This is a genomic window from Pseudomonas sp. B10 (assembly GCF_900156235.1).
Taxonomy (GTDB): domain Bacteria; phylum Pseudomonadota; class Gammaproteobacteria; order Pseudomonadales; family Pseudomonadaceae; genus Aquipseudomonas; species Aquipseudomonas siliginis.
The window spans coordinates 54,504-515,876 of sequence record NZ_LT707063.1 but is presented as its reverse complement, the minus strand read 5'-3'; the positions used below and the strand labels follow the sequence as shown (position 1 = coordinate 515,876).

Genomic DNA, 461,373 nt, shown 5'->3' with positions numbered 1-461,373 from the left:
CGATGGTCAATTGCGAGGCCTTGCTGCTGTCGCCGATCACCTTCACCGCAGCCTCCGAATGATTCTGCAAACGCTCGATCATCGACTGAATCTCCGCCGTCGATTTCTGCGTACGCTGGGCCAGCAAGCGCACCTCATCGGCGACTACGGCGAACCCGCGACCCTGTTCACCCGCACGCGCCGCTTCAATCGCCGCGTTCAAGGCCAGCAGATTGGTCTGCTCGGCAATCGAACGAATCACTTCCAGTACGCTGCCAATCTGCGTGCTCTCCGCTGCCAGGGTGCGGATCACTTCCACCGCCTGATCGATCGTGCCCGAGAGCTTGTCGATCTGTTGCAGGCTGCCGTCAATATTGATCTGCCCCTGTTGCGCCTGCGCTTCGGCATCGCGCATTTCTGCGGCGGCGTGTTCGGCGTTTTTCGCCACGTCCTGCACGCCGTAGGTGACTTCGTTGATCGCTGTGGCCACCAATTCCATCTGCTGCGACTGCTGCTGACTGCGCTGCTGCGCCTGCGAGGCATCGTTACCCAGCTCGCTGGAAGACAGGCCCAAAGCGCTGGCTGAGACCTGCAGATCACCAATCACTCGGCGCAGCTTGGCGGTGAAGGCATTGAAGTGATGGGCCAGTTCGGTGACTTCATCCTTGCCATGGGTATCGAGGCTGCGGGTCAGGTCGCTTTCGCCACTGGCGATGTTGGCCATCGCATTCACGGTTTCCTGCAACGGACGGACGATGCTGCGTGCGATCAGGATCACCAGCAGCGCCATGATCAGCGCAATCGCCAGGCCGATCGCCGACGCCTTGATCATTTGTTCCTGAAATTCCGCCTGAACATCGTCGACGTAAACACCGGAACCGATTACCCAGCCCCACGGCTCGAACAATTTCACGTACGAAGTCTTCGCAACGGGATCAGTCGCCCCCGGTTTCGGCCAGCGATAATTGACCATGCCCGCGCCTTTGGCCTTGGCGATGGCGACCATTTCGTTGAACACCGCAAAGCCGTCCGGGTCGCGGATCGCCGAAAGGTTCTGGCCTTCGAGTTTGGGGTTGGTCGGGTGCATGACCATCACGGGCGTGAGGTCGTTGATCCAGAAGTAGTCGCTCTGGTCGTAGCGCAGGCCACGGATCGCGGTCAGCGCCTGCTTTTGCGCGGCATCCCTGGTCAGGGTCCCAGCGGTTTCCAGCCCTTGGTAATAAGTCAGCAGGCCACTGGCGGTCTGCACCACGTGCTGGGTTTTCTGCGCCTTGGCGTGGTAGAGGTCGTCATGGATCTGCTTGAGCATCAGCACGCCCAAGGTCAGCAACATGACCACCGCCACGATCAAGATGAGCCACAAGCGTCGGCTGATCGACACACTGCGCAAGCTGTTCATAACGCTGTCACTCCGGATTCTTGTTCTTGTAATAAACGATCGCCAGCATCCAGCCACCGCTGTGGGCTCGCGATTGCGCGACTTGAGCCGCCTAACGCGGGGAGCGCTATTAAGGCTTGTCTGTTAGGATTTCGGCCCCGCGCGCGAAAACCTGAATCCGGTTTTGATATTTCACGGAATTTTTACCGTTTCGTGTGGATCCTGTGCGCGCGCAATCGCTACAGCTTTTACCGGCTACGCTGGACGCAGTGAACGAAAAAATACTATCGGGGCATGCCCGCGTGCATCGCTCTTTGGGGGATTGATGGATCTTTGGACCGCCTTGCAGGCACTGATTCTAGGAGTTGTAGAAGGGCTGACGGAGTTTTTGCCCATTTCGAGTACCGGACACCAGATCATCGTCGCCGACTTGCTGAACTTCGGCGGCGAGCGGGCCATGGCGTTCAACATCATCATTCAGCTCGGCGCGATCCTCGCGGTGGTCTGGGAGTTTCGCCGCAAGATCCTCGACGTGGTGATCGGCCTGCCGACCCAGCCGAGCGCCAGGCGTTTCACCGCCAACCTGCTGATCGCCTTCCTGCCGGCCGTAGTGCTCGGCGTAATTTTTGCCGATCTGATCCATGAATACCTGTTCAACCCGATCACCGTGGCGGCGGCGCTGGTCATCGGCGGAATCATCATGTTGTGGGCCGAACAGCGCCAGCATGAAGTGCATGCCGAAACCGTCGATGAAATCCGCTGGACCGACGCGCTGAAAATCGGCTTCGCGCAATGCCTGGCGATGATTCCCGGCACCTCGCGTTCCGGCTCGACGATCATTGGTGGCTTGCTGTTCGGCCTGTCGCGCAAGACGGCCACCGAGTTCTCGTTCTTCCTCGCCATGCCAACCATGGTCGGTGCGGCGGTGTATTCGGGCTACAAATACCGCGACCTGTTTGTGCCGGCGGATTTCCCGGTGTTCGCCATTGGTTTTGTCACGGCGTTCATCTTCGCCATGATCGCTGTACGCGGCCTGCTCAAGTTCATCGGCAGCCACAGTTATGCAGCGTTCGCCTGGTACCGGATTGCCTTCGGCCTGTTCATTCTGGCGACCTGGCAGTTCGGCTGGGTGGACTGGTCGGCGGCCAAGGCATGAACGATTCCCGCACGCGCCGCCCTGAGGGGCGACCTTCAGGCGGGCGCGTTCAGCATCTGAAATTGAAGCTTGTGGTGTTGCTGATCGTCTGCGCGCTGCCGCTGTTCGGCTCGCTGTCGATGTGGCTCAGCAACATCTCGCGGGTGCCGCTGGCGGCGTACGGGATTGTCAGTGTGCTGGCGTTCTTTCTGTACTGGGCCGACAAACGCAAAGCCCGCGCCGACGCCTGGCGCACGCCGGAAAACATCCTGCATGCGGTTGAACTGGCGGGTGGCTGGCCGGGTGCTTTGATCGCGCAGCAGGTATTCCGGCACAAAACGCGCAAGGTATCGTTTCAGATTCTGTTCTGGGCGATCGTGTTGCTGCATCAGGTGTTCTGGATTGACCAGATTTTCCTCGGTTCAAACCTGCTGTCGCTGATCTAACGTCCACCGAAAATCCCCTGTGGGAGCGAGCCTGCTCGCGAACGCAATCTCATCCTCGCTGATCAATCGCCTGACAAACCGCCTTCGCGAGCAGGCTCGCTCCAACAGGATTTGCGTGCTTACAAAAGCAGGCCGATTTGGGTTTTCTTAGGCAACTTGCTCACCACCAGTTGATGCGATCGCTGCAACAGTCCCTGCAACTCCTCGGCACCCAGTGGGTAGGGCGGGTGCATGATGATCCACTGCGCCCGCGCCAGATACGGCGCCGGATGAATCCCCGGGCGGTCGCAATGGCCGAGAAACAGATCCTTGTCGACCTTGAACGCCAGCGAATCCCCACGTAATCCCTGCAAGGCAAACATCTTGTTGCCGGCAATCGAGAACACCCGCACGCCGCCCCATTTGTAATCTTCCCGCGCGCCGGGCAGGGCCAGACAAAACTCGGCAACTTCGGCTTCGCTCATTCTTCCCTGTTTCATAGAAATCGATCCCCGCAGGCATTGAACGATTCGACCAGGTGATCGATCCATGCGCGCACCGCTGGCATTACCCCGCGCCTGTGCGGATAGACCGCTTGCAGCCAGCCGCCAGGCAATGACCATTGCGGCAGCACTTGCACCAGTGTGCCGTTACGCAATTCGGTTTCGCAGAACATCATCGGCAGCACGGTAAAGCCCTGACCGGCGAGCACGCAGGCCTTGCGCACCACGAAGTCATCAATGCCCAGCCGCGCTTCCATGCTCAGATCGACGCTCTTGCCTTGCTGATCGAGCAGACGCACATGAACCATGCGGTCGGCTTCCAGCGCGCCGAGTACCGGCAGGTTTTTCAGGTCCTGCGGATGAGTGATGGTCTTGCCTTGCATGAACGCCGGGCTGGCGATCACCACTGCTTGCGCCTGCCGCAAGCGCCGGGTGACCAGCAACGGGTCTTCATCGCCGTGATCGCGCACACGCAAGGCGACATCGATGCCTTCGGTGACCAGATCGACCCGGCGGTTGAGCAGGACGACCTCCAACTGCACCTGAGGAAACTTGCCGAGGAAATCGCTGATCACCGTCGGCAGCATTTCATGGGCAAGACCGGTCGGGCACGATACCCGCAAGCGCCCGCGAGGCTCGCTGGACATGCTCGCCACCGCCTCGTCAGCCATTTCCGCTTCCAGCAGCATCGCCTGACAGTGGCGCAAATAGCGTTCGCCCACGGCAGTGAGGCTCAGTTGCCGAGTGGTGCGTTGCAGCAGACGTGCACCGAGGCGCTCTTCCAACTCGGCAATTCTTCTTGAAAGCCGTGACTTGGGAATGCCGAGCAGGCGCCCGGCGGCGGCAAATCCGCCGGCTTCGACCACTTTGGCGAAATAGTAGAGATCGTTGAGGTCCTGCATGCGAGGTTCCAGTCGTTCTATCAATGGGACGAACTATCGCATTGTCGGCGACTAATCAGCTATTGGTTTGTTGCGTAGGATTGTCTTCATTCCGTCGCCGCCGGCGATTCTTTCAGGAGAACCCACATGAAACTGTTGCACATCGATTCGAGCATTCTCGGCGACAACTCGGCTTCCCGTCAGTTGAGCCGTCAAGTCGTCGACGCCTGGCAAGCCGCCGAGCTGAGCGCCGTGGTTACCTACCGCGACCTGGCCGCCGATGCGATCAGCCACTTCTCGTCGACCACGCTGGTTGCCGCTGGCACCACCGCCGAACTGCGCGACGCTGCGCAACAGCACGAAGCCGAGCTGAGCGCTTCGACCCTGGCTGAATTCATCGCTGCCGACGCCGTGGTGATTGCCGCGCCGATGTACAACTTCACCGTGCCAACCCAACTGAAAGCGTGGATCGACCGCGTCGCCGTCGCCGGCCAGACGTTCCGCTACACCGAAGCCGGCCCTGAAGGCCTGTGCGGCGGCAAGAAAGTGGTGATTGTGTCGACCTCTGGTGGCATCCATGCCGGTCAGGCCAGCGGCATCGCTCACGAAGAGTATCTGAAGCTGGTACTGGGCTTCCTCGGCATCACCGATATCGAAATCGTCCGCGCTGAAGGTCTGGCCTATGGCGAAGAAGTGCGCAACAACGCCATGAGCGCTGCGCAAGCGAAGATCAGCGAGCAACTGTTCGCCGCCGCGTAAGGCTTGCGTAAAGAACAGCGACTGTTCAGGCAATCCCCAAAAAACTCTGTATTCTGGTTCCGCAAGGGCTGAATACGGAGTTTTTTGTTTCTGGCTGTAACATTATCTGGCCCGGGTTATGCAGTTTCAGCACATCCGACGATGTGGTCCGACAGGGTGGGGCATTCATGAGGCATCTTTGTGCAATGTTGCTGATTTGCCTGCTGGGCAGCCTGAATTCAGTGCAGGCCGCACCGGGGCGCCACCCTGTCTGGAGCGTCGGTTATCACGAGATGACCTTTCTCGACCCGCTCGATCTGCAACCGATGCGCGCCATCGCTTTTTACCCCTCCAGTGACCGCGAGCACATGAGCTTGCTTGAGGGCTATTCGGTCGAGGCTGGAGAAGACACCAAAGTCGCCATCGGCCGCTTTCCCATGTTGATGCTCTCCCACGGCAATACCGGCACGCCGCTGGCCTTGCATGATCTGGCGACGTCGCTGGCGCGCAAGGGGTTTGTCGTGGTTGCGGTGATTCATCCCGGCGACAACTGGCGCGACCACAGCCGACTTGGCACGTTGAGCAATCTCTACGGCCGGCCAATCCAGATTTCCCAAGCGATCACCGCCACCCTCGGCGACAACATGCTGGCACCGTTCGTCAATGCTGATCAGGTTGGTGTGATCGGTTATTCGGCCGGTGGCGAGACCGCGCTGATTCTTTCCGGGGCGCAACCGGATCTGGATCGTCTGCGCCGCTATTGCCAGGAACGCCCGGACGATCACGACGCCTGCAACACCCAGGGCGAGCTGATTGTCGATCGCGATGACTTGCAGCCGGTGGCCGATCCACGGGTTCACGCCTTATTGCTCATGGCGCCGCTGAGCCTGAAGTTCGGCCGCCACACCCTCGCCGATGTGCACGTACCGGTGCTGCTGTACAGCGGCGACGGCGACAAACTGGTGGCCTTCGATAAAAATGCTGCGGCCCTGGCGCGTAAACTGCCCACCGCGCCGGACTTCAAATTGCTGGCCGGAGCAGGGCACTTCGTGTTCATGGCGCCGTGCACCGAAGAGCAGATCCGCGCCATGCCGGCGTTGTGCACCGATGCCGACGGGGTGGATCGCGAGGATATTCATCGCAACCTGATCTCCGAGGCCGGACGGTTTTTTGCCCATGCGCTGGGCAGATCGACACGGGCCGGGATGCAAACGGCGGATCAATAACTCAAACACCGCATTCCCCTGTGGAAGCGAGCCTGCTTGCGAAAGCGGTGAGTCAGCCAGCGCATCTTTCTCTGACACGACGCCTTCGCGAGCAGGCTCGCTCCCACGGAGATTGAATTGTCTGTTTTCAGGGAAGTGCACGACGCCTGAGCAACAAGGTCAGGCCCAAACCGGTCACCGACAACAACGCCGCGCTGAAGAAAATCCACGAATAGCCCAGATTCAACGCCACCGCGCCCATCAATGGCCCGGCAATCGCCAGCGCCAGATCGAAGAACACCGCATAAGCCCCCAACCCTGAACCACGGCTGGAACTCGGCACCTGTTTGATCGCTTCCACCCCCAGCGCCGGATACACCAGTGACAGCCCGAACCCGGCCAGCCCTGCGCCGATCAACGCATACGCAGTGGAGGGCGCGAGCCACAACATCACCAGCCCGACAGTTTCAACCGACATGCAAACGATGGCCGAGGCAAACCCGCCAAACCGGGCGATGGCCGAAATAAACAGCAATCGCGAGAGAATGAAACACACGCCAAACACGGTCAGGCAGTACGCCGCGCCGGTCCAGCCTCGGTTGAGGTAATAAAGAGTGATGAAGGTGGTCAGGGTGCCGTAGCCGATCGAGGCCAGCGTCAGGCTGGTGCCGTACGGCGCAATCTTGCCGAACACCGCCCAGAACGACAGGCGCTCACCACGAATCACCGGCACCGAAGGCTTGTTGCGGATCAACCACAGCGCACCTGCCGCCAACGCCGACAGCGCGAGGCCAAGGCTGACAAAGCCATATTCGGCAACCATCACCACGCCCAGAGGCGCACCAATTGCGATCGCGCCGTAAGAGGCGATGCCGTTCCAGCCGATGGATTTTGCCGTGTGCTCGACACCGACCTGGCCCATGCACCAACTGATGGTGCCGACACCGATCAGGCCTTGGGCAATGCCAAGCAGCAGGCGCCCGGCGATCAGGATCAACAGGCTGGTCAGCGGAAAACTTTGCAGCAAGGTCGACAGCAACGTCAGCGCGCCACTGAGAACAATCCCCCACAAGCCATAAATGATCGCCCGCTTGGTCCCGAGCGTGTCCGACATGCGCCCGGACATTGGCCGGCTGAGCAGGGTGGCGAGGTACTGCGAACCGATCACCAGGCCGGCAATGATCGCGCTGAAACCCAGTTGCTCATGGACGTAACCGGGCAATACCGCAATCGGCAAACCAATGCAGAGGAAGGCAATGAAGGTGTAGAAAACGATGGAGACGATCTGCAGGGTGATCGCCAGGGAGCTTTGCGGTGGCAGTGGCTGCGCAGACATGAGCACTCGTTCGCGGGCGGCGGTGGGAGAGTTGCCGACATCATGGCGCGGGGCCGGGATAAAAGAAAGCAGGCTAACTACTTCGCCTTAATGATCGTATTGATCGTTCCCACGCTCTGCGTGGTAACGCCGCCATGGACGCTCTGCGTCCGCTGTTGGGACGCGGAGCGTCCCGGGCTGCATTCCCACGCAGAGCGTGGGAACGATCAATTCCCCTGTGGGAGCGAGCCTGCTCGCGAATATCTGCGCACCCACAATTCCCAAACGCCGAATGCAAAAAGCCCCGTCACACGGACAGGGCTTTTAACTTGTCGCTTGAAACTAAAAGCTGCTCTTAGAAAACGACGCCCTGGCTACGCAGGTAGTCGTCATAAGTGCCGCTAAAGTCGGTCACGCCGTTCGGGCTCAGCTCGATGATGCGCGTGGCCAGGGACGATACGAACTCACGGTCGTGGCTGACGAAAATCAGCGTGCCCGGGTAGTTTTCCAGCGCCAGGTTCAGCGCCTCGATCGATTCCATGTCCAGGTGGTTGGTCGGTTCGTCCATGATCAGCACGTTCGGCTTTTGCAGGATCAGCTTGCCGAACAGCATGCGACCTTGCTCACCACCGGAGATGACCTTGACCGACTTGAGGATCTCGTCGTTGGAGAACAGCATCCGGCCCAAAGTACCGCGAATCATCTGCTCGCCCTGGGTCCACTGACCCATCCAGTCGAAAAGGGTGACGTCGTCTTCGAAGTCGTGAGCGTGGTCCTGAGCGTAGTAGCCCAGTTCGGCGGCGTCGGTCCATTTCACACTACCGGCATCCGGGGTCAGTTCGTTGACCAGGGTACGCAGCAGGGTGGTCTTGCCGATACCGTTCGGGCCGATGATCGCAACGCGCTCGCCGGCTTCAACCTGGAAGCTGAAGTCCTTGAACAGTGGCTTGCCATCGAAACCCTTGGCCATTTTCTCGACCATGACCGCCTGACGGTGCAGCTTCTTGTTCTGTTCGAATCGAATGAACGGGCTGACGCGGCTGGAAGGCTTGACCTCGGCCAGCTGGATCTTGTCGATCGCCTTGGCGCGGGAGGTGGCCTGCTTGGCTTTCGAGGCGTTGGCCGAGAAGCGGCTGACGAACGATTGCAGTTCGGAAATCTGCGCTTTCTTCTTGGCGTTGTCCGACAGCAGTTGCTCGCGGGACTGGGTCGCCACGGTCATGTACTCGTCGTAGTTGCCCGGGAACAGGCGCAGCTCGCCGTAATCCAGGTCAGCCATGTGCGTGCACACGCTGTTCAGGAAGTGACGGTCGTGGGAGATGATGATCATCAGGCTGTTACGCTGGGTCAGGATGTTTTCCAGCCAGCGAATGGTATTGATGTCCAGGTGGTTGGTCGGTTCGTCGAGCAACAGCACTTCCGGATCGGAGAACAGTGCCTGCGCCAGCAACACGCGCAGTTTCCAGCCTGGCGAGACTTCGCTCATCGGGCCGAAATGCTGTTCCAGCGGGATACCCAGACCCAGCAACAATTCGCCGGCGCGGGATTCGGCGGTGTAGCCGTCCATCTCGGCGAACTCGGTTTCCAGCTCGGCAACGGCCATGCCGTCTTCTTCGGACATTTCAGCCAGCGAGTAGATGCGATCGCGCTCGGCCTTGACCTTCCACAGCTCTTCGTGACCCATGATCACGGTGTCGATCACGGTGAATTCTTCGTAGGCGAACTGATCCTGGCGCAGCTTACCCAGACGCACGTTCGGCTCGAGCATGACCTGACCGCCGGACGGATCGAGATCGCCGCCGAGGATTTTCATGAAGGTCGACTTGCCGCAACCGTTGGCACCGATCAGGCCGTAGCGATTGCCTGCGCCGAATTTGACCGAAACGTTTTCGAACAGCGGCTTGGCGCCAAACTGCATCGTGATGTTAGCTGTGGAGATCAATTACCTTACCTATCAATGGGTTAGAGCTGGTCTGTGGTGCCTGGTACAAACTTGAGTACCAATCTGGAGCTTTTCCAGCTCCCCCCAGTCTGTGCTTGAGTTGAGCCAACGCGCATAAGCCGTCCGCAACTGGGGCCGTTGAAGGCAAGCTGCTGAGCGACGAGTACGGGGTTCTTGTTGGACATTGGCGCGCATTGTCGCATAACTCAGACGGCAGTTATATGGCAGGCAAACAGGCGTACGCATCGGCTCGTCCGAGAAGTCCCCGATATCCGCTGATCAAAATCTCGAAAACCCGAATGAACTCACTCGGCCATTTTCACTTCCGAAAGTGGAGCAGCAGCCATTTTCGTTCAATCGAGTGAGGACCAAGCCATGCGAGCAATGACCTATCACGGCGCCCATGACGTGCGCGTCGAAACCGTACCGGACCCGAAACTTGAAGCCGCCGACGACATCATCCTGCGCGTCACCGCCACCGCCATCTGCGGATCGGACCTGCACCTGTACCGCGGCAAAATACCCACCGTCGAGCACGGCGATATCTTTGGCCATGAGTTCATGGGCATCGTCGAAGAAACCGGCCCAGCCGTCACCGCCGTGCAGCGCGGCGACCGTGTGGTGATTCCGTTCGTGATCGCCTGTGGCGATTGCTTCTTCTGCCAGCAAGAGCTTTACGCCGCCTGCGAGACCACCAATGAAGGTCCCGGCGCGGCGCTGAACAAGAAAATGATTCCGCCGCCAGCAGCGCTGTTCGGCTACAGCCGTCTGTATGGCGGGATTCCCGGTGGCCAGGCGGAACTGGTGCGCGTGCCGAAAGCCAATACCGGCCCGTTCAAGGTGCCGGGCACGCTGTCGGACGAAAAAGTGCTGTTTCTCTCTGACATCCTGCCGACTGCCTGGCAAGCGGTGATCAACGCCGGGGTTAAACAGGGTTCGAGTCTGGCGATCTACGGCGCCGGACCGGTCGGTTTGCTCACCGCAGCCTGCGCCAGAATGCTCGGTGCCGAGCTGATCTTCATGGTCGATCACCACCAGTACCGCCTCGATTATGCCCAGCGCACCTACGGCGTGATTCCGATCAACTTCGATGAAGACGATGACCCGGCCGACACTATTACCAGCCAGACTCCCGGCCATCGCGGCGTCGATGCCGTGGTCGATGCCGTCGGCCTTGAAGCCAAGGGCAGCACCACCGAAACGGTCATGGCTACACTCAAGCTTGAAGGCAGCAGCGGCAAGGCTTTGCGCCAGTGCATCGCCGCCGTCCGGCGCGGTGGTGTGGTCAGCGTCCCGGGCGTATATGCCGGGTTCATCCACGGTTTTATGTTCGGCGATGCTTTTGACAAGGGCCTGACCTTCAAAATGGGCCAGACTCACGTACAGCGTTTTCTGCCGGAGCTGCTTGGCTACATCGAAACCGGCAAGTTGCAGCCCGATGCGATCATCACCCACAGGCTGTCGCTGGAGCAGGCGGCCGAGGGTTACAAGATCTTCAATAAGAAGCAGGAAGAATGCCGCAAGGTGATTCTGACCCCGGGTGGCAGCGATGTTCCGCTGGCGCAACTGGATGAAACCGCGCCGTTCGTACCGGCCACCTGAAACCGAGGAATTTTCATGGCGCTACCGTCATCTTCGTTCGCCGCCCCCGTGCGCGCATGGTTCGTCAGCCTGACGCGTACGGGCTGGGGAGGGCGGATTTTCTGGCTCACCCTGATCGTTGTAACCGTGTTGCTGTTGATCAGCGGCTACACCGGTTTGGTCAGTACCGGCCGCGACACGCTACGCCTAGCGACCCTTGGCGGGCTGTCGGGTTTTGCCGCCACGGCAGTCGGTGCGTTGCTGGCCCTGGCGTTGCGCGCGATTACTTCGCGAACCCAGGACACCATGCTCGGGTTTGCGGCAGGGATGATGCTGGCTGCCAGTTCCTTTTCACTGATCCTGCCGGGGATTGCGGCGGCGAAGGAAGCGGTGAGCAGTCCCATGCTCGCCGCTGCCGTCGTTGTGGCCGGCATGGCCTTGGGCGTGGCGTTGATGGTCGGCCTCGACCGCTTCGTTCCTCACGAACATGAAAAGAGCGGCCGGCGCGGCCCGGAAGCCAAGCGCTTCAATCGGGTCTGGCTGTTCGTGCTGGCGATCACCCTGCACAACCTGCCGGAAGGCATGGCGATCGGCGTCAGCTTCGCCACCGGCGACATGAAAATCGGCTTGCCGCTGACCACTGCGATCGCCATTCAGGACATTCCAGAAGGACTGGCTGTTGCGCTGGCGCTGCGGGTCACCGGCATTTCCGCAGTGCGTGCGGCGTTGATTGCCGCTGCGTCAGGATTGATGGAACCGTTGGGCGCGATTATCGGTTTGGGCATCACCAACAGCTTCGCCTTGGGCTTCCCGGTAGCGATGGGCCTGGCCGCTGGTGCAATGATTTTCGTGGTGTCCCACGAGGTCATTCCGGAAACTCACCGCAACGGCCACGAAACACCGGCCACGCTCGGGTTGATGCTTGGCTTCGGCGTGATGATGTTTCTCGACACGGCTTTGGGTTAGTCAACCATCCACACCACTGAGCGCATCGCCCCGCACAAAAAAGGAATTTTTTTCAGCGCCAATCACTCTTTCGTTTATAGGCAATGCCAATAACGCAGGGGAATGAGTCATGTCGCTGATCGAAATCCCGACCAGGAAGTCTTCGGGTAAAACATCCACGCTGGCGGATACCGAGCGCCGGCTCTATGACCGATTGCTGGCGGAAGACTCAACGGTTGATCGCGCGGCACTGGACTTCCTGCGCCGGCAACTGAGCAAGGCGGCTGCGCTGTCCGACGATTTGCCGGCCAGCGCCGAAGAGCTGCTGCAATGGTCGGAAACCCGCTGCGCCAGCGTCGCTGCCGAATACGCCGATTACCTCGAACAGCGTCAGCAGGGCGCGCCGCGCCGCTATTTCCGCAACAAATCCCACGCTTTGTATTTTATCTTGCACGTGGCACCGACCAAAGAGGTCGATGGCGCTTGGCTCGCCGGGCTGCTGCCGCAGTGGCAGGACCCGCGTTTCGACGATTTGCTCGATACCTATCTGGAAGAGCTGGGCGAGGGCGTGCCACGGCAGAATCATGTGGTGATCTATCGCAAGCTGCTCGCCGAGCATGACTGCTCCGATCTGAGCGGTCTTGCCGACGAGTATTTTCTGCAAGGCGCGGTGCAGTTGGCACTGGGACGTTTCGGCGGGCAGTTTTTGCCTGAAGTTATCGGTTTCAATCTCGGCTACGAACAACTACCTCTGCATCTGCTGATCAGTGCTTATGAATTGGCAGAGCTGGGCATCGATCCGCACTATTTCCGCCTGCATGTGACCATCGACAACGCCAGCACCGGGCACGCGCGCAAGGCTGTGCAATCAATGCTCGAACTTATGCCGTTGGGAGAAGAGCGCGATGAGTTCTATCGGCGCATGGCCGTCGGTTATCGCCTCAATGACATCGGCAAGGGCACAACCGCCGTGATTACAGAGTTCGATCTGGACCACGAAGTCATCGCCATGCTTGAGCGCAAGGCGGTGTTTGGCCGGCACATGCATTCCGACTACTGCCGCATCGAAAACCGCACCATCAATCAATGGCTGGCCACGCCGGGACAGATGGGCGAGTTTCTGTCGGCGCTGGAGCGCAAAAGCTGGATCAAGCGCGGCGAGGCGGTGGAAGAAAGTCGTTTCTGGCGTTTGATCGACGGCAGCGACGCGGCGATGTTCGGTGTGTTCAACGGCTATGAAAAACAGCTGCTGCGCGACTGGATCACTCAGGATTGCCCGGCCTCCCGGCCTCGGCCTTATGTGCGCCGCGAAGCTGCCGTCGAAGAAACCTTCGACGATGACGCCGATCTGCTCAACCTCGAAGCCGCACTGGCTGACAAACCTGCCGCCGAGCAGATGGCGTTGTTGATGCCGTGGCTGCAACCCCAGCGGCACTGGCGTCCGGCCGGACTTTTCGCGACGCGTCGCTTCATCCAACTGCGCGCCCGCTTGCGTTGAAACAAGGAGGCTTCATGTCGGCACAAGAAACATCGGACAGAGCGCTGTTCGAGCTGGGCAAGCGCCTGCTCGACAGCGGTTATCACTTCATTACTCCAACGCCATTGACCCATGAACGTTATCTCCAACGCTTTGCCACGCCGCTGGCCAAGGATCTGCGCGATGTGTTTGGTTGGTCGATGCCGTTTCCTTCAGAGCTATTTCGCGCAGAGGAACTGGCCACGCTGGAGCAGGCCGGCGTAGTCGAACGCGATGGCGCGGTGTGGCGCAGTCGTGTGCGCTGGTCGACGCTGAATAACCGGTTATTCGCCCACTCGGCGTTTCCGACCACCGCGAGCGATGCGGTGTTCTTTGGCCCGGACACTTATCGTTTTGCTCAGGCCATCGAAGCGCAATTGCAGCAGCGCTTTTCGCCGATCAGACGCGCAGTGGATATCGGCTGCGGCAGCGGAGCCGGGGCGGTGCTGATCGCCAAGGCGCGCCCGGATGCCGAGGTGCTGGCGGTGGACATCAATCCGCAGGCGTTGCGCATGAGTGCGGTCAACGCCGAGTTGGCCGGGGCCAACAACGTGTCGGTGTACCACAGCGATCTACTCGCCAGTGTCGAGGGTCAGTTCGACTTGATCATCGCCAATCCGCCGTACATGAACGACGAACAACAGCGCGCTTATCGCCACGGCGGCGGGGCGCTGGGTGAGGGTTTGTCGGTGCGGATCGTGCGTGAGGCGTTGCCGCGTCTGGAAGTCGGCGGCACGTTGCTGGTGTACACCGGCGTGGCGATCGTGGGCGGGCAGGATCCGTTCCGCGAAGCGGTGGCGCCATTGCTCAAGGGCGAGCGTTTCGGCTGGACTTATCGTGAGCTCGATCCGGATGTGTTCAGTGAGGAACTGCTCAAGCCTGAATACGAGCGCGCCGAGCGAATCGCCGTGGTCGCACTGACGGTAACCCGCGAGCAGTGACCGATAGTTGGGCCACTGCTTGCGCGGTGGCCGTCAGCGATTTCTGATGCGCGAGATCGTCAGCAGGCAAACTCCTACCAACATCGCGGCCCCGGCTACCAACAGCGGCGAAGGGCGAATCGGCTGCCGCGAGATACGCTCAATGCGCCCGGCGAGGGAAGCGCGTACAGGTGCGGCAGGTTCCGCCAGATAAGGCGCTTCTTCGATCTCCAGGCGTAAGCCGTCCGGCATTACCAACGTCAGCCCTTCGATCGTGCCGGCAATTCTGCCCGGATAAACCGGCTCACCGGTCGGGTCGAGCTGGTCGTAGAAAAACATTTGCCCTTCAAGCCAGCCGACGGCGGTCTGCAACTCAGGTCCCAGGAAATACTTTCCATCGAGAAAAAAGCCAGAGAATTGCGGCGCGCGCTCGACGCTCTCAATGCGATAGCGCTGACCTGGTTTCATACCGGTTTCTGGGGCGATCATGGGGGTTCCTCCGTTATTGGTAAGCGATAGAGGAGCGCGTGCCAAGCGTGGTTCCATCGAAATGAGCAACGGGCGTTTGTATGGATTCAAGTGGGCTAGAGCTTTACACGCAAACGCGCAAGACAGTTTTTCACAGTTGAGGGTTCACTATCGGTTACGAACTGTGGCTAAAATGCCACCCTTTCACCGAGCGCCCGGAAACGGCGCGGGCCATGGACGCGCCCTGTGCATCAAGACCGCTGCATAAGACGCTGGGCCTCAGGTCGCCACGCGCGCAGTTTGTTCACTTTTGACGTGTGACCCTTTTCCGTGAAACTCATCATTGCCGCTGTTTATGTCATCTCCATTGCTTACGTTCACTTGCGTGGACGCGTGCGCCACAAGCTGGGGCGGCAATTGAGTGACCACTCGACGTTCCTCGCGCCGATCAACTGCTTCCTCTATCTGTTTTCCAGGATGCCCAACAAACCGTATCTGAACCCGGCAGACTTTCCCGATCTGAGCCCGTTGCAGGCGCACTGGGAAGAGATTCGCGAGGAAGGCCAGAATCTGTTGCGTGCCGGCGAAATCAAGCGCTCGAATCAGTATGACGATGTCGGCTTCAACTCCTTCTTCAAGACCGGCTGGAAGCGCTTCTACCTCAAGTGGTACGGCGACAGTCACCCATCGGCGATGAAGCTGTGCCCACGCACCACCGAACTGGTGCAGAGCATCGGGTCGATCAAAGCGGCAATGTTTGCCGAGCTGCCACCGGGCTCCAAGCTGGTGCGCCATCGCGATCCTTACGCCGGTTCCTATCGCTATCACCTGGGTCTGGATACGCCGAACGATCCTGGCTGCTACATCAACGTCGACGGTGAGAACTATCACTGGCGCGATGGCGAAGCGGTGATGTTCGACGAGACGTTTATTCATTACGCCGAAAACACCACAGATCAGAATCGCATCATTCTGTTCTGCGATATCGAAAGGCCGTTGAAGTACCGCTGGGCAGCAGCGTTCAACCGCTGGTTCAGCCGCACGGTAATGTCAGCGGCAGGCGCGCCGAATGATGCGGGGGACAAGACTGGCGGCATCAACCGCTTGTTTACCAAAATCTACAAGATCCGTTTGCGCGGCAAAGAGCTGAAGAAGCGCAACCGTACGCGTTACTACTTGGAAAAATGGGCGATTTTTGCGGCGTTGTTGGCGATCTTTATTCTGATCTGAGACTTGCGGTGTCAGTAACGGCCTCGTCGCGAGCAAGCTCGCTCCCACATTTTGAAATGCGTTTCCCTGTGGGAGCGAGCCTGCTCGCGAAGGCGGCCTCACTTCAAACATACCTCTAGCAGGCCCAACGCTTACTCCCCGGACGCCTTCCGAGTCTTCTTCGCCGGCGCCGCCTTACTGGTTGATTTCGCCTTGGGCTTGGCCGGTGCCTTGCCACCGAGGCTGCGTTTGAGCAGCTCGGTCAAGTCGATAACATCGGCAGTCTTGCGTTCTTCCTCGCCAGTGGTGGTCTCGACGTCCTCGATCTTGCCTTCGTGGGCTTTTTTCTCGACCAGCGCCATGATCTTGTCTTCGAACTCGTCCTTGTAGTCCTCAGGCGACCACTCCGAGGTCATGTCTTCAACCAGACGTTTAGCCATGTCCAGCTCGCCCTTGGCCAGTTGCGGCTTGGTCACTTCGCTGCCCAGCGCCAGTTCATCAAGGCTGCGCACTTCCTGCGGCCAGCGCAGTTTCACCAGAACCAGCGCCGACTCCAGCGGCATCAACGCGGCTAGGTATTGACGGGTATGCAGGACAACGCGGGCGAGGGCGACCTTGTTGGTTTTGCTCAGGGTTTCGCGCAGCAATGCGTAGACCTTGCCGCCGCGCTTGTCAGGTGCCAGGTAGTAGGGCGTATCGATGTTCTGCAGCGGAATCTGTTCGGCGTCGACGAAAGAGAAAATATCGATGGTCTGCGTGGAAACCGGGTGCGCCGAGCGGATTTCTTCCTCGCTGAGCACCACGTAGCGGCCCTTTTCGTAGGCCACGCCTTTGACGATGTTTTCTTTGGTGACTTCCTTGCCGGTGACCTTGTTGATGCGTTTGTAGCCCACCGGGTCCATGCTGCGGCTGTCGAGCCAGTCGAAGTCCACGCCTTGGGACGACGTCGCTGAAACCAGCGCCACGGGGATGTGTACCAGTCCAAAACTGATTGCGCCTTTCCAGATTGCCCGAGCCATGACTTGTCCTCCGAGTGATGATCAGGTGACCCGTGGCGCGGTGAGAAAGTTTCCAGTGATTGCGCGGCTTCCAGCGGTACGGTCAAGCCGTGTTACATGTTGTTTAAAGCACGAGGGTTAACAAATCCGAACCCACGGCGTAGCGTGGGCTCCAAGGCTCTAGTCCACGCACATCGAGAGGTATTCCCATGAACCGGTTTCTGATTGGCATCGCCGTCCTCGCCCTAAGTGGTGTCCTGGTTCATGCCGATGTCGTGCTCGCACAAAGCCCCACCGGGAACAGCAACAATCCCTACAACAGCCCGATCCGCCGGGCCAATCCCAACAGCATGCAGGGCACCCAACCCAGCGTTCCGCCCCTTCGCGGGCCAAACACAGTTCCCGTGCCACGTCAGCCGACCGTTGAAAATCGCGGCATTGGCAATGGCCAGCCAATTCGCTCGGTGCCGAGCAATCCGCCAACCTTCATTCCCAACCCGCCCCCACGGGGCACCGGCAGCAACCGTTGAACGGCAGGACTGATGTTCTGTCAGCCTTTCACACGAAAAAAAGGAATCGTGCATGTTGCGTAAAACCCTACTAGCCACCTGCTGCGCCGCCGCGCTGATCAGTGCCCCGGCCTTCGCCGCTGCGCCCAAAGAGCTGAAAAGCGAGCAGGGCACTCTTGAAGTCACCACCATTGCCCAAGGCCTGGAACATCCTTGGGCGCTGGCGTTTCTGCCTGATCAGAAGGGCATGCTGGTTACCGAACGCCCGGGACATCTGCGCGTTGTGAGCAAGGACGGCAAACTGTCGGAGCCGATCAGTGGCGTGCCGCAAGTCTGGGCCAAAGGGCAGGGCGGTTTGCTTGATGTGGCGCTGTCGCCAGACTTCAAGCAGGACCGCATGGTCTATCTGTCGTATGCCGAAGGCGGCGGTGAGGGCGGCAAGGCTGGTACGGCGGTAGGGCGCGGACGGCTTTCCGATGACCTGAAGACGTTGAAGGACTTCAACGTGATCTTCCGTCAGGAACCGAAACTCTCAGTGAGCAACCACTTCGGTTCGCGGCTGGTGTTCGATCGCGACGGGTATCTGTTCATCACCCTCGGTGAAAACAACGATCGGCCGACTGCGCAGGATCTCGACAAGTTGCAAGGCAAAGTCGTACGCATCTTCCCGGATGGCAAGGTGCCGGACGATAACCCTTTCGTCGGCCAATCCGGTGTCCGGCCTGAAATCTGGTCCTATGGCCTGCGCAACCCGCAGGGCGCGGCGCTCAATCCATGGACCGGCACGCTGTGGGAGAACGAGCACGGGCCACGTGGCGGCGACGAAGTGAACATCATCGAACGTGGCAAGAACTACGGCTGGCCGTTGGCGACCCATGGCATCAATTACTCGATGCAGCCGATTCCTGAGGCCAAGGGCAAAACCGCTGAAGGCACCGTGGCGCCGCATCATGTCTGGGAAAAATCCCCCGGGGTTACCGGCATGGCCTTCTATGACGCGGATCGCTTCACGCCGTGGCAGCACAACGCGTTTATCGGCGCACTGGTGACCCAGGAGCTGATTCGCCTGCAGTTCGATGGCGACAAGGTGGTCCATGAGGAGCGTTTGCTGGGTGAGTTGAATCAGCGTATCCGTGACGTGCGCCAAGGACCGGATGGCTATCTGTATGTGCTGACAGATGAAGAGAATGGCTCGCTTTACAGGCTGGGGCTGAAATAACTGCGTGCGGTGAATGATCCGACGCCTTCGCGAGCAGGCTCGCTCCCACATTGAAATGCAGTCTCCCTGTCGGAGCGAGCCTGCTCGCGAAGAGGCCCGCGCATCTTGCGCAGACTTCGGGCAGTCCCGCATTTGGCCGAACCGCCGCCCCGTTGCCTTGTTATAGTTCATGGCTTATTTCCCAGCCCGGTAAAGGATCACTGCCATGACTCAATACTCCGCCTTCAGCGTCGAACTGGCCGACAACATCGCCCATGTGCAGATCAATCGCCCGGAAAAGATCAACGCAATGAACGCGGCGTTCTGGAGCGAGATTGTCGAAATCTTCCAGTGGATCGACGATACCGACGAAGTCCGCGTGGTGGTCCTTAGTGGAAACGGCAAGCATTTTTCATCGGGCATCGACCTGATGATGCTCGCCGGCGTCGCCAATGAACTGGGCAAGGACGTGGGCCGCAACGCGCGCCTGCTGCGGCGCAAGATCCTCAATCTGCAAGCCTCGTTCAACGCCGTCGACAACTGCCGCAAACCGGTGCTTGCTGCGATTCAGGGCTATTGCCTGGGCGGGGCGATCGATCTGATCTCGGCTTGTGACATGCGTTATGCCGCCGAGGACGCGCAATTTTCCATCAAGGAAATTGACATCGGCATGGCCGCTGACGTCGGTACGCTGCAACGGTTGCCGCGAATCATCGGAGACGGCATGCTGCGTGAGCTGGCTTACACCGGTCGCACCTTTGGCGCCGAGGAAGCGCGCAGCATGGGCCTGGTCAATCGCGTCTACAGCGACAAAGACACACTGCTCGAAGGCGTGTTCGACATTGCCCGCGACATCGCGGCGAAGTCGCCGATTGCCGTGACCGGCACCAAGGAAATGATCAGCTACATGCGCGACCACCGAATCGACGATGGTCTCGAATACGTTGCCACCTGGAACGCCGCCATGCTGCAATCCACCGATCTGCGCGTGGCCATGGCCGCCCACATGAGCAAACAGAAACCCGAATTTCTGGATTGAGTTAACCATGATCTCTCGCTGGACCACAGCAGTACTCGACACCGATCAACCCGGCGGCTGGGCCGTAGCGCGCAGCCCGGAAGGCTTTCTGTTCGATGACAACGGCGCACTGTTCCCGCGCGAGTGGCTCAAGCGCCAGGACCTTCCAGTCCTCGCCGAGCATGGGATTGGTCATTTGGATGGCGAACCGGTCTATCTGCTTGAGTTGCGCAGTGTCAGCGAAGTGCCCGGATGCGGCTGGAAAGGCCTGCGAGCGTTCATGCTCGAAGGCGATCACACGCTGTACAAAGTGCTCGGTTATGCCGCACAGATCGGCACTTGGGCTCGCGAACACCGCTTCTGCGGCAACTGCGGGCAGCCGATGACGCAAGTGCCGCGTGAACGAGCGATGTATTGCCAGCCGTGCGATCTGCGCAGTTATCCGCGCATTTCACCAAGCATGATCGTGCTGATCACCCGTGGCGACGAAATCCTTCTGGCGCGCTCGCCGCGTTTCGTCACCGGGGTTTACAGCACGCTGGCCGGTTTCGCCGAGCCGGGGGAATCGGCCGAGGATTGCCTGATTCGCGAAGTGCGTGAAGAAGTGCAGATCGAAGTAAAGAACATCCAGTACATCGGCAGCCAGTGCTGGCCGTTCCCGCATTCGATGATGCTCGGCTTCCATGCCGAATATGCCGGTGGCGAGATTGTCTGTCAGGAAGACGAGATCGAGGACGCTCAGTGGTTCAACGTGCATGACTTGCCGCCGTTGCCGGCGTCGCGTTCGATTGCCCGTTACCTGATCGACGTCTACGTCGCGCGGCACTTAGGCCACGCTGAACCAGTGCTGCCAGGCTAGGCGCACAGTCAGGCCAAGCACTACGGTGATGAACACTGGACGAATGAATTTGGCGCCGCCGCTGATCGCGGTGCGCGCGCCAAAGAACGCTCCGACCATCACCGACAGGCCCATGCACAAGCCAATGATCCAGTCGACTTGTCCGGAGAAGATGAACACCGACAGCGCCGCGATGTTGCTGACAAAGTTCATGCTCCGCGCCACGCCGCTGGCCTTGACCAGGTCGATCGGGTACAGCAGCAGACTGCTCACGGTCCAGAATGCGCCCGTGCCGGGGCCGGCCACGCCATCGTAGAAGCCGAGGCTGAAGCCCTGGGTCGATTGCCACTTTTTTTTGATCGGCGCGTCGCTGTCCAGCGGCGCTTTCGGCGTGCCGCCAAACAGCAAATACAGGCCACAGGCGAAAACGATCACCGGCAGCATCTTGTTCAGCCACTCGGCCGGCAGGTAATGCGCAACCACCGCGCCAGTGAGCGCACCGATCAGTGTGCCGACAATGGCGTGGGTCCACTGGCGTGGATGAAACAGTTTGCGTTTGTAGAAGGTGAAGCTGGCGGTCGCCGAACCGAAGGTCGAGCTCAGCTTGTTGGTGCCCAGAACCAGATGCGGCGGCAGGCCCGCCGTCAGCAGCGCCGGCGTGGTCAACAGACCGCCACCGCCCGCAATGGCATCGATGAAACCGGCAAGGAAAGCAACAGCAGCCAGAATGGCCAGGGTGGTGAGGTCAACGCTGAGTTCGAAAGGCATGGAGTCGGCTTATTCGGCAAGGCGCAGAACGTGGGCTGCGGGGAGGGCGGTTATGTTACCTGTATCCAACTGTTGCGGCGAGCCGTAGGGCTTCTTCGCGAGCAGGCTCGCTCCCACACATGCGGTGCCTTACGCAACATCAAGTTTCAGAACAAAACCATTGTAGGAGTGAGCCTGCTCGCGATGGCGGCTCGTCAGACGTGAAGATGTCACAGACACGCTATCGCGAGCAGGCTCACTCCTACATGGGACCATGTTCGGCTTAGAGACCGAGTTCACTCAGCCCCGGATGATCATCCGGCCGGCGGCCCAGCGGCCAGTGGAATTTGCGCTCGCTTTCCTTGATCGGCATGTCATTGATACAGGCATAGCGTTGGAACATCAGGCCGTTGTCGTCGAACTCCCAGTTCTCGTTACCGTACGAGCGGAACCAGTTGCCCGAATCGTCGTGCCATTCATAGGCATAACGCACCGCGATACGCGTATCGGAGTAGGCCCAGAGTTCTTTGATCAAGCGATAATCCAGTTCCTTCGCCCATTTGCGCGTCAGAAACGCCTTGGCCTCTTCGCGGTTGTTGGCGAACTCGGCGCGATTGCGCCACTTGGTATCGAGGGTGTAAGCGAGCGACACCTTTTCCGGATCGCGGCTGTTCCAGCCATCCTCGGCGAGGCGCACCTTCTCGATCGCTGACGCGTGGTTGAACGGCGGCAATGGCGGACGTACCTGGGCTGCAGTCGACATGTTCAATCTCCTGATTCATTTAATGTATGAACAACAAGTCCGGCTTATTGAGAGTTACAGGCCCAATAACTTTCGCGCCATGCATTGCGCATTATCGGCGGCACTGTGATCACCCATCACAAGCGCTACGGTAATGGCGCCTTCAATCAGGATCAGCAACTGTCTGGCCAGCAGTTGCGGATCCTCGGCGCCATATTCGGTACATAGCTCGCACACGTAGTCGAGCAGCTTCTGTTTGTGTTCTTTGGCCACCAGCCGCACTGGATCCTGTGGATCACCGGTTTCGCCGCTGGTGTTGATAAAGGCGCAGCCGCGAAAGCCTTCCGAGTCGAACCAGCCCTTGAGCACGGTAAACAGGTTGAGCAGGCGCTCGGCCGGGGTTTCGGCCTGGTCGACAGCACTTGTGAACCAGTGCATCCAGCGAACATCGCGTCGCTGAAGGGCCGCGACAACCAGTGCGTCCTTGTCGGCAAAGTAACGGTAGATGCTTTTTCTGGAGACGCCGGCGGTCTTCACCAGAAGATCCATGCTGGTGGCAGCGATGCCACTTTTGTAGATCAACTTTTCGGTGACATCCAGAATGATGTCGCGTGTGTCATTGCTGATTGATTCGTTCATGCGGCGAACAGTAGAACGAGTGTTCTCCTTGGTCAAGCGATTTTCTTCGGCGTGTGTGAAAACGCTTTCGCGAGCACGCTCGCTCCCACAGGGGAATGCATTTCAACGGTGGGAGCGAGCCTGCTCGCGAAGGGGCCGTTACTGACACTGACAAGACCCGGCGCAGACGATGGTGTAAGCTCTCAAACTCTTCGGAATCGAACCTTGCGAGCCTTATGCCGTTGCTTTTCAAACGTTCTCTGCTGCCTAAACTGCGCAGCTTCGCGCTGACCGCCGAGGCGGTGAGCATTCTGTCCAGTGCTGCCGAATTCCGACGCTGCCTGCTCGAGCAAATCGCCGCAGCGACCCAGCGGATCTACATCGTCGCGCTGTATTTGCAGCAGGACGAAGCCGGTCAGGAAATCCTCGATGCCCTGCACGCGGCCAAGCTCAAGCGTCCCGAGCTGGAAATCGCCGTGGTGGTCGACTGGTTGCGCGCCCAGCGCGGTTTGATTGGCGCCGGTAAGCAGCCGGGCAACGCCGCCTGGTATCAGGACATGACCCGCACGCACCAGAGCGAAGTGCCGATCTACGGCGTGCCGGTGCAGACCCGCGAGCTGTTCGGCGTGCTGCACCTCAAAGGCTTCGTGATTGACGACAAGGTGGTCTACAGCGGCGCCAGCCTCAACAACGTCTATCTGCACAAACTCGACAAGTACCGTTTCGACCGTTACCACGTGCTGCACAGTCGCCAGCTGGCGGATTCGATGCATCACCTGGTCAAGCATGGCCTGATCGAATCGAAAGCCGTGCATCGCCTTGACCTGCCGAACCTGCCGAGCACGCGCAGCCTGCGCAACGACATCGGCGACCTGCGCAGCCGTCTCAAGTACGCGACCTATGACACCGGCGCCGGCAGCACCAGCCGAGAAGGGTTGTCGGTCACGCCACTGCTCGGCGTCGGCAAGAACAACCCGCTGAACCGGGCGATTCTCGAGCTGATCGCCAGCGCGCAAAAGCAGCTGACCATCTGCACTCCGTACTTCAACCTGCCCCTGGGCGTGATCCGTGAGATCAATCGAGCGCTGGCCCGTGGCGTGAAGATCGATATCGTGGTCGGCGACAAGACCGCCAACGATTTCTACATTCCGCCGAGCGAGCCGTTCAAGGTGATCGCTGCGCTGCCGTATCTATACGAAATCAGCCTGCGCCGCTTCGCCAAACGCCATCAGCACAGTATCGACAGCGGCCAGTTGAACCTGCACTTGTGGCGTGACGGCGACAACACCTATCACCTCAAGGGCATGTGGATCGATCAGCGTTACACCTTGCTGACCGGCAACAACCTCAACCCGCGCGCATTTCGCCTCGACCTGGAAAACGCGCTGCTGATCGAAGACCCGAAAGGCGAGTGGCTGGAGCCACGGGCGAAAGAGCTGGAAAACATCTTCCGCCATACCACGCGGATCGATAACTTCCAGACGCTTGAAACGCTGCCGGATTACCCGGCAGGGGTGGCGAAGTTTCTCAAACGGGTGAGTCGGGTAAGGATTGAGCGGTTGCTGTACAGGATTCTCTAGCGCGTCCGGAATTGCTTTCGCGAGCAGGCTCGCTCCCACAGGGATTGCATTCCAACTGTGGGAGCGAGCCTGCTCGCGAAGGGGCCAGACCAGAGGCTAAAAAATCAGTTCAGACCCAACTTCCCGCGCATCATCGACAAATCCTCTGCCAGCGTATTCACCGGCCCGACCAGCGCTTTGCGGTCGTTGTCCTTCACTTTGTCGTAGGTCTCAAAGCCGCCATCTGCCGTTTTGTACTTGGCGAGGATCTTGTCGACCGTGGCGAAGTTCTTGTCGACCTTGGCAACAAACGCCTTGTCCTGCTGTTCGATCTGCGGGCGGAACAGGTCGACGATTTTCTTGGCGCCGTCGATATTGCCTTGGAAGTCGTACAGGTCGGTGTGGCTGTAGCGGTCCTCCTCGCCGGAAATCTTCGTCGCCGCGACTTCTTCCAACAGCGCAGCAGCGCCACCGACGACTTTCTCCGGCGGGAAGGTCAGACCGGCCACACGGGTTTGCAGGTCCTGCACGTCTTTGTTCAAACCGTCGGCCAATGCATCCAGACCCTTGGTGGTTTTTTCCGCGAACAACGAATATTCGATGCGATGGAAGCCGGTGAAGTCTTCAGCCTGTACGCCTTTTTCGTGGTCATCGACGCGCGAGTCGATGGACGCATCGAGATCGCTGAACAGCTCGGCGATCGGCTCGATCGACTCGTAATACACCCGCGTCGGCGCGTAGAGCTTCTGCGCGGTGGCGAGATCGCCTTTCTTCACCGCGTCGGTGAACTGCTGGGTGTGGCTGGCCAGTTCATCGAGCTTTTCGGTGACGTAAATCTTGTAGTCCGACACCGGCCCCACCAGATCCAGCGGCGCAGTCGCGGCGAACGCCGACAGCGGGGTGTTGAGCAAACCAAGGGTCAGCAATAACGCGAGTGGCGTCTTTTTCATGGGGCGGCTCCAGTGTCGGTTGGGTGTCATGCGGTTTTGTTTTGGGAGGTGGCAGCCAGTAACGAGCGACCGATGAAATCGTCATCGCCGGTAGCGCCGGGCAGGGTGAAGAAATAACCACCGCCGACCGGTTTGAGGTATTCCTCAAGCGGTTCGCCGTTGAGGCGGGTTTGCACGGTGATAAAGCCTTTTTCCAGATCGGCCTGATAGCAGATGAACAGCAGGCCCATGTCGAGCTGGCCGTTCTTGTTGACGCCGTTGGAGTAGTTGAACGGCCGGCGCAGGATCAGATTGGCCTGGGTCGCGGCGGTGCGCGGGTTGGCCAATCGGATGTGCGCGTCGAGTTTGGTCAGCTTGCCGGCCGGGTCTTTGCTGTAATCCGGCACTTCGCTTTCCTTGTGGCCGCCGATGGGCGCGCCGCTGCTCTTGACCCGGCCGAGAATGCTTTCCTGCTCCTGCAAGGGCGTGCGATCCCAGCGCTCGACGAAGTTGCGGATGATGCGCACCGCTTGATAACTGCCGTGGGCAGCCCAAGCCGGTTCGTCACTGTCCGGCTGTACCCAGACAATCCGCTCCATGGCCTTGGCGTCGTTGGAATCGGGGTTGGCCGAACCGTCGCGAAAACCGAGAAAGTTGCGCGCCGACTGCGCCGGCACACCGGGTTTGGCCGGTGCTTGCGGCGGGACGCTGCCTTCCTGTTTCCAGCGCACCAGCAACAGATCAGGCAGGTTTTTGACGATGTCGCGCAGGGCGTGAATGTTCGTGTCGGCGGTGTTGGCGCAGAACTGCAGGCTCAGGTCGCCATGGCAGCAATCGGCGTCCAAGGCATCGTTGGGGAAGCCAACCATGCGTTGCAGACGCTTGGGCTTTGCCGCCGCCAGACCGAAGCGCTCGTCGAACAGCGAATCGCCGACGGAAACGGTGATGGTCAGGTTGTCCGGGGTGACCACCGGGCCGAGGATGCCAGAGTCCAGCGGCGGCAGTTTCGGGTCGATCTGCGCGACCGGGCCGCCCTTCATCAAAAACGCGATGCGTTCGTTGAGGGTGCGGAACAGCCGCTCAAGGTCTTCGCGATCGCTGGCCAGCACATCGAACGCCACCAGCATCCCGGAGGCCGGGCGCGGGGTGACGATGCCGGTCTGGTGCAGACCGTGGAAATCGTGGCGGTCTTCGGTCTTGTCGCTGCTCGGCGCTTCGGTAACTTGCGCAGGCAGCGCGGCCATGGCCGGGCAACTCAGCGCCGATCCGGCAAGGGCGACGCCGGCGGCGCCCATGCCCATCAGCACGCGGCGCCGTTGCAGGTTGAGAGGTTCTGAATCGTTCATCTGTCGTGGTCTTCTGCTTACAGGCCGGAAAGGCCGAGGGCGGGGTCGATGCCATCCATTGCCGTGGCCAGAGCCTTGGCTTTGGCGGCGATCTGCTGGCGTTGCGCGGCGGTCACGGCGTCGTAACTGACGTAGCCATCGGCGGATTTGAACGCGTTGAGCTGGTTGTCGAAGTCACTCATGGCCCGGTCGACATTCGCCAACACGTCAGCGGAGGATTTGCTCAGCATCGGGCGCAACAGGTCGACGACCTTGCGCGCGGTCTGCGCGTTGGCGGCGAAACCGTTGAGATCGCTGTGGCTGTAGCGTTCTTCCTCGCCGCTGCCGGCGCGCACCTCGGCGAGGCTGTTGAGGTTGCGCACGACGATGCCCACCAGTTGCTCCGGCGGCAGTGACTGCGCGAGCAACTGTTGCTTGAGGGTGGTGACATCTGCGAGCAAGCGCTGGGCAATCGGCGTGACATCGTCGAGATTGCGCTGCTGGAACAGCGCGTATTCGAGGCGATGGAAACCGACGAACGCCGGATCCTGCTCGCGCTTTTCGAAATAATCGGCGCGGGCATTGATCTGATTGTCCAGCTCGGCCAGGCGCTGCGCCGCCGGCGCCAGACGCTGATAGGCAGCACGCGCCGGCAGGTACAACGCTTGCGCCTGTGCCAGATCGCCACTGGCGATCGCCTGATTCAGCGCCGTCGCCGCTTTGATCAACGCGCTGCCCTGAACGGCCAGATACACGCGAAATTCCGACAGCGGCCCGACGAAAGCCACCATCGACGGCTTGGCCTTGGCGGCGGCATCGGAAGCGGCCGTCGGTGTGACGTGCAAAGTGCCGCGCGGGTTGCTGAGCAAGCCGCAAGTGATCGCATAGTCGCCCGGTTGCAGGTTGGCGTTGATCACCTGGCTCAGGCCCGGCGCGATGTTTTCCCGCTCTTCGACCACCAGCACGCCGTCGAGAATTTCCCACTCGACCGCACGCTCGGAGCGGTTGACGATGCGGAAACTGGCGCGGCCGGCCGGCACCGTCAGTGCGTTCGGCTCGCAACTGTGTGGATGGATGTTGACGACGATTTCGTCGTGGTTGTGCTGACGCTTGGCGGCGGCCATGTTCGAGGCGTACCAGAACAGCCCGCCGGCGGCGATCATCAGCAGCACCGAGCCGGCCAGCGCCCAACGCAGGGCCGGAGGGGTTTGGGTAGTAGACATGAAGGGCCTTATTGGCTGGAAACGGAAGTGGTTGGCGTCGCCTGGCGAGGCGCGGGCATGAAGAACATCACCAGTGCCAGCAGCAGATAAATCAGGTACGCGCCCAAGGTGCTGACGGTCGGCGCATCCTGATAACCGAACATGCCGGCCAGCACCGAGCCCAGCGGGCCGTCCATCGGCAGCGTCGCGCTGAAGTCGAAAAGCACCGTTTGCAGGTGATTCCACAGCCCGGCTTCATGCAGCGCCTGCACCGAGTTGGCGAGAATCCCGGCGGCGACCACGAGGATGAACAATCCGGTCCACTTGAAGAACGCCGAAAGATTGAGGCGCATGCTGCCGCTGTAGATCAGGAAACCGACGATCACCGCCAGGATCAGGCCGAGCAGGGCGCCAATCGGCGCGCCCGGGCCTTCGCTTTGCTGGAACACGGCGAGCAGGAAGAACACCGTTTCCAGGCCCTCGCGAGCGACGGCGAAGAAAACCATGGCGATCAAGGCAATCACCTGATGCCTGGATTGCGTCAGCGCTTGATCCAGCGAGGCTTGCAGCGAGTGCTTGATCGACCGCGCGACCTTGCGCATCCAGAACACCATCGAACTGAGAATGCCCACGGCGACCAGACCGACCACGCCTTCGAACAACTCCTGCTGCTTTTGCGGGAATTCAGCGCTCACCAACTCCAGGCCACCGCCGACCAGCAGGGCAAGGGCGGCGGCGAGGAAGACGCCGATCCATACGGCCGGCATCCATTGGCCACGGCCGGTCTGCTGCAAATAACTGGCAATGATGCCGACGATAAGCGCGGCCTCGATGCCTTCGCGCAACATGATCAAAAAGGGAACGAGCATTGGCGAGCCACAGCGATTTAGATAGGAGGCTAAGTTGTAACATAATGACACTCATTGCCAAATGGCATTCATTGACATTTAGCTGAACCTTAGCTGAACAACTGTGATTGCTGTGGGAGCGAGCCTGCTCGCGAATGAGGTATGCCTGTGACATTTCTTTATCTGACACACCGCGTTCGCGAGCAGGCTCGCTCCCACATTGGTCCTGCGGTGACTTCAGCAGCTGGGTTAAGATGCCCACCATCCAAAAAACAACAAGGTTCACCTCGCTCCATGGCGGAAAAAGACACCATTGCCATTCAACTGGTGCGCGAAGCGCTGCTGCAGAGTTGTGCCCCGGGCGCGGCGACGGATGAGGCGTTGACCAAGGTCGGCATCGATCCGGCTTTGTTAGCGGCCGATGAGGGCAGGGTGCCGGCCTCGCAATACGCCAAACTCTGGCGCCTGCTGGCACGACGCTGTGATGACGAGTTCTTCGGCATGGACCCGCGCCCGCTCAAGTCCGGCAGCCTGGCATTTTTGTGTCGCAGCGCCATGGCGCAACCGACGCTGGCGGCGGCGCTGGATACCGGTCTGACGTTCCTGTCGCTGATGCTGGAAAAACTGCCGGCGCAACTGGCGCATCAGCAGAGCCTTGCGGAAATCGTCCTGCTCGAAGACGACGCCGAACCGCGCCGCGCCTTCACGTATTTTACTTACTGGATGATCGTGCACGGCGTCGCGTGCTGGCTGGCCGGGCGGCGGATTCCGATTCTGGCGATTGAACTGCGCTGCGCCGAACCGGATTTCACTGACGACTATCGGGTGATGTTTTCGGAAAACCTGCGCTTCGAACGTCCGCGCACACGAATGATCTTTTCCGCTGATTGCCTCGATCTGCCGATCAAGCGCAGCGCCGAAGAGCTGAAACGCTTTCTGGCCCAGGCGCCGGCGAACATTCTGGTCAAATACCGCGACCCCGACAGCCTCGCCAGCCGGATCAAGCAGGATCTGCGGCAGCTCCCCGCCGAGCAATGGCCGGAAACCGAGGCGCTGGCTCAGCAACTGTGCATGTCCGCGTCGACATTACGCCGCCGTCTGGCCGAGGAAGGGCAGACCTATCAGGGCCTCAAGGACAGCGTGCGCAAGGAGCTGGCAATCACTTGGCTGGCAGAGCCTTCGATCAGTTTCGTCGAGATTGCTGCACGCCTGGGTTTTGCTGATGCCAGTTCGTTCTACAAGGCGTTTCGCAAGTGGTCCGGGTCGAACCCGGGGCATTACCGCACACTGATCCTCAATGAGGTGGTCTGACCCGACGCCTTCGCGAGCAGGTTCGCTCCCACCCAGGGCCGCGTGACGATTCCCCTTAAAAGGCTTGGCCAAACCAGTCAGCCACTTTGATAACTTTGACCATTGCCCCAAGCCCTGCGCGGCGCGACTATCCCTGTGTTGTTTACGGTTCCCAGCCTAATAAAAACACCGAGGGATTCTGGCAATGCGCGATTACTTGTCTGCCACCGAACAGTTCAACTATCAGCACACCGTCGATGCATCGCTCAGCGGCACGCTCGCTGCGCTCAACGCCTGCGTGGAATGTTGCGACCGCCATGCCTTGCCCGGGCGCATTGCGTTGTTCTGGGAAGGTCGCGACGGCTCAAGTGCGACTTACACCTTCACTGATCTGCAAGACAAAGCCGCGCGTTTCGCCAATTTCCTCCTCGCCCAGGGCGTGCAGAAGGGCGATAAAGTCGCCGGCCTGCTGCCGCGCAACGTCGAATTACTCATCACTGTGCTCGCCACCTGGCGCATCGGCGCGGTGTATCAGCCGCTATTCACCGCATTCGGGCCGAAAGCTCTTGAACATCGCCTGAACAGTTCCGGGGCGAAAGTCGTGGTGACCGATGCGGTCAATCGCCCCAAGCTCAGTGAAGTCAGCGCATGCCCGACCATCGTCACCGTGTGCGGTGCCAAAGGGCAGGGCATCGTTCGCGGTGATTTCAGTTTCTGGGCTGAGCTGGCCAACTATTCCAATGTTTGCGAACCGGTGTTACTGACCGGCGAAGACCCGTTTCTGCTGATGTTCACCTCGGGCACCACGGGCCCTGCGAAAGCGCTGTCAGTGCCGCTCAAAGCCATCGTCGCCTTCCAGAGCTACACCCGTGATGCGGTGGACCTGCGCCCTGAAGACGCGTTCTGGAATGTCGCCGATCCGGGCTGGGCCTACGGCATTTATTTCGGCGTCACCGGGCCGTTGGCGCTGGGCCACCCGATTACCTTCTACGATGGCCCGTTCACCCTCGAAAGCACCTGTCGGGTGATCAACAAATACGGCATTACCAATCTCACCGGCTCGCCCACTGCCTATCGTTTGCTGATTGCCGGTGGCGAGGAGTTTGCCAGATCGATCAAGGGCAAACTGCGCATCGTCAGCAGCGCCGGTGAACCGCTGAACCCGGAAGTGATCCGCTGGTTCGCCGACAACCTCGACGTGGTCATCCACGACCATTACGGCCAGACCGAACTGGGCATGGTGCTGTGCAACCACCACGGCCTTGAGCACCCCGTGCATATCGGCGCCGCTGGTTTTGCTTCGCCGGGCCATCGCATCGTCGTGCTCGATGAGCAGTACAACGAACTCGGCGTCGGTCAACCCGGCATTCTCGCCATCGACCGCCCGCAGTCGCCGATGTGCTGGTTCGGTGGCTACGAAGGCGCGCCGACCAAGGCCTTCGTCGGCAACTACTATCTAAGCGGCGACACCGTGGAGTGGAACCCGGACGGCAGCATCAGCTTCGTCGGCCGCAGTGATGATGTGATCACTACTTCGGGCTACCGCGTCGGCCCGTTCGACGTGGAAAGTGCCCTGATCGAACACCCGGCCGTGATCGAAGCGGCGGTCGTCGGCAAGCCCGACCCCGAGCGCACCGAACTGGTCAAAGCCTTTGTCGTGCTGAGCGCGCAGTACCGCGCCGCGCCGGAGCTGGCCGAAGAACTGCGCCAACACGTACGCAAGCGTCTGGCCGCGCATTCGTACCCGCGTGAAATCGAATTTGTCAGCGAATTGCCCAAAACCCCGAGTGGCAAATTGCAGCGCTTTATCTTGCGCAACCAGGAAATCGCCAAGGCTCAAGAGGCCGCGGCGCACAACGTTTCAGCTTGAATCCAAGGAAACACCGTCATGCAGATCGAGAACAAGGTTTTTATCGTCACCGGCGGCGCGTCAGGCCTCGGTGCCGCCAGCGCTGAATTGCTGGTCAGTGCGGGCGCCAAAGTCATGCTGGTCGACATGAACGCCGAAGCCGTCGCCGCTCAGGCTCAGCGCCTGGGTGCGCAAAGTGTAGTTGCCGACATCAGCAATGAAGCCGCCGCCGAAGCCGCTGTGCAGGCGACCGTTGCCGCGTTTGGCAGCGTCAATGGCCTGGTCAATTGCGCCGGCATCGTCCGTGGCGAAAAAATCCTCGGCAAGAACGGCCCGCACGCCCTGAGCAGTTTCGCGCAAGTGATCAACGTCAACCTGATCGGCAGTTTCAACATGCTGCGCCTGGCCGCTGCGGCGATCGCCGAGAGCGAAGCCAATGCTGACGGCGAGCGTGGCGTGATCATCAACACCGCCTCGGTAGCAGCGTTTGATGGTCAGATTGGCCAGGCCGCGTACTCGGCTTCGAAAGGCGCAATCGCCAGCCTGACCCTGCCGGCCGCCCGCGAACTGGCGCGCTTCGGCATCCGCGTGATGACCATCGCACCGGGCATTTTCGAAACGCCGATGATGGCCGGCATGACCCCGGAAGTGCGCGATTCGCTGGCCTCGGGTGTGCCATTCCCGCCGCGTCTGGGCAAGCCTGCCGAATATGCCGCGCTGGTGCGCCACATCATCGAAAACAGCATGCTCAATGGCGAGGTGATCCGTCTCGACGGCGCCTTGCGCATGGCCGCCAAGTAAGGAGGATTAGTCATGACTATGTCCAACGATCCGATTGTTATCGTCAGCGCTGTCCGCACACCGATGGGCGGTTTTCAGGGCGAGTTGAAAAGCCTTACCGCACCGCAACTCGGCGCGGCGGCAATCCAGGCTGCGGTCGAACGCGCCGGTGTCGCCAGTGATGCGGTTGATGAAGTGCTGTTTGGTTGCGTACTGCCCGCCGGCCTCGGCCAGGCGCCGGCACGTCAGGCTGCGCTGGGTGCCGGGCTGGATAAATCGACGCGCTGCACCACGGTCAACAAGATGTGCGGCTCGGGCATGCAGACCACCATCATGGCCCACGACATGCTGCTTGCCGGCAGTGCCGACGTGGTGATCGCTGGCGGCATGGAAAGCATGTCCAACTCGCCGTACCTGCTCGACCGCGCCCGCGCCGGCTATCGCATGGGCCATGGCCGCGTGCTCGATTCGATGTTCCTCGACGGCCTCGAAGACGCCTATGACAAGGGCCGCCTGATGGGCACCTTCGCTGAGGATTGCGCCGAGACCAACGGCTTCAGCCGCGAGGCGCAGGACGCTTTCGCCATTACCTCGACCACCCGCGCGCAACAGGCGATCAAGGACGGCAGCTTCAAGGACGAAATCGTCCCGCTGACGGTGACCGTCGGCAAAGAGCAGGTAGTGATCAGCAACGATGAGCAGCCGCCAAAAGCCAAACTCGACAAGGTTGCCTCGCTGAAACCGGCGTTCCGCGACGGTGGCACGGTCACCGCGGCCAACTCCAGCTCGATTTCCGACGGCGCGGCGGCGTTGGTGCTGATGCGCCAGTCCCACGCGCAGCAACTGGGCCTCAAGCCACTGGCGGTGATTCATGGCCACGCTGCGTTCGCTGATACCCCTGGCCTGTTTCCCACCGCACCGATTGGAGCGATAAAGAAACTGGTGAAGAAGACCGGTTGGACGCTGGATCAGGTGGATCTGTTTGAAGTGAACGAAGCGTTCGCCGTGGTCGGCATGGCGGCGATGACGCACCTGGAGATTCCCCACGACAAGCTCAACGTGCACGGCGGCGCCTGCGCGCTGGGCCATCCGATCGGCGCATCGGGGGCGCGGATCCTGGTGACGTTGCTCGCGGCGCTGCGGCAGAAACAGCTCAAGCGCGGCATTGCAGCGATCTGCATTGGCGGCGGCGAAGCTACGGCCATGGCTGTGGAATGCGTCTATTGAGGTTGACAGTTGACCTTGTGGGAGCGGGCTTGCCCGCGATGGCAATGGATCAGTCACCATCAATGTTGGATGTGACGGCCTCATCGCTGGCAAGCCAGCTCCCACAGGTTATGTGGTTGTTTGGAAGAATTAAGGAATCACCATGATCCCCAACGAAGACCAGACCCAGATCCGCGACATGGCCCGGCAGTTTGCCGAGGAACGGCTCAAGCCGTTCGCCGCTGAGTGGGATCGCGAACACCGTTTCCCCAAGGAAGCCATCGCCGAGATGGCCGAGCTGGGCTTTTTCGGCATGCTCGTGCCGGAGCAGTGGGGCGGCTGTGAAACTGGCTACCTGGCCTACGCCATGGCCCTGGAAGAAATCGCCGCCGGCGACGGTGCGTGCTCGACGATCATGAGCGTGCACAACTCGGTCGGCTGCGTGCCGATTCTCAAGTTCGGCAATGACGACCAGCGCGAGCGCTTCCTCAAACCATTGGCCAGCGGCGCCATGCTCGGCGCCTTCGCGCTGACCGAACCGCAGGCCGGTTCCGATGCCAGCAGCCTGAAAACCCGCGCGCGGCTGGACGGCGATCACTACGTGCTCAACGGCTGCAAACAGTTCATCACCTCCGGGCAGAACGCCGGCATCGTGATCGTGTTCGCCGTGACCGACCCGAGCGCCGGCAAACGCGGGATCAGCGCGTTTATCGTGCCGACCGACTCCCCAGGCTACAAAGTCGCGCGGGTCGAAGACAAACTCGGCCAGCACGCGTCCGACACCTGCCAGATTCTTTTTGAAGATGTGAAAGTGCCGGTCGCCAACCGCCTTGGCGAGGAGGGCGAAGGCTACAAGATCGCCTTGGCCAACCTCGAAGGCGGCCGCGTCGGTATCGCCTCGCAAGCTGTCGGCATGGCCCGCGCTGCGTTCGAAGCTGCCCGCGACTATGCCCGTGAGCGTGACACCTTCGGCAAGCCGATCATCGAGCATCAGGCCGTGGCGTTCCGCCTGGCGGACATGGCCACGCAAATTGCCGTTGCCCGGCAAATGGTGCATTACGCCGCAGCCTTGCGCGACAGCGGCCAACCGGCGCTGGTTGAGGCGTCGATGGCCAAGCTGTTCGCTTCGGAAATGGCCGAGAAGGTCTGTTCCATGGCCTTGCAAACCCTCGGCGGTTACGGTTACCTCAACGACTTCACGCTGGAACGCATCTACCGCGACGTGCGCGTCTGCCAGATCTACGAAGGCACCAGCGACATTCAGCGCATGGTCATTTCGCGCAATCTCTGACAAGGAATTTTATTCATGACTTACGAAACGATTCTGCTGGAAACCCGCGACCGCGTCGGCCTGATCACCCTCAATCGGCCGCAGGCACTGAACGCGTTGAACGCGCAACTGGTCAGCGAAGTGAACCACGCGCTCGATACGCTGGAAGCCGATGCGCACATTGGCTGCATCGTCCTCACCGGTTCGAAAAAAGCTTTCGCCGCTGGCGCCGACATCAAGGAAATGGCTGAGCTGACCTATCCGCAGATCTACATGGACGATCTGTTCAGCGACAGCGATCGCGTGGCCAACCGGCGCAAGCCGATCATCGCCGCGGTCAATGGTTTTGCCCTCGGCGGCGGCTGTGAACTGGCGCTGATGTGCGACTTCATTCTGGCTGGCGACAACGCCAGATTCGGCCAGCCGGAAATCAACCTCGGCGTGCTGCCGGGCATGGGCGGCACCCAGCGCCTGACCCGCGCCGTGGGCAAAGCCAAAGCCATGGAAATGTGCCTGAGCGGACGCATGATCGACGCGGTAGAAGCCGAGCGCTGCGGCATCGTCGCCCGAATCGTGCCGAGCGATGAGCTGCTTGATGAGGCGCTGAAAGTCGCAGCGGTGATCGCCGGCAAGTCACTGCCGATTGCGATGATGATCAAGGAGAGCGTCAACCGCGCGTTCGAGGTCAACCTGACCGAGGGTGTGCGTTTCGAGCGGCGGGTGTTCCATGCCGCGTTTGCGACGCAGGATCAGAAGGAAGGGATGGCGGCGTTTATTGCCAAGCGTGAGGCTGCATTCCAAGGCAAATAGATGCGGTGCCTAAGCTGACGCTTTCGCGAGCAGGCTCGCTCCCACTAGGGATGTCCACCGTCCCATGTGGGAGCGAGCCTGCTCGCGAAGCTTTTACAACTGATAGTTCTTCAAATCCCGCGCAATCACCATCCGCTGTATCTCGCTCGACCCTTCATAGATCTGGGTAATCCGCGCGTCGCGGTAGTACTTCTCGACCGGGTAATCTTCCAGATAGCCATAGCCGCCATGAATCTGGATCGCCGACGAACAGACCTTCTCGGCCATTTCCGAAGCGAACAGCTTGGCCTGCGAAGCCTCGGACAAGCATGGTTTGCCCGCCGTTCTCAACCGTGCTGCATGGAGGATCAGCAACCGCGCGGCGTTGATTTGCATGTGCATGTCAGCCAGCAGATTGGCAATGCTCTGGTGCTCGATGATCGGCTTGTCGAATTGCACCCGGTCTTTCGAGTAGGCCAGCGCCGCTTCAAACGCTGCCCGGGCGATGCCCAACGCTTGCGCCGCGATACCAATGCGTCCGCCTTCAAGGTTGGACAGGGCAATCGCCAGGCCTTTGCCACGCTCGCCGAGCAGGTTGGCCTCGGGGATGCTGCAGTTGTTCAATGTCACCGCGCAGGTATCGGAGGCGCGGATGCCCATTTTGTGTTCGGTGCGATCGACGAGGAAACCCGGCGTGTCGGTCGGCACCAGAAACGCCGACAGGCCTTTCTTGCCCAGCTCCGGGTCGGTCACGGCGAAGACGATCGCCAGTTTCGCCCGTTTGCCATTGCTGACGAATTGCTTGGCACCGTTGATCACCCATTGGCCGTCGCGCAGTTCGGCGCGGGTGCGCAGGTTGTGCGCTTCGGAACCGGCCTGGGGCTCGGTCAGGCAGAAGCAACCGATGGTCTGCCCACTGGCCAGATCGGCCAGCCAGGTTTGTTTCTGTTCGTCGCTGCCGTAGTTGAGCACCGGGCCGCAGCCGACCGAGTTGTGGATGCTCATGAACGCGCCGGTCGCGCCGTCACCGGCAGAGATTTCCTCGACGGCCAGCGCGTAGGCGACGTAATCGACGTAGGTGCCACCCCATTCCTCAGGCACGACCATGCCGAGCAAGCCCAACTCGCCCATCTTCGCCACCAAGGCGTCGTCGATCCAGCCGGCCTTTTCCCAAGCCTGGGCGTGGGGCGCGATTTCGCCACGGGCAAAATCCCGGGCCATGTCGCGGATCATCACTTGTTCTTCAGTCAGTTCGAGATCGTGCATGACTCAGCTCCCGCTCTCATCAAAACCATGGAAGAAACTCGCCACCTGCGCAGCGTCCAGCTCGGCAACGGTAGGCGGGTTCCAGCGCGGTGACTTGTCCTTGTCGATCAACAGGGCGCGCACGCCTTCGATCAGGTCGCCACGGGCAAACCACTGGCGGTCCAGATGCAGCTCCAGAGCAAAGCAGTTCTCCAGACTCAAATGTCTGCCGCGACGGAGCATTTCCAGGGTCACGGCCATGGCCAGCGGCGAGCGGGTTTCCAGCAGATCCGCCGTGCTGACTGCCCATTCGTGGCTGTCGGCGACAGTGACGGCGCGCAATTGCTCGATCATGCTTGGCACGTCAGGCAGGGCGAAAAAGTGGTCGATGGCCGGGCGCAGCGCCTCGAGTGGTGCGTCCGGCAGAGTTTGCACGGCGTGCTTGGCCAGCAGGTTCTGCAGCGACTTCAGCGGCGTGTCCTGCCACTCCATCTGATCGAGTTTTTCGTCGAGCAGGGCCTGTTTGCTGCTGTCCAGATACCAGTCGGCGAGGCCGCAGTACAGCGCATCGGCGGCGCGAATCTGCACGCCGCTGACGCCCAGATAAATCCCCAGTTCACCGGGAATGCGTGGCAGGAAATAACTGCCGCCGACGTCGGGGAAATAACCGATGGCCACTTCCGGCATCGCCAGACGGCTCTTTTCGGTGACCACACGCAGATCGGCGCCTTGCACCAGGCCCATGCCGCCGCCAAGAACGAATCCGTCCATCAGGGCCAGCACCGGTTTGCGGTAGTGATGAATCGTCAGGTCGAGGGCGTATTCCTCGACGAAGAAATCTTCGTGCAGCGTGTCGCCGCTCTTGTAGCTGTCGTACAGCGAACGAATATCGCCGCCGGCGCAGAAAGCCTTTTCGCCGGCACCGCGCAATACCACGGCGTGCACATCGGCGTCAGACGCCCAGGCATCAAGCTGCTGTTGCAGCAGACGCACCATGTCGAGGGTGATTGCATTGAGGCCCGCAGGGCGGTTGAGGGTCAGGTGGCCGATATGGTTGCGCACCTCGGCCAGCACGTCGTTTTGCATGGCATCCATGGACGGGGTCCGCCGGGATGAAGCCTGAGCTGTCATCTGTAACTCCCTGCTTTTTATTGTCTTTATTCGAAAAGCCCGCGCGCGGGCGTTAGCGGATCGTAACAGTGCAAATTTGTCGTGTACAACGGGGATATGTGCAGGGGGAATCTGCGTTTTTACATGCCTCGAAATTGCGTGGCTATCGAAAGGTTTCGCTGATGCTGCGGCGCTTGGCGTGCAATTCGCTGGCGTGGATCAGACGTTCGAGGTCTTCGGGGGTGACGTCGATGAAGGCTTCCATGTCGGCCAGCGCCAGTTTCAGGTCTTCGGCGGTAATAGCCTGGCGGTCGACCGGGACCACTGGCGGTGCCGGGTCGGCAGCGCGTTTCGGATAGCGGATGCGGGTCAGGTTGTTATAGGCCAGCGCACTAATGAGCATGCACAGCGCGCCGAGCATGACCGGCTCCATGGCTTTCCAGTCCATGGCGATGGTTGCCGGGTCGGCCAGCACCAGCGTCAACGCCAAGGCGCCGGCCGGTGGGTGCAGGCAACGCAGCCAGCACATGAGAATCACCGCCATGCCGGCAGCAAGACAGGCGCTGCCCAGCGTACGGCCAAGCACATGGGCGACCAGCAAGGCGACCACGCCAGCACACAGGTAGCCGCCAAGAATCGACCAAGGCTGGGCGAGGGCGCCCGAGGACACGGCGAACAGCAGCACCGCCGAAGCGCCGAGCGGGCCGACCAGGTGAAAGGCAACGTCATGGCCGAACACCTGCGCACACAGCCACACACTGAACAGCGTGCCCAGGGCCATGCCGATCGCGGCACGGCTCCATTCAGTAGGGCGGGTGTTGATGGCAGCGGGCAACCAGCGAGCAAGCATGTAGAACTGATCCTTTACAAAATCCGGGGCAAAAAAAAGGACTTGTCCGGCATATCCGGAAAGCCCTAGAAGCGTTCCAACATTGGGGGAGGAACGCGCGTAGTTTGCCGCTCAAAGTCGATGCTGACAAATTCATATAAATGCAGTTTTAGTGCACTATTTTTGCATTGAAGCGGTGCGCCAGGCGCTGACGAAGCACAGATAACCGCCCAGCGCCGCCAAACCGCTGAGGGCGTAGAACATGCTCGGCGCCGGCGTGTGCATCAATAGAAACCCGCACATTACCGGGCTGGCTGCGCCGCCAAGCGCTGACAGGTTCTGCGCGCCGTAGTAACTGCCGCGCAATGTCTCCGGGGCGAGAGTGTCGACGAAGAGGAAGTCGGCGGGGTAGATGATCATCTCGCCCAGGGTGAAGATGAACATCGCCAAGCACCAGCCGAGCAGGCTGTCCGCCACACTGAAGCCAATCAACCCGACGATGAACAGCGCAGTGCCGCCGGCGATCCAGTGACGCAGGTGTTCGCGACTGAGCCAGCGACCAACCTGATACTGCAGCAGGATCACCGTGATTGCGTTGCAGGCGAGCAGGGCGGCCATGGTGTCGAGCGTCTGTTGCTGGGTGTGGGTGACCAGCAGGTATTGCGACAGGTACAGCGTAAAGCGCCCGTGCACCAATGTGCTGAGCAGGCAACCGAGGGTGAACAGCACCATGGTGCGGTCGTTTTTCAGGATCATCAGCGTGTTGAGGAAACTTTGCGGCGCACTGCCGGAAGTTATCGGACTGGCATCCCTGGCCGCGCCGAGCAGCAGGAAAATACTGCCAATGGCGATCGCACCGGCAACGATGAACGGCGCGGACGGCTGCACCCCGGCAATCACCACGCCAATCATCGGGCCGACGGCGTAGCCGATATTGGTCAGCGTGTAATTGAGGGAAAACGCCTTGACCCGCTGGCCCACCGGCAGGTTTTCACTGAGGATCGCCTTGGAGCCGATGAGAAACAGCGCCGACGCGGTTTCGCTGATGATCAGCACCAGGGTGACCAGATACAGGTTCTGCGCGAAGGTCAGCAGGATCAGGCCGATACCGCTGGAGAGCATGGCCACAATCAGCAACTGGCGCTTGTCCAACTTGTCGATGATGTAGCCACCGTACAGCGACAGCAATGTAGCGCTGAATACGGCGATGCCGAGCAGCAAGCCGACATCCTGTGGATCGAGGCCAAGCTTGTTGCTGAGGAACAGCGTCAGCAACGGACTGACCAGGGCGCGGCTGATGACCACGGTCAGCGAGCTGATCATCAACCGGCGAATGAACGGCGAATACATGGTCACGGAAGGGGAATGTCCTTATTCGGGAAGCCTGGGCGAACGCCATCCTCTCTGGGCTGCCGCCACCGGTCAAGCTCCATCGCCCCATGCACATTGTCCCTGTGGGAGCTGGCTTGCCAGCGATTGCGGTGTGTCAGGCAACATTTGAATCGGCTGGTATTCCGTCATCGCTGGCAAGCCAGCTCCCACACGGTCTGTGTGCAGTCCAGAGCCATCACTGGCCACCGGCGGGCCAGTTCAAGCCACATCCGAAGCCGCCGGCCACTGCCGCAAGGTGATCGGCAACTTGCACGATTCACCGCGCCCCATCGGGAAATACTGGAAACCATTACGCGCCAGACGCTCGGCGTCGTACAAGTTGCGGCCGTCAAAGATCACCGGGCTATTGAGGCGCTGTTTGATCAGCTCGAAATCCGGGGCCTTGAACTGTTGCCATTCGGTACAGATGATCAACGCATCGGCGCCGGCCAGTACCGATTCCGGCGTGCCCATCAGCATCAGTTTTGATTCGTTTGGATAAAGATTCTGGGTTTCCACCATGGCCTCCGGATCAAACGCACGAACATTGGCACCGGCAGCCCATAAGTCTTCGAGCAGAACCCGGCTCGGCGCGTCGCGTATGTCGTCGGTGTTGGGCTTGAACGCCAAGCCCCATAGGGCAAAGGTCCTGCCGCGCAAGTCACCACGGTAGAACGCGTTGATGCGTTCAAACAGCTTGTGCTTCTGGCGCTGGTTGATCGCCTCAACCGCTTGCAGCAGATCACTGGAGCAATGTGCCTGCTCGGCACTGTGAATCAAGGCGCGCATGTCTTTGGGAAAACACGAACCGCCGTAGCCGCAACCCGGATAGATGAAGTGATAGCCGATCCGCGTATCGGCACCGATGCCCTGGCGCACTGATTCGATATCTGCGCCGAGGTGCTCGGCGAGTTCGGCGATCTGGTTGATGAAGCTGATCTTGGTCGCGAGCATGCAGTTGGCGGCGTATTTGGTCAGCTCGGCGCTGCGCAGGTCCATGAACAGGATGCGGTCATGGTTGCGGTTGAACGGCGCGTACAGATCGCGCATCACATCGCGCACTTCAGCGCCTTCGCAACCGATGACGATGCGATCCGGTCGCCGGCAATCAGCAACCGCTGAACCTTCCTTGAGAAATTCCGGGTTGGAGACAATATCGAACTGCAGCAGGCGGCCAATCTTGATCAGGGCCTTTTCGATGTGGCTGCGCAAAGCGTCGCCCGTGCCCACCGGCACCGTGGACTTTTCCACCACGATCAATGGCTGCTGGCGATGCCGGGCAATCGCGTCGCCGACCGACAACACGTAGCGCAGGTCCGCCGAGCCGTCCTCCCGTGACGGCGTGCCCACCGCAATGAACGCCACCCGCCCATGCAACACCGCAAGCCGCTCATCAGTGGTGAATTGCAGGCGCTGCGAGTCCAGGCCCTCGCGCACCAGGCTGGCCAGTCCCGGCTCGAAAATACTGACGTGACCCTGGCGTAACTGCTCGATCTTCTGCGCGTCGACATCCATGCACACAACGTCGTGACCGACCTCGGCCAGCACCGCCGCTTGCACCAGACCGACGTAACCACTGCCAAACACCGTGATCTTCATGCCGCACTCCTGTTCGCAGTCCCTGCATTGAACATAAGAGCGCGATGTTTCAGTTCGCCTACTGCGGTGATAAAGCAGCAAACAGACCGTTCGGGGAATGCCCGATTGACTTTTACCGCCTCGAACGGCAGGTTGTCGGCCTTTCGCGGCAACCCCTGTCATTGAGTCACGCCGTTTTTTTGCGTTTCATTTCATGCATTTATTGTTTTTGTTGAATCGTTTTTTATTTCAAGGCCGTTTCGTTTGAGTGATTTGTCGAGTACCCAACCTGCATCGTCCACCAGCAATCCGCTGGCCGTTTACCTGGCGCGACTGGCACCTTCCAGCCAGTTGACCATGCGCTATGTGCTGCAAGATGCCGCTGACCGCCTCGGTTTCGAGGACGTCGATATCGAAGAGATCCCCTGGCACGGCCTGCAACCGGAAGACGTGGTGGCGCTGGTCGCCGCTTTGCGTGCCGATGGTTATGCACCGAACACCTCGTCGCTGTACGTCAATGCCGTACGCGGGGTGATGAACGAAGCATGGCGCATGAGCCTGATCAGCCAGGATCACCTGTTGAAGATGCGTTCGGTCAAGGGCATAGCCGGCACGCGGCTGTCCCAGGGGCGCAACCTCAAGCGCACGCTGATTCATGAACTGATGGAAGTCTGCGCTGCCGACCCTCGCCCGCAGGGCTTGCGTGATGCGGCGGTGATAGCGCTGCTGTACGGCACCGGCATGCGCAAGTCGGAATCGGTGGATCTGGATCTGAGCCAGGTCGACTTTCACGAACGCAGCCTGACGGTGACCGGCAAGGGCAACAAACAGTTGATCAAGTACGCGCCGGCCTGGGCCTTTGCCAAGCTCGATGCCTGGCTGGAACTGCGGCGCTCACAGCTCAAGGAAGGCGAGAGCGACGATGCGTTTCTGTTCAACCGTATTCGCCGGGGCAGCCACATCACCCGCGAGCGCATCACCAAACACGCGATTTACTACATTGCCCGCCAGCGCGGTACGCAGGTCGGGGTGAAAATCATGCCCCATGACTTCCGTCGCTCATTCATCACCCGGGTGATCGAAGAGCACGACCTGTCGATCGCGCAGAAACTGGCGCATCACAGCAATATCCAGACGACCGCCAACTACGATGTGCGCGATGACAACGAGCGGCGGCGGGCGGTGGATCGCTTCGATTTGTAAACGGTGTCAGGTCTGCGGCGGGCAGCGCGAGCCGCTGGCACCCTGCGCGATGTGCGCAGCGAGGCGTTTGACGTTGTTCTGTTGCGCAGTCACCAGTTCGTCGATGCTCGGCCCTGAAGGTGTCTGCAAGACCGAGCGACAGCTCAGCAGCGCCGCGTCCGCCGCACCTGATGGGCGCACTCGCCATTTCACGTCGATCAAGGCGTACTGACCGGGAATCGAATCGAAGCGCTGCACGTCGATACGCACGGAGGCACGCTGCTGGCCGACGCCGCTGCTCAATTGATCGACCAGCGCGCCGCGCAACTCATCAGCAAGGGTGGCGCTCCACCAATCGGTTTCCAGAATCGCTACGCCGCTGTTGCCTTGGCGAATCACGATCTGCGCGCGATCGACCTGTGGCGGCACGCTGATGCTTTCGATGGCGATGTCGGCGCCGTTGCGGCTGGCACCCGGTTGCGCCGGAGTCAGTGTGTGAAAGCTGATCGGGTCGCTACGGCACGCAGTCAGCAGCACGAAGGCAGCGAGCACGGTGATCTTCAACGGTAAAGCCATGGATGCAGCTCCTGTGCTCAATTGCGTGGCGGTCCTTTGAGGTCCAGCGGCGCGGCGTTGTCGGGACGCCCGCGAATCAGCGACTCAGGGTGGCGACCGAGGTAATCCGACAGCTCTCGCAACGAGCGCGACATGCGCCCGAGCTCGTCGAGGGTCTCGGTGAGTTGCTCGCGTTGCGGTGAATCCTCGGCGAGGGTCGCATTGGCGGACTGCAACGTCTTGCTGACATCGGCGAGGGTGCTCTGTACACCCGGCAGAGTCCTGGCGTTGAACTGCTTCAGGCCTTTGCGCAGCTCGACCAGATTGCCGTCGAGGTTGCTGGCGATGCGCTCCACCGGCAGCGCGTTGATCTTGTTGACCATCGCCTCGAGTTTTTCCTGCAACTGTTCAAGGCTGCCGGGGACGGTCGGAATGGTGACCGGCCGTGCCTTGGGGTCGAACGCGACTTTCGGCGCTTTGGGGTAGAAATCCAGCGAAATATACAACTGACCGGTGAGCAGGTTGCCATTGCGGGCCTGGGCGCGCAGGCCATTTTCGATGAACGTGCCGATCAGGCGCGCGCCGGTGGCCTCGTCATTTTCGTCGCCATGGTAAGCCTTGAGCATCTTCGCGTGGGCGCGACCCAGACGCTGCGGATAGATGACGATGCCGACATTCACCGGGAAGGTGCGCTTGACCTCGTCGAAGTCGAGATTGACTGCCACCACCCGACCGATTTCAACCCCGAGGAACTCTACCGGCGCATCAACCTTGAGGCCGCGCAAGGCTTGATCGAAGCGCAGCGCCAGATATTGTGCCTTGCCGTTTGGCGGGGCGAGGGCGGTGGCCTGGTCGGCGAACAGTTCGAAACCCTTGTCTTCACTGGCTGGCGAATCGTTGGGACTGTAATCCGGAGCGCGGAAAGCGATGCCGCCGACCAGCAGGGTCGACAGCGATTCCGTTTTCACCGCAAAGCCGTTGGCACCGACATTGATGTCGATGCCGCTGGCGTTCCAGAAGCGGGTGTTTTCGGTGACGTAGGCATCGTTCGGCGAATGCACGAACACTTCGATGTTGACGCCTTTGCCGTCCTGGTCCAAGGCATAGGACACCACTTGGCCGACTGGGATCTTGCGGTAATAGACGGGGGAGCCGATGTCCAGCGAGCCGAGGTCGGCGGTGTGCAGGGTGAAGCGCTTGCCCGGTTCGCCGTAGGTGATCGGCGGCGGGTTTTCCAGACCCTTGAAGTTTTTTGTACGGGTATTGGCCTGGCCAATGTCGGCACCGATGTAGTCGCCCGACAGCAGTGTGTCGATGCCCGATACCCCGCCGGCGCCGATGCGCGGACGTACCACCCAGAATTGCGAGTCCTCGCGGGTGAAGGCTTCGGCTTGCTTGGCGAGTTTGATCGTGGCGTTGACGTGTTTATGGTCGTTGGCCAGTTCAACATCGGAGACATGGCCGATGACTACGTTGCGGTACCTGACTTCGGTCTTGTTGGCGGTCAGGCCGTCGCCGGTCTTGAAGGTGACGGTGATTGTCGGACCTTCCTGAAGGATGTTGTGAATCACCAGCGAAATGCCCACCAGCACCGCCACGATCGGCACGATCCATACCAGCGAGATACCGAATCGGCGGGTTTTGATCGGCGCCTGACCGGGTGCTCGCGGCTCGTCGCTGGCTGACGACTTCATCCATGTCCTCCTCAATTAATCGGGCACTGAGCGTCAGGAACGCAAAAGCACCTCATCAATATAGAAGTGCTTGGCGATAGAGCAAATGTGTATAGCTGGCGTTGGACGCGATTGCAGTCCAGGAGCTGCCGAAGGCTGCGATCTTTTGATCGAGTGTGGGACGCGGAGCGTCCGGCTGCATTCCCACGCAGAGCGTGGGAACGATCAGTGTAAGCGCCTGTTAACCGAGCATTTCGCGCAGGCGATACCAGAACATGCCCAGCGCCAACAACGGCGAACGCAACGCCGGGCCGCCGGGGAAGGTCATGTGCGGCACGCTGCTGAACACGTCCATGCCCTGGCTATGCCCGGCATGAATGGCTTCGCCCAGCAATTCCGCGCACCAGTGGGTGACGTTGAGGCCATGGCCGGAATAGCCCTGCGCGTAAAACACGTTCGGGTGCTGCTTGAGCCGGCCAACCTGGGGGAAACGATTGGCGGTAATACCGATCTTCCCGCCCCATTGGTAGTCGATGCGCACGTCGGCCAGTTGCGGGAACACCTTGAGCATTTTCGGTCGCATGTAGGCGGCGATATCCGCCGGATCGCGCCCGGAATAATGACAAGCACCGCCGAACAGCAGCCGTCGATCAGCCGAGAGTCGGTAATAGTCCAGTCCGACTTTTTGATCGCACAACGCCAGGTTCTGTGGAATCAACTGCGCGGCGCGGCTTTCGTCCAGCGGCTCGGTGGCAATGATGTAACTGCCAGCGGGCAGAACTTTGCCGCTGAGTTTCGGCTCGAGGTCATCCAGATGCGCGTTGCAGCCGAGCACCAGGCTGCCGGCGCGCACTGAACCCGTTGCGCAACGCACCTCGACGGTCGGGCCATGGAGGATTTCCAGCACCGGACTTTGCTCAAAGATACGCACGCCCAGCGATGCCGCGAGACGCGCCTCACCTTGCACAAGATCCAGCGGATGTAAATGGCCCGAACCCATGTCGATCAATCCGCCGGCGTACACACCAGCGTCGACCACTTGCTCACGGATCTGCTCCGGCCCGACCAGCCTCGTTGCGTGGGCATAGTCGAGTTCGGCGAGGCTGTCCTGTTCCTGCTTGAACGCGGCGAATTGCGCGGCGGTGTTGGCCAGTTCGCAAAAGCCCCAGCGCAGATCACAGTCGATGGCGTTGTCAGTGATGCGCTGGCGCACCAGCTCCACCGAATCGATGCCGGCGCGCTGCAGATAGCGCACGCCGTCCTGGCCAACGTAACGGGCGAAACCCTCGACTTCATGGCCGATGCCGCGAATCAGCTGCCCGCCATTGCGCCCGCTGGCGCCCCAGCCGATACGTCGCGCCTCGAGCAAAACCACTGACAGACCGCGCTGCGCCAGCTCAATCGCGGTATTGACGCCAGTGAAGCCGCCACCGATTACACAGACGTCGGCAAGCAAATCACCATCCAGCGCAGGGTAGGGCGTGCTCGCCCGCGCAGAAGCAGCGTAATAAGAGCCGGTGTGTTGTGCGCTGTGCTGATTCATTTGTTCGACTTCACTTTGCTCCACGACCGGGTCATCAGCCGCATGATCGCCTGGGGCGGGGTCGAGGAAATGTAGAGTTTGTCGAGCACCGACTGCGGCGGATAAACCTCAGGATTGTTGACCAGTTCCTGATCCATGAACGGTTTGGCCGCCGGATTCGGGTTGGCGTAGCCGACGGTGGCGCTGACTTTGGCGATCACTTGCGGATCTAGCAGGTAGTTGATGAAGGCGTGCGCCTCTTTGGCGTTGCTCGCGTCGGCTGGGATCGCCAGCAGATCGAACCACAGGTTGGCGCCTTCCTTGGGGATGGCGTAAGCGATATTCACACCGTTCTTGGCTTCCTTGGCGCGGTTGGCTGCCTGGAACACATCGCCGGAGTAACCGAACGCGACGCAGATGTCGCCATTGGCCAGGTCCGACACGTACTTGGAGGAATGGAAATAGGTGATGTACGGACGGATGCTCAGCAGCTTGGCTTCGGCCTTTTTGTAGTCTTCAGGGTTTTCACTGCGCGGGTCCATGCCCATGTAGTTGAGGATGGCCGGGAAGACTTCGTCGGCGGAATCTATCATCGACACACCGCACTGGCTGAGCTTCTTCAGATTTTCGGGTTCGAACAGCACGGCCCAGGAATCGATGTGGTCGATGCCGAGCACTTGCTTGACCTTATCGACGTTGTAACCGATGCCGTTGGTACCCCACAGATAGGGCACCGAGTGCTCATTGCCAGGATCATTTTTCTCAAGCAATTCAAGCAGTTTCGGGTCAAGGTTCTTCCAGTTTGGCAACTGTGAACGATCGAGCTTCATGAACGCGCCGGCCTTTACCTGGCGGGCGAGGAAATGGTTGGACGGGACTACCACGTCGTATCCGGTGCGACCGGCGAGGAGTTTGCCTTCAAGGGTTTCGTTGGAGTCGAAGACGTCGTAGATCACCTTGATCCCGGTCTTGCTCCGGAAGTCGGCGAGGGTGGTTTCGCCGATGTAGTCGGTCCAGTTGTAGACGCTGACTTGGGGCTCGGCGTGGGCTACGGCACTGAACAGCACGCTCAGCGCGACCGGGAGTACGGATTTCAATAGACGCATATCGACACCTCTTCTTGTAATGAACGTTCCCACGCTCTGCGTGGGAATGCCGCAACGGACGCTCCGCGTTCGGCTTTGGATGGGACGCAGAGCGTCCCGGGATGCATTCCCACGCGGGAGCGTGGGAACGATCAACTGTGCGGCCGTCTTCGCGAGCAGGCTCGCTCCCACAGGGACGGGCGCGCCGTCAGACGCTGAGCAGTAGAAATTCACGCTCCCACGAGCTGATCACGCGCTTGAAGTTTTCATGCTCGGCGCGTTTGACCGCGACGTAGCCGCGGACGAATTTGCTGCCCAGGTACTCGGCGACCTTCGGGCACTCTTCCATCTGCGTCAGGGCTTCTTCGATGGTGATGGGCAGGCGCAGATTGCGGCGCTCGTAGGCCCGGCCTTCGACCGCCGCGCTCGGCTCGATCTTCTCGACCATGCCGATGTAGCCGCACAGCAGACTCGCGGCAATCGCCAGATACGGGTTGGCGTCGGCGCCGGGCAAGCGGTTCTCCACGCGCATCGATTCCGGCCCCGAAGTCGGCACACGCAGGCCAACCGTGCGGTTCTCTTCACCCCATTCGACGTTGACCGGTGCCGAGGTGTCCGGCAGGAAGCGGCGGAACGAATTGACGTTCGGCGCGAACATCGGCAGCACTTTCGGGATGTACTTCTGCAGGCCACCGATGTGATGACGGAACAGCTCGCTCATGTTGCCCTCGGCATCGGCGAAGATCGGCTGGCCCGTCGCGATCTCGACCACGCTCTGGTGCAGGTGCATGGCGCTGCCAGGCTCGTCGCCGATCGGCTTGGCCATGAACGTCGCGGTGACGTTGTGCTTGAGCGCCGCCTCGCGCAGGGTGCGCTTGAACACGGTGATCTGGTCCGCCAGATCCAATGCATCGCCATGGCGGAAGTTGATTTCCATCTGCGCCGGGCCGTCTTCGTGGATCAACGTGTCGAGATCCAGGCCTTGCAGTTCGCACCAGTCGTAGACGTCTTCGAACAGCGGATCGAATTCGTTGGCGGCATCGATCGAGAATGACTGGCGCCCGCTTTCCGCACGGCCCGAACGGCCAAGCGGTGCCTTGAGCGGCAGGTCCGGATCTTCACAGCGCTGGGTCAGGTAGAACTCCATTTCCGGCGCGACAATCGGCTTCCAGCCCTTGTCGGTATAAAGCTGCAGGACTTTCTTCAGCACGTTGCGCGGCGACAGTTCGATCGGATTGCCAAACTTGTCGAAGGTGTCGTGGATGACGATGGCAGTCGGCTCGATTGCCCACGGAATGACGTACACGGCGTCGGAAACCGGTTTGCAGACCATGTCGATGTCAGCCGGGTCGAGCAGGTCGTAGTAGATGTCGTCGTCGACAAAATCCCCGGTTACCGTTTGCAGCAGCACGCTTTCCGGCAGGCGCATGCCGCGCTCATGCAGGAACTTGTTGGTCGGTGCAATCTTGCCGCGGGCGATGCCGGTCAGGTCGCTGACCACGCATTCGACTTCGGTAATCTTGTGATCTTTCAGCCAGGTGAACAGCTGATCGAAAGGGGCGTTCATAAAGACCTCGTTATTGGTTTTGTAGACGCCGGGGAGGGCGGGTTTCATCTTCCGCCCCTTCCCCTGTGGCGCGTTGGCGACTATCTTGGGCGCGGCTTGCGATTCCATCTATCCACTTTCAGCAGCACCAAAGCGCACCAAAAGAGTGCGCAAGGTCCCCTCATGACAACGTGCAATCCGCTTCAGGTACAAGCGTTCAATACCGCCGACGTGGCCGAGCAAATCCGCGCCACACCGGGCTGGGTCCAGCATTACCAGCAGATGTCACCGGGACATTTCGCCGGGCAGATTCGTTATCTCGATCTGCAGGGCGTCGAGGTTTACGAAGAACAGATGAACACCCGGGTCGAGCAGAATTTCAGTGCGCCATCCGGGGCTCTGGCGTTCTGTTTTGATCGCAGTGACAACGCGCTGTATCTGCTCAACGAAGAGAGCCGCAACATCTGGATCACCCCGGAGAACTACCGGGAAATCGCTGTGGTATTCGGTCCGGATTTCGTCCGCGAGCACGGTTTGCAAGTGGCAAAGCTCGAAGGTTTGTTCATGGCGCCGCTTAACTGCGGACAGAACGCTTTGTTCAGCGGCTGGTTAAGCTCGATTCTCACGAAGTTATCGCAAGCTGCTGATCCACTTGATAAAGATCGCCTGACTCGGCAACTGCTCGAGGACTGCCTGTTCATCCTCGACAACGCTCAAACCCGTCTTGATCGCGGAGGATTGCAGCAGCGCAACAACGAACGCCAAATCATGAAGCGAGTAGGGGAGTGGGCGGCTGATTCGCCGGAAGACACGGTCAATCTGCTCGAACTTTCTCACGTTGCCGGCGTACCCCTGCGCCAGTTGCAACAGGCTTTCAAGGCCTACACCGGGATGACCCCGAGCCACTGGTTGCGCCTGAGGCGGCTAAACAGTGCGCACCGTGAATTGCTCAAGCGCCGACCTTGCGAAACCACCGTTGCCGAAGTGGCGATGCGCTGGTCGTTCTGGCATCTGGGGCGGTTTTCCAGCAGTTACCGCGCGCTTTTCAAGGAGCTGCCGAGCGAAACGCTCAAGCGCTGAGCAGAAAAAGGCTTTGTGTCCTCGCAGAAGTTAAATAGAATCAGTCTCATTTGAATCTACCTTCGCGCAGGGTCTCTTGAGATGATTGAAGCCACGTCACCGTCGGAGCAAAGCCTGCAGCAGTTGTACCGCGAGCATCGCGGCTGGCTGGAAACCTGGCTGCGCCGGCGCATGGGCAATGCGTGGGATGCGGCGGACCTCAGTCAAGACACCTTTGTCCGCGTCCTGTGCCACGCGCCGCCACTGGCTGAATTGCGCGAGCCGCGCGCGTATCTGCTCACCGTCGGCAAACGGCTACTGAGCAATTTCTACACGCGGCGCCATCTGGAAAAAGCCTACCTCGATGCCTTGGCGCAATTGCCGGAAGCGTGCGCACCGTCGCCGGAGCAGCGCTGGTTGCTGCTGGAAACCTTGCAGGCGCTGGATGAATTGCTCGATGGCTTGCCACGTGCGGTGCGTCGGGCATTTCTTTGGAGCCAGCTCGAAGGCCTCGGCTACCGCGAGATTGCCGAGCGCTTGCAGATTTCCGAGCGCACGGTGAAACGTTACATGGCCCAGGCGTACGAGCATTGCTTGCTGGTGGATCTCTGATGCGCGTTGCACCCAATGATGAAATGCGGGAAGTGGCGCGGGCAGCGGCGCACTGGCTGGCACTGCTCGAGTCCGGTGGTGCCAGTGATGAAGATCGCGCACGGTTGCAGCATTGGCGCGCCAGTGACAGTCGCCACGAGAACGCTTGGCAGAAAATCCAGCAGCTTCGCCAGCGTTTCGCAGGTTTACCGCCGACACTGGCCATGGCCACGCTGGATCGGCCTGATCCGGCGCGGCGCGCTGCTCTCAAGCGTGCCTTGGGCGTGGCGGCGCTGGTGCCGGCGGTGTGGTTGATCGGACGCGAGCTGCCGCTGGAGGTCTGGCGCGCCGACCTGCACACCAACACCGGCGAGCGGCGCAAAGTGCAGTTGGTCCAGGATTCTTCATTGCAACTCAACACCGACAGCGCGGTGAATGTCGATCTGCCTGCACGTCAGCTGACACTGATTCGTGGCGAGATGGCGCTCAACGTGGCGGGCGATTCAGCCTTTATCGTCAACGCGCCTTATGGGCGGATGATCGTCAATCACAGCGACATCTCGGTGCGCCTCAATGCACGCGATTGCCAGGTCTGCGTGCTGCGCGGTTCGGTGCAATTGCAGCCACTGCACGGCCCGGCGCTGGTACTGCAGCAGGGCCAGCAAGTCAGCCTGCAAGCTTCGGGCGCGGGGGCGGTGACGGCATTCGATGCGTTGATGCCCGGTTGGCGCGATGGCGTGCTGATGGCGCAGAACCAGCCGCTGGGTAATTTCCTTCGCGAGCTGAGTCGCTACCGCTCGGGCGTGCTGCGTTGGGATCCGGCGCTGGAATCGCTGCGCATCACCGGCAGTTTCCGCCTCGACGACACCGATCAAGTGCTGGCACTGCTGGCAGCCAGTTTGCCTGTCGAAGTGCATACGCGAACGCGATTTTGGGTGTCACTGGTACCGCGTGCAGAAAAAACTGGCTGAAGTCTGTCCCTTTTTTTCGCCTCGCTGGTCATTCCAGGCAAGTGAACAAAATCGAGAGCTTCTTCCAATGCCCGCAGTATTCCCAGGTCGTTTGCGTCCGTTGTTGCAGTCGAGCCTTTTGCTGAGCCTGAGTGCCAGCCCCATAATGATCCAATCGAGCTGGGCCGACGATGGCAGCCGCCGCAGTTATCAGGTGCCGGCCGGTAGTCTGAGTACAGCGCTGACGCGCTTCGCCGGTCTGGCCGGAGTCAATCTTTCGGTGGATCCGGCGCTGGTCAGCGGCCGCAGCAGCAATGGATTGTCCGGCGAGTTTGGTGTGGAGGAGGGGTTCAGCCGGTTGTTGCTGGGTTCGGGTTTGCAGCTGCAACCGGTCGGCGATCAGGCTTATACGCTGGTGCCCGCAGCGCAAGGCAGCACCTTGCAACTGGCACCGACATCCATTCTTGGTGCGAGCGATTCAGCCGATGCCGACGTCTTCGCCGGTGGCCAGGTTGCACGGCGTGGCTCGCAAGGGCTGTTGGGGTCCAGGGATTTCATGGAAACCCCGTTCAGCATGACCACCTACACCAGCGAAACGGTGAAAAACCAACAGGCGCGCACGCTCGGCGACCTGATCGGCAGCGACCCTTCGGTACGCGCAACCAACCCGGCCGGTGGCCGCTACGAGCAATTCACCATCCGTGGTTTCAGCCTGTTCAACAGTGATGTTGCCTACAACGGCCTCTACGGAATCTTGCCGACTTACACCATTGATATGGAAATGGCAGATCGCGTCGACATTCTCAAAGGCCCGAGCCAATTGATCAACGGGATTTCGCCACGGGGCAGTGTAGGAGGGGGGATCAACGTCGTGCCGAAGCGGGCGACCGACAAGCCGATCACTTCGCTGACGGCTAACTACGCCTCGAACAATCAAGTCGGCGGCGCGGTCGATGTCGGACGGCGTTTTGGCGAAGACAATCAGTTCGGCCTTCGCTTCAACGGGGTTAAACAGTCCGGTGATACCGAATGGGATCATCAGAGTGTCGATCGCGACATGGCAGTACTCGGTCTGGATTTCCGTGGTGAACGCTTGCGACTTTCCACCGATATCGGCCACACCGAGCGCGACACCGACGCACCGCAGGAACGCGTGCAGGTCGCGGCCGGTGCCAAGGTGCCGAACGCTAATGATGTGCGCGATAACTACGCGCAACCCTGGAGCCGGGCGCGAACCAAAGACACTTTCGGCACGCTCAACGGCGAGTTCGATGTCAGCGATTCAGTCATGCTGTATGGCGGCGTCGGCGCACGTAAAAGCAATCACGACTTCTTGCGCCATGCGGTCTCGGTGACCAATGACGCCGGCGACTTCAGCGTCCAGCCGCGCGACTTCACTCGCGACGAAAACGTTCGCACGGCTACCGCTGGCGTTCGTAACTGGTTCCAGACCGGACCGGTCAGCCATGAAGTGAACCTGGCGGCCAACTACTTTTATATGGACTTCGAAAACGGCGGCGCCCGTTACGCGGCCGGGCGCAGCAATCTCTACGACCCGGTGGAAATAGCCAGACCCGGCACGCCGACCCGCAATGACGCCAAGGTCTACACCGAAAATCGCTTCAGCGGCGTGGCCTTGTCCGACACGCTCGGTTTCTTCGATGATCGACTGCTGCTGACTCTGGGGGCGCGCTGGCAGCGGGTCAAAGTCGATGACTGGAGCGACGGCATCAAGGGCGACACGGCTTACGATGAGGAAAAAGTCTCGCCGTCGGGCGGCATTCTGTTCAGGGCGACGGACAAACTTTCGCTGTACGCCAACTACATGGAAGGCCTCAGCCAAGGCAAAATCGCGCCATCGACATCTATCAACGAAGACGAAATCTTCCCGCCATTCATCAGTCGCCAGGTTGAAGTCGGCGCAAAGTACGACGCGGGCTCATACGCGCTGACAGCAGCGGTGTTTCGCATCAAACAACCTGCCTACGAAACCAATGCGACCACAAGAGTCTTCGGCCCGAACGGCAAGCGTGAGAACAACGGCGTAGAACTGAGCGTGTTCGGCGAACCGCTCAAAGGCTTCCGGTTGCTCGGCGGGGTAATGTACATCGACAGCGAACTGACCCACACCACCAACGGCACATTCGACGGCAACCGTGCGCCTGCGACACCGAAATACAACGTCAACCTTGGTGCAGAGTGGGACGTACCGACTGTGCAGGGTTTGACACTGACCAGTCGTGGAATCTATTCGAGTTCGCAGTATCTGGATCAGGCGAATGATAAGGAAATCGACTCCTGGGAGCGGTTCGATGTAGGCACACGCTATGCTTTCAAGCTGGACGAGAAGACGATTACCTTGCGCGCCAATGTCGAAAACGTGCTGGATAAACGCTATTGGAGCTCGGCAGGCGCCTCGGATGACAGCGAACCGGGATTGACGCTTTCGACACCGCGAACGTATCTGCTGTCGGCGACGGTAGACTTCTAATGGAGCAGGCTACGTGCGTCGATCGTCGTCGAAAATACGTTAACTACACTAAATGACCGTTTAGTTGAGCTAACAAAAATTATTACCGATAACGGAGAAGACCATGATTCAGCGCAAGCCGAACGCAATTGATGTGATTGCTGCGCTGAATCTACAGCCTCATGTCGAGGGCGGTTATTACCGCAGAACCTATCAAGCCGATCACCGTGACTACCTTGAAACGCAGCGAGGCCCGCGATATCTGCTGACCTCGATCTACTATCTGCTTACTGAGCAATCGCCAGTGGGCCAGTTTCATTTCAACCAGTCCGACATCCTGCATTATTTCCAGTTGGGCGACGCCATCGAATACAACCTGATCCACGCCGACGGCTCATTGCAAACGCTGGCTATGGGCAGCGATGTTTTGGCTGGTCAGCAACTGCAGTTGCACGTACCGGGTGGAATTTGGAAAGCCTCTCGATTACTGGAAGGCTCAAATGGCTTTGGCTTGATCAGCGAAGCGGTTTCGCCTGGGTTTGATTTCGCAGACATGGAAATCGGTAATCGCGCAAAACTCACGGCACAGTTTCCACAGCATGGAGCGCTGATTGAAAAGCTGACGCGTGATGATGGATGAGGGCTGTAGATTGGGAAGAATGCAGTTTGTAGGGAAAGCTGGTCTTGAAGCGGCCAACGCAGATTCAAATCTCCTGGGCGACCACGCTAACCTTGTAATACTTTGTTACGTGTAATGTATATTATGTTAAATCACGTACGTGAGTGGCTTTGGCTCTTAGCCAACTGCAGCACCTCTTGAAGTCATCGCCTAACCGATGCCGTTCGCTCGCAGCTTCAACAACCAATGTTGCTCGGTGGTCCATCCGAGGAAAACCCGAGCCCCTTCACTTCCTTGGCGAGCCTCCGTCAAAGGAGCTCCAGAAGCTGCAATTCGCAGTCCCGTAATCGCCGGCAGAAACCTTTCACGAAACGCACTAGGCTGTTTCGCGAAATGAGCTTCGATACTCGCGACTGCGCATTGCCTTTCTTCTTCACCGAGCATCGCTAAATAAAACACCATCTGCCGCCAAGCATAAGCCGTATTTTTAATCATCACCAAGCTGCTGTGATAAAGGCGCAATTTCATCTGTTGGCGTACGCATATCCATTTGAAGCATTCCTCAGCCATTGAAGCCAAGCAATCTTGCAACAGCGCCTTCAACCCAAGCTCACCAAACAACAGCGAAAGGTTTTGCGTCGTCAGGATCTGTTGTTGCTCGATGATTTTCCCGTTAGTCGCCGGCCGCCATGTACCCAGACCCTCATCAGCCCGCTGGGAGCACAATCTGGCCAATGCGTCCTTGGAACTAGCGTCAGGCCTGAAGAACCTCTTGCGCCTGGATTTCGGCTGATCAGGAAGCATCGCCAATTGGCTTGCATCAATGTCGTAGTAATTGGCGTATAGCGTGCCACCTGTCAAAGATGCCGCCTGCCTTGCAGCTCTTATGTACTTGTTGGAGAAAGCGCCCATGAAAATGTCCGAAGCGACCTCTTCAACAAAAGGCAGATCCAGTTTGGCCATCGCAGCAAGCGCAGCAAATTCCTGAATGAGTTTGTTGGGCAGGATCGCATGAGGAAAAGCGCATAGAGTCATTGCTGCGGATTGGATCAGGAGCTTTTTCGCTGCCTCAGCGACCACCGCGTCCGTTTCTCGCTGGTCTTCAACAGCCGCCACCCACGGCAATTCCTTCATTTTGACCTGGGCTTGCAGATCCAACAGCAATAATGATCGGCGTTGTCGAAAGGCGCGATAGGTTGCGACAGACAGCATCCGCAGCGACGTATCGCGAAATCCTGCGCTGCAGATCTCAGCCGTTATCGCTGGCAGCAGACGCGCTACGGTATCGCCAGATGTAATCAATCCCTTCTCGATCAACTCAGCAATTGTTCCCTTTCGACACCGCTCGACGCGTCGACGAATATCAGGAGGAATGCCGATACCTGTTAACAGCGAATATGCGGTCGCTTCTTCGCAGGTAACGGGTTGCAGCAGAGATGAAAAGTCGGAAACTCCGTCCGAACCGGGATACCTGCTCAGACGTGCGGCAACCGCTTTAGCAAATAGATGGTGCCCAGGTGCAGACACGTGAGTGCGCTGAGTTTCTCTGCTCTTCAGGTGAGATTCAGATTCGGGATGACCATGCTTGCGTACGAAATCCTCGACGATCCTGCGAATTCGTCCGACTTGTCGTCCGGTAAGCGAAGCCGCATCGCTAGCGCAACTCCCCAGCAGTGCAAACAACTCCCCTACCCGATCCCTCGAGCTTTCAGCTTGACTTGGAGCGCTGGGGCAAGAAGCATTGAACTGCCGCTTCAGAGTATCCGCCTGCTCAAACCAGTCATCGGGGTATCGGCGACAAGGCCAATCATCCTGATACGTTAGAAGGAAGAGCGACACCGCCGAATCATAAAGCGGCAAGCGAGTCTCAACGACATGTTTCTGCACTGCCACGCGCGCCTGTGCCGGGCGATTTGAAAGCACGGCTCTGACATCACCGACAGTAAAAACCTGCACTTGCCCTGCTGAAAGCGGCGAACAGTCAGACGCCATCGGAAAGAATCGCAGCTGTTCAAAGAAAGGCGCTATCGCTTCAACCAGGTCCCATGCGTTCTCTGTACGTTGCTGCCCCAGCAACCAGGCCACCGTCAGCAGTGCAGCTTCTTCGGGCACCTCGATTCGATAATCCCCGCTCGCCAGCTTCGCTTGCAGTACCTCGATCCCCTCCTCCGTAAGGTGCCAAGTGTTGAGATCGAGTCGCTCGGAGCCAGGACGGATACCTGGAATCGAAGCAGCCAGCTGTCGCTCGTACTCGGTCAGTGCACCGCCGGCCATGAACTGCCCAGTGGCGAAACCTCCCGTGACGACTTCCAGCGTGATCCACTCAGGCACATCCGCGAATGGAGTTCGTGAGCCATACGACGCGGATCCCTGCAATATGTGCTCGATTACATTGCGCCAGCGCTCGATGCGCTTGCTCGTCTGTCCGTTATCGTCGAGGCCCGACGCAGCGAGTGCCCGAGACAGTTGAAAGGCTGCATAGCCGGCACCTATGCCGGCATTTGCATTCGATTTCCTATCGTTCTTGGGCATGAGTCCGTCCGTGCCTGCGATGTTGTGGGTCCGGGGGCTGGATTCGAACCAGCGCCCACCCGGTTAAGAGCCGAGTGTTCTACCGCTGAACTACCCCGGAACAGAGCGCGGATTGTCCACCAGCGCTGAACGATTGTGAAGGTTGAAAACATTGCCGGTTGTGAACCTGGATGTATCCCTTGAACTTATATGCTCAGTCGGCGATGACCCATAGGGTTCACTCAAGTCCGCTCCTCCCAGCATCACAGACGGATACTTAGGACATGGAGGCGTCTAATCACCCGATTAATCTCCCCTACCACCCGCCCCGTCGCTTCCTCGATCGTTCCCTCATTCCGACACAAAAACCAACCCTGATCGGCAGCGGCCACCTCAAATGCCTCAGTACAAGCGACATGCTCCTCCAGACCGCGAAGCACCGTGCTGCTCAAGCCGCGCCGTCGTGCCCCTGCCCTCGCCCACGAAATCTCCGCCGTCGTCACCACCCCGACATGCAGGTCTGGCACCTGTACGTTGCGGTCAATGTTCAACTGCAAGATTTCAGCGAAAGGCACTATCCGGCGAAACGCGGCATCGGACGGGTACCAGCGATCGATCAGGATGATGCTGTCGGCGGGTTGTTTGGTCAGCACGTTTCGGGAAATCCAACTGCGGCTATCAGCCAGGCGTTGGCAAACTTCCAGCTCCAGATTCCGGTCGGGATGTCGGACGAGTCGATTCACCAGATGCATTGTCTCGCCCCTGAACGGGTCGCTTTTTTTCTCGCACAGTCGGATGACTTTCTGGTTGTCTGCCCTCAGGACTTCAGTGATGGCCTCCAACAGCGAGGTTTTGCCGACGCCTTTGGGGCCATCCAGAGCGACAAACAGCGGACGAGTCATTTTTCTCACAGGCTTTAACGGGGAGTAGCGCGCACTCTAACGGATTTTCCGGTTGAACCTCTGTTGCTCAGACGGACTCCCAAACTCAAATCCAGGAGAAACCTATGACCCAGACAGCTCTAGTCGTGGGCGCCAGCGGCATTGTCGGCAGCGCCATCACCCAGTTACTCATCGACAACCAGTGGCAGGTTGCCGCGCTGTCGAGGCATCCATCACCAGCGCAAGGCGTGATCCCTGTCGCGGCGGACCTTCAGGATCCTGCTTCTCTGGAACAGGCGCTGAAAGATTTGAAACCCACGCATGTGTTCATTACCACATGGTCGCGGCAAGCCACGGAGGCCGAGAACATTCGCGTCAATGCCGCCATGGTGCGCAACGTCCTCGCCGCCATTCGCCCAACCAAAAGCGTCAAACACGTAGCACTGGTTACCGGCCTGAAACACTACCTCGGCCCGTTCGAAGCCTATGGTAAGGGCAGCCTGCCACAGACGCCGTTTCGCGAAGAGCAGGGTCGCCTCGATGTCGAGAATTTCTATTACGCTCAGGAAGACGAACTCTTCGCCGCTGCGGAAAAGGACGGTTTCACTTGGAGCGTGCATCGCCCGCATACCGTTACTGGGGTGGCCGTGGGCAATGCGATGAACATGGCAACCACCCTCGCCGTCTATGCCTCGATTTGCAAACACACCAATCGCCCATTTGTGTTTCCCGGATCCAGGGTGCAGTGGGACAGCCTCACCGACATGACCGATGCGCGGCAATTGGCGAAACAGCAACTGTGGGCGGCCACCACGCCGGCTGCGGCAAATCAGGCATTCAATATCACCAATGGTGATGTATTCCGGTGGAAATGGATGTGGGGCCGCATTGCCGAGTACTTCGACCTGCCTGCTGCTGACTATCCTGCGTCACCTTCGCCTCTAGAGAAGCAGATGGCGGACGATCAAGCCGTATGGACGCAAATAGTCGCCGAGCACGGTTTGAAAGAGTCCGACATTGGACGCCTGATTTCCCCATGGCATACCGATGCCGACCTTGGTCGCCCCATCGAAGTGGTCACGGATATGTCGAAAAGCCGCCTGATGGGCTTCACTGCCTACCAGGCGAGCGATCAGGCATTTTTCGACGTGTTCGACAAACTGCGGGAGATGCGCTTGATCCCCTAGGCGGTTCCAGACAGATAAGGTGGGCACCTGGCGTGCCCCCTCATTCAACAGTCATTTCCACGCCCTCGCCCCCCACATCTGCGACTTTCATTCGCCCTGTGAAATCCTCCTGCCAGTCACCGGCAGAACGCAGCCGATCGTATATCCCAACTCCAAAATAGCGCCTTCCACAGGTATCGCTCTGTATCCAAGTGTGTACGGACGCAAACACGTTACACAACATTGATCTTCCCGCCCCCTCAGACACAAGCGAGATACACCAGCACGATGAACTGCGCCCACGGCCAGCGCAGTGCTCCTGTGCCTGACACCTGTCATTGGGAGCACCTGAAGGGCTTCCACTTTCTTGACGACAAGTCGGAGGATTAAACCAATGCATACAAACGCGTCATCGGTCTTGAATCGCCTGCACCTTAATCTTGATCGCGCTGGAGACTGGATCGCCCCTTTGAGCCTGCGCGTGTTTCTGGCTTGGGAGTTTTTTGAAGCGGGATGGGAAAAGTGGAACGGTGAAAACTGGTTCCCGAGCATTCAAGGGGCCTTTCCTTTTCCCTTCAATCAGCTGCCGGCTACGTTCAATTGGCAGTTATCCATGTGGGCAGAGCTGCTCTGTTCCATTGCTTTGCTTGTAGGCCTGGGAACACGTCTTTCGGCACTGATCCTCATAGTGGTCACCGTCGTGGCAACTGCCGCAGTTCACTGGCCAGCAGAGTGGTCGACGTTGAGCGAACTGGCTATGGGGTACTCCATCAGCAACAAAGGCTACGGCAATTTCAAGCTGCCGTTGATCTATCTCGTCGCACTTCTGCCACTGGTATTCACAGGCGCCGGCAAGCTGAGCCTGGATGCATTCATCGATCGGTATCTCAAGCGTTTGAATGCACGCTGAGTGTTATCGCGTCACCAAGGTTATCGCTCTCAACCCCCGCTAGTTAATCAGGAGTTTCACCATGACCCATATTGATAAAGTGCTGTACACCGGCAAAGTCCATACCTCCTCGGGTGGTCGCAATGGCACCGCCGTCAGCGACGACGGCCGACTGGATATAAAGCTGTCGTCGCCTGGCACTTCTGGCGCCGGTACCAACCCAGAGCAGTTGTTCGCCGCAGGTTGGTCGGCTTGTTTTATCGGTGCAATGGGACTAGCGGCGAGCAAGCTGAAAGTCACCCTCCCGATTGACCTTGCGGTCGACGCCGAAGTGGATCTAGGCACAACCGATGGTGCGTATTTCCTCCAGGCTCGCCTCAACGTCTCCCTTCCCGGGCTGGATCGCAACGTCGCTCAAGAGCTGATCGACACCGCACACCAGACATGCCCGTACTCCAAAGCGACGCGGAACAACATCAACGTGGTGATCAACCTCGTTTGAGCAGAACCGTGGAGGGTTTCAAATCCCCGATTCACACCCGCGGCTGCCAGCGGTAACCGTGGAGGTGCTGTGGATCGGGGGTTCCAGACGTCGAATCGGAGTATTGAGCTCATGCAAACGAACACTTCATCACCAACCCATTTAGATCCACAGCTCCCCCTTGAGGCGACCGTCGGGCTCGGGTTGCGCCGTGCGCTGCTCAACACGCTTCGTGACGCTCCAGTCGGTGATTTCGATTTTCTAGAGGTTGCTCCAGAGAACTGGATCGGCATCGGCGGCGCTCATGGTGAGGCCTTGCAGTTGCTGGCTGAACGCTACCCGCTGTCATGCCATGGTCTGTCACTGTCGCTGGGTGGCAGTGCGCCGCTGGACGAATCTTTTCTTGAGCAAATCCGCGGGTTTCTTGATCGCTTCAACGTGCCGTTTTATAGCGAACACCTGAGTTACTGCAGTGACGATGGCCATTTATATGACCTGCTACCGTTGCCATTCACTGAGGAGGCCGTTCATCACGTTGCTGCGCGCATCCGCCGAGCGCAGGACATTCTCGGTCGTCGTCTTGCTGTAGAAAACGTCTCTTACTACGCCGCTGCTCATCAGGACATGGACGAACTTGCTTTTACCAATGCAGTGCTCCGCGAGGCCGATTGCGACCTGTTGCTCGACGTTAACAATGTGTACGTCAACTCAGTGAACCACCGCTTCGATCCAGCGGTTTTCCTCGCAGGCCTGGAACCCGAACGCGTAGTCGCCATGCATGTGGCTGGGCATTACGACGAAGCCGAGGACCTGATCATCGACACCCATGGTGCGTCGGTCAAACCGGTAGTCTGGTCATTGCTGGGACAGGCTTATGACCTTTTCGGCGTAAAGCCAACCCTGCTGGAGCGCGATTTCAACTTTCCGTCCTACGACGAACTGGTGGCTGAGCTGAACACCATCAGGCGCTTGCAACGCGACGCGGGTGCTTTGGCGCGGGTGACTGTCGATGGCTGACTCCCCTTCAAGTTTGCACAGTCAGCAGCTCGCGCTGACCCGGTACCTGCGTGACCCGGACAATTATGCGCCGCCTGCGCAGATGAATCCCGCAAGAGCGCAGGTCTATCTCAACCTGGTGTTGAACAATCTGTTGGGGTTGCTGGGTGGGACGTTTCCGGTGCTGGTTGCCGTGCTGGGTGATGCCGGTTGGCGTGCGCTGGTACGACGTTTTTTGCGTGACTACCGCGCGCAAACGCCACGCTTCGGAGAAATTGCTCGTGAGTTTGTAGACTTCGTAGCGAGCCTGGAGGACTCGCCCGGTTTTGAGCATCCCTGGTACCCGTTCTTGCCTGAATTGGCTCATTACGAGTGGGTGGAAATGGCGCTGCAACAGTTGGACGCTGCGCCGTTAAAAGCCAGTGATGCGGCGCATTTACTCGATCGTCCCCTCAGGCTTTCCCCGCTCGTCTGGCCGCTGGCTTACACCTGGGTCGTACATCGTCTTGGGCCAAGCTACCTGCCTTCTGAACCGCCAGAACAACCGACGTTGCTGCTGATCAGCCGTGTGCCGAGTGGCCAGGTGCAATTTTCCCAGGTCAGCCCTCTCGCGTTCCGTTTGTTGCAGCGGATCGAGCAGTTCCCTGCCATGGATGGTCGAGCGCAGTTGCACGCTTTGGCTGCGGAAGCTGGTGCTTCAGACGTGATCGGCTTCGTTGCTGACGCACTGGTGCTGCTGCGCCAGCTGCATGCGCAAGCTGCCGTCGGCGTAGCCGCGACACCCGCTTTAAAGCTGTTGTCCTGACTGACGCGCAAAGGCTGAGGTCAGTTTTTGTATCTCTATGTACCCAAACGCTAAGTCTTGGGATTGGCTTACAAATGCTCCGTTCGCCGATACATCGCCGATACATGACTCCCGCTAAATAGGCCTACCCGAACAAGGACGCTGTATCGAAGTGGAAGACGCTTGCGCCTTTCGCCTCGAACTTCCTTGAGGGTCTATCCGCCCTGTGGCAAGAACCGCGGCCTCGCCGCGCAAAGTATCTGGAGAAGCACTATGTACCGTAAACCAATGTCGAACAAAACCAGTCTTGGCCTGGCCGCAATTGCTTTAGCCGGTGGCATGAGCCTGGCATCGTCTGCGGCTTTTGCTGTTGAGCCATTGCCCCAAGGCTACCAACTGGCATCGGCAGATAAAACCGGCGAAGGCAAGTGTGGCGAAGGCAAATGCGGGGCCAGCGAAGCCAGCGACAAGTCCGCTACTGCCGAAGGCAAGTGCGGTGAAGGCAAATGTGGCGACGACTCTTTCGCTCGCACAGACACCGACCATGATGGCCTCGTCTCTCTTAAAGAACTGCTGGCTGTAGCACCTCAGGGCGGTGAAGAATTCAAAGCGATGGACACCAACCACGATGGTTTTCTTTCGGAAGGTGAGGTCTACAAGTTCAGAACCAACCAGTACATTTCCAACGGCAAGAAAGTACCCACCGAGCTATTTACCCGCATGAGCAAAGCGCAGAACTGATTCCTCCCGCCGTAGCACTCGCCCTCCCCGCGCCTGCAGCCAGGGAGGGCGATTTACCTTCTGCAAAGCCCTCAGTTGTATTGATTACATCGCGTTATAAGTGATGTTCTCCGCCCCTGATTTATCCCCTGAACGCAACACTCTAAAGTCCATCCCACTGCTCCCCTCATCATGTCGATGGGGCGCCTACTGGAGACTTATCCCATGCCTTTCATCAGCGTTCGTATTACTCGCGACGGCGTCACCAAAGAACAGAAATCTCAAGTCATCGCCGAGATCACCAAAACCATGCAAACCGTCCTCAACAAGGACCCGCACCTCACCCATATCGTTATTGAAGAGGTCGATACCGACAACTGGGGCTATGCCGGAATTACCACCACCGAGTACCGCCAACAACTGACGGAGTCGAAGAAATGACTGTCCCCGTCAGTATCGACTTTGTGTCGGATGTGGTGTGCCCCTGGTGCGCACTCGGCGCCACAGCGCTGGAACAAGCCATCGCCAATGTTGCCGGCGAGGTTGCCGTGGAACTGACCTTCAAGCCCTTCGAACTGAACCCGGACATGCCGGCCGAGGGCGAGCACGCCATCAAGCACATGATGCGCAAATACGGGCGCAGCGCCGAAGAAGTCGCCTCGCGCAATGAAATGATCGTCGCGCGCGGCAAAGCCATCGGTTTTCAGTTCGACCTGGACAAGCGCAGCCATTTCTACAACACCTTCGATGCCCATCGCCTTCTGCTCTGGGCCGTGCAGAAAGGCCGCCAGGTCGCGCTGAAGAAAATCCTGATCGAGGCTTATTTCACCAATGGCGAGAACCCCAGCGACCACGAAACACTGGTGCGCCTGGCCGGTGAAGCGGGACTTTCAACCTCCCGCGCCCGAGAGATTTTGACTAGCGAGGCGTTCGCTCTCGAGGTCCGTGAACTTGAGAGTTTTTACCTTGAGCGCGGGATCAACTCGGTCCCGGCCATGGTGCTGAATGGTCGTCAATTGGTGTCCGGATCGCTATCCGTCAAGGAATACGAGCAAATCCTCAGGCAAGTGGCACGAGAGTCCGCCCCGGCCTGACAAAGCGACTTAACTGCAATACCAGTTATTAACCATTTGGCCGGGGCCTTAGTGCAGTGACCACCCCACTTCCTTTCATCAACGTCAAGTGAACCGTAATGCCTCACGACTTGAATCAACTGGAAACTGCGCTAGCTGCTTACCCCCGAGTGGCGCTGCTGGAAGGCCCGACACCGATTCAGAAGCTGTCCCGCCTGAGCCGGGCCGCCGAACTGCATGGCTGCAATCTGTACGTCAAACGCGATGACCTGATGGGCCTCGGCGGCGGTGGTAACAAACTGCGCAAACTTGAATTCCTGCTTGGCGAAGCGTTGGCCGAAGGCGCGGACACACTGGTTACCTGGGGTGGTTTTCAATCCAATCACGCCCGGTTGACCGCCGCCGTCGCGGCCCGCCACGGCTTGGCCTGCGAGCTAATCCTGACCCCGTCTGCGGTGCGCAGCGATGATGATTTTTGTCATAACGGCAACGTATTGCTCGATGGCCTGTTTGGCGCAAAGGTTCATCGACTGCCGCGGGGTCTGACGCCGGACAGCTACGCTGGCGAATTGCTCAGCGCGCTCAGAAGCCAAGGCAAAAAACCCTTCCTCATACCATTGGGCGGCTCCAGCCCCAGGGGCAGTCTGGGCTACGCCGCTTGTGCGGGAGAGATTCTCCGCCAGGCGGACGCGCTCGGCGTTCACTTCGAGCGGATCATCATCCCCAACGGCAGCGCCGGAACCCATGCAGGACTGCAAGCGGGTCTGGCACTCGCTCGATCATCAACCGAAGTTATCGGCTATTCGGTATTGGCAACTGAGGAGCAGGCCACGGCGGCGACCCTGAGCAAAACTCGGGAAACCTTGCAGCTCCTGGACCCGTCCGCATCCCTTGTGGAAAGCGCAATCACTGTGGATGGCAGTCAACGTGGCGACGCCTATGGCGCCCCCACCGAATCGATGTTGGAAGCGGTTCGGCTGCTGGCCTCCGTTGAGGGCTTGCTGACGGATCCGGTCTACGGTGGCAAGGCCTTCGCCGGGTTGCTCGCTGCCGTGCGCCAAGGCGACTACCCGGCAGGAAGCAATCTGCTGTTTGTGATGACCGGCGGCTTGCCTGGCCTCTTTGCCTACCGCAGCGCCTTCAACTGACTTGAGCTTTTTCGTCGTCATAAAAAACTGATGCCCGGGCGAGCCCACGGCATCGGTCACTCAACTTGCGTGGAGTACAGCGTCATGTCGAACGCCCCTTATCCGCTGAACCGCACCGCTTACCTGCTGGTCGATCCGTACAACGATTTTCTCTCGGAAAACGGCAAGGTCTTCCCCTTGATCAAGCCGATTGCCGAACAGGTCGGGCTGCTCGACAACCTGCGAGCCCTCGATGGCGCCGTACGAGCGCAGAACATTCCGGTGGTCATCGTGCCGCACCACCGCTGGGAACATGGCGACTATGAAGGCTGGGACCATCCAACACCGACCCAGTGCAAAATCATGCACATGCACCACTTCGCACGCGGTGAATGGGGCGGCGAATGGCATCCCGATTTCGCACCGAAGGACGGCGACATTGTCGTGCAGGAACATTGGGGCTCCAGCGGCTTTGCCAATACCGACCTTGATTTTCGTTTGAAGCAGAAAGGCATCACCCACGTCATCATCGTCGGCCTGCTCGCCAACACCTGCATCGAAGCGACCGCCCGCTACGCCTCGGAATTGGGCTACCACGTCACGCTGGTGCGCGATGCGACCGCCGCTTTCCGTGCGGAAATGATGCACGCCGCCCACGAGTTGAACGGGCCGACTTTCGCTCATTCAATCGTGACTACCCAAGAACTGATTGAGGCGCTGGCAGCGCAGGAGTAGCGGCAGATGGACCTCACCGATTTCGCCAGTTTGCCGAGGTGGTGCGTCAAGGCCGCTTTCTGCAATGGGCGATCGGCCCCCGTCAAAAATGCACCTTGAGCAAGAGACTCAACGCGTTCTGGTCGGTAGGAAATCCGCTCGTGTCTTCAATCCCGTATTTATTCGACCAGTAATCCCACTCAAGTCCCGCATAAAAACGTTTTTGCTGTTGCCCCAGCGCCTTGCCCACGTCGTATTTGACTTGTGGGTTGAAGTGAAAGCTCCTGGCCACATAGTTGGAGGTGCCTTTGTTGCCGACGTCGTTGACGTACCACTCCAGATAGCCGTCGAAAAGAATGTCGGAGCGACCCACCGGGAGGGTCATGGACCAGGTCGGGTTGATCTGCCATTGACCTGACGCCTTACCGGTGATGCCGTCGGGTTTGCGGTAGTAGGTATTCAGGGAAAAGCGATCGAAGCCTGGAAGCACGAGGTCGACAGCGGGACCCAGCAGGTATTTGCGATTGCGGTTTTCACCGCGCTCGTAGGTGGCAGCGATGAGGACGTCCTTGACGATGCCATAGCTCAGGGAGCGGTCAGTGATTTTGCCCAGCGACAGCCGTGGGGAGAATTCACCGTAGTAGGAATGGCCGTCGGCACCCGAGAGTCCGCTGGACCATTTGTTGTCGACGAACATGAAGATGTCGCCCCACGTCCAACCGCTGGCGTGCTCGAAGCTCAGCGTTTGCTGAGTATCGTCGCCAGTGCCGTCGACTTTGAAATGCTCGCCGTAGAGGTAGCTCAAGCTGTTGTCGTTCCACAACAGAGGGCCAGCTTCGGCGCCGGCGCTGACCAGAGCTAACAGCGGCGCCAGGCTGCGACGCAGCTGTGAAGGTGCAAGTAATGGAATACGCGATGCTTTCATGGGCTGCCCTTGTCAGGTGATTAGCGGATATCACCGGCAAGGCATGCCCGAGCTGCGATCAGACAACTGCTCTGGCCCTCAAATTAACGAGGGGCGACCCTTGCCGGGTGCGCGGCGTAATGCCGCCAGAGCAATGCCCTGCACCTCGGGTTCTGTTGAGAGCCCTCTGTGCTGACCGCTTCTACTCGATTCCGGACTAAGCAGGGGTTGTGCCAACTGAGCGAATACAATCTTCAACCCTCATTCAGCACAATCGATGCGTAAAACTGAATACTTTGCAGCCATCGGTTGCGCACCAGATTGAGGCGCGCCCACTTGAATTCGCACCGTTGCGAATCGCCTGCCCACCTCCTGCTGATTGCCTCGCCCGCCGGATCCCGTGAGGGCGGGCCTGCGACGGCTTGGCACACTTTTGGCTATTACTACCTTCGAGTAGAAGCGGTCAGTGCCAGCAATGGCACCGGGCATTGCTCTTGCGCCCTCCCATGTGGGCGTACGTCCGATTGGATGCTTGAACGCGGCGCCAGCGCCCCGGGCAAGAGAGAGGTGTCAGCCGTGTAACTACGCATATACGCCCTCTCTCCTCCCCTTGTTCTCTCCAATCGGTCCCTCGCTGGCGTGCCGATTGGTGCGCGGCGGTTTTCGAATCGTTGTGGAGAACACATCATGAAAATTCGCTTTGTCTTGGGTCAACCGCTTCGCTCGCTACTGGCCATGGCGCTTGTGCCCGCCGCCCTGATCGCGTCTCCACTGGCTTTGGCCAATGACAAGGTGGTGCTGCTTACTTCCTGGTATGCCCAAGCTGAACAGGGTGGTTTCTACCAGGCCCTGGCGGATGGACTGTATGAAAAAGAAGGCCTGGACGTGACCATCCGCATGGGTGGGCCGCAGGTCAATGGCATGCAGCTGCTGCTCAACAAGCAGGCCGATTTCATCGTCAACTACGACTTGCAGATTCTCAAAAGTGTGGAGCAAGGCCTGCCGGTGGTGGCCGTGGCCGCACCCTTTCAAGGTGATCCTCAGGGTCTGCTGACCCATGCCGATGTGAGCGGCCTGGATGCTTTGCAGAACAAACAGGTGCTGGTGTCCACCTCAGGCCAGCAAACGTGGTGGCCGTGGCTTAAGGAAAAATACCAGCTCAAGGACAGCCAGGCCCGCCCCTACACCTTCAACCTGCAACCCTTCCTCGCGAACGCCAACACCACGCAGCAGGCCTATGCCAGCTCCGAGTTGTTCCAGGCGTTGAAGGCCGGGGAGAAAGCCAACTTCTTCCTGTTTGCCGACGCCGGTTACCCGCCCTACGGTTCGACCCTGGCCACTCGCCAGGACGTGATCGATCAGCATCCTGAGCGAGTCCAGCGCTTTGTTCGCGCCTCGATGGAGGGCTGGAAGCGCTACCTCGACAACCCGAGCGCCAACCACCTGATCAAGGCCGACAACCCGAACATGAGCGATGAATTGCTCGCCTGGGGCTTGTCGACGCTCAAGCAATATCGCCTGGTCACCGGCGGTGATGCCGCCACCCAAGGCATCGGCGTGATGAGCGATGCGCGCTGGCAGGCCACGCGCAATTTCATGGTCGAAGCCGGCCTGCTCGGTGCCGATGCGCCTTGGCAGAAGGCCTACACCACGCGCTTCGTCGAGGATTTGAAGGTACTGCCTGGCGCCGAACAGTCCGCCAGCCGCTGAGCCTGATTGCAAGACTGCTGAACCCAGAGCCCGAGCCCAAGAGCCGGCTGAACGAATACCGTGAGGACACTTGTTATGTTGGTCACCAAACAACCTGTATTGCGCCGTTTCTGGTACGCCCTGCTGCCCATGACCTCGCTGGATGCCGGCCCGCAGCCCTTCACTTTACTCGGTGAGGCGCTGGTGCTGTGGAAGCGCCCCGACGGCACCCCGGTGGCCATGCGCGACCGTTGCTGCCACCGCACCGCCAGGCTCTCGAAAGGTTTTGTCAGCGAGGACGGGAACATCGCCTGCGGCTATCACGGCTGGGAATACGACTGCACCGGCACCTGCGTGAAGATCCCGCAAAACCCCGCTGGCATGATTCCGCCGGGCGCCTCGGTCCAGGCCTTTCACTGCCAGGAAAAATACGGCTACGCCTGGGTTGCCCTCGACGATCCTCTGCAACCAATCCCTGAGTTTCCCGAGGATGGCGCCCCGGGCTACCGGCGCATCTTCCAGTTTTATGAAGAGTGGAAAACCAGCCCGCTGCGGGTCATGGAAAACTCCTTTGACAACTCGCATTTTTCCTTCGTCCACAAAGCCAATTTCGGCCTTTTCGACCAGCCCGCGCCGGCCGGCTACGAGTTTCGCGAAACCGACTACGGCTTCGAGGCGGAGACCCGGGTGCCGATCCGCAATCCTGAGGAAAGCTATCGCATCACCGGCACTCGCGAGCCGATCACCCAGCGCCACCTGATCAACCGCTACTACCTGCCCTTCTCCCGGCGCTTTGGCTGCATGTACCCGGACAGCGGCATCCACCACATCATCTACAACTGCGCGACGCCCATGGAAGACGGGCGCCTGATGCTGGTCCAGTGGTTGTATCGCAATGACAGCGAAGAGCAATGCTCGACCCAGGAACTGATCGACTGGGACGCAGCGATCACCGCCGAAGACCGCGACATCCTCGAAGCCACCGATTACGACGCCTGTGTCGATACTCGCCGGCGAGTGGAACTGCACATGCCGTCGGACAAGCCTGGCCTGGTGATTCGCCGGCAACTGCTGGGCCTGCTCGAAGCCCACGGTGAAAGTGAAGTGTTCCTCAGCCATTGAAGTCAGCGCCCCGGTGTGCCGGGGCTTTACCGGACGCTCATGACCCAAGGGGAGAGCGCTATGTTGATGCAAACCATAACTGGGGCCAACGCCCTGCCACAGGCGTTGCCACGGGGCGACAGCGTCGGCGTGCAAACACCGCTGTTCGCCAATCAGGTGGAAAAAACCTACAGCAACGGTACGCAGGCCTTGAGCCGGGTGAAGCTGGCCATTCAGCGCGGCGAGTTCGTTTCATTGCTCGGCCCTTCGGGCTGCGGCAAGAGCACCCTGCTGAAAATGTTCGCCGGCCTCGAAAAGCCCTCCGCCGGCCACGTGCGCTGGTGGGGCAAAGACAGCCCGGCCAGCCCGACCCAAGGGCAAAGCCTGGCGATGGTGTTCCAGGAGGCGACCCTGATGCCTTGGGCGAAGGTCAGCGACAACGTGCGCCTGCCGCTGGACCTGGCCAATGTGCCCAAAGCCCAGAGCCAACCAAAGGTCGACGCCGCCCTTGCACTTGTCGGCTTGGACCGCTTCAGCCAGGTGTACCCGCGGGAACTGTCCGGCGGCATGCAAATGCGCGCGTCCATCGCCCGGGCCTTGGCCACCGAGCCTAATCTGCTGCTGATGGACGAGCCCTTCGGCGCCCTGGATGAGTTCACCCGCAACAAGCTCGACAGCGACCTGCGTCAGCTGTGGGCTAGCCGCGACCTGACCGTGGTGTTCGTCACCCACAGCATTTTCGAGGCCGTCTACCTGTCATCGCGGGTGGTGGTGATGGGTGCGCGCCCGGGCCGAGTAATCGCCGACATCGAAATCGACGGCCCGTTGGAACGAGACGAGGCCTACCGCACCTCCCCGGCCTTTATCGCGCAGTGCGCACGCCTGTCCCGGCTGCTGGCCGAGGCGAATGGCGATTCTTGCTGACTTTATTGAGAGCCCGCTCATGAACCCGTCCTTTACTCCCTGGTTACGTCACCCCACGGTGTTGCGCATCGTCTCGCCGCTGCTGCTCGGCACGGTATTGCTGGGTCTGTGGCAACTGGCATGTGTGGCCTGGAAGGTGCCGGTGTATCTGGTGCCCTCCCCGGTCGATATCGGCCGTACGCTGATCAGCGATGGCCCGATGCTGTTCGGTGCATTGTGGATGACCTTGAAGATCACCTTTTTCTCGTTTGCCCTGGCGGTGCTTATCGGCACCCTGGCGGCCTTTGTGTTTGTGCAGAGCCGCGTGCTGGAAGCCAGCCTGTTTCCCTACGCCATCCTGTTGCAGGTGACGCCGGTGGTGGCCGTGGCACCGCTGATCATCATCTGGTGCAGCAACACCACGCTGGCGTTGATTATTTGCGCGACCCTGGTGGCGATTTTCCCGATCATCGCCAACACCGTACTCGGCTTGCGCAGCGTCAACCCCGGCCTGCTCAATCTGTTCCGCCTGAACCGCGCCAGCCGCTGGCAGGTGCTGTTGCGCCTGCGCATTCCCAGCGCCCTGCCGTGTTTTTTTGCCGGGCTGCGCATTGCCAGCGGGCTGGCGTTGATCGGCGCGGTGGTGGCGGAGTTCGTTGCCGGCACCGGGGGCACCGGTGCAGGGCTGGCGTATCAGATCCTCCAGGCCGGCTTTCAACTGAATATTCCAAGGCTGTTCGCTGCCCTGCTGCTGATCGCCTTGACCGGTGTCGCGTTATTCAGCCTGATGGCCGTGCTGGCCCGGTTGAGCCTGCGCAACTGGCACGAAAGCGAACTCGGCTGAACCTTTGAATCCGCCGCAGGCGCGGCGTATGGAGCCTCACATGAAGATTCAAAATAGCTGGCTGGTACGTAACGCCAGCGCCATCCTCACCGGCTTGTCCGGTGCAGCGGCGCGCCACGCCGGGCCTGATATCCGTATCGTCGACGGCCGCATCAGCGCCATCGGCGCCCTGCAACCCCAGCCCGGCGAGCGAGTGCTGGATGCCACCGATTGCGTGGTCTACCCGGCGTGGGTCAATACCCACCATCACCTGTTTCAGTCGCTGCTCAAAGGCATTCCCGCAGGTATCGACCAGAGTCTGGGAGCCTGGCTGGGTGCCGTGCCCTATCGCTATCGCGGCGCGTTTGACGAGCAAAGCTTTCGCCTCGCCGCGCGCATTGGCCTGGTCGAATTGGCACGATCCGGCTGCGCCACCGTCGCAGACCATCATTACCTGTACTTGCCGGGCATGGACTTTGACAGTGCCGAAGTGCTGTTCGAGGAAGCCGAACGGCTGGGGCTGCGGTTTGTCCTCTGCCGTGGCGGCGCCACGCAAGCACGGCAAGCCGAAGGCAAGTCCGTGGCTGGGCCAGAGACCCTGGAGCAATATCTGGACGACGTCGAGCGTCTGGTGCGGCGCTACCACGACCCGGCCGCCGATGCCTGGCGGCAGGTGGTGATGGCGCCCACCAGCCCGCCCTACTCCATGCCTGCCGAACACCTGCGCGAAACCGCCCGGGTCGCACGGCGACTGGGCATTCGCCTGCACAGCCATCTGAGCGAAACCGTCGAATATCAAAATGAGGTGCAGCAACGCCACGGCATGTCGCCAGTGGCGTTCTGTGCCGAGCACGAGTGGCTCGGCCCGGACGTGTGGTTCGCGCATTTGGTGAAACTCGACGCCGAGGAAATCCGCATGCTCGGGGCCAGCGGTACGGGCATTGCCCATTGCCCGCAAAGCAATGGCCGCCTGGGCAGTGGCATTGCCGATGTGGTGGCCGTGGAGGCTGCGGGAATGCCGGTGTCGATTGGCGTGGATGGCGCCGCCTCCAACGAGGCCTGCGACATGATCAGCGAAACCCACGCCGCCTGGCTGATGCAACGGGCCAGACTTGGCGAACGGGCCCGCCCGCGTTATGCCGGCGGTGACGAGGAAGGCGGTGCCAGCGCGGCCACCGTGGAAGACGTGGTGCGCTGGGGTACGTCTGGCGGGGCTCGGGTGCTGGGGCTGGACGCCGTGGGCAGCGTGCAAGTGGGCATGGCGGCCGACCTGGCGATCTACCGCCTGGACCAGCCGCGATACTTCGGCCTGCATGACCCGGCGATCGGGCCGGTGGTGGGCGGAGGACGCCCGACCTTGCGCGCCTTGCTGGTCGGTGGCCGGTTGACCGTACACGACGACCAGTTGCCTGACTTCGACCTGGCCGAACTCGGCGCCCAGGCCCGAGACGCGGTGCGGCGGTTGCAGCAGGCCGCAGGCGTACGCTCATGAGCTGATCTCCGCGGCACGTGCTGCCGTGCCAATACTCGGCCGCATCAAATGTCTGGTAGATGGAAAAATACGCCAGTAATCGACTTGGGACTGTCATCAGACAGTTTCAGGGTCCCGGAGAAGAAAGCAGCGGACGGCGTATCACAAGGCGCTGCTACAACAATTGCTCGCGTAGAAAATCGACGAACGCCATCGTCCGCGCTGAACGTCGTCGCTCGCGGCTGAGTACGGCGCTGACAGGCAGCGCGCTGGTCTGATAGTTGTCGAGTACGGTACTCACCCTGCCCTGCTCGACGTCAGCTGTGAACAGCCATTGCGGTGAGAGAGAAATACCCAGGCCGGAGAGCACCATTTCGCGGATGGCCTCGCTGCTGTTGCTGGTGACGTTGCCCTGGATACCTACATCGAACGCTTGGCCGAGGTGCGTAAAGTGCCAACGGTCGTAATGCTCCAGCAACGTGAAGCCGATGCAGTTGTGTCCTGACAGTTCGCTGGGCTCACGTGGCACGCCGTGTAGATCCAGATAACCGGGCGCCGCATAGACACGCCGTGGGCTATTGCCCAGTGGCAGTGCCACCAATCCCTCGCTCTTCACTACGCCAATGCGGATCGCCAGATCGATGTTTTCCTTGAGCAGGTCTTCATTGTGGTCACTCAGCCGCAGGTCAATCCGCACATCAGGATGGCGTTGCAGGAAAATCCCTATGAGCGGTGCGATGCATAACCTTCCATAACTGACCGGGGCGGCGACTCGTAAAGGGCCGGCAATCTGCTCCTGGCCACTGGTGAAGCTTCGCGTGGCAGTTTCGACGTGGCCAAGAATTTCCTGGCAGTGGTCGTAGAAGCGTTGACCTTGGTCGGTCAGGGCCAAATGCCGAGTGCTGCGTGCGAACAATGGGCCACCCAGATACTGCTCCAGCGCGCGCACTTGTTTACTTACCGCCGGCTGCCCAATGTTCAGTTCACGGGCGACCGCCGAGAAAGACCCGCGCTCCACGACGCGGACAAAGACATGCATGCTGTCGAACAGATCCATCGACGATTGGTTCTCTTTGGGGAATAAGTCATATGCAAATTGGGTTTCTTATCGGAATGATTAAAGCGCGGCAATCTGTAAGCGTCCATCCCAACACAGGTTCCCGTCATGAAACATTCCATGCTTGCCGCCATCGCCGAGTCCGCTCAATCCCCGCTGGCCATCCGTCACATCGACCGCCCTGTTCCCGGTAAGGGGCAAGTACTGGTCAAGGTTCACGCCGCAGGGGTCAATCCGCTCGATACCAAAATTGCCGCCGGCGCAGGGGCTCACGCCCGCCAAACGCTGCCGGCCGTGCTCGGCCTTGATCTTGCCGGTACGGTGGTCGAAGTGGGCGAAGCGGTCGAGGGGTTCACCCCGGGCCAGGAAGTCTTCGGCATGCCCGGCGGGATCGGCGGTGCCCAAGGCACCATGGCCGAGTACATTGCCGTGGATGCCCGCCTGATCGCGGTCAAGCCACACACCCTCAGCATGCGTGAGGCGGCTGCATTGCCTTTGGTATTCATCACCGCGTGGGAAGGTCTGGTCGATCACGCCAATGTCCGCTCTGGTCAGCGTGTCCTGATTCATGGGGGCGCGGGTGGGGTCGGCCAAGTGGCTGTGCAACTGGCCAAGGCACGCGGTGCCGATGTCTACACCACCGGCTCGGCGGGCAGTCTCGACTTCATACGCTCGCTGGGGGCTACAGCGATCGACTATCAGGCACAGAGCGTTGTGGATTATGTCGAGCACTACACCGCCGGCGAAGGGTTCGACATTGTCTACGACACCGTCGGCGGCAGCACGCTGGATGCATCATTCCAAGCCGTGAAAGCCTATACCGGGCACGTGCTGAGCTGCCTGGGTTGGGGCCAGCACAGCCTGGCACCGTTATCTTTCAAAAGTGCCACCTACTCGGGCGTCTTCACCCTGGCGCCACTGCTCACCGGCAAAGGACGCGACCATCACGGCGCTATCCTGCGCGAGGCCGCTGCGCTGGCCAATGCGGGTCAACTGACGATCCGCGTGGATCAACAGCACTTTGCACTGCAAGAGGTCAACGAGGCATTTCGCCAACTCGCCGAAGGCCGCGGCAAGGGCAAGACGGTGATCGAGTTTGTGAGTGCATAGCCTCTTGTAATCCTTTCAGAACGCAAACGGCCAAAGGCGTCTGCCTTTGGCCGTTAGTTGCCACACAGCAATAACCGCTTTCGGCCAAGAGCTGCCGCCCCGATGGTCTTTTCCCGCCCAAAACGCTGTCGCCAGTTGCTGCCGAACGTATGGCACACCTACTGGCATGGGCCGCACACCATATGGATGGCAACCCGATCCCTGTAGGCGGCTCTTTCTATGAGAGCTGGCCTCTCACCCATTTGTAATTACCTGGCCTGAACAAACCGCTGCTCAAGGTTTTCTTTTGCATTGCTCTTCGCGCGCACCATATCCCCAAGTGATAATGGCTTCGGCCTTATGTTCCCAAAGCGATTCATTACGCCCGACGTACTTGATGCCCATGCCACTGAGTTGCTGGTACATCAGCGATACGCTGTCGCCACGCTCGGCTATTAATGTCGGCGGATCAGTTTCGAAGAACCTGACAGTTACCTCGTTTGCAGGGTTGCCGTCGCATTCGTAAAAGACAGGTCCAGTGCCAGAGATCAGTCGGTACCGCGCTTGCAACTCAGCGATGCGGTTATGGTATTCCATGCGCAGGCATGCAACGACGTCATCACTCTTCCAGCAATCGTCCCGCCCCTTGATCCACCCCCGCTGCTCTGCTTTGAGCATTGGAGGATGCTCGTTGCCGGCCTTGATACTCGCACTGGCATACACTGCCGAGAGTTTGCGATCGAGGGCAGATAATTCCTTGTCTTCACATATCAATGCTTCGACACCGCCAGGCTCCGCCTTTGAGCAATCGTAAGATGGACCAGGTGACGAACTGATAGCCGACGATGTTCCCGTGCGCGCCCCGGTCGACTGTATCGCACTGATTTGCTGATCAATGTAATTGCACCACTGTTCGGAGCTTCGCTCAGGGACATCTGACCCATCTTGAACCCCCAACTTTATCTCGATCACTGACTTCCATTCGTCAGAACCTAAATCCGGTCCGTGCCCTTGCATATCAGCCGTATGCAGAACCCTATCAACCGATTGATACCACGTGTTTGAGCATTGAGATTGCGCCTTGGCAATGCCTGTGAGGCCAATCAGTAGCAAAACCAAATATTTGCGCATGTGCGGTTTCCCTGGATTTACGCAGTCGCCAACCACCCATCTTAGCCGGTCTCATCCGCTAGCGATCGGTGAGTCAATAGTGATTGCAGCACCTGATGAGCCACATCAATCGGCCATAAGTAGATGGAAGGAGATTGATTGCCTCAAGGCTCAGATATCCCTGACTTGAAGCGGAGCTTTCTGGCCAACGAGCTTCCCCTTATTCCATGGCTGATGTCGATATTTAGCGATTGTGTACATGGTGGTGCCCTCCACGTGGGTGAAGGACCGGGGTGGATCAGTCGCGCGGCACCGTCGTCGGATTCGGCCAGAAGCAGACACTTGAAAAGCTCAACGATCAGGTTCTCATGTCATGAAATCATCCGGCTGCCGTACCATCGGCACATCGACAAAACGGAGGTTGATATGGGAAATGGTCAGGGCAAAAGGGTCGTTGTCGTTGGTGCAGGCATCGTTGGCGCGTCATTGGCGTATCACTTGGCAGGTAAAGGCGCGAATGTCACTTTGGTAGAAGCTGAAGATATAGCTTCGGGAGTGACTGGCAGCTCATTCGCCTGGCTCAATGCCTCACACCCCGAACCAGACCCAATCGCGCAACTGCGCGGTTCTGCCATCAAGGAGTACCGCCGACTCCAAACGCAGCTGCCAGGTCTGGAGATAAGATGGACAGGCGCCTTGTCTTACAGTGCGATGGCGATTGAGGCGCTGCCAGTCTCAGGTCACCAGGCTTCGGCAAATCTGGTGTCTGGATCGCAGATTCTCGACTTGGAACCAAATCTCAAGAACCCTCCCCAGTCTGCTCTGTATGCGGCTGAAGAAGGAGCGCTGGACGCAGTGGCAGCTACGCATGCGTTGATCGCAGGTGCGCAGGCATATGGGGCGAAGATTCTCACTCGGACGCGAGTGCTCGGTTTTGTAACCCAGAGTGCAACGGTGACTGGAGTCGAAACAACGATAGGCAGCCTCGATGCCGATATTGTCGTACTGGCAGCCGGGACAGGCATCACGAAACTGACAGACATGCTTGGAGTGTCCCTGCCAATAGAGGCCTCGCCTGCCATTTTCATCCGTTACAAGTCACAACCCAACCTCGTACACACCCTCATATCCAGCCCTGAAATGGAAGTGCGGCAAAGTTCGGATGGTGCGTTGCTCGCGGCGGAAGATTATCTGAACGATGCCGTGGAAAATCAGCCGGCAGCGATAGCGCTTCGCACGGCCAAGACAATCCAGAACGAACTCCATGGTGTCGTTTCCATAGAACCGGAACGGGCTTGTGTCGGCCTCAGGCCCATGCCTGCCGATGGCATCCCCATCATCGGTTATCTCCCCAAAGGAGGTGGCGTCTACGTTTGTGCAATGCACCCTGGAATTACTTTGGCGGCGATAGTGGGACGTCTGGCCAGCGAGGAGATCATCGATGACAAGGTATCCAGTGCCCTTTGCCCATGCCGGCCTGATCGATTTTTGCAAGCGGAGGGAAGCCTCTTGTGAGGCAGAAATCGGCCAAGAGCAGACATTCGAACCTAAGGTAATGCGATGAAGAGAAAAACTAGTATGACAGCACCTCTGACCAGTAACGCAGCAACCCAGCCTCGGCCTATTACCGGGATCGGCGCGTCAGCCTGAACTGTGGCCAATTGTCCAAGAAACCCGGGGCGTCATTTCGCCCGAAACAGACACTACGCGCGACGTATTTGCCTGATGGCCCAACGCCTGAGTAGAATGCGATTCATTATCAATCATGTATGTCCCGGGATGCCGATGCGTAGCGACGAAACACTAGGTACTGCAGATCCAGGGCTGCTCTATCGCACCCACTTCTCGTGGTTACAGGGCTGGCTGATTCGGCGCATCGGCTGTCGCGACAACGCCGCAGATTTGGCGCAGGACACTTTCGTCCGTGTGCTCAAACACCGTCATCAGTCCGGCGCCCTGCGCGAACCACGTGCTTATTTGAGCAGCATTGCCCGAGGGTTGATGATTGATCAGTATCGTCGTCGCGAACTCGAACGCGCCTACCTGGAAAGCATCACGTTGCTGCCTCAACACGAGGTTCCCTCGGAAGAAAGCCGGTTGATGATTCTTGATGCGCTCGAGCGCATAGACCGTCTGCTCGACTCGCTTAAACCAAGAGTACGCCAGGCGTTTTTATTTGCCCGACTCGACGGTCTGACCTGCGCGCAAATCGCCGAAAAGCTCGGTGTTTCCCGCGCGACGGTGGAACGCGACCTGGCCACTGCCCTGCAACACTGCTATCGCTTGCGTTATGTCGAGGCCTGAGCCCGAGGCGCTGGATCCGGCCATTGTCGACCAGGCAATCCAATGGCTGGTGCGCCTTCGCTTCAATCAAGCCGATGAACAGACACAGCGCACGTTTGAGCACTGGCTGCAGCAGCGCCCGGAGCATGTGTTGGCGTGGCAGCGTGTGGAAACGCTGGGAGATGAATTCGAAGGCGTGCCAGCTCAGCTGGCTCGACAAACCCTTAAGGGCGCCCAACATGGAATGCGCCGGCGGGAAAGCCTGAAGCTACTGGGCGTATTGGCGACGGTCGGCACGGCAGCCTGGCTCGGCCGCGACTACACCCCCCTGCCCTCCATGCTTGCACAGCAGCGCAGCAGCACCGGCGAGCAACGACGTTTCGAACTCGATGATGGCAGCCTTATCCAGCTCAATAGCGATAGCGCCGTCGACAGCGATTTCGACGCCCAGCGGCGCCTGATCATCCTGCGCCGTGGTGAAATCATCGTGAATGTCGGTGCGGATCAACACTCACCGCAAGCGCGACCGTTGTGGGTGCAATCACGCGACGGGATCATGCGAGCCCACAGCTCGCGCTTTCTGGTCCGCGAGCGTGACGACGGCACTCTGGTCGCGGCCCAGGAAGGATCAGTCACGGTGTTCCCCGGCTCCAGTCAAACGCCTGCGAGCCGCAACGTCCTGGCAGGAAACCAACTGCTGTTCACCCCAAGCGGCACCCGAACGTTCAGGGACAACGGTCTTGATCCATGGGGTTGGGGTGACGGAGTGATCAGTGCGAACCATATGCGCCTTGATGACTTTATCGCGGAGTTGTCGCGTTATCGCCCAGGAGTCTTGCGCTGCGCCGAAGAGGTCGCTGATCGTCGCGTTTCCGGCACCTTCCAGCTCGCCGACAACGATCGGGTCCTGGCATTGATCGCGCAGTCACTGCGCCTTCACATTGATTACCGAACCCGCTATTGGGTCACCGTAACCCCTGCCACCTGACTCCACCCGAATATTTTTTCGCTACCTGAAAAATAATGAGGTGGTTTCTCATTCTCGTTCGACCTCTAAGGAAGGCCGGAATACAGGCCAGTCTGCCGATGTCCTTTCTTGGAGCGAGAAAATGAGTTCGTCCCCGGTTTCACAGCGCCATCCATTAAGTCGTGCCATGCACGGTGCGATCTTGGGTTTGATCGTGAGCAGCTACGCATTGCCATCGCTGGCGCAAACCTCGGGCGCTGATCACAGCAATCAAGTCAAACAGTGGAATATCGCCCCCGGGCCACTGGCGCCAGCGCTTGACCGTTTTGCGCGCGAAGCTGGCATCAGTCTTTCCTTCGACGCGTCGAGTGTGGCGAACCGCACCACGGCTGGCGTGAATGGCTCGCTCGAAACGTCGGCAGCGCTGTCATCCTTGCTGCAGGGCAGCGAATTGCAGGTCGAACAGCAAGGCCCGAATGCTTACCTGCTGACCCCTCAAGCAAAAACCGCCGGCCCGCTGGAACTCGACGCAACGGCCGTCGAGGACTACCGCCTCGCCCCGCTCATCATCAATGCCAAGGTTCGGATCAGTGCCGACGACGACGCCAACTCGGTGGTGGCCAAGGAGCTATGGGTGGGCGGCAAGGTCGCCACCAGCATTCTCAATACACCGGCATCGGTGTCGGTGGTGACCAACAAGGAAATGCAGCAACGCAGCGTCAGCACCACGGAAGAAGCGCTGCAATACACGCCGGGCGTTGTCAGTGACTTCTATGGTACGGATGATCGCAACGACTATTTCCAGATCCGCGGCTTCCAGGCCACCACCTACCGTGACGGCTTGACCCTCAGCTCAATGCGCGGCGTACGCGAAGACCCATTCGCCTATGAGCGCATCGAGATTCTGCGTGGCGCCAACTCCACCCTGTTTGGCCCTGCGGACCCGGGCGGTTCGGTAAATTTCGTGACCAAACAGCCGCGCTTCGAAAAGTTTGGCCAAGGCTATGTGACCTACGGTTCGTTTGACCATGTCGAGACCGGCATCGATGTCGGCGATGCGCTGAACGACGAAAAAACCCTGGCCGGCCGCTTTACTGCCAAAGGCCAGAACAGTGATCGCGAGTACGATCATTCGCAGGACGACAACCAGTTGTTTATGGGTGGCCTCACCTGGGCACCGACGGATTACACGTCGGCCACGATGATTCTGGACTACCTGAAAACCGAGAGTTCGCCCAACAGCGGCGGCTATCCACTGGATCGGGAATACGACCGCAGCAAGTTTTATGGCGAGCCCAGCTACAACTTCCACGATGTCGAGCGCACCAGCCTCAGCGGTAACGTCACCCATGATTTCGACAACGGTTTCGTGCTGCGCAGCAATCTGCGTTACAGCAAGTTGACCGATGATTTCGGCTACGTGTACCTCAGCGACAGCGCCGCACGTGTCGGTACCACCGTCGATCGATACCTGTTTGGCACCGACACCGAAGCTGACCAGTTCAACGGCAATCTGATGCTGCAATACGATGCCCGCTTCGAGAACATCGACAGCAGTAGCCTGGTGGGTGTGGAGTATCTCGATTCGACCACCAAGGAAAGCTCGGTCTACGCCCTGACGACACCAATCGATATTGCCAACCCTGTGTTTACTGGCGTTCCACGCTCAATCGCGCCGTATGCCGTCAACAAGCGAGACGCGACCACCAAGGCCGTCTTCCTTCAGCAGAACCTGTCGTTCTACGAGCGTTTCATCGTCACCGGAGGCGTGCGCAACGACTCGATGGACCTGACCAGCAAAGGCTTGCAATCCACTGAGAAAGACACCTTCTCCGAAACCTCCTACCGAGGTGCGTTGACCTATATCGTCAACGATGAGGTGTCCACCTACGTGAGCATGGTCGAATCCGTCTCCCCGCCGCAGGTTGGCGTAACACCGCAGACAGGCAGGCAGTACGAAGTGGGCGTGAAGTATGCGCCGATGGGAATGGATGCACTGTTCTCCGCCGCCGTGTATGACCTGACCCAGGAAAACGTCACCATCGCCGTGGTGCTGCCGAGCGGCATCATCGAGCAGCAGACAGTGGGCGAATCGCGGGCGCGTGGCCTCGACCTGGAGGCCAAGGCGCAGGTAACGCAGAACCTCAGCCTGATCGGTGGCTATTCCTATATGGAGTCCGAGGTACTGCGCGGTTCGTTGTATGACGGCAGTTCCCTGAAGGGCAACGAATTCGCCACGGCACCCAAGCACTCCGCTTCGCTGTGGAGTTACTACGACGTACCCGCCACCGATGTCAGCGTGGGCCTGGGTGCGCGCTACGTCGGCGCTTATTACTTCGATGCAGCCAACTCCGGCAAAAGCGATGGCACCACGCTGTTCGACGCCGCCTTCAACTACAAGATCGCCAAAGGCACCGACCTGGCGGTGAATGTCAGCAACCTGCTGGACGAGCAGCACGTGGTCGGCTCCGGCACCGCGAACTTCTACAACCCGGGCCGCGAGATTACCGCCAAGCTGAGCTACAACTGGTAAGCAGGCGGGTCAGCGTTTTCCCCACACAGAAAACGGTGCCCGCGTTACCGCGGGCACCTTCGACTTGGTTGTTAGCCGCCGACCTCACGCAAAATTCTCTCAAGCTCAGGACGGGTCCACCTCTCCCAAGGGAATACCTCCCGGTCATCGCCGCTGTGCCAATACTCGCCCGCATCAAATGCCTGATAGATCGAAAATGCCGGCTCGGGCATCTCTGCGTCCAAGGACAGATCGACGATATCGCTGATGACAATATTCATCACCTCATCACAGTAGTGAAAATCGCGGCCGCCGGTGATAAACAGTCTTGCCACTGAGATCGCCAACTGATTGAGAAGATCGCGGCTGTCGATCTGCAGGTGCTCACACATAACATTTAATTCGGTGTTAGGGGCTTTCTCAATCATCCCCAGTACGTAACCAAGCTCGGCATCACTAAGACCTGTGGCCATATGATCAAAGTACTCGTGAGTTCGGTTTTGCGATGGATTCAGGACAAGCCTGTTAGAAAGCATTTTGGCAGATTTGCTGTTTAGCGACAGCTATGGTTCGAAAGCAGCTTCTGATTGGGTGGTCCCGTTTTCCCCCGGGGCTTATTCGGCAGAGGTCGACTTGGACTGTCATCAGATAAAGGTGACAAAGCGGGTATCGAGACCCGCGCTCACTGGCGCTAGCGAATTGAGATAGTACACAAACACAAGGGTGGCCGCTTTTGGGTATTTGGCGATCCGTGACACGAAGATCGGTCAGAAGCGGCCAGCCAGTATCGATGAAATACGTTGGATGATTCCAGTTTCAAATGAGCAGCGGGCAATACCCAGGTTGATCTACGCTTGAATGAAATCACGCGGAGAACCCGATCATGTCCCTCGCACCCGGAAATCTATTGGCCCTGGCTTTGGGTGTCTGCTTTTGCACATCCGTGCTCGGACAAGGGGCAGCAGACAGCGATTCTCCACCGGCGATACTGCCATTGGCATCCGAGAGTGCGCCGAGACTCATTGCCTACCCGCCGCTTGCCGAGCCGCTCGCCCGTGGAGTGGTCATCATCCAGTTTCGAACAGAGCACGCCAGGATCATGCCGGTATTTGGCAAAGTGGCTGCTGAGGTATCACCACGCTTAGGTCACCTTCACGTGACCGTCGATGACTGGAAAGGTACGTGGGCGCACACCAGTGAAGACCCGATTATCCTGGTCGGGCTAACGCCCGGTGCTCACAAGGTTCTCTTGGAAGTGGCCGACCCGACGCACCAGATCATCACCAGTACGACAGTGAGTTTTACAGTACCGGAGAAGAAACCGATGGACGCTCCCCGTACTGACGATGACCACGCGGTAAAGCCATGACTGCCCTGCTATTCACCGAAACAGGCAACAATCGGCGTCTCTGCCAACGATTGCCTGGCTCAATATCTCCAGAAAACCGGGGTCACTAGCACCAACACCGTCAGGATTTCCAACCGGCCCAGAAGCATGCCGACAGTCAGTAGCCATTTGGCCGCATCCGGCAGTGACGAGAAATTACCTGCCGGCCCGATGATTGTGCCCAGGCCGGGGCCGACGTTACACACCGCCGTAGCGGCACCGCTCAGGGCGGTAATCCAATCAAGCCCGATCAGAGCCAGGCCCAAAGCGATGGCGGCAATCGTGATGGTGAAAAAAAACGAGAAGGTCAGCAGCGAGCGGACGATTTCCTCGTCGATAGGATGACCGTTGTACTTTTTCTGAATCACGGCTCGGGGATGGATCAACTGCTTCAAGCTGCTGACCAGAAGCGCGGCAGCCACCTGAAAACGGAAGATTTTCAGCCCGCCGGCCGTTGAGCCGGAACAGCCACCGACGAAGGTCAGATAGAAAAACAGCAAAACAGCAAAGCTGCCCCACAAGGTGTAGTCGCCAACCGCAATTCCAGTGGTCGTGACAACCGAGGTCACATTGACCGCCACGATACGAAACGCGTCCCACCATCCGTAGTCGCTGTGCAAATACAGCCAGGTACCTACAGCCAGTGACGTGACGAGCAAGAATCCAATAAACCCGCGTACCTGGTGATCCCTGATCAGCGCACGCCGATTGCCCCGACATGTCGCGACATACAAGGTAAATGGCAGGCTGCCCAAGATCATGATGACTACCGCCACCCAGTGAATTGCTGGCTGCTCCCAGTGCCCGAGGGAGGAGTCCGACGTCGAGAACCCGCCGGTAGAGATCAACGACATTGCGTGGTTGATCGCTTCGAATGGGGTCATTCCTGCGATCCAGAGCGCCAAAGTGCCGACACCCGTCAGGCCCAGATAGAGCAAAAGAATGTACTTGGCTGCGACATGGGAACGTGGTGTCACTTTCTCCGACCAGTCCGAGGACTCTGTCTGGAAAAGACGCATGCCGCCGACTCGCAAGAGCGGAAGAATCGCGACAGCCATGCCGATAAAACCGATGCCGCCTAGCCAGTGCAGCATGGAACGCCAGATCAACAAGCCGGGAGAGGCGCTATCCAGACCGGTGAGTACCGTCGAGCCAGTGGTTGTGATGCCCGACATCGTTTCAAAGAACGCATCGGTGTAGCTGATATCGCTGATGAAAACCATGGGTAACGCTGCGAAGGCGCACACAACAACCCAGCTCGCGGTAGTCAGCAGGTACATGTCCCTGGGCCGAAGATTGCCAGTCTCCGGACGCCCTCGCACGATCAACAGCAGACCACAGATGAAGGTAATCAGACTCGACCAGAGAAAGGCCGACAGATCGTCGCTGCGCTCATGGACCACCAGCGTGAACATGGGTATAGCCATGCTTACCGCCAGGGTGATCAGAAAAATACCCAAGATGAAGCCGATAAGCCGAATTGCTGCGAGGGACATCACGATAGCGTTCCAAATTAGCGCCGCGCAGTATCGGATGCCCGCAATAAAGACTGCGTAAATTCTCCGTAAAATTTTTACCTGCAATGAGTCAGACTGCGGGAGTCAAAGCGTGGCTATGAGTCAATTACAGGCCTTCGCAACAGGCCAGAATCGGCAGAAGCCGCCAGTGCCAGCCCTCTTCGCATCAAACGAGTCCCGGCCTGACGCTGCATGCTGCGCGTAAAATCTGGCTACAGCATGCAGCGCCGTGCAAACGGGTGTTGATCTGCGCTGATCGCTCATCAGGAGGAAACGAGTTTCTCGTAATCAGAGAAGGGCTTGAGCGCGCAGTACTGCACGTGCAGCAGATTCCCTTTGACGTAAGGCAGCGCCTCGATGTAATCACGCGCCTCTTCGAAGGTGGCGGATTCCAGTTCAAACGCGGCACCGGGACCATCGGCCAGCCCATGAACTGCGCGCACGATACCGCCAGCGAAGCCTTGCCAAACGTGCACTACCTCCGGTTTCGCCAGCCGCTTGAAGTCTTCTGCCGCTCCATCAGCACGGCGAGTCAGAACCACGAAGGTTTTCATGTCACCTCCTCCGTTTTCAGCTGCTTGCGCTGGATTGTTTCACCATAAGCGACGTGCGCCATTATGCCGCTCTGGCCCACGGCTACATGCGGTTTAAGCTCATTGCGGGGAGTGTAGTCCCCACCGTTTTGGGGCCGGAAGGGTATTGGCGCATCTGTGAACAAATCCTCGAGTCGGGTGCGCCAAGCCTCTTTGGCTGCGACGGCATCTGCGGCGGTCAAGTTGCCAGTGCCGTATATGGCGAACGTCGGCAGCACATCGAACCCAGGAAAGTAGAGCGAGCCGTGCGTGATCGGAAACAGCAATTGCTCGAGTGGTCCGTTGATGCCGCGCGGCGAGTAGTCTTCTGCGGGGCCGCCGACAGCCACTGACAACATGGCCCGCTTGCCTTTGAAAGCGCCGTCACCATAGCGGTAGGCGTTGCCAGCGTCCTTGTAGCCGTGGGCGAGTCCGGCTGCCCAGACGCGATCTATCCATCCCTTCATGATGGCTGGCATGCCGTACCACCAAAGCGGAAACTGGAAGATGACAACGTCTGCTGCTAGAACCTTGTCTTGCTCCGCCGCCACGTCAGAGCTTTGGCTGCGATGACGATAGGCGTGGGCGGACTCTGCTCCGAATGACAGCCGCTGAGGGTTGGCACGCTGAGGAAAGTCGTGCTCGTCAAATATCGCTTTCCAGCCCATGGCGTATAGATCGGATTGCAGGACCTCGTGTCCTTGCGCAGTCAAGCATTCAACAGACACATCCACCAGTTGCCGCGTTAGCGACGAAGGCTCGGGATGGGCATAGATGATCAGTACTTTTTTCGACATGAAGGAGGGCTCCGCTGTGATGTCGAAGGAGTGTCGCGGGGCTCGGGCCATCTGTGAAATCGCAAAAGTTTGCTGCTAACATAAGATCGATGGATACCAGACGCCTTGATCTAAATCTGCTTGTGACGTTGGAGGCCCTTCTCATTGAGCAGAACGTGACCCGGGCTGCCGCCCGTCTGCATTTGAGCCAGCCAGCAGTCAGCGCTCAGTTGAGCCGTCTGCGCGACGTCTTCAACGACCCTCTTCTGATCCCCGCGCAGCGTGGAATGACGCCCACCGTCAAAGCCTTGGAGCTGCTCGTGCCGCTTCGCCAGGCACTTGACCAGGTAAGGGCGACCGTCACTACTCATCTGAATTTCGAGCCCGCGACGGCGAGCCTGACGGTATCAATCGCCTGCACGGATTACGTGCAGGCGGTTTTGATCAAACATCTCGTTGTCGCCATGCGACGCGAAGCGCCGGGTGTCCGCATCGCACTGCGCATCCTGGACGTACCACAGCTGGAGCTGCAGATGACCCGCGGCGAGGTGGATCTGGCCGTGATAAACATGAACGGGGTTCCGCCCGCACTGCACTCGCAACACCTCTATGATGAGAGTTACGTGCTGATCGGGCGTCGTGGGCATCCAAGCCTGCGCGCGGACCTGACCGTGGATGAGTTCGCGCAGCTGGAACATGTCGTGGTGTCACTGCGCGGCGGAGGCTTCTCTACCTCGGTGGATCACGCCTTGGTAGCGCGCGGGCTGCGGCGTAACGTCGTTCATTCAGCGTCGTCATTCCTTCCAGTACCGGAGTTGGTCGCGCAGTCGGATTGTGTGGCCCTGGTTCCAAGTCGTCTTGTAGAAGGTCGCAGCGACCAACTGCTGTGCGTAGCCCCTCCATTGCCGGTGGAAGGTTTTGCGATTGGCTTGTTCTGGCATGAGCGGTCGGATGGGCACGCCGGCTTCAAATGGGTACGTGAGTTCATCACTCGCGTGGCCGATTCTCGAGCCTCCGATTATGGCAACCCAAGAACTCTGACAACCTTAAAACCCGTCCAGACAAGCTAGCGTGTCGAGTACTCGATAGGTCAAAGGCTCGCTGGTTGGCTCGCTCTTGCAAGCTCGCTGAGGCAATAAATTTCCATCCATCTCCTTACGGTCGATTATGGGTTTTTATCGGCATACCTGAATGACTGCTTTTGGCCGTCAGCGGTCATTCGCCACCGGCAGCTATCAGCCGAGATGCCCGTACATCGGCCCCAAGCAAGCCACTCACTAAACCTGTCCCCACGTTTGTCCTGCCTGAACTCCCAAACCCGCACAAAAAAACCACCGATGCGTTGTCAGTTGATCCTTTTCAGCCTATCTTCAATAAAACCTATACAGCCAACATGTATGCGTACAACCTTTTCACCCGACTGTGTCCTTAACCCGCACCGCCACGAGTAATCCGAATGAGCCCACTACTAGCCAGCCATTACCGTGAAATCCTCGTTGGCGTCGGCGAAAACCCCGAGCGTGAGGGGCTTTTGGATACGCCCCAGCGCGCCGCCAAGGCGATGCAATACCTGTGCAACGGTTACGGGATGAGCCTGGAAGACGTCACCAACGGTGCGCTGTTCGAGTCGCAGAGCGATGAAATGGTGATCGTCAGCGATATCGAGCTTTATTCGCTGTGTGAGCATCACATGCTGCCGTTTATCGGCAAGGCGCATGTGGCGTATATCCCCACCGGCCGGGTGTTGGGGCTTTCGAAGGTGGCGCGGGTGGTCGACATGTTCGCGCGGCGCCTGCAGATCCAGGAAAACCTTACTCGGCAGATTGCTCAGGCGATCCAGCAGATCACCGATGCTGCCGGTGTCGCGGTGGTTATTGAAGCCAGGCACATGTGCATGATGATGCGCGGCGTCGAGAAGCAGAATTCGATCATGACCTCCTCGGTCATGCTCGGTGCCTTTCGCGACAGCTCGACGACGCGGCAGGAATTTCTCCAGCTCATCGGCCGGCGCTAGGCCTATACACAGCCTGTTAACTGTACAAGCACAAGGAGTAGGAAGATGACCCGATTTCTGCTGCTGTTAGGACTGGCGCTCAGCATTGCAAGCTGCGGCAGTGTCGATGTTGCTCGTTATGCGGATCAGCAACCGGCTTTGAATCTGGAGCAGTTTTTCAGCCAGCCCGTCAAAGCCTGGGGAATGTTCCAGAAGCGCAACGGCGAAGTGGTCAAGCGTTTCGAGGTCGATATCGCCAGCCGTCGTGAAGGTGAAAACCTGATCCTCGACGAGCGCTTCCGTTACAGCGACGGCACCCGTGAGCGTCGGGTCTGGACCCTCACTCCCGGGGGCAATGGTCAGTGGAGCGGTCGCGCGCACGATGTGGTCGGAGTTGCGCAGGGCCAGATCGCAGGCAACACCTTCCACTGGCGTTATCGCCTGAACCTGCCAGTTGATGATTCGACCTATGAGATGAGCATGGACGACTGGATGTACCTGGTCGACGAAGACACGTTGATCAACCGCACCCGTATGTCCAAGTGGGGTTTCGAAGTCGGTCAGGTGACGGTGTTCTTCCGGCGCCAGAACGCTGGAGCGAACCCATGAGCAGTGGGTTGACCCTGGCCTCGTTCGGCGACGGTTATCGCGCTCTGGTGATCGGCGCCAGTGGCGCCCTCGGCGCGGCGTTCTGCCAACATTTGAACCAGGATCCACGCTGCGCCAGCGTCCGTGCGCTGGGACGCAAAACTGTGCCGAAGCTCGACCTCGAGCAGCCCGAAACGATCGCCAGCGCCGCCGCCGAACTGGCAGGCGAAGCGCCCTTTCACCTGATCATCCACGCGGCCGGCCTGCTCCATCGCGACCAAATCAAGCCGGAAAAAAGCTACAGCGCAATCGAAGCCGAGTCGCTGCAGGCCGTGTTTCAAGTCAACACGCTGGGGCCGGCATTGCTGCTGCGCGACTTTCTGCCATTGCTTGCGCCTCAAGGCGCGATGGCGATGCTGTCGGCGAAAGTCGGCAGCATCGGCGACAACCGTCTGGGTGGCTGGTACGCCTATCGCGCCTCCAAGGCTGCGCTGAACATGTTGATCAAGACCGCCGCTATCGAACTCTCGCGCACGCGCCCACAGAGTCGCTTGCTCAGCCTGCACCCGGGCACGGTGGTCTCGCCGTTGTCGCAACCTTTTCGCGGAGCCTCGAGCGCCCGCCCGGCAGACATTGCCGCTGCGCAATTACTGAGTCTGATTGACACGCTGACGCCGGCCGATAGCGGCCATTTCTTCGCCTACGATGGAGAACGCCTGCCCTGGTAGGCAAGGAGTGAAGCATGAATCTGCAAACCCTCACCGAACGTGCGGCCAACAGTGAAGTTCGCGAACTGGAGCTGCTGTCACTCGAAGGTGGTTTTTATCTGGCGAGAATTCGCGTAGATCAGGGCCAATTCACCTTGCTCGATGACGCGGCCAAGCCAATGCACCTGCGTTCGATCACCCACCTGCGCGACTTGCTGCAGACCGTCCCGGCGTTTCCCTGCGTACTGGTGCAACAATGCGTGCACGACGAAATGTGCGGCCGGGATTCAGGGCCGGTCGAAGAGCTGCGCATTCCATTTTCGCTGACCACGCCGTTATGACGCCGAAGCGAGGCGAGCGCTGAATGGCAGGCTGATAAAGCGCGCGTCGCCCACCGGCGACGCATTTATCGAACCCCTGCCCCGTCCACGGGTCTGCTTCACATCGATTCCCTGGAAGTAAATCCCATGTCCACTCAACACACACTTGTCCTGCTTGCCCGAGGCGGATACGCCGCGCGCGGCGTTCTGTATCTGATCATCGGCATCTTCGCGCTGCTGGCGGCGCACGACTCCACCAAACCGAAAGACAGCCACAAGAGCCTTGAAGCATTGCTCAGCCAGCCCTTCGGCTACGTGCTGATCGGTGTTGTGGTCGCCGGCCTGCTGGCCTTCGCCGCGTGGCGTGCGCTGCAAGCGATCCGCGATGTCGACCACCACGGCAGCGAGTTCAAAGGCCTGGTCATTCGCGCAGGTCTGCTCGCCGGCGGTCTGGTCAATGCGGCGCTGGCCTTCTTTGCCTTGGGTCTGTTGGTGAGTGGTCTCAGGAGTTCGGGCGGCTCCGGCGATGGCAAGACCAAGGATCTGCTCGCGCAGCTGCTGTCGTTCGAGCATTCGAACCTGTTGATCTACCTGATCGCGCTGATCCCGCTGGGTGTCGGTATCGCCCACATCATCAAAGGCTGGAAGGCCACGTTCGAGAAATACTTCGAAGCGGATGACGAAGTGATGCGTTACGTGCGCCCGGTGTCGCGCTTTGGCCTGATCGCCCGAGGCGTAGTGTTTATCGAGATTGCAGTGTTGATGGCGGTCAGTGGCTCGGTTTACCAGGCAACCAATCCACCCGGCATGAAGGAAGCGCTGGATGCTTTGCAGAATCTTCCGGCAGGTGGGGTGCTGTTGATGCTGATGGCGTTGGGGCTGATCGCGTTTTCGGTGTACAGCTTTTCCGAAGCGGCCTGGCGCCGGATCGAAATGGATGTGCCGCTGTAAGCGGCAATTCGAGGGGGCGTGTGCCCCCTCGACTGCTTCCCATCAAGTAAACAGATCAACGCCCAACTGGAACGCTACCCATAGCGCCAGACCTGTAGCAAACATCAGCGCGATGTTTTCAAACAGGTTGTTGCGGTACTGCTTGTCCAGCAGCGATTTCTGGTTGGACATGATCAGCAAGCCCAGGGAAATCACCGGCAAACCAATGATGTTCAATGCGCTGACACCAATGGTCAGGGTGACGAAATCCGGCATGCCCGGCATCGACCAGATCAGCGGCGTGACCAGAATGAACAGCATGAACCACTTGTGCATCGGGTCGTGATGGAACTCTTTACCGTACTTCTCGCGACGCTCAGGACGAACATGCTGGAAGGCATCGGTGATCAGCATCGGAAACGCCGTGGTCTTGCCTGAAATACTGGCGAACAGGGTTGCGAACACGCCGATGAAGAACACGTACCAGCCGATCGGGCCGAAGAAGATTTCCAGCGCCTTGCCCAGATCGCCCAAGGTTTTCACCTCGATGCCGTTGGGCCGCAGGATTTCCGCACCGACGATCCAGATCGCCAGGTTGATGATGATCCCGACGAACACCGCAAACAGCAGATCGTTACGCTGAATGCGCTTGTGCTGCGGCCCGGTCCAGCCTTTCTGGCGCATGACATAGGGGTGCACGAAGTTGGCGATCGAGCCGGCAACCGCGCCGATCACTGAAACCGCCACCAGCAACGCGCCATGCACGCCTTCGTCCGGTGGAATGCTGAAGCCGATGGTGCCTTTGATGATGCCGCTGACATCCGGACCGGACATCACCGCCAAGGCGATGAACGCCAGGGTCATGATCGCCAGCAGCAGCTTCATCACGCCTTCGATCATCGTGTAGATGTTGCGCCCGACCAGCATCCAGACCGCCAGCACCACCGCCACCGAGCACAGCAATGGCTGATCGATCTTGAACAGCATCGCCAGCGACTCCCCTGCCCCCTTGATCATGTAGGCGTTCATCAAATGCCCCATCAACAGGGCATAAACCAGCATGAACCAGGCAAACACCGGGTTGAGCTGGGCGTAGCCCTGCAGGATGGTCATGCCTTGGTTATTACACAGCTGGAACCGGGCAATGATGTTGACGATCAGGTACCTGAGCAACAGCGAGACCGCCAGCACCCACATCATTGCGTAGCCGTAGTTCGCACCGGCCACTGAAGACGTGATGAGATCGCCCGCACCGAGCCACGACAGCACGGCAATAATGCCGGGGCCGAGCAGTTTCAGCGTACGCAGGAAAAGGTTTTGCGGTTTCGCAGCGGCCTGATGATCGAGTGGAGCCATGCTCGTCATAGGGGTATCTCCGTTATTGTTTTTGTGAGAGTTGTTGCACTGCGCACATTAGGTAGGATGTCGTACAACAACGCTAACGGGAGAGTATGTAGAAATGTGTCAAACCTCAATCACGACCACCCTCTCCGATCATTTCCGCTGATCAAAATCATCTAGAACAAGCATGTTAAATAAGCGTAGCGACGTTACAGGCCGACGAAATAGCCATTGATGCCCCAGCGAATCACTCATAGGATGACTGATCACAACAACAATAAGGCTGGGAATGATGAAAAGAAACTTCTTGATCGCTGCGCTCGCCTCCACGTTGAGCGTGACGGCTAACGCCGCTACTTACGCTTACATCTCAAGCCCCGGCGACGGTCTGATCTCGCAGTATCGCCTTGATCAAAGCAACGGCGCGCTTACCTTGGTCGAACAGATCCAGGCCGGTGATCAGGTCAATCCGATGGCGCTCACCCCGGACGGCAAAGTGCTGTTTGCAGCGTTGCGGGTCAAGCCTTTCCAGGTGCTGGGCTATCGGATCGACTCCAAAAGCGGGCACCTGACAAAGTTCACCCAAGCGCCTCTGGCAGAGAGCATGGCCTACCTGTCGACCGATCGACAAGGTCGCTACCTGCTCGCCGCGTCCTACGGCGCCGACACCCTTAGCGTTCAGAAGATCGGCAAGGATCAGCAACCTTCCGCCGATATCGTTCGCTACAAGACCGGCCTGCATGCCCATTCAATTCGCACCGAGCCGAGCAATCGCTTTGCCTATGCCGGCAACCTGGGCACCGACCAGGTGCTGCAATATCGACTGGACGCCAAGACTGGCGAACTCAGCCCGATCGGCAGCGGCTCGGTCAGTGTTCCGGAGAAAACCGGGCCTCGGCACCTGGCGTTCTCGCCCAACGGCAAATTCCTTTACGTCGTCGGTGAAATGAGCGGCACCGTGACGGCGTTTTCGATCGACGGGGCCAGCGGCGCGTTGACCCGAATCGCTGAAGCCAATGGCATTCCCGAGCGATTGAAGCTGGCCCACGGCGAAGTGCGTGATGCGCGCAACAACGATTTGAAAGACGATCCGACCCGACGCATCTGGGCCGCTGACCTGCGCATGTCGCCGGATGGAAAACTGCTGCTGATGAGTGAGCGCACCAGCAGCAGCGTTTCGGCATTTGCCGTGGATCCGGCATCAGGAGCACTCAAGTTCCTCGATAACTACCCGGTGCAAGAACAGCAACCGCGAAATATCGCCTTCTCCCCCGATGGCCGCTGGCTGCTGGTGACGGGTGAGAAAAGCGCCAAGGTCGGTACGTACGCGGTGAGCAAGGATGGCGCGCTGAAGCGTGTCGGTGAAGCGGCATCCGGCAAAGGCGCATTGTGGATCGAGATACTGCAAACGCCTGACGCTTGAATATCTGCGGAGCAGCAACTGCTCCGCCGTCCTGCAACTAATCCCCCGCCGCTTCGGTCATTAGGTTTGCCGAGGTTGATACATTTACGCAGACCTCACTTTCAAGAGACTGCCCTCGTGATCAGCCATCTCGATCGCCGCAACAACCGCTCGCTGGACAGTCTGAATTTCTTTCTCGCCGATGTCCGCGACGGCCTCGGGCCGTACCTCGCCATCTACTTGCTCGCCGTGCACCACTGGGACCCGGCCAGTATCGGCGTGGTCATGACCCTTGCCGGTATCGCCGCACTGATCACGCAGACGCCCGCTGGTGCGCTGGTTGACAGCAGCCGGGCGAAACGGGCGCTGGTCATCATCGCCGCGCTGTTGGTGACGGTGAGTTGTCTGCTGCTGCCGTTCATTTCGTCATTCAGTCTGGTGGCGTTGACTCAAGCCTTGAGCGCGGCGGCAGCATCTATTTTTGCCCCGGCCATTTCCGCGATCACCCTGGGCATCACCGGCCCGCGAGCATTCACCCGGCGCACCGGTCGCAACGAGACGTTCAACCACGCCGGCAACGCGTGCGCGGCGTTGTTGGCCGGTTTGTTTGCGTATCTGTTCGGTCCGGTGGCGGTGTTTTATCTGATGGCGGTCATGGCCCTGGCCAGCGTGATTGCCGTGCTGTTCGTCTCGGCCGAGGCGATTGATCATGACGTCGCACGCGGGTTGCAGCCTGGCGATCAAAGCCATCAGCCGTCCGGGTTCAAGATACTGCTGAGCAATCGCCCGTTGCTGATGTTTGCCCTGTGCTGCGCGCTGTTCCACTTGGCCAACGCGGCGATGCTGCCGCTGGTGAGCCAGAAACTCGCCCAAGCCAATTTGCACATGGCCACACCGCTGACGTCGGCGTGCATCGTCGCCGCGCAACTGGTGATGGTGCCAATGGCGCTGCTGGCCGGTGCGAAAGCCGATGTCTGGGGGCGCAAACCGTTATTGCTGGCGGGTTTTCTGATCCTGCCGCTGCGCGGGTTGCTCTACACCTTCTCGGATGATCCGTACTGGCTGGTCGCCGTGCAGTTGCTCGACGGCGTCGGCGCTGGGCTGTTCGGCGCGCTGTTCCCGGTGATGGTCAAGGATCTGACCCTCGGCTCCGGGCATTTCAATGTCAGCCTCGGCGCGCTGACTACAGCGTTTGGTCTGGGCGCGGCGCTGAGCAATGGGCTGGCCGGATTTGTCGTCGAGGCCGCCGGTTACAGCGCGGCATTCCTGACCCTTGCAGGAGTTGCAGCGGCTGCATTCCTGCTGCTGTTGATCGCTGTTCCGGAAACGCAGCAGCGGACTGAGCAATTCGAGTCCGCTGCAGCGTTGGGCCAAACCTGAGCTAATCACCACCGCAGCCATCGCCTAAAACGCTGTAAGTGGCGACATGCCGCTGACCCTGGCTGTCTTCATAGACGACCTCCACCGGAACAATTCCGCAGGCGGCGCTGGTGTCGGTGATGCTGATGGTTTTGGCGATGTCCAGTGGCACGCCGGTCTGCGCAGGTTCGGTGGCGGCGAACACGTTGCCGGCGAGGATGGCCAGGGTCAAAGCAATAAACGTTTTCATGCTGTGATCTCTCTATAAAGGAGGAGGAATTCAGGCCTGACGTTCAGTCAGCAATTGGCGCGCGGAATCGGCCATTACCGGCAGGGCTCCGGCGAGCATCAGAACGTCCTTGAGCACCAGGCGTCCGGCACCGGACAGATAGGGAAAGCCGTGCTGACCATCACCCAGCGCAGCGACCCATGCTTCCGGCGTGGTGATCAGAAAGCTCAGGGTCACCAGCGGCGTGGCGAACGCCAAGGCACCGCCGAGCAGGCCGGTACGGCGAGAAAGCGGATTGGACAGGACCAGCAGACCGATGAGAATTTCCACCACGCCAAGCCCGGTGGAAAAGCCATAGGTGTTGTTCGCGGTCTGCCAGGCGCGCTTGTCGGCGTTCAGCTCGCCCTCATGGGTCAGGTGCGCCTTGTATTCCTGCGGGTGCTCGTAGAAGAACGACATCACCGGGCTGTTGGCGACGAAGGGCGTGATGCTGTCGGCTTCGTACGGGACGAATTTCAGCGCGCCGATCCACAGGAAGACGATGGCGATGGCCACGCGCATCAGCGGGATACCGAGGCGATCGAGTTTGCCGAGCTGTTGTAGTCCGGCGTTGATTGAGGTGAACATGCGACGTCTCCAGATCAATGAAAGTGGAGTCAGTCTGCGGTGCTACCGAATCGCGCTTTTGTCGGTCATGCTCAACGTCTTGCTCAATCGTCTCAACTTTGCGGATTTCTTCGTGATGGGTGCCAATGAACTCGCTCGATAAACTCATCAGCCTGGCCAACGTGCGCGGCAGTCTTGATCTGCGCTGCCAGTTCCAAGGCGACTGGGCGCGCGATCATCAACAGGAAGCCTTGGGCAAGGCGCCCTATCACATCGTGCTCAAGGGTGAATGCCGGGTTGAGCTGGCCAGCGGACAACGTCTGGCGATGCGCGCCGGCGACATTCTTTTGTTGCCACGGGGCACGCCGCATATGCTGCACAGTGCCGGCAAGAACGTAGCGCCGATGTCGCCAACGCTGATTCCCGGCGGGGTGTTGCCGATCTATCGGCTGGGTGGCGCGAGCGCCGATCTGGACATGCTCTGCGGTGGCTTTCATTACAACCGCGCGTCGATGCTGTTCGCCGCCCTCCCCGATTACCTGTTGATTGCCAACGATGGCTTGCCGATTGATGCGCCACTGACCGCCCTGATTGCGCTGTTGCGCAGCGAAGCCGACAGCGAACAGCCGGGCGCGCGGTTCCTCCTCGATTCACTGTCCCAAGCCTTGTTCACCTTGATTCTGCGTGCGCACCTGGCCCGTGCGGAGCAGGACAAGAGCACCCTGGCGCTGCTCGGCGACCAGCGCCTCGGCCGCACCTGTCAGGCGATACTGGCCGACCCGGCGCACGAGTGGACCATCGAAGCCATGGCCGACACCGCGAACATGTCTCGTGCAACGTTCATGCGCACCTTCGCCCGGGTCGCTGGCGTGTCGCCGTGGGTGCTGCTGACCCAGCTGCGCATGGAGCTGGCGTTCAGCCTGCTCAGCCATTCGCATCTGGGCCTGAATGACATTGCCGTGCAGGTCGGCTACCAGTCGCAAGCTGCATTCAGCAAGAAATTCAAGGAAATCTACGGCGAGGCCCCGGGCAAGATCCGCCGCGCGATCTGAGCGGATGGGTCGCTTTGTATCAGCGTGTAGCATTTGCCGACACAGATACATACGCATGCGAAGTTCGGCCGTGCGCACACACAACTGACACATTTAGCGCGCTAAATACCACTGTCGCTTCAATTCCTACCTTAACCAATCGACAGGACATCACCATGAACAAAGTCTTCGCTACCCTCGCCCTTACCGCCGCCATGTTTGGCGCCACCGCAGCGTTCGCCGCACCGGTCAAACCTACCGTGGTGCTGGTACACGGCGCATTCGCCGATTCGAGCAGCTGGAACGGCGTGGTCAAGATTCTCGAGAAGGATGGCTATCCGGTGATCGCTGCGGCCAACCCGCTGCGCTCGGTCAAGAGTGATGCGCAATCGGTGGCGGATGTGCTGGCCAGCGTGAAAACTCCGGTGGTGCTGGTCGGCCACTCTTACGGTGGCCCGGTGATCAGCGAAGCCGCTTACGGCAATGCCAATGTCAAAGCGCTGGTGTACGTCGCCGCGTTCGCCCCGGAAAAGGGTGAAACCGCAGCCGAATTGTCCGGCCGCTTCCCTGGCAGCACCCTTGGCCCGACCCTGTCGGCCCCGGTTGAGCTGGCCGATGGTGGCAAGGATTTGTACATCCAGCAGGACAAATTCCATGAGCAGTTCGCAGCCGATGTTTCCCCGGCAGATGCGAAGTTGATGGCCGCGACTCAGCGCCCGGTGACCGTCGCCGCGCTCAACGAAGCCGCCACCGAGCCTGCATGGAAAACCGTGCCGTCGTACTTCGTCTACGGTGACCAGGACAAGAACATCCCGGCGCAAGCCCTGGCGTTCATGGCCGAGCGCGCGCACTCCAAGCAGACCGTCGTGGTCAAAGGCGCGTCGCACGTGGTGATGGTGTCCAACCCGAAAGCCGTTGCCAGCCTGATCGAAACCGCTGCGGCCGCGAAGTGATTCATCGCTGAATTGAAACTTGAAGCCTTAGCCGTGAACCCTGTTCACGGCTTTCAGCGCTGGATGATGTTGTAGACGTTCGCTGAGGAAATCGACAAACGTGCGCACCTTCGCCGGTACGCGCGGATGTTTCAGATAGACCAGTTGCACCGGTAACGCCGGCGGCTCAAAGGCCTGCAACACCAATTCCAGTTCACCGGCCGCAACCTGGCTGGCGACTTGATAAGACAGCACCCGGGTAATGCCCCAACCGGAACTGGCGATGTTGATTGCCGCCTGATTCGCGGTGACCACCAGGCGCGGCTCGAAGCGAAAGCTCAACGGCCCGTCGGCATGGGCGAATTGCCAATCGCTGAGCAAATGACTGGCGGACGACATGACGATATTGGCGCGGCTCAACTCGTTCGGATGTTGCGGTCGGCCATAGCGGGCGAAGTAATCGGGGGTGCCGCAAATCACCTGACGGACCTCGCCGACCTTGATTGCATGCTGATTGTTCTCGTGCAAATGGCCGATGCGCACGGCGACATCGATACCTTCTTCCGCCATGTTCACCACACGATCGACCAGCAAGGCCTTCAGATGCACTGAAGGAAACGCGTCGACGTATTGCGCCAGCAACGGCGCGATGAACAGCTCGCCAAACAACACCGACGCGGTCACGCTCAAATGCCCGCACGGCAGCCGATAACTGCCGGCAGCGGCCTCTTCGGCTTCGTCAACGTCGCACAGAATTCTTCGGCAATCGTCCAGATAACGATGCCCGGCTTCGGTCAGGTGCAGGCTGCGCGTGGTGCGCGACAACAGGCGCGTGCCGATGCGTTGCTCCAGCGCGGCAATGGCGCGGGTGACGCTGGGGGGCGAGGTGTTCAAACGCCGGGCGGCCGCCGCAAAGCCACCCTCCTCGGCCACGGCCAGGAACATGCGCATTTCCTGAAAACGATCCATAGACGGGAACCTGTAAAAAACTTCGAAAACACAGTGAAATCATGTGGGAGCGAGCCTGCTCGCGAAGGCATTCTGTCAGTCAACAACGATGCTGAATGACCCACCGCTATCGCGGGCAAGCCCGCTCCCACAAGGTTTTTTGGCGTGCGCTGATATCAAGCGCTTTGCAGGCCCACCGCTGTGCGCTGCATACCGACAAATTTCGGCAGCGCCTCGATCCGCCCGAGCCACGCCCGCACATTCGGGTAATCCTCAAGCGAGACATTGCCTTCCGGTGCGTGGGCGACGTAAGTGTAGGCGGCCACATCGGCAACGGTTGCCTTGTCGCCGGCAAGGAATGCGCTGTTGGCCAACTCGTCTTCCATCACTTGCAATAAAGCGTGGGAACGCTTGATTGCATCAGCCGCGTCGTAACCGGCACCGAACACCGTGATCAAGCGCGCCGTGGCCGGGCCGGAGCTGATCTGCCCGGCAGCCACCGATAACCAGCGTTGCACCTTGGCTTGCTCGACCGGATCGCTCGGCAGCCACTGGCCGTTTCCGTATTTGCTCGCCAGATAAACCAGAATGCCGTTGGAATCAGCGAGCACCGTACCGTTGTCATCAATCACCGGCACCTGGCCGAAACGGTTGAGAGCGAGAAATTCAGGGGTTTTGTGTGCGCCTTTCATCAGGTCGACGAACACCAGTTCGGTCGGCACATCCAGCAGGGACAACATCAACTCGACGCGGTGCGAGTGGCCGGACAACGGATGGCGGTACAGTTTGACGGCTGACTGAGACATGACGTGCTCCTGGATTATTTGAGGTCGACCCGCTGATCGTGTCGACGGGGCTCATCCTGCTCCCCTGCCGCAAATCGCGGAATCCTCAGCCAATACAATCGAGCATTTCAGCCAGTGAAATAATCACCCGCCTCCTTAGGCGCGCGCAGGGATCATTTCACCGAGTGAAACAGTGGATTGCAGTTTCTGGCCATTCCCTCGCAACCGGCCGAGGGCGAACATGAGCCCACTTGAGCTTCAGCCCCTGGCGGCTCACCGGCCCGTTTGCACCCGAGGAGAATCGAAATGGACACAGCGTCGAAACCGCAGCCCTCGCCCTGGCATGAAGGTGAGCTGACCCTGCAACGTGCCGTCGGCGCGGTGGAGATGATGGTCGGTGTCGGCCAGCGGCAATTGGCCCGCGACTGGATGCCGGATCAGCACCGCGAGTTCTACGCGCAACTGCCCTTCGTCGTGCTCGGCGCCGTCGATGGCCAGGGAGACCCGTGGGCAACGCTGCGCACCGGTCAACCGGGATTCATGGATTCGCCGTCGCCGCAGGTGTTGAAGATCAAACTCGACGCCCAGCCCAATGACCCGGCCAATCAAGGCCTGCAGCCCGGCGACGCGATCGGCATGCTCGGCATCGAGCTGCACACCCGTCGGCGCAATCGCATGAACGGCAATATCAGCCGCCGCGATGACAACATCCTTGAGATCGGCGTGACACAGGCTTACGGCAACTGCCCGCGCTACATCAACCTGCGCCATTACGCCTTCGTCGACGAAACCACCGATGCCGCGCTCGACTTGCCGGTCAGCGAACCCTTGGTGCGCGACATGATCACCGCCGCCGATTCGTTCTACGTGGCCACTTATGTGGTGCGCGACGGTGAGCGCCAGGTCGATGTGTCCCATCGCGGCGGCAAATCCGGCTTCGTGCACATGGACGAGGACGGCACCCTGACCATCCCGGATTTCTCCGGCAATCTGTTCTTCAACACCTTGGGCAACATCCTGCTCAACCCGCGCGCCGGGCTGACCTTTATCGATTTCGAAAGCGGCGATCTGTTGCAGATGACCGGCAGCGCAGAAGTGCTGCTCGACGATCCGCAAATCGCCGCGTTCCAGGGCGCCGAGCGCCTGTGGCGGTTCAAGCCGCAGCGCATCGTTTACCGTCAGGCCGCGCTGCCACTGCGCTGGGCCGAGCAGCCGGAAGGCGATTCGCCCAACTCGCAAATGACCGGCAGCTGGGAACAGACCCGCGAGCGTTTGCAGGCCGAGGCGCTGCGCAATCAATGGCGCGCGCTGCACGTCACGCGGGTGGTCGATGAGAGTCCGCAGATCCGCTCCTTTTACCTGCAAGCCAACGATGGCTTCGGCCTGCCGCGCTTCGAACCGGGCCAGCACTTGCCGATCAAGGTCTTGCTCGACGGCCAAGATGCCGCGTCGATCCGCACCTACAGCGTGTCCAGCGCGCCGTCGGACGAGTTCCTGCGCATCAGCGTCAAACGCGATGGCTCGGTGTCTTCGCATCTGCATGATCGGGTCCAGGCATTGGACTTGATCGAAGCCCGCGCCCCGCAAGGCGATTTCACCGTCGACGCCACCGAACGCCGGCCACTGGTGCTGTTGGCCGCCGGGGTTGGGGTGACGCCGTTGCTGTCGATGCTGCGCGAGGTGGTCTATCAGGGCAAACGCATCAGCCGCATGCGCCCGACCTGGGTGGTGCAAAGCAGTCGCACCGTCGAGGATCTGGCCTTTCGCGAAGAAATCGACGCCTTGGCTGCACGCGCGGGTGACAAGGTCAAGGTGCTGCGCGTGGTCAGCCAGCCGCCGCTGGAAGCAGCAGCGCAGGGCTACGATCACGCTGGGCGCATCGACATCGCCTTGCTGAAAAGCCTGCTGCCGCTGGATGACTACGATTTCTACCTGTGCGGCCCGGGCAGCTTCACTCAGGCGCTGTACGACGGCTTGCGCAAAATGCGCATTCCCGATGATCGCATCCACGCCGAAACCTTCGGCCCGTCGACGCTGATCCGCGATGTCGAAATCAGCACCCCGGCGCCGCCGCAAGTGCCGGTCGCGGAAGAGCCGGTCAAGGTGTTGTTCGCCACGTCCGGCAAGGAAGCACGCTGGGAACCGGGCAGCGGCACCTTGCTGGAACTGGCCGAGGCACGTGGCTTGAACCCGGAGTTCAGCTGTCGCGGCGGCTCGTGCGGCACCTGCAAAACCCGCCTTACCAGCGGCCAGGTGCATTACCTCACCCCGCCGGCCATGCGCCTGGCGGAAGACGAAGTGCTGATCTGCTGCGCCGCCCCGGCGCAGGGCAGCGAAACCCTGGTGCTGGATGTTTGAATTTTGAGGAGGTGTGCCATGAAGCCGTTTGCCGAAACCAGCGTCGTTTGGCCGCAAGAGAAAACCGGACTGTCCGCCAGCGAATGCGAACGCAGTTTTTTGCTGCCGCAACTGATGGGCTCGCTCGCCGGTGAAACCTGCGCGTTGACGGGCTCATTCAATCAACGTGAGCATCTGCCTTCGAGCCCGAACGGCTGGTTTTCCCTTGGGCTCAAGGCATTGTTTGCTTAGGCTTTGCTCACCGCAACCACTCTGCCCGCCGGCCCATGCTGGCGGCTGGTGATCAGGCCAATGAACGAGATCAGCAGCGCCAGGCCAATGGTCGAAGTCACTTCCAGGCGATGTTCAGGGGTGATCATCATCACTGCCAACGCCGCGCAGATAAAGGCGATGACCAGCCAGGTGAGCCAGGGAAACAGCCACATGCGCAGGGTCATTTCGACCTTTTCCCGTTCCAGTCGGCGGCGCATGCGCAACTGCGAAATGGCGATCACCAGATACACCAGCAAGGCGATTGCGCCGGAGCTGGCGAGCAGGAACTGGAACAGTCCGGCCGGCATGAAATAGCTGAGCAAGGTCACGCCTGCGCCAATCACCGTGCTGGCAATGACCGCCGCGCGTGGCACGCCGGCCGCCGAAGTCACCTTCAATGCCGGCGGCGCATCGCCGCGTCGGCCCAAGGAATAGAGCATGCGCGAGGAAATGTAGATCGACGAGTTCATGCAACTGGCCACCGCGATCAATACGACCACGTCGACGAGGAATTTGGCGTTGGGGATGTTCATCAGTTCCAGTGCGCGCTGGTAGGAACCGACCGAGGCGAGTTGCGGGTCGTTCCACGGCACCACGGAAATCACCACGAAGATCGACAGCAAATAGAAAATGCCGATACGCCAGATCACCGAGCGCGTGGCCTTGGCGATGTTCTGCGCCGGATTGTTCGATTCCGCAGCGGCGATGGTCACCGCTTCGGTGCCGATGAAACTGAACATGATGGTGATGAACGCGCCGACCACCGCCGACATGCCGTTCGGCGCAAAGCCGCCGTGCTCGGCCATCAGCGTGCTCAAGCCACTGGCTTCACGCTCGGGAATCCAGCCCATCAGCACCGCAAAACCCAGGCCGATGAAACCGATGATCGCGATGACCTTGGCCATGGCGAACCAGAATTCGAACTCTCCGTATTTCGACACGCTGAACAGGTTGGTAATCACCAGCAGCACGATCGACAGCAAGGCGAACAACCACGCATCGACCTGGGGAAACCACTGGTTGAGCACGTGCCCGGCGGCCAAGGCTTCGATGGGAATCACCAGCACCCAGAACCACCAGTAGAGCCAGCCGATGGTGAAGCCGGCCCAGCGGCCAATGGCTTGATCGGCGTAGGTGGAAAACGAGCCGGTGTCGGGATGCGCCACGGCCATTTCGCCGAGCATGCGCATAACCAGCACGACCAGCAGACCGGAGAACAGATAAGCGAGCAGCACCGCAGGTCCTGCGGCGGCGATGGCGTGGCCTGAGCCAACGAAAAGTCCTGCGCCGATGATGCCGGCAATGGAAAGCATGGTGACGTGACGCGGTTTGAAACCTTGCGCCAACTGACCGTTGGAGTCCTTGGGGTTCAGGCTAGTCATGGGTTCTTATTGTTCTCATGATCGACGTTTGGGCCACTGACTGTGCGTCAGGCGATCATCATTTCCTTGAGTCGACTCAGGCGAAAGCAGCGACGCAGACGCTTTGCCGACGAAATGATGCTTCACCTTACGTGGCCCGGCCGCCGCGCAACTAGCCTGAGTGCGGCATGCCGATGTCTGATTTCGACATGCCACTCTCAGGCCAGCATGGGTCGGCGGCAACCGCTGCGGCGATTTACAGCGTGTAGGAAATCCCCACCTGCACGGTTCGCGGCGCGCCCGGGTAGGCGTAAACGTTGCCGAAGGCGCCTTCTTCGTAGTCGCGATCGAAGATGTTTTTCACATCGAGATTGAGCCGCACCTTCTCGTTGACCTTGTAGAAGCTCAGCAGGTCGACCACGGTGTAGCTGCCCATGGAAAACGCGGTGTTGGACGTCTGCCCGGCGCGCTCGTCGACGTATTTCAGGCCAGTGCCAAGGCCAAGGCCTTTGAGCGTGCCGTCCTGGAATTCGTACATATTGAGCAGGCTGAAGCTGTTCTTCGGGATGTTCAGCAGGCGCGTGCCGGAGCGCAGCGTGTTGTCCTTGGTCACCTCGGCGTCGACGTAAGCGTAACCGCCGACCACTCGCCACTCCGGGGTGAGGTTGCCGGTGACGTTGACGTCGAAACCACGGCTGCGTACTTCACCAGCGGCGACGCTGAAGGTCGAATCCTCCGGGTCGGTGGTCAGCACGTTGCGTTTTTCGATCTGGTAGATCGCCGCGTCGACGCTCAACTGCTGATCCAGCGCTTCCCACTTCACGCCCATCTCGTAGGACTTACCCTTCTCCGGAGCGAAGCCGCCGCCTTCGCGACTGGCGCCGGTGTTGGGCTTGAATGAGCGCGAGGTGTTGGCGTAGATCGCCAGGGTATCGGTCAAATCGTAGGTGATGCCGATACGCGGGGTGAAGGCGTTGTCGCTGGCCTGCCAGCTCTTGCCGCCGGGCACGTAGGTTTCGTAATCGTGCTCGAAGCGCTCGAAACGTGCGCCGGCCAGCACTTTCAGCTTGTCGGTGAGGGCTACCTGATCCTGCACGAATGCCGCGTAGGTCTTGAGGTTCTCTTTGTCGTGGGTCGGCGTGCGGGTCAGGGCCGGGCGTGGCTGGCCGTAAACCGGATTGAAGATGTCGATCGGGTAGGCACTGACCGCGCCGCTGGAGCGCTGGATGATCGACTTGTAATCGTAATCTTCGTACTCGATGCCGGTGAGCAAGGTGTGCTGCAGACCGCCAGTATCAAAATGCCCGGTGAGGTTAAGCTGGGTGTCCTTGTCGGTCCATTCCAGCTTGCGGTAGTTGAAGTTGCGCCCCAGCGTGCGGCCGTCAGCGGCAATGCCGTTGGCCTCGATCGCGTTGCCCTTGAGCGAGCCGTCGAGCCACTGGAAACCACCGCCCAGGGTCCAGTCGTCATTGAGCATGTGCTCGAAACGCAGTTGCGCCATGTTGTTGTCGTTGTGCAGTTTGCCGACGTCTTTCTCGCCGAAGAAGGTATCGCGCGAGGCGGTGCCGATCTGCGCCGGGTAGCGCGTCACGCCACGATCGAGCGGCGCGTTGTTGCGCATGAAATCGCCTTCGAAAATCAGTTTGGTCGCATCGGTGGCCTGCCAGGTCAGCACCGGCGTGATGCCGTAGCGCTCGGTCTCGACATGATCGCGGAAGGTGTCGCCGCCCTCGCCCACCACATTCAAGCGATAGGCCAGACGCCCTTCTTCATCCAGCGGCCCGGAAGCGTCGAGGGTGCCGCGCTTCATGCCTTGGTCATTCAACTGGCTGCCCAAGGTGACGGTGCGCTCGGGCAACGGCTGTTTCGACACCACGTTGAAGGTACCGCCGGGATCGCCACGGCCATAGAGCATGGTCGCCGGGCCGCGCAGCACTTCCAGACGCTCGATGGTATTGGCGTCGGGCATGTTCGGGTAGCCACGGTTGATCGGGAAACCGTTGCGGTAGAACTCACCGGTGGTGAAGCCGCGCACGGTGAAGGTGGTCAGGCCCTGCCCGCCGAAATTGTTCGCGCGACCGACGCCGCCAGCGTAATCCAGCGCATCCTGCAAACGCGTGGCGCCGAGGTCTTCGACGGCATCCTTGGTGACCACACTGATCGACTGCGGGGTTTCATGAATCGAAGTGTCGGTGCGCGTGGCGCTGGCCGAACGCGTCGCGCGATAGCCTTGCACCGGGCCGTCTGCCCGTTCGTAATCCGCTGTGCCGACCACATCGGTGGCTTCCAGCTCAAGCGTTGAAGAAGTCGATTCGGCTGACTCAGCCCACGAGGAAGAAGACAACGCCTGCAGCACACAAATGGAAAGCAGAGTTCGACGCATGAGGTGAAAACCTTTACGAATAGGCCAGAACGAAGGGCAAAACCGCCAATGAAAACGCGGCGCATGGTATACGGTCGCATTAGTAATTGAAACGTATTCTTATTTGTCATGTTGATCAGGATTGGTGAGCGGGATTCATCACTCCATCCTGAAACCGCGCATTATCAGTGGCGCGTCAATGGCCTAGGCTCGTAGAGATCCGACGCCAACCGATGGCTGCGCCGCGCTACGTGGGCGCAGCCAGCCTGTCTGAAAGGAATTTGCAGATGAAGTTCGACACCCCGGCCGGCTCCAATCCGATCGACCAGCTGAACGTCATCGGCCAACCTGCCGACCGCATCGACGGCAAGCTGAAAACCACCGGCACCGCCCCCTACGCCTACGAGCAAAACGCAGCGGTGCCGGACGCCGCCTATGGCTATATCGTCGGCGCCGGGATCGGCAAGGGGCGTATTGCCTCGATCGATTCGACGCAAGCGCGGGAGGCGTCCGGGGTGATTGCCATCGTCACTTACGAAAACGCCGGGCCATTGGCCAAAGGCGAGTTTTACGTAGCCAGGGCCTTGGCCGGGCCGCAGGTCGATCACTATCACCAGGCCGTGGCGATTGTCGTCGCGGACACCTTCGAACAGGCGCGCGCGGCCGCCGGCTTGCTCGACATCCGCTACGTGGCCGAACCAGGTTCCTTCGATCTGGCGGCTGCGAAAGACTCCGCAACCCCACCGCCACCGGCCGGTTTCGGCCCGCCGCCGCAGACCAGCGTCGGTGACTTCGAAAGCGCCTTCAACGCTGCGCCCGTGCGAATCGATCAGCACTACAGCACGCCTGACCAGGCCCACGCGATGATGGAACCGCACGCAACCATTGCCCGCTGGAGCGGCACGCAGTTGACCTTGTGGACATCGATCCAACAGATCAACTGGGGCGTGCGCGATCTGGCGAAAACCCTCGGCATCGCCAAGGAAGATGTGCGCCTGATCTCGCCGTATATCGGCGGTGGTTTCGGCGGTAAGGGCACGATTCTTTGCGACGCAGTGTTGGCATCCCTGGCCGCTCGACATGCCGGGCGACCGGTGAAAGTCGCGCTGCCGCGGCCGCTGATGTTCAACAACCTGACCCATCGTCCGGCGACGCTTCAGCGCCTGCGCATCGGTGCCAACCGTGACGGCGTGATCACGGCGATCGGCCACGAGAGCTGGTCGGGCAATCTGCGCGGCGGACGCGCCGAAGCGGCTACCGCGTCAACCCGATTGCTTTACGCCGGGGCCAATCGCATGACCCGTTTGAATCTCGCCGTGCTCGATCTCGCCGAGGGTTCGGCGATGCGCGCGCCGGGCGAGGCACCGGGGATGATGGCGCTGGAAATCGCCATGGATGAACTGGCCGAAAAGCTGCAGATGGATCCGCTGCAGTTGCGCATCCTCAACGATTCGCAGGTCGATCCGGAGCAACCGTCGCGGCCGTTCTCCAAACGGCAGTTGGTGGAATGCCTGAACACTGGGGCCGAACGCTTCGGCTGGCGTCAGCGCAACCCTCAACCCGCTCAGCGCCGTGAGGGCGGTTGGCTGATCGGCATCGGGCTGGCCTCGGCGATTCGCGGCGCACCGACGACCGCTTCGGCGGCGCGGGTGCGTCTCGATCGTCAAGGCGTCATCACCGTGGAAACCGACATGACCGACATCGGCACCGGCAGTTACACCATCATCGCCCAGACCGCCGCCGAAATGATGGGCGTGCCGCTGGACCGTGTCGTGGTGCACTTGGGCGATTCGCGGTTTCCGGAATCGTCGGGCTCCGGCGGCCAGTGGGGCGCAGCCTCCTCCACTGCCGGCGCGTATGCCGCGTGCCTGAAATTGCGCGAGGCCGCCGCTCGCGCCGTCGGGATTGACCCGCAGCAAGCGGAGTTTGTCGACGGGCAAATTCGCGCAGGCTCGCAGCAGGCTGCCTTGGCTCAGGCCGCAGCCAATGGCGAGCTGACGGGCGAGGACCGCATGGAATACGGCGATCTGGCCGAGCGTTTTGCCCAGCAGACTTTCGGCGCGCATTTCGCTGAAGTCGCGGTCAATGCGGCGACCGGCGAAATTCGCCTGCGTCGGCAACTGGCCGTGTGCGCCGCCGGGCGCATCCTCAACCCGAAAACCGCGCGCAGCCAGATCATCGGCGGCATGACCATGGGCGCCGGCGCGGCATTGATGGAAGAGCTGGCGGTGGATCATCGAATCGGCTTTTTCGTCAATCACGATCTGGCCGGATACGAGGTGCCGGTGCACGCCGACATTCCCCATCAGGAAGTGATCTTTCTCGATGAAGTCGACCCGTATGCCACCCCGCTGAAGGCCAAAGGCGTTGGCGAGCTGGGTATCAGCGGCGCCGCGGCGGCCATTGCCAACGCGATCTATAACGCCTGTGGCGTACGGGTGCGCGATTATCCGATTACGCTGGATAAACTCATCGGCGAGTTGTCCTACCCGGTCTGAGACTGGATCACGCGGGATATCGCCCATGTACCCCACCACCCCCGATGGCCGCTATTTTGTGGTCAAGCAACAGCTATGGCGTTGCAGCAATCCAGCGCTGCCAGCCGCCGAGCGTGAGGCGTTTGTAGCCGAACTCATGTCAGCGCGGCGTGCGGTCAGAGAGGCGAAGCGTGGCGACGATGCACAGGCGTTGCAGTCAGCGAGAGCTCGCGTCAACGACGCCAAAGTCGCGCTGGGTGAACGCGGGCCGGTGTGGTGGGATGACGGCAGCCCGGATTACAACCGATTCAAGGTGAGCAATACGCCGTATGCGCAGTGGTTCGCCCAACTGCCTGAAGAGGAAAAATCCCCTGACTGAATGTTGAGTGGCCTGATCCGGTACTCCCTGGACATAACTGCGACAATCACCGCAAATCCCTGTGGGAGCTGGCTTGCCAGCGATGGCGGTATATCTGCTACATCAATGCTGGATGTGCTGACCTCATCGCTGGCAAGCCAGCTCCCACAGAGATTGGGGATTAAATGAAGATCGGTGGTTCACTCATACAGGGATCTGCGGCGAGGCTCAGACATGAAGCAAATGCCGGGTCATCGCCATTGAGGTTTCCAGCGACTGCCCGGTGCGCTGCAGTTTGTTCAGCAGACTTGCGCCGAGCCAGAGCTGATACAACGTCTCTGCCAACTTTCGCGCATCGCCCTCGGGCAAGCTTTTGTCATTTTGGCCTTGTTCGATGCATTCGGTGATCCGCGCGACGATGCGTTCGGCGCCGTCGCGCAGGGTCAGGCGCATTGATTCGGAGAGGTCGGCGACTTCGGCGCTGAGTTTCACCACCAGGCATTCATCGCCGTGGCCTTCGAGGGTGCAGCGGTTCTGCCAGCCCTGCCAGTAATCCATCAAACGTTCGAACGCAGTCAGCCCAGGCAATGTCAGGCGGCGCTCCATGTCGGCAAGGTAGTCGACAAAGTAATCCTCGAGCAGCGCCTGGCCGTACAACTCCTTGGATTTGAAGTAGTGATAGAACGAGCCCTTGGGCACGCCGGCGGTCTGCAGGATCTCGTTGAGGCCGACGCTGGTGAAGCCCTTCTCGGCCATCATCCGGTGGCCGGTGTCGAGCAAGTGTTGGCGGGTGTCGTCAAAGGTCGGCTTCATGGTGCGCAAAATTCCAGACAATAGACCAGTCGTATACTTTTCAGGACCGGGAGTTTGCCATAACCGACGGGCAAAAACATTTTCTGAAAAAATTACTAGACGACTGGTCTAATTGGAAACTATGCTGCGCCCCGACACACAAATTCATGCGGCACCGACAACAAGCGAATCCCTCGCCTTCTGCCGATGCCAGACCAACCCAAGGGTGCTCTATGAAAATCTTGATGGTTCTGACTTCCCACGATCAACTCGGCAACACCGGCAAGAAGACCGGCTTCTGGCTGGAAGAGTTCGCCGCGCCCTACTACGCCTTCAAGGACGCCGGCGCCGACGTCACCCTGGTATCGCCTGCCGGCGGCCAGCCGCCGCTCGATCCGAAAAGCGATGAGCCAAACGCGCAGACTGCCGAAACCGATCGCTTCCGCGCTGATCCGGCGGCGCAACAAGCGTTGGCCAGCACCGGTCGTCTGGCTGATGTGAAGGCCGAAGATTTCGACGCCGTGTTCTACCCAGGTGGCCACGGCCCGCTGTGGGATCTGGCCGAAGACAAGGCCTCGATCGCGCTGATCGAAGCCTTCGACCGCGCCAACAAACCTCACGGTTTTGTCTGCCACGCACCCGGCGTGTTGCGTCATGTGGTGCGCGCTGACGGCCAGCCGATCGTCAAGGGCCGTGACGTCACCGGTTTCACCAATGCCGAAGAAGCGGCGGTCGGCCTGACTGACGTGGTGCCGTTCCTCATCGAAGACGAGTTCCAGCGTCTGGGCGGGCGCTATTCGAAAGTTGCCGACTGGCAGGTGCATGTGGTCGCTGACGGGCAATTGGTCACCGGCCAGAACCCGGCCAGCTCTGCCGCCGTTGCCGAAAAGCTGTTGAAGATGCTCGGCTGAATCCATCGCTCCAATCCGATCAACGCCGTGTGCGTACCGCCCGGCGTTGTTTTTTTGCCCAGTCACTAGTCGACTGGTCTAATCAGATTCAAGGCTTACTCCATGAATAACGCTTTCTTCACGCCTGCCAAATTGGGCGCACACACCCTGAAAAACCGCATCGTCCTCCCGCCCCTCACCCGCCAGCGCAGCACGCAACCGGGCAATGTCGCCAACGAGTTGATGGCCGAGTATTACCAGCAGCGCGCCGGTGCCGGTTTGCTCGTCACCGAAGGCACGCAGATCGAACCGCGCGGCCAAGGTTATGCGTGGACGCCGGGCATTCACACTCCGGAACAGATCGCCGGTTGGCGCAAAGTCACCGAGGCGGTTCACGCCGTGGATGGGGTGATCTTCGCCCAACTCTGGCATGTCGGTCGGGTCTCGCACACGGCGTTGCAGCCCAACGGCGATGCGCCGGTGTCGGCCTCTGCGGTGGCGACGGACCGCGTCAGCGTGTTCATCGAAACCGCGCCCGGTGCCGGTGAACTGGTGCCGCCGTCCGCTCCGCGCGCGCTGAGCACCGATGAAGTTCAGGAACTGATTCAGTTGTACATTCAGGCCGCGCGCAACGCGATGGATGCGGGTTTCGACGGCATCGAACTGCACTGCGCCAACGGTTATCTGGTCAACCAGTTCATCTCCGCCCACAGTAACCTGCGCACCGACCAATACGGCGGCTCGCTGGACAATCGCTTGCGCTTCTTGCGCGAAGTGGTGGCCGGCGTCGCCGAATGCATCGGCAAGGACAAGGTCGGTGTGCGGTTCGCGCCGCTGTTCACTACCACCGATGAAGCGCGGACGTATCTGGGCCTGGTCGAGGAAGATCCGCACACAACTTACATTGCCGCGATCAAGATTCTTGAAGACGTCGGCATCGCCTACCTGTCGATCGCCGAAGCCGACTGGGACAACGCCCCAGCCATGCCGCAGACCTTTCGCCAAGCCGTGCGCGACACGTTCAGCGGCGCGATCATTTATGCCGGTCGCTACACCGCCAAAACCGGCGCGCAATTGCTTGAGTCGGGGCTGGCCGATCTCGTTGCGTTTGGCCGACCGTTCATGGCTAACCCGGACCTGCCGGCGCGGATTGCCAATGACTGGCCGTTGAACCAATTGAATCCGGCGACGGTGTATGGCGGCGGTGCCGAGGGTTATATCGACTATCCGACCTACCCCGCATAAGCACACAACACAAATCCCTGTGGGAGCTGGCTTGCCAGCGATGGCGTCAGATCAGTCGATGCATGTGTGCCTGACAAAACGCTATCGCTGGCAAGCCAGCTCCCACACGGGACACTGCGCGCACAATACCTATACATAACAAACAATCTGTATAACTATTGGAGTTCGAATCGTTCACCGGACTTCGCTCCATGCCCCCTGCCCACCGTTTGCTCCTGATCCTCGGCGACCAGCTGTCTTTCGACCTGGCCTCCCTGCAGCCACTCGATCCCCAGCACGACCTGCTGCTGATGGTCGAGGTCATGGAGGAAGCGACCCACGTCGCTCATCATCCGCAAAAGATCGCCCTGATCTTCAGCGCCATGCGCCACTTTGCCGAGGCGTTGCGCGATAAAGGCTACCGCGTCCAGTACGTCCGCCTCGACGACCCGGATAACAGCGGCTCAATTCCCGGCGAACTACAGCGCTGGCAAACCCTCACCGGCGCCGAACAGATTCATATCACCGAATGCGGCGACTGGCGCCTTGAGCAATCAATAAAAGATTCGGGCGTGCCCGTGCACTGGCATTCAGACAGCCGCTTCCTCTGTTCCCGCGAAGAGTTCTCCCATTGGGCCAGCGGCAAGAAACAGCTGCGCATGGAGTTCTTCTACCGCGAGATGCGGCGCAAGAGTCGGCTGCTGCTTAATGGTGACGGCACGCCGGTCGGCGGTGCGTGGAATTTCGATGCGGAGAATCGCAAGGCGCTGCCTAAACACGCCAAACCGCCCTACCCGGCACGTTTCGCCAATGATGCAATCACCCAAGAGGTGCTGGCGTTGGTCGGCGAGCGCTTCGCCAGCCATTACGGCACGCTGGACGACTTCAATTACCCGGTGACCCACGCCGACGCCCAAGCCTTGTGGCAGTACTTTCTCGACTATGCGCTGGCCGGTTTCGGTGATTACCAGGACGCCATGGCCAGTGATGAGCCGTTTCTGTTTCACGCGCGGATCAGCGCGGCGCTGAACATCGGCCTGCTCGATTTGCGTCAGCTGTGCAGCGATGTAGAGGCGGCTTACTGGTCAGGGAGCATCGGCCTCAACGCTGCCGAAGGCTTCATTCGGCAGCTGATCGGCTGGCGCGAATACGTGCGCGGTGTGTACTGGCTGAAGATGCCGGATTACGCCGAGGGCAACGTGTTTGCTAACACGCGTGCGCTGCCGGAGTTCTACTGGACCGGGCAGACACAGATGAACTGCATGCGCCAGGCCATCGGCCAAAGCCTGCAACATGCCTACGCCCACCACATCCAGCGGCTGATGGTCACCGGCAACTTTGCCTTGCTCGCCGGGATTGCGCCGAAAGAGATTTGCGAATGGTATCTGGCGATCTACATGGACGCCTTCGACTGGGTCGAACTACCCAACACCCTGGGCATGGTCATGCATGCCGACGGCGGTTATCTCGGCTCCAAGCCTTACTGCGCCAGCGGCCAGTACATCAATCGAATGTCGGATTACTGCGGCGATTGCGCCTACAAGGTCAAGGAAAGCAGCGCGGACGATGCCTGCCCGTTCAATGCGCTGTACTGGCATTTCCTCATGCGCCACGGCGATATTCTGCGTGGCAATCAGCGCATGGGCATGATGTACAAGAACCTCGACCGCATGCCGCTGGCCAAGCAGGATGCACTGTGGCAACGCGGACAAATGCTGTTGGCGAAACTGGATAGCGGCGAAGCTTTCTAGTGCGCCTCAGGCCTGCCTGGCCATCCCGTTGCGCCCCGCCGCTTTCGCGCGATAGAGCGCTTGGTCGGCGGCCTCGATCAGTTGCGGCAGCGAATCCAGCTGCGCGCCCGTCCCCACCGCCATGCCGATACTCACCGTGATCCGAGCAAACGGACTGCCCGGGTGGGCGATGTTCGCTTGCTGCAAACGCTCGAGCATCAGTTGCGCCACCACCGTCGCCCCCGCGCTGTCAGTGGCCGGCATGATCACCGCCATTTCCTCGCCACCGTAGCGCGCGACCAGATCCGAGGGGCGTCGCACGCAGCCTTCAAGAATCTTGCTGACCGCTTGCAGGCAGGCATCGCCGGCAACGTGGCCCAAGGCATCGTTGAACAATTTGAAGTGGTCGATATCGATCATCAGCAAGGCCAGCGAAGTCCCGTCACGCTGCGCGCGCCGCGCTTCCACCGTCAGCGTTTCATCGAAACAGCGGCGGTTGGCCAGGCCGGTCAGGGCATCCTTCAGCGCCAGCAATTCCAGTTGCCGATTGGACGCAAGCAGCTGCTGTTGGGCATCGCGCAACGCCTCTTCAGCCTCAGTGCGGCGGCGGATATCAAGAATCAGGAACCAACCGATAAGCCCGGTCAGCCCCAGCAGCCCGATCACTACCACCGCCGACAGCGCCGCTTCGATACGCCACGCTGCTAGCGCTTCATCCTTGCCCAGGGCCACGGTGGTGATCAGCGGCAGCGTTTCGCTTTTGCGGAACGCGTAGAGCCGCTCGACACCGTCGAGGCTGGAGGTGTAGGAGGCAGTGCCGACCGAGCGGTCGACGAGGTATTTGGCGTAGATCGGCGATTTGGAGAAGTTGCGGCCCATGTCCTGCTCGCGGAACGGGTAGCGCACCAGCAGCGTGCCATCGGTGTACGACAGACCGATCGCGCCGTCCTGGCCAACGTCGAGCTTGCCGAACACGCGCAAAAAGTTTTCCACCCCCAGCGTCACTGCTACAACGCCAGCGAACTGGCCACCGGCGTCATTGAAGCGCCGACTGATGGTCACCACCCATTCATGATTGGCACGGCTCTGGATCGGCGGGCCAATGAACGGCTCGCGGCTCCGGTTTTCACGGTGGTGAATGAAATAGGCGCGGTCGCTGCTGTTGGCGCCCTCCGGAATCGGCCGGTTGGAGGACATCAGCCAATGTCCGTTCCGGTCATAGATGATGATGCCGCTGAGCTGTGGCATCAGCGGCTGCTGGCGGTCGATCAGGCTCTGGATGCGCTGAATCTGCGCCGGGCCGTTGCCCTCGGTTTCCAGGCGCTCGACCAGCCCGAGCAAGAGCAGCGAGCTTTGCCGGACAATGCCTTCGGTGTAGGTGTTGAGCGCCTGGGTCAGGTTCAGGCCATGCACATCGACCTCGGCCAGCGCGCGCTCACGCGAAGACCAGACTTTCCAGATCGTCAGCGAAGTCAGGGAACAGCCGATCACCAGCAGCAGGAGCATTACAAGGCGAGTATCACGCTTCACGTCAGTACCTTAAGGAAGTCCGGTATCCATTCCAGCCATCATTCGAACGTCGGCACTCACGGCGGCCACGTGTTCCGGGGCGCAAGCATACAAGCAGTGTGCAGCGGCTGCAGCAACAGAGTGTGCAGTGCTAAGCAGCGGGTTTGAGGATTTCCACGAGAAAATCGATGAACACGTTGATCCGGCTCGAACCACGGTGGTTGGGCAGGTACAGCGCGTTGATGCAACTGCTGGCACTGCCGGGATTGACCTCGTAGTGCTCAAGCAAGCGCGTCAGGCGCCCGGCGGCGACGTCGTCGCGCACCAGCCAGTCGGCCAGCAGCGCCACCCCGCCACCACCGATCGCGGCTTCGCGAAGGATGTCGGCGTTGTTGCTTTGCAGGCGGCCCGCAACGTTGAGCTGAATCGGCTCTTCGTCGCCCTGAAAGGTCCAGTGGTGATGGCTGCCGCCGTAGTCGAAGCGCAGGCATTGGTGCTCTAGCAGATCCCGTGGATGTTCGAGCACGCCGCTGCGCGCGAGGTAATCCGGGCTGGCGACAATCCAACGCTGAAACTGCCCGACGCGTTTGCTGACGATGTCTTCACTGACCACCGTCGAGCCGAGCCGCACTGAAACGTCGATCTGCTCGCTGAGCAAATCGCTGACCTGATCGCTCAGCGACAGGCTGATCTCCAGCCCCGGATGGCGTTCGAGCAAGCGGCTCAGGTGCGGCGCGATCAGCCGGCGGCCAAACTCCACCGGCACGCTGATGCGCAAGCGGCCCTGGGCATCACTGCCACGATCGGCGACCACCGCATCGGCTTCGTCGATAGCATCGAGAATGGCCACGGCCTTCTCGAAATAGGTTTGACCGGCGACGGTCACGCTGGTGTTGCGCGTGGTGCGATTGAGCAGGCTGGCGCCCAACTCGTTTTCCAGCCCCGCCACTTGCCGTGTCACCGAAGACGTCGAAATCCCAAGCTTGCGCGCCGCCGAGGAATAGCCCCCGCAGCGCACGGTTTCAACAAACATCTTCAAGGCCAGCAACTTGTCCATAAGCGGGATCCGGTGGTGAGGGAACGCCGCTGATTGTGCATCAGTGCTCGCCACACGTCTTGTATCGTCGTGCTTGCCGGGCCTCATCGCGACCTCAGCCATCAGCCTTGCGGCTCAGGAACAACGCCAGCGCCAACGCCGGCAACACCGCTACGGCGACGGCCGAGAGGTTCCAGCCGAAGTGTTCGTACAGCGGGCTGGCGACCAGTGAACCAAGCGCGCCGCCGACGAAGATGCTGGTCATGTACACCGCATTCAGGCGGGCGCGGCTGTGCGGGTCGAGGGCGTAGACCTCGCGCTGGCCGAGGACCATGTTCAGCTGCACGGCAAAATCCAGCAGCACCGCACACACCACCAGCCACACGTAACCACTGCCCGGCAACGCGGCGATCAACAGTGACAGCGGCGCCAGCAGCAACGCCACCAAGGTACCGCGACGACCGTGCCCGGCATCGGCCAGACGCCCGGCAATCGGCGCAGCAATCGCACCCACCGCGCCGACCAGAGCGAAGATCGCCACCTGCGCCTGGCTGAAACCGTGGTGACGCATCAGCTCAATCGGCGCGAGAGTCCAGAACAGGCTGAAACTGGCGAACAGCAAACCCTGATACAGCGAACGCTGGCGCAACACAGGAAAGCGTCGGGCCAAGGCAAACACCGAACCGATCAACGCGACATAGGTGGCTTTGTGCGTCGGCACCCGTCGCGGCAGTGCCACAGCGGTAATCAGCGCGATTACCGCCATCAGTGCCGCCGCGCTGTAAAACACCCCGCGCCAGCCGAATACTTCAACCAACAGGCTCGACAGCGGCCGCGACAGCAGAATCCCCAGCAGCAAGCCGCTCATGATATTGCCGACCACGCGGCCCCGGCTGGCTTCCGGCGCCAGATGCGCCGCCAGCGGCACGAGGATCTGCACTGCCACCGAAGTCAGGCCGATCAGCAAAGAGAGCAGCAGAAACAGCGACGGCGAATGAGTCAGGCCAGCGCACAGCAGCGTTACGCTGGCAGCGAGAGTGAAGCCGACCACCAGACGGCGGTTTTCCATCAGGTCGGCCAACGGCACCAGCAGCAACAGGCCCAAGGCGTAACCGAATTGGGTCAGCGACACGATCAGGCTGGCATTGGCGCTGGAGAGGCCGATCTGCGGCGCGATCAGTTCGACGATGGGTTGTGCGTAATACAGGTTGGCGACGACCGCGCCGCAGCAAAATGCCAGAAACGCGACCATCAGGCCGGAGAGTGAAGCAGGCTGTTCGGCCGGGGCCGCAACGGCAGGGTTGCCCGTAAGCATGGTGACACCTCGTTGAGTTCGGGAAAGTTGTGCCAAGGCTACGGTGAGCCGGCGGGGGCGAGAATCCGTGCCACTGGCAACGCACTGATGCGCGGCGCGCAACGTTGCTTGTGGCGCAACGCGCTGTTGCGCGGGCCGGTGATTCTCCGCTGCAAGGGTCTTCTCTACGCTTTGGCCCTGGCGCTGACGTCCGCATCGGCGCCCTTCCCGGCTGCTACAAGGAGCGTTTCCATGACCCGCACTGCACTCGTCCTGCCACTGTCCGCCGCGTTTTTCTGCCGACCATGAACAGCCATTTGCTCAAATCCAGAACCCTGTGGATCAGCGTGGCCGTGCTCGCGGTGCTCGGCCTGATCGTCGCCGTCGCGCTGATGTGGCGCCCAGCGATCGCACCAATCAAACGCCCCACGTCATTCGATACTGCGCAGTTGCAACGCGGCGCACGGGTGGTCGAGGCCGGTGACTGCGCGGTCTGCCACACCCGCCCCGGCGGCGAATACCTGGCCGGCGGGCTGCCGCTGGTGACGCCGTTCGGAACGCTGTACAGCACCAACATCACTCCAGATGCGCAGACCGGCATCGGCGAGTGGTCATTGCCGGCCTTCGAGCGGGCGATGCGCGAAGGCATTGCCCGCGACGGCCACTTTCTCTACCCGGCCTTTCCTTACGTGCACTACCGGCGCATGAGCTCCGAAGACATCGCCGACGCCTATGCCTACTTGATGAGCGGCCCCGCCGTACACGCGCCCGCCATGCAGAATCAGATGAACTTCCCGATGAACATCCGCCCGCTGGTGTCGTTCTGGAACCTGCTGTTTCTGCACGGCGAGCCACTGACGCCGCTGGCCGAACACAGCGCGGCATGGAATCGCGGACGTTATCTGGCCGACGGCCCGGGCCACTGCGCCGGCTGCCATTCGCCGCTGAACCTGATCGGCGCGGAGAAATCCTCGGAGTATCTGCAGGGCGGCAGCGTTGATGGTTGGGAAGCGCCGGCACTGGTCGGCCTCGGCCAACGCGCCAATCCATGGAATCGCGAGCAATTGGTCGGCTACCTGCGCGCTGACGTGGTCGATGGTCACGGCACACCCGCCGGCCCGATGCGCCCGGTCAGCCTGAGTCTGGCGCGCTTGCCGGCCAGTGAGGCCGAGGCGATTGCCGACTACCTGCTGAGCCTGCAAAGCCCACACGCGGTGACCGAGATCACCCCGAAAAAGCAGCCGAGCAGTCCAGCGGATCACAGCACCGGCGCCCTGCTCTTCAGCAGCGCCTGCGCCGGATGTCACGCACCCGCCGCGCCGATGCGCGAAATCGACGGCCGCCCAGGCCTGCAAAGCACTTCGGCGCTGCAAGCGGCCAGCCCGCGCAACTTTCTCAAGACCGTGCTCGAAGGCGTGCCCGCCATTCCCGGCGCGCCCGGCCCGGTGATGCCGCCGTTCGCCGCCAGCCTCGATAACGCCCAGCTCGGCGCACTGGCGGCGTATTTGCGCGAGCAAGCCAGACCCGAGCAGCCATGGACCGACCTTTCTTCCACTATTGAAGCGTTACGTCAGGAGACGAAATGAGCCAGATCACTCTCACCGTCAATGGAGCCGCCCAAGCGCTGGAGCTGGAGCCGGACATGCCGCTGCTGTATGCGCTGCGCAATCACTTGAACCTCAACGGCGCCAAGTACGGCTGCGGCCTGGGCCAGTGCGGCGCGTGCACGGTGATCGTCGACGACCAGCCGGTGTTCGCCTGCCTGACACCGTGCGCGGGCCTTGAAGGGAAAAAGATCCGCACCGTGGAGAGCCTCGGCAGCGCAGAAAAACCCGGCCCGTTGCAAACGGCATTCATCGACAAGCAGGCGGCGCAATGCGGTTACTGCATTGCCGGCATGCTGATGCGCGCGCAGGCGTTGCTCGAACGTGATCCGCACCCGGACGAACAAACCATCCGCGAACACATGGCCGGCAATCTGTGCCGTTGCGGCACGCACTTGCGCATTATCGAGGCGATCAAACAGGTGGCCGGGCATAGCGGGAGCCTGACATGAGCGAAGCAAACGGCTTGAACCCCAGCCGCCGGGCCTTCCTGCGTGGCGGCGCACTGCTGATGGCCTTCACCCTGATGCCGGTAGCGCGGCGTGTCTTGGCCGACACCGAAGTCGACACCCTCGGCACCGTAGTGCTGGCCCCCGATCTGCCCGGCAGCCTGCGCACCAACCCTTACCTGGACGCGTGGATTCGCATCGGTGCCGACGGCATCACCGTGTACACCGGCAAAGTCGAACTGGGCACTGGAGTGAAAACCGCGTTACTGCAAATCGCCGCCGAGCGTTTGCAGGTGCCGGCCAGCGCAATCAACTTGCTCACCGCCGACACTGCGCTGACGCCCAACGAAGGCTACACCGCCGGCAGCCACAGCATTTTCGACAGCGGCACCGCGCTGTACAACGCCGCCGCGCAAGTGCGCGAAATGCTCGTCGATGCCGCTGCGCGCAGTTGGCAAGTCGATGCTGCGCAACTGAGCACTCGCGACGGAATCATCGAAGGGCCGACTGGTCAGCGCATTGCTTATGCCGACGCGGTCAAGCATGTCGATATGCACCAATACGCCAAGGCGCAATCACCGACGATGGCGGCGGCCGACTTCAAACTGATCGGGCACAACCTGCCGCGCCTGGACATTCCGGCCAAGGTCAGCGGCGGCGCGGCATTTGTGCAGGACATGCGCCTGCCGGGCATGCTGCACGCGCGTGTCATCCGCCCGCCGCGTCCCGGCTGCACGCTTCAGGCGTTCGATGCTGCGTCCATCGAGGCGTTGAACGGCGTGGTCAAAGTGATTCGCGACGGCAACTATCTGGCGGTGGTCGCCCGTGATGAGTGGCAAGCGATCAAGGCCATGCGCGCCGGCATGGAAAGTGCCAAGTGGAGCGGCGGCGAGGCGATTCCCGAAGCCGCCGGGATTCACGATTTGCTCAAGCAGCTGCCCTCCAAGCGCTATCCGATCAGCAATAACGGCAATCCCGGCGGCGTGACCGAAACGCGCTTCAAAGCGCGGGTCACCAAGCAGTATTTGATGCACGGCTCGATCGGCCCGTCCTGTGCGGTGGCCTGGTTTAACGATGGCGTGCTCACGGTGTGGACCCACACCCAGGGCGTCTATCCGCTGCGCGCCGGTATCGCCGAAATGCTGCGGCTGCCGCCGGACCGTGTGCGCTGCATTCATACCGAAGGCTCGGGTTGCTACGGCCACAACGGCGCCGATGATGCCGCCGCCGATGCTGCGCTGATCGCGATGCGCCTGCCGGGCACGCCGGTGCGCGTGCAATGGATGCGCGAGCAGGAAAATCTCTGGGAGCCGTACAGTTCGGCGATGGTCACCGAAGTCGATGCCGGCCTCAGTCAGGGCCGTTTGCAGAACTGGAACTACGAGCTGTGGACCACGCCGCACAACGAACGCATCGTCAATGCCGGTCGCCTGCTGCCGGCACGCCTGTTGGCGAAACCCTTCGCCTCGGCGCCGTCGGTGCCAATCGCTCAGCCCGAAGGTGACGGTGATCGCAACGCGGTGCCGCTGTATGAACTGGGCGCGACGCGGATCAACATGAATTTCGTCACCACCATGCCGTTCCGCACTTCGGCCATGCGCTCGCTCGGTGCGCACATCAACATCTTTGCGATCGAGGCAGGTATTGATGAGTTGGCGATCAAGGGAGGGCTCGATCCGGTAGCGTTGCGCCTGGCGCATCTGCGCGATCCGCGTGCCCGCGCCGTGATCGAGCGCGTGCGTGATGAAATCGGCTGGCCACACAAGAGCAACGAGCCCGGCGCGGGGATCGGTTTCGCCTTCGCCCGCTACAAAAACATCATGGGTTACTGCGCCCTCGCGGTGAAACTGCGGGTGCATCCGCAGACCGGCGAAATTCGCGTCGATCATGTGGTCACGGCGGTCGACGTCGGCCAGATCGTCAGCCCCGATGGCCTGCGCAATCAGGTCGAGGGCGGCATTGTCCAGTCGGCCAGCTGGACGCTCTACGAACAAGTCGCCTACGACGCGGGCGGCATTCGCAGCTACGACTGGAGCGGTTATCCGATTCTGCGTTTCACCCAATTGCCAAAAAAAGTCGACGTGCATTTGCTCGATCAACCGGGCGAACCCTTCCTCGGTGCTGCCGAAATCGTCCAAGGGCCGATGGCTGCTGCGCTCGGCAACGCGGTCAGCAATGCCACCGGTCGGCGCTGGCTGAACCTGCCGCTGACCCGCTCGACCCAACCCGCCTGAACCACGCCCGCGTTCATCACCGATGAGCGCGGGTGCCGTTGCGTTGCGCGCAAAACTGCGTAGCGCCGGCCACGGATTATCAGCCCCGCCACCCCCGGTTAAGTTAAGTGCACAGCGCGCGGCAGCTGGCTGCCGCGCTTGAACCCTACTCATCGAAATCCGGAGCTACCCATGACCCGTCGCCTGTTCCAACCGATCGCCCTTGGCCCTTACACCCTTGCCCACCGCGTAGCGATGGCGCCCCTGACGCGCTCGCGCGCTGGCCAGCCGGGCGACGTTCCGACCACGATGAACGCCGAGTACTACCGCCAACGCGCCAGTGCCGCGCTGATCATCACCGAGGCCACGCAGATTTCTCAGCAAGGCCAGGGCTATGCGTGGACGCCGGGGATCTACACCGATGCGCAAGTGCAGGCCTGGCGCGAAGTCAGCACGGCGGTGCACGAGGCCGACGGTCTGATCTTCATGCAGCTGTGGCACGTCGGCCGGGTTTCCCACCCGAGTTTCCAGCCTGACGCCGGTTTGCCGGTGGCGCCAAGTGCCCTGCCAGTGCCGGGCAAGACCTTTATCGTCGATGAACAAGGCAACGGCGTGTGGGGTGATGTGCCGGTACCGCGCGCCCTCGAAACTGCGGAAATCGCCGACATCGTCGAAGACTACCGCCGCGCTGCGCGTAACGCGTTGAACGCCGGCATGGACGGCGTGGAGATCCATGCCGGCAACGGTTATCTGCTCGACCAGTTCCTCAACAGCAACAGCAACCAGCGCGACGACGCCTACGGCGGTAGCGTGGAAAACCGTGCGCGGTTTCTGCTCGAAGTGGTCGCCGCCGTCGCTGATGAAGTCGGTGCCGAGCGCGTCGGCGTGCGTCTGACGCCAATGGGCCGCTTCATGGGCATGGGCGATGACACGCCCGAAGCGACCTTCGGTTATCTGGTCGAAGCGCTCAACCAGTGGAATCTGGCCTACCTGCACCTGGTCGAGCCGGCCATGGTCGGCACGGTCAAGGACGAAAACTTTGATCCGCGCTGGGACGCGATCATCGCCCAGTTGCGCCAGACCTGGAACGGCGTGCTGATCCTCGCTGGCGGTTACGACGCCGAGTCCGCTGAACAGGCGCTGAACACCGATCGCGCCGACATCATCGCCTTTGGCCGGCCATTCCTGGCCAACCCGGATCTGCCGCGTCGGCTGCACGATGGGCTTGAGCTGAACACACCGGATCCGAGCAGTTTTTTCGGCGGTGATCAGCGTGGTTACGTCGATTATCCGTTTCACGCTTGAGTTTCTGAGGCGAAGTGTTGGCGTTCGGCTTTGGTATCGCGCCGGATTCACCCCTCACCCCAGCCCTCTCCCCAGGGAGAGGGAGCTGATCTATGGAGCATTCAGAACCGGAGTTCGACCCGATATCAGCGTCTGGCGTAAATCGCCCAAACAACTCGGTCAGTCCCCTCTGGGAGAGGGTTAGGGTCAGGGCGCCTCGATGACTGGCAACGACGCCGTCATCGAAGCGTGACACACCGCCAGAATCTCATCGGCCAGCGCCGAGTCATCCGGACAGGCCCGCGACAGCATGATCGCCCCGACCGCGCGGGCCAGCAGGTCAATCATCCGTGTTCGGCCCTCACCTTGCGGTGCATCCGCTGCCGTCGGGTATTTCTCGCCGAGCGTCTGTAACGTGCGCTCGATGCCTTCAGCGAACGCCGCTTTGACATCCCCGGACTGCCGCGCCGCATCGCCGCACAACGCCGCCATGGTGCAACCGGTGGAGCGGCCATCGCGATGGTCGCGGGACACGTACACGTCGATGAAATCCTGCACGCTCATGCTTTCGGCGGCGGCCGTGGACTGCGCCAGGCTGTTGGCCGAGGCTTCGGCCATCAGGTCGGCCTTGGAGCCGAAGTGTTTGTAGAAACCGCCGTGAGTAAAACCAGCGGCCGCCATCAGGTCAGCTACGCCGACCCCGTCATAACCGCGTTCGCGGAACATCACTGATGCCGTTTCGACAATGTGCTCGCGATTGGCCTGAGCCTGGGCTTTGGATACGCGCATATTGAATACCTCCAGCGCTGAAAATTCATGGGGCGATGATACATAGATGTTGGCCATAATCAAAACCGTTGACAGTTTAGATTTGGATCATCATCCTAAAGACCCGCAATCAGTCTTCAACTGACAAAGAGCCCACACCATGACTACTCGCCCTTCTGTTCTGATCACTGGCGCCTCCACCGGCATCGGCGCGGTCTACGCCGCACGTTTCGCCCAGCGCGGGCACGATCTGCTGCTGGTCGCCCGTGACCAGTCTCGTCTGGACACCCTCGCCGCCGGTTTGCGCGCTGAACACAACGTCAATGTCGAAGTGCTACAGGCCGACCTGACGCAACTGAGCGACCTGCAAACCGTCGAGGCGCGTCTGCGTGACGACTCGCGCATCGGTATCCTCGTCAACAATGCCGGCGCCGCGCAGTCCGGTACCTTCATCGAGCAGAGCACCGACAGCGTGGCGCAACTGGTCGCGCTGAACACCACGGCGCTGGTGCGTTTGGCCAGTGCCATCGCCCCGCGCCTGGCCAAGGCCGGCGACGGCGCGATCATCAACATCGGCTCGGTGGTGGGCCTGGCGCCGGAGTTCGGCATGTCGGTGTATGGCGCGACCAAGGCGTTCGTACTGTTCCTCTCCCAGGGCCTGAGCCTGGAACTTTCGCCACAAGGCGTGTACGTGCAAGCCGTGCTGCCTGCCGCCACCCGCACGGAAATCTGGGACCGCGCCGGTATCGACATCAACACCCTCACCGACATCATGGAAGTCGGCGACATGGTCGACGCCGCGCTGGTCGGTTTCGACCGTCGCGAAGTCGTGACCATCCCGCCGCTGCACGAAGGCGAGCGTTGGGATGCCCTGCAAACCGCGCGGCAGGGCCTGTTGGGGCAGATCCGCCAGTCGGCGGTGGCGCAGCGTTATCTGACTCAGGCCTGACCTCATCCAGACCCGCCGCTATGCCGGCGGGTATCTACCGACAAGAGCATCCGCAATGAAGGCATTTTTCATCGAGCACTACGGCAAGCAGAGCGGCCGGATCGGCGACATCCCGGAGCCGCAGGTCGGCGCGCACGACGTGCTGATCGAAGTGCGCGCCAGCAGCGTCAACCCGCTGGATCTGAAGATTCGCAGCGGCGAATTCAAGATGATCCTGCCCTATCAAATGCCTTTGATATTGGGCAACGATGTCGCCGGTGTGGTGCTCAGCACCGGTGCGGCGGTCAAGCGTTTCAAGCCGGGCGATAAGGTTTATGCGCGTGCGCCTGAAAACAGGATTGGCACGTTTGCCGAACGCATCGCTGTCGACGAACAAGCGATCGCGTTGAAACCCGCCAATCTCGCCATGACCGAGGCGGCTTGCATGCCGCTGGTGGCGTTGACGGCGTGGCAGGCCCTGGTCGACGTCGCCAACGTGCAAAAAGGCCAGAAAGTGCTGATTCACGCCGGCTCCGGTGGCGTTGGCACGGTCGCCATTCAACTGGCCAAACACCTCGGTGCTTTTGTTGCGACTACGACCAGCACGGCGAATGTCGCGTGGGTCAAAGCGCTGGGCGCTGATGTGGTGATCGATTACAAGCAGCAGGATTTCGCCACTGAGCTGCGCGACTACGACGTGGTGCTCAACAGCCTCGGCGGCGATGTGCTGGAGAAATCGTTGCAGGTGCTGAAACCGGGCGGGCAACTGATTTCCCTGTCAGGGCCGCCGACTGCGCGGTTCGCTCGGGAGCAGGGTTTGTCGTGGCTGCTGGGGCTGGTCATGCGTCTGCTCAGCAGTGGTATTCGGCGCAAGGCGCGCAAGCGTGGGGTGGGTTATTCGTTTCTGTTCATGCGTGCCGATGGCGTTCAGTTGCAAAAAATCACTGCGTTGATTGAGGCAGGAGTGATCAAACCGGTGATCGATCGTACTTTTCCGTTCGATCAGATAGCTGACGCCTTGCACTACGTAGAAAAAGGTCGGGCCAAGGGCAAGGTTGCCATCACTGTTGATCAGGCTTCGCAATAAATGCCAGAGGACGATCAACAGTTGCCCCCGGAACCTGAATCCGATCCACCGCTTTTGGAAGAACCTCAGCCGCTGAAACCACCCCTGATCGAATGGCGACCGCTGCTGCTCGAACTTTGAGAAAGCCGTCTCGCCTTGCATTTTGCCCATCCTGCACCACGCTAGATTCACAGAAGTGCACGTTTTCATGGCAAAACTGCGGTTAACTGAATGGTTAGTTACCGCTATAATCCCGCGCTTCATTCAAACGGGACTTTCAATGTGAACCACAGTCAACGCGTCTCAGGCGTTTCAACGTTCATTCTGGTCGGCCTTGGCGTGATCATCGCCCTGCTCGGTCTGGCGCTCGCGGTCGGCGGTGTGAAGCTGGTCAGCCTGGGCGGTTCCTGGTACTTCCTGGTCGGCGGTCTGGCGATGACCGTTTCCGGCGTACTGATCGCACTGAAGAAAACTGCAGGGGCCTGGCTGTTCGCCGCATTTCTCGTGGCGACTGCGATCTGGGCCGTGGCTGACGCCGGGCTGGTGTTCTGGCCGGTGTTCTCGCGGCTGTTCATGTTCAGCGCCATCGGCATGGTCGTCGCGCTGGTTTACCCGCTGCTGGCGCGCGCCAATGGCCGCGCTGCCGGTCGTGGCGCGTATGCCGTGGCCGCTGTGCTCGCCGTGGGTGTAGCGGTTGCCGCCGGTAACATGTTCGTTGCCCACCCTACGGTTGCCGCCACTGGCACTGGCCCGGGCCTGACTCCGGTCGAGCCGGCCAAGGCGCAGAAAGACTGGGCGCACTACGGCAACACCGAAGGTGGCAGCCGCTTCGCCGCGCTTGATCAGATCAACCGCAACAACGTCGACAAATTGAAAGTTGCGTGGACCTATCACACCGGGGACGTCGCCGAGAGCGATGGCAACGGCGCCGAAGACCAGCTCACCCCGCTGCAGGTCGGCAACAAAGTATTCATCTGCACCCCACACAACAACCTGATCGCCCTCGATGCCGACACCGGCAAAGAGCTGTGGAAGAACGCGATCAACGCGCAATCGAAAGTCTGGCAGCGCTGCCGTGGCATGGCCTATTTCGACGCCACCGCCACCATCGCTCAGCCGAGCAACTCTTCGATCATCGAAGCCAAACCGGCGCCGGCTGCCAACTGCCAGCGTCGTCTGCTGACCAATACCATCGATGCCCGCCTGATCGCGGTCGATGCTGACACCGGCGAGTTCTGCCAGGGTTTCGGCAACAACGGCCAGGTCGATCTGAAGGCCGGTCTGGGTGATGTTCCGGACAGCTACTATCAGTTGTCGTCCGCGCCATTGATGGCTGGCACCACCGTAGTGGTTGGCGGTCGTGTTGCCGACAACGTGCAGAGCGACATGCCGGGCGGTGTGATTCGTGGTTTTGACGTGATCACCGGCGCCATGCGCTGGGCGTTCGACCCGGGCAACCCGGAGGATCGCAACGCGCCGGCCGACGGCAAAACCTACGTGCGCAGCACGCCGAACAGCTGGGCGCCGATGTCCTACGACGCCGCGACCAACACGGTGTTCCTGCCGATGGGCAGCTCGTCCACCGACATCTATGGTGTTGAGCGCAGCGAACTGGACCACAAGTACGGTGCCTCGATTCTCGCGCTGGACGCCAGCACCGGTGAAGAGCGCTGGGTGTTCCAGACCGTGCACAACGATCTGTGGGACTTCGACCTGCCGATGCAGCCGAGCCTGATCGACTTCGACAAGGACGGCCAAAGCGTTCCGGCGCTGGTCATCGGTACCAAGGCCGGGCAGATCTATGTGCTCGACCGCGCCACCGGCAAGCCGCTGACCGAAGTCAAGGAAGTACCGGTGAAAGCCGCGAACATCCCCAACGAGCCGTACTCGCCAACTCAGCCGAAATCCGTGGGCATGCCGCAGATCGGCGCGCAGCACCTGACCGAATCGGACATGTGGGGCGCCACGCCGTACGACCAGTTGCTCTGCCGCATCGACTTCAAGAGCATGCGCTACGACGGCCTGTACACAGCGCCGGGTACCGACAAATCGCTGAGCTTCCCGGGTTCGCTGGGTGGCATGAACTGGGGCAGCATCTCCACTGACCCGGTGCACGGTTTCATCTTCGTCAACGACATGCGCCTGGGTCTGTGGATCCAGATGATCCCGTCGCAGAACAAAGGCCAGGCCGCTGGCGGTGGCGAAGCGCTGAACACCGGCATGGGCGCTGTTCCGCTCAAAGGCACGCCGTACGCGGTGAACAAGAACCGCTTCCTGTCGGTGGCCGGCATTCCGTGCCAGGCGCCGCCGTTCGGCACCTTGACCGCGATCGACATGAAGACCCAGAAAGTCGCATGGCAGGTTCCGGTCGGCACCGTTGAAGACACCGGTCCCCTCGGCATTCGCATGCACCTGCCGATCAAGATCGGTCTGCCAACCCTCGGCGGCACCCTGTCGACCCAGGGCGGCCTGATCTTCATTGCCGGCACCCAGGACTTCTACCTGCGCGCCTTCAACAGCGGCAACGGCGAAGAAGTCTGGAAAGCCCGTCTGCCGGTCGGCAGCCAGGGCGGCCCGATGACCTACGTTTCGCCGAAGACCGGCAAGCAGTACATCGTTGTCACCGCTGGCGGCGCACGCCAGTCGACTGATCGTGGCGATTACGTGATGGCCTACGCCCTGCCGTAACTCGCTGCCGCACAACCAACCTCCCCCAAGCGCGCGGTGCCCCAAAGCACCGCGTCGCCGTTTTATTGCGTCAAAGATTTCAGCAGGAAGGATTCACATGTCATCGGCTGTTCGCTTTTCTCGTACCAAGCTTTCCACTGGCCTGCTGCTGGGCCTGAGCTGCACCACTGCCCTACCCGCGCTGGCCGCCAGCGACTCCGATCTGCTGACCCGCAGCACCCTCACCGGTGACTGGGGCGGCTTGCGTCACCAACTGGACGAAGACGGCGTCAAGTTCACTGCCGATTACAGCGGCGAAACCGCCTACAACGCCGACGGCGGCCTGCACCGCTCGGCGCGCTACTCGCAGAACATCAAGCTCGGCGTGCAGTTTGATCTGAGCAAACTCTACGGCGTCGACAACGCCGGCAAAGTGCAACTGACCATCAACGACCGGCGCGGCAACAGCGCGTCGGAAGATCTGGTCGGCAACCGGCTGCCGATTCAGGAAAACTACGGCGGCCTGTACACGCGCCTGACTGAACTGAGTTATGAGCGCAGCCTGTTCACCCCGGCGCTGAACGTGAAGCTCGGCTACATGGCCATGGGCAACGACCTCGGCGGCCTCGACAGCGGCATTCTGTGCAACTTCATGAACGCCGGTTTCTGCGGCCATCCGCTGAACATGTCCGGCGGCAGCGGCTGGACCAACTACCCCAACGCGCGTCTGGGCGTGCGGGTCAAATACGATTTGTCGCCGTCCTGGCAGCTGCGTGTGGCAGCGTTCAACGTCGATCCAGAAAGCAACGGCAATTCCAGTCGCGCCTGGCATCTGGGGCCGAAGCACACCACCGGCACCGTCGTGCCGATCGAGCTGGTGTACAAGCACGCCGGCGAGCTGCCGGGTGAGTACAAGCTCGGCTATTACTACGACAGCTCCGACGTCAAACGCATTGGCAGCGACGACGAGGTGTCCGGGCGTGGCGGGCATTATTTGCTGGTCGATCAGGCCGTATGGCGTTCGCCGACTTCCGAGGGCCGCAGCCTGCATGCTTTCGGTCAGTATTCGGCGGCCAGTGAAGCCGCCTCGCCGTTCAGCAAGTGGTACGGCACCGGCGTGGTTTTGTACAAACCGTTCGAAGGCCGCCCGCGTGACACCGTGGCGCTGGGCTATGGCCGCGCCGTGCCGAACCCGCGCAGCCGCGATGTGCAACAGGATGCCGCGCTGGCCAATGGTGCTGCGTTCCCTAACCTCGATAGCGCCGAGCAGTTGATCGAGTTGGGCTACGGCTACCAGGCCACCCCGTGGCTGACGCTGCGCCCGAACCTGCAATACATCATCGAACCGGGCGCGTTCTCCGGGCAGGACATCGATAATGCGCTGGTGGTGGGTTTGCAGGTGAAGGCTGCGCTTTAAGCCTTGTAATGGATGTTATGGCGTCATCGCTGGCAAGCCAGCTCCCACAGGGTTTGACGGCGGACACAAAATCCCGGCAACACCCAAAACCCTTGTGGGAGCTGGCTTGCCAGCGATAGCGGTGGGTCAGGCAATACAGCTCCAACAAGGCTCGGAGTTGCACCTCCCCCACCTGTCGAAATTAATTCCAGCCCATCGGTGAATTATTTCGTGTCCGCATGTATCTGAGCCAGAAGAGCCGGCGCCATCATGGAGATGGCATCGCAGCGGTAATCTGGATCAGCGAGCGGGAACAGCGCAATGAAATCACGCAAGAACACCGTCAAACCGATCGGTTTGAAAGACATCACCATTGTCGACGACGCCAAGATGCGCAAGGCGATTACCGCCGCCGCACTGGGCAACGCCATGGAATGGTTCGACTTTGGCGTCTACGGCTTTGTCGCCTATGTGCTCGGCAAGGTCTTCTTCCCCGGCGCCGATCCCGGCGTGCAAATGATCGCCGCGCTGGCGACCTTCTCCGTGCCTTTCCTGATTCGTCCACTGGGCGGTTTGTTCTTCGGTGCGCTCGGCGACAAATACGGACGACAGAAAGTCCTCGCCGCGACCATCGTTATCATGTCCCTGAGCACTTTTGCCATCGGCCTGATTCCGTCCTATGCCTCGATCGGCATCTGGGCGCCGATCCTGCTGTTGCTGGCGAAAATGGCCCAAGGCTTCTCGGTCGGTGGCGAATACACCGGCGCCTCGATCTTCGTCGCTGAATACGCGCCGGACCGCAAACGCGGCTTCCTCGGCAGCTGGCTGGATTTCGGCTCGATCGCCGGTTTCGTTTTCGGCGCCGGCGTGGTGGTGCTGATTTCGACCATCCTCGGTGAACAGCGCTTCGAAGAATGGGGCTGGCGGATTCCGTTTTTCCTTGCCCTGCCGCTGGGCATGATCGGCCTGTATCTGCGCCACGCCCTGGAAGAAACCCCGGCGTTCCAGCAACACGTGGAAAAACTCGAACAAGGCGACCGCGAAGGCCTCGCCGGCGGCCCGAAGGTGTCGTTCAAAGAAGTCGCAACCAAACACTGGCGCAGCCTGATGACCTGCATCGGCGTGGTAGCGGCGACCAACGTCACCTATTACATGCTGCTCACCTACATGCCGAGTTACCTGACGCACAACCTGCACTACAGCGAAAACCACGGTGTGCTGATCATCATCGCGATCATGGTCGGCATGCTCTTCGTGCAGCCGCTGATCGGTTTCATCAGCGACAAGATCGGCCGCAAGCCCTTCATCGTCGTCGGCAGCATTGGCCTGTTCATCTTCGCCATTCCGGCGTTCATGCTGATCAACAGCGGCAGCATCGCCCTGATCTTCTCCGGCCTGCTGATCCTTGCGGTGCTGCTCAATTTCTTTATCGGTGTGATGGCCTCGACCCTGCCGGCGATGTTCCCCACGCACATCCGCTACAGCGCGCTGGCCAGTGCCTTCAACGTTTCGGTGCTGATCGCCGGTCTGACCCCGACTGCCGTGGCCTGGCTGGTGGAAAGCACCAACGATCTGTACATGCCCGCCTATTACCTGATGGTCATCGCCGTGGTCGGTCTGGTCACTGGCGTGACCATGAAGGAAACCGCCAACAAGCCCCTGCGCGGCGCGGCCCCGGCGGCTTCCGACCTCGAAGAGGCCAAGGAGTTGTTGCAGGAACACCACGACAACATCGAGCAGAAAATCGAAGACATCGATGCCGAAATCGCCGAGTTGGAGGCCAAGCGCAAAGTGCTGGTCCAGCAGCATCCGCGCATCAATGAATGATCCGCTAGACGCAGAAAAAATCGGCGGGGCCATCACCCCGCCGATTACTCGAAGCGCGGCTTGGTGTTAAATAGGCGCCAGTCCCGACCTTGTCGCTTCAAGCCGTGCAACGAGAACCGCTATGAACACCTTTGCCCAGAACATCCACGCTCAGCAGGTGACCCGATGATCGAAGTCACCGAAGTCTCCATCGCCCAACTGCGCGCCGCCCTTGAGTCCGGCCAGACCACTGCCGTGGAACTGGTGCAAGCCTATCTGGCACGCATTGATGCCTACGATGGCGCCGACACCCCGACGGCACTCAACGCCGTCGTCGTGCGCAACCCCGAAGCACTGAACGAGGCCCGCGCCTCCGACGCCCGCCGCGCCAACGGTGAAACCCTCGGCCCGCTCGATGGCATCCCCTACACCGCCAAAGACAGTTATCTGGTCAAGGGCCTGACCGCCGCCTCCGGCAGTCCGGCATTTGCCGACCTGGTCGCCCATCGCGACGCCTTCACCATCGAACGCCTGCGCGCTGCCGGGGCGATCTGCCTGGGCAAGACCAACATGCCGCCGATGGCCAATGGCGGCATGCAACGAGGCGTCTATGGCCGCGCTGAAAGCCCGTACAACGCTGCTTACCTCACCGCCCCGTTCGCCTCCGGCTCGTCCAACGGTGCCGGCACTGCTACCGCTGCGAGTTTCGCTGCGTTCGGTCTGGCGGAGGAAACCTGGTCGAGCGGCCGTGGCCCTGCGTCGAACAACGGCCTGTGCGCCTACACCCCGTCGCGCGGGGTGATTTCGGTGCGCGGCAACTGGCCGTTGACCCCGACTATGGACGTCGTCGTGCCGTTCGCGCGAACCATGGCCGACCTGCTCGAAGTGCTCGACGTGGTCGTCGCCGAAGACCCGGACACCCGTGGCGACCTCTGGCGCTTGCAACCGTGGGTGCCGATCCCGCGCGTCAGCGAAGTGCGTCCGGCTACCTACAGTGAGCTGGCCGTCGATGCCAAAGCCCTGGCCGGCAAACGCTTCGCCATCCCGCGCATGTACATCAACGCCGACCCCGACGCCGGCACCAGCGAAGCCCCCGGCATAGGCGGCCCGACCGGCCAGCGCATCAACACCCGCGCGTCCGTGATCGACTTGTGGCAGCAGGCACGTCAGGCCCTTGAGGCCGCTGGCGCCGAAGTCATCGAAACCGACTTCCCGCTGGTCTCCAACTGCGAAGGCGACCGCCCTGGCGCGCCAACCGTGTTCACCCGTGGGCTGGTGTCGAAAGAATTCCTCCACCATGAACTGTGGGATCTGACTGCCTGGGCGTTCGACGACTTCCTGCAGGCCAACGGTGACCCGAAGCTTAATCGTCTGGTAGATGTCGACGGGCCGAAGATCTTCCCGCACGACCCGGGCACCCTGCCCAACCGCGAAGGCGATCTGGCCGCCGGCATGGACGAATACGTGCGCATGGCCGAACGCGGCATCACGCCGTGGAATGAAATCCCAACCGTGCCTGATGGCTTGCGTGGTCTGGAGCAGACCCGACGTATCGACCTTGAAGACTGGATGGACAGCCTCGGCCTCGACGCCGTGCTGTTCCCCACCGTCGCCGACGTCGGTCCGGCCGATGCGGATGTCAATCCTGCTTCGGCCGACATCGCCTGGAGCAACGGCGTCTGGGTGGCCAACGGCAACCTCGCGATCCGCCACCTCGGCGTCCCGACCGTCACCGTGCCCATGGGTGTGATGGCCGACATCGGCATGCCCGTCGGCCTGACCTTCGCCGGTCGCGCGTACGACGACTCGAACCTGCTGCGCTTCGCCGCCGCCTTCGAATCCACCGGCAGCAAACGCCAGATCCCACCGCGTACACCGCCGCTGGCTTAATGCACTGTGTCAGCTCCCACAAACCCTGTGGGAGCTGGCTTGCCAGCGATGGCGGCCTGACAGCCGCCACATTTCCACCTGACTGCCCCGCTCCCACAGGGTTTGGTGTGAGGGCTGCCAACTCAGCACACCGGCCCAATCCTTTCCAGGCCAATCCGCCGATCATCAGCGCCATCCTGATTACCACCGGCCCTGACCATGATCAACCGCGCGCCCTCCCGCCTCACCCTGCTTGCCATGCTCTGCGGCCTGACCGGCACCGTCCATGCCAGCGGCTTTTTCGACGACGCCAAAAGCGATGTCCTGCTGCGCAACTTCTACCTCAGCAACGACTACCGCTCGCCCACGCCCTCCGGAAAAAACTACAAACAGGAATGGGCACAGGGCTTTATCGGTAACTTCTCATCCGGTTTCACCAACGGCACGATCGGTTTCGGCATCGACGCCCACGCTTTCGCCGGCCTGAAACTCGACGGCGGCAAGGGCCATTCCGGCACCGGTCTGTTGCCGGTCGACAGCGATGGTCGCAGCGAAAACAACTATTCCAGCGCCGGCGGTGCGTTCAAGCTGAAGGTCTCGCGAACCACCGTCGCCTTCGGCGAAATGACCGTAGAAACCCCGGTCTTCGACACCTCCGACAAACGCCTGCAACCGGAATACGCCACAGGCTTTTTGCTCAACAGCGCCGAGTTCGACAACGTCAATCTGGTCGCCGGGCACTTCACCGCGTTCAAGAATCAGGATAGCTCTTCCGGCCAAGGCGACTTCTACGGTTACGGCGCCAACACCGAAGCAGGCGGCATCAGTTTCGTCGGCGCCGACCTGTTCGGCAGCAGCCCGGTCGGCGGCGCACTCTACGCCTCAGAACTGAGCGACACCTGGCATCAGTATTACGGCAACCTGCATTTTAAACAGTCCGGCGTGCTGCTCGACGCCAACCTCTACCACACCCGCGACACCGGCCGCGCAGTGGCCGGCGAGATCGATAACACCGCCCTCAGCCTCTCCGGCAAATACAGCTTCGGCGCGCACGCGGTGATGCTCGGCTGGCAGCGGATCAATGGCGACACGCCGTTCGATTTCGTCGGCGGCGATTCGATCTACCTCGCCAACTCGATCAAATACGCCGACTTCAACGGCGCCAACGAACGCTCCTGGCAAGCCCGCTACGACCTCGACCTCGGCGCCTTCGGCATCCCCGGCCTGAACTTCATGACCCGCTACGTCAGCGGCAGCCACATCGACGGCAGCCATGCGCCGAAGGGCGGCGCCTACAACCCGTTCGACGCCGACAGCGGCGAGTATCAACCGCAACAAGGCAGCGGCGGCAAGCACTGGGAACGCGATATCGATCTGAAATATGTCGTGCAGTCTGGCGCTGCGAAGGATCTGTCGGTGCAGCTGTCGCACGTCACCCACCGCGCCAACGAAGCACAGGCTGGGGATGACATTGACCGGATTTACGTGGTCGTTCAGTACCCGTTGGGTTTCTGAACGACCCACTCAGCTCTTGCTGAAAACATGATCCCAAGTGTGGGAGCGAGCCTGCTCGCGAAGAGGCCATCATGTGCGGCGCAATTCTGAGATTTAAACGACGCTGTTTAAAAGACACCTCCAGACACGGTCTCAAGGCTACAAATCCTTGCGCCGTTGCCTACAGCCAAGCCAGAATCCGCCGGCTTGTGCGCCTTGGGGGCGGGTTCTATTGTGGTGCGGTCGCTGACTGTTCAGTGATCGGGTTTAGCAGCCCGGCAAATTTTCAAGGCACGCTGGCTCCGCCTATCTTTTTATGGCGGCTTGCGTGGGGCACTTCGGTGCGCCGGGATCCTTGAGCCTGGTCTGCTAACCCGCGTAAAGCCGCCACCCTCTTCGTTTAGCAGCGAAGGCTGACGGCTCCATTTCTCAAGGAGCTTTACCATGATCAAACCAACACCCAACCCACCCGAATCCGACCCCACCTCCCCCTACGAATCCCTCGACTCAAAAAAACTCCACGAAGCCGCCGACCGCGCCCTCGACCACTACCTCTGCCCGCCCGGCTCGACCCCACCACCCTTCAGCCCCCGCGCGATGTATGCGGTCACCGCCGACACCAAAAACGAAGACTTGCTGGCCAACGCCTGCGAAACCCTCGCCTCGGCCAAAACCATCGCCCAGGAATTCGCCGGGCTGGTCAAGCCATCGCAACGCCGAACGTTGATGGGGATTGCGCAACTGATCATGCTCGGGGAACTGGCGGTGAATCGGGTGCTGGATAATCTGGAATTGCCGCAGTAGCGGGCCTCGCTGAAGGATGCTGAGTGAGGCGCCTTCGCGGGCAAGCCTACACAGGGATTTCTGTCGACCACAAGGCTTCGTTCACGCGCCAAACTTTGTGGGAGCGAGCCTGCTCGCGAAAGCGTTGGCTCAGTCAATGAACTGTCAACTGACGGATGCGTTCGCTTGCAGGCAACTACATAAGTTTTGCACCCATACCCTCTTACCGTCCGTCGCAAAACCTCTCATACCTGTCAGAGTTGACAGGTGACGGGGGTGGCCGATCTCGCATTAGATCCAGCGTGAGGAATCCTACATCATGCAAGGAGAATGCAATGAGCCGCGTCCGTAACTTTGTTGAACCGTTTGCGCTGTCTTTACCGTTTGTGCCCAAGATCGTCGAGTTGAATCCTGCAATGGCGGACGTTCACGGTGGTATCGCTATCGCTGACGCCAACGAGGCCGATGGTTTACTGGTTCTCATGTTGGCGTACCTGGGGCAATCCGAGAACGATGGGCTTACTCTGTATGTGAACGGCATCGAAGGGCCGCGCACCACCATTGCTGCCGGCAAGGAAAGTGACGATACGCCGGTGCGTCTGACTGCCGGCTTACTGCAAAAAGGCCTGAACCGCCTCAAGTTCACTATAAAACGCACTTCCGGGAACGAAGAATCCAGCGAAGAACTGGTGCTCTACCATCGGACTTCCCCACCCGGCGATACGCCCCCGGTGCTGGATCTCACGCCCAGCCACAAGGTCATCGGTGCGGGTGAAGCTGACAAGTTCAAGGTGACTGTCACCTACGATAACCTGCAGTGGTATGACCGGATTTTTGTGTTTTGCAATGGCGCGCATCACCAATACCAACTCACACCCGGCAGTGCGTCGCCCCTGCCTCCCGTGCCAAAAAGTGTCGTTATCGACATCCCGAAAGAAAAGCTGATCGAAGGTGGGAACGATAGAACTTTCGAAATCAAGTACCGCGTTGTCGACTACCTGACCAATCCTTCCGGCCCTCCAACCTGGTCCGATGCCGTGTTCGTGGAAGTGGATCTGGACAAGATCTCTCTCGTTCCACCAACACTTGTAAACGCCACCTCTCCCATCGACGTGCTGGCAAGTGATGGCGGAGTGAGGGTGCGAGCCGAGTTCAACGCCGCTTTGACAAACGACAAGGCGACTCTGAAAATTGTCGGTGGCGTACCGGGATCACCATTTCCGCAAGTGGTATTCAACTCCAACAAACGCGCCAATTTCACATTCAGTGTGGCATTCCTTCTCGCTCATCAAGGCAAAACGATCCAGGTGTTGTGGGTATTGATTCGTGATGGCTTGCCCAGCGGCGAATCCCCTCCTCTGGAGGTGGTCATCGAAAAAATCGCGTTGGATGACCCGCGGTTGCCGACACCGAATATTGCAGGGGAAACCGGACAGCAACTCCATGTTCCGGAACTACCGAGTGATGCTCGGGTGCTCTCGGAAATAATCCCACTGATGCAACAAACCCACCCGGTTTGGGTTGATTTTGAAGGCGTCGAGGCGGATGGAAGCCCGGTATTCAACGAAGTTTCGACCGGCGGGCCTAGTGAATTGGCCGACAGGATTTCGTTATTGGCGCAAGTCGAATGGTTGAAAAAACTGAAAAATGGAAGCACGTTGAGAGTGGTTTGTGCGGTCAATCTTGATGGTGTGAAGAACAAGATGAAAGCCGTACCGCTTCCAATGCGCAGTTATACGGTCTTCGTAACCCAGCCATTGGAGATGGATACCACGCCGATGGTGCTCGATGGTCCCCACTTCTTTCCTGCACCCGCGCCCTATGCACCTCCCTTCGATGCGACAGCCTATTTAGACGATAACGCGCATCGGACCCGAGAAGCTCGGGGCGGTGTTCCACCTTATCAATACAGCTCATCCGACACTGAAGTTGCTTCAGTTGATAAGGATACCGGACATGTAGTCTCCATTCGAAACGGCATCGCGCGTATCAATGTAAGTGATATGAACGGAGTTAATGCGAGTTACGAAGTCACATGCAAAAATGTTTATGAGCTAGTTTACTCTTCCCAGCCGCGTAACCACGCACAGGCCATTTCGTGGATGCCATCCATTGGCGCCCAGCTATTTCCAGAACAAATTTACAGTAATACAAGTGACCCTTTGGCTAGAGCCGCAATATTTGGCTTTCAAAAAATTAATGCATCTATAACAACGAATTACTGGTATACCTCCTACATTTACCATGGGAGCAGCATGAATCTCTCGGAAATACTGATGGCAACTGGACAACCGGCCCAATGGACCAGCTTGCCCTTTGTTTCAGGCCTCGTTAACAGAGGTTCGAATGAGGTAAGCCACACCCATGCGTTGATTGGCTACCGCCCTAGGAGCCAATAATCAATGCCAAAAAGTTCTTCTTCCAATAAAGAAATAGAATTAGGTTTTGATCGAATCTCAGTTCTTTAGATTTGCGCCAAAGATGGTGTGCGACAAGGCCAGCCTTAGCGGGAGCGGATGCCGTTCCCAACCTGTTTTGAAGCGAGGCCGCGCCACCGGGTACGATCGTCTTCCCGAACTCTTATAAAAAAGGGTCCCGATTTAGTTAACAAGTCCAAACCAAAGATAGCAGTGGCACGCGCGAGCCTGCTCGCGAAGGGGCTATCAGAACCAACGCAATTCGTAGACTTAAACAATGCTGTTTAAAAGACACCTGCTGACACGGTCTCAAGGCTACAAATCCTTGCGCCATTGCCTACAGCCAAGCCAGAATCCGCCGGCTTGTGCGCCTTGGGGGCGGGTTCTATTGTGGTGCGGTCGCTGACGAATCAGCGATCGGGTTTAGCGACCCGGATCTTGAATAGGTGCATCAGCGTTCCATGCTTTGTCGCGGGTTCAATGTCTGCGACTGCGCCATGGTGGCTGTATGTGGGAGACCTTCGGGTCTGCCGGGTGCCTATAACCGGTTCGCTAACCTGCGTACAGCCGCCACCTCACTGTTTAGCGACAGTGCCTGACGGCTCCACCTAATAGGAGCTTCACCATGATCAAACCAACACCCAACCCACCCGAATCCGATCCCACCTCCCCCTACGAATCCCTCGATTCGAAAAAACTTCACCAAGCCGCCGACCGCGCCCTCGACCATTACCTCTGCCCACCCGGCTCTACCCCGCCACCCTTCAGCCCCCGCGCCATGTATGCCGTCACCGCCGACACCAAAAACGAAGACTTGCTGGCCAACGCCTGCGAAACCCTCGCCTCCGCCAAAACCATCGCCCAGGAGTTCGCCGGACTGGTGAAACCGTCACAGCGCCGAACGCTGATGGGGATCGCGCAGCTGATCATGCTCGGAGAGTTGGCGGTGAATCGGGTGCTGGATAATCTGGAATTGCCGGGGTAATGCGGGCCGGCTGAGTTATGCGATGCCCGTGCCGGCCTCTTCGCGAGCAGGCTCGCTCCCACATTGATCCTGGTCGGACGCAAACTTTGCGACCACTGAAGGAACTTGGGGTAGCGAGCCTGCTCGCGATCACAAAGGGACGGATTATTTAACCCGATGGATGTGCTCGGGCAGCGGATTCGGTTGCGGGTCTGAAAATGCAGCCTGCGGCAGTTCGAGTGATATACGCATGAGCTGCCGAAGGCTGTGATTCGTTCTTGTAACGGCTAGGCTCATACTCGCTAGCGCACCATTAGTATGATAATTTGCGCAAAGCTCCCTACCCGCAAAAGGCCCGACCATGGCTACCGTACGAAAAACCATAACCGTGACTGCCCAGCAAGACCATTGGATCAAAGCTCAAATAGAAGCGGGACATTACACCAACGACAGCGAATATATCCGCGATTTGATCCGTCGAGAGCAAGAGCGAAACGCTGAACTGGAAACCGTCCGCGCAGCCCTTCGAGAAGGAGAATCCAGTGGTGCCCCCCGGCCATTCGATGCTGATGCTTTCAAAAAGAGAATGTTGAGGGCGCATGGCTGAATACCGACTTACCCCCGCCGCCGAAGCGGATCTTGAGGCTATCTGGACCTATACAGCTCAACAATGGGGTTTGGATCAGGCCAATCGCTACATCGACATCCTGACTGCGTCTTTCGAGCAGTTGGCTGATCGTCCCAAAACAGCACCCGCATGCGACGCGATCCGCCCCGGTTACCGACGCTGCAGCGTGGAGAGTCACGTGATTTATTTTCGAATCACCGCCTATGGGATCGCGATAATCAGAATTTTGCATGACCGGATGGAAGCGCAGCGTAATCTCTAACCTTCTCGTATCACCGAAAATCAAAAGATCGCAGCCTTCGGCAGCTCCTACAAATCGATGTAGGAGCTGCCGAAGGCTGCGATCTTTGCTTTTAGGAGACTGGCGGAAGACAGCCGGAGTCGAACCTGCCCGGGAACGGATGCCGTCCCCAACCGGGTTTGAAGCCCGGCCGCGCCACCGGGCGCGATTGTCTTCCTGAACTCAGGGTGCGCAGGCGTCAGCCAGCGCGTTGTCTGGGCGGATCTGGCGGGATTCGCCGAGGCGGCGGGTCAGGCCGAGTCGGTCGAAATACTCCAGATACTGAATACAGCGTTTGCGTCCCAAGCCTAGCGCATCACGGAAAGTTGTCACCTCAATCGCGGGATTTTCTTCGGCGAGTTTCAGCAGCAGCGCCGCCATTTGCCGCAGGACGATGTCGCTGATGAACAGGTCGCGCACCACCTGGTGCATCAGGCCCAGCCGTGCGAGTTTGCGCAGCAGCAGGCGGACACTGGCGTCGTCTTCGCCGAGTATTTTCGCGGCATCGCGCACCCACGGTGGGTCGAAACCGGCCTGTTCGAACAACGGCTGTAATTGCTGCCAGAGGATTTCGTCGTCGGCATTCAGGCGCACCTGATGATCGGGCAGGTGCAGCCAGGGGCCGCTGGCGAGGATGGAGCCGGCGTTGAGCAGTTCGTCGAGCAGGCTGATGAACGTCGAGCGTTCCAGCGCCAGAGCGCTGAAGCGGCGCAGGCGATCGCGGTCCGGCCCCATCTGGTCGGGTTCCTGTTCGTGGAATCGCGCCAGTTGTTCGAGCAAAGTGAATTTCAACTGGCCCCAGCGCTGGACGTTGAACAGCAGCGGGCCTTGGCGGGTGTCGATCAGGCGGATGTTTTCCGCCAGCGTCCACTGCGGGCGCGGGCGGTTGAACTGGCGTTCGAGGCGTTGCGGGTCCAGGCCGCCGGGGCTGTGGTTGAGCAGTGCCGGCAGGGCCTGTTCGAGGCTGACACTGAGAGCGAGGGTTTGCAGTTGCGCCAGACGTTCGGGGCTGCGGCGTTGGCGGGCCGGGGCGAACGGGTCGAGGACAACGCCGCCGCCAAGGGTGCGCTGGGCGCTGGCGTCGCGCAGGATCAATCGATCGCCTTTCACTGCGTGCACCGGCGCGTTGATCAGCAGTTGCGCGAACATGCGCTCGCCGGGGCTCAGGCGCGGGCCTTGCAGCAAGGCGACGCGGGCGATGACATCCTGGGTGCCAAGGTGCAGATGCACCGGGTGGAAGTGTTCGAAGGTGCGCTCACCGGGCAACAGCTGAAAGTCGATGTCGACGCGCTGGGTCGGGGCATGCAACCAGTCCGCCAGCAGCCATTGGCCACGGTGGATCTGCGCCAGTTCCAAACGTTCGCCGCTGAGGTTCAACGCCACGCGCTGGCCGGCGAAGGCTTGCTCGGCGACCTGGTTTTGCGCGTGCAAGCCCCGGATGCGTACCGATTTGCCGGCAGGCCCCAAGACCAGTTTTTCGCCGACCGCAACCGTGCCCGACAGCGCGGTGCCCGTAACCACGATCCCCGCACCCGCGACGCTGAACGCCCGATCAATCGCCAGACGAAAGCCGCCTTCGCAACTGCGCGCCTGCACCTCGTTTTGCGCCTGCAATAATGCCGCGCGCAACTCATCGACGCCCTGCCCGCTCACGCTCGACACGGTAAAAATCGGCGCATCCGCGAATGGCCCGGGCGCCAGCAAATCGAGCACTTGGCGCTGCACCTCTTCCACCCTGCCCGCTCCCGCCCGGTCGCATTTAGTGATCGCCACCAGCGCGCGGGGGATGCCGAGCAGTTCGACGATTGCCAGATGCTCGCGGGTCTGCGGCATCACGCCGTCGTCGGCCGCGACCACCAGCAACACCAGATCGATGCCCTGCGCACCAGCGAGCATGTTGTGGGTGAATTTTTCGTGGCCGGGCACGTCGATGAAGCCGGTCAGCCCGGCGCCCGCTTCTAGCTCGGCGTAGAGATAACCGAGGTCGATGGTCATGCCGCGTTCGCGCTCCTGCGGGCGGCGGTCGCCGGTTTGCCCGGTCAGCGCTTGCAACAGCGAAGTCTTGCCGTGGTCGATGTGCCCCGACGTGCCGACGATCACCGGTCGACCTGCAATTGCGGCAACTGCGCCAGCCACGCTGGCTCATCGTCGAGCTGGCGTAGATCGAGCCACAGCGCATCGTCGCCGATTCGCCCGAGCACCGGGATCGGCAAACCGCGCAACGCCGCTTCGAGATTGAGCAGATAACGCCCGCGCCAGCGCTTGGACACTTGCGGGCGACAACACAGCGCCGCACTCGGCAGACGCGCCACCGGTTGGCTGCCGCTGCCGATCATGCCCAACGCCTCGACTGCACTGACCTGCCAGACCTCGCCCAAGACATCGGCGAGCAACGGTTGCAAACGCAGAGCCTGCGCATGAATCTCGGCTTGCGGACGGGTCAGCAGACGCAGACTCGGCAGACGCTCGGCGAGGCGATCAGGGTCGCGGTACAGACCGAGCACCGCCTCCAGCGCGGCCAGGGTCAACTTGTCGACCCGCAGTGCGCGCTTCAGTGGATTCTTCTTGATCTTCGCGATCAGTTCTTTGCGCCCGACGATCAACCCGGCCTGCGGCCCGCCGAGCAATTTGTCGCCGCTGAAGGTGACGATGTCAGCGCCATCAAGCAATGCCTGACGCACCGTCGGCTCCGCCGGCAGCCCCCAGCGCGTCAGGTCAAGCAGACTGCCGCTGCCCAGGTCCTCCAGCAACGGCAAGCCATGAGCGTGTGCCAACTCGGCCAGTTCAGCAGTCGCCACTCGCGCGGTGAAGCCTTCGATGCTGTAGTTGCTGGCATGCACGCGCATGATCAACCCGCTGCGCGGGCCGATTGCCGCTTGGTAATCCTTGGCATGGGTGCGGTTGGTGGTGCCGACTTCGTGCAGGCGCACGCCGGCCCGGGCCATGATGTCGGGGATGCGGAAAGCGCCGCCGATTTCGATCAGCTCGCCACGGGAAATGATGCCTTCCTTGCGCGCGCCGAGGCTGTTGAGGGTCAGCAAAACGGCAGCGGCATTGTTGTTGACCACGGTGACGGCCTCGGCGCCGGTCAGTTCGCGGATCAGGCCTTCGATCAGGTCGTCACGATCACCACGCTTTCCGCTCGCCAGATCGAATTCGAGATTGAGCGGATAGCGTGCGGCCATTTGCACCGCTTCGATGGCTTCTTCGGGCAGCAAGGCGCGGCCGAGATTGGTGTGCAGCACCGTGCCGGTCAGGTTGAACACCCGACGCACCTGGCTGCGCTGCTGTTGCGCCAGGCGTTCGCCGACGCGGCCGGCGAGCACTTCGGGGCCGATCTCCACGGCCGCCAATTGCCCGCTCAATACGCCGGGCCGCAGCTCATCAAGCAACTGACGCAGGCCAGTCAGCAACGAATCCCGGCCGTAACGCTCGGCCAACGGCGCGCACGCCGGATGACGCAACAACCCATCAATGGACGGCAACCGCAGGGCAACGCTGGAAGACATCAGCCACTCCTGATTTCGCTGAAACAGTCCCTTTTGGGAGCGAGCTTGCTCCCAAAAGGGTTTCAGAAGTGTAGACGCACTGTGCGAGCGAGCCTGCTCGCGAATGCGGTGTGTCAGTCAGTGTGGATGTGGCTGACCTGACGCCTTCGCGAGCAGGCTCGCTCCCACAGGGAAACCGGGGGCTGACCGGGCTTTGTGATTCGGCACACAAATCTGTGGGAGCTGGCTTGCCAGCGATTGCGGTGGGTCAGTCAAAGAAGGCGGTGGATGTGCCGACCGAATCGCTGGCAAGCCAGCTCCCACAGGGATTCGGGGAGGAATGAACATTGTTGGTCACCACAAAAACCTGTGGGAGCGAGCCTGCTCGCGAATGCGGTGTGTCAGTCAATGTGGATGTGGCTGACCTGACGCCTTCGCGAGCAGGCTCGCTCCCACAGGGAAATCGGGGGCTGACCGGGCTTTGTGATTCGGCACATAGACTTGTGGGAGCTGGCTTGCCAGCGATTGCGGTGGGTCAGTCAAAGAAGGCGGTGGATGTGCCGACCAATCGCTGGCAAGCCAGCTCCCACAGGGATTCGGGGTGGAATGAACATTGTTGGTCACCACAAAAACCTGTGGGAGCACACCCTCTCCCACAGTTTTGCTCTCGTCAGTCGTCGCCCGGGGCCAGCAACAGATTGGGCGCCAGGCGCTGATAGCCGTCCTGGGCCAGCCGCATGTCCAGCAGTAAACTGCCGAGATCCGCCGACAACGCTTCGGCTTCGGCGTCGTTCTCCAGGTAGAGCAATTTCAGGTAGCTGTTGCAGCTCGGGCAGACTTCGGCGCGCAGCGGCGCCTGTTCGGCGCTGTGCCGGTCGTCTTCCTGGCTCAGATATTCAAGGCCCTTGCTCTGCTCGCAATACACACACTTGACCCGCACCACGTGCCATTCGCAGGCACACAGCGAACACACCAGATAGCGCAAACCGTTGTGCTTGCCGCGATGGCGAATCACCCCGGCCATGGCCGGCGAACCACAGGCCGGGCATTGGCTGAGGCTGTCGCCAGGCTTGAGTTGAAGATTTGGCACACTGAGCAGCCAGTGGCTCCATGCGGTTTGCAGCGCCGCGCCGAGAAACGGCACCAGCGCCGCCGGCACCAGCGAATACTGACCGCTGACCAGCGCCACCGCCCACGCGCGCAACTGGCCGGGGCTTGCGGCGCGCAGACTGTCCAGCGCGTCGATCACTGCAGGTTGACGCGCTGGCGCATAGTGCTGCAGCAAGGCGTCCAGCCACGGCTGCCAGGCATCTTCGCGCACCAGGGTATCTGCCGCGAATGGTGGCAGACCGTGTTGCTGACAGGCTTCGAATCGCTGCGCATCAAACGGCGCGGTGAGCGGCGGATCGTCGAAGACCTGCTGCTGCGCCCGGCACAATCCGGCCATCAGCCGCAGATAATCCGCCAACCCGTTGCCCTCGGCCAGACGCTCAAAGCGCTCAGCGCGCAGGGCAAACAGGTTACGTGGCGGCAGATGCAGAAACGGCGGCGAACTGGCCGCCGCCTCGATTTCCCCAGGTTCAAGAATGCTTGGCAAAAGTCAGCCCTTTTTCGTCAGCGGTCGCTCGGGCACGCCCCGAGGGTGTTCGTCGCGGGTCACCTCGCGGTACCAAAGTTCATGGTGTTTTCTCGCCCACGGCCGGCTGACCCAGCCATGCAACATGGCGTCGACCGAACCCTTGATCCACAAACCGGCGTAGATGTGCACGATGATGCTCAGCACCAGCACGAACCCGGCCAGTGCATGCAACAGCATGGCCCAGCGGATGGTGGTGATGCCGAAGTACGCGCTGAACCACGCGCGCCAGATCACCAGCCCGGTGAACAGCAACGCGAGCATGCACAGCAGTAAAGTCCAGAACAGCAACTTCTGCCCGGCGTTGTATTTGCCCACCGGCGGCACGCTTTCCTCGTCGTTGACCATCACCCGGTTGATCCGCCGCAGCCACTGGCGGTCATTGGCGATGAAGAAATTGGTGCGCCAGAAGCTGAACACTAGGCCGAGGAACAGCACGAACATGGCGATGCCCATGTACGGGTGCAGAATCCGCGTCCAGGTGCCGCCGCCGAACAGATTACTGAGCCAGAACAGCGACGGATGAAACAACGCCAGCCCGGACAACCCGGCCATGAAAAACAGGATCGCCACCAGCCAGTGATTGGTGCGCTGGTTGGCGCTGTAACGCAGGATCGTCTTGTTGCTCATGGCCGCTCCTCCCCGCGTGGATCGAAGGTGTGCACCGCCGGGTCGACCACGTGCACCGAGGTGTCGGGTGGCGTCGGATGTTCATCCTCCTCGACACGATTCGGGCCGATGCGCACGTAGTGGAAGAACCCGGCCAGCACCGCCGCGCCCATCGCCAGCAGCCCGAGGGGTTTGCTGATGCCTTTCCACAAGCCCACCAGCGGACTGATCGCCGGGTGATCCGGCAACCCGGCGTAGATTTTTGGCGTGTCAGCGTGGTGCAGCACGTACATCACGTGGGTGCCGCCGACGCCTGCCGGGTCGTACAAACCAGCGTTTTCAAAGCCACGGCTCTTCAGGTCGACGATGCGTTCAGCGGCGTGTTCTTTCATGTCCTCCTTGGTGCCGAAGACGATGGCGCCGGTCGGGCAGGTTTTCACGCAGGCCGGCTCCAGCCCCACCGCCACCCGGTCGGAACACAGTGTGCATTTGTAGGCCTTGTGATCCTTCTGCGAAATGCGCGGAATGTTGAACGGGCAACCGGTGATGCAATAGCCACAACCGATGCAGTGGTCCTGATCGAAATCGACGATGCCGTTGGCATGCTGAATGATCGCCCCGGGGCTCGGGCACGCGGCCAGACAACCGGGCTCGGCGCAGTGCATGCAGCCGTCCTTGCGGATCAGCCACTCGAGATTGCCAGCGTCGGTTTCGTGCTCGGTGAAGCGCATCAGCGTCCACGAATCCGCCGTCAAATCCTGCGGATTGTCGTAGGTGCCGTGGTTGTGGCCGACCTCATCGCGCAGCTCGTTCCATTCCGAGCAGGCGACCTGGCAGGCCTTGCAACCGATGCATTTGGTCGTGTCGATCAGCTTGGCGACGCCTTGCTGAGTCCTCACCGACGGCGGCACGGTGGTGGTGGCCGAGCGGGCAATGATGTCTTGGCTGGCCATTTACAGTTTCTCCACGTTGACCAGGAATGACTTGGATTCCGGGGTCTGAGTGTTGCCATCGCCGAGGAACGGCACGAGGGTGTTGGTCAGGTAACCGTGGCGCGTCAGGCCGGTGAACCCCCAGTGCAGCGGGATGCCGATCTGATGCACGACCTGGCCGTTGACCTGCAGCGGCCGGATCCTTTTCGTCACCACCGCCACCGCTTCGATAAACCCGCGCTTGCAGCTGACACGCACGCGATCACCGGCAGCGATGCCCTTCTCGTTCGCCAGCACTTCGCCGATTTCGACGAACTGCTCGGGCTGGGCAATCGCGTTCAACTTGCAGTGCTTGCTCCAGAAGTGGAAATGCTCGGTAAGCCGGTAACTGGTGCCGGCGTACGGGAAGTCCTTGGCTTCGCCGAGGGTTTCCCAGACCGAATCGAAGATCCGCGCCGCCGGGTTGCTGGTGGCCTTCTTGTTCTGCGGGTGCAGCGGGTTGATGCCGATCGGCGTTTCGAACGGCTCGTAGTGCTCAGGGAATGGGCCTTCGTTCATCTTGTCGACGGCGAAGAACCGCGCGACGCCCTCGGGGTTCATGATGAACGGATTCATCCCGGCTTCCGGCGGCACGTCGGCCTTGTAGTCAGGGACGTCGGTGCCGGTCCAGGCCTTGCCGTTCCACCACACCAGCCGCTTTTTCGGATCCCACGGTTTGCCCGCCGGGTCCGCCGAAGCGCGGTTGTAGAGAATCCGCCGATTGGCCGGCCACGCCCACGCCCAGCCCTGATGCTGGTGCATGCCAAATGGATCGGCGTTATCGCGCCGCGCCATCTGATTGCCGGCTTCGGTCCAGCTGCCGGCAAAAATCCAGCAGCCAGACGCGGTGCTGCCGTCATCCTTGAGCAAACCGAAGCCGGCCAGTTGCGTACCGGCCTTGACCGTGACGCCGCTGGCATCGGTGAAATCGCTGACGGCGGTGCCGTTGATCTCCCGCGCCAGTTCTTCCGGCGAAGGCTCGTCGGGGATCTTGTACGGCCACGACAGTTTCAGCAGCGGATCAGGAAACTTGCCGCCCTCGCTCTGATAACGCTGGCGCAGGCGCAGGAACAATTCGCTCATGATGCGAATGTCGGTCTGCGCTTCGCCGGGGCCGTCGGCGCCTTTCCAGTGCCATTGCAGCCAGCGGCTGCTGTTGACCAGCGAGCCGTCCTCTTCAGCGAAACAGGTGGTCGGCAGGCGAATGACTTCGGTCTGGATTTCGGCGGTTTTCACGTCGTTGTACGGCCCGACGTTCTGCCAGAACTCCGAGGTTTCCGTGGCCAGAGGGTCCATCACCACCAGCCACTTGAGCTTGGCCAATGCGCCCATCACGCGGTTCTTGTCCGGTAACGCAGCGATCGGATTGAAGCCTTGGCAGAAGTAGCCGTTGACCTTGCCCTGGCTCATCAGGTCGAACATTTTCAGCACGTCGTAATTGGGGATGTCGAGCTTCGGCAAATGGTCGAACAGCCAGTTGTTCTCGGCGGTGGCGTTGGCGCCGTACCAGGATTTCATCAGGCTGACGTGGAATTTGCTGTAGTTCTGCCAGTACGAAAGCTGCCCCGGTCTGAGCGGAACCTGCGTGCGTTTGAAGATGAACTGGCCATAGTCCTGCTCGCTGTCGCTGGGCAGCGTGAGGTAGCCGGGCAAGGCGTTGGACAGCAGGCCGAGGTCGGTCAGGCCCTGGATGTTCGAGTGTCCGCGCAGCGCATTGACGCCACCGCCGGGCATGCCAACGTTGCCCAACAGCAGTTGCACCATCGCCGCGCTGCGGATGATCTGCGCGCCGATCGAGTGCTGCGTCCAGCCGAGGGCGTAGAGAATCGTCATGGTCTTGCCCGGTGTCGAGCAGGTGGCAATTTCTTCCCAGATTTTCTGCATCGCGTCGACCGGCATGCCGCAGATCTGGCTGGCCAGGTCGATGTTGTAGCGGCTGTAATGCTGCTTCATCAGTTGATAAACGCAGCGCGGGTCTTGCAGGGTCGGGTCGACGCGGACGAAACCGTCCTCGGCGAATTCGTAACCCCAGCCGGACTTGTCGGTATAGCTGCGTTTTTCCGCGTCATAGCCGCTGAACAGGCCGTCTTCGAAGCCATAACCGGCTTTGACGATGAACGACACGTCGGTGTAATTGCGCACGTATTCGTGCTGGATCTTGTCTTCGGTCAGCAGGTAATTGATCAACCCGCCCATGAAGGCGATGTCGGTACCGGTGCGGATCGGCGCGTAATAGTCGGCCACCGAAGCGGTCCGGGTAAAACGCGGGTCGACCACGATCAGCCGCGCAGCGTTATGCGCCTTGGCCTCGGTCACCCATTTGAAGCCGCACGGATGCGCTTCTGCTGCGTTGCCACCCATCACCAGGATCAGATTCGCGTTGGCGATATCGGTCCAGGTGTTGGTCATGGCACCACGGCCGTACGTCGGGGCAAGACTTGCCACCGTCGGGCCGTGTCAGACACGCGCCTGGTTATCGAACCCCAGCAGACCGAGGCTGCGAATCACCTTCTGAGTGATGTAGCCGGCTTCGTTGGATGCCGCCGATGCCGCGAGAAAACCGGTGGTCAGCCAGCGATTCACCGTTTGCCCGTTGGCATTTTTCTCGATGAAGTTGGCGTCGCGGTCGGCCTTCATCAGGTCGGCGATGCGATCGAGGGCTTCGTCCCAGCCGATGCGCGTCCATTCATTGCTGCCAGGCTTGCGCACTTGCGGGTACTGCAAGCGGCCGGGGCTGTGAATGAAGTCGAGCAGGCCCGCGCCTTTCGGGCACAGCGTGCCGCGATTGACCGGGTGGTCGGCGTCGCCTTCGATGTGAATGATGTTTTGCGCCACGTTCTTGCCGGCATCGCCCTGGCTGTACATGATCAAACCGCAACCGACCGAGCAATACGGGCAGGTGTTGCGGGTTTCACGGGTGTGGGCGAGCTTGAAGTGACGCACCTGCTCGGCGAAGGCCGCCGTCGGGGCCATGCCCAACGCGCCCAGGCTTGAGCCTGCAAGGCCGATACCGGCGACCTTGAAGAACTGACGACGGCTGAGATCCATCGTGCACTCCTGATCAGGTGGAACCCGGTACTTGTGCCGGGCTTTATCTGGACAATCACGGTTGCGACGCCTTGGCGCCGACTTTTTCACTGTAGACAAAGACCTTGCCGATTGTGTGAAAACCGACCGTCGGGTGTCTGGGCGCAGAATTTGCTATGCACCCCAATCCCTGTGGGAGCTGGCTTGCCAGCGATTGCGGTGGGTCAGCAACACCTATGCCGACTGTGCCGGCGCCATCGCTGGCAAGCCAGCTCCCACAGGGTTATGAGGTTGCCGTCAGGATTTATGTGCCCCGCCCGGGCCACGAGTTATCATGGCGCCCACGAACCACCCGCCGCCCCGAGACCGCGCATGACTTTCGATTTTGATCAGCTGTTCGACCGCCACCACACTGGCAGCACCAAGTGGAGCCGTTACCCGGCGGATGTGTTGCCGATGTGGGTCGCTGATATGGATTTCGCCGCGCCGCCGGTCATCGTCGAAGCCTTGCAACAGCGCCTGCTGCACCCGCTGCTCGGTTACAGCGTGGCCCAGGACAACCTGCGTGAAGCCATCGTCGCCGACCTGTGGAACAAGTATTCATGGCAGGTCAAACCGCAGGAGCTGATTTTCCTGCCGGGCGTGGAATCGGGATTCAACATGGCCCTCAAGGCGTTGGTCCAGGCGCAGCAGAATGTCGTCGTGCAAGTGCCGAACTATCCGCCGCTGCGCCATGCGCCGGGCCACTGGGGCCTGAACAAGGTCGAGCTGCAATTCGAAGCCCAGGCCGATGGCACTTACGCCACGCCATTGGACGCACTGCGCGAGTCACTGAAAGGCGGCGGCGCCCTGCTGTTGAGCAACCCGCACAACCCGATCGGCAAGGTCTTCGCCCGCGAAGAATTGCAGGCAGTGGCGGATATCTGCGCAGCGCAGGACGCGTGGATCATCTCCGACGAGATTCACGCCGAACTGTGCTTCGACGGCCGCGTGCACATTCCCACCGCATCGCTGAGTCCGGAAATTTCCAAACGCACGATCACCCTGATGTCGGCGAGCAAGGCCTATAACATCGCCGGCCTCAAGACCTCGTTCATGATCATCCAGGACGCCGCCCTGCGCGAACGCGTCAACCACGCCCGCTGCGGTATGGTCGACAGCGTCAACCCGCTGGGCATGGAAGCCACCCGCGTCGCCTACAGCGAAGCCGGGCCTTGGCTCGCGGAATTGAAAATCTACCTGCAGGCCAACCGCGACTGGCTGGTTGACGCAGTGCGCACGCGCCTGCCGGGCGTGACCATCAATGTGCCGCAGGGCACGTATCTGGCGTGGCTCGATTGCACCGCGCTGGACCTGCCGGATCCGCAGCGGTTCTTCCTCGAACAGGGCAAGGTCGGGCTGAGTGCCGGGCTCGATTTTGGTGACCAGCATCAGCAGTTCGTGCGCTTGAACTTCGGTTGCCCGAGGGCGTTGCTCGAAGAAGGGATTGCGCGGATGGAGCGGGCGCTGGCCAGCCGCAACACCTGAGAACACCTTGCCCCTTGTGGGAGCTGGCTTGCCAGCGATGACGGCCTCACATGCAACATGGATGTTGTCTGTGGCACCGCAATCGCTGGCAAGCCAGCTCCCACAGTTGTTCGATTCAGTCTGTCCATCCAGCGCAAATCCGATCGAACTCAAGGCAAAGCCACCGGGTCAACCCGGAACACTGGCCTTGAAATCAGGAGACCCTGCGATGACTGACTATCCAAAACCACCCTTCCCGAAACAAGCCCAACCGGTGCCCGGCTCGCAACGCAAGATGGAACCGTATCCAGACTGCGGCGAGCAAAGTTACGTCGGTTCCGGCCGCCTCGCCGGCAAGATCGCGCTGATCACCGGCGCCGACAGCGGCATTGGTCGCGCGGTGGCGATTGCCTTCGCCCGTGAAGGTGCCGACGTCGCCGTGGCGTACTTGAATGAACACGAGGATGCCAAGGAAACCGCACGCTGGGTCGAGCAGGCCGGGCGTCAGTGCATCCTGCTGCCGGGCGATATCGCCGAGAAAGCACAGTGCCAAGCGCTGGTCGACAAAACTGTCGAGCGCTTTGGCCGCATCGACATATTGGTCAACAACGCCGCGTTCCAGATGACCCACGAAAACTTCGAGGAAATCCCCGATGACGAATGGGTGATGACCTTCGACGTCAACATCACCGCCATGTTCAGGATCTGCCAGGCGGCGATCAAGCACATGCGCCCCGGCTCGTCGATCATCAACACCAGCTCGGTCAACTCGGACATGCCCAAGCCGACTCTGCTGGCCTACGCCACCACCAAAGGCGCAATCGCCAACTTCACCGGTGGCCTGGCGCAGATGCTCGGGCCGAAGGAGATTCGCGTCAACAGCGTCGCCCCTGGCCCGATCTGGACACCGCTGATCGTCTCGACCATGCCCGACGAAGAAGTACAGAACTTCGGCGGCAGCACCCCGCTCGGCCGTCCCGGCCAACCGGTGGAAGTCGCACCGATTTATGTGCTGCTGGCCTCCGACGAAGCCAGCTACATCACCGGCCAGCGCTACGGCGTGACCGGCGGCAAACCGATGCTGTAACCGTGCAGCAGAAAAACTGAACCCGAGCGGCATGGCATCCCTCCATACCTGTAAGCGCCTACGGGCCAACAGGAACAGGAGGTTGTCATGTCCGCCCCCCTCGTCAGACTCTTCACCCAACCCAACTTCGCCTGGACCGATATCCGCCGCGAAGAAGAAACCCATCCCCGCCACTATCTCGCGCATCTGCTGCTGCTCGCGCTGATCCCGGCCGTGTGCCTGTTCATCGGCACCACTCAAGTCGGCTGGAGCCTCGCCGCGGGCGAGAACGTGCGCCTGAGCACGGCCAGCGCCCTGCAACTGAGCGTGCTGCTGTACGTGACGATTGTCGCCGGTGTGGCGCTTATCGGCGGATTCATTCGCTGGATGTCGCGATCATTCGATGCGCGGCCAACGCTCAATCAATGCATCGGTTTTGCCGCCTACACGGTGACGCCGTTTTTCCTCGCCGGCATCGCCGGGCTGTACCCGAGCCGCTGGCTGGCGATTCTGGTTCTCGGCGCCGCGTCGATCTATTCGACGTTTCTGCTGTTCGTCGGCCTGCCGACCTTCATGCATGAGCGTAAGGAGCAAGGCCTGCTGTATTCGGCGTGCGTGTGGGGCGTTGGCCTGCTGGTGCTGGTGACCATGCTGGTGTCGATGATTCTGCTGTGGTTCAACGTGCTCATCCCCGAATACCTGCGCACGACCGTGAGCTGACCCGGTGCGCCTGTCCTTGAGAATTCACCGAAGTGAGCGGTCATGAGTTTCGGCATATGGGTCGCGGTGCTCGGCGCCGTGCTGCTAACGCTGGCCCTGACATCGTCATGGTTGCGCTGGATGCCGGTCACCACTTCAGCGGTGTGCCTGCTGCTGGGCATCGCCATCGGCCCAAGCGGCCTCGACCTGCTGCAATTGCCGCTGGAGGAATCGTCGTTGTGGATGGAGCACCTGACGGAAGTCGCGGTGCTCTTTTCTTTGTTCGTCTGCGGTTTGAAGTTGCGTCTGCCGCTGGGCAACAAGACTTGGCGCATCGCTTTTGGTCTGGCCGGGCCGGTGATGATTCTGAGCATCATCGGCGTGTGTCTGCTGTTGCACTGGGGCCTGCAATTGCCGTGGGGGCCTTCGTTGCTGATCGGCGCGATTCTGGCCCCGACCGACCCGGTGCTCGCCGCACTGGTGCAGGTCAATGATGCGCAGGACGTCGACAGCGTGCGCTTCGGCCTCTCCGGTGAAGCCGGGCTCAATGATGGCGTGGCTTTCCCTTTCGTGATTTTCGGTCTGCTGTTGCTGCACGGTGACGGCAGCGCTGGCGAATGGCAGCACTGGGTGCTTCGCAGTCTGTTGTGGGCGGTGCCGGCGGGTTTGCTCACCGGTTACTGGATGGGGCGCGGCATTGGCCGCATCGCTCTGTTACTACGCATTCACAACGAGGACAGCACCCTCGGCCCCAACGATTACCTGACTCTCGCGCTGATCGCGTTGTCCTACGTGGTGGCCGACGCCATTGGCGGCTACGGCTTTCTCGCGGTTTTCGCTGCCGGCCTCGGCCTGCGTCAGGAGGAAGTCAAATCCACGGGCATCACCCAGGCACCTGCCGAGCATCTGGTGCAACCGGTGGTCGGTCATCAGAACGTCGAGCCACAGAACGCCGTGCATGGCGACACAGAGAAGCTGGAAGACAGCCAGGTCGCGGCCGGGATCATGATGGGTGACATGTTGGCGTTCGGCAGTCTGGTCGAGCGGGCGATGGAAGTGTTTCTGGTGACTCTGCTCGGTGTCGTGCTGATTGCGCATTGGGACTGGCGGGCGTTGTGGATCGGCGCCGTGCTGTTCTGTCTGATTCGTCCACTGAGCGTGGCGCTGATGCCGTGGGGCAATCTGCTCAGCGGACCGCAGCGTTTGTTGATCGGCTGGTTTGGCATTCGTGGCATCGGCAGCCTGTTCTATCTGTTCTTCGCCCTGAACCATGGCCTCGATTCCGACGTGGCCAAGGTCTGTACCGACATCACGTTGTCGGTGGTGGCCCTGAGTATCCTGCTGCATGGCATCAGCACACAGCCGATGTTGGCGCGCTATGAGAGTCTGAAGCAACGAAAAAGCTGATTCTTCAACCGCTGCGCTTGGCTGGAAATCATCGAAGATTTTTCTGCAAAAAAATGGATCGCCGGGCGCGACCCAAGGGTCACAACTTTAACCGCGCCAATCATCAGCGCGGCCCGGCAGGTTCGGTTCCCCTGCGGTGAACAGCCTATTAAACGGAACCCCGACACAAACAAGGTCACGGTCATGAACGAATGCTCGACTCCTGCGCAAATCAAGGCTTGCAGAGCACTGGCTCTGGAACGCAATCGTCAACTGTTCGAAGAAGCCCACGAACTGAATCGAGCGGCCAACGCGCTGCTGGAACAGACGCCGACCGACTTCGAACGCTTTGAGCAATACCGGGCACTGCGCAAGAAAGCCGATGCGAAGTTTGAAGATGCGATTGATCATCTGTGTGTGCTGAATGAGGATTTCCCGCCGATCCCGGCGGCGGTGCAGAATGCTGTTACGCCGCGGCGTGAGCTGGAAACCGCTTAATAAGTTACCAGCCCCCTCACTCCGGCCAGTGAGGGGGAAAACCGATCGAAGCTTAAGACCTCCCCCACCTGCCGACCAATCTGTTCACGGATTGGTCACCTGAATAAACACCGCATACACCCCCAACATCACCCAGAACGTCGCGAAAATCCAAGGCGTGCGCACTGAGAACAGCAGCGACTTGCGATAGCCCTTGTGGCTCGATTCCATCTCGCTGAACAGTGGTGACTCGTCATACGCCGCGCCCATTACCGGCTCGCTGTGCAGCAACTGGCTCTGCTTGAAGTGCCAGTGATCAATGATGTCGTAAGCCGCGCGAATCCCCGGCCAGGCGTTCAGTGAGCTGAGCACGCCAAGCAGGGCCAGAAACGGCGGCACGACAAGGGTGAACATCTTGCCCCACTCGGGATTTAGGTTGGCCATGCACGAGGCGAAAGCGATCACCAGAAACGACTGCGCCGCCAGGTAGGCGTCTGTGCGGTTGGCAAGGATGCTGGTTTCGTACTGGATTTCCCGGCGATAGAAATCCAGGCGCTCCTTGGGTGAGCCAAACATCTTGGCGTCGTGTTCGGCCAAGGCTTCTTCAACGGCGCTTGGCTGGGTCAATATGCGTGACAAGAGACGTGCCCTCCAAAAGTGAACAAGACTTTTGGAAAGGCACGCGTCAGCAGTAGTTCAGCCGGATCGACCAGCGCGCCACTTCATCGACTGGGCGATGATCTGTACCAGATTCAACTGGGTGAACGGTTTCGGCAGACGCGGCAGATCGGCGGCGAAGCCTTCCAAACGTTCGGCGTATCCAGTGGCGAGAATGATCGGCAGATCCGGCTTGAGCATGCGCAAGGCGTGAGCCAGTTGCGCGCCGCTCATTTTTGGCATGGCCATGTCGGTGATCACCAGATCGATCACTTCGCCCTGATCGAACAGCGCCAGCGCCTGGGCGCCGGAGGTCGCGCCGATGACGCGATGGCCGAGGTCTTCGAGCAGCAGACTGGTGCTGGTCAGCACCAGCGAATCGTCATCGACCACGAGCACACTGAGCCTCGGCACCGCAATGGGCGCGGCGTTGCTGTACGCCGGGCGACTGGCCGTACGCTCAAGCGCTACCGGAATCCACAGCTCGGCCGCCGTCCCCTGGCCCTTCTCGCTTTTCAGAATAAAGCGCCCGCCCAACTGCTCGATGAAGCCATGCACCATCGACAAGCCGAGCCCGGTGCCTTTGCCCAGTCCCTTGGTGGTGAAGAACGGGTCGCGGGCACAGGCCAGCGTGGCCTCGTCCATGCCTTCGCCGCTGTCGATCAGGCTCAGGCACACGTAGCGCCCCGCCGCCAGTGTCGAATGAGTTTGTTCCAGAACCACTTCGGCTTGTGCCTGAATGATCACCGTGCCGCCATCGGGCATGGCATCGCGGGCATTGGTCGCCAGATTGAGAATCGCCAGTTCCAGCTGATTGCTATCGGCCAGCACTGGCTGCAGGTCGTCGGGAAAGCGCGTTTCGATGCGAATCCCCGGCCCGAGCGAGCTGCGCAGCAGCCCGGTGATGCCTTGCACCAGTTGCGGGATATCCACCGATTCGGTCTTAAGTTCCTGACGCCGGGCGAAGGCCAGCATGCGCTGGGTCAGCGACACACCGCGCAAGGCACCTTGGGTGGCGTTTTCCAGCAGACGGGCGATTTTCGGCGCGTCGCCGATGCGTTTCTGCACGATCTCAAGGTTGCCGAGAATCACCGTCAACAGGTTGTTGAAGTCATGGGCGATACCGCCGCTGAGTTGGCCGATCGCCTGCATCTTCTGCGCCTGGAACAACGCCTCGCGGGTCTTTTCCAAGGCCTGCTGCGCCTCGTGCGCCTCGGTCACATCGCGGGTGATCTTGGCAAAGCCGAGCAGCGTGCCGGTGTCGCCGCGAATTGCATCGACGACCACGTGGGCAAGAAACCGCGTGCCGTCCTTGCGCATCCGCCAACTGCGGCTCTCGAACCGGCCTTCGCGGGTGGCAATCTCCAGCGAGCGCTGCGGCTCGCCGAGTTCGCGGTCTTCGGGGGTGTAGAAAATCGAAACATGCTGGCCGATGATTTCTTCCGGCAGGTAACCCTTGATGCGCTGCGCGCCCTGGTTCCAGTTGCTGACGCAGCCTTCGGGGCTGAGCATGTAGATCGCGTAATCGGTAACGCCCTGCACCAGCAGGCGGAACTGCTGTTCGCTTTGCTTGAGGGTTTCCTCGGCCATTTTGCGGTCGGTGAGGTCGCGAGTGATCTTGGCGAACCCGAGCAGCTTGCCGTTGGGGTCGATGATCGGGTCGATCACCACGTGCGACCAGAAGTGCGTGCCGTCCTTGCGCACGCGCCAGCCCTCGCCTTCGAAGCGACCTTCGCGAATCGCCGTGTCCAGCGCCCGTTGCGGCATGCCGTTGGCGCGGTCTTCCGGTGTATAGAAGCGCGAGAAGTGCTCGCCGATGATTTCGGCTTCTTCATAACCTTTGAAGCGTTTGGCGCCGGAGTTCCAACTGGTGATGGTACCGTCGGGGTCGATCATATAGATCGCATAGTCGACAACCGCGTCGATCAGCAGCCGGAAACGGCTGTCTTCGATCGCTGCGGTTCTGTTGTTTTCACTCATCACACTCACCAGCCACTGTCATGGGCTGAAGTATGCGTGAATCCACTGATTTGGAAAGTGCCGGCTCGCTTTTGATTGCCCACCACTGCGGCAGCATTTGCTGGATGCGGCTTTCGGCAAAGCGATCGTCGATGAGCATGACCGTGCCGCGATCCTCACGGGTGCGAATCACCCGCCCAGCGGCTTGTACGACTTTTTGCATGCCCGGGTACAGATAGGTGTAATCGTAGCCGGCGCCGAAAATGGCGGCCATGCGCCGCTTCATCTGCTCGTTGACCGGATTGAGCTGCGCCAGCCCCAGCGTGGCGATGAACGCGCCGATCAGCCGCGCGCCGGGCAAATCGATGCCCTCGCCAAACGCCCCGCCCAGCACCGCAAACCCCACACCCTGGCTGTCGGCGCTGAACTGGTCGAGAAACGCCTGCCGCGCGCCCTCGGCCATACCCCGCGATTGCAGCCACTGAGTGATGTGCGGATGGCGCTCGGCCAATAACGTCGCGACCTGATGCAGGTAATCGAAACTGCTGAAGAAAGCCAGATAGTTGCCCGGGCGCTCGCTGAACTGGCGCGCGATCAGTTCGACGATAGGCTCCAGCGAGGCCTGGCGATGGTTAAAACGGGTGGAGATCTGGCTGACGATGTGCACCTGCAACTGCTCGGCGCTGAACGGCGATTCGACGTCGATGCACACCGTGTCGGCGGGCGTGCCGAGCAGGTCGGCGTAGTAGTTGCGCGGGCTCAGCGTGGCCGAGAACAGCACGCTGCTGCGTGCCGCTGTCAGGCGCGGGCCGATGAACGCCGCCGGCACCACGTTGCGCAGGCACAGTTGCGACAACGGACGTTTGCGGTCGAGATCGCGTTTGCTGATGTCGAACAGGTAATGCTCGTCGTACAGCTCGGCGACCCGGGCAAATTGCAGCAGGTCGAAATAGAAATTCTGCAAGCCGCTTTCGAGTCCTTGTGGATGCTCGTTGAGGTAATCGCCAATGGCCGCGCAACACAGCGAGATGGCTTGCAGAAGTTTGTCCGGCGCCTTGTCGTACGCCTGATACGCCGCCAGTTGCGGCGCATGCAGCGCGTTCCATTCACGGTTGACCCGTTGCAGGGCATTCTTCAGCGCTGCGGGCGCAGTTTTGCGCACGCTGGCGAGGGTGAACTGGTCGAGGCTGGCGCTGTACATTTGCCGGCCGCGCTCGACCAGGTTGTGCGCCTCGTCGGCGAGCACCGCGACTTTCCACTGATTGAGCTGGGCCAGACCGAACAGCAGCGCGCTGAAGTCGAAGTAATAGTTGTAGTCGGCAACCACCACATCCGCCCAGCGGGCCATTTCCTGACTGAGGTAGTACGGGCAGACGCTGTGCTGCGCGGCGACTTCACGCATCGCCGCCTGATCGAGCAGGTTGATGCGGCTGGCAGATTCGCGGGCAGCCGGCAGGCGATCATAAAAACCCTGGGCCAGCGGACAGGATTCGCCATGGCAGGCCTTGTCCGGGTGTTCGCAGGCCTTGTCGCGAGCAACCATTTCCATCACCCGCAGCGGCAAGTCCGGCGCTTGCCTGAACAACACCTGACTGGCATCGAGCGCCAGTTTGCGTCCGGGAGTCTTGGCGGTGAGAAAGAACACCTTGTCCAGCTGCTGCGGCGCCAGGGCCTTGAGCATCGGGAACAGCGTGCCAAGGGTTTTGCCGATGCCGGTCGGTGCCTGGGCCATCAGACAGCGGCCGGTGCTGACGGCTTTGAACACTGATTCGGCCAGATGCCGTTGGCCGGGACGAAAATCCGCGTGCGGGAACGCCAGTTGCTGCGCGGCCAGATTGCGCGCTTCGCGATGGGTCATTTCCTGCTCGGCCCATTGCAGGAACAAGCCGCACTGCTGCGTGAAAAACGTCTGGAGTGACTCGGCGCTGTGGGATTCGACCAGGCAGGTTTCCTTTTCACTGACGACGTCGAAATACACCAGCGCCAGATTGATCTGCTGCAATTGCAGTTTCTGGCACATCAACCAGCCGTAGATTTTCGCCTGCGCCCAGTGCAACTGGCGGTGATTGGCCGGTTGCTTGCTCAGGTCGCCGCGATAGGTTTTGACTTCTTCCAGGCAGTTTTGCGCCGGATCGTAGCCATCCGCCCTGCCCTTGACCTTCAACTCGCCGAATTCGCCTTGCAGCGCCACTTCGCTCTGGTACTGCTCGCTGCGCCGCGAGGCTACGGTGCGATGGCCGACGATGCCTTCCAGCGCGGTCGGTGACGGGGTGAAGCGCAGGTCGAGGTCGCCGGTCTTGGCCGTGAACTCGCACAGTGCACGCACGGCAACGCTGTAACTCAAGCGCTCTGCTCCGCCCATTGCACGTAACACACCGCCACCGGCATCTGGTGCTCGTGGCAGAACTCCAGCCAGCGCAGTTGATTGTCCTGCAAGCGGTCGCCGGGGCCTTTGACCTCGATCATCCGGTAGGTCTTGTGCTGCGGCCAGAACTGGATCAGGTCCGGCATGCCGGCGCGGTTGGCCTTGATGTCGAGCAACAGGCGATTGAACCAGTGTTTCAAGTGTTCGGCGGGCAGACAGGCCAGCGCCTGTTCCAGCAAGTCTTCGTTGAGCGCGCCCCAGAACACGAACGGCGACTGGATACCCCACTTGTCGACGAAGCGCTGGCGGATGGTCTCGGCGTAGCGGCCGTCGTCGAGTTCGCCCAGGCAGGCCTGAAACAGCTCGGCACGGCGCTCGAGGAAATCTTCGCTGAGCAGATCCACCGGGCCGCGCTGGAACGGGTGGAAAAACGCACCCGGTAACGGCGCGAAGATCGCCGGCCAGCACAACAGGCCAAACAGCGAATTGATCAGGCTGTTCTCGACGTAATGCACCGGGCCGTCATCGGCGTGCAAGTGCGCTTGCACATGAAACTCCACCGACCGCGCCGGATCGATGCGCGGCAAGTGCAAGTCGAGGCGCTCGACCTCTCTCGCCTTGGCACGCTTGAGCGGCGGGCCACCGAGTTTGCGCCGCAGGCGCGGGACGATGCGCTGCAAGCCTTGCTGCTCGGCCGCGCTTTGCGGTGCCTGTTCGGCCAGCGTGCCGAGTTCCAGCGCCAATGCGTATTCGCCGCAGCGTTCGAGCACACGGATCATCCGCAGTCGTGCGCCCGGGTAGGCGCAGTCGCGGTAAACACTCAGGGCCAGGGCAAAGTCGCCGATGCGCTCGGCGTACTGGCCGATCTGGAACAACGCCTTGGCTTGCCGACGGCGTAGCCAGGGGTTGTCGAACTGCACGGCGTTGATCTGTTCGACGATTTCCGCCAGCGGTTCACCCGCCTCGAAACGCAGTTGGCATTGATGCAGGAACAGGCAGGCGTCGACGTCTTCACGACTGCGCAGGCCTCGGGAGTCGGCGCAGAACTCGACTTTCTCATAAGTGAAGATGCCCAGGTCGGCCAGCACGAACTCCGACCAGTCCTGATACAGATTGCCGAAGAACATCAGGCGCAGGCGATCGCACAAATCCATCAGGGTCAGGCTGAACAGCCGTTCAGCCAGTTGCGGCGCCCAGACGCGCAGGGTTTGCGCCTCGCTGAACTGTTCGGCCAGCACGGGCAGCCATTCGTCCTTGCGCCCTTTCGGCTGATCGATAAAGGTGCCGAACGCTTGCAAGAGCTCGGCCTTGAGCAAGACATCGAACAACTCTGCCAGCGTCAGCGCAGCGTGTTCGTCGAGCCAGCCGTGGTCGAGCAACGGCTGCGCCGCCTCAGCGATGTCGCCGATTTCCAGGTAATTGAGTTTGCTCGCGCGAAAGTGAATGCCCTTGCGCATGACCATGCGTACCAGCAATCCCTGCGAGGCTTGCGGCAGCGTATTGAAGTCGCGGATGAAGCCGTGCTCGCTCGCGCTCATCACATCGGCATAGCGAAGCCCAAGCCAATCAAGCACTTGCCGGAAGTTGTTGAGGTAATAGAACGGATCGTCGAGAGGGTTGGAGGTCACGGGAATTCAAAGCCACGGCAAGCGAACACTGGTTATGCGTACAGATAACAGCTCAGCCCTGCCCGGCGCAAACGGAAAAAGATCAATGGCATTTTTTCGTGCCGCCATCGAACTTTTCCGCCGATGCTGGCACCAACCGCGTTACAGGGCCGACAATGCCCGCAATCACATTCAAGCAAGGAGTCAGAGGTGGGTATGAAAATCAAGATGCTGGGCATTCCTGTAGCAGTCGCAGCCCTGTTGGCGCTGGGCGGCTGTTCGACCCAGACCGTGGTGACGCTGCAGAACGGCACCCAGTACCTGACTGAGGACATGCCGAAGACTGAGACCGAGGACGGTTTCTATGAGTTCGAGGATATTTCCGGCGCCAAGGTCAAGGTTCGCGCGGATGAAGTCGCGACCGTGCGCAAGGAAGACTGACTTTGCTTGAATGATCGTTTTTCGCGAGCAGGCTCGCTCCCACACTGGATCTACGTCGTTCACAAATCCCCTGTGGGAGCGAGCCTGCTCGCGAAGGGGCCGGCACAGGCCCCGCATCAACCTCAGGCGATAACCACCCCGTCGGCGCTCAAACTCCCCAGCGCCACCCCCACCAACGTCACCGAATCCCCGCCAAACGTCAGCACGGTGTCCTGCCCGACCGCCGAGGCATGGGCGCGCAAATCATCCCCCGGCAACACCCCCTGCACGCCAAGAAACACCAGTTTGTCATCGGCCGTATAGCCAACCACACGATCCTGGCCAAACGCGCCATTGAACAGAAACGTATCCGCCCCGCCGCCCGATTCCAGCAGGTCATTGCCAGCGCCGCCGACAAACACATCATTGCCCGCGCCGCCGAGCAAATGATCGTTGCCCTCAAGGCCAAACAGCCAATCGCCGCCGGCATGCGCCTTGAGCGTGTCATTGGCGGCCGTGCCTTTTACGCTCGATTCATAAGCGGTGAGGTTGCTGCCGACTTTCAGCCCCGTGGCCGTGACGCTGTGCAACACGTCGTCCTTGAACACGCCCCAGAGAAGCCCCGGCTCTTTGCTGACAATGCTGCCAATGTCGCGGGTGATGCTGATCCCGCCGTTGGCATCGCGGATGTACAGGTTGCCGGCACCGTCGTTGGCGAAATCAAAGTTCTTCACTGTTTGCTGCAAGTCGAGCGTGTTGTTGCCCTGCCCGCCCAGAATAACGTTGTAGCCGCCGTTGTCGCGGAAGCTGTCGTTGCCGGCGCGGCCTTCCAGATAGTCATTGCCGCTGCCGCCCTGGATCAGGTCATTGCCGTCACTGCCAATAATGAACGTGCTGCCTTTGTGGGTTTCGGCGTTACGGTTGAGGTCCTCTACCCAAGTGTTTGCCCGCGCTGGGTCGGAGAGGTTGGCGACGATGATCGTCGAGTCGCGGCTGGTCAGGTCGTAGAACTTCGATTCCAGCACGCGGGTCATGCCGTCGCCGTAGCCAGTGGGCAGGTGCGAAATCCACGTCGGGACATTCAGTATCGAATACGGCAGCACGTTCCAGGCGTTCGAGGCGTAGTGATCGTTGAAACTGACGATGTTGTCGGTGGTGGATGTGTGCGGCGCATCGTGCACACCCACCGAGGCACTGCTGAAGGTCGAACCGTCGAGGGCGCGAAACACCGGGTCGTTTTCGTAGCCGATATTCAGCACCTTGTCGCCGATGCTTTGCGTCGGCGAGGCGTAGGCGATGTAGTTGGAGTCGGCGAAGAAACCGCCCCACTTGCCAGCGCTCAAGTCAGCCATGCTGTTCACCGCCAGGCCGCCCAGGCTATGACCGCTGACCAGCACGTCCTTGCCGCTGAGGCCGTTGGCCCGGGCGAAGGCGACGACATCGTTGAGCAGATTGCCGAAAGCTTCGCCGACGTAGTTTCTTGCGTAATCGGCCGGGCCGAACGCCGCGAGCAGATCGTTGATCACGTCGCCAATCGAATCACCAATGAGGATTTCGCGCGGACCGCTGGTGCCGCGAAAGGCGATACCCAGTTCGGTGAGATGCCCCTGGGCGTCGTATTTGCCGAGGATTTCCACCTGCGCGCTGGTGTAGCCGGCCTTCTCGCCGAAGAACGTCCCGCGTGCATCAGTCTTGCCGTCGTAGCCCAATTGCGCGGCGGTGATGGGCGTCCAGCCGGCCTTCTGTACGGCCTCGAGGGCGAGTTTTTCCGAGTCGGGATTCCACGGGATACCGGGGATCACCCCTTGCGAATCGGTGCCGCCAATCAGTGCGGTGACCAGCGTCGCCGGCAGGCCCAGACCGAAGCCGTTGTGCTGATAACCGGCGGCGAAGCCGTTATCGAGGTTGTGATAGGAATACAGCGTGATCGCCATGGCATCACTGAACAGCGCCTTGGAATCGGCTGTGCCGAAGTTCTTGTAGTCGTATACACCCATTGCCATTGCCTCTCTTGTTGTTGGAATTGTCAGAGATAGCTCACAGCCAGAGCGCGAGGCTCTGGAGCATTCGTTACATCCTGCACATCCTCTGTAGAAGCTGCCGAAGGCTGCGTTCTTTTGGGACGCAGAGCGCCCCGGCTGCATTCCCACGCAGAGCGTGGGAACGTTCATGTATACGCCGTACCTGTGGGAGCGAGCCTGCTCGCGAAGGCGGCAGCGCATTCAACATCACAATCGCCTGACCCACCGCTTTCGCGAGCAAGCTCGCTCCCACAATGAGATTTCCTGCACCTTCGGAATCAGGCGAAGACGAAACTCGAGTCCGTCAGGTTAGCCACGCCGACGCCAATCAGCGTCACGGCAAAATCGCCAATCTTCAGCACGGTGTCGGAACCAGACTGCGCGGCATGCTGCTTGTAGTCATAACCCTGCCCTGCGCCCTCGACGCCCATGAACAGCAGTTTGTCGCTGCCCTGATAACCATTGATCGCATCGAAACCGAACGCGCCGCTGAACAGGAAGGTGTTGTGGCCACCCACCGCCGTCAACACGTCGTTGCCGGCGCCACCCACGAAAGTCACCTGCGACTTGTCGCTGATCAGTTGATCATCGCCACCAAGGCCGAACAGCCAGTCGCCATCGGCCGTGGCATGCAAGGCATTGCCATAACCATCACCGCTGAGCGAATGGTTGTACTGGGTCAGTTCGCTGCCGTTGCTCAACCCCTTGGCGGTGACACCCCAAGTGATCTCCTTGCTGCCCCACCACGAACCGGCCTCTTTACTGACCAGCGCGCCGATGTCGCGGGTCAGGCTGACGCCGCCGTAGGCGTCGCGCACGTACAGCGTGCCGTCGCCGTCGTTGGCGAAGCTGAAGTTCTGCAGCGGCTTTTGCAGTTCGAAGGTGTTATGGCCCTGGCCGCCAAAAATGACGTTGTAACCGCCGTCATCGCGGAAACGATCATCGCCGTCCAGTCCTTCAATAAAGTCGTTACCCGCGCCGCCCTTGAGCCAGTCGCTGCTCTGCGTGCCGATGATGAAGGTGCTGCCGCTGTGCGGCTCGCCGCTGCGGCCCAGGTCCTCGACCCAAGTCTTGCTCCGCGATGCCTCGTCGAGATTGGCGATGATGATCGTCGAGTCGCGCTCGGTCAGGTTGTAGAACGCCGAATCGATCACCCGATTCAAGCCATCGGCGTAGCCCAGTGAACTGTGCGCCGACCAGTTCAGCGGATTGGCGATGCTGAATGGCACCAGGTTCTGCGCCGTGGAGGCGTAGTTATCGGTGAAGTTGACTAGGTTGTCAGTGGTCGATTCGTGGGGCTTGTCGTGCTTGCCCATCGATGCCGTGCTGAACGTGGTGCCGTCGAGCACGCGAAATACCGGATCGTTCTCGAAACCGATGTTGAGCACCTGGGGGCCGGAGCTGCTCTGGGTCGGCGAGGCGAAGGCGATGTAATTGGCATCCTTGTAGAAGCCGCCCCAGTTGTCCCCGCTCAATTCAGCAACGCTATTAACCCCAAGCCCGCCGAGGCTGTGGCCGCTGATCAATACGTCCTTGGCAGCAACACCGTTGGCAATCGCGAAAGCGGCGACGGCCTTGAGCAGATTGTCGAACGCGTTTTTGGCGTAATTGCTCGCGTAATCCGATGGCCCGACCGCCGCGAGCAGATTGTTTTTCAGATCGCCGAAAGTGTCGCTGTAACCCAGCCCGCCGGTGCCGCGAAAGGCAATGCCGAGGCCGATCAATTTGCCAGCGGCGTCGTACTTGCCGAGCACTTCGGCCTCGGCGCTGGTGAAGCCATCCTGTTCCCCGAAGAACGTGCCTTGCGCGCCGACCTTGCCCTGATAGCCCAGCGCCGTCGCGGCGACCGGTGCCCACGCGGTGGCCGGCAACGGTTTGCCGGTGGGCGTGTAGGCATACAGCGTCAGCGCGATGGCGTCGCTGTACAACCCTTTGCCGTCGGCATTTTTGTAATCGAACAATCCCATGTGCAGCGCTCCTTTTCCTTGAAAAACCGGCAGCCCGAGAAGCGCTGCCGGTTACGCCTCAGAACTGCCAGTCGAGAGTCAGACCGACGCCGTGATCTTTCTCGTTCGAGCCGATCAGGCCGTTGTAGTCGAGGTTGACCCGCACGTCGCGATTGAGCGCCAGCCCGGCGCGCACGCCCACCACAGCGGCGTCACGATCCATCGACACGCTCTGCACGGTGAACGCGCTGTTGCCGTTGGCGAAGGCCAGATGGCTGTCGGCATCGACGCTGCTCAGGTTGTGCTGCCAGCCGAGACTGGCGCCCAGTTCCAGCTGATGCTTGTCCGACACGGCAAAACTGCGCTTGGCGCGCACGCCGAGGGTCGACAGCACTACGTCGCGGTTGTCTTCACCACCCTTGAGCGCGGCAGCGTCACCCTTTTCGGTGAAGCTGTCGGTGTTGAGGTGCACGTAGGACAGATTGGCGAACGGCTCCAGGTTCATCGGTTGCAGGCCCAGATCGTATGCGGCCTCGGTGAACACTTGCGCGGTGGTCGCGTCACGTTTGGTTTTCTGTTTGCCGCTGACGTCGCCGAACTGCAGATCACGTTTGACGTCGATGCGATGCCAGCTGTAGGCGCCGCCGACGGTCAGGCGCAACGCGTCGATTTCATGCCCCAAATACGCACCCAAGTGGTAGCTGTCGACCGACGCCGACGAATGCGTGCCGCTGCCCATGCTCAACGAGCTGTCGCTGTAACCGGTGACGAAACCGAGACGGGTATCTTCAGCAATCAGACCGTCGACACCGGCCAGCAGCCCACCGATGGAGCTGTTGGAATCGGCATTGTCGTGTCCGCCGTCACTCTCGCCCCACGAGCCGAGGACCTTGACCCAGACGTTGCTGCGCTCATCAGTCGGCGCATCGGAGTTGAACAGATCACGCTCACGCAGGCGCTCGCCGACGGCTTCGCGCAGGTAACGGCTGTCTTTGATCAGCAGCGTGCCGACGGCCGGGTGAATCTCGCCGGACAACTGTTGAAAGGTCTGCTGCGCCGACGCCGCGTTGGGCGACAGCAACAGGGTTTCGAACAGCGCGTTGCCCGCGCCCAAACGCTCGGCGGCGGCACCGACGGCGCGCTGGTTCGGCGTCAGACCAACGCTGGCGAACGATGCCTCATTGCGCCCGACCGCCAGCTGAATGCCGCCCGCCGAGTAATCCAGAGTGCCGCCAAGGAAGGCGTAATTCGGCAAGACCTGCCCGAAGCGCCCTTCAATGCCGCCCGCCGCTTGCAGAATGTTGTAGCGAGTGCCGAGCAGGCTTTGCACTTCGCCGGTGCTGAGCAAGGTCGGGCTGTTTTCCAGCGACAGGCTCACCGTGGCGCCGTCGATGACGGCTTTGCCGCCTGCGACGATCTGATCGCTGCTGGTTGGTGACAGCTCTACGGCGTAGGTCGAACCCGGCGCGAAAGTCACGTCACCGGCGACGTTCAGGGTGCCGATGGAGTTGCCCGGCGCCACTGTACCGCCGCTGTTCACTGCCAGCGCGCCGATGCGGCCATTGCCGCCGAGGATGCCGCCATTGTTGACGGTGACCGCCGATTGCAGCGAACCGTTGATGGCCAGTCGACCCTGATTGACCAGGGTCGGGCCGCTGTAAGTGTTATTGCCGGTCAGCACCAGGGTGCCGATGCCTTGCTTGGTCAGGCCGCCGTGGCCACCGATGTCGTTGCGCCAGGTGTCGAGGCCGCACGTGATGTCGCTGCACACGCGTTCGGTGGGTTTGCCCTGATCGATGATCGCACCGATGCCCGGCAAGTCAGCCACGAACTGGCCGGAACCGTAAGCGCCCTGCACGCGGAATTCCTCGGGAATGTCCTGCTCGGTGACGAACATCGCCGGGCCATCGATGGCCTTGCGCAGGTTGATCATGCCCCAACCGTACAAGGCGTCGATGCCCGGTGCGCCGAGGTCGGTGGCGGTGGTGCGCAACACGCTGGCGACCTGGTCGCCGCTCATGTACGGAAAACGCTCCATCAGTACGGCAATGGAACCAGCGACATGCGGCGCCGCCATCGAGGTGCCGTTGTAATTGGCGTAGCTGGTGGTCAGGTTGCCGGCGTTGGTGCCTTCGATGATCGAGCTGTAGATCTTGGTGCCCGGCGCCGAGACGCAGTAACTCGCCGTATAGCCGCAGCGCGAGGAGAACGTGCTGATCACGTACGGATTGGCGCTGGCGGTGTCCGGGTTCTGCTGCAATGCGGCGACGGTGATCCAGTTCGGCGCGATGTCCGGGACGAAATAACCCAGGCCGGCAATGGCGTCGGGATTGTTCAGGTTGTAATCGTTGCCGGCGGCAAAAATGGTGACGATGCCGCTGCGAGCGGCGGCGATGGCGCCGTCGTAAGCGCCGCCGGGTTTGGTGCCGAGCAGCGTGCGGATTTCGTTGAATTGCAATTGCGCGTCGTTGACGGTGAAGTGCGGATACGCCGGATCGCGGCCGCCGAGGTCGAAGCGGTCGGTGATGCCGATGCCCCAGCTGTTGTTGATGATCCGCGCACCGCTGGCGATCAGCGCATCCCAACCGGCCTTGTACACCGCACCATCGTTGCCGCGCACGATGCCGTCTTCCGGGCCTGGGTCGCCGTTATCGGCGCTGATGATCTGCGCACCGAATGCAACACCGTGCATCACCCCGCCGTCGCGACTGCCCGCCGCGATGCCGCCGACGTGCGTGCCATGGGCGCCGAGCTTGCCGTTGGAGCCGACCGAGGGTGAACCGTCATAGAGGAACGCATCGCCGGCCTTTACCGGGATGTAAGGGTCGGTGTATTCGCGAATGCCGCTGGTGACCAGGGTGACGACTTTGTTGCTGCCGGAGAACTCCGGATGTGCGGCGTAGACCGGCTGATCGAAGATGCCCAGCTTCACGCCTTTGCCGGTGTAGCCGGCGGCGTAGGCGTAATCCGCGCCGATCGCGCCCAAGCCCCAGTCAGCCTTGAATTCATTGCTGCGCCAGCTCGACGGGTCGCCGTTGCGGCCGTTTTCCGCGTAAGGCGCTGCCTGTGCCATCGCGCTGGCACAGAGCATCGCGATTGTCAGGGTTTTCAGGGCAAAGCGGCCACCCGATTGCGCGGGGGTATTGTTGTTATCCATCCACGACCTTCCTTAGTGATGTTGCGAAGAATCCGGTTGCCTTGATCGTTCCCACGCTCCGCGTGGGAATGCAGCCCGGGACGCTCTGCGTCCCATTGGAACGCGGAGCGTCCCTGGAGGCGTTCCCACGCAGAGCGTGGGGACGATCAATTCCCTTGCTGCACGTGGGAACGATCAGGTTTTGCGACTGCTGCGCAGTCGAGCGGGGATAAATCCCCTCGCCACAGGGGCTCAAACACATGCAATCAGAACTGCCAGTTCAGACTCAGCCCTACGCCATGCAGCTTCTCGCGGCTGGCCAGTTGGCCGTTGTAATCGAGGTTGACCCGCACGTCCTTGCTCAACGCCAGACTGGCCTGCACGCCAACCAGTGCGGCATCACGCACCAGCGCCGAGCTCTCCACGGAATACGGCGTGCCGCCGCTGGCAAAACGCAAATGCTGCTCCGATTCGATATCGCTGAGGCTGTGCTGCCAGCCGAGACGGGCGCTGACGTCCAGCGCTTGCTGGCTGGAAAGGTTGAAGGTTTTGCTCGCCCGCACGCCCAGAGTGCTCAGCACCACATCGCGCTGATCGCCCGAGCTTTTCAGCGCAGCGGCATCGCCCTTTTCGGTGAAGCCTTCGGTGTCCAGATGCAGGTAGGTCAGGTTGGCGAACGGTTCCAGCGCCAACGGTTGCAGCTGCAAGCGATACGCTGCTTCGCCGAAGACTTGGGTGGTGGTCGCGTCAACTTTGGCTTTCTGCTTGGCGCTGACCTCGTCGTATTGCAGATCGCGTTTCACATCGCCGCGATGCCAGCTGTAGGCCGCGCCAGTGCTCAAGAGCCAGGCGCCGATGTCGTGCCCGGCGTAAGCGCCAAGGTGGTAGCTGTCGACTTTCGCCGAGGAATGCGTGCCCGAGCCCATGTTCAACGAACTGTCGCTGTAACCGGTGACCAGACCGATGCGGGTCTGCTCGTCCAGCGCGCCGTCGACCCCCGCCAGCAGGCCGCCGATCGAGGTGTTGTAGCCGGCCGTGTCGTGGCCCGAATCGGTGCTGCCCCAGGCGCCGAGGGCTTTGATCCAGCCGTTGCTGCGGGTCGCCGATTCATCGTGCAGCCGCTCGCCGACCGCATCACGCAACTGGCGGCTGTCGTTGATCAGCATTGTCCCCAGCGCTGGATAAATCTCGCCGCTCAGTTGCTGGAAGGCTTGCTGCGCCGAGGCTTGAGTCGGTGCACGAAGCACGCTTTCGTAAACCGAATTGCCGGCGCCCAGACCTTCGACTGCCGCCGCCACCGAACGCTGGTTCGGCGTTTGCCCGACGCTGGCGAAGCTGGTCGCGTTGCGTTGGATATTCAGCTGGATGCCGCTTGCGGCGTAGTCGAGGGCGCCGCCGATGAACAGGTAGTTCGGCACCACCGCAGCGAACTGCCCCTGCACGCCGCCGGCCGCTTGCAGGATGTTGTACTGGCGACCGAGCAGGCTTTGCGCTTCGGCGCTGCTGAGCAAGGTCGGGCTGTTTTCCAGCGCCAGGCTGACGCTGGCGCCGCTGACGGTTGCCGCGCCGCCGGCAACGATGCGGTCGCTGCTGGTGGGCGATAGCTCGACGGCGTAGGTCGAGCCCGGGGCGAATGTCACATCACCGCCGACGTTCAAGGTGCCGATGGAATTGCCCGGTGCGACCCGGCCGCCGCTGTTGGCGGTCAACGCGCCGATGCGTCCTGAGCCGCCGAGGGTGCCGCTGTTGTTGACGGTGACCGCTGAGGTCAGCGAACCGTTGACGGTCAGCAGACCGCCGTTGACGGTGGTCGGGCCGCGATAGGTGTTTGCGCCGCTGAGCAGCAATTGCCCGGTTCCAGACTTGATCAGGCTGCCCTCATACACACGGTTTGCCGCTGCCGCATCACGCAACATGCCGACGGCGTAATCGGTCTGATCCTGTTGACTGGCGCCGGCCGGGACCCCGTTCTGCCAGCCTTTGTCCTGCAGGGTTTGCTGCCAGGCGCTGTGCTCGGCGAGGTCTTCTTTTTGACGCTGGATCAGCGCCTTGTCGGAGATGTCATTGCTCCAGACATCGCGCTGCCCTGCCCCCAGATTCGCGTCGAACGCACCGAGCAATTGCCCCGGCCCGCGCATCGCCCGATTGAGATTGGCGACGCCCCAGCCGACCCGCTCGTTCGGTGCGTCTGTGACCGAGCCATCGAGCTGGGTGGCGGTGGTCAGCAGCACTTCGAGCGCCTGCTGGTTGTTCATGTACGGATAGCGTTCCATCACCAGCGCCAAGGCGCCGGTCGCGTGCGGCGCCGCCATCGAGGTGCCGGACTTGATCGCATAACCGCCGCCGGGAATGGTGCTGTCGATCTTCGCCCCCGGCGTGGTGATGCACCAGTATTTGGCGATCCCGCACTGGTTGTACTTCTGCTGATTGCTCTGATCGAGCCCGGACACCGCCAGCCAGTGACCTTCCAGATCCGGCTGAAAGTACGGCAGCGCCGAGCGCACGCTGGCGTTCGGGTAACCGCTGTTGCCGGCGCTGAAGACGTTGATCACACCGCGCCGCGAAACGTCGGCAGCGGCGTCGAGCCAGGTGCCCTTGTTCCAGTGCTGCGCGTAGGCGGCGTGCAGATCCGCCAGGGTGCGATAGCTGACATCCGGCGGCTGACTGCCCCAACTGTTATTGATCGCCCGTACCCCGGCATCGGCGAGGCTGTCGTAGACCGCTTTGAAATAACGCGGATCAGGGCTGGGGCCGAAGAGGAAACTGTCGTTCTTGTTGGTGTTGCCGACGTAGATTTGCGCGTCGTACGCCACGCCGTGCATGCCGCTGCCGTCACGGGTTGCGCCCATGGTGCCGACCACGTGGGTGCCGTGGGAATCGTTGTTGGGGTTGAGCGTGCCGTCGACGTTGAACGCTGAGCCATCGACGTAGCTGCCGCTGGCCGTTACCGGGTGATAACGGTCGGCGGAGAATTCGGGATGGGCGGCATCGAAACCGGAATCGAGCGCGCCGATCTTCACGCCCTTGCCGGTGATGCCGGCAGCGTAGGCCTGATCGGCCTGCATGCGTTGCAGCCCCCAGTCGCGCAGGAACTCGGCACTGCGCCAACTGGATGGGTCGCCGGGCAGGCCTGATTCCAGGTATTGCGCCTGAGCCTGGTTTGCAGAAATCACAAGCAACAGGGTACCGAGCGAAATCGGCTTGATGCGTACGTCCATGGTCATCATTCTCGTTTTTGTTGTTTTGTTCAGGGCTGATAGCGGTTTCGCCCGTTCACCCCTCGCTCAGGGTGAGGGCTGTTGCGCGACCACAAATGCTTCGTCCACCCGCGCCAGATCCTGCTCATTCAGCGTCCCGGCGTAGTAATGCAATTTGGTCCAGGCCATCAGGTAGTCGTAGCGCGCCTGCGCCAGGTCGCGGCGGGTGGTGAACAGTTGCTGCTCGGCGTTCAACGCATCGAGATTGGTGCGTTCGCCGCCCAGGATGCTTTGTCGGGTCGAGACCACCAGCGCCTCGGCCGACTTCAAAGCCTTCTGATAAGCGCGCAATTTGTTCACGCCCGAGAGGCAGGCGCTGAACTGTCGGCGCAGTTCGATCAAGGTCTCTCGGGTCTTGCCATCCAGCTCGTATTCGGCCTGTTCCATGGTGCGGCTGGCTTGCCGTGTCGACGCCGACACCCCGCCGCCGGCGTACAGCGGCACGCTGACTTCCAGGCCGATGGTGTTGGTTTCGTAGCGCTGGTTATAGGTGTTGCCGCTTTCCGACTCGTTGTCGCGCATTGAGGCATAAGCACTGACTTTCGGCAGATGCCCGGCGCGGTTGCGTTCGACTTCATAGCGCGCCACTTCCACGGCCTGACGCTGCGAAGCGAGGTTCGGGTTGTTGCTGATCGCCAGTTCATGCCAGGTGTCGAAGTTGGCCGGTTGCAGGGTGAAGGTCTGAAATTGCTGACCAAGCGGCGCCAGATCGCCGATGTCCACCGCCGGCACCCCCACCAGCGCGCCCAGCTCGCGCAACGCGGCATCCTGCTCGTTGCGCGCTTCGATTTCCTCGGCAGTCGCCAGCTCATAGCGTGACTCGGCTTCGAGAATATCGGTGCGCGTGCCCTCGCCCTGCTTGAACATGTGTTCGTTCTGTTGGAACTGCTGTTCGTAGGCCTTCTTCTTCGCCTGGGCGATGTCGATCTGGTCCTGGGCGAACAAGGCTTTGGTGTAGTTATCCAGCACGCGCACCAACAGTTCCTGACTCTTGCCGCGAAAGGCTTCGTCGGCGAACAACGACTGCGCCACACCTTTGCGATACGCCGCATAAGCCTCGTAATCGAGCAGCGGTTGCTGCACCGTCAGCGCCGAGCCGTAGCTGTTGTAGTTGCGCTCATCAGTACGATTGCGCGCACGATCATCCAGAGACGTCGCCTTGGACGAGTTGCGGCCCTTGTTGTAGGTGTAGCCGATCCGAGGCAGCAGGCCGGCGCGGCCAATCACGCGGTTTTCCAGGCCAGCATCGCGCTCCTTGATTGCACCGAGAAACACCGGATCGTTGCGCAATGCCTGCTCGTAGATCTCAAACGGCCCCATGGCCGCGACTGCCGAGTGACTCGCGAGCAGCGTCATTGCGGCCCCCAGCATGCAAAGCTTTTTCATACAGCCGAACATCCTTATTCCTCGGTCAACGCAGAACCGGCGCGATCGAGCAGCGGTTTAAACAAGTAGTTGAGGAGTGAACGCTCACCGGTGCGCACGAACATTTCCGCCGGCATGCCGGGTTTGATCACCAGGCCGTTGAGCTTTTCCATGGCCTGATCGCCGACGCTGCTGCGCAACACGTAATACGGCACGCCAGTTTTCTCATCGACCATCTGGTCGGCGGAGATCAGGCTGACTTCGCCGGGCACGCGCGGGGTTTTGCTCTGGTTGAACGCGGTAAACAGAATGTCCACCGGCAAATGCGTGCCGACCTTGTCGATCAGGTTGATCGGCAAGTGCCCTTCCACTTCCAGGGTGGTGCCTTGCGGAACGATCTCCAGCAGGGTTTCGCCCTGACGCACCACGGCGCCTTCGGTGTGCACACCGAGGTTGACCGCCACGCCATCGGCGGTGGCGAGGATCTCGCTGTGTTGCAGGTCGAAACCGGCGGAGGTCAGCTGTTCGGACAGCGTCACGCTTTTGAGCTGCGCATCGGCCAGTTGCGTACGCACTTCCTTCTGGTATTCCTCGCCGTGCTGCTGCAACTTCAGGCGCGATTCAAGGATGCCCTGCTCCACGCGCCCGCTTTCACCGGTGTTTTCCGCCAGCTGCTGCTGCACCTGCGACAGTTGCCGCTGGTAGTCCATCAAGCGGTTGCGCGGGATGTAGCCGTTGTCGGCCAGCGGTTGCAGGTTGCTCAGTTGTTGCTGCAAGGAACTGGCCTGGGCATTGAGGTCGCTGCGCGCGCGGCGCATGCCGGCCAGTTGCGCGGTGGCGCCTTCGATGTTGGCGCGCAGTGCCGCTTGCTCCCGGGAGAAGGCTTCGCGGCGGCTGCTGAACAGTTGCCGCTGGCCTTCCAGCACCAGCGCCAGGCGCGGGTCCGGGTCGTTGCTCAGTTCGGCCGGAAAGGTCACTTGTTTGAGGTTGTCGCGCTCGGCCTGCCAGCGCGCGAGGCTGGCCCAAGCCATGCGGTACTGCGCCTCCAGCGATTGCACATCGGCAGCCACTTGCGTCTGGTCAAGGCGGAACAACGGCTGGCCCTGCTTCACGATCTCGCCTTCGCGCACCAGAATACGGCTGACCACGCCGCTGCTCATCGACTGCACGGCCTTGCGCTTGCCCGACACCACCACCGTACCCTGCACCGGAATGCCCTGATCCAGCGGCGCCAGTGTCGCCCAAGTGAAGAAACTGCCAGCGCCGACGATGGCCAGGATCCAGCCCATGCGCGCGAAGAATTTCGCATCACGCTCCGGGCGCTCGTTGATATAGGCGTGTTCCATGTTCGCTTCGTTTTCAGTGTTCATGCTGGCGCTGCTCATACACCCGAATTCCTTGTCGAGGGCTGATACTGCCGGCTCATGCTGAGCCCGCCCGGTGTTTGTGCGGCTTTTTCGCGTTGCTGTTCGTGCTGGCCTGAAAGTGCCTTGAGCACATCCTGACTCGGGCCGAACGCCTGCAAGCGGCCATCGTTGAGCACCAACAACTTGTCAGCCTGAGCCAGCACCGAAGAACGATGGGTGACCAGAATCACCGTGGTGCCCTGCGCCTTGAGTTGCGCAATGGCGCTGGCCAGTGCGGCTTCGCCGACGGTGTCGAGGTTGGAATTGGGTTCATCGAGCACCACCAGACTCGGCGTGCCATATAGCGCGCGGGCCAGGGCCACGCGTTGCTTCTGGCCTCCGGACAAGCCGCTGCCGTCCTCGCCCAGTTGCGTGTCGTAGCCCTGCGGCAGGCGCAGGATCATCTCGTGGACACCGGCCTGTTGCGCGGCGGTGACGACTTTTTGCGGGTCGGCTTCGCTGAATCGTGCAATGTTTTCGGCAATGGAGCCGCTGAACAGCTCGATGTCTTGCGGCAAATAACCAATGTACGGGCCGAGCTGGTCGCGGTTCCAGCGGTGAATATCGGCGCCGTCGAGGCGCACCGTGCCGCCCAGAACCGGCCACACGCCGACCAGCACTCGAGCCAGCGTCGACTTGCCCGAGCCTGAAGCGCCGAGCACACCGAGCACTTCGCCAGCGCCCAGCGTGAAATTGACCATGTGCAAAGTGGCCGCACGCTGCCCCGGCGGGCCGGCGCTGACTTGCTCGAAGCTGATCTGGCCTTTCGGTGCCGGCAGTGCCATCGCCTCGTCGCTGGGTGGAAAAGCCTGCAACAACGCATCAAGGCGCCGGTAAGCCAGCTTCGCCCCGCTCCACTGCTTCCAAACGGCGATCAACTGATCGATCGGGCTCAGTACGCGACCCATCAGGATCGAACCGGCGATCATCATCCCCGCAGTCATGTCGCCCTTGATCACCAGCAACGCGCCCAGGCCCAGCACCAGAGATTGCAGGCACAGGCGCAGGGTCTTGCTCAGCGAACTGATCACCGCGCCGGTGTCGCTGGCCTGGTTCTGCAAGCCGAGGAAGCGCGAATGCACCCCGAACCAGCGCTTGCGCAGCGAGCCGAGCATGCCCATCGCCTGAATGGTTTCGGCGTTGTGCAAGTGGCTGGTAGCCAACTGGCTCGACTGCTGGGAGAAACCGGCGGCTTCGCCCAGCGGTTTTTTGGTCATGTATTCGTTGAGGCAGGCAAGCGCGATCAACAACAGCGCGCCCGCCGTGGCCAGCACGCCGAGCCAGACGTTGAAGAGGTAAATGACAAACAGATAGACCGGGAACCACGGCGCATCGAAGAAGGCGAACAGCGCCGGTCCGGTGACGAACTGGCGGATGTGGGTCAGGTCGCCCAGCGACTGCCCGGCGTTACCCTCGCCCTTGAACAGGTTGCGCTCGAACGCGGCCTGATAGACGCGCAGATTGAAGCGCCGCTCCAGCTGGCTGCCGATGCGGATGACGATAAAGCTGCGGATCACTTCCAGCAGGCCGATAAAGGCGAAGAAACCGACCACCATCAACGACAGCATTGCCAGGGTGGTTTCGTTCTGTGACGACAGCACCCGGTCATAGACTTGCAGCATGTAGATCGACGGCACCAGCATCAACACGTTGATCAGTGCGGTGAAACAACCGACGCTGATCAAGATGCTTTTATAGTCACCCAATGCCTTGATTAACGGAGCGGTGGCTGGGGCCTTCGCCATCTTCATTGATTCTTCCTGAACAGTATTCATCGCGCCTGCGGGGCGAGACTTCAATTAATTAAGCGACCCTCCCGGAATACACTTCCGTGGCGCCCATTTAAATTTTCATAACAACTAGCGCTGATTGATGCAGTGCAGTTGATTTTATTTACCTTGCTTATAACCATGCGACGAATCGCTATAGCTATATTGGTTTGTAAAAGGCAGATCAGTTATTGGGCGCCGTACGTTCCAGCGTGACGATCAGCCCGGACTTCAAAGTCGCCAGATATAACCCGTCATGTTGTCGGCTGAAAAACTGGATTCTTGAGCCTTCGTTACCGGTGATCGACAAGCCGTCAGGATCAGGAAACCAGCCGATCGGAGCTTGCTCGAGCCATGCACCCAGACAGTCTGCGCCCTGCCCAACGGTCTTGTTGGCGAGCAGTTCGACACTACAAGTATTCGAGGGCTTGTCCTGGAGCTTTTGCGCTCGCAGGTCATCGAGTGTGCTGGACAGTGTTGCCTGCCACTTTCCGGCAAACACGGAAGGTTCTTCAAGTCTGAGGCTGCTTGCCATCGCTGTTGCTCCTGAAATCGTAACGAGCGCCGCTGAAAGCCACGCCGATGCCGTGTAGGTAAAAGCTCTGTAGGTCATGAGAAATTTCGCTCCAGCCTGTAGCGTTGCGTACGACGCCTACCGATGCAAGTGAAGAAAGCGACGCCAGGGCGCCGCTTTCCCTTCACATCACGCCACGATGTCGCTGGTCGCTGCCTGGCCAACGGTGCTGACAATAAAGTCAGCCACGCCATGCCCGGAGAAATCCACCGACAACAGGCTATTGCCCCCCGACGAGGTCAACACCGCGTCGCCGGCCGAACCGGTGAAGCTGTTGACGAAGTGCAGGCCCGCGCCGTTGGTGATCCCGGTCAGGTCGATTTTGTCCAGACCGCTGACGAAATCGAGGATCTGATCGATCGCACCCGGCTTGGAATCCGAGCTGGCGGCGAACACGAAAGTGTCCGAACCAGAACCGCCCCACAGTTTGTCAGCACCACCAGCGCCGTACAGGATGTCGTTGCCGGCACCGCCCTTCAGTTCGTTGGCTACGCTGTTGCCGATCAACAGATCGCTGCCCGAACCACCAATCGCGTTCTCGATGATCGCGCCCTTGGCAATCGACACGTTGCCGACCAGGCCGCCCACGTCGGAGAAAGAAGCGTCATTGAGGTTGATCTTCTGGTTTTGGGTGAAACCGGAGAAGTCCAGAGTGTCCTTGCCGCCGGCATCCCACACCGAGAACACCACTTTGTCGCTGGACGACGATGCGCTGAGGAAATCACGGCCGGCATTGGAATTGAAGCCGTAGGTGGTATCACCAGTGCGGGTGCTGGTGTTGGCGCCGTAGAGCTTCTGGATCGCGGCGATGTCGTCCATCAGCGGGCCGGACGAATAGGCTTCGACGCCGCCCTTGCTGAAGTTCTGGTTGGTGTTGCTCTCGCTCCAGTAACTCATGACGCTGTAGCCACGGGTGTCCTGGCCGTAGGTCGCGTCGTTGTAGGTCGGGTTGCCATTGCCGGCGTTGTAGTCGCCGGGGTGCGCAAGGCCCAGGGTATGGCCGATTTCGTGGGTCAGGGTCTGACGACCGTAGTTGTTCAGATCCGGGTTCTTGTTCTGCGTGTAACCGCTGTTGATCAAGTACCACGAAGTCCCGTCATAACCGGCGCCGGTACCCGGCAGATAGGCAAACGCCGCAGCGCCATCCTGGCCACCGCTGTAGTTACCGAAGGTCATGTGCCCGTCGCCGCCCGAGGCTCTCTCGGTGAAGGTGACATTGGCCACGTCGGCCCAGGACTGCATGGCGAGCTTGGCCTGCGCCTGCTGCTGCGCGCTGAACTGACTGAACCCGCTGATGCCGTGCTTGTTCATCGTGCTGTTCGAGGCCGACGTCAGGAACGTATAGGTGAGTTCGATCTTGCCGCTGCCGTCCTTGTCCTGGTAGGCAGCGCCGTCACGCAGCAATTGCGTAGCCGCCTGATCGACGGTGTACGAGGGTTTGCCATTGACCGTGAGGTTGCCGCCGCGGTCGTACTGATGGCTGAAGCTATTGATCTGGTTGTACGCCGAGCTGAAGGCAGCCAGTTGGAAAGCCTGTTCGGCGGAATCAACAGCATTGGTTTTAACTTTCGACATAAACACACTTCCTTGTTTAGCAATGGAACAGTTTTTGTCCGACAGGACGATCTTTGGCGAGATCGTCCTATCACTCGCCCAATGAAGGCGTAACGAACCTGACACAATTGGAAATCTGTCGTAAAGGATTTTTTTGCGATCCAATTTGGTGATATCAGGAAACTGCCGTAAACAAAGCGTGCGGGGAGGAAAGATTGTTTTTAGTTGTAGCGAGGGTGGAAATTGTCTGACGATTTTCTATTTAAATATTAAATATCGCTAAGTTTGAATTTGTTGGGCGAGTCACACTTTCCGCTAATGGTGCCAGTGATTTGATATCAACTCTACGACGTCATTCGGACTGTAGGAGCTGACGAGAGCAACGAGGCTGCGATCATTTCGATCTTGATTTTCAAAAGGTCAAAGTCAAGAGATCGCAGACTCGTTGCACTCACCGATTCCTGTAGAGCGATTTATAGAGAAGGACCACCCTGGTCAAAGATCACGTCGACCTCGTAGCTGTCGCCTCCAAAGGCTTCAGTGGTGAATTGCAATTTACCGTTAATGCGCTCCCCTGAATGCTGGAGCGTCACAAAGCCCGGCTTTTCCTTGTCTGCGTAAAAATGTCTGGGTTCAGTAGTCGCCCCAGAGCGGGTGTAAGCCACAAAAAGAACTCGCGCGTCCGTGAGCGGAATCTCTGTGCCGGCATCAGCCTTGTTGCTGAGATTCACTGCGATAGATGAAAGATGAAAGCTGCTATTGCCCTCCGGGTCGACCATCGTGCCATGAAATCTGAGCGTCCCTCCCTGCTCGTCGCGATGGGTTTCTCTGGCGAAGAATTTTAATTCCTTACCATTACGAAGGTTTTTCACCGCCCCCTTCAATACATTCTCAAGACCATTTTCATTGCTCATCATCAAAATCCTCTGTAAGGAAAGGCGGCATTTCGCCCTCCTGCCGAGGCATTAAATCCAATTTCCAGCGAAGCTGGACCTGTCAACAATGACAGGTGCAAACCCTGATTTTTCGTGCTAACTCTCGCTAACGCGATAACGCCGGGCGCTTTAGCGCCCGGTAGACCTCGATCAACTCCCCGTCCGAATCTTGTTCCAAACCCGCGTCCGGATCCGGTCGATATTCAACGGCATCGCCTCCAGCGCAAACAGCTTGCCCATCATTTCCGCGCTCGGGTAAACCTTGGTGTCGTTCTTGATCGCTGGATCGATGAGCGTGTCCGCCTGTTCGTTGCCATTGGCGTAATGCACGTAATTGGTGATGCCGGCCATGACGTCCGGGCGCAGCAGGTAGTTCATGAACGCGTACCCCGCCTTCTCGTCCGGCGCATCGGCCGGCATGGCGACCATATCGAACCAGATCGCCGCGCCTTCCTTGGGAATCGCATAACCGATCTCAACGCCGTTCTTGGCTTCCTTGGCGCGGTTTTCCGCTTGCAGGATGTCACCGGAAAAGCCGACTGCTACGCAGATGTCGCCGTTGGCCAAATCACTGGTGTACTTGGAGGAATGGAAGTAGCTGACGTAGGGCCGCACTTTCATCAGCAAAGCCTCGGCTTTCTTGTAGTCTTCGGGATTTTTGCTGTGGTGCGGCAGGCCGAGGTAGTTAAGTGCCGCCGGGAGCAGTTCCGGGCCATTGTCGAGGATCGCCACGCCGCACTTCTGCAGTTTTTCCATGTATTCGGGCTTGAAGATCAGATCCCAGGAATCCACCGGCGCGTTGTCGCCCAGCACCGCTTTGACCTTGGCGATGTTGTAGCCGATACCGGTGCTGCCCCACAGATAAGGGAAACCGTGCTCGTTGTTAGGGTCGTTGGTTTGCAGGGCCTTGAGCAGCGCCGGGTTGAGGTTCTTCCAGTTCGGCAACTGACTCTTGTCGAGTTTCTTCAGCGCCCCACCCTGAATCTGCCGCGCCATGAAGTGGTTGGACGGGAACACCACGTCGTAACCGGATTTGCCGGTCATCAACTTGCCGTCGAGGGTTTCGTTGCTGTCGTAGACGTCATAAGTGACGCCGATGCCCGTGTCTTTCTGGAAATTCTTCGTGGTGTCCGGGGCGATGTAGTCGGACCAGTTGTAGACCTTGACCGTCTCGGCCGCGTGACTGACGGAAGCGGCCAGCAGCAGCGGCGCCAATGCGAGGGTTTTCTGGATCATGGGGCGATTCCTGTATGGGCTTTTTTTGTTGGCAGGCAATCAAAGGATCAAACAATCAGAAAATCAGCACGTAGCTCTTGCGCACGGTTTCCTGGATATCCCAGATCCCGAGCGTGTTGGCAGGCAACATCAGTGCGTCGCCGCCTTGTATGTGCAGGGTTTCGCCGCCACCGTCGGGGGTGAAGGTGCAGCGCCCGGAAATGAAATGGCAGAACTCCTGCGCGGTGATCTGCCGCCGCCAGCGGCCCGGGGTGCATTCCCAGACGCCGGTTTCAACGCCGTCGTCGCGCTCGACGCTGGTGGTCGAGGCAATTGCGACGGGTTCGCCGAGGGGCACGGCGACCGGGTTGGATTCTTCGAGCTCCAGCGTGGCGGTGTTCTTGAATTGGGTGATGCCCATGGCGTGACCTGTTTATTGTGGGAAACGGCGTTTAGTGCATGAAACCTTCCATGAACCCGGCAACCCGGCTGGCGAGCTTGCGCCGCCAGGGCGCGGTCGCGGGATTGGCCAGGGTCTGGTCTTCGTGCACGAAACTTTTGATGATCGCGTTGTAGCCGAGCCAGCGGCATGGCTCTGGCTCCCAGGCACGCAGCGCATGAATGCCACCGTCGGGCAGGACCCACGGCTGCTGGGTCAGTTCGCTGTCGCGCTCCAGAATCAGATCGGCCAGCGTCCGGCCGCCGAGATTGCTGGCACCGACGCCCTCGCCGCCATAACCGCCCGATAGCGCGATGCCGCTGGCTCGGTCGCAAAGCATGTGCGGCTTGAAATGCCGCGACATGCCGAGGTTGCCGCCCCAGGCGTGGGTGATCTGCACGTTTTTCAGCTGCGGGAACAGTTCGCCGAATAGATAGCGGCGCAACTCGACTTCATCGCGGGTGAGGTTGAAGTCATGACGCAGCTTGCCGGCGAACTGATAACCGCCACGGGCGCCGAAGATCAGGCGATTGTCGGCACTGCGCTGGCCATAGGTGACCTGACGGCTGAATTCACTGAAGGCCTGGCCGCGATTCAGGCCGATTTCGTCCCAGGTCGCGGCGGACAGCGGCTCGGTGGCGACGATCAGGCTTTGCACCGGCAGCTGATAGCGGCCCAGCGGCGGCAACGTCACCGAATAGCCCTCTACGGCCGGGACGATCCAACGGCTGCGCACGCTGGCCTTGGCGGTGCGCAAACTGCCTGACTGCCAGTGGGTGACCGGGCTGTTTTCGTAGATTTTCACGCCCATGTTCTGCACGGTCTGCGCTAGACCACGGACCAGCTTCGCCGGGTGAATGGTCGCGACATGAGGGGCGAAAATGCCGCCGTAGGGCTTGGCCACGCGGATCTGCTGGGCCAGTTGCTCGGGGCTCAGCCAGCGGTAATCGTCGTCAGTCAGGCCTTGGGCGTGCAGCTTGTTCAGGTAATCGCGCAGCACGGTTTCCTGCTCTGGGTAGCGCGCAGCACAATAAAGCACTCCGCCCTTGCGGTAATCGCAGTCGATGCCTTCGCGTTCGAGGACGATCTCCACTTCATCTGGGATGCTGTGCAGCAGATCGAAAGAAGCCCGCCGTTGCTGCGGCGATAAGCCTGCGAGCAAGCGATCCTCACCCAGCAAGTTACCCATCAGCCAGCCGCCATTGCGTCCGGACGCACCGAACCCGGCGGTTTGCGCCTCGACGATGGCAATATCCAGGCCGGGCGCCTGTTTTTTCAGGTAGTACGCCGCCCACAATCCGGTGTAACCGGCGCCGATGATCGCCACGTCGACGTCCAGGTCACGCTCCAACGCGGGCCGCGCCAATAGCGGCTCATCGAGCTGATCCATCCACAAACTAATCGTGCGCCACGCCGACATGCCAGACTCCGCCACTGAAAACCTTCGATGGCGTCGATCCTAGTGGCTGCCTTCAGTGGCTGTCTTGCGCGCGTGCCCGCAGAGAAATTTGTTTGGCGTAGGCCTTGGGCGACTGACCGGTGTGCTCGCGAAAGCATTTGTAGAACGCTGACAGCGAATTGAAACCGGCGGCAAACGCCAGCTCGTCGACACGCAACGGCGGCGTGGCGCTGTCCAGCGCACGCAGCAAATGCAGCAGGCGCGCCTGATTGACGTAGCGATAAAAGCTTTGCCCGAGCACCTGATTGAGCAGATAGGAAATCTGATTGCGGCTGTACCCGCACTCCTTCGCCACCCGTTGCAGGTCAAGCTCAGGGTCCAGATAAGGCTGCTGCTTTTCGAAATACTGCTGCAGGTCTTCGGCCATGAAGCTCAGTTGGCGCGGTGACAGACCGAGACGACTGACCGCCGGACGCTGACTCTGTGCCGAACTGCCGTCGGCTTGAGTACGCACTAGCGAGGCATACTCATTGACGCGCCAGATCAAGCCGTCCTTGACCGTGATCGCTTCGCTGGAGCGAAACGACACCAGGCCATCGCCGCCGCGCAAGGTCACCTCGTATTGAATGAACGCGGTGTTGCCATCCACCCGGATTCGGTCGCAATGCTCGAGCAGTTCGTCGGATTCTCGCGGCATGCTCACGCGCACATATTCGCGTAACTCATCCAGACCGAGCACCCGGTTCTGAAAGAAATCGTTGTACTGGATCTCGGCGTGATAAAGCGCCATGACGCTGTCCAGATCCCGGTGTTTCCAGCTCAGGTGATAGCGCATGACCGTGGCGGCCGTGGCCTGGGTCTGTTCTGGGCCGTCGTCATCGGCGTGCATAAGCGGCTCGGCGAAAAAGAACCGAGCTTGCCCAACTTCCTCTGCCGCTTCAATGAAAAATCCATGGTGGCGTTTTGGCGATAGTCGATGAGCCAGTGACTTACATCAAAAAATGCGAATCAATCGCTAAACGGACTGAAAAAACTCACAGTTTTTTCACACACGGATGCTACTTTTAAAGCTCAAGCACTGGTTGAGCCAATGAAGGCTCTTCCCACCTAACATGAGCAAAAGGAAGCGCTCGATGAAGCAGGCGGGCAACACCATGAATAAAGGGTTCAGCAAAGTCACCTTTCCAAACGCTTGCCAGCTGATGCGCTGGCATTTTCATCCCATGGGTTTCGAGGCGACGATGGATGCGCCGGGCAGCTTGATCGCCCGTCTGTTTGATCGTGCCAGCGGCGAAACCATGATCGCCATTGCCGGCATTCCCTGCGCAACGGTGATGAACGCGGCAGACGTCGAGCGCATCATCGAAGCCATCGAGGATGAGCTGGAAGCTTTCACTCCTCCGGAATCTCTCAAAAACTACGCATAACCACCTGATTTAAAACAAAAAGCCCGCAGCGATGCGGGCTTTTTATTGGTCAAGCGCTGGCCTTCTCGGTTCGATGATCGACGAAGAACGGCTTGCCCTTGGCAACTCGATCCGATGCCCTGGGCATGTTTACCGCTTGGGTTTCCTGCGGTTCGACGTACCAGTAGCAATGGCTGACAGCGCGCGTGATACCGACGTAGGCAAGGCGCAGGATTTCGTCCTTTTGCGCAGTGTCGTACGGCTCGCTGTCGCCGCTTTTGCCCAGTCCCGCCATGCGATACACCTGATTCTTGTACGGAGAACTGGTCAGATGCTGGCAATCACCCAGCAGGAATACTGCGTCAGCCTGCAAGCCTTTGGCGCTGTGATAGGTCAGCTGTTTCAGCCGCCGCGCCTCAGAGGGCAAGCTCGAATCCACATTAAATACAGGCTGAATATGCTGCTCAATCAATAGCTTATCGCTGCTTTTTCGATAAAGCATCAGGATTGAATCTCCCCGCCGGTAATGCTCGGCCAGGCGCTGCCCCAATGCTTCATCATCCCGTTCAAGCACGTTGACCGGGTGAAGCGGCTTGGGCTCACCACTGGCCTTGGCCTTCTTGCCTGCGATCGCCGGCGCTGCACGGACAATGTGTTCGGCGGCGTCGATGATGTGCTGATGGCTGCGATAGTTGTCACTGAGCATGACCCGCGTGGTGCTCGGCGACGGAAATTCCTTGTTGAACTCCATGAAGTAACTCGGAGAACTGCCGCGCCAGCCGTAAATCGACTGCCAGTCATCACCGACACACAGCAGCGATGAACGCTGTGCCCCTCGCCCGATGTGCATCGCCGGGCCACGGCTGCGGATTTCATTGAGGCTGGCACGAATCCACGAAACGATCTGCGGCGATACGTCCTGGAATTCGTCGATCATCAGATGCGCCATCGGCCGCAGCAGCTCGTCGCTGAGCAGCTTGAGGTTTTCCGGCGAGTGCTCGCTGAACAACGCGAACATGCGGTTGTAGGTCATCACTGGCGGTTTCTGATCCAGCAAATGATCTTCAAATGCGCGCCAGAACAGGCTCAGGGCCTCAAAGAAAAAACGATCAGGATCGTCCTTGGCGAAGCTCATCCGACTGACCGCGTCCGGCACATCCAGGCCGAGGTTTTCGATAAAGCCTGCTGCGGCGACAAAACAGTCCAGCAATGGCGCGGATGCCAGCTCGCCCTTGACCTTGTAATCAAAGCCGGGACCGGCGCTGGCATCTCCGGCCAACGTCGCAAGAACGCGTCTGGATGACTCGTAACTATCTAGCCATATCAATGGCTTACGGCAGAAAGCTTGAAACAGGGTGCGCTTGACCGCCCACTCTGCACGGACACTCAGCTTGGCATTGGGTCGGGTCAGCTGGGCGTTTTCCCTGGGATCAAAGCCGAGCACCACCCAGGCATCGAGGCTGGGAATATAGCCGTGAGCGTGGAAACGCGAGCCGTTGATTTCGAAGGCCTGCCGATTCGGTTCGATGCCTTTGATGGGCCACGCCCCTGCGCGAAACCACAGATCCTCAATCACATCGCAGAGCTCTTCATCGCGCTTGGCCGCCAGTTCAGTGACCACCATGCGTTTCTGCACATCAGGGTGGTCGCGTTCCAGTTCCTTCAACTGTAATCCGGCACGGGACAGCGGCTGGATCAACTGGCGGAAACGCTCATCGTCGGTGAACAGCCGGTGATAACAAGCATTAAGTTGCTGGCGCTGTGCATCATTGATGCGCAGGTCAAACGGATTGCTGTCGACCTCCTCTGCGCCGCTTTGCGGGCGGTCGCTGAGGTTTTCGAAGGCCTGCAAACGCTCGAAACCCGGCAGGCTGCGGACCATCGGCAAGATGCGCGAGTGGAAGGTTCGCACCAGTTCGCGCGCCTGCTTGAGGTTCAACGGCTGACCCCACAGCGTGAATATTTCGATGAGCTTGTTGATGAAGTCCTTGCGCGATTCACGGGTGAAGGTCACCACAGTCATCGAATCCAGCTCAAAACCCAGATAATGGCTGAGCAAGAGAATGCGCAGCACCAGCGTGGTCGACTTGCCGGCGCCCGCACCGGCGACCACCGAGGTGGACGGCGTATCGCTGAAGATCATTTTCCATTGCGCGGTGCTGGGCTGGGCGTGGGCCGGGAGCAAACGAGCGACGTCAGCCTTGATGCGTTTTTTCAATTCGGCGGTGAGCGGCAGGCGCCAGTCATCGAACAGGTTGTTATCGACGCTGGGCGGCCGATGTTCGGTGTTGCGGCTGTCGCGAATCAGCAGAACCTGGCGGCCTTCCTCCAAACCCTCAAGCTTGCCCTCCTTGAAACCGTATTCGACGCCGGCGGTGTGTCCGCTGCGAAATCCGTCAGCTTGCCCGTGCAGCCACGACGCCCGGTGCTGGGCGCGCAATTTTGTCAGACCGTGACCAAAGAATCGCGCGGCCAGACGCTTGAACCAGGGCATCTCGGCCAGTGGACGAAGTTCAGGGGGAAGATCGGGGGTTTGTTGCGCCACGCTGACGGACTCCAGGGTGTGAGGCTGTGGCGGCTATGGTGTCTGGATTTGCTGATGAGTTCTAGCGAAATGCTTATAGGTCATCGGTTTAGGCGACGAATTGAAGGTCGGATGAGACGATTTCGAAGCACATTCCTATCAAACAAACTGATCATGATGCGGCAGTTTTTGCGCTTTTTATCGATGATTGCCTGATAGATGATCGTCGTCATCAACCACGGGGCCCGCCCCCTGACGACCCTTATTAGGAGACGATCATGCTTGAACTCAGACCCTTCAGCTCGCTGGGCGGCGCCCATCATGGCTGGCTGGACGCGCATCACCACTTTTCCTTTGCCGAATACTATGATCCGCAGCGGATGAGCTGGGGCAATTTGCGCGTGTGGAACGACGACATCATCGCCGCAGGCACCGGTTTCCCGCAGCATCCGCACCGCGACATGGAAATCATCACTTACGTGCGTGAAGGTGCCATCACGCACCAGGACAATTTGGGCAACAAGGGCCGCACGGAAGCCGGTGATGTACAAGTGATGAGCGCCGGTTCCGGCATCGCCCACAGCGAGTACAACCTCGAAGACAAGGAAACCAAGATCTTCCAGATCTGGATTCTGCCGACCGAAACCGGTGCGCCGCCGTCGTGGGGAGCCAAGCCGTTTCCCAAAGGCGAGCGCGAAGGTTTTGTCACCTTGGCCAGCGGCAAGGACGGCGACGATGAGAGCCTGCACATTCGGGCAAATGCGCGTCTGGTGGCGGCGAACATCAAGGCCGGTGAAACCGCTGAATATCGACTGGATGAAGGACGGCGCGCCTATCTGGTCCCGGCCACTGGCGTGATCGAGGTCAATGGCTTGCGTGCCCAAGCGCGTGACGGTGTGGCGGTGGCCCATGAGCAAGTGCTGACGGTCACGGCGATCGAGGACAGCGAGATCGTACTGGTCGACCTGGCTTGATCGGCAGGCAATAAAAAAGGGCAACCATTACGGTTGCCCTTTTTCATGCGCGCATTATTTGCTGGAAATGGCGCCATCTACCAAAGTTTGCGCCTCGGCCACCAGTTGCTTGAGGTGGTCGTCGCCAAGGAAGCTTTCGGCGTAGATCTTGTAGATGTCTTCAGTGCCCGACGGACGCGCGGCGAACCAGCCATTCTCGGTCATGACTTTCAGACCACCAATGGCCTGATCGTTACCCGGTGCATGGCTGAGGATGCTCTGGATCTTCTCACCCGCCAGCTCGGTCGAGGTGACCTGCTCCGGCGCCAGCTTGCTCAGCAGTGCCTTTTGCTCAGGGTTGGCCTTGGCGTCGACGCGTACCGAGAACGGTTCGCCCAGTTCGTCGGTCAGCGCGCGGTAGGCCTGGCTTGGATCGCGCCCGGTGCGCGCCGTCATTTCAGCGGCGAGCAAGGCAGGAATCAGACCGTCCTTGTCGGTGCTCCATACGCCGCCATCCTTGCGCAGGAACGAAGCGCCAGCACTCTCTTCACCGCCAAAACCCAGCGAGCCATCGAACAGGCCATCGGCGAACCATTTGAAACCGACCGGCACTTCGTACAGGCGACGGCCCAGGCGTTTGGCCACGCGGTCGATCAGACCGCTGCTGACCACGGTTTTGCCCACGGCGGCATCAGCGCGCCATTGCGGACGGTTCTGGAACAGGTAGTCGATGGATACCGCCAGATAATTGTTCGGCGCGAGCAAACCACCGGACGGCGTGACGATACCGTGGCGATCGTGGTCCGGATCGCAGGCGAATGCCACGTCGAAGCGCTCTTTGAGGCCGATCAGGCCCTGCATTGCGTGGCTGGACGACGGATCCATACGGATTTGGCCGTCCCAGTCGACGGTCATGAAACGGAACGTTGAATCGACCTGTTTATTCACCACTTCCAGGTCGAGACGGTAGTGTTCGGCAATGGCCGACCAATAGCGCACCCCTGCTCCGCCCAGCGGATCGACACCCAGACGCAGCTTGGCGTCGCGGATGGCATCGAAGTCGATGACGTTGATCAGGTCGGCGACATACGTGTTCACGTAATCGTGGCGATGGGTCGTGCTGGCCTTGAGCGCCTGCTCGTAGCTGATGCGTTTGACCCCGGCCAGTTTGTTCGCCAGCAGTTCGTTGGCCTTGGCTTCGATCCACTTGGTGATGTGGGTATCAGCCGGGCCACCGTTGGTTGGGTTGTATTTGTAGCCACCGCTCTGTGGCGGGTTATGCGACGGCGTGATGACGATACCGTCCGCCAGGCCAGAGGTACGACCGCGGTTGTAGCAGAGAATGGCGTGGGAAACTGCCGGGGTCGGCGTGTACTCATCGCCTTCGGCGATCATCACGGTGACGCCGTTGGCGGCGAGGACTTCCAGTGCGCTGGCGCCGGCCGGGGTCGACAGTGCATGGGTGTCGATGCCGACAAACAGCGGGCCGGTAATGCCTTGGGCTTCGCGATACATGCAGATCGCCTGGCTGATGGCCAGAACGTGCCATTCGTTGAAACTCAAATCGAACGAACTGCCGCGGTGGCCGGACGTGCCGAACGCCACTCGCTGGGTAGAAATCGATGCATCAGGCTGGCCGGTGTAATAGGCCGTAACCAGTCGCGGGATGTCGACCAACAGTTCTGCCGGTGCCGGTTTGCCCGCAAAAGGACTGAGTGTCATGCAAAAACCTCTGAAATCGGAGTGGTTCAGGAAATGCAGCGCAGTTTACTGGCAGTTTGACCACTGTGCGACGGGATGTATCCGAAACTCGCCCGATGTTTTTTAACGTTATTGACCGGGCGACAGGCGCAAGGCATCGCCGAGCAAGCCGATGACACTCGGCAAATCCCGCTCGCCATGGTTCAGCGCGCTCAAACGCAGATGATCCGCATGCAAGCCCTGCAGACTGAACAGCTCGCCCGGTGCGACGATGATCTGTTGCTTGAGCAGGCGATGAAACACGCTTGCCATGTCGACCGGGCGTAACGAACGCACCCACACCGTCGCCCCGCCCTGCGGTTCGACAATCTGCAGGGTATCGCCCAAGCGTTCGCGCAGTATCTGGATCAACACGGCTCGCCGCTCACCCAGCATCCGCCGCAACACGAATAAATGCTGATCAAGCCGCCCGCCATTCAACAGCCGCGCAATCGCCTTTTGGCGAATCGGCGACAAGCGAAATGCGCGCAGCAGAAAATGGCGTTGCAGCGCCTCACGCCAGTGACGCGACAGGACAAAGCCGAATGGCGCTTCAGCGCCAATGAATTTCTCGAAAGTGGAAAACACCAGCAGACGCTCAGGATCAAGCCAACTGCGCAAACGCTGTGAATCATTGCGCTCGTCAAGCTCGCTGTAGCAGTCGTTTTCCAGTACCCAGACGCCATGATGATTGAGCAACTGCGCCGTGGCCTGCTGAGATTCGCGAGTGAAACCGTTGCCTTGCGGCATGCTCAACACGGAAGACAGCAGGATCAAACGAACCGGCTCGTTCTTCAGCAGTGATTCGAGTGCCGACAGATCGAGCACGCCTCGGGCAAGCAATGGCCATTCGATCACGCGTACTCCGCACGACTCGAGCAGGCGCAGGATGACCCAGTCGCACGGTGATTCGACAATCACGGTGGCCTGACGCAATTCAAGCACCGAAATCAGAATCTCCAGGACCCCGCGCAGATCAGCCCCGATATAGATGTCATCGGCATGCCAGAAATGTTCTGTCGAACTCGTGTATCGCGCTGCCAGGGCAACCCGCAATTCCAGCTCTCCGCAAGGTTGCACGAATGTCTGTAGCTGACGCGGATATTGGCGCAGAAGCTCACGTTCCAGCGTCAACAACGGACTGTCCAGCGGTTGCAGCGAGGCCGGTTCGTCGGCGCTCAACACACACATTCCGGGACGTCTGGCGTTGACGTACACGGTCTCCAGCAGATCATTGCCGTTGCCGGGCGCATCCATGCTGAACAGCGCTTGCGCGTAATACCCTGACTTGGCTATCGAATAGACTCGACCTTCCTTCTCCAGAAGCGAATAGGCGTACTGCACCGTTGAAATGGAGACATTCAGCCGGTCCGCCAGTTGTCGCAAGGAAGGCATGCGTACCGCCCCACCACCTCCGGCAGCATCAATCAGCGTTGTCAGATATCGATAAACTGCCTGATAAACAAAGTCGTTGTCCCGCGCGCCCTTCACACCCTCATTTCCGTAGATATTGATTCACAATCCAGGCTCTGGCTCACCGTCAGCGTTCCGTCGACCGCTCGAACGGCGCAGCCGAACGCGCCTCGTCCGAACCCGAACTCTCCGAGGAGAATTGCGCAGGCGCATCAATCTGCACAGGGCCCAATGCATACAGGCGGTTCAACAGCCTGACTGGCAAGCCGCTGATTTCCGTCAGCCACTTCATCACCTGCTCAGGTGCGTGCAGCCCCTGCATGGCGCGGTGCAGGTCCGGCATGGCGACCAGCATGCCGGGATGACAGTTGCGCAGGAAGCGTTCGAGACCTTTGCCGCTGTCGATGAACGGCGCAAACAGCAGGCACGCCAACTGCGTTTCGGTCAATCCGAAACCATTGCTGAGGTAATCCTCGGCAAGCATCCGCAGTTGTTCTGGCCCGCCGGCGTTGTCGTAGCTGGCCAGCAAGTGCTCGCAGACGGTTTCGGCAACCTGCTTTCGCCGCATGTCGGCCAGCGTGTGCCGGACGTAATCGTCGATGCCCGCCTCATAGGCGCGCCCCTCGATGAACCGTGCGTACAAACCTCGCACATGTGCCGAGATCAGAGGATCAGCAAACACCGCTTCGCCCTGGTACAGCGCCAGATCATCAGGTTCATAACCGAGAAACTCGCCCAGCAGCGGCCAGCGATCCTCGAGCTTGCCGACCATCATGTCGTTGATGTCGATAAAACTGGTGCGCCGGCAGGCTTCGAATTCACCTTCCGGCCGCCACACGGTCCGGTCATCATCGGCACGCAGTTCCCGGTAAAAGTCGTCACCGAGCTCGTCGAGCAGAGGAAAAAGCGTTTCGAATCCGGCATTGACCAGGCCTGGAGCCGGTATTGCCACTCGCTGCATGGCGCGGTTCAGGCCTTCGAGGAAATGCTGCTGACTGCCTTTGGTTTCGGTGCTGATCATGGCGTCGACGCCGTTGTTCCAGCGCGCGATCTGGCTGTAGTACTCGGCCGTCGCCAGGTAGGCGTCATCCCATAATTCAGGTGTTTCAAGCCAGGTGCGACAGTGCCCCACCAGCAGCAAATTCACCCGGCTGGACTCGCGCCCTTCATTGCTGACAGGCGTGCGATGGTCGAATGGCAGGACCTCGCGGTTATCCACCATCAGCACCTCGACCCGGGGATCGTCGTAAAGGAATAGTGCGCTGTAGCTGCGATGCAGGTTCTGCAGGGCGAGCGGGCTGTCGCCACTCCAGCGCAGGGAAGCCACGCGCAACTGGAAGGTCGCCGGAGCACGGCCGGCAACGGTCAGCTGAGCGGCCCGGAGCAAGGCCAGGGTATAGCAGCCGTCACGCAGGCCGGACTGAGGCACCAGCACCTTGAACTGCCCGATGTTTTCCATGCCGCCAGCGGCCACCACCAGGCGCTGTATCAGCAATTGCAATGCCGTGCGCTCGGCTCGGGAAAAGAAACTCAGCAAACGCTGCAATACTTGCTGATAGACATAGTTCATTGCCTGATCATGGATCGTGCTCATCGGTATTTACCCGGTATCAAAAGTTTCATGCCGCGCAGACATGACAGTAGGCGCGCGGCAATTGGATCAATAAGTAATAGACGCTGAAATGCTAACACTTACAAAGTTGTAGTTATTTGAAACACTTCACCTGAACAAAGCCTTCCAGACGCCAAGCGTGACGCTCAACCACCCGTATTCATTGGCCTTTCGCCACTCAACAATGTTCTGAGGAAACTTCCCACAACGTCCCACGCCAAATCATTACAAGAAAAAGAGAAGCAACTTCCGAATCGCCCTACAGCAATTAAACAGAAATTGACGAAGCCAGCAGAGCCAGCCATTTGATATTGCCTCGGACAAATTGAATGCACAGCCATAGCTCATTCCTTGAGATGAAAGTAATCATTCAATTATCAGTGCTTATAGTGTGATTAGAAGATACAGATGAACGGCAAAAACCAGTTCAGTTGCTGAAAAGGCCAATGCTTCGATATCGGCGAGGGTTTACTGACAGCGCAGGGTATAAACAGAAAAGAGTCCGTGGGGGCCACGGACTCTGATGGGTGGATTTACGCGGTTTCCACTTGCAGGGCCACTCGCTCACGGCATGGGCATTCGTCCATGTAGCGATGCGCTTCGACGAACTCGTTGAACGGGAATACACGAGTCTTGAGCGGCAGGAGCACGCGGTCAGCGGTCAACTGGTTGATGTCGCGCAGAGCACGCTGCAGAGCGACGTGGTCCTGGACAATGCCCAGCTCCGGCTTGCCGGTGAAGTTGCCGATGCAGTGCACAAAGAACTGAATGTTCTTCTGAAACGCTGCACACGCCGGGAACGGAGTCTGGTTACCACCCTGCAGGCCGTACAGCACCAGACTGCCGCGTGGCGCCAACACATCGCCGAGTAACGACATCTGCGGGCCGCCAAGACCATCGAACACCACATCGACGCCGCGGTTGTCGGTGATCTTGTTGATGCGCATCAACAGATCTTCCTCTTCGGTGACGATGACCTTCTCCGCACCAAGGGACAGCAGGTACTCACGCTCTTCCGCCGATTTGGTCGCCGCGATCACTCGCACACCCAGCGCCTTGCCCAATTGAACAAAAGACGGGCCGGCGCAGTGGCTGGCGTCAGTCACCAGCGCAAATTGACCCGGTTTGACCCGCGCCAGATCGGCATAAGCGAAGTAGGCGATCAGCAGCGGCGTGTAATGCACGCTCGCTTCGATCGGGCTGAGCACATCGGGATAACGGGTCAGCGCGGTGCGCGGCAGAACGATGGACTCACCGTACACCGGATAGTCGTTCGGGCTTTCCGCAGGAAAACTGGCCACTTTGTCGCCGACGGACAGGTCGTCGACATCAGCGCCCACCGCAGTGACCACGCCAGCCATTTCATGACCGAGGCCCGAAGGCAGACGTGCCTGGGACGATGCCAGATTCTGGCGCCACAGGGTGTCGTACCAACTGATGCCGATTGCCTCGACACGCACCTGCACTTCGCCAGGACCTGGCTGAGCAGCCGCATGCTCTTCGCATTTGAGCACCTCGGCCGGACCAAACTTGTGAAAACGGATCGTGCGGGACATCGCAAACCTCGTCAAAGTAACCTCTAATGCCATGAACTCTATCTGGGCTTTGGACCCAAGACCATCAGTGGCTATTAATAGTCGACATGCCTGTCATTGATTCCGCATCAAGGGCGGCATTGGCAAATTCCATGAAAAAAGGCCTGCCACCGTCGCAGTAAAGCTGAATTTTCCGGTGCAGAGTACCAGCCTTTCCCCGTAAGATTCATGCCGGCCATTGTTCTCATATGGTCGCCCTCGTCAAGTTTGATGACTCTGCCAGGACTCCAGATGAATCGTAATGACCTGCGTCGTGTCGACCTGAACCTGCTGATCGTGTTCGAAACATTGATGCACGAACGCAGTGTGACTCGGGCCGCGGAAAAATTGTTCCTCGGCCAACCGGCTATCAGTGCGGCCTTGTCGCGCCTGCGCAGCCTGTTTGACGATCCCTTGTTTGTCCGCACCGGCCGCAGCATGGAGCCGTCCGCCCGCGCGGTGGAAATCTTCGCCCTGCTCTCGCCCGCCCTTGATTCGATCTCGACCGCGGTCAGTCGCGCCGCCGATTTCGATCCGGCGACCAGCACGTCGGTGTTCCGCATTGGATTATCCGACGACGTCGAATTCGCCCTGCTGCCCATGCTGCTCAAGCGCCTGCGCGCCGAAGCACCAGGCATCGTCCTCGTGGTGCGGCGGGTCAACTACATCTTGATGCCGGGCCTGCTGGCCTCCGGCGAGATTTCCATCGGCGTCAGCTACACCACCGACCTGCCGGCCAACGCCAAGCGCAAGGTCCTGCGCCGCAGCGCACCGAAGCTGCTGCGCGCCGACACCGTGCCGGGGCCGTTGAGCCTCGACGACTATTGCGCCCGACCGCACGCACTGGTGTCGTTCGCTGGCGACCTCAGTGGTTTCGTCGATGAAGAACTGGAAAAACTCGGACGCAAACGACACGTGGTGCTGGCGGTGCCACAGTTCAACGGACTGGGCACGCTGCTGGCGGGCACCGATATCGTCGCGACCGTGCCGGATTACACGGCTGAGGCACTGACGGCGGCTGGAGGGCTTCGTGCTGAAGATCCACCACTGCCGACGCGTACGTTTGAACTGCACATGGCCTGGCGTGGGTCGCAGGATAATGACCCGGGAGAGCGGTGGTTGAGGTCGCGGATTCAGATGTTTTTCGGGGATCCGGATAGTCTTTAGGTATCGTCGGCTAGGGTGCTTTATCGGAAGTACCGTAGAACGCACCCCGTCGGAATCAGATCCCGAATCAATGTCCGGACGGGCAAATTGGCATAATATGCCAATGTTCGTAAGTACCGGTTTGGCCAGCACTGGAGATAATTATGGCGACCCGAAACGTAGTGCTCACTCCTCACCAGGAACAGGTTATTCATGACCTTGTCCAGTCAGGCCGGTATCAGAATGCCAGTGAGGTAATGCGCGAAGGCTTGCGGCTGTTGGAGCAGCGCGTCGCCGAAGATACCGCCAAAATCGAGGCACTGCGTCAGGCGACCTCGATCGGCATCATGGATCTTGAGCGTGGGCGGTTTACTCAGGTGAACGAAGGGGATCTGGAACATTACCTTGAAGGCTTGAGCCAGGAGGCTACCCTCCCCGCGCGCGAGAAACACTGAGGATGCCGCGATATCGGATTTCCAACCCCGCGCGCGCTGACATTGTCGACATACTCAGACTCTCCCATACCCAGTTCGGCGACCAAGCCCGCCAGCGCTACCAAGCGCTGATCCTTGCAGCGCTGCAAGCGCTGGCCGACAAGCCTTATCGCATTGGCAGCCATGACCGCGATGAGCTTGCACCAGGCCTCCGCAGCTATCACCTCATCTATTCACGCCAGCAGGCGAAACCCACTCATGGAACGGTCAAGAGCCCGCGCCATATCGTGTTCTATCGCGTGGCAAATGACGACGTGATCGAGGTCGTCAGACTCCTTCATGACGCCATGGAAGCGCATTTGCACTTGCCTGCGACTGATCAGCGACCTGATCCCATGACCTGACTGGCCAAGAACAGGAAGATCAGGCGCCCCCTCTGAATCTCGACCCTGAAAACCCTTTAGTCTCTTTCCCGACCCGAATCACTTGCCGCCAGTCACATCCAGAAAAGTACCCGTGACAAACGAGGCCTCCGCGCTGGCCAGCCACAAGATGGCCCGCGCCACCTCTTCCGGCTGACCGCCCCGCCCCATCGGGATCGAGTCCTTCACGCGATCCACCCGCCCCGGTTCGCCGCCGCTGGCGTGCATGTCGGTATAGATGTGCCCGGGGCGAATGCAGTTGACCCGAATTCCCTCGCGCGCGACTTCTTTGGCAAAGCCGATGGTGAAAGTTTCCAGCGCGCCTTTCGATGCTGCGTAGTCGACGTATTCATTCGCGCTGCCTAGGCGCGCCGAGGCAGAAGAAACGTTGATCACTGCCCCACCTGTGCCGCCGTGCCGGTAAGCCATGCGCTTCACCGCTTGCTGCGCGCACAGGATCGGTCCCAGAGCATTGACCGCGAAGATGCGTTGCATGCGTTCGAAGCTCAGGTTCTCCATGCGTGACTGTTTTGCCAGAACGCCTGCGTTATTGACCAGAACGTCGATCCGTCCAAATGAGCGATCGAGGGTCGAGAAAAGTTCAGCAACCTGCTCGGGGTCAGCACTGTCAGCACGCACCGCGAGGCCTTTGCGCCCCAACGCTTCGATATCCGCCACCACCTCAAGAGCGGCAGACTCGTTGGCGACGTAGCTGATGGCGACGTCGTAGCCTTGCGCGGCAGCGAGTCGGGCGGTGGCGGCGCCGACTCCGCGACTGCCGCCGGTGATCAGAATCAGCGGTGCTTGCGAGACTTTATCCATGCGACGTTCTCCTGAGCAGTTGGCCTATGTCAGCCGATGATGATGGCGCCGCTGGCGATGACCACGCATGCCAGCATCCTGCGGACGGTGAGCTTTTCACCGAGGAACAAATAGCCGAGCAATGCCGCGAACAGCACGCTGGTTTCGCGCAGGGCCGACACCGCGCCCAGTGGCGCTTCGTTCATCGCATAGATAACGATTGCGTAAGCCAGTAAGGAAACCAGTCCGCCGCCCACAGCGGCGAGCATGCCGGGCCGTACGGAAAACAGACTGCGGGCGTCGCGCAGGCCGATATACACCAATGGCATCAACACACCCCACAGGGCGCTCATCCACACCGTGTACGCGAGCGGCGCACCGGAAAGCCTGGCGCCAATGCCATCGACGACGCTGTAGGCGGCGATGAAACAACCGGTGCCCAGCGCATACGGCAGGCTCGGCACCGACAGGCTGCGCCCTCGGAACGCCAACGAAATGATCCCCCCGGACACCAGACCAATGCCGAGCAGTTCGCCGGGGGTTATGGTTTCGCCGGCAAACAGCGCGGCGCCGAGGGTGATCAGCGCTGGCGACGACCCACGGGAAATCGGATAGATCTGCCCTAGATCGCCGACCCGATAGCTGCGCACCAGAAACAGGTTGTAGCCGACATGCAGCAGTGCCGAGAGCAGCGCATACCCCCAGCTCTCAGGTGCAGGCGGGACCATGAAAACGGCGGCGAAGGCGCAGACGAGGGCGATGGCCACGCACATCATCGTCATCGACCAGAGCCGATCGGCGCCACCGCGCAGTAGCGCGTTCCAGCTGGCGTGCAGGAGCGCGGCGAACAGAACGAGGAGTACGAGATGGATTGGCATGCAGCATTCTAAGCATCCCTGGCATCGGCCTTACAGTGAAGTCTCCTCATTACACCGTGAGCAATTGCTCATATTTCAGCGCTGTGCGCTCTGCACCTTCAGCGCTTCACTGAGCAACCATTGACGAAATCTGAGGATGTGCGGCTGGGCTTCGATGCCTTTGGGACAGACGAAATAATAAGCAAGCGGCGAAGTGAACGGCACATCGAACAGCCTCACCAGACGGCCATCGGCGATTTCGTTTTCGACATGGCCGCTGCGCACCAATGCAACGCCCTGGCCGAGCAACGCAGCTTCCACCGTCATGTTGGTATCACCAAACCTGACGCCTTCGCGCAGCGGTAAAAACTCCAGCCCGACGGACTGAAACCACACCTCCCATTTCGGCGCCAACTCGGCGCCGTCGCGAATGAGTAACGGCATCTGCAGCAACTCCGCGGGACTGCCCGGCCTGCCGACGCGCTGCAGCAGTTCGGGGCTGGCCACGGGAAACACCTGTTCGCCGAACAGGAACTCTGAATACAGGCCGGGGTAATTGCCCTTGCCCAAGCGGATTGCGACATCGGCTTCGCCATTGGCGAAGTGGATGATCTTGTCCGTGGTATCCAGCGACACCAACAGCTCCGGGTGCAGGCGCGACAGGTTCGGCAAGCGTGGCAGCAGCCACTTCAACGCGAACGAATAGGTGGTGCTGACAGTCAGGCGAACCCTGTCCTTTTGCTCGCGCAGATCCTCCAGCGTTGCTTCAAGGCTGATGAAAAATTCGCGCACGATCGGCGCCAGCGTCGCCCCCGCTGTTGTAAGGCGTAACGCCTTGCCGCGCTCGAACAATTGCAAGCCCCAAAGTTCTTCGAGGTGCCGGAGCTGGTGACTGACGGCGCTCTGGGTCACGTGCAGTTCTTGAGCGGCAGCGGTGAACGTCGGGTGCCGGGTGGCCACTTCGAAAGCCCGCAGGGTCGCGGTCGGGGGCAGGTCGCGCATAAATATGATCCGGGGACGGTAAATGTCAGAGCATGAGGTTACGCTCATGTTAGAGCGAAACTCCCTTGGTTGCCCGTTCCGCGATATTGGCGTATTGCTCCGGCAAGTGGGCGAGGTGCTGGTAACAGCGAGGTATTTAATCGCCGGATAATCCTCCGCGCGCAGCGTCGGTCGCAATCATTGCAGATCAAGCAACACAGAATTGCTTTCAGGCCGATTGTTAGCCCCCTAACGAAAGGTGCATGCTAGAGGGCTGCCTAGGCTCTTATATCATTCCGAATGATAGTTACCTTTGCTTCATTCGATTCGTGCCATCACACCCGCGCCGAGCATCATCCGCCCATCTTCAATACTTCGGCGGATTGCATCCATGGAACAATCACTCAAACATTTGCGCTTCCCGTTGGCCATGCTGGCCGTACTGGTGATGAGCGCCTGCGGCAAAACTCCGGAGACTGCCGGCGCCCCGCCCGCTGCCAAAGTCAGTGTGGCCAAGGTGCTGGAACAACCGGTCAACGAGTGGGACGAATTTACCGGGCGCCTCGAAGCGCCGGAAACCGTTGAAATCCGGCCACGGGTATCGGGCCAGATTGATCAGGTCGCGTTCACCGAAGGCGCGCTGGTCAAGAAAGGTGACCTGCTGTTCCAGATCGACCCGCGTCCGTTCCAGGCCGAGGTACGCCGCCTCGAAGCGCTGGTTGCTCAAGCCCGCGCCACCGCCACTCGCAGCGAAAACGAAGCCGCTCGCGGTGAACGTCTGCGTACCAGCAACGCCATTTCCGCTGAACTGGCCGACTCGCGCACCAGCGCTGCCCAAGAGGCCCGCGCCGCCGTCGGTGCCCTGCAGGCACAACTGGACCTGGCCAAACTGAATCTGAGCTTCACCCGTGTGACCGCACCGATCAGCGGCCGCGTCAGCCGCGCCGAAATCACTGCCGGCAACCTGGTGACCGCCGACACCACCGCACTGACCAGCGTCGTCTCCACCGACAAGGTCTACGCCTACTTCGACGCCGACGAACGCGTGTTCCTCAAATACACCCAACTGGCCCGCAACGGCCAGCGTGGCGCCACTACGCCGGTGTACATGGGCCTGTCCAACGAAGACGGCAACCCGCACCTCGGCCAGATGAACTTCGTCGACAACCAGGTCAATCCGAAAACCGGCACCATCCGTGGTCGCGCAGTCTTCGACAACGCTGACGGCACCTACACCCCGGGCTTGTACGCACGGCTGAAACTGGTCGGCAGCGGCACCTACAACGCCATGCTGATCAATGACGAAGCCGTGGGCACTGACCTGGGCAAGAAGTTCGTGCTGGTGATGGATGGCGACAACAAGACCGCCTACCGCGCCGTCGAACTCGGTCCGAAGATTGAAGGCCTGCGCATCGTCCGCAACGGTCTGAACAAGGACGACACCATCATCGTCAAGGGCTTGCAACGGGTTCGTCCTGGCTCACCGGTCACCCCTGAGGTGATTCCGATGGCCAGCGAGCAGACCCTCGCCGCCCTCGCTCAACAACGTCAAGCGCTGGAAGCCAGCAACCTGCCCAAAGTTGCCCCTGCCAAGGGTGCATCGGGTTCGGCTGCGAAGCTGGCTGCTACGACCCCACGCGGTTAAGGGACGACAACTCCGATGAATTTTTCCCAATTCTTCATTTCCCGGCCGATCTTCGCAGCGGTACTGTCGCTGTTGATCCTGATCGCCGGCGCGATCTCGCTGTTCCAGTTGCCGATCAGCGAATACCCGGAAGTCGTGCCACCGACCGTGGTCGTGCGCGCCAACTTCCCGGGCGCCAACCCCAAAGTCATCGGTGAAACCGTGGCCGCTCCTCTGGAGCAGGCGATCACCGGCGTCGAGAACATGCTGTACATGTCCTCGCAATCGACCGCTGACGGCAAGATCACCCTGACCATCACCTTCGCCCTGGGCACTGACCTGGACAACGCGCAGGTGCAGGTGCAGAACCGGGTAACCCGAACCGAGCCGAAGCTTCCCGAGGAAGTAACGCGCATCGGTATCACCGTCGACAAGGCATCGCCCGACCTGACCATGGTTGTGCACTTGACCTCACCGGACAAGCGCTACGACATGCTGTACCTGTCCAACTACGCGATCCTCAATATCAAGGATGAGCTTGCTCGCCTCGGTGGTGTCGGTGACGTGCAGTTGTTCGGTATGGGCGACTACTCGTTGCGCGTCTGGCTTGACCCGAACAAGACCGCTTCACGCAATCTGACCGCCACCGATGTGGTGACCGCGATTCGCGAACAGAACCGTCAGGTCGCCGCCGGTCAACTGGGCGCGCCCCCTGCCCCGACCGCGCAAAGTTTCCAGCTGTCGGTCAACACCCAAGGCCGTCTGGTTTCCGAAGAAGAGTTCGAGAACATCGTCATTCGCGCAGGCGACGACGGTGAGATCACTCGCCTGAAGGACATTGCACGCATTGAACTGGGTTCCAGTCAATACGCCTTGCGCTCGCTGCTGAACAATCAGCCGGCGGTGGCGATCCCGATCTTCCAGCGTCCCGGTTCCAACGCCATCGACATTTCCAACGAAGTGCGCGGCAAGATGGAAGAGCTGAAGAAAGGCTTCCCGCAGGGCATGGACTACAGCATCGTGTATGACCCGACGATCTTCGTTCGTGGCTCGATCGAGGCGGTGGTGCACACCCTGTTCGAAGCGCTGATCCTCGTGGTGCTGGTGGTGATTCTGTTCCTGCAGACCTGGCGCGCCTCGATCATTCCGTTGGTGGCGGTGCCGGTATCGTTGATCGGTACGTTTGCGGTCATGCACCTGTTCGGCTTTTCGCTCAACGCCCTGTCGCTGTTCGGCTTGGTGCTGGCCATCGGTATTGTGGTGGACGACGCCATCGTCGTGGTGGAAAACGTCGAACGGAACATCGAACTCGGACTGACGCCGGTCGAAGCGACCAAGCGCGCCATGCGTGAAGTGACCGGGCCGATCGTGGCCACCGCACTGGTGCTGTGTGCGGTGTTCATTCCGGCGGCATTCATTTCCGGCCTCACCGGGCAGTTCTACAAACAGTTCGCACTGACTATCGCGATCTCTACAGTGATCTCGGCGTTCAACTCGCTGACCCTGTCGCCAGCGCTGGCTGCTGTGTTGCTGAAAAGCCACGACGCGCCGAAAGACCGTTTCTCGAAAGTGCTCGACAGAATCTTCGGTGGCTGGCTGTTCCGTCCGTTCAACCGCTTCTTCGATCGCGCCAGCCATGGCTACGTCGGCACCGTGCGCCGGGTCATCCGTAGCAGCGGCATCGCCCTGCTCGTGTATGCAGGCCTGATGGTGCTGACCTTCTTCGGTTTCTCCAGCACGCCGACCGGTTTCGTACCCGGCCAGGACAAGCAATACCTGGTGGCCTTCGCGCAATTGCCGGATGCCGCGAGCCTGGATCGCACCGAAGACGTGATCAAGCGCATGTCCGACCTCGCGCTGAAACAGCCGGGCGTGGAAAGCGCCGTAGCGTTCCCGGGCCTGTCGATCAACGGTTTCACCAACAGCCCGAACGCCGGCATCGTCTTCGTGACGCTGAAACCGTTCGACGAGCGTAAAGACCCGAGCATGTCCGCCGGCGCGATTGCCGGCGCCTTGAACGGCCAGTACGCGAACATTCAGGAAGCGTACATGGCGATCTTCCCGCCACCGCCGGTACAAGGTCTGGGCACCATTGGTGGTTTCCGCCTGCAAATCGAAGACCGGGGCAACCTGGGCTACGACGAGCTGTACAAAGAAACCATGAACATCATCAACAAGAGCCACAACGTGCCGGAACTGGCCGGCCTGTTCACCAGCTACACGGTGAACGTGCCGCAGGTCGATGCCGCCATCGACCGTGAAAAAGCCAAGACCCACGGCGTGGCCGTCAGCGACATCTTCGACACCCTGCAGATCTATCTGGGCTCGCTGTATGCCAACGACTTCAACCGCTTCGGGCGCACCTATCAGGTCAACGTTCAGGCCGAACAGCAGTTCCGCCTTGAATCCGATCAGATTGGTCAGCTGAAAGTACGCAACAACAAAGGCGAAATGATCCCGCTGGCGACCTTCATCAAGGTCAGCGACACCTCGGGGCCGGATCGGGTGATGCACTACAACGGCTTCATCACCGCTGAAATCAACGGTGCCGCAGCCCCGGGCTACAGCTCTGGCCAGGCGGAAAAAGCCATCGAGAAACTGCTCAAGGAAGAACTTCCGAACGGCATGACCTACGAGTGGACCGACCTGACCTACCAGCAGATTCTGTCCGGCAACACCGCGCTGTTCGTGTTCCCGCTCTGCGTACTGCTGGCGTTCCTGGTGCTCGCCGCACAATACGAAAGCTGGAGCCTGCCACTGGCGGTAATCCTGATCGTACCGATGACCCTGCTGTCGGCCATCACCGGTGTGATCATCTCCGGCGGTGACAACAACATCTTCACCCAGATCGGCTTGATCGTACTGGTGGGACTTGCCTGTAAAAACGCGATTCTGATCGTCGAGTTCGCCAAGGACAAACAGGAAGAAGGCCTCGACCCGCTCGCTGCGGTACTGGAAGCCTGCCGCCTGCGTCTGCGGCCGATCCTGATGACCTCGTTCGCGTTCATCATGGGTGTGGTGCCACTGGTGTTCTCCAGCGGTGCCGGTGCCGAGATGCGTCACGCCATGGGTGTGGCGGTGTTCTCCGGGATGCTCGGGGTGACCTTCTTCGGTCTGCTGCTGACGCCAGTGTTCTACGTACTGATCCGTAACTTTGTCGAACGCGGCGAACAACGCAAAGCAGCCAAGGCGCACACTCTTCAAAAGCCACTGGAGGCGCAACAATGAGTCTGAAAGTCTTCCTGCCGAGTCTGCTGGTGCTGGCCCTCAGCGCCTGCGCCGTCGGCCCCGACTACAAGACCCCAGCCACGGAGGCGGCCAACATCACGACCGCCACCGACGGCGCCGCAGGGCAAAAGAACTTCGACCGTTCGAAATTCGAAGGCATCTGGTGGCAGCAATTCGATGATCCGACCCTCAACCAGTTGGTGAGCCAGTCGCTGCAAGGCAACCGTGAACTGCGCGTGGCGTTCGCCCGCTGGAAAGCCGCTCGGGCGATCCGCGACGACGCCAGCAATGATGCGATGCCGACCATCACCAGCCGCGCCAGCAGCGACTTGGGCAAGGGCCAGATTCCCGGCCAGACCACCGACCGGGTCAATAGCGAGCGCTATGACCTCGGTCTGGACATGGCCTGGGAGCTCGACCTGTTCGGCCGCATCCAGCGCAATCTGGAAGCCAGCGATGCCGACCAGCAGGCCGCCGAAGCCGATCTGTACCAGCTGCAAGTCACCATGATTGCCGAACTGGTAGACGCCTACGGTCAACTGCGCGGCGCCCAGCTGCGGGAAAAAATCGCCGTGGCCAACCTCAACAACCAGCAGGAGTCGCGCAAGATCACCATCAGCCTGCGTGACGCCGGTGTCGGTGATCAGCTCGATGTCGAGCGCGCCGATGCGCGTCTGGCCAATGTTGAAGCCACCGTGCCGCAGTTGCAGGCGGAACAGGTTCGGCAGAAAAACCGTATCGCTACCCTGCTCGGTGAGCGCCCGGACAAACTGACCGTCGACCTGAGCCCGAAAGATCTTCCGGCCATCGCCAAGGCGTTGCCGATCGGTGATCCGGGTGAACTGCTGCAACGTCGTCCGGACATCCTCAGCGCCGAACGGCAATTGGCCTCGGCCACTGCGCGAATCGGCGTGGCCAAGGCCGACCTGTTCCCACGGGTCAGCCTCAGCGGCTTCCTCGGCTGGACCGCCGGACGTGGCTCGCAGATCGGTTCCTCGGCAGCCAACGCCTGGGCGCTCGGCCCGAGCATCACCTGGGCGGCATTTGACCTGGGTAGCGTCCGCGCCCGTTTGCGCGGTGCCGATGCTGACGCCGAAGGCGCGCTGGCCAACTACGAGCAACAGGTGCTGCTGGCTCTGGAAGAATCGGAAAACGCCTTCAGCGATTACGGCAAGCGTCAGCAACGTTTGATTTCGCTGATCCGTCAGAGCGAATCGAGTCGCAAGGCCGCTGATCTGGCGGAAATCCGTTATCGCGAAGGCACCACCGATTTCCTCGTCCTGCTCGACGCCCAGCGTGAGCGCCTGAACGCCGAAGACAGTCAGGCACAGGCCGAAGTCGAGCTGTATCGCGGCATCGTCGCGATCTACAAGGCCCTCGGCGGTGGCTGGCAACCGGAGACGGTGGCCAGCAAGTAAAGGTTGTTAAAGAGCTCCTTTGGTTGGCCGCAACCAACCAAATTTTTTGCCCCGCGTATCATTCGGTCGCGGGGTTTTTTTATGCCTTTCTGCAGCACTGGGTTTCTTGTGGGAGCGAGCCTGCTCGCGAAAGCGTCAGGTCAGACATATCAGCGGTGGCTGATAATCCGCCTTCGCGAGCAGGCTCGCTCCCACAGGGGGATCAGCGGTGCTCCTCCAGGACGGTGACGGTGGCGGTTGTACCGGCGCGCAGGCGAAGCTTGCCGGCAAAGTCGCCATCGATGCCGATACGCACCGGCACCCGTTGCGCCAGTTTCACCCAGGTGTAACTCGGGTTGATGTTCGCCAGCAGACGACTGCCCGGCGCGTTTTCGCGGTCGGCAATGGCGAAGGCGATGCTTTCCACTGTGCCGCCGAAGCGCTCACCACTCATCAATTGAATGCGTACCCGGTCGCCCTCCGCGATTCGCGGCAGCTTGGTTTCTTCGAAATAGCCGCTGACGTAGAACGAATCGCTGTCGACCAGCGCCAGCAGTGCCCCGCCCGCCTGTGCGTAATCACCTTGGCGGGTAAGCAGGTTGGTGACATAACCGCTGACCGGCGATTCGACGCGGGTGCGCTGCAAGTCCAGTTCGGCTTGGGTCAGCGCGGCAATTGCCAGTTGCACGTTGGCTTCGGCCAAGCCGAGGTTGGCCTGATTGCGCAGCAGATCCGCTTGGGCAACCGCCACGTCGGTACTGGCCTTCTCCCATTCCTCACCGGAAATGGCGAAGCCCTGCTTCAGCGTGCGGCGCCGGCGCTCCTCGCTCTGCCGTTGTTTGAGCAACGCTTCACTGGCGACGATTGCCGCTTGCGATTGCCCCAGCGAGGCCTTGGACACCTCCACCGAGCGCCGGGCATGTTCGACCGCCAGTTGATAGCGCGCCGGATCGATCTCCAGCAACAACTGGCCCTTGTCGACATGCTGGTTGTCCTGCACCGCCAGTTTGACGATTCGCCCCGAAACGTCCGCCGACAGCGTCACCACATCCGCCCGCACCCGAGCATCCCGCGTCCAAGGCGCACGGGTGTAATACTCCCAGGCGAACCAGCCGAGGACGATGGCCAGGATCACCACTGCCACGGTCATCATTCGTGCAACTAGCGCTTTCAAGACATCAGGCTCCCATCAATAGAATCAGCGTGGCGCAGACACAGGCGTACAGCGCGCCTTCGAACAGCGCTTCATGCCACACCAGGCGCAGTACGCCCAGGCGGCGCAAGCACCAGTCCAGCAACATGAAAATCGGGATCGCCAGTAACAGAGCCTGGGCAATCGGCGGCAGATAAACCCCGCCAATTTCGAAATCAATGGGCAAGTTGCGGTTCTCCTTCCAGTGCTTGAGGTTGCAAATGTTCGCCGTGGCGCTCGAGGAACGACACCACAATCAGCAGCGCCACACGCATGCGAAAAACCGACCATAAATGTTCATGACTGGCGGCGTGCAACTCGTCCAGCTCATCTCCGAGTTGGTGCAACGTGGCCAGCAGCGCCGCAAGCTGGACATCGTCGCGACCGGCAACCAAACGACCAGTCTTGCGCAACGCCGACGCCAGGCGTTGGCCGAACGCATCGGTGAGTAACGCGTTGTTCTGCGCCTGCTGCCTCAGTTGATGCATGGCCACGCCCAGGGCTACGCAAGCCAGGCTGATCTCATACAAGCGTTGCATGGCGCGATCGTTTGCCGCTGGCAGCAGGCCGAGCATGCTGGTCAGGCGATCGGTCATCCGACTCTCGAAAGCGAATTGTTGTTCATCGGTGGCCGGCATTTTGCTCAGTTGGTACACCTGCTCCCGCGCTTCGCCGTACAGGCGCCGGATGCGCAAGGCCGGGCGGAACGGGAAGATCAGCGCATAAACGATCAGGGCCAGCATCGCTGCACTGACGTAGGCGCCGGCGAATTCGAACCATTGGATCGCCGTATTCTGGCCAGTGCCGGTGTTTTGCGGTCCGAGCATGAGAAAACTCGACAGCCCAAGGCCCATGCCGATACCGGCGGTGGCCGGACTGGAAATTCCCACGGCAATGGCATACAGCAGCGGCGCCAGCAGCAAGGCCAGCAGCTCGAAATCACTGATCGCGGGCACCAGCATGAATTGATAGAACGCCGACACCACCAGCGCCAGACCCAAGCCTCGCGCATAGCTTTGCGCAGCCATCAGCGGACGCGGAAAAGTCGCCATCAGCGAGCAGAGAATTCCCACCAGAATCATTCCGCCGCGCGCGCCATCCCACGCCGTTTCGATCCAGATCAACCCGCTGACCAACAGCGCGGTAAAGGCGCGAATGGCGTTCATCGAGGCCAAGGTGAAATCCAGATGCAACGGACTGCTCTGCCCGCGATAGAGGCAACTGGCCGGGCGCCCTTCCTGAATGGCGTCGCTCAGTTCGAGAATCTGCTCCAGTTGCTGCAACAGGCGCGCCTGCTCCCAACGTAGCGCCCAGGCCAGTGAACGCAGGGTCGCGCTCATGTTCTCGGTCTGCTGCTCGGCCTTGTACGCCAACGCTTCGAACTGTTGCTGCAAGGTCACGAAACGTTGCCGATCGGCGCCAGACAGCGCGCGGCCCTGTTGCGCCAGTTGCTCAAGCAACGCCAGTTCCTCGGCCCGCAGCTGCTGCACCTCCAGCGGCAGATCGCCCTCCCAGCGTTCGATGAGCAATTCGCGCTGATGCCGTAGCGCGGTCAGTCGCGACGTCAGCAGCATCAGTTGATTGCCCAGCAGCAACACCAGATTGTCGGCATCGCGCAAACGTGGGGCATCGAAATACAAATGGCGCCGCAACCCCTCCAGTGCGCTGATCTCGCCGAGCAGTTGCATCTGCCGACGCTGGAAATCGGCCTCGCTTTCTTCCGTGCGAAGCACTTCGGCGGCGTGGCTGGCGGCCAGTTTGATCACCTGATCGATTTTGGCGAAATAACCTTTGGCCACTGCTTCAGGCCGGGCGGTGAGCAGGCTCACCACGCACACGCAGGCAACGGCCAGCAGGGTTTCGGTGACGCGGGTGACCGCTAGCAAAAACGTCCCTTCCTGATCCGGAATCGCCAGCAAGGCCACCACCACTGCGGTGTAGCCACTGAGCACGAACGCCTGAGAACTGGTGTAGCGCAGCAAGGTGCCGCCCGCTGTGCACAGCGCCAGCCACAACGCCAATGTCGTGATGAACGGCAGCGGCGCCTGAGGGAAAATCGCCATGATCAGCACCGCCACCGCGGCACCCACGGTGGTGCCGATCACCTGGCCGAAACTGCGCGCCAGGGCCATCCCTGCCAATGGCTGACTGACAATCACCACAGCCATGATCGACCACTTCGGTTGTTCGAGATCGAAAATGAACGCCAGATAAAGCGTCAACAGCCCGGCGGCGATAGTCCGCAGGGCAAACAGCAGAACAGCCTGACCGGGATGGATCAAAGCTTTGAAATAGGTGTACAGCGCAGACATGGGCTCTCTCTTTAAAACGACTTCTGCAAGCGTAGACATTGCAGCAAAAGCCTGACGGATTTCACAGTCGACACGTGTTGTAGGACGATTCGCTGGCAACGGTTTGACTCACGCGCCAAGCTGAACGAAGCTTGCCGCTCTGCTCAAGTTCGAAGCTTTCGGAAACCCGCATGACTCAGTCCCGCCGCAACCTGCTGATCGGCTTAGGCCTCGTACTGATCCTCGGCGTCGTCTGGCTGTCATGGCGCAGCAACACACCGACCATTCCCGATGCTATCAAACATGGCTACAGCGAAGCGCTGAACGCCGCGCGCACCGGTGAACCAGGAGCGGCGCGCCAGTTGTACCAGCAATTGGGCCGCCCGGACATCTCGGTCAAACGCCGGGTCTGGCTGCACGGCGAGCTGCCCAACTACCCCAGCCCGCAGGCCTTGAAACTGGCTGACATCGACCTGCATCACGAAGCGCCGCAAGTGCGCGTCGCCGCGATCAAAAGCATCGTCGGTCTGGTGCCCGGCGGGCAACGCAGTCTGCTGCTCGGACCGTTGCTCGATGATGAAGAACAAACTGTCCGTTTTGCCGCGATCAATGCCCTGCTCGGCCTGAGCCCGGATGAATTGGGTTTGTACTTCGCACCGCTGCAGCAGGCTATTGATGGCTGGCAGCAGACACTGGAAAGCCAGCCGGAAAGCGCCGCCAACTATGCGCAACTGGCCAGTCTTTATATCCATAACGCCGAATACAAAAAGGCCCAACAGGCGTTGGACAATACCTTGCGTCTGGAACCGGGCAACCTGGCGGCGCTGGTCATGCAGATCGATGTGCTCGACCGCCAGGGCCAGAGCGATGCCGCTCGCCAGTTGCTTGCCCGCCAGCTCAAGGCGCAGCCCGATTCGGCCTATCTGCAACATGCCCTCGGCCTGTGGCTGCTGCACCACGGCCAGCGCGAATACGCCCTGCTCGGCCTGTCCAAAGCCGTCGAGCTGGAGCCGGACAACAAGGATTATCGCTACGACCTCGCCACTACGCTGCACAGCGCGGAAGAACTGGAAGCGGCGCAAAAACAGCTACAGGAAATCGTCCAGCGCCACCCCGCCGACCGCAAGGCACGGGTGTTGCTGATCAACTACTGGAAGGAAAGCGGCCAACTGCAGAATGTGCAGATCCTGTTGGCGCAACTGGAGCAACTGAATCCGGACGACCCGGCCTTGCAGCAAGGTCTTTAATCCATTCAAGGCGGGATCAATTGGCCGCCCGTCAAAAGAAAAAGCGGAACCGTGAACACGCCGTGAGGTCAAGTTACTCAGGCGGCTCACTCTAGCCAGCCGCCGGATTACCCTAGTCATAAGAGGGCGTTTTTTGACTACATCAAACGAGTTGATCAGTGCAAAGGCCGCCGTCGGCATTGTAGGTCTGGATGACATCCTTGCCGGTGGCTTGTCTCGCGGCCATGTGTTTTTGCTCGAGGGGGAACCCGGGACCGGCAAAACCACGGTGGCGTTGCATTTCCTGCGCGCCGGTGCGCTGGCCGGGGAACGCTGCCTGTACATCACTCTCTCGGAAACCGAGAAAGAACTGCGTCAAGGTGCGCTCTCCCACGGTTGGGAGCTGAACGAAAACATCAAGATCTTCGAGCTGACACCGCCGGAAAGCCTGCTCAATGCCGAACACCAGCAAAGTCTGCTGTATTCCTCGGACCTTGAACTGGGCGAGGCGACCAGGCAGATTTTCGAAGTGGTCGAACGCTTCAAACCGACCCGCGTAGTGCTCGACAGTCTTTCGGAGATCCGTCTGCTGGCGCAGAGCTCGTTGCGCTATCGTCGGCAGATTCTGGCGATCAAGCATTACTTCGTGCGCTACGACGCCACCGTCCTGCTGCTCGACGACCTGACTACCGAGTCCCTCGACAAGACCGTGCACAGTGTCGCCCACGGCGTGATTCGTCTTGAAGAGCTGACACCGAGCTACGGCGCTGAGCGTCGGCGCGTTCGAGTGGTCAAGTATCGCGGTCAGAAATACCGTGGCGGTTTCCACGACTTCACCATCATGGGCGACGGCGTCCATGTTTTTCCACGCTTGGTAGCGGCGGAACATCGCGGCGACTACCCACGTCTGCAGCTGTCCAGCGGCATACCGCAAATGGACGCCCTGCTCGGCGGCGGCATCGAGACCGGCTCCAGCACGCTGATTCTCGGCCCGGCCGGTACCGGTAAATCGCTGATCTCAATGATCTTCGCCGCCGCAGCGGTGGCCCGAGGCGAAAAAGCCGCGCTGTTCATTTTCGATGAAGAGCTGGGTCTGCTGTTCGAACGTATGCGTCATCTCGGTATCGACCTCAAAGTCTTACAGGCCACCGGTAATCTGCTGATCGAACAAGTAGACGCCGCCGAATTGTCTCCCGGTGAGTTGTCCCATCGCGTGCGGCGTTGCGTCGATGAGCTGGGTATCAAAACCGTGGTGATCGACAGCATCAACGGCTATCAAGCGGCGATGCCGGAAGAAAACGCGCTGGTGCTGCACATGCACGAGCTGCTGCTGTACCTGAACCGCAAAGGCGCGGCGACTTTCATGACGGTCGCCCAGCACGGTCTGGTGGGCGATATGCAGGCACCGGTCGACATCACTTACCTGGCCGACACGGTGATTCTGTTGCGCTACTTCGAAGCCCTCGGCAAAGTCCGCCGGGCGATCTCGATTATCAAGAAACGTACCGGCAACCACGAGTCGACCATCCGTGAATACCGGATCTCCTCGCGTGGCATGACCATCGGCCAACCGCTGGAATCCTTCCAGGGCGTGCTGCGTGGCGTGCCGACCTACATGGGAGCGAGCAATCCGTTGCTTGAGGATGAAAGCTTGTGACGGTCAACACGCCGTTGGCCGAGCGAGTGCTGGTGCTGGCGCCTATGGGTCGCGACAGCCAGATCGCTTTGATGATCCTCAACGAAGCCGGCTACGGCGGCATGGTGGCGCCGAATCTCGGCGCTCTATGCACCGAGCTGGAGGTCGGTGCCGGACTGCTGGTGATTGCTGCTGAAGCGCTGCGCGGACCTGAACTGGAAGGGCTAATCGCCTACCTTGACCAGCAGCCCGCGTGGTCGGACATGCCAATTGTCCTGCTGACTCATCATGGCGGCGATGAACAAGGGCCGCCGTCGCGCCTCAGCACCCTGCTGGGCAACGTGACGTTTCTCGAGCGCCCCTTCCATCCCGCGACGCTGGTCAGTCTGGTCTCCGCCGCCCTGCGTGGGCGGCGACGACAATATGAAGCACGCGATCGGCTGATCGACCTGAGTGAAAGCGAACGACGCCTGCAATCGACTCTGGAAACCCTCGAACAACAGGTTGAAGAGCGCACCGCACAACTTCGCCACAACGAAGAAGCGCTGCGCCAATCGCAGAAAATGGAAGCGGTCGGCCAACTCACTGGCGGCATCGCTCACGACTTCAACAACATGCTCACCGGCATCATCGGTAGCCTGGAACTGCTGCGCCGACGTCTGGCCCGGGGCCGCACCGAAGACCTCGACAGCCTGATCGATCTTGGTGTGACGTCAGCGAACCGCGCCGCCGGCCTGACTCACCGCTTGTTGGCGTTCTCGCGTCGGCAATCCCTCGACCCGAAAGCCGTGCAGATGAACACGCTGGTGCTGTCGATGCGCGAGCTGCTGCAACGCAGCCTCAATGAGAGCATTCATCTGGAAATGCGCCTGGACGACAACCTCTGGGTTGCCGAGGCCGATCCCAATCAACTGGAAAGCGCCCTGCTCAACCTGGTCATTAACGCCCGCGATGCGATGCCCGAGGGCGGCAAACTGGTGGTGGAAACCAGCAACCAGGTGCTGCATCGCGACTTTACCGCCGCTTACAGCAATCTGGAGCCGGGCGATTACGTGATGCTCAGCGTTACTGACAACGGTAGCGGCATGCCGCAGAGTGTGGTCAGCCGCGCGTTCGATCCGTTCTTTACTACCAAGCCGATCGGCCAAGGCACCGGCCTCGGACTGTCGATGATCTATGGCTTCAGCAAGCAATCACGCGGGCATGTGTCGATCGACAGTGAAATCGATGAAGGCACCACGGTAAAACTCTATCTGCCGCGTTTCCGTGGTGAGGAAGTGGAAATTCCCGTCTCGGATTCGCAGCAGGCTCCGTATGCAATGGATGGCGAAACCGTACTCATCGTTGAAGACGACCCTGCGGTGCGCGTATTGGTCAGCGCCGTGCTCAGTGAGTTGGGTTATGCGTTCGTCGAGGCCGGTGATGCCGACGGCGCCATGCCGATTCTCAATTCGACGCAACGCATCGACCTGCTGATCAGCGACGTAGGCCTGCCGGGGATGAACGGTCGTCAACTGGCGGAGGTTGGTCGGCAATACCGACCAGGTCTGAAAGTGTTGTTCATCACCGGTTATGCCGAGCACGCGGCGGTGCGCGGTGGCTTCCTCGACTCGGGAATGCAGATGATCACCAAGCCTTTCACCTTTGATCTGCTCACCGCCAAGGTGCGCGAAATGATCAATAGCTGAATCAGGAGCTGCCGAAGGCTCAGCAGCTCCTGCATGAGAATCAGGCCAGCAATTCCTGAATCTTTTCCTGCAATACATCCAGATCGAACGGTTTTTCCAGGATCGGTGCCTTGCTGGTGATCGGGCTTCCGGTTTCACGGATTTCCTGCGGGTAGCCGCTGATGAAAATCACTTTCAGGTCCGGTCGCAGCTTCACTGCCGGCTCGGCGATCTGCACGCCGGAGATCCCGCCCGGCAGGCGGAAATCGGTAATCAGCATGTCCAGGTGAGGTTTGCTGGCGAGGATCTCGAAAGCCTGCTCGCCATTTTCCGCTTGCAACACGCGATAGCCCTGCCCTGACAGGTAATCCGTCAGGACCATCAAGATAACCGGTTCGTCTTCGACGACGAGTACTACATCTTGCGCATCTACGCTCATGGGAAGCCTTTGTTCGGTCAATAGCTGCTGATACGACCGTGTGGTCACTCAGAGGTTGCGTCGGATATGCCGTTTTCCTGGATCGGCAGACAAACGCGAAACAGGGCGCCTTCGTTGATTTCACTCTCGACGACGATGGAGCCGCCATGGGCGGCGACGATCTGCTCGGAAATGAACAGACCCAGCCCGAGCCCGGCCACCACCGTCTTGGCGGACACCCGTTCGAACTGCTGAAAAATACGCTTCTGGTTCTCGGCGCTGATGCCGATGCCGTGGTCCTGAACTTCGACCCGCGCCTCCTCGCCTTCGCGATAGACGCGCACCTGAATCGGGCTGCGACCACCATAACGCAAAGCGTTGGTCAGCAGATTGGACACCACTTGCTCGATGCGGAACTCGTCCCAGCAACCTTCGACCGGCACGGGCGCTTCAAAGGACACACTGGTCTCTGCCGCTTCCATTTGCGGAGCAAAGTTCTGCAGCAGATTGCTGACCAGTTGCACCAGATCGAAACGACTCGGGCGGATCGACAGTTTGCCGGTGCGGATTCGCGAGACATCGAGCATGTCTTCAATCAGGCGAATCAGGCTTTTGATCTGCCGCTCATCGCGGTCGACCATTGCCTGCATCTTGTCGAGGGTGAACGCCGCGGCGTTGTCCCGGGACAGGTGCATCTTGCGCAGCTGGGTTTCAAGAATCAGGCCATTGAGCGGTGTACGCACCTCGTGGGCGACGATGGACATGAAGTCATCGCGCATGCGCACCGCCTGTTCCAGCTCAAGCTGCGTGCTTTGCAGCTGTTGCAGCAGCGCTTCCTGCTCGCGTCGGGCCTGCTCGAGCGCCTCGACCTGCTGTTTCATGGCCTTGCTCTGGCGATACAGATCAACGAAAACGTTGACCTTGCTCTTCACCGCATGAATGTCCAACGGCTTGTGCAGGAAGTCCACCGCACCGCTTTCGTAGCCCTTGAACGCGTAGTTGAGTTCACGGCCAGCGGCGCTGACGAAAATGATCGGAATGTTCTTGGTCTTCTCGGTGCCGCGCATCAACTCGGCCAATTCGAAGCCGTTCATGCCGGGCATCTGCACGTCGAGAATGGCCATGGCGAATTCGTGTTGCAGCAACAGCGACAGTGCCTCGTCCGCCGACAGAGCCTTGTAGACCGTGCGATCCTCGCGCTTGATCAGCGCTTCCAGCGCCAGCAGGTTTTCTGGCAGATCGTCAACGATCAACAGTTTGGCTTGGATATTACTCAGCATGCGATTCGTTCCAGCTCGACTAGCAGACGGCCGATGCCGTGAATGGGTAGGACATGATCCGGCTGCAGAACGTTCAGTGCAGCCTGGGGCATGGTGGCGACTTGTGCATCATCGGGGTCTTGAACAATGGTCAGGCCGCCGCAGCGCTTGACGCAGGCCAACCCGCGCGCGCCATCGTGATTGGCGCCGGTCAGCAGCACGGCGGCGAGTGTCTCGCCGTAAACGTCAGCGGCCGATTCAAACAGGTAATCAATAGACGGCCGCGAATGATGCACGCGATCCTCCAGGCTCAGCGACAGGCTGCGATCCGCTTCGACCGACAAGTGATAACCGGGCGTGGCGAAATACACCGTGCCGGCTTCAATGTCCTGCTTGTCTTCAGCTTCCTTGACCGGCATCGCCACGCGGCGGGAGAACACTTCGGCCAGATGACTGCGGCGCTCTTCCGGCAGATGCAGAACGATGATGATCGGCAGCACATAGCCTTTGCGCAATGGCCCGAGCAGGGTCAGCAACGCCTCGACACCGCCTGCGGAGGCGCCGATCACGACGGCCTCGATGCGAGGCAGGCTCGGGGTGTCGTTCATGATTTGCGGTAGATCCGTTCTTGTTTGACCAACGCCTCGAACTGGTTCGAATAGTTGGAAAAATCCAGGGTTTCCTTGCTGCCCAGCACCAGAAAGCCGCGATGCGACAACGATTCATGGAACAGCCCGAACGCCCGGTCCTGCAACTTCTTGTTGAAATAGATCAGCACGTTGCGGCAGGAAATCAACTGGGTTTCGGAGAACACGCTGTCGGTGGCCAGGCTGTGGTCGGCGAATGTCACGTTCTCGCACAGGCTCTTGTCGAAAATCGCGTAGCCGTAGGCTGCCGTGTAGTAATCGGCAAACGAACGCTGACCGCCGGCCTGCTGATAGTTGGCAGTGTAGGCGCGGACGTTTTCCATGGAGAAAATCCCTTGCTTGGCCTTCTCCAGCGAGCGCGGGTTGATGTCGGTGGCGTAGATGATCGTGCGGTCGAGCAGGCCTTCCTCGCGCAGCAGAATCGCCATCGAATAGACCTCCTCGCCCGTGCTGCAGCCGGCAATCCAGATTTTCAGCGACGGATAGGTACGCAGCAGCGGCACCACTTCGTTGCGGATCGCCAGGAAGTGCGACGGATCGCGGAACATCTCGCTGACCGGGATCGTCAGCAGTTGCAGCAGCTGCATGAACGCGGTCGGGTCGTGCAGGACTTTTTCTTGCAGGGCCGAGATGGTCGCGCACTCGAACTGACTCAGCGCGTGCTGCACCCGGCGCTTGATCGAAGCGCCGGAGTAGTCGCGAAAGTCGTAGCTGTATTTCAGGTAAATCGCCTCGATCAACAAGCGTAATTCGATTTCGCTGTTGCGCTCGGCTGAACTGCTGCGTTCCACTAGATGCGTTCCATTTTCGGTAACCACACACGTATCAGCGAGAACAGACGATCAAGGTCGATGGGCTTGGCCAGGTAGTCGTTGGCGCCCGCTTGCAGGCAGCGCTCCTGATCGTCCTTCATGGCCTTGGCCGTCACCGCGATGATCGGCAGCTTGCGCCAGCGCGGATCCTTGCGGATTTCCTTGGTGGCTTCGAAGCCATCCATTTCCGGCATCATCACGTCCATCAGCACCAGGTCGATGTCCTCGACTTCATGAAGTTTCTCAATCGCTTCGCGGCCATTCCGGCCGATCACCACGACTGCGCCTTTGTGTTCCAGCGCGCTGGTCAGGGCGAAGATGTTGCGCACATCGTCGTCTACCAGCAGCACTTTGCGACCTTCAAAGACCTTGTCGCGGCTGCGCGCGGTCTTGAGCATCTTCTGCCGTTCATGGGACAGCTGCGATTCGACTTTGTGCAGAAAGAGTGTGACCTCATCGAGCAACCGCTCCGGGGAGCGTGCGCCCTTGATGATGATCGAGCGCGAATACTTGCGCAGTTCGGCCTCTTCATCGCGGGTCAGATTGCGTCCGGTGTAAACGATGACCGGCGGGAACGAGCAGATGTCCTCGGTGGACATGCGCTTGAGCAGATCGTTGCCGAGCATGTCCGGCAGCTTGAGATCGATGACCATGCAGTCGTAGATGGTCGTGCGCAGCAATTCCAGGGCGTCCTGGGCCAGGCCGACGGCAGTGATTTCGATGTCTTCGTCGCCAATCAGCCGCGCGATGCTTTCGCGTTGCAGATCGTCGTCTTCGACCAGCAGCACGCGTTTGACCTTCTGCGTCAGCTTGGCCTCGAGACGGGCGAACACATCCTTGAGCTCTTCGCGGGTGGTCGGCTTCACTGCGTAGCCGATGGCGCCCATGTGCATAGCGGCTTCGACGCGGTCTTCCACGGAAATCACGTGCACCGGAATGTGCCGGGTTTCGGCGCGTTCTTTCAGACGTTGCAGCACGGTCAGACCGGAGTGATCCGGCAGGCGCATGTCGAGCAGGATCGCATCCGGCACGAATTCGCGGGCCAGGTCGTAACCCTCGTCAGCGCCGTGGGCGACCAGACACATGTAGCCCAACTCATGGGCCAGGTCATAGAGGATACGGGCGAAGTTCGGTTCGTCCTCCACCACCAGAATGCAGCGGGTGGCGAACGGTGCCTTGTCGCGATCGTCGGCAAAGCGCGGGATGACTGCCGGAATCGCCGATGCCAGCGGAGCCGCAACAGCAACTGGCGCAGGCGTCACAGGTGCCGGGTGGAAGGTCAGCGGCGCGGCCGGCGTTTCACCGAATTCGTGATACTGGCGCGGCAACACCAGGGTGAACGTGCTGCCCTGCCCCGGTACGCTGTCGACGCTGATCGAACCGCCCAGCAACGTCGCCAGATCCCGCGAGATCGACAGGCCGAGGCCGGTGCCGCCGTACTTGCGATTGGTGGTGCCATCCGCCTGACGGAACGCTTCGAAAATACTTTCCTGCTGATCCGCGGCGATACCGATCCCGGAATCCTTGACGCTGAAGGCGATGTGATCATTCGGCTGCGCGGTGATGGTCAGGCTGACCGCGCCGTGCTCGGTGAACTTGATCGCGTTGGACAGCAGGTTCTTGATGACCTGCTCCAGACGCTGACGGTCGGTGAACAGTAAGCCCGGTGCGTCCGGCTGAACCTCGACGCTGAAGGCCAGTTTCTTGTCCGCCGCCAACGGTTCGAACATCGAGCGCAAGCCGTCGACCAGACGATCGACGCGGGTGTTTTCGGCAATCACTTCAAGTTTGCCGGCCTCGACCTTGGAAATGTCGAGAATGTCGTTGATCAGGTTGAGCAGATCGTTGCCGGCCGAATAGATCGATTCGGCGAACTTGACCTGTTCCGCCGACAGATTCTGCTGCGGGTTTTCCGCCAGCAGTTTGGCCAGAATCAGCGAACTGTTGAGCGGCGTGCGCAGTTCGTGGGACATGTTGGCGAGGAATTCGGACTTGTACTTGCTCGAGCGTTGCAGCTCTTCGGCACGCTCTTCAAGCTGGATCTGCGCCTGATTCAGCTCGGTGTTTTTCTTGTCCATCGCATCGCGCTGCTCGGCGAGCTGCTCGTTGGTCTGCTCCAGCTCAACCTGCTGGGTTTCCAGATGCGCCTGGGATTCCTTGAGAATCCGCGACTGTTCTTCCAGCTCTTCGTTGGCGGTCTTCAGCTCTTCCTGCTGCACTTGCAGCTCTTCATTGAGCTGCTGGGTTTCGGCGAGCACTTCCTGCAAGCGCTGACGGTAACGCGCCGCTTCGATCGAGGTGCCGATGTTGCCGGCAATCAATTCCAGCAGTTCGATGTCGCGCTCGGACAGCGGACGCAGGAAACCCAGCTCGATCACGCCATTGACCCGATCGTCATCGCTGGTCGGCACCACCAGCACACTGTGCGGCAGACCTGCACCGAGCCCGGAGCTGACTTTGAAATAGTCGCCCGGGACCGCGTCGAGACGGATCAGGCGTGCCTGTTCTGCCACTTGGCCGACGATGCCTTCGCCGCTGTAGATCGTTTGATTGAGCTCTTCCTGCTCGCGGGAGAAACCATAAGTCGCCACGCGCTTGAGGCCGCCATGTTCTTCGCGCACATAAAGCGCGGCGACGGCAGTACCAAGGTATTGCGCACAGAATTGCAGAATGTTGCGCCCCAGCAGGTTCAGCGTCAGTTGCCCCAACACCTGCTCGGCCAATTGTGTCTGGCCGTTGCGCAGCCACGCCTGCTTCTCCAGGCGTTCAGCGCTGGCCAGCTGCGCGGCGAGGTTGGCGCTGTAATTGGTCGACAGGTTGAGCAGATCACGGCGGCCGATGTAGGCCAGCAAACCGCTGATCCCGACGATGAAGATCAGATAAAGAGTGATGCTCCAGATGGTGGTGCGACGCACATCCTCGTTGCGCGTGGCGCGCAGCACTTGCTCGGTCTCGATGACGTCCTCGAATTGCTTGCGGATTTCATCTGTCAGGCGCTTGCCCCGCCCGGCCTTGACCGCGCCTCGATAATCACCGCTGCTGCGCTGCAGATCGATCATCGATTGCGCGTAGTTGGCCCATTCCACCTGCAAGGCTTGCAAACGGCGCAAGCGATCGGTCTGCACCGGATTATCGGCGGTCAGCTCCAGCAACGTATTGAGAGCGACCTCGATACGCGGCTTGGCAACTTCGTACGGGTCGAGAAAGTGCTCGTCACCGCTGAGCAGATAGCCGCGCATGCCGGTTTCGAGATCGACAGTGAGTTTCACCGCCTCATTGGCGTTATTGATCACCCGGTCGGTGTGCTCGACCCACTGGATGACCGACAGTAAATAAGTGATCAGCGAGACGAAAAACACCGCACTGAGCACGCCGACGCCCAGCGGCAGGCTGACGTTGCGACTCAGTAATTTTCGAAACCGTTGTTCATCAACCGAAGACGGAGAGGACATGGGGCAGCCTTGTCGAACTGTTGAAAACCCGAGAGTTTGCCCCAAAACCCCGCCATGGATCCATTTTTCTCACACAAATGATGGCAATTTCCTACGCACACCTGCGCATTGGACGACGCCAACGGTTATCCTTGCAGCACCGCACCCAATTGATCTTTTTTGTATCAGGTGGGGAACTTGTGGCTATGCGCCACTTACTCATGCAAGAGTCCGGCAAAATCGCTTGCCCGGTATCCCCCGATTTCAATTTCTGAGAGTCCTGCCATGTCTGCCACCCCTCCCACCATCCTCGTCGTCGAAGACGACTCCATCGTACGTATGCTTATCGTCGATGTACTGGAAGAGTTGGAGTACAAGGTTGTGGAGGCGGATGGAAGCGAGCAGGCCTTGGCTTTTCTTCAGGACCAGAGCCAGCAGATTGATCTGATGATGACGGACGTTGGCCTTCCAGGCATGGATGGTCGCGAACTCGCAGGCGAAGCCCGTAAACTGCGCCCTGCTCTGCCCATCCTGTTCGCCAGCGGTTATGCCGAGAGTCTCGAAGTACCCGATGGCATGCATGTCATCGGCAAGCCCTTCTCCATCGATCAATTGCGCGACAAAGTCAAAGGCATTCTGAACTAAACCTGATAAATGTCCGTCGCAGATGCAACTTGTCACATCCGAAAATAATCAGCAACTAACTAACACTGCCATTGCTTAACCTGCCAGCTCTATCCTGAATAATCTTTGGCCGCGTTAATAAATAACGAAAATACAGCCAGGGAACTTTCGATACTCATTCAGGATAGAACCCATGCAGTTCATTTCTTCCGACGTGCCTGCCGCCGTCGATCGCTCCGCGCCCGATAAACAGGAACGCGCGCTTATTGTTCAGTCTCTTGCCGAAGCCCTTAAGGCAACTGAGTTTGAAGTCTCGGCCGACAGTTACTCGGCAAGCGCGTCGCTGCCGGTCGCCACTGTATTCAATGTGCAAGATCGCTTCATCCCCCGGGTCATCGGCAGCAGTTTTGACGAACGCTGTGAACCAGCACGCAACGCCTTCAAAAATTTAATTGCAACCCCGGAGTTTGCGCAGCTGTTACGCAACCATTCTTTTTCAGCTGATATTCAACTAGCAGTGGATGCCAACGCCGGAGTTCTCGTTGTTTATGACTCAGAGTTCGAATCCCATCGTTTCAGCATTGCACTGGACAATGCTGAAGTTTCGGTGTTTTCCGAAGAGCTCGACATGCTCGCCGATTTGGCAAAAACCATCGGCGGCGTCGTTTATTCCGGCCAAGTGATTGGCATAGTGCAATGGTTGAAGTTCAACGGTTATGACTTGCCGACGAACATTGCCGAAACCCGGGCACTGATTGAATGGCTGGCCTTCGAACTGCCTGAGCCGCCTTCCTTGGGCGACTACCACGAATTGCTCCACGCCGATGAGTCGTCACCGTTTCATCTATCGATAGCGGACCGCAAAGTCATAACCCAGACAGTGCATGAGCTGACCCAAGGTGCGACAAGCCTGTTGCAGGTACTGGCGTTCGCCAACTTCAACCTGATTCCGGCACAGGACATACGCGACAACGCGGACAAGTTCCTGCACAACTTCCTGAGGCGAAAAACCGCTCGCGCCCTGGGTGAAACCCTGCATCAACGGCTCGGCTGGCATCTGGAAGCCAATAACCCGGACGTGCGCGAACGCCAGCTCAACGAGTTGGTCATCGCTGCGCTGATCATCGACATGCAATTGCGTTCCGATCAGCCTCTTGTCGCCGGCTATGACTTCTATCAACCGGCGAATGCCGCACTCGGCGCGGCCGAAGTACGCGTCCTGTTCGAACAGCATCTGGTTGATCAGGGCCTGAGCGAAGCGCACAACGCGCCACTGGCAGCGCATCTGTTGATGGCAGGTGCAGCGCCGGAGCTGCTGATCGACCAGATCCCGCCCGGGCTCACGCTGGACAAGCCAGGCTGGGTAACCGCCCGCCAGAGCGCTGCCGTGGTCGAGCACGCCGCACCTGGCAGCTCGCGAGCAATGACGTTTGCACAACTCAAGGCGTTTTCCGAGCTGACCCCGGTTTCCGCTGAACTCGACAAGTTGTACGAAGCAGCGGCGATCCCGGCGGTGGTGGACTGGGCGGTACTCAACGGAGTCATCCCTTACCGCAGCGACAAAGACTACGACAAGACCACGGTGATCAAGGCCAGCGCGTATTTCTCCCGTTACATGGAGGCTCTGGCCCAGTCTGAAACCGGCTTGTCCACCGCGCCACCGGACCGGCGCAAAATCGCTTTGCGGGCGCTGGAGCAAGTGATGCCCGCCGGCGCCTATCTCGAACAACAGGCCTTTGAAATAAAGTACCTGGACAGCTTCGGCGAACGTAGCTGGCTGGAAGGGTTGAAGGCTGCGCATCCGGCGGGGATTCTCACCGAGTTCTGGAATTTCCTCGCCAGCGCCACTGACAACAACCAATACGCGATCAACGGCCTGTTGCGCTTACGCCTGTCGATTCTCGATCTGTACCTTTCCGGCGATCTGGTTGAAGACGGACAACTTTCGGACAAATTCAAGACCCGCGACAACTTCCACCCCCCGGCCGACGCCTTCACCCGCCTGGCCGAACTGCAATCGCCGTCGCAACTGTTTGATCAGGCGTTTGATCGTTACTACCGGAACGTGCGCGAGGGTCTATCGTCCCTGATCAAAATGGCGATCACGCAGATGCCAGAGCATGATCGTCAGGCCTTGACCAGCGGCCAAATGACCTTCTACACCGTCAGGAAGGAAGTCAATCCACTGAATCCGCAGCAAGAAACGCAAATCCAGCGGGATGAGGCCAATGGGCGTTACGGGATCATTCTTTGCTGCGACAACGGTGATCGGCTGCGTGCTTACGAACTGTTCACGCTGCGCGGCGTTTGCTACGAGCGTCCGGATCTGGCGCTCAAGCTGCAAGACACCGGCCTCATTCATCAACGGCCGACCCTTTCGTACACCGGCAGCAAGTATGATTTTCAGGACAAGAACAAAGCCGGCGAGTGGCCCCTCGATTACGCCGCCTACCGCGAGGGCAGCGAACCACGCCAGGGCATGACTTCCAAAGTAGTGGTGGAGAAGCTCTGGCAGCTGCAACTGGAGGAGACTGATGTGCGCGCGGTTCCGCTGTTCTTTTCTGCGCAACTGGATGAGATCGCCCAGTGCGTGCTGGACAATCATCCTGTCGCCCGCCGCGAAGAGTTGTATGCCGCACTGGATGTGCGCAATGGTCTGGAAGAATGGCGCGACACCAGAGAGATCGTCGAGAACCTGGCAATCAACGTCATCGTGCCGTTCAAACAGTGCATTGAAGACATTCGTTCCGGACGCACCGACCGTGTCGCCGAAGGCATTGGTGGCTGCATTCTGGATGGCCTGTCGGTCATCGGCCTGCTGGTCGGTCTTGGCGCGTCGGCAGCGAGCATCATCGCCAAGACCGGGTCGACCACCCTCAAACTGCTGAAAGTCGCCAAAGCCGTGGCCCGAGCGGCCGTGTCGCTGATCAACCCGCTCGACGGATTGCCCACCCTCGCCCGCAAAGGTTTTCGTCTGGTCAAACGCGGCGTGGTCTTTGCCGGCGAAACCGCGCTCGACGCCGCGCACACCGCCAGCGTGCAATTGAAAAGGTTGATGCATGGCGTCGAGAGTCGGGACTGGCTCAGGCTCTCCCACACCGGCGATGTGCGTCAGGCGACCTGGCGAGGCGCCGACGCGCTTGGCGAAGCGATCAACATCGCAGTGCTCGAACGCAACCAGCACTGGCACGCGCTGAGCATCCGCACCGGCGGTGCCTGGGGCCCGCGCCTGAAACTGCTCGACCTGGGCAACTTCGCCCCGCTGAAGCGCCTGTTCGGCCGCTTCAAGCCATTCAGTTACACCCGCGGTTATCTGAAAAAAGCCATTCCCCACGCCCGGACCAAGCTGGACAACTCCATCAACGCGCTGTCGCAATTGTCTTCCAACGACGACATTCGCGCGGTGCTCAAGCATGTGTTCGGTAACGATTCCGATGAAGTGGCACAGCACGTGTCGAAACATCTCAGCGCGATGCGCAAGGATCTCGAGTCGATCAGCTTCAGCAATGTGACGTTCCGCCCGCATCAACCCGGCGTAATCGCCTCGCTTTCGCCACCGGCCTATAAGCGCTGGCAGACAGCGCTGCGCACTGGCGAGAAGATCGATGAGTCCGCAGGCCGTTTTTTGTCGATTTATCCGGACAATCTCGATGAGTTTTACAAGTTGTCGCGCTACGACGACGGCAGCGTCGCCGACGTGCTGATTCACGAAATGTCCCACGGTGGCCCGGACACCCTCGACCTGTACTACGGCAAGGTCTACCCGGAGTTGCATCAGGCGGAATTCGATGCGGTCGGACTGCTGGAGCTGGCTCGGGACGCGCGCAAGGCGCATCCGGACAACCTGATCAACCCACATCACGCTCTGGCGCACCGACCGGGATTCGTCGAGTTCAACCAGGTAAAAGCCAGTCTGCCGCAACTGGTCCAGGACCATCCGGCGCTGGCCAACGCTGAGTCATACATGCTTGCGGTATCGCTGCTCGATCAAGCGCAAACGCGTCCGGCCATATTGAGCTTCAATGTGAAGACCATCGACGATGCCGTGCGCAACACCGCTGCAGGCAAGTTTCTGCAAGGGCCGCTGCTGCTCAATCTCGCCAAACCGGTCAGTTAAGCGCTGAACGGCCCGCCGGTGAACAGGGTGCATTTCAATCACTTCGCTGTGGTTTAATTGCGCCCTTTTTTCTTCCATGGGTCAGAGGATCAGTCGTGAGCCATTCGCGTACCACCAAAGTTCTGGTCATCGGCTACGTCTGGCCAGAACCGCGCTCATCGGCGGCCAGCGGGCATGTCATGCAGATCCTCGAGACATTTCTCGATCAAGGCTGGGACATCACGTTCAGCAGCCCGGCCGGCCCGGGTGAACACAAGGCTGATCTGACAGCGCTGGGCATTCGCGAAGTATCGATCGAGCTCAACAACAGCAGTTTCGACCTGTTCATCAGCGAGTTGGCGCCGGATATTGTGCTGTTCGATCAGTTCATGATGGAAGAACAGTTTGGCTGGCGGGTGGAGAAACACTGCCCGGACGCCCTGCGCATTCTGGAAACTTCCGACCTGCAAAGCCTGCGGCATGCGCGTCATCAGCGCCTGAAGGACCGGCTGAAAAGCAACGACGAGCAGACTGATTTCACCGAGCTGTTTGCACCGGCATTGCACGAAGAATTCCAGTTGATGGCGAGCACCGATCTGGCCAAACGGGAAATCGCTGCGCTGTATCGCTGCGACTTGAACTTGATGATTTCCGAAGTCGAGATCGACCTGCTGGTGGAGGAATTTGGCCTGCCCCGGCAAATCCTGCATTGGTGTCCGTTGATGATTGATCTTCCGAACACCGCCCCGCCAGGTTTCGAAGAGCGGGAGCATTTCCTCAGCATTGGCAACTTCCGTCACGCGCCGAACTGGGATGCCGTGCTCTGGATGAAGACCACCCTCTGGCCGCTGATCCGCGCGCGCTTGCCTCGCGCGCAACTGCATATCTATGGCGCCTATACGCCGCCCAAAGCCACCGCACTGCACAACCCGGCCCAAGGCTTTCACATCATGGACTGGGCCGAAGATGCACTTGAAGTGATGTCGGCAGCACGAGTCTGCCTTGCGCCATTGCGCTTTGGCGCGGGAATCAAGGGCAAACTGGTGGATGCCATGCTCTGTGGTACGCCGAGCGTGACTACACCGATCGGCGCCGAAGCCATGCACGGCGACGCTCCGTGGCCGGGAGCCGTCGCCCTCGACGCAAACACCTTCGCCGAACAGGCCGTGCAACTGTACGAAGATCCAGCGCGCTGGCAGCAGGCGCATATTCAGGCTTCGGCACTTTTGCAGCAGCGTTATCAGCGCAGCGTACATGGCCCGCGTCTGATCAACCGGATAGATGATTGCCGACAACACTTGGCACAACTTAGAAACGACAACTTCACCGGCGCCATGTTGCGACATCACACACTCAAAAGCACTCAATACATGGCTCAATGGATTGAAGCCAAAAACCAGTTGAATCCAACAGAGCGCTGATTACATCAACTACATGACTTGCATTAAAAGCCAACTTTCGCAATAACACGAACATGCTTATAAACATCCTGCGCGCAACTTACTAACCACTTCGCAGGATGTGCAACATGGAAAGCTTCGACGATATACCAACCCATCAATGGATGGCTTATTCACCACAAATCGATAATCTTTCGTTATTTGAAATGACCCTGCCCGGCGCGCATAACGCCGGTTGTGACTGGGAAGCCTCTTACGCCCTTATTCCCGGGAAAAACTGGCTTGCCTGCCAGGACGTTTCGTTTTATTCGCAGTTGAATCGCGGCGCTCGCGCACTTGATGTACGCCTTGTTTACAACAGCAAGGCGAAACAACTGGCGAGATTCCGTTTCCACCACAATGGATTCAACTCTTCGCGAACGCTTGAAGACCTGATCAGGGACCTTAAGGGTTTTTATGAAAGAAGCCCGAATGAGTTTATCATTCTGGACTTTCATGAACTTTCCAGCGCTACAGATCCATTCAACCATGAGGAATTCAAAACAGCTTTGCTGGAGCACCTTGGGGAACGGATCATCCCCACCGACAATCTGCATCTGACAATTGGCCAACTCAAAGCCATCAATCCATTGCAACGCATCATGGTGGCCGCGCCGATGACCTGGGAAAGCGAAGACTTTCGTTTCTACAGGCCAATCAATCACAAGTGGATCGGCAAATCACAGGTCAGCACCTCGGATCTTTATGGCTATATAGACAACGTGCTGAGCACACCTGTCAGTACGCTCCGCCCATGGTCGCTGTCGGCAACCAGTTACACACTGGGCGGGCCACAGCGAATCCTCGACAGTCTTGACGAGTGGTTCGACCCGGAAAAATCCGATTGGGCGCGTAAGTGCAACATCATCAATTTCGACTTCATCAAAAATTCGAACATCGTGCGTTTCTGCCAAATGGCCAACGTGCAAAAGGCGCGCGACAAGCTCAGCTGAGCGGTCACCACGGACGGCCGGACGGAAGTGGCACAAATGGCAAAAAACGAGGCATGATCGCGCAGCGATAATAAAAAAGTGCCCCGTCATGACCCGAACCGCTCGCGTGACCGACCCTTCCTACGAGTTGATGGACGACCATAACGGTTTGTCAATCATCTACCGCCAGCACGGCTTCCCCTGCCCGCTGGTGCGTTGGCATTTCCACAAGGAATACGAGCTGCACCTGATCGTTGCCAGTTCCGGCAAAGTGTTCATCGGCGATTACATTGGCAACTTCTATCCGGAAACCCTGTTTCTGACCGGTCCCAACCTGCCGCACAACTGGATCAGCCAGATCGCTGAAGATGAAGTGGTGGAGAAGCGCGACATGCTGGTCAACTTCACCGACGAATTGTTCGAGAGCGGGCACCAGGTGTTCGCTGAGCTGAAATCTTTGGCGCCACTGCTTGAGCGTGCGCAGTACGGCATCGAATTTCGTTGCAAGCGCACTATCCGTCAGGCCATGACACTGATGCAGCGGATCGCCGACAGCACCGGCATCACTCGCCTCGGGCATTTCTTCATCCTGATGGAATTGCTCGCGGCCAGTGATGATTTCCAGTTGCTGTCCGGTGCCACCACGCCGCAACTGGCTGACGAACACAACATCGACCGCACCAACCGCGCGGTCGATTACATTTTCAGCCACTACGCGCGGGACATCTCACTGGAGGAAGTGGCCGAGCACCTGGGCATGACACCGACCTATTTCAGCCGGGTATTCAAACAGGCCACCGGGCGTAACTTCATCGAATTCGTGAATCGCCTGCGCATCAGCAAATCCTGTGAGCTGCTGGCCGACGGCGACAAACCGGTGACCGAGGTGTGCTTCGAGTCGGGCTTCAACAATATTTCCAACTTCAATCGACGCTTCCAGCAACTCAAGGGCATGACGCCGTCGCACTATCGACGGCTGGCGGTGCAGCGGCTGACTGAACAGAACCATCTCTGACGACACGCCACCTGTGGGAGCGAGCCTGCTCGCGAAAGCGGTCTGTCAGTGAAAAATCCTGTGGCTGACACACCATCTTCGCGAGCAGGCTCGCTCCCACAAAAAACCGTGCCCCGGCTGGCGAAATCTGTACGCATTCGCTAACGGTCCCTCGCGCAAAACCCCTTCCCTGCGTTCCCCCGCCCAAACCCCAGTGCAAAAAAGTATCAACAAAAGTGCTAGGGATGATTTGTCAGCCCCGCCGTGGAAGGCTGTAATCAGCGCAGATTCTTCCTGCATTCGGAAGACACAAAAACAATAACTGTCCTTCTGCCCCGTCGGGTGCCAGAAAAGGAGTGCACGATGCAACCCACTGCAAAAGCTCTGCTCGCTCTCACCTGCATGACCCTCAGCAGCGTCAGCCTTGGCGCCCAGACCCTGACGATCGCCACCGTCAACAACAGCGACATGATCCGCATGCAGAAACTCTCGAAAACCTTCGAGAGCGAGCATCCGGACATCAAGCTCAATTGGGTGGTGCTGGAAGAAAACGTCCTGCGTCAGCGCCTGACCACCGACATCGCCACACAGGGTGGCCAGTTCGACGTGTTGACCATCGGCATGTACGAAGCCGCACTCTGGGGCGGCAAGGGTTGGCTGGAGCCAATGAAGGACCTGCCGGCCAGTTACGCCCTCGACGATGTCTTTCCGTCGGTGCGCGAAGGCCTGTCGGTGAAGGGTTCGCTGTATGCGCTGCCGTTTTACGCGGAGAGTTCGATCACCTATTACCGCACCGACCTGTTCAAGGAAGCCGGGCTGACCATGCCGGAGCGTCCGACCTGGGAAGAGATCGCCGGGTTTGCGGAAAAACTCACCCACAAAGACAAAGAGCAATACGGCATCTGCCTGCGCGGCAAGGCTGGTTGGGGCGAGAACATGGCGCTGGTCACCACGGTCGCCAATGCTTATGGCGCGCGCTGGTTCGATGAGCAGTGGAAGCCGGAGTTCAGCGGCCCGGAATGGAAAAATGCGCTGAATTTCTACGTCAACACCATGAAGAAATCCGGCCCGCCGGGCGCATCCAGCAACGGTTTCAATGAAAACCTCGCCCTGTTCAACAGCGGCAAATGCGCGATCTGGGTCGACGCCAGCGTCGCCGGTTCGTTCGTCACCGACAAGACCCAGAGCAAGGTCGCCGATCACGTCGGTTTCACCTTCGCTCCGCATCAGGTCACGGATAAAGGATCGGCGTGGTTGTATTCGTGGGCGCTGGCGATTCCGACCAGCTCCAAGGCCAAGGACGCAGCAAAAACCTTCAGCGCCTGGGCTACGTCCAAAGAGTACGGCGAACTGGTTGCCAAGACCGATGGCATCGCCAACGTGCCGCCGGGCACCCGCGCTTCGACCTACAGCGATGCGTACATGAGCGCTGCGCCGTTTGCCAAGGTGACGCTGGAATCACTGAAGGCCGCTGACCCGAGCAAACCGACGCTGAAACCGGTGCCGTACATCGGCATTCAATTGGTGACAATTCCTGAATTCCAGGCAGTCGGCACCCAGGTCGGCAAGCTGTTCTCGGCAGCGCTGATCGGCCAGACCACGGTGGATCAAGCCTTGGCGGCGGCGCAGCAGACTACGGAACGCGAGATGAAACGCGCGGGTTATCCCAAGTAAGCGCTGAACGACTTGCTCCTGCCTCTTGTGGGAGCGAGCCTGCTCGCGAAGGCGTCGTGTCAGCCAGTACACATGACACTGACCCAGCGCTTTCGCGAGCAGGCTCGCTCCCACATGGGGATCTCCATAGGTCTGTATGACTCGGTTGTGAATGCCATGAATACTTCAACTGCCAAAGCCCACATCGACCTGTCGCCACCGCAGCGCAAGCTGCGCGTGCGCAATCCCGGCTGGTTTCTGGTCAGTCCTTCGGTGGCGCTGTTGCTGCTGTGGATGATCGTGCCGCTGGGCATGACCCTGTACTTTTCGATGATCCGCTACAACTTGCTCTATCCCGGCGAAAACGAATTCGTGGGGCTGGAGAACTTCACCTATTTCCTCACTGATTCGGGTTTCATGCCCGGTGCGACCAATACATTGCTGCTGGTTGGCAGTGTGCTGCTGATCAGCGTGGTCTTCGGCGTATTGATCAGCGCGTTGCTGGAGGCCAGCGAATTCCTCGGTCGCGGCCTGGTACGGGTGATGCTGATCTCGCCGTTCTTCATCATGCCCACCGTCGGTGCGCTGATCTGGAAAAACCTGATCTTCCACCCGGTCTCGGGGATCCTCGCCTACATCTGGAAGCTGTTCGGCGCGCAACCGGTGGACTGGCTGGCGCACTACCCGCTGCTGTCGATCATCATCATTGTTTCGTGGCAATGGCTGCCCTTCGCGATCCTGATTCTGATGACCGCCATGCAATCGCTGGATCAGGAACAGAAAGAAGCTGCACGCCTGGACGGTGCCGGCCCGATCGCGATTTTCTGGCATCTGACCCTGCCGCATCTGGCGCGGCCGATTGCTGTGGTGGTGATGATCGAAACGATCTTCCTGCTCTCGGTGTTCGCCGAAATCTTCACCACCACCAACGGTGGCCCCGGCTACGCCTCGACCAACCTCGCCTACCTGATCTACAACCAGGCGCTGGTGCAGTTCGACGTCGGCATGGCTTCGGCCGGCGGTTTGATTGCCGTGGTCATCGCCAACATCGCCGCGATCATTCTGGTGCGAATGATCGGCAAAAACCTGACTGACAAAGCGTGAGGCCTGCCATGACGCTCCAACAATCCCGCCGCCTGCAAAGCCTGCTGCTCGGCACCTTGGCCTGGGCCATCGCGATCGTGATTTTCTTCCCGATCTTCTGGATGGTGATGACCAGTTTCAAGAGCGAAATCGACGCCTTCGCCACGCCGCCGCAGTTCATCTTCACGCCAACGCTGGAGAACTACCTGCACATCAACGAGCGCAGCGACTACTTCAGCTTCGCCTGGAACTCGGTGGTGATCTCCTTCAGCGCCACTGCCCTGTGCCTGTTGATCGCGGTGCCGGCGGCGTACTCGATGGCGTTCTACGAAACCCAGCGCACCAAGGGCACGCTACTGTGGATGCTCTCGACCAAGATGCTGCCGCCGGTGGGCGTGCTGATGCCGATCTACCTGCTGGCCAAGAGTTTCGGCCTGCTCGACACGCGCATTGCGCTGATCGTGATCTACACGCTGATCAACCTGCCAATCGTGGTCTGGATGGTTTACACCTACTTCAAGGACATCCCCAAAGACATCCTCGAAGCCGCCCGCCTCGACGGTGCGACGCTGTGGCAGGAAATGATCCGCGTGCTGCTGCCGATCGCCAAGGGCGGCCTCGCCTCGACCGTGCTGCTGTCGCTGATCCTGTGCTGGAACGAGGCGTTCTGGTCGCTGAACCTGACCTCTTCGAATGCCGCACCACTGACCGCGTTGATCGCCTCGTATTCAAGTCCCGAAGGGCTGTTCTGGGCCAAGTTGTCGGCCGTATCGACCCTGGCCTGTGCGCCGATTCTGATCTTTGGCTGGATCAGCCAGAAGCAACTGGTGCGTGGGCTCTCGTTCGGCGCCGTGAAATGAACATCCCGAATCCAACCCTATCCCCTGTGGGAGCGAGCCTGCTCGCGAAAGCGGAGTGTCATTCAACTCTGATGTCGACTGACACGGCCCCTTCGCGAGCAGGCTCGCTCCCACAGAAAAGCCGATCTGGTTTGACCCAATAATAAATTGCGGAGGCCCATCTCATGGCCAACCTGAAAATCAAGAATCTGCAAAAAGGCTTCGAAGGCTTTTCCATCATCAAGGGCATTGACCTGGAAGTGAACGACAAGGAATTCGTGGTCTTCGTCGGCCCGTCGGGCTGCGGCAAATCCACCCTGCTGCGCTTGATCGCCGGCCTTGAAGAGGTCAGCGGCGGCACCATCGAACTCGATGGCCGCGACATCACCGAAGTCAGCCCGGCCAAGCGTGATCTGGCGATGGTGTTCCAGACCTACGCGCTGTACCCGCACATGACCGTGAAAAAGAACATGTCGTTCGCCCTCGATCTGGCCGGCGTGCCGAAAGCCGAGGTCGAGCGCAAGGTTGGCGAAGCGGCGCGGATTCTCGAGCTCGGACCGATGCTTGAGCGCAAGCCGAAACAGCTCTCCGGCGGCCAGCGTCAGCGCGTGGCGATCGGCCGTGCCATCGTGCGCAACCCGAAGATTTTCCTCTTCGATGAACCGCTGTCCAACCTCGACGCGGCGTTGCGCGTGCAGATGCGTCTGGAGTTGCTGCGCCTGCATAAAGACCTGCAAGCGACGATGATCTATGTGACCCACGATCAGGTCGAAGCGATGACCATGGCCGACAAAGTCGTGGTGCTCAATGGCGGCAAGATCGAGCAGGTCGGCTCGCCGCTGGACCTGTATCACAACCCGGCGAACCTGTTTGTCGCAGGCTTCCTCGGCACGCCGAAAATGGGTTTCCTCAAAGGCCAGATTGCCCGCATCGACGGCGCCAGCTGCGAAGTTTCGCTGGACGCCGGCACGCGCATCACCCTGCCGTTCAACGCCGCCAACCTCAGTGTTGGAGGCGCAGTGACGTTGGGCATTCGCCCCGAACACCTGGAGCTGGCGCAACCCGGCGATTGCACGTTGCAGGTGACTGCCGACGTCAGCGAACGCCTCGGCAGCGACACCTTCTGCCACGTCACCACCAGCGCTGGCGAAGCCCTGACCATGCGCGTGCGCGGCGATCTGGCCAGCCGTTACGGCGAGCAATTGAGCCTGCGTCTGGACCCGACTCACTGCCACCTGTTCGACGCTGAAGGTGTGGCGCTGACCCGCCCACTGCGCGCTGCCGCCTGATTTCGAGACTATCCGATGAAACTCAACCAACAGAACCTCAATCGCCTCGCCACCGAAGTGCAACTGCCGGGTTACAACCTGAGCGACACCCGCCAAGGCATCGCCCACATTGGCGTCGGTGGCTTCCATCGTGCGCATCAGGCGTATTACACCGATGCCTTGATGAACACTGGCGAAGCGCTGGACTGGGCAATCTGTGGCGTCGGCCTGCGCCCGGAAGATCGCCGCGCCCGCGATGATCTGCGCGAGCAGGATTACCTGTTCACCCTTTTTGAACTGGGCGACAGCGATGACACCGAAGTGCGCGTCATCGGCGCGATCCGCGACATGCTGCTGGCCGAAGATGGCGCGCAAGCACTGATCGACAAACTCGCCGAACCGCAGATCCGTATCGTTTCGCTGACCATCACCGAGGGCGGTTACTGCATCGACGACAGCAACGGCGAATTCATGGCGCATCTGCCGCAGATTCAACACGACCTCGCCCAGCCCGAGGCGCCGGGCACTGTGTTCGGTTTCCTCTGCGCCGCGTTGGCCAAACGCCGCGCGGCGGGCGTTCCGGCATTTACTGTGATGTCCTGCGATAACCTGCCGCACAACGGCGCCGTCGCCCGCAAGGCGCTGCTGGCTTTCGCCGCCCTTCGTGATCCGGATCTGCGCGACTGGATCGACCAGAACGTCAGTTTCCCCAACGCCATGGTCGATCGCATCACACCAATGACCAGCACCGCGCATCGCCTGCAGCTGGCCGACAAACACGGCGTCGACGATGCCTGGCCGGTGGTCTGCGAACCGTTTGTGCAGTGGGTGCTGGAGGACAAATTCGTCAACGGCCGCCCGGCGTGGGAAAAGGTCGGCGTGCAGTTCACCGACGATGTGTCGCCGTACGAAGAGATGAAAATCAAACTGCTCAACGGCAGTCACCTGGCGCTGACGTATCTGGGCTTTCTCAAGGGTTATCGCTTCGTTCACGAGACCATGAACGATCCGCTGTTCGTGCGTTACATGCGCGCTTATATGGATCTGGATGTCACGCCGCAGTTGGCGCCGGTACCGGGCATTGATTTGAGCGAATACAAGGACACGCTGGTGGCGCGATTCTCCAATCAGGCGATTGCCGATCAGCTGGAGCGCGTGTGTTCGGATGGCTCATCGAAGTTTCCCAAGTTCACCGTGCCGACGATCAATCGGCTGATCGCCGATGGCCGCGAGACCAAACGCGCGGCACTGGTAGTCGCGGCGTGGGCGCTGTATTTGAAGGGCGTGGATGAGAATGGCGATACGTATTCGATTCCGGATCCGCGAGCGGCTTTCTGCCAAGGTCTGGTAGCGGACGATGGGCTGACCACGGAGCGGTTGCTGGGTGTTGAAGAGATTTTCGGCACAGCGATACCGAAGTCGGCGGAGTTTATTGCGGCATTCGAGTGGTGCTGCCAGAGTTTGCGCGAGGTTGGGGTTTCGCGAACTCTGGAAAAAGTTCTCGCGACCTGATCGTTCCCACGCTCTGCGTGGGAATGCAGCCCGGGACGCTCCGCGTCCCATCAAAAGCGGACGCAGAGCGTCTATTGAGGCGTTCCCACGCAGAGCATGGGAACGAGCAGCCGTGGAGTGTTCATGACAACAACAAAGCTCTTCCTGGGTATCGACTGCGGCACCCAAGGCACCAAAGCGATCATCCTCGATGCCGACAGCGGTCAGGTGCTCGGTCTGGGCGCGGCGCCGCACACGATGATCAGCGGCGCCAACGGCCGTCGCGAACAAGACGTTCAGCAGTGGCTCGACGCATTCGTCAGCGCCACCCGCCAGGCCTTGCAAGCGGCCAATGTCGACGGCCAGGCGATCCTCGGTGTCGGCGTCTCCGGCCAGCAACACGGTCTGGTCCTGCTCGATGAGCAAGGCGCAGTGCTGCGCCCGGCCAAGCTCTGGTGCGATACCGAAACCACGCCGGAAAACGAGCGCTTGCTCGCGCAACTGGGCGGCGAGGAAGGCTCGCTGGAACGCCTCGGCGTGGTCATCGCGCCGGGCTACACGGTGTCGAAACTGCTCTGGACCAAAGAGCAGCATCCCGATGTGTTCTCACGCATCGCCCGGATTCTGTTGCCCCACGACTACCTCAATTACTGGCTCACCGGCCGCGCCTGCAGCGAATACGGCGATGCCTCCGGCACCGGTTATTTCAACGTGCGCACGCGTCAGTGGGATGTGCAGATCCTGCGCGACATCGACGCCAGCGGCCGTTTGCAAGCCGCGCTGCCGGAGCTGATCGACGCGCACGCCGCCGTCGGCACTCTCCTGCCGGCAATCGCCGAGCAACTCGGCATCAACCCCAACGCGGTGGTTTCCAGCGGCGGTGGTGACAACATGATGGGCGCCATTGGTACAGGCAATATCCAGCCCGGCGCGATCACCATGAGCCTCGGTTCGTCCGGCACGGTCTACGCCTATTCGGAGGAGCCAAACGTCAGCGCCGATGCCTCGGTTGCCACGTTCTGTTCCTCCAGCGGCGGCTGGCTGCCGTTGATCTGCACCATGAACTTGACCAACGCTACCGGTGCGATTCGCGAACTGTTCAAGCTCGATCTGCCGACCTTCAACCAACTGGTCGCGCAATCGCCGATCGGTGCCGAAGGCGTGAGCATGTTGCCGTTTCTCAACGGTGAGCGCGTCCCCGCGCTGCCCCACGCCACCGGCAGCCTGCATGGCCTGACCATGGACAACCTGACCCAGGCCAATCTGTGCCGCGCCGCTGTCGAAGGCACCACCTTCGGTTTGCGCTACGGGCTGGATTTGCTCCGCCAGAATGGTTTACAAAGCCTGCGCATTTGCCTGATCGGCGGCGGCTCGAAGAGCGCGGTGTGGCGGCAGGTCGTCGCCGATATCATGAACGCTCCGGTGATCTGCACCGAGCAAAGCGAAGCCGCCGCACTGGGTGCCGCGATTCAGGCGGCCTGGTGTGCGTCGCGCTCGAACGACGATGATGTGTCCCTGGCCGAGCTGTGCGAGCGCTGCGTGAAACTCGACGCAGGCAGCGAAACCCTGCCGATCGCCGCCAATGTCGCGGCGTTCCAGCAGGCCTACGAACGCTATCAACAGCATGTCGCAACCCTATAACGAGCAAACAACTATGTACCTGGTGTGTGGCGAAGCCCTGTTTGATTTCTTCAGCGAAAACGATGCCAGTGGTCTGGCCTCGAAAGTCAATTTCAAGGCGATTGCCGGCGGCTCGCCGTTCAACGTCGCCGTCGGACTGCGCCGCTTGGGCGTGGACTCGGCGCTCTTCGGTGGGCTGTCCACCGACTACCTCGGCCGGCGTTTGCAGCAAGTCCTGCAGGACGAAGGTGTGCGCCCGGATTATCTGGTGGATATTGCCGCGCCGACCACCCTGGCGATGGTCGCGGTAGGCGCCAATGGCTCGCCGCACTACAGCTTCCGTGGCGAAGGCTGTGCCGACCGGCAACTGAGCGAGGCGCATCTGCCAACACTTGGCGACGAGGTGCGCGGCCTGCACATCGGCTCGTTTTCGCTGGTGGTACAGCCGATCGGCGACACTTTGCTTAAGCTGGTTCAGCGCGAAAGCGGCAAACGCCTGATCAGCCTCGATCCCAACGTGCGCCTCAATCCCGAGCCGAACATCGAGCTATGGCGCGAGCGCATCGCCACGCTGGTGCGCCTGGCCGATCTGATCAAAGTCAGCGACGAGGATCTGAGCCTGCTCTATCCCGAGCAGGATCCGCAAAACGTGATTGAAGGCTGGCTCGAACATCGCTGCCAGATCGTATTCCTGACGCGCGGTGGCGACGGCGCAACGGTGTTCAGTCGCGCCCATGGCTCGTGGTCGGTACCGGCCAATCAGATTCAGATCGCCGATACGGTAGGCGCCGGCGACACCTTCCAGGCCGCGCTGATCACCTGGCTGACGGAGCACTCGCTGGACTCGGTCGAAGGCGTGCAGCAGCTCAGTCGAGAGCAAATCGACGGCATGCTCAGATTTGCCGTACAAGCCGCCGCGCTGACCTGCAGCAAAACCGGTCCGGATCTGCCCTATCGTCATCAATTGAGCTGAGCGCGTAGACTGTCGGTCTTTTTGCGCACGACGGAAAACAGCTCTTGAATCACAGGCACACCCTCGCCCTTCTGACCCTGGCCACCCTGCTGAGCGGTTGCGGCACCTCGCCGCCCCGCTCGCCGGAAGACATCTGCGCAATCTTCCGCGAGAAAAGCGACTGGTACGACGCCGCGCAAGTCACCCAGAAACGCTGGGGTGTGCCGATCCAGGTGCCGTTCGCGATCATGTATCAGGAATCCGGCTATCGCTACGACGCCAAGACGCCTCGCAAATACCTGCTCTGGGTGATTCCTTGGGGCCGCGTCTCGACCGCTTCCGGTTATGCGCAAGCCAAGGATGAAGTCTGGGCCGACTACCAGAAAAGCACCGGTCGCAACTGGGCCGATCGTGAAGACTTCGACGACGCCATCGACTTCGTCGGCTGGTACATGGACAAGACCACCTCGATCAACGGTGTGTACAAATACGACGCCTATAACCAGTACCTGAACTACCACGAAGGCTGGGGCGGCTTCCGCAACAAGACCTACGCGAGCAAAGCCTGGCTACCGCCGACCGCGCGCAAGGTGCAGAACCGCTCGGATCTGTATGCGCAGCAATATGCCGGCTGCAAGGAAGACCTCAATCGCGGGTTCTGGAGCCGGTTCTGGCATTGGTTGTAGAAGCCCTTCGCGAGCAGGCTCGCTCCCACAGAACCTTAGTGAACGCCGATTTTGTGTACACCCGAGAAACCTGTGGGAGCGGGCTTGCCCGCGATGGCAATCTCTCAAACACCATCAAAGTCTATGAAAGGCCCGATTTCACTGACCCAAACCGCCCTCCTAAGGGTTTTCCCTATGGCATCACGGCCCCACACCTACGCCATTTGCGCCTTGAATGAGGCCGTCTAATCCTGCAACATCCATCACCTGCTTATTCAACGGACGGAATTCAAGGCATGCTGGACGCCAATGCAACCCACATCACCCTCTCGATCGAAGACGCCAACGCCGACCTGCAAGTCCTCAGCTTCAGCGGTCGCGAAGCCCTCAACGAACCGTTCCGTTTCGACCTCGAACTGGTCAGCGCCCGCCCCGACCTGAAGCTCGAAGAGCTGCTGCACAAGCGCGCGTGCCTGACGTTCGGCGCCACCGGAGAAGGCAAGATTCACGGCCAGGTCTATCGCATCGAGCAGGGCGACTCCGGCAAGACCCTGACCCGCTACAGCATCAGCCTGATGCCGCAACTGGCCTATCTGCAGCACAACCATGATCAGCAGATCTTCCAGCAACTGACGGTGCCGAAAATCATCGCCCAGGTGTTGGAAGATCGCGGCATTCTCTCTGACGCCTACAGCTTCCAGCTCGGCGCCGAGTACCCGGAGCGTGAGTATTGCGTGCAATACGACGAGTCCGACCTGCATTTCATCCAGCGCCTGTGCGAAGAAGAAGGCATTCACTTCCACTTCCAGCACAGCAGCAGCGGCCACAAACTGGTGTTCGGCGACGACCAGACCGTATTCCGCAAACTGAAGCCGGTCAGCTACCAGCAGGACTCCGGCATGGCGGCCGAGAAACCGGTGATCAAGCGCTTCAACCTGCGCCTGGAAACCCGCACCACCCGCGTCAGCCGCCGCGACTACGATTTCGAAAAACCCAAGCTGCTGCCCGAAGGCGCGGTCAAATCCGAATTCGCCCCGGATCTGGAAGACTACGATTACCCCGGCCGCTTCACCACCCGCGAGCGCGGCAAGTTCCTCTCAACCCGCGCGCTGGAACGCCATCGCAGCGACTACAAACTGGCCGAAGGCAAAAGTGACGAACCGACCCTCACCAGCGGCCATTTCCTCACGCTCGCCGAACACCCGCGCGCCGAATGGAACGACCTGTGGCTGCTGCTGGAAGTCTTCCACGAAGGCAAGCAACCGCAAGTGCTCGGCGAAAACGTCACCAGCGACGTCACCGATAACAAGAGCGATTTCCACCAGGGCTACCGCAACAGCTTCCTCGCCACCCCGTGGGACGCGCACTACCGCCCTGCCCTCGAACATCCGAAACCGAAAGTCCTCGGCAGCCAGACAGCCGTCGTCACGGGTCCTGCCGGTGAAGAGATTCACTGCGACCAGTACGGCCGCATCAAGGTGCAATTCCACTGGGACCGCGACGGCCAGTCCGACGATAAAACCACCTGCTGGATTCGCGTCGCCAGCGGCTGGGCAGGCAGCGCCTACGGCGGCATTGCCATCCCGCGCATCGGCATGGAAGTCCTCGTCACCTTCCTCGAAGGCGACCCTGACCAGCCCCTCGTCACCGGCTGCCTGTACCACAAGGAAAACGTCGTCCCCTACGACCTGCCCGCCAACAAGACCCGCAGCACCTTCAAAACCCTCAGCTCCCCGGGCGGCAAGGGTTACAACGAATTCCGCATCGAAGACAAGAAAGGCGCCGAACAGATCTACATCCACGCCCAGCGCGACTGGGACGAAAACATCGAACACGACCAGAAGATCCGCGTCGGCAACGAACGGCATGACAATGTTGAAGCCAATGTGCTTAGCGAGTTCAAGGTTGAAGAACACCGGATCACCCACCTGGACCGCATCAGCGAGATGCGCGCGGATGATCACCTGACAGTGGGTGTGACGCAGCATGTGAAGGTTGGGACTGGGCAGTTTGTTGAGGCCGGCAACGAAATCCATTATTACGCCGGCCAGAGAGTCGTGGTCGAAGGCGCCATGGAACTGACCGCCAAGGCTGGCGGCAGCTTCGTCAAGGTCGATGCGGGTGGCGTGACCATCAGCGGCGCTGAGGTGAAGGTCAATACCGGCGGCTCGCCCGGGGTGGGCACGCCGGCGGCGCCGTTGTTGCCGGGGCCGATGAAGGTTGTGGATGCGGATAAGGCGGGAAAAGTCCCTGTCCCGCTGCCCAAACGTCTGAATGAGTCTGGAATAACGCCGTTGTGCGGCAAGCAAAGCAACGGCGCCTGCAGCCGTAAGGATTGCACATGCATGTGAAAGCGCTCAGCGCACTCCTCGAAGCTCCACGCCATGGGTTCGTTGATTTACCGAGAGAAAGCTCTGAATCAACAGTGTGTTTCATTATTGACCCGGTTCGACAGCCTGACGCGATGAGCCGCCTTTATCGTGTTGGCGAACCGGTGGTAGATGCACAGGGCCTGTTCCTCAAAACCGCCTTCGCTGAGATCGCCGCTGACGGTCCGCTCTGGATCACCGCGCCGTGGGGCAGTCGCCTTGCGGCTGAGGCAGCAAAGCTGTGCGAGGAAAATTTCTCTGGCATTGCCATTACCACAGCTGATTCTGACAAAGCGCTCGCCCATGCGCGCTGGCTCTTGCGCGCTAATGATGGCTCTGGCGGACAAAGCCTGCTGAGCTACCACAAGCCAAGCCTGTGGGCCGCGCTGGCCTATACCGCTGGCGACAACTCCCATCAGCTGTTCGGCCCTTGGCAGCACGTATACAGCCCAGCGCCGGTTCATTTTGGGCGCAATGAAGGTCCATGGCTCAGTTGGCGCGCCGTCTCGGAAGTCGAATGGCTGGGCGATACTTCAGTGTTCAGCCTGCCGCCATCCGCGGCGAACGTTCAAGAGCATTTGGGTTGGGTTTATTGGGCAGATGAACATCACGCAGATTACGGCGAGCCGAGCGATGAGCATCTGCCCAACCTTGTGGCAAACCTCAATGTGCTGGTTGCCCACAATATTTACGAAGGCCGTCACTTGCTGAAGCTGGGGTCAATCACAAATGGCCCACTGCTTGAAACACAGCCACAGGCAATGGCCATCCTGCAATCCAGGGAAGAGTCGTTCATCAAAGTACAGCAGCTGCAGCAACTCACCACCAGCGTTGCTTGATGAACCCGTCCGTTAAGAATGAATGGAAGCGAAATGGATACTGAAATCTCAGAAGCAACAAAGGTAGATCGCGACAGCTCTGCGGCAACTGCCTCAGCCCCGTCGACACCGGTTGAAACGAAACCTGCCTTGGAGCTTGATCCTCAGCCTGTAATGCCTGCCAGTTGCCCCAACGCGTTCGACAAAGTGGAAACGGCTTGCTCGACAAGTTATGGCGAGGTGATCTACGCAACCAAGGAAAGAATGTTCTATCTGCTGCCTGAACGCGCTGCAAGCTCGATCAAAGAAGCGATGAATGAACTTGAGCAACATATCAGCGCAAGCAAGTCTCCTGAGGAACGTTTAAAGGGGATGAACACCGCGGGGTTGCTCGAGTACTTCCTCGAACCCAAGTTGTCAAACTTCCTGCAAGGTGAACAGAAAAGCCGAATGCTGGAAATCGAAGCTCAGGAGCCGGATATTGCGCAGCCAACCATGGCCATGCGCTTGAAAGCCGTGAGCCGTGACGCCCGAAATTCAGCGGCGCTGGAGAAGTTGCCGGATCAGAGTGAGTACGCACGGAACCGGGCACTGGCCGGTCAGCAACAGGCTAGCCTGCTTGAGGCCAACTCCGAGGGGCAAAAGCTGCAACGACTCTACAACGAGTGGAAGAAGCTGAAGGCTGTAGCAATAGAGCAAGCCAAGATAGCTGGCTATATCTATGAAAGTGGCAACCTGTTTTCGCCCGGTGCTCTTGAGGCTAGAACTCGTGTTCAGACCTATCTGAAAGCCCGTGCGGCACTCACAGCCAGCGGCAAGCTGACTACTCTCAAAGAAGAAGATTTCAAGAAGAACAAGAAGGCGTATCTGGACGCCACAAACTGTGTGATCGATGGCAAGGCCCGGATGTGCGGTTATTTGAACGATGTGGCCAACGAACGCAAAAAAATCGAAAAAGACTTTGCTGCCTATATCGATTCGATTTTGAAAGTCGCCGACTATGGCTTGGCACTTCCTGAGTTTGCCCTCATTCCTGACACAGGCGAAATCAGCGCAGGTATCGAGAAATTCAAATCATATCTCGAGATGGAACAGCGGCAGGTCAAACTGGCTGAACAAATCCGCACCAAATACAAAGCCTGGATTGACGCCAGCGGCCAAAACGTAGCGGCACCAGCGGGCATCGTGCAGGCTGAAAAAACCGAGTGGCAGCGCATTCAACAAGATCGCATGAAGCTTCGCGATGATGCAGAAGCCGCTGTAGCCGCAGCCCTACCACTGCGCCATCTGTTGTGGGAGCCAGAGCAATTTCAGCCGAAACCGGAAGAGCGCCTGGTCAAGGCTGGCTTTCCGTTGCGCGAAGTGGCGCTTTTCAATAGCCCCAACAGTCCGGTCAAGCATTTGAGTCTGCTTAATCTGGAAGGCATTGAAAAAGCCTTGAAAAAAGACGTAAGCGCGCTCGGTGCTACTGCAAGCAAAGACCTGCAGAAACTTCCCGGCAACAGCAATGGGAAAGCGCAAACTGACACAGACGATAACCCTTTCCATGAATGGCTACGCCTCGAAGGCGCGATGGCCATCAAGGATCAGGAAAGCAACTGGTTCGATGAAAAAGGCTGGTTCGATGTAGAACTCTTCCATTCCTATCTCAAGTCGAAAAAACTGACAGTGGATACTATTGAGGACGCAGGCGCCCGCAAAGACTGGGGGCTGCGCCTTCGGCAGCTGCTGTTCAAAGAAGAAGTTCGAAGTTCGTTGCGCCTGTTCGATAACAGTCCTCAAGCACAATTGGTTCGTTGCCTCACGCCACCACAGTCCTCCATCCACACTGGAACCAAGATCACTGGTCCGAGCTTCAGCGTCACCGATAACTTCAAGGCCTCTGCCAAAGCCGAAGCCAGCCTTGGGATTGACTTGGCACGCGGTGAAGTTGAGTTGATGAAGATGGATCTGCCGGGTAAAGATCAAGCAAAAGACATCCTGATCCCGTACCTGGATTACGAGAAAAACCGCAAAAACCTGAATCTCGGCAGGTTTTCGATCCATTTGGGCGCTAGAGCGTGGGGCTACACAGGCGCTACCCTCCTCCTCTCCTCCAGCGTGCAGTTGGGACGTGCAAACGTACAAGGCGGCCTCAATCTTCCGGAAATCACCGATGCAAAACGTCCGGAGACCACCAATGCCGTAGCAACTACAACTAGAAGCGAACCTGTTCTGGCGGGCGACGCCGCGAAAGTACGGGTTGAAGATGGGGCTAAAGCCCAATTCAATCTCTTTGCAGGAGTTCAGGCTGGGATTCTGCTGACAGGCGCCTTGAACTGGGCTCCGCCGAAAGATATCGCTGTGTTGCGCACCGCCCCTTCGCCCGGCATGGCGAACACCGTCAACAACGCGAAAGCTAGCCAATGGGCGAGCCTGGCCAGACTCACAGCAGGCTTTACTGCCGCGTATGGGCTGGGTACTACGGCAGATATTGGGATCTCCTTGCATGAAGGCCGCTTCATCATGCGGTTCAAGGCTTCCGTCATCGTCGGCGCTGGCGTCGGCGGCGAATTTCAATTTGAAGTAGGCTATGACGGTGTTACTGACTTGATTAACTTGCTGCGACGGGAAATGCATAAAAATCAGGATAAATCGCTAATTTTTGTGACGGACGAAGCCGCCGACTACATCGACAAACTAAACTTTCTTGGCGCTGCCGGGATGGAAGTGGCGATGACTTACATGCAAGGCGTTGATATGGTGATGTCGTTATATGAGGCGTTAACCGGGGGCGGCAGAGGAGCAATTATCGCTCATACGATTATGAATTATCATAATCAAGCTGAGTTAGACCAATGGATCTTGGCAGCGACTCCAGGTGCGCTTGGCCCAATGTTGATGACATTGATTTCCGCGCCGGAGAAATTCAAGATTTCGGAATATGGAGCGCCTAGTGCAAGCTCTAAAGCCACAGAAAAGTCTTATACAAAGGACCAGTGTCAACTGCTTCAGCAGCAGGCTGTTGAGCGCATACTAGGATTGATTGTCCGCCAAGCGGAAAAGCAAGGAACAATAACCCTTGCCCAAGCACAATTTGAAGAAGCATGCATGAGCATGAATCGGTTCGGAACCAAAGCCGCAGACGAAGCAGAACAGCTATATTGCGAGAATCGACTGCATATGGACAATTTCATGTCAGAAGCAATTCTGCGACTGCACGACGATGCGAACGACGAAATGCGTGCCCGGTATAAAGCGCACGTGAACCTTTTAGGCGCGAACCTAGATGGCTTTTGTCACAGAACCCGATACTACGGACAAACTTTTGTTCCTGGCGGAAAAGCAAAATATGTCCCTCCAGCTAAATACATCAAGGGATAGAAAAAATGTCGCGCACATTTATATATATAGCAACCGCAATTGCAACCCTCTTATCAAACAATGTACTTGCCGAGCTTACACCAACTCAGCTGGCCGCAAAAACTCGTGGGATAATGCTTTTCAATCAATACAAACCAGCAGAACTGGAACTTCGCATAGCAGCCGAAGCGGGCGATGCGGAAGCACAATTCTATTTAGCTGACGAGCTTCGTCAAAAAAAACAAGGAATGACTGTCGAAGCGCAAAAATGGTACGAGGCATCAGCATCACAGGGTGATTATTATGCGATGTTTAAACTCGCCACCGTATCGGAAGACCTGTGCTCGGTTGTCAACCAATGTCCTGCTAGTAGTAAAAAACCAAGTGACTGGCTAGATTTATTGATAAAAACTGCTACGCCTCGCGCTTTGGGTGGCGACGGCGAAGCGATGGCTGTGCTTTACAACGCGACTGCAGAGTTGGATTGGTTGCAGAAATCAGCAGCGGCTGGATATGCGCCGTCACAGTGGTTGCTCGCTAATCGTTACGCCGAGGGGGAAGGCACATTTTTGCTACCTTGGAAAAGAAAGAGTGCCGAGGAGGAGTTGCTAAAGGCTGCTTCGGAAGGAGGTTACCCTCCTGCAATGATCGAATATATTTCGATTCTTTCCCAGCGAAATGATCTGGCAGGTGTTCGGCATTGGTGGGAAGAAGCGGCGAAAACCGGTTATCAAAATGCTGTCGCAACCTATGGTGCATATCTTTCCCACACGCCCGACAAAGTTGGCTACCCCGTCGATTTGATCAAGGGCTACGCACTGGTCTCTTTGCTTAAAGAATTGGATGGCGGTGGAAACGTTCAAGTCTATGTGGAAGGGAAGCTTCCTAAAATTGCTGCAAAAATGACATCGAACCAGATTGAGGAAGCGGAAAAATATGCAATTGAGTGGAAGGCCACCCACCCGCCCCTTTCTTTCTTTCCAAGGAAATTAGGTTTTTAATTAGTAATGAAGCAGAATGCAAGAAATAACCGGTACGAGGCTAATCTTCCCGAATTAGAACAATCGACAGCCTTGTCGTTCGCGCTCTGCCGTATCGTTTTCAAAAGTTTCACAAAGACCGATATACCAGCTAAACAACTGCAACCGAGAAACAACTTAGCATTTACACTACCAAAAGTGATCACCACTACGCTTATTTTATTAACGTTAGCGTCGCCCCAGTCACTGGCGCTTACGAACGAACAGTCTCAGGCAAAAATCAAGGGCATTGAACTATACAATCAAAACAAGGCCATCTCCGCAACTGAAACATTACAAATAGCAGCCGAAGGCGGTGATGATGAAGCACTTTACTATCTAGGAGAATCAATAAGAAAAAACAACAGATATATGACCCAAGAAGCGCAAAAGGCTTACGAGGAGTCAGCAAAGAAAGGCAATATTTATTCTATGATTCGGCTCGGCGGCGCGGATCAAGATTTGTGCGTAACTATGAATAATTGTTCTTACTCTGAGCAATCGCCTAAAGATTGGATGAACAAAGCCAAAACCCTTGCTACAGATCAGGCATCTCATGGTGACGCTGAGTCGATGTACCTACTATGGGAGATAACAGGAAACGATGAATGGCTTGAAAAGTCCGCAGAAAAAGGTTTTGCATTAGCGCAATTTCGTTTAGCGACCAAGTATCAAGAGGGGGGAGGCATGTTCCTACTACCCTCTAGCAGATCAGATGAAATCGAAAAATGGATGAAAGCCGCTGCAGAGAATGGTTATCCACCAGCCATGATGGGATTTGCCGCTACCAGGATTGAAAAAGCCGATTTGTCATCATTTAGAAAATGGAATGAAAAAGCTGCAGCCTCAGGCTATGCATCTGCAGTTTTTGGTTACGCGTCATATATTGGCGAAGCTGAACCAAAATACGGATTCGAATCAGACCCGGTAAAGTCATACGCACTATTGTCGAATCTACTGGAGCTTGATGGTGGTGGAAACGTAATAAACAACGTTAACGACGTATTGCCGGAAGTAGAAAAAAAGCTGTCAAAAGAGCAACTAGAAAAAGCAAAAGAACTCGCAAAAACGTGGAAGGCCACTCACCCACCGCTCTCGTTTTTTCCAGATAAGTTAGGGTACTGAAATTTAGCAGTACAGCCTTATCATTAATTTTTTTCAAGCACGTCAAAGCCCGTACCCTAATGATTCATATCGCAAACGACAAAATGCCCGAGACAAGGGAAAAGCAACCGTAAATAACTCAGCTCATGTTCACATCGGTTAACTCGGCCTTAACGCCACAGTCAGAGACTCCATATCACCGCACAGCCTCAGCCCTCCCCCGCTGACGCCCACGGCAGGCTCGTCCGGCTTCGTGCCGGGCGCCTATCCGTTACGCTGGAGTCCTCTCATGAACATTCGTCCCTTCCTGCTCACCGCCACCCTCGCCTGCTGCTCATACGCCGCACTGGCCCAAGCCAACGACACCTCCGCCACATCGAATCAAACATCCTACCAATACGGCATGCCACTACACGTGGCAAAGGTGCTTTCGCTAACCGAGCCGCCGACCTCGGAATGCAAAGTCATCACCGCCGACATGAAATACATCGACAACACCGGCAAGCCCGCACAAATCAGCTACAGGAAATTATCTGACGCTTGCAGTCAACAGAACTGACAGACGCTTCTGATTTTCCGGTTGGCCATAGGCGTGGGGTGGTTTCGGCGGGTATGCTCGGGGCCTTCCCTACTGCCGCAAGGATTGGCCATGCAGTTGTCGTTCCGCACGTTGTCGAGCTTCACTTCAATCCTGTGTTTTCTGCTGGCGCTGGTCTGGGGATTTTTTCCAGAGGTGTTGCTGGCGATCTGGAGTATTGGCTATTCGGAAGGCACTGGCGTAGTCGCAAGGCGCAGCGCGGTGCTGTTTGCGGCGTTGGCGGTGATGTTTTGTTTGCTGCGCAATGCTCCGCCGTCAGTGGCACGCAGTGCACTGAGCAATGGTTTTATCGTCGGCTGTTTCGGTTTGGCGGCGTTGGGTTTTGGCGAATGGCTCAATGGTCATGCCGGCCCCGGGATCTTGCTCGCGGTGCTGGTCGAGTTCGCGCTGGGCCTGGGTTTCGTGCAGGCCCGGCGCGTGACGGTCGAACTGGGTGAAACGGTGGGTTAAACGGCTCGAGAACGAGCGCTGGTTTGATGTGTCGTGGTTTGTTGCGCGAGGTCGGAACGCAGACCAGCGACCAGGTTGTTGATTTCACGGCAGCTGTTCAGGCGGCTGGCGTCGATTCCACTGACGTAGAGATCGGCTTGGTCGGTCCGATGGTCGCCAAACACTTTGACGGACATCGACAAGTCGGGTGACAGCGTGCACTGGCAGCGTTTCGGCAAGAAGCTGCTTTCAATGATATTGCGTAATTCCAAGGCAGATAAAAACATGGCGAACCCTCTCCTTTCTGTGCGATTGCCAATCAAGTATTCACGCTGACCCTTTGCTGCGCCTTCACGGGTGTGCCCCCGCTGTTTCCTTGGTGCAGCAAGTGGTGGTACTGCGAAATGCCCATTGGAGTGTAGGCGCCCAAATCCGGTGCGCCTCACCAAAAGAACGCATAAAACGTGCCTTTGATCGGTTCGTTTTGCTCCCTTCAAAATCAAGCACTTGGAAATGTGGCCAGTATCCTGCTATTTGCAAATTGCATGAATGGACCACCCGTCCCCTGCAATCTGCAATCTCCGGGCAAATTTGCTTTCGAAGACTTTGACGGCAAGAATGTCTCCCATTGCAATTCAACCCGCACGGAGGCCTCCATGAATTCCTTAAGCGTTTGCGCGATCACCGGCCTGTTGATCGCCAACCTTTCCACCCTCGCCCACGCCGCCAAGCTCGAAGACGTCGCGCCGTATCCCAAGGCCGAAGCCGGGTTTACCCGACAAGTCATCCATCTGCCCAAGCAAGAGCAGGAAGAGAATTTCCAGGTTGAAATTCTCGCCGGCAGAACCCTCGAAGTGGATTGCAATCGCCAGCGTCTGGGCGGTGTGCTCGATGAAAAGAATCTGCAAGGCTGGGGCTATCCGTTCTATCGCCTGGAAAAGGTCATCGGCCCGATGAGCACGATGATGGCCTGCCCGCCTGGCAGCAAGAAAAAGCGCGCGTTCGTTCCGGTCGTCGGTGATGGCTTCATGTTGCGCTACAACAGCAAGCTGCCAGTCGTGGTGTACGCGCCTTCGGACGTCGAAGTGCGCTATCGCATCTGGTCGGCGTCGGACAAAGTCGGCACCGCCCTGCAGGAATAACCGGAGCCCAGCCCTTGATTACTTGCCACGTCAGATATGTGATCGATCCTTACCAGTTACCCGCTTTCGAAGCCTATGCCAAAGCGTGGCTCGACATCGTTGAGCGCTTGGGCGGCACCCATCACGGCTACTTCCTCCCCTCGGAGGGCGCGAGCAACATTGCTTATTGCCTGTTCAGTTTCCCGTCGCTGGCCGATTACGAAAGCTATCGACATATTGCAATGACCGATTCGGAAAGCACCGCACTGGTGGCCGACCTGGTCGAGAAGAAATTCATCGTCAGTTACGAGCGCACGTTTCTGCGCCCGCTGCTGCCCTGATCAACATCACGCCGGCACGCCGCAAGCAGCGGCGCGCTCGGCGACATGGCGCAGGCTGTCGAAGTTGATGTTGGCCCCGGAGTCGATGGCGACGAATGTCTGATCGCGAACCCCACTGCGCGCCACGTACTGCTTGATCCCCGCAACAGCCAGCGCACCTGAAGGTTCAGTGATCGAACGGGTATCGTCGTAGATATTCTTGATCGCGGCGCAGAGCTCGTCATTGCTGACCGTTATCACCTCATCTACGCAGAAGCGGCACACCTCAAAGCCGTACGCGCCGATCTGCGCAACCGCAACGCCATCGGCAAAGGTACCGACGCTTGGTAGAACCACCCGTTCGTCCGCGCGCAAAGCGGCTTGTAGACAGGCCGAATGTTCGGACTCGACGCCGACGATCCGCACCTCCGGTCGCAGGTATTTGACGTAGGCCGCGATACCGGCGATCAAGCCTCCGCCCCCTACCGGGATGAAGATCGCGTCCAGCGTGCCTTGATGCTGGCGCAGGATTTCCATAGCCACGGTGCCTTGTCCGGCGATCACGTCAGGATCATCGAACGGTGAAACAAACGTGCATCCGGTCTGTTCGGCCAAGTGCAGCGCATGGGCCAACGCAAAGGGGAAACTATCACCGTGCAGCAATGCTTCGGCACCGCGACTGCGCACGCCGAGCACTTTGAGCTCAGGGGTGGTAGACGGCATGACGATCGTCGCGGCGACGCCCAACTCCCGCGCTGCCAGCGCTACACCCTGCGCGTGATTACCCGCCGACGCAGTGATCACTCCCTGCGCTCGCTGCTCATCGCTCAGTTGCACGAGTTTGTTGTAAGCACCACGGATCTTGAAAGAGAACGTCGGTTGCAGATCTTCGCGCTTGAGCAGGACCCGATTGCCCAATGCTTGCGACAATGCCGGCGCAGGCTGCAACGGCGTGCGCACCGCAATGTCGTACACCGGCGCGGCCAGGATCTTTTTCACGTAATGCTCAAGCAGGGATTGCTGGTCGGGGCTGTGCGGCATGGTCGTCTCCTGACATTTATCAGAACCCCGGAGACAGAAAGTAAAAACCCGCCTCTAGGGCGGGTTGGGTGCTGCAGTCGTGAGCTAGCCCGCCAAATGAGGAATGGCGGTAATAATGCTTGGCTGGCAGCGCGATACGGTGAAAGTCATGGGCTGGAAATTAGCCTGCCGGCGGATGACAAGTCAATGGTCAATTGTGCGTCGCGCCGGTAGGCTGGCAATTCTGCTCATCACACCAAGGAAGGAAAGCATGATGTCCATCGCCCTGCCTCTCACCGCTTTGCTCGCGTTCAGTGGGTACACAGTTTCGGTAATGCTCCAGGCTGAACAGTCACTGATCGACTTCGGCATCAGCCTCATGTCACGACCAGACACCGCGCAGGTAGTCATCGATCTGTACCTGCTGGCGACACTGGCCGGTGTATGGATGGTCAAGGACGCGCGGTCTCGGGGACGCTCCGTCTGGTCAATAGTGCCTTATTTGCTGCTGACCACAGTGTTCGTTTCAGTGGGGCCGCTGTTATATCTGGTGATTCGCGGAATTCAGGAGCAGCGTAATTCGGCCGCTGCGCCGTCGGCCCAGCCTCACAATTTTGAATCTTCCTGAGAACTGAACAGTCACTGCAAAGGAGAACAACAACTTCCCCAAGCTGATAAAAGTGGAGTTTGACCATGAACATTCGCCAAGCGCTGTTCGCCATCCCGCTGCTGGTCGCCGCCCTTTCCAGCCCTGCTGTTTTTGCTGTCGATGAAAGCGACGCCGTCAAGAAACCCGAATGCCCGAAAGGCCAGGTCTGGGACAGTAAAACCCAGCAATGCGTGTTGCAGACCAGCGGCAAAACACAGCCCTGATATCCGTCATACGGTTCAGGCCATGGCCGGCAACCACAGCCTGAATCGCGCCCCACCCAACGGCGAACTCTCAACGGTCAGCGTGCCGCCCTGTGCTTCCAGTGCGCGGCGGCTGATCGCCAAACCAAGGCCGAATCCGCCGGTCGCGCGATCACGGCTGCGGTCGAGCCGATAGAACGGTTCAAAGATCCGCTCGCGCTCGTCGTCGGGAATGCCGATGCCATCGTCGTCAACCCATATCTCACAACCGCCCCCAATGACCTGCACGCCAATCTGAATGCGCTTTTCGCAATAGCGCATGGCATTGCGCAACAGGTTCTGGATAGCCCGGGCGGTCAGGCGCGGATCCAGCGCGAAGCGTTCGAGTTGACCGTGCAGCAGAACGTCAATCACGATGTCTGGCGACTCCAGTTCCTCATCGACGCTGCCGAGAATGCTGTCGATGAATTCGTCCAGCGACACCTCGATACGCTCAGGCGACTGCGCCGGATTCTGCAAACGGCTGTAGGAAAGCAATTCCAGTACCAGTTCATCCAGTTCACGGATGTGTGCGACCAGGCTCTGCAAGCGCTCGCGGCTGGCGGCTGGCAAGTCTTCGGACAACGCCAGCGCCAGGCCGAAATCCAGACGCGTCAGCGGCGTACGCAGTTCGTGGGAAACAGCGTTAAGCAGATCGCGCTGCTGGTTGAGCAGGTTTTCGATATCGCCGGCCATGGTGTCGAACACGTTGGCGAGGCTGCCGATGTTCGAACTCGGGGCGATTCTGGTTCGCTCGCCCAAGTGGCCTTTGCCGAAGCGTTCGGCAGTGCCCTTCAAACGTTCAAGATCGCGCCAGTGCGGGCGCAACCAGAGCAGCAGGCAGCCGAGCAACATGGCGCCGATCAGCACGTTGATGCTCCAGTACAACAGATCGACGTCGACCGGATCGGGCGGCACGACCATGCGCACGGCCATGTCCGCATTCAGCGGAGTCACCGCCAGCGTTCGCCAGCCCCAATCACCGATGCGCACCACGTTCTCACCACGGTGCAAACGTTCCTGCTCGATGGGCGTGAACACCGGGTCGTCGATTGGCGTCAGGACGATGTGCAGCGGCTGGAATTCCTTGTCCATCGCCGCTGCAATCTCCGGCCACTGCTCTTGCGGCGCAGCATGAAACTGCTTGGTGATCAGCGATTGCAGACCTCGGGAAAAGTCCAGGTTGTAGGTGACGAAGCGATCCCGGAAGGCCATGACCACCAGATCCGGCACTAGATAGATCGCCGCGCTATAGGAGACGATCGTCACCAGATACAGGCGAAACAGAATGCGAAACATCAGCTCAGCATTCCCATTCGGAGCGGCTGAACAGATAGCCCTTGCCCCACACAGTCTTGATCTTGCGCGCCTCGCCGGCGTGATCATCGAACTTGCGCCGCAGCTTGGAAATCGCCACGTCCACCGAGCGGTCAGTGCCATTGAATTCAATACCGCGCAGCCGCTGAAGAATCTGATCGCGACTCAGCACTTCGCCGGCATGTCGGGCCAGCACCACCAGCAAATTGTATTCGCCGCTGGACAGTTCAACCGCTTGATCACGCCAGGTCACGGTGCGCTCGGACAGATCGATGCACAGATTGCCCATGACGATCCGATCGTTGACCGCCAGCGGTTCGCCGAGGCTGCTGCGCCGCAACAACGTGCGCACCCGCGCCAGCAGCACTCGTGGCTCGCAGGGTTTGGTGACGTAGTCGTCAGCGCCCATTTCCAGGCCCAGTACCTGATCATGACTGTCATCGCGGGCCGTGAGCATGAGGATCGGCAGTGTCGCCGAATCGGCACGCAGCAAACGGCACACCTGCAAGCCGTCGAGGCCCGGCAACATGAGGTCGAGAATCACCAGGTCCGGCGGACTGATCCGCGCCCGCTCGCGCACATGGTCGCCACGGCCGATGACGCTGACGGAATAACCGTTGCGCTCCAGGTAGCTGGAAATCAGTTCGGCGAGGGCGGTGTCGTCTTCGACCAGGAGGATGTTGGGCATGGGGTGTTCCAGAAAATGCTGGGGCGACAGTCAGGGCTCATTCGCTCGCACATTGAAATGCGATCTCCTGTGGGAGCGAGCCTGCTCGCGAAAGCGATCGAACTGTCGCAATAAATTTCAAGGCCTGCAGGATATACGCCCTCACCCGCTACTGAGCAAAACCCTTACACAATTTCACACAGCAGCTACAAAGCTTCACCGCTAACCTCCCCGTCTGGCCGTAGGATGCGGCCTTCAATATTGGGGGTTGTACATGTCTGGAAAACTGCTGGCCGGGCTCGGCCTGATCGCATTGGCGCTGACGCTGAGCGCTTGTGATTCATCCTCGAACGCCGAAGAGCAGACGCCGCCGGCCACGGTGCGCATCGAGATCATCAAAACCCAGCCATTGTCGATCAGCAGCGAACTGAGCGGCCGCATCGCCGCGCCACGGATTGCCGAAGTGCGTGCGCGAGTGGCCGGCGTGGTGTTGCAACGCACCTACCGCGAAGGCAGTGACGTGAAAAAAGGCGATGTTCTGTTCCGCATCGACCCGGCACCTTTCAAGGCGGATCTGGACAGTGCCGAAGCCGCGCTGCGCAAAGCTGAGGCCAACGCCTTTCAGGCCAGATTGCAAGAACAACGCTATGCGCAGTTGATCGAGGACCAGGCCATCAGCGGTCAGGACTACGACAACGCCCGCGCCGCTGCCCGGCAGACGGCAGCTGATGTCGCGGCCAGCAAAGCAGCGCTGGAACGGGCAAAACTGAACCTCGGTTATGCCACCGTCACCGCGCCGATTTCCGGCCGTATCGGTCGCGCCTTGGTCACCGAGGGTGCGCTGGTCGGGCAGAACGAAACAACGCCGCTGGCGTTGATTCAGCAACTCAACCCGATCCATGCCGACCTCACCCAGTCGACCCGCGAGCTCAATGAACTGCGCCGGGCATTGCGCTCCGGGCAGTTGCAGGAAGTCGGTCAGGATCAAGCGAAGGCCACGCTGATTCAGGATGACGGTAGCGTGTATCCGTTGCCCGGCAAGCTGCTGTTCAGCGACATCACGGTCGATCCCGGCACCGGGCAGATCATTGTGCGCAGCGAGTTTCCCAATCCGGATCTCGACTTGCTGCCGGGCAGCTTCATCCGCGTACGCCTTGAGCAGGCAACCATCCAGAACGGCATTACCGTGCCGCAACGCGCGGTGCAGCGTGACAGTGCCGGCATTGCCCAGGTGCTGACCGTCGATGAGCAGATGCGCGTGGCGCAGCAACCGGTGCAACTGGGTGCGGTGCAAAACAATCGCTGGATCGTCACCGGCGGCCTGAAGCCCGGCGACCGTGTTGTCATCGAAGGCCTGCTACACGCCCGTCCCGGGGAAAAGGTGCAGATCGACGAAACCCCACTTCCACTTGCCCAGACCGCTGGTCAGTAAGCAGGACGCTCTTATATGCCGCAGTTCTTTATCGACCGCCCGGTGTTCGCCTGGGTAGTCGCGCTGTTCATTCTGTTGGCCGGTGCGCTGGCCATTCCGCAGTTGCCGGTCGCGCAATATCCGGACGTCGCACCGCCGCAGATCGAAATTTATGCCGTCTACCCAGGCGCCTCGGCCCAGACCGTCGATGAAAGCGTGGTCAGCCTGATCGAGGAAGAGCTCAACGGTGCCGATCACCTGCTCTATTTCGAATCACAAAGCAGCCTGGGCAGCGCGACGATCAAGGCAACTTTCCAGCCGGGCACCAACCCGGAACTGGCGCAGGTCGATGTACAAAACCGCCTCAAGGTGGTCGAGTCGCGCCTGCCGCAAGCGGTCAATCAGCAGGGGTTGCAGGTGGAGAAGGTCTCTTCCGGTTTCCTCTTGCTGATCACTTTGACCTCTAGCGACGGCAAGCTCGATGACGTGGCGCTCAGCGATTATCTGGCGCGCAACGTGATGAACGAGATCAAGCGTCTGGACGGTGTCGGCAAGGCGCAGTTGTACGGCGCCGAACGGGCGATGCGGATCTGGATCGACCCGCAGAAGCTCATCGCGTTCAACCTGACGCCGGCCGATGTCAACGAAGCCATTGTTGCGCAAAACGCCCAGGTTTCAGCGGGTAGCATCGGTGATCTGCCGTCACCTTCGACGCAGGAAATCACCGCGACAATTCTGGTCAAGGGCCAATTGTCGACGCCGCAGGAGTTCGCCGACATCGTGCTCAAGGCCAATCGCGACGGCTCCACGGTGCGCATCGGTGATGTCGCGCGCGTCGAAATCGGCAGTCAGGAATATCAGTTCGGTACACGCCTGAACGGCAAGCCGTCCACCGCCGTCGGCGTGCAGCTGTCTCCCGGCGCCAACGCACTGAACACCGCGACGCTGGTGCGGGCGAAGATGGATGAACTGGCGCGCTACTTCCCGGCCGGCGTGGAGTACAAGATTCCGTACGACACCTCGCCCTTCGTCAAAGTCTCGATCACCAAAGTGATCTACACCCTCGGCGAAGCGATGCTGCTGGTGTTTGCAGTGATGTTCCTGTTCCTGCAAAACGTGCGCTACACGCTGATCCCGACGCTGGTGGTGCCGGTGGCGCTGATGGGCACGTTCGCGACCATGCTGGCGCTGGGGTTCTCGATCAACGTGCTGACCATGTTCGGCATGGTGCTGGCCATCGGCATTCTGGTGGATGACGCCATCGTCGTGGTGGAGAACGTCGAGCGCATCATGGCCAGCGAGGGCCTGTCGCCCAAGGAAGCCACGCGCAAGGCGATGACGCAGATCACCGGGGCGATCATCGGCATTACTCTGGTGCTGGTCGCGGTGTTTATTCCGATGGCGTTCATGCAGGGTTCGGTCGGGGTGATCTACCAACAGTTCTCGCTGTCCATGGCGACCTCGATTCTATTCTCCGCGTTCCTCGCCCTGACGTTGACGCCGGCCTTGTGCGCGACATTGCTCAAGCCTGTCGGCAAAGGCGAGCATCACGAGAAGTCCGGATTTTTCGGTTGGTTCAATCGCCGATTTGAGCAATTGACCAATCGCTATCAGGGCTGGGTCGGCTATGCGCTCAAGCGTACGGGTCGCTACCTGATGATCTACGTGGTCCTGCTGATTGGACTCGGAATCTGTTTTGCGCGCCTGCCCTCCTCGTTTCTGCCGACCGAGGATCAGGGCTACACCATCACCGATATTCAGTTGCCACCCGGCGCAACGAAGAGCCGTACCGTACAAGTGGCCGAACAGCTCGAAGCGCACAACGCCGGTGAGCCGGGAATCAGTGACAGCGTAGTGATCCTGGGTTTCAGTTTCTCCGGTAGCGGGCAGAACGCAGCGCTGGCCTTCTCGACGCTCAAGGATTGGTCGGAACGTGGCAGTGACGATGCTGCCAGCTCGATCGCCGACCGCGCCAACGCGGCGCTGAGCCAGATCAAGGACGCCATGGCGTTCTCGGTACTGCCGCCGCCAGTGGACGGTCTCGGCACGTCCAGCGGTTTCGAGTTCCGCTTGCAGGATCGCGCTGGCCTGGGCCATGCGACGTTGATGCAAGCGCGAACGGAACTGCTCGCCGCCGCCGAGAAAAGTCCGGTATTGATGAACGTCCGTGAAAGCGCGCTCGCCGAAGCACCGCAGGTGCAGCTGATCGTCGACCGCAAGCAGGCGAATGCCTTGGGAGTATCGTTCGCCGATATCGGCAACGTGCTGTCAACTGCCGTGGGTTCGAGCTACATCAATGACTTCCCCAATCAGGGCCGTATGCAGCGGGTGGTCGTGCAAGCCGAAGGTGATCAGCGCAGTCAGGTGGATGATTTGCTGAAAATGCATGTGCGCAACAACGCTGGAAACATGGTGCCGCTGTCGGCCTTCGTCCAGGCCAACTGGATTCAAGGCCCGGCGCAGTTGACTCGTTACAACGGCTATCCAGCGATCGCGATATCTGGTGAACCGTCACCCGGGCACAGTACCGGCGAGGCCATGGCGGAAATCGAACGACTGGTTGCGCTGGGGCCGAAAGGTCTGGGTCAAGAGTGGACCGGTTTGTCGTTGCAGGAACGCCTGTCAGGCAATCAGGCGCCGATTCTGCTTGGCCTGTCGCTACTGGTGGTATTCCTGTGTCTTGCGGCGCTGTACGAGAGCTGGTCGATTCCGACCTCTGTATTGCTCGTTGTCCCGCTTGGTGTGCTCGGCGCGGTACTCGCCGTGACACTGCGCGGCATGCCCAACGACGTGTTCTTCAAGGTCGGACTGATCACCATCATTGGTCTGTCGGCGAAGAACGCGATCCTGATCATCGAGTTCGCCAAGAGCTTGTATGACGAAGGTCACGATCTTATCGATGCGACGTTGCAGGCCGCGCGTTTGCGTCTGCGGCCGATCGTGATGACATCGCTGGCATTCATTCTCGGCGTAGTGCCGCTCGCGATTGCAACTGGCGCGAGCTCGGCAAGTCAGCAAGCGATCGGCACAGGTGTGATTGGCGGGATGATCACCGCGACACTGGCGGTAATCTTCGTGCCAGTGTTTTTCGTCGTGGTCATGAAGCTCGTACAGCGATTCACCAAACAACGCTGATCAAACTGTGGGAGCGAGCCTGCTCGCGAATGCGTCCGGTCTGCCAACACTAATGTTGAATCTGCTGACGTCTTCGCGAGCAGGCTCGCTCCCACAAGGATTGGCCAACATCATGCGCAGTGGCCACATCTGTCATCGCTGGGCTAAGGTGGTGAAACCTCCCTCGCCTACCGAGCTTTCATGCCCTTCCTCGCCCGCACCCACCCTCGCCTCTCCGCCGCCGCTCTGCTCGGCCTCGCCACCGGCCTGTTGGTCCCGGCCGATTCCATCGTCAGCAAAATCCTCATTGGCTGGAACGTCGGTGTCTGGACATACCTGATCCTGATGTTCTGGCTGACCATACGCGCCAAGGCCCCGGACGTGCGACGCATCGCCGAAGTCGAAGACGAGAACGCCGGGCTGGTGCTGTTTGTGGTGTGCATTGCCGCGTTGGCCAGTCTCGCCACCATCACCCTTGAACTGGCCGGCAGCAAAGACCTGGAAACCTCACGCAAACTCATGCACTACGGGTTCACAGCGCTGACAGTGACCGGCTCATGGCTGCTGATAGGTGTGATCTTCTGTGTGCACTACGCCAGATTGTTTTACACCTGGGACGGCAAAGAGCCGGCGCTACGTTTTGCTGAAGGACTGACAACCCCCAATTACTGGGATTTTCTGTACTTCTCGTTCACCATCGGCGTGGCTGTGCAGACTTCGGATGTGGGTGTTGCGACACGAGATATTCGAAAGATTGTGCTCGCGCAGTCGCTGATTGGATTTGTGTTCAATACAGCAATATTGGGATTCTCGATTAACATTGCGGCAGGCTTGTTCAGTTGAATCGCCAGACAACTCCAAGCATAAAAACAGTCTATTGCATAGCTGTAATATCTGACAGTTTACAAGACAGCGAAGGTCGTCTTATATGAGTTGTCCACGCACTCTTATCTTACGATGCTGCCTGGATCTTCCCGACTCGCTAATATGGAGATTTAACTCATGCGCAGCGCGGCACTGAAAACTGGCTATAACCAAAACGACTTCATAGACGACTTCACCGCCGACCTGGAAGACGGCACGAAATTCAGAGCTTCGTATACAGAATTAAGGTCGGACACGACCCCCGGCAGGGGTGACGTATACATCGTCATTGCCTATGACCGTGAAAAGCCATTCGTGCGGACCTTCACCATTGTTTTTGAAAAGTCCAAGCTTGAGGCATCAACAGCTATTACTGAGTTTGATGTCGGTGCAAATGTCACTTACAACAGCTACGAAAACCAACAGGCCCCAACTCTACAAAAAGCGACCTCGGGCACCTTGGACTATAAACTGGACATGGAAACCGATCGATTCACTGGCTCCTTCACAGCTGACGTAGCTAAATCCGACGCAAGTGGAACATTTCCCTGCACCGCAACTTTCGACACCTCCTTGACTTGACAAAACAATCAAAGCCCCATCATTTATGAAGGGGCTTTTTTATAACTTGTTAAATTACTGATTCACCATTTCAATTGAAGGCCAAGTGTTGCGCCGACAGGCATTTCGATATTGTTGCCCCTCATATATTCCAGTTCCGCATGCGCCTGCCATCGATCCGACATGTTAAGCGCAACACCGCCACCAACTTTTACACGCGAGCCGGAGAGGTCGTTATTGAATACATTATTATTGACCTGTACTTCGTTACTCTTTGAAAACTCGTGAGCCAAAGCCGCACGAACATAAGGCTGCCAGACAACTCCGTTGCGCAATTGCAAGTTTCGACCTACCGTCATACCGCCCTCGGCACGCATGGAACGGGTACGATCACCCTCGACGCTCAAGCCGTTCGCCAGGTGATAATCTTTGCCCTGAATTATTGCAGCACTGCCTTGGATATACGGTTCGATGAAATAGTCTTGATCGAATGCGAAATGGCGTCCGAATTCAATAGACCCGCTGACACCAGTGTTATCGTAATCACCCTTCGTACGATTTCCATCACTCAACCCGACTTTAGCTTCATTCTGGAAACGATTGAACTTGATCACGTTATCAACGTAATAGCCTTTGGCATTATCGATCCAGGTGAGATAGGAGCCCACATAGTAACTTTTGATCGTGCCGCTGGTTCCGCGGTGCAAATTCAAGTCAGAATGACTTTGCCCGGCCATTACGCCCAACAGCCACTGTCCACCGCCTATAGGCAGCGGAGCATCTGCGCCAAGCGTGAAACCTTGCTGATCTTGCCGATAACCATCTCCAAACGCGTCCGAAACATTGTACTTACTGCCATACGCCCTGCCCCACGCGCCGGATTTAGAGTGATTGAAACGCACTTCACCCATACGGCTGCGCAAAGACATCGCCTCTCCATCCAGCACAGTAATGGCAGTATTGAAAAGCGCTGTGACAGCGCGAGTAGACGGACTGACCGTCCGAGCAGTCGGATCGAGAAACCAGTCGTTGCCGCTTTCACTCTGTTTCAAGCCATAAGAAAACGCACCTAGATCGACCTCGCCATTGACGTTGGCCAATGAGAATTTGGCGTCACCGCCGGCGACATGCACAAGATCCACGGGTTGACCGCTCGGCAGCTCTGTCCCGGTTGAAGTGACCAACAAACGATGATCTCCAGTCGCTGTTCCTGTGATATTCAGCACGTCGGACTGATTGGTTGTGAAATTGACATTCATTTCAAACAGGCCACTACCAGAAAGGTTGTGCACGGCCAGTTGATTGAAGACGGTATCGGCACCGATCCTTACCGTACCGCCATTGAGCGCCAAATCGCCCACCTGACTATTGCCCGTCATATTCCAGCGTGACGTCGAATCGATAGTGGCGCTGGAGACATTGGTCATGACACCGGTCAATTGCGAGTTCTGCAGCAGTGCTACAGAAGCAGTTGCTCCAGTATCGGCTGTCACATCTCCGGTCAACGAAGCCTGCTTGAAACCAAGGGCTGCCGTACTGGTATCAGCAATCTGCACGTTGCCCATCAGGTCACTGCGCTCCACATTGACGTCCGCACTGCCCAACCCCTTGACTTCAATAATGGTCCCGGAGCCACCCGTCAGGGTCGAGCCGTCGAGGACGTCGATCCGGGAAGCGGCTGCGCTGCTACCCTCGTAATCCACGACAATTGCCGACCCGCCTTTGCCCTCAACACTTGAACCTCGCAGCAGCAAATGGCTTCCAGGCAACCCTGCACCCTCCAAGCCAAGCCTTACGCCATTCTGACCACCCAGTATCTGGCTGCCTTCCGTGGCGGAAGCCGAACCGCTCAGCAACGTTACGCCATAACTGCCTCCACCGGTCCCTTCGATAGTAGAGCCCGAAAACTCTAATGTACTGAAGGCTGTTGCACGTGCTCCACCTGTTACCCCGCGGATCGTGCTGTCACTGACCGTCACCTTCGAGCCGGAATTGACGTTGATGTTGCGCCCCGCCTGGAGTCCAAGGCGATCACTGGAGATAGTGCTGTTGCCAGAAATTGTCGCGGTGCTGTTGGCTAGTTCAACCCCGGCACGCGCATTGCCTCCTGTCACAGTGGTTCCTGCCAGGTTTACCACTGATCCACCAGAGGCTGAGATCTGCTGAGTGCTGGCCCCTACCGCATCGACTTGAGATTGCCGAGCGACGATGCCCAGAGTCTCAGCCTGATCGATATTCAATGTCGCCTGCTGTGAAAGCTGCCAGGACTCCACATTATCGCCTTTGGTGACTGTATGAGCCGTTCCCACCAGTCCGGCGGCGAAAGCAGACTCGCAAGTCAGCAATGAGAAGCAGAACGAAGAAGTTCCAAGCCAGATAACTGGCTTGGCACGAGAGCGAAAATGTGTGGTTTTCCAAAGAGATGAAGTACTCAAATCCAATCCTCCAAATATGCGACGATGGTGATAGATCGAGTAGGATCCTTCACCCAAGGCGGCGCCAAACTACCGATCCGTTACGCATTGGTATGTAGGACATGTCCGATATTGCACAATTGTTTTTTTCCAATCGTTGCCAACTGCCGGGACAACCTGTCCCGGTAGTAATTCTGACAAACCTAAAATGTCGGAGTACCTTCACAATAATTGTTACTTGAGTTTAGTAGCGACACCTCGTTGAAAAACTCTTCAGAAGGATTCATCGCACCTGAGATAAGTATCGAATACCAGATTTTGATATAGCCATTTGGCAAACCGGAACTGAACGGTGGTTGAATAGGTTTGATCTTGCTCGAATAGGGCTTGACATTAAGAACAAATTCCGCCGGGCTTTCGGTTCCAAGTATGGTATAAGTGTCACTAAAGTCAGTACCGTCGATTTTTTTGGTCCCAAGCTCGTCCTCATAGCCTTCCGAATAAACCGTAACAACTGTGTCTTTCGGCATGTGCGCTGCATCTATCGTTACGGTCACCGGCAACTCTCGATCAGGCCGGGTCAGATATGCGCATGATACTAGCCCATTGAACAGCCTAACTGTCGGCGCTACTAAGTCGACCTTGGCGAGATCCACCTGGACTTCAGTGTTAAGCGACTCTATGACGGCTGGACTGGTAGCGCTGTTTTCGATCGTCCAATATGCCTGTTTTGGACCTGGTGCCCCGATCACTGCATCAAACTCATCAGGCGTCATGGTATGAGTCAATGGGTCCGTATTACCCGCAGTCAGCGTAAAGTCAGCAATTTCTTCGCCGTTTATCCAGAACCTGGCAATGTCGCCAGTTACAGCCACCCACGTGTCCCCGGTTTTTATCATCGGTGTGCTGAATGTGATATCCGCCAAACGGTCGGAAGCGGTGATGTGGTTCTTGGTTCCCGACGCGCCCTCCACGCTAACTTCTACCATGTTAGGGTTTTTGATGTCCGGAAAGCCCGGATTACTTGGGCCGGGGGCAAGCAAATTGATTTCGGAGTCAGTTTCATACGGACCAAATTCAGGTTCAGTTCCACGAAAAAATTTATAAGATCCAGTAATCGGCACTGCCGCGGTCGCATTATTCCAAAGCGCCAGCAATCTGCTGGTTGTGATTGGGAACTGCAGCACAGTGGCGGCACCCAAGGAGCGAGTCCCCAAACTGACTGGAAGCGTTCCATTGGTGACAGCTGCAGCAATGCGGTCGGTGTCTTGCGCATTGTCGGGGCGTTTGACATTCAAATATACCGTACCCTGCAGATCGTTGATGTCGATTGGGTCCGGCAAGATACCCTGGGGAAACTCACAATCGTGAAAGACTGGAGGTGGGGTTCGAGAAATTTGATAATCATTGGCAACCGCTAGCTCGCTGATGTTGCCCGTCGCGTCCGTCAGCGTGTACCAAAGATATTCCCTCGCGTCTATTTTTGGCAATTCAGCACTTGGCACTTCAACTGTGTCCGCTGTTAACCGCTGAGTATGGAGCAACTTTCCAGTTCCATATGTGGAGCCTGAATACACATGAATAGTGTCGCTTGCACTATAAAACTCGTAGTTTCGATTGATGCTTATTTGTAAGAACTCATTATTCTCCAGCCATGCGTCGTCGACGGTTTTATTGGGCAGATTCAGGTAAACAGCTCTTTCCGGCTGAAATTTCGTACCCGTTCCCTTGTCCACCTCTGGTGGATTTCTATCGATTTCTACAGTGAACCAATTCGAGTCATCCCGATTGCCGTTCTTTCCGTTAAGTACGCTTAACTGAAACTGCCACGTTGTTGAAGCTTTATTCACATCATCATCCACCAGCGCCGCGGTCGGCACGTTGATAAGCACTTCCGCCGGGCGGGTGGCGACTACCCCCAAATCGTCGTCTGCAATCATGTTTTCTGTACCGTCAGGGCCCTTGCGCTGGTACAACTCATATAAATCGTTATCTTCGGGCGTCAGGATTGTTGACGTCAGGAATTTTACCTGGGCTGTACCTGAATCAATGAGCGCCTTCGGCAACAGCCTACCCGGTAGCAAGCCAACGAACTCGGGATCAGCCAAACGTGCCCCTACATTAACGTTAGAAGTACGTAGCGCGAGGCGACTACTTTTACCAAGAGCAACAGCAGATTGCGGCTTATCGTTAAAAATCGAAGTATTCACCTTCATTTTCCTCGTATTAATTAAAAACCGAAGCCGCACTCAAGCAGATTTCTGTCGCCAACATGAGCGACATGCATGATGTAGAGGCTAAAAACCGCTTTGATTACGGCTGTGTTACAACATTTACTTCAAAGGACCGCCGCCACAGGGCTCTGGGCAACCCGACTCGACGCGGTCTATTTTGACCAGACCAGGATGTGATGCATAAATCGGCACCCCCCGACGGAGAATGGTGTATCGGGCGATGGCAGAATGATTGGCAAACATAGGTCTTATAAAAGGATCAAACGGAATATCTATAACAAATCCTTTAACAGGTTTGTCACCATCAATTATTTCCCTGAACGTATGCTGCGGAGTGAGTACAGGGGGAGATCCATTTAGTGTCGCAAACCCCTGCCAGACGAGTACACACACATCCTCGTCCTGGAATATATCCGCAGCCTCAGGCACTATCTCGACCTGTATTTTTTCCCCAACCCAAGGAACGGTTTTGCAATTGATATACCCCCAAAGATCTGCATTCGGAAATGCTGGCCTACGAAGCGTGGGTTTGAGAGCGTGTACTATTGTTAGTTTACGTCGGGGCGATTCATCGGGATTACCATTACTTCCCAAAAGCAGATAATAAATTTCGGCAACGCCGTCTTCTTTCATATGTTCTGCTGTGAGATCGAATTCAAACTCTGGTTTATCGTCGATATAGGTATATCTCTCGCAGAAAATTTTCGTCGTTTCTTTGTTTTGCTCCCAATAAACATAAAGCTCCGTGTAATCTTCATCTTCACCTGGAAGCGGCTTTTGAGGAAAATTTGCCCAGCGCGGTATTCTCCCTTTCGTCCCGTTAATCAAAACATCCGGCGGCACGTGGCCGTCCGGGTCTGATGAACTAATGCCATCTAATGTAAAAGGCTCCGCGGTGAGCTGATTACTCTGCTGCTCCATGTTATCTACTCTCTGCGATAATCTGCTGTGTGCACGTCAATCAACTCTGTGTTGGCCCGATTAAGCGCCGGATCCTCCCTTTTGCCTACTGTCATATCTGACAGGTTGAATGACCGCCTGTCGGAATAATAGGATGGATCACTGCAGGCGAATAACAGAGCGCTTGACGATATTTGGTTTTTCGGAGAACACTGAAACCGGTTTCAGAGCTTATCTCCGCAATATAAAAATAAGGTCTATACGCCCGTGAACGATTTTTCCGCCGCACAACGTAGCCGCGTGACCATGCTCGACGTTGCCGAACATGCCGGCGTATCCAAGGCCAGCGTCTCGCGTTTCATCGGCGATGACCGCGCGCTGCTCTCCGATGCCATTGCCCGGCGCATCGAGCAGGCGATTGATGAACTCGGCTACCGCCCCAACCAAATGGCCCGCGGCCTGAAACGCGGACGCACTCGCCTGATCGGCATGCTGGTCGCCGATATCCGCAACCCCTATTCGATTGCCGTGATGCACGGGGTGGAAACCGCCTGCCGGGCGCACGGCTACAGTCTGGTGGTGTGCAACACCGACCGCGATGACGAGCAGGAACGCCAGCATCTGGCGCTGTTGCGCTCGTACAACATCGAAGGGCTGATCGTGAACACGCTGGGCCATCACCGTGACGAATTGCACGAGCTGCGCCGCGAGATGCCTATGGTGTTGGTGGATCGCAAGGTCGACGGGCTCGACAGCGACATGGTCGGGTTGAACAACTCGCAAGCAGTAGAGATGGCGCTCGCGCACCTTGAGCAGCGCGGATATCGGGATTTATTGCTGGTCACCGAACCATTTGACGGCACCAGTTCGCGGATCGAACGGGTCAGCAGTTTTCAGGCGCAGATTGCTCAGCGCTCGACCCTGACTGGGGCGGTGCTGGAAACCGGTGATGATCTGAACGCGCAACTTCAAACCTTTTTAAACACACCCGGTGATGGCCCGAAAGCGCTGTTTTGCGCCAATGGCGTGGCGGCGTTGGCGGCAACGCATGTGCTGCGCGCGCTGGGCGTGCGTCTATTTGAAGATGTCGGGCTGATTGCCCTGGATGATCTGGATTGGTATCCGCTGGTGGGCAGCGGGATTACCGCGCTGGCGCAGCCGACGCAAGAGATAGGCGCGCGGGCGTTTGAGTGTCTGCTCAAGCGCTTGCGCGGGGATGATGAGGTGGCGCGGGTGGTGGATTTTGCGCCGGTGCTGGTTGAGCGTGGGTCGACCCGTGAGGTTGGCGGTGTCTGATCTGACGCTTTCGCGAGCAGGCTCGCTCCCACAGGTTGATCGCATTCCATTGTGGGAGCGAGCCTGCTCGCGAAAAGGCCTGCAAAAGCACCACAAATCCATCTGATATTTTTTTGAACAAAAATGAAACCGGTTTCAGAGGTCAATAACAATGAATAAACCAGCCGTTTCCATCAGTCTGTCCAGCTACGGTGCCGAGCTCGTGCGCCAGCGTGGGCAGGATTGTTTTATCGACATCCTCGCGGCAGCCGGGGCGAATCGCATCGAGTGGCGTGAAGAGCTGCTGACCCGTGAAGACCCGGCGCAACTGGCTCAGGCTACCCAGGCGCAGGGCCTGCAAAGCATTTATTCCTCACCCACCGAACTCTGGCTCGCAGGGCAAGCGCAGCCAAATCCCGAACTGATTACCGCGCTGCAGCAGGCCCAGGCATTTGGCTCGAAATGGCTGAAAGTGTCCCTCGGTTATTTCACCGACAACTCTGACTTGCAGGCACTGGCCGAGCGACTCAAGCAAAGCCCGGTGCAACTGCTGGTGGAGAACGACCAGACCTTGCACGGCGGGCGCATCGAGCCATTCCAGCGTTTCTTCGCCGCCGTTGAGCAGCACAATCTGCCGATCAAGATGACTTTCGACATCGGTAACTGGCACTGGCAGGATCAGTCCGCCGCCAGCGCCGCTCGCGCGCTGGGGCGTCATGTCGGTTACGTGCATTGCAAAGCCGTTGCGCGCCGCGCCGACGGCAAACTGATCGCCGTACCGCCGGCCATCAGCGATCTGCATCTGTGGGAACAACTGCTGCGGCACATGGACCAAGGCGTGATGCGCGCCGCTGAATACCCGCTGCAAGGCGATGACCTGGTGCAACTGACCCGCGAACACGTCGCCGCCCTCGCCCGCCTCGGTCAATCGCGCCTGGAGCCAGCCCATGTCTGAGATCGATATTCTTTCTTTCGGTGAAACCATGGCGATGCTGGTCGCCGAGCAGACCGGCGATCTGGCCAAGGTCGAGCAGTTTCACAAACGGATTGCCGGGGCCGACAGCAACGTCGCGATCGGCTTGTCGCGGCTGGGCTTCAACGTCGCATGGCTGAGCCGGGTCGGAAACGATTCGCTCGGACGCTTTGTGGTGGAAACGCTGATCAAGGAAGGTCTGGATTGCAGCCACGTTGAAGTCGATAAAAATCACCCCACCGGGTTCCAGTTCAAATCGCGCAACGACGATGGCAGCGACCCGCAGGTCGAATATTTCCGGCGCGGCTCGGCAGCCAGTCATTTGTCGCCGCACTCCATCAGCGACAACCTGCTGAGCGCCCGCCATTTGCACGCCACCGGTATTCCGCCGGCGCTGTCAGGTTCCAGCCGGGAAATGTCCTTCGAACTGATGACCCGGATGCGCAACGCCGGGCGCAGCGTGTCGTTCGACCCGAATCTGCGCCCAAGCCTGTGGGCCAGCGAGGCCGAGATGATCCGCGAGATCAACCGCCTCGCTGCCCTCGCCCACTGGGTGCTGCCGGGGTTGAGCGAGGGCCGCTTGCTCACCGGTTTCGACGACCCGGCCGACATTGCTGCGTTCTATCTGGATCAGGGCGCCGAGGCCGTGGCGATCAAGCTCGGGCCTGCGGGTGCTTATTACCGCACGCAGCTGGATCAGGGTTTCGTTGCCGGCGTGCCGGTGAGCAACGTGGTCGATACCGTGGGTGCCGGAGATGGCTTTGCGGTCGGCATGATCAGCGCCCTGCTCGAGCACCAGAGTTTTGCCGAGGCCGTGCAGCGGGCGAACTGGATTGGCAGTCGCGCGGTGCAGAGTCGTGGCGACATGGAGGGGTTGCCGACCCGCCAAGAGTTATCGATTGAATTTGAATCCGCCTTCGCGAGCAGGCTCGCGAAAAAGCCCGCCTGATCACCGCAAATCAATAAACCTGCTGCGACAAAAACAACAAGCTCAGGAGTCACACCGATGAAAACCGCTACCCTCGCCACCCGCCGCTGGTGGTACATCATGCCGATTGTGTTCATCACTTACAGCCTGGCCTATCTTGATCGCGCCAACTACGGTTTTGCCGCCGCGTCGGGCATGGCCGAAGACCTGATGATCACACCGGGTCTGTCCTCGCTGCTCGGTGCGCTGTTCTTTCTCGGTTACTTTTTCTTCCAAGTACCGGGCGCGATCTACGCGCAAAAACACAGTGTGAAGAAGTTGATTTTCGTCAGCCTGATTCTTTGGGGCGGCTTGGCTACGCTGACTGGCGTGGTATCCAACGCCTATTGGCTGATCGTCATTCGCTTCATGCTCGGCGTGGTCGAAGCGGCGGTGATGCCGGCGATGCTGGTCTATCTGTGCCATTGGTTCACCCGTGCCGAACGTTCGCGGGCCAACACCTTTCTGATCCTCGGCAACCCGGTGACCATGCTGTGGATGTCGGTGGTGTCGGGCTATCTGGTGCAGCATTTCAGCTGGCGCTGGATGTTCATCATTGAAGGTCTGCCGGCGGTGTTGTGGGCGTTTATCTGGTGGCGTCTGGCCGATGATCGACCAGCTCAGGCCAAGTGGCTCAATGAGCAGGAAAAGCACGATCTGGAAAGCGCGCTCGCCGCTGAGCAGGTCGGGATCAAGGCGGTGAAGAACTACGCCGAGGCGTTCCGTTCGCCGAAGGTGATCATCCTGGCGCTGCAGTTTTTCTGCTGGAGCATCGGCGTCTACGGTTTCGTATTGTGGCTGCCGTCGATCCTCAAGGCCGGCGCGCAAATGGACATGATCGAGGCTGGCTGGCTGTCGGCGCTGCCGTATCTGGCGGCCGTGCTGGGCATGCTCGCGGTGTCGTGGGGTTCGGACAAATTGCAGAAGCGCAAACGCTTCGTCTGGCCACCGCTGCTGATCGCTTCGATTGCGTTTTATGGCTCGTATGCCTTGGGCGCCGAACACTTCTGGTGGTCGTACACGCTGCTGGTGATTGCCGGCGCCTGCATGTACGCGCCGTATGGGCCGTTCTTCGCCATCGTCCCGGAGATCCTGCCGGCCAACGTTGCCGGTGGCGCCATGGCGCTGATCAACAGCATGGGCGCGCTCGGCTCGTTCGGCGGTTCGTATCTGGTCGGCTATCTGAACAGCTCCACCGGCTCGCCCGGTGCCTCGTACCTATTGATGAGCGGCGCGCTGCTGCTGTCGGTGGTGCTGACGATTTTCCTCAAGCCCGGCGCCAGTGATCGCGTCGTCGCCAAAGCCGTCGCCACACCGCGTGTGCCGGCGCATTCCTGAAAGGACTTTTGCCATGAAAAAACAGGTCGTGCTGTACAAGAAACTTTCGCCCGCGCTGATGGCGCGCCTGCAAGAGCAGTTTGACGTAACGCTGATCGAAAGCCTCGACGCCGATGGCCTCATGCAGTTGCGCGATGCCCTGCCCCGCGCCCACGGTTTGCTCGGGGCCAGCCTGAAACTCGATGCCGCGCTGCTGGATCTGGCGCCGCAGTTGGAGGCGATTGCCAGCGTCTCGGTGGGTGTCGACAACTACGACATCGAGTATCTGAATCGACGCAGGATTCTGCTGACCAACACCCCGGACGTGCTCACCGAAACCACCGCCGACACCGGTTTCGCCCTGATCCTCGCTGCCGCGCGGCGTGTGGTCGAACTGGCGAACATGGTCCGTGGCGGGCAGTGGAGCCGCAACATCGGCCCGGCGCATTTCGGCACCGATGTGCACGGCAAAACGCTGGGCATCATCGGCATGGGCCGCATCGGCGAAGCCTTGGCCCAGCGCGGGCATTTCGGTTTCGGCATGCCGGTGATCTACCACAGCCAGTCGCGCAAACCGGCGGTCGAGGAGCGTTTCGACGCACAGTATCGCAGCCTCGAAGAGTTGCTCCAGCAGGCCGATTTCATTTGCCTCACCTTGCCGCTGACGGCACAGACCGAACGCTTGATCGGCGCCGAGCAATTTGCGCTTATGCGGCCGGAAAGCATTTTCATCAATATCTCGCGAGGCAAGGTGGTTGATGAGGCGGCGATGATCGAGGCGTTGCGCAACAAGCGGATTCGCGCGGCAGGCCTGGATGTGTTCGAGCGCGAGCCGTTGAATCATGATTCGCCATTGTTGCAGTTGAGCAACGTGGTGGCGACGCCGCACATGGGCTCGGCGACCCATGAAACCCGGGAAGCAATGGCGCGGTGTGCGGTAGAGAATCTGTTGGCGGCGTTGAATGGACAGCGGCCGGGGAATCTGGTTAATCCTTGATACTGATCGTTCCCACGCTCAGCGTGGGAATGCAGCCCGGGACGCTCCGCGTCCCTTCCGAAAGCTGGAACGCGGAGCGTCCCTAGAGGCATTCCCACGCGGAGCGTGGGAACGATCAGCAAGGCACCGGTTCAGGCAACGCAAATCCATCAGGCACTGCGCGCCTGCAACAGCTGCACCGCACACAACGCAATCCGCGCGCAGGCATCCGCCAGTTTGACCCGATCCACCACCAGCCCGATGCGAATATGCCCCGCCGCGCTCGGCCCGAACGCTTCACCGGCCAGCACCGACACGCCATAACCTTCCAGCAAGCGCTCGGCAAACGCCTGAGCGCCAAGCCCGGTCTGGCGCACATCGACCATCACAAACATGCCGCCATCCGGGCAAATCGGCTGCAAGCCGGGGCAACCGTGCAAACGCTCGCACACCAGATCGCGGCGCAAGCGATACTCCTCGCGCATTTGCGTGACTTCCGGCAGATCGCTTTGTAGCGCCACTTGCGCGGCCTTCTGTACGAAATCCGGCAGACCGAAGAGCATGCTCAGCGACAGATTCACCAGATGCTCGGCCAAGGCTTTCGGGCCGATCATCCAGCCGATGCGCCAGCCGGTCATCGCATGGGATTTCGACAGACTGTTGATCGTTGCGGTGCGCTCGGCCATGCCCGGCAGGCTCGCCGGACTGATGTGTTCGCCTTCGTATAAAAGCTCGCTGTACACCTCATCGCTGATCAGCCACAGATCATGACGAATGCACAGCGCTGCCAGTTCCTGCCAGATCAGCAAGGACAAACTCGCGCCGCTGGGATTGTTCGGACTGTTGAGCAGCATGGCGCGCGTTCTCGGCGTGATGCGCGCAGCGACATCGGCCGGGTCGACACGGAAACCGTTATCGGGGCGCACCGGCACCGCAATCACCTTGGCACCGCAAGCGCCAAACACACCTTCGTAAGTGACGTACATCGGCTCGGCGACGATCACTTCATCGCCCGGATCGAGCAAACACTGCGCCACCGAGTAAACCGCGCATTGCGCGCCGGGCAGGACAATCACCTGATCAGGATCAACACGCTGACCACTGCGCTGGCGATGACGCTCGGCAATCAGCCTGCGCAGCTCGAACCGCCCACGCACGTCGGCGTAATGGGTGTCGCCGGCCAACAGGCTATCGATCGCGCCATGGACGATCGGCAACGGCGTATCGAAATCCGGATCGCCGACGCTCAACAACAAAACATCAACGCCCTCGGCGCGCAGTTCCAGCGCTCGGTCGTGAATCTGCCAGGCAGCGGCACCCTCCCCGGCGATTCGTTGGGTCAAGGCTGAATAGCGCATGTACGTCTCCTGTTAGCGCGGTTTCCAGCCTTCACCGTATCTCAAATCACGAAACGCGCCACCATGGCATTCAAATCCACTGCCAGCCGCGACAGTTCGTGGGTCGCGGCACTGGTCTGATTGGCGCCGGCGGCCGATTGCGTGGCGAGGTCGCGGATGTTGACCAGGTTGCGATCGACTTCGCGCGAGACTTGCGCCTGCTCTTCCGACGCACTGGCGATGACCAGGTTGCGTTCGTTGATCTGGTGAATCGATTGCGTGATCTGCTCCAGCGCCACGCCGGCCGCGCGGGCCATTTCCAATGTGGTCTGGGTGCGCTGATTGCTTTGCTGCATCGAGGAGACAGCTTCACCGGTACCGTTCTGGATGCCGGCAACCATTTTTTCGATTTCCTGGGTCGACTGCGCGGTGCGATGGGCCAAGGCGCGCACTTCGTCCGCCACCACGGCAAAACCACGGCCAGCCTCGCCGGCGCGCGCCGCTTCAATCGCAGCATTGAGCGCCAGAAGATTGGTCTGCTCGGCGATCGCGCGAATCACGTCCAGCACCTTGCCGATGTCACGACCTTGCGCGGCGAGGCCTTCGATCATCTGCGCGGTGTTTTGCACGTCGTGGGTCATGGTCTGGATCGCGTCGACGGTTTTCACCACTTGATCGCGACCTTCGCGGGCGGCGTGGGTCGACTGATTGGAAGCTTCAGAAGTCGAAACGGCGTTGCGCGCCACTTCTTCCACCGCAGCGGTCATCTCGTTGACGGCCGTGGCGGCCTGTTCGATTTCGTTGTTCTGCTGCTGCAGCCCGCGCGACGCTTCTTCAGTGACGGCGCTGAGTTCTTCGGCAGCGGCGCCCAGTTGCGTGGCAGAGCCGGCGATCTGCTCGATGGTTTTGCGCAGGTTGGTCTGCATCGCGGCCAGGGCTTCGAGCAGGCGCGCCGGTTCGTCCTTGCCGTCGACTTCGATGGCTTTACTGAGGTCACCGCCGGCAATGGTTTGCGCAGCGAGCACGGCGCGGTTGAGTGGTGTGACGATGCTGCGGGTCAGCAACCAGGCGAGCAACACGGTGGCCAGCGCTGCGATCACCGCGACGATGATGATCCCGATGATGGCGCTGTCATAGTTTTCACTGGCTTGCGTCGCCGCTGCTTTCGCCCCCGCCGTATTCATGCCGATCAACTTGTTGAGCTGTTCGCCCATTTGATCGGTGCCTTCCTTGATACGGGTGTTGATCAAGGCACGCATTGCTTCCAGATCGCCCTGGCGCGACAGCTCAAGCATCCGGTTCTGGGCTTGCAGATAGTTATCGAGGGTGGTCGAAAACGTCTGGAAAACGGCGTGCTCTTCAGGACCTGCCGGCAACGCAGCGTAGCTGGCCTGAGCTTTGCGCACCTTGTCGACCAGCACCGCGATGCGGGTTTCTGCCTCTTGCAGGCTGGCCGGTTCGCGATTGACCAGCACACGGAACGAGAGAATGCGCATGCGCAAGACGTTTTCCGTGACCACACTGAGGTGGGTCACGCTAGGCAATTGGTTGGTGTCCATGTCGACCGACGCCTGACGAATGACCGTCATGCGGCTGACGGCGAACACGCCGAGGACAATCACCAGCAAGGCGATAAAGGCAAAACCGAGGAAAGCACGGGGCGCGATATTCAGGTTACGCAGGGACATGGTCGGACTCTCGAAAGAAAGAAACTACGAGCGTCCATGCCGTGAGCACTGGCCCATAGCGGGCGACAGTCCGGCGGCACTGAATTGTGGTTTTGTGTGCGCCTGACCGTTGTATCGGCCAGGCTTGAGGAAGGTTTCGGGTCTGCGGTAAATATTTTTCAGGCTGAGGCGAGTTGCCAGACCCGAGCAATATCGGTGGCGCGTTCACGCAGCAGGCGCGGTGCTTCGGCGCAGGCTTGCTCCAGTGTCATCGGTCCGCTGGTCACGGCGAATGCAGCGTCGATGCCGTGTTGATAGAGTTCCTGGTAGCCCTCGCCCAAGGTCCCGGCGATCACAATCACCGGCACGGCGTGCTGTTTGGCAACTCGCGCAACACCGAACGGCGTTTTGCCGCGAAGGGTTTGTGCATCGAAGCGGCCTTCTCCGGTAATCACCAGATCCGCACCTTTGACCGCGTCAGCGAGCCCGACCAGTTCCGCTACCACCTCGACGCCCGCCTGAAACTGCGCACCGAGAAAAGCCTTGGCCGCAAACCCCAGACCACCCGCCGCGCCGCTGCCCGGTTCATCGCGCACGTCTTTGCCCAATGCTTGCGCGCAGAGTTCGGCAAAGTGCCCCAGCGCCTGATCGAGTTGCTCAACCTGCGCAGGCGACGCGCCCTTCTGAGGGCCGAAAATGGCCGAGGCGCCGTGAGGGCCGCAGAGCGGATTGTTAACGTCGGCGGCGATGTCGAAACGCACATCGGCCAGACGTCGATCAAGTCCACTCAGGTCCAATCGCGCCAGTTGCGCCAAGGCCAGGCCGCCGGGTACCAGCGACTGATTCTGCGCATCCAGCAACTTCACCCCCAGCGCCTGCATCGCCCCGGCGCCGGCGTCATTGGTCGCGCTGCCGCCGATCGCCAGGATCACTCGTTGCGCGCCGGCATCCAGCGCTGCACGAATCAATTCACCCGTGCCAAACGTGCTGCTGATGCAGGCATCGCGCTGTCCCGGCGGGACCAGTTGCAGACCGCTGGCCTCGGCCATTTCGATGATCGCGGTGTGGTTGTGCGGTAGCCAACCCCAAGCAGCATCGACCGGCGCACCCAGTGGACCGCGCACGCGGGTGCGGCGTAACTCACCTTCGCAGGCTGCGAGAATCGACTCGACCGTGCCTTCGCCGCCATCGGCCATCGGGCATTTGATCAGCGTTGCCTGCGGCCAGACCTGCGCCAGTCCGAGGGCGATGGCTTCGGCAACGCCTTGGGCACTCAGGCTGTCCTTGAACGAGTCGGGGGCGATGACGATTTTCATGGGAATTCTCCGGTTGCAGTGGCATTCATGCTGCCAGTCGGCCTGCGCCTTGACGCCGGTCGAGTGCACAAGTGGCGTCGGCGTTTATTGTTCATTTCCACAAAAGATATGTGTTGGTCGTGCCGGCCTCATCGCTGGCAAGCCAGCTCCCACAGGGTTCTGCGGTGAATATGGAAGTTATGAACGCCTTCTGACCTGTGGGAGCTGGCTTGCCAGCGATGGCGGCCTCAAGGACAACTCATGTCAATGGATCAGTCTGCGGCAACAGCTGCACCCCCAGATACAACGCCAGCATCCCGTCCAGCTTCAACGGATCAACCCCGCTCAACTCGGCAATCCGCTCCATGCGATAACGCAGACTATTGCGATGAATGCCCAACGCCTCGGCACAGGCCTGGCTCTGCCCGTCGTGCTCGCACCAACTGCGCAGGGTCGCCAGCAACTGGCCGTTGCTGTCCTTGGCGATGACTTTGCGCAGCGGCTTGAGCAGTTCGTCCAGCGCATCATCGTTGCGGTGACGCCATAGCATGACCGGCAAGCGATAACGATTGAGCGTCAGCAGTCTCGAATTCGGCAGCACGTCACGACCATAAGCGAGCAAATCGCCGACCCGTCGATAACAGCGTCGTAACCCGGCCAGGCCATCCGCCTGCCCGCCGACGGCGATGCGCAAAATCTTCCAGCCGAGGCCATCGAGCTTTTCCAGCAGGCGATCGTGCTCGACGTTCTGGCTCGCCGGGCGACACCACAACAGCGACGACTTCGCCGAACTCACGCACCAACTGTCCGGATAACGCGAGGTCAGCCATGCACTCAGAGCCTCGACGGTTTGCCCCGGCCCGTGCTCAAGCCCCAGTTCAAACAGATACGGCACCCGGGTCAATTGCGGCTTGAGCCCAAGCTGCTGCGCCTCATCGATCAGACGCGGCGAATCCCCCGCCTCGCTCAGCAGCAACGCCAGCAGATCATCGCAACGCTGCCGTCGCCACTGTTGCTCGGCCTGCTGGTTGCGCTGGCCGACCAGCATTTCTGCGGTCATGCGCACCAGCTCGGCGTAGGTGCGCAATTGCTCCGGCTCGCCAGTGATGCCAAGCACGCCGATCAAGCGCTGATCGAGCAACAGCGGCAGGTTGATGCCCGGTTGCACGCCTTTGAGGTGCACCGCCGTCTGCGCATCGATTTCCACCACGCGCCCGTTGGCCAGCACCAGTTGCGCACCTTCATGCCGGGTGTTGATGCGTTCCGGTTCACCGCTGCCGAGGATCAGGCCCTGGCTGTCCATGACATTGACGTTGTACGGCAAAATGGCCATGGCCCGGTCGACGATGTCCTGGGCAAGGTCGTGATCGAGTTCGAACATAGCGGCGGCAATCCTTCATTTCAGGCACGGACGGTTGTTCAGCCGCACAGGGTCTGGCGGCAAACCCTGTGCTCAGGCACAAAGACAATCCGGCCAAAGGTGGCCGAGACTCTCAGGGCGATCAACGTTACCCTTTGCATCGCAAAAAATCATAATAAAGAGAGAGCCGCTATGTCGCAGAGCGCCGCAGCTACCCAGACCATCGACGACGGTAAAAACGCCGTCTACAAACGCATCACCCTGCGTTTGATTCCCTTCATTTTCATCTGCTACCTGTTCAACTACCTCGACCGGGTCAACGTCGGCTTCGCCAAATTGCAGATGCTCGACGCACTGAAATTCAGCGAAACGGTGTACGGCCTCGGCGCCGGGATTTTCTTCATCGGTTATGTGCTGTGCGGCGTGCCGAGCAACCTGGCATTGACCCGCTTCGGTCCTCGGCGCTGGATTGCCTTGATGATGATCACCTGGGGCACGCTGTCGACCTGCCTGTTGTTCGTCACCACCCCGACCGAGTTCTACACCCTGCGCTTTTTCACCGGTGCCGCTGAAGCCGGGTTCTTCCCGGGCGTCGTGCTGTATCTCTCCCAGTGGTTCCCGACCTTCCGCCGTGGCCGGATCATGGCGTTGTTCATGTCGGCAATTCCGGTGTCGGGCCTGCTTGGCAGCCCGTTTTCCGGCTGGATTCTCAACCACTTCGCCGCCGGCCAAGGTGGCCTGGCCGGCTGGCAGTGGATGTTCCTCCTGCAAGGCATTCCGACCGTGATCCTCGGTGCGCTGGCGTATTTCCTGTTGAGCGACAGCTTTGCCAACGCCAAATGGCTGACCGCCCACGAACGTTCGGTGCTCGAAGCCGACCACGCCGAAGACCTCGCCAACAAACCGAAAACGGCCACCGACTCGCTGCTTGCGGTGTTCAAGAACCCAGCGATCTGGGCCTTTGGTCTGATCTATTTCTGCATCCAGAGCGGCGTGTACGCGATCAACTTCTGGCTGCCGTCGATCATCAAGAACCTCGGCTTCAGCGACAACCTGGTGATCGGCTGGCTGAGTGCGATTCCGTATCTGCTCGCGGCGGTGTTCATGCTGGTCGTCGGGCGCTCGGCGGACTTGCGCAAGGAGCGCCGCTGGCACTTGGTGGTGCCGATGCTGATGGGCGCGATCGGGCTGGTGATCGCGGTGAATTTCGCGGCCAATCCGGCGATTGCGATTCTCGGCCTGACCATCGCGACCATGGGTGCACTGACCGGTCTGCCGATGTTCTGGCCGGTGCCGACCGCCATGCTGAGCGCGGGCGCGGCGGCTGGCGGCTTGGCGTTGATCAACTCGATGGGGCAGATGGCCGGGTTCCTCAGCCCGTACCTGGTGGGTTGGGTCAAGGACAGCACTGGCTCGACGGATGCGGCGTTGTACGTGCTGGCGGCGGTGATCGTCGGCGGGAGTCTGCTGGCGTTGCGGATGACGCGGACGTTGCGGGCTTAATCAGAAGCACAGATCAAAAGATCGCAGCCTTCGGCAACTACTGTGGAATGCGTTCCCTGTAGGAACTGCCGAAGGTTGCGATCTTTTGCGTTTAAGCGATGCAATCATGCATAGCGCCAGCCGACGCAACATCTATGCTGAATCTGCCGGCCTCTTCGCGAGCAGGCTCGCGCCCACAGGATCTTTGGCTCCTAGATGTGGGAAATAATGAGCATCCGCTCAATATTCAGCACAAAAACCACGTATCCTGCGCGCCCCGTCCAACCATCACGTCGCGAGGACAGTTTGTCTAAAGGTATCGCTCTATCGGTTTCAGCCTCCGTGCTGTTTGCCGTCATGTATTACTACACGTCGCTGCTGACGCCTCTGAGCGGCGTGGAAATCTTCGGCTGGCGCATGCTCCTGACCGTGCCGTGCATGACCGTGTTCATGCTGGTTTCAGGGGAATGGCGGCGGGTGCTGGAGCTGCTCCGATTGATGGCGGCCAGGCCGAAGCTGATCGCCGGGCTGCTGGTTTCTTCCGCCCTGCTCGGGGTTCAGCTGTGGCTGTTCATGTGGGCACCGCTCAATGACTACAGCCTGGATGTATCGCTGGGTTATTTCCTCTTGCCACTGGCGATGGTGCTGACCGGGCGGATTGCCTATGGCGAGAGCCTGTCTTACCTGCAAAAAATCGCGGTATTTTTCGCCAGTCTTGGCGTGTTGAACGAGCTGTATCAGGTTGGCGGCTTTTCCTGGGCGACGCTGGTGGTCGTGGTCGGTTATCCGCTGTATTTCGTACTGCGCAAATACCTGAAAACCGACAACCTCGGTGGCCTGTGGGTCGACATGACCCTGATGCTGCCGGTCGCCTACTGGTTTGTGCAGGGCGGCGAACAGGGCCTTGCCGTGTTCGATCAATATCCGGGGCTGATGTGGCTGATTCCGCTGCTCGGCCTGATCAGTGCGTCTGCGCTGGTGGTGTACATCATCGCCAGCCGCTTGCTGCCGTTCAGTCTGTTTGGGTTGTTGAGTTATGTCGAACCGGTGTTGTTGCTCGCGGTGGCGTTGTTGCTGGGAGAGAGCATCAAGTCAGGCGAGTGGCTGACTTACATCCCGATCTGGCTGGCGGTTGTGGTGCTGGTGTTCGAGGGCTTCAAACACTTGACGCGCCAACGCCGCTCTTGAATGCAACACAAGACAAATGTGGGAGCGAGCTTGCTCGCGAAGTCGTCAGACCAGTCAACATGACTGTTGAATGAAAGTCCGCATTCGCGAGCAGGCTCGCTCCCACAGGTTTTGTATGAAGCAAAAAAATCCCGGCCCTGCATTTCTGCAGGCCGGGATTTTTTCATTTCAGATTACTCGGTGGTCAACACACCACGACGCACCTGGTCACGCTCGATCGATTCGAACAGGGCCTTGAAGTTGCCCTCGCCGAAACCGTCGTCGCCCTTGCGCTGGATGAATTCGAAGAACACCGGCCCCATCAGGGTTTCCGAGAAGATCTGCAGCAGCAGACGCTTGTCGCCCTGCTCCGATGCGCCATCGAGCAGGATGCCGCGTGACTGCAGCTGATCGACCGGCTCGCCGTGGTTCGGCAGGCGACCTTCGAGCATTTCGTAGTAGGTATCCGGCGGCGCGGTCATGAAGCGCATGCCGATTTTCTTCAGTTGATCCCAGGTCTTGATCAGGTCGTCGGTGAGGAACGCGACGTGCTGGATACCCTCACCGTTGAACTGCATCAGGAACTCTTCGATCTGCCCGGCGCCCTTGGACGACTCTTCGTTGAGCGGGATGCGGATCATGCCATCCGGTGCGGTCATGGCCTTCGAGGTCAGGCCGGTGTATTCGCCTTTGATGTCGAAGTAACGGATTTCACGGAAGTTGAACAGCTTCTCGTAGAAGTTCGCCCAATAGGCCATGCGACCGCGATAAACGTTGTGGGTCAGGTGGTCGATGATCTTCAGGCCAGCGCCAACCGGGTTGCGATCAACACCTTCGATGAACACGAAGTCGATGTCGTAGATCGAGCTGCCTTCGCCGAAACGGTCGATCAGGTACAGCGGCGCGCCGCCAATGCCTTTGATTGCCGGCAGGTTCAGTTCCATCGGACCGGTCTCGATGTGAATCGGCTGGGCGCCGAGCTCCAGCGCGCGCGAGTAGGCTTTCTGCGAATCCTTCACGCGAAACGCCATGCCGCAAACGGACGGGCCGTGTTCGGCGGCGAAGTACGAGGCGACGCTGTTGGGTTCGTTATTGAGGATCAGGTTGATTGCGCCCTGACGATACAGGTGCACGTTCTTGGAACGGTGGGTCGCGACTTTGGTGAAGCCCATGATCTCGAAGATCGGCTCCAGTGTGCCAGGAGTCGGCGCTGCGAACTCGATGAATTCAAAGCCCATCAGGCCCATTGGGTTTTCGTATAAATCTGCCATGGTGACGCCTCATCATTTCTTATCAATTAACCAGGGTTATTTGTCAGGAAAGTGATGTGGAGGGCGGCGCACAGGAGATGCCACGCACGCTGCGCGCGAGGAAGTCTCCGTAGATCAGTTGAAACCCGAATATCTTCATTGTCGACCCAAGGCTCTTGCGGGCGAGGCTTCTGCTGCCAGAAGACGATTATTATTGTATGCGTAAATCGATTCTACACAGCGTAACGGGACCTGTCTGCCCTCTGTATAAAATCCGCTTTTTTTCGTACGGCGCAAGAGCCATCTGCGATCTATTCTCCCTCTGGCTCAATTGTTTATCGGGTCGGATTTCTAGACCACAGGATGTGTCCATGCCGCTGACCCGTCGAACCCGCCGCAAACGCAGGACCCGCATCGTCGTGACTGTGCTCAGCGGTCTGCTGCCGATCGTACTGGGCAGTGGGATTCTTTATATGCAGGCAGAACGCACACTGCAGCAAAGTGCCGGGGAGACGGCCGAACAAGCGCTGCGACAGTTCGATCTGATGCTCGATAACACGGCAGAAGCCGCTCGGGTCCTGCTGCCGCTTGCCGGAAAAAATTGCGAAGAGGTGAAACTGGCCCTGCGCGAACAAGTGACCCGCCGCCCCTTCGTGCGCTCAACCAATCTGGTCTGGGACAACAATCTCTACTGCAGCTCACTCTTCGGGGCGTTCCAGGAAGCCGTCAATGCCGGGGACTATCATCAAGGCAAACTGTGGTTGATGAACGGCAATCCGGTGACGCCCGATACGGCATTGTTGATCTACCGCCTCAGCGACGGTCGTGGCGGCGCGCTGACCACGCTTGATGGTTATCACCTGAGCAACATCCTGCGCCTGATCGGCCGCCAGACATTACTGATGTTGCAAGTGGGCCATAACTGGCTGTCCGCCGACGGCAAAGTTCATCAGGGATCACTGCCTGCCCCGCCGGTCGCGCACAGCCTGCTGGAATCCAAGCGTTACGGTTTCAAAGTGTCGGCGGGTTTCCCCCAGGGCGAAGTCCGGCGTTACATGGCGGCTGAATATCCTCCGCTGTTCAGTCTGTTGATTTTCTTCGGAGCAATCTCCGGTGCCATTGGCCACTTCGTTCAGAAGCGATCGACCTCGCCCAGCCACGAAATGATGCGCGCACTTGAGGCCGGGGAATTCATTCCGTACTTCCAGCCCGTGGTTCACGGCGACAGCAAGCGATGGTCGGGTGCCGAAGTGCTGATGCGCTGGAATCACCCGAAAGAGGGCCTCGTACGCCCGGATCTGTTCATTCCATTTGCCGAGCATTCAGGCTTGATCGTGCCGATGACTCGCGCGCTGATGCAACAGACTGCCGCCCTGCTGGGACCGCATTCTGCGGCCTTCGCCAAACCTTTCCATATCGGCATCAACATCAGCGCCAGCCACTGCCAGGATCTGGAGCTGGTCGAAGATTGTCGGGACCTCTTGGCGGCGTTTGCGCCCGGCAGCGTCGAACTGGTACTGGAATTGACGGAGCGCGAACTGATCGAGCCGAACGACATCACGCTTCAGTTGTTTGAGCAATTGCACGCACTTGGAGTGAAAATCGCAATCGACGACTTTGGTACCGGACACTCGAGCCTTGGTTATCTGCGCACCTTCAACGTCGACTTTCTAAAGATCGATCAGAGCTTCGTGGCCATGATCGGCGTAGACGCGCTATCGAGGCATATTCTCGACTCCATCATTGAACTGTCGGCCAAACTGGACTTGGGCATTGTTGCCGAAGGTGTCGAAACTCAGGCCCAGGCTGATTACCTGACCGAGCATAACGTTAACTTTTTGCAGGGCTATTTGTACGGTAGACCGATGCCTGGCGCTGATTTCCTCGAAGCATTAACTCATCATTAAATCGCCGACACTGCCCGCCGAACAACCGCACCAAATTGATACAAAAAGTCATTGTTGTTACATGGCGACAACATCAGGATTTACTCTTGTCGCATTAACTACTACAATTTTTTCAACCTGAGCCAGACTGGCAGGTGAGCCAATTATCACCGAGTCGCTTCCAGGCTCTTGGCTTATAGCTTTGTTTGCGGTTGGTATCAGCCAAACACACTATTGGAGTAAAGATATTGTCCAGACTCGCTGAATTTCGCGCAGCTGAAAAGGCCCTTCAGGAACAGCTCAAACAGCTGGAATCGCTGAAGAACGATGCCGGGCTGAAGAAAGAAATCGAATTCGAAGAAAAGCTCCAGGGACTGATGAAAACCTACGGCAAAGGCCTGAAAGACATCATCGCCATCCTTGATCCAAACCCGGCAAAGTCAGGCCTGCAGCAGTCCGCAGCGCCCAAGACCCGCCGCGCCCGCGTGGTTAAGGTTTATCAGAACCCGCACACTGGCGAGCTGATCGAAACCAAGGGCGGCAACCATCGCGGTCTGAAAGCCTGGAAAGAGCAGTACGGTGCAGCCACCGTGGATTCATGGTTGCGTGGTTAATCTGGCGCCAACAAAAAGCCCTGCCTGATGCAGGGCTTTTTTATTGACAATATCTAACAAATGAAATGATTTTCATCGAACAAGTTGGAAATTTGTGTAACGCTTCTGAATCATCAGGCTAAACATTTTGCTGCGCCATGTTACCTCGAGCGCTTGATCAAACTATGTGCTTAATCCTTTCCGGTAAGCGAACTGCTGCGAGTTAGTACGAACGTTTATAATTTCAGGCTGTTGCGCACCGCTTCTATATCGTCGGCGCTCGCCTTATAAACGTCGGCCTGACCGGCATATGAAAGTACGTAAGCCTTGTCTGTTTCCACGGCGGCCACCAGCGTTTGTGATAATACGTGCCGGCCGTTCTCGGTGATCGTGCAGGTCGTCTCCAACCCGGTCAATGATCCGAGCGCAGCCGGATGGATTCGGTTGCAGACGCTCTGATAACCACTGCGGAAGAAATCCTTCTGGATGGATTTGCGCATCTCCAGCAATACGCCTTGCAAATTGACCTGATGCCCCGCCTCCACTTGCGTCATGGTCAACTCCATCACCATCACCTGATTGCCGTCAGCATCGAGCTTCACCGCCCTTTGCCGCGAGACTGGCGGCGCGGTATCCGGCAACATTTCAACCTTCCAGCCCGCCGGCCAGGTGATGCTCGGTTCGGCCATGGCCGGGAAAACCACGGCCAATGACAAAGCAAAAAAAACAAACACGGATTTGAACAGTCGGATCATTGCCGGACGCACTCGTAGATAGAAGGCAAAGTCTGAGCCCCGCCCTCGCGCAGGGCAAGCCCGCCTTGCATTTGGCGATGCCGGCCGGCATGCGTATCATTGCGCCCATTCACTCGCCCATTGTTATTGGAGGGCCCATGAGCCTCAACGAACTGAACACTTTCCCCGGCGTGACCGCCACGCCAGACAGCGCAACCCGCAACTTCGTGTTCAACCACACCATGCTGCGCGTGAAGGACATCACCAAGTCGCTGGATTTCTACACCCGCGTCCTGGGTTTCTCGCTGGTCGAGAAGCGTGATTTTCCGGAAGCCGAATTCAGCCTGTACTTCCTTGCGCTGGTCGATAAAGCGCAGATCCCGGCCGATGCTGCTGCGCGTACCGAATGGATGAAATCGATTCCAGGCATTCTCGAATTGACCCACAACCACGGCACCGAAAACGATGCCGACTTCGCCTATCACAACGGCAACACCGACCCGCGTGGCTTTGGTCACATCTGCATTTCGGTGCCGGACATCGTCGCAGCGTGTGCACGCTTTGAAGAGCTGGGTTGCGATTTCCAGAAGCGCCTGACCGACGGCCGGATGAAGAGCCTGGCGTTCATCAAGGACCCGGATGGCTACTGGGTCGAGATCATTCAGCCTGCGCCGCTGTAACTGACGATATAAATCCATTGTGGGAGCGATCCTGCTCGCGAAGGCGGTATGTCATTCAACAATGATGTTGGCTGATTAGACGCTTTCGCGAGCAGGCTCGCTCCCACATTTGGATTTGTGCCAGGCACAAAAAAACCCATGATCGCTCATGGGTTTTTCGTTTTCGACCTGGCAGTTACGCCGGGGCCGAAGTGCGAATCAAGTGATCGAACGCACTCAGCGAAGCCTTGGCGCCCTCGCCCACTGCAATCACGATCTGCTTGTACGGCACAGTCGTCACGTCACCCGCGGCAAAGATCCCCGCAATCGAAGTCTCGCCACGGTTGTCGACAATGATCTCGCCACGCGGCGACAGCTCGATGGTGCCCTTCAGCCAATCGGTGTTCGGCAGCAGACCGATCTGCACGAAGATGCCTTCCAGCTCAACCGTGCGCAGCTCATCTGTGGTGCGATCCTTGTAACGCAGACCGTTGACCTTCTCGCCATTGCCGGTGACTTCAGTGGTTTGCGCACTGGTGATCACGGTAACGTTCGGCAGGCTGTGCAGCTTGCGCTGCAACACAGCATCGGCACGCAGTTGCACGTCGAATTCCAGCAGCGTTACGTGCGACACGATACCGGCCAGATCGATCGCCGCTTCAACGCCGGAGTTACCGCCGCCGATCACCGCTACGCGCTTGCCCTTGAACAGCGGGCCGTCGCAGTGCGGGCAGTACGCCACGCCTTTGTTGCGGTATTCCTGCTCGCCCGGGACGTTCATTTCGCGCCAGCGTGCGCCGGTCGCGAGGATCACGCTCTTGGCTTTCAGCGTTGCACCGCTGGCGAAGTGGACTTCATGCAGCTCGCCGTTCTTGCCCGGGATCAGCTTGTCAGCGCGTTGCAGGTTCATGATGTCGACGTCGTACTGCTTGACGTGTTCTTCCAGCGCCGTGGCCAGTTTCGGCCCTTCGGTTTCCTGCACGGAAATGAAGTTCTCGATGGCCATGGTGTCGAGCACCTGACCGCCGAAGCGCTCAGCCGCGACACCAGTGCGGATGCCTTTACGTGCGGCATAAATAGCCGCCGAAGCACCGGCCGGGCCACCGCCGACAACCAGCACGTCAAAGGCTTCCTTGGCGCTGATCTTCTCGGCCTGACGCTCAATCGCGCCGGTGTCGAGTTTGGCGAGGATTTCTTCCAGTCCCATGCGGCCTTGGCCGAAGTTTTCACCGTTGAGGTAGATGCTCGGCACAGCCATGATCTTGCGATCGTTGACTTCGTCCTGGAACAGCGCGCCGTCGATGGCGACGTGGCGGATGTTCGGGTTGAGCACGGCCATCAGGTTCAGCGCCTGGACGACGTCCGGGCAGTTCTGGCAAGACAGCGAGAAGTAAGTCTCGAAGCTGAACTCGCCTTTGAGCGAGCGAATCTGCTCGATGACTTCAACGCTGGCCTTCGACGGGTGGCCGCCGACTTGCAGCAGGGCCAACACCAGCGAGGTGAATTCGTGGCCCATTGGAATGCCGGCGAAGCGCAGGCTGATGTCGGCTCCAGGGCGATTGATCGAGAACGATGGCTTGCGGACATCGTCACCGCTGTCGATCAGGGTAATTAGGCTCGAAAGACTGGCAACGTCTTTCAGCAGGTCCAGCATTTCACGGGATTTCGCACCGTCGTCGAGGGATGCAACGATCTCGATCGGTTGGGTGACCCGTTCCAGGTACGATTTCAACTGGGCTTTAAGATTGGCGTCCAACATACGGGCGATTTCCTTTATTTGAGGCGAAAAAAAGCCCGAGCGAATCTCGCCCGGGCATTTTTATTGGGCGGTGCAGCTAACTTAAGAAGGTGCGGCGTGCCGCCCTGCGTTGCATGTCACAGACTTAGATCTTGCCGACCAGGTCCAGCGACGGAGCCAGAGTGGCCTCGCCTTCTTTCCACTTGGCCGGGCAAACTTCGCCTGGGTGTGCAGCGACGTACTGAGCAGCCTTGATCTTGCGCAGCAGCTCGGAAGCGTCACGGCCAACGCCGCCATCGTTCAGTTCAACGATTTTGATCTGGCCTTCAGGGTTGATCACGAAGGTGCCACGGTCAGCCAGACCAGCTTCTTCGATCAGCACGTCGAAGTTGCGGGAGATGACGTGGGTAGGGTCGCCGATCATGGTGTATTCGATTTTGCCGATGGCTGGCGAAGTGTTGTGCCAGGCAGCGTGAGCAAAGTGGGTGTCGGTCGAAACGCTGTAGATTTCCACGCCCAGCTTCTTGAACTCAGCGTAGTTGTCAGCCAGGTCTTCCAGCTCGGTTGGGCACACGAAGGTGAAGTCGGCTGGGTAGAAGAACACTACGGACCACTTGCCTTTCAAGTCAGCATCCGAGACTTGAACGAAGTCGCCGTTTTTGAACGCGGTAGCTTTGAACGGTTTTACTTGGCTGTTGATGATAGGCATCGATGACTCTCCGTCAGGGGTTATGAAGTTGATGGGTGAATCCTACCCACTCACTCGACGGAAGGCTCATTGGCAAACCTGATACTGCTGATTTGTTTTCGCTATTAGCTGACTGTATTAATAGAAGAAAACGATCTCTACGGCTGATCCGGCTTATCCATAATCCGAGCCATTCCCTGGAATGGGCTGACCTCAACATAGCGCATGGCGGATTTCATGTCCTTCCAGCCAACATAACTCATCAACGATTTCAGATCCCAGCCGCTCTGATGCGCCCAGGTTGCAAAACCGCGTCGCAACGAGTGACTGGTATAACCGGCGGCGACAATCCCGGCACGTTGCAGGGCCTGTCTCAACAGCGGAATGATGCTGTTGGCGTGCAAACCCTCCTCGCTCAGATTGCCCCAGCGATCAATGCTGCGGAACACCGCGCCGCGTACTAGCGCAGCCTCTGTAATCCAATCGATATAGGCCTGCACCGGGCACAGCTTCAACAGCGCCGGGGCCTGATAAGTCTGTCCGAGGTTTTCCCGGTCGCCCTTGCTGCGCGGCAAATACAAAGTGATTCCTTTGCCAGCACTCGCCTGCACATGCTCGATCTGCAAGCGGCACAACTCGTCGCTGCGAAAGCCGCGCCAGAAGCCCAACAGAATCAGCGCGCGATCCCGATACGCCTTGAGCAAGGTCGGGCGATCCTGATCCTCGCGGGCGGTTTGCGCCTCCTGCTCCAACCAATCGATCACTCGTTGCAGATCCTGCAACTGCAACGGTTCGGCCTGCTTTTCCTGCGCCGGATGCAGAGCACGAATGCCCTTGAACACCTTGCGCACCACTGGCGCCTTGGTCGGATCGGCAAAGCCCTGACTGTTGTGCCACTGCGCCAGCGCGGACAGACGCAACTTCAGCGTATTGATCGACAGCACCCCGGCGTGCTCCACCAGATAGCGCGCAACGCTGTCAGCAGTAGCCGGGAGAAATCCGCCCCACGTCACCTCGAAGTGCTCGATGGCCATGCGATAGCTGCGGCGGGTGTTGTCCCGGGTGGCGGCTTGCAGATATCGATCGATGTCGCTCATGGCAATTTTCTCGCTTGTGTACGGGTTCACTCATGCAGGTGCGCATTTTGCCGCCTGACATTGGGTAATACCAGTATATCCCGCCTGTTTTATCTCAAAGATTTACCTATATTCTCAGCATGGTACACTGCGTACTTAAGTGGCATGTACCACAGTACGTAAACGTAGGAGTTCACATGGCCCGTGGCGGCATTACCAAAGCACTGGTGCAAATCGCACGCACAGCGATCCTCGCTCGCGGCGAACACCCAAGCATCGATGCAGTACGCATTGAAATGGGCAACACCGGCTCGAAAACCACGATCCATCGCTATCTGAAAGAACTGGACGACGGTGCCCAGCCGAATGAAGCGTCGGCAGAACCGATTGATGATGAGCTCACCGCCCTCGTCTCTCGACTGGCCCAGCGCCTGAAAGAACAAGCACAGGAACCCATCGAGCAAGCCCGCGAACAGTTCGAGGAGCAACGCGAAGCACTGGAAACCGAGCTGAAACAGGTTCGCCAGGCGCTGGAAAAACTCGAGCACGACCACGACATTCAAGGCGCCGCGCTGCAACGCGAATCCGAAGCGCTGAGCAACACCCGCTCGATGCTGCAAACCGAACAGACGCGCAACGCCGGCCTCAACCAGGCATTGGCCGACTTTGAATTGCGCTTGCAGGACAAGGACGAGCAGATCCGCTCACTGGAAGAAAAACACCTGCACGCCCGCGATGCGCTGGAGCATTACCGTAACGCCACCAAGGAACAGCGCGAGCAGGAGCAGGCCCGCCACGAAGGGCAACTTCAGCAGATACAGGCAGAATTGCGTCAAGCCCAGCAGAGCGCGTTGGTGCGTCAGGATGAGATCACACAATTGCACCGCGATAACGAACGCCTGCTCACCGAAAACCGTGGCACTCAGCGCGAGCTGAACCTGGTGCAGGACCAGCTCAAGCACAGCAATCAGCGTCAGGATCAGTTGCTCGAGCAGGCCACGCGCATGGACAGCGAGCGCACCCTTCTCCAGGAACGTCTGCGCGTGGCGACACTGGAAAGCCAGGCGCTCAAACAGAGCGTCGACGAGCAGACGCAGCTCAATCAGTCACTGGAAAAGGAATTGCTCAAGGTTCAGGCAAGCCTTGAAGACAGCCAGCGTCTGGCGGCTACCGTTGCGGCAGCGCCAGACTCAGCCAAAGCGAAGGATGCTTAAGCGCTGACCGGCGTACGCATGGTGACGAACTCTTCGGCGGCCGTGGGGTGCACCCCGATGGTGTCGTCGAAGTCGCGCTTGGTCGCGCCGGCCTTCAAGGCGATCGCCAGACCCTGCACGATCTCGCCAGCGTCCGGCCCGACCATGTGGCAGCCAAGCACCTTGTCGGTTTTGGCGTCGACCACCAGCTTCATCAGGGTTTTCTCCTGACAGTCAGTCAGGGTCAGCTTCATCGGGCGGAAGCGACTTTCGAAAATCACCACTTCGTGGCCACATTCGCGCGCTTCTTCTTCGCTCAAACCGACTGTGCCGATGTTCGGCAGGCTGAACACGGCGGTCGGAATCATCTTGTAGTCCACCGGACGGTATTGCTCCGGCTTGAACAGACGCCGCGCCACGGCCATACCTTCGGCCAGAGCGACCGGGGTCAGTTGCACGCGACCAATGACGTCGCCCAGCGCCAGAATCGACGGCTCGGTGGTTTGATACTCGTCGTCGACCTTGATGAAGCCCTTGTCGTCGAGCTGAACATCGGTGTTTTCCAGGCCCAGATTGTCGAGCATCGGACGCCGGCCGGTGGCGTAGAACACGCAATCGGCTTCGAGTACACGACCATCCTTGAGCGTCGCCTTCAAGCTACCGTCGGCCTGCTTGTCGATGCGCGCAATGTCGGCATTGAATTGCAGATCGAGGCCACGCTTGGTCAATTCTTCTTGCAGGTGCTTGCGCACCGACCCGTCGAAGCCGCGCAGGAACAGATCACCGCGATACAGCAGCGTGGTGTTGGCACCGAGGCCATGGAAAATCCCGGCGAACTCCACCGCGATATAACCGCCGCCAACCACCAGCACACGCTTGGGCAGCTCTTTGAGGAAGAACGCTTCGTTCGAACCGATCGCATGCTCATGCCCGGGGATTTCAGGGATCTGCGGCCAGCCGCCGGTGGCGATCAGAATGTTTTTCGCGGTGAAGCGCTCGCCATTAACCTCGACCTCGTGCGGCCCAACGATTTTCGCGTGCGCCTCGTGCAGGGTCACGCCGCTGTTGACCAGCAGATTGCGATAAATGCCGTTGAGGCGATTGATCTCACGGTCCTTGTTGGCGATCAGCGTGGCCCAGTCAAAGTTGGCTTCGCCCAGGTTCCAGCCGAAACCGGACGCCTGCTCGAAGTCCTCGGCAAAGTGCGCGCCGTAGACCAACAGCTTTTTCGGCACGCAGCCGACGTTGACGCACGTGCCGCCCAGGTAACGGCTTTCGGCCACCGCCACTTTCGCCCCGAAGCCTGCGGCAAACCGCGCAGCCCGCACACCGCCGGAACCGGCACCAATCACATAAAGGTCAAAATCGTAGGCCATTTCTATCTCCTCGGCAGGCCATCAGCATACCCGCAGCCATTCATTGGGCAAGCACTGCCATCCATATAAGGGCGGAAAATGAAAAAGCCACCCGAAGGTGGCTTTCTTTTGCAGACGAGGCGAAGACTATTAGTAAGCCTTGCCAGTCTTGTAGAAGTTTTCGAAGCAGAAGTTGGTCGCGTCGATGTAGCCTTCAGCACCACCGCAGTCGAAACGCTTGCCCTTGAACTTGTAGGCCATGACGCAGCCGTTCTGGGCCTGCTTCATCAGGGCGTCGGTGATCTGGATTTCACCGCCCTTGCCTGGCTCGGTCTGTTCGATCAGGTCGAAGATGTCCGGGGTCAGGATGTAGCGACCGATGATCGCCAGGTTCGACGGCGCGTCTTCCGGCTTTGGCTTCTCGACCATGCTGTGCACGCGGTAGATGTCGTCGCGGATCATTTCGCCAGCGATGACACCGTACTTGTTGGTTTCCTGCGGATCGACTTCCTGGATAGCAACGATCGAGCAGCGGAACTGCTTGTACAGCTTGACCATCTGGGTCAGGACGCCGTCGCCATCGATGTTCACGCACAGGTCGTCCGCCAGAACCACGGCGAACGGTTCGTCACCGATCAGCGGGCGGCCAGTCAGGATCGCGTGGCCCAGACCCTTCATTTCGGTCTGACGGGTGTAGGAGAACGAGCACTCGTCCAACAGCTTGCGGATACCGACCAGGTACTTTTCCTTGTCGGTGCCCTTGATTTGGTTTTCCAGCTCGTAACTGATGTCGAAGTGGTCTTCCAGAGCACGCTTGCCACGGCCGGTGACGATGGAAATCTCAGTCAGGCCCGCGTCCAGTGCTTCTTCAACGCCGTACTGGATCAGTGGCTTGTTTACCACCGGCAGCATTTCTTTAGGCATGGCTTTGGTCGCTGGGAGGAAGCGAGTGCCGTAACCGGCTGCTGGAAACAAGCATTTCTTGATCATATAAGTCCTTGAAAAGGCTGTGTGTACGAGTTTCGGGGCAGTCTAATCAGGCGGCGTGCGCCTTACAATGCCCCGCGCTGGCTAACCGATGCCAACATAGAGAAATATTCGCGCGGATAGTTCCATCCGGGTATTTCAGCGGCGGAGTCAGCGTAGCTCAAGATCCGGGCAAACAGGATCACCATACGCTTATCAGCCCCCATTGCGAGCATTTGCCGCTATCATGGCGCCTTTGAACCAGCGAATGAGACAGACTAGATGGCTGCGGTAAAAATCATCAACGGGTATGTGATCGACAAGAAAGACGGCAAGTGGACGCTGACCACTACCAATGGCGAACATATCGCCGGGCCTTTCGACAGCGAGCAGATGGCGACAGATGTGGCCTCGGTGTTCACTGATACGCCTGCTTCTTCCAAGCGCCGAGGCAAAGATCAGGACTGATCCTCTTAGCACTTGCGCCAAGCCCTGCCAGCATGCAGGGCTTTTTTGTGCTTTGTTGGCAAACAAGTGGCCAATCGCTATAACCTTTTCATCGCGGCGCTGTCAGAGCAACCAGTCCCCCACTTGAAGACCTCGCAACCATGAACCTGAACAAACTGCAGCCGCTTTTCGCGGTATTGGTACTGAGCGGCTGTGCCACTTCGCAGCCCACCTATCTGAACAATGGCGAACAGGGTCTGAGCATCGACTGTTCCGGCGAAGCCAATTCATGGGCCATGTGCTACGAAAAGGCCGATGCCTCCTGCGCCGGCACCGGCTATCGCATCGTCGGCACTGATGGCACACCGGCGCCCAAGGAAGATGACAAAACCCTGGGCGTTGACGTTGGCAATTACAAGACCCGTAACGTCGTGGTCGTCTGCAAGTAAGCCTTACATGTGGATTTCGGCGAATTTGATCCCGAGGCCACGGACGACCTCGATCAGGTCGTCGAGCCGATTGAAGGACTCGACTTCATCATTGTCATCCACCAAAAAGTAGCTGCGCCCTGCACTCTTCTTGAAAAACACGATCCATTCACCCGGATTCGCCGGGTTCTGGATGACATGGGTGGCAGAGATAAGGCCCTCTGCGTGGCGCTCCCGCACGTGCTCTCGCTTCATTGCGACTCCATATATGACAATGCCGCCACAGCAGGACTGTGACGGCATCGGGTGCTGATGTTCGCTAGTCTATCAGCCGGAAATACAGGCGTTCGCAGCTTTCTGTACATCGCGAGGGCGAACCGGCACGTTGGACATGCGCTCATGCAGCTTGATGCTGCTGCCGCCGGCGCGATCTTCGATATCAAACACGGCTGCCGGGCCTGACGAAAGTTTGCCGGGAACGATGACTCGTACACCGTCCTTCTGCGGCTGGACTTGCAACGCACCACGACTGTCAGCGAGCTTGTCGGTCAGACACTGCGCATACTCCTGGGGCTTTTTACCGGAGATCACGCTCATGGTTGGCAGCGTTTCATTGATTTCGGAAACATTTGCACAACCGGCCATCGCCAGAATCAACGGCACACACACCACACCCCACTTCATATGAATCCTCCGTTAAAGACCGTCCGACAGCACAAATGCGGCTTTTCTCCGGGGCCTTGTGCATTTAACCCGCCTGCCATGGCGAAGTTCTGTTCAAAATTTGTCAAAGCAACGCCCGACGGCCAGATAATAACCCGTGCGGGCTGATAAACTGCGCCCATCGACAAGCTATCGTTTTGATTTAGTAGAAAAAGCCCTTCTGGAGGCGCCCATGAAATTCATTCACCAGCGCGAGCACCTCAACGAAGACGACATCGTCGTCATTCAATGCTCGCAGATGTGCAACATCCGTTTGATGAACGACGCCAACTTCCGCAGCTTCAAAAACGGCGGCCGTCACACCTACCACGGCGGCGCGTTCGACACGTTCCCGGCACGCATCACCGCACCGAGCACCGGCTTCTGGAACATCACCATCGACACCGTCAACCGCCGCGCAATCAGCGTGACGCGCAAGCCGACGCTGACCCACTCGATCAAGATCATCCGTCGCTCCAGCACTAAACTGAGCTGAGACGCGCAGCCTATTCTGAAAGGGAAACATGACCGTGGCGCAAAAAACCAAATACGTGATCAAGTACAAACTGGACGGTGAACAGCGTTTCGAATTCGCTGAACTGGAAACCGGCACTGACGAGGAAGCGAAGGCGGCGCTGAAGAAAATGCACGCTGACGAAGAACTCAGTGACATCAAGGTCAGCAAAGCGCTGTAACCAACACCATGCAATCGACCACGTTTGACCTGTTCGCCGACAACGAACCCGTACAGCAGCCCCGCGCCGAGCAGATTGGCGAACAATCGTGGGTGCTGCGCGGGTTCGCCTTGCCGCAGGTCGAGCTACTGCTGACCGAACTTGAAGCGATTCTTGCCGCCGCCCCGCTACGCCACATGGTCACGCCCGGCGGTTTCAGCATGTCGGTCGGCACCAGCAGTTGCGGACAGCTGGGCTGGATCACCGATCGCAGCGGTTACCGTTATTCCAGCGTCGATCCACTCAGCGGCTTGCCGTGGCCGTCGATGCCGGCGGTGTTTGCCGAACTGGCACACCAAGCGGCTGAGCGCGCCGGTTTCCCGGATTTTCAGGCCGACTCCTGCCTGATCAACCAATACGTCCCCGGCGCCAAGATGTCGCTGCATCAGGACAAGGACGAAAAGGGTTATGCCGCGCCCATCGTTTCGTTGTCGCTGGGGTTGCCGGCAATGTTTCTGTTTGGCGGCTTCGAACGCAGCGATAAAACCCGGCGCATCCCGCTGCTGCATGGCGACATGGTGGTCTGGGGCGGCGTGGACCGTCTGCGCTATCACGGCGTACTGCCAATCAAACCCGGCCATCACCCGCTCTTGGGCGACCGGCGCATCAACATCACCTTCCGCGTCGCGGGCGATCAGTAAAAGTTTGACCGCAAGGCGCGGAGTGTCGCGGGTTACGATGCTGGTTAACCTGACTCAAACAGGTCAACGGATTCCCTCTCATGGACACGCTTTCGAAGACAATCAGCATTGAACACGATCCCCGCTGGGCCGCTGTGGTGGCGCGCGATCCGCGTGCGGACGGGAAATTTGTCTACGCGGTAAAAACCACTGGCATCTACTGCAGACCGAGCAGCCTTGCGCGTTTGCCGAAACCGCAGAACGTCGAGTTTTTTGACAGCGCCGAACTGGCCGAAGCTGCCGGGTATCGGCCAAGCAAGCGCGCCAGCAAGGATCAGAATGATGCGCAGCATGCAGCGATCGTGGCTGCAGCCTGTCGGCAGATCGAGGCCTGTGAAACGCTGCCGGCGCTCAGCAGCCTCGCGGCCACCGCTCGCCTCAGCCCTTTTCATTTCCACCGGCTATTCAAAGCCGCGACCGGCCTGACGCCCAAGGCTTACGCCACGGCGCACCGCTCACGCAAGCTGCGTGCGCGCCTCGCGGACGGCGGCTCGGTGACCGATGCGCTGTATGACGCCGGATTCAATTCCAACAGCCGTTTCTACGAATCAGCCGATCAACTGCTGGGCATGACGCCCACCGATTACCGCGCCGCCGGGCAGAACAACGACATTCGCTTTGCCGTTGGCCAATGCTCGCTGGGGGCGATTCTGGTGGCGCAAAGCGAACGGGGGATTTGCGCGATCCTGCTGGGAGACGATCCGCATCAACTGGTCTGCGATCTGCAGGATCAGTTTCGCAAGGCCAACCTGATCGGCGCCGACAGCGAATTTGAACAGTTGATTGCCAGCGTCGTCGGCTTTGTCGAAGCGCCCGCGACGGGCCTGAACTTGCCGCTGGATATACGCGGCACGGCGTTTCAGGAGCGCGTCTGGCAGGCGCTGCGCGAGATCCCGCCAGGCAGCACCGCCAGTTATGCCGAAATCGCGCAACGCATTGGCGCGCCGACTTCGATGCGTGCGGTGGCCCAGGCTTGCGGGGCCAACCGTTTGGCGGTGGCGATTCCCTGCCACCGCGTGGTGCGCAGTGACGGCAATCTTTCCGGCTACCGCTGGGGCGTCGAGCGCAAGCGTCAGTTGCTTACGCGCGAACTCAACGATTGACGTCGACCACCACCCTGCCCCGCAATTTCCCGGCGAGCAGTTTGGGCGCAGCCTCAAGGGCTTCGCTCAGGCTGATTTCCTGACTGATCAATTGCAGTAATGAGATATCCAGATCCTTGGCCAGTCGGCCCCAGGCCTCGATACGGCGTGCTTTGGGCTGGGTCACGCTGTTGATTCCAGCCAGCGTCACGCCGCGCAGAATGAACGGCGCTACCGAGGCGGGAAAGTCCATGCCTTGCGCCAACCCGCATGCCGCGACCACGCCTTCCGAGCGTGTGCTGGCGCAAGCATTCGCCAGCGTATGACTACCGACCGAATCGACCACCGCCGCCCAGCGCTCTTTCGCCAACGGCTTGCCCGGTTCGGACAAGGTGGCTCGATCGATGATGTCGGCAGCACCCAATTGCTGCAGGTATTCATGCTCGGATACACGGCCGGTGGAGGCCACCACGCGGTATCCCAACTTGCTGAGCAAGGCGATGGCAAAGCTGCCGACCCCGCCATTGGCGCCGGTGACCAGCACTTCGCCGTGATCCGGTTTCAGGCCATGGCGCTCCAGCGCCAGAATGCACAGCATTGCCGTGTAACCTGCGGTGCCGATGGCCATGGCTTGCGCCGGCGTGAAAGCTTCGGGCAGTGGGATCAGCCAGTCACCGTTGAGCCGGGCCTTTTGCGCCAGTCCGCCCCAGTGGCTTTCACCGACGCCCCAGCCGTTGAGCAGCACTCGGTCGCCCGCCTTGAAATCGGCATGCGAACTGGACTCGACAGTCCCCGCCAGGTCGATCCCCGGTACCATGGGAAACTTGCGCACCACCGGGCTGCTGCCGGTGATCGCCAGGCCGTCTTTGAAATTCAGGGTGCTGTACGCGACGTTCACGCTAACGTTGCCTTCGGGCAGTTGCTGCTCATCGATTTGCTGCAGATTGGCGCGATAACCGCTGTCGTCTTTGTCGATCAGAATGGCATTGAACATGACGGCCCCTCGAAAATAATGGGAAGAAAGCGTGCCCTGAAATAACACATCGCAACACATTGCCACACTCGACTTTCGCTAAGCCACCCGCACCGACGCTGAAAAACTGCACGTGATGTTCAGAATTTCAGACTGGCCCCGCAGCCGGTTTTGCTGCTAAAACCGCTTGCCGTCCCTGCCCGTTTCATCGTTCGGAGATTCGTTATATGAGCCAGTGGCCAGACACCCGTATCCTTGATCTTCTCGGGATCGAACTGCCGATCATCCAAGGCCCGATGGCCGGGGCGACCAACTCTTCGATGGTGATTGCCGTGTGCAATGCCGGCGGCCTCGGTTCAATGCCGGCAGCGATGCTGAGCATCGAGCAACTGCGCGAAGAACTGAAGACGATTCGCCAGCACACCACCAAGCCGTTCAATGTCAATTTCTTCTGCCATCAGCCACCGGCGCCTGATGAGCAGCGAGCCCTGGAGTGGAAAAATCTGCTCGAACCTTACTACCGCGAACTCGGTGCCGATTTCGAGGCGCCGACGCCGGTGTCCAACCGTGCTCCGTTCGACGAGGCCGCGTGTGCCGTGCTCGAAGAATTCCGCCCCGAAGTGGTGAGTTTTCATTTCGGGCTGCCGGAGAAAACCCTGCTTGATCGGGTCAAGGCAACCGGGGCGAAAATCCTTTCGTCTGCCACCACGGTCGAAGAAGCGATCTGGCTGGAGCAACACGGTTGCGACGCGATCATCGCCATGGGCTATGAGGCTGGTGGCCATCGCGGGATGTTTCTCAGCGAGGATCTGAGCACCCAGGTCGGCACCTTCGCCCTGGTACCGCAGGTGGTCGACGCGGTGAAAGTGCCGGTGATCGCGGCGGGCGCGATCAGCGATGCGCGAGGCGTTGCCGCAGCTTTCATGCTCGGCGCCTCGGCGGTGCAAGTCGGCACGGCGTTTCTGTTTACCCCGGAGGCGAAGGTCAGCGCCTCGCACCACAAGGCCCTGCGCACCGCCAAGGAAAGCGAGACCGCCATCACCAACATCTTCACCGGACGTCCGGCGCGAGGCATTGTCAATCGGGCGATGCGTGAACTCGGCCCGATGTCAGCGCAGGCGCCGGCCTTCCCCTTGGCTGGCGGCGCGCTGATGCCGCTGCGGGCCAAGGATGACGCCGATTTTGCCAACCTCTGGGCCGGTCAGGCGCTCACGCTCGGCAAGGATATCGGCAGCGCTGAACTGATCCGGCAACTTGCCGAGGGCGCATTGGCGAAACTCAACCGTCATTGAATTTACGCGGCGAGCGGATTTATTCCCTCGCCACTTGGCGGCATATCGCTATATATTTCCGTATACAGCGATTGCGCCCGTGTATCGGCGTTATCCAAAGCAAAGCATTTACCGCCGATCACGGAGCCTTTACATGACACTTGCTGCCACACGCCTCGCCCCTGTCTGCCTCGCCTCATTCCTCGCATTTTTCAGCATCGGCGCCGCGCAAGCTGACGAAGTGCAAGTGGCGGTCGCCGCCAACTTCACCGCGCCAATCCAGGCCATCGCTGCCGACTTTGAAAAAGACACCGGCCACAAGCTGGTCGCCGCTTACGGCGCCACCGGCCAGTTCTACACCCAGATCAAGAATGGCGCACCGTTCCAAGTGTTTCTCGCTGCTGACGACGCGACCCCGGCAAAGCTTGAGCAGGAAGGCGAAACCGTCAAAGGTTCGCGCTTCACCTACGCCATCGGCACGCTAGCGCTGTGGTCAGCGAAAGAAGGCTACGTAGATGCGCAGGGCGAAATGTTGAAAACCAACCAATACCAACACCTTGCGATCGCCAATCCAAAAGCTGCGCCATACGGTCTCGCCGCCACCCAGGTGCTGGAAAAACTCCAGTTGAGCGAAGCCACGAAAAGCAAAATCGTCGAAGGCCAGAACATTACTCAGGCCTACCAGTTCGTCTCCACCGGTAACGCCGAACTGGGCTTTGTGGCGCTGTCGCAAATCTACAAGGACGGCAAAATCAGCAGTGGCTCGGCATGGATTGTTCCCGCCACCCTGCATGATCCGATCAAACAGGACGCGGTGATCTTGAACAAGGGCCGGGACAGCGCCGCTGCCAAGGCCCTGGTCGATTACCTCAAAGGGCCGAAAGCCGCTGCGGTGATCAAATCCTTTGGGTATGAACTGTAAATGTCGCTGACCAGTGCCGACTTCGCCGCGATCTGGCTGACCCTGAAACTGGCGTCGCTGACCACCGTGATTCTGCTGGTGATCGGCACGCCGATCGCGTTATGGCTGTCGCGCACCTCGTCGTGGTTGCGCGGCCCGATTGGCGCCATCGTCGCCCTGCCGCTGGTGCTGCCGCCGACGGTGATCGGCTTTTATCTGTTGCTGGCGCTGGGGCCGCACGGTTTTCTCGGCCAGTTCACTCAATGGCTGGGGCTGGGCACGCTGACGTTCAGTTTCACCGGGCTGGTCATCGGCTCGGTAATCTACTCCATGCCTTTCGTGGTGCAACCGCTGCAAAACGCATTCTCGGCGATCGGCACCCGCCCGCTGGAAGTCGCCGCGACGTTGCGCGCCAATCCCTGGGACACGTTCTTCAGCGTGATCCTGCCGCTGGCGCGCCCCGGTTTCATCACCGCAGCGATCCTCGGCTTCGCCCACACCGTGGGTGAATTCGGCGTGGTGCTGATGATCGGCGGCAACATTCCCGACAAGACCCGCGTGGTCTCGGTGCAGATTTACGACCACGTCGAAGCGCTGGAATATGCCCAGGCGCACTGGCTGTCCGGGGCGATGCTGGTGTTCTCGTTTCTGGTGTTGCTGGCGCTGTACTCCAGCCGCAAGACCCGCGCAGGCTGGAGCTGATCGATGATTGATGTACGCCTGAAACGCACTTATCCGGGGTTCGAACTGGATGTCGATCTGCAAGTGCCGGGCCGCGGCGTCACTGCGCTGTTTGGCGATTCCGGCTCGGGCAAAACCACTTGCCTGCGCTGCATCGCCGGGCTGGAGCGCGCCGAGCAGGGTTTTGTGCAGATCAATGACGAGATCTGGCAGGACAGCACCAACGGCATCTTCGTACCGCCGCATAAACGTGCGCTTGGCTACGTGTTTCAGGAAGCCAGCCTGTTCCCGCATCTGTCGGTGCTGGCCAATCTGGAGTTTGGTCTCAAACGCATCGCCAAGTCGCAACGCCGGGTCGATATCAACCAAGCGACCGAACTGCTCGGCATCGGCCATTTGCTTGAGCGTCACCCGCAGCATCTGTCCGGCGGCGAACGGCAGCGCGTCGGCATCGCCCGCGCCCTGCTGACCAGCCCGAAACTGTTGCTGATGGACGAACCGCTGGCGGCTCTCGACAGCCGGCGCAAAAGCGAAATCTTGCCGTACCTGCAACGCCTGCACGACGAACTGGATATTCCGCTGCTGTACGTCAGCCATGCCCAGGACGAAGTCGCGCGCCTGGCCGATCATTTGGTATTGCTCCGTGATGGCAAAGCCCTCGCCAGCGGCCCGATCGGCGAGACCCTCGCACGCCTGGATCTGCCCTTGGCAATGGGTGATGACGCCGGGGTCATCATCGAAGGCCAGGTCAGCGCCTACGACGCCACCTATCAATTGCTCAGCCTGCAACTGCCAGCCACTGCGATGAACATTCGCGTCACCCATGCGCCGATGGCCGTGGGCCAAGCCCTGCGCTGCAAGGTGCACGCCCGTGACATCAGCTTGGCGCTGAACAACGATGCAGCCAGCAGCATTCTCAATCGTCTGCCCGTCACCGTCATCAGCGAACAGGCCGCTGACAACAGTGCCCATGTGCTGATCCGCCTCGATGCCGGCGGCACGCCGCTGCTGGCGCGGATCACCCGTTTCTCGCGTGATCAATTGGGCGTGCACCGAGGCCAGCGGCTGTGGGCGCAGATCAAGGCGGTGGCGGTGCTCGCGTAAAACATTCGGCACGACGGCCAGCGCCTGCGGTCAATCAGTTACAGACTGCCGTATGACCGAAGGAAACCGCCATGCCCGATACCGTGCTGACAGATGCCCTGCCCGCCGATCTGCATTACGTCGATGACACTCAGCCTGGTATCACCCGGAAAAAACTGCGCGGCAAGTTCGTCTATTTCGAACCGTCGGGCCAGCGCATCACCGACCCGGACGAAATCAAACGCATCAACGCCCTCGCGGTGCCGCCGGCTTACACCGATGTGTGGATCTGCGCCGACCCGTGCGGCCATTTGCAGGCCACTGGCCGCGATGCGCGCGGGCGCAAGCAATACCGTTATCACGCACGCTGGCGCGAAGTGCGCGACGCCGACAAATATTCACGTCTGCGCGATTTCGGCCTGGCCCTGCCCAAACTGCGGCGCAAGCTCGAGGCGCTGCTCGATGAGCCGGGCTTCAGCCGCGACAAAGTCATGGCCACGGTGATTACCTTGCTCGACGCCACGCTGATCCGCGTCGGTAATACGCAATATGCGCGGGACAATCGCTCTTATGGCCTGACCACGTTGCGCAGTCGGCATGTCGAGGTCAACGGCAGCGCGATCCTGTTCCAGTTCCGCGGCAAGAGCGGCATCGAACACCAGATCACCGTCAAGGACCGTCGCCTGGCGCGAATCATCAAGCGCTGCCTGGAGATTCCCGGGCAAAACCTGTTTCAGTACCTTGATGAACACGGCGAACGGCACACCGTCACCTCCTCCGACGTCAACGCCTATCTGCAAAAGCTCACCGGCGCTGAATTCACCGCCAAGGACTACCGCACCTGGGCGGGCAGCGCATTGGCTTTGGCAGTGCTGCGCGAGCTGCAGCATGAGTCGGAAACCGAGGCCAAGCGCCATGTGGTCGAAGCCGTGAAGAACGTCGCCAAACAGCTGGGCAACACGCCAGCGGTGTGTCGCAAATGCTACATCCACCCTGCCGTGCTCGAACATTTCATGCTCGGCGCCCTTGCCGAACTGCCCCGACCGCGCGTGCGCAAAGGCCTGCGCGCCGAGGAAGTGGCCTTGGCGATGTTTCTTGAGCGGATGTGTGAGGTGAGTGAGGCGTCCTGAGTCGCACAACCCCCCTGTAGGAGTGAGCCTGCTCGCGATAGCGGTGGGTCAGTTGATGAAGATGTCAACTGACTCACCGCTATCGCGAGCAGGCTCACTCCTACAAGATTTGCCGATGAGCTGAACTGGGTATTTTTTGCACGATCACACAGGTCTTCTATAGTTGATCTGAAGGTTCGCGCCACGCGGGCTTTTTGTTGCAACTCAGCCGTTTCAGCGAACGGAGGTGTTTCATGTCCGAAAAAGAGTCCATCACCACCCTCCTCACCCTGCTCGACGCCCGCCAGGCGCGCCTGGCAGCCGCCTGCAAAGAGATCGCCGACTGGGTTGATCACCAAGGCGGGCATCCGACAGCACTGCGCATCCGCGATCGACTGCACGACATCGAAAAGGATACGCCGCTGATTCGCGACACGCTTTCGACGCTCAAGCCAATTGATCGGCCGTTGCCACGGTTCAGATAGTCGAGGTTCAATTAACTTCAACAACCGGCTCGGCATCGGTGTAACTGTTTTTCTTTATTATCCATTGCGATTGAGCGTAGCCACTTTAGTTATATGTGCACTACTGGCCAATATAAGTAGAAAGTGCAGGCACCGCTCATCGGATCAATTAAAAAAAATAAAAACACCGTGAACCGATATGTAATCGAAGTAGGTGTCCGTGACGAAAGCGGACATCACTAGCGAAACGTTAATAGATATCGGAGAGCTATCATGACCACCGGAAATAAAAATACAGGTAACGCCGGCAACGATCGTGACAAGATGCAAGAGTCCGGAAAAAAAGGCGGACAGTCTGGCGGCAACTTCGCCAACGATCGTGAAAAAGCATCCGAAGCTGGTCGCAAAGGCGGACAATCCAGCCACAGTGGAGGTCGCAAGTCGTAAGTGAGCGGTACAAGGGCAGCCTCGCTGCCCTTGTAATATTCGACGGAGCGCAAAGATGAACACCTCCACACATACTCCTCCAAGCCAGTTACACCAACGCGAAGGCGCTGAAGTTGTTCCAGAAGCGACGCGCAGCTCCCCGGAGAAACTGCCGGACAACGCTGGGTCTTCGTGCATTGAAAGAAAACCTGGCCACCCGCAGCACAGCGATCGTGCCCAACATGAATGTTACGAACGCAGGCAGTTGAACGTTGACTCCGAAAACTCTCGAGAAACGCAAACGATGCCAACGTACGAACGCTGCTCCTGACTGACGGGCACCAGTCCTTGCGCAAAGAGCCCGTTCGCAGAGCCCCGGCCCGTCGAGGAAATTGCCATGCCTGTTCACGTGATTAACTTTACCGGCCCGATCAATGCTTCAACCTGCGGTCAGCTGATTGATAGAGCCTCGCGTGCGGTAAAGGAAGATGCCCCCAGGTTGATTCTGAACATCGCTACCATGGGTGGCGAATGCAGTTACGGTTTTACGATGTATAACTTTCTGATGGCGCTGCCCGTGCCGGTACACACCCATAACCTGGGAACGGTCGAGTCGATGGGCAATATCGTTTTCCTCGCCGGCCAGCGCCGCACCGCGTGCACTCATAGCAAGTTTCTGTTTCACCCTTTTCATTGGCACTTGCAGGGAGCGGTTGATCATTCGCGCATGTCGGAATATGCCATGAGCCTGGATTACGACTTGCATCTGTACGCGCAGATTGTCGCCGAGCGTACCAGTAACGGGAAAAATGCGTTGGAGACAGAAAAATACCTGACAGCGGCTCCGCGCATTATCAATCCTGAAGAAGCTTTGCATGCAGGGCTGATCACAGCGGTTGAAGACACCGAGATTCACGCAGACTTTGTCTGCTCATGCATTTACTCCTGAAGCCCGTCCTGAATAACGCGTCGTTTTAGATGCGTTTCATTCTATTCAGCTCGCCACTCTCAGCAGCGACATTACAAGATCATGTAGTGCATTGGCGCCTCAACTTGTACACGCCCCAACGGGCGGTATAACGCAAAACAAGCGGCGTATGCCGGTCATCCCAGCCAAAAGAATTTTCTCTGAATTATTCATTTCGCCAGACATCCCTCTTTTTAACAGCCGGAGGAAATGTATGAGCGCAGTGGACTTGTACGTGATCGAGTACCTGTTACATGGAAAGCCCAGGTCATTCGTCATTCGCACAAAAAACATGAACAACGCCGAAGCGTGGCAGTGGGCAAGTTGCGACGCAGGAATCGCGCCCATCCCCCGCCCCGGTCGGCCTCCATTGAAACGTTTTTCCAAACCGATGGCGGAGCGCTTTGGCGTGACCGGGGTGCAATGGCGAGAATCAGTACCCCTGGTCTGGGAGGAGGATCACGCAAAATGACTGAACACCTCTTGAGGTTCGGTTTCGGCCGATCCTGGGATGACGAGATGGCCAATAACGCCGCGATGTTCCGACAGGCCGACTTGATGGAAGAAGCGGCCTATCAACTCATCGGGGACGATACCGACAACCCTGAAGCCTGGGCTCGTTTCACCGAGGCCAAGGCTCTGGCCGACGCCAAACGAACGGCGGCCTATCAGGACTGGATGCGCATCAAGCGCGCGATGAGCAAGCCGCGCTCGAAATAGCGGACTGGCGCCTCATGGCTTGAGGATCAGCAGCGGTTCGCCTTTCGGGACGACGTAAGTGGCCAGTTCGACGCCTTTCTCGTTGCCGACGTTTTTGGCCACATGCGCAACGCCCGCCGGAATGAACAACGAATCACCGGCCTTGAGTATCACCGGCGCCCGCCCTTCAAGCTGATACTCGAACGTGCCGCTGATGACATAGGCCACTTCCACGCCGGGATGCGCATGCCGAGGTGAGGTGACGCCAGCATCGAAATCGATACGCGCCTGAATAACTTCGCGATTGTCAGCGCCGAGATCCTGGCGAACCAGATCAGTACGGCTCAGACCTTTCTGCCAGCTCGTCGCCGGCGCATCCGCCGCATGGGCGAAACCGGCAAGGGAGGCGAAGACAACGGCAGAAGCCAGAAACAGTGGACGGTACATTGTGGTGCCCTCTTGAACGTAGTGTTGGTGTGAGGGCTACTTTGGGCTTGGCATGTAAGGCGGATGTGTCTCGAAGGCGCAGTTTGGTGTTGCCGTGTGTATCGGCTGAGCGTTGATACACGCTTATACAAACGTGTCGCGGTCCCCGTCCGGGCCATGGCGGGAAAGAGTCTGTAAACTGGCGCGATCTTCATTCACTCAAACAAGAGATGCCCATGGCCAATCAAGACATCATCTTCACGCCTGATCCGGACACCGATTCGATTTCTTCCGACGTCGCCACCTTCGGCGGCATCATGGTTTCCACGCAGATTCCAACCCGCGCCGATGGCAGCCTGGAACTCGGCGGCATCACCGAGCAAAGCGAGTGCACGCTGCAAGCGCTGAAAGTCGCCTTAGAACGTGCTGGCAGTTCGATGGACCGGGTGCTGCACCTGACCATTTACCTCACCGACATGGGCGATCGCGGGGCTTTCAATGAAGTGTACAAACGCTATTTCGCCAAGCCTTGGCCAGTGCGGGCAGCGGTGGGCGTCGCCTCGCTGGCGGTTGAAGGGATGCGTGTGGAAGTGACGGCGATGGCGGCCAAGGGCTGATTTGCGGAAATACTGCGTAGGCTGCCTCCACGATTCCGGGGTGCGACATACGCAGTGAAATACTCAAGGGCGCGCGCCAAACACAGCAGCCACCAGGATGGGGCCGTTTGGCAAGCGCTGGCTCGCCCGTTGAGCGAATTGGCGTCAACGGTCTATCCACAAAACTTAAAGTGGACCGCTAGCTACAACAAACAGTTTACCTTCTGATACCCGGTATGTTTGCCCGCGGTGCTCGATTTCAAAATTGAATGTTGCCGTAATCGAATCGATACCTTCTTCGTGTTTGCGCGCAAACTCTATTGTTCCTGTTTTCGCATATAAGATTTCATGCGACATAGTCATCAATCCCGCGACAGGGCTTCCGAACCCGCCAATTTCATGCGTACCGTCCGTAAGGGAGCGATCTATCACAAATGAAATGATCTCACCCACCTCGTCCGTAAAATATTGACCAATAACGCTAAACGTCTCTTTTGTGCCGAAATAAAGATGCCGAGTAGCGGAGAATATTGGCTTGCCTATGCCCGGATGATCGGGTGAAACGACCGCTTTGTAATACACTTCGGCCGTCTTCCGAGGACGCGATTTAAACGACGCGAAATCCGCAATGCCAAGCGTCGCAAAAGCGTTATTTCCTTTCATGATATTAATCTCCAATGTCTTGCGTGATATAGGCCAGAGCGACTTTCCCGCTCCCACCTGATGTTCACGCTTTGGACGCGGGCGGACAACTGACAGACTTTACAGTTATGCATTGCCTCGTATTGTGCTAGGTCCTTCGTACCTGATATCGGCACGCTGATGCCGCCCAAGTGTTTCACAGGTACAATGCGCCCCTTGCCCGTGACCGCCTGACTAAAAAAACTATGTCCTTGCCCAAGCATCACCTGGAATTGCTCAGCCCTGCCCGCGATGTCGCCATTGCCCGCGAGGCCATCCTGCATGGCGCTGACGCCGTGTACATCGGCGGCCCGAGCTTCGGCGCACGCCACAACGCCTGCAACGAAGTCAGCGAAATCGCCGAACTGGTCGAGTTCGCCCGCCGTTACCACGCACGCATCTTCACCACCATCAACACCATCCTGCACGACAACGAGCTGGAGCCGGCGCGCAAGCTGATCCATCAGTTGTACGACGCCGGCGTCGATGCGCTGATCGTTCAGGACCTGGGCGTAATGGAGCTGGACATTCCGCCGATCGAGCTGCACGCCTCGACCCAGACCGACATCCGCACCCTCGAGCGAGCGAAGTTCCTCGATCAGGCCGGTTTCTCGCAGTTGGTGTTGGCCCGTGAGCTGAACCTGCAAGAAATCCGCGCCATCGCCGATGAAACCGACGCGGCCATCGAATTCTTCATCCACGGCGCGCTGTGCGTGGCCTTCTCCGGCCAGTGCAATATTTCCCACGCGCAGACCGGCCGCAGCGCCAACCGGGGCGACTGCTCCCAGGCTTGCCGCTTGCCGTACACCTTGAAAGACGAAAAGGGTGGCGTGATCGCTTACGAAAAACACCTGCTGTCGATGAAAGACAACAACCAGAGCGCCAACATCCGCGCGCTGGTCGAAGCAGGCGTGCGTTCGTTCAAGATCGAAGGTCGCTACAAGGACATGGGCTATGTGAAGAACATCACTGCCTATTACCGCCAGCGTCTGGACGACGTGCTCGAAGACCGCCCTGACCTGGCCCGCGCCTCCAGCGGCCGCACCGTGCATTTCTTCCTGCCCGACCCGGAAAAGACCTTCCACCGTGGCAGCACCGATTATTTCGTCACTGATCGCAAGATCGACATCGGCGCCTTCGATTCGCCGACCTTCACCGGCCTGCCGGTCGGTACGGTGGAAAAAGTCGGCAAGCGTGACATGCAGGTTGTCACCCATGAGCCGCTGTCTAACGGTGACGGTCTGAACGTACTGGTCAAACGCGAAGTGGTCGGTTTCCGCGCCAACATCGCCGAGGCCAAAGGCGAGTTCGAAGAAGACGGCGAGAAGCGCTACCGCTACCGCGTCGAGCCGAACGAAATGCCCGAGGGCCTGTTCAAGCTGCGTCCAAGCCACCCGTTGAATCGCAACCTCGATCACAACTGGCAACAGGCGCTGCAAAAGACTTCTTCGGAACGTCGCGTGGCCCTGAGCTGGTTCGCCCGTCTGCGCGAAGAACAGCTGGAAGTGACCGCGACCAGCGAAGAAGGCATCAGCGCCAGCGTCACGCTGAACGGGCCGTTTGGTGTCGCCAACAAGCCTGAACAAGCGCTGGAGCAATTGCGCGACCTGCTCGGTCAGCTCGGCACCACGCAGTATCACGCCACCGACATCAAGCTGGATGCGCCGCAAGCGTTCTTCATTCCCAACTCGCAGCTCAAGTCGCTGCGTCGCGAAGTGATCGAAGCGCTGACTGCGGCACGTGTCGCCGCGCATCCGCGTGGCAGCCGCAAGGCCGAAACCACGCCGCCACCGGTGTACCCGGATTCGCATCTGACCTTCCTCGCCAACGTCTACAACCAGAAGGCGCGCGACTTCTACCACCGTCACGGCGTCAAGCTGATCGATGCGGCGTACGAAGCTCACGAAGAGCCAGGCGAAGTGCCGGTGATGATCACCAAGCATTGCCTGCGGTTCTCCTTCAACCTGTGCCCGAAACAGGCCAAAGGCGTGACCGGCGTGCGCACCAAGGTCGCGCCGATGCAGTTGATCCACGGCGATGAAGTGCTGACGTTGAAGTTCGATTGCAAGCCGTGCGAGATGCACATCATCGGCAAGATGAAAGGCCACATCCTCAACCTGCCGCAGCCGGGCAGCGTGGTCGGCCACATCAGCCCTGAAGACCTGATGAAAACCATCCCGCGCGCACCGCACTGAGTGACCGGCGTGTGCGGTGCTTCGGCATCGCGCACGCCTGCTTGGCTCCAAACGCGGTAAATCGCAGGCATAAAAAAACGCCAACTTCTTGCGAAGTTGGCGTTTTTTTCGTAGATGGCAGGGGCGGCTGGATTCGAACCAACGCATGGCAGGATCAAAACCTGCTGCCTTACCGCTTGGCGACGCCCCTGTAGCTCTGGTCAGCGGCTCCGTTAGGATCGCTGTGAGAACGGGGCGCAATTTAACAACATTCATTTCGTTTGGGAAGCCCGAGATGAAATATTTTTTGTTTTAAAACAGCGACTTATTATTTCGCGCGAAAACTCACCGTTTCATCGCCATGTATCACACTGTGTACGCGCCCCGCTGCTACACAACCCAATGCAAATACGCTCTTTGGGGACACAGAGCAGATACCTCGCCACGCTTCAATGCACCCAGGGTTTCAAGGGTTCATCCAGCCCCTTGGCCACAGGCTCGCAAAGGAGACGTCAGCATGAAACAGGCTCTGCACACCTCTAAAATCACCGCCGCGCTCGGCTTGTCAGTCCTGGCGCTGTCACTGTTCGGCGCCGTCGGCAGCGCTCAGGCGCAAACCACTGAACCGGCCACCGTCACCTATTCCGCGCCCTCGCCTTTCGGCCCGCTGAAGCACATCAAGGCTGGCTTGCTCGACGTGGCCTACGCCGAAACCGGCCCCGCTGATGGCCCAGTGGTGATTCTGCTGCACGGCTGGCCCTACGACATTCACAGCTACGACGATGTCGCACCACTGCTCGCGGCCAAGGGTTACCGCGTGCTGATGCCGTATGCACGGGGTTATGGCGACACGCAGTTCCTGTCCAAAAACACCCTGCGCAACGGCCAACCGGCGGCGCTGGCCAGCGACGTGATCGACTTCATGGACGCACTGAAGATCAAGCAAGCAGTGCTGGGCGGCTACGACTGGGGCGCGCGTTCGGCGGACATCGTCGCGGCCTTGTGGCCAGAGCGCGTGAAAGCACTGGTGGCGGTCAGCGGCTACCTGATCGGCAACCAGGCCGCCGGGCAAAACCCGCTGCCGCCGAAAGCCGAATTGCAGTGGTGGTACCAGTTCTACTTCGCCACCGAACGCGGCCGTGCCGGCTATGAAAAAAACACCCACGACTTCGCCAAACTGATCTGGCAGCTGGCTTCGCCGCAGTGGAAGTTCGACGACGCCACCTTCGACCGCAGCGCCAAGGCATTGCAGAACCCCGATCACGTCGAGATCACCGTATTCAACTACCGCTGGCGGCTGGGCCTGGTGCAGGGTGAAGCGAAATATGCCGCGCTGGAAGAGAAGCTTGCGACTGCCCCGTCGATCAGCGTGCCGACGATTACCCTGGAAGGCGATGCCAATGGTGCGCCACATCCCAAGCCTGAGGACTATGCCAAGCGCTTTACCGGCAAATATCAGTTCCGGTTGATTGAGGGTGGGGTCGGACATAATTTGCCTCAAGAGGCTCCGAAGGCATTCGCCCAGGCAGTGGTGGATGCCGACCATCTCTGAAGAAAAGCCCTCAGGGTATTAAAACGGCTGGATCTATTTAACCAGCCGTTTTTCCTTCGAAGGCCGATAACCAAAATACGAGCTGTAGCACTTGCTGAAATGGCTCGGTGAGACAAAACCGCAAGCCACCAATACTTCCACCTGCGACAGCTCGGTATGTTGCAGCAGGCGGCGGGCTTCGGTGATGCGCAGCTCCAGATAGTAGCGCTGCGGCGTGGTGCCCAGTTGTTCCTTGAACAAGCGCTCGAGCTGGCGCCGTGAGCGGCCGGCGTAGACCGCCAGTTGTTCCAGCTCAAGCGGCTCTTCGAGGTTGGCATCCATCAGCTTGATCACTTCCCGCAACGGCGCGCTGACGCAGATGTTTTCATCGGGCTTGATGCGCCGGTAGCGCGACTCTTCGAAGGCGAGGATGTCTTCGATGCCCTCGACCAAGGCTTTGCCATGCAAGCCCTTGATCCAGTCCAGCGCCATGTGGAAGGCCCCGGACGGGCTCGATGCGGTGAGCCGATCACGATCGATCACATAAGGCTCGCTGCTGACATGGGTGCTCTTGGCGATTTCGGTCAGTGCCGGGCGATGTTCCGGGTGGATCGAGCAGCGATAGCCATCGAGCAAACCGGCGCGGCCGAGAAACCACGAACCGTTCCACAGTCCGGCGAGACTTACGCCCCGTTCCGCTGCAGTCTTGAGCAAGCCGATGAACTCGTCGCTGGCGCGCAGCTCGGTGCGATATCCGCCGCACACTACAAGCAGATCCAACTCGGGAAGCGCCGCAAAATCCAGGCGCGCATCGGGGCGGATGACCAGGCCCAGATCACTGATCACCTCGCCATCGCCCAAGCCGAAAGTGCGCGACGAAAACAGTCCCGGGCGCAGCAGGTTGGTGGTGACTACCGTATCGAGCGCCTGAGTGAATGCCGGTAGTGAAAAATGTTCGAGCAAGAGGAAACCGGTGCGGGTCACGCCGGTGTTATCGGGGTTCTGTTCATTCAGATAGCGAAGGTTCTTGCCCTTCATGCCACCACTGAATTGACGTCGTTCAATCAAGGTCGGGTCCATCGGTCGTTGTTATGCGGCGATAGTTGGCTGGTTCAGCGCAAGAGTCAATCATGGCCGTGACTGGTGCGTCACGATTGGCGCCAGCGCCGCCAACAGCGCGACCACCCAATCAATGAATACCCGCAACTTGAGGCTGACATGCCGGTTCGGCGGATACGCCAGATAAAGCGGCATCGATTCAAGCTGCCAGTCTTCAAACAATTGCACCAATTCGCCACGCGCAACATGCGCGTCAGACATATACGTCGGCAACCACAGCACACCCATGCCCGCCAGCCCCGCCGCCAGATAGGCATTGCCGTCATCTACCGCAAGCACATGCCGGCCCTTAATCTGCAGGCGCTCGGTGCCATTATGCAACGTGTACGGAAGAGGTTTGCCAGTGCGAGCCCAAAGAAACGCGACCACCCGATGATGGGAGTCTTCCAGTTCGCGCGGATGGTCGGGCGTACCTTCGCGAGCCAGATAAGCCGGCGCGGCAAATACCCCCAAGGGCAGATCGGCGAGCTTGCGCGCCATCAGCGATTGATCGAGCAATTCGCCGCCGCGCACCACGCAATCGACGTTCTCATCGATGATGTCGACGATGCGGTCGCTGACGCCCATGTCGATCTGGATGTCCGGGTAGCGCGCATGAAACTCCGGCAACGCCGGCACCAGAATGTGCCGCGCGAACGGGCTCGGCACGTCGATGCGCAAGCGCCCGCGTGGCCGTGCGGCGGCACCGGGCAGGCTGGTTTCGGCGTCGTCCATGTCGGCCAGCAACTTGATCACCCGCTCGTAATAAGCCGCACCATCGGCGGTGACGTTGACCTTGCGCGTGGTGCGATTGAGCAGCTTGACCCGCAGCCGCGCCTCCAGTTGCTGCACCAGTTGCGTCACCGTGGTCTTGCTCATGTGCAAGGTTTCGGCAGCTTTGGTGAAACTCCCCGCCTCGACCACCCGGGCAAAGGCCTGCATCGCATCGAACCGGTCCATCCGCGCCTCTCGATTGTTTGGAATTTGCAAACAGTGAACGCCAAGCTTGCGCGTTTATCCGGCAGCTGCAAATACCTAAAGTCACTCCATCAACCACTGATGGAGTCAGCCCCATGCCCAAGCGCGATGTAGTATTCCCACCCGCCCGCCACGCCCTGTATGAGCGTCACCGTTACTCGCCGGCGATTCGCTCCAACGGGTTTCTGTTTGTCTCCGGACAAGTCGGCAGCCGTGAGGATGGCTCGCCCGAGGCCGATCTGCGCGATCAGGTGCGCACCGCCTTCCACAACCTCAACGCGATCCTCGCTGCGGCCGGTTGCAGCTTCGATGATGCGGTGGATGTCACCGTGTTCATGGTCGATCCGCACTCGACGTTCGAAACGATCTGGACTGTGGTGCCGGAGTTCTGGGGCGAAGCGCCGTTTCCGACCATCACCGCTGTCGGCGTGACCTGGCTGGCGGGTTTCGATTTCGAGATCAAGGTGATTGCCAAATTGCCCGAGGCGGCTTGACCGCAACCGTACACAAACAGACACACCGCGCCGGCACGGAGGCTGGCCAATCTCCTCGCGAATGCGTATAACCTCGCCGTTTCGTCTACCCTGACGTGGCGCGCCGCCCGGTAGCGGCTGCCCTTCGAATGTTGACGCTTACGAAACGGAGAATTCTATGTTCAAGCGTACCCTCGCCCTCACCGCCGGTCTGGCGCTGTCTTTTTCTGCCCTGATGACGCAAGCCGCTGATGTGTTGCGCGTCAGCGCGATTCCCGACGAAGCCCCGACCGAGTTGCTGCGCAAGTTCGAACCGTTGGGCGCTTATCTTGAACAGCAGTTGGGCATGAAGGTGCAGTTTGTGCCTGTCGCCGACTACCCGGCGGTGGTTGAAGCGCTGGCCACCGATCGCCTCGACATGGCCTGGCTCGGCGGTTTCACTTTTGTGCAGGCACGCTTGAAGACCGACGCCACTACGCCAGTGATCCCGCTGGTGCAGCGCGAGCAGGATGCGCAGTTCACCAGCAAATTCATCACCGCCGACCCGAACGTGAAAAGCCTCGCCGACCTCAAGGGCAAGACCTTCGCCTTCGGTTCGGTGTCGTCCACCTCGGGCAGTCTGATGCCGCGTTACTTCATGCTGAAGAACGACGGCATCAAGCCTGAAGGCTATTTCAGCCGTGTCGCCTACTCCGGCGCGCATGACGCCACCGTTGCCTGGGTGCAGGCCGGCAAGGTCGACGCTGGTGTGTTGAACGCCAGCGTCTGGCAGAAACTGGTCGACGCCGGCAAGGTCGACACCAACAAGGTCAAAGTCTTCGCCACCACCCCGACCTACTTCGATTACAACTGGACCGTGCGCGGCACCCTTGATCCGAAGCTGGCCGCGAAGATCAAGCAAGCCTTCCTTGACCTCGACCCGGCCAATCCTGAGCAGAAGAAGATCCTCGATCTGCAGGCCGCCAGTCGCTTCATCGAGACCAAGCCCGAGAACTACAAGGGCATCGAGGAAGCCGCCCGCGCCGCCGAACTGCTGAAATGACCCTACGCCTCACCCAGGGCAGCCTGCGCCATGCCAATGGCGTCGATGCCCTTCGCAACATCGACGTGCAGATTGGTGCCGGCGAACAGGTCGCAATCATCGGCCCGTCCGGCGCTGGCAAGTCGAGCCTGCTCAATCTACTGGCGACTGCGCTCAAGCCCAGCAGTGGCGACATCGAAGTGCTCGGCGAACGCGCCTGGCACTTGTCGGCGCACCAGCGGCAGCGCCTGCGCGCGCGCATCGGTCTGGTGCATCAGGCGCCGCCGATTCCGCCGCGTCAGCGGGTGATTACGGCGGTGCTGGCCGGCAAGCTCGGTCAGTGGAGTCTGGGCAAAAGTCTGCTGAACCTGCTGCATCCACTGGATGTGGCGGGCGCTCGCGCGGCGTTGGCGCGGCTGGATCTGGGCGACAAACTGTTCGCCCATTGCCAGCAGTTGTCCGGCGGGCAGTTGCAGCGCGTCGGCATTGCGCGGGTGCTGTATCAGGCGCCGGAAATACTGCTTGCCGACGAACCTGTCTCAGCCATGGACCCGGTGCTTGCCGGCCATACGCTGTCGATCCTTTCGCGCCATGCCCGCGAGCACAACGTCACGCTGGTGGCGAGCCTGCACGCGGTGGATCTGGCGCTGGCGCACTTTCCACGGATCATTGGCTTGCGCGACGGGCAGATTCTTTTCGATTGCCCATCCGATCAAGTCAGCCGCGACAAGCTCGATGCGCTGTACGCCAATGAACAACTGCAATCGCCTGCACCAGCGGTCGCGCCTTTGATTGTGCAGATTCCGCGATGCTGAAAGCCGATTCACGGGACCCGGCGGCGTGGCCGCGATTGTTGCTGACGCTGCTGGCGCTGGCCCTGCTGTGGCCGGGCATTCAGCTCAGCGAGCTGGACTTGGGCGTGCTGTTTCAGGCCGATAGCCAGAACGAAATGGGCCGTTTCGTTTCGGCATTCTGGCCACCCGCGCATGATCAAGCGTTCCTGCAACTGCTGCTCAAAGCCACCCTGCAAACCCTGGCGATTGCCACGGCGGGCATGGCCTTGGCGTTGCTGCTGGCGGTGCCGGCAAGTCTGATCGCCAGCCGCGCGTTGTCGCTCTCGGCGGCGTCACGGGGCGGCGTGCCGAGCCTGCCCGGGCGCTTGCTGCGCTGGCCGGTACGCGGATTGCTGATCTTTTTGCGCAGCGTGCCGGAGATCGTCTGGGCGCTGTTGTTCGTGCGCGCGGTCGGCCTCGGGCCGGCGGCGGGCGTGCTGGCCATCGCCATCACCTACAGCGGTATGCTCGGCAAGGTTTACGCGGAGATATTCGAGTCCACCGACCAGCGCCCGGCGCATGCGTTGTTGCAGGCCGGCAGCGGTCGACTGGCAGCGTTTGCCTACGGCACGCTGCCGAATGTCGCCGCCGAACTGCTCTCCTACACGGTGTATCGCTGGGAGTGCGCGATCCGTGCCTCGGTGGTGATGGGCTTTGTCGGTGCCGGTGGGCTGGGGCAACAGATCGACCTGTCGATCCGCATGTTCGCCGGCGGTGAAGTCGCCAGCATGTTGCTGACGTTCCTGCTGCTGGTGCTGTGCGCCGATCAACTCAGCCGCTTGCTGCGCTGGAGGCTGACATGAGGCGCCTGATCAACCTGCTGCTGCTCGCCGCCATTGTGGTCGCGGTGGTCGCCTCTTTTGCCTATCTGGAACTGGATCTTGCCGAACTCGGCAGCGCCAACAGCCTCAAGCAGATGGGCAGTTATGTGCAGCGTTTCCTCAGTCCCGACTTGAGCGCCGGCTACCTGAAAGCCATCGCCCACGGTTCGCTGGAAACTCTCGCTATGTCAGCCCTCGGCACCCTGCTTGCGGCGCTGTTCGGCATCGTCCTCGCGCTGCCCGCTGCCGGGCGTTTCGGCTGGCCGCTGCAAAGCGCGGCGCGTCTGCTGCTCAATGGCTTGCGGGCGATTCCGGAGCTGGTCTGGGCGGCGCTGATGGTGCTCGCCGCCGGTCTCGGGCCAAACGCCGGCACCCTCGCCCTCGCTCTGCACACCACCGGCGTACTCGGTCGGCTGTTCGCCGAAGCGCTGGAAAACACCCCGCCGCAACCCGCCGAAGCGATTCGCTTGCAGGGCGGCAATCCGCTTCTCGCGTTCTGCTACGGCACCCTGCCGAACCTCGCCCCGCAACTGCTCGCCTACTGCCTGTATCGCTGGGAAAACAACATCCGCATGGCCAGCGTGCTCGGTTTCGTCGGCGCCGGCGGCCTGGGGCAGATGCTGTATGTCAGTCTCAGCCTGTTCCAGGAAGCCCAGGCCAGCACGGTGATTCTGGCGATGCTGCTGCTGGTGTTTCTGGTCGATTGGTTGAGCGCCTGGAGCCGGCAGCGTTGGGTCAAAGCGTAGGCCGAGTGGATATCTGGCAAAAGCTGATTATGCTTCAGGAAACCTTGCAGCCCTGCGAGGCGGTCAGACTGTGCAAGCTTCACGCTAGAGCAACGGCGGCAGATGCCAACGGGCCAGAGTGCGACAGGCAGTAACGGGGGACTCCGGCCTTCAACAATAAGCACGACGGAGAACACCCATGGCCACAATCGACACAGCATCCACCGGCACGCCACCGCGCAGCGGCGGCATCACCAAGGAGGAGCGCAAGGTCATCTTCGCTTCCTCGCTGGGCACGGTTTTCGAGTGGTACGACTTTTACCTCTACGGCTCGCTGGCGGCGATCATCGCCAAGCACTTCTTCGCCGGCGTCAACGAAACCACCGCATTCATCTTTGCCCTGCTGGCCTTCGCCGCCGGGTTTGCGGTGCGGCCGTTCGGCGCCATCGTCTTCGGGCGTCTGGGTGACATGATCGGGCGCAAACACACGTTTCTGATCACCATCGTGATCATGGGCGTATCCACGGCAATCGTCGGCTTGCTGCCCGGCTACGCCACCATTGGCGTCGCTGCCCCGGTGATTCTGATCACCCTGCGTCTGCTGCAAGGCCTGGCACTGGGCGGCGAATACGGCGGCGCGGCGACCTACGTCGCCGAGCACGCGCCACGCAACCGCCGTGGCTTTTTCACTTCGTGGATTCAAACCACCGCCACCCTCGGTCTGTTCATGTCCTTGCTGGTGATTCTCGCCTGTCGCACCGCGCTGGGTAACGAGGCGTTCGAGGATTGGGGCTGGCGGATTCCGTTTCTGCTGTCGATCATTCTGCTGGCCGTGTCGGTGTACATCCGCCTGCAACTGAGCGAGTCGCCGGTATTCCAGAAAATGAAGGACGAAGGCAAGGCCTCGAAAGCGCCGCTGACCGAATCCTTTGCACGCTGGGACAACCTCAAAGTGGTGATCATGTCGCTGCTCGGAGGCACGGCCGGGCAAGCAGTGGTCTGGTACACCGGGCAGTTCTATGCGCTGTTCTTCCTGTTGCAAACATTGAAGATCGACGCGCAGACCGCCAACCTGCTGATCGCCGGATCGCTACTGATCGGCACACCGTTCTTCGTGATTTTCGGCAGCCTGTCCGATCGCATCGGGCGCAAGCCGATCATCATGGCCGGCTGCATCCTGGCGGCGCTGACCTACTTCCCGATCTTTACTGCGCTGACCCAGTACGGCAATCCGGACGTGTTCGTCGCTCAGGAGAAAAACCCGGTCAAGGTCATCGCCAGTCCCGAGCAGTGCTCGTTCCAGTTCGATCCGGTGGGCAAGGCCAGATTCACCAGCTCCTGTGACCTGGCGAAAACCTTGCTGGCGAAACGCGCGATTCCGTACGAGAACGTCGCCGCCGAACCGAACACGGTGGCGCAGGTGCGCATCGGTGATCGCGTCATCGAGAGTTTCGAAGGCAGCGCCCTCGCCGCCGCCGACTTCAAGGCCCGCAACGACGCCTTCACCGCCAACCTCGGCGCAGCGTTGAAAGAGGCCGGTTACCCGGAAAAAGCCGATCCGGCAAAAATCAATTACCCAATGATGCTGCTCCTGCTCACCGTGCTGGTGATCTACGTGACCATGGTTTATGGCCCGATCGCCGCGTGGCTGGTCGAACTGTTCCCGACGCGCATCCGCTACACCTCGATGTCGCTGCCCTACCACATCGGTAACGGTTGGTTCGGCGGCTTCCTGCCGACCGTGGCGTTCGCCATGGTCGCCGCCACCGGCGATATCTACTACGGGCTGTGGTACCCGATCGTGATTGCAGTGGCGACGGCAATACTCGGCACGTTCTTTCTCCCGGAAACCAAGGATCGCGACATTCTCAAGGACTGAAACAGCCGCTGCGCCCTCTCCCGCGGGAGAGGGCACTGGCGCTGAAAAATTTCGAACGTCTGGCGCCGCGCTGTCTCCAATGTGTACACCCACAGGAGGCCAGCGCCATGAACCCCAACGACGACAAAATCCCCAACGCCCCACCCACCGATGCCAGCGGCAAACCGGTGAATGTGGTCGAGCGCGATCTGCAGGACCGCGACGGCAAAACCGAAGGCGTGGACAAAATCATCACGCCGTCTTCCACTCGAGTTAAAGAGCAGGAAGCTGAAGAGCTGCAGCGCAAAGTCGATGAGATCGAGCGTAAAGTTGCAGACGGTAACTGAGTGCAGCGTGGCTGTGGCCGCGGCTTTGAGCGGCGGCTGTCAGCCCGATGACCAAAAGCTGATTTCCTACAGAATCGAACTACACAGCTGATCGACTTCACGTGCATCACAAGCGAAGCGTCTGACAGATGCGCATTGTCTGTTTGCGGATAATGTTTCCCTCGTCCCACCAGTGACGACAACGAGCCACATCCCCCTTAGACTGCTTCACATTGATCATGGAGGTCATGATGAGCGCTGAACTTTCACTTATCGTTTCAGACTTCGAAACCGAAGAAGAGGCTGCGGAATACGACCTTTGGTTTCGTGCGCAGGTCCAGGAAGCACTTGATGATCCGCACCCTGGCATTCCCCATGCCGAAGCAATGGTGTTGCTCGATCAGATGAATGAAGAAAACCGCAGGAAGCGCCGCGCTGCGGGTTAAATGGAGCTACAAGGCTATTCGTCAACTGGCTGACATCATTGATTACATCGATCAGCACAACTCCGTTGCTTCGGTTTCCTTTCAACATAAAGCCGTTGCCGCAGCGCAGAAACTTTCTTCCATACCTCATGGCTACCGATCCGGTCGGGTGTCTGGCACTCGCGAAATGGTGATTCATCCGAACTATCTGCTGGTTTATCGGGTGAATGGGGAGATCGACATACTCAGGGTGCTTCACGCTCGACAAAAATATCCCCTAACCCCTTCACTCTAAACAAAGGCGGCCAACCGGCCGCCCAAACGTACTGCACGAGAGTCTTTTACAACGTCAGCTGCCCACGCTCTTCCTCGGTCAGCTGCTGCTTAGCCTGTTCATCCAATGCCCCGGCGCCTAGCACCTGCACCGGGCTGTCCGGGTTATAACCCGTCGCTGGCGCGCGACTGGCACCATCGCGCGTTGGTGCCAGTTGCTCGTTGCCGAAGCTGAGTACCTGCACGGTGAACACCGAGGCCTGGTTCTGCCGCGCCGCTGCCTGTTGCTGCCGGGCGACGTCTTCCGCCGCTTGGGTGGCGGAGGATGCCGCCGAGCTCGCCGAGGTGATCGCGCCGGTATTCACCGCCGACACCACCGGCACGCCGGTCGCTTTGCCCTGCACCGAAATGTTCGCGGCGTTGACCACCGTCAGCGCGGCGATGTTGACGTTGCCTGACACGCGAATCCCCGCCTCGCCGGCATCGATGGTGCCCAGTGGCGCGATCAGGTCGATGTTGCCCGGTGCCACTTCGGCGATCGGGTTGAGCGTGGCGATACCGGCGCCGGTACTCGGCACCGATGGCGACAGCGTGACGTTGCCCCAGTTGTCGTAGACACGTTTTGGCGGTGTGTAGACCACGGTGGTTTTCGAACCGCGACCGGCGTTGATGTCGCCCTCGGCGGACCAGCCGAGAATCGAGCCGCCGAACGTAGTCATGATCCGGCTCTGGCCGAGCAGAATGCTGCCTTGCGAGTACAACTGAATGTCGCCCGAACCCTGAGTAATAATCCCCGCCGTCGACGGCGGCGCCGCGCCTTCGATGCCGAACACCTGACCACCGCCCGGTGTGAGCATCTGGATATCGCCGCCAAACAGCGTCTTGACCCCGGCGCCGCCGTACATCGTGATATCGCCGTCGTAGCGAATCGGATTGCCGGCGACATCAGTGGTCGGGAACAGCGCCGCAATGGCGTTGCGACCGCGCAAGTAACTGCCGGTGCGCGGGCCATTGGCATCGGTGTATTCCAGGCCGCCGGCACGCAGTTCGGCGAAGTACACCTGGCGGGCGAAGATCGCCTGTTCGGTACTCGGCAGTGCGGCGAAGAACGCTTGCGCCTGTTCGTCGCCACCCTTAAAGCCATAACCCAGGCTCAGCCAACTCTGCAGTTCTTCGACGTAGGTCTTGACCACTTTGCCCGGTTGCGCGCTCAGGGCCACCGCTGAATCCGCTACGTTTTGCGGGTTCAGATAACGCGCAATGAAGCGTGAGTAATCCGGCCCCTGCGCGCCCGCACCCGCTTGCATCACGATGCTCGCACCGGGGCGCTGATCGCCTGCCACGACAGGGCCGAGGCTGGAGATGCTGGCGCGATCTTCCATCAGGATATTGCGCCCGGCATTGACGTCCAGAACACCCGGGCCGGCAATGTCGAAGCTGCTGTAGAGAATGTCACGCCCGGCCGAAATCCGCGAAATGTCGCGCGCATCGTTATGCACGAACAGATTGCCGGTAGACGCGATCTGTTCGTTATTTCGACTCATGCCCCCAACGGGCGCAAACGTGGGTTGCCCCAAATTGGTACCGGACGCCACGATGTCACGCCCCGCCACCATCCACACCGGGCCTGCCGATTCATACCAGGTGCGCTTCGTGGTCGCGAACGCCAGCGTTTCGCCCGTGCGAATTCCTACCAGGTCACCGGTCAGTGCATAGAAGCGCGCCGGCCCCTGAACACTGCTCAACCCCGAGTAGCTATCGGGACCAAAGGCAAACAGTGGATAGCGCGAATTGGTTTGCGCCAGCACACCATCGCTGCCGGCGTTGGTCGTGATCGGCCGAGCGGACTGGTTGTTGCCGTAGCCATTGAACGCGGGTGCAAACGGTGTGGCGAGCGCCACCGGGCTGGCCCCTGACTGGTTGATGGCGTAGCCGCCGGCATAGATCGAATCCCCAGCGATCAGTTCAAGCTGCCCCGCGCTGGAAGGTGCCAACAGCAATGACCAGGCCAGAGCCGGCGCCGGGTTGCCTATGCCGTAGGCCGCTGATGGTCCCGCATAAATCGAGCCCTGGCCGGCCACGGCACGCAATATCGAAGGAAAGACGAAGCGGTCATCGGTCGGTGACCCGTTAAGCCCGGCGACGGGGTCCTGCCCGGTGGTTTCCATCAACTGGGTGCTGGGCGTCAGGTTGCCGCCGGCCGAGAACAAATCGATGGCCGTGTGATCGGTCCACAGCGAGAAACCACTCAAACCGCCACCGGCATGGTAAATGCCATCCGCCGTGGTAAACGGTGTGGAGTTCTGCAACCTCACGCGGCCCGGATCGGCGGCGCCACCCAACACCAGATCGCCGCGGGTGTTGAGGCGCATGCCGGAGTCACCGGGAATCAGCACCAGCCCACCACTGGCATTACTGGCCGTCGAGTTGAACGGGTCGAAGGCGCGCGTTTCCCGTGGGTCATGAAACAGCGCCGAGGCGCCGTACTGCAGATTGATGCCGCCCAGCGCGGCGCCCGTCAGTTGCGCCGCACCGCGCAGGTTGATGAGCGCGCCCTGCAAGTCGTGCGTCGGCGTGCCGGTACCCGCCAGGCCGGCACGTGCCTGCAGAGACGGATTAAGGACACCGCCCAGACGAATATCCAGGTCTCCGCCACCGGTCAGTTGCAAGTTCCCGTCACTGTCCACGCGGCCCGTGCTGCCGACAGCCACGATCAACCCCTGACTGCGAGGGTACGACGCATACCTGTCGTCGCCCATGGCCTTGAGCATGCCAGCATCCCCGCCGGCGCTCAGACTGATGTTGCCGCCGCCCAGCGTACCGAACCCGGTAAAGCCCACCAGATAAGGTCTGGTTTCCTCGCCCAGCGCTGGCAATGGCTGCGCAGCGTAGCTGCCGAAATTGATCCACCAGGCAGTCGGTACATCGTTGTTGCCGGTGCCCTGGCGCCAGAGCCAATTGCCCACCGCCACACTCGGCACCTGCTCCCGCGTACCGTCGCCCGTGGCGACCGAGCGACGGCCAAGCACGTCACCCGACACAGACCCGCCGGCATTGATCGTCAGGTTACCGCCCATCTGCGGATACCAGGCCTGATAGAGGTTGGCACTGCCGCCATCGACCCATTTTTCGTAATCGCTGCCAGCGCTGCCCAATACCGAGCCATCAGCCGACAGCCTTCCGCGGGGCTGGTTATAACGCGCATCGACGTCCGCCGATTGGGTGCCGGCGGTGTAGACGCCGAAAGGTGAAGCCATGCTCAGGTTACCGGCCGCCATCAAATCCAGGTCGCCGGTGCCAGTACGCAAAACGCTGAACATCTGCGTGTGGGCCTGGGCGCTCTTGCTCGGATTGTTTTCAATGCACAGTGCCGGGTCGATGGAGCACCAGAACAATTCGTCATCGTTCATCGGTGTGTAATCCGGCATGCCCATCCAGTTGCCAGGCGCCCACACACTGCGCGCCATGGGCGCGCAAGAACCGGGAGCGATATCACAGAGCACAAGGTATTCCTCGGGAACCGGTTCGTACGGTGTAAAGCCATACTCGTTATCCACCGCCCAGACCAGTTTGCCGGCCACCTCGATCATGCTCACACCATAGTGAGTGTCGGCCATCTGCAAGTTGCCGACGCTGGCCTGAGGTTTCACGCTACGGCTGTCGGCCGCGGTCAGATCGGCCCCTGCCACCATGCGCATCGACCACGACGCACTGCCCGCCGGCAGCATGCTGGCGATCGCCCAGTTTCGACCTTGCTGGTTTCCATTGGCAGGACGCAGGTCGAGGAATACCGTGCCATCGGCGAGCTTCACGTTGGTCATGGAGGGGATCAGCGAACCCCGCAACAGCGCCAACGTTCCGTTCAACACAACACCCACCGTTTTATTGTCGGCATCAACCGCACCCGGCAGCGGCACGCCTTTGGGCCAGAGCAGGGCCTGCAGTGCGGTGGCGTTGTTCAAGCGAATACCTGCACCCAAACGACTGCCGGTCGGCAGGGTCACAGCGTTGTCGAGCAACGTACCGGCGGCATACATCAGGTTACCCGCCGCGTCATGCACATCGCCGGCCAGCACCGTTCCACCCTGTAACACGTAAGGTGCGGCCAAAGTGCTCTGAACCGGCAACACCGTGCCCGCGGCCAGTGTGGCGGCTTGAATCGGCAGGTCGTAATTCAAGGTGGCGCCAACCGGAAAGAGCGTCCCTTCGGCAAGGCTGACACCACTGCCCGGTACGATCAGGTCACCGCCGAAAGGCTGTATCCCCGGCAACAGTTTCCAGCCAGCGTCGTCCACGGTTTCCGGCGGCGGTGCGAAACCGTCGTTGATGCTGCCGTAGATATCGAGGTTGCCACCGGCACGGATCAACAGGCTGCCCGCTTCTCCGCTGCCATACACCGAGGTCCGGCGAGTGTGCGGGTTGAGGCTGGCGTAACGGTAGCCGGACAAGTCGAGATCGCCCTGCACCACCAGATCGCCGTCAGCGGTTTTGCTGACGATTTCCACCCCCGGGCGCAGATGAAACGCATCGGCATAGGTCGCATTGTTGAGGCCGGCCAGTTTGCGTTGTAGCAGATCACTGTTACCCAGCGCCGCATCGATAAAGCCGCTGCTGTCTGAGTGAATGCGATCCAGGTAGGCTTGATCGATCACTTGATACGGGCGACCGCTGGCCGCCGGATCGGTGCCATCGGCAGCATCACTGTAACTTCGCACGGCATTCAGCCCGATGGAGCGGGCACCTTGAATACTCAACGTACCGCTGGCATCCACCGCAATGTCACCGCCGCCCAGGCGCGGTGCATTCAGCTCCAGCGTCCCACGCAACACGTCATCGCGTTGTCCCGCCTGGTTTCCAGGCACGGCATCGGTGCCGTGACGCAGATCAATCCGTGCACCAGCGGCCAGCGTCAGCACGCCGTCACCTGAATTGAGTTCAACCATGGCGCGGTTCGGTGCGTCGATGATTTTGCCGTAGCTGTCGACGCGCAGTACGCGGCCATGGGCATCGAGCAGCGCGTTGCCTGTCAGGTTCAAACCGTTTTTGCCGGCAAGGCGAATGCTGCCGACCCGTTCACCACTGGCATCGATCACCCCGTCCACGGTCAGGTTGCCGTTGTCCACCGAGACATTGACTTGGCCCGCTTTGAGTTCGTTACCGATACGCAGATTGCCCTGCTTGAACTGGAAGCTTCGACTGCCCACTACCCCGCCGGCATTCAAGCGCAGGTTAAGGCTGGCAAAGGCCTCGCTCAAATCACCCGCCAGGCGCTGGGCGCGAATGTCCACGCCAGCGGCCTTGTACGGCACCCACGTACCGCCCGCGTCGTAATAGCCACTGCTGCGGCCGACAATCTGCCCTTGCAGATCAACCTGTCCAGCGTCAGTGGCCAGGGCCACAACGTTCAATTGCCCGGCCTGATTGTTGACGGCGGAAAGATCGATTCGCGAGCCCGCCGACTGACGAATATTGCCGTTGTTGCTCTGCAACGACACGTCGCCGCCCCAGCTGTATTTCTGCACATCATTGAACGGCAGAACCCGGCCCGCCATGTCCACCTGCGCGCCGCTGCCAAGCAGCAGATCATCCTCGGCATTGACCAGCAGCTTGCCGCTGGCGAGGACGATGCGACTGTCGAGCACAACACTGCGTGCCGTCAGGCTCAGTTGCGCACCGAGGGCATCCGCGGCAGCCGTTGTGGCGCTACCACTCAGCGTCAGGTTGTTGCCCGCCTTGAGTTCACTGACCGAGGCGGCCTCGCCGGTCAACAATGGCGTGCGCAGATTGAGATTGCCGCCGCTGTAGCTGAACCCCTTGACCGCGTCATAAGCTCCTTGGGATTCGTACACCGCCAGACTGCCCTTGTGGTTGGCGGTGATGCGCTCGCTGGCGTTGAAGTTGACATTGGCAAATCCCAGGGCCAGTCGGTTATTGCGATCCAGGCCATTGGGCTGCGGGTTCGGGCCATAACCCAATTCGATCCGCTGCGCCTGAATATCCAGCGTGCCGTGCCCGTTGCCGGCGCCGTCGTTGACCACCGTACCCGGGGCCTGAGTCGCCCCGTTCCAGATCAGATTGCGGGTGCGGATCGTCGCGACATCGGTGGCAGCGCCCGAGCCGTAGATAGCCGGGCTACCCAACACCAGATTCTGCAAACGGCTCTGGCCGGTCTGCGGATCAATGGTGTCGAGGGTCACGCTGCCGAAAAAGTTGAACGCATCGCGGGCCACCAGACTCAGGGTTTCCAGGGCGGGGGCGCCAGATTGCGTGTCGCCCTGCAACAGGCGATCCAGCACGTTCTGGTTAAGCGTCAGGCCCGCGGGTGTGCGGCCGCTGGCTGCGGCCAGTGCTTGCGGACTGCCGGCATTGACCACACCGACCGAAAGCCCGAGTTGGCGAGTGCCAAAGCGCACGTTTTCTCCCAGTTCGAAGTCTTTGTCAGTGGCGGCGATGATGCTGCCGTTGGAGTACAGCAACGCCGCAGCGGTGCAATCGGCCGTCGGACAGTTGCCGATACGAATGCTCCCGCCCCCGCCATCGGTGGGCGCAAGCACCGGCGTCCAGCCGTTGGACACCACCAGCAGGCTGGAGCGCCCCGGTTCGTAGACGAAACCGGCTGCGGCATCATACGGAACGTTACCTCGCCCCAAGGTATTGACGCCCGCTCCCGCATCGATGGTGATGCCGCCATTGGCGCTGTTACTGCTCAGCACAACCTCTGGCGCCGAGAGGATCGCGCCTTCGCGCAGACGAATCGCCGAGGTATTGCCGATCACCTTGATCGAGCCGCCCTCCGAACCGTAATACACAGTTGGGGTGCCACCGATGGTCAAACGTCCGGCATTCAAGCGGTTGAGGGTGTCGGCGTACAGCGATACACCGTCGAACCCTGGCGTTCGCGTATGCCCGGCACCGAGAATTTCAAACTCTGCGCCGGTATAACCGCCCTGAACGACCGCCGTACCAATGACCCCGCCGCTGGCAGGTTTGAACAGCACCTGCCCGTTGAAATCCAGGGCTGAGTCGTGCTCGCCGCCACTGACCATGCGCAGGTGCAGCGTGTTGCCGTCCAGCGGTGTGCGGGCGCGCGGCAGACCGCGGCGGGCAGCATCGTTGAGCACAAATTGGCTGAACCCGGTTTCGTTGTACTGTGAATAGCGCCGCAGCACATCGGCAGACGTCACGATGACCTGGCTGGGCAAACTGTCGCGGATACCGGTGTTGGCAATCGACAGCTGTCCGGCCGTGGTCCACGAGCCATTGCGCAACTTCAACGCACTGTCCATCGGCCCCGCAATCGCTTGACCATTGATTTCGACCCGGAAGGCGCCCGGTAACAAGGCAAAGGTCGATGGCAACAAGGTGTAGGTGCCGGGTGCCAGTCCGGCAACGCCGGTCCCGAGGGTGATCTGCTGGCCGATACGCGGGTCGACCGCGCCGGCCTCGGCCAGCATCGGCGCATAGCGGCTCTGGTCACCGGCGACGATTGCATACACGGGGTTATTGGCCAGCCCCGGCAAACTGAAGGTGCCATCGGTGGCATTGCGTACCAGCGGATTGAAACGCGCATCGGTGGAGCCACCTCGTCCGGAGACAAAACCGGCACCGCGCAAATCGCCGCCGCCCGAAAGGTCGATCACCGCCCCGGCCTGCACATTGGTGTATTGCGCATCAAGGATGACCCCGGAGGTCGCTCCGGCAATGCCATTCAACATCACCGACTTACCGTTGTACCGATAGTCGATACCGTCGGTGGTTCCTCCATAGGGCATGACCAGTCCGGCGGCGCTGACTGAAGTCACGCTGCCCGGCAGAAGGTGAAGTTCACGGGTTTTGACAATGACGTCATCACCCAGGGATATCAGCCCCAAAGGCGCACGAATGACGCCGCCCTGCTCGATCTGTCCCGCACTGAGTGTCAGGCTGCCGAACACCGAGTAAGGCAAAGCGGTCGGCGCCGCCCCGTGATTGCCGATACGCAACGTATGCTCCGGCACCGATCCGGCCATACTCTGATAGCCCACTCGCACCTCAGCCGAGACGCCGCTGGCCGGGTAGATCTGCGCAGCCCGCATGTTCATGTCACCCGCAGTCCACAGACGGCTGCGCTGCTGTTCATCGGTTGGCGCGAGGAAGCGCAAGTCGCCCTGGCTGTCGAGCGTGACCAGACCAAAGCCACGGCGGCTGACCGCCAGCGCCGGTGCGGCCGATTGCACGAGAGTCCCTTCGGTGCCGAATGAAAGCGAGTTGCCCACGTCCAGCAGGTTCGCGCTGGCGGTGAATTGCGCGCCGGACAACTGCGCTGTCGGATTGCTCATCACCCGCGGACGCACTTTGACTTCCGAGCTCAAATAGGTGCCCAGCCCTGACAGGCGCAGGTAAGGTGCGCTGAGGTTGACCCGGGCGCTGTCACTCGCCGACTCGGCCAATGAAAGAGAACCGGCGAACAGGCTCAGGCCCTGCCCCATGTGCAGGTCGACATCGCCGTCGAACGTCATCAGACCGTTGCTCAGCAGACTCACGCTGTCGAAGCCACCGCTCATCAGCTGATCGGCACTCAAGCGTGTACGCCCGTAGCGTAAAAGTGGCGAAGCCTCACCCGCTCGCAGCGGCTGCGGCAGTGCCGGCGCGGGCCCTTGGCCAATGATCATTTCACGTGGCACGCGCACCGCATTGCTCAAGTTCGCGGGACCGTACGCCGGTGTATCCAGAGCGATCTCCAGACGCCCGCCCGCCGCACCTGCACCGCCAGCACTGGCCTGCAGACTGCCTTCGATGAACAGACCATTGTAGGAGCTCAGGGTGATCCGTCCGCCATCGGTGGCCACACGAGCGGGGCCTTGCCCACCGCTATCGAGCACGGCTTGCGCACCGGACGCTTCCAGTCGCGCACCTTGGCGGACGATGACGTAAGCATCGGCAGCGGTCGCCGTGATTTTCTTCACATCAATCTCGCCACCGACAATGATCGAGCCACCCTTGCCAACCTGGCCGTAGACGCGGCCCAGCGCATCGACAGCGGTCGCTGCCCGACCGGCGACATCGATCAAGGCGTGTTCACCGATCCAGATCGAACGGTTGTGCGGGGTCGGATCGGCCTCTTGCAAGGACGTCGCCACATCAATCGCGCCGAACTGCTGTTGACGGATATCGACAATACCGCCCCAAGCGTTGAGTTCACCATCAAGCGTGATCTGGCCTGCCCCGCGCAAACCGATGCGCTGGCCGGGATCGACACTGATCCGTGAGCCTTCGCCAATCGACAACGGACTGCTGGCGGGATCAATCAAGCCAGCAAGCGTCGCGCCGGCCTGCAATGCGACAGAAGCGCCGGCCCTTTGCGTCAAGACGCCCTTGAGCGGGTCTTCCTGAAATAGCGCGGGCGTCCATAGCTCCAGCGCAGCGCGCGGCGACATACCGGACACAATGGTCGAGGCGGATTCGCCAAATCGATAGACCGGCATCTGCACATCGATCGCGCTTTGCGCGGCGACCTCCAGCCCCTTCAGACCGATGATGTTGTAGGCGCTGAACCCCGTGCGGAACAGCTCCGGCGTCAGGCGCAGGGTCTGTTCTTCGGACACTTCGCCGGAAGCGCCGATCCGCACCTTGCTGGCCTGCACGGTCAAGGTGCCGCCGCCGTTCACGCCATAGCCCTGCACCTCGCCATCGAGCACCATGCGCGACTGGCCTGGCGCAATGTTGGCGCTGGATTCAAGCGTCACGTCGCCACCCTTGCCGCCACGCGTCTTGCCGTTGGCCAATACCGCACCGCCCGACGAAACATCGACCAGACTGCCACTGGCCAGCAGAATGTCGCCGGTACTGCGGATCGACACTGTCCCGCCATTGAGGTACGCCAGGCCGCCCGCGTCGTCCGGGTTACTCGACAGGTTGCTCCACAGACCGCGTGTCTGCAGCTGCACACCCTGCGCAACCGTCACTCGCGCTTGCTTGCCTGCTGAAACCTGGAGACTGGTGTCATCACGCCGATCTGTGGCGAGCTGGTTCAAAACGTTACCCAATTGCAGGCTGCCGCCTTGCGCAATCAGATCGGCATTGACCTGCACGTCAGGGCTGAACAGGGTGATGTTGCCACCGTGATCCACCGTCACGCCTTCATTGACTTCAATCGTGTTTTTCGCCGAAATCTTCAGCGCGCCCAGCGCGAAACCATTGAGCAGCCCGGCATCGAGGAACAGTTTGCCTGCGCGTTCTGCCGCGACCGCATCGGTCAGCCCTGCGTTCGCTACGCTGGCATGCGCGCCCCCCACTTGCACCTGATCGAGCAACGGGTCGAGTTGATACAGCAGGCCGGCACTGGCAGCGACATAAGCAGCATCGTAACTGCCAACCACCAACTGCCCTCGCCGCGCCCGGGCGGTCTGGGTCTGGGCGTAGCCGTCCAGACCTGCCCGCGGTGCCTGGATTTGCCGTTCGCCCTGAAACACCTCACCCAACAGCTGGCCTTCCAGCACGGCGTTGCCCGTGGCGATCACCAACTGGCCGGCATCCCGGCCAACGGTGTAACCCGCTTCCTGACGACGCGTCGGCGCGATCAGCGGGCTATAGAAATAATCCGTCTGGCCCCAGCGCTCGCTGTGACTTTCGTAACCTTTGTAAAGACCGTTGTAGAGAATATCGCCCGGCGCACGCGACACTTCGTATAACCGCCCGTCCGCACCGCGCAGCCAGCTCTGGCGAATCTCGCCGCCCTGCACATCAAGCGTGCCGCCGGACACATTGATCAGCGAACCTTTTTCGCTGATCACGTCCTTTCCGGAAAACCGCACCTCACCGCCCTGCGCCATCCATTCACCAACGCCATGGCCCTGAGTGCCGAGGTATCCGCCGACCTCCAACAACCCACCGGCGGTGTACCAGCGGTCGGTAGCGTAACCGTTGGTGCCCGCCGGCACGAATACCAGCTCACGGACATCGACCCAGATGTCGTTACTGTTGAGCGCGCCACTCTCGCGATTGACCGGCGCATCACGCTGCTCGTTGCCCTGGACGTTGATCTTGATGTTGTTGTTTGCCATCGCCACTTTGACGCCGAGGGCGCCGGACACGTCGATCACCGCCCCCTCGCGCAATAGACTGCGCTGTCCGGCGGCAACTGCCACCTGCCCACCGGTGGCAAGGGTGATCGAGCCGCTTTTGAATTCGACGGTGCCGCCGCTGCCGATGTCGATGCGAGACTGATCGCTGCGGATCCGGTTGTTGGCATTGACGCCGGTCAGCGCCGCCTCGCGCTGGCTGTCCAGGGCCGTGAGATCACTGCTGTCGAGCAGAATCGCACTGACGCCATTTTCGCCCAGGGTCACACGGCCTTGGGCATCGCTGGCCGGATTGAGCAGATGCACGGTGCCGCGCGTCGCCACCGAAGTGCTCGCCAGCAGCACACCGTTTTGCACAACGTCGCGCCCGGTCAGGGTGATGTCGCCGGTGGATGCCTGGATCAGGCCGGTGTTGCTGACTTTGCCAGAGCTGTCAGCCTTGAAACCGGGAATGACCTCACTGCCGAAAGTGGTTGAATAACCATTACCGTCGGTGCCCGAGCCCTTGCGGATATAGAAACGGTCCCCCGCACCCAGCACCGTCTGACCTTTGGCCGTACTGATCGAGCCGTCGTTCTGCACGTCCTGGCCGAGCAGCAAGGTATAGCCGCCGGCGTCGGTGGAGAGCGCAGGTTGATGCGTTTGTATGGCTGCGCCACGCTCCACCAGGACTTTGCCAGCAGCGTCGGTAAAGGTTGGCTGACTGCCGGTGCTGTCGAAATACAGACCTCGATCGCGAAATTGTGCATCGGTCATGTTCGCGGCTGCCGCTACCAGATTTCGCACATTGACCTGGCTTCCACCGCTGAAGACGATGCCGTTGCGGTTGATCAGCATCACCGTGCCGTCCGCTTTGATCTGCCCCTGAATCTGGCTGGCCCGTGCGCTCGGATCGTTGACGCGATTGAGCACCGCCCAGTTGGCCTGCTGGGCAAATTCCACTGTGGTATTGCGGCCGACGTTGAACGTTTCCCAATTGAGAATCGCCTTGTCGGCGGTCTGCTCGATCTTCACCGTGGTCTTGCCGTCGGCCTGGGTTTGTTGCGGGCCTTTGGCGTTCATCCAGCCCTGGCTCAGGCTGTTATCGACCTTCAGGCCGCCCTCGCCCAATCCGTCCGGAACCACTTGCACACTGCCCAATGCGGCGGCACGTCCAGCGGCTTGTGCGGCCTGCTGAGCGGCAATCGCTGCAACGGTGTTATTGAGTGTCTGCAAAGAGCGCTGCAACTGCTGGCTGGCCCGTTGCTGCTGTGCCAGCGGTGGGGTCATCCCCGGCAGACCGCTCCCACCCGGACGCGACGCCGAAGCCTGCTGCGCCGCGCCCTTCGCGGCAAACCAGGTGGAACTGAACGCTGTCGCCGCCTCGGCACTGCCCGCCACCAGACACAAGGCGACGGCTTGCGCCAATGGCTTGAGCAGCCACTGTGCGGGATCGCCCGCGCCACGTTTGATCGGCCGGATACGGTTACTGTGACGGGAGGTGCGAGCAAGCATCACTACAGGTCCTTTTGGGTGGCAGGTCGGATCAGCCCTGCTGTTACGACATAGGCAGTTGGCGAGCCTCACGACCGAACGGATGTCACACAAACTTCATGATCAAGGAGTAAATCGGCAAAAAAAAACAGCAGCCCGAAGGCTGCTGCCGTTTCATTGCAGTTGAGACAAGGCTTACAAAGGACGACCAATGCCGTTGCAGGCGTTGGCGTTGTTGATGTCCAGGTTATTGCCCGAGGTGTTGGTGATGAAGTTGGCGGTCACAGCGGTTTTCCAGTTGTTGGGAACCGGCGTGAAGCTGTGGGCGACGGTGGCGACGTTGTTGCCCGGGTTGCTGTAGTGGGTGGTCAGGAAGTTGCGCACGGCGGTGGCCACGGCTGCATCTTTGTAGCACTGGCCGAAGATGAAGTTGGTGTAAGCCACAATCGGGTAACCGCTTGCCGGGTTAGGCACGACCGGGGCCCAGCCAGCCGGGTTGGCAGGTGCGCTTGGCACCGGTGCAGTGCTCAGCGCCAGCGTCACGTTAGCGTTGGTTGGCTGGACGCCATTGACGCGGGCAACCACAGCGTTGCTGGTGGCGTTCACGCCGTCCGGACCCACATAGCCGATCGAACCGTCCACGGCGTTCACCGCAGTGGCCACATCAGCGGTGTTGGCTACGCCGACCCAAGTCGATGGCAGCGCGGAACCGGCCGGCAGACGAGCGTTGGTGAAGGTGGAGTTGACGGCGAATTTGCCTGGGCAAACGGCGTTCAGGTGGCGACTGAGGATTTCAGTGGTGCCACTGGACACGCTGCGGTAAACCACACGGATCGGCGTGCTGTCGGCGTTACCCAGCAGAGCGCCCCAAGTGGTGGCGGTGCCCGACAGCGCATCGCACAGTTGAGCGCTGGTCAGGTTAAGCGCGGTCTGACCGGATTTTTTGTACGGAATGGCAACCGAAGTGGCCACCGATGGCAGCTGGATCAGCGGGCCGTACGAAGCACCGAAGTTGGTGGTGTAGGTGCTCAGTTCCGCAGCGCTGAGGATCGAGTCGCTAGCGGCGAAATGCACGGTGCCGGTGGTGCTGAACTGGGCAGCGTTGTTGGTCAGGAAAGCGCTTTTGCCAATGCCGCTACCGGTTACGGCGTAGCTGAAGTTGGCAGGCAGGATGCTGTTGGCAGAACCTTTGTACAGCGCGGCAGGCAGCGAGGCGCCACCACCGGTTACGGCCATGGCCTGGGCGGAAGCCAGAGCGGCGACGGTCAGTGAGGCGGCGATCAGAGTGCGCTTGAACATGAAGAATCTCCTTTTCAACTTGGTTTGGAACACAGGTTTCGGAAGGCTTGCATGACACCGGGAGGGTCCACCGCAGTGGAGCCGCAGGGAGAAATTCGCAGCTTCCGGTGACAGATAAAGGAAAAAACCTCGGGAGCTGCGGGGGGATTTGGGTGCGGATTTCTCGGGTGTTTGCGGTGGGTTGCGGCGCGTCTGGATCGGGGGTTTGGCTGAATCGGGCTGGAGCCGTTGGCGGGTGGTTGCAGATGACAGAATGGAGAACCCGAGGATGGGCGGATTGGGGCTCGGGTGGTAGGCAGACCGGTGAAAGTTATTTGGGAAATTTGTTGGCTGGAATGGCCCAATCGCTGGCAAGCCAGCTCCCACAGGGGTGCAGTGTTGTTAATGCAATCTGGGGTACAACACAAAAACCTGTGGGAGCTGGCTTGCCAGCGATGAGGCCCGACCAGACAACATCAGACTGGGCTACTGCACCAACTGATTGATCTCAATAATCGGCAACAACACCGCCATCACAATCACCAGAACCACCCCGCCCATCACCACAATCATCAGCGGCTCGAGCAAGGCGGTCATGCCCATCGCCCGTCGTTCAATGTCCCGGGAAAGCGTCTGTGCCGCGCGCTCGAGCATCGGTGGCAGCGAGCCGGTTTTCTCGCCGCTGGCGATCAGGTGAATCAGCACCGGCGGGAACACATTCTCCACGCGCAGCGCGGCGGCGAGGTTGACACCTTCTCGCACCTTCGCCGTGGCCTCGCTGACGCTCAGGCTCAAGCGGTCGTTGGACAAGGTCTGCCGCGCCGCTTCCAATGCACGCAATAACGGCACGCCGGCGCCGCCGAGAATTGCCAGCGTGGACGCGAATCGCGCGGTGTTGAGGCCGAGAATGAAACGCCCAAACAGCGGCAACTTCAGCACCCGGTGATGCCAACTCAAACGCGCCGCCGGATTGCGCAAATACAGCCGCCAGCTCCAGAACGCCCCGGTCATCAGCGCCGCACACAACCAGCCCCACGCGCGAATGAAATCACTGGCGGTCAGCATCGCCAGCGTCAGCCCCGGCAAATCCTGCCGCGCCTGAGAAAACGCGCTGACCACCTGCGGCACCACGTAGCTGAGCAGGAAAATCACAATGCCGATCGACACCAGCCCGACCACGCCCGGATAGATGAACGCAGTAAGAATCTTGCCGCGCAGGTTGTTGCGTTCCTCGATGTAATCGGCCAGCCGTTCCATCACCTGCGCCAGATCGCCAGACTCTTCGCCAGCGGCAATCAGCGCGCGGTAAATCTCGGGAAAATCCCGTGGCCGCGACGCCAGCGATTCCGCCAGACGCATGCCGCTGCGCACATCGGCGCGCACGGCGCTGAGGGTCTGGGCGATGTGCTTTTTCTCCGCCTGCTCGACTGTGGCGCTCAGCGCTGCTTCCAATGGCAGGCTGGCGCCGAGCAGGCTCGCCAGTTGCCGCGTGGCCCAGGCGAGGTCGTTGTCGGAGAGTCTGGCGCTGAACAAACCGCCACCGTGTCGGGCGACGTTGCTTTCCTCGTGCACCGACAACGCTGTCAATCCACGTCCGCGCAAGGCACTGAACGCCGCGCTCTGGCTGTCCGCCTCAAGGTGGCCGGACTCGATTTTCCCGGTGGCATCCGCCGCTTCAAAGCGATAGCGATTCATCAGGCGTCCCGTGTCACACGAAGGATTTCTTCCGGCGCGGTGGCACCGCTGCGAATCCAGCGCTCACCGTCCTCACGCAGGCTGAACATGCCCGCTTTCGACGCCGCCGCGCGCAAAGCCTGCTCCCCTGCCCCTTGGTGGATCAGCGTGCGGATGTTGTCGTCGATGCAGAACAATTCGTGGATGCCGGTGCGGCCGCTGTAACCGGTGTGATTGCACGCTGCGCAGCCGACCGGACGCCAGGTGCCGGGCGTGGCCGGATCTTCCTGTTTACACTGATTGCACAGGCGCCGCACCAGACGTTGCGCGAGGACGCCGAGCATGGATGACGCGAGCAAGAACGGTTCGACGCCCATGTCGATCAGGCGATTGACCGCCGACACCGCGTCGTTGGTGTGCAGCGTCGCCAGCACCAGATGCCCGGTGAGCGAGGCCTGCACGGCGATTTGCGCGGTCTCGAGATCGCGGATCTCGCCGATCATGATGATGTCCGGGTCCTGCCGCAGAATCGCCCGCAGCGCGAGGGCAAAGGTCATGTCGATCTTGGCGTTGACCTGAATCTGGCTGATCCCCGGCAGGTCGTATTCCACCGGATCTTCCACGGTGAGGATGTTGCTGGTGCTCGCATCCAGCCGCGCCAGCGCCGCGTAGAGGCTGGTGGTTTTGCCGCTGCCGGTCGGCCCGGTGACCAGGACGATGCCGTGGGGCTGGCGAATCAGGTGATCGAGTTTGGCCAGCACCTGCGCATCCATGCCCAAGGTTTCCAGATGCAGGCGCCCGGCCTGTTTGTCGAGCAGGCGCATCACCACCCGTTCGCCATGGCCGGTGGGCACCGTCGACACACGAATATCGATCGGCCGCCCCGCTACGCGCAACGCGATGCGCCCATCCTGCGGCAGGCGTTTTTCGGCGATATCGAGCTGAGCCATGATCTTGATCCGCGACACCAGCGCACCGTGCAACGCCTTGCGCGGCGAGACCACATCGCGCAGGGTGCCGTCGACGCGGTAGCGCACCACCGAATGGGTTTCGAACGGCTCGATATGAATGTCGCTGGCCTCATCGCGCGCAGCCTGGGTGAGCAAGGCGTTGATCATGCGAATCACCGGCGCGCCGTCCTGGGTGTCGAGCAGGTCGGTGATTTCCGGCATGTCCTGCATCAGCCGATCGAGATCGACCTCGTTTTCCGCAGCCCCCACCACCGCCGCCGCACTGCCGGTGTCGGCGTAAGCGCTGGCGAGCAAACCGTCGAGCTCGTCATCACGCACCCGCTCGAGCCGCGTCGCACCGAACTGCCGACGCACTTCGCTGATCGACCAGCCCGGCGTCGACGGGCACACCGTCAACACGCCATCGCGCAAAAGAATGCGCTGCGCCTTGGCCCAGGCATACGGCAATACACTCATCGCCCACCCTCCCCACAATCCACCGTGGCAATGGGATCTTCTGTGGCAATGGGATCCCTTGTGGCAATGGGATCCTCAGTGGTAATGAGAACCTCTGTGGCGAGGGGATTTATCCCCGTTGGGCTGCGAAGCAGCCCCAAACCTTGAGAACCAGTTTCTCCAGGCAAATCGCGTGTACCGGTTTTACGACTGCTGCGCAGCCGAGCGGGGATGAATCCCCTCGCCACAATCATCATCTCAGTCAAAACCGGGTGCTCCCTTCAATCGGTACCGTGGCAATGGGATCCTCAGTGGCAATGAGATCCTCTGTGGCGAGGGGATTTATCCCCGTTGGGCTGCGAAGCAGACCCAAACCTTGAGAACCAGTTTCTCCAGGCAAATCGCGTGTACCGGTTTTACGACTGCTGCGCAGCCGAACGGGGATAAATCCCCTCGCCACAGTCATCATCTCAGTCAAAACCGGGTGCTCCCTTCAATCGGTACGGCTTTGATCGTGGCGCGTGGGCCTGATGTCGGCCCCGGCGCTGGCACGCCTTGCGCGGCGCTTGGCAGTTGCGGCGCCTGCATGTCGGGCATCGCCCAGCTGCGTTCCGGTTGCAAGCCGCCCTGGGCGCGGCGCATGAAGTCGTAGCGGTTGAGGGTGATGCTGCGCCCGGCTTCGCTGTCGCGGATGATGTACGGGCGCAGGAACACCATCAGGTTGGTCTTGGTGATCGCCCGGCGTTCGTTGCGAAACAGCGCGCCGATGCCCGGTAGGCTGCCCAGCCACGGCACCGCATCATTGCTCTGGCTGTAGCCGTCCTGAAGCAATCCGCCGAGGACCATGATCTGCCCGTCGTCGAGCAGAATGCTGGTATCAATCGCGCGCTTGTTGGTAACGATGCCCGCCGCAGTCACGCTGTTGGACGCGCGCTCATCAATGCTGCTGACTTCCTGATAGATATCCAGCTTCACCGTGCCGCCCTCGGAGATCTGCGGGCGCACGTTGAGCTTGAGGCCGACCTCTTCGCGGGTCACGGTCTGGAACGGGTTGTTGCTGGTGCCCCCACCGCCGGTGACGTAGCTGCCGCTGACAAACGGGATGGTCTGGCCGACAAAAATGCTCGCTGCCTCGTTGTCCAGCGTCAGCAGGTTCGGCGTCGACAGCACGTTGGTGCCGCCCTTGCTCTTCAGCGCCCGCGCCAGCACTTTCAGGTCGAGAATCTTGCCGATGCCGGGAATGTCGACCGTGCCGTTGACGTAGCCAAGGTTCAAACCCTGCGGCAGTACGTCGATGCTGTTCTTGGCCCCCGTGTTGAGACCCGCACCACCCAGATTAGCGCCACCGATCACGCCTTTGCCGCCGAGATCACCGGTCTGCCACTGCACACCGAATTCACTGGCATCATCCTCGCCAACCTCAACGATCAGGCTCTCGATCACCACCTGAGCACGGCGCTGGTCGAGCAGATCGATAACCTCACGCAGATTGCGATACAGCGGTTCCGGCGCGGAAATCAGCAGCGTGTTGGTGGTGGCATCGGCCTGAATCGTCACCCCGCCGGCGCTGAAGGCAACGTTCTGTTCGCTGCTCTGCGTACCGCCACTGCTGCTGCCGCCACCACTACCCTGCGCATAACTGCCGCCGCTTGCGCCGCTGCCAGTCGAGGTCGCCGTGCCAGTGCTCGGCGTATTGCTCTGGCCGTTCTGCCCGGCATTGCCGCCGGTGCTGCTGCCCATTGCGCTGAGCACCGACCGCGCCGCGTCGCTGCTGCCGCTGTCACTCTCGCCGGTGAGCAAACCGCGCAATGCCTGCGCGAGTTTCGCCGCTTGGGCGTTGCGCAGATAAACCACGTGCAGATTGCTCGGATTGCTCTGCGCGTTGTCGAGTTTGTAGATCAGGTTGCGCGCCAGCTCGGTGCGCTCGGGGCTGCCGGCGCGGATGATGATGGTGTTGGAGCGCGGGTCGCCAATCACCGCGATTTTCTGCGTCGGATCGTTGCCCGGCGCGTCGAGCAAGTCGGCCACCATCGGTGCAATGTCGGCAGCGATGCCGTTCTGAATCTGCACCACATCGGTGTCGATCGCGCTCGGCGTGTCGATGCTCTCGATCAACTGCGCGACGCGGGTAAGGTTCTCGGCGTAATCGGTGATGACCACGGTGTTATTACCGGGGTAGGCATTGATCGGATTGTTCGGCGAGACAATCGGACGCAGCACCGGAATCAGGTTCACCGCGTTCTCGTATTGCAGGCGAAACGTGCGGGTGAGCATGCCGTTGCCGGCCGGTTTGTCGGCGCTGTAGATCGGCCCGCCGAGCAGTTTCGCGTCGGCCTCGGGAACCACCTGCGCCACGCCGCCGACATCGACCACGCTGAAGCCTTGCATGCGCAACGCCGCGAGCAGCATGTCGTAGGCCTGACGGGCCGGCACCTGACCTTCCGAGACCAAGGTCAGATTGCCCTTGACCCGTGGATCGACGAGAAACTGCTGCCCGGTGGCCCGCGACAGCGCACGCACCACCGCCTGAATATCCGCCTCGACAAAATTCAGCGTCACCGGTTGCTCGCCCAACGGATTGCGCGGGATCGCATTGCTCGGCGCAACACCAGCACTGCGCCCACGCTGACTGATGTTGTGCAACTGCTTGGGCACCGGCCGCGCCTGAGCCTGCGCCCGTTCGCGATCGGCCACCGCATCGCCGCTGCGCTGGGTGTTGGCCAGCGGGCGCCCGAGTTCGCTGTCGACCAATAGCGGCGGCTGATTCTGCGGCGCCGTGGTGCTGTTGCACGCGCTCAATGCCATCAGCAACAACGGCAGCGCCAGACGTGCCGGTTTGCAGCGTGACTCCTTCATGAAGCTTCCTTAGCGCCCTGCGCCTGATCCATGCGAACGGTGCCTGACAATGTGCCGGCAGTGACTTCGGTCGAGGCCGCGCTTGCGCGTTGCAACTGCGCCTCGACCACCTGCAGAGAAAGTTGTGATGGCTGGCTGAGCAGCCAGTCGAGCAGCGCATCGGCCGGCGCGGCGTCGACATTCAACTGCCACGCGCCGTCCTCCGCCGCGTGTAATTGGTAATGCCCGGCGAGCCCCGCCGCTTGCAGACTTTGCTCCAGCGACTGGTCAACGCTTTGCCCCTGCGGCCGCACATTGACGCTGCGCAACAGCACTTCCAGCGCCTCGGTTTGCGCGCGCAACTTGGGCGTTTTGCTCTGCCAAAAAGTGATCGTGGCCAACGGCGGCTTGACCAGCGTCAGCCAGATCAGCAGACCGACAAGCACCAGCGCCATGCCGGCGACCATGCGTTTCTCACGCAACGCCAACGGCTGCCAACGCGCCTGCAACTGGCTGCTGAAGCGCTGCCAGCGCGCACGGTAAATCGCCAGCGTCGCCCTACTCATCGTCTGCTCCGCTGTCGTCGTCTTCGTTGGTGTTTGCGCTGGATTCATCGCTCGGCCGCAAGGTCCAGCCTGCGTCATCGGCAGTGACGCTGATGCCGGCCTGGGCCAACGTGCTTTGCCAGTCCTTATCGTTGCCGCCACGGTTTGCATCGCTCAGCAAGGCCAGTTGCAAGGCGCCGTCGCGATAGGTCAGGCGCTCGACACTGCCGGCCATGAACGGCATGCCGGTGCCGGCCTGCAACACCAGTCGATTGAAGTTCTGCGCCGGGTCATCGACCGCGCCTTTTTGCCGCTGCTCCAGTTGCTGACGGGCCTGTTGCAGCGGGTTGAGAATCACCGGCAATTCGGGAAACGCCTGCTTCACCCGCTGACTCATCTGCGCCTTGAGCTGCTGGCCCTGCCGAGCTTCGCGAGCGGCGTACAGATTCAGGCCGACCACCCAGACTGCCACAGCCAAAGCCACACACCCGACAGCACGACCCCAGCCACGTTGCTCGCCGCCGCTTTGCTGCAGACCACCGTGCAAACCCCAACCGGGCAATGGACCGATCCAGCGTTGTGTCGCGTCAGCTGCGAACGATGCCTCATCAACTTCGTCACCGAGCAACGGCTCAACCTGCGCGTTATTCAGACTCTCGCGCCGGAGCCAATGACCGTCCGCCACACAAGCAACACCCCCCGGCAGCACCGGCAGGCTGTACGGCGCCGGATACAAACCGCGCAAACTCAAACCCGCTTGCTTGAGCACCGCAGCCAGACCCTGCAAATGCTGGCGCGAAACCCAGGCAATCTGCACCTGCCCGCTCGCATCGCGAGGGCTGTGGCCGATATGCATCTGGCTGCTGTCGCCGAGCATCAACGCCTGTGCCGCGCATTGAACAGCGGCCGCCGTTTTGTTCGCGGGCAGCGGCGGTAGATCAATGCTGGCGAGCAGGCTGTCGGCCGGATGCAGAAAGCACAACAGCGGTGGTTGCTTCGGCCGTTGCCCCAACTGACTCAAAGTGAGCCGTTCCTCACGACTGACCTGCCCCTGACGATCCAGCCAGGCGCAACTCACTTCGCTGTGCAACTCCAGCTCCGCCAGCGGCGGCAACGCGACGCGCAACTGGCTCATGCGCCCACCCGCGACCAGATCACCTGCGGCAGCCGATCCTCACTGCGGTGCAGCAAAGCGTCGAGACTGACCCGGCGCTGATCCCGCCGCGCCTCACCGCGCAAACGAAACCAGTCACTGGTGATGCCAACTTTGACGCTGCTCACTTCCAACTGCGGCATGCGCAAGCGGTTCACAAAATCGCCGCGATTGATAAACCAGCGCCCGGCGTCACGCTCGGCAATCAACGCCGTCGCCCGCTCCAGCGAAAGCCCCGGCACATGCGCCGCCAGCACCTGCGCCGTGGCGGTGTTGCCGTTGATCCACGTCGTCGCCGGAATCACCGTCACGTACGGCGCCAGTTGGCCGAGCAGCGCATCGGTGATGCCTTCGACGCTGCGCAAATCATCCAGCGTGCGCAGCATCGGCACCTTCGGCGGTTGCGGTTTGTGATCGGCATCCGGCGAAGTGGCGCGGCCACTGTCGAAACCGGCTTTGCCCGTCGCACCAATCTGCGCATTCAGCAGATGCGGATACCCGGCAATCACTCGCTGGCGGATGCGCTGGCTGACAACGCCACTCACGCCGATCAGCTCGCACAAACGCGCGAACGCCTGCACCTGCGCCTCATCGATGCGCTCATTGGCGACCAGATTGCGCAGGTTGAACTTGCCCTGCTCGTCCTCCAGCCGCCCGGCAAAACCCGCCGCCAACAACGGCTGCGCCCAAGGCTGATCGCGCCGGGTCAACGGATCACGCAGGCGCGCATCCCAGAGCAACTGCCGGCTGATCTCCAGACCACCCTGCGCCAGCCAACGCCCCTGCACCCGCTGCTGATCGGCCTCCAGCGCCCGGGTCGCCACGCTCTGACGCGTCAACATCCCCGCCGCAATCACCGCCACCACGGCGGCGATCAACAGCGCGCTGATAATCGCCATGCCCCGTTGCTTCGCCCCGTTGAGCGAACCTGTGTTCACGGCCGGCCTTACAACTGCCAGGAACCGATATCGGCATTCACGCCATCGCCGTCAGGCTGGCCATCGGCGCCGAGGGAAAAGATATCGACCTCACCATTCGCGCCCGGGTTGAGGTACTGATAAGGCCGGCCCCACGGGTCATTCGGCAAACGCTCCAGGTACGAACGCCAGTTGCTGTTCTTCGCATCCGCCGGCCGCTCGACCAACACCTTCAACCCCTGATTCATGCTCGGATACGTGCCGTGATCGAGGCGATACAACTTCAACGCCTGCATCAACCCACCAATATCCTGCTTCGCCGCCGTCGCCCGCGCCTGATCCGGCCGGTCGAGCACCTTGGGCACCACCATCGCCGCCAGAATCCCCAGAATCACCACCACCACCATGATCTCGATCAAGGTAAAACCCTGCTGCCCACGCGGCATGCGCGGCGACTGACTGAGCGTGTTCAAAGGTGCGATATCCATCTCGACATTCCCTGGCTTGATCCGAATTCGACGCGCAGTGTTGCAAGAAGATATGTCAGGGATGTTGAAAATCCTCGGGTGTTTCCGTCGTCAAGCCGTCAAGGACGGGGGTTAGCGTCGAGGGCTGGGTTTTGCTTTTGGGCCATGTATGCGCGCGCAAACGCGAGAGGAAGGATTCACCCTGATTGAAGTGCTGGTGGCACTGGCGATCATCGCCGTCGCCATGTCCGCCGCCGTGCGAGTGGCAGGGTTGATGACGCAGAGTAATGGGGTGTTGCGGGATCGATCGATTGCGCTGATCGCCGCGCAGAGCCGGATGGCTGAGTTGCGTCTGGAAGGGCGATTACCGAATGGGATGAAGGCTGTTGAATGTGATCAAGGACGGCTTATGTTGCGCTGCGAACAGGTGATCGCCAGCGCAGAGAATGGGCGACTGCTCAGGATTGGAATCCAAGTATTTGACCGCAACCAGGATGCGCCGCCATTGGCCAGGTTGGAAACCTTACTGACCCGCCCACCGTAGGAGCTGCCGAAGGCTGCGATCTTTTGATCTTCCCTCCCGCAACAAACACAAATCCCCCTGTGGGAGCGAGCCTGCTCGCGAAGGCGCCAGCCCAAACAACAAATCAACCCGCTGGCGCCCCGCACATCACATCACCCCGCCACCTCCAAATTATCCATCACCCGATTCACCGCCAGCTCCCCCAACATGATCAGTTGAGCAACCCCCAACAGCGCCCGCCGCTGCGGCGCTGGCAGCAAACTGGAAATGTCCTGAGCAATCGTCTTGGCCGAAGCAAGCGTTTCACTTGCATCAGCCAGCAGTTCTTCATTCTTGGTATCCGCCGTCACCGCATACATCCCACGCGCCTTGCGCGGCGGAGGCAGGAGATTGTTTGGTGACAGGTAATGATCGAGCGCGCGGTCGGCGGCTTCGTGGAGCTTGTTTGAATCGAGGGATTCGTAGGGAGAAGTGGGGTCGGTTTCGGGCGGGTTGGGTGTTGGTTTGATCATGAGTGAATCTCCAAATCATAGAAAAGGAGCCATCATCTTTTCGCTACCAAACGAAGGGGGTGGTGGCCATACGAAGGTTGGTAGACCGGTGACTTGGAAAACCGGCGCGCCCGAAGACGCCCTGCGCATGGCCACCATAAAGCAACAGCCCCTGAAAGGACTGAATCGGGTGACGCAATGCGCCAAGTCTAAGCCGGGCTACCAAACCCGATCGCTGATTCGTCAGCGACCCGACCACAATAGAACCCGCCCCCAAGGCGCACAAGCCGGCGGATTCTGGCGCAGCTGTAGGCAAAGGCGCAAGGATGTGTAGCCTGGGAGCGTGACTGGAGATGTCTTTTTAAACGCTGGTGTTTATGAGCTGAATTTGCGTTACGTCACGATTGGAGTTTCGTTCCGTAAATCACTGCAAAGCTGTATTTCATACGTGAAAACGAGTGCAGCTATCGACCAAAAGTGGACCTTGGATGTCGCAAATCTAAATTGAGAAGCGATCAAGCACTGGCAACCTAGCTTGACGCGCGCGAGTCGCGTTACCACATCGCCGCGCATCAACTCATGCATACTCAGCGCCATAAGCAAAAATGACTTCTTCCTGTGATTTAACGGTGCATAGCTGCCTTCTGCGCATCGCCTCTACCTGATCGGGTGCCCTAGCCTTACTCGATATCATTCTGCTAGCATCTCAAAAAAAACCGTAGCACATACAAGTACGTTAATAAGCGAACGATAAAAGTGCGACGTAAATAAATTCAGTCGAAAGCATTGGAGCTTTCAAGATTTCATCAAAGGATTAAAGGGATGTGGGAAATTAAGTTTCACGAGGAAGCTAGATCGCTTGATGGCCCGAATCAAGTTTTAATATATGCGACTGGATCGGGTTGGAATGATTTCGGATATACGTTGCGTGTAAATGTGAGAGTTTTGGTTAACGGCTTACTCACAGATATACCAGCACGACTACTGCCATTTGTGGAAGATACGCCTCAACCTTCAGTAACCGAATGGATAAAATACCTACGATCTGCGAATACAGACGAAACAAAATGGAAAACCCCCAATAAAATCTTCCCCAACTATTCACTAGTTTTTGCTTCCCAACAAAGCTACAGCGATCTTGCCGGCAAAATACCAAGAGCGGATTTTGATAGCCTTCTAACTTCCATACAAGAAATAAATGCCAACTTACATGCCGGAAATCTTAGCTCTAGCACATACGCTAAAATCATCGAAACTCAGCAATTCAAGGTTGCTGTACTTAGGGATCTAGGTCCATATAAGGCTTTTCGCTTTGGTTATAAATCAGCGTTTCGCAGACAACCGCTAGTAGAAGCTAAAATCCCTTTTAGCTTTTCAACGAAGTTACAGGGTTTTCAAAACAAACACATAATTGGCTTTCCGTATCACGAGATAGAGTTTATCCCTGATAGAATTCATTGCCTTATTGGAGTGAACGGGGTCGGAAAAACAAGGTACCTTAATAATCTAGTATTGGGAATAGCTGCCAAGCTGAACTCGGATTTACCAGAGGAACAAAGATCTGAGCTGTATGACATAAATGATAAGACAACGAGCGCATCGAACTTAGGAATAGATGAATCGGATTGGATGCAACTTCCTTCGTACAGTAGAATAATAGTCTACTCATCAGACCCTGGAAATATTTTTCCTCGCACTACCAATCTCGCAGGGCCTCTCGATTATCAATATTTTGATATCGGCCTGGACAGTTCGGAAACTCTTCCACGATTGCTTGTTGACATAATACGAAACGAAGCTGACTTAATTGGCACTGAAAGTCGATTTATATTATTAAAAAAAATCCTCCAAAAAGTTATACCTTCGGCGCAGTTACTAGTCCCTATACTTGCAGAGGCCACTAGCACGTCATACATAATTGACGAGGCAGGCAATCAATGGGCAGGGATTAACGCGATCAGAGGAGGAGAAATGAGATTGCTGGAGATCTTGGGCGATATCGATTTTTCGCGCGATCTAGCATTCAGGGCAGATGAAAACCTAGCAGTTCCTCTAAGTAGCGGGCAGAAAATGTATTTTCGGTTTGCAACACATTTCCTAACATCTGCAAACCAAGGCACCATTGTATTAATTGACGAACCAGAAACCCATCTTCACCCGAATCTTGTAACCGAATTCATGAACCTGCTTTATATGGTTCTCAAAGCAACATCCTCCGTCGCGTTAATTGCGACTCACTCTGCATATGTCGTCCGCGAAGTACCTTCACACTGCGCGCACGTAATAAAAACAGACAATTCAAAAAACGTAAGTGTTGAGAGGGTATATATGAATACTCTTGGCGCGAGCGTAACCGCATTATCAAACTCAGTCTTCGGAGATAGCTTAATTACATCGTTTCACAGTAAAATAGCTTCTGAGATTGCGGACTCCTCTTTGAACCTTAACGAAATAGTGGATAGATATAATGGGTTTTTAAGCATGGATATGCTTGTAAAAATAAGAGAGCTAATGAAGCATCAAGGAGAATGACATTGAGATCCCTCTCCTATAAACGAATTTTCGATAGAACTATACTTGAAAGCGTCCTCGCCCATTACACAAGCCTGGTTGGAATTAGCGAGCAAATAAAAAACTCCTATCGTCAATATGTGTTAAAAAAAGGATCGCCCTCGATTGTCCCCATTGAGGTGAGTGAAGCGCAGCGTGGAGATTTTGAAAATGCCTACTCCAATAAACCAGTGAGCGCGGGTCTTAACTGGATCTCAGAGCTTTATATTAATGGGCTCAACAGTTGCCCATTCTGTGGAGGTGACGGTGCACGGACAATTGAGCATTATTTACCCCAAGCATCATATCCGGAGTTTTCAGTTTACAGCCTAAATCTGTTGCCGTCCTGCGGGAGCTGCAATAGCAAAAGAAACTCGTTAAATGCTCATGGAGCTACTACGAGCCCCCTTCATCCTTATTTCGACAAACAGATATTAAAGAAACTAGATGTTTACACTGTTGTAAACTTTGATTGTGGCATTATCGGCTTTCACCTTACATACGACCGCACACCGTTTAATGATGAGGAACAGCTGCGCATTGACTACCATATCGAAATTTCATTAGATGAAACCTCCTACATTAATAGAACACTAGATTCATTGGAAACGCTGAGAATTTCTGCAGAGAAATATAATTCAGCCACAGAATTTCGCAAGCAAGTAATTGATGATCAAATTTATATAAGCGAGAGAAAAAAAGATTACAACTCTTGGCACCACGCTCTTTGCAAGGGTCTCGCTGCTCTCTCGAACGATAATTTACACGCGATCTTTGGAGATTCATTTAATTTACGCGCGCCCCCTCCATCGAATGAATCCGACTAAGACAGGAAGGTTTTGCCATGTTAAATATATAAAGCTGACTTAGGCCTTTGGAAAGCGGCTTGGTCAGCGTGAGTGTCTCAATCGTCTCATCTCCACACACGTTGACTACAGTGGGCATTTCGGACCGGTCGATTATTAAGTATCGGAAAACGCGGATTGATTAGGTCGGAAGGACAAATCAGGTCCTTTCGTCATATTTACTCACGCGGCAGCCCGATCAGGTTGTCGTCTAACTTTATTAGGATCACATAAATATGCCGACTACCCTCTCGTGCATTGTTTGTCACAGCAGTAAGACCTCGGCAGTAGCCCATATTGTTCCCGAGTTGTGAGATGGGACAAATGCCCCGATAGGAGGACCGGATTACCTGTGATCGCTGCAATCAATACTTTGGGCAAAAAATTGAGTCTAAGGCACTGCATAGCTTTCCATTTAACGGCTATCGTCTTCTACAAGGAGTGCCCTCGAAGAAGGGACGCTTCGTTCGGATGGATACCTTGCGTGGGAAAGTGGAGGCATCCAGAGCGCCCAGAATTATTTAACTGGAATCGCGAAGCTATCAACTACGAAATCTAGTTAAAACAAGGCGGGTACCCAGCTTCATCTGATAGCCGAAGTCTCAGAACCATTCGCAGTGGCTCGTATGCTACTGAAGATTAGACTTGAATAATTAGGGAAGCACTTTTATAACGTGGCAGTCTCGAGCCGTATGGAAAAAGCTCGTGCTTTCGCTCGAAGACCGGAGAGAGGCGATACGTGGTGGCTTATTCTTTGTACTAATCCGAGCGAGATACTCGACACGAAAGTTCAAGGCGAAGTTCCCATTGAGATAAGGGAGCAAGAGGCGGGAGACTTTTCGGCCATGCATCTCCATAGAGTTACAACTATAGCCCCGCGGAAAAAGACAGCTTTGCCGCTAATTTCGGCAAGCTTGCCGGAGCCTCGTCATTCGAGCTATATACTAATGACCGAAAGGAAATTGATTTTTTCTGATCTGGGAAAACTCCTAAAATTATCAAACCATCAAACACTGAACGTATGCATTCTTACTATTCTGGAGATGTCAGATTTAAGAGATCTTTTATTGTAGTTATGGAGCTTCATCTTCATCATAAACTCATCATCCCGATGCTCCTTATTTAGAATAGCCCTTTCTATCAACCTTTCACTCCAATAGTCTCGCGGACATTCGGATAACTTTGCCCAGTCTGTCTTTCCGCCCCTCGCTATGTCGACTGCCTCGGCTAGAATCGCAAAACATGCCTGCTTGGCTAAACCCGAGTCAAAACCTAACTTCGTCGCAGCCGAATTCCAAGCTGAAGCTCTATAACGATATTTGCCTTCCCTCAAAAGCAGCATTGTTGCAATTTGATCTGCATTCAAACCATATGCTTTCATTGCGTCAAGATAGCCAAAAGTGTAAACCCCCTTGATTGCATTCTTACAGTAAAGACAGGTCCGAAGTGCAACATAAAGAATATCGCAGAGCCAAAGCTCGCCAAGTGCGCTATTAGGAAACCACTCCAAACTTGTTACAGCCCGCGCGGTTTCTTTATATAGAGTGCGAACTTGCCTAACAGACGGGCGAAATCCGCGAAACTCTTCAAACAAAGATTCGTCACCATCGATAAAAATACCATCGACGTCCAAATGCGTAAGAAATAGGGAACCTTTAGAGCGCATCCGTCTCATAGTCTCCAAGGAGTAAAAGGCCAGCTCGCCATATTTCTCGACAAGCAGGCTAAAGGCTGGCGAGCTACCCGACCAGATGCAAATCACATCTACATCGCTATGAAGGTTAGCATCACCCCTAGCAGTAGATCCACACTGTATTATGGAAAATGCCACTACTTTACAATCCTCTTTACAATGATTGCGGTAACTACTGCACACCAAGCAATTGATGAAAGAAGCAAAACTATTGTAATTACCATGGGAGCAAGCTCATGACGCGGCGTGATCTCGCCATACCCAACCGTCGTCAGTGATACAACTGTAAAATACAAGGTCTCAAAAAACGTTCCATTCTCAGATTTTACATTTCCATCAAGAAGCCAAGCGAATCCGAGAATTGAAACTAGCGTCATAAAAAGAGTGTTCTTAATTCCGTAACCATGCCCTAACAAATAATCAAACAACAACCCCTTTAGAAATCTATAAATTTCCGGGTAATTTCCATAGAGATATTGATACCTACGGTAAAACTGAAATTTCCGATCAGAATGCATTGCAAACTCTTCTTGATGCATACTCTTGGAGTTATTGTACACTGACTGAAAAAGCCCAGCATTGACATTCGCTCTAAACCAATGCCATTCTTTGCTGAAAATGAAAGACCTTGGATCTATATAGGTGTCCTTAAACCTTGCTTTGTAAAAGAAGCACTCGCGAAATTCGCAGTCATGAAACTCGACCCCCACGAACGCCGCCCCATTGAACATACAGCCGACAAATATACAATTTTTAAATGTAAATTCCTCTATGATCTTGTGTGAAAAAATACACTTCGTGAAAGTTTTTCCTGACACCTGTCTTTCTTTAGGCGTTATTGAATCAAAATCAAAGTTTATAAAGCAAAATGAAATTTCAGGAGAGCTAGGCAAACTCTTGATGGATATCGTCTGGGTGATTTCTTCAGAGATGCCAAAACCTCCACCACCGTTTGGGACAACATGAACTTTAATTTTTTGTAATAACTTAACCGCCACCCCATTAAACATTCTCCGACCCTTTTCGTTATTTTTCATTCTGGAACTTTCCCGAACTCACTCGCGTTTCAGTAAAAGTGTGGCACCAAGCCCCTGCGAATTATATTCAAAACAATGCACACAGGCTCCTAGCATAATATGAACTTTCTTGCTATCAGGCCAGCCTCTTAGAGTGCTCACGCTGCTAAAAAGGTTGGGAAATATCAAACTGGAAGAATTTTGGATAGCTAAATGTCAGACAGTCAACCATACACGCAGGGATAACACCATCTGAGGCTCTGAGCCTTGACGTCATTGGTATATTTATGGCGAGCGACTGGATACGTGCCAATCCTTCAAGTTAGCGATTTATTTATGCCTTCTTGGAACCCGTTGTCACGGGGCAACCCTCCACGAACACTCTTCATTTTTCGGTCTTGTTTCACGTAGAAGCACTTGAATCAATTGTATTGGAGGCAAGGTCCCAATCGAGACGGTATTGTGACCAGATCCACAACTCACGGCCTCACCAACCTCGGCAAAACCACCCCCTCCCCCAACCTCTCAACCCCCAACCGCACCCTCTCCCCACCTCGCTCAATCACCACCCCATCCCCCTCAACCCCCACCAACTTCACCCCAACCCCAACCTTCTCCCCCACCAAGAAACTCCGCGGCGCGCCATCATTCAAACTCAATATCGCCACCGTCCCACTCCCCCCCGCGATCACCCCGCTCACCTTGATATCCACCGGCGCGGTCTCATTGGAAAACCACTGCAACGCCGGGCTGTCAGTCTTCGCCGCGAGCACTTGCGGGGCGGCTGCGGGTGTGTGGGATTCCGCCGTGGTCAGCAGCAGCGACGACCATGTCGCGACGCCCACCAGGGCGGCGAGCAGGGCCAGGGCCTGGACGGTTTGCGCCGGGGTAATCCGTGGGGTGAATTTCATGGGTTGTCGCTCCTTGTTGTCCCTGTTGCCAGCCTACGCGGCAATTCTCTCCGTTTTATTTCACATGCCTTACATGTTCGCCGGGCACGATGGGGTGGGACGCCAAGGAGCGCGTGGGTGATGAGCAGGCAGCAGGGTTTTACGTTGATCGAGTTGATGGTGGTGCTGGTGATTATTGGCATTGCCAGTGCGGCGATCACTTTGAGTATCCGGCTCGATCCGTTGCAGTTGTTGCGCAAGGATGCCGAGCGGGTTGCGCAGTTGTTGCAGGTGGCGCAGGCCGAGGCTCGCGCGGATGGGCGGCCGATTGTGTGGGTGGCGGATGCCAAGGGGTTTCGGTTTGGGCGGCGTGGGGATGATGGCGTGGGGTTTGAGTCGTTCAAGGAGGATGCGCAGTTGCGCCCGCGTGCGTGGCAGAGCCCGAAGGTCGAGGTGCGTGTAGAGCCCCGGCAGACGGTGGTGCTGAATGCCGAGTGGATCAATCCGCCGTTGCGGCTGATTTTGTCTGATGGGGCCAATCGGCTGAGTGTGCTGCGCGATGGCAGTGGGCGGATCAGTATTCAATGAAGACTCAGCAAGGGTTCACTCTGATTGAGGTGATGGTCGCGATTCTGCTGATGGCGGTGGTGAGTCTGATTGCCTGGCGCGGATTGGACAGTGTGACGCGGGCAGACAGTCATTTGCAGGCGAGTAGTGAGCAGAGCGATGGGTTGTTGCGGGTGTTGAATCAGTTGCAGCGCGATGTGGACATGCGCGCGGGGGTCGAGTTGAGTGAGCCGCGCAAGGTCGGGGCTGAGGATGAGGCGCCGACCGCGCCGCCGGCGGTGACGGTGCGCAGTAGTGACAGCAAGGGGTTTCGGCTGGACATTATTCGTAGCGCGGCGGATCAGCCGGGGGCGTTGCAGCGTGTTCGGTGGTGGGTCAAGGGGGATACGTTGTATCGGGCGGTGGCTGAGGCGCGAAGTCGCTATCCGTTGCCGGCGCCTGGGAATGGGGTTGCGGTGTTGAGTGAGGTGAGTGATGTGCAGGTGCGGGTTTGGGAGGTGGATAAGGGATGGCGGCAGTTGAGTGGCAATCGGCGGGAGGATCCGTTGGGGTTGGAGATTCAGTTGAGTCGGCAGACGGCGCAGGGGGTTGAGCGGTATCGGCAGGTGATTGGGTTGTTGCAATAGCCGGGATCACCGCAGCTTTTTTGTAGGAGTGAGCCTGCTCGCGATTGCGGTGGGTCAGTCAATGTTGTTGTTACTGGTAGACCGCTTTCGCGAGCAGGCTCGCTCCCACAATTGGGTTGGGGGCGGTCAGTTGCAGGTTGGTTGGCTGTTAGGCCGTCATCGCTGGCAAGCCAGCTCCCACAGGGATCGAGTGCGACCGGAAGATATTGGTCAGCTGGTAGACCGCTTTCGCGAGCAGGCTCGCTCCCACAGTTGGGTTGGGGGCAGTCAGTAGCAGGTTGGGTGGCTGTTAGGCCGTTATCGCTGGCAAGCCAGCTCCCACAGGGATCGAGTGCGACCGGAAGATATTGGTCAGCTGGTAGACCGCTTTCGCGAGCAGGCTCGCTCCCACAGGGGATCTGTGTGTGGCAGGCAGTTAGCTGAGGACGACCACGCCACCAGGCAGTTCGGTGCATTTGACGCCGTAGGCGTCGCGGATCAGCAGGGCGACGCCGGCGAGTTGGTCGAGGTTGAAGCGGGCCTGGACGCGGCGTTGGCCGAGTTCGCGGTTGAGCAGCAGGAGCATGCCGGGGCGGTAGCGGTTGATTTCGTCGATCATCTGGCTGAGGGTCGCGCCGTTGAACACCAGCACTTGTTGGCGCCAGTTCATCACGGCGGCGGTGTCGACGGTTTGTACGTTGCCGATTTGCCGTGCGTCGTAGGTGACTTGCTGGCCCGCTTCGAGGCGCAGGTTGCGGCCGTCGATGGCGATGTCGACCGCGCCGTCGAGGCAGGTCACGCAGACTTGCTGGTCGGTGTTGCGCAGGTTGAAGCGAGCCTGACTGGCGCGCAACCACCCTGCTCCGGCCTGCATCGCCAGCGGCAGGCGTGCGGTTTGTACTTCGACTTCGCCGCTGACCAGTTCAAAGCCCTGCACGCCGTTTTCGACGCTGCGCTGGTTGATGCGGGTCTGGGTGTTGAGTTCGAGGCTGACGCCTTGCGCCGGTTCGACCCGGCGCTGCTGGCCGACTTCGGTGATGTAGTCGGCGCCCAGTCCTTCGAAGCCACCGGGAATCGTCCCGCGCACCAGCAGGAATGCGGCGGATGCGGCAATCGCACCGCCGAGAAATGCCCGTCGACCGAAGCTGCGTCGGCCCTGCAACGCTTCGGCGGCCGGTTGCAGGTGATGCCATAGCCGCTTGGCTTCTTCGAAGGCCCGGGCATGTTCGCCACTTTGCGCGCACCATTCGCGCAGGGCGCGGGCGTCGGCGACGGTGGCGCGGCCCGAGGTCAGCAGGATCAGCCAATCTTGGGCTTCGCTGTGCAGAGACTCGGTGGCCGAAGGCTCGGCGGGTTTCAGTCGAAAGATGTTCAAACGCGCAAATTCTCAACGGATTAATCGGGTCACTATTCGCTAGACGGTTTTCCGGCCCCGCGACCGAACCGCTGAAACACTTTTCTTTCCAGTTTCGCTGCGCAGAAGCCCAGCGCGGCTTTGATTTCCTTCTCGACCATGCGCGTGGAAATGCCGAAACGCTGGGAGATTTCCAGGTGCGGCGCCTCTTCCAGCCGCGCGGCGATGAAGATCCGCCGACGCCGTGCCGGCAGTTCGTACAAAGCGCTGAGCAGGGCCTGCATCTCCTTTTGCCCGCCGACCACCCGCGCCGGGTCGAGGGCTTCGTCGCCCAGTTGCAGCAGTTCCTCGACTTCGGTGCCGGTGAGCAGGCGCGCATCGGCCTGGCGGCGGTCGGCGGCGATGTTCAGGGCCATGCGATACAGGTAGGCGTTGGGCTTGAGCAGGTTCGGCGGGGTTTCCATGCGATCGACCCGCAGCCAGGTTTCGTGCAGCACGTCGTTAGCCAGGTCCTCGGAACCGAGGCGGCGGCGCAGGCGCACGCGAAAATCCTCGTAGGAGCTGAGGAACAGCTGGCCCATCGTGCTTTGTCCGGCGTCTTTCATCCCCCGGAAACTCCTTCCCATCTCGTGCATTCCATGCGTTTCCCTGACGACTCCGGTAACAACAGCAACGTGACCGGCTGGCGCAAGGCGCTGGGCGTCGGCCGATCGATTGTGAGGTTGCGAAAACTTTCCACTAGCGCGTTATCGCGCCGTACATCGCCGGTCGAAGTGACCAACCGGTTGTGCTGCACCACGCCGTCGCGCCCGACCCACACCTGCAACACCGCGCGATAACTGCCCGGTCGGGTCAGCGGCGAACTACACAGCTTGCGCTCGATCGCCGCTTGCACCGCCGTCGCATAACTGCGGTTGACCGCGACAGCGGCCGGCGTGGGTTTGTCCGTCGGCACTGGCAGGTCTTCCACCTGCGCCGCTTGTAGAGTGAACGCGTCGGCGCGGGCATAGCGCGCCATCAACCCGGTGCCGCCGAGCAGATGGCGCAAGGCGTCGGCTGCAGTAAATTCGCCATCCACGGCGAGGGAGCGACGGCCCCGGCTCAACTGGCTGTCGACCAACACCGCGACGCCCGTGGCGCGGCTGTATTGATCCAACGCCCGAGCGAGTTCCTGCGCCGGGATGTGCAAGGTCATGCGCATATCTGCCGCTGCCGAATCCGCATTGGCCGCGCAGGTCAGCAGACCGAGCAGCCACCCCAGACCCGCGCGGCGCACAAGCGTCGCCGAGCGCTGAAGACTGATCCGCGAACTGCCTCGCTGCACGACTGGCGCACCCCTGAAAATCGCTATCCTGCGGGGCATTTATGACTCTGGTATGACGGGCAGTGCAAAAAAACCATCACGGGTTTTGCGCCGCGCTTGCACTAGACTCAAACCCCAGAGCGGCCCATTCGGGCGGGCCAGGAGGCGGACATGAAAACGCGGTGGATGTGGGTCTTGCTGATGACGGTGGGCGCGGCGCAGGCGGAGGAGCCGCTGGGTTGTGTCGAGGTCACGGTCGGCGGTTACAAGGCGCCGAATTACGATTGCCTGAGCCAGCAGATGGGCAACAATCCCGACGGTGCGGCGGCGGCGCAGAAGAACATGGAAGCGTTGAATGTGCCGGTGCACAAGCGCGCGCCCAATCAGGTAGGGCTGGCGACCCCGGCGGCGACCAGTACGCGGATGGGGAATACGTTTGGCACATCAGTGAAACCGCAGCGGCCGGCGCAGTGAGGGACTGATCGTTCCCACGCTCCTGCGTGGGAATGCAGCCCGGGACGCTCTGCGTCCCATTGGAACGCGGAGCGTCCCTTGAGGCATTCCCACGCGGAGCGTGGGAACGATCGGCGTGTACCTCTTCTTTCTCTCGTTTTGTTTTTACGACGCCACTCAATCGCTCGGGGTCTGGCGGAAGCTCACGGCCAAGCGATTCCAGCTGTTGATGGTGCTCACCGCAACCGTCAGGTCCACCAGTTCGCCTTCATCAAATTGCTCGCGCGCCTGTTGGTAAACGTCATCCGGCACGTGGCTTTCGGCCAACAGCGTCACCGCCTCGGCCCAGGCCAGCGCCGCCCGCTCGCGAGGGTTGAAGAAGTTGCTGTCGCGCCACACCGCGATCGCGTAAAGACGCCGATCACTCTCCCCGGCCCGCCGCGCGTCCACCGAATGCATGTCAGTGCAGAAGGCGCAGCCGTTGAGTTGCGAGGCGCGGATCCGGATCAGTTGCAGCAGCGGCGCTTCGATGCTCAGGTTGGCGGTCAGCGCCTCCATGGCAAGCATCGCTTTCATCGCCTTGGGCGAAGCGTTGTAGTAATCCAGACGCAGGGACATGGCGCGGCTCTCGGCAGGCGGAATGATGAGTTCACGGTAAGGGCTGTGCAGGCTGTGTTACAGCCCCAATTCCATGAATTCCGGCTACACCAATGAACCTCGGCCAAACGCAATACCTGTGGGAGCGAGCCTGCTCGCGAAAGCGGTTTCCCAGACAAATATTCATCCACTGCACCACCGCCATCGCTGGCAAGCCAGCTCCCACAAGGTTTAACGTCGTTCACATGATTTGTGCACGCCGCAAAAACTGTGGGAGCTGGCTTGCCAGCGATAGCGGAGTGTCAGACAACGAATCTGTTCAATGACACACCGCCTTCGCGAGCAGGCTCGCTCCCACAGGAATTTGTGCCAAACAGGTAGAAAGGTTTACGCCAATTCCGGCTTTTTCGGGCGCGCAACTACTGCCAAAAGCCCAACAACGCTAATCTGACCGACACTTCACTCAACACCCGGGAGCCTCGTCGGTATGGAACTTCATGTCGTGATCAACGGCCGCAAGGATCTTGCCGGTCAGTTGTATCAGCAGTTGCGCGCGGCGATTGAATCCGGGCGGTTGGCGGCGGGTACGCAGTTGCCGCCGAGCCGCTTGCTGGCCGAGCAATTGGGCATTTCGCGCAAGACCATTTCCGACACTTATGCGCAGCTGACCTACGAAAACTACCTCACCGGCGTCATCGGCAAAGGCACCTATGTCAACGCCCGCCCGGCGCAGGTGCAGCGCAAGCAGAGCCACACCGAGCTGGCCAGTGCCGAGGTGATCGAGAGCTGGCGCAATCTGCCGGTGTTCCTCCGTCACCCGACGCTGGAAGGTTCGCTGCGCTACGACTTTATCGGTGGCGCCACCAGCAAAGGCCAGTTCCCCCACGACGACTGGCGCCGCTGCGTCGCTCATGCGATGCGGCAGATGGCGCAGTCGAAAGGCTTCTACAGCGTCGCCGAAGGCTTGCCGGCGCTGCGCAATGCGATCGCCCGGCACATCGCGTTTTCCCGTGGCATCAATTGTCAGGACGAGGACATCGTCGTATGCAACGGCGCGCAACAGGCGCTGGACCTGATTGCCCGCGTACTGACCCGCCCGGGCGATCTGGTGGCGATGGAAGACCCCGGCTACCCGCCCGCGCGCTTGCTGTTTGGTACGCACGGCGCCGAAGTGGTCGGGGTGCCGGTGGATGCCGAGGGTATTCAGGTCGAGCACATTCCCGATGGTACGCGGCTGATTTATGTGACGCCCTCGCACCAGTTTCCGCTGGGTATGGCGATGAGTCAGGCGCGCCGCGAGGCCCTGCTTGCCCGTGCCCACGAGCTCGGCGCGATCATCATCGAGGATGATTACGACAGCGAATTCCGCTACGAGGGCCGGCCCACCGATTCGCTGTACAACCTCGATCAGCGCGGCATCGTCGCCTACGTCGGCACCTTCTCGAAAACCCTGCTGCCGGAGTTGCGCCTGGGCTACGCGATCCTGCCGCCGTCGATCATCGAGGCGGTGATCCGCGCCAAACAGCTCACCGATCTGCACGCCTCGACTCTGCCGCAATGGGCGCTGGCCAAGTTCATCGCCGAGGGTTGCCTGCTCAAGCACATCCGCCGCTGCCACACGATCTACGCGCAACGCCGCGAACGCATCCTGGAGCGCATGGCGACGGATCTGGCGCCATGGCTGCAAGCCGTGCCGGCCAGTGCCGGGTTTCACATGGCGGTGTTCTGCAAGGTGCCGATCGATCTGCCGTTGGTCATCAAGCTGGCAAAAAAGGTCGAGGTCGGCCTGTATGCGATCAGTGGTTTCTACTACCAGCAGCCGGCGAAAGAAGGCCTTTACTTCGGTTTCGGCGCCATCGAAACCCTGGACATCGACATCGCCCTCGATCGCCTGCGCGACATCCTCGAACAGCTGTCATGAGCCGTTGGTATAAGGCTTTTACCGCCGATTGGTTATTGGTGATTCACGGCGGCAGGCCTATTCTGCACAGGCGTTATCCCTCAATGAGCAGGATTCGTCCGGCCTGATTCAGGAGTGTGAGCAATGTCCAACGAAGTGATCAACACGGTTGAGGTCAAGGCGGTTGCGGGCCGCTCGGAAGAGCTCGGCAAGCAATTGCAGAAGATCGTCGATACCCTACGCGAAACTCCGGGCTGCGATTCCTACCTGGTCGACCGCTGCCCCGAAGACAGCCACCGCTGGACGGTCAGCGCGCGCTGGCAGTCGGAAGCGGCGATGCAGGCGCATTTCAACCGGCCCGAGGCACAGGGGTTTATCGACCTGATCGATAGCCGCCTGGCCAATAGCGTTGATTTCAACAGCTTTCCTATCGTCTAAAAGCAAGATCAAAAGATCGCAGCCTTCGGCAGCTCCTACTCTGGAATGCGTTCCCCTGTAGGAGCTGCCGAAGGCTGCGATCTTTGCTTTTGAACCAGAATTGGTCACCTGATCTTCGCGAATATTGGCCGTTTGAACCGGCCACATTGCGGCCTACTGTGAGCACACCCCAACCATCACAGGTAACCCGCCATGAAAGCCCTGCACCTCGCCGCCGCCGCCCTCGCCTTCAGCCTGTCCGCTTCGGCAATGGCCCACGATCCGTCCGAGAAAATCACCGTCCTGCAGGAACAACTGCTGAAAAACGCCCCCGGCAAGAAAGCCATGATGATCGAAGTCGACTACCAGCCCGGGCAATCCTCGATCGCCCATAAGCACGAAGGCACGGCGATGGCTTACGTGCTCGACGGCGAAGTGATTTCCCAAGTCAAAGGTGAACAGGCGATCACTTACAAAAAGGGCCAGTTCTGGTACGAGCCGGCCGGTTCCGAGCATCTGGTGTCGAAAAACGCCAGCACGACCAAGCCTGCCAAGTTGCTGGTGTTCATGGTGCTGGCCCCGGATGAGCAGGTGCTGATCCCGCTGGAAAACTGATGGCCGCCTGATCACATTTGGAATGCGATCAACCGTGGGAGCGAGCCTGCTCGCGAAGGCGCCAGACCACACACCACCAAAACCCTCAGACATCAAATCCCCGGCAAGACAGGCCATCCCGTCTTCCAAATCCACAATCATCCCGCGCTGTCCACTGTCAGGTCTGACAGTGGACAGCGCGACCGAAAGCTCCCCAAATACCAGCACTGCGTTGATCTGCCGGTCCCTATCGACTGATCGCTTTACGCAAAAACAGCGTATTCGAGGAGCAGACCATGACTGAAGTAAAAGACACCGCTGTGCATAACCTGGACCCCACTTTCGGCCCCGACAAAAATGGCCTCACCTGGTTTAAATATCCCGATCAGGAAAACGGCTTCGCCAACGCAGTTGCCGTCGCGGCGGACGGCAAGCTGCTGATCGCCGCAAGTCCGGGCAACAAGTTCGCCATTGTGCGGTTGAAGCCTGATGGCACACAGGACACTTCGTTTGCCCGGGATGGCGTGGCCAGCGGGGTTTTCGCTCCGGGCTATAAATCCACGGGTGGCAGCATCAGCATCCTCAAGAATGGAAATCTGTTGCTTCAGGGTGCCTTTTTTCTACACGAATACGCACAGCCGCAACGCTGCCTGGCAATGTTTCGCAATGACGGAACGCCCGAGACCGCATTTGGCGTCAACGGCGTAGTCTTCGTTGATCCGATTCCGTTGCCCGCGCTCACGTCGTCCGAGATCGAACTTGGGCAAAAACGCACTACGGCATCCGATTACAGTGGCCATGCCATTGAACTGGACGACGGAAAACTGATGGTGTTGAGCAACCATCGATATTCCCCCAATGACCAATGCGGTCTTTTGATCAGACTGCAAAGCAACGGCGCCCTGGACACTGCGTTTGGCCAAGGAAAGGGTTACGTCGCGATTCGATACCTGGCCAACTCCACGTGGGCTGGCTCACTGATCCGGCTCCAGGACGGCAAATTCGCCATCGCAGGTTACGTTTCACGTGAAGACCGCTACCGCGCAATGATCGCCCTCTTCGACGCCACAGGTAAACCTGTCAGCAGCTTTGGCGATAACGGTTTTGCCCTGTTCGACCGCCTGGACAAGCGCAGTCAGATCAACCAACTGGTCGAAATGCCTGACGGCAACATCCTTGGCATCGGTAGCGCCCACTCCATTGATTTCGCTAACAGAGGCCTCCTGGTATGCGTCGACAGGCATGGGAAATACGCCATCGACTTCAATGAAGGGAGGGCAGTCCTGACGTCCTATTCAAAAGCCTTCTTGGGCATCCAATGGACTGCTGGCACGCTGAGGGACGGACATATCGTTGTGCTTTCCAGCACCCACGGCGAACAAGACTCGGAAATCGTCATTGCCCAGTTCAAATCGGACGGCTATCCAGATCGCGATTTCGCCGACGACGGTGTGCTGGTCATCAATCTGACCGGCGTGCTGGACATGGCGGGAGGCCTTGCCATTCAGAACAATCAGATTGTCGTAGCCGGAACATCCCTGCCCCGTACGGACGGCGTCGGTAGCTTCGCCTTCCGCTGCGCCGATACGTTCTGAATGACAGACAAGAAAAAGCCCCGCCTCTTTCGAGAGCGGGGCTTCTTCATTCAGCCACTACTTACGCCAGTTCAAGCTCGGCATTCGCAGTCACCGCAGGCACGATTGCTTGCCCGCTCAACGCCAGATCCAGCAGTTCACGGTTGGCCACCGCGTACATGGCGTAGTCCGTACCGCTCGCAGCACGGATTTCCACCAGCATGGCGCGCCAGCGTTCGATCATGCTTTCGTGCTGGGCCATCCACAGCGCCAGGCGTGCTTCCACGTCTTGGGAGCCGTCGCCCTGTTGCAGGACGGAGATGGTGATCGCCCGCTGCTGCCAGTCGACGTCATCACGGAACGCTTCACGGGCCAGAGCCTGCCAGTTGTTTTCCACCGGCAGAGCGCTGATCTGTTGCAGGTACCAGGTGATGTCCAGTGCAGAGCCGACGGCGAAGTAGGCCTTGGCCACTTCGGCCGGGTTCTGCCCGGTGACGTCTGCGGCTTCGATGATCGGCAGCAGCGTGTACAGGTGCGAAGTGCCCGCAACCATACGCGCCAGCAATTCCGGCACACCGGCTTCGACGTACGCCTGATAGCGCGACTGCCAGTTCTCGCGGATTTCGCCGCTGAGCAGTTCGTCGAGTTTCAGACCCAGTTCTTTCAGGTGCGGACCGAAATGCGCGACGTCACGGGCAGCGTTCTGCTCGTTGCGGCGGGCACGCAGGAACCAGCGCGTGGCGCGACGGCCCAGACGCATCAGCTCGTCCATCAGTTCCAGCTGCACGTCAGCGGAAACCTGGTAGTCCAGCGCTTCGATCTGACGGAACCAGTGCGGGAGGTGGAAGATGTCGCGCACGATCACGTAAGCGCCAGCCACATTCGCCGGGCTCATGCCGGTCGACTCTTTGAGTCGCTGCACGAAGGTGATGCCCATGTGGTTGACCAGATCGTTGGCGATCTGCGTGCTGACGATCTCGCGCTTCAGACGGTGACGACGCATGGCTTCGGAGAACTTGCTGACCAGGGTCGGCGGGAACGCCGTTTCCATGTCGCGGGTCAGGTAGTCGTCGTCCGGCACCAGCGAACCGAGCAGCTGTTCCTTGAGGTCGATCTTGCTGTAGGAAATCAGCACCGACAGCTCAGGACGGGTCAGGCCGTGGCCCTCAGCGACGCGCTCGGTCAGTTGCTCTTCGGTTGGCAGGAACTCGATGGCACGGTCCAGCTTGCCACGGCCTTCCAGATCGCTCATCAGACGCTTGTACTCGGCGATGCGCGCGTAGGCACGGCGCGCCGCCAGGGACAGGGCCTGAGTCTGCTTGTAGTTGTTGCCCAGCACCAGATTGCCGACTTCGTCGGTCATGCTCGCCAGCAACTGGTTGCGTTGCTTGTCGGTCATGTCACCAGCCTGAACCACTTCGTTCAGCAGGATCTTGATGTTCACTTCGTGGTCGGAGCAGTCCACGCCACCGGCGTTGTCGATGAAGTCGGTGTTGGAACCGCCGCCATTCAAGCCGAATTCCACACGACCCAGTTGGGTCATGCCGAGGTTACCGCCCTCGCCCACGACTTTGCAGCGCAGCTCGTTACCGTTGACGCGCAGTGCATCGTTGGCCTTGTCGCCGACATCGGCGTGGCTTTCGGTGCTGGCCTTGACGTAGGTGCCGATACCGCCGTTCCACAACAGATCCACCGGCGCCTTGAGCAAGGCATTGAGCAGTTCGGTCGGGGTCAGCTTGTCAGCCTGGATGTCGAAGCGTTCTTTCATCTGCGGCGAGATCGCGATGCTCTTCGCGCTGCGCGAGAAGATACCGCCACCTTCGGACATGATGCTGGTGTCGTAGTCGGTCCAGGCCGAACGCGGCAGGTCGAACAGACGCTGACGCTCGACGAAACTGGTCGCCGGGTTCGGGTTCGGGTCGATGAAGATGTGCATGTGGTTGAATGCCGCGACCAGTTGCAGCTTGTCGGACATCAACAGGCCGTTACCGAACACGTCGCCGGCCATGTCGCCGACGCCAACTACGGTGATGCTGTCTTCCTGAACATTGATGCCGCGTTCGCGGAAGTGGCGCTGCACGCCGACCCACGCGCCCTTGGCGGTGATGCCCATTTTCTTGTGGTCGTAACCGGCCGAACCACCGGAGGCGAACGCGTCACCCAGCCAGAAGCCGTAATCGATGGCAATGCCGTTGGCGATGTCGGAGAACGTCGCAGTGCCCTTGTCCGCCGCGACCACCAGGTACGGGTCATCGTCGTCATGACGCACGACATTGACCGGCGGCACCAGTGCGCCGTCCTTCAGGTTGTCGGTGATGTCCAACAGACCGGAAATGAAGATGCGGTAGCAGGCGATGCCCTCGGCCGCGATCTCGTCACGGCTGCCGCCCAGTGGCAGGCGACGCGGCAGGAAGCCGCCCTTCGCGCCCACCGGCACGATGACCGAGTTTTTCACTTGCTGGGCTTTTACCAGGCCGAGCACTTCGGTACGGAAGTCTTCTTCACGGTCGGACCAGCGCAGGCCACCACGGGCAACGTTGCCGAAGCGCAGGTGCACGCCTTCGACGCGTGGCGAGTAGACGAAGATTTCGAACTTCGGCACTGGCTTGGGCAGCTCAGGGATCGCATGCGGGTTGAACTTGAAGCTGAAGTACGACTTGTTCTGGCCGTTGGCGTCAGTCTGATAGAAGTTGGTGCGCAGGGTGGCTTTGATCAGGTCGAGGTAACGACGCAGGATGCGGTCTTCGTTGAGCACCTGAACATCGTCCAGTGCGGTCAGAATCGCTTGTTCCAGACGCAGTTGCTTGTCTTCCAGATCATCGCTGCCGAGCTTGCGCGCCAGGTAGAAACGGGTCTTGAACAACCGGGTCAGCTCGCGAGCGATGTCGGTGTGGTTGTTCAGGGTGCTGGCGATGTAACCCAGATCGAAGCCCAGACGAATCTGCTTCAGGTAACGGGCGTAGGCACGCAGCAGCGCCACGTCGCGCCATGGCAGACCGGCGGTCAGCACCAGACGGTTGAACGCATCGTTCTCGGCATCGCCGCGCACGATGTGCACGAACGCGTCCTGCAGGGTGTCGTTGAGCTGCTGGATGTCGAGGTCCAGACCTTCAGCGGCGGTGAAGGCGAAATCGTGAATCCAGAATTCGCGGCCGTTGGTGTGGCGCAGACGGTACGGGAATTCACCCAGTACGCGCAGGCCGAGGTTTTCCAGAATCGGCAGGACGTCGGACAGCGCCAGCGGCGTGTCGGCGTGATACAGCTTGCAATGCAGCTCGCGCTGGCCGGAGACCTGACCGAGCGGCTGATAGAAGCTCATCACCAGCGGATTTTTTTCGTTGAGGCTCAGCAGGTGCTGCATGTCGACCACGGCCGAATGCGCGGCAAAACGCTCGCGGTAACCGGCCGGGAAGCCTTTCGGGAAGTCGGCCAGCACGTTGGTGCCGTGGGCTTCGCCGAAGCTTTCGACGGTCAGTGCGGCGTAGTCGTCCTGCCAGCTGCGGCAGGCCTGGACCACTTCTTTTTCCAGCAGCAGCGGGTCGATGTCGAGGCGGTTCTTCGGATCGACACGCAGAATCAGCTGCACGCGGGCCAGCACGGATTCCGAGAAGAAAGTCCAGAATTCGCAATCGGACGCCTTCAGGCGCTCCATCAGCACTTGCTGGATCTTCTGGCGCACTTCAGTGGAATAGATGTCGCGCGGCACGTAGGCCAGGCAGTAGCAGAAGCGACCGTACGGGTCTTTGCGCAGGAACACACGGATCTTGTTGCGTTCCTGGATCTGCACGATCGACATCACAGTGGTGAACAGTTCGTCGACCGGGGTCTGGAACAGGTCGTCACGCGGCAGCACTTCGAGGACCTGCGCCAGTTCCTTGCCCAGGTGAGCCTTGGACTGGAAGCCGGAGCGGCGCTCGATTTCTTCGACCTTGCGGCGGATGAACGGGATGACCCGCACGCTCTCGCCGTACACCGACGAGGTGTACAGGCCCATGAAGCGGTGTTCCTTGATGACTTTGCCGTCGGCGTCGATCTCACGGATCGACACGTAATCCGGGTAAGCCGGACGGTGTACGCGGCTCGGGTGCGCAGCCTTGGCGAACGACAGCAGGGTCGGTTCGCGCAGGTAGGACACGGCGTAGTCTTCGATGCGCAGGTCTTCGTAGGTCAGGCCGGTGCGCAGCAGTTTGGTCAGGCCGAGGAAGGAATTCCGGTCGTACTCGATGTGGCCGCCATCGGCCTGATCGGTAACCACAAACTCTTCGTAGCCGAGGAAGGTGAAGTGGTTGCCCACCAGCCATTCCAGGAAGCTCTTGATTTCGTTCTTTTCGTCGGCATCGACCGGATAGGCGCTGTTGTCGAGCTGGGTGAGGATGTCCTGCACCTTGGCTTTCATCGGCTCGAAGTCAGCGACGGCGACGCGCACTTCACCGAGCACCTGCTCAAGCTCTTTGCTCAGCACGTTCAGCTCGGCCGCGTTGGCGCAACGGTCGATTTCCAGGTACATCAGCGATTCGTGCAGCACGCCTTCGCCGGTGCTGCCTTTTGGCAGGATTTCCAGCAATTCGCCCTTGCTGCCACGACGCACGCTGAGCACGGTGGTCTGCAGGGTATGAATGCTGTAGCCGCGACGGTTCAGCTCGGTGCGCACCGAGTCGACCAGAAATGGCAGGTCGTGGTGCAGCACTTCGACCGCGGTATGGGTCGACTGCCAGCCGTGACGTTCGTAATCGGGGTTGTAGACACGCACTTGCGGTTGCGCGTGATCGAAGCGCTCAAGCAGGCGCCACGCAGAGAGAGTACAGCCAGCGAGGTCGGAGAGACGACGTTGAGTCAGCTCGTCCAGGGAAATGATGCCGAAGAATTGTTCAGCGAACAGCGCCACTTGTGGCAGTGCCTGTTCACTGATGTGCTGCGCCAGTGCCGCTTGCAGTTGGTGCTGGAAGTCGGCTTTGCTGGCTGCGGTGAAGAACGCCATCTGTGGTACTCCGCTTAAGCTTGTTATTGATGGAAAGCGTCGCGTGCAACACCCCTTTCGGGGCCGGTGTCGCCCTGTTCCTGATTCTCGGGCAGAGGAAACAGGGAGACAGGTGGGTGAAGCTGGACGGGACACTCAGGTCACATTCACCTTCCATGAATGAGCATCTGCAAAAGCGACTGCCAACGCTGCCGACAATGCCTTTACGGGTGCTCATCCGTTGCGCAGCTTAATGGGTGCGACAATGTGTCTGCTTGCGGTGCTGCGACATATTCGGTCATTGGCACGTAAATGCAGGGTTTGGCCTGCATCAACACTAGCAGGCGTGAGCTGAAATGCAGGCTCGATACCCCGGTTTCACGGGACTTTCGTGCCAGGTCGGTCGCTGAGGACTTTACATATCCGGAAACGAAAACGCCCAAGGCCCTGTTATCGACCCTGAGCGTGGCATCCGGTTCAGCGCCAGCGGTTGACGCGGATCAGTCCGGCAACTCTTCGAAGGCTCTGAATTTGCTCACCGTGGCGCAGTCGTAGCACATCGTCTGCAGGATCTGCTTGTCCATGCTGGCGTCAATGTTGCTCGAATCGCATTCGCGGCAGAACAGGCGCAGATTGCCCAGCAAGTCGCTGTCGAACGCTACGGCGCTGAAGAATTGCGGAACCAGTTCGTCGCGCCAGTACATGCCCGGCGACTTTGAGAATCCGGCTCCGCTGTCCTTCAGCACCACGTCGTAAAGCAGTCGCTGCAAGGCCGTTTGCGGCACCCGCGCATCGCGATGGGCGTTCTTGCGCCAGTTACGATTCAGCGCGTCCTGCGCCGTGCTCAGCATGTTGCGCGGAATGGTGTTGGAGGCGTGACTGCGCCCTTTGGAATTGCCGGTGGCATAAAAGTGCGCGGCGTTTCGTACCGCCAAGCGGGCGAAGTAATACAGCTGACTGACCGAGAAGTCCTGCAACAACTGCCCGACCACCTCATCGGCACGGGCTTCGGCCGTGAAGGCAAAATCCACCTCACTGGCCAGCACACGAATGTATTGAAGCGACTCTTCGCGGGCGAGACTGAAGACCAGGGAATAGATTTCGCTCTTCCAGGCAGCCTTCACGCTGCCCGACAATTCCTGATACAGCGCCAGATACAGATTCTCTCGGTTACTACGCGCCGCGCCATCCAGCGTGACGTTGGGCAGCCAGCGCACCGCGCTGTACTCGCGGATATTGCAGCCCTCGCTGCGATCGAAGGCGTTGATGTCGGAATCGGTGGAAACTGCCAGCACCCCGGCTTCGTGCAGGTCTTTGAGCAACTCCTCCCGCGCCTCGAAGGTCAGGGCAAGCAGCTCCTCTCGGGATGGCGCGCTCAACGGCGCAATCCATTCAACGTTTGCGCCGTAGCCATCATCGAGCAAGGCGAGCAACGTCAACTTCTGCACAAAGCCCAGATTGGCGTAAGGCACTGCGGGGAGTTGCGCGCCATATCTGGCCTGCAACTCCAGACGGTCCCGCGCCGCCCGGGCGGCCAGTTGCTGCTGGCGAACCTTGAAACATTCTGTGCAGTTGCACGCTGTGTGGCGGCCATTGGCGCCGGGGACACTGTGCTGGTGCTCACAGCGGACGCATTTGAATGCACTGCGCAACGAAAGCGGAGTTCCCCTGGCGTAGCGGCGCATCCACATCGGCAGTTCACAGTAAGGACAGGTGAGGTCTGTGCTGACGATCGGTGGCAGAACCTTTAGCAGACTGCGCACCGTGGAAGGAATCTGGAATTGCTCCATCAGCTGCGAAGTTTTCTCACCTTCCAGATAGCGCTTGTAGATCTCTTCGATCTGTTCATCAGACAGGTGGCGAATTTCTTCGGCGCGGTCGAAATATCGGGTCATGGCAAAGGTCCTTTTTTGGGGTTTTGGTAACGCACTCCGTTGCGCAAGAGCGGCGAAACTAACGGCAAAACGGTGGCGATCACAAGGGAAAAATCGCAATTTCTGGTGGATTTTGCGCATCCGGTAATTGCCTTACGCTGGCGTCGGATTTTCCCTTCTCGCTACTCGGAACCGGGCGACGGAAATGTCCTGCTCTGCGACTTTTTGCCGATGCAGGCAGCGCGAACGAGCAGAGACTGGCAAAATCGCGCCTTCGAACACATTCACCGCCGCCACTGCCCAGGATTTCCCCCATGCAAATGACCACCGCCCTACTGATCGTCAACCCGTGCGACGACGAAGAAGACAACATGGCCATGCTCTGCTGCCACAGCGACAAGGGCGAGATGTTCCTGATGAGTCGTTATCCGGATGAGGATGAGCTGGAGATCACGCTGGATGGCGAGCCTTCGACGCTGGAGGGGGTGAAGGTCACGCTGACTTCGAACCTGCTGAAGATCGAAATCGCTGCGGCGGATGCCGATGCGTTGAATGGCGATGATGTGCTGGAGATCAGTTTTAATCCGGACATGGTGGATATGGATGAGGTTGTTGAGACTTTGAAGAATATTCTCGATGGGACCGGGACCTTTATCAGCGAGGTTTGATGGGGCCTGGAAGGGCCCTATCGCTGGCAAGCCAGCGATAGGGCCGGCACTGGCGCCGCTACAATTTCCTGCTTTGCGAAAGATCAAAAGATCGCAGCCTTCGGCAGCCCCTACAGGGGATCGCATTCCAACCGGGAAGCTGCCAAAACCCGCGATCTTTTGCTCTTTTGCACAAAATGCCGTTAGTCGCCGCCCCCCACGATGGATTAAAGTAACGCCCCCAGCCCCGGCGTTATCCGAACGCCCCGGCCACCCCCTTTCCAGGAACAGTCACCGATGGAACATCGTGAAGCGCTGCTGGCGCTGCGAACCTTTCTTTCAACGCAGATTCTCGGCCAGGAAAAACTCATCGAGCGTTTGCTCATCGCCCTGCTCGCCGACGGCCATATGCTGGTCGAGGGCGCACCCGGTCTGGCCAAGACCAAAGCGATCAAAGAACTCGCCGAGGGCATCGAAGCCCAGTTCCATCGAATTCAGTTCACCCCCGACCTGCTGCCGGCCGACATCACCGGCACCGAAATCTACCGTCCGGAAACCGGCAGTTTCGTCTTCCAGCAAGGGCCGATCTTCCACAACCTGGTGCTCGCCGACGAAATCAACCGTGCGCCGGCCAAGGTGCAATCGGCTTTGCTCGAAGCGATGGCCGAGCGTCAGGTCAGCGTCGGGCGCAGCACCTATGAGCTGTCGCCGCTGTTTCTGGTAATGGCCACGCAGAACCCGATCGAACAGGAAGGCACCTATCCGCTGCCGGAAGCCCAGCTCGACCGTTTCCTCATGCACGTCAAGATCGGCTTCCCTGACGCCGCCGTCGAACGGCGCATCCTGCAACAGGCGCGCGGCGAGGCGTTGAACGGCGAGACCAAGCCCGAGCGTCGGGTCAGCCAGCAGGCGATCTTCGCCGCGCGCAAGGAAATCCTTGGTTTGTACATGGCCGACGCCGTGGAGGAATACCTGGTGCAACTGGTCATGGCCACGCGCAACCCGGCCAAGTTCGATCCGGAAATGGCCGAGTGGATCGCTTACGGCGCCAGTCCGCGCGGCTCGATCGCCCTCGATCGCTGCGCCCGCGCCCACGCCTGGCTGGCCGGTCGCGATTTCGTCAGCCCGGAAGACATTCAGGCCGTGCTGTTCGACGTGTTGCGCCATCGCATCATTCTGTCGTTCGAAGCCGAAGCCGCTGGCATCGATCAGGATCGCGTGGTGCAGCGGATTCTCGACGTCGTCGCCGTCGCTTGACCCCCATGAACGCCGCCCTGCCCTCCGAACCCGGTATCCGCATCAGCCTCGCCGAGCTGATCGAGATGCGTCATCGCGTGCGCGAGGTGCAACTGTTTTCCACGCCGAGTCAGCGCAGCCCGCTGATCGGCCTGCATCACTCGAAATTCCGTGGCCGTGGCGTCGACTTCGATCAGGTGCGGGTGTATCAGGCCGGTGACGATGTGCGCACCATCGACTGGCGCGTCACCGCGCGCACGCAGGAACCGCACACCAAGCTGTTCCACGAAGAGCGCGAGCGACCGATTTTCATCATGGTCGAGCAAAGCACGCGGTTGTTTTTCGGCTCGGGGCTGATGTTCAAATCGGTACTGGCGGCGCAGGTCGCGGCGTTGATCGGCTGGGCCGCGCTGGGGCACAACGACCGGGTTGGCGGGTTGGTGTTCGGCGACAACGAGCACTACGAAATCAAGCCTCGCCGGAGCAAGCAGAGCCTGCTGCAATTGCTCAACCGCCTGGTCAAGGTCAACCAGTCGCTGCACAGCGAGCGCGAGCCGGATTGCGATGCCTTCGGCGTCGCCCTGCGCCGCGCGCGGGAAGTGCTGCGCCCGGGCAGTCTGGCCATCGTTATTTGCGATGAGCGCGCGTTGTCCGACAGCGCCGAGCAGCAGTTGAGTTTGCTGGCGCGGCATTGCGATCTGCTGATGTTGCCGCTGTCCGACCCACTCGATCACGCCCTGCCCGCCGCCGGCCTGCTGCGCTTCGCCGAACGTGGCGCGCAGCTGGAAATCGACACGCTGAACTTCGACCTGCGCCAGACCTACCGCGCCCAGGCCGAAGCGCGCATCGCTCGCTGGGAATTGCTCGCACAAAAGCTGCGGGTGTTGCTGATGCCGTTGAGCACGCAGAGCGAAATGGTCGAGCAGATGCGCGAGTTCCTCAACCCGCAGCGTCCGGGGAAAGGTCGATGAACGGCCTCGAACAACTGCAACCGCTGATCTCGCCGCCGCCGATCGCCTTCTGGCCACCGGCACCGGGCTGGTGGCTGCTGATTCTGCTGTTGCCGCTGCTGGGTTTTGCCGTGTGGAAGCTGCGCCGTTTCATTCCGATGAAAAAACGCCCGGTGGTGCGCGCCGAGCAACCGCTGGACCCGGTACGCATCGCCGCGCTCGCCGAGCTGGCGCAAATGCCCAAGCCTTACGACGGCGCTCCGGCCGGCGCCTGGCTACAACAACTCAACGGCCTGCTCAAACGCCTGTGCCGCAACCACTATCCGTACAGCCAGAGCCACACCCTCAACGGGCGCAAATGGCTGGCCTTCCTCGATAACCGCTGCCCCGCTGCCGGCCTGACGCGCTGGATGGTGCTGGTCGAAGGCGCGTACAAACCGGAATGCAAACTCGATGACAAAGCCATCGCCGGCCTGACCCAAGCGGTCGACACGTGGATTCGCAAACATGTTTGAATTCGCCTGGCCGTGGATTTTCATGCTGTTGCCGCTGCCGTGGCTGATGCGTCTGGTCCTGCCGGTGGCCGACAGCGGCGAGCCGGCGCTAAAAGTCAGTTTCCTCGCCGACCTCGAAGGCCTCGCCCGCCGCCGCGCCCGCGCCAACTTGCCGGCCTGGCGGCAGCAGGCGCCGTTTATCCTGTTGTGGCTGATTCTGCTGATCGCCGCCGCGCGCCCGCAATGGCTCGGCGAACCGCTGCCGATTGCCGCCAGTGGCCGTGATCTGCTGGTGGCGGTGGACGTGTCCGGTTCGATGGATTTTCCCGACATGCAGTGGCAGGACGAAGAAGTCAGTCGCCTGTCGCTGGTGCAGCACTTGCTCGGTGATTTCCTTGAAAGCCGCGACGGCGACCGCGTCGGCCTGATCCTGTTCGGCAGCCAGGCCTACCTGCAAGCGCCGCTGACCTTTGATCGGCGCACCGTTCGCATCTGGCTCGACGAAGCGCGGATCGGTATCGCTGGCAAAAACACCGCGATCGGCGATGCCATCGGTCTGGCCCTGAAACGCTTGCGCCTGCGCCCGGCGCAAAGTCGCGTGCTGATTCTGGTCACCGACGGCGCCAACAATGGCGGCGAAATCAATCCGCTGACCGCCGCAAAACTGGCCGCCAGCGAAGGCGTCAGAATCTACCCGATCGGCATCGGCGCCAATCCCGAGGACAGCGGCTCGACCGGCCTGCTCGGGGTCAATCCGAGCCTTGATCTGGATGAACCGGCGCTCAAGGCCATCGCCGAAATCACCGGCGGCCAGTACTTCCGCGCCCACGACGGCTTGGAGCTGCAAGCGATCAAGGACACCCTCGATCAGCTCGAACCGGTGACCCAGCAACCGACTCAGGCACGTCCGGCGCAAGCCTTGTATCACTGGCCGCTGGCATTGGCGCTGTGGTTGAGTCTGTTGCTGGTCGTCCGCGAACTGTGGCCGGATAACCCACTGCAACGCCTGTTTACCAAGCAACTGTATTTGCAAAGTCCGCTGCCGGACTGGCGTCAGCGCTTGCAGCGTTTGCGCCTGCGGAGGCGCCGATGATCGCGCTCTGGCCGCACTGGTTCCGCCCTTGGTGGCTGCTGCTGTTGCCGCTGCTCGGCTGGCTGCTCTGGCAACTCTGGCACCGGCAGAAACGCGCCGGGCGCTGGCAGATGATTCTGCCGCCTGCATTTCACGCTGCGCTGCTCAGTGGCGGCAGCGGGCGCCAGAGCAAACTGCCGTGGATCGCCCTTGGCGTGGCGTGGTTGCTGACCATTCTGGCCTTGCTTGGGCCGAGCTGGGAGCGCGTCGAACAGACCAGCCAGAAACCCGCCGATCCGCTGGTAGTCGTGCTCGAACTGACCCCGGAGATGCTCGCCACCGACTCGCCACCGACGCGTCTCGAACAGGCGCGGCGCAAGCTGTTCGACCTGTTGCAGGCGCGCAGCGATGCGCAGACCGCCATCGTAGTTTATGCCGGCAGCGCGCACACGCTGGTGCCGCTGTCGGATGATCTGGCCACCAGCCGCAACCTGCTCGACGCGCTGAAGCCGTCGCTGATGCCGGAAGCCGGCCACCGCGCCGATCTGGCCGTGGACAAGGCGCTGGCGTTGCTCAAGCAAGGTGCGCTGGGACAGGGACGGATTCTGCTGATCGGTTCGTCGCTCAATGAAGAAGAACGGCGAGGCATTCGTCGCGCGCTCAATGGCGAGTCGACGCAACTGCTGATGCTCGGCATCGGCACCGCCGAAGGTGCGCCGATCGCCCAGGAGGACGGCAGCTTCCTCAAGGACGAGCAAGGCGCGATCCGCGTGCCGCAACTCGACAGTCCTGGTCTGGCGACATTCCTCAACAGCGTGGGCGGCGAGTATCACCCGGCGCGACTCGACGAGGCTGATCTCGGCGCTCTTGGCCTGCTCAACGGCCCGCGCAGCCTGCGCGACGACGGCCAGACCGTGCGCCTCGATACGTGGGCCGATCAGGGTTACTGGCTGCTGTTGCCGCTGCTGTTGCTGGCGGCGTGTGCCGGGCGCCGTGGCTGGCTGTTCTGCCTGCCGCTGCTGTGGTGCCTGCCGCAACCGAGCTACGCTTTCGACTTCGAAGACTTGTGGTTGCGCCCCGACCAGCAAGGTTTGCACTTGCTCAAGCAGAAACGCCCGGCCGAAGCCGCGCAGCATTTTGACGATCATCAATGGCAAGGGGTGGCGTTGTACGAGGCCGGCGACTACAGTGGCGCCGCTCAGCGTTTTGCCGAGGGCAGCGATGCCCGCGCCCACTACAATCGTGGCAACGCCTTGGCCAAAAGCGGCGAGCTGGAAGCGGCGATCGATGCCTACGAACAGGCGCTGGAACTACAACCGGATCTACGTCCGGCGCAGACCAACAAGGCGCTGGTGGAAAACCTGCTGAAGCAGAAAAACGCCCCGCCGCCGCCCGAGCCGGACAACCAGCCGAACGAACAAAGTCTGCCCGGCGATGAGCCCTCGCCCACCACCGCGCCCCCTCCGGCGGTGAGCAGTGAAACCCAGAGCGAGGCGCAACCGGCCGAGTCGGCCAGCGAACCGCCGCCGACCGCCCCGCCGCTGCCAGGCCCCAATGAAATCCCCGGCAGCAACGAGGAAGAGGAAACCGACACGGTGCCGACCCTGCGCCCGAGCGAGAACAACCTCGAAGGCGAGCAGCGTCAGGCGCTCGAGCAATGGCTGGGCAAGATCCCGGACGACCCGGGCGAACTGCTAAGGCGCAAATTCTGGTACGAACAGCAACAACATCAGGATCAGGAAAACAATCGATGACCCGCTTCACCGCTCTCTTGCTGCCCCTGCTGATCTGCACGGCCACCGCTCAGGCGGCCGAGCTGACCGCCAGCGTGGATCGCAGTCGCCTGAACTCCGGCGAGACGGTCGAGCTCACTCTCGAAACTGACGACGTCACCCAGTTCGGCAAGCCCGATCTGTCGACACTGCAAGCGCTGTTCGAAGTGCGCGGCACGCGCCAGGTCAACCAGCTCAACACCCTCAACGGCGACAACCGCGCGACCACACGCTGGATCATCACCCTGCTGCCGAAAGAGAACGGCAGCGTCGTGATTCCGCCGCTGCAACTGGGCGAAGCACAGAGCCAGCCGATCACCGTGCAGGTGATCGCCAGCGACAACCGCGAAGACAACAACAGCCTCGATCCGGTGTTCATCGAAGCCAGCCTCGACCAGACCAGCGTCTACGTGCAGGCCCAAGCCATCCTGACCCTGCGCATCTACCACTCGGTTTCGCTATACGACGACAGCAGCCTGAGCCCGCTGCAAATCGCCGATGCGCGCATCGAACAGCTCGGCGACACGCGCACCTATGAAAAAGACATCAATGGCCTGCGCCACGGCGTGATCGAGATGCGCTACGCGATCTATCCGCAACACAGCGGCCTGCTGACGATCGCCCCGCAGACGTTCAGCGCCACGCTGGTCGATACCGCGCCATCGGCAGACGCCTCGGGGCCGAAGCCCGGCAAACTGATGCGCGTCAGCTCGGCGTCGATTCGGCTGACGGTCAAACCGAAACCGCTGACCTACCCGGTCGATGCACCCTGGCTGCCGGCGCGCAACCTCAGCCTCAGCGAAAGCTGGAGCCCGGAACCGGATCACACCCAAGTCGGCGACTCACTGACCCGTAGCCTGACCCTGAAAGTCGAAGGCCTCGCCAGCTCGCAACTGCCAGCCCTGCCCGCCACCGACGTCAACGGCCTGCGCCGCTACCCCGACCAACCGGTGCTGAGCAACCAGAGCAGCGATCGCGGGATCATCGGCAGCCGCGAAGAACGCGAAGCCCTGGTGCCAAGCCGCAGCGGCGCGATCGACCTGCCAACCGTCGACGTGGTCTGGTGGAACACCTTCGAAGACCACCTCGAACACAGCAGCCTGCCCGCTCGCACCCTGCAAGTGGCGAACAACCCGAGCCTGCAAATCGACACCCCGGCCGGCACGCTGCAACCGAGTACGCCCGACAACGACACCCTGTGGTGGTGGAAACTCAGCACCCTGATCCTCGCCTGCACCACCCTGCTCGGCTTCGGCCTCTGGTGGCGCGCCCGCTGGCAACCGGCAATCCACCGCGCCGCCCAAACCGGCCCGAGCCCGCGCACCCTGCTCGACGACATCAAACGCGCCAGCCAGGCCAACGACCCCCACGCCACCCGCCAGGCACTGGACGCCTGGGCACGGCAACAACCAGAGACTCTGGCAGACATGGCCGCGCGGTTTGTACCGTTGTCGGATGCGCTGGACGGGTTGAACGGCGCGCTGTACAGCGAGACCGGGCAGCATTGGCAGGGTGAGGATTTGTGGCGGGCGATCCGAACTATTCCGGCGGCGGAACGGGTGCAGGATCCGGTGGGTGATAGCGGGTTGCCGCCGCTTTATCCGAAGTAGGTCCAGTCACCCTCGGGATTGGGAGCGGAGGTCACGGCAACCGCCGAACTCTCCGAATCGATTCCCACTTTTGGCACGTAAAACGGGGACAGACTACGTTTTCGGAGTAACTTGCTAAACATGGCCTGTCCCCGTTTACCCGCAGGTGAGTTCGACATATACAGCTTCGATGATGGCATTGTCTTCCTCAAAGTCAGGTACATAAAATCTCAAGCCCACGTCAATGACATTGAATCCTGAGCTGTTAAAGACCAGAACTTCTCCTCGCCTGGACAGAAATTGTTGAGCCACCAAGGCATCTTCACCGACCAGGTTCTGCTCATCCCAGAAAAGCTTACTCCACTTAAAAAACTCGACACCAACGACTATGAGCTTTTCATCAAAGTACACATGAACGCCCAAGTCATCATAAGCGTCAGTCGGCACTGCCGAATCTTCGGCTTTGAAAAACGCCTCAAAACCACCACCCAGGGCCGTTCGGGATTCATCTCGCGTCATACCAGCGCGAATCAATCCCAAGTCCCCGCCCCCCAAAAATCTGAAAATCTTCGTCATGTCTTCTTGAACTTTTCCTGGTTGAAGGGCAAATCTGAAGTTGGTTGATACGCCAATGCTCACTGCAACGACCCAACTCCAAGCGACTAAAGGATCCCTCAGGGACAGTCCACGTTTTTTAAACGAGGTCTGTCCCGTTATCCTCAGAGATCGAACACAGAACGAACATATTCCGTCAGTCCAATTAAATCCTCGTACGCCACTGGACCAAGCAAAGGTTCATGAATGGACAAATAGACCGCTGCCGTCATGTTTACTTGCAAAGCACATTCATCCACGCCCCACAACCTTGACGGTGCAATCATCCAGTTAATCCCAGGCAGCCCTTCGCGTGACCGGCCAACAAGCGACCATGCTACCCCCCCTGTAGCCTTCCACGGCGACCTTCAACTTGTCGATATCAACGTTGCTAATACACTCAAACCTGAAAGCGATGAAGGGTGGCAGCGCAGAATGATCCTCCCGCTGCATTTCATTCCCAACCCTTACTTTTGGAAAACGCTGTTGATACTTTTGCCACTCCAATACGCCAATTTCAGCAATAACAGTAAGGAGATGGCCTTCTTCATTTTCAACTGTCATAAATTCAAGACCTTTGATCCCTCGAGACAGACCACGTTTGTTTAAATGGTAAAAAGGATAAAAAGGGGACAGACCACGTTTTCGGAGTACTTCCCAAACGTGATCTATCCTTATTTACCCACTAACCTTCATAAGTTAAAGACCTTTGACCCCTCGAGATAGACCACGTTTATTTAAACGTGGTCTGTCCCATTATTCCTCCAAACGCCTCAGACCTCGTCTGCGTGAAAGGAAATGAGATCAAGAAGTCGCCTAAAATTTCAATCAAGTTCTCCAATCGAGATCACGGTCACTTTCAAGATCGGTCTTGTAACCGAAATACAGCCCTACTTCCAGCAACCTGACGGCTGACTTTCCTGAAATCTTGAAATCAAAACGCTCAAGCAAGGACACCATCACTTCGTATGCCAAACCATATTCGCTATCATCTTCCAACCATTCTCTAATATTGGATAATGTATCTTCATAACCCAATATATCTGACGCAAAGAAGATCGCCATTTCGGGCTGAGATTCAAGCTCCTCCAAGAGCGCTGTGAGACTTTTCTCAACAAAGACATCATCCCTACTCATAATTTTGGATTCTTGGGTACATTCGTTGGATAACCTGTTACAACACGATTAAGAACCGTATCATAAACAACTTTGATATCGAGCCCATCTCTTGTGGCATTGCCCACTACGTAACCTCTGTTATCTGGAAGCAAAAAATGGGACAGATTTATTTCCTAAAATGAATCTGTCCCCTTTTAGCCTGACGCCCGCGCCCCTTATCAAAGACCCGATGTCGTCGCATTCTGCACCTATGGATAACTCACTGGTGGTAGCCCTGATAATCAAATCCTTCTGGAATATCCGGCCAGACTGGCTTGCGCAGCAGTGCATCCAAATCGTCGAAAATATCCCTGAAAAAATTGGCGAGATCCATGAAGTCCACACGTGAATTCATCAGCGCAACTTTCAACATGACATCGTCTGCATTTTCCTTGGCGGATGCCGCTCTGGACATATTGTAGAAAGCGTTTGCTAGCCTTTCCGCTAACTCGTCTTCCCAGTTCAGCTTGTAATCAGCTTCCCAACTGTCACCATCAAAATCACCGGCTTTATCTTTAACCAACTGGATAATCAGTTTCTTTGCTGACTCGAAATCATTCATCTTTCAACTTTCTCTTGATCGGATAACTTTTAGCTGCGCTAGACAAATGGAACACTTCCACTTATCAGATATAGCTCCCACTTAACAGAACATCTACTTCAGCCTTACTTTCAGGATGGCGCTGTAGGTATTTATCACAAGCTAGCCGAAGTTATTCCATGCAAACCTCTTCACTGACAACAATTGTGTTTGCATCGCTAGATGGATACCCATAAGAAAACTCCACTCCTTCGAAATGGCCCTCTTCAAATGAGCTATTTACATCAGGGAAGTTACAGTATGCTCCATCAACACTGAACCCCCAACGCCTCACAATATAGCCCGCCGCCTCGATGAAACGGCCATCATCATACATCCTGTCAAAATACCCTTTGACAATCCAGTAAGGGTCTGACTGGCGGTATGGCTGACCGAACAACTCTTTCATCACAACCTCACTTCATTGCCGGATCATACACTGTCATTTCTTGAGTCTTCTGAATCGGAAACAATGTCCAACTCGTCCCACAGCATCGACAAGCCTATGCTTTCCATATAAGTCCCAAAATCCAGAAAAGGCGCAACGCCGATCGCCTCAACTGAAAACCAGGTAGCGTCGCACTCTGGGCACATGAATAACTCTTTCCCAGTGGCCTTGACATGGGCACAGACAATGTAATCCTGCTGACATCTTGGGCAGATGATCATCTCTAGCTCCTGTTAGAGCACGACGCCGTTGAATGAATTTTCGCGGCGCAGATTGATATATAAAGTGGTGATCAAGTCGTCGTCATCGTCAACGTAAAACCCCATACCCAACTCACCGACTTCAAATCCGTCATCGTCAATGACGGGATCAATACCGTGGCGACGAAACAAAGCCAACACGTCCGTGGATGTTTCGCCTAACAGCTTGTGGCCGTTCCAGGACACCGTGCTTCTTTCGAAAAACTCTACCCCTTTAACCATATCTCGCGCGTCGTAGTAGACATGAAGGTCGAGCTGAAAATAAGCATCCGTAGTATTCAGAGAGTCAGCGGTTTTCCAGAACACTTCGAAACCGGGCCCAAGAATGTCGCGCACTTGACCTCTGGACAACTTTCCATTCAAAGGGCCGACCGCTCCGTACTCCGCAATTGAAAAGTCCATTTGAAGCCTCTTGCTGGCGAACAATCCAGTTTCTACTCTGTCCCCGCAACGCATGTGGGCGCGCCCTAACGTACTTCCTTGGTATAGGAAGAAAATTTACCGCCACCTTGATCAACATGTAGTCGTTCGCATTTATTACATCGATAAACAGTAGTAGCACCCGCTCCTATCTGCTGATAGAACTCTTCCTCTGACAACCAACGATCTGCCAAGGCAGCACCCAGCTCATCTATCTTTCGCTCGGCAACCATTGAAAACTCGGACTCGGACGTACCATGAGACAAATTGATTATCTGACCGCACACGCAGGAAAATTTAGGCATTGTATTGGTGGCTCAACTCAAGAAACGTAATTGCTCGCCCACGGTCTTGAGGCGAGCACATCAAGACAAAAATCTTTTTATCAGCGAGCGTTGGGAATGGGATCAATCATTGTTTCACCTGATAGAACGTAACCACCGGGCCGTAATCCTCATCCGAGTTCGACACCTCGACAGTGAATAATGTGTCCGGGAATTTCTCCTTCAACACCATTCGCCAGGCAAACCCGATCATCTCGCACAGCTGAAGAAATATTCTGGGCGATACACCATTTCCGTATTGGCCAAAAACATCATAAATCTTCACATAATTCATAAGCCGCTCAACCTCCGCCATGTCGCCAGCGGCAAGGTTCACGCAGCGCGCGAACGCTTCGTGTGAAAAATTTCGCTCGAGGAAGACGCCTCCCTCAGACACGATGAACGTCGGGAAGAGCAACGTGGAAAACATCAATATCTGTTCCGGGTGGCATTGGTCGTTGATATACGAATGAATATCCAGGCCTTCCTGATTTGCCCATTGCTGCTTCCACGCGTCATAGGGTTCAGTGTCGATGACGAAGGGTAAAGAGTTGATCAGATGCATTGCATGGGCTCCAGACACGATTTTCCGCCACGGGGGACCTCGGGGGGACAGACCTCTGTTTATCAGAACTTGTTTTGTCCCTGGTTCTGCTCCATTACCCGCACGATCCAGCGAGATACTGGGATTGGCAACGACGATGCCATCGGACTGCGCTCATAGTGGCTGCAAGACCATGATGTTTGCCAGCAGGAACGTCTGTCCGCGCTTGGGCATGCCAATGAACTGATGAGTTCGCCCACAGGGGCAGGAGACTGGTGCGCGAGAAATACGTACGACGAACGTCCATGTAGAAGATCCTGCAACGGGCAATAATCGGTCTGATCAGGTGCCATGCTCGGCCGGACAGCGGCGCGGATGAGCGCAAAGAGTCGCTGGCGTCTCTGCACTAGCGCATCAGCCGGCATGATATTAGGTGGCCACTATTTTGGCGTCAATCAATCGATGGGTTGAACAATCGGTTTCGATGAGCGGTACAGCTCGTATCCTCGGGCAATGCGCCTGTTAAAGGCTCTGTTTGCCCTGCGTCGGTTTGCGAGCGCGGGTAGGCCTTCAGCGTTACTCACGATTCATCCGAAGTAACCTCTGTAAGATTTCGGACGATCCCTTGTAGGTTTCATCCCGAGTGTTCGATTCCTACGCAAAACACAGAAAGATCTGACTGCTGTCGTTTTCCAGATACACGCACATTTCTCTGTCACAAATAGACACAGGGAAATGTGCTCAATGATGCACCCCGCCAACCTTGCGGCAGCCGCCGCGTCCAAAGCCCCGATCATCGGCCCCGCCGCCTGCCCCTTGCGCAACACCCACGTGCAGCTGCTGCCCCTCGCGTACGGCCTGGTGGAAAAAACCTTCGACCCCAGCAGCGAACTCACGCTGCCGTACACCCTGACCACGCGTCCCATGGGCATTCGCCGCCTGCGCGATGGCTGGCTGTACATCGTCGACAGTCTCAGCGGTGAGCTGTACGAATATCGCGTGCTCGACGGCGTCATCAGCGCATTGCTGCATCGCGGCAAAAGCGTCAGCGAGGATCAGCGCAGCGCCATCGAGGAACGTCCGGCGTTGATCTTCTCGCGCAAAAGCACCCTCTACGTGACCTTCGCCGACGTGCAGTTGAGCGCGGCGAAGTGCCGACAGGTGCTGGACAGTGCGCAGGAACGCGAGCACTTCATGCAGGCGGTCGATCTCGGCCCGGTGCATTGTCTGATCGGCGGCGAGCATCTGCTCACCGTGGCCCAGGCCAAACAGTGGCTGGCGGAAGTGGCCTGCACAGCGAAACCGCTGGCCGAGGCGGACGCCACGCGGATGCCGACGGTGCAGGTCAGCGATGCGCCGGAGCACGAACGCGAACCCTATCTGTGGGAAAACCCACGACGTTTTCGCGAGGCGCATATCGGCGAATTTCTTGGTCGGGTGCGCGGACCTTATCAGGACGACACGCTGTTTCTGCTGGTCAACGACGACCTCGGCGTGATGCGCGATCTGGCTGATTATCAGGACCTGGTGGTCGGCTGGATCGAGCAGTGGAGCAACACCGACAACAACGAGCGCGACTATCTGCTGGCCAGTTACATCGAGTCGCTGAGCCAGCTCGGATCTCAGGACTTCGACACTTTGGCCAAGGCCAGCGACGATCCGCGCGCCCAGGCATTGTTTGCTGAACTGGAGCAATTGCCCGAACCGGATCGGGAAAATACCCGGCAGGCGCTGCTCGAGTATTTGAACAAGGGTGGTGAGGTCGAGCCAGTTGCAGGCGAAGCCACGCCTGAGTTGCAACAGCTTCGCGAAAAGGCACTGGACGAGTCGCTGGCGCTGAACCGTTTCGACGGCGTCGCCCCGGATTTCACCGCACATGCTCGCGTCACCGCCGAGGCAGATCGGCGCTTTTACACCCGTGAATATTTTGCTGAAGCCGCCCCGGCCGATTTCGTCGAGCGCCACCTCAGCACACTGGTCGAGCTCGGCAAGGATCAGAGCCGGCGCATGAAGGACGTTCTCGACGGCCCGCTGCTCAGCGGCAAGCGCGGCATCAACGACCTGATCGACCGCCCGGCCATGGACGAGGTGCTCAACAGTCATCGCGACAACCTCGGACGCTGGAATCGCCTGCTCGAACGCATCACCGCCGATCGCGCGCAACTGCTGTGCGCCGGGCGTTTCCATCGCTCGGCGTGGTATTTCGACGGGCAAGTGCAGATCGATCAGGCGCTCGCCAGCGAATACGCCTGTCTCAAGGACATCGGCCGTAGCGATGCGGCCAACGAACAAATGCTCGATTACCTCGAACAACACCCGCAACTGACCCGCCCGTTGTTCTACACCTTGCCGCTGCGCTTGCAGACCGAACAGGCCGGGCAATATTCAACGCTGTTCAACGCCGGCATGGCGATGTTCAACAACCTGCCGGACTGGCTGGCCAAATTGCAGAGCATCGAGCAGCCACAGCTTCCAGCCCTCGACGATCTGCCGGCACACAGCCGCGTCCTCGCCGATGCCGTGCAAGACACCTACAGCCCGGCGCTGAACCTCGGCCTGAGCCGGGCGCTGGAAGGCTTTGATCTCGCCGGCGAGAAAATCCCCGACCTCGACGAACTGTTCCAGCGCCTGCCCAAAGCCCTGCGCCTGCGCGTGTTCGACGCCGCGCGAACCAGCGGCGTGACCTTCACCGTGTCCACCCCGGCAGAGCAAGCGGCGCTGCAAGCCACGATCAAGGAAGTGCTGCGCGAGCGCGACTACCTGAAAACCCTCAACCGCGAACGCAACCAGCTCACCCACAACAAAAACCGCCAGGGCCACAAAACCGCCCGGGCAGTGGAATTGCAGCAGGAAATCGTCCGCGTGCGCACGCAACTGGCGCTGTTCGAAGGCCGCCTCGCGGCAGCGTTAAGCCCGATTGATGAGTTACCTGATCGCTCGGCGCGACTGTATGGCGCCACCCCGGCGAAAGCGGGATTGACGGTGGTCTTTCCGCCGGCGCAGCACGGAGAATTGCGCGGGTTGCTGGAGAATATTCGCGCAGGGGTGGCGGGGGTTTCGAAGGCGAGTCTGGTGCGGACGGAGGGGATGGGGTTGTTGGTGGTGTTGGTGCAGGTGGTGAATTTGGCAGCAGTTTTCCATGAGTTGCGTAGGCAAACAGCGAATAAAAGGGTGTGGGGACCTTTCGCCAATGCGCTCGCTGCTACGGGGGCTGCTGGATTCACTGCAGGGCAAAGCCTTGCCAATACTGCGTTGCAGGCTCGTAGCGATGCGCTGATTGCCAGGGTTCAGCACGAGGCATTGCAAAGCGTACACATACAAATGGGCAAGTTGCACATCGGACTGGGCTTTCTTACCTACGGTCTGGGGTTGGTAACCTCAGCAGTCAATCTCGCAAAACAACTCGAAAATTGGCAACAGTCAATTCGCAGTGGTAATCCGTCGGCACAGAGGGCCGCCGCGCTCGCAGTTTTAGGCGCAAGTGGAATGACGTCGGCTAATGCCTATGGTCTGGGACAAACTTTGTCTGCAAGCTACAAGGTACTCACTGCATCAAACAGCGCTGCGAGAACAACTGCATGGGCCGCCGCCGGAACCCGTCTCTCTACAGTCTTTTTCCGGTTTAATCTTGCCGGCGCGTTGTTCACCTTGCTTGAGTTGAGCGGGGCCTGGCTGTTCAACCGCTACAACATCAGTGCTCATGACAAATGGTTACGGATCACACCATGGGGTAGAGATGCCGAAATGCGTGGCGATCATACACTTCACGACTATCAAAGTTATTTAGCCTTTCTGATCAACGCTCCCTATGTTCAGATCGGTTCGAACCAGGACGTGTCATGGTTGAGAAAACTGTTGCTCACACCCAAACCCGGCGATATCCATCTAGTCATACCCAGCCTGACACTAAGTGAATTACTGCCACCCTTTGGCGGAAAATCCAAGCACCGTTTAGGTATAGGAGCGCATCGTATTTCCGTTCCGCTGCATAGCCGAGGAGTGCCACGGGAAGAGCGAGAAGTTATCAGCGACGAGATTTTAGCCAGTCTAAGTATCGCTAAGTCTGATTCCGATGGATTAGTGCTATGTCTTAAGTATCCAGTCAATCTCGATTCTGAATACACGCCCGCGAAAGAAACCCTTGAGTTGGCAGTTTGCATTGAGTCAACGAATGAAAAAGGTGAGGGGATATCGCGAACTCGTATCATTCAACTTGATCCACGGGGAAAGGGCCACTTTCCGGTGGTAGGAGCCCAGCAAATAAAAACGAAACCACCAATACTGCTGGTCGAAGTCCAGTTTCTTGAGCGGGCTGACCATGCAGATTAAACCCCACAAGCCGATTAACACGACGATCTGTGAGCAAGCCAGAAAAGCTGGAAGCATCAAACCATTTTCGAGTGGAAAAATCACTTATCTCGCACCACTTCCATTACCAACTTCCATACCCCCCTATGGGCCTCATATAGGCGAACTCAGTCAGGTCTACATGGATCTTGGCACAGGCTCACCACAGATATTTTCTTGGCAGATGACCTTGGGCGGTCCTTTCAGTCTTGCTTTCTGGTTCGTCTGTCTGACACCTGTGGCAGGAGGCATTCTTGGGCTGGCGTCCGGAGACGGGTGGGAAAGTTGGACCTACGTACAAGAGATTTTTCGAGAGTCCAAAATACTTGGCTTAGAGGTTTTATTTCTCACTCTAACAATCAGTCTAGGCGTCTGGCACCACCACCACAAAAAACGCCTCCACCTCATCCCAACCCGCTTCAACCGCCAACGCCGCGAAGTCTGCTTCATGCCCGAAGGGGCCTCCGAACCAGTCTTCGTTCCATGGGAATCGCTCAGCGCCTGGATCATCGAAGCCAAAGGCGCCACCCAGTTTGGCATCCACCGCCAATACGGCATGGGCATCGGTTTTCACCACGGCGAAACCCTCACCAGCCTCGAATTCCAATGCGCCGGCCTGCAGCTCGCGATCAGCCATTGGGAAGCGATTCGCGGCTACATGGAGTACGAAGTCAACGACCTCAAATCGATCCAGGATTTGCAGGATCTGCAAGGCCCGGACGACCCACCCCACGAAGGCCTGCAGACTTTCCGCAACGCCCGCGCGCGGATGCATCAGGAGATCCATGAAGGCCGCCGCTCGCGGCTGTCGGGATTCTTTTGGTACCTGTATCACGTTATGACTTTATGGACGATTCCCAACCGTCTGGTCGAATGGGAAGTGCGGCGTCTGGAAAGGATCGGCAAACAGGCGCTGCCGGAAGTCATGCGCGAATGGTCCGAGCCATTGCCGAAAGAGCAATGGGCCAAGCCCAGTGAAGAGTTGTTGCGACTGAGTGAACAAGTGCGGCGGATGCACAAGCGCCAGCCGCATCGGCCGATTACGCAGATTTTCGCTGAGGTTTGCAGGCGAGCTGAGTGCTGATGTTGAGCAGTTTTGTGGCCAGAGGGTGGGAGGTTTTTTGCCTGTTTGAGCGCCTTCGCGAGCAGGCTCGCTCCCACAGAGGACCGCGTTGGATGCGGATGTTTCGGTTGATGTTGGCCGAGGCGAGAGACCCTCGGGGTGACGGCCATTTCGCAGTTGTTGCTCCCGGCTCGTTCAAGGAAAACCCGATGGTTCTGCTGGTTGAAAATCAATACCTCGAAAGGGCTGACCATGCTGAATAATCACAATGAGCCTCTTGTTGATGCGCAATGTGAGGTGATCAGAAAAGCGGGCGATGTAGAGCCGTTTCCGAGTGGAAAAATTACCTATCTCGCGCCCTTGCCATTACCAACACAAACGCCACCCTACGGGCCTCATATAGGGGTACTAAACAGTGTTTACATGGACTTCGGGTTGGGAAACCCGCAGGTATTTATGTGGCAGGTGACTTTAGGAGGACCGTTCAGTGGCACATTCATGATCGCGTTTCTATATCCACTGGTGGGAGGCTTTATTGGGCTCACGTTTGGAGATAACTGGGAGTTCATTAAGGAAATTATTGAGGGTGTTTTTCTTGCCCTTTACAAATTGGCGTTATTAACGGGTTATATGGCCTTGGGTATCGGCCTGGCCGTCTGGCACCACGTCCACAAAAAACGCCTCTCCCTCATCCCAACCCGCTTCAACCGCCAACGCCGCGAAGTCTGCTTCATGCCCGAAGGCGCCACCGAACCAGTCTTCGTTCCATGGGAATCGCTCAGCGCCTGGATTATCGAAGCCCAAGGTGCCACCCAGTTTGGCATCCATCGCCAATACGGCATGGGCATCGGTTTTGATCACGGCGAAACCCTCACCAGCCTCGAATTCCAATGCGCCGGCCTGGAGCTTGCGATCAGTCATTGGGAAGCGATTCGCGGTTACATGGAGTACGAAGTCAACGACCTCAAATCGATTCAGGACCTGCAAGACCTTCAAGGGCCGGACGACCCGCCCCACGAAGGCCTGCACACTTTCCGTAACGCCCGCGCGCGGATGCATCAGCAGATCCGTGACGGCCGCCGCTCGCGGTTGTCGGGATTTTTTTGGTACCTGTATCACGTCATGACTTTATGGACGATTCCCAATCGTCTGGTCGAATGGGAGGTGCGCCGTCTGGAAAGAATCGGCAAGCAGGCGCTGCCGGAAGTCATGCGCGCCTGGTCCGAGCCGCTGCCGAAAGAGCAATGGGCCAAGCCCAGTGAAGAGTTGTTGCGACTGAGTGAACAAGTGCGGCGGATGCACAAGCGCCAGCCGCATCGGCCGATTACCGAAATATTCGCCGCTGTCGGTGCAAGCAGACACACGACAAGGCAAGGGGCGTGATTTGCCAGTAAACTCCCCTCCTCTCGCCGCCCTTTGTTCCTCGCGGCCACCCTCTTGATCAAAATGCGGAGTCCACCTTGCGTCTGTTCCACACCTCCGACTGGCACCTTGGGCAAAACCTGCACGGCCAGGAGCGCGATTTCGAGCACGCGTGTTTTCTCGAATGGCTGCTGCGCCAGTTGCACTTGGCGCAGCCGGATGTGCTGCTAATAGCCGGCGATATCTTCGATACGGTCAATCCGCCGGTCAAAGCGCAGGAACGCCTCTACGACTTCATCGTCAGCGCTCACGAACAGCAGCCGTTGCTGACCATCGTGATGATCGCCGGCAACCATGATTCCGGTTCGCGGATCGAATTGCCGGCGCCGTTGATGCGGCGTTTGCGCACTCACGCGTTGGGTCGGGTCTTGTGGCTGGATGACGGGCAGCTCGACGCCGAACGTTTGTTGCTGCCGCTGCCGAATGCGCAGGGAGAAATCGCCGCGTGGTGTCTGGCGCTGCCGTTCTTGCGCCCTGCGGAAGTCACTGGCGCGCATCTGGGTGACAACTATCTGCGCGGCATCGGTCAGGTGCATGAATGGCTGATCGCGGCGGCGAATGCCAAGCGTCAGCCCGGACAGGCGTTGATCGCTATCAGCCACGCGCACATGGCCGGGGGCTCGGTGTCGGAGGATTCCGAGCGCAGCCTGATCATCGGCAATGCCGAAGCCCTGCCCGCCAGCCTGTTCGGCGAAAGCATCAGTTACGTCGCCCTCGGCCATTTGCACAAGCCGCAGAAGGTCAACGGCGAGGAGCGCATCCGCTACAGCGGCTCGCCGATTCCGCTGTCGTTCTCCGAAATCGGTTATCAGCATCAGATTCTCGATGTGGTCCTCGACGGTGAAACACTGGTCAGCGTCGAGCCGAAACTGATCCCGCGCTCGGTCAATCTGCAGCGCATCGGCCCGGCGCCGCTGGCCGAGATTCTGCTGCAACTGGCCGACCTGCCGAACATCGATCTGCTCGCCGAAACCCAGCGCCAGCCCTGGCTCGAAGTGCGCGTGCGCCTTGACGAGCCGCAGCCGGATCTGCGCCATCAAGTGGAAACCGCACTGCAAGGCAAAGCCGTGCGACTGGTGCGCATCGCCGCTGAATACGCCGGCAATCGTGGCGCCGATGGCGGCGATGACGGCAGCACGCTGATCGAACTCGACCAGCTCACCCCGCAGGAACTGTTCAGCCGCGCCTGGCTCGACAACTACGGCAGCGAGGTCGACGAGCAGACGCTCAAGGACTTCGCCGAACTGCTGCAAGACGTGCAACTGGAGGGCGAGCAGCCATGAAAATTCTCGCCATTCGTTTGAAGAACCTCGCCTCGCTGGCCGGTCCGTTCGAGATCGATTTCACCGCTGAACCGCTGGCCAGCGCTGGTCTGTTTGCGATCACCGGCCCCACAGGCGCTGGTAAGAGCACGTTGCTTGATGCGTTGTGTCTGGCGCTGTTCGGCGCCGTACCGCGTCTGAACAACACCGGTCGCGATGCGAAAGTCCCCGACGCTGACGGTGAAATCGCCACTGGCGACCCGCGCACCTTGCTGCGGCGCGGCACGGGTGAAGGCTATGCAGAAGTGGACTTTGTCGGAGTCGATGGCCGTCGCTACCGCGCGCGCTGGGAAGCCAATCGTGCTCGCGAGAAGGCTGGCGGCAAGCTCCAGGCCAGTCGGCAGAGCCTGCGCGACATCGATCAGGATCAACTGCTCGCCAGCCAGAAAGGCGAATACAAAACCCAGCTGGAAGCTGCGCTGGGCCTGAACTTTGAACAGTTCACCCGCGCTGTGCTGCTGGCGCAGAGTGAGTTCAGTGCGTTCCTCAAGGCCGACGACAACGACCGCAGTGAACTGCTGGAAAAACTCACCGACACCGCGCTGTACACCCGCCTCGGCCGCCGCGCCTTCGACAAGACCAAAGAGGCCCGCGAAGCGCACAAGCAGTTGCAGGATCAGGCCACCGGTGTGACGCCTTTGGCGCCGGAAGCGCGCGCCGAACTCGACGAGCGTTTCAACACTGCGCAGCAACAGATGAAGGCGCAACAGGCGCAGCTCAAACAGCTTGAGCAACAGCATGCCTGGCTGAAGGATTTGCGTCTGTTGCAGGAAGCGCAGCAAGCGGCCAGCGAACAACTGCAAACCGCGCAACAGCAATGGCAGGCACTGGCCGGCGAGCGGGTAAAACTGACGCGTCTGGAACAGCTTGGCCCGCAGCGTCATCAGTTCGCGCGCAAGGCTGAGATCGATGCGCTGCTGACACCACTGGCGGCGCAGATTGCCGCGCACACCCAACAACACGCGGCACTCGGGGAACGCCAGACGCAGCTGGAACAGAACCTCGACGCAGCGAAAGTCGCCCTGAGCGAAGCGCAACAGCGCCAGAGCGAAAACGCGCCGTTGCTGCGCCAGGCGTTTGAAGAGCAAAGCACCCTCGCCCGCCTGATCAAGGACACCGCCAGCAGCGCCGAAGCCCGGCAAGCGGCCGAGCAAGCGTTCAAGAATGGCCAGAGCACGATTCAGGCTTTGCAAGAAAAACAGGCTGAAGTCGCCGCGCGCTTGCAACGCATCGCCAGCGAGCTTGAGCAGAGTGCCCATCTGGCGCCGTTGAGCGATGCCTGGAGCGCCTATCGCGATCGTCTGCAACAACTGATGCTGATCGGCAACCGCTTGAACAAGGGCCAGAGCGAACTGGCGTCCCTCGAACAGAACGCCGCGCACAGTGCTGAGCAACTGGCCTCGCACAAACAGCAACTGGAAGTGCTGTTCAAAGAAGCTGGCGCAGAGCCGGACGCAGTCGCCGAACAGATCGGACTGCTCGGCACCTTGCTGCAGGACAACCGCAAACAGCTGCGCGCGATCGAAGACCTGTCGCGCCTGTGGGCGTCTCAACAGGATCTCGACAAGCGCAGCGCCGAGTTGCAACAACGTCAGCTCGACGCGCAGCAGCAACGCGAACGCCTGACCCAAGACGGGGTGAAAACCAAGGCCGAACTGACCGTCGCCGAGCAGACCCTCAGCGTCACTCGCGAACTGCTTGAACGTCAGCGGCTGGCGCGCAGCGCTAGTGTCGAAGAGTTGCGTGCGCAGTTGCAGGACGATCAGCCCTGCCCGGTCTGCGGCAGCAACGAGCATCCCTATCACCAGCCCGAAGCACTGCTGCAAAGCCTTGGCCGTCACGATGAAAACGAGCAGGCCAACGCCCAGCAAGTGGTCGATCAGCTCAAGGAAAAACTGATCGAACTGCGCGGCGAAGTCGGTGGCGTGATCGCACAACAGAAAGAGCTGCTGCAGCAACAGGAACAACTCGCGGCGCAGCAACAAGCCCTGGCCCCGAGCCTCGACGCGCATCCGCTGGCCGCGCAACTGTTCAATCAGGACGCCGACAAACGCGACGCCTGGCTCAGCCGCCAGACCGAGCAATTGAACCAGAGCATCACTCAGGACGAACAACGCCAGAGCGCCCTGCTCACCTTGCAACAGGACGCGGCGCGCTTGTCGCAGCAATTGCGTCAGGCTGAAGCGGCGCATCAGCAAGCGGCGCAACAGCTGAGCCATCAGCAGCATGAACTCAACAGCGACCGTCAGCGCCTTGAAGAAGAACTCAGCGCGTTCGGCCCGCTGCTGCCCGCTGACACGCTTGAAGCCTTGCGCCTGGAGCCGGCGGCAACGTTCATGCAGCTGGACCGGCAGATCGCCGAGCGTTTGACCCAGCTCGAACAGCAAAAGGAAGAGCTGAGCGAACAGCAGCAACGCCAGCAAACGCTGGAGAAAGAACAGGATCGCCAGCAGCTGCGCACTCAGCAACTGCACAGTGCCGAACAGCAATTCACGGCGTTGACCGAGCAGCAGCAAAGCTGTCAGGAAAAACTCGCGCAGTTACTTGGCGAGCACAGCAGCGCCGAGCATTGGCAGCAGCAACTGGAACACGCGGTGGAACAGGCGCGTAGCGCCGAAACCCGTACCGCTGAGGAGCTGCAAAGCGTGCGCACGCAGCTGGTGCTGATCGCCGCTGAGCTGAAGGCCCAACAGGAACGCCTGCAAGCACTGCAAGCCGAAGACCAGGCACTCGCCGGCAAGATCGCCGATTGGCGCGCCAGCCATCCGGAACTGGATGACGGCGGCCTCGAAGACTTGCTGCGCTTCGACGACGCGCAAGTCGCCACGCTGCGCCAGACCCTTCAGCACAACGAAAAAGCCATCGAACAGGCACAAGTCCTGTTGCAGGAGCGCGATCAGCGTCTGCTTGATCACCAGGCCCGGCAGGACGGCAATCTTGACGCCGAACAACTCGACAGCGCTCTCGCCGAGATGCAAAACCAGTTCGCCGTCAGCGAGCAGCAGTGCGCCGAACTGCGCGCCGAACAGGTTGAAGACCAGCGCCGGCAGAACGTCAATCAGGCGCTGGTCCAGCAGATCGCCGACGCCTATGCCGAGTACCAGCGCTGGGCGCGGCTCAGTGCCTTGATCGGCTCGGCCACCGGCGACACCTTCCGCAAGATCGCCCAGGCCTACAACCTCGACCTGCTGGTGCATCACGCCAACGCGCAGCTGCGCCAACTGGTCAAACGCTATCGCCTCAAACGTGGCGGCAGCATGCTCGGCCTGCTGGTGATGGACACGGAAATGGGCGACGAACTGCGCTCGGTGCATTCGTTGTCGGGCGGCGAGACGTTCCTCGTATCACTCGCCCTTGCGCTGGGTCTGGCCTCGATGGCGTCGAGCACGCTGAAAATCGAATCGCTGTTTATCGATGAAGGCTTTGGCAGCCTAGATCCGGAATCCTTGCAACTGGCCATGGACGCGCTCGATGGCTTGCAGGCACAGGGACGCAAGGTGGCGGTGATTTCCCATGTGCAGGAAATGCACGAACGCATCCCGGTGCAGATTCAGGTGCGGCGCCAGGGCAATGGTTTGAGCACGCTGGAGGTGAAATGAACACGCTGTTTTCCTTCCGCCGCTGCCCTTACGCGATGCGTGCGCGAATGGCGCTGCGTTATGCGGGCGTGCCGGTGGAGATCGTTGAGGTCAGCCTCAAGAACAAGCCGGCGGAAATGCTCGCGCTCTCGCCCAAGGGCACCGTGCCGGTGCTGAATGCCGATGGCGTGGTGATTGATGAAAGTCTGCAGATCATGCGCTGGGCGTTGGCGCAGAATGATCCGGATGATTGGTTGCTGGCCGGCGACTCGTTCGCAGCGCTGTGGATGGAAAAACTGATTGAGGGTAATGATCAGATTTTCAAATCGGCATTGAATCGCTACAAGTACGCCGAGCGCTACCCCGAGCAGCCGATGGAAGCTTATCGGGCTGAAGGTGCGTTGTTTCTGCAGAAACTGGATGAGCTGCTCGAAGGCCGGGCCTATTTGCTCGCCGAGCATCCGAGCCTCGCCGACATCGCCCTGCTGCCCTTCGTCCGACAGTTCGCTCACGTTGATCGCGAGTGGTTCGCGCAGACACCTTATGTTCGCTTGCAGGTGTGGTTGCAGCGTTTCCTCGAATCCGACCTGTTCACCTCCATAATGAAGAAGTAACCCTCTCTCCCTCTTGATCGTTCCCACGCTCCGCGTGGGAATGCAGCCGGGGACGCTCTGCGTCCCATTGGAACGCGGAGCGTCCCTTGAGGCATTCCCACGCAGAGCGTGGGAACGATCATTAGGCCAGTGCTTGGCACATGCCCAGCGCCATGCAATCCACTTCGAACGGTCCGAGGAAATCCACCGCGACCTTGACCGGTGGATTGCCGGCCATCAGGCCCAGCGTGTTGGCTCGTTCAATGTTGTGCGCGATGTTGTGGTTGGCCTCTATGGCCCGAGCCAAGCCGCCCACCGAGCCCTGGCCAAATCCCAACAGTGAGGCGCCGTTGGTCATCAGCGCGAGGCTGGCGATGACCCAGAGTCTGTAGCCTTTCATGCGCCGCCGACTCCTGCGAGTTCGGCCCTGTCGACCATTGCGCTTTGCGAGCGCAGTTCGAACTGGATGCCGGGATGGGCGACGTCGATCGGGGCGTCGAAGCTGTGTTCCATCTGCGCGCCGATGCTGACAAACAGCACCACGGCCAGGTACAGACCGATGGCCAGGTAGGCGCCGCGTTTGGCGGAAGTGAGGATTGCGCTGGCCATGGTGTTCTCCGTGGGCAAAGGTTTCGATGGCCACAGAATCAATCAAAAAAGCCGAAGCAACCACTCAGGGTTTGCAATGGTGAATATCAGCTTCGTTGATTATTTAGCGGCTCTATTTGCCCGCGAGAGAAAACCTATGAGTGGGGAACGCGTACGCGCGTAGGAGCTGCCGAAGCCTGCGATCTTCTGATTGATCGTTCCCACGCTCCGCGTGGGAATGCCTCAAGGGACGCTCCGCGTTCCAATGGGACGCAGAGCGTCCCGGGCTGCGTTCCCACGCAGAGCGTGGGAACGATCAGGTTACGCGCGCGCGTAGGAGCTGCCGAAGGCTGCGATCTTGATCGTTCCCATGCTCTGCGTGGGAATGCCTCTAGGGACGCTCCGCGTCCAGTGACGCGGAGCGTCACGGGCTGCAAAGCAAAATCAAAAGATCGCAGCCTTCGGCAGCTCCAACAAGGAGATGGCAATTTCAGGCTTGGGTTTTGTGATCCAGTGCGGCGTAGAAGTTGGCGCTTTGTTGCAGGTATTTCTGGGTGTAGCTCTGGGTGTGGGATTTTTTGCTGGCGATTTCGACGTTGGCACCGGCTGGCAATACCACGGTGGCAGAAATGGCGGAAGCGGCGATGACGGAGAAGAGATTGAAATTCATGGCGGTAACCCTCGTGTTCGTTTCCTTGGTTTGCCCGGTCGGGCTGTGAAACAAACGTAACGCTCGAGGGTTACTCGCTTGAAATCTTTTGTAGCATTAGCCGATATCAGTGCAATTAATACAACGACGCAGGCCCCATAGACCGGGGCCTGTGGCTTATTGTCGCACTACAAACTTCAGATCGCTTGGCGCGTCCATCGGCAGTTTTTGCACGGTTTTGCCCAGCAGACCGGTCTTGGCATCGCGTTCGACGACGACAATCTGGTTGCTCTTCTGGTTGGCAATCAAGACGAATTTACCGCTCGGATCAAGGGCAAACTCGCGCGGGTGATCACCTTCGACCGAGCGCTTTTGCAGCTCTTTGAGCTGACCGGTCGCAGGATCAATGCCGAACACTACGAGCTGATTGGCCGTGCCGCGATTGCTCACGTAGAGAAACTTGCCGTCAGCCGAAGCATGCAGCGCCGCGCCGGCCTTGTCCGAGGTTGGCTGGCCCGCCGCGAGATCGACCAGTTGCGTCTGGGTCAGCACGCCGTCCTTGTAGTCGAACACCGCAACCTGTGCACTCATCTCCATGGTCAGCCAGGCGTGTTTGCCATCAGCGCTGAACAGCAGATGACGCGGGCCACTACCGGCCGGCAAGGCTACCGAGGCGGTTTTCGCCGGGGTTAGCGGCAAGTGCGGGTTGGCCTTCGGGTCGTACTGATAGATGAAAACCTTGTCCGCGCCCAAATCATTGGAGAACACATAGCGCCCGTCCGGCGAAGACACCGTCGAGTGCACATGATTGGAAGCCTGACGCTCAGGATTGACCCGGCTGGCCGGGTGGCCGCTCATCTGCACCACCGGTTTCAGCTGGCCGTCGGCATCGACCGGCAATACCGCCAGGGTGCCGCCCGGGTCTTCCATCACCGAATAGTTGCTGACGAACAGGTGTTTGGCATCAGCGCTGAGGCTGGAATGGGTCGGCTCGTTGCCCAGGCTCTGCACCTGATTGATCAGGCTCAGCGCGTGGGTCTTCGGGTCGATGGCGAAGCTGCTGACGCGGCCGACCGGGTCAGTCTGGCCCGGGCCGTTTTCGTTGACCACGAACAGGCGTTTCTGGTCTTTCGAGAGGGTCAGCCACGAAGGGTTTTCGGTCTTGACCACTTGCAGTGGCTTGGCGTCGATCTGGCCGGTGGCGCTGTCGAACTGCATGCGGTAGATGCCCTGGCTGGAACCGGCGGTGTATGAGCCGACCAGCAATTGCAGGGTTTCGGCAGAGGCGCTGGAAAGCCCCATCGCGCCGACGCTGCCGGCCATCAGCAAAGGCCAGAAGTTACGCATCTTCATTATTGTCATCCTCATCGTCGCTGCTGCTGACTACGTCGCCGAGGCACACCAGACGATGCTCGCCCGTGGTCTTGGTGTCGCTGGCGTAACCGACGATCAGCCAGCTCTGCAGCGTCTCATCGAACGTCGCCGCCGCGACCTGCGCCGGGGTGAATTCCCAGTGTTTGGCTTCACGGCCATCGATGCATTCGATGTGCAGGTTATCGTCCTCGTCGAGGGCGAATTCGAAGGCGTGCAGGCCATCGATTTCGACCATACCGCAGTGTTCGAGGGCGTTGAGAAGGGTTTGGGCAGTCATGGCAAACAGTCTTTCTAGGGGGAAAGGGCCAATGATAGCCCAATGTGATCCAGAGGCCCCTGCTGGAACCTCTGTGGGAGCGAGCCTGCTCTTGAAGGCGGTGTGCCAGCTGATCGTTCCCACGCTCTGCGTGGGAATGCCTCTAGGGACGCTCCGCGTTCCAATGGGACGCAGAGCGTCCCGGGCTGCATTCCCACGCGGAGCGTGGGAACGATCAACTGGCTGATATTCCGCGTTCGCGAGCAGGCTCGCTCCCACAGGGGACATCGGCTTGGCTTTAGATCGCCTCACGCGATGGCTTGCCATCCACCAAACGCTGAATCCGAAGTGGGTTGGCGTTTTTCAGTGGCTCGGGCAGCAAGCTGTCCGGGTAGTTCTGGAAGCACACCGGGCGCAAAAAGCGATCGATCGCCAGCGTGCCGACCGACGTACCGCGCGCATCGGACGTCGCCGGGTATGGCCCGCCATGCACCATCGAATCGCACACTTCGACACCGGTCGGATAACCATTGAGCAGGATGCGCCCGACTTTCTGTTCCAGCAGCGGCGTCAGCTCGGCGAATTGCTCGAAGTCCGACGGCTCACCAATGATCGTCGCGGTCAATTGACCGTGCAGGCCGTGCAGCGCCGCGCTCAGTTGTGCCTGATCGGCCACTTCGACGATCACCGTGGTCGGGCCGAACACTTCTTCCTGCAGCACTTCGTCACCGTTGATCAACAGGCTGACATCGGCCTTGAACAACTGCGGCTGCGCCTGATTGCCCTGCTGCGGATTACCGGCCAGATGCTCAATGCCGCTGTGCGCCAGGAGTTTTTCCAGGCCTTTGCCATAGCTGCCGAGGGTGCCGGCGTTGAGCATGGTTTGCGCCGGTTGATCACAGATTGCAGCGGCGACTTGCTGGACAAACGCGCTGAACTGCGGCGAGCGAATACCGATGACCAGACCCGGGTTGGTGCAGAACTGACCGCAACCCTGAACCACCGAAGCGGTGAGGTCACGCGCAACGGTTTCCGAACGCGTGGCCAGTGCCTGCGGCAGCACGATCACCGGGTTGATGCTCGACATCTCTGCGAACACCGGGATCGGTTGCGGACGTGCGGCTGCCATGTCGCACAGGGCGCGACCGCCTTTCAGCGAGCCGGTGAAACCAACGGCCTGAATCGCCGGATGCTTGACCAGCCATTCACCGACGCCGCCACCGTAGATCATGTTGAACACGCCGGCGGGCATACCGGTTTTTTCTGCGGCACGAATGATCGCGTCGGCGACCAGTTCAGCGGTGGCCATGTGGCCGCTGTGGGCCTTGAACACCACCGGGCAACCGGCGGCCAGCGCTGCTGCGGTATCGCCACCGGCAGTGGAGAACGCCAGCGGGAAGTTGCTCGCGCCGAATACCGCGACCGGGCCGAGGCCGATGCGGTACTGACGCAGATCCGGACGTGGCAGCGGCTGGCGATCCGGCAATGCCTGATCGATCCGTGCGCCGTAGAAATCACCGCGACGCAGGACTTTGGCGAACAGACGCATCTGCCCGCTGGTGCGACCGCGCTCGCCCTGAATGCGTCCGGCCGGCAGCGCGGTTTCGCGGCAGACCACGGCAACGAAGTCGTCGCCAAGCGCATCGAGTTCATCGGCGACTGCGTCGAGGAACTGCGCGCGACGTTCGGCGCTGAGGCTGCGATAGGTAGGGTAAGCCGCAGCGGCGGCTTTGGCGGCGGCGTCGACTTCTTCGGCCGTGGCCTGAATGAAATCGTGCGGCAGGACCTCGCCAGTGCTGGCGTCGACCGAGTGCAGTTTGACGCTGCCGGCGGCGCTGCGCTGACCGCCGATGTAGTTGTGACCGAGAATCTGAGTCATGGGATCTCCTTAAAGGGTGCCGATGCTGTCCGGTTCAAAAGCCGCTTTGACCGGTGCGATACCGTTGACCAGCGCAGCGCCGAAGTCGGCCTGGCTAATCTCGAACGTGTCGCCCGACTGGGTGCGGATGCCGTCGGCAAACGACAGGGTCGCAGTGCCGAAAAAGTGAATATGCACGTCGCCCGGACGCAGGAACTGACTGTATTTGAAGTGGTGGTACTCGAGGTTCGCCAGGCTGTGGCACATGTTGGCCTCGCCACTGAGGAACTCGTTCTGCCAGAGCACTTCGCCGTCACGCAGGATTCGGCTGGTGCCGGCAAGGTGTTGAGGCAATTCACCGGTACGAAGTTCCGGGCCATAACTGCAACTGCGCAATTTCGAGTGCGCCAGGTACAGGTAATTCTTGCGTTCCATGACGTGGTCGGAGAACTCGTTACCGACGGCGAAACCGAGGCGATACGGCTTGCCATCGTTGCCGATGACGTACAGGCCGGCCATCTCCGGCTCTTCGCCAGCGTCTTCGGCGAACGGCGGCAGCGGGAACGCCTGCCCCGGACGCACGACAATGCTGCCGTCGCCCTTGTAGAACCACTCTGGTTGCACGCCGGCCTGCCCCGCCACTGGTTTACCGCCCTCCACGCCCCATTTGAAAATGCGCATGGTGTCGGTCATCGCCGCTTCATCGCCGGCCTGCTGGTGCATCTTGTCCCGCGCCGAAGCGCTGCCCAGATGGGTCAGACCAGTACCGCTGACCAGCATGTGAGCCGGGTCCGGGTGATCCAGTGGCGGCAGGATGCGCAGGTCTTTGAGCAATTGCGCGTAGTCGTGGCTGGCGCCGAGGCCGAGGCTTTGTACTTGCTGCTCAAGGGAGCTGCCGGCTTCGATTGCAGCCAGGGCCAGATCACGGACACTGCGGGCGTCCTCGACTTCGCGGACCTGACCGTTGTCGACCACGCCGACCCGGCGCTCGCCGTTGGGTAATTCGAATTGAACCAGATGCATATGTCCTCTCCTTTATCCAAAATTCCGAAACACCGCAAAACCCTGTGGGAGCTGGCTTGCCAGCGATAGCAACCTGTCTGACACATCAATGTTGGATGTGCCGCCGTCATCGCTGGCAAGCCAGCTCCCACAGGGGTGGTAATTGATCCATAGGTGTCAGGTTCGGGTCGCGCCACGGGCGCTGGCGGCGAACTGGTCGACGGGCAGCACATGCTTGCGCTCCAGCACGCGGTAGACGATGCCGGTCAGAATCAGCCCGAACACCATCACGCCCGAGAGGAAGTACAACCCCGAAGCCAGATTGCCGGTGTATTCCTTCAATGCGCCGATCACGAACGGCCCGATGTAACCGCCGAGGTTGCCGACCGAGTTGATCAAGGCAATCCCCGCCGCCGCACTCGCGCCAGCAAAGAAGCGTCCTGGCAAAGTCCAGAACACCGCCGTGCACGAGAACAACGCAAACGCCACCAGACACAGCGCCGCCAGTTGCGCTACCGGCAGCGACAGCCAGGCACTGAGGAACAGGCCCAGCGCACCGAGTACATAGAGCACCGCCAAGTGGCCGTAGCGATCGTTCAAACGGTCGGAGCTACGCGGAATAATCAGCAGGCCGATGATCCCGAAAATGTATGGCACCGAAGAGACGAAACCGGTGACCAGATCGCTGCCGCCGAACTGTTTGATCAACGTTGGCAGCCACAGGCCGAGGCCATAAATGCTCAGGGTCACCGGCAGATAGAACAGCGCCAGCAGCAACACGCGTTTGTCTTTCAGCGCATGCAGCGGATTGCCGTGACGGGTCTGGCCATACTCCTGCAAGTCCTTTTTCAGTTCGCCGGTCAGCCAGTCTTTTTCCGCCTGATCCATCCACTTCACTTGCTGCGGGCCGTCCGGCAGCCAGCGCAGGACCGGCCAGGTCAGCAGGATCGCCGGGGTGCCGATGACAATGAACAGCCACTGCCAGCCATGCAGGCCGAGGATGCCGTCCATGCCCAGCAAGCCACCGGACACGGGACCTGTGATCATCATCGCGATGGGTTGCGAGAGGATGAACAGGCCGAGGATCTTGCCGCGATGGCGCACCGGGAACCATTGGGTGATGTAGTACAGCACGCCGGGGAAGAAGCCCGCCTCGGCCGCGCCGAGCAAAAACCGCATCACATAGAAGCTGTGCGGCCCTTGCACGAAGGCCATGCCGATGGTGATCGCGCCCCAGGTGATCATGATCCGCGCGAACCAGCGCCGCGCGCCGAAGCGTTCGAGCATCAGGTTGCTGGGAATCTCTAGAAGAAAGTAGCCGATGAAAAACAGCCCGGCACCGAGGCCATAGGCGGCGTCGCCGATGCCGATGTCGGCGCCCATGTGCAGCTTGGCAAAGCCGACGGCGGAGCGATCCACATAGGCGATCAGGTACAGCAGGATCAGGAAGGGAATCAGTTTCAGTGTGATGCGCCGGACAAGCCGCAATTCCTGGCTCATGAGATCGGTCTCCGATTGTTGTTTTTATAGAACCTCGGGGGACGCCTCTCGCCAAAACAGCCAGGGCCATCCCTCCGTCGAAAACGACTATATAGTAATACTAATTACCCAACAACTCTTCCAAAGCGCGGATTTTGAGCTTAGATTAAGCGTTAGCTCGCAAACAATAGTCTTACAATAAGAGAATCGATCATGTCTGATAAGAAACCCACCCTGCGCTCCGCCCAATGGTTTGGCACGGCCGACAAGAACGGCTTCATGTACCGCAGCTGGATGAAGAATCAGGGCATCGCCGACCATCAGTTCCACGGCAAGCCGATCATCGGCATCTGCAATACCTGGTCGGAACTGACACCGTGCAACGCGCACTTCCGCCAGATCGCGGAGCACGTCAAACGCGGGGTGATCGAGGCCGGTGGTTTTCCGGTGGAATTCCCGGTGTTCTCCAATGGCGAATCGAACCTGCGCCCGACGGCCATGCTCACCCGCAACCTGGCGAGCATGGACGTTGAAGAAGCGATTCGCGGCAACCCGATCGACGGCGTAGTGCTGCTCACCGGTTGCGACAAAACCACTCCAGCACTGCTGATGGGCGCGGCCAGTTGCGACGTGCCGGCCATCGTCGTCACCGGCGGGCCGATGCTCAACGGCAAGCACAAAGGCAAGGACATCGGTTCCGGCACCGTGGTCTGGCAGCTCAGCGAACAGGTCAAGGCCGGCACCATCACCATCGACGACTTCCTCGCAGCCGAGGGCGGCATGTCGCGTTCGGCGGGCACCTGCAACACCATGGGCACCGCGTCGACCATGGCCTGCATGGCGGAAGCGCTGGGCACTTCGCTGCCGCACAACGCCGCGATTCCGGCTGTGGATGCACGCCGTTATGTGCTGGCGCACATGTCCGGCATGCGTGCGGTGGAGATGGTTCGCGAAGATTTGAAACTGTCGAAGATCCTCACCAAGGAAGCCTTCGAGAACGCTATTCGTGTCAACGCTGCCATCGGCGGTTCGACCAACGCCGTGATCCACTTGAAAGCCATCGCCGGGCGCATCGGCGTCGAGCTCGACCTGGACGACTGGACCCGCATCGGTCGCGGCATGCCGACCATCGTCGACCTGCAACCGTCCGGGCGTTTCCTGATGGAAGAGTTCTACTACGCCGGTGGTTTGCCAGCGGTGCTGCGTCGCCTCGGCGAAGCCAATCTGATCCCCAACCCGAACGCACTGACCGTCAATGGCAAGTCCATCGGCGAGAACACCAAGGACGCGCCGATCTACGGCGAAGACCAAGTGATCCGCACCCTCGACAATCCGATTCGCGCTGACGGTGGCATCTGCGTGTTGCGCGGCAATCTGGCGCCGCTGGGCGCGGTGCTCAAGCCGTCCGCCGCTAGCGCTGAACTGATGCAGCATCGCGGGCGTGCGGTGGTGTTCGAGAACTTCGACATGTACAAGGCGCGGATCAACGATCCGGAGCTGGACGTCGATAAAGATTCGATTCTGGTGATGAAAAACTGCGGGCCGAAGGGTTATCCGGGCATGGCTGAAGTCGGCAACATGGGCCTGCCGGCCAAGCTGTTGGCAGAAGGCGTGACCGACATGGTGCGCATTTCCGATGCACGCATGAGCGGCACCGCGTACGGCACGGTGGTTTTGCACGTCGCCCCGGAAGCCGCAGCCGGCGGGCCTTTGGCGGCAGTTAAGGAAGGCGACTGGATCGAGCTCGATTGCGCCAGCGGCCGTCTGCATCTGGACATTCCGGATGCTGAACTGGCCGCACGCATGGCCGACCTGCAAGCACCGCAGCAGTTGCTGGTGGGCGGTTATCGTCAGCTGTACATCGATCACGTGCTGCAGGCGGATCAGGGTTGCGACTTTGACTTCCTGGTGGGCTGCCGAGGTGCCGAGGTTCCGCGCCACTCTCATTGACACCCCACTGATCGTTCCCACGCTCCGCGTGGGAATGCAGCCTGGGACGCTCCGCGTCCCTTTCAGAGCTGGAACGCGGAGCGTCCCTTGAGGCATTCCCACGCAGAGCGTGGGAACGATCATTGCCTACCTCAAGATTGTGCCGTGCCTGCTATGATGCGCGGCATCTCCATCGCTCAGGATCGCGCCACTCCCCATGGATTACCGCAAACCTTCCGACCGTAAAAGCATGCACTCGCGCATCGTCCAGGAATTGGGCATGCAGATCGTCTCCGGACGCTTTTTGCCCGACGACAAACTGCCCGCCGAAGCCCTGCTTTGCGAAGAGTACGCGGTCAGTCGGCCGGTGTTGCGCGAGGCCACCCGAGTGCTGGTGGCCAAGGGGCTGGTGTATTCCAAACCGCGCGTCGGCACAGTGGTCAAGGCCCGCCGCGAATGGCACATGCTCGACCCGGACGTGCTGCACTGGCTGATGCAAAGCAGCCCGCAGAATGAATTCTTCAACGTGCTGACCAGTGTGCGCAGCATCATCGAACCGGCAGCGGCCGCCCTCGCCGCCCAGCATGCAACCGATGCCGACATCGCCGCGATCAACGAAGCCTACCAACGCATGGAAGCCGCGCCGACTCCGGAAGCGCTGTTGCAGCCGGACCTGGACTTCCACAGCCGCATCGCCGATGCCACGCACAATGACCTGCTGGCGAACCTGTGCAACATGTTGGCGGTAGCAATTGCCGAGGCGTTGAAGCATTCCAATCAGCGGCCGAATCTGCATGAACTGGCGTTGCCAAGACACAAGGCGATCCTGACCGCGATCGAGAACCGCGATGCTCTGGGTGCCCGGCATGCGACGCTGGTGCAGTTGGATGATGCGCGTAGTGCGTTGAGTGTGGTGCTTGGAGCTGAACTCACTTAGCGCTGAAGATCGGCCTGTGGGAGCGAGCCTGCTCGCGAAAGCGGTCTGCCTGTGACATTTGTGCTGTCTGACACTCTGCCTTCGCGAGCAGGCTCGCTCCCACAGGGAATCGGCACCTGGTTCAAAAATGAAAAAGCCGCAACCCCCAAAGGTTGCGGCTTTGTCGTTTCAGCCTTTCAGATCAGTGGGCAAACAGCGAATTGCCCTTCTGCCCCGCCAGCTTCTCAGGCTTGATCAGGAACTTCGCCAGCGCTGGCAGCAGCCACAGCGCGCCGAACATGTTCCACAGCAGCATGAAGGTCAGCATCAGGCCCATGTCGGCCTGGAACTTGATCGCCGAGAAGATCCAGGTGCACACGCCGATCGCCAGGCACAGGCCGGTGAACAGCACCGCTTTACCGGTGGACTTCAGGGTCTGGTAATAGGCTTCCTGCAACGGCAGCCCGGCACGCAGGAAACTTTCCAGGCGGCTGTAGATGTAGATGCCGTAGTCCACGCCGATCCCCACGCCCAACGCCACCACCGGCAGCGTCGCGACTTTCACGCCGATACCCATGAACGCCATCAGCGCGTTGCCGAGCACCGAGGTCAGCACCAGCGGTAGGACGATGCACAGGGTCGCTGCCCATGAGCGGAAGGTGATCATGCACATCACCGCCACGCAGATGTACACCAGGATCAGGATGGTCAGCTCAGCCTGTTTGATGACTTCGTTGGTGGCTGCTTCGATCCCGGCGTTACCGGCAGCGAGAATGAATTCCAGGCCATCCTTGTTGTTTTCCTTGGCAAACTCCTGCACCGCGTTGACCGCACGATCGAGGGTTTCGGCCTTGTGGTCGTTGAGGAAAACCAGCACTGGCGCCAGCGAGCAGCTGTTGTTGTACAGGCCATCGGCGCGGGCGATCGAGTTGTTCAGTACGTCCGGGTTGCGCGACAGGGTTTCCCATTTCAGGTTGCCCTCGTTCATGCCCTTGATCATCTGCTTGGACACGGTCACCAGCGAGATCGCCGACTGCACGCCCTCGGTATTCTGCATCTTCCACATCAGCTGATCGATCGGCGCCATGGCTTCGTAGCGCGAGCAGCCTTCAGCCTTGGTCTTGACCATCACCACCAGCACGTCGGAGCTGGTCGAGTAGTTGCTGATGATGAAGTTGTTGTCCTTGTTGTAACGCGAGTCCGGACGCAGTTCCGGCGCGCCCTGGTCGAGGTCGCCGATCTTCAGGTTCTGGCTGTACCAGAGGCCACCACCGAAGGCGATCAGCGCCAGCGCTACCGAAATCGGCGCAACTTTCGGGCTGGCGAAGTTCGACAGCAGGCGCCAGAACGGATGCTCGCGGTTGGCGTCCTTCTTGCTCTTGGCAATCGCGCGCTTGCTGATGCCGACATAGGAAATCGCCACCGGCAGCAGGATCAGGTTGGTGAACACGATCACCGCAACGCCGATGGACGCGCCGATCGCCAGTTCACGGATCACGCCGATGTCGATGATCAGCAGTGTGATGAAGCCCACCGCATCGGCCAGAATCGCGATCATCCCCGGCAGGAACAACTGGCGGAAGGTGCGCCGCGCAGCGGTCAGGGCGTTATCGGCCTCGCTGGATTGCAGGGCGATACCGTTGATTTTCTGCACGCCGTGGGAAATGCCGATGGCGAAAATCAGGAACGGCACCAGCATCGAATACGGGTCGAGCCCGAAGCCGAAGAAGTGCATCAACCCGAGTTGCCAGACCACCGCCACCAGCGTCGTGCTCAACACCGCGATGGTGCTGCGCAGGCAGTTGGTGAACCACAGCAGCAGGATCAGGGTGATGACGAAGGCGACACCGAAGAACAGCACCACCATCACCAGACCGTCGATCAGGTCGCCGACCTTCTTGGCGAAACCGACGATGTGGATCTTGATGTTGGGGTTCTGCGCTTCGAACTTGTTGCGGATCTTGTCTTCCAGCTCATGGGAGAACTGGCGATAGTCCAGCGCCAGCAACTTGCCCTGATCCTGCGGGTCCGGGTAGGCCTCCAGCAGCGGGATGTCGACGATGCTCGACTTGAAATCGTTGGCTACCAGACGCCCGACCTGGCCGGACTTGAGCACGTTGTTGCGCAGCAGATCGAGACTGTCTTGAGAGCCGTTGTAGCTCTGCGGAATCACTTCACCGCCGGCGAAACCCTCTTCGGTCACTTCGGTCCAGCGTACGCTCGGGCTCCACAGCGATTTGAGGCCGGAACGATCGACGCCGGAAATGTAGAACACTTCGTCGTTGATCTGGCGCAGGGTCTCCATGTACTCCTTGGAGAAGATATCGCCGTCGGTGGCTTCCACCGAAATACGCACGGTGTTGCCGAGGTTCGCCAGATCGTTGCGGTGTTCCATCATCTTTTCGATGAAGGGATGCTGCAGCGGGATCATTTTTTCAAAACTGGTCGACGGCCGGATCAGCGTGGCCTGCCAGAACAGGAAAATGCTCACCACCAGGCAGATCAGGATCACGGCCGGACGGTTGTTGAAGATCAAGCGTTCAAGAAACGTCGCCTTGTCTTGCTGAGGAGTGATCAAGGAAGTCATAGCCCCGCCTTCTTGTTATTGGTCTCGGCACCGTTTGGCAGGGTGATGTGCAAACCACCCTGCCCGGTCAGAATCAGGTTGCCGTTGCCGGCGGCGGTGACTGACGACAGCGAAATGCGATCCGGGCGGTTGAACACGCTGAAGCTCTCGCCATTGTCGCTGCTGCTGATCACCGAGCCGCCGTTGCCGACGATGACGATCGAGCCGTCTTCCAGCAGCGTGCCGCCAGACAGACCAAACTCCAGCGCACCGCGTGCAGCTTTGAGTTCGACCTGCTCCCAGGTGCTGCCGAAATCAGTGGAGCGATAAAGATTGCCGCGCAAGCCGTACGCCAGCAGGGTCTGCGGCTGCGCCGTGCCGATCACGCCGAACAGCGAACCTTCGTACGGGCCTTCAAGCTTTTCCCAGGTCTGGCCGTCATCGGCAGAGCGGAACATGCTGCCGGACTCGCCGACGATGAACAGCCCGGCGTCTTTCACGGCGGCGATGGCGTTGAGGTGGAACTGGTCTTCGTTGTCGAGGCGATCGCTGACGTCTTCCCAGTTTTTGCCGCCGTCGGTGGTTTCCAGCAGCGTGCCGTAGGCGCCCACGGCAAAGCCGCTGCTGGCGTCCTTGAACCAGACGTCGAGCAGCGGCGATTCGCGTGCGAGATCTTCGAATTGCTTGGTCCAGGTCAGACCGCCGTCTGCACTGGCGAGAATCTGTGCGTCGTGGCCCACGGCCCAGCCGTTTTTGTCATCGACGAAATACACGGCGGTGAGCAGTTGCCGGGTTGGCACCTTGGCCTGGGTCCAGGTTTTGCCCTGGTCATCGGAATAGACGATGTGCCCGCGATCGCCGACCGCGACCAGACGCGCGCCAGCGTGGACGACATCAAGAATCAGGCTTTTTGCGGCCTTGGCCGATTCTGTGGCATAGACCACATCAGCCGGGGCCTCGGCGGCAATCACAGGTGCCGATAACGTGGCAAAGCCCAGCAGCGAGAGTGCTGTGGCCAGCAACGCGGTGTTGCGTAACGCCGGCGGGCGGCAACGACTCATAGACCTTCCCCTATTTATTATTGTTGGGCCATCGGGCCTTCAAGGGCGCCGCAAGGGTGCTCGGCTACTGGCGTTTCAGAAGCATAGTCCTGAAACCCGCAATCCAGAGCCCCTTCGGAAGCTGGCTCATCCTATCGGGCTTTGCAAATGTCTGACAATCGGCGCCGCGTTATCTTTTGTTAACCGAAAGCGGCTCTCTGTAACCCATCATTTTCCCTGTGGGAGCGAGCTTGCTCGCGAATGCGGTGTATCAGTCACCCTGTTTATTGGCTGACCCACCGCTTTCGCGAGCAGGCTCGCTCCCACAGGGTTTGTAGTGATGGTTGGTTTGCGACAAAGGGTGAATGCGCAGCCATTCGTAGGATGGATGACGCAATTGTTGCGGAGGGGACTTGCAGGATCGGTATTATGGTATACCATCAGACGCATAGACACTCTCAATCCCCTAACGGAGCAGCTCATGAGTTTCGAAATTCGCAAGATCGTCAGCTATGTCGAAGAAACCTTCATTGAAGGCGGCAAGGCTACTGACAAGCCGGTGACCATGGTCGGCCTCGCCGTGGTGATGAAGAACCCGTGGGTGGGCAACGGTTTTGTCGAAGACCTCAAGCCGCAGATCCGCGCCAACTGCTCCGACCTCGGCGCCATGATGGTCGAGCGCCTGGTGGGCATCATTGGTGGCGCCGAGAAGATCGAGGCTTACGGCAAAGCCGCCGTGGTCGGCGCTGACGGCGAGATCGAACACGCCTCCGCCGTGATCCACACCCTGCGCTTCGGCAACCACTATCGCGAAGCGGTGAAAGCCAAGAGTTACCTGAGCTTTACCAACAAGCGCGGCGGCCCGGGCACGTCGATTCAGATCCCGATGATGCACAAGGACGACGAAGGCCTGCGTTCGCACTACATCACCCTGGAAATGCAGATCGAAGACGCGCCGCGTGCCGACGAAATCGTCGTCGTGCTGGGTTGCGCCGACGGTGGCCGCCTGCACCCGCGCATCGGCAACCGCTACATCGATCTGGAAGAACTGGCTGTCGAAAAAGCCCAGTAATCACAAAAAAAAAGGCATTGCAGGAGCGCTCCATGATTCGGCTCACCGCTGAACTCACCCCGGCTGGCACCAGTTACCTGGCGACCGGCCAAGGCCAGCCCGTGGTCTTGATCCACGGCGTGGGCCTGAACAAAGAAATGTGGGGCGGGCAGATTGTCGGCCTCGCTAGCCAGTACCAGGTGATCGCCTACGACATGCTCGGCCACGGCGCCAGCCCCCGCCCGGCCAGCGGCACCGACCTGCTCGGTTACGCCGATCAGTTGCTCGAGCTGCTCGATCACCTCAATCTGCCCCAGGCAGCGGTGATCGGTTTCTCCATGGGCGGTCTGGTCGCGCGGGCCTTCGCCCTGCACTACCCGGAGCGCCTGCAAAGCCTGGTGGTGCTGAACAGCGTGTTCAACCGCAGCGAAGAACAGCGTGCCGGCGTCATTGCCCGCACTGCGCAGGCTGCCGAACATGGCCCGGACGCCAACGCCGAAGCCGCCCTGTCACGCTGGTTCAGCCGTGAATATCAGGCGGCCAACCCGGCGCAGATCGCCGCATTGCGCCAGACCTTGGCCAACAACGATCCGCAGGGTTACCTGACCACCTACGAATTGTTCGCCACCCAGGACATGTACCGCGCCGACGACCTGAGCAGCATTCAGGCGCCGACACTGATCGCCACTGGCGAACTCGACCCCGGCTCGACACCGGAAATGGCCGAGCAACTGGCCCGACGCATCCCCGCTGCGAAGGTTGCCGTGCTGCCCGAGCAACGGCATATGATGCCGGTAGAGTCGCCGCGTCTGGTCAACCAGATGCTGCTGGAATTTCTCCAATTCGCACACGCCCGACAAAACCATATAAAGGGGATCGTTGCATGACACTCGCACGCTTCCAGATGTGCATCGGCGGAGACTGGGTCGACGCCCTCTCCGGCAAGACCTTCGAAAGCCTCAACCCGGCCTCCGCGCAAGCCTGGGCGGAACTGCCCGACGCCGATGAAGCGGACGTCGAACGCGCCGTGCAAGCAGCGCAAACTGCTTTTGACAGCCTGGCGTGGCGCGGCCTGACCGCCACTGCGCGCGGCAAACTGCTGCGTCGCCTCGGCGATCTGATCGCAGAAAACAAGGAACACCTGGCGCAGCTGGAAAGCCGTGACAACGGCAAGCTGATCCGCGAAACCCGTGGCCAGGTCAGCTATCTGCCGGAGTTCTTCCACTACACCGCAGGCCTCGCTGACAAGCTTGAAGGCGGCACCCTGCCGCTGGACAAGCCCGACCTGTTTGCCTACACCGTGCACGAAGCCATGGGTGTGGTCGCCGCGATCATTCCATGGAACAGCCCGCTGTACCTGACCGCGATCAAACTCGCCCCGGCCCTCGCCGCCGGCAACACGATTGTGATCAAGCCGTCCGAGCACGCCTCGGCGACCATTCTCGAGCTGGCGCGCCTGGCCCTCGAAGCCGGGATTCCGCCAGGCGTGGTCAACGTCGTTACCGGTTACGGCCCGAGCACCGGCGCCGCCCTCACCCGCCATCCGCTGATCCGCAAGATCGCCTTCACCGGCGGCGCGGCCACGGCACGGCATGTGGTGCGCAGCAGCGCCGAGAATTTCGCCAAGCTGTCGCTGGAGCTGGGCGGCAAGTCGCCGAATATCATCTTCGCCGACGCCGATCTCGACAGCGCGATCAACGGCGCGATTGCCGGCATCTACGCAGCGTCCGGGCAGAGTTGCGTGTCCGGTTCGCGCTTGCTGGTGCAGGACGAAATTTACGACGAATTCGTCAACCGTCTGGTCGAGCGCGCCCAGCGCATCCGCATCGGCAACCCACAGGAAGACCACAGCGAGATGGGCCCGATGGCCACCGCGCAGCAACTGGCGGTGGTCGAAGGTCTGGTCGCCGATGCGATCGCTGAAGGCGCGCGTTTGCGCACCGGCGGCAAGCGTCCGGCGGATCTCGGCGAAGGCTGGTTCTACGAGCCGACGCTCTTCGAATGCGACCGCAATTCGATGAAGATCATGCAGGAAGAAGTCTTCGGCCCGGTGGCTTCGGTGATTCGTTTCAAAGACGAAGCCGAAGCGCTGGCGATCGCCAACGACTCGCAGTTCGGCCTCGCTGCCGGCATCTGGACCCGCGACCTCGGCCGCGCCCATCGTCTGGCGCGCGATGTGCGCTCGGGGATTATCTGGGTCAACACTTACCGCGCAGTGTCGGCGATGGCGCCGATCGGCGGCTTCAAGAACAGTGGCTATGGACGCGAAAGCGGCATCGATTCGGTGCTGGCCTACACCGAACTGAAAACGGTGTGGATCAACCTCTCCCAGGCGCCAATGCCTGATCCGTTTGTGATGCGCTAGGAGTCCTGCGAAATGATCGAACCCGGCATTTACAAAGACGTCATGAGCTCGTTCCCGTCCGGCGTCACGGTGGTCACCACCCTCGACCCTGACGGCGGCATCGTCGGTATCACCGCCAGCGCGTTCAGCGCGCTGTCGATCGACCCGGCGCTGGTGCTGTTCTGCCCCAACTACGCGTCCGACACCTACCCGGTACTGCGCGACAGCAAGAAATTCGCCATCCATTTGCTCTCCGCCGAGCAGACCGCCGAAGCCTACGCGTTCGCCGGCAAGGGCAAGGAAAAGGCCAAGGGCATCGAGTGGCATTTGAGCGATCTGGGCAACCCGATTCTGGCCAAGGCCACGGCGATCATCGAGTGCGAGTTGTGGCGTGAATACGACGGCGGCGATCACGCGATCATTGTCGGCGCAGTGAAGAACCTGATCCTGCCCGAGCAACCGGTGACACCGATGATTTATCACAAGGGCAAGCTCGGTGCGTTGCCGCCCCTTGTTTGAGAACAATACAAAACCCTGTGGGAGCTGGCTTGCCAGCGATGGCGACGGAACATTCAACATCAATGCTGACTGAACTACCGCTATCGCTGGCAAGCCAGCTCCCACAGGATTGAGGTGAGGCGAAAGAAATGAGTAACGATAAGTATGAAAAAGGTCTGAAAATCCGCACCCAGGTATTGGGCGAAGCCTATGTTCAGCGCTCGATCGAGAACGCCGACGACTTCACCCGTCCGCTGCAGGAAATGGTCACTGAATACTGCTGGGGCCATGTCTGGGGGCGTGAGGGTCTGTCGCTCAAGGAGCGCAGCATGATCAACCTGGCAATGATCTCGGCGCTCAACCGCCCGCATGAACTCAAGCTGCATGTGCGTGGCGCCTTGCGTAACGGCCTGAGTCGTGAGCAAATACGCGAAATTCTGCTTCAGGTCGGCATTTATTGCGGCGTTCCGGCGGCCGTGGACAGTTTCCGGCTGGCCCGTGAAGCCTTTGCCGAAGCCGACGCCGAGGCCTCCAGTTAACCCTCGGCTGTTTTGATGCCCGTCTGGCATGGACAGCCAAGCTCAAGAGCGGACCCCATGAAACGCCAGCCACTCGACGACAGCTTCAAGGTCAATCGCAACCCCGTTACCCTGCGCGAAATCGTGCTGGACAAACTGCGTAGCGCGATCATGAATTTCCAGCTCATGCCAGGCGATCGCCTGGTCGAACGCGACCTCTGCGATCGCCTCGGTGTCAGCCGCACTTCGGTGCGCGAAGCCTTGCGTCACCTTGAATCCGAAGGTCTTGTCGAATTCGCCGACGCCAAAGGCCCGCGCGTAGCCATCATCACCCTCGACGACGCGGTCGATATCTACGAACTGCGTTGTGTGCTCGAAGGCCTGATCGTGCAGTTGTTCACCCTGCGCGCCAAAGCCAAGGACATCAAAGCCCTGGAAAAAGCCCTCGATGACAACCGCAAGTCGTTGAAGGACGGCGAGCTGCAACAGGTGATCGACTCGGTGCAGGGCTTCTACGACGTGCTGCTCGAAGGCTCGGGCAACCATGTCGCCGCCACGCAATTGCGTCAGTTGCAGGCGCGCATCAGCTATCTGCGCGCGACCTCGGTCTCCCAGGAAAACCGACGCGGCGCAAGCAATCACGAGATGGAAAAAATGGTCGAGGCGATCAAGAGCGGCGATCCGCTGGCGGCGCATCAGGCGTGTGTCGATCACGTCCGCGCGGCCGCCGCCGTGGCCCTCGATTACCTCAAGCGCAAGCAGGAAGAGACCGGAGTCGCCGTCAAAGGCACCCCGGCGATCACCCTGCCGATCGCGCTGAAAGAACCCCGCATAGGTCAATGACATGTTCAGCCCGAGCTTTTGCCCGAAATGCGGTGGCCCTGACCTCGGTCAGCAGACGCCGCCGGGCGATACGCACGAGCGCCTGATGTGCCGCGGCTGCGGCTATATCCACTACGTCAATCCGAAGATCATTGCCGGCTGCATCATTGAGCAGGACGGCAAATACCTCCTGTGCCAACGGGCGATCCCCCCGCGCCCGGGCACCTGGACGCTGCCGGCCGGTTTCATGGAAAGCGGTGAAACCACCGAGCAGGCGGCGCTGCGTGAAGTCTGGGAAGAAAGCGGCGTGCGCGCGGAAATCGTCTCGCCGTATTCGATCTTCAGCGTGCCGAAGATCAGCGAGGTATACATCATCTTCCGCGCCATCGCCCAGGAGATCACCGGGCAGTATGGGCCGGAGACCATGGATTACAAGTTCTTCGCCCCTGAAGAGATTCCGTGGGAGCAGATCTACTACCCGGCGATCCGGCAGATCCTCGAGCGCTATATCGAAGAGCGCCAGGCCGGGGTTTACGGGATTTACATGGGTAATGATGACAGCGGCAAGATCCACTTCATGCGCTAGAAATCACCTTCCCCCTGATCATTCCCACGCTCCGCGTGGGAATGCCTCTACGGACGCTCCGCGTTCGGCTCTGGATGGGACGCAGAGCGTCCCGGGCTGCATTCCCACGCGGAGCGTGGGAACGATCATCAGTGTGGCTTAAATTGGGGTGATGCCTTCAACGATGATGATCTCCGCCCTCGCCCATTCTTCGCGATAACTCTTCGCCTCCTGATACGCCACCGAGCGGTAGCACGCCACGGCTGTTTCGTAGTTTTCAAACTCGATGATCACCGTGCGCTGTGGCGTCTGCCGCCCTTCCAGCGCCTCGCTGCGCCCGCCTCTGGCCAGAAACTTGCCGCCGAATGCGGCAATCGCCTGCGGGGTGCGCTGGGTGTATTGGCTGTAGTGCTCGGCATCGGCTATATCCACATGTGCAATCCAGTACGCCTTCATAGCGACCTCTCTGTTGATTTTGTATTATGGTATACCAATATATTTCCAACGAACCCTGAGAGTCCAGCATGGCCTTCAACAGCATCGAAGAAATCATCGAAGATTATCGCCTCGGCAAAATGGTCCTGCTGGTCGATGACGAAGACCGCGAGAACGAAGGCGACCTGCTGCTGGCCGCCGACCGTTGCACGCCGGAGGCTATCAGCTTCATGGCCCGCGAAGCACGCGGGCTGATCTGCCTGACCCTCACCGACGAACATTGCCAGCGTCTGGGCCTGGAGCAAATGGTACCCGCCAACGGCAGCGTGTTCAGCACTGCATTTACCGTGTCGATCGAAGCGGCGGTCGGCGTGACCACCGGCATTTCCGCAGCAGATCGGGCCTGCACTGTTGCCGCCGCCGTGGCGCCAGATGCCTGCGCCGAAGATCTGGTGCAGCCCGGCCACATCTTCCCGTTGCGCGCCAAGGAAGGTGGCGTGCTGACCCGCGCCGGGCACACCGAGGCCGGCTGCGACCTGGCGCGTCTGGCCGGTTTCACCCCGGCCTCGGTGATCGTCGAAGTGATGAATGACGACGGCACCATGGCGCGCCGCCCGGATCTGGAGCAGTTCGCGCGCAAGCACGGGATCAAGATTGGCACCATTGCCGACCTCATCCACTATCGCCTGAGCACAGAGCACACCATCGAACGCATCGGTGAACGTGAGCTGCCGACGGTGCATGGCACGTTCCGTTTGATCACCTTCGAAGATCGCATCGAAGGCGGCGTGCACATGGCAATGGTCATGGGCGATCTGCGCCGCGAAGAGCCGACGCTGGTGCGCGTGCATGTGATCGATCCGCTGCGCGATCTGGTCGGCGCCGAGTACAGCGGGCCGACGAACTGGACCCTGTGGGCGGCGCTGCAACGGGTCGCGGCGGAAGGTCATGGGGTTGTGGTGGTGCTGGCCAACCATGAATCATCGCAGGCGTTGCTGGAGCGCGTGCCGCAACTGACCCAGCCGCCACGGCAGTTCAGCCGCTCGCAATCGCGGATTTATTCCGAGGTCGGGACTGGGGCGCAGATTCTGCAGAACCTTGGGGTTGGCAAGCTGCGCCACCTCGGCCCACCGCTTAAGTACGCGGGGTTGACCGGGTATGACCTCGAGGTGGTTGAGAGCATTCCGTTCACCGAATAACCCGAGCCCAGCACAAACCCCATGTGGGAGCGAGCCTGCTCGCGAAAGCGATGTGTCAGTCGACTTGAATGTTGAATGATCCACCGCTTCGCGAGCAGGCTCGCTCCCACAAGAGTTTTGCATTTCAAATCCATTGTCCTGAACTCATCAAAAAAACAGATCCGCCAGATAACCGGTAAGGCAAAGTGCTTGCACAAAGTTTGGAATACCATAATATGATATTCCATAGACCGGACGACCTGAAAAACCGTCCAGCTACTGCTCCCGACAGGCGGGCAACAACGCAAGGCCCGCTCAAAAACACAACAATGAGGGCGTGAACATGGTGTTGAACAAAGCTGCAACCGCGATCTTTTTCGCGGGACTGCTCAGCGTTACCGGCCAGGTTGCAATGGCTGCCGAAAGCGTGAATTTTGTCAGCTGGGGCGGTAGCACCCAGGATGCGCAGAAACAGGCCTGGGCCGATCCGTTCAGCAAGGCCAGCGGCATCACCGTCGTCCAGGACGGCCCCACCGACTACGGCAAACTCAAAGCCATGGTCGAAAGCGGCAACGTGCAGTGGGACGTGGTCGATGTCGAAGCCGATTTCGCCCTGCGCGCCGCTGCCGAAGGCCTGCTCGAACCCCTCGACTTCAAAGTGATCCAGCGCGACAGGATCGACCCGCGCTTCGTCAGCGATCACGGCGTCGGCTCGTTCTTCTTCTCCTTCGTCCTCGGCTACAACGAGGGCAAGCTCGGCGCCAACAAGCCGCAGGACTGGAGCGCGCTGTTCGACACCAAGACCTACCCGGGCAAACGCGCCCTGTACAAATGGCCAAGCCCCGGCGTGCTCGAACTGGCGCTGCTGGCCGACGGCGTTGCGGCTGACAAGCTCTACCCGCTGGATCTGGATCGCGCCTTCAAGAAACTCGACACCATCAAGAAAGACATCGTCTGGTGGGGCGGCGGCGCGCAGTCGCAGCAACTGCTGGCGTCCGGCGAAGCGAGCATGGGCCAGTTCTGGAACGGTCGGGTGCACGCCTTGCAGGAAGATGGCGCGCCGGTCGGCGTGAGCTGGAAACAGAACCTGGTCATGGCCGACATTCTGGTCATTCCAAAAGGCTCGAAAAACAAGGACGCGGCGATGAAGTTCCTCGCCAATGCGAGCAGCGCCAAAGGCCAGGCCGACTTCTCCAACCTGACTGCCTACGCGCCGGTCAACCTCGACAGTGTGGAGCGTCTGGATTCGACGCTGGCCCCCAACCTGCCGACGGCTTACGCCAAGGATCAAATCACCCTTGATTTCGCTTACTGGGCCAAGAACGGTCCGGCTATCGCGACACGGTGGAACGAATGGCTGGTCAAATGAAAATCGCGGCCACTGCGCCTCGTCCCTCCACTGCCACCGGGAGCGCCGCTGGCGCTACCGGTTCGGCCTTCAAGCAACGCTGGCGCGGCGCCGGCAACCTCGTTCCGGCGCTGCTGTTCCTCGGCCTGTTCTTTCTCGCGCCGTTGATTGGCTTGCTGCTGCGCGGTGTGCTGGAACCTGTACCTGGCCTTGGCAACTACGAACAGTTGTTCGCCAATTCGGCCTATGCGCGAGTGCTGCTCAACACCTTTTCGGTGGCCGGGCTGGTGACGCTGTTCAGCCTGCTGCTGGGCTTTCCGCTGGCCTGGGCGATCACCCTGGTGCCGCGCGGTTGGGGGCGCTGGATCCTCAACATCGTGCTGCTGTCGATGTGGACCAGCCTGCTCGCCCGTACCTATTCGTGGCTGGTGCTGCTGCAAGCCTCGGGCGTAATCAACAAGACCTTGATGGCCATGGGCATCATCGATCAACCGCTGGAGATGGTGCACAACCTCACCGGCGTGGTGATCGGCATGAGCTACATCATGATCCCGTTCATCGTGCTGCCGTTGCAGGCGACCATGCAGGCCATCGACCCGATGATCCTGCAGGCCGGCTCGATCTGTGGCGCCAGCCCGTGGACCAACTTCTTCCGGGTGTTCCTGCCGCTGTGCCGGCCGGGTCTGGCGTCCGGCGGCTTGATGGTATTCGTGATGTCGCTCGGTTACTACGTCACCCCGGCGCTGCTCGGCGGGGCGCAGAACATGATGCTGCCGGAGTTCATCATTCAGCAGGTGCAATCGTTCCTCAATTGGGGCCTGGCCAGTGCCGGCGCCGCGTTGCTGATCGCGATCACCCTGGTGCTGTTCTACTTCTACCTGAAGCTTCAACCGGAATCCCCGGTTGGCGCCAGTAACGCGAGGTAAGCCGACATGCTCCTGACCCCCAATGCCATGAGCCGGCGCATGCGTTTCGGCCTCTACGCCACGACTGGGCTGATCGGTCTGTTCCTGCTGTTGCCGATCGTGTTCATCGTGCTGCTCTCGTTCGGCTCCTCGCAGTGGCTGGTGTTCCCTCCGCCGGGCTGGACGCTGAAATGGTACGGCCAGTTCTTCTCCAATCCCGACTGGATGAACGCCGCTGCCGCCAGCCTCAAGGTTGCCGTGCTGACCACGATCTGCGCCGTGGCCCTCGGTTTGCCGACCGCGTTTGCGCTGGTGCGCGGGCGCTTTCCCGGCCGCGAGATGCTCTACGGCCTGTTTACCCTGCCGATGATCGTGCCGCTGGTGATCATCGCCGTGGCGGTGTATGCGCTGTTTCTCAAGCTCGGCTACACCGGGACCATGTTCGCCTTCGTCGTCAGCCATGTGATCGTCGCGCTGCCGTTCACCATCATCTCGATCATCAACTCGCTGAAGCTGTTCGATCAGTCGATTGAAGACGCGGCGGTGATCTGCGGTGCCTCGCGCTTGCAAGCGGTGTTCAAGGTGACGTTCCCGGCGATCCGTCCGGGGATGGTCGCCGGCGCCCTCTTCGCCTTCCTCGTTTCGTGGGACGAAGTGGTGCTCAGCGTGATGATGGCGAGCCCGACTCTGCAAACCCTTCCCGTGAAAATGTGGACCACCCTGCGCCAGGACCTGACCCCGGTGATCGCCGTCGCTTCGACGCTGCTGATCGGCCTGTCAGTGTTGGTCATGGTGATCGCCGCCGCTCTGCGCCGGCGCAACGAAATCAGCGCCTGAGCGCCCAGGAGTACGACATGAGTGCCGTGATCAAAGACGCATCCCAGCAGAGCGACAAACCCCTGGTCAGCCTGCGCAACCTGAACAAGCACTACGGCGATTTTGCTGCCGTCGATAACATCTCGCTGGACATCAAGGACGGCGAATTCCTGACCTTTCTCGGCTCCAGCGGTTCGGGCAAGAGTACGACGCTGTCGATGCTCGCAGGTTTCGAAACACCGAGCAGCGGCGAGATCCTCGTCAATGGCCAGTCGCTGGTCAACGTGCCGCCGCACAAGCGCGACATCGGCATGGTCTTCCAGCGCTACTCGCTGTTCCCGCATCTGTCGGTACGCGACAACATCGCCTTCCCTCTGGCCATTCGCAAATTGGCTGCGGCCGAGCGCGAAAAACGCGTCGATGCGATGCTCAAACTGGTGCAGCTCGAACAGTTCGCCCATCGCCGCCCTTCGCAACTGTCCGGTGGTCAGCAACAACGTGTTGCCATTGCCCGGGCGCTGGTTTACGAGCCGCGCATTCTGCTAATGGACGAACCATTGGGCGCGCTGGATAAGAAACTGCGCGAGGACTTGCAGGATGAACTGCGCCAACTGCACCGACGCCTGGGCATCACCATCGTGTACGTGACCCACGACCAGGAAGAAGCCATGCGGCTGTCGCAACGCATCGCGATTTTCAGCCACGGCAAAATCGTTGGTCTGGGCAGTGGTTACGACCTTTACCAGAATCCGCCGAATGCGTTTGTCGCGTCGTTTCTGGGCAATTCGAACTTCCTCAAGCTCAAGGCGCAAGGCAATGCGGCAGCGAGTTTCGAGGGGCAGTTGTTGTCGATTCGGCTGACGTCCGGGTTGCACACTGATCAGGATGTGCTGCTGATGGTGCGTCCGGAAAAAGCCTTGGCGTTGAGCACGCAGCAGGCGCTGGATGAGCCGCTGGCGGCGGGTTGGAATGAGGTATCGGCGAATGTTGCGGAGGTGCTGTTTCTTGGTGAGAGCCAGACGTGCAGCGTGGTCACTGCGGGCGGGACGTCGATGACGGTGAAAGCGCTGTCGGCGGCAGGCATGCCGCTCAAGGCCGGCGATCCGGTCCGGGTGCGCTGGGCGACGGCGGATGCTTGTGTCTATACCGAATGGACCGAGAGCGATTTGAACAAGGCTGCCGGTGCTCACTAAATTTCCAATCCACCGAAACGCCACTGTGGGAGCGAGCCTGCTCGCGAATGCGGTGTGTCATTCAACATTAATGGTGACTGACACAACCTCTTCGCGAGCAGGCTCGCTCCCACAGGTTCGGTATTGTTTAATGAATCGGGGAATACCCTTCAATCTCATCCGGCCAAGCCGTCAGCACTTCAAACCCGCTCTCCGTCACCGCGACCATATGCTCCCACTGCGCCGACAACGAGCCATCCTTGGTCAGCACCGTCCAGCCATCCGGCATGTTCTTCACATGGCGTTTGCCGGCATTGAGCATCGGTTCCACGGTGAAAATCATTCCGGCCTTGAGCTTCAGCCCTTGATTGGGAAAGCCGTAATGCAGGATCTGCGGTTCGTCGTGATAGACCTTGCCGATGCCATGGCCACAGTACTCGCGCACCACGCTGAAGCCCTCCGCCTCCGCCAGGCTCTGGATCGCATGACCGATATCGCCCAGCGTCGCGCCCGGTTTCACTGCACGAATGCCCGCGCACATCGCATCGTAAGTGGTCTTGATCAGGTGCTGCGCCTCGGGGCTTGCCTCACCCACGACATACATGCGGCTGGTATCACCGAACCAGCCATCCTTGATCACGGCGATGTCGAGGTTGACGATGTCGCCGTCTTTCAATGGCGTACCCGATGGAATGCCGTGGCACACCACATCGTTGACCGACGCGCAGACGGTTTTCGGAAAGCCGTGATAACCGACGTTGGCTGGCACCGCCTTCTGCACATTGACGATGTAATCGTTGCACAACCGGTCCAGCTCATCGGTGGTCACGCCAGCCTTCACATGCGGCACCAGCATCGCCAGCACTTCAGCGGCGAGTTTGCCGGCGGCGCGGGATTTTTCGATGTCGGCCGGGGTGTTGATCTTGATCTGGTTTCTCATGCGCTGACGGCTTCCTGAGTCAGTTGTTGCAGATCCAGTCCGCCGTTTTGTTCGGCGCGGATCAGCAAGCGGCAAATGGCGCTGTGGTCGAGGTTGGGATGCAGCTCGGCGAGCATGCCGATGCGCATCCAGTGCTCGGCCTGCGCGTTGATCGAGCGGCTGAGGGCGTTGCTGGAGATGCGCAGGTTCTCGTGCATGTCCTCTGAAATCTTTACGATGCCCATATATGAATCCGATACGATGTGTATATGTATCGTATATTAGCCAAGCCTTACGCAGAATTGCAAATCAACCCAGCGCCGCATCAAAAAAGGATGAGATGAGCCGACTGGAACGCCGTTCGGCCAAACAGTACAGATACGTCTCGGTGAACAGCTCTTCGCCCTCGATTCTGAGCGTGCGGATTCTCGGGTCGGCAATAAACTCCGCTTCTGACACCACCCCCAACCCCAGCCCACGCACCACCGCTTCACGTAGGGCCTCACGACTGCCGACTTCCATGGCGATACGCGGTTTGACCTGCGCCGCATTCAGCGCCTGTTCCAGCACCAGTCGGGTGGTCGAGCCGGGCTCGCGTTGCAGCAGCCTCTGCCCTTCCAGTTCCTCCAGCCGCACGCTGCCACGATTAGCCAGCGGATGTTCATGGTGGGCAAACAGAATGATCGCGTGCCGCGCATAACGCACCGCGCACAACGCCGGATCATCTTGCCGCCCCGCCAGCACGGCGATGTCGGTCACATAGTTTTCCAGATCCGACAGCACTTGAGCCGAGTTGCCGACGCGGATCGACACGTCGATATTCGGATGCAGTTGCAAATAGCTGTCGACCATCTCGATCACATGAAACGGCCCCACTGCACCGACCTTGAGCTGGCCGCTGTCGAGCCGCCCGGAATCGCGCAGCAGGTTGTGCGCTTCCAGCTCCAGCAAGGCAAGTCGTTGCGCGATTGGCAGCAACTGCCGACCAACATCCGACAACTCTATCCGCCGCCCACGCCGGTGAAAAAGCTCGACGTTGTGCTGACGTTCCAGGCTTTGCACCTGCGTGGTCAGTGTTGGCTGGCTGAGCCCAGTCGCCCGCGCACCGGCACTGAAGCTGCCGTGACGGGCAACGGCGAGAAAGGCCCGCAATTTGGCGCTCGACATCCATAGACTCCATCAATAGTTAGCTGCTGTTTCGCATATTGAATTGATTGAATGACTGTCACGTGACAGACCTAGCCTGTGGCAACTCCCAACCAAACCGTGGAATGCCATGAAAACAATCAAACAGTTTCTGCGTGTCGCCAGCCTCACCGTCATTGCCCTCGGCGCCAGCCAGGTCTGGGCCAAAGATAAACTGACCATTGGTTTGATCCCCTCGGAAGACTCCCAGGCAATGATCGAATCGAGCAAGCAAGTGCTCGACGATCTGCAAAGCAAGATCGGCATGCCCGTGGTGCCGTTCGTGGCCACCGATTACAACGGCATCATTGAAGCGCTGCGTTCGGGCAAGCTCGATGTCGCTTACCTCGGGCCGTTCTCCTACGTGCTGGCGACCTCGGTGGCGGATGTCGAGGCGTTCTCAGTGGCGGTGACCAAGAAGACCGGCCAGAGCGCTTACAAAAGCGTGATTCTGGCGCGCAAGGACAGCGGCATTCATTCGCTGGCCGACCTGAAGGGGCATACGTTTGCATTCGTCGACCCGAGCTCAGCGTCCGGGCATCTGTTTCCCAAGGCTGGCCTTGAGCAGGCCGGTTTTGCTCCGGACAGCCTGTTCAAACGGGTAATTTTCTCCGGTTCCCACGACGCCAGCATCCTCGCGGTGGAGAACAGGAAAGTCGACGCAGCGGCCGTGGCTGACCGCATCTTCGCCAGTGCCGTGGCCAAAGGTGTGGTGAAGCAGGATGACTTCGAAATCGTCTGGAGTTCCAGGCCGATCCCCGAATCGCCGATGGTCTGGCGCAAGGCGCTCGATCCACAATTGAAGAAGAAGGTCGCCGACGCGCTGGCTTCAATCAAGGATGTGCCGTGGGGTGATCAGGGCGTGCTCAATGGTTTCCAGCCGACCACCGACGCCTCTTACGACGTAGTGCGCGAAACCGCCAAGGTGCTCGATCTCGATTTGCGGAGCATGAAATGATCAGCATCCGCCAGCTGACCAAACACTACGGCAGCAACCCGGTGTTGCGCGGCATTGACCTTGAGGTGGGTGCAGGGGAATTCGTCGTAGTGCTCGGTCAGTCCGGCGCCGGTAAATCGACTTTGCTGCGCTGTATCAATCGCCTGGCACAGGCCGACAGCGGCACGCTGAACGTGGCCGGCATCGATGCCCTGGCCTGCCATGACACCAGCGTTTTGCGCCGTGAAGTGGCGATGATTTTCCAGCACCACAACGTCGTGCCGCGCCTGAGTGTGCTGAAGAATGTACTGACCGGTCGCCTCGGTTCCGTCGGCACGCTCGCCTCGATTCTGCAGCTGTTCCGCCGTGACGATGTGGCACTGGCCATGCAATGCCTGGAACGTGTCGAACTGGCGCACAAGGCTGGCGAGCGTACGGATTCGCTGTCCGGCGGACAGAAGCAGCGCGTTGGCATTGCCCGCGCCTTGGCGCAACGGCCGCAAGTGATTCTGGCCGATGAACCGATTGCCAGCCTCGACCCGAAAAGCGCGCGCCTGGTGTTGCAGTATCTGCGCGACGCCACCCGCGAGTTGGGTATCACCGTGCTGTGCAATCTGCATCAGGTCGAATACGCCCGTGAGTTTGGCGACCGTGTGGTTGGCTTGGCGAACGGCAGGCTGGTGTTCGATGGCAAAGCGTCGAGCATGACCGACGCCGATCTGGCGCGAATCTATCCGGGGCAATCGGCGCAAGCCTGCGCTGACACCCCGACGCCCACCCTGTCCTACCGCACCGCCTCGAGGGCCTGAGCATGCAATCGCAAAACTATCAGTGGGTCGGCGATCGTCCGCGTGGCCCGCGCAGTTGGCTGACCACCGGCGCCGTCGTCCTGATCGTGCTGTGGACGCTGAACTGGAGCGCACAGGGCGCCCAGCTCAGCCTCGGTGAACTGGCGGCGGGGTTGCCGCAGATCGGTGATTTCCTTTCGCGCACCTTCCCACCGGATCTGAGCATTCTTGCGCGTCTGGTCGCGCCAGCGGTGGAAACCCTGCAGATCGCCATCTGGGGCACCTTGCTTGGCGTGTTACTGGCAGTTCCGCTGTCGTTTCTCGCCGCACGTAATCTGAGCCGCAACCGCTGGCTGTTTCACGCCACGCGTCAGGCACTGAATTTCACCCGCAGCATCAACGAACTGATTCTCGCGCTGATCTTCGTCTCGGCAGTCGGGCTCGGCCCGTTTCCCGGCGTATTGGCGCTGGCGCTGCATGGTCTGGGCATGCTCGGCAAGTTTTTCGCCGAAAGCATTGAAGAAATCGACCAAGGTCCCATTGAAGCGCTGCAAGCGACCGGTGCGCGGCCATTGCAGGTGATCGTGTTTGGCGTTTTGCCGCAAGTCATCACCGCGTGGATTGCAGTGATTCTGTACCGCTTCGAAGTCAACCTGCGCTCGGCCACGGTGCTGGGCATGGTCGGCGCCGGCGGCCTGGGGTTCGAGCTGGTGAGCAGTCTCAAGCTGTTCAAATATCAGGAAACCGCGACCTGCATCATCGTCATTACCTTCATGGTGATCGTCGCCGACGCCATCTCCAGCCGCCTGCGCGCGGCGATCCAGAGCGGTTCGGCGCACTAGCATACAGCTGCTATCGGCTGAGCCGATTCAAACCTGCGAATTATCGATTTGAGCCGTTGTCGACGCGCGCTGAGTATGGCGCCACACGACAACAACAAGAAGGATTCACCATGACTGCCCGCTTCCAGAACCCCGTCGATACCCGTTTCGGCTGGGGCAGCCTGCAAGACCTCGCCGCCCTCACCGAACAGCAGACCGTGGCCCTCGTGACCTTTCCCGAAGCGCGGGGGCTGGGGCTGGTCGATCGCCTGCAAGCCTTGCTCGGCGAGCGTCTGGTCTATGTGTTCGAAGACGTTCAGCCCAACCCGGACGTCGCCCATCTGCGCAACACTTACGAGCATTTCTGGCAGCATGCAGGGGCTTGCGACGTGGTGCTCGCGGTCGGAGGCGGCAGCGCCATCGATACTGCCAAGGCGTTGATCGTCGGCACCGAATCCGGCCGTTTCGATGAACTGTTGAGCCTGCTGGCGACGGGCAAACCGTTCACCCCGGCCCGTTGCAAACAACTGATTGCCGCACCGACTACTGCCGGCACCGGCAGCGAAGTCACGCCGTGGGCGACGATCTGGGACAGCGCCAGCCAGAAGAAATACTCGCTGCACCTGGACTGCACCTGGCCACGGGTAGCGATCATCGATCCGCAACTGATGCTCACTGTGCCGGCCAGCGTCACCGTCTCTACCGGGCTTGATGCGTTGTCTCATGCGTTGGAGGCGATCTGGAACGTCAACGCCAACCCGGTCTCGGACACCTTCGCGATTTCCGCGATCGAGGACATTCTGGAATGCCTGCCGCGCCTGCACAAAGATCTCTCCAGTCACGAGTTGCGCAGCCGCATGGCGCTCGCTGCGCTCAAAGCCGGACTGGCGTTTTCCAACACCAAAACCGCGCTGGCGCATTCGATTTCCTATGAGATGACCTTGCGCCACGGCTTACCCCACGGCATCGCCTGCTCCTTCACTCTACCAATGGTTTTGGGATTGGCCTGGGGCCACGACGCCACTCGCGACCGTACATTGCAACGCCTATTCGGCGCGGACCTGGGCAAAGCCCAGCAGCAGTTGCGCGAGTTCTTGCACAGCCTCGGGGTGAAGACCGAGTTTGCCGATTACGGCGTTTCGGCCAAGGACGCCGAAGCCATCATCCAGCTCGCGATGCAGGGCGCGCGCGGCAAGAACTTCATCGGTTCGCAAGCCGCCTGACGCCTGATAACGCCCGAGTCACCCAAGCACCGCCAGCGGCATGCAGCCGCGGTGATTTCCTGTCGCACCAAAAAAGAGTGCACCCCGCCGACGACACCCGACGGGAACCGACAACAATAAGGAAAAGATCATGAATCGTGCCGAAACAATGCCTGGTCTCGCCGAACGTTCTGCCTCGTTCCGGGTCGCCCAGTGGCGCATGCTGCTGGCGGCGATGTTCTGTTACCTGTTTTTTTACACCGGTCGGCAGACCTTCGGTTTTGCCATTCCGGGGATTCAGGCCGAGTTCGGCCTGAGCAAGGAAACCCTCGGCTGGGCCTCCGCGGTGATGCTCTGGGCCTACGCGATTGGTCAGGCGATCAACGGCAACCTCGCCGACAAATTCGGTGGCCGGCGCATCATGACTCTGGGGGCTGTGCTGTCCTGCGCGGCAAACTGGGTGACCAGTTTCGCCAGTGGTTTCACCAGCCTCATTCTGCCGTGGGGCGTCAACGGCTACTTTCAGGCCTTGGGCTGGGCGCCGGGCGGTCGGCTGATTGCCAATTGGTGGGCGGCGGGCGAGCGCGGCAAGGTATATGGCTTCTACACTTTCGCCGCCGGCTGCGCGTCGGTTCTGTCGTACGTCACCTCTATCGTCGTGCTCGAAGTACTGCAACTGGAATGGCGCTGGATCTTCCGTTTGCCGGTGCTGCTGATGCTCGCCGGCGGGATCATTTTCTATCTGGTTGCCCGCGAACGCCCGCAGGATCTGGGCTTCGAACCGGTGGGTGATACCGGTGTCGCCAACGCTCACGACAAACATCAGGAAGCGGCACAGGGCGAAGTCGAATCCTCGGCACAACGCTACAAAGCCGTACTGAAGAACCCTCGCCTGCTCATCGCCGCGCTGTCACTGGGCTTTCAGAACGCGGCGCGCTACGGCTTGATCGTCTGGGTGCCGGTGCACTTTCTCGGCGCTGACTGGAAAAGTGGTGACGGCATGATCGATCCGAAATGGATCACCGTCGCCCTCCCCGTCGGTATGGCGGTTGGCGCGTTGAGCAACGGCTGGGTGTCGGACAAGTTGTTCGGCTCCAAGCGGTATCTGGCGATCATGCTTTATATGTTCCTCGGCGCCGCGACCAGCCTGTGGATGTGGAGCCTGCCCCCACACAGCGTCATCGGCCTGATCGCCCTGTTCCTTTGCGGCTTTTTCGTATACGGCCCGGCCTCGAGTTTCTGGGCGCTGTGCCCGGATCTGGTCGGTGCCAAACGCGCCGGTACGGCGACCGGAATCATGAACTTTTCCTCCTATCTGTTCGCCGGATTGGCCGAACCATTGATCGGTCGTTTGCTTGACACCACAGCAAACACGTCTCTCATCTTCATAGTGGTCACCAGCGCCTGTCTGTGCAGCGCGGCAGTGGCATTGTTCATTCGACGCTGACGGGGCTTGCATGTACCAGTATCACAAGTGGTTGCGTTCGTTTCATGCGGTAGCCAAGACCGGCAGCTTCACCCTTGCTGCCGAGTACCTCTGCGTCGGTCAGCCGACCGTCAGCGAACAGGTCAACGCACTGGAGAACACCTTCTCGGTCGAACTGTTTCATCGCCGTGGCCGCTACATCGAAATGAGCGCCGCCGGGCACAAGCTCTATGCAATCACTCAGGGCCTGTTCGGTCAGGAGGATGAAGCCGTGCAACTGTTGCAGAGCTTCAAGCAGCGCAAGACCGGCATGCTGCGCCTCGGCGCGGTGTCACCGCCTATTGCCATGAATCTGACCTATGAGCTGATGCAGCGCCACCCGGATATCGAACTGGAAACCTCGTTTTCCTCGGAAAAGGACACCCTGGCGCGGTTGTTCAACTTCGATATCGACGTGGCGATTCTGGCCTTGTCGGAATTCGATGAGCGCTTCCACACGCGGCTGTATCACCGTTATCCGATCATCGCCGTGGTCCGCGATGACCATCCGTGGGCCGGTCAGGCGCAGGTTCACGTCAGTGAAATCAGCGGCGAAAAATGGGTGATGCGCGAATCCAGTGCGCGTACCCGGCAACTGGTGGAAGAAAGCTGCAAACGGCTCGATATCGAGCTCAATTGCGTCATGCAACTCAACAGCCGCGAAGCCATCGTCCACGCGATCGTCAAAGGCATCGGAATCGGTTTTGTCTCGGCCGTGGAATACGCCGAGACCCCGGGCACCACGCCGATCACCTTTGTCGATCACCCGTTCTTCATCGAATACCACCTGTGCTGCCTCGGCATCCGCAGGAACCGGCCAGTGATTGCCGAACTGTTTGATGCGAATCCACCGCTGACCTGATCAGCCCTGCCCCTTGAACCGCCTACCTCATTGCCGAGGGACGGCCCACGCTTACCTGAAAACGGAGATTGACCATGCAGTACCAACAACCGACTCATCTGCAAGCCGCGATCCTCGACTGGGCCGGCACCGTTGTCGATTTCGGCTCATTTGCGCCGACGCAGATTTTCGTCGAAGCCTTTGCCGAGTTCGGCGTCGCCGTGTCGCTGGAGGAAGCGCGCGGGCCAATGGGCATGGGCAAGTGGGATCACATCCGCACCCTGTGCAACCTGCCGCAGATTGCCGAACGTTACCGCGCGGCGTTTGACCGCTTGCCGAGTGACGACGATGTGACGGCGATCTACGAACGCTTCATGCCGTTGCAGATCGAAAAAATCGCACTGCATTCGGCGTTGATTCCGGGCGCACTCGAGGCGATTGCGGCGTTGCGCGACAAGGGTCTGAAAATCGGTTCGTGCTCGGGCTATCCGGCGGTGGTGATGGCCAGGGTCGTTGAACTGGCAAGGAAAAATGGCTACGTCGCCGACTATGTCGTCGCCACTGATGAAGTGCCAAATGGCCGGCCGTATCCGGCGCAGGCGTTGGCCAACGTGATTGCCTTGGGCATCGATGACGTGGCCGCCTGCGTCAAGGTCGACGACACCTGGCCGGGAATTCTCGAAGGGCGCGCCGCCGGAATGTGGACGGTGGCGTTGACATGTTCCGGCAACGCACTGGGCCTGACCTATGAGCAATACAAGGCGTTGGCGTCGGATCGACTGGCGGAAGAACGCGCGCGGATCGGCAAGATGTTCGCCCCTTCGCGCCCGCATTACCTGATCGATACCATCGCTGAACTGCCTCAGGTGATCGACGACATCAATGCGCGTCTGGCCCGGGGTGAAACTCCGCAAGCCAGCTGAGTCCGCCCTGCCCGTGATCGTTCCCGTGCCCAGCGTGGGAACGATCCCATCACTCCCTTGAACTGCCGGAAACAAGGTTGGCGTGACAGCAGACGCCTGCTGCTGATGCTCGTCGCGATAGATTGGTCTCCCCTTCAGCGGCTCGATCGACTACCATGCCGCCGCCGGTTTCCACACGGAATTAATAGGGAATCCGAAATGCTTGCACAGCATCAATCGGAACTGCCCCCGCAACTGTAGGTGCCGAGCCAGCTCCTTGACTGCCACTGGGTGAATCCCGGGAAGGCCGGAGCGTGGCGATGACGCATCAGTCAGGAGACCTGCCGGCACAGCGACTGACTAACCGGCGGGGTGTCCGGGAAGGACATCGTGCCGTGCGCATTTTCACCATGCCGGCCTTGCGCAGTTTCCACGACCGCGCCCGAGGTGTGTTTCCAACCGTACTCGCCCGCTCCCGTACGGTTCCCCTGGAGACTGCCCCATGCTGCTGCCCCGTGTTGCCACCCTGCTCACCGCTCTGAGCCTTTGCCCCCTGGCGCAAGCGGCGCCGACTGCGTATCCACTGACCGTCGAAAACTGTGGCAGCAGCCTGACCTTTCAACACGCGCCTGCGCGCACGGTGACCATCGGCCAGGCCGGTACGGAAGTGCTCTACGCCTTGGGCCTGGGCGACAAAGTCGTCGGCACCTCGTTGTGGTTCAACGACGTGCTGGGCACATACAAAGCGCAGAACGACACGATCGAGCGCCTTGCCGACAACGAGCCGAGTTTCGAAGCAGTGATCGCTAAACGCCCGGAGCTGGTTGCCGTCGAGCTGGAGTGGATGGTCGGCCCGCAAGGCGCGGTCGGCACTCGCGAGCAGTTTCATGAACTGAAGATTCCGACCTATCTGCTGCCCTCCGATTGCGAAGCCAAGGACAACCTCGTCGGTTCGGACGGCACGCGGCTGGCGCCGTTTCGCATCGACAGCATCTACAAAGCCGTGAGCCAGCTCGCAGCGATTTTCGATGTGCAGGCGCGTGGCGAGCAGCTCAATGAGCAGCTCAAAGCCAGCCTCGCGCAGTCGATCGCCACCGCGAAAAAGCAGCAGCGCAAAGACGTCAGCGCCCTGGTGTGGTTCTCCAGCGCCGAGATGGACATCGAGCCGTTCGTGGCCGGGCACAAAGGCGTTCCCGATTTCATGCTCAGCACCCTCGGCGTGCGCAACGTGGTCGAGTCGGATGAAGAATGGCCAACCGTCGGCTGGGAAACCATCGCCAAGGCCAACCCGACATTTCTGGTGATCGCGCGCATGGATCGTCGACGTTTCCCGGCGGACGACTATCAGAAGAAACTCGCCTTCCTGCGCAGTGATCCGGTGACGCGCAACATGGACGCGGTCAAACACAACCGCATCATCATCCTTGACGCCATGGCCATGCAGGCCAGCCTGCGCACCTTCGACGGCCTCGCACAATTGGCCAGCGCCATCAACGGCTACGACCTGTCGCCATGAGCAGACGCCTGATCCGTTTGCTGCTGGTGCTGTTGACGCTGTCGGTCACGCTGATTGGCGGCGTGGCCATTGGTGAGACTTCGATCGAGCCGAGCGTAGTGTTGCAGGTGCTGGCCAACAAGCTGTGGGGCGCCGGTTATCTGCTCGACCCGATCGACGAAGGTATCGTCTGGAACTATCGCCTGACCCGCGCGCTGGTCGCGGCGGCCTGCGGCGCCGGCCTGGCGACGTGCGGGGTGATCCTGCAATCGCTGCTGCGCAATCCGCTGGCCGATCCGTATCTGCTGGGGATTTCCGCGGGTGCCTCGACTGGCGCGGTGATGGTCGCCCTGCTTGGCGTCGGCGCCGGGGCGATTTCATTGTCGGTGGGTGCTTTTGCCGGCGCGGTGACCGCTTTCGTACTGGTGATCCTGTTGGCACGGGTCAGCGGCTCGTCCAGCGGCACCGGGCAGATCATTCTCGCCGGGATCGCCGGCTCGCAGTTGTTCAATGCCCTCACCGCATTTCTGATCACCCGCTCGGCCAGCTCCGAACAAGCGCGCGGGATCATGTTCTGGCTGTTGGGCAATCTCGGCGGCGTGCGCTGGCCGTCGGTGTGGCTGGCGGTGCCGGTGGCGGTGTTGGGGTTGGTTGTTTGTCTGTGGCATCGCCGGGCGCTGGATGCATTCACCTTTGGTGCGGACTCGGCGGCGTCTCTCGGCATTCCAGTGCGACGTGTGCAGATTCTTTTGATTGGCTGCGCCGCGCTGGTGACGGCGGTGATGGTGTCGATTGTCGGCTCGATCGGCTTTGTCGGTCTGGTGATTCCCCATGCCGCGCGGTTGTTGCTCGGCACCGGCCATGCGCGTCTGTTGCCCGCCAGTGCGCTGGGCGGCGCGGTGTTTCTGATCGCCGCCGATGTGCTGTCGCGCACCCTGATCAAGGGTCAGGTGATCCCTGTCGGCGTGATCACTGCGCTGGTCGGCGCACCGGTGTTCGCGCTGATTCTGGTGGGCCGGAGATCGGCGCGATGAACACGGTTCTGAGTTGTGCGGGTGTGGGCTTCAAAGTGCGCGGTGCCGAGTTGCTCAACGGTGTCAGCCTCGACGTTGAGCGCGGCGAGACCCTGGGCATTGTCGGGCCGAACGGGTCGGGGAAATCCACGTTGCTCAAATTGCTGGCCGGGCTGCGTGAACCGAGCGTGGGCCATGTGCAGCTCGACGGTCGGACGCTGGGCAAGATGTCGCGGCGCACTATCGCGCAGACGCTGGCGGTGGTTGAGCAACAGGCCGATACCGACGATGGCATTCGCGTGTTCGACGCGGTGGCGCTGGGGCGCACGCCGTGGTTGTCGGCGCTGCAACCGTGGTCGCCGGCCGATGACGCCATCGTCGAGCAAGCGCTGGTCGACGTCGACGCCGTGCACCTGCGCAACCGCCTCTGGCGCAGCCTCTCCGGCGGCGAGCGCCAACGCGTGCACATCGCCCGCGCACTGGCGCAGCGCCCGCAGATCCTGCTGCTCGACGAGCCGGCCAACCACCTCGACATCCAGCATCAGTTGAGCATTCTGCACGTGGTGCGCGCACTGCCGGTGACTACGCTGATCGCCCTGCACGATCTCAATCAGGCGCTCAAGTGCGATCGCCTGGCGGTGCTGGAGCGCGGGCGTCTGGTGGCACTGGGCGAGCCGCTGCACGTGCTGACGCCGGAGCGGTTACAGACGACTTTCGGGGTCAGGGCGCACTATCTGACAGACCCGTTCGATGGTGCGCCGATATTGCGCTTCCTTGCCTGATGCATGGGTGGCTGACACACCGCTTTCGCGAGCAGGCTCGCTCCCACAAAGGGGTTAGTGTGTTGCCGTGAATGACGGGGAGAACGCGAATTCTGTGGGAGCGAGCCTGCTCGCGAAGGCGTCAGGTCATCCAACATAGAGGTCGACTGACACACCGCTTTCGCGAGCAGGCTCGCTCCCACAGGGTTATGTATTCCAGGGCGGTAAAGGGTCAGGCCCACTCTTTGCGCAGCTGCCGCGCGGCGCTGACCATGTGCACCAGCGCCGCTTCGGTCTCTGGCCAGCCTCGGGTCTTCAACCCGCAATCCGGATTGACCCACAGCCGCTCGACCGGAATACGCTGCGCCGCCTTGCGCAGCAAGCCAACCATTTCCGACACATCCGGAATCCGTGGCGAGTGAATGTCGTACACGCCGGGGCCGATGTCGTTCGGGTAGGCGAACGCTTCAAACGCTTCGAGCAGTTCCATGTCCGAACGCGAGGTTTCGATGGTGATGACATCGGCGTCCATCGCCGCGATCGACTCGATCACATCGTTGAACTCGCTGTAGCACATGTGCGTGTGGATCTGGGTTTCGTCGCGCACGCCGGAGGCGCACAGGCGGAACGCTTCGCTCGCCCAGTGCAGATACGCCGGCCACTGCGCCCGGCGCAACGGCAAGCCTTCACGGAACGCCGCTTCGTCGATCTGGACGATTTTGATTCCTGCCGCTTCCAGATCATTCACTTCGTCACGGATGGCCAGCGCCAGTTGTCGAGCCTGCACTTCGCGGCTGACGTCTTCGCGGGCGAACGACCACATCAGCATGGTCACCGGGCCGGTCAGCATGCCTTTCATGACCTTGTCGGTGAGGCCCTGGGCGTAGCGGATCCACTCGACCGTCATCGCCTGCGGGCGGCTGAGGTCGCCGAAAATCACCGCCGGTTTGACGCAGCGCGAACCGTAGCTCTGCACCCAGCCAAAGCGGGTGAAGGCATAGCCGTCGAGCTGTTCGGCGAAGTATTCGACCATGTCGTTGCGCTCTGCCTCACCGTGCACCAGCACATCCAGGCCGAGGCGTTCTTGAATTTCCACCGCGTGGCGAATCTCCGTGTGCATCGCATCGGTGTAATCGGCCGCGCTGAGCTTGCCTTGCTTGTAAGCCTGACGCGCCAGACGGATCGCCGCCGTTTGCGGAAACGAACCAATGGTGGTGGTCGGGAATAACGGCAGGTCGAGCTTGCCGCGCTGTTTGGCAATACGCTGGGCAAACGGCGATTGGCGTTGCGCATCCTTGGCAGTGATCGCCGCGACCCGCGCTTGCACCGCCGGTTTGTGAATACGCGGCGAGGCAGCGCGGCTGGTCTGCACCGAACGGCTTTGCGCGAGGGCACGCAGTACCTTCGGCGCTTCCGGCTCGCTGACCGCTTGCGCGAGCACGGCGACCTCTTCGCACTTCTGCACGGCGAACGCCAGCCAGCTTTTCAGTTCGGCATCGAGCTGGTCTTCGCGGCCCAGATCAACCGGGCTGTGCAGCAATGAACAGGACGGTGCTACCCACAAACGATCACCCAGACGCTCATGAGCATGGCGCAGCGTCGCCAGCGCGTTTTGCAGATCGCAGCGCCAGACGTTACGACCGTTGACCACACCCAGCGACAGCACTTTATAGGCCGGCAGACGATCCAGAATGGTCGGGTATTGATCCGGCGCGCGCACCAGATCGATGTGCAGGCCATCGACCGGCAGGTTCGCCGCCAGACCGAGGTTTTCTTCCAGACCACCGAAGTACGTGGCGAGCAGTTTTTTCAGCGGATCGCGCTGGATCTGGTTGTAGGCGCGCTCGAAGGCATTCTTCCAGTCCTGCGGCAAATCGAGCACCAGAATCGGCTCATCAATCTGCACCCACTCCACGCCCAATGCCGCCAGCCGCGCGAAGATCTGGCCGTACAGCGGCAGCAGGCGATCAAGCAAATCGAGCTTGTCGAAATCGGCGCCTTTGGTTTTTCCGAGCCACAGATAGGTCAGCGGGCCGATGATCACCGGTTTGACGTTGTGCCCCAGCGCGCGGGCCTCTTCGGTTTCCTCAAACAACTGCTCCCAACCCAGCTGAAATTGTTGATCGACGCTGAATTCCGGTACGAGGTAGTGATAGTTGGTGTCGAACCACTTGGTCATTTCCTGAGCGTGGCCTTCGCTGCAGCAAGTATTGCTGACGCCTCGGGCCATGCTGAACAGGGTCTGCAGCGTGGCTTTGCCGTCGTGCGGACGGAAACGCTCGGGGATCACGCCGAACATCAGCGAGTGGCTCAGCACCTGGTCGTACCAGGCGAAATCGCCGACCGGCAGCAAGTCGATGCCAGCGTTTTTCTGCAAGTCCCAATGGACCTTGCGCAGCTCACGCCCGACGTCACGCAGGCCCGCCTCGTTCAGTTCTCCTTTCCAGAACGCCTCTTGCGCTTTCTTCAGCTCGCGGTCGCGACCGATGCGCGGAAATCCAAGGGAATGGGCCAGTGCCATGACAAACAACTCCAGATGCTTATTCGATGGCGGGTATTGTCGGGAACCGGACTTGATGAAACAAACTCAATAAATTCTAGATCATCACAAGTTCTACTCATGCACAGACGCCCCTTTAGGAGCTGCCGAAGGCTGCGATCTCAAGACCGTAGGGACGCAGAGCGTCCAAGGCTGCATTCCCACGCGGAGCGTGGGAACGATCAGAACACCTCAGGGCAACATGCAAGTTTTCGTTCTATCGTTAGATCCAAATGGCTGGATTTTCCAAGGATTAGAGGTTGCGAGAGAGGATGTCTGCGCCTAAGTTGCACGCGAGTCTTTTCCCCGCGATTGGAACGCGATCAACACCATACAGAGGTGAAGAAATGTCGAAGGAATCACGCCCTGCCGTGCTTGGGCTGATAGGCAATACTCCGCTGGTGCAGGTCACCCGCTTCGATACCGGACCGTGCACGCTGTTTCTCAAACTTGAATCGCAGAACCCCGGCGGCTCGATCAAGGACCGTATCGGTCTGGCGATGATCGACGCTGCCGAACGTGACGGCCGCCTGCAACCGGGCGGGACGATTGTCGAGGCCACTGCCGGCAACACCGGCCTCGGTCTGGCGCTGGTCGGCCGGGCCAAAGGCTATCGTGTGGTGCTTGTGGTCCCGGACAAGATGTCCACCGAGAAGGTCCTGCACTTGAAGGCCATGGGCGCCGAAGTGCACATCACCCGCTCCGATGTCGGCAAGGGCCATCCCGAGTATTATCAGGACGTCGCCGCGCGTTTGGCCAAGGACATTCCCGGCGCGTTTTTCGCCGACCAATTCAACAATCCCGCCAACCCGCTGGCCCATGAATGCAGCACCGCGCCGGAAATCTGGGCGCAGACCGAACATGATCTGGACGCCATTGTCGTCGGCGTCGGATCGGCCGGCACGTTGACCGGGTTGAGTCGCTTCTTCAAGCGCGTGCAGCCGAATCTGGAAATGGTTCTCGCCGATCCGGTCGGCTCGGTGATGGCGCAATACAGCCGCGACGGCACCTTGCCGACGCCCGGTTCGTGGGCGGTCGAGGGTATCGGCGAAGACTTCATTCCGTCGATCACTGACCTGTCCAGCGTGCGTCACGCCTACTCGATCAGCGACGCGGAAAGCTTCGATCACGCCCGCCAGTTGCTCAAGGCCGAGGGCATTCTCGGCGGTTCATCGACCGGCACCTTGTTCGCTGCCGCGCTGCGTTATTGCCGCGAACAGACCGAGCCGAAACGCGTGGTCAGCTTTGTCTGCGACACCGGCACGCGCTACCTGTCGAAGGTCTACAACGACCAGTGGATGACCGATCAGGGCCTGTTGCAACGCAAAGGCTACGGCGACTTGCGCGACTTGATCGCACGGCGTTTCGAGGACGGCCGGGTGATCAGCGTCGGCCCGGACGACACCCTGCTCACGGCCTTCCAGCGCATGCGTCTGGCGGATGTTTCGCAACTGCCGGTGCTGGTCGAAGGCAAGCAACTGGTGGGCGTGATCGACGAGTCCGACATCCTCCTCGGCGTCCACGAAGATGCCGCGCGCTTCAGCCAGTCGGTGTCCAGCGTGATGACCGACAAACTGCAAACCCTCGCCCCGGCTGCGAGCCTGGCCGAGCTGGAAGCGGTGCTCAGCCGAGGCCTGGTCGCGATAGTCGCCGACGCCTCCGGCTTCCATGGCCTGATTACCCGCACCGACATGCTCAACCAATTACGGAGATCCCTTGCATGAGTCAGCACGACGATAAATCCCAAGGCTTCGCCACCCGGGTGATCCACGCCGGACAAGAGCCCGACCCGACCACCGGCGCGCTGATGCCGCCGATCTATGCCAACTCCACGTACCTGCAAGACAGCCCCGGCGTACACAAGGGTTTCGACTACGGCCGCTCGCACAACCCGACGCGTTTCGCCCTGGAGCGCTGCGTCGCCGACCTCGAAGGCGGCACCCGCGCGTTCGCCTTCGCCTCGGGGCTGGCGGCGATTTCCACGGTGTTGGAACTGCTCGACGCCGGCTCGCACATCGTTTCCGGCAATGACTTGTACGGCGGCACGTTCCGCCTGTTCGACAAGGTTCGTCAGCGCAGTGCCGGGCACCGTTTCAGCTTCGTCGACCTGACCGATCTGTCGGCGTTCGAAGCCTCGCTGCAGGACGACACGCGCATGGTCATGGTCGAAACCCCGACCAACCCGCTGCTGAGCCTGTCGGATCTGGCCGCGATCGCGCGCATCTGCCGCGCGCGCGGGATCATCTGCGTGGCCGACAACACCTTCGCCAGCCCGTACATCCAGCGCCCACTGGAGCTGGGTTTCGACATCGTCCTGCACTCGACCACCAAATACCTCAACGGCCACTCCGACGTGATCGGCGGCATTGCCGTGGTCGGGCAGAACGCCGAGCTGGCGGAAAAACTCGGTTTTCTGCAGAACGCCGTTGGCGCGATTTCCGGGCCGTTCGATGCATTCCTGACCTTGCGCGGGGTGAAGACCCTGGCGCTGCGCATGGAGCGCCATTGCAGCAACGCCCTGGACCTGGCGCAGTGGCTGGAACAGCAGCCGCAGGTCAAGCGCGTCTACTATCCCGGCCTTGAGTCGCACCCGCAGCATGAACTGGCCAAGCGGCAGATGCGTGGTTTTGGCGGGATGATTTCTGTTGATCTGAACAGCGATCTGGCCGGCGCACGGCGGTTTTTGGAGAATGTGAAGATCTTTGCGTTGGCGGAAAGTCTGGGCGGTGTGGAAAGCCTGATCGAACATCCGGCGATCATGACCCACGCGACGATTCCGCCGGAAACCCGCGCCAAGCTTGGTATTGGCGATGGCTTGGTACGGTTGTCGGTGGGGGTCGAAGATGTTGAAGACCTGCGTGCCGATCTGGCTCAGGCACTGGCAAGAATGTAAACAGCTCCACACCAAGAAGCCCGCGCAATGCGGGCTTCGTCTTTTTTTGTCCGTCGATCTTTCTGCCGTGGCAGTTCCCGAGGCCGATCCTATACTCAATCGGCTCGATCAGGATTATCTCGACACCCGCACGCCGCTCGGTGTGCCCGTGCCTTTCGCCAACCAGGTAAAACCCAAGCCAATGAGTCACTGCGCCGGGCATACGCAACGGACGACATCTCATCGCATTCTGGCTGCTGGGTCGTGGAGAAAACCATGAAATACAAGTTGTTGTCAGGCGTGCTTCTTGCGGTAGCGGCCAGCGTTGTGGTGCCGAATGTCTTGGCGGCGCAACCGCAGGCGTTGGCTTCGGATGGGGCTGATCATGTTGGCGCCGGCGCGGTGGCCGCCGATGGCGCTGATCGTGTCGGTGCCGGCGCAGTGGCTGCCGATGGCGCTGATCGTGTCGGTGCCGGCGCGGTGGCTGCCGATGGCGCTGATCGCGTCGGTGCCGGCGCTGTGGCTGCCGATGGCGCTGATCGCGTCGGCACGGGCGCGGTGGCTGCCGATGGTTCTGATCGTGTCGGTGCCGGCGCGGTGGCTGCCGATGGCGCTGATCGTGTCGGCGCAGGCGCGGTGGCCGCCGATGGCGCTGATCGCGTCGGTGCCGGCGCGGTGGCTGCCGATGGCGCTGATCGTGTCGGCGCAGGCGCGGTGGCCGCCGATGGCGCCGATCGTGTCGGTGCCGGCGCGGTGGCTGCCGATGGCGCTGATCGTGTCGGTGCCGGTGCGGTGGCTGCCGATGGCGCTGATCGCCTCGGCGCAGGCGCTGTGGCTGCCGATGGAGCTGATCGTGTCGGTGCCGGAGCATTGGCAGCGGATGGGGCCGACCGCACCGGCGTCAACCGAGTGGCCTACTCCCGGGTCGGAGTCGGTTCTGATCGCGTGGCATCGGCGCTGATGACCGGCAGCTATTCCGACCAGTTCAACAGCCCACAATAATCGCCGCGAAATAACGGGCGAGCTCCTGAGCCGCCCGTTTACATCGGCCTTTACAGCATCTGTTCAACCGCTGCGCCTTGTCGATCACGCAGGGCGCGCAACGTCGCGCGTAACTCGGCCGGGCGCACAGGTTTCGACAGAATCGCAATCTGCCGGTCATGCAAGGCAGCCTGAATTTTCTCGACGTCATGCCCGGTGATGATCATTGCCGGCACCGCCCAACCGCGCCGCCTGCGCACTTCGTCAATGCATTCGATGCCAGTGGCGTGGGTGCCGAGGTCATAGTCGGCGACGATGATGTCGCAGTCGGTGACCAGGCCTTCAGCCGACCACTCGGCCTGCACCACACAGCCCCAGCGTTCGAGCAACGCCGAAGTCGCGAGCAACACGTTGCGGTCATCCTCGACCAGACACACCTTCAGCCCCGTCAACAAACCCACCTGCCGCGCTTCACTGCGAACCACCGGTGACTGCGGCGCCGCCACGATCGGCAACCCCGCAAGCGTCACAGCTGTGCCGCGCCCCAACTGTGAACGCAGAGCAACGTGCACATCGATCAGTTCACCAAGACGCTTGATGATCGACAGGCCCAGCCCGACGCCCTCGACATCTTTGTCGCGCACTTGCCGTACCCGATAAAACTCCTCGAAGACCTTGTGCAGATGCTCTTCGGCAATGCCGTTGCCACGGTCATGGATGACGATGGCCAGCCCTGCCCCACGTTTACGCACGCCGATCAGCACGGGACGTTGCGCGCCGTATTTGAAGCAGTTGGAGAGCACGTTCTGCAACATGGTCGCGAGCAGCGCCGGGTCGGTTCTGACCCAGTGGTTGCACGGTCGCAGCCGCAGTTCGACGCCTGCCCAACGGGCCGCTTCCTGGTGTTGGCGTATCAGATCCGCAAGCCATTCACCGAGATTCAGCGTTTGCATTTTCGCTTCGATCCGACCGTTATCGAGGGTGTAGAGGTCGAGAATCGAGCGGAACAATTGCGAAACGTTAAGCAGCGAGCGGTCGATGTTGTCGACCAGCCGCCGCTCGTCATCGCCCAGGCGCGACTCTCGCAGACACGCGGTAAACAGACCGATGGAATGAATCGGCTGACGCAAGTCATGACTGGCCTGCGCCAGAAACCGCGACTTTTCCAGGTTAGCCGCCAGCGCTTCTTCCGACGCCTTGCGCGTGCGCTCAAGCAGCAAGTGCGCATAAAACGGAATCACCGTGCTGGTGATCAGCAGCATCAGCACCATGAACGGCTGCCCCTGCCAATACGGCGTCAGGCGATACACCACCAGCAGCGCCCCCAATGCAAGGCCGGTGGCAATCGCCAGATAGCGCGAGCCGTAGCGCATGCCGTTGCCGAGATTGACCCAGACCATCACCGCATACAACGGCAGCGCCGCTTCGCCGCCGATCACCAGTCCAAAACAGGTGCCGGTGTAATCGTGGACCATGGCAAAAATCCGCCGCGCCGGATAATACCCGGGCCAACGCGCAATGGCTTGGCGGAACGCGATCGAAGCCAGCAGAAACAAGACAATGTAAGTGATGACCGGCAGGTAGGTATCGAAGCGATGGCCCGGCAGAAAACCCAGCACGACCATGTAAACCACCGCAATGGCAGCGATGATGATGCGCAGGTTGGCCTGGTCGAGTTCAGTGTTCTTCTCGAACTTCATGGTAAACGTCCTTGTGCAGCAATCGTCAGTTTCGGAAGCAGCCTACAGGCAACCTTCGCGTCCGATGCTAAGGTGCAGGCCTTGAATCACGCCTGACCCAGGGAGGGTCACGCCATGACATGCCGGATCATCATAGCCGACGATCACCCACTGTTTCGCGAGGCGATGCTGCGCACCGTACAGCGCGTCCTGCCCGGAGCGAATATCTGCGAGGCCGGCGACTTCGACGCGGTGCTCAAGCTGCTCCCACAGGGCGACGAGCCGGACACGCTGATGCTCGATCTGCGTTTTCCCGGGCTGACCTGCATCACCCAGCTCGCCGACTTGCGCCAACGATTGCCGCGCACCACGCTGATCGTGGTGTCGATGGTTGACGATCAGACGCTGATCAGTGAAGTCATGGCGGCGGGCATTGACGGTTTTATCGGCAAGAACATTGCGCCGGATGAAATCGGCCAGGCGATTCTGGCGATCCGTGAAGGCGAGGTGCTGGTGAAGTCGGCGCCGTCCGGCCTGTTGCCGCTGGAAACTGCGACGACGCTGACGCCGCGTCAGCAGGACGTGCTGCGTTTGATCGCGCAAGGCAAGACCAACAAGGAAATCGCCCGTGAACTGGATATCTCCTCGTTCACGGTACGCATCCATGTGTCTTCGTTGCTGCGCACGCTGGATGTGCCGACGCGGGCGGCAGCGGCGGTCAAGTATTCGGGGCTGTGAACCCTTTTACGGATCAACCTGCGCCATCAGATCCGGCACCGACTCCGGCCGTTTCGCGTACCGCTGAGCCAATACCGCGCAGACCATCAGTTGGATCTGATGGAACAACATCAGCGGCAGAATCAGCACGCCGATGGTGCTGCCGGCAAAGAGTACCTGCGCCATCGGCACGCCGGTCGCCAAGCTCTTTTTCGAACCGCAGAAGAGGATGGTGATGCGGTCTTCCTGATTGAAGCCGAACGCTTTGCTCAACAGAATTGATGCCACCAGAACCAGCGTCAGCAGGATGCAGCAGACCACCACCAGGCCGAGCAACTCGAACAACGGAATCTGTTGCCAGATGCCTTCGTTGACCGCTTCGCTGAATGCGCCGTACACCACCAGCAGAATCGAGCCCTGATCAACGAATTTCAGCCAGTTCTTGTTGCGCCCGACCCACGCGCCGATCCAGCGGCGGGCGATCTGCCCGGCAATGAATGGCAGGAGCAATTGCACACTGATCTTGACGATGGCATCGAGGGTCGAACCGCCGTCACCGTGAACGTTGAGCAGCAACGTCACCAGCAGCGGCGTCAGAAAAATCCCGAACAGACTGGACGCCGCCGCACTGCAGATCGCCGCCGGAATATTGCCTCGCGCCAGCGAAGTGAACGCGATCGCCGACTGCACGGTGGCCGGTAATGCGCAGAGGTAGAGCATGCCCATGTACAGCTGATCACCGATCAGCGGTGACAACAGCGGTTTGAGCGCCAGACCGAGAATCGGGAAGAGCACGAAGGTCAGGCCGAACACCAGCAGATGCAGACGCCAGTGGCCAGCGCCGGCGATGATCGATTCGCGCGACAGCTTGGCGCCGTGCAGGAAAAACAGCAGGGCGATGGCGATGTTGGTCAGCCAGCCGAAGCCGACCGCGACCTGGCCGCTGGCGGGCAGGAAGCTCGCCAGCAGCACAACGCCGATCAAGGTCAGCGTGAAGTTATCGGGCAGAAAACGTGGGCGCGTCATGAGATTCATCCGGGGGTTGCCAGTGCGTGCCGACGACTCTAACGTGACTGGCAATTACCGACTAACGCCGAAGAGCCGCAAGATGCCGCCTAAAGGACATGCCAACAGCGTTCGCCGCAGTGTTCCCGGGCTGCCCAGCCTGCCGCGCCCCGTGTATGGACGTACCGAATCGCTGCCCAATCGCGCCCTCACCCGCCGCCACAGTCATCCATGGGTGCAGTTGTCCTATGCGATTCAGGGCGTGCTCGAAGTGCAGACCAGCGCTGGCCGTTTCGTTGCGCCGCCGGAACGCGCGGTGTGGATTCCGGCCGGCGTGCCGCACCGGGTGTTCAGCGCACCGCATACGGAAATGCGCAGCCTGTATATCGATAGCAGCGTCACTGGTTGGGCGGCTGAACATTGCCATGTGCTCGGCGTCAGCGATTTGCTCAGGGAGTTGATTCGCGCCTTCAGTCAGGTGCCAGTGGAATACGACGAAAGCGGCCCTGACGGACGCTTGGCCCAGGTGATCCTTGATCAATTGGCCGACGCGCCGACCATCGACTTGATGCTGCCGCTCCCGCAAGACCCGCGCCTGAAGCAGATCTATCAGAGCCTGGAGCAACACCCGGAGCAGCAGACCACGCTGAGCCACTGGAGCGAAAAATTCGGTGTCACCGAAAAGACTCTGACGCGCCTGTTTTTGCGCGACACCGGCCTGACCTTCCGCGCCTGGCGCCAGCGTCTGCGCTTGCTTGGCGCCCTGACCCCGCTGGAAAAAGGCGAGCGTGTGACCGATGTTGCGCTGGCTTGTGGATACGACTCGACCTCGGCGTTTATCGCCGCGTTTCGTCAGCAGTTTGGCGAGACACCGGGGGAGTTTTTCCGCTGACACTTCGTTTTTGCCGAACTGTCAGTCAGAAATAAACGATTTTTCTTTGCTCCAGATCCGTCGCTAGCATGGCCCCGTCTGACTTTGATCGAGAAGAGAAGATGATCCCTGTGGGAGCGAGCCTGCTCGCGAACGCGGTGGGTCAGCAACCTCAACTTCGCTGTTCCATCGCATTCGCGAGCAGGCTCGCTCCCACAGGAGATGTGCTTGCTGCAAATAAAAAGACGGGGAGCGTGCCATGCCTGCCACGAACATCAATATCGGCGAACCCTGGATGTGGGGTGCCTTCATCATCTTCGTTCTGGCCATGCTGGCCCTCGACTTGTTTGTCTTCGGCGGGCGCAAGGCGCACCGGGTGTCGGTGCGGGAAGCGTCGGCCTGGGTGGTTGCCTGGTGCCTGTTGGCGCTGAGCTTCGCCGGATTGCTCTGGTGGTATCTGCATGGCGAATTCGGCGGTGAAATCGCCCGACAGAAAACCCTGGAATTTCTCACCGGCTATCTGATCGAGCAGTCGCTGTCGATCGACAACATGTTCATCTTCGTCATGATCTTCAGCTACTTCGCCGTGCCACCGGAATTGCAACGACGAGTGCTGCTGTACGGCGTGCTCGGTGCGATTGTCATGCGCGCGATAATGATTTTCGCCGGTGTGTGGCTGGTGTCGCAGTTCGAATGGCTGCTGTATGCCTTCGGTGTATTCCTGATCATCACCGGGATCAAGATGCTGGTGTTCGCTGATCATCAACCGGATCTGGAAAAGAATCCGATACTGCGCTGGGTTCGCGGGCATATGCGCATCACCAGTGGCTTTCACGGCGAGAAGTTTTTCATCCTGCAGAACGGCGTGCGCTGGGCAACACCGATGTTCCTGGTGCTGGTGCTGATCGAGGCCAGCGACTTGATGTTCGCCGTCGACAGCATTCCGGCGATCTTCGCCGTCACCACCGACCCGTTCATTGTTTTCACCTCGAACATTTTCGCGATCATGGGCCTGCGCGCGCTGTACTTCCTGCTGGCGGACATGGCTGACCGTTTTCATCTGCTCAAATATGGGCTGGCGATCGTGCTGGTGTTCATTGGCGGCAAGATGGTGCTGATGCCGTGGTTCCACATGCCGGTGGAATGGTCGCTGGCAATCGTCGGCTCGGTGATTCTGGGGTCGGTGCTGTTGAGCCTGGTGACCAGCCGCGAGGCAGAACGCCGCACCGAATGACACAACCCACCCCCACCTGTGGGAGCGAGCCTGCTCGCGAATACGCCGGATCATTCAACATAGGAGTTGAATGACACACCGCTTTCGCGAGCAGGCTCGCTCCCACATTTGAAGTGCGGTGCTCTTATTTATCGGACTTGATACTGGTCCACACCCGCGTGCGCACCCGCTCCATTTTCTGCGGCAACGGCTGCACCACATACAGGGTTTTCAGCGCTTCGCTGGTCGGGGTCAGGTTGGGGTTGTCGGTGATGTCCTTGTTGACCAGCGGCATCGAGTCCTTGTTGGCATTTGGGTAACCGAGGAAATCACTGATCGGTGCGATCACTTTCGGGTCGAGCAAGTGGTTGAGGAATTCGTGGGCCTCGGCGACGTTCTTAGCGCTCTTCGGAATGGCGAAGGTGTCGAACCAGATCGGCGCGCCCTCCTTCGGCAAACGCCAGTCGACCACCACACCGTTGCCCGCTTCTTTGGCGCGATTGCCGAATTGGTAGAAGCTGCCGGAATAACCGATCGCCACGCAGATGTCGCCGTTGGCGATGTCGGTCATGTACTTGGCCGAGTTGAAGTAGGTCACGTACGGGCGAATCTTCATCATCAAGGCCTTGGCCTTTTCATAGTCCGCCGGGTTCTGGCTGTTCGGGTCGAGGCCGAGGTAATGCAGGGCCAACGGCAGGATCTCCGACGGCGAATCGAGCATCGCCACGCCGCAGGCCTTGAGCTTTTCCATGTTCTCGGGCTTGAACACCAGATCCCAACTGTCCACCGGCGCATTTTCGCCCAGGGCGGCCTTGACCTTGGCCGGGTTGAAGCCGATCAGCACGGTGCCATACATGTAAGGCACGCCGTACTGGTTGCCGGGGTCGTTGGCGTCGAGCAATTTGAGCAGGGCCGGATCCTGGTGCTGCCAGTTCGGCAATTTCGACTTGTCGAGTTTCTGGAACACGCCGGCCTTGATCTGGGTTTCGATGAACTGATTGGACGGCACTACCAGGTCGTAACCGGAGTTGCCGGTGAGCAGTTTGGCTTCCAGGGATTCGTTGGTGTCGAAGGTATCCCAGGTCACTTTGATCTTGCTTTGCTCGGCGAAGTCCTTGGGCACTGACGGCAGAATGTAATCCGCCCAGTTGTACACCCGCAGTTCGCGCTGCTCGGCCTGGACGGCGCTGGCCAGCAGCGTCAGGCCACACACGGTGGCGCCCAGAATGCGTTTGATCGTGACCATGGTTGTTTCCCCGAATGCGACGTGAGATCGATGGTTTTTATGTTCTGTACACGGCAGTGGCTGTAACGATAGCCAAGGGCAAAAAAGGTCGAGCCTGTTGTTATGGTTTCGATTCTTGCTGACAGCGTAGCGCGATGACAGTAGACGGCAGGCCAAAAGGGGATCGATATGGCCAATTTGCTTGACCGCTGAAATGCGCAAACAAAAATGCCCGGCACTGGGCCGGGCATTGCTGTGTTGCCGTTGGGATCAGTCGGTATAGCCGAGTCTGGCCGCCCTGCTCTGCTGCGCCTGACCGCGAGTTGCCAGGCAGTAATACAACGGCACGGTGACCACCAGGCCAACCAGCCACGACAGGTCAGCACCTTCCACCAGATTGGCGTATGGCCCGACGTACAGCGAGGTATTGGCAAACGGCAACTGCACGATGATGCCGATGAAGTAGGCAATGATCGCGTGCAGGTTGAAGCGCCCGTAGATCCCGCCGTCAGCGCGGAAGATCGAGGCAATGTCGTAGTTGCCGCGCTTGATCAGGTAGAAGTCGATCAGGTTGATCGACGCCCACGGCACCAGCACCAGCAGCAGCGCCAGAATCAACCCGATGAACTCGGAAATGAAATCCGCCGAAGCACCGAGGGCGACCACGCAGCATCCGGCCAGAATCACGCTCGCCAGCACCACGCGCACCTTGATGCTCGGCGTCCACTGGCTGGCGAAAGTCTGGATCGAGGTGATGATCGACAACACCGCGCCGTACAGATTCAGCGCGTTGTGGCTGATGATGTTGAGCAGAAACAGCACCATCAGAATCGGCCCCAGCCAGCCGGTAGACTGCTTGACCGCCGCCATCGCTTCAGTGCCTTCCGGCGTCGCCAGCACCGCCACCGCGCCAAAGCTGAACGACAGAATCGTACCCAGCGTCGCGCCCAAGTAAGTCGCCCAAAACGGTTTGGCGATACCGATGTCTGCTGGCAGATATCGCGAATAGTCGGAGACGTATGGCGAGAAGCTGATCTGCCAGATGATCCCCAGCGACACCGTCGCCAGCCAGCCGGAGAGGTTGAAACTGCCGCGCGTCAGGAAGTCTGCCGGCAAGTCATGGGCGAAGATGTAGATGAACCCGGCGAGCAACGCGCCGCCCATCACCCAGGTGCCGATGCGGTTGAGGGTGTGGATGAAGTTGTAGCCGATCACACCGATCGCGGTAGCGGCCAGCGCGCCGATCAGAATGCTAAGCGGTGCCGGCACTGACGGGGCAATGCCGACGATGGATTTGCCGGCAAGCACGATGTTGGAAATGAAGAAACCGATGTAGATGAGCGCCGCAAAGAACACGATCAGCAGCGCGCCATAGCGGCCGAACTGACCGCGACTCTGGACCATTTGCGGAATGCCCATGCGCGGGCCCTGGGCCGAGGCCAGCGCAATCACCACGCCGCCGATCATATGCCCCAGCGCAATCGCCAGCAGCCCCCAGAACAGATTCAGATGGAACACCTGAACCACCATGGCGCCGGTGACGATGGGCAGTGGCGCGATGTTGGTGCTGAACCAAAGAGTGAACAGATCGCGGGCCTTCCCGTGGCGTTCCGCGAGTGGGACGTAATCGACCGTATGATTCTCGATCAACGGATCTTGCCGGGACATCTGGGACATATGCATGAACTCGAGTTTGTCTGTTTTTATCTTTGTATGAAGCCAAACCGGGAGGACTCTTGGGTCGCCCCTCAGATGCAGACCATATTATGGTATTCCAAACTTTGCACAAGCCTGATCCGCTGATTCTGTCGCTGTCTGATCCGCTATCCTCGCTGATCCCACCCCTGACCGGCTAGCTGAAAGCCCCGTAAACACTGAGTTTCCGACGAAAGTGGCACGTTTATCGGTTCACCAGAAAAGCTCTTGCAAGATATGTATTACGGTATACCATCAGACCTACAAGCCATAAAAACCGCGTCACACCATCCGAGGACCACCCAATGATCGATGCTGCCATTTACAAACAAGTCATGGGCTCGTTCCCGTCCGGCGTCACCGTTATCACCACGCTGGACGACGACGGTCAGATCGTCGGCCTGACCGCCAGCGCGTTCAGCTCGCTGTCGATGGACCCGGCACTGGTGCTGTTCTGCCCCAACTACAGCTCCGACTCCTATCCCGTGCTGATCAAGAACAAACGCTTTGCGATTCACCTGTTGTCCAGCGTGCAGCAAAGCGAGGCCTATGCCTTCGCGCGCAAAGGCAAGGACAAGGCGCAGGGCATCGAGTGGACGTTGAGCGAACTGGGCAACCCGATCCTCGCCAATGCCACGGCGGTGATCGAGTGCGAGTTGTGGCGTGAATACGAAGGTGGCGACCACGCGATCATGGTCGGCGCGGTGAAGAACCTGATCGTCCCCGAGCAGGTCGCCGGACCGCTGGTGTATTGCCATGGCAAGATGGGTGCGTTGCCGGTTGTGGCGTGACTTCACCAGATCTCGGATATCCCATGTGGGAGCGAGCAGGCTCGCTCCCACCGGTTTTGGTGTTGCCTGGGCGACCGTGTCAGGTCCTAAACCGGCTCACCAACTGATTCAACGTCTGCGACAACGCCGTCAGGTTCTGCGCATCCTGGCGAGTCGAATCCGCCAGGCTCGCCACCAACTGCGCATCGCCATGAATCTGGCTGATGTGCCGATTGATGTCTTCCGCCACTTGATGCTGTTCCTCCGCCGCTGTGGCGATCTGCGTGTTCATGTCGCGGATCACGTCCACCGATTCACGAATCAATTCAAAACTCGCCCGCGCCTCGTTGATCGACACCACGGTTTCCTGCGATACCTCGAGGCTGGCGTGCATCTGCTTGCCCATCTGATGGGTGCGCCGCGCCAGATTGCCCAGCAGTGCGTCAATCTCACCGGTGGAATCCGAGGTGCGTTTGGCCAGCGCCCGAACTTCATCGGCGACCACGGCAAAGCCCCTGCCCTGTTCACCGGCGCGCGCGGCTTCGATGGCGGCGTTGAGCGCGAGCAGATTAGTCTGCTCGGCAATCGAGCGGATGGTGCCGAGGATCGACTGGATGTCGTTGCTGTCCTGCTCCAGTTGCTGCATCGACTCGGCACTGTGGCCGATCTCTTGGCTCAAGCGCCCGACGTTGCTCACCGCCGCATCGATCTGCTGCTGCCCGGTGTGTGCCTGACGCTGACCGTTGTCTGCCGAATCGGCCGCTTGACTGCACGAACGCGCGACCTCGTTGGACGTGGCGACCATTTCGTGAAACGCCGTAGACACCATGTCCACCGCCTCACGCTGACGCGAAGCCACGTCGGCCATTTCCGCCGAGACCTCGGTGGCGCTGCCGGAGCTGCTGTGAATCTGCCCTGCCGCTTGGCCGATACGCTGAATCAATGTGCGAATAGCTTCAAGAAACTGGTTGAACCAGCCGGCCAGTTGCGCGGTTTCATCCTGCCCACGGACTTCCAGTCGCGCAGTCAGATCGCCCTCGCCTTGCGCGATGCCTTCGAGACCACTGGCGACACCACGAATCGGCTTGACCATCAGTCCGGCAAACCACGCGCCGGCCATTGCAAACAACAGTGCGCAAACCACAGCGATAGCGCCGATCAGCCAGGTCAAACGCGTCGCCCCCGCCATCACTTCGCTCGCCTTGACCAAGCCGACAAACCGCCAGCCCAACGCCTGCGACGGCCAGACCAGCGCCATGTAATCCTCGCCGGCCAGTTGCACCTCGACCAGGCCTTTGCCCGCCTCGGCCAGTTGCTGATAACCGTCGCCGAGATCGCTGAGTTTCTTGAAGTTGTGCGCCGGATCGCTCGGGTCGACCAGCACGGTGTTGTTGGCTTCCATCAGCATCAGATAACCGCTCTCGCCGAGGCGAATCTGCTTGACCAGGTCGGTCAACTGCTTGAGCGACACATCGATGTTGACCACGCCGGCATTGCTGCCCAACTGGTTGTTGAAGCTGCGCACAGTGCTCACCAGCACCACGTCATCCGCCGCCCAGTAATAGGCCTCGGTGCGCAGGGTTTTACCGGGATTGGCTATCGCGGTTTTGTACCAGGGCCGGGTACGCGGATCGTAGTTGGCCAGTTGCGCATCGCCCGGCCAGAACAGGTAACCGCCCTGCTCGGTGCCGACGGACAGATAGGTGTAAGCCGGGTGGGCCTTGGCCAGGCCGTCGAACAGCTTGAACAGCTGTTGATCCTGCGGCCCCATCGGCACTTGCGCGGCGTCGCTGCTCAGGTAGCGTTTGAGGCTGGTGTCGATGCTCTGCAGTTGTGGATGCTCGGCCAGGTAAGCAACGTTCTGGCTGATGCCCTCGAAGAACAGCTGCATCGCGTTTTCCACCTGACGCACCTCGCGCCCGGTGCTATCGGTAAAGGTGTCGCGCGCGCCCTCGCGGACATTGAGGATGATCAGCGCTGCCACCAGTAACACCGGCAGGCTGGCGATTACCGCAAACGCCAGAGTCAGTTTTTGTTTTATGTTCATTGCTTGCGCCTTCCTTGTTCGAAGTGTCGGTCAGAAATATTTTGCGGATATTCCGTATTATGGTATACCAATATTCAATCAACCGAACAGCCGTCCTCGAAGGCGTGCTTGAATGGTGAGAAGACTCGCGAGCGCAACGCGTTCACGTCAGTTCGACAGGCCCGCATACGACCGGCCAATTACAAAAGACTCGAGGTATCGTCATGAAATTTTCCCTGTTCGTACACATGGAACGCTGGGACGAAAGCGTCAGCCACCGCCAACTGTTCGAAGACCTGACCGAACTGACCCTGATGGCCGAGGCCGGCGGATTCAGCACCGTGTGGATCGGCGAACACCACGCCATGGAATACACCATCTCCCCAAGCCCGATGCCGTTGCTGGCCTACCTCGCAGCGAAAACCACGACCATCCACCTCGGCGCCGGCACCATCATCGCGCCGTTCTGGCACCCGCTACGCGTCGCCGGCGAATGCGCCCTGCTCGACGTGATCAGCAACGGCCGCATGGAAGTCGGTCTAGCGCGCGGCGCCTATCAAGTTGAATTCGACCGCATGGCCGGCGGCATGCCCGCCTCCAGCGGCGGCCAGGCCCTGCGCGAAATGGTCCCGGTGGTCCGCGCCCTGTGGCAAGGCGACTACGCGCACGACGGCGACATCTGGAAATTCCCCACCTCCACCAGCGTGCCGAAGCCGATCCAGAAGCCCAACCCACCCATGTGGATCGCCGCCCGCGACCCCGACTCGCACAACTTCGCCGTCGCCAACGGCTGCAACGTCATGGTCACGCCATTGATGAAAGGCGACGAAGAAGTCCTCGACCTGAAGAACAAATTCCAGACCGCACTGGACAACAACCCAGACGTACCGCGCCCACAATTGATGGTGCTGCGTCACACCCACGTGCACACCGCTGATAACCCGGACGGCTGGCAAGTTGGCGCTAAAGCCATCTCACGTTTCTACCGCACGTTCGATGCGTGGTTTGGCAACAAGGAAACTCCGGTCAATGGCTTCCTCGCGCCGAGTCCGGAAGAGAAGTTTGCCGGACGTCCGGAGTTTGAACTGGAGAGTCTGCACAAGACCGCGATGATCGGCACGCCGGAAGAGATCATTCCGCGGATCAAGTACTACCAGGAACTGGGGGTGGATGAGTTTAGTTTCTGGTGTGACAACAGCTTGCCGCATGAAGAGAAGAAGAAATCGCTGGAGTTGTTTATCAAGCATGTGGTGCCGGCGTTTCGCTAGGAGCCTGTCCATCTCTGAGCATTGAAAAAAGGGCGACTCCGACCGGAGCTCGCCCTTTTTCAATTCTGTAATGTCGAAGTGAAATACTCATCGCGCAACGTACGACTCTTTCCTACTGCCAAACCAGCACTTGCGTACAAGTGCCTTTCGCACTTTGCGCGGATAGTGGCCGTTGCCCATTCGGCATCTATTCTTGCCACACACGATCACAAGGAGTTTGCATGAGCACCTTCAAGACCCAAGACGGCACCGAGATCTATTACAAGGACTGGGGCAGCGGCAAGCCCGTGCTGTTCAGCCACGGCTGGCCGCTGGATGCCGACATGTGGGAATACCAGATGGAGTACCTGAGCAGTCGCGGCTACCGCACCATCGCCTTCGACCGCCGTGGTTTTGGTCGCTCGGAGCAGCCGTGGACCGGTTATGACTACGACACCTTCGCCGATGACATCGCTGGCCTGATCAACCATTTGGACCTGCGCGACGTAACCCTGGTCGGCTTCTCCATGGGTGGCGGCGACGTCAGCCGCTACATCGCCCGCCACGGCAGCGAGCGCGTTGCCGGTCTGGTATTGCTCGGTGCGGTGACGCCGCTGTTCGGCAAGAAGGCCGACTTCGCCGAGGGCGTCGACAAATCGGTGTTCGACGGCATCAAGGCTGGCCTGCTGAAAGATCGCGCGCAGTTCATCGTCGACTTCAACGCGCCGTTCTACGGCACCAATCAGGGCCAGAAAGTCTCTGACGGCGTGCTCACGCAAACCCTGAACATCGCGCTGCTGGCGTCGCTCAAAGGCACCGTCGACTGCGTGACCGCGTTCTCGGAAACCGACTTCCGCCCGGACATGGCCAAGATCGACGTGCCGACCCTGGTGATCCATGGCGACGGCGACCAGATCGTGCCCTTCGAAACCACCGGCAAGCAGGCCGCCGCACAAATCAAGGGCGCTGAGTTGAAGGTCTACGCGGGCGCGCCGCACGGGTTCGCCGTGACACATGCACAGGCGTTGAATGAGGATCTGCTGGCGTTCCTCAACCGGTAATCCCGCCCGGCAAAAGCCGTAGTCAGATGCTGATGAACCAAGGCCCGCGCGATGCGGGCCTTGTGTTTTGCGCTATGGTATTTTCCTGCGTCCACTACCCGGAGAAGGAAATCCCATGCTGCGAATACTCGGCAAAGCCTCATCGATCAACGTGCGCAAAGTGCTGTGGACCTGTGCCGAACTGGACGTGCCGTTCGAACGCGAGGACTGGGGGGCGGGCTTCAAGTCGCCGAACACGCCGGAGTTTCTCGCGCTCAACCCCTGTGCCATGGTGCCGGTGATCCAAGACGGCGATTTCACTCTCTGGGAATCCAACACAATCATTCGTTATCTGGCGACGCGTTACGGCGGTGCGCATTTGTATCCCGCTGCGCCTATTGCCCGGGCGCGGGTCGATCAGTGGATCGACTGGCAGGCCTCGGAGCTGAATCGCTCGTGGTCATACCCGCTGATGGCACTGGTGCGCAAGTCACCGGACTATCAGGACCGCGATGCCCTGGCCGCCGGCTGCCGGGACTGGACGCGCAACATGCAAATCCTCGATCGCCAACTGGAGAAGACCGGCGCTTACGTCAGTGGCGAGCAGTTTTCCCTGGCGGACATTCCGATGGGGCTGTCAGTGAATCGCTGGTTCGAAACGCCGCTCGATCACGGGGATCTGGCTGCGGTGCGCGCCTATTACGATCGCTTGAATCAGCGCGACGGTTATCGTTTGTACGGGCGCAATGGCACGCCCTAAAGACACGCTCGATCAGGCTTGCTCACGCACCACGCCCCGCTCTTCAAGCAAACGCACGAACATGCTCAGACTGCGCGACACCGTGCCCCGGCGCCACACCAGCCAAGTGGTCAGATAGCGGAAGTCCGCCGTCAGCGGCCAGACGCTGACCGTCGCGCTGCCGGGCATGCTTTGCAGCATTTTGCGCGGCATCAGTGCCAGGCCGGCACCGGCGCTGACGCAGGCGAGCATGCCGTGGTAGGACTCCATTTCGAAGATCTTGCCCGGTACGGCAGCGTCAGTGCTGAACCATTTTTCGAAATGATGACGGTAGGAGCAGTTGGAGCGGAAGGCATAGATATTCTCGCCATTCACGTCCGCCGCACGTTCGACCGGTGAATGATTAAGCGGCGCGATGATGACCATTTCCTCCTCAAACGCCGGCACACCTTCCAGGGCCGGATGCAGTACCGGGCCGTCGACAAATGCGGCGACGAGACGCCCGGACAGCACGCCGTCGATCATCGTCCCGGATGGCCCGGTTGAAAGATCGAGGTCGACCTTTGGGTGCTGCTGGTTGTACGCCGCCAGCAGTTCGGGGATACGCACCGCTGCGGTACTTTCCAGCGAGCCCAAGGGGAACGCGCCCTGGGGTTCTTCGCCTGCTACCGTAGCGCGGGCTTCCTGCACCAGATCGAGAATGCGCCGCGTGTATTCGAGAAAACTCCACCCGGCCGGCGACAGGCGCAGACGGCTTTTCTCGCGGATAAACAGATCGACGCCGAGGTCCTGCTCAAGCTGCTTGATCCGCGTAGTCAGGTTCGACGGCACGCGATGAATCTGCGTGGCGGCCGCGCTGATGCTGCCGTGCTCGGCCACGGCTTTGAAGATTTCCAGTTGCACCAGATCCACAGTCATTCTCCAATCATGAAAGAAACACTCTTTATTATTCAGTTTCCAGAAAGCTAGCGCCACCCTACTCTAGGCCCATCCGACGAACCTACAGGACAACGTCATGAGCCAGATTTCCAGCCAGACCCACGCCATCTCGATCAACCCGGCCACCGGCGAGCAGATCGGTCACTACGCGTTTGAATCCGCCGCTGCCCTTGATGCGGCGCTGACTCGCGCTGCCTTCGCTTTCGGCAAGTGGAAGCGCAAGCCGCTGCAGGATCGTTCGCGCCTTTTGACCGCCCTCGCCGGCGCGCTGCGTGAAACCTCAGAAGCGATGGCAACCATGATCACCCAGGAAATGGGCAAGCCGATCGCCCAGGCCCGTGGCGAAATCGAGAAATGCGCCAAGCTCTGCGAGTGGTACGCGGAACACGGCCCGGCGATGCTCGACGCCGAAGCCACCCAGGTTGAAGGTGGCAAGGCGCGTATCGAATACCGTCCGCTGGGGCCGATTCTGGCGGTGATGCCGTGGAATTTTCCGATCTGGCAAGTGCTGCGCGGCGCGGTGCCGACGTTGATCGCTGGCAACACTTACGTGCTCAAGCATGCGCCGAACGTGATGGGCAGCGCTTACCTGCTGCGCGATGCGTTCGTCCGCGCCGGTTTCCCCGAGGGCGTGTTTGAAGTGATCAACGTCACCCCGGAAGGCGTTTCCACCGCCATTGCCGATTCGCGCATCGCCGCTGTGACGCTGACCGGCAGCGTCCGCGCCGGTATGGCCATCGGCGCTCAGGCCGGTGCGGCGTTGAAGAAATGCGTGCTGGAACTCGGCGGCTCCGATCCGTTCATCGTGCTCAACGATGCTGATCTGGATGAGGCGGTGCACGCGGCGGTGGTCGGTCGCTATCAGAATTCCGGCCAGGTTTGCGCGGCTGCCAAACGTCTGATCATCGAACAAGGTGTGGTCGAGGAATTTACCCGCAAGTTCGTTGAAGCGACACGCCAGTTGAAGATGGGCGATCCGCTCAACGCTGACACTTACATCGGGCCGATGGCGCGGTTCGATCTGCGTGATGAACTGGATCAGCAAGTGCGCGACACGTTGGAGGAAGGCGCGACGCTGTTGCTGGGAGGCGGCAAGGTTGAGGGTTCGGGCAACTACTATGAGCCGACGGTACTGGCTGACGTGACCGACCGCATGACCTCGTTCAAGCAAGAACTGTTCGGCCCGGTCGCTTCGATTATCACCGCCCGCGATTGCGCACACGCCGTGGCCTTGGCCAACGACAGCGATTTCGGCCTGACTGCCACGATCTACACCGCCAACGTCGCGCTGGCCGAGCAACTGACCAGCGAACTGGAAACCGGTGGCGTGTTCATCAACGGCTACTCCGCAAGCGACCCGCGCGTGACCTTCGGCGGCGTGAAGAAGAGCGGCTTCGGTCGTGAGCTGTCGCACTTTGGCGTACGGGAATTCTGCAACGCGCAGACCGTGTGGCTGGATCGTAAATAAGCCTGGTGCTGTAAAACCTGTGGGAGCGAGCCTGCTCGCGAGAGCGTCCTGTCAGTCACCGCTGCATCGACTGACACACCCTCTTCGCGAGCAGGCTCGCTCCCACATGCTCTGCTTCGATTTACAGATACTTCAGCCAGCTGATGTCCCGGCGCCGCGCTTTCAATGCAGAGAACCAGCGCACTGCCGGAAACAGCACCACGGCAAGAACCACCGCCGCCAACCACACCGCAGTCACCGTCGAAAAGCCGAAATAGTTGCCCTGATTCAGGCCAAACAGCGCCACGCCAATCAGGTACAACACCTTCAACACATACAAATGCAGCAGATAGAAAAACATCGGCGCCGAGCCGAACACGGTCAGCCAGCCAATCCAGCGGCGACTCTGCACGCGCTCAAAGGCGAGCAACAGCAACAGCCCCGAACTCACAGTCAGCGCGAGAAACAGCAGCGATGGCGGGTATTTGGTGATATTGAAAAAACTCATCAGTGTCTGCACCAGCGAATCGCTGATCGCCCACGGTTTTTCGCCGTAGCCGTTAATCAAGCGCAGCACCACAAAGCCCAGCAATCCACCGCCCCCGGCAATCAGCAAACGACGCTGACGCACCGCCGCGTCCATGCCCCGAGCAAACCACGGCCCCAGCGCATAGCCCAGGCCGATTACACCAATCCACGGCAGCAGCGGGTACGAGGTGCGCAGGCGCAAGGTGTCGCTGATCTCGATCCAGCCCCGATCATGCAGAACCGCCCAAGGCACATGCATCGCCGACTCGACCGGGAAATGCACCGCGTCGAGCAGGTTGTGCCCGGCGATGATCGCCAGGCTCAGCGTCAGCAGCAGCGCACGTGGCAACCAGACCAGCAGCGCCAGCGCGATCATGCTCAGGCCGATCGCCCAGATCACTTGCAGGTAGATCACGCTGGGCGGCAACTGGAAGGTCCAGGCGAAGTTGACCAAGGTGAACTCCAGCGCCACGAGGAACAATCCACGCTTGAACAGAAACGCGCTGACATCGGCTTTGCCGGCGTATTTTTCACCGTACAGCCATGCCGACAGACCGGTCAGCAAGACGAATACCGGCGCGCACAGGTGCGCCAGGGTGCGGCTGAAGAACAGCGCCGGTTCAGTGCTGGCAATGTCCATCGGGTCGGACACCTGGCGGTGCAAGAGAAAGGTTTCACGTACGTGATCGAGCAGCATGAACAGGATCACCAGGCCTCTGAGCGCATCAATGGATAGCAGCCGGCCAGTCGTCAATGGGGCAGAACGGGGAAGTACAGGGGTCATGGATCTTTCGCAATCGAGAGGAATAACTCCGGACAGCCACAACGCCGCCCGCAAATTTCGCGTTACCTTATAACATCAGAATAACAAAACCCAAACATCCAGCATCGAAGTTGCCCATCAGCGCCAGCCTTCTATAGTGAACAGGTCCGCCCTGCCCTTGAGCGCTGTCCATGGTCAACACCGAACACCTGATCATCTGCGAGCACTGTGATTGTGTGTACGAGAAAGTCGTGCTCGCCAAACATCAGAAAACCCTGTGCGTGCGCTGCGGTGGCGTGCTGCAGCGCTTCAACGGCCTGACCATCGAGCAGCGTCTGGCGCTGACGTTCACGGCGGCGATGCTGTGGCTGTTTGCCAATTTCTACCCGGTGATGAGCATCAGCCTCAAAGGCATGAAAAACAGCGCAACCCTTTGGGATTCGGTGCTCGCGCTGAGCCAGGGACCAATCACCTTTATCGCCATGGTCGCGGCGATTGCGATCATCATCGCCCCGGCATTTCAGTTGGTGTTGCTGGTCTGGGTGTTGAGTTTTGCCCTCGGCCTGCGCCGGGCACCGGGGTTCAATCTGTGCATGCGCTGGCTGGAAACCCTGCGCCCGTGGAGCATGCTCGAAGTGTGTCTGCTGGGGGCGATGGTCGCGGTGTTCAAACTCGCCGGACTGCTCGATGTGCTGCCCGGGATCGGCCTGTTCGCCTTGGCGGTGCTGAGCCTGATGATGATCCGCATTGCCGGCCGGGACATACGCGAACTGTGGGACATTTTATGAAGCGTCCACCGACCGCCAGCGAACTCAACCTGTGCCTGTGCCACAGCTGTGGCCTGGCCTGCGATATGACCGACGAGCCACACGAGTGCCCGCGCTGTGATGCGCCGTTGCACCGGCGCAAGACCAATTCGCTGGCGCGCACCTGGGCGTACATGCTCGCCGCGCTGGCCTTTTATGTTCCCGCCAATCTGCTGCCGGTGATGAATACGGTGATGCTCGGCAACGGCGCCGACAGCACGATCATGAGTGGCGTGCTGGAGTTCTGGGAGGCCGGGGCGTGGGACATTGCCCTGATCATTTTCATCGCCAGTATCGCGGTGCCGGGGGTCAAATTCGTCGCCCTGACCTTGCTGCTCGTCACCGTGCAGCGCAACAGCGATTGGGCGCGCAGGGAGCGTTCGAAGCTGTACCGCTTCGTCGAACTGATCGGCTACTGGTCGATGCTCGATGTGCTGGTGGTCGCGCTGGTCGCGGCGCTGGTGAAGTTCCAGGCGCTGGGCGATATCGAGCCACGACCGGGCATCCTGTTCTTCGGCCTGGTCGTGGTGTTCACCATGCTCGCGGCGATGAGTTTCGACCCGCGCCTGATCTGGGACAGGGACACCAGCGACACGATCAGCGACGCAGAGTCTCCAGCAGCACCTGTAACGGATGGCGCAGCGCCTGATCCGACTGGCGCTTGACCTGGCTGCGGCAGGAATAGCCGGTCGCCAACGCCTCGCCCCGCTCCGCCGAAGCCTGCACCTGACGCGCCCACGATTGCTCATAAATGACTGCCGAGGTCTGCCGATTACGTGCTTCGTGGCCGTAGGTACCGGACATGCCGCAGCAACCGGTGGCTTGCGTGGCCAGCTGCAAGCCGGCCCGTTGGAACACCTGTTCCCATTGGCGGGTCGCGGCCGGCGCGTTGGTTTTCTCCGTGCAATGGGCGAGCAAACGGAACGCTTTCGGCTTAGCATCAGGCGTCCGTTCTGGCATGACCTTGAGCAACCATTCCTGCACCAGCGCCACTTCAGGACATTCATTCAGGCCCGGTACTTTCAGGTATTCCTGGCGATAGACCAGAGTCATCGCCGGATCGAGCCCCAGCAACGCCACGCCGGTCTGCGCCAGCGCCTGCAATTGCTCAGCGTTGCGCAACGCCGCCCGATTGAACGCCGAGAGAAAGCCCTGCACATGCAGCGGTTTGCCGTTGGCGCTGAACGGCGCGAGATAGACCTGATAACCCAAACGCGAAATCAGCTCGAACAGATCCGCCAGCAGCGGCGCTTCGAAGTAGCGGGTGAAGGCGTCCTGCACGATGACCACGCTGCGTTCGCGTTGCTCTGGGCTCAGCGCCGAAAGCGTTGTAACCGTTGCTGGCTGCACCTGCCAACGTCGCATCGCTGCGTGGAAATCGAAACGGCTGAGCAACGGCACATCGACCATGCCACCAATACGCGCCAACGCGCTGCGCACAAAGTCCGCGCCCATCACACCGTTGTACAGCGCCGGAATCCGCGCCATGTACGGAACGGTGTATTCCAGCGAAGCAATCAGGTAATCCCGTGCCGGCCGCAGATAACGACTGTGATACAGCTCGAGAAAACGCGAGCGGAATTCCGGCACGTTGACCTTGACCGGGCACTGCCCCGCGCAGGATTTGCAGGCCAGGCAACCGGCCATGGCGTCATACACTTCATGAGAGAAGTCTGCCGACGGATCGCGGCTGTTGCGCCAGCGCTGCCACAGCGTGCTGAAAAACGCCGGTTTACGGATTGCGTCCGAGAGCACATCGACGCCCGCCTCGCCCTGCAACCGTAGCCATTCGCGAATCAATGACGCGCGGCCCTTGGGCGACTGCGCGCGTTCGCGGGTGGCTTTCCACGACGGGCACATCGCGTCATCCGGATCGAAGTTGTAGCAGGCGCCGTTGCCATTGCAGTGCATGGCCGCGCCGTAGCTTTGCCAGACTTTCTCGTCGATCTGTCGATCCAGCTCGCCGCGCAGGGTCACTTCGTCGATCTTCAGCAGTGCTGCGCCGCTGTTGGCCGGCGTGCCGATTTTGCCCGGATTGAACTGGTTGAACGGGTCGAACGCGGCTTTCAAGGCTTGCAGCGCCGGGTACAACTCGCCGAAGAATGCCGGCGCGTACTCCGAACGCAGGCCCTTGCCATGTTCGCCCCAGAGCAGGCCGCCGTAGCGCTGGGTCAGCGCCGCTACGCCATCGGACACCGGGCGTACCAGCGCCGCTTGCTGCGGATCTTTCATGTCGAGAATCGGCCGCACGTGCAGTACGCCGGCGTCGACATGGCCGAACATGCCGTACTGCAAACCGTGGCTGTCGAGCAGGTCGCGCAGCTCGGCGATGTATTCGGCCAAATGCTGCGGCGGCACTGCGGTGTCTTCAACGAACGGCTGCGGGCGGGCTTCGCCGGCGACGTTGCCGAGCAGGCCCACCGCCCGTTTGCGCATGCCATAGACCTTGTTCACCGCTGCCTGACCGATCGCCAGTGTATGTCCGAGGCGCTCCACGGTGCGGTCGTTTTGCAGATGTTCGAGGAACGCTTCGACGCGGCGCTGCAGGTCTTCGGGATCGTCACCGCAGAACTCGACCAGGTTGATGCCCAGAGTCGGCCGCTCAGCGTTTTCCGGAAAATATTCGGCAACGCCGTGCCAGACGATGTCCTGCATCGCCAGCAGCAAGACTTTCGAATCGACGGTTTCAATCGACAATGGCTTGAGCGCCATCAACGCCCGCGCATCGCGCAAGGCATCCATGAACCCGGCGTAGCGGATGTTGACCAGCATGGTGTGCTTGGGAATCGGCAGCACGTTGAGTCGCGCTTCGACAACGAAGCCCAGCGAGCCTTCAGCGCCACACAGCACGCTGTTGAGGTTAAAGCGCTGATCGGCCTCACGCAGGTGCGCCAGGTCATAACCGGTCAGGCAGCGGTTGAGATCGGGAAAGCGTGCCTTGATCAGCTCGCCCTGTTCATCAATGATCTGCCGCGCACAGCGATAGACTTCGCCGACGCGATCATCGCGGTCGCACTGCGCTGCAAGCTCATCCTCCGCCAGCGGCAGGCCGTGCAGACGCTCGCCGCCGCGCAGGATCATCTCCAGCTCCAGCACATGGTCGCGGGTTTTGCCGTAGGTGCAACTGCCTTGGCCACTGGCGTCGGTGTTGATCATGCCGCCGACCGTGGCGCGGTTCGAGGTCGACAGTTCCGGAGCAAAGAACAGCCCGGCGGATTTCAGCGCGGCGTTGAGCTGGTCCTTGACCACCCCGGCCTGCACCCGCACCCAGCGCTGTTCGACGTTGATCTCCAGGATGCGGTTCATGTGCCGCGACAGATCGACGACGATGCCATCCGTCAGCGATTGACCGTTGGTGCCGGTGCCACCGCCACGAGGGGTGATCACCACTTTCTCGTACGCCGGTTCGGCAATCAGCCGTGCGACACGTGCCACATCGTCCGCATCCAGCGGAAACACAGCGGCTTGCGGCAGGCGCTGATAGATCGAGTTGTCGGTCGCTAGCACCACACGGCTGGCGTAATCGGCGCTGATTTCCCCGCGAAAACCGCTGATTTTCAGGGCGGCGAGGAAGTGTTGGTAATCGCCGGTCAGGGCTTTGGCGGGCGACAGCTGGGCAATCATCGGTCGGGTCATCTCGGTCAAATCGGGCTGTGTGGCGGTGAACAGTTGTGCGCAAGGAATGATTGCGTCAGGCTCCGCCATCTGATTGCGCCCATGTTCATTGCTGGCCAGCCATGGAACAAGCGTAATTTCGACCCGCTATCGATGAGTTTTACGAATGAATCCGCGCACCCTCACACCGTCCATGTCGCTGCTGCTGGCTTTCGAGGCCGCCGCTCGCCACGAGAGCTACACCCGCGCCGCCCATGAGCTGTCACTGACACAGAGCGCGGTCAGCCGCCAGGTGCAGATTCTCGAGAAGATGCTCGGCATGCGCCTGTTCAGCCGCGAAGGCCGGCAGGTGGTGCTGACCGATGTCGGGCGCATGTATCAGCGCGAACTCAGCGAAGCCCTCGGGCAGATTCGCAGCGCAACCTTGCAGGCGATGGCGTTTGGTTCGGGCATCCATAGCCTGCGTCTGGCGACGCTGCCGACCTTCGGTTCGAAATGGCTGCTGCCACGGCTGAAGGATTTCTACACGGCGCACCCGGGCATGACCGTGCACTTGCATTCACGGATCGAAACCATCGACTTCGATACCAGCGAAATCGACGCCGCCATCTGCGTCGGCGGCGGAGAATGGCCAGGCCTGACCGCCCTGCCCCTGCACACCGAAGAACTGGTGGCCATTGCCAGCGCGCAGTTGTCGGCGACTGAACGCTATGAGGCCGAGCGGCACATTGCCGGGCAGTTGCTGCTCAACGTCAGCAGCAATGCCCAGGCATGGGCGGAATGGTTCAGCCATCACCAACTGCCGCATCGCAGCATGCGGATCGGGCCGAGCTTCGAAATGACCTCGCACTTGATTCAGGCAGTACGCGCCAATATCGGCGTCGGCCTGGTGCCGCGGATTCTGGTCGAGGAGGAATTGCTCAAGGGCGAATTGCTGCAACTGGGCGAGCCGATTACCAGCCGGCGCAGCTATTATCTGGTGTATCCGCCGCGCAATGAGAATTTGCCTTCGTTGAAGGCGTTCAGGGATTGGCTGATTGATACCCTCTGACGGATCGAGTCGCGGCCATTCGCGAGCAGGCTCGCTCCCACAGTTGCCATGCATTTACCTGTGGGAGCGAGCCTGCTCGCGAAGATGCCAGTCGCAACGACCTTAAAACCTCGGTTTGACCGCCCGCCAATTCGCCTTGTATCGCTGCATCTGCCGCACATCATCGCGCTGGCGAATGCCGCACGTCAGGTACTGGTCATGCAGCTTGGCCAGTTGCTCGTGATCCAGCTCCAGCCCCAGCCCCGGCGCACGGGTGATCTTTACGCAACCATCGACAATCGGCAGCTTGCCGCCCTTGATCACTTCCTCGTCCGGCTCCTGCCACGGGTAATGGGTGTCGCAGGCGTAATCCAGATTCGGCACCGCCGCCGCGACGTGCGCCATGGCCATCAGGCTGATGCCCAGGTGCGAGTTGGAATGCATCGACACGCCAAGGCCGAACACGTCGCACATTTTCGCCAGCGTCTGCGTATCCCGCAGGCCACCCCAGTAATGGTGGTCGGCGAGCACGATTTGCACGCTGTTCTGCGCAACGCTGCGGCGGAACTCGTCGAAATCAGTGACTACCATATTGGTCGCCAAGGGCAGACCGGTGCGCTTGTGCAGTTCAGCCATGCCATCAAGCCCCGGGGTCGGGTCTTCGTAATACTGCAGATCATCGCCGAGCAGTTCGGCCATGCGAATCGCCGTCTCCAGCGACCAGTTGCCGTTCGGATCGATGCGTAGCGGAAAACCCGGGAAGGCTTTTTTCAGTGCCTTGATGCAAGCCACTTCATGCTCCGGCGGCAAGGTGCCGGCCTTGAGCTTGATGCTCTTGAATCCGTACGCCTCGATCATCCGCGCTGCCTGCGCGACGATCTGTTGCTCGCTCAGCGCCTCGCCCCAGTTGTCCGGCTTGTAGGGCGAGTCGATATGTTCGGCGTATTTGAAAAACAGGTAAGCGCTGAACGGCACTTCATCGCGGATCGCGCCGCCGAGCAGGTCCACCAGCGGCACGTTCAGGTAGTGCGCCTGCAAATCGAGAAACGCCACTTCGAATGCCGAGTAGGCATTGCTCACCGCTTTGCTGGCGTGGGAACCGGGGGCCAGTTCGGCGCCAGCGACGCTGGCGGATTTATTCGCCGCCACGGTGGCCTGCACGATCGCGCGCAATTGATTGAGGTTGAACGGATCGAGGCCGATCAACTGGCTCTGCAATTGTTGCTGGATCGCCAGCGCCGGGGCATCGCCGTAGCTTTCGCCGAGACCGATGTAGCCGTTATCACTTTCAATCTCGATGATCGAGCGCAGGGCAAAGGGTTCGTGGATACCACTGGCGTTGAGCAGTGGCGGATCACGAAAGGCAATCGGGGTGACGCTGACACGGGTGATTTTCAAGATAACGCTCCTGACAGATCAACAATCGATTCAGTGGCTCGCAGCCGGACGAGCCGGCGCCACAGCGGCGGCTTCGTCACTTGGTTTTGCCGGGGTTTTACCTTTGTCGCCAAGCGCCGTGCGGGCGAAGAAGATCACCACGGCGGCGATCAGCGATGTCGCCGCCAGGCCATACAGGCCGCCCTCGATGGAGCCGGTGGTTTGTTCGGGAATGCCGAACGCAGTCGGCGCGACGAAGCCGCCAAGGTTGCCAATGGAATTGATCAGCGCGATCACCGCCGCAGCGATGCGCGCGTCCAGATAGCTTTGCGGAATCGGCCAGAACAGCGCCGACGCCGCTTTGAAACCGATGGCGGCGAAGCAGATGGCGACAAAGGCAAACACCGGGCCGCCGGTGGTCGACATGAACATACCGATGGCGGCGATTACCAGGGTCAGCGCGACCCAGGCCTGCTGGAATTTCCACTTGCCTGCCAGCGCCGCGAAGCCGTACATGGCGACGATCGAAATGATCCACGGAATGGAGTTGAGCAGCCCGACCTGGAAATCACCTAGGTTGCCCATCTTCTTGATCATGCTCGGCAGCCAGAACGTTGCGCCGTAGATGGTCAGGGCAATGGAAAAGTAAATGAAGCAGAACAGCGCGATCTGCCGGTCAGCCAACAGCTTGAACATCGACGGCTTGGCGACTTGTACCGCTTCGCGAGCGCGCTGCTCCTCGGCAATCGCCGCGACCAGTGCGTCTCGCTCTTCCTCGCTCAGCCACTTGGCTTGACGCGGGTGCGATTGCAGCCAGAACCAGACGAAAGCACACAGCACCACCGACGCTGCGCCTTCGATCAGAAACATCCACTGCCAGCCGTGCATGCCCAATGCGCTGATATGCAACAGCGCACCGGACACCGGGCCGGAAATGACCGAGGCAATCGCCGAGCCGCTGAGAAACACCGCCATGGTTTTGCCGCGCTCGGACGCTGGCAGCCACTGGGTGAAGTAGTAAATGATCCCCGGGAAGAACCCGGCCTCAGCCGCGCCAAGAATAAAGCGCAGTACGTAGAAACTGGTTTCGCCCTGAACAAACGCCATGGCCATGGCCGCAGCGCCCCAAGTGAACATGATCCGGGTCAGCCAGACCCGCGCGCCGTAGCGCTGCAACAGCATGTTCGACGGCACTTCGAACAGCGCATAACCGATGAAAAACAGTCCGGCGCCAAGTCCATAAGCCGCTGCGCCAATACCCAGATCGGCCTCCAGATGACTGCGCACGAAACCGATATTGACCCGGTCGATGTAGTTGACGATGAACATCACCACGAACAGCGGCAGTACGTGGCGTTTGACCTTGGCGGCGGCGCGAGCGAGCACCGTGATGTCCGGCGGACTCTGGAGGGTTTTCAAGGGGCGACTCCCGATCTTGTTTTTTTAGGGATGACTTGAAGCAATGAGCCGATCATGGACGCCACGTATTGATCCCGTCTAATCTAAACAGGCATTCGATTGATACCCGGATTAGATCAATGTTCGAACTCACCCAACTGCGCTGCTTTACCACGGTCGCCACCGAACTCAACTTCCGCCGCGCCGCCGAGCGTCTGAACATGACGCAGCCGCCGCTGAGCCGGCAGATCCAGTTGCTGGAGCATCACCTTGGCGTCGAGCTGTTCACCCGCAGCACACGCAGCGTTGCGCTGACGGCGGCAGGCCGGGCATTTTTCGTTGAAGCGCAGAATCTGCTGGAGCGCGCCCAGCAAGCAGCGATCACCGCACGCCGGTTTGCCGAGGGCGATATTGGTTCGGTAAACATCGCGTTTGTCGGCAGCGCGGTGTATGAGTTTCTGCCCAAGGTGATCGCCGAAGCGCGACTTAAGCAGCCCCAGGTGAAAATCGATCTGGCAGAGATGAACACCTATCAACAGCACGAGGCGTTGCGAGCTCGCCGTATCGACCTGGGCATTGCCCGAGCGCCATTGCAGGAACCGGGCTATGCCACCGAATGCCTGGTGCGTGAACCGTTTGTCCTGGCGGTGCCCAGCGGGCACAAGTTGGCAAACGCGACTGAAGTGTCTGTCGCCGATCTGGATAAACAACCGTTCCTGATGTACTCCCATGAAGCCTATCCGCCGTTCAACGAACTGTTGACCGGCACGCTGCGTTCAGCGCGAGTGGCACCGGATTACGTGCAATGGCTGGGTTCATCGCTGACGATTCTGGCGCTGGTCAACGCTGGCATGGGTCTGGCGCTGGTACCGCGTTGCGCGACCAGCGTGGTGTTCAGGAATGTGGTATTTCGCGAGATCGATCTGGGCGAAGGGGTGCAGAGCGAACTGCATCTGATCTGGAGGGAGAACAATGACAACCCGGCGTTCGCGATGTTACTGGAGGCGATTCGCCGGGCGGTGGCGCAGGGTTGGGGCTGAAAATTATTGTGGCAACCTGTATTTGAGCGGAGGCGGAGCGCTCGGGGCTTTGATCAACGGCTCCTCCAGCGGCTTGCCGTCAGGCCCTGTGAACAGGCGTTCGTATTGCTTTGGCATTGGTCGCGGTGCTCTTGCAGTCGTCATGATGAACCCTCTGATACCGGGCTGAATTCAACCCACTTAACTTGCGCGGAATCTATCAGCAAAATTTCGGCACCAAAAGGAGTCGACTTGCCATCGTCATTAACCCAACGTGGATTCTGCATCACGAACTGGCCGCAACTGGATTCGGACGGCCACTCGACAGGCCAGCCAAACACGCGCCTCTCGTCATGTAAATGCAGGGTTATGAACCGGTCGAATTGGGCGAAAGCGCAGAACCATTCACTGGGGAAAGAAGATTGTTTCGTGACGTTTCGCTTACGTAACCAGCCGTGCAATTTGTCACTCGTAGCCAGGTAACAGGCATCAGCGCCTGCACGATCTGGCCGAACGTATCCGGTCGCTTGAATGCCGTAAGTGAATAGAAGATCCAGGTCGATAGAAACCCGGGGATGAGGTAGTGCAACAGCGGAATGATGTCCTTGACCAGATCATCCATGATCCGAGGCTCCTTTCAGTCATGCCGAACCCGTCACGGGCCGACATTCAAAGCCTAGTCAAGGATCCTGCTGCGCCTCGCGGGCAACTGTCACAGCTCATTGCGAGCGTTTGGCTGGAGTCTCCATCCGATGAAAAAAGGCAGACACCGAACTTCAGTGTCTGCCTTTTTTGAGATCCGGGCGCCCGGTTACAGGCAATCACGCACCGATTGGCGCAGCGACCCGGACTTGGCCCACGGCGGCCCCTGATAGAGGGACACTTTGCTGCCGTCCTTGTATTTGACGATATCGAGAATCTCATCCGCCGTGATAATGCTCGGCGCGGTAATCCGGTAGCCGTTGGAAATCGACGTCTGCGAAGTCTTGGCCACGTCCTTCTGCCACAACGGTAACAAACACGCAGCATATTCCTTGGGAGGCTTGTCACTGGTCTTGCTGAGGTTTGGCTCGCCCGGCACCAGCGACGCCGGTAACGAGCACCCCGTCAACAGAGCCAGTGCCAGACTGCCGATCCATATGCGCATGCTGTTTACCTGTGCGGAAAAAAGCTGAATGTACCGTTTAACCGCTTGCACATCCATCGTGGCAACCCGCCGTTACCGGCGTTTGGACAATTTTTCACATCGGTTCAGCCGGGCGTCAGATGACTTGGCCGCATCCGGGAAAATGCGACTACTCTTTTCTACCGAGAACGTTCAGGAGGTGATCATGCGGCTCAATGAATACGAACACGAACTTCAACGGGATTTGCAAAGCGTGGCGTCGGACCTGAGATGGTCGGCGGTCGATCTCAAGCGCATCGCTGAACAACTGCGCAAATCCGGCAACGAGGCAGACGCCCAGACCGTGTTGCGGTCGTGCGAAATCCTGCAAAGCGACGAAGAGAGATTGCAGATCTATGCCAAGGAGGTAAAAGCCCGAACCATCAGCCGAACCAAGGTCCACTGACTCCTGATCCAAACAACAAGCCCCGGTCGAAACCGGGACTCTTTCGTTACACAGCCTCAACCGCTGTTGTGGCTTTGCCCCTGCCGGGAGCGCTTTTTGTAACCGGGAAGCGCCGCCGCATAGGCCATCGCTTCCTCCCTGCTGGTGAATGACGCCAATCGGTCGCCCTGGGTGCAGACCCGCCACGGGCCGTTGTTCACGCTTAGCACGTCATAACCGTTCATGCGCAGCTTGTTCAGCATTGGAATGCTCATGAGCACCTCCCTTTTGCCAACGGTGTTTTCGGGGTACGGGCTTACCTTACACCCGCTTCTTGCTGCGGTGTAAACCCGATTCGCCCTGATACATGTCAATTCACCGGCACTTTTTGCTGTGCAAATGGCTCCTTAATCAATAGGGAACCTTTAAATCCGCCTGCGGCTCGAATATTGCAGTTTA

The 461,373-nt window shown here is 59.8% G+C and carries 389 protein-coding genes, 3 tRNA genes, 6 pseudogenes and 1 riboswitch (1 of these 399 cut by a window edge); of the genes and pseudogenes, 228 read left to right on the top strand and 170 right to left on the bottom strand.

Features of this window, described 5'->3' with window-relative positions; translation table 11 throughout:
* Positions 1–1,378 carry the 5' portion of a methyl-accepting chemotaxis protein gene (locus BXA01_RS02285; protein WP_076563005.1) on the bottom strand. Its footprint begins 257 nt before the window's first position, so the window shows 1,378 of its 1,635 coding nt (coding positions 1–1,378); its start codon is at positions 1,376–1,378; its stop codon lies off the left edge, out of view.
* Between the two features lie 304 nt (positions 1,379–1,682).
* On the opposite strand from BXA01_RS02285, the gene BXA01_RS02280 reads away from it, so the two are divergent.
* Positions 1,683–2,513 (top strand): undecaprenyl-diphosphate phosphatase, encoded by an 831-nt coding sequence (locus tag BXA01_RS02280; RefSeq protein WP_016774688.1) that lies wholly within the window; start codon positions 1,683–1,685, stop codon positions 2,511–2,513.
* The gene (locus BXA01_RS02275) at positions 2,510–2,938 is read left to right on the top strand and encodes a DUF1294 domain-containing protein (protein ID WP_076563003.1); all 429 of its coding nucleotides are present in this window, start codon (positions 2,510–2,512) and stop codon (positions 2,936–2,938) included. The genes BXA01_RS02280 and BXA01_RS02275 overlap by 4 nt, the downstream gene beginning before the upstream one ends.
* Before the next feature lie 119 nt (positions 2,939–3,057).
* Here the strand turns inward: BXA01_RS02275 and BXA01_RS02270 are convergent, their stop codons facing one another.
* On the bottom strand, positions 3,058–3,417 hold the full coding sequence (locus BXA01_RS02270; protein WP_016774690.1) for an MmcQ/YjbR family DNA-binding protein: 360 nt from the start codon (positions 3,415–3,417) through the stop codon (positions 3,058–3,060).
* Positions 3,414–4,322: a LysR substrate-binding domain-containing protein gene (locus BXA01_RS02265; protein ID WP_056785936.1), complete on the bottom strand. Its 909-nt coding sequence runs from the start codon at positions 4,320–4,322 to the stop codon at positions 3,414–3,416. The genes BXA01_RS02270 and BXA01_RS02265 overlap by 4 nt, the downstream gene beginning before the upstream one ends.
* Before the next feature lie 126 nt (positions 4,323–4,448).
* Between BXA01_RS02265 and BXA01_RS02260 the strand changes: the two genes are divergently transcribed.
* Both BXA01_RS02260 and BXA01_RS02255 read left to right on the top strand, forming a co-directional pair.
* Entirely contained in the window at positions 4,449–5,060 is a 612-nt protein-coding gene (locus BXA01_RS02260) for an FMN-dependent NADH-azoreductase (RefSeq protein WP_076563002.1), read from the top strand.
* 167 nt (positions 5,061–5,227) lie between these two features.
* Positions 5,228–6,265, top strand: a complete 1,038-nt coding sequence (locus BXA01_RS02255; protein WP_076563000.1) for an alpha/beta hydrolase family protein — start codon at positions 5,228–5,230, stop codon at positions 6,263–6,265.
* A 127-nt stretch (positions 6,266–6,392) separates the two neighbouring features.
* Here BXA01_RS02255 and BXA01_RS02250 read toward each other — a convergent pair whose 3' ends face one another.
* On the bottom strand, positions 6,393–7,580 hold the full coding sequence (locus BXA01_RS02250; protein WP_076562998.1) for an MFS transporter: 1,188 nt from the start codon (positions 7,578–7,580) through the stop codon (positions 6,393–6,395).
* 334 nt (positions 7,581–7,914) lie between these two features.
* Complete coding sequence (locus tag BXA01_RS02240; RefSeq protein ID WP_016774693.1) at positions 7,915–9,501, bottom strand: ABC-F family ATPase; 1,587 nt, start codon at positions 9,499–9,501, stop codon at positions 7,915–7,917.
* A 375-nt stretch (positions 9,502–9,876) separates the two neighbouring features.
* Between BXA01_RS02240 and BXA01_RS02230 the strand changes: the two genes are divergently transcribed.
* From BXA01_RS02230 to BXA01_RS02215, 4 genes are all read left to right on the top strand, one after another.
* Complete coding sequence (locus BXA01_RS02230; RefSeq protein WP_076562994.1) at positions 9,877–11,103, top strand: zinc-dependent alcohol dehydrogenase; 1,227 nt, start codon at positions 9,877–9,879, stop codon at positions 11,101–11,103.
* A 15-nt stretch (positions 11,104–11,118) separates the two neighbouring features.
* Complete coding sequence (locus BXA01_RS02225; protein WP_076562992.1) at positions 11,119–12,048, top strand: ZIP family metal transporter; 930 nt, start codon at positions 11,119–11,121, stop codon at positions 12,046–12,048.
* A 109-nt stretch (positions 12,049–12,157) separates the two neighbouring features.
* Positions 12,158–13,525: an iron-containing redox enzyme family protein gene (locus tag BXA01_RS02220; RefSeq protein WP_076562990.1), complete on the top strand. Its 1,368-nt coding sequence runs from the start codon at positions 12,158–12,160 to the stop codon at positions 13,523–13,525.
* A 14-nt stretch (positions 13,526–13,539) separates the two neighbouring features.
* Positions 13,540–14,484: a methyltransferase gene (locus tag BXA01_RS02215; protein ID WP_076562988.1), complete on the top strand. Its 945-nt coding sequence runs from the start codon at positions 13,540–13,542 to the stop codon at positions 14,482–14,484.
* Positions 14,485–14,517: 33 nt separating this feature from the next.
* Here BXA01_RS02215 and BXA01_RS02210 read toward each other — a convergent pair whose 3' ends face one another.
* On the bottom strand, positions 14,518–14,952 hold the full coding sequence (locus BXA01_RS02210; RefSeq protein ID WP_076562986.1) for a short chain dehydrogenase: 435 nt from the start codon (positions 14,950–14,952) through the stop codon (positions 14,518–14,520).
* Between the two features lie 309 nt (positions 14,953–15,261).
* Here BXA01_RS02210 and lpxO point away from each other — a divergent pair, with 309 nt between their 5' ends.
* Positions 15,262–16,161, top strand: a complete 900-nt coding sequence (lpxO, locus tag BXA01_RS02205; RefSeq protein ID WP_039764006.1) for a lipid A hydroxylase LpxO — start codon at positions 15,262–15,264, stop codon at positions 16,159–16,161.
* A 131-nt stretch (positions 16,162–16,292) separates the two neighbouring features.
* Here the strand turns inward: lpxO and ku are convergent, their stop codons facing one another.
* A complete protein-coding gene (gene ku / locus BXA01_RS02200; protein ID WP_073474486.1) occupies positions 16,293–17,159 on the bottom strand; it encodes a non-homologous end joining protein Ku in 867 nt (288 codons plus the stop codon).
* 188 nt (positions 17,160–17,347) lie between these two features.
* Between ku and BXA01_RS02195 the strand changes: the two genes are divergently transcribed.
* The 4 genes from BXA01_RS02195 (at position 17,348) to nudC (ending at position 20,722) form a co-directional block, all read left to right on the top strand.
* Positions 17,348–17,668, top strand: a complete 321-nt coding sequence (locus tag BXA01_RS02195; protein WP_076562984.1) for a hypothetical protein — start codon at positions 17,348–17,350, stop codon at positions 17,666–17,668.
* Between the two features lie 52 nt (positions 17,669–17,720).
* Positions 17,721–18,866, top strand: a complete 1,146-nt coding sequence (locus BXA01_RS02190) for a PQQ-dependent sugar dehydrogenase (protein ID WP_076562982.1) — start codon at positions 17,721–17,723, stop codon at positions 18,864–18,866.
* Positions 18,867–19,071: 205 nt separating this feature from the next.
* Positions 19,072–19,884 (top strand): crotonase/enoyl-CoA hydratase family protein, encoded by an 813-nt coding sequence (locus BXA01_RS02185; protein WP_076562980.1) that lies wholly within the window; start codon positions 19,072–19,074, stop codon positions 19,882–19,884.
* Positions 19,885–19,891: 7 nt separating this feature from the next.
* On the top strand, positions 19,892–20,722 hold the full coding sequence (gene nudC, locus BXA01_RS02180) for an NAD(+) diphosphatase (RefSeq protein ID WP_076562978.1): 831 nt from the start codon (positions 19,892–19,894) through the stop codon (positions 20,720–20,722).
* On the opposite strand, the gene BXA01_RS02175 is transcribed toward nudC, so the two are convergent.
* The 3 genes from BXA01_RS02175 to BXA01_RS02165 form a co-directional block, all read right to left on the bottom strand.
* A complete protein-coding gene (locus BXA01_RS02175) occupies positions 20,690–21,469 on the bottom strand; it encodes a TSUP family transporter (RefSeq protein ID WP_076562976.1) in 780 nt (259 codons plus the stop codon). The two genes, nudC and BXA01_RS02175, sit on opposite strands and share 33 nt — an antisense overlap.
* A 262-nt stretch (positions 21,470–21,731) precedes the next feature.
* Positions 21,732–22,211: a nuclear transport factor 2 family protein gene (locus BXA01_RS02170; RefSeq protein WP_016774707.1), complete on the bottom strand. Its 480-nt coding sequence runs from the start codon at positions 22,209–22,211 to the stop codon at positions 21,732–21,734.
* A gap of 54 nt (positions 22,212–22,265) precedes the next feature.
* A complete protein-coding gene (locus BXA01_RS02165; RefSeq protein ID WP_076562975.1) occupies positions 22,266–22,829 on the bottom strand; it encodes a TetR/AcrR family transcriptional regulator in 564 nt (187 codons plus the stop codon).
* Between the two features lie 215 nt (positions 22,830–23,044).
* Here BXA01_RS02165 and pssA point away from each other — a divergent pair, with 215 nt between their 5' ends.
* Positions 23,045–24,388, top strand: coding sequence for a CDP-diacylglycerol--serine O-phosphatidyltransferase (gene pssA, locus BXA01_RS02160; protein ID WP_076562973.1), 1,344 nt, complete (start codon positions 23,045–23,047; stop codon positions 24,386–24,388).
* Between the two features lie 104 nt (positions 24,389–24,492).
* Here pssA and efeO (BXA01_RS02155) read toward each other — a convergent pair whose 3' ends face one another.
* From efeO (BXA01_RS02155) to efeU, 4 genes are read right to left on the bottom strand one after another with little or no spacing between them, the layout of a single operon-like run.
* Positions 24,493–25,317 (bottom strand): iron uptake system protein EfeO, encoded by an 825-nt coding sequence (gene efeO, locus BXA01_RS02155; RefSeq protein ID WP_076562971.1) that lies wholly within the window; start codon positions 25,315–25,317, stop codon positions 24,493–24,495.
* 26 nt (positions 25,318–25,343) lie between these two features.
* Positions 25,344–26,642, bottom strand: coding sequence for an iron uptake transporter deferrochelatase/peroxidase subunit (gene efeB, locus BXA01_RS02150; protein ID WP_076562969.1), 1,299 nt, complete (start codon positions 26,640–26,642; stop codon positions 25,344–25,346).
* 17 nt (positions 26,643–26,659) lie between these two features.
* On the bottom strand, positions 26,660–27,844 hold the full coding sequence (gene efeO, locus BXA01_RS02145; protein WP_076562967.1) for an iron uptake system protein EfeO: 1,185 nt from the start codon (positions 27,842–27,844) through the stop codon (positions 26,660–26,662).
* 8 nt (positions 27,845–27,852) lie between these two features.
* Positions 27,853–28,692: an iron uptake transporter permease EfeU gene (efeU, locus tag BXA01_RS02140; protein WP_041480384.1), complete on the bottom strand. Its 840-nt coding sequence runs from the start codon at positions 28,690–28,692 to the stop codon at positions 27,853–27,855.
* 273 nt (positions 28,693–28,965) lie between these two features.
* Here efeU and BXA01_RS02135 point away from each other — a divergent pair, with 273 nt between their 5' ends.
* From BXA01_RS02135 to BXA01_RS02110, 6 genes are all read left to right on the top strand, one after another.
* Complete coding sequence (locus BXA01_RS02135; protein WP_076562965.1) at positions 28,966–29,982, top strand: AraC family transcriptional regulator; 1,017 nt, start codon at positions 28,966–28,968, stop codon at positions 29,980–29,982.
* Positions 29,983–30,166: 184 nt separating this feature from the next.
* Complete coding sequence (locus BXA01_RS02130) at positions 30,167–31,831, top strand: AMP-binding protein (protein ID WP_076562963.1); 1,665 nt, start codon at positions 30,167–30,169, stop codon at positions 31,829–31,831.
* An 18-nt stretch (positions 31,832–31,849) separates the two neighbouring features.
* Entirely contained in the window at positions 31,850–32,611 is a 762-nt protein-coding gene (locus BXA01_RS02125; RefSeq protein WP_076562961.1) for an SDR family NAD(P)-dependent oxidoreductase, read from the top strand.
* Between the two features lie 12 nt (positions 32,612–32,623).
* Positions 32,624–33,817, top strand: coding sequence for an acetyl-CoA C-acyltransferase (locus tag BXA01_RS02120; protein WP_076562959.1), 1,194 nt, complete (start codon positions 32,624–32,626; stop codon positions 33,815–33,817).
* A 142-nt stretch (positions 33,818–33,959) separates the two neighbouring features.
* Entirely contained in the window at positions 33,960–35,087 is a 1,128-nt protein-coding gene (locus tag BXA01_RS02115) for an acyl-CoA dehydrogenase (protein WP_076562957.1), read from the top strand.
* Between the two features lie 15 nt (positions 35,088–35,102).
* Complete coding sequence (locus tag BXA01_RS02110) at positions 35,103–35,876, top strand: enoyl-CoA hydratase (protein WP_024012950.1); 774 nt, start codon at positions 35,103–35,105, stop codon at positions 35,874–35,876.
* 93 nt (positions 35,877–35,969) lie between these two features.
* Here the strand turns inward: BXA01_RS02110 and BXA01_RS02105 are convergent, their stop codons facing one another.
* The 5 genes from BXA01_RS02105 to BXA01_RS02085 all read right to left on the bottom strand — a co-directional run bounded on the left by BXA01_RS02105 (position 35,970) and on the right by BXA01_RS02085 (position 42,009).
* Positions 35,970–37,121 carry an acyl-CoA dehydrogenase family protein gene (locus BXA01_RS02105; protein ID WP_076562955.1) on the bottom strand — a complete coding sequence of 384 codons (1,152 nt, stop codon included), beginning with the start codon at positions 37,119–37,121 and terminating at the stop codon, positions 35,970–35,972.
* A 3-nt stretch (positions 37,122–37,124) separates the two neighbouring features.
* Complete coding sequence (locus BXA01_RS02100) at positions 37,125–38,231, bottom strand: enoyl-CoA hydratase/isomerase family protein (protein WP_076562953.1); 1,107 nt, start codon at positions 38,229–38,231, stop codon at positions 37,125–37,127.
* A 142-nt stretch (positions 38,232–38,373) separates the two neighbouring features.
* The gene (locus BXA01_RS02095; protein ID WP_076562951.1) at positions 38,374–39,060 is read right to left on the bottom strand and encodes an HPP family protein; all 687 of its coding nucleotides are present in this window, start codon (positions 39,058–39,060) and stop codon (positions 38,374–38,376) included.
* A 156-nt stretch (positions 39,061–39,216) separates the two neighbouring features.
* A complete protein-coding gene (locus BXA01_RS02090) occupies positions 39,217–40,395 on the bottom strand; it encodes an MFS transporter (protein ID WP_442961865.1) in 1,179 nt (392 codons plus the stop codon).
* A 234-nt stretch (positions 40,396–40,629) separates the two neighbouring features.
* The gene (locus tag BXA01_RS02085; protein ID WP_076562947.1) at positions 40,630–42,009 is read right to left on the bottom strand and encodes a UDP-glucose dehydrogenase family protein; all 1,380 of its coding nucleotides are present in this window, start codon (positions 42,007–42,009) and stop codon (positions 40,630–40,632) included.
* Between the two features lie 243 nt (positions 42,010–42,252).
* On the opposite strand from BXA01_RS02085, the gene BXA01_RS02080 reads away from it, so the two are divergent.
* Positions 42,253–43,191: a site-specific integrase gene (locus tag BXA01_RS02080; RefSeq protein ID WP_442961863.1), complete on the top strand. Its 939-nt coding sequence runs from the start codon at positions 42,253–42,255 to the stop codon at positions 43,189–43,191.
* Between the two features lie 6 nt (positions 43,192–43,197).
* Here the strand turns inward: BXA01_RS02080 and BXA01_RS02075 are convergent, their stop codons facing one another.
* From BXA01_RS02075 to BXA01_RS02055, 5 genes are all read right to left on the bottom strand, one after another.
* Positions 43,198–43,746 (bottom strand): PqiC family protein, encoded by a 549-nt coding sequence (locus BXA01_RS02075; RefSeq protein WP_076562945.1) that lies wholly within the window; start codon positions 43,744–43,746, stop codon positions 43,198–43,200.
* Positions 43,747–43,763: 17 nt separating this feature from the next.
* Positions 43,764–45,419, bottom strand: a complete 1,656-nt coding sequence (locus tag BXA01_RS02070) for a PqiB family protein (RefSeq protein WP_076562943.1) — start codon at positions 45,417–45,419, stop codon at positions 43,764–43,766.
* 220 nt (positions 45,420–45,639) lie between these two features.
* Positions 45,640–46,941 (bottom strand): NAD(P)/FAD-dependent oxidoreductase, encoded by a 1,302-nt coding sequence (locus BXA01_RS02065; protein ID WP_076562941.1) that lies wholly within the window; start codon positions 46,939–46,941, stop codon positions 45,640–45,642.
* A complete protein-coding gene (locus BXA01_RS02060) occupies positions 46,938–48,026 on the bottom strand; it encodes a polyamine ABC transporter substrate-binding protein (protein ID WP_076562939.1) in 1,089 nt (362 codons plus the stop codon). Before BXA01_RS02060 ends, BXA01_RS02065 begins: the two co-directional genes overlap by 4 nt.
* Positions 48,027–48,213: 187 nt before the next feature.
* A complete protein-coding gene (locus BXA01_RS02055) occupies positions 48,214–49,572 on the bottom strand; it encodes a glutamine synthetase family protein (protein WP_016774729.1) in 1,359 nt (452 codons plus the stop codon).
* 162 nt (positions 49,573–49,734) lie between these two features.
* On the opposite strand from BXA01_RS02055, the gene BXA01_RS02050 reads away from it, so the two are divergent.
* The 5 genes from BXA01_RS02050 to BXA01_RS02030 all read left to right on the top strand — a co-directional run bounded on the left by BXA01_RS02050 (position 49,735) and on the right by BXA01_RS02030 (position 55,261).
* On the top strand, positions 49,735–50,631 hold the full coding sequence (locus tag BXA01_RS02050; protein ID WP_056786010.1) for a helix-turn-helix domain-containing protein: 897 nt from the start codon (positions 49,735–49,737) through the stop codon (positions 50,629–50,631).
* A gap of 81 nt (positions 50,632–50,712) precedes the next feature.
* Positions 50,713–51,222 carry a sigma-70 family RNA polymerase sigma factor gene (locus BXA01_RS02045; RefSeq protein WP_076562937.1) on the top strand — a complete coding sequence of 170 codons (510 nt, stop codon included), beginning with the start codon at positions 50,713–50,715 and terminating at the stop codon, positions 51,220–51,222.
* Positions 51,222–52,172, top strand: coding sequence for a FecR domain-containing protein (locus tag BXA01_RS02040; protein ID WP_076562935.1), 951 nt, complete (start codon positions 51,222–51,224; stop codon positions 52,170–52,172). The genes BXA01_RS02045 and BXA01_RS02040 overlap by 1 nt, the downstream gene beginning before the upstream one ends.
* Positions 52,173–52,239: 67 nt before the next feature.
* Positions 52,240–54,642 (top strand): TonB-dependent receptor, encoded by a 2,403-nt coding sequence (locus tag BXA01_RS02035; protein WP_076562933.1) that lies wholly within the window; start codon positions 52,240–52,242, stop codon positions 54,640–54,642.
* A gap of 103 nt (positions 54,643–54,745) precedes the next feature.
* Entirely contained in the window at positions 54,746–55,261 is a 516-nt protein-coding gene (locus BXA01_RS02030; RefSeq protein ID WP_076562931.1) for a cupin domain-containing protein, read from the top strand.
* 189 nt (positions 55,262–55,450) lie between these two features.
* Here the strand turns inward: BXA01_RS02030 and BXA01_RS02025 are convergent, their stop codons facing one another.
* The 3 genes from BXA01_RS02025 to BXA01_RS02015 form a co-directional block, all read right to left on the bottom strand.
* A complete protein-coding gene (locus BXA01_RS02025; RefSeq protein WP_076562929.1) occupies positions 55,451–57,772 on the bottom strand; it encodes a hypothetical protein in 2,322 nt (773 codons plus the stop codon).
* 25 nt (positions 57,773–57,797) lie between these two features.
* Positions 57,798–57,872, bottom strand: a tRNA-Lys gene (locus BXA01_RS02020).
* A 142-nt stretch (positions 57,873–58,014) separates the two neighbouring features.
* Entirely contained in the window at positions 58,015–58,653 is a 639-nt protein-coding gene (locus tag BXA01_RS02015; protein WP_076562927.1) for a dTMP kinase, read from the bottom strand.
* Between the two features lie 104 nt (positions 58,654–58,757).
* On the opposite strand from BXA01_RS02015, the gene BXA01_RS02010 reads away from it, so the two are divergent.
* From BXA01_RS02010 to BXA01_RS01965, 10 genes are all read left to right on the top strand, one after another.
* The gene (locus BXA01_RS02010) at positions 58,758–59,819 is read left to right on the top strand and encodes an SDR family oxidoreductase (RefSeq protein ID WP_076562925.1); all 1,062 of its coding nucleotides are present in this window, start codon (positions 58,758–58,760) and stop codon (positions 59,817–59,819) included.
* Positions 59,820–60,192: 373 nt separating this feature from the next.
* Positions 60,193–60,708 (top strand): HvfX family Cu-binding RiPP maturation protein, encoded by a 516-nt coding sequence (locus tag BXA01_RS02005; RefSeq protein WP_076562923.1) that lies wholly within the window; start codon positions 60,193–60,195, stop codon positions 60,706–60,708.
* Between the two features lie 61 nt (positions 60,709–60,769).
* Positions 60,770–61,189 (top strand): organic hydroperoxide resistance protein, encoded by a 420-nt coding sequence (locus BXA01_RS02000; RefSeq protein ID WP_076562921.1) that lies wholly within the window; start codon positions 60,770–60,772, stop codon positions 61,187–61,189.
* Between the two features lie 111 nt (positions 61,190–61,300).
* Positions 61,301–62,185 carry an HvfB family MNIO-type RiPP peptide maturase gene (locus BXA01_RS01995; RefSeq protein WP_076562919.1) on the top strand — a complete coding sequence of 295 codons (885 nt, stop codon included), beginning with the start codon at positions 61,301–61,303 and terminating at the stop codon, positions 62,183–62,185.
* A complete protein-coding gene (locus BXA01_RS01990) occupies positions 62,178–62,969 on the top strand; it encodes an HvfC family RiPP maturation protein (protein ID WP_076562917.1) in 792 nt (263 codons plus the stop codon). The genes BXA01_RS01995 and BXA01_RS01990 overlap by 8 nt, the downstream gene beginning before the upstream one ends.
* Positions 62,970–63,221: 252 nt before the next feature.
* The gene (locus tag BXA01_RS01985) at positions 63,222–63,689 is read left to right on the top strand and encodes an HvfA family oxazolone/thioamide-modified RiPP metallophore (protein ID WP_041480354.1); all 468 of its coding nucleotides are present in this window, start codon (positions 63,222–63,224) and stop codon (positions 63,687–63,689) included.
* A 204-nt stretch (positions 63,690–63,893) separates the two neighbouring features.
* Positions 63,894–64,109, top strand: a complete 216-nt coding sequence (locus tag BXA01_RS01980) for a tautomerase family protein (protein ID WP_016774741.1) — start codon at positions 63,894–63,896, stop codon at positions 64,107–64,109.
* Positions 64,106–64,762 (top strand): DsbA family oxidoreductase, encoded by a 657-nt coding sequence (locus BXA01_RS01975; RefSeq protein WP_076562915.1) that lies wholly within the window; start codon positions 64,106–64,108, stop codon positions 64,760–64,762. The genes BXA01_RS01980 and BXA01_RS01975 overlap by 4 nt, the downstream gene beginning before the upstream one ends.
* A gap of 98 nt (positions 64,763–64,860) precedes the next feature.
* Positions 64,861–65,889, top strand: coding sequence for a D-cysteine desulfhydrase family protein (locus tag BXA01_RS01970; RefSeq protein WP_076562913.1), 1,029 nt, complete (start codon positions 64,861–64,863; stop codon positions 65,887–65,889).
* An 84-nt stretch (positions 65,890–65,973) separates the two neighbouring features.
* Positions 65,974–66,603 carry an isochorismatase family cysteine hydrolase gene (locus tag BXA01_RS01965; RefSeq protein ID WP_076562911.1) on the top strand — a complete coding sequence of 210 codons (630 nt, stop codon included), beginning with the start codon at positions 65,974–65,976 and terminating at the stop codon, positions 66,601–66,603.
* Between the two features lie 82 nt (positions 66,604–66,685).
* Here BXA01_RS01965 and BXA01_RS01960 read toward each other — a convergent pair whose 3' ends face one another.
* Positions 66,686–67,468, bottom strand: a complete 783-nt coding sequence (locus BXA01_RS01960) for an outer membrane protein OmpK (RefSeq protein ID WP_442961910.1) — start codon at positions 67,466–67,468, stop codon at positions 66,686–66,688.
* A gap of 705 nt (positions 67,469–68,173) precedes the next feature.
* On the opposite strand from BXA01_RS01960, the gene BXA01_RS01955 reads away from it, so the two are divergent.
* The 5 genes from BXA01_RS01955 to BXA01_RS01935 all read left to right on the top strand — a co-directional run bounded on the left by BXA01_RS01955 (position 68,174) and on the right by BXA01_RS01935 (position 73,494).
* Complete coding sequence (locus tag BXA01_RS01955) at positions 68,174–69,196, top strand: ABC transporter substrate-binding protein (RefSeq protein ID WP_083957529.1); 1,023 nt, start codon at positions 68,174–68,176, stop codon at positions 69,194–69,196.
* Between the two features lie 75 nt (positions 69,197–69,271).
* Positions 69,272–70,297, top strand: coding sequence for an aromatic ring-hydroxylating dioxygenase subunit alpha (locus BXA01_RS01950; RefSeq protein WP_076562908.1), 1,026 nt, complete (start codon positions 69,272–69,274; stop codon positions 70,295–70,297).
* A gap of 60 nt (positions 70,298–70,357) precedes the next feature.
* The gene (locus BXA01_RS01945) at positions 70,358–71,200 is read left to right on the top strand and encodes an ABC transporter ATP-binding protein (RefSeq protein WP_024012979.1); all 843 of its coding nucleotides are present in this window, start codon (positions 70,358–70,360) and stop codon (positions 71,198–71,200) included.
* 19 nt (positions 71,201–71,219) lie between these two features.
* Positions 71,220–72,023, top strand: a complete 804-nt coding sequence (locus tag BXA01_RS01940) for an ABC transporter permease (RefSeq protein ID WP_076562906.1) — start codon at positions 71,220–71,222, stop codon at positions 72,021–72,023.
* Positions 72,024–72,063: 40 nt separating this feature from the next.
* Positions 72,064–73,494: an amidohydrolase family protein gene (locus BXA01_RS01935; protein ID WP_076562904.1), complete on the top strand. Its 1,431-nt coding sequence runs from the start codon at positions 72,064–72,066 to the stop codon at positions 73,492–73,494.
* 154 nt (positions 73,495–73,648) lie between these two features.
* Here the strand turns inward: BXA01_RS01935 and BXA01_RS01930 are convergent, their stop codons facing one another.
* Positions 73,649–74,530 carry a LysR family transcriptional regulator gene (locus tag BXA01_RS01930; RefSeq protein ID WP_076562902.1) on the bottom strand — a complete coding sequence of 294 codons (882 nt, stop codon included), beginning with the start codon at positions 74,528–74,530 and terminating at the stop codon, positions 73,649–73,651.
* A 108-nt stretch (positions 74,531–74,638) separates the two neighbouring features.
* Here BXA01_RS01930 and BXA01_RS01925 point away from each other — a divergent pair, with 108 nt between their 5' ends.
* A complete protein-coding gene (locus BXA01_RS01925) occupies positions 74,639–75,640 on the top strand; it encodes a zinc-dependent alcohol dehydrogenase family protein (protein WP_076562899.1) in 1,002 nt (333 codons plus the stop codon).
* Between the two features lie 273 nt (positions 75,641–75,913).
* Here the strand turns inward: BXA01_RS01925 and BXA01_RS01920 are convergent, their stop codons facing one another.
* Entirely contained in the window at positions 75,914–76,750 is an 837-nt protein-coding gene (locus BXA01_RS01920) for an MliC family protein (RefSeq protein WP_076562897.1), read from the bottom strand.
* Positions 76,751–76,903: 153 nt separating this feature from the next.
* Positions 76,904–76,990 (bottom strand): annotated as a pseudogene (locus BXA01_RS27215) (integrase); the annotation flags it as partial.
* A 165-nt stretch (positions 76,991–77,155) separates the two neighbouring features.
* Here BXA01_RS27215 and BXA01_RS01910 point away from each other — a divergent pair.
* The 4 genes from BXA01_RS01910 (at position 77,156) to BXA01_RS01895 (ending at position 82,512) form a co-directional block, all read left to right on the top strand.
* A complete protein-coding gene (locus tag BXA01_RS01910; protein WP_076562894.1) occupies positions 77,156–78,244 on the top strand; it encodes an NAD(P)/FAD-dependent oxidoreductase in 1,089 nt (362 codons plus the stop codon).
* 270 nt (positions 78,245–78,514) lie between these two features.
* Positions 78,515–79,033, top strand: a complete 519-nt coding sequence (locus tag BXA01_RS01905) for a sigma-70 family RNA polymerase sigma factor (protein ID WP_051600722.1) — start codon at positions 78,515–78,517, stop codon at positions 79,031–79,033.
* Positions 79,020–80,000: a FecR domain-containing protein gene (locus BXA01_RS01900; protein ID WP_076562891.1), complete on the top strand. Its 981-nt coding sequence runs from the start codon at positions 79,020–79,022 to the stop codon at positions 79,998–80,000. Before BXA01_RS01905 ends, BXA01_RS01900 begins: the two co-directional genes overlap by 14 nt.
* A 121-nt stretch (positions 80,001–80,121) precedes the next feature.
* Positions 80,122–82,512, top strand: a complete 2,391-nt coding sequence (locus BXA01_RS01895) for a TonB-dependent siderophore receptor (RefSeq protein ID WP_076562889.1) — start codon at positions 80,122–80,124, stop codon at positions 82,510–82,512.
* Positions 82,513–82,583: 71 nt separating this feature from the next.
* On the opposite strand, the gene BXA01_RS01890 is transcribed toward BXA01_RS01895, so the two are convergent.
* Positions 82,584–82,964, bottom strand: coding sequence for a hypothetical protein (locus BXA01_RS01890; RefSeq protein ID WP_076562887.1), 381 nt, complete (start codon positions 82,962–82,964; stop codon positions 82,584–82,586).
* A gap of 410 nt (positions 82,965–83,374) precedes the next feature.
* Here BXA01_RS01890 and BXA01_RS01885 point away from each other — a divergent pair, with 410 nt between their 5' ends.
* Complete coding sequence (locus BXA01_RS01885; RefSeq protein WP_076562885.1) at positions 83,375–83,860, top strand: DUF6130 family protein; 486 nt, start codon at positions 83,375–83,377, stop codon at positions 83,858–83,860.
* Positions 83,861–83,919: 59 nt separating this feature from the next.
* On the opposite strand, the gene BXA01_RS01880 is transcribed toward BXA01_RS01885, so the two are convergent.
* The 3 genes from BXA01_RS01880 to BXA01_RS01870 form a co-directional block, all read right to left on the bottom strand.
* The gene (locus BXA01_RS01880) at positions 83,920–85,374 is read right to left on the bottom strand and encodes a TrkH family potassium uptake protein (protein WP_076562883.1); all 1,455 of its coding nucleotides are present in this window, start codon (positions 85,372–85,374) and stop codon (positions 83,920–83,922) included.
* 284 nt (positions 85,375–85,658) lie between these two features.
* Positions 85,659–85,949, bottom strand: a complete 291-nt coding sequence (locus BXA01_RS01875) for a hypothetical protein (protein WP_076562881.1) — start codon at positions 85,947–85,949, stop codon at positions 85,659–85,661.
* A complete protein-coding gene (locus BXA01_RS01870) occupies positions 85,946–86,764 on the bottom strand; it encodes an NAD(P)H-dependent oxidoreductase (RefSeq protein WP_076567604.1) in 819 nt (272 codons plus the stop codon). The genes BXA01_RS01875 and BXA01_RS01870 overlap by 4 nt, the downstream gene beginning before the upstream one ends.
* A gap of 89 nt (positions 86,765–86,853) precedes the next feature.
* Between BXA01_RS01870 and BXA01_RS01865 the strand changes: the two genes are divergently transcribed.
* From BXA01_RS01865 to BXA01_RS01840, 6 genes are all read left to right on the top strand, one after another.
* A complete protein-coding gene (locus BXA01_RS01865) occupies positions 86,854–87,813 on the top strand; it encodes a LysR family transcriptional regulator (RefSeq protein ID WP_076567602.1) in 960 nt (319 codons plus the stop codon).
* A 386-nt stretch (positions 87,814–88,199) separates the two neighbouring features.
* Entirely contained in the window at positions 88,200–88,757 is a 558-nt protein-coding gene (gene folE / locus BXA01_RS01860) for a GTP cyclohydrolase I FolE (RefSeq protein ID WP_041480339.1), read from the top strand.
* Positions 88,758–88,802: 45 nt separating this feature from the next.
* The gene (locus BXA01_RS01855; RefSeq protein WP_076562880.1) at positions 88,803–89,345 is read left to right on the top strand and encodes a DUF3833 domain-containing protein; all 543 of its coding nucleotides are present in this window, start codon (positions 88,803–88,805) and stop codon (positions 89,343–89,345) included.
* The gene (locus tag BXA01_RS01850) at positions 89,342–90,052 is read left to right on the top strand and encodes an SDR family oxidoreductase (RefSeq protein WP_076562878.1); all 711 of its coding nucleotides are present in this window, start codon (positions 89,342–89,344) and stop codon (positions 90,050–90,052) included. Before BXA01_RS01855 ends, BXA01_RS01850 begins: the two co-directional genes overlap by 4 nt.
* Positions 90,053–90,066: 14 nt before the next feature.
* Positions 90,067–90,372, top strand: coding sequence for a DUF6482 family protein (locus BXA01_RS01845; RefSeq protein WP_016774774.1), 306 nt, complete (start codon positions 90,067–90,069; stop codon positions 90,370–90,372).
* Between the two features lie 126 nt (positions 90,373–90,498).
* Positions 90,499–91,302 carry a DUF1206 domain-containing protein gene (locus BXA01_RS01840; RefSeq protein ID WP_016774775.1) on the top strand — a complete coding sequence of 268 codons (804 nt, stop codon included), beginning with the start codon at positions 90,499–90,501 and terminating at the stop codon, positions 91,300–91,302.
* Positions 91,303–91,344: 42 nt separating this feature from the next.
* Here BXA01_RS01840 and BXA01_RS01835 read toward each other — a convergent pair whose 3' ends face one another.
* Entirely contained in the window at positions 91,345–92,637 is a 1,293-nt protein-coding gene (locus BXA01_RS01835; RefSeq protein WP_371699886.1) for an Nramp family divalent metal transporter, read from the bottom strand.
* 274 nt (positions 92,638–92,911) lie between these two features.
* Here BXA01_RS01835 and BXA01_RS01830 point away from each other — a divergent pair, with 274 nt between their 5' ends.
* Both BXA01_RS01830 and BXA01_RS01825 read left to right on the top strand, forming a co-directional pair.
* The gene (locus tag BXA01_RS01830) at positions 92,912–94,045 is read left to right on the top strand and encodes a lactonase family protein (protein WP_076562877.1); all 1,134 of its coding nucleotides are present in this window, start codon (positions 92,912–92,914) and stop codon (positions 94,043–94,045) included.
* A 117-nt stretch (positions 94,046–94,162) separates the two neighbouring features.
* Entirely contained in the window at positions 94,163–95,404 is a 1,242-nt protein-coding gene (locus tag BXA01_RS01825; protein WP_076562875.1) for an MFS transporter, read from the top strand.
* A gap of 1 nt (position 95,405) precedes the next feature.
* On the opposite strand, the gene BXA01_RS01820 is transcribed toward BXA01_RS01825, so the two are convergent.
* Positions 95,406–95,633 carry a DUF2790 domain-containing protein gene (locus BXA01_RS01820; protein WP_076562873.1) on the bottom strand — a complete coding sequence of 76 codons (228 nt, stop codon included), beginning with the start codon at positions 95,631–95,633 and terminating at the stop codon, positions 95,406–95,408.
* A 30-nt stretch (positions 95,634–95,663) separates the two neighbouring features.
* Positions 95,664–96,239, bottom strand: coding sequence for a reactive chlorine resistance membrane protein RclC (gene rclC, locus BXA01_RS01815; protein ID WP_076562871.1), 576 nt, complete (start codon positions 96,237–96,239; stop codon positions 95,664–95,666).
* A 125-nt stretch (positions 96,240–96,364) separates the two neighbouring features.
* Between rclC and BXA01_RS01810 the strand changes: the two genes are divergently transcribed.
* Both BXA01_RS01810 and BXA01_RS01805 read left to right on the top strand, forming a co-directional pair.
* Positions 96,365–97,270 carry an AraC family transcriptional regulator gene (locus tag BXA01_RS01810; protein WP_076562869.1) on the top strand — a complete coding sequence of 302 codons (906 nt, stop codon included), beginning with the start codon at positions 96,365–96,367 and terminating at the stop codon, positions 97,268–97,270.
* A 155-nt stretch (positions 97,271–97,425) separates the two neighbouring features.
* Positions 97,426–98,202, top strand: coding sequence for an alpha/beta fold hydrolase (locus tag BXA01_RS01805; protein WP_073476253.1), 777 nt, complete (start codon positions 97,426–97,428; stop codon positions 98,200–98,202).
* A gap of 27 nt (positions 98,203–98,229) precedes the next feature.
* Here BXA01_RS01805 and BXA01_RS01800 read toward each other — a convergent pair whose 3' ends face one another.
* Together BXA01_RS01800 and BXA01_RS01795 are read right to left on the bottom strand one after the other, a co-directional pair.
* A complete protein-coding gene (locus BXA01_RS01800; protein ID WP_076562867.1) occupies positions 98,230–99,150 on the bottom strand; it encodes a LysR family transcriptional regulator in 921 nt (306 codons plus the stop codon).
* Positions 99,151–99,305: 155 nt separating this feature from the next.
* Positions 99,306–99,935, bottom strand: coding sequence for a glutathione S-transferase family protein (locus BXA01_RS01795; RefSeq protein ID WP_076562865.1), 630 nt, complete (start codon positions 99,933–99,935; stop codon positions 99,306–99,308).
* 285 nt (positions 99,936–100,220) lie between these two features.
* Between BXA01_RS01795 and BXA01_RS01790 the strand changes: the two genes are divergently transcribed.
* Entirely contained in the window at positions 100,221–102,272 is a 2,052-nt protein-coding gene (locus tag BXA01_RS01790; RefSeq protein WP_076562864.1) for a 2Fe-2S iron-sulfur cluster-binding protein, read from the top strand.
* A gap of 18 nt (positions 102,273–102,290) precedes the next feature.
* A complete protein-coding gene (locus tag BXA01_RS01785; RefSeq protein ID WP_076562862.1) occupies positions 102,291–102,503 on the top strand; it encodes a hypothetical protein in 213 nt (70 codons plus the stop codon).
* On the opposite strand, the gene gabP is transcribed toward BXA01_RS01785, so the two are convergent.
* Positions 102,500–103,906 carry a GABA permease gene (gene gabP, locus BXA01_RS01780; RefSeq protein WP_076562860.1) on the bottom strand — a complete coding sequence of 469 codons (1,407 nt, stop codon included), beginning with the start codon at positions 103,904–103,906 and terminating at the stop codon, positions 102,500–102,502. The genes BXA01_RS01785 and gabP overlap by 4 nt on opposite strands.
* 235 nt (positions 103,907–104,141) lie before the next feature.
* On the bottom strand, positions 104,142–106,268 hold the full coding sequence (locus tag BXA01_RS01775; RefSeq protein WP_076562859.1) for a TonB-dependent siderophore receptor: 2,127 nt from the start codon (positions 106,266–106,268) through the stop codon (positions 104,142–104,144).
* 266 nt (positions 106,269–106,534) lie between these two features.
* Here BXA01_RS01775 and paoC point away from each other — a divergent pair, with 266 nt between their 5' ends.
* Positions 106,535–108,745, top strand: a complete 2,211-nt coding sequence (gene paoC / locus BXA01_RS01770) for an aldehyde oxidoreductase molybdenum-binding subunit PaoC (protein WP_076562857.1) — start codon at positions 106,535–106,537, stop codon at positions 108,743–108,745.
* Between the two features lie 25 nt (positions 108,746–108,770).
* Positions 108,771–109,103, top strand: a complete 333-nt coding sequence (locus BXA01_RS01765) for a hypothetical protein (RefSeq protein ID WP_076562855.1) — start codon at positions 108,771–108,773, stop codon at positions 109,101–109,103.
* 207 nt (positions 109,104–109,310) lie between these two features.
* On the opposite strand, the gene BXA01_RS01760 is transcribed toward BXA01_RS01765, so the two are convergent.
* Entirely contained in the window at positions 109,311–109,895 is a 585-nt protein-coding gene (locus tag BXA01_RS01760) for a TetR/AcrR family transcriptional regulator (RefSeq protein WP_041480321.1), read from the bottom strand.
* A gap of 212 nt (positions 109,896–110,107) precedes the next feature.
* On the opposite strand from BXA01_RS01760, the gene BXA01_RS01755 reads away from it, so the two are divergent.
* The 3 genes from BXA01_RS01755 (at position 110,108) to BXA01_RS01745 (ending at position 113,739) form a co-directional block, all read left to right on the top strand.
* The gene (locus BXA01_RS01755) at positions 110,108–110,785 is read left to right on the top strand and encodes a type 1 glutamine amidotransferase domain-containing protein (protein ID WP_076562853.1); all 678 of its coding nucleotides are present in this window, start codon (positions 110,108–110,110) and stop codon (positions 110,783–110,785) included.
* 102 nt (positions 110,786–110,887) lie between these two features.
* A complete protein-coding gene (locus BXA01_RS01750; RefSeq protein ID WP_076562851.1) occupies positions 110,888–112,009 on the top strand; it encodes an alkene reductase in 1,122 nt (373 codons plus the stop codon).
* A gap of 191 nt (positions 112,010–112,200) precedes the next feature.
* Complete coding sequence (locus BXA01_RS01745) at positions 112,201–113,739, top strand: cryptochrome/photolyase family protein (RefSeq protein ID WP_076562848.1); 1,539 nt, start codon at positions 112,201–112,203, stop codon at positions 113,737–113,739.
* Positions 113,740–113,745: 6 nt separating this feature from the next.
* Here the strand turns inward: BXA01_RS01745 and BXA01_RS01740 are convergent, their stop codons facing one another.
* From BXA01_RS01740 to BXA01_RS01730, 3 genes are all read right to left on the bottom strand, one after another.
* The gene (locus BXA01_RS01740; protein WP_076562845.1) at positions 113,746–115,248 is read right to left on the bottom strand and encodes a sensor domain-containing diguanylate cyclase; all 1,503 of its coding nucleotides are present in this window, start codon (positions 115,246–115,248) and stop codon (positions 113,746–113,748) included.
* 130 nt (positions 115,249–115,378) lie between these two features.
* Positions 115,379–116,284, bottom strand: coding sequence for a LysR family transcriptional regulator (locus tag BXA01_RS01735; protein WP_076562843.1), 906 nt, complete (start codon positions 116,282–116,284; stop codon positions 115,379–115,381).
* Positions 116,285–116,378: 94 nt separating this feature from the next.
* Positions 116,379–117,578 (bottom strand): MFS transporter, encoded by a 1,200-nt coding sequence (locus tag BXA01_RS01730; protein ID WP_076562840.1) that lies wholly within the window; start codon positions 117,576–117,578, stop codon positions 116,379–116,381.
* A 296-nt stretch (positions 117,579–117,874) separates the two neighbouring features.
* On the opposite strand from BXA01_RS01730, the gene BXA01_RS01725 reads away from it, so the two are divergent.
* The 4 genes from BXA01_RS01725 (at position 117,875) to BXA01_RS01710 (ending at position 123,128) form a co-directional block, all read left to right on the top strand.
* The gene (locus BXA01_RS01725) at positions 117,875–119,143 is read left to right on the top strand and encodes a c-type cytochrome (RefSeq protein ID WP_442961862.1); all 1,269 of its coding nucleotides are present in this window, start codon (positions 117,875–117,877) and stop codon (positions 119,141–119,143) included.
* A complete protein-coding gene (locus BXA01_RS01720; protein WP_041480313.1) occupies positions 119,140–119,613 on the top strand; it encodes a (2Fe-2S)-binding protein in 474 nt (157 codons plus the stop codon). Before BXA01_RS01725 ends, BXA01_RS01720 begins: the two co-directional genes overlap by 4 nt.
* Positions 119,610–121,844 carry a xanthine dehydrogenase family protein molybdopterin-binding subunit gene (locus BXA01_RS01715; protein ID WP_076562835.1) on the top strand — a complete coding sequence of 745 codons (2,235 nt, stop codon included), beginning with the start codon at positions 119,610–119,612 and terminating at the stop codon, positions 121,842–121,844. The genes BXA01_RS01720 and BXA01_RS01715 overlap by 4 nt, the downstream gene beginning before the upstream one ends.
* Before the next feature lie 171 nt (positions 121,845–122,015).
* Entirely contained in the window at positions 122,016–123,128 is a 1,113-nt protein-coding gene (locus BXA01_RS01710; protein WP_076562832.1) for an alkene reductase, read from the top strand.
* A gap of 186 nt (positions 123,129–123,314) precedes the next feature.
* On the opposite strand, the gene BXA01_RS01705 is transcribed toward BXA01_RS01710, so the two are convergent.
* Positions 123,315–123,896, bottom strand: coding sequence for a TetR/AcrR family transcriptional regulator (locus tag BXA01_RS01705; protein ID WP_076562830.1), 582 nt, complete (start codon positions 123,894–123,896; stop codon positions 123,315–123,317).
* Between the two features lie 139 nt (positions 123,897–124,035).
* On the opposite strand from BXA01_RS01705, the gene BXA01_RS01700 reads away from it, so the two are divergent.
* The 12 genes from BXA01_RS01700 to BXA01_RS01645 all read left to right on the top strand — a co-directional run bounded on the left by BXA01_RS01700 (position 124,036) and on the right by BXA01_RS01645 (position 140,155).
* On the top strand, positions 124,036–124,824 hold the full coding sequence (locus BXA01_RS01700) for an SDR family NAD(P)-dependent oxidoreductase (RefSeq protein WP_076562827.1): 789 nt from the start codon (positions 124,036–124,038) through the stop codon (positions 124,822–124,824).
* Between the two features lie 55 nt (positions 124,825–124,879).
* Positions 124,880–125,890 carry an NADP-dependent oxidoreductase gene (locus tag BXA01_RS01695; protein ID WP_076562825.1) on the top strand — a complete coding sequence of 337 codons (1,011 nt, stop codon included), beginning with the start codon at positions 124,880–124,882 and terminating at the stop codon, positions 125,888–125,890.
* Positions 125,891–126,151: 261 nt separating this feature from the next.
* Positions 126,152–128,557 (top strand): glucose/quinate/shikimate family membrane-bound PQQ-dependent dehydrogenase, encoded by a 2,406-nt coding sequence (locus BXA01_RS01690; protein WP_157115949.1) that lies wholly within the window; start codon positions 126,152–126,154, stop codon positions 128,555–128,557.
* Between the two features lie 97 nt (positions 128,558–128,654).
* Positions 128,655–129,953, top strand: coding sequence for a carbohydrate porin (locus BXA01_RS01685; protein ID WP_076562821.1), 1,299 nt, complete (start codon positions 128,655–128,657; stop codon positions 129,951–129,953).
* A gap of 300 nt (positions 129,954–130,253) precedes the next feature.
* Positions 130,254–131,759: a glycine betaine/L-proline transporter ProP gene (gene proP / locus BXA01_RS01680; RefSeq protein ID WP_041480305.1), complete on the top strand. Its 1,506-nt coding sequence runs from the start codon at positions 130,254–130,256 to the stop codon at positions 131,757–131,759.
* A gap of 165 nt (positions 131,760–131,924) precedes the next feature.
* A complete protein-coding gene (locus tag BXA01_RS01675; RefSeq protein ID WP_076562819.1) occupies positions 131,925–133,628 on the top strand; it encodes an amidase in 1,704 nt (567 codons plus the stop codon).
* A 198-nt stretch (positions 133,629–133,826) separates the two neighbouring features.
* Entirely contained in the window at positions 133,827–135,122 is a 1,296-nt protein-coding gene (locus BXA01_RS01670) for an OprD family porin (RefSeq protein WP_076562817.1), read from the top strand.
* A gap of 423 nt (positions 135,123–135,545) precedes the next feature.
* Positions 135,546–135,905 (top strand): DUF6124 family protein, encoded by a 360-nt coding sequence (locus tag BXA01_RS01665; RefSeq protein ID WP_056786177.1) that lies wholly within the window; start codon positions 135,546–135,548, stop codon positions 135,903–135,905.
* A gap of 314 nt (positions 135,906–136,219) precedes the next feature.
* A complete protein-coding gene (locus BXA01_RS01660) occupies positions 136,220–138,283 on the top strand; it encodes a hypothetical protein (RefSeq protein ID WP_076562814.1) in 2,064 nt (687 codons plus the stop codon).
* A 643-nt stretch (positions 138,284–138,926) separates the two neighbouring features.
* The gene (locus BXA01_RS01655; RefSeq protein WP_073476221.1) at positions 138,927–139,286 is read left to right on the top strand and encodes a DUF6124 family protein; all 360 of its coding nucleotides are present in this window, start codon (positions 138,927–138,929) and stop codon (positions 139,284–139,286) included.
* Between the two features lie 340 nt (positions 139,287–139,626).
* Positions 139,627–139,872 carry a type II toxin-antitoxin system ParD family antitoxin gene (locus BXA01_RS01650; RefSeq protein WP_076562812.1) on the top strand — a complete coding sequence of 82 codons (246 nt, stop codon included), beginning with the start codon at positions 139,627–139,629 and terminating at the stop codon, positions 139,870–139,872.
* On the top strand, positions 139,865–140,155 hold the full coding sequence (locus BXA01_RS01645) for a type II toxin-antitoxin system RelE/ParE family toxin (protein ID WP_016770737.1): 291 nt from the start codon (positions 139,865–139,867) through the stop codon (positions 140,153–140,155). Before BXA01_RS01650 ends, BXA01_RS01645 begins: the two co-directional genes overlap by 8 nt.
* 100 nt (positions 140,156–140,255) lie before the next feature.
* On the opposite strand, the gene BXA01_RS01640 is transcribed toward BXA01_RS01645, so the two are convergent.
* The 7 genes from BXA01_RS01640 to fdnG form a co-directional block, all read right to left on the bottom strand.
* A tRNA-Sec gene (locus BXA01_RS01640) sits at positions 140,256–140,351 on the bottom strand.
* A 5-nt stretch (positions 140,352–140,356) separates the two neighbouring features.
* Entirely contained in the window at positions 140,357–142,273 is a 1,917-nt protein-coding gene (gene selB, locus BXA01_RS01635; protein ID WP_076567600.1) for a selenocysteine-specific translation elongation factor, read from the bottom strand.
* Positions 142,270–143,682 carry an L-seryl-tRNA(Sec) selenium transferase gene (gene selA, locus BXA01_RS01630; RefSeq protein ID WP_076562810.1) on the bottom strand — a complete coding sequence of 471 codons (1,413 nt, stop codon included), beginning with the start codon at positions 143,680–143,682 and terminating at the stop codon, positions 142,270–142,272. The genes selB and selA overlap by 4 nt, the downstream gene beginning before the upstream one ends.
* A 649-nt stretch (positions 143,683–144,331) precedes the next feature.
* Entirely contained in the window at positions 144,332–145,258 is a 927-nt protein-coding gene (gene fdhE / locus BXA01_RS01625) for a formate dehydrogenase accessory protein FdhE (protein WP_076562808.1), read from the bottom strand.
* Positions 145,259–145,261: 3 nt separating this feature from the next.
* Positions 145,262–145,927: a formate dehydrogenase subunit gamma gene (locus tag BXA01_RS01620; RefSeq protein ID WP_076562806.1), complete on the bottom strand. Its 666-nt coding sequence runs from the start codon at positions 145,925–145,927 to the stop codon at positions 145,262–145,264.
* A complete protein-coding gene (fdxH, locus tag BXA01_RS01615; RefSeq protein WP_016774818.1) occupies positions 145,924–146,859 on the bottom strand; it encodes a formate dehydrogenase subunit beta in 936 nt (311 codons plus the stop codon). Before fdxH ends, BXA01_RS01620 begins: the two co-directional genes overlap by 4 nt.
* Positions 146,860–149,925: a formate dehydrogenase-N subunit alpha gene (gene fdnG / locus BXA01_RS01610; protein WP_157115948.1), complete on the bottom strand. Its 3,066-nt coding sequence runs from the start codon at positions 149,923–149,925 to the stop codon at positions 146,860–146,862. It abuts the gene before it with no gap.
* A 351-nt stretch (positions 149,926–150,276) separates the two neighbouring features.
* Here fdnG and BXA01_RS01600 point away from each other — a divergent pair, with 351 nt between their 5' ends.
* The 5 genes from BXA01_RS01600 to BXA01_RS01580 all read left to right on the top strand — a co-directional run bounded on the left by BXA01_RS01600 (position 150,277) and on the right by BXA01_RS01580 (position 155,059).
* A complete protein-coding gene (locus BXA01_RS01600; protein WP_076562800.1) occupies positions 150,277–151,431 on the top strand; it encodes a MalY/PatB family protein in 1,155 nt (384 codons plus the stop codon).
* Between the two features lie 208 nt (positions 151,432–151,639).
* The gene (locus BXA01_RS01595; RefSeq protein WP_016774822.1) at positions 151,640–152,497 is read left to right on the top strand and encodes a glucose 1-dehydrogenase; all 858 of its coding nucleotides are present in this window, start codon (positions 151,640–151,642) and stop codon (positions 152,495–152,497) included.
* Between the two features lie 87 nt (positions 152,498–152,584).
* Entirely contained in the window at positions 152,585–153,196 is a 612-nt protein-coding gene (locus BXA01_RS01590) for a Yip1 family protein (protein ID WP_076562797.1), read from the top strand.
* Between the two features lie 42 nt (positions 153,197–153,238).
* A complete protein-coding gene (locus BXA01_RS01585) occupies positions 153,239–154,582 on the top strand; it encodes a cation:proton antiporter (RefSeq protein ID WP_076562795.1) in 1,344 nt (447 codons plus the stop codon).
* A 183-nt stretch (positions 154,583–154,765) separates the two neighbouring features.
* Positions 154,766–155,059 (top strand): hypothetical protein, encoded by a 294-nt coding sequence (locus BXA01_RS01580; RefSeq protein ID WP_039761510.1) that lies wholly within the window; start codon positions 154,766–154,768, stop codon positions 155,057–155,059.
* Positions 155,060–155,143: 84 nt separating this feature from the next.
* On the opposite strand, the gene BXA01_RS01575 is transcribed toward BXA01_RS01580, so the two are convergent.
* The 4 genes from BXA01_RS01575 to BXA01_RS01560 are packed head-to-tail and all read right to left on the bottom strand — an operon-like array spanning position 155,144 to position 161,647.
* On the bottom strand, positions 155,144–155,677 hold the full coding sequence (locus tag BXA01_RS01575) for a hypothetical protein (protein WP_016774826.1): 534 nt from the start codon (positions 155,675–155,677) through the stop codon (positions 155,144–155,146).
* A gap of 57 nt (positions 155,678–155,734) precedes the next feature.
* Positions 155,735–157,675, bottom strand: a complete 1,941-nt coding sequence (locus tag BXA01_RS01570) for a hybrid sensor histidine kinase/response regulator (RefSeq protein ID WP_076562793.1) — start codon at positions 157,673–157,675, stop codon at positions 155,735–155,737.
* On the bottom strand, positions 157,668–159,998 hold the full coding sequence (locus BXA01_RS01565; RefSeq protein ID WP_157115947.1) for an ATP-dependent DNA helicase: 2,331 nt from the start codon (positions 159,996–159,998) through the stop codon (positions 157,668–157,670). The genes BXA01_RS01570 and BXA01_RS01565 overlap by 8 nt, the downstream gene beginning before the upstream one ends.
* A complete protein-coding gene (locus BXA01_RS01560; RefSeq protein ID WP_076562791.1) occupies positions 159,995–161,647 on the bottom strand; it encodes a VRR-NUC domain-containing protein in 1,653 nt (550 codons plus the stop codon). Before BXA01_RS01560 ends, BXA01_RS01565 begins: the two co-directional genes overlap by 4 nt.
* Positions 161,648–161,842: 195 nt before the next feature.
* Between BXA01_RS01560 and BXA01_RS01555 the strand changes: the two genes are divergently transcribed.
* Positions 161,843–162,067, top strand: a complete 225-nt coding sequence (locus tag BXA01_RS01555; RefSeq protein WP_016774830.1) for a YgdI/YgdR family lipoprotein — start codon at positions 161,843–161,845, stop codon at positions 162,065–162,067.
* Between the two features lie 122 nt (positions 162,068–162,189).
* Here BXA01_RS01555 and BXA01_RS01550 read toward each other — a convergent pair whose 3' ends face one another.
* From BXA01_RS01550 to BXA01_RS01485, 14 genes are all read right to left on the bottom strand, one after another.
* On the bottom strand, positions 162,190–164,043 hold the full coding sequence (locus tag BXA01_RS01550; protein WP_076562788.1) for a polyurethane esterase: 1,854 nt from the start codon (positions 164,041–164,043) through the stop codon (positions 162,190–162,192).
* Between the two features lie 302 nt (positions 164,044–164,345).
* Entirely contained in the window at positions 164,346–166,034 is a 1,689-nt protein-coding gene (locus BXA01_RS01545) for a polyurethane esterase (protein ID WP_076562785.1), read from the bottom strand.
* Positions 166,035–166,092: 58 nt separating this feature from the next.
* Positions 166,093–169,170, bottom strand: a complete 3,078-nt coding sequence (locus tag BXA01_RS01540; protein ID WP_076562782.1) for an autotransporter serine protease — start codon at positions 169,168–169,170, stop codon at positions 166,093–166,095.
* Positions 169,171–169,415: 245 nt separating this feature from the next.
* Positions 169,416–172,367 (bottom strand): autotransporter serine peptidase EprS, encoded by a 2,952-nt coding sequence (gene eprS, locus BXA01_RS01535; protein ID WP_076567598.1) that lies wholly within the window; start codon positions 172,365–172,367, stop codon positions 169,416–169,418.
* A 66-nt stretch (positions 172,368–172,433) separates the two neighbouring features.
* Positions 172,434–173,804 carry a TolC family outer membrane protein gene (locus tag BXA01_RS01530; RefSeq protein WP_073476207.1) on the bottom strand — a complete coding sequence of 457 codons (1,371 nt, stop codon included), beginning with the start codon at positions 173,802–173,804 and terminating at the stop codon, positions 172,434–172,436.
* 2 nt (positions 173,805–173,806) lie between these two features.
* On the bottom strand, positions 173,807–175,156 hold the full coding sequence (locus BXA01_RS01525) for an HlyD family type I secretion periplasmic adaptor subunit (protein ID WP_076562780.1): 1,350 nt from the start codon (positions 175,154–175,156) through the stop codon (positions 173,807–173,809).
* The gene (locus BXA01_RS01520; protein WP_076562779.1) at positions 175,153–176,928 is read right to left on the bottom strand and encodes a type I secretion system permease/ATPase; all 1,776 of its coding nucleotides are present in this window, start codon (positions 176,926–176,928) and stop codon (positions 175,153–175,155) included. The genes BXA01_RS01525 and BXA01_RS01520 overlap by 4 nt, the downstream gene beginning before the upstream one ends.
* 202 nt (positions 176,929–177,130) lie before the next feature.
* Positions 177,131–177,559: an AprI/Inh family metalloprotease inhibitor gene (locus BXA01_RS01515; RefSeq protein ID WP_157115946.1), complete on the bottom strand. Its 429-nt coding sequence runs from the start codon at positions 177,557–177,559 to the stop codon at positions 177,131–177,133.
* Positions 177,560–177,649: 90 nt separating this feature from the next.
* Positions 177,650–179,095: a serralysin family metalloprotease gene (locus tag BXA01_RS01510; RefSeq protein WP_076562775.1), complete on the bottom strand. Its 1,446-nt coding sequence runs from the start codon at positions 179,093–179,095 to the stop codon at positions 177,650–177,652.
* Between the two features lie 452 nt (positions 179,096–179,547).
* Positions 179,548–179,988: a hypothetical protein gene (locus BXA01_RS01505; protein WP_157115945.1), complete on the bottom strand. Its 441-nt coding sequence runs from the start codon at positions 179,986–179,988 to the stop codon at positions 179,548–179,550.
* A gap of 171 nt (positions 179,989–180,159) precedes the next feature.
* On the bottom strand, positions 180,160–181,245 hold the full coding sequence (locus BXA01_RS01500) for a polyamine ABC transporter substrate-binding protein (protein WP_041480282.1): 1,086 nt from the start codon (positions 181,243–181,245) through the stop codon (positions 180,160–180,162).
* Positions 181,246–181,300: 55 nt separating this feature from the next.
* Positions 181,301–181,645 carry a cupin domain-containing protein gene (locus BXA01_RS01495; protein WP_076562772.1) on the bottom strand — a complete coding sequence of 115 codons (345 nt, stop codon included), beginning with the start codon at positions 181,643–181,645 and terminating at the stop codon, positions 181,301–181,303.
* A 31-nt stretch (positions 181,646–181,676) separates the two neighbouring features.
* Positions 181,677–183,083, bottom strand: a complete 1,407-nt coding sequence (locus BXA01_RS01490; RefSeq protein ID WP_076562770.1) for an NAD(P)/FAD-dependent oxidoreductase — start codon at positions 183,081–183,083, stop codon at positions 181,677–181,679.
* 52 nt (positions 183,084–183,135) lie between these two features.
* Positions 183,136–183,951 (bottom strand): helix-turn-helix domain-containing protein, encoded by an 816-nt coding sequence (locus tag BXA01_RS01485; protein ID WP_076562768.1) that lies wholly within the window; start codon positions 183,949–183,951, stop codon positions 183,136–183,138.
* A gap of 265 nt (positions 183,952–184,216) precedes the next feature.
* On the opposite strand from BXA01_RS01485, the gene BXA01_RS01480 reads away from it, so the two are divergent.
* Complete coding sequence (locus BXA01_RS01480; protein WP_041480416.1) at positions 184,217–184,489, top strand: DUF1652 domain-containing protein; 273 nt, start codon at positions 184,217–184,219, stop codon at positions 184,487–184,489.
* Positions 184,490–184,538: 49 nt separating this feature from the next.
* On the opposite strand, the gene BXA01_RS01475 is transcribed toward BXA01_RS01480, so the two are convergent.
* Positions 184,539–187,013 carry a UvrD-helicase domain-containing protein gene (locus BXA01_RS01475; RefSeq protein ID WP_076562766.1) on the bottom strand — a complete coding sequence of 825 codons (2,475 nt, stop codon included), beginning with the start codon at positions 187,011–187,013 and terminating at the stop codon, positions 184,539–184,541.
* A gap of 257 nt (positions 187,014–187,270) precedes the next feature.
* Between BXA01_RS01475 and BXA01_RS01470 the strand changes: the two genes are divergently transcribed.
* Positions 187,271–187,966 (top strand): pirin family protein, encoded by a 696-nt coding sequence (locus BXA01_RS01470; RefSeq protein ID WP_076562765.1) that lies wholly within the window; start codon positions 187,271–187,273, stop codon positions 187,964–187,966.
* A 54-nt stretch (positions 187,967–188,020) separates the two neighbouring features.
* Here BXA01_RS01470 and pgm read toward each other — a convergent pair whose 3' ends face one another.
* From pgm to BXA01_RS01450, 4 genes are all read right to left on the bottom strand, one after another.
* Positions 188,021–189,667, bottom strand: coding sequence for a phosphoglucomutase (alpha-D-glucose-1,6-bisphosphate-dependent) (gene pgm, locus BXA01_RS01465; RefSeq protein ID WP_076562764.1), 1,647 nt, complete (start codon positions 189,665–189,667; stop codon positions 188,021–188,023).
* 108 nt (positions 189,668–189,775) lie between these two features.
* A complete protein-coding gene (locus tag BXA01_RS01460) occupies positions 189,776–191,176 on the bottom strand; it encodes an aminotransferase-like domain-containing protein (RefSeq protein WP_076562763.1) in 1,401 nt (466 codons plus the stop codon).
* Between the two features lie 49 nt (positions 191,177–191,225).
* A complete protein-coding gene (locus tag BXA01_RS01455; RefSeq protein WP_076562761.1) occupies positions 191,226–192,692 on the bottom strand; it encodes a hypothetical protein in 1,467 nt (488 codons plus the stop codon).
* Positions 192,693–193,243: 551 nt separating this feature from the next.
* Entirely contained in the window at positions 193,244–194,266 is a 1,023-nt protein-coding gene (locus BXA01_RS01450) for a zinc-dependent alcohol dehydrogenase family protein (protein WP_041480274.1), read from the bottom strand.
* A 270-nt stretch (positions 194,267–194,536) separates the two neighbouring features.
* Here BXA01_RS01450 and BXA01_RS01445 point away from each other — a divergent pair, with 270 nt between their 5' ends.
* The 3 genes from BXA01_RS01445 to BXA01_RS01435 all read left to right on the top strand — a co-directional run bounded on the left by BXA01_RS01445 (position 194,537) and on the right by BXA01_RS01435 (position 196,268).
* Complete coding sequence (locus BXA01_RS01445) at positions 194,537–195,451, top strand: LysR family transcriptional regulator (protein ID WP_016774850.1); 915 nt, start codon at positions 194,537–194,539, stop codon at positions 195,449–195,451.
* A 143-nt stretch (positions 195,452–195,594) separates the two neighbouring features.
* Positions 195,595–195,885 (top strand): type II toxin-antitoxin system ParD family antitoxin, encoded by a 291-nt coding sequence (locus tag BXA01_RS01440; protein ID WP_076562760.1) that lies wholly within the window; start codon positions 195,595–195,597, stop codon positions 195,883–195,885.
* Positions 195,886–195,887: 2 nt separating this feature from the next.
* Positions 195,888–196,268 carry a type II toxin-antitoxin system RelE/ParE family toxin gene (locus BXA01_RS01435; RefSeq protein WP_076562758.1) on the top strand — a complete coding sequence of 127 codons (381 nt, stop codon included), beginning with the start codon at positions 195,888–195,890 and terminating at the stop codon, positions 196,266–196,268.
* A gap of 78 nt (positions 196,269–196,346) precedes the next feature.
* Here the strand turns inward: BXA01_RS01435 and BXA01_RS01430 are convergent, their stop codons facing one another.
* The 3 genes from BXA01_RS01430 to gcvA all read right to left on the bottom strand — a co-directional run bounded on the left by BXA01_RS01430 (position 196,347) and on the right by gcvA (position 198,946).
* Positions 196,347–197,108 (bottom strand): SDR family oxidoreductase, encoded by a 762-nt coding sequence (locus BXA01_RS01430; RefSeq protein WP_076562757.1) that lies wholly within the window; start codon positions 197,106–197,108, stop codon positions 196,347–196,349.
* A 29-nt stretch (positions 197,109–197,137) separates the two neighbouring features.
* Positions 197,138–197,965, bottom strand: coding sequence for a DMT family transporter (locus BXA01_RS01425; protein ID WP_076562755.1), 828 nt, complete (start codon positions 197,963–197,965; stop codon positions 197,138–197,140).
* 75 nt (positions 197,966–198,040) lie between these two features.
* The gene (gene gcvA / locus BXA01_RS01420; protein ID WP_076562754.1) at positions 198,041–198,946 is read right to left on the bottom strand and encodes a transcriptional regulator GcvA; all 906 of its coding nucleotides are present in this window, start codon (positions 198,944–198,946) and stop codon (positions 198,041–198,043) included.
* A gap of 370 nt (positions 198,947–199,316) precedes the next feature.
* On the opposite strand from gcvA, the gene mexE reads away from it, so the two are divergent.
* The 3 genes from mexE to BXA01_RS01405 are packed head-to-tail and all read left to right on the top strand — an operon-like array spanning position 199,317 to position 205,195.
* The gene (gene mexE / locus BXA01_RS01415; protein WP_039761553.1) at positions 199,317–200,570 is read left to right on the top strand and encodes a multidrug efflux RND transporter periplasmic adaptor subunit MexE; all 1,254 of its coding nucleotides are present in this window, start codon (positions 199,317–199,319) and stop codon (positions 200,568–200,570) included.
* 15 nt (positions 200,571–200,585) lie between these two features.
* Positions 200,586–203,777, top strand: coding sequence for an efflux RND transporter permease subunit (locus BXA01_RS01410; protein WP_024013078.1), 3,192 nt, complete (start codon positions 200,586–200,588; stop codon positions 203,775–203,777).
* Positions 203,774–205,195 carry an efflux transporter outer membrane subunit gene (locus BXA01_RS01405; RefSeq protein WP_039761555.1) on the top strand — a complete coding sequence of 474 codons (1,422 nt, stop codon included), beginning with the start codon at positions 203,774–203,776 and terminating at the stop codon, positions 205,193–205,195. The genes BXA01_RS01410 and BXA01_RS01405 overlap by 4 nt, the downstream gene beginning before the upstream one ends.
* A gap of 202 nt (positions 205,196–205,397) precedes the next feature.
* On the opposite strand, the gene BXA01_RS01400 is transcribed toward BXA01_RS01405, so the two are convergent.
* From BXA01_RS01400 to BXA01_RS01390, 3 genes are read right to left on the bottom strand one after another with little or no spacing between them, the layout of a single operon-like run.
* On the bottom strand, positions 205,398–206,327 hold the full coding sequence (locus BXA01_RS01400) for a biotin/lipoyl-binding protein (protein WP_412070891.1): 930 nt from the start codon (positions 206,325–206,327) through the stop codon (positions 205,398–205,400).
* Between the two features lie 25 nt (positions 206,328–206,352).
* On the bottom strand, positions 206,353–206,553 hold the full coding sequence (locus BXA01_RS01395; RefSeq protein ID WP_016774855.1) for a DUF1656 domain-containing protein: 201 nt from the start codon (positions 206,551–206,553) through the stop codon (positions 206,353–206,355).
* The gene (locus tag BXA01_RS01390) at positions 206,543–208,678 is read right to left on the bottom strand and encodes an FUSC family protein (protein ID WP_076562751.1); all 2,136 of its coding nucleotides are present in this window, start codon (positions 208,676–208,678) and stop codon (positions 206,543–206,545) included. Before BXA01_RS01390 ends, BXA01_RS01395 begins: the two co-directional genes overlap by 11 nt.
* 170 nt (positions 208,679–208,848) lie before the next feature.
* On the opposite strand from BXA01_RS01390, the gene BXA01_RS01385 reads away from it, so the two are divergent.
* The 3 genes from BXA01_RS01385 to BXA01_RS01375 all read left to right on the top strand — a co-directional run bounded on the left by BXA01_RS01385 (position 208,849) and on the right by BXA01_RS01375 (position 213,207).
* Positions 208,849–209,904, top strand: a complete 1,056-nt coding sequence (locus BXA01_RS01385) for a tetratricopeptide repeat protein (protein ID WP_076562749.1) — start codon at positions 208,849–208,851, stop codon at positions 209,902–209,904.
* A 133-nt stretch (positions 209,905–210,037) separates the two neighbouring features.
* On the top strand, positions 210,038–211,540 hold the full coding sequence (locus BXA01_RS01380) for an ATPase domain-containing protein (RefSeq protein WP_076562747.1): 1,503 nt from the start codon (positions 210,038–210,040) through the stop codon (positions 211,538–211,540).
* A complete protein-coding gene (locus BXA01_RS01375; protein WP_076562745.1) occupies positions 211,537–213,207 on the top strand; it encodes an ATP-binding protein in 1,671 nt (556 codons plus the stop codon). The genes BXA01_RS01380 and BXA01_RS01375 overlap by 4 nt, the downstream gene beginning before the upstream one ends.
* Before the next feature lie 40 nt (positions 213,208–213,247).
* On the opposite strand, the gene BXA01_RS01370 is transcribed toward BXA01_RS01375, so the two are convergent.
* The 5 genes from BXA01_RS01370 to BXA01_RS01350 are packed head-to-tail and all read right to left on the bottom strand — an operon-like array spanning position 213,248 to position 219,774.
* Positions 213,248–213,625, bottom strand: a complete 378-nt coding sequence (locus BXA01_RS01370) for a response regulator (protein ID WP_016774860.1) — start codon at positions 213,623–213,625, stop codon at positions 213,248–213,250.
* A gap of 44 nt (positions 213,626–213,669) precedes the next feature.
* The gene (locus tag BXA01_RS01365) at positions 213,670–214,884 is read right to left on the bottom strand and encodes a hybrid sensor histidine kinase/response regulator (protein ID WP_076562743.1); all 1,215 of its coding nucleotides are present in this window, start codon (positions 214,882–214,884) and stop codon (positions 213,670–213,672) included.
* Positions 214,878–215,471, bottom strand: coding sequence for a chemotaxis protein CheB (locus BXA01_RS01360; RefSeq protein ID WP_076562741.1), 594 nt, complete (start codon positions 215,469–215,471; stop codon positions 214,878–214,880). The genes BXA01_RS01365 and BXA01_RS01360 overlap by 7 nt, the downstream gene beginning before the upstream one ends.
* Positions 215,468–216,301, bottom strand: a complete 834-nt coding sequence (locus BXA01_RS01355; protein WP_016774863.1) for a CheR family methyltransferase — start codon at positions 216,299–216,301, stop codon at positions 215,468–215,470. The genes BXA01_RS01360 and BXA01_RS01355 overlap by 4 nt, the downstream gene beginning before the upstream one ends.
* Complete coding sequence (locus tag BXA01_RS01350; RefSeq protein ID WP_076562739.1) at positions 216,301–219,774, bottom strand: response regulator; 3,474 nt, start codon at positions 219,772–219,774, stop codon at positions 216,301–216,303. Before BXA01_RS01350 ends, BXA01_RS01355 begins: the two co-directional genes overlap by 1 nt.
* Before the next feature lie 264 nt (positions 219,775–220,038).
* Here BXA01_RS01350 and BXA01_RS01345 point away from each other — a divergent pair, with 264 nt between their 5' ends.
* The 20 genes from BXA01_RS01345 (at position 220,039) to BXA01_RS01250 (ending at position 247,109) form a co-directional block, all read left to right on the top strand.
* Entirely contained in the window at positions 220,039–220,398 is a 360-nt protein-coding gene (locus tag BXA01_RS01345; protein WP_076562737.1) for a response regulator, read from the top strand.
* Positions 220,399–221,005: 607 nt separating this feature from the next.
* The gene (locus BXA01_RS01340) at positions 221,006–224,494 is read left to right on the top strand and encodes a hypothetical protein (RefSeq protein ID WP_231991005.1); all 3,489 of its coding nucleotides are present in this window, start codon (positions 221,006–221,008) and stop codon (positions 224,492–224,494) included.
* A 95-nt stretch (positions 224,495–224,589) separates the two neighbouring features.
* Positions 224,590–225,894, top strand: a complete 1,305-nt coding sequence (locus BXA01_RS01335; RefSeq protein WP_076562733.1) for a glycosyltransferase — start codon at positions 224,590–224,592, stop codon at positions 225,892–225,894.
* Positions 225,895–226,001: 107 nt separating this feature from the next.
* On the top strand, positions 226,002–226,865 hold the full coding sequence (locus BXA01_RS01330; protein ID WP_076562731.1) for a phospholipase: 864 nt from the start codon (positions 226,002–226,004) through the stop codon (positions 226,863–226,865).
* A gap of 88 nt (positions 226,866–226,953) precedes the next feature.
* A complete protein-coding gene (locus BXA01_RS01325) occupies positions 226,954–227,859 on the top strand; it encodes an AraC family transcriptional regulator (RefSeq protein ID WP_076562729.1) in 906 nt (301 codons plus the stop codon).
* A 342-nt stretch (positions 227,860–228,201) separates the two neighbouring features.
* On the top strand, positions 228,202–229,512 hold the full coding sequence (locus BXA01_RS01320; protein ID WP_056789755.1) for an ABC transporter substrate-binding protein: 1,311 nt from the start codon (positions 228,202–228,204) through the stop codon (positions 229,510–229,512).
* A 156-nt stretch (positions 229,513–229,668) separates the two neighbouring features.
* Positions 229,669–230,595 (top strand): carbohydrate ABC transporter permease, encoded by a 927-nt coding sequence (locus tag BXA01_RS01315; protein ID WP_041480415.1) that lies wholly within the window; start codon positions 229,669–229,671, stop codon positions 230,593–230,595.
* An 8-nt stretch (positions 230,596–230,603) separates the two neighbouring features.
* Entirely contained in the window at positions 230,604–231,434 is an 831-nt protein-coding gene (locus BXA01_RS01310) for a carbohydrate ABC transporter permease (protein ID WP_076562727.1), read from the top strand.
* A 164-nt stretch (positions 231,435–231,598) separates the two neighbouring features.
* Complete coding sequence (locus tag BXA01_RS01305; RefSeq protein WP_076562725.1) at positions 231,599–232,702, top strand: ABC transporter ATP-binding protein; 1,104 nt, start codon at positions 231,599–231,601, stop codon at positions 232,700–232,702.
* A 15-nt stretch (positions 232,703–232,717) separates the two neighbouring features.
* Complete coding sequence (locus BXA01_RS01300; protein WP_076562723.1) at positions 232,718–234,193, top strand: mannitol dehydrogenase family protein; 1,476 nt, start codon at positions 232,718–232,720, stop codon at positions 234,191–234,193.
* Positions 234,194–234,316: 123 nt separating this feature from the next.
* Positions 234,317–235,813, top strand: a complete 1,497-nt coding sequence (xylB, locus tag BXA01_RS01295) for a xylulokinase (protein ID WP_076562721.1) — start codon at positions 234,317–234,319, stop codon at positions 235,811–235,813.
* A gap of 13 nt (positions 235,814–235,826) precedes the next feature.
* Entirely contained in the window at positions 235,827–236,765 is a 939-nt protein-coding gene (locus BXA01_RS01290; RefSeq protein WP_076562719.1) for a carbohydrate kinase family protein, read from the top strand.
* A gap of 44 nt (positions 236,766–236,809) precedes the next feature.
* Entirely contained in the window at positions 236,810–237,430 is a 621-nt protein-coding gene (locus tag BXA01_RS01285; protein ID WP_076562717.1) for a transglycosylase SLT domain-containing protein, read from the top strand.
* Between the two features lie 275 nt (positions 237,431–237,705).
* Positions 237,706–239,760, top strand: coding sequence for a type VI secretion system Vgr family protein (locus BXA01_RS01280; RefSeq protein ID WP_076562715.1), 2,055 nt, complete (start codon positions 237,706–237,708; stop codon positions 239,758–239,760).
* On the top strand, positions 239,751–240,617 hold the full coding sequence (locus tag BXA01_RS01275; protein WP_076562713.1) for a DUF4123 domain-containing protein: 867 nt from the start codon (positions 239,751–239,753) through the stop codon (positions 240,615–240,617). Before BXA01_RS01280 ends, BXA01_RS01275 begins: the two co-directional genes overlap by 10 nt.
* A gap of 33 nt (positions 240,618–240,650) precedes the next feature.
* Positions 240,651–243,959 (top strand): hypothetical protein, encoded by a 3,309-nt coding sequence (locus BXA01_RS01270; RefSeq protein ID WP_076562711.1) that lies wholly within the window; start codon positions 240,651–240,653, stop codon positions 243,957–243,959.
* Positions 243,960–243,964: 5 nt separating this feature from the next.
* Positions 243,965–244,939, top strand: coding sequence for a tetratricopeptide repeat protein (locus BXA01_RS01265; RefSeq protein WP_083957527.1), 975 nt, complete (start codon positions 243,965–243,967; stop codon positions 244,937–244,939).
* Between the two features lie 6 nt (positions 244,940–244,945).
* Positions 244,946–246,082, top strand: coding sequence for a tetratricopeptide repeat protein (locus tag BXA01_RS01260; protein WP_231991004.1), 1,137 nt, complete (start codon positions 244,946–244,948; stop codon positions 246,080–246,082).
* A 268-nt stretch (positions 246,083–246,350) separates the two neighbouring features.
* Positions 246,351–246,620, top strand: a complete 270-nt coding sequence (locus BXA01_RS01255; protein WP_076562709.1) for a DUF2790 domain-containing protein — start codon at positions 246,351–246,353, stop codon at positions 246,618–246,620.
* A gap of 90 nt (positions 246,621–246,710) precedes the next feature.
* Positions 246,711–247,109, top strand: coding sequence for a hypothetical protein (locus BXA01_RS01250; protein ID WP_076562707.1), 399 nt, complete (start codon positions 246,711–246,713; stop codon positions 247,107–247,109).
* On the opposite strand, the gene BXA01_RS01245 is transcribed toward BXA01_RS01250, so the two are convergent.
* Positions 247,106–247,375 carry a DUF1652 domain-containing protein gene (locus tag BXA01_RS01245; protein ID WP_016774885.1) on the bottom strand — a complete coding sequence of 90 codons (270 nt, stop codon included), beginning with the start codon at positions 247,373–247,375 and terminating at the stop codon, positions 247,106–247,108. The genes BXA01_RS01250 and BXA01_RS01245 overlap by 4 nt on opposite strands.
* A gap of 369 nt (positions 247,376–247,744) precedes the next feature.
* Here BXA01_RS01245 and eco point away from each other — a divergent pair, with 369 nt between their 5' ends.
* Positions 247,745–248,230, top strand: a complete 486-nt coding sequence (gene eco / locus BXA01_RS01240; RefSeq protein ID WP_076562705.1) for a serine protease inhibitor ecotin — start codon at positions 247,745–247,747, stop codon at positions 248,228–248,230.
* A 14-nt stretch (positions 248,231–248,244) separates the two neighbouring features.
* Complete coding sequence (locus tag BXA01_RS01235) at positions 248,245–248,550, top strand: NIPSNAP family protein (protein ID WP_076562703.1); 306 nt, start codon at positions 248,245–248,247, stop codon at positions 248,548–248,550.
* 30 nt (positions 248,551–248,580) lie between these two features.
* On the opposite strand, the pseudogene ilvA reads toward BXA01_RS01235, so the two are convergent.
* Positions 248,581–249,570 (bottom strand): annotated as a pseudogene (gene ilvA / locus BXA01_RS01230) (threonine ammonia-lyase, biosynthetic); the annotation flags it as partial.
* Positions 249,571–249,820: 250 nt separating this feature from the next.
* Here ilvA and BXA01_RS01225 point away from each other — a divergent pair.
* Entirely contained in the window at positions 249,821–250,177 is a 357-nt protein-coding gene (locus tag BXA01_RS01225; RefSeq protein ID WP_076567592.1) for a DUF2834 domain-containing protein, read from the top strand.
* Between the two features lie 65 nt (positions 250,178–250,242).
* Positions 250,243–250,422 (top strand): hypothetical protein, encoded by a 180-nt coding sequence (locus tag BXA01_RS01220; RefSeq protein WP_076562699.1) that lies wholly within the window; start codon positions 250,243–250,245, stop codon positions 250,420–250,422.
* A 15-nt stretch (positions 250,423–250,437) separates the two neighbouring features.
* On the opposite strand, the gene BXA01_RS01215 is transcribed toward BXA01_RS01220, so the two are convergent.
* Both BXA01_RS01215 and BXA01_RS01210 read right to left on the bottom strand, forming a co-directional pair.
* On the bottom strand, positions 250,438–251,739 hold the full coding sequence (locus tag BXA01_RS01215) for an ATP-binding protein (protein WP_076562697.1): 1,302 nt from the start codon (positions 251,737–251,739) through the stop codon (positions 250,438–250,440).
* Between the two features lie 4 nt (positions 251,740–251,743).
* Positions 251,744–252,445, bottom strand: a complete 702-nt coding sequence (locus BXA01_RS01210; protein ID WP_016774890.1) for a response regulator transcription factor — start codon at positions 252,443–252,445, stop codon at positions 251,744–251,746.
* A 253-nt stretch (positions 252,446–252,698) separates the two neighbouring features.
* On the opposite strand from BXA01_RS01210, the gene BXA01_RS01205 reads away from it, so the two are divergent.
* The 4 genes from BXA01_RS01205 (at position 252,699) to BXA01_RS01190 (ending at position 258,395) form a co-directional block, all read left to right on the top strand.
* Complete coding sequence (locus BXA01_RS01205) at positions 252,699–253,856, top strand: efflux RND transporter periplasmic adaptor subunit (RefSeq protein ID WP_076562695.1); 1,158 nt, start codon at positions 252,699–252,701, stop codon at positions 253,854–253,856.
* Positions 253,857–253,871: 15 nt separating this feature from the next.
* Positions 253,872–256,970 (top strand): efflux RND transporter permease subunit, encoded by a 3,099-nt coding sequence (locus BXA01_RS01200; protein WP_076562693.1) that lies wholly within the window; start codon positions 253,872–253,874, stop codon positions 256,968–256,970.
* Positions 256,971–257,150: 180 nt separating this feature from the next.
* Positions 257,151–257,792: a DUF1345 domain-containing protein gene (locus tag BXA01_RS01195; RefSeq protein WP_076562692.1), complete on the top strand. Its 642-nt coding sequence runs from the start codon at positions 257,151–257,153 to the stop codon at positions 257,790–257,792.
* A gap of 159 nt (positions 257,793–257,951) precedes the next feature.
* A complete protein-coding gene (locus BXA01_RS01190; RefSeq protein WP_076562690.1) occupies positions 257,952–258,395 on the top strand; it encodes a hypothetical protein in 444 nt (147 codons plus the stop codon).
* 62 nt (positions 258,396–258,457) lie between these two features.
* Here the strand turns inward: BXA01_RS01190 and BXA01_RS01185 are convergent, their stop codons facing one another.
* From BXA01_RS01185 to BXA01_RS01175, 3 genes are all read right to left on the bottom strand, one after another.
* On the bottom strand, positions 258,458–260,866 hold the full coding sequence (locus BXA01_RS01185; protein WP_157115944.1) for an autotransporter outer membrane beta-barrel domain-containing protein: 2,409 nt from the start codon (positions 260,864–260,866) through the stop codon (positions 258,458–258,460).
* Between the two features lie 125 nt (positions 260,867–260,991).
* Positions 260,992–262,998, bottom strand: coding sequence for a hypothetical protein (locus tag BXA01_RS01180; protein ID WP_157115943.1), 2,007 nt, complete (start codon positions 262,996–262,998; stop codon positions 260,992–260,994).
* A gap of 123 nt (positions 262,999–263,121) precedes the next feature.
* Positions 263,122–263,943, bottom strand: coding sequence for a hypothetical protein (locus BXA01_RS01175; protein WP_076562685.1), 822 nt, complete (start codon positions 263,941–263,943; stop codon positions 263,122–263,124).
* A 246-nt stretch (positions 263,944–264,189) separates the two neighbouring features.
* On the opposite strand from BXA01_RS01175, the gene BXA01_RS01170 reads away from it, so the two are divergent.
* From BXA01_RS01170 to BXA01_RS01150, 5 genes are all read left to right on the top strand, one after another.
* Positions 264,190–265,218: a LacI family DNA-binding transcriptional regulator gene (locus BXA01_RS01170; RefSeq protein WP_076562683.1), complete on the top strand. Its 1,029-nt coding sequence runs from the start codon at positions 264,190–264,192 to the stop codon at positions 265,216–265,218.
* Positions 265,219–265,369: 151 nt separating this feature from the next.
* Positions 265,370–266,152, top strand: coding sequence for a sugar phosphate isomerase/epimerase family protein (locus BXA01_RS01165; protein WP_076562681.1), 783 nt, complete (start codon positions 265,370–265,372; stop codon positions 266,150–266,152).
* On the top strand, positions 266,145–267,119 hold the full coding sequence (locus BXA01_RS01160; protein WP_076562679.1) for a sugar kinase: 975 nt from the start codon (positions 266,145–266,147) through the stop codon (positions 267,117–267,119). The genes BXA01_RS01165 and BXA01_RS01160 overlap by 8 nt, the downstream gene beginning before the upstream one ends.
* A gap of 57 nt (positions 267,120–267,176) precedes the next feature.
* Positions 267,177–268,475, top strand: a complete 1,299-nt coding sequence (locus BXA01_RS01155) for an MFS transporter (RefSeq protein WP_076562678.1) — start codon at positions 267,177–267,179, stop codon at positions 268,473–268,475.
* Between the two features lie 13 nt (positions 268,476–268,488).
* Positions 268,489–269,451, top strand: a complete 963-nt coding sequence (locus tag BXA01_RS01150) for a 2-hydroxyacid dehydrogenase (protein ID WP_076562676.1) — start codon at positions 268,489–268,491, stop codon at positions 269,449–269,451.
* Between the two features lie 149 nt (positions 269,452–269,600).
* On the opposite strand, the gene BXA01_RS01145 is transcribed toward BXA01_RS01150, so the two are convergent.
* The 4 genes from BXA01_RS01145 to BXA01_RS01130 form a co-directional block, all read right to left on the bottom strand.
* On the bottom strand, positions 269,601–270,788 hold the full coding sequence (locus BXA01_RS01145; RefSeq protein ID WP_076562674.1) for a pyridoxal phosphate-dependent aminotransferase: 1,188 nt from the start codon (positions 270,786–270,788) through the stop codon (positions 269,601–269,603).
* A gap of 41 nt (positions 270,789–270,829) precedes the next feature.
* Complete coding sequence (locus BXA01_RS01140) at positions 270,830–272,455, bottom strand: methyl-accepting chemotaxis protein (RefSeq protein WP_076562672.1); 1,626 nt, start codon at positions 272,453–272,455, stop codon at positions 270,830–270,832.
* 158 nt (positions 272,456–272,613) lie between these two features.
* A complete protein-coding gene (locus BXA01_RS01135; RefSeq protein ID WP_076562671.1) occupies positions 272,614–273,750 on the bottom strand; it encodes a glycerate kinase in 1,137 nt (378 codons plus the stop codon).
* A gap of 238 nt (positions 273,751–273,988) precedes the next feature.
* Positions 273,989–275,110 (bottom strand): sugar diacid recognition domain-containing protein, encoded by a 1,122-nt coding sequence (locus BXA01_RS01130; RefSeq protein WP_076562669.1) that lies wholly within the window; start codon positions 275,108–275,110, stop codon positions 273,989–273,991.
* A gap of 171 nt (positions 275,111–275,281) precedes the next feature.
* Here BXA01_RS01130 and BXA01_RS01125 point away from each other — a divergent pair, with 171 nt between their 5' ends.
* Together BXA01_RS01125 and rarD are read left to right on the top strand one after the other, a co-directional pair.
* Positions 275,282–276,592 carry an MFS transporter gene (locus tag BXA01_RS01125; RefSeq protein ID WP_073476652.1) on the top strand — a complete coding sequence of 437 codons (1,311 nt, stop codon included), beginning with the start codon at positions 275,282–275,284 and terminating at the stop codon, positions 276,590–276,592.
* Positions 276,593–276,877: 285 nt separating this feature from the next.
* Entirely contained in the window at positions 276,878–277,759 is an 882-nt protein-coding gene (gene rarD, locus BXA01_RS01120; RefSeq protein ID WP_076562668.1) for an EamA family transporter RarD, read from the top strand.
* 173 nt (positions 277,760–277,932) lie between these two features.
* Here rarD and hppD read toward each other — a convergent pair whose 3' ends face one another.
* Positions 277,933–279,009 (bottom strand): 4-hydroxyphenylpyruvate dioxygenase, encoded by a 1,077-nt coding sequence (gene hppD / locus BXA01_RS01115; RefSeq protein WP_016774910.1) that lies wholly within the window; start codon positions 279,007–279,009, stop codon positions 277,933–277,935.
* Between the two features lie 350 nt (positions 279,010–279,359).
* On the opposite strand from hppD, the gene BXA01_RS01110 reads away from it, so the two are divergent.
* Both BXA01_RS01110 and BXA01_RS01105 read left to right on the top strand, forming a co-directional pair.
* The gene (locus tag BXA01_RS01110; protein ID WP_076562666.1) at positions 279,360–280,895 is read left to right on the top strand and encodes an EAL domain-containing protein; all 1,536 of its coding nucleotides are present in this window, start codon (positions 279,360–279,362) and stop codon (positions 280,893–280,895) included.
* Between the two features lie 227 nt (positions 280,896–281,122).
* Positions 281,123–281,488, top strand: a complete 366-nt coding sequence (locus BXA01_RS01105; RefSeq protein WP_016774912.1) for a histone-like nucleoid-structuring protein, MvaT/MvaU family — start codon at positions 281,123–281,125, stop codon at positions 281,486–281,488.
* A gap of 215 nt (positions 281,489–281,703) precedes the next feature.
* Here the strand turns inward: BXA01_RS01105 and BXA01_RS01100 are convergent, their stop codons facing one another.
* Positions 281,704–282,222 (bottom strand): DUF4946 domain-containing protein, encoded by a 519-nt coding sequence (locus tag BXA01_RS01100; protein WP_076562664.1) that lies wholly within the window; start codon positions 282,220–282,222, stop codon positions 281,704–281,706.
* A gap of 137 nt (positions 282,223–282,359) precedes the next feature.
* Between BXA01_RS01100 and gloA the strand changes: the two genes are divergently transcribed.
* Entirely contained in the window at positions 282,360–282,881 is a 522-nt protein-coding gene (gene gloA, locus BXA01_RS01095) for a lactoylglutathione lyase (RefSeq protein WP_039762746.1), read from the top strand.
* 175 nt (positions 282,882–283,056) lie between these two features.
* On the opposite strand, the gene ahpF is transcribed toward gloA, so the two are convergent.
* From ahpF to BXA01_RS01080, 3 genes are all read right to left on the bottom strand, one after another.
* Positions 283,057–284,619, bottom strand: a complete 1,563-nt coding sequence (gene ahpF, locus BXA01_RS01090; protein WP_076562662.1) for an alkyl hydroperoxide reductase subunit F — start codon at positions 284,617–284,619, stop codon at positions 283,057–283,059.
* Between the two features lie 124 nt (positions 284,620–284,743).
* A complete protein-coding gene (gene ahpC / locus BXA01_RS01085; RefSeq protein ID WP_016774916.1) occupies positions 284,744–285,307 on the bottom strand; it encodes an alkyl hydroperoxide reductase subunit C in 564 nt (187 codons plus the stop codon).
* A gap of 137 nt (positions 285,308–285,444) precedes the next feature.
* Positions 285,445–286,383 (bottom strand): site-specific integrase, encoded by a 939-nt coding sequence (locus BXA01_RS01080; RefSeq protein WP_076562660.1) that lies wholly within the window; start codon positions 286,381–286,383, stop codon positions 285,445–285,447.
* Between the two features lie 176 nt (positions 286,384–286,559).
* On the opposite strand from BXA01_RS01080, the gene BXA01_RS01075 reads away from it, so the two are divergent.
* Positions 286,560–287,576, top strand: coding sequence for a DNA-binding protein (locus BXA01_RS01075; protein WP_076562658.1), 1,017 nt, complete (start codon positions 286,560–286,562; stop codon positions 287,574–287,576).
* On the opposite strand, the gene gorA is transcribed toward BXA01_RS01075, so the two are convergent.
* Both gorA and galU read right to left on the bottom strand, forming a co-directional pair.
* Positions 287,573–288,931: a glutathione-disulfide reductase gene (gene gorA / locus BXA01_RS01070; protein ID WP_076562656.1), complete on the bottom strand. Its 1,359-nt coding sequence runs from the start codon at positions 288,929–288,931 to the stop codon at positions 287,573–287,575. The two genes, BXA01_RS01075 and gorA, sit on opposite strands and share 4 nt — an antisense overlap.
* 129 nt (positions 288,932–289,060) lie before the next feature.
* On the bottom strand, positions 289,061–289,900 hold the full coding sequence (gene galU, locus BXA01_RS01065) for a UTP--glucose-1-phosphate uridylyltransferase GalU (protein ID WP_024013124.1): 840 nt from the start codon (positions 289,898–289,900) through the stop codon (positions 289,061–289,063).
* A gap of 258 nt (positions 289,901–290,158) precedes the next feature.
* Between galU and BXA01_RS01060 the strand changes: the two genes are divergently transcribed.
* Both BXA01_RS01060 and BXA01_RS01055 read left to right on the top strand, forming a co-directional pair.
* Positions 290,159–290,344, top strand: a complete 186-nt coding sequence (locus BXA01_RS01060) for a hypothetical protein (RefSeq protein ID WP_016774922.1) — start codon at positions 290,159–290,161, stop codon at positions 290,342–290,344.
* 140 nt (positions 290,345–290,484) lie between these two features.
* Positions 290,485–290,772, top strand: coding sequence for a hypothetical protein (locus BXA01_RS01055; RefSeq protein ID WP_016774923.1), 288 nt, complete (start codon positions 290,485–290,487; stop codon positions 290,770–290,772).
* A gap of 3 nt (positions 290,773–290,775) precedes the next feature.
* Here BXA01_RS01055 and BXA01_RS01050 read toward each other — a convergent pair whose 3' ends face one another.
* Positions 290,776–291,006, bottom strand: a complete 231-nt coding sequence (locus tag BXA01_RS01050) for a hypothetical protein (protein WP_016774924.1) — start codon at positions 291,004–291,006, stop codon at positions 290,776–290,778.
* A gap of 72 nt (positions 291,007–291,078) precedes the next feature.
* Positions 291,079–291,435 carry a hypothetical protein gene (locus BXA01_RS01045; protein WP_016774925.1) on the bottom strand — a complete coding sequence of 119 codons (357 nt, stop codon included), beginning with the start codon at positions 291,433–291,435 and terminating at the stop codon, positions 291,079–291,081.
* A 211-nt stretch (positions 291,436–291,646) separates the two neighbouring features.
* Here BXA01_RS01045 and BXA01_RS01040 point away from each other — a divergent pair, with 211 nt between their 5' ends.
* The 4 genes from BXA01_RS01040 (at position 291,647) to ada (ending at position 293,970) form a co-directional block, all read left to right on the top strand.
* A complete protein-coding gene (locus BXA01_RS01040; protein ID WP_007912251.1) occupies positions 291,647–291,949 on the top strand; it encodes a DUF1883 domain-containing protein in 303 nt (100 codons plus the stop codon).
* Positions 291,950–291,977: 28 nt separating this feature from the next.
* Positions 291,978–292,148: a hypothetical protein gene (locus BXA01_RS27055; protein WP_016774926.1), complete on the top strand. Its 171-nt coding sequence runs from the start codon at positions 291,978–291,980 to the stop codon at positions 292,146–292,148.
* A gap of 8 nt (positions 292,149–292,156) precedes the next feature.
* The gene (gene alkB, locus BXA01_RS01035) at positions 292,157–292,828 is read left to right on the top strand and encodes a DNA oxidative demethylase AlkB (protein WP_076562654.1); all 672 of its coding nucleotides are present in this window, start codon (positions 292,157–292,159) and stop codon (positions 292,826–292,828) included.
* Positions 292,829–292,908: 80 nt separating this feature from the next.
* Positions 292,909–293,970, top strand: a complete 1,062-nt coding sequence (ada, locus tag BXA01_RS01030; protein WP_076562652.1) for a bifunctional DNA-binding transcriptional regulator/O6-methylguanine-DNA methyltransferase Ada — start codon at positions 292,909–292,911, stop codon at positions 293,968–293,970.
* On the opposite strand, the gene acuI is transcribed toward ada, so the two are convergent.
* The gene (gene acuI / locus BXA01_RS01025) at positions 293,960–294,943 is read right to left on the bottom strand and encodes an acrylyl-CoA reductase (NADPH) (RefSeq protein ID WP_076562650.1); all 984 of its coding nucleotides are present in this window, start codon (positions 294,941–294,943) and stop codon (positions 293,960–293,962) included. The genes ada and acuI overlap by 11 nt on opposite strands.
* Positions 294,944–295,149: 206 nt before the next feature.
* Here acuI and BXA01_RS01020 point away from each other — a divergent pair, with 206 nt between their 5' ends.
* The 10 genes and pseudogenes from BXA01_RS01020 (at position 295,150) to BXA01_RS00975 (ending at position 302,544) form a co-directional block, all read left to right on the top strand.
* The gene (locus BXA01_RS01020) at positions 295,150–296,214 is read left to right on the top strand and encodes an NAD(P)H-dependent flavin oxidoreductase (RefSeq protein ID WP_076562648.1); all 1,065 of its coding nucleotides are present in this window, start codon (positions 295,150–295,152) and stop codon (positions 296,212–296,214) included.
* A gap of 133 nt (positions 296,215–296,347) precedes the next feature.
* Positions 296,348–297,115 (top strand): molybdate ABC transporter substrate-binding protein, encoded by a 768-nt coding sequence (gene modA, locus BXA01_RS01015; RefSeq protein ID WP_076562646.1) that lies wholly within the window; start codon positions 296,348–296,350, stop codon positions 297,113–297,115.
* Positions 297,116–297,796 (top strand): molybdate ABC transporter permease subunit, encoded by a 681-nt coding sequence (gene modB, locus BXA01_RS01010; protein ID WP_076562644.1) that lies wholly within the window; start codon positions 297,116–297,118, stop codon positions 297,794–297,796.
* A gap of 3 nt (positions 297,797–297,799) precedes the next feature.
* Positions 297,800–298,879: a molybdenum ABC transporter ATP-binding protein gene (modC, locus tag BXA01_RS01005; protein WP_076562642.1), complete on the top strand. Its 1,080-nt coding sequence runs from the start codon at positions 297,800–297,802 to the stop codon at positions 298,877–298,879.
* A 71-nt stretch (positions 298,880–298,950) separates the two neighbouring features.
* Positions 298,951–299,988 carry a DNA topoisomerase IB gene (locus tag BXA01_RS01000; RefSeq protein ID WP_076562640.1) on the top strand — a complete coding sequence of 346 codons (1,038 nt, stop codon included), beginning with the start codon at positions 298,951–298,953 and terminating at the stop codon, positions 299,986–299,988.
* Positions 299,989–300,221: 233 nt separating this feature from the next.
* Positions 300,222–300,452 (top strand): hypothetical protein, encoded by a 231-nt coding sequence (locus tag BXA01_RS00995; RefSeq protein ID WP_076562638.1) that lies wholly within the window; start codon positions 300,222–300,224, stop codon positions 300,450–300,452.
* Positions 300,453–300,761: 309 nt separating this feature from the next.
* Positions 300,762–300,878, top strand: a pseudogene (locus tag BXA01_RS00990) (general stress protein); the annotation flags it as partial.
* Between the two features lie 376 nt (positions 300,879–301,254).
* Positions 301,255–301,806 carry an ATP-dependent Clp protease proteolytic subunit gene (locus BXA01_RS00985; RefSeq protein ID WP_041480149.1) on the top strand — a complete coding sequence of 184 codons (552 nt, stop codon included), beginning with the start codon at positions 301,255–301,257 and terminating at the stop codon, positions 301,804–301,806.
* Between the two features lie 232 nt (positions 301,807–302,038).
* Positions 302,039–302,296: a DUF6555 family protein gene (locus BXA01_RS00980; protein ID WP_056789607.1), complete on the top strand. Its 258-nt coding sequence runs from the start codon at positions 302,039–302,041 to the stop codon at positions 302,294–302,296.
* A complete protein-coding gene (locus BXA01_RS00975) occupies positions 302,293–302,544 on the top strand; it encodes a hypothetical protein (protein ID WP_076562633.1) in 252 nt (83 codons plus the stop codon). Before BXA01_RS00980 ends, BXA01_RS00975 begins: the two co-directional genes overlap by 4 nt.
* Before the next feature lie 12 nt (positions 302,545–302,556).
* Here BXA01_RS00975 and BXA01_RS00970 read toward each other — a convergent pair whose 3' ends face one another.
* Complete coding sequence (locus tag BXA01_RS00970) at positions 302,557–302,970, bottom strand: cupin domain-containing protein (protein WP_076562631.1); 414 nt, start codon at positions 302,968–302,970, stop codon at positions 302,557–302,559.
* 215 nt (positions 302,971–303,185) lie between these two features.
* On the opposite strand from BXA01_RS00970, the gene BXA01_RS00965 reads away from it, so the two are divergent.
* Complete coding sequence (locus BXA01_RS00965; RefSeq protein ID WP_024013136.1) at positions 303,186–303,566, top strand: RidA family protein; 381 nt, start codon at positions 303,186–303,188, stop codon at positions 303,564–303,566.
* Positions 303,567–303,731: 165 nt separating this feature from the next.
* Here the strand turns inward: BXA01_RS00965 and BXA01_RS00960 are convergent, their stop codons facing one another.
* Positions 303,732–304,208: a hypothetical protein gene (locus BXA01_RS00960; protein ID WP_076562629.1), complete on the bottom strand. Its 477-nt coding sequence runs from the start codon at positions 304,206–304,208 to the stop codon at positions 303,732–303,734.
* A 224-nt stretch (positions 304,209–304,432) separates the two neighbouring features.
* On the opposite strand from BXA01_RS00960, the gene BXA01_RS00955 reads away from it, so the two are divergent.
* The gene (locus tag BXA01_RS00955; protein ID WP_056789588.1) at positions 304,433–306,421 is read left to right on the top strand and encodes a peptidase U32 family protein; all 1,989 of its coding nucleotides are present in this window, start codon (positions 304,433–304,435) and stop codon (positions 306,419–306,421) included.
* A gap of 115 nt (positions 306,422–306,536) precedes the next feature.
* Here BXA01_RS00955 and BXA01_RS00950 read toward each other — a convergent pair.
* Positions 306,537–306,611: transfer RNA gene (locus tag BXA01_RS00950), tRNA-Gln, on the bottom strand.
* Positions 306,612–306,917: 306 nt separating this feature from the next.
* Here BXA01_RS00950 and BXA01_RS00945 point away from each other — a divergent pair.
* On the top strand, positions 306,918–307,952 hold the full coding sequence (locus BXA01_RS00945; protein ID WP_076562627.1) for an alpha/beta fold hydrolase: 1,035 nt from the start codon (positions 306,918–306,920) through the stop codon (positions 307,950–307,952).
* A 33-nt stretch (positions 307,953–307,985) separates the two neighbouring features.
* On the opposite strand, the gene BXA01_RS00940 is transcribed toward BXA01_RS00945, so the two are convergent.
* Both BXA01_RS00940 and BXA01_RS00935 read right to left on the bottom strand, forming a co-directional pair.
* Positions 307,986–309,011: a GlxA family transcriptional regulator gene (locus BXA01_RS00940; protein ID WP_076562625.1), complete on the bottom strand. Its 1,026-nt coding sequence runs from the start codon at positions 309,009–309,011 to the stop codon at positions 307,986–307,988.
* A gap of 48 nt (positions 309,012–309,059) precedes the next feature.
* Positions 309,060–309,989, bottom strand: coding sequence for a LysR family transcriptional regulator (locus tag BXA01_RS00935; protein ID WP_076562623.1), 930 nt, complete (start codon positions 309,987–309,989; stop codon positions 309,060–309,062).
* A 113-nt stretch (positions 309,990–310,102) separates the two neighbouring features.
* Between BXA01_RS00935 and BXA01_RS00930 the strand changes: the two genes are divergently transcribed.
* From BXA01_RS00930 to BXA01_RS00890, 9 genes are all read left to right on the top strand, one after another.
* A complete protein-coding gene (locus tag BXA01_RS00930; protein ID WP_076562622.1) occupies positions 310,103–310,501 on the top strand; it encodes a RidA family protein in 399 nt (132 codons plus the stop codon).
* Between the two features lie 157 nt (positions 310,502–310,658).
* On the top strand, positions 310,659–311,522 hold the full coding sequence (locus BXA01_RS00925) for a putative selenate ABC transporter substrate-binding protein (protein WP_041480134.1): 864 nt from the start codon (positions 310,659–310,661) through the stop codon (positions 311,520–311,522).
* Positions 311,519–312,316, top strand: a complete 798-nt coding sequence (locus BXA01_RS00920; protein WP_056789573.1) for a phosphonate ABC transporter ATP-binding protein — start codon at positions 311,519–311,521, stop codon at positions 312,314–312,316. The genes BXA01_RS00925 and BXA01_RS00920 overlap by 4 nt, the downstream gene beginning before the upstream one ends.
* Entirely contained in the window at positions 312,310–313,137 is an 828-nt protein-coding gene (locus BXA01_RS00915; RefSeq protein WP_024013147.1) for a PhnE/PtxC family ABC transporter permease, read from the top strand. Before BXA01_RS00920 ends, BXA01_RS00915 begins: the two co-directional genes overlap by 7 nt.
* The gene (gene phnE, locus BXA01_RS00910; protein WP_076562620.1) at positions 313,134–313,901 is read left to right on the top strand and encodes a phosphonate ABC transporter, permease protein PhnE; all 768 of its coding nucleotides are present in this window, start codon (positions 313,134–313,136) and stop codon (positions 313,899–313,901) included. Before BXA01_RS00915 ends, phnE (BXA01_RS00910) begins: the two co-directional genes overlap by 4 nt.
* Before the next feature lie 178 nt (positions 313,902–314,079).
* Positions 314,080–315,759, top strand: a complete 1,680-nt coding sequence (locus BXA01_RS00905) for an MFS transporter (protein WP_076562618.1) — start codon at positions 314,080–314,082, stop codon at positions 315,757–315,759.
* A gap of 107 nt (positions 315,760–315,866) precedes the next feature.
* The gene (locus BXA01_RS00900) at positions 315,867–316,085 is read left to right on the top strand and encodes a hypothetical protein (protein ID WP_076562616.1); all 219 of its coding nucleotides are present in this window, start codon (positions 315,867–315,869) and stop codon (positions 316,083–316,085) included.
* 230 nt (positions 316,086–316,315) lie between these two features.
* Complete coding sequence (gene relB / locus BXA01_RS00895) at positions 316,316–316,510, top strand: type II toxin-antitoxin system RelB family antitoxin (RefSeq protein WP_016774959.1); 195 nt, start codon at positions 316,316–316,318, stop codon at positions 316,508–316,510.
* Positions 316,473–316,784 (top strand): type II toxin-antitoxin system RelE/ParE family toxin, encoded by a 312-nt coding sequence (locus tag BXA01_RS00890; RefSeq protein ID WP_083957526.1) that lies wholly within the window; start codon positions 316,473–316,475, stop codon positions 316,782–316,784. Before relB ends, BXA01_RS00890 begins: the two co-directional genes overlap by 38 nt.
* A gap of 46 nt (positions 316,785–316,830) precedes the next feature.
* Here BXA01_RS00890 and BXA01_RS00885 read toward each other — a convergent pair whose 3' ends face one another.
* From BXA01_RS00885 to gspG, 9 genes are all read right to left on the bottom strand, one after another.
* A complete protein-coding gene (locus BXA01_RS00885; RefSeq protein ID WP_076562614.1) occupies positions 316,831–329,316 on the bottom strand; it encodes a filamentous haemagglutinin family protein in 12,486 nt (4,161 codons plus the stop codon).
* A gap of 174 nt (positions 329,317–329,490) precedes the next feature.
* A complete protein-coding gene (locus BXA01_RS00880) occupies positions 329,491–330,594 on the bottom strand; it encodes a substrate-binding domain-containing protein (protein WP_076562612.1) in 1,104 nt (367 codons plus the stop codon).
* A gap of 465 nt (positions 330,595–331,059) precedes the next feature.
* Positions 331,060–332,268, bottom strand: a complete 1,209-nt coding sequence (gene gspF / locus BXA01_RS00875; RefSeq protein WP_076562610.1) for a type II secretion system inner membrane protein GspF — start codon at positions 332,266–332,268, stop codon at positions 331,060–331,062.
* On the bottom strand, positions 332,268–333,674 hold the full coding sequence (gene gspE, locus BXA01_RS00870) for a type II secretion system ATPase GspE (RefSeq protein WP_076562608.1): 1,407 nt from the start codon (positions 333,672–333,674) through the stop codon (positions 332,268–332,270). The genes gspF and gspE overlap by 1 nt, the downstream gene beginning before the upstream one ends.
* Positions 333,675–334,127: 453 nt before the next feature.
* Positions 334,128–336,509, bottom strand: coding sequence for a type II secretion system secretin GspD (gspD, locus tag BXA01_RS00865; protein WP_076562606.1), 2,382 nt, complete (start codon positions 336,507–336,509; stop codon positions 334,128–334,130).
* Positions 336,506–337,054 (bottom strand): type II secretion system protein GspM, encoded by a 549-nt coding sequence (gene gspM, locus BXA01_RS00860; protein ID WP_076562605.1) that lies wholly within the window; start codon positions 337,052–337,054, stop codon positions 336,506–336,508. Before gspM ends, gspD begins: the two co-directional genes overlap by 4 nt.
* Positions 337,047–338,168, bottom strand: a complete 1,122-nt coding sequence (gspL, locus tag BXA01_RS00855; RefSeq protein WP_076562603.1) for a type II secretion system protein GspL — start codon at positions 338,166–338,168, stop codon at positions 337,047–337,049. The genes gspM and gspL overlap by 8 nt, the downstream gene beginning before the upstream one ends.
* Complete coding sequence (gspK, locus tag BXA01_RS00850) at positions 338,165–339,085, bottom strand: type II secretion system minor pseudopilin GspK (RefSeq protein ID WP_076562601.1); 921 nt, start codon at positions 339,083–339,085, stop codon at positions 338,165–338,167. Before gspK ends, gspL begins: the two co-directional genes overlap by 4 nt.
* Positions 339,086–339,132: 47 nt before the next feature.
* Positions 339,133–339,591, bottom strand: a complete 459-nt coding sequence (gspG, locus tag BXA01_RS00845) for a type II secretion system major pseudopilin GspG (protein WP_076562599.1) — start codon at positions 339,589–339,591, stop codon at positions 339,133–339,135.
* Between the two features lie 148 nt (positions 339,592–339,739).
* Here gspG and gspI point away from each other — a divergent pair, with 148 nt between their 5' ends.
* Complete coding sequence (gene gspI / locus BXA01_RS00840; protein WP_076562597.1) at positions 339,740–340,114, top strand: type II secretion system minor pseudopilin GspI; 375 nt, start codon at positions 339,740–339,742, stop codon at positions 340,112–340,114.
* A 131-nt stretch (positions 340,115–340,245) separates the two neighbouring features.
* Here the strand turns inward: gspI and BXA01_RS00835 are convergent, their stop codons facing one another.
* Positions 340,246–340,605 (bottom strand): DUF6124 family protein, encoded by a 360-nt coding sequence (locus BXA01_RS00835; RefSeq protein ID WP_016774969.1) that lies wholly within the window; start codon positions 340,603–340,605, stop codon positions 340,246–340,248.
* 801 nt (positions 340,606–341,406) lie between these two features.
* Between BXA01_RS00835 and BXA01_RS26835 the strand changes: the two genes are divergently transcribed.
* Positions 341,407–343,116 carry an AAA family ATPase gene (locus BXA01_RS26835; RefSeq protein ID WP_083957525.1) on the top strand — a complete coding sequence of 570 codons (1,710 nt, stop codon included), beginning with the start codon at positions 341,407–341,409 and terminating at the stop codon, positions 343,114–343,116.
* A 2-nt stretch (positions 343,117–343,118) separates the two neighbouring features.
* Complete coding sequence (locus BXA01_RS26885; protein WP_157115942.1) at positions 343,119–343,961, top strand: hypothetical protein; 843 nt, start codon at positions 343,119–343,121, stop codon at positions 343,959–343,961.
* 1,024 nt (positions 343,962–344,985) lie between these two features.
* On the opposite strand, the gene BXA01_RS00820 is transcribed toward BXA01_RS26885, so the two are convergent.
* From BXA01_RS00820 to BXA01_RS00810, 3 genes are all read right to left on the bottom strand, one after another.
* Complete coding sequence (locus BXA01_RS00820) at positions 344,986–345,810, bottom strand: hypothetical protein (protein ID WP_076562591.1); 825 nt, start codon at positions 345,808–345,810, stop codon at positions 344,986–344,988.
* Complete coding sequence (locus BXA01_RS00815) at positions 345,810–346,709, bottom strand: ion channel (RefSeq protein ID WP_076562590.1); 900 nt, start codon at positions 346,707–346,709, stop codon at positions 345,810–345,812. Before BXA01_RS00815 ends, BXA01_RS00820 begins: the two co-directional genes overlap by 1 nt.
* 458 nt (positions 346,710–347,167) lie before the next feature.
* Entirely contained in the window at positions 347,168–347,599 is a 432-nt protein-coding gene (locus tag BXA01_RS00810; protein WP_076562588.1) for a type II secretion system protein N, read from the bottom strand.
* A 120-nt stretch (positions 347,600–347,719) separates the two neighbouring features.
* Here BXA01_RS00810 and BXA01_RS00805 point away from each other — a divergent pair, with 120 nt between their 5' ends.
* A complete protein-coding gene (locus tag BXA01_RS00805; protein WP_076562586.1) occupies positions 347,720–348,166 on the top strand; it encodes a GspH/FimT family pseudopilin in 447 nt (148 codons plus the stop codon).
* A complete protein-coding gene (locus BXA01_RS00800) occupies positions 348,163–348,771 on the top strand; it encodes a prepilin-type N-terminal cleavage/methylation domain-containing protein (RefSeq protein WP_076562584.1) in 609 nt (202 codons plus the stop codon). The genes BXA01_RS00805 and BXA01_RS00800 overlap by 4 nt, the downstream gene beginning before the upstream one ends.
* A 415-nt stretch (positions 348,772–349,186) precedes the next feature.
* Here BXA01_RS00800 and BXA01_RS00795 read toward each other — a convergent pair whose 3' ends face one another.
* The 3 genes from BXA01_RS00795 to BXA01_RS00785 are packed head-to-tail and all read right to left on the bottom strand — an operon-like array spanning position 349,187 to position 351,428.
* Complete coding sequence (locus BXA01_RS00795; RefSeq protein WP_076562582.1) at positions 349,187–350,125, bottom strand: FecR family protein; 939 nt, start codon at positions 350,123–350,125, stop codon at positions 349,187–349,189.
* A gap of 32 nt (positions 350,126–350,157) precedes the next feature.
* A complete protein-coding gene (locus tag BXA01_RS00790) occupies positions 350,158–350,709 on the bottom strand; it encodes an RNA polymerase sigma factor (protein WP_041480103.1) in 552 nt (183 codons plus the stop codon).
* A complete protein-coding gene (locus tag BXA01_RS00785; RefSeq protein WP_076562580.1) occupies positions 350,706–351,428 on the bottom strand; it encodes an STN domain-containing protein in 723 nt (240 codons plus the stop codon). The genes BXA01_RS00790 and BXA01_RS00785 overlap by 4 nt, the downstream gene beginning before the upstream one ends.
* A gap of 150 nt (positions 351,429–351,578) precedes the next feature.
* On the opposite strand from BXA01_RS00785, the gene BXA01_RS00780 reads away from it, so the two are divergent.
* Entirely contained in the window at positions 351,579–351,881 is a 303-nt protein-coding gene (locus BXA01_RS00780; protein WP_076562578.1) for a hypothetical protein, read from the top strand.
* A 156-nt stretch (positions 351,882–352,037) separates the two neighbouring features.
* Here BXA01_RS00780 and BXA01_RS00775 read toward each other — a convergent pair whose 3' ends face one another.
* Positions 352,038–352,478 (bottom strand): carboxymuconolactone decarboxylase family protein, encoded by a 441-nt coding sequence (locus BXA01_RS00775; protein ID WP_076562576.1) that lies wholly within the window; start codon positions 352,476–352,478, stop codon positions 352,038–352,040.
* Between the two features lie 466 nt (positions 352,479–352,944).
* Between BXA01_RS00775 and pdxR the strand changes: the two genes are divergently transcribed.
* The 4 genes from pdxR to BXA01_RS00755 all read left to right on the top strand — a co-directional run bounded on the left by pdxR (position 352,945) and on the right by BXA01_RS00755 (position 356,963).
* Entirely contained in the window at positions 352,945–354,378 is a 1,434-nt protein-coding gene (gene pdxR / locus BXA01_RS00770; RefSeq protein WP_076562574.1) for a MocR-like pyridoxine biosynthesis transcription factor PdxR, read from the top strand.
* Positions 354,379–354,501: 123 nt separating this feature from the next.
* On the top strand, positions 354,502–354,795 hold the full coding sequence (locus BXA01_RS00765; protein ID WP_016774982.1) for a putative quinol monooxygenase: 294 nt from the start codon (positions 354,502–354,504) through the stop codon (positions 354,793–354,795).
* A 192-nt stretch (positions 354,796–354,987) separates the two neighbouring features.
* A complete protein-coding gene (locus BXA01_RS00760; RefSeq protein WP_076562572.1) occupies positions 354,988–355,389 on the top strand; it encodes a cupin domain-containing protein in 402 nt (133 codons plus the stop codon).
* A 275-nt stretch (positions 355,390–355,664) separates the two neighbouring features.
* Positions 355,665–356,963 (top strand): hypothetical protein, encoded by a 1,299-nt coding sequence (locus BXA01_RS00755; protein ID WP_076562570.1) that lies wholly within the window; start codon positions 355,665–355,667, stop codon positions 356,961–356,963.
* A gap of 61 nt (positions 356,964–357,024) precedes the next feature.
* On the opposite strand, the gene BXA01_RS00750 is transcribed toward BXA01_RS00755, so the two are convergent.
* Positions 357,025–361,920: an NAD-glutamate dehydrogenase gene (locus BXA01_RS00750; RefSeq protein ID WP_041480093.1), complete on the bottom strand. Its 4,896-nt coding sequence runs from the start codon at positions 361,918–361,920 to the stop codon at positions 357,025–357,027.
* Between the two features lie 479 nt (positions 361,921–362,399).
* Positions 362,400–363,794, bottom strand: a complete 1,395-nt coding sequence (locus tag BXA01_RS00745) for a hypothetical protein (RefSeq protein ID WP_076562568.1) — start codon at positions 363,792–363,794, stop codon at positions 362,400–362,402.
* A 293-nt stretch (positions 363,795–364,087) separates the two neighbouring features.
* On the opposite strand from BXA01_RS00745, the gene BXA01_RS00740 reads away from it, so the two are divergent.
* From BXA01_RS00740 to BXA01_RS00710, 7 genes are all read left to right on the top strand, one after another.
* Positions 364,088–364,441, top strand: a complete 354-nt coding sequence (locus BXA01_RS00740) for a hypothetical protein (protein WP_076562566.1) — start codon at positions 364,088–364,090, stop codon at positions 364,439–364,441.
* 276 nt (positions 364,442–364,717) lie between these two features.
* Positions 364,718–365,677 (top strand): AAA family ATPase, encoded by a 960-nt coding sequence (locus BXA01_RS00735; RefSeq protein WP_007913915.1) that lies wholly within the window; start codon positions 364,718–364,720, stop codon positions 365,675–365,677.
* Positions 365,678–365,682: 5 nt separating this feature from the next.
* Positions 365,683–366,627: a DUF58 domain-containing protein gene (locus BXA01_RS00730; protein WP_076562564.1), complete on the top strand. Its 945-nt coding sequence runs from the start codon at positions 365,683–365,685 to the stop codon at positions 366,625–366,627.
* Positions 366,624–367,121, top strand: coding sequence for a DUF4381 domain-containing protein (locus BXA01_RS00725; RefSeq protein WP_076562562.1), 498 nt, complete (start codon positions 366,624–366,626; stop codon positions 367,119–367,121). Before BXA01_RS00730 ends, BXA01_RS00725 begins: the two co-directional genes overlap by 4 nt.
* On the top strand, positions 367,114–368,193 hold the full coding sequence (locus BXA01_RS00720; protein WP_076562560.1) for a vWA domain-containing protein: 1,080 nt from the start codon (positions 367,114–367,116) through the stop codon (positions 368,191–368,193). Before BXA01_RS00725 ends, BXA01_RS00720 begins: the two co-directional genes overlap by 8 nt.
* Positions 368,190–369,926, top strand: a complete 1,737-nt coding sequence (locus BXA01_RS00715; RefSeq protein ID WP_076562558.1) for a vWA domain-containing protein — start codon at positions 368,190–368,192, stop codon at positions 369,924–369,926. The genes BXA01_RS00720 and BXA01_RS00715 overlap by 4 nt, the downstream gene beginning before the upstream one ends.
* Positions 369,923–371,554: a BatD family protein gene (locus BXA01_RS00710; RefSeq protein ID WP_076562556.1), complete on the top strand. Its 1,632-nt coding sequence runs from the start codon at positions 369,923–369,925 to the stop codon at positions 371,552–371,554. The genes BXA01_RS00715 and BXA01_RS00710 overlap by 4 nt, the downstream gene beginning before the upstream one ends.
* A 135-nt stretch (positions 371,555–371,689) precedes the next feature.
* Here the strand turns inward: BXA01_RS00710 and BXA01_RS00705 are convergent, their stop codons facing one another.
* The 8 genes from BXA01_RS00705 to BXA01_RS00665 form a co-directional block, all read right to left on the bottom strand.
* Positions 371,690–372,109, bottom strand: coding sequence for a hypothetical protein (locus BXA01_RS00705; protein WP_076562554.1), 420 nt, complete (start codon positions 372,107–372,109; stop codon positions 371,690–371,692).
* 309 nt (positions 372,110–372,418) lie between these two features.
* Positions 372,419–372,691, bottom strand: a complete 273-nt coding sequence (locus tag BXA01_RS00700; protein ID WP_076562552.1) for a hypothetical protein — start codon at positions 372,689–372,691, stop codon at positions 372,419–372,421.
* 264 nt (positions 372,692–372,955) lie between these two features.
* Positions 372,956–373,264 (bottom strand): hypothetical protein, encoded by a 309-nt coding sequence (locus BXA01_RS00695; protein WP_076562550.1) that lies wholly within the window; start codon positions 373,262–373,264, stop codon positions 372,956–372,958.
* A 241-nt stretch (positions 373,265–373,505) separates the two neighbouring features.
* On the bottom strand, positions 373,506–373,847 hold the full coding sequence (locus BXA01_RS00690; protein ID WP_076562548.1) for a hypothetical protein: 342 nt from the start codon (positions 373,845–373,847) through the stop codon (positions 373,506–373,508).
* A 151-nt stretch (positions 373,848–373,998) separates the two neighbouring features.
* On the bottom strand, positions 373,999–374,274 hold the full coding sequence (gene cdiI, locus BXA01_RS00685) for a ribonuclease toxin immunity protein CdiI (protein ID WP_157115940.1): 276 nt from the start codon (positions 374,272–374,274) through the stop codon (positions 373,999–374,001).
* Between the two features lie 23 nt (positions 374,275–374,297).
* Positions 374,298–374,534 (bottom strand): hypothetical protein, encoded by a 237-nt coding sequence (locus BXA01_RS00680; RefSeq protein WP_071172685.1) that lies wholly within the window; start codon positions 374,532–374,534, stop codon positions 374,298–374,300.
* Between the two features lie 12 nt (positions 374,535–374,546).
* Positions 374,547–374,975, bottom strand: a complete 429-nt coding sequence (locus tag BXA01_RS00675) for a hypothetical protein (RefSeq protein WP_157115939.1) — start codon at positions 374,973–374,975, stop codon at positions 374,547–374,549.
* A 429-nt stretch (positions 374,976–375,404) separates the two neighbouring features.
* Positions 375,405–375,881: a hypothetical protein gene (locus tag BXA01_RS00665; RefSeq protein WP_076562542.1), complete on the bottom strand. Its 477-nt coding sequence runs from the start codon at positions 375,879–375,881 to the stop codon at positions 375,405–375,407.
* 714 nt (positions 375,882–376,595) lie between these two features.
* Between BXA01_RS00665 and BXA01_RS00660 the strand changes: the two genes are divergently transcribed.
* The 6 genes from BXA01_RS00660 to BXA01_RS00630 all read left to right on the top strand — a co-directional run bounded on the left by BXA01_RS00660 (position 376,596) and on the right by BXA01_RS00630 (position 388,206).
* A complete protein-coding gene (locus BXA01_RS00660; protein WP_076562540.1) occupies positions 376,596–380,189 on the top strand; it encodes a toxin VasX in 3,594 nt (1,197 codons plus the stop codon).
* Positions 380,179–381,291 carry a hypothetical protein gene (locus BXA01_RS00655; RefSeq protein WP_157115938.1) on the top strand — a complete coding sequence of 371 codons (1,113 nt, stop codon included), beginning with the start codon at positions 380,179–380,181 and terminating at the stop codon, positions 381,289–381,291. The genes BXA01_RS00660 and BXA01_RS00655 overlap by 11 nt, the downstream gene beginning before the upstream one ends.
* A 201-nt stretch (positions 381,292–381,492) precedes the next feature.
* Positions 381,493–382,653, top strand: coding sequence for a hypothetical protein (locus tag BXA01_RS00645; RefSeq protein ID WP_231991001.1), 1,161 nt, complete (start codon positions 381,493–381,495; stop codon positions 382,651–382,653).
* Between the two features lie 77 nt (positions 382,654–382,730).
* Entirely contained in the window at positions 382,731–383,975 is a 1,245-nt protein-coding gene (locus BXA01_RS00640) for an exonuclease SbcCD subunit D C-terminal domain-containing protein (protein ID WP_076562534.1), read from the top strand.
* On the top strand, positions 383,972–387,613 hold the full coding sequence (locus tag BXA01_RS00635; protein ID WP_076562531.1) for an AAA family ATPase: 3,642 nt from the start codon (positions 383,972–383,974) through the stop codon (positions 387,611–387,613). Before BXA01_RS00640 ends, BXA01_RS00635 begins: the two co-directional genes overlap by 4 nt.
* Positions 387,610–388,206 (top strand): glutathione S-transferase, encoded by a 597-nt coding sequence (locus BXA01_RS00630; protein WP_076562529.1) that lies wholly within the window; start codon positions 387,610–387,612, stop codon positions 388,204–388,206. Before BXA01_RS00635 ends, BXA01_RS00630 begins: the two co-directional genes overlap by 4 nt.
* A 121-nt stretch (positions 388,207–388,327) precedes the next feature.
* On the opposite strand, the gene BXA01_RS00625 is transcribed toward BXA01_RS00630, so the two are convergent.
* From BXA01_RS00625 to BXA01_RS00590, 8 genes are all read right to left on the bottom strand, one after another.
* On the bottom strand, positions 388,328–388,585 hold the full coding sequence (locus BXA01_RS00625; RefSeq protein ID WP_016775000.1) for a hypothetical protein: 258 nt from the start codon (positions 388,583–388,585) through the stop codon (positions 388,328–388,330).
* On the bottom strand, positions 388,582–388,794 hold the full coding sequence (locus BXA01_RS00620; RefSeq protein WP_039763920.1) for a hypothetical protein: 213 nt from the start codon (positions 388,792–388,794) through the stop codon (positions 388,582–388,584). Before BXA01_RS00620 ends, BXA01_RS00625 begins: the two co-directional genes overlap by 4 nt.
* A gap of 469 nt (positions 388,795–389,263) precedes the next feature.
* Positions 389,264–389,443 (bottom strand): hypothetical protein, encoded by a 180-nt coding sequence (locus BXA01_RS00615; protein WP_016775003.1) that lies wholly within the window; start codon positions 389,441–389,443, stop codon positions 389,264–389,266.
* 156 nt (positions 389,444–389,599) lie between these two features.
* Entirely contained in the window at positions 389,600–390,775 is a 1,176-nt protein-coding gene (locus BXA01_RS00610) for a lactonase family protein (RefSeq protein WP_076562527.1), read from the bottom strand.
* Entirely contained in the window at positions 390,762–391,073 is a 312-nt protein-coding gene (locus BXA01_RS00605; protein ID WP_076562525.1) for a DUF5629 family protein, read from the bottom strand. The genes BXA01_RS00610 and BXA01_RS00605 overlap by 14 nt, the downstream gene beginning before the upstream one ends.
* A 277-nt stretch (positions 391,074–391,350) precedes the next feature.
* A complete protein-coding gene (locus BXA01_RS00600; RefSeq protein ID WP_076562522.1) occupies positions 391,351–392,931 on the bottom strand; it encodes an aldehyde dehydrogenase (NADP(+)) in 1,581 nt (526 codons plus the stop codon).
* 9 nt (positions 392,932–392,940) lie between these two features.
* The gene (gene araD1, locus BXA01_RS00595; protein ID WP_076562519.1) at positions 392,941–393,933 is read right to left on the bottom strand and encodes an AraD1 family protein; all 993 of its coding nucleotides are present in this window, start codon (positions 393,931–393,933) and stop codon (positions 392,941–392,943) included.
* 156 nt (positions 393,934–394,089) lie between these two features.
* Complete coding sequence (locus BXA01_RS00590) at positions 394,090–395,412, bottom strand: MFS transporter (RefSeq protein WP_024013183.1); 1,323 nt, start codon at positions 395,410–395,412, stop codon at positions 394,090–394,092.
* A gap of 192 nt (positions 395,413–395,604) precedes the next feature.
* Here BXA01_RS00590 and BXA01_RS00585 point away from each other — a divergent pair, with 192 nt between their 5' ends.
* Positions 395,605–397,341 carry an IlvD/Edd family dehydratase gene (locus BXA01_RS00585; RefSeq protein WP_071172698.1) on the top strand — a complete coding sequence of 579 codons (1,737 nt, stop codon included), beginning with the start codon at positions 395,605–395,607 and terminating at the stop codon, positions 397,339–397,341.
* 196 nt (positions 397,342–397,537) lie between these two features.
* Positions 397,538–398,257 carry a FadR/GntR family transcriptional regulator gene (locus BXA01_RS00580; protein ID WP_016775009.1) on the top strand — a complete coding sequence of 240 codons (720 nt, stop codon included), beginning with the start codon at positions 397,538–397,540 and terminating at the stop codon, positions 398,255–398,257.
* A gap of 181 nt (positions 398,258–398,438) precedes the next feature.
* On the opposite strand, the gene BXA01_RS00575 is transcribed toward BXA01_RS00580, so the two are convergent.
* Positions 398,439–400,823, bottom strand: coding sequence for an efflux RND transporter permease subunit (locus BXA01_RS00575; RefSeq protein ID WP_076562517.1), 2,385 nt, complete (start codon positions 400,821–400,823; stop codon positions 398,439–398,441).
* Positions 400,820–401,863, bottom strand: a complete 1,044-nt coding sequence (locus tag BXA01_RS00570) for a WD40/YVTN/BNR-like repeat-containing protein (RefSeq protein ID WP_076562516.1) — start codon at positions 401,861–401,863, stop codon at positions 400,820–400,822. Before BXA01_RS00570 ends, BXA01_RS00575 begins: the two co-directional genes overlap by 4 nt.
* A 460-nt stretch (positions 401,864–402,323) precedes the next feature.
* Between BXA01_RS00570 and BXA01_RS00565 the strand changes: the two genes are divergently transcribed.
* The 7 genes from BXA01_RS00565 to BXA01_RS00535 all read left to right on the top strand — a co-directional run bounded on the left by BXA01_RS00565 (position 402,324) and on the right by BXA01_RS00535 (position 407,661).
* Positions 402,324–402,914 (top strand): amino acid synthesis family protein, encoded by a 591-nt coding sequence (locus BXA01_RS00565; RefSeq protein ID WP_076562514.1) that lies wholly within the window; start codon positions 402,324–402,326, stop codon positions 402,912–402,914.
* A gap of 32 nt (positions 402,915–402,946) precedes the next feature.
* A complete protein-coding gene (locus BXA01_RS00560; RefSeq protein WP_024013187.1) occupies positions 402,947–403,780 on the top strand; it encodes an alpha/beta fold hydrolase in 834 nt (277 codons plus the stop codon).
* Positions 403,777–405,258, top strand: coding sequence for an aldehyde dehydrogenase (locus BXA01_RS00555; RefSeq protein WP_076562512.1), 1,482 nt, complete (start codon positions 403,777–403,779; stop codon positions 405,256–405,258). The genes BXA01_RS00560 and BXA01_RS00555 overlap by 4 nt, the downstream gene beginning before the upstream one ends.
* 12 nt (positions 405,259–405,270) lie before the next feature.
* Positions 405,271–405,756, top strand: coding sequence for a flavin reductase family protein (locus BXA01_RS00550; protein WP_076562509.1), 486 nt, complete (start codon positions 405,271–405,273; stop codon positions 405,754–405,756).
* Positions 405,757–405,884: 128 nt separating this feature from the next.
* Positions 405,885–406,274 carry a carboxymuconolactone decarboxylase family protein gene (locus BXA01_RS00545; protein WP_003225716.1) on the top strand — a complete coding sequence of 130 codons (390 nt, stop codon included), beginning with the start codon at positions 405,885–405,887 and terminating at the stop codon, positions 406,272–406,274.
* Between the two features lie 57 nt (positions 406,275–406,331).
* Complete coding sequence (locus BXA01_RS00540) at positions 406,332–407,096, top strand: GntR family transcriptional regulator (protein WP_076562506.1); 765 nt, start codon at positions 406,332–406,334, stop codon at positions 407,094–407,096.
* A gap of 1 nt (position 407,097) precedes the next feature.
* Positions 407,098–407,661, top strand: a complete 564-nt coding sequence (locus BXA01_RS00535; RefSeq protein ID WP_076562503.1) for an NUDIX hydrolase — start codon at positions 407,098–407,100, stop codon at positions 407,659–407,661.
* 138 nt (positions 407,662–407,799) lie between these two features.
* Here BXA01_RS00535 and BXA01_RS00530 read toward each other — a convergent pair whose 3' ends face one another.
* Positions 407,800–408,096, bottom strand: a complete 297-nt coding sequence (locus BXA01_RS00530; protein WP_076562500.1) for a DUF1330 domain-containing protein — start codon at positions 408,094–408,096, stop codon at positions 407,800–407,802.
* 68 nt (positions 408,097–408,164) lie between these two features.
* On the opposite strand from BXA01_RS00530, the gene ribBA reads away from it, so the two are divergent.
* The 5 genes from ribBA to BXA01_RS00505 all read left to right on the top strand — a co-directional run bounded on the left by ribBA (position 408,165) and on the right by BXA01_RS00505 (position 413,515).
* On the top strand, positions 408,165–409,274 hold the full coding sequence (gene ribBA / locus BXA01_RS00525; protein ID WP_076562497.1) for a bifunctional 3,4-dihydroxy-2-butanone-4-phosphate synthase/GTP cyclohydrolase II: 1,110 nt from the start codon (positions 408,165–408,167) through the stop codon (positions 409,272–409,274).
* Positions 409,275–409,596: 322 nt separating this feature from the next.
* The gene (locus tag BXA01_RS00520; RefSeq protein WP_076562495.1) at positions 409,597–410,622 is read left to right on the top strand and encodes an ABC transporter substrate-binding protein; all 1,026 of its coding nucleotides are present in this window, start codon (positions 409,597–409,599) and stop codon (positions 410,620–410,622) included.
* Positions 410,619–411,527, top strand: a complete 909-nt coding sequence (locus BXA01_RS00515) for an ABC transporter permease (protein WP_076562493.1) — start codon at positions 410,619–410,621, stop codon at positions 411,525–411,527. Before BXA01_RS00520 ends, BXA01_RS00515 begins: the two co-directional genes overlap by 4 nt.
* Before the next feature lie 6 nt (positions 411,528–411,533).
* Positions 411,534–412,343: an ABC transporter permease gene (locus BXA01_RS00510; protein ID WP_007918021.1), complete on the top strand. Its 810-nt coding sequence runs from the start codon at positions 411,534–411,536 to the stop codon at positions 412,341–412,343.
* 17 nt (positions 412,344–412,360) lie between these two features.
* On the top strand, positions 412,361–413,515 hold the full coding sequence (locus BXA01_RS00505; RefSeq protein ID WP_076562491.1) for an ABC transporter ATP-binding protein: 1,155 nt from the start codon (positions 412,361–412,363) through the stop codon (positions 413,513–413,515).
* Between the two features lie 127 nt (positions 413,516–413,642).
* Here BXA01_RS00505 and map read toward each other — a convergent pair whose 3' ends face one another.
* The 3 genes from map to BXA01_RS00490 all read right to left on the bottom strand — a co-directional run bounded on the left by map (position 413,643) and on the right by BXA01_RS00490 (position 415,580).
* Positions 413,643–414,434, bottom strand: a complete 792-nt coding sequence (map, locus tag BXA01_RS00500; protein ID WP_076562489.1) for a type I methionyl aminopeptidase — start codon at positions 414,432–414,434, stop codon at positions 413,643–413,645.
* A complete protein-coding gene (locus BXA01_RS00495; RefSeq protein WP_007918027.1) occupies positions 414,431–414,658 on the bottom strand; it encodes a ParD-like family protein in 228 nt (75 codons plus the stop codon). The genes map and BXA01_RS00495 overlap by 4 nt, the downstream gene beginning before the upstream one ends.
* A 64-nt stretch (positions 414,659–414,722) precedes the next feature.
* Positions 414,723–415,580: a LysR substrate-binding domain-containing protein gene (locus BXA01_RS00490; RefSeq protein WP_076562487.1), complete on the bottom strand. Its 858-nt coding sequence runs from the start codon at positions 415,578–415,580 to the stop codon at positions 414,723–414,725.
* Between the two features lie 109 nt (positions 415,581–415,689).
* On the opposite strand from BXA01_RS00490, the gene phnD reads away from it, so the two are divergent.
* The 10 genes from phnD to BXA01_RS00440 all read left to right on the top strand — a co-directional run bounded on the left by phnD (position 415,690) and on the right by BXA01_RS00440 (position 425,844).
* Complete coding sequence (phnD, locus tag BXA01_RS00485; RefSeq protein ID WP_076562485.1) at positions 415,690–416,556, top strand: phosphonate ABC transporter substrate-binding protein; 867 nt, start codon at positions 415,690–415,692, stop codon at positions 416,554–416,556.
* Positions 416,553–417,344 carry a phosphonate ABC transporter ATP-binding protein gene (gene phnC, locus BXA01_RS00480; RefSeq protein WP_076562484.1) on the top strand — a complete coding sequence of 264 codons (792 nt, stop codon included), beginning with the start codon at positions 416,553–416,555 and terminating at the stop codon, positions 417,342–417,344. Before phnD ends, phnC begins: the two co-directional genes overlap by 4 nt.
* Before the next feature lie 2 nt (positions 417,345–417,346).
* Entirely contained in the window at positions 417,347–418,165 is an 819-nt protein-coding gene (gene phnE, locus BXA01_RS00475; RefSeq protein WP_076562482.1) for a phosphonate ABC transporter, permease protein PhnE, read from the top strand.
* A gap of 110 nt (positions 418,166–418,275) precedes the next feature.
* Positions 418,276–419,367, top strand: coding sequence for an iron-containing alcohol dehydrogenase PsrA (gene psrA / locus BXA01_RS00470; RefSeq protein ID WP_076562481.1), 1,092 nt, complete (start codon positions 418,276–418,278; stop codon positions 419,365–419,367).
* Between the two features lie 130 nt (positions 419,368–419,497).
* Complete coding sequence (locus BXA01_RS00465; protein WP_076562479.1) at positions 419,498–420,793, top strand: MFS transporter; 1,296 nt, start codon at positions 419,498–419,500, stop codon at positions 420,791–420,793.
* 10 nt (positions 420,794–420,803) lie between these two features.
* The gene (locus tag BXA01_RS00460) at positions 420,804–421,673 is read left to right on the top strand and encodes a LysR substrate-binding domain-containing protein (protein ID WP_076562477.1); all 870 of its coding nucleotides are present in this window, start codon (positions 420,804–420,806) and stop codon (positions 421,671–421,673) included.
* Positions 421,674–421,747: 74 nt separating this feature from the next.
* A complete protein-coding gene (gene phnX, locus BXA01_RS00455) occupies positions 421,748–422,575 on the top strand; it encodes a phosphonoacetaldehyde hydrolase (RefSeq protein WP_076562475.1) in 828 nt (275 codons plus the stop codon).
* Positions 422,576–422,723: 148 nt separating this feature from the next.
* Positions 422,724–422,917, top strand: a riboswitch (cobalamin riboswitch).
* Between the two features lie 139 nt (positions 422,918–423,056).
* Positions 423,057–424,070: an ABC transporter substrate-binding protein gene (locus BXA01_RS00450; protein ID WP_076562473.1), complete on the top strand. Its 1,014-nt coding sequence runs from the start codon at positions 423,057–423,059 to the stop codon at positions 424,068–424,070.
* Positions 424,067–425,083: a FecCD family ABC transporter permease gene (locus BXA01_RS00445; RefSeq protein WP_076562470.1), complete on the top strand. Its 1,017-nt coding sequence runs from the start codon at positions 424,067–424,069 to the stop codon at positions 425,081–425,083. Before BXA01_RS00450 ends, BXA01_RS00445 begins: the two co-directional genes overlap by 4 nt.
* Positions 425,080–425,844 carry an ABC transporter ATP-binding protein gene (locus tag BXA01_RS00440; protein WP_076562468.1) on the top strand — a complete coding sequence of 255 codons (765 nt, stop codon included), beginning with the start codon at positions 425,080–425,082 and terminating at the stop codon, positions 425,842–425,844. Before BXA01_RS00445 ends, BXA01_RS00440 begins: the two co-directional genes overlap by 4 nt.
* 211 nt (positions 425,845–426,055) lie before the next feature.
* Here the strand turns inward: BXA01_RS00440 and metE are convergent, their stop codons facing one another.
* On the bottom strand, positions 426,056–428,344 hold the full coding sequence (metE, locus tag BXA01_RS00435; protein WP_076562466.1) for a 5-methyltetrahydropteroyltriglutamate--homocysteine S-methyltransferase: 2,289 nt from the start codon (positions 428,342–428,344) through the stop codon (positions 426,056–426,058).
* Between the two features lie 365 nt (positions 428,345–428,709).
* On the opposite strand from metE, the gene BXA01_RS00430 reads away from it, so the two are divergent.
* The 4 genes from BXA01_RS00430 to BXA01_RS27190 are packed head-to-tail and all read left to right on the top strand — an operon-like array spanning position 428,710 to position 432,236.
* Positions 428,710–430,086 (top strand): pyridoxal-phosphate dependent enzyme, encoded by a 1,377-nt coding sequence (locus tag BXA01_RS00430; protein ID WP_076562464.1) that lies wholly within the window; start codon positions 428,710–428,712, stop codon positions 430,084–430,086.
* Positions 430,083–431,255 carry a cystathionine gamma-synthase gene (locus BXA01_RS00425; protein WP_076562462.1) on the top strand — a complete coding sequence of 391 codons (1,173 nt, stop codon included), beginning with the start codon at positions 430,083–430,085 and terminating at the stop codon, positions 431,253–431,255. The genes BXA01_RS00430 and BXA01_RS00425 overlap by 4 nt, the downstream gene beginning before the upstream one ends.
* Positions 431,206–431,514 carry a hypothetical protein gene (locus BXA01_RS26880; RefSeq protein WP_157115937.1) on the top strand — a complete coding sequence of 103 codons (309 nt, stop codon included), beginning with the start codon at positions 431,206–431,208 and terminating at the stop codon, positions 431,512–431,514. The genes BXA01_RS00425 and BXA01_RS26880 overlap by 50 nt, the downstream gene beginning before the upstream one ends.
* Entirely contained in the window at positions 431,511–432,236 is a 726-nt protein-coding gene (locus BXA01_RS27190) for a hypothetical protein (protein ID WP_177345027.1), read from the top strand. The genes BXA01_RS26880 and BXA01_RS27190 overlap by 4 nt, the downstream gene beginning before the upstream one ends.
* 50 nt (positions 432,237–432,286) lie before the next feature.
* On the opposite strand, the gene BXA01_RS00415 is transcribed toward BXA01_RS27190, so the two are convergent.
* The gene (locus tag BXA01_RS00415; RefSeq protein WP_076562460.1) at positions 432,287–433,915 is read right to left on the bottom strand and encodes an ATP-binding response regulator; all 1,629 of its coding nucleotides are present in this window, start codon (positions 433,913–433,915) and stop codon (positions 432,287–432,289) included.
* Positions 433,916–434,029: 114 nt separating this feature from the next.
* Here BXA01_RS00415 and BXA01_RS00410 point away from each other — a divergent pair, with 114 nt between their 5' ends.
* On the top strand, positions 434,030–434,632 hold the full coding sequence (locus BXA01_RS00410) for a LuxR C-terminal-related transcriptional regulator (RefSeq protein WP_076562458.1): 603 nt from the start codon (positions 434,030–434,032) through the stop codon (positions 434,630–434,632).
* Between the two features lie 6 nt (positions 434,633–434,638).
* On the opposite strand, the gene BXA01_RS00405 is transcribed toward BXA01_RS00410, so the two are convergent.
* Complete coding sequence (locus BXA01_RS00405) at positions 434,639–435,637, bottom strand: bile acid:sodium symporter family protein (protein WP_041480047.1); 999 nt, start codon at positions 435,635–435,637, stop codon at positions 434,639–434,641.
* An 82-nt stretch (positions 435,638–435,719) separates the two neighbouring features.
* On the opposite strand from BXA01_RS00405, the gene BXA01_RS00400 reads away from it, so the two are divergent.
* Together BXA01_RS00400 and BXA01_RS00395 are read left to right on the top strand one after the other, a co-directional pair.
* The gene (locus BXA01_RS00400; protein ID WP_076562456.1) at positions 435,720–436,508 is read left to right on the top strand and encodes an AraC family transcriptional regulator; all 789 of its coding nucleotides are present in this window, start codon (positions 435,720–435,722) and stop codon (positions 436,506–436,508) included.
* Positions 436,509–436,746: 238 nt separating this feature from the next.
* Positions 436,747–437,721: a TerC family protein gene (locus BXA01_RS00395; RefSeq protein WP_076562454.1), complete on the top strand. Its 975-nt coding sequence runs from the start codon at positions 436,747–436,749 to the stop codon at positions 437,719–437,721.
* A 124-nt stretch (positions 437,722–437,845) separates the two neighbouring features.
* On the opposite strand, the gene BXA01_RS00390 is transcribed toward BXA01_RS00395, so the two are convergent.
* A complete protein-coding gene (locus BXA01_RS00390) occupies positions 437,846–438,946 on the bottom strand; it encodes a polyamine ABC transporter substrate-binding protein (protein ID WP_041480044.1) in 1,101 nt (366 codons plus the stop codon).
* Positions 438,947–439,195: 249 nt separating this feature from the next.
* Positions 439,196–440,602 (bottom strand): purine-cytosine permease family protein, encoded by a 1,407-nt coding sequence (locus BXA01_RS00385; protein WP_076562452.1) that lies wholly within the window; start codon positions 440,600–440,602, stop codon positions 439,196–439,198.
* Positions 440,603–440,925: 323 nt separating this feature from the next.
* Here BXA01_RS00385 and BXA01_RS00380 point away from each other — a divergent pair, with 323 nt between their 5' ends.
* Positions 440,926–441,411, top strand: coding sequence for a flavin reductase family protein (locus tag BXA01_RS00380; protein WP_016775037.1), 486 nt, complete (start codon positions 440,926–440,928; stop codon positions 441,409–441,411).
* Between the two features lie 79 nt (positions 441,412–441,490).
* Here the strand turns inward: BXA01_RS00380 and BXA01_RS27520 are convergent.
* Both BXA01_RS27520 and BXA01_RS27515 read right to left on the bottom strand, forming a co-directional pair.
* Positions 441,491–442,090: pseudogene (locus tag BXA01_RS27520) on the bottom strand (methyl-accepting chemotaxis protein); the annotation flags it as partial.
* A gap of 306 nt (positions 442,091–442,396) precedes the next feature.
* Positions 442,397–443,281 (bottom strand): annotated as a pseudogene (locus tag BXA01_RS27515) (cache domain-containing protein); the annotation flags it as partial.
* A gap of 359 nt (positions 443,282–443,640) precedes the next feature.
* Between BXA01_RS27515 and BXA01_RS00370 the strand changes: the two are divergent.
* The 3 genes from BXA01_RS00370 (at position 443,641) to BXA01_RS00360 (ending at position 446,463) form a co-directional block, all read left to right on the top strand.
* Entirely contained in the window at positions 443,641–444,684 is a 1,044-nt protein-coding gene (locus tag BXA01_RS00370; RefSeq protein ID WP_065616172.1) for an LLM class flavin-dependent oxidoreductase, read from the top strand.
* Between the two features lie 221 nt (positions 444,685–444,905).
* A complete protein-coding gene (locus BXA01_RS00365) occupies positions 444,906–445,724 on the top strand; it encodes an alpha/beta fold hydrolase (protein ID WP_076562448.1) in 819 nt (272 codons plus the stop codon).
* 115 nt (positions 445,725–445,839) lie between these two features.
* The gene (locus tag BXA01_RS00360) at positions 445,840–446,463 is read left to right on the top strand and encodes a glutathione S-transferase family protein (protein ID WP_076562446.1); all 624 of its coding nucleotides are present in this window, start codon (positions 445,840–445,842) and stop codon (positions 446,461–446,463) included.
* A 12-nt stretch (positions 446,464–446,475) separates the two neighbouring features.
* Here the strand turns inward: BXA01_RS00360 and ptrR are convergent, their stop codons facing one another.
* The gene (gene ptrR / locus BXA01_RS00355; protein WP_076567585.1) at positions 446,476–447,354 is read right to left on the bottom strand and encodes a putrescine utilization regulator PtrR; all 879 of its coding nucleotides are present in this window, start codon (positions 447,352–447,354) and stop codon (positions 446,476–446,478) included.
* A gap of 103 nt (positions 447,355–447,457) precedes the next feature.
* Here ptrR and BXA01_RS00350 point away from each other — a divergent pair, with 103 nt between their 5' ends.
* Positions 447,458–448,849, top strand: coding sequence for an aldehyde dehydrogenase family protein (locus tag BXA01_RS00350; RefSeq protein ID WP_076562444.1), 1,392 nt, complete (start codon positions 447,458–447,460; stop codon positions 448,847–448,849).
* Between the two features lie 121 nt (positions 448,850–448,970).
* Here BXA01_RS00350 and BXA01_RS00345 read toward each other — a convergent pair whose 3' ends face one another.
* Complete coding sequence (locus tag BXA01_RS00345) at positions 448,971–450,140, bottom strand: DUF1624 domain-containing protein (protein ID WP_076562442.1); 1,170 nt, start codon at positions 450,138–450,140, stop codon at positions 448,971–448,973.
* Between the two features lie 170 nt (positions 450,141–450,310).
* Between BXA01_RS00345 and BXA01_RS00340 the strand changes: the two genes are divergently transcribed.
* Together BXA01_RS00340 and BXA01_RS00335 are read left to right on the top strand one after the other, a co-directional pair.
* Positions 450,311–450,907 carry a paraquat-inducible protein A gene (locus BXA01_RS00340; RefSeq protein ID WP_016775060.1) on the top strand — a complete coding sequence of 199 codons (597 nt, stop codon included), beginning with the start codon at positions 450,311–450,313 and terminating at the stop codon, positions 450,905–450,907.
* A complete protein-coding gene (locus BXA01_RS00335) occupies positions 450,904–451,590 on the top strand; it encodes a paraquat-inducible protein A (protein ID WP_076562440.1) in 687 nt (228 codons plus the stop codon). Before BXA01_RS00340 ends, BXA01_RS00335 begins: the two co-directional genes overlap by 4 nt.
* Here the strand turns inward: BXA01_RS00335 and ydiJ are convergent.
* Positions 451,523–454,549 carry a D-2-hydroxyglutarate dehydrogenase YdiJ gene (gene ydiJ / locus BXA01_RS00330; RefSeq protein ID WP_076567582.1) on the bottom strand — a complete coding sequence of 1,009 codons (3,027 nt, stop codon included), beginning with the start codon at positions 454,547–454,549 and terminating at the stop codon, positions 451,523–451,525. The two genes, BXA01_RS00335 and ydiJ, sit on opposite strands and share 68 nt — an antisense overlap.
* Positions 454,550–454,706: 157 nt before the next feature.
* On the opposite strand from ydiJ, the gene BXA01_RS00325 reads away from it, so the two are divergent.
* Positions 454,707–455,591: a LysR substrate-binding domain-containing protein gene (locus BXA01_RS00325; RefSeq protein ID WP_076562438.1), complete on the top strand. Its 885-nt coding sequence runs from the start codon at positions 454,707–454,709 to the stop codon at positions 455,589–455,591.
* Positions 455,592–455,693: 102 nt separating this feature from the next.
* Here the strand turns inward: BXA01_RS00325 and BXA01_RS00320 are convergent, their stop codons facing one another.
* Entirely contained in the window at positions 455,694–456,968 is a 1,275-nt protein-coding gene (locus BXA01_RS00320; RefSeq protein WP_076562436.1) for a glucarate dehydratase family protein, read from the bottom strand.
* Positions 456,969–456,998: 30 nt separating this feature from the next.
* Positions 456,999–458,366: an MFS transporter gene (locus BXA01_RS00315; RefSeq protein WP_076562434.1), complete on the bottom strand. Its 1,368-nt coding sequence runs from the start codon at positions 458,364–458,366 to the stop codon at positions 456,999–457,001.
* Between the two features lie 119 nt (positions 458,367–458,485).
* On the opposite strand from BXA01_RS00315, the gene BXA01_RS00310 reads away from it, so the two are divergent.
* Positions 458,486–459,385, top strand: coding sequence for a LysR family transcriptional regulator (locus BXA01_RS00310; RefSeq protein WP_076562432.1), 900 nt, complete (start codon positions 458,486–458,488; stop codon positions 459,383–459,385).
* Positions 459,386–459,525: 140 nt separating this feature from the next.
* On the opposite strand, the pseudogene BXA01_RS00305 reads toward BXA01_RS00310, so the two are convergent.
* Positions 459,526–459,986: pseudogene (locus tag BXA01_RS00305) on the bottom strand (hypothetical protein).
* A 189-nt stretch (positions 459,987–460,175) separates the two neighbouring features.
* Complete coding sequence (locus BXA01_RS00300; RefSeq protein WP_076562430.1) at positions 460,176–460,511, bottom strand: hypothetical protein; 336 nt, start codon at positions 460,509–460,511, stop codon at positions 460,176–460,178.
* 184 nt (positions 460,512–460,695) lie between these two features.
* Here BXA01_RS00300 and BXA01_RS00295 point away from each other — a divergent pair, with 184 nt between their 5' ends.
* Complete coding sequence (locus BXA01_RS00295; protein WP_039763471.1) at positions 460,696–460,935, top strand: hypothetical protein; 240 nt, start codon at positions 460,696–460,698, stop codon at positions 460,933–460,935.
* A 56-nt stretch (positions 460,936–460,991) separates the two neighbouring features.
* Here the strand turns inward: BXA01_RS00295 and BXA01_RS00290 are convergent, their stop codons facing one another.
* Positions 460,992–461,189, bottom strand: a complete 198-nt coding sequence (locus BXA01_RS00290) for a DUF2188 domain-containing protein (protein WP_076562428.1) — start codon at positions 461,187–461,189, stop codon at positions 460,992–460,994.
* Positions 461,190–461,373 lie beyond the last annotated feature (184 nt).

Bases quoted from the DNA above. Each gene is read 5' to 3' on its own strand.
- BXA01_RS02085 (WP_076562947.1), bottom strand. From the start codon at position 42,009: ATGAAGATCACGGTGTTTGGCAGTGGTTACGTCGGTCTGGTGCAAGCG.
- pdxR (WP_076562574.1), top strand. From the start codon at position 352,945: ATGGAACTTCATGTCGTGATCAACGGCCGCAAGGATCTTGCCGGTCAG.
- gspE (WP_076562608.1), bottom strand. From the start codon at position 333,674: ATGAGTGTATTGCCGTATGCCTGGGCCAAGGCGCAGCGCATTCTTTTG.
- BXA01_RS01175 (WP_076562685.1), bottom strand. From the start codon at position 263,943: ATGGAGCAGCAGAGTAATCAGCTCACCGCGGAGCCTTTTACATTAGAT.
- BXA01_RS01215 (WP_076562697.1), bottom strand. From the start codon at position 251,739: ATGTTTCGCATTCTGTTTCGCCTGTATCTGGTGACGATCGTCTCCTAT.
- ribBA (WP_076562497.1), top strand. From the start codon at position 408,165: ATGGCCTTCAACAGCATCGAAGAAATCATCGAAGATTATCGCCTCGGC.
- BXA01_RS01440 (WP_076562760.1), top strand. From the start codon at position 195,595: ATGGCGACCCGAAACGTAGTGCTCACTCCTCACCAGGAACAGGTTATT.
- BXA01_RS00450 (WP_076562473.1), top strand. From the start codon at position 423,057: ATGCTGCTGCCCCGTGTTGCCACCCTGCTCACCGCTCTGAGCCTTTGC.
- BXA01_RS01205 (WP_076562695.1), top strand. From the start codon at position 252,699: ATGTCTGGAAAACTGCTGGCCGGGCTCGGCCTGATCGCATTGGCGCTG.
- BXA01_RS00900 (WP_076562616.1), top strand. From the start codon at position 315,867: ATGAACCCCAACGACGACAAAATCCCCAACGCCCCACCCACCGATGCC.
- BXA01_RS02070 (WP_076562943.1), bottom strand. From the start codon at position 45,419: ATGAAGTCGTCAGCCAGCGACGAGCCGCGAGCACCCGGTCAGGCGCCG.
- cdiI (WP_157115940.1), bottom strand. From the start codon at position 374,274: ATGAAAGAGTTGTTCGGTCAGCCATACCGCCAGTCAGACCCTTACTGG.
- BXA01_RS00575 (WP_076562517.1), bottom strand. From the start codon at position 400,823: ATGACTTCCTTGATCACTCCTCAGCAAGACAAGGCGACGTTTCTTGAA.
- phnD (WP_076562485.1), top strand. From the start codon at position 415,690: ATGAAAACAATCAAACAGTTTCTGCGTGTCGCCAGCCTCACCGTCATT.
- BXA01_RS01135 (WP_076562671.1), bottom strand. From the start codon at position 273,750: ATGAAAATCGTCATCGCCCCCGACTCGTTCAAGGACAGCCTGAGTGCC.
- BXA01_RS00745 (WP_076562568.1), bottom strand. From the start codon at position 363,794: ATGACCCGATATTTCGACCGCGCCGAAGAAATTCGCCACCTGTCTGAT.
- BXA01_RS01345 (WP_076562737.1), top strand. From the start codon at position 220,039: ATGTCTGCCACCCCTCCCACCATCCTCGTCGTCGAAGACGACTCCATC.
- BXA01_RS01450 (WP_041480274.1), bottom strand. From the start codon at position 194,266: ATGTCCCGCACGATCCGTTTTCACAAGTTTGGTCCGGCCGAGGTGCTC.
- BXA01_RS01210 (WP_016774890.1), bottom strand. From the start codon at position 252,445: ATGCCCAACATCCTCCTGGTCGAAGACGACACCGCCCTCGCCGAACTG.
- BXA01_RS01735 (WP_076562843.1), bottom strand. From the start codon at position 116,284: ATGGACAAGTTGCTGGCCTTGAAGATGTTTGTTGAAACCGTGCGCTGC.
- BXA01_RS02280 (WP_016774688.1), top strand. From the start codon at position 1,683: ATGGATCTTTGGACCGCCTTGCAGGCACTGATTCTAGGAGTTGTAGAA.
- BXA01_RS01695 (WP_076562825.1), top strand. From the start codon at position 124,880: ATGAAGGCATTTTTCATCGAGCACTACGGCAAGCAGAGCGGCCGGATC.
- phnC (WP_076562484.1), top strand. From the start codon at position 416,553: ATGATCAGCATCCGCCAGCTGACCAAACACTACGGCAGCAACCCGGTG.
- BXA01_RS01485 (WP_076562768.1), bottom strand. From the start codon at position 183,951: ATGCACGCCGATGACGACGGCCCAGAACAGACCCAGGCCACGGCCGCC.
- BXA01_RS00995 (WP_076562638.1), top strand. From the start codon at position 300,222: ATGTCCGAAAAAGAGTCCATCACCACCCTCCTCACCCTGCTCGACGCC.
- BXA01_RS00665 (WP_076562542.1), bottom strand. From the start codon at position 375,881: ATGCATCTGATCAACTCTTTACCCTTCGTCATCGACACTGAACCCTAT.
- BXA01_RS00520 (WP_076562495.1), top strand. From the start codon at position 409,597: ATGGTGTTGAACAAAGCTGCAACCGCGATCTTTTTCGCGGGACTGCTC.
- gloA (WP_039762746.1), top strand. From the start codon at position 282,360: ATGAGCCTCAACGAACTGAACACTTTCCCCGGCGTGACCGCCACGCCA.
- BXA01_RS00430 (WP_076562464.1), top strand. From the start codon at position 428,710: ATGTCGAAGGAATCACGCCCTGCCGTGCTTGGGCTGATAGGCAATACT.
- BXA01_RS02260 (WP_076563002.1), top strand. From the start codon at position 4,449: ATGAAACTGTTGCACATCGATTCGAGCATTCTCGGCGACAACTCGGCT.
- BXA01_RS01305 (WP_076562725.1), top strand. From the start codon at position 231,599: ATGGCCAACCTGAAAATCAAGAATCTGCAAAAAGGCTTCGAAGGCTTT.
- BXA01_RS01290 (WP_076562719.1), top strand. From the start codon at position 235,827: ATGTACCTGGTGTGTGGCGAAGCCCTGTTTGATTTCTTCAGCGAAAAC.
- BXA01_RS01710 (WP_076562832.1), top strand. From the start codon at position 122,016: ATGACCCGTCGCCTGTTCCAACCGATCGCCCTTGGCCCTTACACCCTT.
- BXA01_RS02135 (WP_076562965.1), top strand. From the start codon at position 28,966: ATGGCGGAAAAAGACACCATTGCCATTCAACTGGTGCGCGAAGCGCTG.
- BXA01_RS02010 (WP_076562925.1), top strand. From the start codon at position 58,758: ATGACCCAGACAGCTCTAGTCGTGGGCGCCAGCGGCATTGTCGGCAGC.
- BXA01_RS01795 (WP_076562865.1), bottom strand. From the start codon at position 99,935: ATGTCTCAGTCAGCCGTCAAACTGTACCGCCATCCGTTGTCCGGCCAC.
- BXA01_RS00930 (WP_076562622.1), top strand. From the start codon at position 310,103: ATGCCCAAGCGCGATGTAGTATTCCCACCCGCCCGCCACGCCCTGTAT.
- BXA01_RS01990 (WP_076562917.1), top strand. From the start codon at position 62,178: ATGGCTGACTCCCCTTCAAGTTTGCACAGTCAGCAGCTCGCGCTGACC.
- BXA01_RS01165 (WP_076562681.1), top strand. From the start codon at position 265,370: ATGAATAAACCAGCCGTTTCCATCAGTCTGTCCAGCTACGGTGCCGAG.
- modA (WP_076562646.1), top strand. From the start codon at position 296,348: ATGACACTTGCTGCCACACGCCTCGCCCCTGTCTGCCTCGCCTCATTC.
- BXA01_RS01425 (WP_076562755.1), bottom strand. From the start codon at position 197,965: ATGCCAATCCATCTCGTACTCCTCGTTCTGTTCGCCGCGCTCCTGCAC.
- BXA01_RS01530 (WP_073476207.1), bottom strand. From the start codon at position 173,804: ATGTTCGGCTGTATGAAAAAGCTTTGCATGCTGGGGGCCGCAATGACG.
- BXA01_RS02255 (WP_076563000.1), top strand. From the start codon at position 5,228: ATGAGGCATCTTTGTGCAATGTTGCTGATTTGCCTGCTGGGCAGCCTG.
- BXA01_RS01080 (WP_076562660.1), bottom strand. From the start codon at position 286,383: ATGAGCGACATCGATCGATATCTGCAAGCCGCCACCCGGGACAACACC.
- BXA01_RS00805 (WP_076562586.1), top strand. From the start codon at position 347,720: ATGAGCAGGCAGCAGGGTTTTACGTTGATCGAGTTGATGGTGGTGCTG.
- BXA01_RS01130 (WP_076562669.1), bottom strand. From the start codon at position 275,110: ATGTTCGAACTCGATCACGACCTTGCCCAGGACATCGTCGACCGGGCC.
- eprS (WP_076567598.1), bottom strand. From the start codon at position 172,367: ATGGACGTACGCATCAAGCCGATTTCGCTCGGTACCCTGTTGCTTGTG.
- BXA01_RS01765 (WP_076562855.1), top strand. From the start codon at position 108,771: ATGTACCCCACCACCCCCGATGGCCGCTATTTTGTGGTCAAGCAACAG.
- BXA01_RS01490 (WP_076562770.1), bottom strand. From the start codon at position 183,083: ATGTCGGCGTGGCGCACGATTAGTTTGTGGATGGATCAGCTCGATGAG.
- BXA01_RS01585 (WP_076562795.1), top strand. From the start codon at position 153,239: ATGAGTTTCGGCATATGGGTCGCGGTGCTCGGCGCCGTGCTGCTAACG.
- BXA01_RS02225 (WP_076562992.1), top strand. From the start codon at position 11,119: ATGGCGCTACCGTCATCTTCGTTCGCCGCCCCCGTGCGCGCATGGTTC.
- gspG (WP_076562599.1), bottom strand. From the start codon at position 339,591: ATGGATATCGCACCTTTGAACACGCTCAGTCAGTCGCCGCGCATGCCG.
- BXA01_RS00300 (WP_076562430.1), bottom strand. From the start codon at position 460,511: ATGCGCATATGGATCGGCAGTCTGGCACTGGCTCTGTTGACGGGGTGC.
- BXA01_RS01720 (WP_041480313.1), top strand. From the start codon at position 119,140: ATGAGCCAGATCACTCTCACCGTCAATGGAGCCGCCCAAGCGCTGGAG.
- metE (WP_076562466.1), bottom strand. From the start codon at position 428,344: ATGGCACTGGCCCATTCCCTTGGATTTCCGCGCATCGGTCGCGACCGC.
- BXA01_RS02130 (WP_076562963.1), top strand. From the start codon at position 30,167: ATGCGCGATTACTTGTCTGCCACCGAACAGTTCAACTATCAGCACACC.
- BXA01_RS02095 (WP_076562951.1), bottom strand. From the start codon at position 39,060: ATGCTTGCTCGCTGGTTGCCCGCTGCCATCAACACCCGCCCTACTGAA.
- BXA01_RS02165 (WP_076562975.1), bottom strand. From the start codon at position 22,829: ATGAACGAATCAATCAGCAATGACACACGCGACATCATTCTGGATGTC.
- phnX (WP_076562475.1), top strand. From the start codon at position 421,748: ATGCAGTACCAACAACCGACTCATCTGCAAGCCGCGATCCTCGACTGG.
- BXA01_RS01315 (WP_041480415.1), top strand. From the start codon at position 229,669: ATGAATACTTCAACTGCCAAAGCCCACATCGACCTGTCGCCACCGCAG.
- gspK (WP_076562601.1), bottom strand. From the start codon at position 339,085: ATGGCGATTATCAGCGCGCTGTTGATCGCCGCCGTGGTGGCGGTGATT.
- BXA01_RS00690 (WP_076562548.1), bottom strand. From the start codon at position 373,847: ATGAATGATTTCGAGTCAGCAAAGAAACTGATTATCCAGTTGGTTAAA.
- BXA01_RS01510 (WP_076562775.1), bottom strand. From the start codon at position 179,095: ATGTCGAAAGTTAAAACCAATGCTGTTGATTCCGCCGAACAGGCTTTC.
- BXA01_RS00565 (WP_076562514.1), top strand. From the start codon at position 402,324: ATGAGTTTCGAAATTCGCAAGATCGTCAGCTATGTCGAAGAAACCTTC.
- BXA01_RS01155 (WP_076562678.1), top strand. From the start codon at position 267,177: ATGAAAACCGCTACCCTCGCCACCCGCCGCTGGTGGTACATCATGCCG.
- BXA01_RS01200 (WP_076562693.1), top strand. From the start codon at position 253,872: ATGCCGCAGTTCTTTATCGACCGCCCGGTGTTCGCCTGGGTAGTCGCG.
- phnE (WP_076562482.1), top strand. From the start codon at position 417,347: ATGCAATCGCAAAACTATCAGTGGGTCGGCGATCGTCCGCGTGGCCCG.
- BXA01_RS01250 (WP_076562707.1), top strand. From the start codon at position 246,711: ATGCAGTTGTCGTTCCGCACGTTGTCGAGCTTCACTTCAATCCTGTGT.
- BXA01_RS01455 (WP_076562761.1), bottom strand. From the start codon at position 192,692: ATGAGCACGATCCATGATCAGGCAATGAACTATGTCTATCAGCAAGTA.
- BXA01_RS02000 (WP_076562921.1), top strand. From the start codon at position 60,770: ATGACCCATATTGATAAAGTGCTGTACACCGGCAAAGTCCATACCTCC.
- BXA01_RS01620 (WP_076562806.1), bottom strand. From the start codon at position 145,927: ATGAGCAACAAGACGATCCTGCGTTACAGCGCCAACCAGCGCACCAAT.
- modB (WP_076562644.1), top strand. From the start codon at position 297,116: ATGTCGCTGACCAGTGCCGACTTCGCCGCGATCTGGCTGACCCTGAAA.
- BXA01_RS01075 (WP_076562658.1), top strand. From the start codon at position 286,560: ATGGCCCGTGGCGGCATTACCAAAGCACTGGTGCAAATCGCACGCACA.
- BXA01_RS01325 (WP_076562729.1), top strand. From the start codon at position 226,954: ATGACCCGAACCGCTCGCGTGACCGACCCTTCCTACGAGTTGATGGAC.
- BXA01_RS00960 (WP_076562629.1), bottom strand. From the start codon at position 304,208: ATGAAAGGAAATAACGCTTTTGCGACGCTTGGCATTGCGGATTTCGCG.
- proP (WP_041480305.1), top strand. From the start codon at position 130,254: ATGAAATCACGCAAGAACACCGTCAAACCGATCGGTTTGAAAGACATC.
- BXA01_RS02210 (WP_076562986.1), bottom strand. From the start codon at position 14,952: ATGATCGCCCCAGAAACCGGTATGAAACCAGGTCAGCGCTATCGCATT.
- BXA01_RS01275 (WP_076562713.1), top strand. From the start codon at position 239,751: ATGCATGTGAAAGCGCTCAGCGCACTCCTCGAAGCTCCACGCCATGGG.
- BXA01_RS01790 (WP_076562864.1), top strand. From the start codon at position 100,221: ATGGACACAGCGTCGAAACCGCAGCCCTCGCCCTGGCATGAAGGTGAG.
- BXA01_RS01905 (WP_051600722.1), top strand. From the start codon at position 78,515: ATGCGTAGCGACGAAACACTAGGTACTGCAGATCCAGGGCTGCTCTAT.
- BXA01_RS01370 (WP_016774860.1), bottom strand. From the start codon at position 213,625: ATGAGCGTAGATGCGCAAGATGTAGTACTCGTCGTCGAAGACGAACCG.
- BXA01_RS01390 (WP_076562751.1), bottom strand. From the start codon at position 208,678: ATGTCTGCGCTGTACACCTATTTCAAAGCTTTGATCCATCCCGGTCAG.
- BXA01_RS01920 (WP_076562897.1), bottom strand. From the start codon at position 76,750: ATGCGCAAATATTTGGTTTTGCTACTGATTGGCCTCACAGGCATTGCC.
- efeO (WP_076562971.1), bottom strand. From the start codon at position 25,317: ATGAAAAAGACGCCACTCGCGTTATTGCTGACCCTTGGTTTGCTCAAC.
- BXA01_RS00410 (WP_076562458.1), top strand. From the start codon at position 434,030: ATGACATGCCGGATCATCATAGCCGACGATCACCCACTGTTTCGCGAG.
- BXA01_RS00760 (WP_076562572.1), top strand. From the start codon at position 354,988: ATGAAAGCCCTGCACCTCGCCGCCGCCGCCCTCGCCTTCAGCCTGTCC.
- BXA01_RS01845 (WP_016774774.1), top strand. From the start codon at position 90,067: ATGAATCTGCAAACCCTCACCGAACGTGCGGCCAACAGTGAAGTTCGC.
- BXA01_RS01895 (WP_076562889.1), top strand. From the start codon at position 80,122: ATGAGTTCGTCCCCGGTTTCACAGCGCCATCCATTAAGTCGTGCCATG.
- BXA01_RS00980 (WP_056789607.1), top strand. From the start codon at position 302,039: ATGAGCGCAGTGGACTTGTACGTGATCGAGTACCTGTTACATGGAAAG.
- BXA01_RS01715 (WP_076562835.1), top strand. From the start codon at position 119,610: ATGAGCGAAGCAAACGGCTTGAACCCCAGCCGCCGGGCCTTCCTGCGT.
- gspI (WP_076562597.1), top strand. From the start codon at position 339,740: ATGCGCGCGCAAACGCGAGAGGAAGGATTCACCCTGATTGAAGTGCTG.
- BXA01_RS01730 (WP_076562840.1), bottom strand. From the start codon at position 117,578: ATGCTTACGGGCAACCCTGCCGTTGCGGCCCCGGCCGAACAGCCTGCT.
- BXA01_RS01140 (WP_076562672.1), bottom strand. From the start codon at position 272,455: ATGTCCCTGCGTAACCTGAATATCGCGCCCCGTGCTTTCCTCGGTTTT.
- BXA01_RS02175 (WP_076562976.1), bottom strand. From the start codon at position 21,469: ATGCCTTTCGAACTCAGCGTTGACCTCACCACCCTGGCCATTCTGGCT.
- BXA01_RS01945 (WP_024012979.1), top strand. From the start codon at position 70,358: ATGTTGATGCAAACCATAACTGGGGCCAACGCCCTGCCACAGGCGTTG.
- BXA01_RS01150 (WP_076562676.1), top strand. From the start codon at position 268,489: ATGAAAAAACAGGTCGTGCTGTACAAGAAACTTTCGCCCGCGCTGATG.
- BXA01_RS02110 (WP_024012950.1), top strand. From the start codon at position 35,103: ATGACTTACGAAACGATTCTGCTGGAAACCCGCGACCGCGTCGGCCTG.
- BXA01_RS00510 (WP_007918021.1), top strand. From the start codon at position 411,534: ATGCTCCTGACCCCCAATGCCATGAGCCGGCGCATGCGTTTCGGCCTC.
- BXA01_RS01885 (WP_076562885.1), top strand. From the start codon at position 83,375: ATGTCCCTCGCACCCGGAAATCTATTGGCCCTGGCTTTGGGTGTCTGC.
- BXA01_RS00545 (WP_003225716.1), top strand. From the start codon at position 405,885: ATGAGTAACGATAAGTATGAAAAAGGTCTGAAAATCCGCACCCAGGTA.
- BXA01_RS00395 (WP_076562454.1), top strand. From the start codon at position 436,747: ATGCCTGCCACGAACATCAATATCGGCGAACCCTGGATGTGGGGTGCC.
- BXA01_RS00965 (WP_024013136.1), top strand. From the start codon at position 303,186: ATGGCCAATCAAGACATCATCTTCACGCCTGATCCGGACACCGATTCG.
- BXA01_RS00710 (WP_076562556.1), top strand. From the start codon at position 369,923: ATGACCCGCTTCACCGCTCTCTTGCTGCCCCTGCTGATCTGCACGGCC.
- BXA01_RS00925 (WP_041480134.1), top strand. From the start codon at position 310,659: ATGTTCAAGCGTACCCTCGCCCTCACCGCCGGTCTGGCGCTGTCTTTT.
- BXA01_RS00695 (WP_076562550.1), bottom strand. From the start codon at position 373,264: ATGAGTAGGGATGATGTCTTTGTTGAGAAAAGTCTCACAGCGCTCTTG.
- BXA01_RS01430 (WP_076562757.1), bottom strand. From the start codon at position 197,108: ATGGATAAAGTCTCGCAAGCACCGCTGATTCTGATCACCGGCGGCAGT.
- BXA01_RS01020 (WP_076562648.1), top strand. From the start codon at position 295,150: ATGAGCCAGTGGCCAGACACCCGTATCCTTGATCTTCTCGGGATCGAA.
- BXA01_RS01245 (WP_016774885.1), bottom strand. From the start codon at position 247,375: ATGTTTTTATCTGCCTTGGAATTACGCAATATCATTGAAAGCAGCTTC.
- BXA01_RS00350 (WP_076562444.1), top strand. From the start codon at position 447,458: ATGAGCCAGATTTCCAGCCAGACCCACGCCATCTCGATCAACCCGGCC.
- BXA01_RS01470 (WP_076562765.1), top strand. From the start codon at position 187,271: ATGCTTGAACTCAGACCCTTCAGCTCGCTGGGCGGCGCCCATCATGGC.
- BXA01_RS00790 (WP_041480103.1), bottom strand. From the start codon at position 350,709: ATGAAAGACGCCGGACAAAGCACGATGGGCCAGCTGTTCCTCAGCTCC.
- BXA01_RS01540 (WP_076562782.1), bottom strand. From the start codon at position 169,170: ATGGATAACAACAATACCCCCGCGCAATCGGGTGGCCGCTTTGCCCTG.
- BXA01_RS02065 (WP_076562941.1), bottom strand. From the start codon at position 46,941: ATGAATCAGCACAGCGCACAACACACCGGCTCTTATTACGCTGCTTCT.
- BXA01_RS01320 (WP_056789755.1), top strand. From the start codon at position 228,202: ATGCAACCCACTGCAAAAGCTCTGCTCGCTCTCACCTGCATGACCCTC.
- BXA01_RS01505 (WP_157115945.1), bottom strand. From the start codon at position 179,988: ATGAGCAATGAAAATGGTCTTGAGAATGTATTGAAGGGGGCGGTGAAA.
- BXA01_RS01775 (WP_076562859.1), bottom strand. From the start codon at position 106,268: ATGCGTCGAACTCTGCTTTCCATTTGTGTGCTGCAGGCGTTGTCTTCT.
- BXA01_RS01300 (WP_076562723.1), top strand. From the start codon at position 232,718: ATGAAACTCAACCAACAGAACCTCAATCGCCTCGCCACCGAAGTGCAA.
- BXA01_RS01800 (WP_076562867.1), bottom strand. From the start codon at position 99,150: ATGGATCGTTTTCAGGAAATGCGCATGTTCCTGGCCGTGGCCGAGGAG.
- BXA01_RS01840 (WP_016774775.1), top strand. From the start codon at position 90,499: ATGTCCACTCAACACACACTTGTCCTGCTTGCCCGAGGCGGATACGCC.
- BXA01_RS00460 (WP_076562477.1), top strand. From the start codon at position 420,804: ATGTACCAGTATCACAAGTGGTTGCGTTCGTTTCATGCGGTAGCCAAG.
- BXA01_RS00445 (WP_076562470.1), top strand. From the start codon at position 424,067: ATGAGCAGACGCCTGATCCGTTTGCTGCTGGTGCTGTTGACGCTGTCG.
- BXA01_RS00555 (WP_076562512.1), top strand. From the start codon at position 403,777: ATGACACTCGCACGCTTCCAGATGTGCATCGGCGGAGACTGGGTCGAC.
- BXA01_RS00700 (WP_076562552.1), bottom strand. From the start codon at position 372,691: ATGACAGTTGAAAATGAAGAAGGCCATCTCCTTACTGTTATTGCTGAA.
- BXA01_RS00325 (WP_076562438.1), top strand. From the start codon at position 454,707: ATGAATCCGCGCACCCTCACACCGTCCATGTCGCTGCTGCTGGCTTTC.
- ydiJ (WP_076567582.1), bottom strand. From the start codon at position 454,549: ATGATTGCCCAGCTGTCGCCCGCCAAAGCCCTGACCGGCGATTACCAA.
- BXA01_RS02030 (WP_076562931.1), top strand. From the start codon at position 54,746: ATGATTCAGCGCAAGCCGAACGCAATTGATGTGATTGCTGCGCTGAAT.
- BXA01_RS01045 (WP_016774925.1), bottom strand. From the start codon at position 291,435: ATGAAGTGGGGTGTGGTGTGTGTGCCGTTGATTCTGGCGATGGCCGGT.
- BXA01_RS00340 (WP_016775060.1), top strand. From the start codon at position 450,311: ATGGTCAACACCGAACACCTGATCATCTGCGAGCACTGTGATTGTGTG.
- BXA01_RS00945 (WP_076562627.1), top strand. From the start codon at position 306,918: ATGAAACAGGCTCTGCACACCTCTAAAATCACCGCCGCGCTCGGCTTG.
- BXA01_RS27190 (WP_177345027.1), top strand. From the start codon at position 431,511: ATGAAATACAAGTTGTTGTCAGGCGTGCTTCTTGCGGTAGCGGCCAGC.
- BXA01_RS02075 (WP_076562945.1), bottom strand. From the start codon at position 43,746: ATGGCTTTACCGTTGAAGATCACCGTGCTCGCTGCCTTCGTGCTGCTG.
- BXA01_RS02040 (WP_076562935.1), top strand. From the start codon at position 51,222: ATGCGCGTTGCACCCAATGATGAAATGCGGGAAGTGGCGCGGGCAGCG.
- BXA01_RS01755 (WP_076562853.1), top strand. From the start codon at position 110,108: ATGAAAATCTTGATGGTTCTGACTTCCCACGATCAACTCGGCAACACC.
- BXA01_RS00380 (WP_016775037.1), top strand. From the start codon at position 440,926: ATGATCGATGCTGCCATTTACAAACAAGTCATGGGCTCGTTCCCGTCC.
- BXA01_RS00580 (WP_016775009.1), top strand. From the start codon at position 397,538: ATGGATTACCGCAAACCTTCCGACCGTAAAAGCATGCACTCGCGCATC.
- pssA (WP_076562973.1), top strand. From the start codon at position 23,045: ATGCCGTTGCTTTTCAAACGTTCTCTGCTGCCTAAACTGCGCAGCTTC.
- BXA01_RS00440 (WP_076562468.1), top strand. From the start codon at position 425,080: ATGAACACGGTTCTGAGTTGTGCGGGTGTGGGCTTCAAAGTGCGCGGT.
- BXA01_RS01705 (WP_076562830.1), bottom strand. From the start codon at position 123,896: ATGCGCGTATCCAAAGCCCAGGCTCAGGCCAATCGCGAGCACATTGTC.
- gcvA (WP_076562754.1), bottom strand. From the start codon at position 198,946: ATGCGCGACCTGCCCCCGACCGCGACCCTGCGGGCTTTCGAAGTGGCC.
- BXA01_RS00940 (WP_076562625.1), bottom strand. From the start codon at position 309,011: ATGGACCCGACCTTGATTGAACGACGTCAATTCAGTGGTGGCATGAAG.
- folE (WP_041480339.1), top strand. From the start codon at position 88,200: ATGAGCCCACTACTAGCCAGCCATTACCGTGAAATCCTCGTTGGCGTC.
- BXA01_RS00290 (WP_076562428.1), bottom strand. From the start codon at position 461,189: ATGAGCATTCCAATGCTGAACAAGCTGCGCATGAACGGTTATGACGTG.
- fdxH (WP_016774818.1), bottom strand. From the start codon at position 146,859: ATGGCCAGCCAAGACATCATTGCCCGCTCGGCCACCACCACCGTGCCG.
- BXA01_RS00630 (WP_076562529.1), top strand. From the start codon at position 387,610: ATGAACACGCTGTTTTCCTTCCGCCGCTGCCCTTACGCGATGCGTGCG.
- pgm (WP_076562764.1), bottom strand. From the start codon at position 189,667: ATGACACTCAGTCCTTTTGCGGGCAAACCGGCACCGGCAGAACTGTTG.
- BXA01_RS00740 (WP_076562566.1), top strand. From the start codon at position 364,088: ATGCAAATGACCACCGCCCTACTGATCGTCAACCCGTGCGACGACGAA.
- BXA01_RS01280 (WP_076562715.1), top strand. From the start codon at position 237,706: ATGCTGGACGCCAATGCAACCCACATCACCCTCTCGATCGAAGACGCC.
- BXA01_RS00540 (WP_076562506.1), top strand. From the start codon at position 406,332: ATGAAACGCCAGCCACTCGACGACAGCTTCAAGGTCAATCGCAACCCC.
- BXA01_RS00625 (WP_016775000.1), bottom strand. From the start codon at position 388,585: ATGAAAGGCTACAGACTCTGGGTCATCGCCAGCCTCGCGCTGATGACC.
- BXA01_RS00765 (WP_016774982.1), top strand. From the start codon at position 354,502: ATGTCCAACGAAGTGATCAACACGGTTGAGGTCAAGGCGGTTGCGGGC.
- nudC (WP_076562978.1), top strand. From the start codon at position 19,892: ATGATCTCTCGCTGGACCACAGCAGTACTCGACACCGATCAACCCGGC.
- BXA01_RS00715 (WP_076562558.1), top strand. From the start codon at position 368,190: ATGATCGCGCTCTGGCCGCACTGGTTCCGCCCTTGGTGGCTGCTGCTG.
- BXA01_RS01880 (WP_076562883.1), bottom strand. From the start codon at position 85,374: ATGTCCCTCGCAGCAATTCGGCTTATCGGCTTCATCTTGGGTATTTTT.
- BXA01_RS01850 (WP_076562878.1), top strand. From the start codon at position 89,342: ATGAGCAGTGGGTTGACCCTGGCCTCGTTCGGCGACGGTTATCGCGCT.
- BXA01_RS00515 (WP_076562493.1), top strand. From the start codon at position 410,619: ATGAAAATCGCGGCCACTGCGCCTCGTCCCTCCACTGCCACCGGGAGC.
- BXA01_RS01750 (WP_076562851.1), top strand. From the start codon at position 110,888: ATGAATAACGCTTTCTTCACGCCTGCCAAATTGGGCGCACACACCCTG.
- BXA01_RS01435 (WP_076562758.1), top strand. From the start codon at position 195,888: ATGCCGCGATATCGGATTTCCAACCCCGCGCGCGCTGACATTGTCGAC.
- BXA01_RS01265 (WP_083957527.1), top strand. From the start codon at position 243,965: ATGTCGCGCACATTTATATATATAGCAACCGCAATTGCAACCCTCTTA.
- BXA01_RS00800 (WP_076562584.1), top strand. From the start codon at position 348,163: ATGAAGACTCAGCAAGGGTTCACTCTGATTGAGGTGATGGTCGCGATT.
- ahpF (WP_076562662.1), bottom strand. From the start codon at position 284,619: ATGTTGGACGCCAATCTTAAAGCCCAGTTGAAATCGTACCTGGAACGG.
- BXA01_RS01660 (WP_076562814.1), top strand. From the start codon at position 136,220: ATGAGCCGCGTCCGTAACTTTGTTGAACCGTTTGCGCTGTCTTTACCG.
- BXA01_RS01700 (WP_076562827.1), top strand. From the start codon at position 124,036: ATGACTACTCGCCCTTCTGTTCTGATCACTGGCGCCTCCACCGGCATC.
- BXA01_RS01050 (WP_016774924.1), bottom strand. From the start codon at position 291,006: ATGAAGCGAGAGCACGTGCGGGAGCGCCACGCAGAGGGCCTTATCTCT.
- BXA01_RS02015 (WP_076562927.1), bottom strand. From the start codon at position 58,653: ATGACTCGTCCGCTGTTTGTCGCTCTGGATGGCCCCAAAGGCGTCGGC.
- BXA01_RS01555 (WP_016774830.1), top strand. From the start codon at position 161,843: ATGAAAATCAAGATGCTGGGCATTCCTGTAGCAGTCGCAGCCCTGTTG.
- BXA01_RS01835 (WP_371699886.1), bottom strand. From the start codon at position 92,637: ATGGCTCCACTCGATCATCAGGCCGCTGCGAAACCGCAAAACCTTTTC.
- BXA01_RS00920 (WP_056789573.1), top strand. From the start codon at position 311,519: ATGACCCTACGCCTCACCCAGGGCAGCCTGCGCCATGCCAATGGCGTC.
- BXA01_RS02025 (WP_076562929.1), bottom strand. From the start codon at position 57,772: ATGCCCAAGAACGATAGGAAATCGAATGCAAATGCCGGCATAGGTGCC.
- BXA01_RS00775 (WP_076562576.1), bottom strand. From the start codon at position 352,478: ATGTCCCTGCGTCTGGATTACTACAACGCTTCGCCCAAGGCGATGAAA.
- BXA01_RS01855 (WP_076562880.1), top strand. From the start codon at position 88,803: ATGACCCGATTTCTGCTGCTGTTAGGACTGGCGCTCAGCATTGCAAGC.
- BXA01_RS01110 (WP_076562666.1), top strand. From the start codon at position 279,360: ATGCCGCTGACCCGTCGAACCCGCCGCAAACGCAGGACCCGCATCGTC.
- BXA01_RS00955 (WP_056789588.1), top strand. From the start codon at position 304,433: ATGTCCTTGCCCAAGCATCACCTGGAATTGCTCAGCCCTGCCCGCGAT.
- gspM (WP_076562605.1), bottom strand. From the start codon at position 337,054: ATGAGTAGGGCGACGCTGGCGATTTACCGTGCGCGCTGGCAGCGCTTC.
- BXA01_RS00415 (WP_076562460.1), bottom strand. From the start codon at position 433,915: ATGAAGTTCGAGAAGAACACTGAACTCGACCAGGCCAACCTGCGCATC.
- BXA01_RS01060 (WP_016774922.1), top strand. From the start codon at position 290,159: ATGGCTGCGGTAAAAATCATCAACGGGTATGTGATCGACAAGAAAGAC.
- phnE (WP_076562620.1), top strand. From the start codon at position 313,134: ATGAGGCGCCTGATCAACCTGCTGCTGCTCGCCGCCATTGTGGTCGCG.
- BXA01_RS00705 (WP_076562554.1), bottom strand. From the start codon at position 372,109: ATGACGAAGATTTTCAGATTTTTGGGGGGCGGGGACTTGGGATTGATT.
- BXA01_RS00560 (WP_024013187.1), top strand. From the start codon at position 402,947: ATGATTCGGCTCACCGCTGAACTCACCCCGGCTGGCACCAGTTACCTG.
- BXA01_RS01195 (WP_076562692.1), top strand. From the start codon at position 257,151: ATGCCCTTCCTCGCCCGCACCCACCCTCGCCTCTCCGCCGCCGCTCTG.
- BXA01_RS01340 (WP_231991005.1), top strand. From the start codon at position 221,006: ATGCTCGCCGATTTGGCAAAAACCATCGGCGGCGTCGTTTATTCCGGC.
- BXA01_RS01785 (WP_076562862.1), top strand. From the start codon at position 102,291: ATGAAGCCGTTTGCCGAAACCAGCGTCGTTTGGCCGCAAGAGAAAACC.
- BXA01_RS01685 (WP_076562821.1), top strand. From the start codon at position 128,655: ATGTCATCGGCTGTTCGCTTTTCTCGTACCAAGCTTTCCACTGGCCTG.
- BXA01_RS01445 (WP_016774850.1), top strand. From the start codon at position 194,537: ATGAATCGTAATGACCTGCGTCGTGTCGACCTGAACCTGCTGATCGTG.
- BXA01_RS01520 (WP_076562779.1), bottom strand. From the start codon at position 176,928: ATGAAGATGGCGAAGGCCCCAGCCACCGCTCCGTTAATCAAGGCATTG.
- BXA01_RS00620 (WP_039763920.1), bottom strand. From the start codon at position 388,794: ATGGCCAGCGCAATCCTCACTTCCGCCAAACGCGGCGCCTACCTGGCC.
- BXA01_RS01935 (WP_076562904.1), top strand. From the start codon at position 72,064: ATGAAGATTCAAAATAGCTGGCTGGTACGTAACGCCAGCGCCATCCTC.
- BXA01_RS01890 (WP_076562887.1), bottom strand. From the start codon at position 82,964: ATGGCCACAGGTCTTAGTGATGCCGAGCTTGGTTACGTACTGGGGATG.
- BXA01_RS01760 (WP_041480321.1), bottom strand. From the start codon at position 109,895: ATGAAGCCGACCTTTGACGACACCCGCCAACACTTGCTCGACACCGGC.
- BXA01_RS00970 (WP_076562631.1), bottom strand. From the start codon at position 302,970: ATGTACCGTCCACTGTTTCTGGCTTCTGCCGTTGTCTTCGCCTCCCTT.
- BXA01_RS02275 (WP_076563003.1), top strand. From the start codon at position 2,510: ATGAACGATTCCCGCACGCGCCGCCCTGAGGGGCGACCTTCAGGCGGG.
- BXA01_RS01545 (WP_076562785.1), bottom strand. From the start codon at position 166,034: ATGGGATTGTTCGATTACAAAAATGCCGACGGCAAAGGGTTGTACAGC.
- BXA01_RS01160 (WP_076562679.1), top strand. From the start codon at position 266,145: ATGTCTGAGATCGATATTCTTTCTTTCGGTGAAACCATGGCGATGCTG.
- galU (WP_024013124.1), bottom strand. From the start codon at position 289,900: ATGATCAAGAAATGCTTGTTTCCAGCAGCCGGTTACGGCACTCGCTTC.
- BXA01_RS02100 (WP_076562953.1), bottom strand. From the start codon at position 38,231: ATGACAGCTCAGGCTTCATCCCGGCGGACCCCGTCCATGGATGCCATG.
- BXA01_RS01330 (WP_076562731.1), top strand. From the start codon at position 226,002: ATGGAAAGCTTCGACGATATACCAACCCATCAATGGATGGCTTATTCA.
- xylB (WP_076562721.1), top strand. From the start codon at position 234,317: ATGACAACAACAAAGCTCTTCCTGGGTATCGACTGCGGCACCCAAGGC.
- psrA (WP_076562481.1), top strand. From the start codon at position 418,276: ATGACTGCCCGCTTCCAGAACCCCGTCGATACCCGTTTCGGCTGGGGC.
- BXA01_RS01350 (WP_076562739.1), bottom strand. From the start codon at position 219,774: ATGTCCTCTCCGTCTTCGGTTGATGAACAACGGTTTCGAAAATTACTG.
- BXA01_RS01675 (WP_076562819.1), top strand. From the start codon at position 131,925: ATGATCGAAGTCACCGAAGTCTCCATCGCCCAACTGCGCGCCGCCCTT.
- BXA01_RS01365 (WP_076562743.1), bottom strand. From the start codon at position 214,884: ATGCTGAGTAATATCCAAGCCAAACTGTTGATCGTTGACGATCTGCCA.
- BXA01_RS02185 (WP_076562980.1), top strand. From the start codon at position 19,072: ATGACTCAATACTCCGCCTTCAGCGTCGAACTGGCCGACAACATCGCC.
- BXA01_RS00810 (WP_076562588.1), bottom strand. From the start codon at position 347,599: ATGAAATTCACCCCACGGATTACCCCGGCGCAAACCGTCCAGGCCCTG.
- BXA01_RS02115 (WP_076562957.1), top strand. From the start codon at position 33,960: ATGATCCCCAACGAAGACCAGACCCAGATCCGCGACATGGCCCGGCAG.
- relB (WP_016774959.1), top strand. From the start codon at position 316,316: ATGAGCGCTGAACTTTCACTTATCGTTTCAGACTTCGAAACCGAAGAA.
- BXA01_RS01655 (WP_073476221.1), top strand. From the start codon at position 138,927: ATGATCAAACCAACACCCAACCCACCCGAATCCGATCCCACCTCCCCC.
- BXA01_RS00780 (WP_076562578.1), top strand. From the start codon at position 351,579: ATGAAAACGCGGTGGATGTGGGTCTTGCTGATGACGGTGGGCGCGGCG.
- BXA01_RS01360 (WP_076562741.1), bottom strand. From the start codon at position 215,471: ATGAACGACACCCCGAGCCTGCCTCGCATCGAGGCCGTCGTGATCGGC.
- BXA01_RS01500 (WP_041480282.1), bottom strand. From the start codon at position 181,245: ATGATCCAGAAAACCCTCGCATTGGCGCCGCTGCTGCTGGCCGCTTCC.
- BXA01_RS00880 (WP_076562612.1), bottom strand. From the start codon at position 330,594: ATGTTCAAGCGCACTCTGATCGCCGCCTCACTGACCGTCGCCGCTCTG.
- BXA01_RS02195 (WP_076562984.1), top strand. From the start codon at position 17,348: ATGAACCGGTTTCTGATTGGCATCGCCGTCCTCGCCCTAAGTGGTGTC.
- BXA01_RS01830 (WP_076562877.1), top strand. From the start codon at position 92,912: ATGATGAAAAGAAACTTCTTGATCGCTGCGCTCGCCTCCACGTTGAGC.
- BXA01_RS00675 (WP_157115939.1), bottom strand. From the start codon at position 374,975: ATGGACTTTTCAATTGCGGAGTACGGAGCGGTCGGCCCTTTGAATGGA.
- BXA01_RS01100 (WP_076562664.1), bottom strand. From the start codon at position 282,222: ATGATCCGACTGTTCAAATCCGTGTTTGTTTTTTTTGCTTTGTCATTG.
- BXA01_RS02220 (WP_076562990.1), top strand. From the start codon at position 12,158: ATGTCGCTGATCGAAATCCCGACCAGGAAGTCTTCGGGTAAAACATCC.
- BXA01_RS01995 (WP_076562919.1), top strand. From the start codon at position 61,301: ATGCAAACGAACACTTCATCACCAACCCATTTAGATCCACAGCTCCCC.
- BXA01_RS00750 (WP_041480093.1), bottom strand. From the start codon at position 361,920: ATGGCGTTCTTCACCGCAGCCAGCAAAGCCGACTTCCAGCACCAACTG.
- eco (WP_076562705.1), top strand. From the start codon at position 247,745: ATGAATTCCTTAAGCGTTTGCGCGATCACCGGCCTGTTGATCGCCAAC.
- BXA01_RS02045 (WP_076562937.1), top strand. From the start codon at position 50,713: ATGATTGAAGCCACGTCACCGTCGGAGCAAAGCCTGCAGCAGTTGTAC.
- BXA01_RS01055 (WP_016774923.1), top strand. From the start codon at position 290,485: ATGAACCTGAACAAACTGCAGCCGCTTTTCGCGGTATTGGTACTGAGC.
- BXA01_RS00465 (WP_076562479.1), top strand. From the start codon at position 419,498: ATGAATCGTGCCGAAACAATGCCTGGTCTCGCCGAACGTTCTGCCTCG.
- BXA01_RS00730 (WP_076562564.1), top strand. From the start codon at position 365,683: ATGAACGCCGCCCTGCCCTCCGAACCCGGTATCCGCATCAGCCTCGCC.
- BXA01_RS00530 (WP_076562500.1), bottom strand. From the start codon at position 408,096: ATGAAGGCGTACTGGATTGCACATGTGGATATAGCCGATGCCGAGCAC.
- BXA01_RS01255 (WP_076562709.1), top strand. From the start codon at position 246,351: ATGAACATTCGTCCCTTCCTGCTCACCGCCACCCTCGCCTGCTGCTCA.
- BXA01_RS00735 (WP_007913915.1), top strand. From the start codon at position 364,718: ATGGAACATCGTGAAGCGCTGCTGGCGCTGCGAACCTTTCTTTCAACG.
- BXA01_RS00660 (WP_076562540.1), top strand. From the start codon at position 376,596: ATGTGCTCAATGATGCACCCCGCCAACCTTGCGGCAGCCGCCGCGTCC.
- BXA01_RS00585 (WP_071172698.1), top strand. From the start codon at position 395,605: ATGTCTGATAAGAAACCCACCCTGCGCTCCGCCCAATGGTTTGGCACG.
- BXA01_RS01400 (WP_412070891.1), bottom strand. From the start codon at position 206,327: ATGATGACCGTGGCAGTGGTGATCCTGGCCATCGTCCTCGGCTGGTTC.
- BXA01_RS02125 (WP_076562961.1), top strand. From the start codon at position 31,850: ATGCAGATCGAGAACAAGGTTTTTATCGTCACCGGCGGCGCGTCAGGC.
- modC (WP_076562642.1), top strand. From the start codon at position 297,800: ATGATTGATGTACGCCTGAAACGCACTTATCCGGGGTTCGAACTGGAT.
- BXA01_RS01865 (WP_076567602.1), top strand. From the start codon at position 86,854: ATGGATACCAGACGCCTTGATCTAAATCTGCTTGTGACGTTGGAGGCC.
- gorA (WP_076562656.1), bottom strand. From the start codon at position 288,931: ATGGCCTACGATTTTGACCTTTATGTGATTGGTGCCGGTTCCGGCGGT.
- BXA01_RS02190 (WP_076562982.1), top strand. From the start codon at position 17,721: ATGTTGCGTAAAACCCTACTAGCCACCTGCTGCGCCGCCGCGCTGATC.
- BXA01_RS00365 (WP_076562448.1), top strand. From the start codon at position 444,906: ATGAGCACCTTCAAGACCCAAGACGGCACCGAGATCTATTACAAGGAC.
- BXA01_RS01910 (WP_076562894.1), top strand. From the start codon at position 77,156: ATGGGAAATGGTCAGGGCAAAAGGGTCGTTGTCGTTGGTGCAGGCATC.
- BXA01_RS01590 (WP_076562797.1), top strand. From the start codon at position 152,585: ATGTCCGCCCCCCTCGTCAGACTCTTCACCCAACCCAACTTCGCCTGG.
- BXA01_RS01570 (WP_076562793.1), bottom strand. From the start codon at position 157,675: ATGAGTGAAAACAACAGAACCGCAGCGATCGAAGACAGCCGTTTCCGG.
- gspD (WP_076562606.1), bottom strand. From the start codon at position 336,509: ATGAAGGAGTCACGCTGCAAACCGGCACGTCTGGCGCTGCCGTTGTTG.
- efeU (WP_041480384.1), bottom strand. From the start codon at position 28,692: ATGCTCGTTCCCTTTTTGATCATGTTGCGCGAAGGCATCGAGGCCGCG.
- BXA01_RS00570 (WP_076562516.1), bottom strand. From the start codon at position 401,863: ATGAGTCGTTGCCGCCCGCCGGCGTTACGCAACACCGCGTTGCTGGCC.
- efeO (WP_076562967.1), bottom strand. From the start codon at position 27,844: ATGTCTACTACCCAAACCCCTCCGGCCCTGCGTTGGGCGCTGGCCGGC.
- BXA01_RS00835 (WP_016774969.1), bottom strand. From the start codon at position 340,605: ATGATCAAACCAACACCCAACCCGCCCGAAACCGACCCCACTTCTCCC.
- gspL (WP_076562603.1), bottom strand. From the start codon at position 338,168: ATGAGCCAGTTGCGCGTCGCGTTGCCGCCGCTGGCGGAGCTGGAGTTG.
- BXA01_RS01940 (WP_076562906.1), top strand. From the start codon at position 71,220: ATGAACCCGTCCTTTACTCCCTGGTTACGTCACCCCACGGTGTTGCGC.
- BXA01_RS01145 (WP_076562674.1), bottom strand. From the start codon at position 270,788: ATGCGCTATTCAGCCTTGACCCAACGAATCGCCGGGGAGGGTGCCGCT.
- BXA01_RS00335 (WP_076562440.1), top strand. From the start codon at position 450,904: ATGAAGCGTCCACCGACCGCCAGCGAACTCAACCTGTGCCTGTGCCAC.
- BXA01_RS00635 (WP_076562531.1), top strand. From the start codon at position 383,972: ATGAAAATTCTCGCCATTCGTTTGAAGAACCTCGCCTCGCTGGCCGGT.
- BXA01_RS02005 (WP_076562923.1), top strand. From the start codon at position 60,193: ATGCATACAAACGCGTCATCGGTCTTGAATCGCCTGCACCTTAATCTT.
- BXA01_RS01410 (WP_024013078.1), top strand. From the start codon at position 200,586: ATGAATTTTTCCCAATTCTTCATTTCCCGGCCGATCTTCGCAGCGGTA.
- BXA01_RS00400 (WP_076562456.1), top strand. From the start codon at position 435,720: ATGCCGCCTAAAGGACATGCCAACAGCGTTCGCCGCAGTGTTCCCGGG.
- BXA01_RS01745 (WP_076562848.1), top strand. From the start codon at position 112,201: ATGCCCCCTGCCCACCGTTTGCTCCTGATCCTCGGCGACCAGCTGTCT.
- BXA01_RS01515 (WP_157115946.1), bottom strand. From the start codon at position 177,559: ATGACCTACAGAGCTTTTACCTACACGGCATCGGCGTGGCTTTCAGCG.
- BXA01_RS01495 (WP_076562772.1), bottom strand. From the start codon at position 181,645: ATGGGCATCACCCAATTCAAGAACACCGCCACGCTGGAGCTCGAAGAA.
- BXA01_RS02120 (WP_076562959.1), top strand. From the start codon at position 32,624: ATGACTATGTCCAACGATCCGATTGTTATCGTCAGCGCTGTCCGCACA.
- BXA01_RS01810 (WP_076562869.1), top strand. From the start codon at position 96,365: ATGAACTCGCTCGATAAACTCATCAGCCTGGCCAACGTGCGCGGCAGT.
- BXA01_RS01900 (WP_076562891.1), top strand. From the start codon at position 79,020: ATGTCGAGGCCTGAGCCCGAGGCGCTGGATCCGGCCATTGTCGACCAG.
- BXA01_RS00815 (WP_076562590.1), bottom strand. From the start codon at position 346,709: ATGAAAAATAACGAAAAGGGTCGGAGAATGTTTAATGGGGTGGCGGTT.
- gspF (WP_076562610.1), bottom strand. From the start codon at position 332,268: ATGAATCGCTATCGCTTTGAAGCGGCGGATGCCACCGGGAAAATCGAG.
- BXA01_RS00885 (WP_076562614.1), bottom strand. From the start codon at position 329,316: ATGCTTGCTCGCACCTCCCGTCACAGTAACCGTATCCGGCCGATCAAA.
- acuI (WP_076562650.1), bottom strand. From the start codon at position 294,943: ATGTTCAATGCCATTCTGATCGACAAAGACGACAGCGGTTATCGCGCC.
- BXA01_RS01125 (WP_073476652.1), top strand. From the start codon at position 275,282: ATGTCGCAGAGCGCCGCAGCTACCCAGACCATCGACGACGGTAAAAAC.
- araD1 (WP_076562519.1), bottom strand. From the start codon at position 393,933: ATGCATCTGGTTCAATTCGAATTACCCAACGGCGAGCGCCGGGTCGGC.
- BXA01_RS01955 (WP_083957529.1), top strand. From the start codon at position 68,174: ATGAAAATTCGCTTTGTCTTGGGTCAACCGCTTCGCTCGCTACTGGCC.
- BXA01_RS00535 (WP_076562503.1), top strand. From the start codon at position 407,098: ATGTTCAGCCCGAGCTTTTGCCCGAAATGCGGTGGCCCTGACCTCGGT.
- BXA01_RS02270 (WP_016774690.1), bottom strand. From the start codon at position 3,417: ATGAAACAGGGAAGAATGAGCGAAGCCGAAGTTGCCGAGTTTTGTCTG.
- BXA01_RS01310 (WP_076562727.1), top strand. From the start codon at position 230,604: ATGACGCTCCAACAATCCCGCCGCCTGCAAAGCCTGCTGCTCGGCACC.
- BXA01_RS01970 (WP_076562913.1), top strand. From the start codon at position 64,861: ATGCCTCACGACTTGAATCAACTGGAAACTGCGCTAGCTGCTTACCCC.
- ku (WP_073474486.1), bottom strand. From the start codon at position 17,159: ATGGCTCGGGCAATCTGGAAAGGCGCAATCAGTTTTGGACTGGTACAC.
- BXA01_RS01480 (WP_041480416.1), top strand. From the start codon at position 184,217: ATGAATAAAGGGTTCAGCAAAGTCACCTTTCCAAACGCTTGCCAGCTG.
- BXA01_RS00345 (WP_076562442.1), bottom strand. From the start codon at position 450,140: ATGACCCCTGTACTTCCCCGTTCTGCCCCATTGACGACTGGCCGGCTG.
- BXA01_RS01580 (WP_039761510.1), top strand. From the start codon at position 154,766: ATGAACGAATGCTCGACTCCTGCGCAAATCAAGGCTTGCAGAGCACTG.
- BXA01_RS01870 (WP_076567604.1), bottom strand. From the start codon at position 86,764: ATGTCGAAAAAAGTACTGATCATCTATGCCCATCCCGAGCCTTCGTCG.
- BXA01_RS02215 (WP_076562988.1), top strand. From the start codon at position 13,540: ATGTCGGCACAAGAAACATCGGACAGAGCGCTGTTCGAGCTGGGCAAG.
- BXA01_RS01980 (WP_016774741.1), top strand. From the start codon at position 63,894: ATGCCTTTCATCAGCGTTCGTATTACTCGCGACGGCGTCACCAAAGAA.
- BXA01_RS01965 (WP_076562911.1), top strand. From the start codon at position 65,974: ATGTCGAACGCCCCTTATCCGCTGAACCGCACCGCTTACCTGCTGGTC.
- BXA01_RS00975 (WP_076562633.1), top strand. From the start codon at position 302,293: ATGACTGAACACCTCTTGAGGTTCGGTTTCGGCCGATCCTGGGATGAC.
- BXA01_RS00985 (WP_041480149.1), top strand. From the start codon at position 301,255: ATGCCTGTTCACGTGATTAACTTTACCGGCCCGATCAATGCTTCAACC.
- BXA01_RS02035 (WP_076562933.1), top strand. From the start codon at position 52,240: ATGCCCGCAGTATTCCCAGGTCGTTTGCGTCCGTTGTTGCAGTCGAGC.
- BXA01_RS00605 (WP_076562525.1), bottom strand. From the start codon at position 391,073: ATGACTGCCCAAACCCTTCTCAACGCCCTCGAACACTGCGGTATGGTC.
- BXA01_RS02055 (WP_016774729.1), bottom strand. From the start codon at position 49,572: ATGAACGCCCCTTTCGATCAGCTGTTCACCTGGCTGAAAGATCACAAG.
- BXA01_RS01260 (WP_231991004.1), top strand. From the start codon at position 244,946: ATGAAGCAGAATGCAAGAAATAACCGGTACGAGGCTAATCTTCCCGAA.
- BXA01_RS01190 (WP_076562690.1), top strand. From the start codon at position 257,952: ATGCGCAGCGCGGCACTGAAAACTGGCTATAACCAAAACGACTTCATA.
- BXA01_RS00490 (WP_076562487.1), bottom strand. From the start codon at position 415,580: ATGTCGAGCGCCAAATTGCGGGCCTTTCTCGCCGTTGCCCGTCACGGC.
- BXA01_RS00905 (WP_076562618.1), top strand. From the start codon at position 314,080: ATGGCCACAATCGACACAGCATCCACCGGCACGCCACCGCGCAGCGGC.
- efeB (WP_076562969.1), bottom strand. From the start codon at position 26,642: ATGAACGATTCAGAACCTCTCAACCTGCAACGGCGCCGCGTGCTGATG.
- BXA01_RS01645 (WP_016770737.1), top strand. From the start codon at position 139,865: ATGGCTGAATACCGACTTACCCCCGCCGCCGAAGCGGATCTTGAGGCT.
- BXA01_RS01930 (WP_076562902.1), bottom strand. From the start codon at position 74,530: ATGGATCTGTTCGACAGCATGCATGTCTTTGTCCGCGTCGTGGAGCGC.
- selA (WP_076562810.1), bottom strand. From the start codon at position 143,682: ATGTCTTCCAGCGTTGCCCTGCGGTTGCCGTCCATTGATGGGTTGTTG.
- BXA01_RS01805 (WP_073476253.1), top strand. From the start codon at position 97,426: ATGAACAAAGTCTTCGCTACCCTCGCCCTTACCGCCGCCATGTTTGGC.
- BXA01_RS02060 (WP_076562939.1), bottom strand. From the start codon at position 48,026: ATGCGTCTATTGAAATCCGTACTCCCGGTCGCGCTGAGCGTGCTGTTC.
- BXA01_RS00935 (WP_076562623.1), bottom strand. From the start codon at position 309,989: ATGGACCGGTTCGATGCGATGCAGGCCTTTGCCCGGGTGGTCGAGGCG.
- BXA01_RS01225 (WP_076567592.1), top strand. From the start codon at position 249,821: ATGATGTCCATCGCCCTGCCTCTCACCGCTTTGCTCGCGTTCAGTGGG.
- BXA01_RS00680 (WP_071172685.1), bottom strand. From the start codon at position 374,534: ATGATCATCTGCCCAAGATGTCAGCAGGATTACATTGTCTGTGCCCAT.
- BXA01_RS01670 (WP_076562817.1), top strand. From the start codon at position 133,827: ATGATCAACCGCGCGCCCTCCCGCCTCACCCTGCTTGCCATGCTCTGC.
- BXA01_RS02050 (WP_056786010.1), top strand. From the start codon at position 49,735: ATGACAACGTGCAATCCGCTTCAGGTACAAGCGTTCAATACCGCCGAC.
- BXA01_RS02105 (WP_076562955.1), bottom strand. From the start codon at position 37,121: ATGCACGATCTCGAACTGACTGAAGAACAAGTGATGATCCGCGACATG.
- mexE (WP_039761553.1), top strand. From the start codon at position 199,317: ATGGAACAATCACTCAAACATTTGCGCTTCCCGTTGGCCATGCTGGCC.
- BXA01_RS00890 (WP_083957526.1), top strand. From the start codon at position 316,473: ATGAAGAAAACCGCAGGAAGCGCCGCGCTGCGGGTTAAATGGAGCTAC.
- BXA01_RS02265 (WP_056785936.1), bottom strand. From the start codon at position 4,322: ATGCAGGACCTCAACGATCTCTACTATTTCGCCAAAGTGGTCGAAGCC.
- gabP (WP_076562860.1), bottom strand. From the start codon at position 103,906: ATGACTAGCCTGAACCCCAAGGACTCCAACGGTCAGTTGGCGCAAGGT.
- BXA01_RS01000 (WP_076562640.1), top strand. From the start codon at position 298,951: ATGCCCGATACCGTGCTGACAGATGCCCTGCCCGCCGATCTGCATTAC.
- BXA01_RS00590 (WP_024013183.1), bottom strand. From the start codon at position 395,412: ATGAGCCAGGAATTGCGGCTTGTCCGGCGCATCACACTGAAACTGATT.
- BXA01_RS00615 (WP_016775003.1), bottom strand. From the start codon at position 389,443: ATGAATTTCAATCTCTTCTCCGTCATCGCCGCTTCCGCCATTTCTGCC.
- BXA01_RS00725 (WP_076562562.1), top strand. From the start codon at position 366,624: ATGAACGGCCTCGAACAACTGCAACCGCTGATCTCGCCGCCGCCGATC.
- hppD (WP_016774910.1), bottom strand. From the start codon at position 279,009: ATGGCAGATTTATACGAAAACCCAATGGGCCTGATGGGCTTTGAATTC.
- BXA01_RS02170 (WP_016774707.1), bottom strand. From the start codon at position 22,211: ATGTCGACTGCAGCCCAGGTACGTCCGCCATTGCCGCCGTTCAACCAC.
- BXA01_RS01385 (WP_076562749.1), top strand. From the start codon at position 208,849: ATGACTCAGTCCCGCCGCAACCTGCTGATCGGCTTAGGCCTCGTACTG.
- BXA01_RS02230 (WP_076562994.1), top strand. From the start codon at position 9,877: ATGCGAGCAATGACCTATCACGGCGCCCATGACGTGCGCGTCGAAACC.
- BXA01_RS26880 (WP_157115937.1), top strand. From the start codon at position 431,206: ATGTTGAAGACCTGCGTGCCGATCTGGCTCAGGCACTGGCAAGAATGT.
- BXA01_RS01220 (WP_076562699.1), top strand. From the start codon at position 250,243: ATGAACATTCGCCAAGCGCTGTTCGCCATCCCGCTGCTGGTCGCCGCC.
- BXA01_RS00385 (WP_076562452.1), bottom strand. From the start codon at position 440,602: ATGTCCCAGATGTCCCGGCAAGATCCGTTGATCGAGAATCATACGGTC.
- rclC (WP_076562871.1), bottom strand. From the start codon at position 96,239: ATGTTCACCTCAATCAACGCCGGACTACAACAGCTCGGCAAACTCGAT.
- BXA01_RS00390 (WP_041480044.1), bottom strand. From the start codon at position 438,946: ATGGTCACGATCAAACGCATTCTGGGCGCCACCGTGTGTGGCCTGACG.
- BXA01_RS00600 (WP_076562522.1), bottom strand. From the start codon at position 392,931: ATGACTCAGATTCTCGGTCACAACTACATCGGCGGTCAGCGCAGCGCC.
- BXA01_RS01405 (WP_039761555.1), top strand. From the start codon at position 203,774: ATGAGTCTGAAAGTCTTCCTGCCGAGTCTGCTGGTGCTGGCCCTCAGC.
- BXA01_RS00295 (WP_039763471.1), top strand. From the start codon at position 460,696: ATGCGGCTCAATGAATACGAACACGAACTTCAACGGGATTTGCAAAGC.
- BXA01_RS01820 (WP_076562873.1), bottom strand. From the start codon at position 95,633: ATGAAAACGTTTATTGCTTTGACCCTGGCCATCCTCGCCGGCAACGTG.
- BXA01_RS01040 (WP_007912251.1), top strand. From the start codon at position 291,647: ATGAAATTCATTCACCAGCGCGAGCACCTCAACGAAGACGACATCGTC.
- BXA01_RS01875 (WP_076562881.1), bottom strand. From the start codon at position 85,949: ATGAAAACCTTCGTGGTTCTGACTCGCCGTGCTGATGGAGCGGCAGAA.
- BXA01_RS00495 (WP_007918027.1), bottom strand. From the start codon at position 414,658: ATGGGCATCGTAAAGATTTCAGAGGACATGCACGAGAACCTGCGCATC.
- BXA01_RS01550 (WP_076562788.1), bottom strand. From the start codon at position 164,043: ATGGGTGTATACGACTACAAGAACTTCGGCACAGCCGATTCCAAGGCG.
- BXA01_RS01975 (WP_076562915.1), top strand. From the start codon at position 64,106: ATGACTGTCCCCGTCAGTATCGACTTTGTGTCGGATGTGGTGTGCCCC.
- BXA01_RS27055 (WP_016774926.1), top strand. From the start codon at position 291,978: ATGACCGTGGCGCAAAAAACCAAATACGTGATCAAGTACAAACTGGAC.
- BXA01_RS00610 (WP_076562527.1), bottom strand. From the start codon at position 390,775: ATGAAGATGCGTAACTTCTGGCCTTTGCTGATGGCCGGCAGCGTCGGC.
- ada (WP_076562652.1), top strand. From the start codon at position 292,909: ATGGACACGCTTTCGAAGACAATCAGCATTGAACACGATCCCCGCTGG.
- BXA01_RS00360 (WP_076562446.1), top strand. From the start codon at position 445,840: ATGCTGCGAATACTCGGCAAAGCCTCATCGATCAACGTGCGCAAAGTG.
- BXA01_RS01985 (WP_041480354.1), top strand. From the start codon at position 63,222: ATGTACCGTAAACCAATGTCGAACAAAACCAGTCTTGGCCTGGCCGCA.
- BXA01_RS01950 (WP_076562908.1), top strand. From the start codon at position 69,272: ATGTTGGTCACCAAACAACCTGTATTGCGCCGTTTCTGGTACGCCCTG.
- BXA01_RS00370 (WP_065616172.1), top strand. From the start codon at position 443,641: ATGAAATTTTCCCTGTTCGTACACATGGAACGCTGGGACGAAAGCGTC.
- BXA01_RS01925 (WP_076562899.1), top strand. From the start codon at position 74,639: ATGAAACATTCCATGCTTGCCGCCATCGCCGAGTCCGCTCAATCCCCG.
- BXA01_RS01595 (WP_016774822.1), top strand. From the start codon at position 151,640: ATGACTGACTATCCAAAACCACCCTTCCCGAAACAAGCCCAACCGGTG.
- BXA01_RS00425 (WP_076562462.1), top strand. From the start codon at position 430,083: ATGAGTCAGCACGACGATAAATCCCAAGGCTTCGCCACCCGGGTGATC.
- ahpC (WP_016774916.1), bottom strand. From the start codon at position 285,307: ATGCCTATCATCAACAGCCAAGTAAAACCGTTCAAAGCTACCGCGTTC.
- paoC (WP_076562857.1), top strand. From the start codon at position 106,535: ATGAAGTTCGACACCCCGGCCGGCTCCAATCCGATCGACCAGCTGAAC.
- BXA01_RS00755 (WP_076562570.1), top strand. From the start codon at position 355,665: ATGACTGAAGTAAAAGACACCGCTGTGCATAACCTGGACCCCACTTTC.
- BXA01_RS26835 (WP_083957525.1), top strand. From the start codon at position 341,407: ATGTGGGAAATTAAGTTTCACGAGGAAGCTAGATCGCTTGATGGCCCG.
- BXA01_RS00310 (WP_076562432.1), top strand. From the start codon at position 458,486: ATGTTCGAACTCACCCAACTGCGCTGCTTTACCACGGTCGCCACCGAA.
- BXA01_RS01270 (WP_076562711.1), top strand. From the start codon at position 240,651: ATGGATACTGAAATCTCAGAAGCAACAAAGGTAGATCGCGACAGCTCT.
- BXA01_RS00915 (WP_024013147.1), top strand. From the start codon at position 312,310: ATGCTGAAAGCCGATTCACGGGACCCGGCGGCGTGGCCGCGATTGTTG.
- BXA01_RS01665 (WP_056786177.1), top strand. From the start codon at position 135,546: ATGATCAAACCAACACCCAACCCACCCGAATCCGACCCCACCTCCCCC.
- BXA01_RS00405 (WP_041480047.1), bottom strand. From the start codon at position 435,637: ATGACGCGCCCACGTTTTCTGCCCGATAACTTCACGCTGACCTTGATC.
- BXA01_RS00550 (WP_076562509.1), top strand. From the start codon at position 405,271: ATGATCGAACCCGGCATTTACAAAGACGTCATGAGCTCGTTCCCGTCC.
- BXA01_RS01525 (WP_076562780.1), bottom strand. From the start codon at position 175,156: ATGAGCAGCGCCAGCATGAACACTGAAAACGAAGCGAACATGGAACAC.
- BXA01_RS00505 (WP_076562491.1), top strand. From the start codon at position 412,361: ATGAGTGCCGTGATCAAAGACGCATCCCAGCAGAGCGACAAACCCCTG.
- map (WP_076562489.1), bottom strand. From the start codon at position 414,434: ATGAGAAACCAGATCAAGATCAACACCCCGGCCGACATCGAAAAATCC.
- alkB (WP_076562654.1), top strand. From the start codon at position 292,157: ATGCAATCGACCACGTTTGACCTGTTCGCCGACAACGAACCCGTACAG.
- BXA01_RS01650 (WP_076562812.1), top strand. From the start codon at position 139,627: ATGGCTACCGTACGAAAAACCATAACCGTGACTGCCCAGCAAGACCAT.
- BXA01_RS00655 (WP_157115938.1), top strand. From the start codon at position 380,179: ATGCAGATTAAACCCCACAAGCCGATTAACACGACGATCTGTGAGCAA.
- BXA01_RS02250 (WP_076562998.1), bottom strand. From the start codon at position 7,580: ATGTCTGCGCAGCCACTGCCACCGCAAAGCTCCCTGGCGATCACCCTG.
- BXA01_RS00720 (WP_076562560.1), top strand. From the start codon at position 367,114: ATGTTTGAATTCGCCTGGCCGTGGATTTTCATGCTGTTGCCGCTGCCG.
- BXA01_RS01600 (WP_076562800.1), top strand. From the start codon at position 150,277: ATGACTTTCGATTTTGATCAGCTGTTCGACCGCCACCACACTGGCAGC.